Annotated in this window: 443 protein-coding genes, 2 pseudogenes, 2 riboswitches and 2 other annotated features (1 of these 449 cut by a window edge); of the genes and pseudogenes, 363 read left to right on the plus strand and 82 right to left on the minus strand. The window is 34.0% G+C overall.

The window, feature by feature from the left end; genetic code table 11:
* Positions 1 to 160: 160 nt before the first annotated feature.
* Complete coding sequence (locus tag QTL86_RS18550) at positions 161 to 1477, plus strand: IS4 family transposase (protein ID WP_410495683.1); 1317 nt, start codon at positions 161 to 163, stop codon at positions 1475 to 1477.
* A gap of 215 nt (positions 1478 to 1692) precedes the next feature.
* On the opposite strand, the gene QTL86_RS18555 is transcribed toward QTL86_RS18550, so the two are convergent.
* Positions 1693 to 2292 (minus strand): HEAT repeat domain-containing protein, encoded by a 600-nt coding sequence (locus QTL86_RS18555; protein WP_410495684.1) that lies wholly within the window; start codon positions 2290 to 2292, stop codon positions 1693 to 1695.
* Between the two features lie 429 nt (positions 2293 to 2721).
* On the opposite strand from QTL86_RS18555, the gene kduD reads away from it, so the two are divergent.
* From kduD to QTL86_RS18570, 3 genes are all read left to right on the plus strand, one after another.
* The gene (kduD, locus tag QTL86_RS18560; protein ID WP_410495685.1) at positions 2722 to 3495 is read left to right on the plus strand and encodes a 2-dehydro-3-deoxy-D-gluconate 5-dehydrogenase KduD; all 774 of its coding nucleotides are present in this window, start codon (positions 2722 to 2724) and stop codon (positions 3493 to 3495) included.
* A gap of 195 nt (positions 3496 to 3690) precedes the next feature.
* Entirely contained in the window at positions 3691 to 4452 is a 762-nt protein-coding gene (locus QTL86_RS18565) for an IclR family transcriptional regulator (protein WP_127065053.1), read from the plus strand.
* Positions 4453 to 4463: 11 nt separating this feature from the next.
* Positions 4464 to 4760 carry a hypothetical protein gene (locus QTL86_RS18570; RefSeq protein WP_410495686.1) on the plus strand — a complete coding sequence of 99 codons (297 nt, stop codon included), beginning with the start codon at positions 4464 to 4466 and terminating at the stop codon, positions 4758 to 4760.
* A 143-nt stretch (positions 4761 to 4903) separates the two neighbouring features.
* Here QTL86_RS18570 and thiT read toward each other — a convergent pair whose 3' ends face one another.
* Positions 4904 to 5569 carry an energy-coupled thiamine transporter ThiT gene (gene thiT, locus QTL86_RS18575; protein WP_410495687.1) on the minus strand — a complete coding sequence of 222 codons (666 nt, stop codon included), beginning with the start codon at positions 5567 to 5569 and terminating at the stop codon, positions 4904 to 4906.
* 86 nt (positions 5570 to 5655) lie between these two features.
* A riboswitch (TPP riboswitch) is annotated at positions 5656 to 5756 on the minus strand.
* 550 nt (positions 5757 to 6306) lie between these two features.
* Between thiT and QTL86_RS18580 the strand changes: the two genes are divergently transcribed.
* Positions 6307 to 8013: a proline--tRNA ligase gene (locus tag QTL86_RS18580; protein ID WP_410495688.1), complete on the plus strand. Its 1707-nt coding sequence runs from the start codon at positions 6307 to 6309 to the stop codon at positions 8011 to 8013.
* Positions 8014 to 8153: 140 nt separating this feature from the next.
* On the plus strand, positions 8154 to 8453 hold the full coding sequence (locus QTL86_RS18585; RefSeq protein ID WP_127065049.1) for a hypothetical protein: 300 nt from the start codon (positions 8154 to 8156) through the stop codon (positions 8451 to 8453).
* 229 nt (positions 8454 to 8682) lie between these two features.
* Here QTL86_RS18585 and QTL86_RS18590 read toward each other — a convergent pair whose 3' ends face one another.
* Positions 8683 to 9687 carry a patatin-like phospholipase family protein gene (locus tag QTL86_RS18590; RefSeq protein WP_410495689.1) on the minus strand — a complete coding sequence of 335 codons (1005 nt, stop codon included), beginning with the start codon at positions 9685 to 9687 and terminating at the stop codon, positions 8683 to 8685.
* A gap of 365 nt (positions 9688 to 10052) precedes the next feature.
* Positions 10053 to 11144 (minus strand): aspartate-semialdehyde dehydrogenase, encoded by a 1092-nt coding sequence (gene asd, locus QTL86_RS18595; protein ID WP_410495690.1) that lies wholly within the window; start codon positions 11142 to 11144, stop codon positions 10053 to 10055.
* Positions 11145 to 11503: 359 nt separating this feature from the next.
* On the opposite strand from asd, the gene QTL86_RS18600 reads away from it, so the two are divergent.
* From QTL86_RS18600 to QTL86_RS18680, 17 genes are all read left to right on the plus strand, one after another.
* Complete coding sequence (locus QTL86_RS18600) at positions 11504 to 13045, plus strand: FAD-dependent oxidoreductase (protein ID WP_410495691.1); 1542 nt, start codon at positions 11504 to 11506, stop codon at positions 13043 to 13045.
* 90 nt (positions 13046 to 13135) lie between these two features.
* Complete coding sequence (locus QTL86_RS18605; protein ID WP_013659167.1) at positions 13136 to 13588, plus strand: DUF6882 domain-containing protein; 453 nt, start codon at positions 13136 to 13138, stop codon at positions 13586 to 13588.
* Positions 13589 to 13683: 95 nt separating this feature from the next.
* Positions 13684 to 15462, plus strand: a complete 1779-nt coding sequence (locus QTL86_RS18610) for a M3 family oligoendopeptidase (RefSeq protein WP_410495692.1) — start codon at positions 13684 to 13686, stop codon at positions 15460 to 15462.
* Positions 15463 to 15527: 65 nt separating this feature from the next.
* Positions 15528 to 16637: a stalk domain-containing protein gene (locus tag QTL86_RS18615; RefSeq protein WP_410495693.1), complete on the plus strand. Its 1110-nt coding sequence runs from the start codon at positions 15528 to 15530 to the stop codon at positions 16635 to 16637.
* A 93-nt stretch (positions 16638 to 16730) separates the two neighbouring features.
* Positions 16731 to 16868 (plus strand): hypothetical protein, encoded by a 138-nt coding sequence (locus QTL86_RS18620; protein WP_410495694.1) that lies wholly within the window; start codon positions 16731 to 16733, stop codon positions 16866 to 16868.
* Positions 16869 to 17075: 207 nt separating this feature from the next.
* Positions 17076 to 19127, plus strand: coding sequence for a GNAT family N-acetyltransferase (locus tag QTL86_RS18625; protein ID WP_410495695.1), 2052 nt, complete (start codon positions 17076 to 17078; stop codon positions 19125 to 19127).
* Positions 19128 to 19270: 143 nt separating this feature from the next.
* The gene (locus tag QTL86_RS18630; protein WP_127065042.1) at positions 19271 to 19831 is read left to right on the plus strand and encodes a biotin transporter BioY; all 561 of its coding nucleotides are present in this window, start codon (positions 19271 to 19273) and stop codon (positions 19829 to 19831) included.
* A 103-nt stretch (positions 19832 to 19934) separates the two neighbouring features.
* Positions 19935 to 20258 carry a hypothetical protein gene (locus tag QTL86_RS18635; protein WP_127065041.1) on the plus strand — a complete coding sequence of 108 codons (324 nt, stop codon included), beginning with the start codon at positions 19935 to 19937 and terminating at the stop codon, positions 20256 to 20258.
* 157 nt (positions 20259 to 20415) lie between these two features.
* The gene (locus tag QTL86_RS18640; RefSeq protein ID WP_410495696.1) at positions 20416 to 21300 is read left to right on the plus strand and encodes a YitT family protein; all 885 of its coding nucleotides are present in this window, start codon (positions 20416 to 20418) and stop codon (positions 21298 to 21300) included.
* Positions 21301 to 21432: 132 nt separating this feature from the next.
* On the plus strand, positions 21433 to 21798 hold the full coding sequence (locus QTL86_RS18645) for a hypothetical protein (RefSeq protein ID WP_013659159.1): 366 nt from the start codon (positions 21433 to 21435) through the stop codon (positions 21796 to 21798).
* A 314-nt stretch (positions 21799 to 22112) separates the two neighbouring features.
* Positions 22113 to 22877 carry a DUF2087 domain-containing protein gene (locus QTL86_RS18650; RefSeq protein WP_410495697.1) on the plus strand — a complete coding sequence of 255 codons (765 nt, stop codon included), beginning with the start codon at positions 22113 to 22115 and terminating at the stop codon, positions 22875 to 22877.
* A 116-nt stretch (positions 22878 to 22993) separates the two neighbouring features.
* A complete protein-coding gene (locus QTL86_RS18655) occupies positions 22994 to 23293 on the plus strand; it encodes an ATP-dependent Clp protease adaptor ClpS (RefSeq protein WP_013659157.1) in 300 nt (99 codons plus the stop codon).
* Positions 23294 to 23329: 36 nt separating this feature from the next.
* Positions 23330 to 25060, plus strand: a complete 1731-nt coding sequence (locus tag QTL86_RS18660) for an AAA family ATPase (RefSeq protein WP_410495698.1) — start codon at positions 23330 to 23332, stop codon at positions 25058 to 25060.
* 87 nt (positions 25061 to 25147) lie between these two features.
* Positions 25148 to 26422: a hypothetical protein gene (locus QTL86_RS18665; RefSeq protein WP_410495699.1), complete on the plus strand. Its 1275-nt coding sequence runs from the start codon at positions 25148 to 25150 to the stop codon at positions 26420 to 26422.
* 23 nt (positions 26423 to 26445) lie between these two features.
* A complete protein-coding gene (locus tag QTL86_RS18670) occupies positions 26446 to 30639 on the plus strand; it encodes a hypothetical protein (RefSeq protein WP_410495700.1) in 4194 nt (1397 codons plus the stop codon).
* A gap of 11 nt (positions 30640 to 30650) precedes the next feature.
* Positions 30651 to 32453 carry a hypothetical protein gene (locus QTL86_RS18675; protein WP_410495701.1) on the plus strand — a complete coding sequence of 601 codons (1803 nt, stop codon included), beginning with the start codon at positions 30651 to 30653 and terminating at the stop codon, positions 32451 to 32453.
* The gene (locus QTL86_RS18680; protein WP_410495702.1) at positions 32429 to 33136 is read left to right on the plus strand and encodes a hypothetical protein; all 708 of its coding nucleotides are present in this window, start codon (positions 32429 to 32431) and stop codon (positions 33134 to 33136) included. The genes QTL86_RS18675 and QTL86_RS18680 overlap by 25 nt, the downstream gene beginning before the upstream one ends.
* A 141-nt stretch (positions 33137 to 33277) precedes the next feature.
* Here the strand turns inward: QTL86_RS18680 and QTL86_RS18685 are convergent, their stop codons facing one another.
* Positions 33278 to 33784, minus strand: coding sequence for a helix-turn-helix domain-containing protein (locus QTL86_RS18685; protein WP_410495703.1), 507 nt, complete (start codon positions 33782 to 33784; stop codon positions 33278 to 33280).
* Between the two features lie 81 nt (positions 33785 to 33865).
* On the opposite strand from QTL86_RS18685, the gene QTL86_RS18690 reads away from it, so the two are divergent.
* Positions 33866 to 34237 carry a helix-turn-helix domain-containing protein gene (locus tag QTL86_RS18690; protein WP_410495704.1) on the plus strand — a complete coding sequence of 124 codons (372 nt, stop codon included), beginning with the start codon at positions 33866 to 33868 and terminating at the stop codon, positions 34235 to 34237.
* Positions 34238 to 34942: 705 nt separating this feature from the next.
* Positions 34943 to 35977 carry an IS30 family transposase gene (locus tag QTL86_RS18695; protein ID WP_410495705.1) on the plus strand — a complete coding sequence of 345 codons (1035 nt, stop codon included), beginning with the start codon at positions 34943 to 34945 and terminating at the stop codon, positions 35975 to 35977.
* A 122-nt stretch (positions 35978 to 36099) separates the two neighbouring features.
* Here the strand turns inward: QTL86_RS18695 and QTL86_RS18700 are convergent, their stop codons facing one another.
* Both QTL86_RS18700 and QTL86_RS18705 read right to left on the minus strand, forming a co-directional pair.
* Positions 36100 to 37788: a S8 family peptidase gene (locus QTL86_RS18700; RefSeq protein ID WP_410495706.1), complete on the minus strand. Its 1689-nt coding sequence runs from the start codon at positions 37786 to 37788 to the stop codon at positions 36100 to 36102.
* 247 nt (positions 37789 to 38035) lie between these two features.
* Positions 38036 to 38380, minus strand: coding sequence for a hypothetical protein (locus QTL86_RS18705; RefSeq protein ID WP_410495707.1), 345 nt, complete (start codon positions 38378 to 38380; stop codon positions 38036 to 38038).
* A 600-nt stretch (positions 38381 to 38980) separates the two neighbouring features.
* Between QTL86_RS18705 and QTL86_RS18710 the strand changes: the two genes are divergently transcribed.
* The 4 genes from QTL86_RS18710 to QTL86_RS18725 all read left to right on the plus strand — a co-directional run bounded on the left by QTL86_RS18710 (position 38981) and on the right by QTL86_RS18725 (position 44245).
* Positions 38981 to 40069 (plus strand): hypothetical protein, encoded by a 1089-nt coding sequence (locus QTL86_RS18710; RefSeq protein WP_410495708.1) that lies wholly within the window; start codon positions 38981 to 38983, stop codon positions 40067 to 40069.
* An 11-nt stretch (positions 40070 to 40080) separates the two neighbouring features.
* On the plus strand, positions 40081 to 40806 hold the full coding sequence (locus QTL86_RS18715; protein ID WP_410495709.1) for a hypothetical protein: 726 nt from the start codon (positions 40081 to 40083) through the stop codon (positions 40804 to 40806).
* Between the two features lie 251 nt (positions 40807 to 41057).
* Positions 41058 to 42524 (plus strand): protein kinase domain-containing protein, encoded by a 1467-nt coding sequence (locus tag QTL86_RS18720; RefSeq protein WP_410495710.1) that lies wholly within the window; start codon positions 41058 to 41060, stop codon positions 42522 to 42524.
* A 188-nt stretch (positions 42525 to 42712) separates the two neighbouring features.
* Positions 42713 to 44245, plus strand: coding sequence for a PIN domain-containing protein (locus tag QTL86_RS18725; RefSeq protein ID WP_410495711.1), 1533 nt, complete (start codon positions 42713 to 42715; stop codon positions 44243 to 44245).
* A gap of 252 nt (positions 44246 to 44497) precedes the next feature.
* Here QTL86_RS18725 and QTL86_RS18730 read toward each other — a convergent pair whose 3' ends face one another.
* Positions 44498 to 45298, minus strand: a complete 801-nt coding sequence (locus QTL86_RS18730) for a hypothetical protein (RefSeq protein WP_410495712.1) — start codon at positions 45296 to 45298, stop codon at positions 44498 to 44500.
* A 328-nt stretch (positions 45299 to 45626) separates the two neighbouring features.
* On the opposite strand from QTL86_RS18730, the gene QTL86_RS18735 reads away from it, so the two are divergent.
* The 11 genes from QTL86_RS18735 (at position 45627) to QTL86_RS18785 (ending at position 58877) form a co-directional block, all read left to right on the plus strand.
* Positions 45627 to 46172, plus strand: a complete 546-nt coding sequence (locus QTL86_RS18735; RefSeq protein WP_410497320.1) for an AAA family ATPase — start codon at positions 45627 to 45629, stop codon at positions 46170 to 46172.
* A gap of 263 nt (positions 46173 to 46435) precedes the next feature.
* Positions 46436 to 48889: an ATP-binding protein gene (locus QTL86_RS18740; RefSeq protein WP_410495713.1), complete on the plus strand. Its 2454-nt coding sequence runs from the start codon at positions 46436 to 46438 to the stop codon at positions 48887 to 48889.
* A gap of 58 nt (positions 48890 to 48947) precedes the next feature.
* Complete coding sequence (gene aroB / locus QTL86_RS18745; protein ID WP_410495714.1) at positions 48948 to 50087, plus strand: 3-dehydroquinate synthase; 1140 nt, start codon at positions 48948 to 48950, stop codon at positions 50085 to 50087.
* A 116-nt stretch (positions 50088 to 50203) separates the two neighbouring features.
* Positions 50204 to 51085: an SPL family radical SAM protein gene (locus QTL86_RS18750; protein WP_127065034.1), complete on the plus strand. Its 882-nt coding sequence runs from the start codon at positions 50204 to 50206 to the stop codon at positions 51083 to 51085.
* 175 nt (positions 51086 to 51260) lie between these two features.
* Positions 51261 to 51686 carry an HIT family protein gene (locus tag QTL86_RS18755; RefSeq protein WP_410495715.1) on the plus strand — a complete coding sequence of 142 codons (426 nt, stop codon included), beginning with the start codon at positions 51261 to 51263 and terminating at the stop codon, positions 51684 to 51686.
* Between the two features lie 114 nt (positions 51687 to 51800).
* Positions 51801 to 52376, plus strand: a complete 576-nt coding sequence (locus QTL86_RS18760) for an NUDIX hydrolase (RefSeq protein ID WP_013659151.1) — start codon at positions 51801 to 51803, stop codon at positions 52374 to 52376.
* A 429-nt stretch (positions 52377 to 52805) separates the two neighbouring features.
* Positions 52806 to 54443, plus strand: coding sequence for a ribosomal protection-like ABC-F family protein (gene abc-f, locus QTL86_RS18765; RefSeq protein ID WP_410495716.1), 1638 nt, complete (start codon positions 52806 to 52808; stop codon positions 54441 to 54443).
* A 368-nt stretch (positions 54444 to 54811) separates the two neighbouring features.
* Positions 54812 to 55885, plus strand: a complete 1074-nt coding sequence (gene rsgA, locus QTL86_RS18770) for a ribosome small subunit-dependent GTPase A (protein ID WP_127065031.1) — start codon at positions 54812 to 54814, stop codon at positions 55883 to 55885.
* Position 55886: 1 nt separating this feature from the next.
* A complete protein-coding gene (locus QTL86_RS18775; RefSeq protein ID WP_013659148.1) occupies positions 55887 to 56420 on the plus strand; it encodes a GNAT family N-acetyltransferase in 534 nt (177 codons plus the stop codon).
* 126 nt (positions 56421 to 56546) lie between these two features.
* Positions 56547 to 58256 (plus strand): methyl-accepting chemotaxis protein, encoded by a 1710-nt coding sequence (locus QTL86_RS18780; protein WP_127065030.1) that lies wholly within the window; start codon positions 56547 to 56549, stop codon positions 58254 to 58256.
* 15 nt (positions 58257 to 58271) lie between these two features.
* Positions 58272 to 58877: a TetR/AcrR family transcriptional regulator gene (locus QTL86_RS18785; protein ID WP_410495717.1), complete on the plus strand. Its 606-nt coding sequence runs from the start codon at positions 58272 to 58274 to the stop codon at positions 58875 to 58877.
* A 54-nt stretch (positions 58878 to 58931) separates the two neighbouring features.
* On the opposite strand, the gene QTL86_RS18790 is transcribed toward QTL86_RS18785, so the two are convergent.
* Complete coding sequence (locus QTL86_RS18790) at positions 58932 to 59822, minus strand: LysR family transcriptional regulator (protein WP_013659145.1); 891 nt, start codon at positions 59820 to 59822, stop codon at positions 58932 to 58934.
* Positions 59823 to 59994: 172 nt separating this feature from the next.
* Between QTL86_RS18790 and QTL86_RS18795 the strand changes: the two genes are divergently transcribed.
* The 10 genes from QTL86_RS18795 (at position 59995) to QTL86_RS18840 (ending at position 70813) form a co-directional block, all read left to right on the plus strand.
* Positions 59995 to 62211 (plus strand): HelD family protein, encoded by a 2217-nt coding sequence (locus QTL86_RS18795; RefSeq protein ID WP_410495718.1) that lies wholly within the window; start codon positions 59995 to 59997, stop codon positions 62209 to 62211.
* Positions 62212 to 62366: 155 nt separating this feature from the next.
* Complete coding sequence (locus QTL86_RS18800; RefSeq protein WP_127065028.1) at positions 62367 to 63083, plus strand: AzlC family ABC transporter permease; 717 nt, start codon at positions 62367 to 62369, stop codon at positions 63081 to 63083.
* Entirely contained in the window at positions 63074 to 63406 is a 333-nt protein-coding gene (locus QTL86_RS18805) for a branched-chain amino acid transporter permease (RefSeq protein WP_410495719.1), read from the plus strand. The genes QTL86_RS18800 and QTL86_RS18805 overlap by 10 nt, the downstream gene beginning before the upstream one ends.
* Before the next feature lie 146 nt (positions 63407 to 63552).
* Complete coding sequence (locus QTL86_RS18810) at positions 63553 to 63984, plus strand: helix-turn-helix domain-containing protein (protein ID WP_127065026.1); 432 nt, start codon at positions 63553 to 63555, stop codon at positions 63982 to 63984.
* Positions 63985 to 64335: 351 nt separating this feature from the next.
* Complete coding sequence (locus tag QTL86_RS18815; protein ID WP_013659140.1) at positions 64336 to 64707, plus strand: BlaI/MecI/CopY family transcriptional regulator; 372 nt, start codon at positions 64336 to 64338, stop codon at positions 64705 to 64707.
* A 1-nt stretch (position 64708) separates the two neighbouring features.
* On the plus strand, positions 64709 to 66586 hold the full coding sequence (locus QTL86_RS18820) for a M56 family metallopeptidase (protein WP_410495720.1): 1878 nt from the start codon (positions 64709 to 64711) through the stop codon (positions 66584 to 66586).
* A 101-nt stretch (positions 66587 to 66687) separates the two neighbouring features.
* On the plus strand, positions 66688 to 67176 hold the full coding sequence (locus tag QTL86_RS18825) for an RNA polymerase sigma factor (RefSeq protein WP_410495721.1): 489 nt from the start codon (positions 66688 to 66690) through the stop codon (positions 67174 to 67176).
* Positions 67173 to 68510: a hypothetical protein gene (locus QTL86_RS18830; RefSeq protein ID WP_410495722.1), complete on the plus strand. Its 1338-nt coding sequence runs from the start codon at positions 67173 to 67175 to the stop codon at positions 68508 to 68510. The genes QTL86_RS18825 and QTL86_RS18830 overlap by 4 nt, the downstream gene beginning before the upstream one ends.
* A gap of 238 nt (positions 68511 to 68748) precedes the next feature.
* Complete coding sequence (locus QTL86_RS18835) at positions 68749 to 69300, plus strand: RNA polymerase sigma factor (protein WP_410495723.1); 552 nt, start codon at positions 68749 to 68751, stop codon at positions 69298 to 69300.
* Positions 69293 to 70813, plus strand: coding sequence for a hypothetical protein (locus tag QTL86_RS18840; protein ID WP_410495725.1), 1521 nt, complete (start codon positions 69293 to 69295; stop codon positions 70811 to 70813). Before QTL86_RS18835 ends, QTL86_RS18840 begins: the two co-directional genes overlap by 8 nt.
* Before the next feature lie 774 nt (positions 70814 to 71587).
* On the opposite strand, the gene QTL86_RS18845 is transcribed toward QTL86_RS18840, so the two are convergent.
* Both QTL86_RS18845 and QTL86_RS18850 read right to left on the minus strand, forming a co-directional pair.
* A complete protein-coding gene (locus QTL86_RS18845; RefSeq protein ID WP_410495726.1) occupies positions 71588 to 72748 on the minus strand; it encodes an ABC transporter permease in 1161 nt (386 codons plus the stop codon).
* Positions 72738 to 73502, minus strand: a complete 765-nt coding sequence (locus QTL86_RS18850; protein ID WP_127065021.1) for an ABC transporter ATP-binding protein — start codon at positions 73500 to 73502, stop codon at positions 72738 to 72740. Before QTL86_RS18850 ends, QTL86_RS18845 begins: the two co-directional genes overlap by 11 nt.
* Before the next feature lie 127 nt (positions 73503 to 73629).
* Between QTL86_RS18850 and QTL86_RS18855 the strand changes: the two genes are divergently transcribed.
* Positions 73630 to 74205 carry a TetR/AcrR family transcriptional regulator gene (locus QTL86_RS18855; protein WP_410495727.1) on the plus strand — a complete coding sequence of 192 codons (576 nt, stop codon included), beginning with the start codon at positions 73630 to 73632 and terminating at the stop codon, positions 74203 to 74205.
* 133 nt (positions 74206 to 74338) lie between these two features.
* On the opposite strand, the gene QTL86_RS18860 is transcribed toward QTL86_RS18855, so the two are convergent.
* Positions 74339 to 75817 carry a DUF2828 family protein gene (locus tag QTL86_RS18860; protein ID WP_410495728.1) on the minus strand — a complete coding sequence of 493 codons (1479 nt, stop codon included), beginning with the start codon at positions 75815 to 75817 and terminating at the stop codon, positions 74339 to 74341.
* A 380-nt stretch (positions 75818 to 76197) separates the two neighbouring features.
* On the opposite strand from QTL86_RS18860, the gene QTL86_RS18865 reads away from it, so the two are divergent.
* Together QTL86_RS18865 and QTL86_RS18870 are read left to right on the plus strand one after the other, a co-directional pair.
* Complete coding sequence (locus QTL86_RS18865) at positions 76198 to 76929, plus strand: MBL fold metallo-hydrolase (RefSeq protein WP_410495729.1); 732 nt, start codon at positions 76198 to 76200, stop codon at positions 76927 to 76929.
* Positions 76926 to 77189 (plus strand): sodium ion-translocating decarboxylase subunit beta, encoded by a 264-nt coding sequence (locus QTL86_RS18870; RefSeq protein WP_013659129.1) that lies wholly within the window; start codon positions 76926 to 76928, stop codon positions 77187 to 77189. Before QTL86_RS18865 ends, QTL86_RS18870 begins: the two co-directional genes overlap by 4 nt.
* Before the next feature lie 584 nt (positions 77190 to 77773).
* Here the strand turns inward: QTL86_RS18870 and QTL86_RS18875 are convergent.
* Together QTL86_RS18875 and QTL86_RS18880 are read right to left on the minus strand one after the other, a co-directional pair.
* Entirely contained in the window at positions 77774 to 77995 is a 222-nt protein-coding gene (locus QTL86_RS18875; protein WP_410495730.1) for a hypothetical protein, read from the minus strand.
* A gap of 142 nt (positions 77996 to 78137) precedes the next feature.
* On the minus strand, positions 78138 to 78545 hold the full coding sequence (locus QTL86_RS18880; RefSeq protein WP_410495731.1) for a WYL domain-containing protein: 408 nt from the start codon (positions 78543 to 78545) through the stop codon (positions 78138 to 78140).
* Here QTL86_RS18880 and QTL86_RS18885 point away from each other — a divergent pair.
* The 6 genes from QTL86_RS18885 (at position 78466) to QTL86_RS18910 (ending at position 82630) form a co-directional block, all read left to right on the plus strand.
* Complete coding sequence (locus QTL86_RS18885; RefSeq protein WP_410497328.1) at positions 78466 to 78777, plus strand: hypothetical protein; 312 nt, start codon at positions 78466 to 78468, stop codon at positions 78775 to 78777. The genes QTL86_RS18880 and QTL86_RS18885 overlap by 80 nt on opposite strands.
* 232 nt (positions 78778 to 79009) lie before the next feature.
* Positions 79010 to 79879: a PhzF family phenazine biosynthesis protein gene (locus tag QTL86_RS18890; protein WP_410495732.1), complete on the plus strand. Its 870-nt coding sequence runs from the start codon at positions 79010 to 79012 to the stop codon at positions 79877 to 79879.
* A 547-nt stretch (positions 79880 to 80426) separates the two neighbouring features.
* Positions 80427 to 80777 (plus strand): hypothetical protein, encoded by a 351-nt coding sequence (locus QTL86_RS18895; protein WP_410495733.1) that lies wholly within the window; start codon positions 80427 to 80429, stop codon positions 80775 to 80777.
* Positions 80774 to 80953, plus strand: a complete 180-nt coding sequence (locus tag QTL86_RS18900; RefSeq protein ID WP_410495734.1) for a hypothetical protein — start codon at positions 80774 to 80776, stop codon at positions 80951 to 80953. The genes QTL86_RS18895 and QTL86_RS18900 overlap by 4 nt, the downstream gene beginning before the upstream one ends.
* A gap of 5 nt (positions 80954 to 80958) precedes the next feature.
* Positions 80959 to 81489 (plus strand): RtcB family protein, encoded by a 531-nt coding sequence (locus QTL86_RS18905; RefSeq protein ID WP_410495735.1) that lies wholly within the window; start codon positions 80959 to 80961, stop codon positions 81487 to 81489.
* Between the two features lie 253 nt (positions 81490 to 81742).
* Positions 81743 to 82630 (plus strand): DMT family transporter, encoded by an 888-nt coding sequence (locus QTL86_RS18910; RefSeq protein ID WP_127065011.1) that lies wholly within the window; start codon positions 81743 to 81745, stop codon positions 82628 to 82630.
* Positions 82631 to 82681: 51 nt separating this feature from the next.
* Here the strand turns inward: QTL86_RS18910 and QTL86_RS18915 are convergent, their stop codons facing one another.
* Positions 82682 to 83434, minus strand: coding sequence for an SDR family NAD(P)-dependent oxidoreductase (locus tag QTL86_RS18915; RefSeq protein ID WP_410495736.1), 753 nt, complete (start codon positions 83432 to 83434; stop codon positions 82682 to 82684).
* A gap of 65 nt (positions 83435 to 83499) precedes the next feature.
* A complete protein-coding gene (locus QTL86_RS18920) occupies positions 83500 to 84087 on the minus strand; it encodes a Crp/Fnr family transcriptional regulator (protein ID WP_410495737.1) in 588 nt (195 codons plus the stop codon).
* Between the two features lie 369 nt (positions 84088 to 84456).
* On the opposite strand from QTL86_RS18920, the gene QTL86_RS18925 reads away from it, so the two are divergent.
* From QTL86_RS18925 to QTL86_RS18950, 6 genes are all read left to right on the plus strand, one after another.
* Entirely contained in the window at positions 84457 to 84951 is a 495-nt protein-coding gene (locus tag QTL86_RS18925) for a MarR family winged helix-turn-helix transcriptional regulator (RefSeq protein ID WP_410495738.1), read from the plus strand.
* A gap of 80 nt (positions 84952 to 85031) precedes the next feature.
* The gene (locus QTL86_RS18930) at positions 85032 to 86201 is read left to right on the plus strand and encodes an ArsA family ATPase (RefSeq protein ID WP_410495739.1); all 1170 of its coding nucleotides are present in this window, start codon (positions 85032 to 85034) and stop codon (positions 86199 to 86201) included.
* A gap of 14 nt (positions 86202 to 86215) precedes the next feature.
* On the plus strand, positions 86216 to 86542 hold the full coding sequence (locus tag QTL86_RS18935) for a hypothetical protein (protein ID WP_410495740.1): 327 nt from the start codon (positions 86216 to 86218) through the stop codon (positions 86540 to 86542).
* Between the two features lie 5 nt (positions 86543 to 86547).
* Complete coding sequence (locus tag QTL86_RS18940) at positions 86548 to 87723, plus strand: ArsA family ATPase (protein WP_410495741.1); 1176 nt, start codon at positions 86548 to 86550, stop codon at positions 87721 to 87723.
* 78 nt (positions 87724 to 87801) lie between these two features.
* Positions 87802 to 89208: a DUF2207 family protein gene (locus QTL86_RS18945; protein ID WP_410495742.1), complete on the plus strand. Its 1407-nt coding sequence runs from the start codon at positions 87802 to 87804 to the stop codon at positions 89206 to 89208.
* A gap of 37 nt (positions 89209 to 89245) precedes the next feature.
* Complete coding sequence (locus tag QTL86_RS18950; RefSeq protein ID WP_410495743.1) at positions 89246 to 91087, plus strand: DUF2207 domain-containing protein; 1842 nt, start codon at positions 89246 to 89248, stop codon at positions 91085 to 91087.
* A gap of 158 nt (positions 91088 to 91245) precedes the next feature.
* Here the strand turns inward: QTL86_RS18950 and QTL86_RS18955 are convergent, their stop codons facing one another.
* The 5 genes from QTL86_RS18955 to QTL86_RS18975 form a co-directional block, all read right to left on the minus strand.
* Complete coding sequence (locus QTL86_RS18955) at positions 91246 to 92085, minus strand: TPM domain-containing protein (RefSeq protein WP_410495744.1); 840 nt, start codon at positions 92083 to 92085, stop codon at positions 91246 to 91248.
* Complete coding sequence (locus tag QTL86_RS18960) at positions 92085 to 93161, minus strand: TFIIB-type zinc ribbon-containing protein (protein ID WP_410495745.1); 1077 nt, start codon at positions 93159 to 93161, stop codon at positions 92085 to 92087. Before QTL86_RS18960 ends, QTL86_RS18955 begins: the two co-directional genes overlap by 1 nt.
* A 92-nt stretch (positions 93162 to 93253) precedes the next feature.
* Positions 93254 to 94558, minus strand: coding sequence for a hypothetical protein (locus tag QTL86_RS18965; RefSeq protein ID WP_410495746.1), 1305 nt, complete (start codon positions 94556 to 94558; stop codon positions 93254 to 93256).
* Positions 94559 to 94625: 67 nt separating this feature from the next.
* Positions 94626 to 96203, minus strand: coding sequence for a pyridoxal-phosphate dependent enzyme (locus tag QTL86_RS18970; RefSeq protein WP_127065000.1), 1578 nt, complete (start codon positions 96201 to 96203; stop codon positions 94626 to 94628).
* Positions 96190 to 97314 (minus strand): trans-sulfuration enzyme family protein, encoded by a 1125-nt coding sequence (locus QTL86_RS18975; protein WP_013659113.1) that lies wholly within the window; start codon positions 97312 to 97314, stop codon positions 96190 to 96192. The genes QTL86_RS18970 and QTL86_RS18975 overlap by 14 nt, the downstream gene beginning before the upstream one ends.
* A 358-nt stretch (positions 97315 to 97672) precedes the next feature.
* A riboswitch (SAM riboswitch) is annotated at positions 97673 to 97786 on the plus strand.
* A gap of 153 nt (positions 97787 to 97939) precedes the next feature.
* On the opposite strand from QTL86_RS18975, the gene QTL86_RS18980 reads away from it, so the two are divergent.
* The 22 genes and pseudogenes from QTL86_RS18980 to QTL86_RS19085 all read left to right on the plus strand — a co-directional run bounded on the left by QTL86_RS18980 (position 97940) and on the right by QTL86_RS19085 (position 118066).
* Complete coding sequence (locus QTL86_RS18980; RefSeq protein ID WP_410495747.1) at positions 97940 to 99097, plus strand: pyridoxal phosphate-dependent aminotransferase; 1158 nt, start codon at positions 97940 to 97942, stop codon at positions 99095 to 99097.
* An 11-nt stretch (positions 99098 to 99108) separates the two neighbouring features.
* The gene (locus tag QTL86_RS18985) at positions 99109 to 100128 is read left to right on the plus strand and encodes a methionine ABC transporter ATP-binding protein (protein ID WP_410495748.1); all 1020 of its coding nucleotides are present in this window, start codon (positions 99109 to 99111) and stop codon (positions 100126 to 100128) included.
* Positions 100125 to 100781 (plus strand): methionine ABC transporter permease, encoded by a 657-nt coding sequence (locus tag QTL86_RS18990; RefSeq protein ID WP_410495749.1) that lies wholly within the window; start codon positions 100125 to 100127, stop codon positions 100779 to 100781. Before QTL86_RS18985 ends, QTL86_RS18990 begins: the two co-directional genes overlap by 4 nt.
* A gap of 54 nt (positions 100782 to 100835) precedes the next feature.
* A complete protein-coding gene (locus QTL86_RS18995; protein WP_410495750.1) occupies positions 100836 to 101726 on the plus strand; it encodes a MetQ/NlpA family ABC transporter substrate-binding protein in 891 nt (296 codons plus the stop codon).
* A gap of 56 nt (positions 101727 to 101782) precedes the next feature.
* Positions 101783 to 103147 carry an FAD-binding oxidoreductase gene (locus QTL86_RS19000; protein WP_410495751.1) on the plus strand — a complete coding sequence of 455 codons (1365 nt, stop codon included), beginning with the start codon at positions 101783 to 101785 and terminating at the stop codon, positions 103145 to 103147.
* Positions 103148 to 103228: 81 nt separating this feature from the next.
* Positions 103229 to 104443, plus strand: coding sequence for a trans-sulfuration enzyme family protein (locus tag QTL86_RS19005; protein WP_410495752.1), 1215 nt, complete (start codon positions 103229 to 103231; stop codon positions 104441 to 104443).
* Positions 104444 to 104480: 37 nt separating this feature from the next.
* Positions 104481 to 105797, plus strand: a complete 1317-nt coding sequence (locus QTL86_RS19010; RefSeq protein WP_410495753.1) for a phenylacetate--CoA ligase family protein — start codon at positions 104481 to 104483, stop codon at positions 105795 to 105797.
* 112 nt (positions 105798 to 105909) lie between these two features.
* Complete coding sequence (locus QTL86_RS19015; RefSeq protein ID WP_410495754.1) at positions 105910 to 106479, plus strand: 2-oxoacid:acceptor oxidoreductase family protein; 570 nt, start codon at positions 105910 to 105912, stop codon at positions 106477 to 106479.
* A complete protein-coding gene (locus QTL86_RS19020; protein WP_410495755.1) occupies positions 106480 to 106797 on the plus strand; it encodes a 4Fe-4S binding protein in 318 nt (105 codons plus the stop codon).
* Positions 106784 to 108112 (plus strand): transketolase C-terminal domain-containing protein, encoded by a 1329-nt coding sequence (locus QTL86_RS19025; RefSeq protein ID WP_410495756.1) that lies wholly within the window; start codon positions 106784 to 106786, stop codon positions 108110 to 108112. Before QTL86_RS19020 ends, QTL86_RS19025 begins: the two co-directional genes overlap by 14 nt.
* Position 108113: 1 nt before the next feature.
* Entirely contained in the window at positions 108114 to 108992 is an 879-nt protein-coding gene (locus tag QTL86_RS19030) for a thiamine pyrophosphate-dependent enzyme (RefSeq protein ID WP_410495757.1), read from the plus strand.
* A gap of 159 nt (positions 108993 to 109151) precedes the next feature.
* Positions 109152 to 109364 (plus strand): hypothetical protein, encoded by a 213-nt coding sequence (locus QTL86_RS19035; protein ID WP_410495758.1) that lies wholly within the window; start codon positions 109152 to 109154, stop codon positions 109362 to 109364.
* A 212-nt stretch (positions 109365 to 109576) separates the two neighbouring features.
* Positions 109577 to 110770: a class I SAM-dependent rRNA methyltransferase gene (locus QTL86_RS19040; protein WP_410495759.1), complete on the plus strand. Its 1194-nt coding sequence runs from the start codon at positions 109577 to 109579 to the stop codon at positions 110768 to 110770.
* Positions 110771 to 110885: 115 nt separating this feature from the next.
* Positions 110886 to 111200, plus strand: a complete 315-nt coding sequence (locus QTL86_RS19045; protein WP_410495760.1) for a hypothetical protein — start codon at positions 110886 to 110888, stop codon at positions 111198 to 111200.
* A 128-nt stretch (positions 111201 to 111328) separates the two neighbouring features.
* On the plus strand, positions 111329 to 111553 hold the full coding sequence (locus QTL86_RS19050; protein WP_410495761.1) for a hypothetical protein: 225 nt from the start codon (positions 111329 to 111331) through the stop codon (positions 111551 to 111553).
* A gap of 107 nt (positions 111554 to 111660) precedes the next feature.
* The gene (locus tag QTL86_RS19055; protein WP_410495762.1) at positions 111661 to 113259 is read left to right on the plus strand and encodes a stalk domain-containing protein; all 1599 of its coding nucleotides are present in this window, start codon (positions 111661 to 111663) and stop codon (positions 113257 to 113259) included.
* A gap of 27 nt (positions 113260 to 113286) precedes the next feature.
* Positions 113287 to 113661 (plus strand): annotated as a pseudogene (locus QTL86_RS19060) (CatA-like O-acetyltransferase); the annotation flags it as partial.
* Positions 113662 to 113744: 83 nt separating this feature from the next.
* Positions 113745 to 114263, plus strand: coding sequence for a GNAT family N-acetyltransferase (locus QTL86_RS19065; RefSeq protein ID WP_410495763.1), 519 nt, complete (start codon positions 113745 to 113747; stop codon positions 114261 to 114263).
* Between the two features lie 436 nt (positions 114264 to 114699).
* Positions 114700 to 115977, plus strand: coding sequence for an O-acetylhomoserine aminocarboxypropyltransferase/cysteine synthase family protein (locus tag QTL86_RS19070; RefSeq protein ID WP_127064983.1), 1278 nt, complete (start codon positions 114700 to 114702; stop codon positions 115975 to 115977).
* Between the two features lie 185 nt (positions 115978 to 116162).
* The gene (locus QTL86_RS19075; protein ID WP_127064982.1) at positions 116163 to 116588 is read left to right on the plus strand and encodes a GNAT family N-acetyltransferase; all 426 of its coding nucleotides are present in this window, start codon (positions 116163 to 116165) and stop codon (positions 116586 to 116588) included.
* Positions 116589 to 116619: 31 nt separating this feature from the next.
* Positions 116620 to 117510: a PIN domain-containing protein gene (locus tag QTL86_RS19080; protein ID WP_410495764.1), complete on the plus strand. Its 891-nt coding sequence runs from the start codon at positions 116620 to 116622 to the stop codon at positions 117508 to 117510.
* 91 nt (positions 117511 to 117601) lie between these two features.
* A complete protein-coding gene (locus tag QTL86_RS19085) occupies positions 117602 to 118066 on the plus strand; it encodes a ribonuclease H (protein WP_410495765.1) in 465 nt (154 codons plus the stop codon).
* Between the two features lie 67 nt (positions 118067 to 118133).
* On the opposite strand, the gene QTL86_RS19090 is transcribed toward QTL86_RS19085, so the two are convergent.
* The 5 genes from QTL86_RS19090 to QTL86_RS19110 form a co-directional block, all read right to left on the minus strand.
* A complete protein-coding gene (locus QTL86_RS19090) occupies positions 118134 to 119705 on the minus strand; it encodes an ABC transporter permease (protein WP_410495766.1) in 1572 nt (523 codons plus the stop codon).
* Positions 119698 to 122160: a hypothetical protein gene (locus tag QTL86_RS19095; protein ID WP_410495767.1), complete on the minus strand. Its 2463-nt coding sequence runs from the start codon at positions 122158 to 122160 to the stop codon at positions 119698 to 119700. The genes QTL86_RS19090 and QTL86_RS19095 overlap by 8 nt, the downstream gene beginning before the upstream one ends.
* Positions 122153 to 122869, minus strand: a complete 717-nt coding sequence (locus QTL86_RS19100; RefSeq protein WP_410495768.1) for an ABC transporter ATP-binding protein — start codon at positions 122867 to 122869, stop codon at positions 122153 to 122155. Before QTL86_RS19100 ends, QTL86_RS19095 begins: the two co-directional genes overlap by 8 nt.
* 140 nt (positions 122870 to 123009) lie before the next feature.
* Complete coding sequence (locus tag QTL86_RS19105; RefSeq protein WP_410495769.1) at positions 123010 to 124380, minus strand: sensor histidine kinase; 1371 nt, start codon at positions 124378 to 124380, stop codon at positions 123010 to 123012.
* Entirely contained in the window at positions 124377 to 125048 is a 672-nt protein-coding gene (locus QTL86_RS19110) for a response regulator transcription factor (protein WP_410495770.1), read from the minus strand. The genes QTL86_RS19105 and QTL86_RS19110 overlap by 4 nt, the downstream gene beginning before the upstream one ends.
* A 221-nt stretch (positions 125049 to 125269) precedes the next feature.
* Here QTL86_RS19110 and QTL86_RS19115 point away from each other — a divergent pair, with 221 nt between their 5' ends.
* Positions 125270 to 125893: a hypothetical protein gene (locus tag QTL86_RS19115; protein WP_410495771.1), complete on the plus strand. Its 624-nt coding sequence runs from the start codon at positions 125270 to 125272 to the stop codon at positions 125891 to 125893.
* Positions 125886 to 126449, plus strand: a complete 564-nt coding sequence (locus QTL86_RS19120; RefSeq protein ID WP_410495772.1) for a hemerythrin domain-containing protein — start codon at positions 125886 to 125888, stop codon at positions 126447 to 126449. The genes QTL86_RS19115 and QTL86_RS19120 overlap by 8 nt, the downstream gene beginning before the upstream one ends.
* A gap of 100 nt (positions 126450 to 126549) precedes the next feature.
* Here the strand turns inward: QTL86_RS19120 and QTL86_RS19125 are convergent, their stop codons facing one another.
* The gene (locus QTL86_RS19125; protein WP_410495773.1) at positions 126550 to 127023 is read right to left on the minus strand and encodes a hypothetical protein; all 474 of its coding nucleotides are present in this window, start codon (positions 127021 to 127023) and stop codon (positions 126550 to 126552) included.
* A gap of 236 nt (positions 127024 to 127259) precedes the next feature.
* Between QTL86_RS19125 and QTL86_RS19130 the strand changes: the two genes are divergently transcribed.
* The 4 genes from QTL86_RS19130 to QTL86_RS19145 all read left to right on the plus strand — a co-directional run bounded on the left by QTL86_RS19130 (position 127260) and on the right by QTL86_RS19145 (position 131267).
* Positions 127260 to 128048 (plus strand): amino acid ABC transporter substrate-binding protein, encoded by a 789-nt coding sequence (locus tag QTL86_RS19130; protein ID WP_410495774.1) that lies wholly within the window; start codon positions 127260 to 127262, stop codon positions 128046 to 128048.
* A 262-nt stretch (positions 128049 to 128310) separates the two neighbouring features.
* On the plus strand, positions 128311 to 128985 hold the full coding sequence (locus QTL86_RS19135) for an amino acid ABC transporter permease (protein WP_410495775.1): 675 nt from the start codon (positions 128311 to 128313) through the stop codon (positions 128983 to 128985).
* A 14-nt stretch (positions 128986 to 128999) separates the two neighbouring features.
* Positions 129000 to 129689, plus strand: a complete 690-nt coding sequence (locus QTL86_RS19140; protein WP_410495776.1) for an amino acid ABC transporter ATP-binding protein — start codon at positions 129000 to 129002, stop codon at positions 129687 to 129689.
* 156 nt (positions 129690 to 129845) lie between these two features.
* Positions 129846 to 131267 (plus strand): CCA tRNA nucleotidyltransferase, encoded by a 1422-nt coding sequence (locus QTL86_RS19145; RefSeq protein WP_410495777.1) that lies wholly within the window; start codon positions 129846 to 129848, stop codon positions 131265 to 131267.
* 80 nt (positions 131268 to 131347) lie between these two features.
* Here QTL86_RS19145 and QTL86_RS19150 read toward each other — a convergent pair whose 3' ends face one another.
* Positions 131348 to 132304: a DUF4340 domain-containing protein gene (locus tag QTL86_RS19150; protein WP_410495778.1), complete on the minus strand. Its 957-nt coding sequence runs from the start codon at positions 132302 to 132304 to the stop codon at positions 131348 to 131350.
* Between the two features lie 258 nt (positions 132305 to 132562).
* On the opposite strand from QTL86_RS19150, the gene QTL86_RS19155 reads away from it, so the two are divergent.
* The 3 genes from QTL86_RS19155 (at position 132563) to QTL86_RS19165 (ending at position 135844) form a co-directional block, all read left to right on the plus strand.
* Positions 132563 to 133555, plus strand: coding sequence for a hypothetical protein (locus tag QTL86_RS19155; RefSeq protein ID WP_013659082.1), 993 nt, complete (start codon positions 132563 to 132565; stop codon positions 133553 to 133555).
* A gap of 157 nt (positions 133556 to 133712) precedes the next feature.
* Positions 133713 to 135050, plus strand: a complete 1338-nt coding sequence (locus QTL86_RS19160; RefSeq protein WP_410495779.1) for a PEGA domain-containing protein — start codon at positions 133713 to 133715, stop codon at positions 135048 to 135050.
* A 137-nt stretch (positions 135051 to 135187) separates the two neighbouring features.
* Entirely contained in the window at positions 135188 to 135844 is a 657-nt protein-coding gene (locus QTL86_RS19165) for a sporulation peptidase YabG (protein ID WP_410495780.1), read from the plus strand.
* Positions 135845 to 135900: 56 nt separating this feature from the next.
* On the opposite strand, the gene QTL86_RS19170 is transcribed toward QTL86_RS19165, so the two are convergent.
* The 6 genes from QTL86_RS19170 to QTL86_RS19195 form a co-directional block, all read right to left on the minus strand.
* The gene (locus QTL86_RS19170) at positions 135901 to 137547 is read right to left on the minus strand and encodes a recombinase family protein (protein WP_410495781.1); all 1647 of its coding nucleotides are present in this window, start codon (positions 137545 to 137547) and stop codon (positions 135901 to 135903) included.
* A gap of 14 nt (positions 137548 to 137561) precedes the next feature.
* On the minus strand, positions 137562 to 137828 hold the full coding sequence (locus QTL86_RS19175; protein WP_410495782.1) for a hypothetical protein: 267 nt from the start codon (positions 137826 to 137828) through the stop codon (positions 137562 to 137564).
* A gap of 61 nt (positions 137829 to 137889) precedes the next feature.
* Positions 137890 to 138339 (minus strand): ImmA/IrrE family metallo-endopeptidase, encoded by a 450-nt coding sequence (locus QTL86_RS19180; protein WP_410495783.1) that lies wholly within the window; start codon positions 138337 to 138339, stop codon positions 137890 to 137892.
* A gap of 29 nt (positions 138340 to 138368) precedes the next feature.
* The gene (locus QTL86_RS19185) at positions 138369 to 138746 is read right to left on the minus strand and encodes an SWIM zinc finger domain-containing protein (RefSeq protein WP_410495784.1); all 378 of its coding nucleotides are present in this window, start codon (positions 138744 to 138746) and stop codon (positions 138369 to 138371) included.
* A 26-nt stretch (positions 138747 to 138772) separates the two neighbouring features.
* A complete protein-coding gene (locus tag QTL86_RS19190) occupies positions 138773 to 139249 on the minus strand; it encodes an exonuclease domain-containing protein (RefSeq protein ID WP_410495785.1) in 477 nt (158 codons plus the stop codon).
* Positions 139250 to 139275: 26 nt separating this feature from the next.
* The gene (locus QTL86_RS19195; RefSeq protein ID WP_410495786.1) at positions 139276 to 139683 is read right to left on the minus strand and encodes a helix-turn-helix domain-containing protein; all 408 of its coding nucleotides are present in this window, start codon (positions 139681 to 139683) and stop codon (positions 139276 to 139278) included.
* Positions 139684 to 139849: 166 nt separating this feature from the next.
* Between QTL86_RS19195 and QTL86_RS19200 the strand changes: the two genes are divergently transcribed.
* The 66 genes from QTL86_RS19200 to QTL86_RS19525 all read left to right on the plus strand — a co-directional run bounded on the left by QTL86_RS19200 (position 139850) and on the right by QTL86_RS19525 (position 180315).
* A complete protein-coding gene (locus QTL86_RS19200) occupies positions 139850 to 140083 on the plus strand; it encodes a helix-turn-helix domain-containing protein (protein ID WP_410495787.1) in 234 nt (77 codons plus the stop codon).
* Positions 140084 to 140127: 44 nt separating this feature from the next.
* Positions 140128 to 140307: a hypothetical protein gene (locus QTL86_RS19205; protein ID WP_410495788.1), complete on the plus strand. Its 180-nt coding sequence runs from the start codon at positions 140128 to 140130 to the stop codon at positions 140305 to 140307.
* A gap of 140 nt (positions 140308 to 140447) precedes the next feature.
* Positions 140448 to 140948: a helix-turn-helix domain-containing protein gene (locus QTL86_RS19210; RefSeq protein WP_410495789.1), complete on the plus strand. Its 501-nt coding sequence runs from the start codon at positions 140448 to 140450 to the stop codon at positions 140946 to 140948.
* A gap of 189 nt (positions 140949 to 141137) precedes the next feature.
* Positions 141138 to 141320 (plus strand): hypothetical protein, encoded by a 183-nt coding sequence (locus tag QTL86_RS19215; protein ID WP_410495790.1) that lies wholly within the window; start codon positions 141138 to 141140, stop codon positions 141318 to 141320.
* Position 141321: 1 nt separating this feature from the next.
* The gene (locus QTL86_RS19220; protein ID WP_127064962.1) at positions 141322 to 141735 is read left to right on the plus strand and encodes a DUF5348 domain-containing protein; all 414 of its coding nucleotides are present in this window, start codon (positions 141322 to 141324) and stop codon (positions 141733 to 141735) included.
* Between the two features lie 13 nt (positions 141736 to 141748).
* A complete protein-coding gene (locus tag QTL86_RS19225; RefSeq protein WP_410495791.1) occupies positions 141749 to 141940 on the plus strand; it encodes a hypothetical protein in 192 nt (63 codons plus the stop codon).
* Positions 141921 to 142865, plus strand: coding sequence for a DnaD domain-containing protein (locus QTL86_RS19230; RefSeq protein WP_410495792.1), 945 nt, complete (start codon positions 141921 to 141923; stop codon positions 142863 to 142865). Before QTL86_RS19225 ends, QTL86_RS19230 begins: the two co-directional genes overlap by 20 nt.
* On the plus strand, positions 142780 to 143628 hold the full coding sequence (locus QTL86_RS19235) for an ATP-binding protein (RefSeq protein ID WP_410495793.1): 849 nt from the start codon (positions 142780 to 142782) through the stop codon (positions 143626 to 143628). Before QTL86_RS19230 ends, QTL86_RS19235 begins: the two co-directional genes overlap by 86 nt.
* 4 nt (positions 143629 to 143632) lie before the next feature.
* A complete protein-coding gene (locus QTL86_RS19240; protein ID WP_410495794.1) occupies positions 143633 to 143950 on the plus strand; it encodes a hypothetical protein in 318 nt (105 codons plus the stop codon).
* Positions 143951 to 143963: 13 nt separating this feature from the next.
* Complete coding sequence (locus QTL86_RS19245) at positions 143964 to 144203, plus strand: hypothetical protein (RefSeq protein WP_410495795.1); 240 nt, start codon at positions 143964 to 143966, stop codon at positions 144201 to 144203.
* Positions 144204 to 144217: 14 nt separating this feature from the next.
* Positions 144218 to 144388, plus strand: coding sequence for a hypothetical protein (locus QTL86_RS19250; protein WP_190283458.1), 171 nt, complete (start codon positions 144218 to 144220; stop codon positions 144386 to 144388).
* A gap of 6 nt (positions 144389 to 144394) precedes the next feature.
* On the plus strand, positions 144395 to 144751 hold the full coding sequence (locus tag QTL86_RS19255; RefSeq protein ID WP_410495797.1) for a hypothetical protein: 357 nt from the start codon (positions 144395 to 144397) through the stop codon (positions 144749 to 144751).
* A gap of 31 nt (positions 144752 to 144782) precedes the next feature.
* A complete protein-coding gene (locus QTL86_RS19260) occupies positions 144783 to 145262 on the plus strand; it encodes a hypothetical protein (RefSeq protein ID WP_410495798.1) in 480 nt (159 codons plus the stop codon).
* A 34-nt stretch (positions 145263 to 145296) separates the two neighbouring features.
* Positions 145297 to 145749: a hypothetical protein gene (locus QTL86_RS19265; protein ID WP_013655983.1), complete on the plus strand. Its 453-nt coding sequence runs from the start codon at positions 145297 to 145299 to the stop codon at positions 145747 to 145749.
* Positions 145750 to 145970: 221 nt separating this feature from the next.
* Positions 145971 to 146279 (plus strand): hypothetical protein, encoded by a 309-nt coding sequence (locus QTL86_RS19270; protein ID WP_410495799.1) that lies wholly within the window; start codon positions 145971 to 145973, stop codon positions 146277 to 146279.
* A 26-nt stretch (positions 146280 to 146305) separates the two neighbouring features.
* Positions 146306 to 146470: a hypothetical protein gene (locus QTL86_RS19275; protein ID WP_410495045.1), complete on the plus strand. Its 165-nt coding sequence runs from the start codon at positions 146306 to 146308 to the stop codon at positions 146468 to 146470.
* 21 nt (positions 146471 to 146491) lie between these two features.
* On the plus strand, positions 146492 to 146707 hold the full coding sequence (locus QTL86_RS19280; protein WP_410495044.1) for a hypothetical protein: 216 nt from the start codon (positions 146492 to 146494) through the stop codon (positions 146705 to 146707).
* Positions 146708 to 146726: 19 nt separating this feature from the next.
* Positions 146727 to 147266 carry a hypothetical protein gene (locus tag QTL86_RS19285; RefSeq protein ID WP_410495800.1) on the plus strand — a complete coding sequence of 180 codons (540 nt, stop codon included), beginning with the start codon at positions 146727 to 146729 and terminating at the stop codon, positions 147264 to 147266.
* A gap of 376 nt (positions 147267 to 147642) precedes the next feature.
* Positions 147643 to 148500: a hypothetical protein gene (locus tag QTL86_RS19290; RefSeq protein ID WP_410495801.1), complete on the plus strand. Its 858-nt coding sequence runs from the start codon at positions 147643 to 147645 to the stop codon at positions 148498 to 148500.
* A 693-nt stretch (positions 148501 to 149193) separates the two neighbouring features.
* Complete coding sequence (locus QTL86_RS19295) at positions 149194 to 149490, plus strand: hypothetical protein (protein ID WP_410495802.1); 297 nt, start codon at positions 149194 to 149196, stop codon at positions 149488 to 149490.
* A 49-nt stretch (positions 149491 to 149539) separates the two neighbouring features.
* Entirely contained in the window at positions 149540 to 149698 is a 159-nt protein-coding gene (locus QTL86_RS19300; RefSeq protein ID WP_190283348.1) for a hypothetical protein, read from the plus strand.
* Between the two features lie 36 nt (positions 149699 to 149734).
* Positions 149735 to 149971, plus strand: a complete 237-nt coding sequence (locus QTL86_RS19305) for a hypothetical protein (RefSeq protein WP_410495803.1) — start codon at positions 149735 to 149737, stop codon at positions 149969 to 149971.
* A 31-nt stretch (positions 149972 to 150002) separates the two neighbouring features.
* Positions 150003 to 150137 (plus strand): hypothetical protein, encoded by a 135-nt coding sequence (locus QTL86_RS19310; RefSeq protein ID WP_410495804.1) that lies wholly within the window; start codon positions 150003 to 150005, stop codon positions 150135 to 150137.
* Between the two features lie 111 nt (positions 150138 to 150248).
* Positions 150249 to 151214 carry a tyrosine-type recombinase/integrase gene (locus QTL86_RS19315; protein WP_127064947.1) on the plus strand — a complete coding sequence of 322 codons (966 nt, stop codon included), beginning with the start codon at positions 150249 to 150251 and terminating at the stop codon, positions 151212 to 151214.
* Between the two features lie 68 nt (positions 151215 to 151282).
* Positions 151283 to 151444: a hypothetical protein gene (locus tag QTL86_RS19320; RefSeq protein ID WP_190283457.1), complete on the plus strand. Its 162-nt coding sequence runs from the start codon at positions 151283 to 151285 to the stop codon at positions 151442 to 151444.
* A 15-nt stretch (positions 151445 to 151459) separates the two neighbouring features.
* Positions 151460 to 151849 (plus strand): hypothetical protein, encoded by a 390-nt coding sequence (locus QTL86_RS19325; protein ID WP_127064946.1) that lies wholly within the window; start codon positions 151460 to 151462, stop codon positions 151847 to 151849.
* 75 nt (positions 151850 to 151924) lie between these two features.
* Complete coding sequence (locus QTL86_RS19330; RefSeq protein WP_127064945.1) at positions 151925 to 152167, plus strand: hypothetical protein; 243 nt, start codon at positions 151925 to 151927, stop codon at positions 152165 to 152167.
* Positions 152164 to 153198 (plus strand): hypothetical protein, encoded by a 1035-nt coding sequence (locus QTL86_RS19335; RefSeq protein ID WP_410495805.1) that lies wholly within the window; start codon positions 152164 to 152166, stop codon positions 153196 to 153198. The genes QTL86_RS19330 and QTL86_RS19335 overlap by 4 nt, the downstream gene beginning before the upstream one ends.
* 81 nt (positions 153199 to 153279) lie before the next feature.
* Positions 153280 to 153696: a hypothetical protein gene (locus QTL86_RS19340; protein WP_127064943.1), complete on the plus strand. Its 417-nt coding sequence runs from the start codon at positions 153280 to 153282 to the stop codon at positions 153694 to 153696.
* Positions 153697 to 153903: 207 nt separating this feature from the next.
* Positions 153904 to 154659: a DNA adenine methylase gene (locus QTL86_RS19345; protein ID WP_127064942.1), complete on the plus strand. Its 756-nt coding sequence runs from the start codon at positions 153904 to 153906 to the stop codon at positions 154657 to 154659.
* Positions 154660 to 154675: 16 nt separating this feature from the next.
* Complete coding sequence (locus tag QTL86_RS19350; RefSeq protein WP_127064941.1) at positions 154676 to 155305, plus strand: tyrosine-type recombinase/integrase; 630 nt, start codon at positions 154676 to 154678, stop codon at positions 155303 to 155305.
* 361 nt (positions 155306 to 155666) lie between these two features.
* The gene (locus QTL86_RS19355) at positions 155667 to 156245 is read left to right on the plus strand and encodes a hypothetical protein (RefSeq protein ID WP_410495806.1); all 579 of its coding nucleotides are present in this window, start codon (positions 155667 to 155669) and stop codon (positions 156243 to 156245) included.
* Positions 156220 to 158073, plus strand: a complete 1854-nt coding sequence (locus QTL86_RS19360) for a phage terminase large subunit family protein (protein ID WP_410495807.1) — start codon at positions 156220 to 156222, stop codon at positions 158071 to 158073. Before QTL86_RS19355 ends, QTL86_RS19360 begins: the two co-directional genes overlap by 26 nt.
* The gene (locus tag QTL86_RS19365; protein WP_127064938.1) at positions 158073 to 158291 is read left to right on the plus strand and encodes a DUF6148 family protein; all 219 of its coding nucleotides are present in this window, start codon (positions 158073 to 158075) and stop codon (positions 158289 to 158291) included. The genes QTL86_RS19360 and QTL86_RS19365 overlap by 1 nt, the downstream gene beginning before the upstream one ends.
* Before the next feature lie 13 nt (positions 158292 to 158304).
* Entirely contained in the window at positions 158305 to 159864 is a 1560-nt protein-coding gene (locus QTL86_RS19370) for a phage portal protein (RefSeq protein WP_410495808.1), read from the plus strand.
* 2 nt (positions 159865 to 159866) lie between these two features.
* Positions 159867 to 160973, plus strand: a complete 1107-nt coding sequence (locus tag QTL86_RS19375; RefSeq protein ID WP_410495809.1) for a head maturation protease, ClpP-related — start codon at positions 159867 to 159869, stop codon at positions 160971 to 160973.
* A complete protein-coding gene (locus tag QTL86_RS19380; RefSeq protein ID WP_127064935.1) occupies positions 160973 to 161347 on the plus strand; it encodes a hypothetical protein in 375 nt (124 codons plus the stop codon). The genes QTL86_RS19375 and QTL86_RS19380 overlap by 1 nt, the downstream gene beginning before the upstream one ends.
* Positions 161348 to 161351: 4 nt before the next feature.
* Positions 161352 to 162368, plus strand: coding sequence for a major capsid protein (locus QTL86_RS19385; protein WP_410495810.1), 1017 nt, complete (start codon positions 161352 to 161354; stop codon positions 162366 to 162368).
* 14 nt (positions 162369 to 162382) lie between these two features.
* Complete coding sequence (locus QTL86_RS19390; protein ID WP_410495811.1) at positions 162383 to 162730, plus strand: hypothetical protein; 348 nt, start codon at positions 162383 to 162385, stop codon at positions 162728 to 162730.
* A complete protein-coding gene (locus QTL86_RS19395; RefSeq protein WP_410495812.1) occupies positions 162717 to 163034 on the plus strand; it encodes a hypothetical protein in 318 nt (105 codons plus the stop codon). The genes QTL86_RS19390 and QTL86_RS19395 overlap by 14 nt, the downstream gene beginning before the upstream one ends.
* Entirely contained in the window at positions 163028 to 163585 is a 558-nt protein-coding gene (locus QTL86_RS19400) for a phage tail protein (RefSeq protein WP_410495813.1), read from the plus strand. Before QTL86_RS19395 ends, QTL86_RS19400 begins: the two co-directional genes overlap by 7 nt.
* Before the next feature lie 13 nt (positions 163586 to 163598).
* Positions 163599 to 164045 carry a hypothetical protein gene (locus tag QTL86_RS19405; RefSeq protein WP_410495814.1) on the plus strand — a complete coding sequence of 149 codons (447 nt, stop codon included), beginning with the start codon at positions 163599 to 163601 and terminating at the stop codon, positions 164043 to 164045.
* 2 nt (positions 164046 to 164047) lie between these two features.
* Positions 164048 to 164323 carry a hypothetical protein gene (locus QTL86_RS19410; RefSeq protein WP_127064929.1) on the plus strand — a complete coding sequence of 92 codons (276 nt, stop codon included), beginning with the start codon at positions 164048 to 164050 and terminating at the stop codon, positions 164321 to 164323.
* Positions 164323 to 165747, plus strand: a complete 1425-nt coding sequence (locus QTL86_RS19415; RefSeq protein ID WP_410495815.1) for a phage tail sheath family protein — start codon at positions 164323 to 164325, stop codon at positions 165745 to 165747. Before QTL86_RS19410 ends, QTL86_RS19415 begins: the two co-directional genes overlap by 1 nt.
* An 11-nt stretch (positions 165748 to 165758) precedes the next feature.
* Positions 165759 to 166277, plus strand: coding sequence for a phage major tail tube protein (locus tag QTL86_RS19420; protein ID WP_127064927.1), 519 nt, complete (start codon positions 165759 to 165761; stop codon positions 166275 to 166277).
* Positions 166278 to 166317: 40 nt separating this feature from the next.
* Positions 166318 to 166599, plus strand: coding sequence for a phage tail assembly protein (locus QTL86_RS19425; RefSeq protein ID WP_410495816.1), 282 nt, complete (start codon positions 166318 to 166320; stop codon positions 166597 to 166599).
* A 135-nt stretch (positions 166600 to 166734) separates the two neighbouring features.
* Positions 166735 to 169167 carry a phage tail tape measure protein gene (locus QTL86_RS19430; RefSeq protein ID WP_410495817.1) on the plus strand — a complete coding sequence of 811 codons (2433 nt, stop codon included), beginning with the start codon at positions 166735 to 166737 and terminating at the stop codon, positions 169165 to 169167.
* Positions 169154 to 169372 carry a tail protein X gene (locus QTL86_RS19435; protein WP_410495818.1) on the plus strand — a complete coding sequence of 73 codons (219 nt, stop codon included), beginning with the start codon at positions 169154 to 169156 and terminating at the stop codon, positions 169370 to 169372. Before QTL86_RS19430 ends, QTL86_RS19435 begins: the two co-directional genes overlap by 14 nt.
* Positions 169369 to 170400, plus strand: coding sequence for a phage late control D family protein (locus tag QTL86_RS19440; RefSeq protein WP_410495819.1), 1032 nt, complete (start codon positions 169369 to 169371; stop codon positions 170398 to 170400). Before QTL86_RS19435 ends, QTL86_RS19440 begins: the two co-directional genes overlap by 4 nt.
* Positions 170400 to 170897 (plus strand): phage baseplate assembly protein V, encoded by a 498-nt coding sequence (locus QTL86_RS19445; protein ID WP_190283455.1) that lies wholly within the window; start codon positions 170400 to 170402, stop codon positions 170895 to 170897. The genes QTL86_RS19440 and QTL86_RS19445 overlap by 1 nt, the downstream gene beginning before the upstream one ends.
* A gap of 10 nt (positions 170898 to 170907) precedes the next feature.
* On the plus strand, positions 170908 to 171300 hold the full coding sequence (locus QTL86_RS19450; RefSeq protein ID WP_127064921.1) for a phage tail protein: 393 nt from the start codon (positions 170908 to 170910) through the stop codon (positions 171298 to 171300).
* A gap of 12 nt (positions 171301 to 171312) precedes the next feature.
* A complete protein-coding gene (locus QTL86_RS19455) occupies positions 171313 to 171624 on the plus strand; it encodes a GPW/gp25 family protein (RefSeq protein ID WP_127064920.1) in 312 nt (103 codons plus the stop codon).
* A complete protein-coding gene (locus tag QTL86_RS19460) occupies positions 171611 to 172726 on the plus strand; it encodes a baseplate J/gp47 family protein (RefSeq protein ID WP_410495820.1) in 1116 nt (371 codons plus the stop codon). Before QTL86_RS19455 ends, QTL86_RS19460 begins: the two co-directional genes overlap by 14 nt.
* Positions 172719 to 173282 carry a phage tail protein I gene (locus tag QTL86_RS19465; RefSeq protein ID WP_410495821.1) on the plus strand — a complete coding sequence of 188 codons (564 nt, stop codon included), beginning with the start codon at positions 172719 to 172721 and terminating at the stop codon, positions 173280 to 173282. The genes QTL86_RS19460 and QTL86_RS19465 overlap by 8 nt, the downstream gene beginning before the upstream one ends.
* A 1-nt stretch (position 173283) precedes the next feature.
* Positions 173284 to 174708 carry a hypothetical protein gene (locus QTL86_RS19470; RefSeq protein WP_410495822.1) on the plus strand — a complete coding sequence of 475 codons (1425 nt, stop codon included), beginning with the start codon at positions 173284 to 173286 and terminating at the stop codon, positions 174706 to 174708.
* A gap of 36 nt (positions 174709 to 174744) precedes the next feature.
* Positions 174745 to 175029: a hypothetical protein gene (locus QTL86_RS19475; protein WP_127064916.1), complete on the plus strand. Its 285-nt coding sequence runs from the start codon at positions 174745 to 174747 to the stop codon at positions 175027 to 175029.
* Positions 175030 to 175064: 35 nt separating this feature from the next.
* Entirely contained in the window at positions 175065 to 175205 is a 141-nt protein-coding gene (locus QTL86_RS19480) for a hypothetical protein (RefSeq protein WP_410495823.1), read from the plus strand.
* Between the two features lie 66 nt (positions 175206 to 175271).
* Positions 175272 to 175502 carry a hemolysin XhlA family protein gene (locus QTL86_RS19485; RefSeq protein WP_013657728.1) on the plus strand — a complete coding sequence of 77 codons (231 nt, stop codon included), beginning with the start codon at positions 175272 to 175274 and terminating at the stop codon, positions 175500 to 175502.
* A 9-nt stretch (positions 175503 to 175511) separates the two neighbouring features.
* On the plus strand, positions 175512 to 175778 hold the full coding sequence (locus QTL86_RS19490; RefSeq protein ID WP_410495824.1) for a hypothetical protein: 267 nt from the start codon (positions 175512 to 175514) through the stop codon (positions 175776 to 175778).
* Positions 175772 to 176062 carry a hypothetical protein gene (locus QTL86_RS19495; protein ID WP_013656896.1) on the plus strand — a complete coding sequence of 97 codons (291 nt, stop codon included), beginning with the start codon at positions 175772 to 175774 and terminating at the stop codon, positions 176060 to 176062. Before QTL86_RS19490 ends, QTL86_RS19495 begins: the two co-directional genes overlap by 7 nt.
* A 5-nt stretch (positions 176063 to 176067) precedes the next feature.
* Positions 176068 to 176760, plus strand: coding sequence for a M15 family metallopeptidase (locus QTL86_RS19500; RefSeq protein WP_410495825.1), 693 nt, complete (start codon positions 176068 to 176070; stop codon positions 176758 to 176760).
* 128 nt (positions 176761 to 176888) lie between these two features.
* The gene (locus tag QTL86_RS19505; protein ID WP_410495826.1) at positions 176889 to 177485 is read left to right on the plus strand and encodes a hypothetical protein; all 597 of its coding nucleotides are present in this window, start codon (positions 176889 to 176891) and stop codon (positions 177483 to 177485) included.
* A gap of 22 nt (positions 177486 to 177507) precedes the next feature.
* Positions 177508 to 177999 (plus strand): hypothetical protein, encoded by a 492-nt coding sequence (locus QTL86_RS19510; protein WP_410495827.1) that lies wholly within the window; start codon positions 177508 to 177510, stop codon positions 177997 to 177999.
* A gap of 262 nt (positions 178000 to 178261) precedes the next feature.
* A complete protein-coding gene (locus tag QTL86_RS19515; RefSeq protein WP_410495828.1) occupies positions 178262 to 179179 on the plus strand; it encodes a haloacid dehalogenase-like hydrolase in 918 nt (305 codons plus the stop codon).
* Positions 179180 to 179302: 123 nt separating this feature from the next.
* Positions 179303 to 179737 carry a ParB N-terminal domain-containing protein gene (locus QTL86_RS19520; protein WP_410495829.1) on the plus strand — a complete coding sequence of 145 codons (435 nt, stop codon included), beginning with the start codon at positions 179303 to 179305 and terminating at the stop codon, positions 179735 to 179737.
* Positions 179738 to 179847: 110 nt separating this feature from the next.
* On the plus strand, positions 179848 to 180315 hold the full coding sequence (locus tag QTL86_RS19525) for a GyrI-like domain-containing protein (protein ID WP_013656523.1): 468 nt from the start codon (positions 179848 to 179850) through the stop codon (positions 180313 to 180315).
* Between the two features lie 354 nt (positions 180316 to 180669).
* Here the strand turns inward: QTL86_RS19525 and QTL86_RS19530 are convergent, their stop codons facing one another.
* On the minus strand, positions 180670 to 181044 hold the full coding sequence (locus QTL86_RS19530; RefSeq protein WP_410495830.1) for a PH domain-containing protein: 375 nt from the start codon (positions 181042 to 181044) through the stop codon (positions 180670 to 180672).
* 75 nt (positions 181045 to 181119) lie between these two features.
* A complete protein-coding gene (locus QTL86_RS19535) occupies positions 181120 to 181509 on the minus strand; it encodes a hypothetical protein (RefSeq protein ID WP_410495831.1) in 390 nt (129 codons plus the stop codon).
* A gap of 78 nt (positions 181510 to 181587) precedes the next feature.
* On the opposite strand from QTL86_RS19535, the pseudogene QTL86_RS19540 reads away from it, so the two are divergent.
* The 5 genes and pseudogenes from QTL86_RS19540 to QTL86_RS19560 form a co-directional block, all read left to right on the plus strand.
* Positions 181588 to 181959 (plus strand): annotated as a pseudogene (locus tag QTL86_RS19540) (sporulation peptidase YabG); the annotation flags it as partial.
* A gap of 146 nt (positions 181960 to 182105) precedes the next feature.
* Entirely contained in the window at positions 182106 to 183680 is a 1575-nt protein-coding gene (locus QTL86_RS19545) for a DUF3794 and LysM peptidoglycan-binding domain-containing protein (RefSeq protein ID WP_410495832.1), read from the plus strand.
* Between the two features lie 211 nt (positions 183681 to 183891).
* Positions 183892 to 184827 carry a 4-(cytidine 5'-diphospho)-2-C-methyl-D-erythritol kinase gene (ispE, locus tag QTL86_RS19550; protein WP_127064907.1) on the plus strand — a complete coding sequence of 312 codons (936 nt, stop codon included), beginning with the start codon at positions 183892 to 183894 and terminating at the stop codon, positions 184825 to 184827.
* The gene (locus QTL86_RS19555; RefSeq protein ID WP_127064906.1) at positions 184821 to 185501 is read left to right on the plus strand and encodes a GntR family transcriptional regulator; all 681 of its coding nucleotides are present in this window, start codon (positions 184821 to 184823) and stop codon (positions 185499 to 185501) included. The genes ispE and QTL86_RS19555 overlap by 7 nt, the downstream gene beginning before the upstream one ends.
* A gap of 414 nt (positions 185502 to 185915) precedes the next feature.
* The gene (locus QTL86_RS19560; RefSeq protein WP_127064905.1) at positions 185916 to 187637 is read left to right on the plus strand and encodes a phospho-sugar mutase; all 1722 of its coding nucleotides are present in this window, start codon (positions 185916 to 185918) and stop codon (positions 187635 to 187637) included.
* A gap of 65 nt (positions 187638 to 187702) precedes the next feature.
* Here the strand turns inward: QTL86_RS19560 and QTL86_RS19565 are convergent, their stop codons facing one another.
* The gene (locus QTL86_RS19565; protein WP_410495833.1) at positions 187703 to 188224 is read right to left on the minus strand and encodes a GNAT family N-acetyltransferase; all 522 of its coding nucleotides are present in this window, start codon (positions 188222 to 188224) and stop codon (positions 187703 to 187705) included.
* Positions 188225 to 188423: 199 nt separating this feature from the next.
* Positions 188424 to 188687, plus strand: a binding site (T-box leader).
* A gap of 81 nt (positions 188688 to 188768) precedes the next feature.
* Here QTL86_RS19565 and QTL86_RS19570 point away from each other — a divergent pair.
* The 11 genes from QTL86_RS19570 to QTL86_RS19620 all read left to right on the plus strand — a co-directional run bounded on the left by QTL86_RS19570 (position 188769) and on the right by QTL86_RS19620 (position 201180).
* Positions 188769 to 190295, plus strand: coding sequence for a sodium:solute symporter family transporter (locus QTL86_RS19570; protein WP_127064903.1), 1527 nt, complete (start codon positions 188769 to 188771; stop codon positions 190293 to 190295).
* Positions 190296 to 190629: 334 nt separating this feature from the next.
* A complete protein-coding gene (locus QTL86_RS19575) occupies positions 190630 to 191634 on the plus strand; it encodes an ABC transporter substrate-binding protein (RefSeq protein WP_127064902.1) in 1005 nt (334 codons plus the stop codon).
* A 9-nt stretch (positions 191635 to 191643) separates the two neighbouring features.
* Positions 191644 to 192543, plus strand: coding sequence for an ABC transporter permease (locus QTL86_RS19580; RefSeq protein WP_127064901.1), 900 nt, complete (start codon positions 191644 to 191646; stop codon positions 192541 to 192543).
* Position 192544: 1 nt separating this feature from the next.
* Positions 192545 to 193339 carry an ABC transporter ATP-binding protein gene (locus QTL86_RS19585; protein ID WP_127064900.1) on the plus strand — a complete coding sequence of 265 codons (795 nt, stop codon included), beginning with the start codon at positions 192545 to 192547 and terminating at the stop codon, positions 193337 to 193339.
* 241 nt (positions 193340 to 193580) lie between these two features.
* The gene (locus QTL86_RS19590; protein WP_127064899.1) at positions 193581 to 194612 is read left to right on the plus strand and encodes an ArsR family transcriptional regulator; all 1032 of its coding nucleotides are present in this window, start codon (positions 193581 to 193583) and stop codon (positions 194610 to 194612) included.
* Between the two features lie 184 nt (positions 194613 to 194796).
* A complete protein-coding gene (locus tag QTL86_RS19595) occupies positions 194797 to 196488 on the plus strand; it encodes an ABC transporter ATP-binding protein (RefSeq protein WP_127064898.1) in 1692 nt (563 codons plus the stop codon).
* A 337-nt stretch (positions 196489 to 196825) separates the two neighbouring features.
* Positions 196826 to 198109: an MFS transporter gene (locus QTL86_RS19600; protein ID WP_127064897.1), complete on the plus strand. Its 1284-nt coding sequence runs from the start codon at positions 196826 to 196828 to the stop codon at positions 198107 to 198109.
* Between the two features lie 284 nt (positions 198110 to 198393).
* Entirely contained in the window at positions 198394 to 198873 is a 480-nt protein-coding gene (gene rlmH / locus QTL86_RS19605) for a 23S rRNA (pseudouridine(1915)-N(3))-methyltransferase RlmH (RefSeq protein ID WP_127064896.1), read from the plus strand.
* Between the two features lie 187 nt (positions 198874 to 199060).
* The gene (locus tag QTL86_RS19610; protein ID WP_127064895.1) at positions 199061 to 199465 is read left to right on the plus strand and encodes a hypothetical protein; all 405 of its coding nucleotides are present in this window, start codon (positions 199061 to 199063) and stop codon (positions 199463 to 199465) included.
* Positions 199466 to 199787: 322 nt separating this feature from the next.
* Complete coding sequence (locus QTL86_RS19615) at positions 199788 to 200117, plus strand: DUF1540 domain-containing protein (RefSeq protein ID WP_410495835.1); 330 nt, start codon at positions 199788 to 199790, stop codon at positions 200115 to 200117.
* 148 nt (positions 200118 to 200265) lie between these two features.
* Positions 200266 to 201180 carry a DUF2935 domain-containing protein gene (locus QTL86_RS19620; protein WP_410495836.1) on the plus strand — a complete coding sequence of 305 codons (915 nt, stop codon included), beginning with the start codon at positions 200266 to 200268 and terminating at the stop codon, positions 201178 to 201180.
* A 192-nt stretch (positions 201181 to 201372) separates the two neighbouring features.
* Here QTL86_RS19620 and QTL86_RS19625 read toward each other — a convergent pair whose 3' ends face one another.
* The 3 genes from QTL86_RS19625 to QTL86_RS19635 form a co-directional block, all read right to left on the minus strand.
* Positions 201373 to 201885, minus strand: coding sequence for a signal peptidase II (locus QTL86_RS19625; RefSeq protein WP_410495838.1), 513 nt, complete (start codon positions 201883 to 201885; stop codon positions 201373 to 201375).
* A gap of 180 nt (positions 201886 to 202065) precedes the next feature.
* Complete coding sequence (locus tag QTL86_RS19630; protein WP_410495839.1) at positions 202066 to 202239, minus strand: class IIb bacteriocin, lactobin A/cerein 7B family; 174 nt, start codon at positions 202237 to 202239, stop codon at positions 202066 to 202068.
* Between the two features lie 15 nt (positions 202240 to 202254).
* On the minus strand, positions 202255 to 202452 hold the full coding sequence (locus QTL86_RS19635; RefSeq protein ID WP_410495840.1) for a hypothetical protein: 198 nt from the start codon (positions 202450 to 202452) through the stop codon (positions 202255 to 202257).
* 230 nt (positions 202453 to 202682) lie between these two features.
* Here QTL86_RS19635 and QTL86_RS19640 point away from each other — a divergent pair, with 230 nt between their 5' ends.
* Positions 202683 to 202976, plus strand: a complete 294-nt coding sequence (locus tag QTL86_RS19640) for a DUF2935 domain-containing protein (RefSeq protein WP_410497321.1) — start codon at positions 202683 to 202685, stop codon at positions 202974 to 202976.
* Between the two features lie 207 nt (positions 202977 to 203183).
* Here the strand turns inward: QTL86_RS19640 and QTL86_RS19645 are convergent, their stop codons facing one another.
* Positions 203184 to 204290, minus strand: a complete 1107-nt coding sequence (locus QTL86_RS19645; protein ID WP_410495841.1) for a PQQ-dependent sugar dehydrogenase — start codon at positions 204288 to 204290, stop codon at positions 203184 to 203186.
* 468 nt (positions 204291 to 204758) lie between these two features.
* On the opposite strand from QTL86_RS19645, the gene QTL86_RS19650 reads away from it, so the two are divergent.
* Positions 204759 to 205949 (plus strand): sensor histidine kinase, encoded by a 1191-nt coding sequence (locus QTL86_RS19650; RefSeq protein ID WP_162145097.1) that lies wholly within the window; start codon positions 204759 to 204761, stop codon positions 205947 to 205949.
* Between the two features lie 46 nt (positions 205950 to 205995).
* On the opposite strand, the gene gltS is transcribed toward QTL86_RS19650, so the two are convergent.
* On the minus strand, positions 205996 to 207198 hold the full coding sequence (gene gltS, locus QTL86_RS19655) for a sodium/glutamate symporter (protein ID WP_127064891.1): 1203 nt from the start codon (positions 207196 to 207198) through the stop codon (positions 205996 to 205998).
* A gap of 423 nt (positions 207199 to 207621) precedes the next feature.
* Between gltS and QTL86_RS19660 the strand changes: the two genes are divergently transcribed.
* From QTL86_RS19660 to QTL86_RS19675, 4 genes are all read left to right on the plus strand, one after another.
* Positions 207622 to 209967 (plus strand): ATP-binding cassette domain-containing protein, encoded by a 2346-nt coding sequence (locus tag QTL86_RS19660; RefSeq protein ID WP_410495842.1) that lies wholly within the window; start codon positions 207622 to 207624, stop codon positions 209965 to 209967.
* The gene (locus tag QTL86_RS19665; protein ID WP_410495843.1) at positions 209961 to 210917 is read left to right on the plus strand and encodes a serine hydrolase domain-containing protein; all 957 of its coding nucleotides are present in this window, start codon (positions 209961 to 209963) and stop codon (positions 210915 to 210917) included. The genes QTL86_RS19660 and QTL86_RS19665 overlap by 7 nt, the downstream gene beginning before the upstream one ends.
* Before the next feature lie 164 nt (positions 210918 to 211081).
* Positions 211082 to 212917 (plus strand): ABC transporter ATP-binding protein, encoded by a 1836-nt coding sequence (locus QTL86_RS19670; RefSeq protein WP_410495844.1) that lies wholly within the window; start codon positions 211082 to 211084, stop codon positions 212915 to 212917.
* The gene (locus QTL86_RS19675) at positions 212910 to 214808 is read left to right on the plus strand and encodes a peptidase domain-containing ABC transporter (protein WP_410495845.1); all 1899 of its coding nucleotides are present in this window, start codon (positions 212910 to 212912) and stop codon (positions 214806 to 214808) included. The genes QTL86_RS19670 and QTL86_RS19675 overlap by 8 nt, the downstream gene beginning before the upstream one ends.
* Positions 214809 to 215213: 405 nt before the next feature.
* Here the strand turns inward: QTL86_RS19675 and QTL86_RS19680 are convergent, their stop codons facing one another.
* A complete protein-coding gene (locus QTL86_RS19680) occupies positions 215214 to 216587 on the minus strand; it encodes an MATE family efflux transporter (RefSeq protein ID WP_410495846.1) in 1374 nt (457 codons plus the stop codon).
* A gap of 458 nt (positions 216588 to 217045) precedes the next feature.
* Here QTL86_RS19680 and QTL86_RS19685 point away from each other — a divergent pair, with 458 nt between their 5' ends.
* The gene (locus QTL86_RS19685) at positions 217046 to 218530 is read left to right on the plus strand and encodes an amidohydrolase family protein (RefSeq protein WP_410495847.1); all 1485 of its coding nucleotides are present in this window, start codon (positions 217046 to 217048) and stop codon (positions 218528 to 218530) included.
* Positions 218531 to 218793: 263 nt separating this feature from the next.
* On the opposite strand, the gene QTL86_RS19690 is transcribed toward QTL86_RS19685, so the two are convergent.
* Positions 218794 to 219177, minus strand: coding sequence for a hypothetical protein (locus QTL86_RS19690; protein ID WP_190283453.1), 384 nt, complete (start codon positions 219175 to 219177; stop codon positions 218794 to 218796).
* A 205-nt stretch (positions 219178 to 219382) separates the two neighbouring features.
* Between QTL86_RS19690 and QTL86_RS19695 the strand changes: the two genes are divergently transcribed.
* The 19 genes from QTL86_RS19695 (at position 219383) to QTL86_RS19785 (ending at position 237961) form a co-directional block, all read left to right on the plus strand.
* Positions 219383 to 220513: a 1-propanol dehydrogenase PduQ gene (locus QTL86_RS19695; RefSeq protein WP_127064884.1), complete on the plus strand. Its 1131-nt coding sequence runs from the start codon at positions 219383 to 219385 to the stop codon at positions 220511 to 220513.
* A 48-nt stretch (positions 220514 to 220561) separates the two neighbouring features.
* Positions 220562 to 220918, plus strand: coding sequence for an ethanolamine utilization microcompartment protein EutS (gene eutS, locus QTL86_RS19700; protein WP_127064883.1), 357 nt, complete (start codon positions 220562 to 220564; stop codon positions 220916 to 220918).
* Between the two features lie 3 nt (positions 220919 to 220921).
* A complete protein-coding gene (locus QTL86_RS19705; protein ID WP_410495848.1) occupies positions 220922 to 221371 on the plus strand; it encodes a EutP/PduV family microcompartment system protein in 450 nt (149 codons plus the stop codon).
* A gap of 71 nt (positions 221372 to 221442) precedes the next feature.
* The gene (gene eutA / locus QTL86_RS19710; protein WP_410495849.1) at positions 221443 to 222888 is read left to right on the plus strand and encodes an ethanolamine ammonia-lyase reactivating factor EutA; all 1446 of its coding nucleotides are present in this window, start codon (positions 221443 to 221445) and stop codon (positions 222886 to 222888) included.
* Between the two features lie 13 nt (positions 222889 to 222901).
* Entirely contained in the window at positions 222902 to 224266 is a 1365-nt protein-coding gene (locus tag QTL86_RS19715; protein WP_410495850.1) for an ethanolamine ammonia-lyase subunit EutB, read from the plus strand.
* A 17-nt stretch (positions 224267 to 224283) separates the two neighbouring features.
* A complete protein-coding gene (gene eutC, locus QTL86_RS19720; protein ID WP_410495851.1) occupies positions 224284 to 225207 on the plus strand; it encodes an ethanolamine ammonia-lyase subunit EutC in 924 nt (307 codons plus the stop codon).
* Between the two features lie 15 nt (positions 225208 to 225222).
* A complete protein-coding gene (gene eutL / locus QTL86_RS19725) occupies positions 225223 to 225876 on the plus strand; it encodes an ethanolamine utilization microcompartment protein EutL (RefSeq protein ID WP_410495852.1) in 654 nt (217 codons plus the stop codon).
* A gap of 1 nt (position 225877) precedes the next feature.
* Entirely contained in the window at positions 225878 to 226480 is a 603-nt protein-coding gene (locus QTL86_RS19730; RefSeq protein WP_127064877.1) for a BMC domain-containing protein, read from the plus strand.
* Between the two features lie 36 nt (positions 226481 to 226516).
* Positions 226517 to 227992 (plus strand): acetaldehyde dehydrogenase (acetylating), encoded by a 1476-nt coding sequence (locus QTL86_RS19735; protein ID WP_127064876.1) that lies wholly within the window; start codon positions 226517 to 226519, stop codon positions 227990 to 227992.
* Positions 227993 to 228061: 69 nt separating this feature from the next.
* Positions 228062 to 228352, plus strand: a complete 291-nt coding sequence (gene eutM / locus QTL86_RS19740; protein ID WP_013659034.1) for an ethanolamine utilization microcompartment protein EutM — start codon at positions 228062 to 228064, stop codon at positions 228350 to 228352.
* A gap of 117 nt (positions 228353 to 228469) precedes the next feature.
* Complete coding sequence (locus QTL86_RS19745) at positions 228470 to 229237, plus strand: cobalamin adenosyltransferase (protein WP_127064875.1); 768 nt, start codon at positions 228470 to 228472, stop codon at positions 229235 to 229237.
* Positions 229238 to 229293: 56 nt separating this feature from the next.
* Positions 229294 to 229917, plus strand: a complete 624-nt coding sequence (gene eutD / locus QTL86_RS19750) for an ethanolamine utilization phosphate acetyltransferase EutD (RefSeq protein ID WP_127064874.1) — start codon at positions 229294 to 229296, stop codon at positions 229915 to 229917.
* A 19-nt stretch (positions 229918 to 229936) separates the two neighbouring features.
* Positions 229937 to 230590, plus strand: coding sequence for a hypothetical protein (locus QTL86_RS19755; RefSeq protein WP_127064873.1), 654 nt, complete (start codon positions 229937 to 229939; stop codon positions 230588 to 230590).
* A gap of 14 nt (positions 230591 to 230604) precedes the next feature.
* Positions 230605 to 230880: a EutN/CcmL family microcompartment protein gene (locus QTL86_RS19760; RefSeq protein WP_013659030.1), complete on the plus strand. Its 276-nt coding sequence runs from the start codon at positions 230605 to 230607 to the stop codon at positions 230878 to 230880.
* Entirely contained in the window at positions 230873 to 231421 is a 549-nt protein-coding gene (locus QTL86_RS19765) for a BMC domain-containing protein (RefSeq protein WP_013659029.1), read from the plus strand. Before QTL86_RS19760 ends, QTL86_RS19765 begins: the two co-directional genes overlap by 8 nt.
* A gap of 40 nt (positions 231422 to 231461) precedes the next feature.
* Positions 231462 to 232553 (plus strand): ethanolamine utilization protein EutH, encoded by a 1092-nt coding sequence (eutH, locus tag QTL86_RS19770; protein WP_013659028.1) that lies wholly within the window; start codon positions 231462 to 231464, stop codon positions 232551 to 232553.
* The gene (locus QTL86_RS19775) at positions 232554 to 233021 is read left to right on the plus strand and encodes a cupin domain-containing protein (protein ID WP_410495853.1); all 468 of its coding nucleotides are present in this window, start codon (positions 232554 to 232556) and stop codon (positions 233019 to 233021) included.
* A gap of 1429 nt (positions 233022 to 234450) precedes the next feature.
* On the plus strand, positions 234451 to 236160 hold the full coding sequence (locus tag QTL86_RS19780) for an ABC transporter ATP-binding protein (protein ID WP_410495854.1): 1710 nt from the start codon (positions 234451 to 234453) through the stop codon (positions 236158 to 236160).
* A 10-nt stretch (positions 236161 to 236170) separates the two neighbouring features.
* Positions 236171 to 237961 (plus strand): ABC transporter ATP-binding protein, encoded by a 1791-nt coding sequence (locus QTL86_RS19785; protein WP_410497322.1) that lies wholly within the window; start codon positions 236171 to 236173, stop codon positions 237959 to 237961.
* Positions 237962 to 238173: 212 nt separating this feature from the next.
* On the opposite strand, the gene QTL86_RS19790 is transcribed toward QTL86_RS19785, so the two are convergent.
* Complete coding sequence (locus tag QTL86_RS19790) at positions 238174 to 238524, minus strand: thioredoxin domain-containing protein (protein ID WP_013659024.1); 351 nt, start codon at positions 238522 to 238524, stop codon at positions 238174 to 238176.
* A 335-nt stretch (positions 238525 to 238859) separates the two neighbouring features.
* Between QTL86_RS19790 and QTL86_RS19795 the strand changes: the two genes are divergently transcribed.
* Positions 238860 to 239393 carry a cysteine hydrolase family protein gene (locus QTL86_RS19795; RefSeq protein WP_127064869.1) on the plus strand — a complete coding sequence of 178 codons (534 nt, stop codon included), beginning with the start codon at positions 238860 to 238862 and terminating at the stop codon, positions 239391 to 239393.
* Between the two features lie 153 nt (positions 239394 to 239546).
* Here QTL86_RS19795 and QTL86_RS19800 read toward each other — a convergent pair whose 3' ends face one another.
* The gene (locus tag QTL86_RS19800; RefSeq protein WP_410495855.1) at positions 239547 to 240248 is read right to left on the minus strand and encodes a GNAT family N-acetyltransferase; all 702 of its coding nucleotides are present in this window, start codon (positions 240246 to 240248) and stop codon (positions 239547 to 239549) included.
* 378 nt (positions 240249 to 240626) lie between these two features.
* On the opposite strand from QTL86_RS19800, the gene QTL86_RS19805 reads away from it, so the two are divergent.
* From QTL86_RS19805 to QTL86_RS19840, 8 genes are all read left to right on the plus strand, one after another.
* Positions 240627 to 240794, plus strand: coding sequence for a hypothetical protein (locus QTL86_RS19805; RefSeq protein WP_410495856.1), 168 nt, complete (start codon positions 240627 to 240629; stop codon positions 240792 to 240794).
* Positions 240795 to 241253: 459 nt separating this feature from the next.
* Positions 241254 to 242441 carry an enhanced intracellular survival protein Eis gene (gene eis / locus QTL86_RS19810; protein WP_330547581.1) on the plus strand — a complete coding sequence of 396 codons (1188 nt, stop codon included), beginning with the start codon at positions 241254 to 241256 and terminating at the stop codon, positions 242439 to 242441.
* 907 nt (positions 242442 to 243348) lie between these two features.
* On the plus strand, positions 243349 to 244071 hold the full coding sequence (locus QTL86_RS19815) for an ABC transporter ATP-binding protein (RefSeq protein ID WP_127064866.1): 723 nt from the start codon (positions 243349 to 243351) through the stop codon (positions 244069 to 244071).
* The gene (locus tag QTL86_RS19820; RefSeq protein WP_127064865.1) at positions 244068 to 244811 is read left to right on the plus strand and encodes an ABC transporter permease; all 744 of its coding nucleotides are present in this window, start codon (positions 244068 to 244070) and stop codon (positions 244809 to 244811) included. Before QTL86_RS19815 ends, QTL86_RS19820 begins: the two co-directional genes overlap by 4 nt.
* Positions 244812 to 244822: 11 nt before the next feature.
* Positions 244823 to 245668, plus strand: coding sequence for a MerR family transcriptional regulator (locus QTL86_RS19825; protein ID WP_127064864.1), 846 nt, complete (start codon positions 244823 to 244825; stop codon positions 245666 to 245668).
* A 255-nt stretch (positions 245669 to 245923) separates the two neighbouring features.
* On the plus strand, positions 245924 to 246127 hold the full coding sequence (locus QTL86_RS19830) for a hypothetical protein (RefSeq protein WP_410495857.1): 204 nt from the start codon (positions 245924 to 245926) through the stop codon (positions 246125 to 246127).
* A 149-nt stretch (positions 246128 to 246276) separates the two neighbouring features.
* On the plus strand, positions 246277 to 246777 hold the full coding sequence (locus QTL86_RS19835) for a sigma-70 family RNA polymerase sigma factor (RefSeq protein ID WP_013659009.1): 501 nt from the start codon (positions 246277 to 246279) through the stop codon (positions 246775 to 246777).
* The gene (locus tag QTL86_RS19840; RefSeq protein WP_127064863.1) at positions 246770 to 248296 is read left to right on the plus strand and encodes a hypothetical protein; all 1527 of its coding nucleotides are present in this window, start codon (positions 246770 to 246772) and stop codon (positions 248294 to 248296) included. The genes QTL86_RS19835 and QTL86_RS19840 overlap by 8 nt, the downstream gene beginning before the upstream one ends.
* Positions 248297 to 248314: 18 nt before the next feature.
* On the opposite strand, the gene QTL86_RS19845 is transcribed toward QTL86_RS19840, so the two are convergent.
* On the minus strand, positions 248315 to 249334 hold the full coding sequence (locus tag QTL86_RS19845; protein WP_410495858.1) for a phytoene desaturase family protein: 1020 nt from the start codon (positions 249332 to 249334) through the stop codon (positions 248315 to 248317).
* 41 nt (positions 249335 to 249375) lie between these two features.
* On the minus strand, positions 249376 to 249819 hold the full coding sequence (locus tag QTL86_RS19850; RefSeq protein ID WP_410495859.1) for an NAD(P)-binding protein: 444 nt from the start codon (positions 249817 to 249819) through the stop codon (positions 249376 to 249378).
* A 271-nt stretch (positions 249820 to 250090) separates the two neighbouring features.
* Between QTL86_RS19850 and QTL86_RS19855 the strand changes: the two genes are divergently transcribed.
* Both QTL86_RS19855 and QTL86_RS19860 read left to right on the plus strand, forming a co-directional pair.
* Positions 250091 to 250453 (plus strand): BlaI/MecI/CopY family transcriptional regulator, encoded by a 363-nt coding sequence (locus QTL86_RS19855; protein WP_410495860.1) that lies wholly within the window; start codon positions 250091 to 250093, stop codon positions 250451 to 250453.
* A 2-nt stretch (positions 250454 to 250455) separates the two neighbouring features.
* The gene (locus tag QTL86_RS19860; protein WP_410495861.1) at positions 250456 to 253119 is read left to right on the plus strand and encodes a M56 family metallopeptidase; all 2664 of its coding nucleotides are present in this window, start codon (positions 250456 to 250458) and stop codon (positions 253117 to 253119) included.
* 90 nt (positions 253120 to 253209) lie between these two features.
* Here the strand turns inward: QTL86_RS19860 and QTL86_RS19865 are convergent, their stop codons facing one another.
* From QTL86_RS19865 to QTL86_RS19880, 4 genes are all read right to left on the minus strand, one after another.
* Positions 253210 to 253506, minus strand: coding sequence for a nitrous oxide-stimulated promoter family protein (locus QTL86_RS19865; RefSeq protein WP_410495862.1), 297 nt, complete (start codon positions 253504 to 253506; stop codon positions 253210 to 253212).
* Entirely contained in the window at positions 253507 to 255171 is a 1665-nt protein-coding gene (locus QTL86_RS19870; RefSeq protein WP_410495863.1) for an amino acid ABC transporter ATP-binding/permease protein, read from the minus strand.
* The gene (locus QTL86_RS19875) at positions 255164 to 256906 is read right to left on the minus strand and encodes an ABC transporter ATP-binding protein/permease (RefSeq protein WP_410495864.1); all 1743 of its coding nucleotides are present in this window, start codon (positions 256904 to 256906) and stop codon (positions 255164 to 255166) included. The genes QTL86_RS19870 and QTL86_RS19875 overlap by 8 nt, the downstream gene beginning before the upstream one ends.
* A gap of 76 nt (positions 256907 to 256982) precedes the next feature.
* The gene (locus QTL86_RS19880; protein WP_410495865.1) at positions 256983 to 257342 is read right to left on the minus strand and encodes a YbaN family protein; all 360 of its coding nucleotides are present in this window, start codon (positions 257340 to 257342) and stop codon (positions 256983 to 256985) included.
* A 284-nt stretch (positions 257343 to 257626) separates the two neighbouring features.
* On the opposite strand from QTL86_RS19880, the gene QTL86_RS19885 reads away from it, so the two are divergent.
* The gene (locus tag QTL86_RS19885) at positions 257627 to 258112 is read left to right on the plus strand and encodes a GyrI-like domain-containing protein (protein WP_127064856.1); all 486 of its coding nucleotides are present in this window, start codon (positions 257627 to 257629) and stop codon (positions 258110 to 258112) included.
* Positions 258113 to 258141: 29 nt separating this feature from the next.
* Here the strand turns inward: QTL86_RS19885 and QTL86_RS19890 are convergent, their stop codons facing one another.
* Complete coding sequence (locus QTL86_RS19890) at positions 258142 to 258891, minus strand: acyl-[acyl-carrier-protein] thioesterase (protein ID WP_127064855.1); 750 nt, start codon at positions 258889 to 258891, stop codon at positions 258142 to 258144.
* Between the two features lie 334 nt (positions 258892 to 259225).
* On the opposite strand from QTL86_RS19890, the gene QTL86_RS19895 reads away from it, so the two are divergent.
* The 12 genes from QTL86_RS19895 to QTL86_RS19950 all read left to right on the plus strand — a co-directional run bounded on the left by QTL86_RS19895 (position 259226) and on the right by QTL86_RS19950 (position 270761).
* Complete coding sequence (locus tag QTL86_RS19895; protein ID WP_410495866.1) at positions 259226 to 259903, plus strand: response regulator transcription factor; 678 nt, start codon at positions 259226 to 259228, stop codon at positions 259901 to 259903.
* Positions 259904 to 260902: a sensor histidine kinase gene (locus tag QTL86_RS19900; protein ID WP_410495868.1), complete on the plus strand. Its 999-nt coding sequence runs from the start codon at positions 259904 to 259906 to the stop codon at positions 260900 to 260902.
* A gap of 157 nt (positions 260903 to 261059) precedes the next feature.
* The gene (locus tag QTL86_RS19905; RefSeq protein WP_013658992.1) at positions 261060 to 261743 is read left to right on the plus strand and encodes an ABC transporter ATP-binding protein; all 684 of its coding nucleotides are present in this window, start codon (positions 261060 to 261062) and stop codon (positions 261741 to 261743) included.
* Positions 261740 to 264385: an FtsX-like permease family protein gene (locus tag QTL86_RS19910; protein WP_410495869.1), complete on the plus strand. Its 2646-nt coding sequence runs from the start codon at positions 261740 to 261742 to the stop codon at positions 264383 to 264385. The genes QTL86_RS19905 and QTL86_RS19910 overlap by 4 nt, the downstream gene beginning before the upstream one ends.
* Positions 264386 to 264748: 363 nt before the next feature.
* Complete coding sequence (locus tag QTL86_RS19915; RefSeq protein WP_013658990.1) at positions 264749 to 265399, plus strand: HAD family hydrolase; 651 nt, start codon at positions 264749 to 264751, stop codon at positions 265397 to 265399.
* A 52-nt stretch (positions 265400 to 265451) separates the two neighbouring features.
* Complete coding sequence (locus tag QTL86_RS19920; RefSeq protein WP_127064850.1) at positions 265452 to 265949, plus strand: flavin reductase family protein; 498 nt, start codon at positions 265452 to 265454, stop codon at positions 265947 to 265949.
* Between the two features lie 340 nt (positions 265950 to 266289).
* Positions 266290 to 266922: a hypothetical protein gene (locus QTL86_RS19925; protein ID WP_127064849.1), complete on the plus strand. Its 633-nt coding sequence runs from the start codon at positions 266290 to 266292 to the stop codon at positions 266920 to 266922.
* Positions 266909 to 267673, plus strand: coding sequence for an ABC transporter permease (locus QTL86_RS19930; protein ID WP_127064848.1), 765 nt, complete (start codon positions 266909 to 266911; stop codon positions 267671 to 267673). Before QTL86_RS19925 ends, QTL86_RS19930 begins: the two co-directional genes overlap by 14 nt.
* Positions 267660 to 268373, plus strand: coding sequence for an ABC transporter ATP-binding protein (locus tag QTL86_RS19935; protein ID WP_127064847.1), 714 nt, complete (start codon positions 267660 to 267662; stop codon positions 268371 to 268373). Before QTL86_RS19930 ends, QTL86_RS19935 begins: the two co-directional genes overlap by 14 nt.
* A gap of 29 nt (positions 268374 to 268402) precedes the next feature.
* Positions 268403 to 269446, plus strand: a complete 1044-nt coding sequence (locus QTL86_RS19940; protein WP_127064846.1) for an ABC transporter substrate-binding protein — start codon at positions 268403 to 268405, stop codon at positions 269444 to 269446.
* 16 nt (positions 269447 to 269462) lie between these two features.
* On the plus strand, positions 269463 to 270005 hold the full coding sequence (locus QTL86_RS19945) for a hypothetical protein (RefSeq protein WP_127064845.1): 543 nt from the start codon (positions 269463 to 269465) through the stop codon (positions 270003 to 270005).
* Positions 270006 to 270254: 249 nt separating this feature from the next.
* A complete protein-coding gene (locus QTL86_RS19950) occupies positions 270255 to 270761 on the plus strand; it encodes a membrane protein (RefSeq protein ID WP_013658983.1) in 507 nt (168 codons plus the stop codon).
* Between the two features lie 98 nt (positions 270762 to 270859).
* On the opposite strand, the gene QTL86_RS19955 is transcribed toward QTL86_RS19950, so the two are convergent.
* Positions 270860 to 272452 carry a collagen-binding domain-containing protein gene (locus QTL86_RS19955; RefSeq protein WP_410495872.1) on the minus strand — a complete coding sequence of 531 codons (1593 nt, stop codon included), beginning with the start codon at positions 272450 to 272452 and terminating at the stop codon, positions 270860 to 270862.
* A 159-nt stretch (positions 272453 to 272611) separates the two neighbouring features.
* Complete coding sequence (gene srtB, locus QTL86_RS19960) at positions 272612 to 273394, minus strand: class B sortase (protein ID WP_127064843.1); 783 nt, start codon at positions 273392 to 273394, stop codon at positions 272612 to 272614.
* A gap of 290 nt (positions 273395 to 273684) precedes the next feature.
* On the opposite strand from srtB, the gene QTL86_RS19965 reads away from it, so the two are divergent.
* From QTL86_RS19965 to QTL86_RS19975, 3 genes are all read left to right on the plus strand, one after another.
* On the plus strand, positions 273685 to 274029 hold the full coding sequence (locus tag QTL86_RS19965; RefSeq protein ID WP_127064842.1) for a hypothetical protein: 345 nt from the start codon (positions 273685 to 273687) through the stop codon (positions 274027 to 274029).
* 250 nt (positions 274030 to 274279) lie between these two features.
* Positions 274280 to 275059 carry a sugar phosphate isomerase/epimerase family protein gene (locus QTL86_RS19970; RefSeq protein ID WP_127064841.1) on the plus strand — a complete coding sequence of 260 codons (780 nt, stop codon included), beginning with the start codon at positions 274280 to 274282 and terminating at the stop codon, positions 275057 to 275059.
* Between the two features lie 4 nt (positions 275060 to 275063).
* On the plus strand, positions 275064 to 275783 hold the full coding sequence (locus tag QTL86_RS19975) for a ThuA domain-containing protein (RefSeq protein ID WP_127064840.1): 720 nt from the start codon (positions 275064 to 275066) through the stop codon (positions 275781 to 275783).
* Positions 275784 to 275945: 162 nt separating this feature from the next.
* On the opposite strand, the gene QTL86_RS19980 is transcribed toward QTL86_RS19975, so the two are convergent.
* The 4 genes from QTL86_RS19980 to QTL86_RS19995 all read right to left on the minus strand — a co-directional run bounded on the left by QTL86_RS19980 (position 275946) and on the right by QTL86_RS19995 (position 280995).
* Positions 275946 to 277613 (minus strand): FAD-dependent oxidoreductase, encoded by a 1668-nt coding sequence (locus QTL86_RS19980; RefSeq protein ID WP_127064839.1) that lies wholly within the window; start codon positions 277611 to 277613, stop codon positions 275946 to 275948.
* A 181-nt stretch (positions 277614 to 277794) separates the two neighbouring features.
* Positions 277795 to 278358: an alkyl hydroperoxide reductase subunit C gene (gene ahpC, locus QTL86_RS19985; RefSeq protein WP_127064838.1), complete on the minus strand. Its 564-nt coding sequence runs from the start codon at positions 278356 to 278358 to the stop codon at positions 277795 to 277797.
* Positions 278359 to 278566: 208 nt separating this feature from the next.
* Positions 278567 to 279877, minus strand: a complete 1311-nt coding sequence (locus tag QTL86_RS19990) for an acyl-CoA reductase (RefSeq protein WP_410495873.1) — start codon at positions 279875 to 279877, stop codon at positions 278567 to 278569.
* Positions 279874 to 280995, minus strand: a complete 1122-nt coding sequence (locus QTL86_RS19995; RefSeq protein WP_410495875.1) for an acyl-protein synthetase — start codon at positions 280993 to 280995, stop codon at positions 279874 to 279876. Before QTL86_RS19995 ends, QTL86_RS19990 begins: the two co-directional genes overlap by 4 nt.
* 184 nt (positions 280996 to 281179) lie before the next feature.
* Between QTL86_RS19995 and QTL86_RS20000 the strand changes: the two genes are divergently transcribed.
* The 12 genes from QTL86_RS20000 to QTL86_RS20055 all read left to right on the plus strand — a co-directional run bounded on the left by QTL86_RS20000 (position 281180) and on the right by QTL86_RS20055 (position 290315).
* Positions 281180 to 282139, plus strand: coding sequence for an NAD-dependent epimerase/dehydratase family protein (locus QTL86_RS20000; protein ID WP_127064835.1), 960 nt, complete (start codon positions 281180 to 281182; stop codon positions 282137 to 282139).
* A gap of 50 nt (positions 282140 to 282189) precedes the next feature.
* Entirely contained in the window at positions 282190 to 282633 is a 444-nt protein-coding gene (locus tag QTL86_RS20005; RefSeq protein WP_190283451.1) for a GNAT family N-acetyltransferase, read from the plus strand.
* Positions 282634 to 282861: 228 nt separating this feature from the next.
* The gene (locus QTL86_RS20010) at positions 282862 to 283464 is read left to right on the plus strand and encodes a DUF2975 domain-containing protein (RefSeq protein WP_127064833.1); all 603 of its coding nucleotides are present in this window, start codon (positions 282862 to 282864) and stop codon (positions 283462 to 283464) included.
* 14 nt (positions 283465 to 283478) lie between these two features.
* Positions 283479 to 283709 carry a helix-turn-helix domain-containing protein gene (locus QTL86_RS20015; RefSeq protein WP_013658971.1) on the plus strand — a complete coding sequence of 77 codons (231 nt, stop codon included), beginning with the start codon at positions 283479 to 283481 and terminating at the stop codon, positions 283707 to 283709.
* 145 nt (positions 283710 to 283854) lie between these two features.
* On the plus strand, positions 283855 to 284319 hold the full coding sequence (locus tag QTL86_RS20020; RefSeq protein ID WP_410495876.1) for a DUF2975 domain-containing protein: 465 nt from the start codon (positions 283855 to 283857) through the stop codon (positions 284317 to 284319).
* A gap of 41 nt (positions 284320 to 284360) precedes the next feature.
* On the plus strand, positions 284361 to 284582 hold the full coding sequence (locus QTL86_RS20025) for a helix-turn-helix domain-containing protein (protein WP_013658969.1): 222 nt from the start codon (positions 284361 to 284363) through the stop codon (positions 284580 to 284582).
* A gap of 32 nt (positions 284583 to 284614) precedes the next feature.
* The gene (locus QTL86_RS20030; RefSeq protein ID WP_410495877.1) at positions 284615 to 286243 is read left to right on the plus strand and encodes a DUF4153 domain-containing protein; all 1629 of its coding nucleotides are present in this window, start codon (positions 284615 to 284617) and stop codon (positions 286241 to 286243) included.
* A gap of 629 nt (positions 286244 to 286872) precedes the next feature.
* The gene (locus QTL86_RS20035; protein WP_410495879.1) at positions 286873 to 287868 is read left to right on the plus strand and encodes a M28 family peptidase; all 996 of its coding nucleotides are present in this window, start codon (positions 286873 to 286875) and stop codon (positions 287866 to 287868) included.
* A 97-nt stretch (positions 287869 to 287965) separates the two neighbouring features.
* Positions 287966 to 288433 (plus strand): NUDIX domain-containing protein, encoded by a 468-nt coding sequence (locus tag QTL86_RS20040; protein WP_410495880.1) that lies wholly within the window; start codon positions 287966 to 287968, stop codon positions 288431 to 288433.
* 93 nt (positions 288434 to 288526) lie between these two features.
* A complete protein-coding gene (locus QTL86_RS20045; protein ID WP_410495881.1) occupies positions 288527 to 289087 on the plus strand; it encodes a CDP-alcohol phosphatidyltransferase family protein in 561 nt (186 codons plus the stop codon).
* Positions 289088 to 289102: 15 nt separating this feature from the next.
* A complete protein-coding gene (locus tag QTL86_RS20050) occupies positions 289103 to 289744 on the plus strand; it encodes an MBL fold metallo-hydrolase (RefSeq protein ID WP_410495882.1) in 642 nt (213 codons plus the stop codon).
* A gap of 151 nt (positions 289745 to 289895) precedes the next feature.
* Positions 289896 to 290315: a YjdF family protein gene (locus QTL86_RS20055; protein ID WP_410495883.1), complete on the plus strand. Its 420-nt coding sequence runs from the start codon at positions 289896 to 289898 to the stop codon at positions 290313 to 290315.
* 267 nt (positions 290316 to 290582) lie between these two features.
* Here the strand turns inward: QTL86_RS20055 and QTL86_RS20060 are convergent, their stop codons facing one another.
* The gene (locus tag QTL86_RS20060; RefSeq protein ID WP_127064825.1) at positions 290583 to 291359 is read right to left on the minus strand and encodes a hypothetical protein; all 777 of its coding nucleotides are present in this window, start codon (positions 291357 to 291359) and stop codon (positions 290583 to 290585) included.
* 560 nt (positions 291360 to 291919) lie between these two features.
* On the opposite strand from QTL86_RS20060, the gene QTL86_RS20065 reads away from it, so the two are divergent.
* The 3 genes from QTL86_RS20065 to QTL86_RS20075 all read left to right on the plus strand — a co-directional run bounded on the left by QTL86_RS20065 (position 291920) and on the right by QTL86_RS20075 (position 294786).
* On the plus strand, positions 291920 to 292927 hold the full coding sequence (locus QTL86_RS20065; RefSeq protein WP_410495884.1) for an ABC transporter substrate binding protein: 1008 nt from the start codon (positions 291920 to 291922) through the stop codon (positions 292925 to 292927).
* Positions 292928 to 293074: 147 nt separating this feature from the next.
* Positions 293075 to 293998 carry an ABC transporter permease gene (locus QTL86_RS20070; protein WP_410495885.1) on the plus strand — a complete coding sequence of 308 codons (924 nt, stop codon included), beginning with the start codon at positions 293075 to 293077 and terminating at the stop codon, positions 293996 to 293998.
* The gene (locus QTL86_RS20075; protein ID WP_410495886.1) at positions 293992 to 294786 is read left to right on the plus strand and encodes an ABC transporter ATP-binding protein; all 795 of its coding nucleotides are present in this window, start codon (positions 293992 to 293994) and stop codon (positions 294784 to 294786) included. Before QTL86_RS20070 ends, QTL86_RS20075 begins: the two co-directional genes overlap by 7 nt.
* Before the next feature lie 48 nt (positions 294787 to 294834).
* Here the strand turns inward: QTL86_RS20075 and QTL86_RS20080 are convergent, their stop codons facing one another.
* Positions 294835 to 295677: a MerR family transcriptional regulator gene (locus QTL86_RS20080; protein WP_127064822.1), complete on the minus strand. Its 843-nt coding sequence runs from the start codon at positions 295675 to 295677 to the stop codon at positions 294835 to 294837.
* A 104-nt stretch (positions 295678 to 295781) separates the two neighbouring features.
* Between QTL86_RS20080 and QTL86_RS20085 the strand changes: the two genes are divergently transcribed.
* The 30 genes from QTL86_RS20085 (at position 295782) to QTL86_RS20230 (ending at position 339326) form a co-directional block, all read left to right on the plus strand.
* Complete coding sequence (locus QTL86_RS20085) at positions 295782 to 297512, plus strand: ABC transporter ATP-binding protein (protein WP_410495887.1); 1731 nt, start codon at positions 295782 to 295784, stop codon at positions 297510 to 297512.
* On the plus strand, positions 297509 to 299302 hold the full coding sequence (locus tag QTL86_RS20090; protein ID WP_410495888.1) for an ABC transporter ATP-binding protein: 1794 nt from the start codon (positions 297509 to 297511) through the stop codon (positions 299300 to 299302). Before QTL86_RS20085 ends, QTL86_RS20090 begins: the two co-directional genes overlap by 4 nt.
* Positions 299303 to 299649: 347 nt before the next feature.
* Positions 299650 to 300048: a VOC family protein gene (locus QTL86_RS20095; RefSeq protein ID WP_410495889.1), complete on the plus strand. Its 399-nt coding sequence runs from the start codon at positions 299650 to 299652 to the stop codon at positions 300046 to 300048.
* A 36-nt stretch (positions 300049 to 300084) separates the two neighbouring features.
* Complete coding sequence (locus QTL86_RS20100; protein ID WP_410495890.1) at positions 300085 to 300384, plus strand: Dabb family protein; 300 nt, start codon at positions 300085 to 300087, stop codon at positions 300382 to 300384.
* Positions 300385 to 300424: 40 nt separating this feature from the next.
* The gene (locus QTL86_RS20105) at positions 300425 to 300892 is read left to right on the plus strand and encodes a GNAT family N-acetyltransferase (protein WP_127064818.1); all 468 of its coding nucleotides are present in this window, start codon (positions 300425 to 300427) and stop codon (positions 300890 to 300892) included.
* Between the two features lie 359 nt (positions 300893 to 301251).
* Positions 301252 to 301770 carry a helix-turn-helix domain-containing protein gene (locus QTL86_RS20110; RefSeq protein ID WP_127064817.1) on the plus strand — a complete coding sequence of 173 codons (519 nt, stop codon included), beginning with the start codon at positions 301252 to 301254 and terminating at the stop codon, positions 301768 to 301770.
* Positions 301757 to 302656: a UbiA family prenyltransferase gene (locus QTL86_RS20115; RefSeq protein WP_127064816.1), complete on the plus strand. Its 900-nt coding sequence runs from the start codon at positions 301757 to 301759 to the stop codon at positions 302654 to 302656. Before QTL86_RS20110 ends, QTL86_RS20115 begins: the two co-directional genes overlap by 14 nt.
* A 123-nt stretch (positions 302657 to 302779) precedes the next feature.
* Entirely contained in the window at positions 302780 to 303991 is a 1212-nt protein-coding gene (locus QTL86_RS20120; RefSeq protein ID WP_127064815.1) for a condensation domain-containing protein, read from the plus strand.
* Between the two features lie 194 nt (positions 303992 to 304185).
* Positions 304186 to 305016, plus strand: coding sequence for a hypothetical protein (locus tag QTL86_RS20125; RefSeq protein ID WP_127064814.1), 831 nt, complete (start codon positions 304186 to 304188; stop codon positions 305014 to 305016).
* A gap of 30 nt (positions 305017 to 305046) precedes the next feature.
* Positions 305047 to 305385, plus strand: coding sequence for a DUF1801 domain-containing protein (locus QTL86_RS20130; RefSeq protein WP_127064813.1), 339 nt, complete (start codon positions 305047 to 305049; stop codon positions 305383 to 305385).
* A gap of 111 nt (positions 305386 to 305496) precedes the next feature.
* On the plus strand, positions 305497 to 308136 hold the full coding sequence (locus QTL86_RS20135) for a PEP/pyruvate-binding domain-containing protein (RefSeq protein ID WP_410495892.1): 2640 nt from the start codon (positions 305497 to 305499) through the stop codon (positions 308134 to 308136).
* A gap of 95 nt (positions 308137 to 308231) precedes the next feature.
* Positions 308232 to 308990: an aminoglycoside adenylyltransferase domain-containing protein gene (locus QTL86_RS20140; protein WP_410495893.1), complete on the plus strand. Its 759-nt coding sequence runs from the start codon at positions 308232 to 308234 to the stop codon at positions 308988 to 308990.
* A gap of 49 nt (positions 308991 to 309039) precedes the next feature.
* The gene (locus QTL86_RS20145; protein ID WP_127064810.1) at positions 309040 to 309432 is read left to right on the plus strand and encodes a hypothetical protein; all 393 of its coding nucleotides are present in this window, start codon (positions 309040 to 309042) and stop codon (positions 309430 to 309432) included.
* 61 nt (positions 309433 to 309493) lie between these two features.
* Entirely contained in the window at positions 309494 to 309862 is a 369-nt protein-coding gene (locus QTL86_RS20150; protein WP_127064809.1) for an ACT domain-containing protein, read from the plus strand.
* Between the two features lie 25 nt (positions 309863 to 309887).
* Complete coding sequence (locus QTL86_RS20155) at positions 309888 to 310721, plus strand: ornithine carbamoyltransferase (protein WP_410495894.1); 834 nt, start codon at positions 309888 to 309890, stop codon at positions 310719 to 310721.
* Positions 310722 to 310819: 98 nt separating this feature from the next.
* The gene (locus QTL86_RS20160; protein WP_127064808.1) at positions 310820 to 311917 is read left to right on the plus strand and encodes a DUF3419 family protein; all 1098 of its coding nucleotides are present in this window, start codon (positions 310820 to 310822) and stop codon (positions 311915 to 311917) included.
* Positions 311918 to 311994: 77 nt separating this feature from the next.
* Positions 311995 to 313347, plus strand: coding sequence for a diacylglycerol/polyprenol kinase family protein (locus QTL86_RS20165; RefSeq protein WP_127064807.1), 1353 nt, complete (start codon positions 311995 to 311997; stop codon positions 313345 to 313347).
* A gap of 102 nt (positions 313348 to 313449) precedes the next feature.
* Entirely contained in the window at positions 313450 to 313920 is a 471-nt protein-coding gene (locus QTL86_RS20170) for a 50S ribosomal protein L7ae (protein ID WP_127064806.1), read from the plus strand.
* 459 nt (positions 313921 to 314379) lie between these two features.
* A complete protein-coding gene (locus tag QTL86_RS20175; RefSeq protein ID WP_127064805.1) occupies positions 314380 to 316167 on the plus strand; it encodes a methyl-accepting chemotaxis protein in 1788 nt (595 codons plus the stop codon).
* Positions 316168 to 316185: 18 nt separating this feature from the next.
* A complete protein-coding gene (locus QTL86_RS20180; RefSeq protein ID WP_410495896.1) occupies positions 316186 to 319116 on the plus strand; it encodes a GH36-type glycosyl hydrolase domain-containing protein in 2931 nt (976 codons plus the stop codon).
* A 30-nt stretch (positions 319117 to 319146) separates the two neighbouring features.
* Positions 319147 to 321846, plus strand: a complete 2700-nt coding sequence (locus QTL86_RS20185) for a GH36-type glycosyl hydrolase domain-containing protein (RefSeq protein ID WP_127064803.1) — start codon at positions 319147 to 319149, stop codon at positions 321844 to 321846.
* A gap of 194 nt (positions 321847 to 322040) precedes the next feature.
* Positions 322041 to 323135 carry a response regulator gene (locus tag QTL86_RS20190; protein WP_190283450.1) on the plus strand — a complete coding sequence of 365 codons (1095 nt, stop codon included), beginning with the start codon at positions 322041 to 322043 and terminating at the stop codon, positions 323133 to 323135.
* Positions 323136 to 323148: 13 nt separating this feature from the next.
* Complete coding sequence (locus QTL86_RS20195) at positions 323149 to 324876, plus strand: sensor histidine kinase (RefSeq protein WP_410495897.1); 1728 nt, start codon at positions 323149 to 323151, stop codon at positions 324874 to 324876.
* A 131-nt stretch (positions 324877 to 325007) separates the two neighbouring features.
* Complete coding sequence (locus tag QTL86_RS20200; protein WP_127064800.1) at positions 325008 to 326405, plus strand: sugar ABC transporter substrate-binding protein; 1398 nt, start codon at positions 325008 to 325010, stop codon at positions 326403 to 326405.
* 73 nt (positions 326406 to 326478) lie between these two features.
* Positions 326479 to 327453, plus strand: a complete 975-nt coding sequence (locus tag QTL86_RS20205) for a carbohydrate ABC transporter permease (protein ID WP_013658935.1) — start codon at positions 326479 to 326481, stop codon at positions 327451 to 327453.
* The gene (locus tag QTL86_RS20210) at positions 327453 to 328319 is read left to right on the plus strand and encodes a carbohydrate ABC transporter permease (RefSeq protein ID WP_127064799.1); all 867 of its coding nucleotides are present in this window, start codon (positions 327453 to 327455) and stop codon (positions 328317 to 328319) included. Before QTL86_RS20205 ends, QTL86_RS20210 begins: the two co-directional genes overlap by 1 nt.
* A 105-nt stretch (positions 328320 to 328424) precedes the next feature.
* A complete protein-coding gene (locus QTL86_RS20215; protein WP_127064798.1) occupies positions 328425 to 329711 on the plus strand; it encodes an ABC transporter substrate-binding protein in 1287 nt (428 codons plus the stop codon).
* 165 nt (positions 329712 to 329876) lie between these two features.
* Positions 329877 to 330650: a beta-glucanase gene (gene bglS / locus QTL86_RS20220; RefSeq protein WP_127064797.1), complete on the plus strand. Its 774-nt coding sequence runs from the start codon at positions 329877 to 329879 to the stop codon at positions 330648 to 330650.
* 301 nt (positions 330651 to 330951) lie between these two features.
* Positions 330952 to 336006: a carbohydrate binding domain-containing protein gene (locus QTL86_RS20225; RefSeq protein ID WP_410495898.1), complete on the plus strand. Its 5055-nt coding sequence runs from the start codon at positions 330952 to 330954 to the stop codon at positions 336004 to 336006.
* A gap of 200 nt (positions 336007 to 336206) precedes the next feature.
* On the plus strand, positions 336207 to 339326 hold the full coding sequence (locus tag QTL86_RS20230; RefSeq protein WP_410495899.1) for a hypothetical protein: 3120 nt from the start codon (positions 336207 to 336209) through the stop codon (positions 339324 to 339326).
* Positions 339327 to 339499: 173 nt separating this feature from the next.
* Here QTL86_RS20230 and bglS (QTL86_RS20235) read toward each other — a convergent pair whose 3' ends face one another.
* Positions 339500 to 340669: a beta-glucanase gene (gene bglS, locus QTL86_RS20235; RefSeq protein ID WP_190283448.1), complete on the minus strand. Its 1170-nt coding sequence runs from the start codon at positions 340667 to 340669 to the stop codon at positions 339500 to 339502.
* A 171-nt stretch (positions 340670 to 340840) separates the two neighbouring features.
* Positions 340841 to 341998, minus strand: coding sequence for a glycoside hydrolase family 5 protein (locus tag QTL86_RS20240; RefSeq protein ID WP_127064795.1), 1158 nt, complete (start codon positions 341996 to 341998; stop codon positions 340841 to 340843).
* Positions 341999 to 342164: 166 nt separating this feature from the next.
* Here QTL86_RS20240 and QTL86_RS20245 point away from each other — a divergent pair, with 166 nt between their 5' ends.
* The 5 genes from QTL86_RS20245 to QTL86_RS20265 all read left to right on the plus strand — a co-directional run bounded on the left by QTL86_RS20245 (position 342165) and on the right by QTL86_RS20265 (position 348176).
* Positions 342165 to 343211, plus strand: a complete 1047-nt coding sequence (locus QTL86_RS20245; protein ID WP_127064794.1) for a GNAT family N-acetyltransferase — start codon at positions 342165 to 342167, stop codon at positions 343209 to 343211.
* A gap of 162 nt (positions 343212 to 343373) precedes the next feature.
* Positions 343374 to 343763: a hypothetical protein gene (locus QTL86_RS20250; protein WP_127064793.1), complete on the plus strand. Its 390-nt coding sequence runs from the start codon at positions 343374 to 343376 to the stop codon at positions 343761 to 343763.
* Positions 343764 to 343935: 172 nt separating this feature from the next.
* A complete protein-coding gene (locus tag QTL86_RS20255) occupies positions 343936 to 345477 on the plus strand; it encodes an AMP-binding protein (RefSeq protein ID WP_127064792.1) in 1542 nt (513 codons plus the stop codon).
* A 117-nt stretch (positions 345478 to 345594) separates the two neighbouring features.
* Complete coding sequence (locus QTL86_RS20260) at positions 345595 to 346779, plus strand: site-2 protease family protein (protein ID WP_127064791.1); 1185 nt, start codon at positions 345595 to 345597, stop codon at positions 346777 to 346779.
* A 38-nt stretch (positions 346780 to 346817) separates the two neighbouring features.
* Entirely contained in the window at positions 346818 to 348176 is a 1359-nt protein-coding gene (locus QTL86_RS20265; protein ID WP_410495901.1) for an MATE family efflux transporter, read from the plus strand.
* A gap of 68 nt (positions 348177 to 348244) precedes the next feature.
* Here QTL86_RS20265 and QTL86_RS20270 read toward each other — a convergent pair whose 3' ends face one another.
* The gene (locus QTL86_RS20270; RefSeq protein ID WP_410495902.1) at positions 348245 to 349636 is read right to left on the minus strand and encodes an alpha-glucosidase/alpha-galactosidase; all 1392 of its coding nucleotides are present in this window, start codon (positions 349634 to 349636) and stop codon (positions 348245 to 348247) included.
* A 132-nt stretch (positions 349637 to 349768) separates the two neighbouring features.
* Here QTL86_RS20270 and QTL86_RS20275 point away from each other — a divergent pair, with 132 nt between their 5' ends.
* Positions 349769 to 350623 (plus strand): AraC family transcriptional regulator, encoded by an 855-nt coding sequence (locus tag QTL86_RS20275; RefSeq protein ID WP_410495903.1) that lies wholly within the window; start codon positions 349769 to 349771, stop codon positions 350621 to 350623.
* A gap of 81 nt (positions 350624 to 350704) precedes the next feature.
* Here QTL86_RS20275 and QTL86_RS20280 read toward each other — a convergent pair whose 3' ends face one another.
* The gene (locus QTL86_RS20280) at positions 350705 to 350857 is read right to left on the minus strand and encodes a hypothetical protein (protein WP_013658920.1); all 153 of its coding nucleotides are present in this window, start codon (positions 350855 to 350857) and stop codon (positions 350705 to 350707) included.
* 279 nt (positions 350858 to 351136) lie between these two features.
* On the opposite strand from QTL86_RS20280, the gene QTL86_RS20285 reads away from it, so the two are divergent.
* The 19 genes from QTL86_RS20285 (at position 351137) to QTL86_RS20375 (ending at position 370266) form a co-directional block, all read left to right on the plus strand.
* Positions 351137 to 352780 (plus strand): oligosaccharide flippase family protein, encoded by a 1644-nt coding sequence (locus QTL86_RS20285; RefSeq protein WP_410495904.1) that lies wholly within the window; start codon positions 351137 to 351139, stop codon positions 352778 to 352780.
* 17 nt (positions 352781 to 352797) lie between these two features.
* Positions 352798 to 353115, plus strand: coding sequence for a hypothetical protein (locus QTL86_RS20290; RefSeq protein ID WP_410495905.1), 318 nt, complete (start codon positions 352798 to 352800; stop codon positions 353113 to 353115).
* A 232-nt stretch (positions 353116 to 353347) separates the two neighbouring features.
* Positions 353348 to 354148, plus strand: coding sequence for a MerR family transcriptional regulator (locus QTL86_RS20295; protein WP_410495906.1), 801 nt, complete (start codon positions 353348 to 353350; stop codon positions 354146 to 354148).
* Positions 354145 to 354960: an ABC transporter ATP-binding protein gene (locus QTL86_RS20300; RefSeq protein WP_410495907.1), complete on the plus strand. Its 816-nt coding sequence runs from the start codon at positions 354145 to 354147 to the stop codon at positions 354958 to 354960. The genes QTL86_RS20295 and QTL86_RS20300 overlap by 4 nt, the downstream gene beginning before the upstream one ends.
* The gene (locus QTL86_RS20305; protein WP_013658915.1) at positions 354957 to 355673 is read left to right on the plus strand and encodes an ABC transporter permease; all 717 of its coding nucleotides are present in this window, start codon (positions 354957 to 354959) and stop codon (positions 355671 to 355673) included. The genes QTL86_RS20300 and QTL86_RS20305 overlap by 4 nt, the downstream gene beginning before the upstream one ends.
* A 513-nt stretch (positions 355674 to 356186) precedes the next feature.
* On the plus strand, positions 356187 to 356648 hold the full coding sequence (locus tag QTL86_RS20310) for an HTH domain-containing protein (protein ID WP_410495908.1): 462 nt from the start codon (positions 356187 to 356189) through the stop codon (positions 356646 to 356648).
* A 286-nt stretch (positions 356649 to 356934) separates the two neighbouring features.
* Positions 356935 to 357561: a TetR/AcrR family transcriptional regulator gene (locus QTL86_RS20315; protein WP_127064782.1), complete on the plus strand. Its 627-nt coding sequence runs from the start codon at positions 356935 to 356937 to the stop codon at positions 357559 to 357561.
* Complete coding sequence (locus tag QTL86_RS20320) at positions 357561 to 358811, plus strand: cation:proton antiporter (RefSeq protein WP_127064781.1); 1251 nt, start codon at positions 357561 to 357563, stop codon at positions 358809 to 358811. Before QTL86_RS20315 ends, QTL86_RS20320 begins: the two co-directional genes overlap by 1 nt.
* Positions 358812 to 359215: 404 nt before the next feature.
* Positions 359216 to 359581, plus strand: a complete 366-nt coding sequence (locus QTL86_RS20325; RefSeq protein ID WP_127064780.1) for a DUF2294 domain-containing protein — start codon at positions 359216 to 359218, stop codon at positions 359579 to 359581.
* Positions 359582 to 359702: 121 nt separating this feature from the next.
* Entirely contained in the window at positions 359703 to 360206 is a 504-nt protein-coding gene (gene purE, locus QTL86_RS20330) for a 5-(carboxyamino)imidazole ribonucleotide mutase (protein WP_127064779.1), read from the plus strand.
* A gap of 198 nt (positions 360207 to 360404) precedes the next feature.
* Positions 360405 to 362282 carry a DUF4914 family protein gene (locus tag QTL86_RS20335; RefSeq protein ID WP_127064778.1) on the plus strand — a complete coding sequence of 626 codons (1878 nt, stop codon included), beginning with the start codon at positions 360405 to 360407 and terminating at the stop codon, positions 362280 to 362282.
* A 13-nt stretch (positions 362283 to 362295) separates the two neighbouring features.
* Positions 362296 to 363507 carry a DUF3360 family protein gene (locus QTL86_RS20340; protein WP_127064777.1) on the plus strand — a complete coding sequence of 404 codons (1212 nt, stop codon included), beginning with the start codon at positions 362296 to 362298 and terminating at the stop codon, positions 363505 to 363507.
* A gap of 116 nt (positions 363508 to 363623) precedes the next feature.
* Positions 363624 to 365087: an NADP-dependent glyceraldehyde-3-phosphate dehydrogenase gene (locus QTL86_RS20345; protein WP_410495909.1), complete on the plus strand. Its 1464-nt coding sequence runs from the start codon at positions 363624 to 363626 to the stop codon at positions 365085 to 365087.
* A 268-nt stretch (positions 365088 to 365355) separates the two neighbouring features.
* The gene (locus tag QTL86_RS20350) at positions 365356 to 365994 is read left to right on the plus strand and encodes an HAD family hydrolase (RefSeq protein ID WP_127064775.1); all 639 of its coding nucleotides are present in this window, start codon (positions 365356 to 365358) and stop codon (positions 365992 to 365994) included.
* Positions 365995 to 366042: 48 nt separating this feature from the next.
* Complete coding sequence (locus tag QTL86_RS20355) at positions 366043 to 366843, plus strand: sugar phosphate isomerase/epimerase family protein (protein ID WP_410495910.1); 801 nt, start codon at positions 366043 to 366045, stop codon at positions 366841 to 366843.
* Between the two features lie 24 nt (positions 366844 to 366867).
* Complete coding sequence (locus QTL86_RS20360) at positions 366868 to 367701, plus strand: pentapeptide repeat-containing protein (RefSeq protein ID WP_127064773.1); 834 nt, start codon at positions 366868 to 366870, stop codon at positions 367699 to 367701.
* A gap of 56 nt (positions 367702 to 367757) precedes the next feature.
* Complete coding sequence (locus QTL86_RS20365) at positions 367758 to 368447, plus strand: aspartate/glutamate racemase family protein (RefSeq protein ID WP_127064772.1); 690 nt, start codon at positions 367758 to 367760, stop codon at positions 368445 to 368447.
* A gap of 36 nt (positions 368448 to 368483) precedes the next feature.
* On the plus strand, positions 368484 to 368936 hold the full coding sequence (locus tag QTL86_RS20370) for a GNAT family N-acetyltransferase (RefSeq protein ID WP_127064771.1): 453 nt from the start codon (positions 368484 to 368486) through the stop codon (positions 368934 to 368936).
* 718 nt (positions 368937 to 369654) lie between these two features.
* On the plus strand, positions 369655 to 370266 hold the full coding sequence (locus tag QTL86_RS20375) for a GNAT family N-acetyltransferase (RefSeq protein ID WP_127064770.1): 612 nt from the start codon (positions 369655 to 369657) through the stop codon (positions 370264 to 370266).
* Between the two features lie 160 nt (positions 370267 to 370426).
* Here the strand turns inward: QTL86_RS20375 and QTL86_RS20380 are convergent, their stop codons facing one another.
* Together QTL86_RS20380 and QTL86_RS20385 are read right to left on the minus strand one after the other, a co-directional pair.
* Positions 370427 to 370774: a hypothetical protein gene (locus tag QTL86_RS20380; protein ID WP_410495911.1), complete on the minus strand. Its 348-nt coding sequence runs from the start codon at positions 370772 to 370774 to the stop codon at positions 370427 to 370429.
* A gap of 3 nt (positions 370775 to 370777) precedes the next feature.
* Positions 370778 to 372058 (minus strand): DUF1576 domain-containing protein, encoded by a 1281-nt coding sequence (locus tag QTL86_RS20385; RefSeq protein ID WP_127064768.1) that lies wholly within the window; start codon positions 372056 to 372058, stop codon positions 370778 to 370780.
* 348 nt (positions 372059 to 372406) lie between these two features.
* On the opposite strand from QTL86_RS20385, the gene QTL86_RS20390 reads away from it, so the two are divergent.
* Together QTL86_RS20390 and QTL86_RS20395 are read left to right on the plus strand one after the other, a co-directional pair.
* Complete coding sequence (locus QTL86_RS20390) at positions 372407 to 373714, plus strand: MATE family efflux transporter (protein WP_410497323.1); 1308 nt, start codon at positions 372407 to 372409, stop codon at positions 373712 to 373714.
* A 62-nt stretch (positions 373715 to 373776) separates the two neighbouring features.
* Positions 373777 to 374223, plus strand: coding sequence for a MarR family winged helix-turn-helix transcriptional regulator (locus QTL86_RS20395; RefSeq protein ID WP_127064766.1), 447 nt, complete (start codon positions 373777 to 373779; stop codon positions 374221 to 374223).
* Between the two features lie 82 nt (positions 374224 to 374305).
* Here the strand turns inward: QTL86_RS20395 and QTL86_RS20400 are convergent, their stop codons facing one another.
* Both QTL86_RS20400 and QTL86_RS20405 read right to left on the minus strand, forming a co-directional pair.
* Complete coding sequence (locus QTL86_RS20400; protein WP_410495912.1) at positions 374306 to 376645, minus strand: family 43 glycosylhydrolase; 2340 nt, start codon at positions 376643 to 376645, stop codon at positions 374306 to 374308.
* A gap of 25 nt (positions 376646 to 376670) precedes the next feature.
* The gene (locus tag QTL86_RS20405; RefSeq protein ID WP_410495913.1) at positions 376671 to 378803 is read right to left on the minus strand and encodes an RICIN domain-containing protein; all 2133 of its coding nucleotides are present in this window, start codon (positions 378801 to 378803) and stop codon (positions 376671 to 376673) included.
* 722 nt (positions 378804 to 379525) lie between these two features.
* On the opposite strand from QTL86_RS20405, the gene QTL86_RS20410 reads away from it, so the two are divergent.
* The 7 genes from QTL86_RS20410 to QTL86_RS20440 all read left to right on the plus strand — a co-directional run bounded on the left by QTL86_RS20410 (position 379526) and on the right by QTL86_RS20440 (position 386885).
* Entirely contained in the window at positions 379526 to 381964 is a 2439-nt protein-coding gene (locus tag QTL86_RS20410) for a heavy metal translocating P-type ATPase (protein WP_410495914.1), read from the plus strand.
* 142 nt (positions 381965 to 382106) lie between these two features.
* Entirely contained in the window at positions 382107 to 382313 is a 207-nt protein-coding gene (locus tag QTL86_RS20415; protein ID WP_127064762.1) for a heavy-metal-associated domain-containing protein, read from the plus strand.
* Between the two features lie 258 nt (positions 382314 to 382571).
* Entirely contained in the window at positions 382572 to 382847 is a 276-nt protein-coding gene (locus tag QTL86_RS20420; protein ID WP_127064761.1) for a hypothetical protein, read from the plus strand.
* A 15-nt stretch (positions 382848 to 382862) separates the two neighbouring features.
* Complete coding sequence (locus tag QTL86_RS20425) at positions 382863 to 384206, plus strand: sulfite exporter TauE/SafE family protein (protein ID WP_243118626.1); 1344 nt, start codon at positions 382863 to 382865, stop codon at positions 384204 to 384206.
* 3 nt (positions 384207 to 384209) lie between these two features.
* Complete coding sequence (locus tag QTL86_RS20430) at positions 384210 to 384827, plus strand: DUF2318 domain-containing protein (RefSeq protein ID WP_127064760.1); 618 nt, start codon at positions 384210 to 384212, stop codon at positions 384825 to 384827.
* Positions 384828 to 384898: 71 nt separating this feature from the next.
* Positions 384899 to 386236, plus strand: coding sequence for a sensor histidine kinase (locus tag QTL86_RS20435; protein WP_190283445.1), 1338 nt, complete (start codon positions 384899 to 384901; stop codon positions 386234 to 386236).
* Positions 386229 to 386885 (plus strand): response regulator transcription factor, encoded by a 657-nt coding sequence (locus QTL86_RS20440; RefSeq protein ID WP_410495915.1) that lies wholly within the window; start codon positions 386229 to 386231, stop codon positions 386883 to 386885. The genes QTL86_RS20435 and QTL86_RS20440 overlap by 8 nt, the downstream gene beginning before the upstream one ends.
* Before the next feature lie 151 nt (positions 386886 to 387036).
* On the opposite strand, the gene QTL86_RS20445 is transcribed toward QTL86_RS20440, so the two are convergent.
* Positions 387037 to 387588 carry a TetR/AcrR family transcriptional regulator gene (locus tag QTL86_RS20445; protein WP_410495916.1) on the minus strand — a complete coding sequence of 184 codons (552 nt, stop codon included), beginning with the start codon at positions 387586 to 387588 and terminating at the stop codon, positions 387037 to 387039.
* Positions 387589 to 387734: 146 nt separating this feature from the next.
* Between QTL86_RS20445 and QTL86_RS20450 the strand changes: the two genes are divergently transcribed.
* The 5 genes from QTL86_RS20450 (at position 387735) to QTL86_RS20470 (ending at position 392741) form a co-directional block, all read left to right on the plus strand.
* Positions 387735 to 388298 (plus strand): hypothetical protein, encoded by a 564-nt coding sequence (locus QTL86_RS20450; RefSeq protein ID WP_410495917.1) that lies wholly within the window; start codon positions 387735 to 387737, stop codon positions 388296 to 388298.
* Between the two features lie 276 nt (positions 388299 to 388574).
* A complete protein-coding gene (locus QTL86_RS20455; RefSeq protein WP_127064757.1) occupies positions 388575 to 389753 on the plus strand; it encodes an MFS transporter in 1179 nt (392 codons plus the stop codon).
* Between the two features lie 340 nt (positions 389754 to 390093).
* Entirely contained in the window at positions 390094 to 391017 is a 924-nt protein-coding gene (locus tag QTL86_RS20460; RefSeq protein WP_190283444.1) for an ATP-binding cassette domain-containing protein, read from the plus strand.
* Positions 391010 to 391735 carry a hypothetical protein gene (locus tag QTL86_RS20465; RefSeq protein ID WP_127064755.1) on the plus strand — a complete coding sequence of 242 codons (726 nt, stop codon included), beginning with the start codon at positions 391010 to 391012 and terminating at the stop codon, positions 391733 to 391735. The genes QTL86_RS20460 and QTL86_RS20465 overlap by 8 nt, the downstream gene beginning before the upstream one ends.
* 460 nt (positions 391736 to 392195) lie before the next feature.
* Positions 392196 to 392741 carry a 50S ribosomal protein L25 gene (locus QTL86_RS20470; protein WP_410495918.1) on the plus strand — a complete coding sequence of 182 codons (546 nt, stop codon included), beginning with the start codon at positions 392196 to 392198 and terminating at the stop codon, positions 392739 to 392741.
* 34 nt (positions 392742 to 392775) lie between these two features.
* Here the strand turns inward: QTL86_RS20470 and QTL86_RS20475 are convergent, their stop codons facing one another.
* From QTL86_RS20475 to QTL86_RS20495, 5 genes are all read right to left on the minus strand, one after another.
* A complete protein-coding gene (locus tag QTL86_RS20475) occupies positions 392776 to 393483 on the minus strand; it encodes a YetF domain-containing protein (RefSeq protein WP_410495919.1) in 708 nt (235 codons plus the stop codon).
* 258 nt (positions 393484 to 393741) lie between these two features.
* On the minus strand, positions 393742 to 394464 hold the full coding sequence (locus QTL86_RS20480) for a flagellar motor protein MotB (protein WP_127064752.1): 723 nt from the start codon (positions 394462 to 394464) through the stop codon (positions 393742 to 393744).
* Positions 394464 to 395258, minus strand: coding sequence for a motility protein A (locus tag QTL86_RS20485; protein ID WP_410495921.1), 795 nt, complete (start codon positions 395256 to 395258; stop codon positions 394464 to 394466). The genes QTL86_RS20480 and QTL86_RS20485 overlap by 1 nt, the downstream gene beginning before the upstream one ends.
* Before the next feature lie 179 nt (positions 395259 to 395437).
* Entirely contained in the window at positions 395438 to 396361 is a 924-nt protein-coding gene (locus QTL86_RS20490; protein ID WP_410495922.1) for a DUF3298 domain-containing protein, read from the minus strand.
* On the minus strand, positions 396348 to 396848 hold the full coding sequence (locus QTL86_RS20495; protein ID WP_410495923.1) for a sigma-70 family RNA polymerase sigma factor: 501 nt from the start codon (positions 396846 to 396848) through the stop codon (positions 396348 to 396350). The genes QTL86_RS20490 and QTL86_RS20495 overlap by 14 nt, the downstream gene beginning before the upstream one ends.
* A gap of 1080 nt (positions 396849 to 397928) precedes the next feature.
* On the opposite strand from QTL86_RS20495, the gene QTL86_RS20500 reads away from it, so the two are divergent.
* From QTL86_RS20500 to QTL86_RS20520, 5 genes are all read left to right on the plus strand, one after another.
* A complete protein-coding gene (locus QTL86_RS20500; protein WP_410495924.1) occupies positions 397929 to 398858 on the plus strand; it encodes an NUDIX hydrolase in 930 nt (309 codons plus the stop codon).
* 89 nt (positions 398859 to 398947) lie between these two features.
* Complete coding sequence (gene pnuC / locus QTL86_RS20505; protein ID WP_410495925.1) at positions 398948 to 399634, plus strand: nicotinamide riboside transporter PnuC; 687 nt, start codon at positions 398948 to 398950, stop codon at positions 399632 to 399634.
* Positions 399631 to 400638: an AAA family ATPase gene (locus tag QTL86_RS20510; RefSeq protein WP_127064746.1), complete on the plus strand. Its 1008-nt coding sequence runs from the start codon at positions 399631 to 399633 to the stop codon at positions 400636 to 400638. Before pnuC ends, QTL86_RS20510 begins: the two co-directional genes overlap by 4 nt.
* 1 nt (position 400639) lies before the next feature.
* A complete protein-coding gene (locus QTL86_RS20515; protein ID WP_410495926.1) occupies positions 400640 to 401197 on the plus strand; it encodes an NADAR family protein in 558 nt (185 codons plus the stop codon).
* Positions 401197 to 402021 carry a TIGR02452 family protein gene (locus QTL86_RS20520; RefSeq protein ID WP_410495927.1) on the plus strand — a complete coding sequence of 275 codons (825 nt, stop codon included), beginning with the start codon at positions 401197 to 401199 and terminating at the stop codon, positions 402019 to 402021. Before QTL86_RS20515 ends, QTL86_RS20520 begins: the two co-directional genes overlap by 1 nt.
* Before the next feature lie 157 nt (positions 402022 to 402178).
* On the opposite strand, the gene QTL86_RS20525 is transcribed toward QTL86_RS20520, so the two are convergent.
* Entirely contained in the window at positions 402179 to 403114 is a 936-nt protein-coding gene (locus QTL86_RS20525; RefSeq protein ID WP_410495928.1) for a collagen-like protein, read from the minus strand.
* A 369-nt stretch (positions 403115 to 403483) separates the two neighbouring features.
* Between QTL86_RS20525 and licT the strand changes: the two genes are divergently transcribed.
* From licT to QTL86_RS20545, 4 genes are all read left to right on the plus strand, one after another.
* The gene (licT, locus tag QTL86_RS20530; protein WP_127064743.1) at positions 403484 to 404320 is read left to right on the plus strand and encodes a BglG family transcription antiterminator LicT; all 837 of its coding nucleotides are present in this window, start codon (positions 403484 to 403486) and stop codon (positions 404318 to 404320) included.
* Between the two features lie 135 nt (positions 404321 to 404455).
* Entirely contained in the window at positions 404456 to 406324 is a 1869-nt protein-coding gene (locus tag QTL86_RS20535; RefSeq protein WP_127064742.1) for a beta-glucoside-specific PTS transporter subunit IIABC, read from the plus strand.
* A gap of 77 nt (positions 406325 to 406401) precedes the next feature.
* On the plus strand, positions 406402 to 407823 hold the full coding sequence (locus QTL86_RS20540) for a 6-phospho-beta-glucosidase (protein WP_410497324.1): 1422 nt from the start codon (positions 406402 to 406404) through the stop codon (positions 407821 to 407823).
* A complete protein-coding gene (locus tag QTL86_RS20545; protein WP_410497325.1) occupies positions 407823 to 407903 on the plus strand; it encodes a fasciclin domain-containing protein in 81 nt (26 codons plus the stop codon). The genes QTL86_RS20540 and QTL86_RS20545 overlap by 1 nt, the downstream gene beginning before the upstream one ends.
* 56 nt (positions 407904 to 407959) lie before the next feature.
* Here the strand turns inward: QTL86_RS20545 and QTL86_RS20550 are convergent, their stop codons facing one another.
* Positions 407960 to 409258 carry a D-alanyl-D-alanine carboxypeptidase family protein gene (locus tag QTL86_RS20550; protein WP_410495930.1) on the minus strand — a complete coding sequence of 433 codons (1299 nt, stop codon included), beginning with the start codon at positions 409256 to 409258 and terminating at the stop codon, positions 407960 to 407962.
* A gap of 206 nt (positions 409259 to 409464) precedes the next feature.
* Between QTL86_RS20550 and QTL86_RS20555 the strand changes: the two genes are divergently transcribed.
* The 5 genes from QTL86_RS20555 to QTL86_RS20575 all read left to right on the plus strand — a co-directional run bounded on the left by QTL86_RS20555 (position 409465) and on the right by QTL86_RS20575 (position 412339).
* Entirely contained in the window at positions 409465 to 409827 is a 363-nt protein-coding gene (locus tag QTL86_RS20555) for a hypothetical protein (protein WP_127064740.1), read from the plus strand.
* Between the two features lie 19 nt (positions 409828 to 409846).
* Positions 409847 to 410179: a hypothetical protein gene (locus QTL86_RS20560; protein ID WP_127064739.1), complete on the plus strand. Its 333-nt coding sequence runs from the start codon at positions 409847 to 409849 to the stop codon at positions 410177 to 410179.
* Positions 410180 to 410412: 233 nt separating this feature from the next.
* Positions 410413 to 411450 (plus strand): Na+-transporting methylmalonyl-CoA/oxaloacetate decarboxylase subunit beta, encoded by a 1038-nt coding sequence (locus QTL86_RS20565; RefSeq protein WP_127064738.1) that lies wholly within the window; start codon positions 410413 to 410415, stop codon positions 411448 to 411450.
* A gap of 57 nt (positions 411451 to 411507) precedes the next feature.
* Positions 411508 to 411762, plus strand: coding sequence for a TfoX/Sxy family protein (locus QTL86_RS20570; RefSeq protein ID WP_013658869.1), 255 nt, complete (start codon positions 411508 to 411510; stop codon positions 411760 to 411762).
* Between the two features lie 49 nt (positions 411763 to 411811).
* A complete protein-coding gene (locus tag QTL86_RS20575; protein ID WP_127064737.1) occupies positions 411812 to 412339 on the plus strand; it encodes a hypothetical protein in 528 nt (175 codons plus the stop codon).
* 205 nt (positions 412340 to 412544) lie between these two features.
* Here QTL86_RS20575 and QTL86_RS20580 read toward each other — a convergent pair whose 3' ends face one another.
* Entirely contained in the window at positions 412545 to 413951 is a 1407-nt protein-coding gene (locus QTL86_RS20580; RefSeq protein ID WP_127064736.1) for a PLP-dependent aminotransferase family protein, read from the minus strand.
* A gap of 162 nt (positions 413952 to 414113) precedes the next feature.
* On the opposite strand from QTL86_RS20580, the gene QTL86_RS20585 reads away from it, so the two are divergent.
* The 10 genes from QTL86_RS20585 (at position 414114) to QTL86_RS20630 (ending at position 427476) form a co-directional block, all read left to right on the plus strand.
* The gene (locus QTL86_RS20585; protein WP_127064735.1) at positions 414114 to 414944 is read left to right on the plus strand and encodes a pyridoxamine kinase; all 831 of its coding nucleotides are present in this window, start codon (positions 414114 to 414116) and stop codon (positions 414942 to 414944) included.
* Complete coding sequence (locus tag QTL86_RS20590; protein WP_410495931.1) at positions 414941 to 415468, plus strand: TIGR04002 family protein; 528 nt, start codon at positions 414941 to 414943, stop codon at positions 415466 to 415468. Before QTL86_RS20585 ends, QTL86_RS20590 begins: the two co-directional genes overlap by 4 nt.
* The gene (locus QTL86_RS20595) at positions 415468 to 416070 is read left to right on the plus strand and encodes a TIGR04100 family radical SAM protein (RefSeq protein WP_410495932.1); all 603 of its coding nucleotides are present in this window, start codon (positions 415468 to 415470) and stop codon (positions 416068 to 416070) included. Before QTL86_RS20590 ends, QTL86_RS20595 begins: the two co-directional genes overlap by 1 nt.
* Positions 416071 to 416323: 253 nt before the next feature.
* Positions 416324 to 416585 (plus strand) — a binding site (T-box leader).
* Between the two features lie 146 nt (positions 416586 to 416731).
* On the plus strand, positions 416732 to 417910 hold the full coding sequence (gene trpB / locus QTL86_RS20600) for a tryptophan synthase subunit beta (protein ID WP_127064732.1): 1179 nt from the start codon (positions 416732 to 416734) through the stop codon (positions 417908 to 417910).
* Positions 417911 to 418114: 204 nt separating this feature from the next.
* Positions 418115 to 419602 (plus strand): L,D-transpeptidase family protein, encoded by a 1488-nt coding sequence (locus tag QTL86_RS20605; RefSeq protein ID WP_410495933.1) that lies wholly within the window; start codon positions 418115 to 418117, stop codon positions 419600 to 419602.
* 171 nt (positions 419603 to 419773) lie between these two features.
* Positions 419774 to 422791 carry a hypothetical protein gene (locus QTL86_RS20610; RefSeq protein ID WP_410495934.1) on the plus strand — a complete coding sequence of 1006 codons (3018 nt, stop codon included), beginning with the start codon at positions 419774 to 419776 and terminating at the stop codon, positions 422789 to 422791.
* A gap of 729 nt (positions 422792 to 423520) precedes the next feature.
* Positions 423521 to 425701, plus strand: a complete 2181-nt coding sequence (locus QTL86_RS20615) for an endonuclease MutS2 (RefSeq protein WP_410495935.1) — start codon at positions 423521 to 423523, stop codon at positions 425699 to 425701.
* Positions 425702 to 425798: 97 nt separating this feature from the next.
* A complete protein-coding gene (locus QTL86_RS20620) occupies positions 425799 to 425945 on the plus strand; it encodes an ATP-binding cassette domain-containing protein (RefSeq protein WP_410495936.1) in 147 nt (48 codons plus the stop codon).
* 261 nt (positions 425946 to 426206) lie between these two features.
* The gene (locus tag QTL86_RS20625) at positions 426207 to 426536 is read left to right on the plus strand and encodes a PadR family transcriptional regulator (RefSeq protein ID WP_013658852.1); all 330 of its coding nucleotides are present in this window, start codon (positions 426207 to 426209) and stop codon (positions 426534 to 426536) included.
* Between the two features lies 1 nt (position 426537).
* Positions 426538 to 427476, plus strand: coding sequence for a DUF2812 domain-containing protein (locus tag QTL86_RS20630; protein WP_410495937.1), 939 nt, complete (start codon positions 426538 to 426540; stop codon positions 427474 to 427476).
* 245 nt (positions 427477 to 427721) lie between these two features.
* Here the strand turns inward: QTL86_RS20630 and QTL86_RS20635 are convergent, their stop codons facing one another.
* Positions 427722 to 428282 carry a GNAT family N-acetyltransferase gene (locus QTL86_RS20635; protein ID WP_410495938.1) on the minus strand — a complete coding sequence of 187 codons (561 nt, stop codon included), beginning with the start codon at positions 428280 to 428282 and terminating at the stop codon, positions 427722 to 427724.
* 204 nt (positions 428283 to 428486) lie between these two features.
* Here QTL86_RS20635 and QTL86_RS20640 point away from each other — a divergent pair, with 204 nt between their 5' ends.
* The 11 genes from QTL86_RS20640 to QTL86_RS20690 all read left to right on the plus strand — a co-directional run bounded on the left by QTL86_RS20640 (position 428487) and on the right by QTL86_RS20690 (position 437317).
* Complete coding sequence (locus QTL86_RS20640) at positions 428487 to 429326, plus strand: hypothetical protein (RefSeq protein ID WP_410495939.1); 840 nt, start codon at positions 428487 to 428489, stop codon at positions 429324 to 429326.
* Positions 429323 to 430279: a peptidase U32 family protein gene (locus QTL86_RS20645; RefSeq protein ID WP_410495940.1), complete on the plus strand. Its 957-nt coding sequence runs from the start codon at positions 429323 to 429325 to the stop codon at positions 430277 to 430279. Before QTL86_RS20640 ends, QTL86_RS20645 begins: the two co-directional genes overlap by 4 nt.
* A gap of 435 nt (positions 430280 to 430714) precedes the next feature.
* Positions 430715 to 432127: an MATE family efflux transporter gene (locus tag QTL86_RS20650; protein WP_410495941.1), complete on the plus strand. Its 1413-nt coding sequence runs from the start codon at positions 430715 to 430717 to the stop codon at positions 432125 to 432127.
* Positions 432128 to 432391: 264 nt separating this feature from the next.
* The gene (locus QTL86_RS20655; RefSeq protein ID WP_410495942.1) at positions 432392 to 432973 is read left to right on the plus strand and encodes a sigma-70 family RNA polymerase sigma factor; all 582 of its coding nucleotides are present in this window, start codon (positions 432392 to 432394) and stop codon (positions 432971 to 432973) included.
* On the plus strand, positions 432942 to 433847 hold the full coding sequence (locus QTL86_RS20660) for a DUF4367 domain-containing protein (RefSeq protein ID WP_410495943.1): 906 nt from the start codon (positions 432942 to 432944) through the stop codon (positions 433845 to 433847). Before QTL86_RS20655 ends, QTL86_RS20660 begins: the two co-directional genes overlap by 32 nt.
* Positions 433848 to 434160: 313 nt before the next feature.
* The gene (locus QTL86_RS20665) at positions 434161 to 434460 is read left to right on the plus strand and encodes a hypothetical protein (protein ID WP_410495944.1); all 300 of its coding nucleotides are present in this window, start codon (positions 434161 to 434163) and stop codon (positions 434458 to 434460) included.
* Positions 434461 to 434777: 317 nt separating this feature from the next.
* Positions 434778 to 435608 (plus strand): helix-turn-helix domain-containing protein, encoded by an 831-nt coding sequence (locus tag QTL86_RS20670; protein ID WP_410495945.1) that lies wholly within the window; start codon positions 434778 to 434780, stop codon positions 435606 to 435608.
* A 121-nt stretch (positions 435609 to 435729) separates the two neighbouring features.
* The gene (locus QTL86_RS20675) at positions 435730 to 435987 is read left to right on the plus strand and encodes a DUF3795 domain-containing protein (RefSeq protein WP_127064720.1); all 258 of its coding nucleotides are present in this window, start codon (positions 435730 to 435732) and stop codon (positions 435985 to 435987) included.
* Positions 435988 to 436027: 40 nt separating this feature from the next.
* Complete coding sequence (locus QTL86_RS20680) at positions 436028 to 436483, plus strand: pyridoxamine 5'-phosphate oxidase family protein (RefSeq protein WP_190283441.1); 456 nt, start codon at positions 436028 to 436030, stop codon at positions 436481 to 436483.
* 39 nt (positions 436484 to 436522) lie between these two features.
* Positions 436523 to 436882, plus strand: a complete 360-nt coding sequence (locus tag QTL86_RS20685; protein ID WP_127064718.1) for a VOC family protein — start codon at positions 436523 to 436525, stop codon at positions 436880 to 436882.
* 15 nt (positions 436883 to 436897) lie between these two features.
* Positions 436898 to 437317 (plus strand): pyridoxamine 5'-phosphate oxidase family protein, encoded by a 420-nt coding sequence (locus tag QTL86_RS20690; RefSeq protein WP_127064717.1) that lies wholly within the window; start codon positions 436898 to 436900, stop codon positions 437315 to 437317.
* Between the two features lie 805 nt (positions 437318 to 438122).
* On the opposite strand, the gene QTL86_RS20695 is transcribed toward QTL86_RS20690, so the two are convergent.
* Entirely contained in the window at positions 438123 to 439475 is a 1353-nt protein-coding gene (locus QTL86_RS20695) for an MATE family efflux transporter (protein WP_410495946.1), read from the minus strand.
* A gap of 269 nt (positions 439476 to 439744) precedes the next feature.
* On the opposite strand from QTL86_RS20695, the gene QTL86_RS20700 reads away from it, so the two are divergent.
* Positions 439745 to 440149 (plus strand): DUF2871 domain-containing protein, encoded by a 405-nt coding sequence (locus QTL86_RS20700; protein WP_127064715.1) that lies wholly within the window; start codon positions 439745 to 439747, stop codon positions 440147 to 440149.
* 158 nt (positions 440150 to 440307) lie between these two features.
* On the opposite strand, the gene QTL86_RS20705 is transcribed toward QTL86_RS20700, so the two are convergent.
* A complete protein-coding gene (locus QTL86_RS20705; protein ID WP_410495947.1) occupies positions 440308 to 441585 on the minus strand; it encodes a bifunctional folylpolyglutamate synthase/dihydrofolate synthase in 1278 nt (425 codons plus the stop codon).
* A 167-nt stretch (positions 441586 to 441752) separates the two neighbouring features.
* Between QTL86_RS20705 and QTL86_RS20710 the strand changes: the two genes are divergently transcribed.
* The 4 genes from QTL86_RS20710 (at position 441753) to QTL86_RS20725 (ending at position 447616) form a co-directional block, all read left to right on the plus strand.
* Positions 441753 to 442679, plus strand: coding sequence for an AAA family ATPase (locus QTL86_RS20710; protein ID WP_127064713.1), 927 nt, complete (start codon positions 441753 to 441755; stop codon positions 442677 to 442679).
* Between the two features lie 2 nt (positions 442680 to 442681).
* Positions 442682 to 443866 (plus strand): DUF58 domain-containing protein, encoded by a 1185-nt coding sequence (locus tag QTL86_RS20715; RefSeq protein ID WP_410495948.1) that lies wholly within the window; start codon positions 442682 to 442684, stop codon positions 443864 to 443866.
* On the plus strand, positions 443859 to 445991 hold the full coding sequence (locus QTL86_RS20720; RefSeq protein WP_127064711.1) for a transglutaminase domain-containing protein: 2133 nt from the start codon (positions 443859 to 443861) through the stop codon (positions 445989 to 445991). Before QTL86_RS20715 ends, QTL86_RS20720 begins: the two co-directional genes overlap by 8 nt.
* A gap of 146 nt (positions 445992 to 446137) precedes the next feature.
* A complete protein-coding gene (locus QTL86_RS20725) occupies positions 446138 to 447616 on the plus strand; it encodes a methyl-accepting chemotaxis protein (RefSeq protein ID WP_127064710.1) in 1479 nt (492 codons plus the stop codon).
* A 79-nt stretch (positions 447617 to 447695) separates the two neighbouring features.
* On the opposite strand, the gene adhE is transcribed toward QTL86_RS20725, so the two are convergent.
* Positions 447696 to 450311, minus strand: coding sequence for a bifunctional acetaldehyde-CoA/alcohol dehydrogenase (gene adhE, locus QTL86_RS20730; protein ID WP_127064709.1), 2616 nt, complete (start codon positions 450309 to 450311; stop codon positions 447696 to 447698).
* Positions 450312 to 450720: 409 nt separating this feature from the next.
* Here adhE and QTL86_RS20735 point away from each other — a divergent pair, with 409 nt between their 5' ends.
* The 8 genes from QTL86_RS20735 to QTL86_RS20770 all read left to right on the plus strand — a co-directional run.
* On the plus strand, positions 450721 to 451845 hold the full coding sequence (locus tag QTL86_RS20735; protein WP_410495949.1) for a GGDEF domain-containing protein: 1125 nt from the start codon (positions 450721 to 450723) through the stop codon (positions 451843 to 451845).
* A gap of 101 nt (positions 451846 to 451946) precedes the next feature.
* The gene (locus tag QTL86_RS20740; RefSeq protein ID WP_410495950.1) at positions 451947 to 453470 is read left to right on the plus strand and encodes an alkaline phosphatase; all 1524 of its coding nucleotides are present in this window, start codon (positions 451947 to 451949) and stop codon (positions 453468 to 453470) included.
* Between the two features lie 108 nt (positions 453471 to 453578).
* The gene (locus QTL86_RS20745) at positions 453579 to 454703 is read left to right on the plus strand and encodes a YibE/F family protein (RefSeq protein WP_127064706.1); all 1125 of its coding nucleotides are present in this window, start codon (positions 453579 to 453581) and stop codon (positions 454701 to 454703) included.
* Positions 454704 to 455019: 316 nt separating this feature from the next.
* Complete coding sequence (locus QTL86_RS20750; protein WP_127064705.1) at positions 455020 to 455379, plus strand: hypothetical protein; 360 nt, start codon at positions 455020 to 455022, stop codon at positions 455377 to 455379.
* Between the two features lie 204 nt (positions 455380 to 455583).
* Positions 455584 to 457158, plus strand: coding sequence for a pectate lyase (gene pelA / locus QTL86_RS20755; RefSeq protein WP_127064704.1), 1575 nt, complete (start codon positions 455584 to 455586; stop codon positions 457156 to 457158).
* Between the two features lie 513 nt (positions 457159 to 457671).
* Positions 457672 to 458370: a response regulator transcription factor gene (locus QTL86_RS20760; protein ID WP_013658815.1), complete on the plus strand. Its 699-nt coding sequence runs from the start codon at positions 457672 to 457674 to the stop codon at positions 458368 to 458370.
* A complete protein-coding gene (locus QTL86_RS20765) occupies positions 458339 to 460516 on the plus strand; it encodes a histidine kinase dimerization/phospho-acceptor domain-containing protein (protein WP_410495951.1) in 2178 nt (725 codons plus the stop codon). The genes QTL86_RS20760 and QTL86_RS20765 overlap by 32 nt, the downstream gene beginning before the upstream one ends.
* A 342-nt stretch (positions 460517 to 460858) precedes the next feature.
* A protein-coding gene (locus QTL86_RS20770; protein WP_127064702.1) for an NUDIX domain-containing protein crosses the window boundary here: on the plus strand, positions 460859 to 461373 show its 5' portion. Its footprint extends 13 nt past the window's final position; only the first 515 of its 528 coding nucleotides appear in the window; its start codon is at positions 460859 to 460861; its stop codon lies off the right edge, out of view.

A 461373-nucleotide genomic window follows, 5' to 3' on the forward strand; every position in this document is an offset into this window, starting at 1 on the left:
AAAAGATCTCTATACCAATCAAATGGTATAGGGATCTTTTTTTGAAAAAGTAGTTGACAAGACAAAGAAAATGTGCGGCCGCTCTCACCACTGATTGAATAAAGAGGTAGTGAGAGCGGCCCTTGTAATTAAAGGAAACTTAGTTACAAGGAGGACACATATGAAACTCAAACAAATTAAAAAGCTTTTAGTAGATGAAATCCAAAAGATAGCTGACAATCCGCAAGATTATTGTACCAATCCAGGTAGTGATTTTTTACGCAAAAGGAAATTGCCCATGAATAAAATTTTAGCTGGAATTATTGGAATGGGAAGTGGGAGCCTTACAAACGAATTATTAGATCTATTTGGTGCATCTGCAGATACACCAACTTCTTCTGCGTTTGTTCAGCAGAGAAAAAAGATAAAGCTTGAAGCGTTTAAGAAGATATTTGACGGCTTTTCAAGTAAACTTATAGATAACTTTAATGAAGATATGCCCATACTTGCTGTTGATGGGTCTGATGTACAGATTCCTACCAATCCTGATGATTTAAATTCATTTCATTCTGGAAAAGATGGAAGAAAATCATATAATCTTCTGCATATAAATGCGTTGTATAATATAAATTATTCTATTTATCATGATGTGATAATACAAAAATCTAAAGAAAAGAATGAACATAACGCTCTACAAGAAATGGTTGATCGTTCTGAAATTCCTAAAGCACTCGTGATAGCTGATAGAGGTTATGAATCTTTCAACAGCATGGCTCACATTCAAGAAAAAGGATGGTTCTTTCTTATTCGTGTCAAAGATGGAATTAATGGTATAAAGAATGGATTGGATTTACCCAAAACAGACTGTTTTGATATTGATATTTCTTTAAAACTTACAAGAAAGAAAACGAATGCAGTCAAAGAACTTTTCAAAGACAAAAATCATTATCGAAGTGTTTCTTCAGCCCAACCGTTTGATTATTTACCACTTAAAAACAAGAAATCTGAACCTGCTAAATTCTATGAATTACACTTCCGAATAGTGAGATTTCCTATTTCAGAAACTTCCTATGAAACAATAGTTACAAATCTAAACAGTGAAAAGTATCCTCCTGATGAGGTGAAAAAACTGTATGCTTCTCGTTGTGGGATTGAAACATCTTTTCGAGATTTGAAATATACGATTGGAATGTTAGATTTTCATTCAAAAAAGGTGATGTGTATCCAACAAGAAATCTATGCACATATGATAATGTATAACTTTGCAGAAATGATTACATGGCACGTAGTCATTGAAAAAAAGCAAAGAAAGCATACATATAAAGCAAATTTCTCAGTTGCAGTGCATATGTGTAGGTTATTCTATCATGGAAAAGCAACATCACCTGATTTAGAAGTCATAATCGCAAGAAATCTCATTCCTGTACGGCCTAATAGGCATAGGGAACGAAACTTAACTATCAAGCTTTTTCATGGCTTCCTTTATAGAGTAGCATAAATATTTGTAAAAGAATATAAATTTTGAGGCAGATGCAAATCTGTCTATTTGTGGTACCTGGAAATAGAAAAAGAAGCTGAAGAAATAAATCTTCAACTTCTTTTCCTAGGGATGCGTTTCTATCACAATGTTAACTTAATGACATTGCCTATGAGAGAGACATACCTTTTTAAAATATCTATATTAGGAGTGAGCATGACATATTTATAGAAGAGTTAAAAGTAACTTTTATACTTTTCCCACCATTCTAAAGCTATCATTTTTTGAGCGTTATGAGTATTAGTATTAAAGTCTAAATGAGTATGGATATAATCATTCCCCGCAAAAACTTTAACATTTTCAGCTTGAGAAGCTAGAAGAAGAGCATAAAATACGAGTGACCGTTCATAGGGATTAGTAGTATCTAAACGTTTAATAAGAGCAGGGATAGAAGGTTTTCCTAGCTCTCCAAGTGCTTCTGCTGCAGTATACCAAGTATAGTCTGTATTATAAGTAGTGACATAAGTAGGATCTGATAATTTATCCATATAATAAGAAACCAACATTGTTTGAGTAGTAGTGATGTTGCTTTCTACAATAGAGAGCCTTTGGTTATAAGAATTGAGGCTATCAGAGGTTTTAGCTAAGTCTAGTTTTAACGCTTCTAATGTGGCTTCTAAATCTTTTTGTTTGATTGCTAAACTTTCTAAACTAATAGATTGATGCGTAGTAGCTGCCTCTATGGTATTAAGGCCAGGATAAGCAAGTAATACACAGATTATAGAGCAAAAAAGCAGCAAAAAAATGCAGGGTGTAAATATATTTAATTTTTTCATTTGTACCTCTCTCCATGAGTTTTTTAAAAGTGTAGCATAAAAACTGTAAATAATTAGGCGAATTAATGTAGCGTTATCTATAAAATTATCTACACAATAGTACAAAATTAATCATATAAAATGCTTAAATTGGGAGATGGATGACGAGGCTGAGGAAAGGAATATACTTTGATATAAACTTAACTAAGTCTTTGATAATCAATAGATATCGTTAAAAAAATAATTAATAAAATAGTGTTGACGTCTAGATATAAAAGTAATATTATTACATTATAAGAAACATTGTTACATATAATGAAATAAAATGAGCAACCGTATTGCAAGGTGAAACAAAAAATAATAAATTTCGTAAACCTATTTATCAAAAATAAGCTCATCTAGAAAGAAGATTAGAGGGCAGAAATAGAAACAATAATGGAGGGATATAGGATGAATAATATATTGAATAAATTTTCATTAGCAGGTAAAGTAGCAATTGTAACTGGCGCAACAAGAGGTTTAGGGCAGGGTATAGCAGTAGGATTAGCTAGTGCAGGAGCGGACATCGTTGGGGTTGGAACAACAGATTTGTCAGGGACAGAAGATAAAGTAAAAGAATTAGGAAGAAGATTTATTGGAATCAAAGCTAACTTGATTTCACAAGAGTCAATAGCTGAGATTCTACAAGAAACATTAAAGGCATTTGGGAAAGTTGATATTTTAGTAAATAATGCGGGGATTATTAGAAGAGAAGATACTATAGACTTTTCAGAGAAAAACTGGGATGATGTTATTAATATTAACTTAAAGACAACATTCTTCTTATCACAAGCAGTAGCAAAACAGTTTATTTTACAAGGAAATGGCGGAAAGATTATCAATATAGCTTCTATGCTATCTTTTCAAGGTGGGATTCGTGTACCTTCCTATACAGCAAGTAAGAGTGCCATAATGGGTATTACAAAATCAATGGCAAATGAATGGGCGGTGCATCATATTAATATTAATATTAATGCTATTGCACCAGGCTATATGGCAACAGATAATACAGCAGCTTTAAGAAGTGACGAAGAGAGACAAACAAGTATTTTAGAACGTATACCTGCTGGGCGTTGGGGAACTCCCGAAGATTTAGCAGGAGCAGCAGTCTTTTTAGCTTCAGAAGCAGCAGAGTATATCAATGGATATACTCTAGCAGTAGATGGAGGATGGCTAGCGAGATAAAAGGTAATAATGATTAATAAGGATTTAATAGAGCATTCGAGTATTACATGAAAGATATAACCATTAGAAAGGTTATATCTTTTATTTTTGCAGTAAATAAATACATGATTAGTCATGAAACGGTAGATTGTTTTATATTATTCATTCATATATAATAGGAGTTAAATAATATAGACAGAAAGCTGGGTGAGATGTATGGCTAAGGCGATACTGCAGACAGTAGACCGTGCATTACAACTTTTAGAAATCTTAGCAGAGCATCCAGAAGGTATGCAGCCCAAAGAATTTGAAAGTATTTTAGAATTAAATAAAATAACAGTTCATCGTTTATTAGCTACACTAGAAAATAGAGGGTTTATTGAGAGAGAAGGCAATAACTATAAGGTGGGTCTTAAACTAGTAGAATTAAGTAGTATGAAACTCAACAATATTGAGCTGAAAACAGAAGCGGCACCTTATTTAAGAAAATTAGTTCATATTTTAGGCTTACCTGTTCAGATGGCTATTTTAGAGGGGAATGAAGCGGTATTTATAGAAAAGATAGAAAGTATAAATGCATTTCGTATGTACTCTCAAATTGGCAAAAGAATTCCTCTGTATGCATCGGGAGTGGGTAAGATTCTTCTATCTCAGAATACCGATGAAGAAATTTTGAGTGAACTATCCAAAGTAACATTTGAGATATTTACTCACAGGACATTAACATCACCGGAAAGTGTATTGGATGAAATCAAAGAAGCTAGAAAACAAGGTTATGCTATAGATAACGAAGAACATGAGGAAGGTATTTTTTGTATAGCAGCACCTATTTATGATTATAGAGGGCAGATTATAGCCGCTATTAGCGTAGGAGGAAAAGAACCTCAGTTCATTACAGATAAAAGAGCAGAACATATTACATTAATCAAAGAGACAGCAAGGGATATATCAAGAAGGCTAGGATATACTAAGTATTAGGAGGATGGAAGATGAGTAAATGCAAAGTACTAAGAACTATAGAACTAATTTTACAAGTAGTAACGATTATAAGTAGCATTCTAGCTATTGTAAGTATAGTGAAGAACTATAAGTACAAGAGTAAATTAAGAGAAAAGGCACAAGTCTACTTAGATGAAGAACTAGGTGAATTTCAGGACGTAGAGAGAAAGGTCTCTGTGTTTTCTCCAGAAGTCAAGGAACAAGAAGGTAAAATAAAGAAGCTTTTACTAGTAGCTAGTGCCAGTCTAATATCACTGTTTGTAATCCGGGTTTTAAAAAGAGACTAAGTAAAAAAAGTGAATTATAATAAGAAGGTTTGCAAGGTAACAAACGAGTAAATAATGAGATTATAGTAGAAAAAAAGGTAAGTCTGTGAAGAAAAATTTCTTAGCAGGCGTACCTTTTTAAAGTTAATTTATAAAAAGAGTTATTATATAAATGTTGAACGCTTTAATTGTGAATAGACAGGGGTGGAGACAATAATTAGGGCAAGTACTAAAGTAATAATTAATTCAGGAACTAGGTAAGAAGCATTATAAATGATGGAGTAAATCAAAGGTGACTGTTCTCCTGCATACTCAGCAAAGAAAACCACACCAGAAATAATATGCATGATAGTACGGCTAAGTACTGAGATGATGATACCAATAGTAGTTCCTACCTGGATATTTTTAGAAAGTTTTGGTGCAAATCCAGCAAGACCAAGGCAAGCGAATGCTAAAGGATAGTCTAGGAATAATTGTGCCCAGTGAACCATACTAGGATCTTGAATAAACTGCATAAATCCATATGCAACACCAGCAATAATACCAGGAACAGGCCCGAAAACGAGAGAATATAAAATAATAGGAAACATGCTAGCTAAAGTAATAGAACCACCTTGAGGCATTTTATAAAGTCTGATGTAAGACAGAATAAAGGAAAGGGCGACACACATACCACCATAAACAATCGTTTTAGTGGTGATGGTAGAGCTGGCATGCTTATCCTTCTTTGAAATAATTAATAATCCACCAATAGATAAAATAGCAATAACAAAAATAATACTCCATGATACTAAACTAACTTCGCTTAATTTAGCAAAAATATTAGGCATAATAAAACCCCCTTCAAATATATTTAATTTGCTAGGGGGTACAAAGTGGCATAAAAATAACCACACGAATGTGTGGCAAAACTAATCGTATCGCACATTCGCTTCCTTGCTGCGGCATTATCCGTGGACAAGTTAAAGGGTCTGCACCATATGCACTCTCAGCTCGAAAGCTCCCCTAGCATCATATTTATTATTGAGCAAATTATAGCACCATAGGGATAAATAGTCAAATAATTATGATTAACTTAAATTATCCTTTTAAATGCGAGTGAGTTAAACCTAATGAATTAATGGAATGAGTTCGGAAAGCGCAATTTATGGTAGGTACTTGACAAGGCTATGAGGGATGTTTATTCTTATAATAGATAATTAATACTGATAAACTAGTGATGACGAGAAATCAATAAGTGAGATTTGCTTTCAAGTAATTATAAAGAGAGGAAGCCCACCGGGTGAAAGGCTTCTAAAGCAAGCACATATTGTCCAAGCTCTAAGCTCTGCATGAAATCATAAGTGCAGCGGGAACTCCCGTTATAGAGAAACTTGAGATATTCATAACTTCTATTAAGCTAATAATTGATAGACATGTTGTGATTAATTAGGGTGGTACCGCCGGATAGATAAAGGCCCCTATGCATATTTGATGCATGGGGCCTTTTTTGATGAAGTATCTGCTTGGAATAGACAATTGATGAAGTGATCATGAATAAAATAATAAAAGAAAAGGATGAAGTGCTATGTTAATGAGTAAGCTCCTAGGAGAAAGATTCAAAGAAAAACCAGGCGAAGCAACTAGTATTAGTCATATTTATTTATTAAGAGGTGGTTATGTAAGACAAGTAACAAATGGTATTTATTCTCTATTACCACCAGCAAAAAGAGTCGTATCTAAGATTGAAAATATCATTCGTCAAGAAATGGATGCTATTGATGGTCAAGAAGTTCTCTTTCCAGTGGCTTTACCAGGAGATCTTTGGAGAGAGTCAGGACGTTTTGATGCAGTAGGAAGTGAACTTGTTCGTTTCAAAGATAGAGGCGGCAAAGACATGGTATTAGGTATGACACATGAAGAGGCAGCTGTTCATTTAGCTAGAACAGAAGCTAAATCTTACAACAACTATCCATTTATGATTTATCAAATCCAAACTAAATTTAGAGATGAACCAAGAGCAAGAGGTGGTCTTATCCGTGTGCGTGAGTTCACAATGAAAGATGCTTACTCTTTCCACACTTCACAAGAAGACTTAGAAGCTTACTATGAACAATGCTTACAAGCATATCATAGAATATTTGCTAGAGCAGGTGTGCCAGAAACAGTATGTGTACAATCAGATACAGGTATGATGGGTGGTAAAGTAGCACATGAGTTCATGCTTCTTACAGATATCGGAGAAGATACAATCATTATTTGTGATAGCTGTGACTACCAATCTAATATGGAAGTTGCAACAGGTAAATTACCAGTAGCAACTACAGAGGAAGGTACTATTGAAGAAGTACACACACCAAATGCACATACCATTGAAGAAGTAGCAAATATGTTAGGCGTAACAGCTGACAAAACTTTAAAAGCTTGTGTATTTGAGATGGAAGGACATAAAGAACCTCTTATTGTATTTATTAGAGGAGATCTTCAAGTTAATGAAGCTAAATTACAAAAGGTAGTTAAAGCTACTATTACACCATTTGAGAAATACGAAGATACTCCAAATCTTTGTTTTGGATTTATGGGACCATACAATCTAGATGCAAGAGATGCAAAGATTATCTTTGATGAGTCACTTAGAAATGAGAAAAACCTTGTAGTAGGTGGCAATAAAAAAGACTATCATATTAAAGGTATTAGTATTTCAAGAGACATTAAAGATGCTGACTTCCATGATGTGGCAGAAGTATTAGAAGGTCAAGAATGTCCATGTTGCCATGGTAAATTACAATTTAAACGTGGTGTAGAAGTGGGAAATATATTCCAGCTTGGAACAAGATATTCTGAAAGTATGGGAATGACCTATATTGATTCAGATGGTAAAGCTAAAACACCTATTATGGGTTGCTATGGAATTGGTGTAGGTAGATTGCTTGCTTGTATTATCGAAGCGCGTCATGATGAATGGGGACCAATTTGGCCAATGTCAGTAGCACCATGGCAAGTGCATATCTGTGTACTTAAGAGTAAGAAAATAGATATGGATGCTATCGGAAATGAAATCTATAACAAACTTAGCAGTAAATATGAAGTAATCATGGATGATAGAAATGTAGGTGCAGGTGTACAATTTGCTGATGCAGACTTACTTGGTATTCCAGTAAGGGTAGTTGTAGGTGAAAAGAATCTAAAAGAAGGTAAAGTAGAGCTTATGACTAGAGATAAGAGCGTTAAAAAACTTGTAGACCTTGGAGATGTAGAAAAAGAAGTAGCTGCTCTTATTGCAGAATTATCATAAGAAATTCATAAGAGTAATTGATAATAGAAGTAGCACATGAGTCGCTTGCATAGGATTATGCAAGCGACTTTCTATTTAAAGAAATGAGGCTTAAAAATCAATAAAAGTATTTAACATAAGATAACTAGGGAGGAACAGGCATGATTTTTTTAGGTATATTACTTGGATTTATTTCATTTAGTTTCCTTTGTGAAGGTTTTAATAAAATGGAGATAAAAGTATTTGAATCTTTACAAAAGAAAACGAGAGCATTATTAAAAAAGAAAAAAGTATATCAATATACTATATTTGGGGTATTAGCAATTATAGCGCTGTTTATAACTGTTTTAGTAGGGGCCGGAGAGTTTCCGCAAGGATTTTTATTGGGAACCATATGGGCTTTAATTGATTTTGTTTTTGAAGATAGTTTGTTTGATAAACTAAGAAATAACTTAAGATAATAATTAAAAATGGAGGCAATGGTATTAATACTCATTGCCTCTTTTTTATTTAAAGCTTATGGCTTTATGCGCTACTTAACTTTCTTTGTCACTTATTTTATGACCTTAAAAAGACCAAATAAGCATATTTAACAAACAAAAAACACATAAACAAAAATATTAAAAATATTATGTTTTAAAGAAATGTGAAATATTATATTTTGTTTAATTCATATTTTAAATTAAGCACTTAGGATAAAAGAGAAAAGAATACCTCTGTTCCGAGATAGCCTTGTTCGTATAGGAAGAGATAAGTTGGATCCCCTACAGTAATGTTGAAATTCATAGGTTGAATATCGCTAGTAAAAATCGGTATACTACGAGCAAGGTTAGATTTGTTTTCCTGAAATAGTAGTGCTTGAAGCCTTGTTGTGCATGAGATGGTACTAGAAATAAAATCTACTAGATTATTGATAGAAGCAGGAGGCAGCGCATTTTTGAAATAAGTTCCTAGAGTTTCTTTTTGTGGTGAAAGGCTATCAAAAATATTAATGGGATAGTTATAAAGGAGGCCGCCATCTACATAAACTTGAGGTGAGTCTTTTGAAGAAGAAAATGGTGAGGATTTAATGGCTTCAAATAAAAGGGGAACAGACATAGAAATGCGTACGGCTTCTGCTACTTCCATATTCGGAGTAAACTCGTAAGAAAAGATGATGGAAGTACTTTTGGAAGAGTCGGTCCCTACTATATACAAATCTTTAAATGGATTTTGGTCTTTATGGATAGCGGTATTTTTAAAATCAGAAAAAGTATATGGTGGTAATTTTAAATCAGAGTTAAATTGACTAGCAATCTGTTCCTTTATCCATTCATAAAGATAACTAGAAGAATACCAACCAAACTGTGTAATGAGTCTATAAACACACTCGGCATTACCAAAAATATTATCCAGGTGTGATTTGATTGATTGTGTAAAATACCTAGGGGGTGACTTTGAATCAACACTAACATCATCTTTACCGGGGACCTTATTATAATCTAGTGAATCAGCTATTTCTTTTAGATCATCAAAGGAAAGATTGAAAGAAGTGAGACAAGCAGTTATGGCTCCTGCAGAAGTACCAGCCACACGTAATATTTGTGGGGGAAGATTGATTTTGTATAAGTAGTCTAACACACCTAGGTAAGCAATGCCTAATACGCCACCACCAGAGAAAACAAGATTTTTATAAGGAAGACTCAAGAAAATCACCTAATATTTATAACTCTAATAATATTATATTTAGAATAATTAAATATTAGAATTCTATAAATAACCAATTACAATATTTTGATAATTAATATATATTTATTCTGCAAATCAAATACATGGTATCTTAATGAAAATATATAAGCACAAATGTTTATTTAGAATTGTGTATTTTAGAATAATAAAGATAAAATTAAATAATGATTATATTGAATCAGTTTGTTGTAATGATAAATGGCACAATCTATGGTTAGGTTGGGTAATAAGAATAAAAGGTCGATGAAACTAGTTTAAATATTCTAGTTTCATCGACCTTTTATTCTTAAACACTTATAAATATTAATTATGCAACAACACCATTTTGTAATCTAAGATTCTTTACTTGTAATATAGCCTTCAGCTGTAAGAAGTTCAGCGATAAGAACAGCACCGCCAGCAGCACCTCTTACAGTATTATGAGAAAGACCTACAAATTTGTAATCATAAACAGTATCTTCTCTTAAACGACCCACACATACACCCATACCTTTTTCAGTATTACGATCCAAACCTGTTTGAGGTCTGTTATCTTCTTCGAAATAAGTAATGAATTGTTTTGGTGCACTTGGAAGATTAAGCTCTTGAGGTTTACCTTTATAATTTTTCCAAGATTCAAGGATTTGTTCTTTAGTTGGTTTTTTCTTGAATGAAACAAACACAGTTGCAAGATGTCCATCTAAGACAGGTACACGAATACATTGTGTTGTAATAACAGGGCTAGTAGCTTTAACAATTGCATCATTTTCTACTTTACCCCAAATTCTAAGAGGTTCTTGTTCACTTTTTTCTTCTTCTCCACCAATGTATGGAATAACATTATCAATCATTTCTGGCCATTCTTTGAAGGTCTTACCAGCGCCAGAAATAGCTTGGTAAGTAGAAGCTACTACAGTAGTTGGTTCATAATCAAGTAAAGCAGAAAGCATAGGTACATAACTTTGAATAGAGCAGTTTGGTTTAACTGCGATGAAACCTTTTGTTGTACCAAGACGTTTTCTTTGAGCCTCAATAACTTTTAAGTGCTCATCATTAATTTCAGGAATAACCATTGGTACATCTGGTGTCCATCTATGAGCAGAGTTGTTTGAAACAACAGGTGTTTCAGTTTTAGCATATGCTTCTTCTAAAGCTTTGATTTCATCTTTTTTCATATCAACAGCACAGAAGATGAAGTCAACTTGAGAAGCAACTTCCTCAACCTTAGCAGCATCTAATACAATTAGATTTTTTACAGTCTCAGGAATAGATGTACTCATTTTCCATCTGCCTTCAACAGCTTTTTCATAAGTTTGACCAGCAGAACGACTGCTTGCAGCGATTACTTTTACATCAAAATAAGGGTGGTTTTCAAGTAAAGCTAAAAAGCGTTGACCTACCATACCAGTACCACCAACGATACCTACTTTTAATTTTTTCTCCATCATTAATCACCTTTACCTTTTTAATATCTTACTAATTACTCTATTTTACTAAGTAAATAACTAAATGACAATATATTATATAATTTTTTGATAAAATTGACAAATTATTATGAATATCTATAAAATGTGTAGTATTTTTATTCATATTTCACAGTGGATTATTAAGACAACTCTAAAATAGAATTTACACTAAGGGTAACATACAATATTACTTATTAGAATATGAAATATAAGGATAAAAAGAGTTTCTCTAATGAAATAATCCTATAAGAAAAACAAGGATAATAAATTAGAAAAGCATTCATAATAGTTATTAAATAAAACACTACAGATGAGTCTTGTAGAGGAAAGGAATAGTGATGAGTAAGTTGGAGAAACATGCCCCTATTTTTTTAAATAATACAGAAAGTAAATTATATCCTTGTTTAAAAGAAGATATGGAAGTAGAGTTTGCAATAATTGGAGGAGGTCTAGCTGGTATAACACTAGCATATTTATTAAAGCATATGGGGAAAAGAGTGGCTGTTTTTGAAGCGAATCAGATTGGGATGGGTACTTCCTTACGTACAACAGCTAAGCTAACGATACAACATGGGCTTATTTATGATAAATTAATGCATACTAAAAGTCCAGGAAAAGCAAAACAGTATGCAGATGCTAATAGGAAAGCTATAGAATTTGTTAAAGAAACTATTTCTAAAGAACAAATTGAGTGTAATTTTATGAATATGCCATCGTATATTTATACGACGGATGAAAAGTACATCAAGGCTATTCAAGATGAAGCAGAAGCATGCAAAAGGTTGGGAATTGAGGTCAATTATAAGGACCAGATTCCACTTCCTATAAAAGTAAAGGCTGCATTAGAATGGGAGGGCGCTGCATTATTTAACCCTAAGAAGTATATATCCAGCTTGGCAGAAAAATTTACAGCAGATGGGGGATGTATATTTGAAGAAACACCAATTACTAGATTGGTGCCAGGAGAAGTAAGTGTGTTAGAAACAGATAAAGGCTGTAAAGTATCTGCTAGGAGAATAGTTATAGCTTCTCATTATCCTATGTATGATGGTCTGGGCTTATATTTTACAAGGCTTAATATGCAAAGAATATATGTACTAGGTTTAAAGGTAGACAAAGAAAAATTACCTAAGGGCAGTTTTATTTCAGTAGATAGTCCTATTAGATCTATTAGGCCTATTTACGAGCAGGATATAGTCCTTATAGGTGGAGGGCATCATAGAGTAGGAGATGATCAATATGAAGCTACTCATTTTGAAGAATTAAAGCAGTTTGGAAAAGAAGTATTTAATAGCGATGAGGTATATAGTCAGTGGTCTTTGCAAGACTATGTTACACCCGATAGCGTTCCCTATATTGGATACTTAAATGGTAGCAAATATCATAATATATATGTAGCTACAGGATTTAATAAATGGGGAATGAGTAACGCCACCAATGCAGCACTTGTTCTAAAAGATTTATTATTAATGGGTACGAGTCCTTTTGAAGACTTATTTAATCCGCAAAGGGTGTCAGCTTACAAAGGAAAAACTTTTATTAATCATAATATAGAGGGAATTAAAAACTATATCCAAGGAAAATTAAGAACCGTCCCCAAAGATACTTTTCCAGATAAGGGGGAAGCTATAGTAGCAGAGCTAGAAGACGGTAATGTATATGGTATTTATCAAGACGAAGAAGAACATTATCATATTGTGGATATTATTTGTCCTCATGTAGGTGCTAGATTAAGATGGAATAGTGCTGAAAAGAGTTGGGATTGTCCATTCCATGGTTCAAGATTTAATATAGATGGGGAGGTTCTAGAAGGACCAAGCACTCATAAATTAAATGGATATAAGGAAGGTAAAAATAAAATACATCCTAATCTAATTTAGCATAGAATAGGGTTAGTAGTGTTCACAAAAGAAGGAAAAAGTGTTAAGTTAAGAGTAGGAAGTAAAAGAAGTTGTTTAAAGGAGAAAGTAATGACGGATAAGGATTTTGAAGCATTTTTAATGAAGTGTCAGCAGGAAGTTAAAATAAAACAAAGTAACTTAACACAGAAGTATGCTCTGAATACGTATCAAACCTATAGCTTTAGTCAAGCTAACAAAAGTCTTGAATTAAAAAAGGATAATGGAGAAGTATTGCGCTTTGAAGTAGCTTGCATTGGTTCATGGGGATATGAAGATCATAGTTGGGTATGGGCTTGGAATAATGAAAATCTATCAGAGAGTATTAGAGAAGAAGCTAATACCCTAAAAGATTTAGCTCAGGAAACAGGATATAATGTATTTGAACAGGGTAGTTTTGAATGTGAGGAAATAGTAGCGAAGGATTTAGCTTTTGTGAGCGTCTATAAGCTTAAAGCACAAGGCATCTATCGCATTGTAGCTGATGAAAGCTATCTTTTTCTAGCACTTAAAAATGTAAAATAGTAAGTATAAACCATTGATAAACATATGAGTTTTGATAGCTGAATATGTTTATTAATGGTTTTTTAGAAATATATAAGCAGAAAGGGAGAAAACAAATGGATTTGAATTGGAGTTTAAAGGAATTATATGAGTCTTTCTCAGGAGAAGCTTTTCAAGGAGATTTAGCAAAGTTAGATACGTATATTAAAGAAATGAACAAGTTAGCAACAGAAATGACTGAAAATCATGAAGACGAGCAGAAAAAACTAGAAGCTTACATAGCATTAGCTGAGAAGATAAGCTTAACCTTTGAAAAGTTGGGTGTATTCTCAGAACTTACTGTAAGTGTTAATTCTAAAGATGAGGAAGGTAACAAATACGCTGATATTATTGACCAAAAACAAAGTGATTTGGCAGAAGCAGAAACTAAAATTAGCAAGTGGATTAGTGAAATCAAAGATATTAATGCCATTATTGATCACTCTACCTTTTTACAATCTTTTAGATTTTTCCTTCAAGAAATAGTAGAACATAGTAAACATCTCTTGAGTGAGAAAGAAGAAGTACTGTTAGCTAAAATGAAAAATACAGGTTCAACAGCTTGGGTAAATTACAAGAACTTACTTATTTCTAATCATAAAGTAGAAATTGAGGTTGAAGGTAAAAAGGAAGAATTACCATTAACGGTAGTACTTAATATGGTATATGAAAAAAATGCAGACCTAAGAAAAAAGGCTTATTTAGCAGAAATTGATTCTTATAAAAAGATAGAAGATGGAATAGCAGCAGCATTAAACGGCATTAAAGGAGAGGTTATTACTGTTTCCAAAATGAGAGGTTATGAGTCACCACTTGCTATGACATTAGAAGACTCAAGAATGAGTAAGGCGACCTTAGATGCTATGCTTAGTGCTATGAAAGAAAGCTTACCTACCTTTAGAAAATATCTTAGAAGAAAAGCGGAGATGCTAGGATATAATAATGGCTTACCATTTTATGAGCTGTATGCACCTGTTATTGAAAAAGAAATGAAGTATTCTTATGAACAAGGAAAAGCTTTTGTTGAAAAACAATTTAGAAGTTTTGATAATAGTTTAGGGGATTATGCTAAAAAGGCGATGGAGCATAAATGGATAGATGTACTACCTAAAGAAGGTAAGGTAGGTGGAGCTTTTTGCTGCGCTGTTCATAGCATTGGTGAAAGTAGAATTCTCCTTAACTATGGGGATAATCTAAGCGATACTATTACCATGGCACATGAGCTAGGACATGGTTTTCACGGAGAATGCCTTAAGGAGGAAAGTATTTTAAATACTAACTATCCTATGCCTTTAGCTGAGACAGCATCTACTTTCTGTGAGACAATCGTCAAAAAAGCTGCTATTAAAGAGGGATCAAAAGAAGAAGCGTTTGCTATTTTAGAAACAGAAATTAGCGATAGTACTCAGGTTATTGTAGATATTTATTCTAGGTATTTGTTTGAAACTAATGTATTTAAAGAAAGAGAAGATAGTCCTTTAACAGTAAAACGCATTAAAGAATTAATGGTAGAGGCACAAAAAGAGGCTTACGGAGATGGACTAGATCAAGAGTACTTACATCCATATATGTGGACGTGGAAGAGTCATTATTATTATGCAGATGCTAATTTCTATAACTTCCCTTATGCATTTGGTCTTCTTTTTGCTAAAGGTCTATATGCGGAGTATCTTAAAAGAGGAACTAGCTTTGTGGAGGATTATAAAAAGCTATTAGCTGTAACAGGTAAATTAAAGATAGAAGATGTTACAAGAACAATTAATATAGATGTAACTGATGCAGCATTTTGGAAGAATTCATTAGCTATTATTGAAGAAGATATCAATGAATTTATGAAGTTAAGTTATGAAATTTAAGTTTTATCTAGATTAAGACGATAAAAATGGTATAGCTTTAAATTTTATACAGGGGGAGAATTGTTATGCAATTAATAAATAAGAAAAAGTGTTTGATAGCAATTACAGTAGGAGCATTACTTGCCTGTATTCCTATGCAAGCAGCAGGATATAAAAAGAATAAATCGGTTAATTATCATCCGGTTAACTTTTATTACAATGGAGGGCAAAAATATTTATCTACTGTTCCTATTTCAATTGATGGAACCACCTATTTACCAGCAAGAACATTTTGTGATGCAGTAGGCTTAGAAATTAATTGGGATCAATCAAATGGTAATTTATATGTTACAAGTGGTTCTAATTATTCTTCGGTTTTAAGTTTACAAACAGAATTAAGAGCTAAAGACTATGAAATTGCCTCCCTTAAACAAGAATTAGCAAAATTAAAATCAAGTGGAGTTACTTCTACCTCTAGTAGCAGTGGGTATGACCAAACCTCAGGAACAGATATTTTAGGAACAGAGCTTACTGCGACTGAAAATGAGCTAGAGAGGCTGTACGAAGATTACTTTGATGATATAGAACTAGATTTTAGAGTAAGAGTCTCTGGAAGTAGACTAAGTGTTAAGATTTCTTATGATACATCTGCTGAGAATAAGGCTTTCAATAAGCTATCAACTAGGGAAATCAAGAATTTTGTAGAGGATGTATGTGATACTGTACGAGACAGACATGATGATATTATTATTGATGGAACTATTATTTATACAGGAAGCAATACGGATAAATACGAATTCTCATATTCTAAAAAAGATACTTTAACTTATGGAAGCAACTATGATTTTGATGAGACTGATGTTATTAATGCTGTTAAAAAGACAAGTAGCATTTATATTAAAGATTATAGTCAAAGTATTAGTATCAATAAGGTCGAGGCATCTATAAGTGATAGTAGAGAGATAGTTACTTTTAAAATCTACATTGATGTGACATCATCTATTAAAGATGCATGGAATATGAATAAAGGATTAGATACAGATACTACTCTTAGAACATCTTTAAGAGATATTGCTAGAGATATAGAAAGTGAAACAGATTATGATATACAAGGCATTGTATATGATTCTAATAATAATACTACAATAGCAACTTATGACTATGAATATAATGAAATTAATAAGTATGGTATATAATGAATAGTTTAAAATACATGGGGCAAACTCTTATAGAGAGTCAAGATAATACAAAATTAATGAGTTAGTGACTAACTAGTATAGGAGAATACCATGTCGAAGAATAGAGATTTAGCAAGCGAAATGCAAAGCAGAATAGATAATACAAAAGAAGCGAAAAATTCTACTAGTGGGTATAAACATACCGTAAGCTCTGGGACTCAAGGTGTAGGGGATATTCTTAAAAAGTAATAAAAAAAGTCATCGTATAAAATCTACATATACGATGACTTTTTTTGTTCAAAATTTAATTTAAAATATTAAGAATATATTCAAAAATCTATTGATGATACAAGATAATTACAGTATATTTTTTATATAGGATATTTTACTAAAGTACAATAGGAAAAACTTATAAGAGGGAAGTCAGAAGCACCTATTTAAAGGGGGATATATAGCATGGAGCTTACTATAAGAAGAGCATTAGCAACAGACGCATTATTCTTAACGAGTATATCATTTGGAGCAAAGCGTTATTGGAATTATCCAGAAGAATATTTTGAAGTATGGCATGATGAACTTACTATAACAGAGGATTACATTGAGCAGAATATTGTATATGTAGCGCAGAAGAAAGATACTATTATCGGATATTTCTCTATTGTTGAGGTAAATCAAGAACATTGGAATGGTGAAGTATTTATTAGCCAGGGTTATTGGTTAGACCATATTTATATTCGCCCAGCTTATATAAGAAGTGGCATTGGAACAGAATTAATGGAATATGCCCAGGAGTATTGTAGAGAAAATGGTATAGAGAAACTATACATATTTAGTGACCCGTTTGCTAATGGATTCTATGAAAAATTAGGGGCGACTTATATTAAGGAATCACCATCTTCTATAGAAAATAGAACAGTATCATTATATGAATATCGTATACCAGAGAAAAGTAAGGAACAAATAGAAGAAGAGGAATTATTACAGAAAATACAGGAAGAAGCGGAAAGATTAAGACAAGAAGCAGAAGAAGCGGAAAGATTAAGACAAGAAGCAGAAGAAGCAGAAAGATTAAGGCAAGAAGCAGAAGAAGCAGAAAGATTAAGGCAAGAAGCAGAAGAAGCAGAAAGGTTAAGGCAAGAAGCAGAAGAAGCAGAAAGGTTAAGGCAAGAAGCAGAAGAAGCAGAAAGGTTAAGGCAAGAAGCAGAAGAAGCAGAAGAAGCAGAAAGATTAAGGCAAGAAGCAGAAGAAGCAGAAAGGTTAAGGCAAGAAGCAGAAGAAGCAGAAAGGTTAAGGCAAGAAGCAGAAGAAACAGAAAGATTAAGGCAAGAAGCAGAAGAAGCAGAAAGATTAAGGCAAGAAGCAGAAGAAGCAGAAAGGTTAAGGCAAGAAGCCGAGGAGACAGAAAGGCTAATACAAGAAGCTGAGAAAGCTAGAGAGATATTACAAGAAGAGGATGCAAAGCAAAAAAGAAAGTCTATTTTTGGTATACCAATAGAGAAGATAAAACATCGTCCAATTAAGTTAGAGCATGAAAGTTTAGAACAAAAAATTTCTGAATTAGATCAAGAATTTGAAGATGATTTTGAAGATATAGAAGAAGTAGCGGAAGAAGCTACTTTATATGAAATCGATGAAAGTGAAGAATATGATGAAGATCATGAAGAATACAGCGATGATGAAGATGATGAGGACTATAGTGATGATGAAGATCATGAAGAATATAGTAATGATGAAGATGACGAGGACTATAGTGACTACGAAGATGATGAAGAATATGCAGAAGATGAATTGATAGAGGATGATAGGGAGATACAAATACCTAAACTACAGCTAGATGAAGCAGAAATAGCGGCGCTTATTAGACCTGTTAAAGATGATGCTAGTGAAGAAGAAAAAATCCTTGAGAATATAGGTACAGCATCGACAGAGATAGAAGTACATATTAAGACTGAAAAAGAAAAGATGCTAGCAGGTGAACTTTATATTGCATGGGGAGATGAGTTCGCTAATGATAAACGACGTGCAAGAAGGTTATTAAGAGAGTTTAACAATACTGATGTAGAAGATAAAAAGTCTACTATAAAAATATTAAAAGAGCTTTTTGGTTCTACAGGAGAATATATACACATTGAACCTAATTTTAGATGTGATTATGGCTATAATATTCATATTGGAGATAATTTTTATGCTGGTTATGAATGTGTTATTTTAGATAGTTGCCAGGTCAAAATAGGCGATAATTGTATTTTATCTCCTCAAGTAGGAATCTATACCTCCGCATACCCTTTAAATCCTGAGAAGAGAAGTATAGGTTATGAATATGCTAAACCTATTACCATAGGAAATAATGTGTGGATTGGTGGAGGCTCAATCATTAACCCAGGTGTTACTATAGGGGATAATGTGGTTGTCGTACCTGGCTCAGTAGTATTAGCAGATGTGCCAGATAATGTGTTAATAGGTGGTAATCCGGCAAAAGTAATTAAAGAAATTGAAACTGAAAAGTAAGATATAGAAAAAGGACATTTCCAATGTCCTTTTTTTTAATGATAATTGTAAACCGGTAAAATTAAATGTGTTGACAAATTGGCGGTAAGGCTCCTATAATAACAGAAAAAGGGGAAGTTTATTATATAAGGAGGAATAAAAATATGCAAAAGTTAGATAACAAAAAATCTCAAACTTATCAAATGGTACTTATAGCTTTAATGGCAGCAATTACATGTATTCTAGCGCCATTATCTATTCAATTACCAGGTGGAGTACCTATTTCATTAACAAATTTAGTAATCTACATAACAGTGTTTATATTGGGTTCCAAAAAGGGGACAATAAGTTATTGTATCTACTTATTAATTGGTCTTATCGGTCTTCCTGTATTCTCAGGATTTACCGGAGGAGTAGGAAAACTAGCAGGTCCTACAGGAGGCTATTTAATAGGCTTTATTTTCTTAGCTATTATTAGTGGTTATTGCATAGAGCGATTTGAAGGAAAAGTATATATGTATGTTGCAGGAATGATTTTAGGAACGGCTATAGCCTATGCATTAGGAACTATTTGGTTTATGTATCAAATGAAAGTAAGCTTAGTAGGGGCATTAAGCAGTTGTGTGCTTCCATTTTTAGTAGGTGATGGCATTAAAATTATAATAGCCACTGTCGTGGGCCCTATACTCAAATCATCTCTAAAAAAAGCAAATTTATGCATTTAGAATTTAACAATATGTATCGTCATTAATAATGAGGTGTTGACACTAAAATAATAAGAGGATAAGGTAAATATAAAAAAAGATTGATTATTAGAAAGGGTAGTCCATGGAACATGAATTATTCAGAACTAACTTAGAGGCAAGAGTTATTGAGAGGGAAGGAGATCAGGATTTTTTTATTGAAACATATTCCTATCCTCTTAATCTAAATTTAGAAGTAGCAGGAATGTCTCGTATACAGTTTCCTATGTCTAGAGCAATATTGGTTCGTACAACACCTCTTTCTAAATGGGTGACTGTTCATGTTTTAAGAGATGTTGATTTGTTTTCAAGCTTTGCCAATTTTGAGCTCCATTTAGAGGCAAAGAAGTTAAGCATTCAAAAAGAAGAAGGGTACATTACAATGCAGATCGAATCTCAAAGTAGATAGAGGTATGAAATTATTTGGATAATAGGATTATACAAAATATGTTTAATAGGTTATAATAAGTAAAAAAGGGAAAAGCTGTTACTAATAACGGCTTTTCTTTTTGTGTGTATAAAGCTAATTAATGAACTTACTAAGCACAGCAGAGGAAGGAGACAACATGAAGAAGTTATTAATTACAAAAAAAGAATTTCTAATGATTTTGCTAGGAACTACTATACTAGCATTAGGCATTAACTGGTTTACATCACCATTAGGACTTGTTACAGGTGGCTTATCGGGTGTAACGATTATAGTTAAAGAAGTATCTGTAGAGACTTTAGGGTTTGAAATTCCATTATGGGTTACCAATTTAGTTTTAAATATTCCACTTTTTATTATTAGTATTAAGCAAAGAGGATTCGAATTTGCAAAAAAATCACTATGGGCAGTAGGTTTATTAACTGCAGCACTTTGGTATACAGAATTTATTCCTAATATATTGAAGGTTAATAATGATCTTTTATTAGGAGGAGTATTCGGTGGTGCTATTCTAGGGTTAGGTATAGGTGTTGTGTTAAAAGCAGGGGCTACCACAGGTGGCACGGATATGTTAGCAACTATTATTAAATTTAAGCATACCAGATTTCCTATTGCAAAATTAATGTTAGCTATTGATGCAATTATTATTTTAGCCGGAATGATGGTTTTTGGTTCAACAAAAGCAATGTATGCTATTATTGCAGTTTTTATTACTTCTAAGGTTATTACCAATGTACTTGAAGGAATGAATTATGCTAAGGCGGCATTTATTATGTCAGACAAAAATGTAGAGATTTCAGAGGCAATTATGCAAAAAATACCTCGAGGTGTAACGGGGATTAAGGCAAAGGGAATGTATACAAAGCAAGATAAGGAAATGTTATTTGTTGTTGTGTCACAAAAAGAGATCACCAAGCTTAGAGAGTTAGTAAGAGAGATTGATAAAGCCGCATTTGTGACGATAGCAGATGTAAGAGAGGTATTAGGAGAAGGTTTTATAGAGGAATATAATTCATTAGCATAGGGTTTAGCATAATAGGACTATCAATAGGATAGTCCTATTACGCTGTACTTGATTAATAGAAATATACAAAATATTTACATTGGTATATAATTATTTATAGAGTTAACTAACAACAATAAATGAGGTGATCGAGTGCGCATTAAGGGAAGCAAAAATGAGTGGTTTATTGGTGGAATTATAATCATAATGTTAATATTATGTTTTGTGAGTCAAGTAGGAATATGGACGATAGCCCTATGTGCAGGATGGTTTATCTACTATGTAACAGTCATATGGATAAAAGAAATTGAAATTAGAGATAATGAGATAGAAATAAAGAGATTAGGAAGAAGTATTAAAATATATACATATAATATCTCAGATGTTGCCCTTAAAAGAAATAGTATTATTATTTTTAAGGGACAATATGGAGCTATCAATATTTTAAAATATCAGATCAATAAAGAGGATAGGCCGCGCTTGATAGAATACTTAGAGCAATATAAGGAACGGACATAAAATAGATGTGCCTAGAAGTTAATACTTGTTAATGCAGATGAAAAAAGCTCTATATAGCTAGAAATGTATACTAGTTATATGGTGCTTTTTTGTTTGAAAAAGTTTTAATTATTTTTATAGGATAATTATATGCTTCACAATAGTTTCAAAGAAAAACCTATTTCAACCTAATGTAGAGCCGGAGATAAGTTCATATCAACGAATGGATAAAATGTTCTTAAAGTTGTAGACAATTTATGGAAAAAGAGTTATTATAATAAAAAATGTAAAAAAATTACAATAATAGAATATGATTACAAAAGAGGAGGAGAGTCATGCAATTAGAGATAGCATTATTTGAAAATGCCTCAAATGAAGAATTATTAAGGGGATATAAGGAAGGGGATCAAGGGTATACCTGTCTTTTATGTGGACAGTATTTTTCTAAGGGAGAAATTTATTCTATACATGGTAAATTATTTGATGCTCAGAAAGCAGTTCTGTTACATATTCAAGAGGTACATCATTCAGTATTAGCATATCTATTAAAAATGTCTCCAAATACTATGGGTTTATCAGAATTACAGCTAGAGTTAATTAATCTATTTGCAAGTGGTTTATCAGATAAGGAGATAGCTAATTATTTAGGGGTGGCAGGATCGACTATTCGTAATCATCGTTATAAATTAAGAGAAAAGGAAAAACAAGCAAAAGTATTTTTGACAGTAATGAGTTTACTGGGGGAAAAGCAAAATACGGAGCATAGCTCATGGGATGTGTGTTCAAATCAAGAAGGATATATTTATACCATTAATCAGAATCTAGGCATGCCTGATCGAGATAAGAGGAAGATACTTGAGAATCATATAACACTTTCAGGTAGATTAAGAAGTTATCCTAATACAGAAAAGGCAAGGAAAGTTATATTAGAATATATTACAGAGCATTTTTCAAAAGGAGAGAAATACGAGGATGTAGAAGTTAACCGTCTATTAATGAATATTTATATTGATTATTCACTTTTGAAAAGAGAACTATTAGAGTATGGCTTTTTAAGCCGTACAGAAAAAGGTGGTATCTACTGGGTAAAGGGTGCATAAAATAAAATAATAGTATAATAAAAAGATAGCTTGTTCCAAGAAGTAAGGGAGGAAATAAGCTATCTTTTATTTTGATGTGATATAATAGTATCAATAAGCTATTGGAGAGGAAATTTATGAAACCAAATCATGATTTAAACCAAAAAATAAAAGCTAAGGTAAAATTGCCTAAGCAATATCAGGTTATTATGTTTAACGATGATTACACAACAATGGAATTTGTTGTTGAGGTATTAACACAGATATTTAATAAGAGTGCAGCAGAGGCAGAAAAGATTATGATGGATGTTCATAAAGCAGGACATGGTGTGGCTGGTATTTACTCATATGATATTGCAATGACTAAAGCTGGAACAGCTATGTCTTGGGCAAAAGAAGAAGGATTTCCATTTAAACTAAGTGTAGAAGAGGTGTAGAAGGTGTATATTTCAAAGGTCGTCAGTAGGCTTATTATGAAAGCTAAAGAACTGGCTTGTAATTATAAACATGAATACATTACGCCTGAGCACATATTGCTAGTTATGTGTGATGTATCTGTATTTTGTGATGCATTTGAAGCTTGTAATGGAGATATTCAAGTGCTCAAAACTAATTTAGAAGGATATCTGGAAGAAAACCTAGAAAAGAAAGAAGATATAGAACCAATAGAAAGTTTTAGCTTACAGCAAGTATATATACGAGCAAGTGAACAGGTAATTAATAGTGGGAAAGAACAGATTGAATTAGATCACTTGCTATCAGGGATTATGGGTTTGCCAGAAAGTTATGGTGTTTATTATATTTTAGAGCAGGGCGTTACTTTAAGGGATTTATTATTCGAGCTTTGTCATGCACAAGATGATGATAGCACACAACTAGAGAAGCCTTCTGATGAAGAGGAAGAGCAAGAGGAACAAACTACTTCAGAAGAAAAGGATATAGAGAGTATAGCCAAGTATGTAACCAATTTAAATAAAGTTGTAGCAGCAAGTAATGAGCCACTTATAGGACGAGAGGAAATCTTAAAACGTACAATACAAGTACTTTGTAGAAAAAACAAGAATAATCCTATTCATATAGGTGAACCTGGAGTGGGAAAAACAGCTATTACAATGGGAATTGCACAATTATTAAATGAGGGAAAGGTTCCTAAAGTATTAGAAGGGGCTCAAATTTTCAGCTTGGATTTAGGAGCCACTTTAGCAGGTACACAATATAGAGGAGATTTTGAAAAGCGTTTAAAAAAGATTTTGGATATTTTAAAGAAGCAATATAAACCTATTGTTTATATAGATGAGATTCATAATATCGTGGGAGCAGGTTCTTTAGGAGCAGGTTCTTTAGATGCATCTAATTTATTAAAACCATACTTAACAGAAGGAAGTATAAAGTTTATTGGTGCGACTACTTTTGAGGAATATAAAAAGTATGTTGAAAAAGATAAAGGACTTGTTAGAAGATTTCAAGCTATTGAAGTAATAGAACCTAGTATAGAAGAGGCTATTACTATTTTAAGAGGATTAAAGTCTAGTTATGAAGCTTATCATGGGGTAACCTATACAGATGAAGCCATTAGAGGTGCTGTACAATTAAGTCAGCAATATATGAATGATCGATTTCTACCAGATAAGGCTATAGATTTACTTGATGAGGCAGGGGCCTATTATACAGTATATGATAGTGGATCTAAAAATCGTAAAAAGAAACCTATTATAGATTTATCTATTATAGAGCAAACATTATCTAAGATATGTCATATACCGCAGCAAAAGATAGAAAAAAATGAAGTACAGGTATTAGGACAATTAGAACAGAACTTAAAAAGACAGGTGTTTGGACAGGATAAAGCAATCGAACAAGTAGTAATGAGTATTAAATTATCTAGAGCAGGGCTAAGTGAAATGAATAAGCCTATAGCTAGCTTGCTTTTTGTAGGACCAACAGGAGTAGGTAAAACTGAAATTGCAAAATGTTTAGCTAATGAGTTAGGTATCAAGCTGATACGTTTTGATATGAGTGAATATACAGAAAAGCATACTGCCTCAAAGTTAATAGGTTCACCACCTGGATATATAGGATATGAAGAAGGCGGTTTATTAACAGATGCAATTAGAAAGTCTCCCTACTGTGTACTTTTGCTTGATTATCTAGACAAAAATATAGAAATAAAAAATTATAGGGACTATAACCGTTATAAATATTGATGGTTATAGCTTTTTTGTTTTATATAACTATTGACAAAGTTAGAGGAAAAGAATAGAGTATGGAAAAGTTGAAAGAAGGTTGATATTATGAAATATTACAAAGTTAAGGAAATATCTGTAGGTAATACTAAGGAAATATTGATAGTTGAATGTGATGAATCAAATAAGGAAGTATGGATTCCTAGCAGACTGACTGACTTTATCGCAACTGCTTATTCTGTATACTCTTTGAATACTAAGACGAAAGTTGCTAGATATGTTACGGGATTTATGAATTATTTAGTTCAGGAAGTAGCCAAAAAAGAAGATAAGATATTTGATAACTTAAAAACAGATGGGCTATATGGTCTTAATTTCTATCATTTAGCAAATTATATTAATCATATATCAAATCCTAATATTATAGGTAATTGCTATGAGACTGTAAAGGATAAAGAAGATGTTTTATTAAGATTCTACAACTACTTATTCAAAAAGGGAGTAACTAATGAAACAGCAAAACTTGAAACAGAGATAGTATTGGATAAAATAAAACCTTATTCTAAAAAGACTAAAGTAAGTGGGGCTAGAGAGGTTATTATTAACCCTTTCACAGATAGACTAAAATATAACTTGAAGTATCCTGCAAGAAATCGTACAGATAATACGTTAAAAAATTTAGCAAAAGAAGAATGGATACAGTTAATAGAGTATGCAGAAAAGTATTACCCAGAAATAGCTTTTGGAGTAGTGATACAGTGCATGGGGGGATTACGCCAAGGAGAAGTAGTAAATTTATTAAGAGATGATGTGGACATAGATGAAGAGTTAAGGATGCTAAATGCAACGATTCAAGATAGAAGCAAGGAGTTATTTGAAGATAGGGGAATAAGTAGTAGGAAGTCTCAAATAAAAAAGAATTATGTATCAGTACAATCTATATTCAGCTTTGATGGAGATATAATAGAAAGATATGAAAAACATTTAATGTACATATCTAAAATAGCTAATAAAAAGTCTATACAATTAAGAGCTCTCTTTATTGATGCTAGAGGAAATGCAATGAGTGGAGATGTATATGAAAAAAAATTTAATAAGTTAAAACGGGGATTTATAGAAGAGCTAGATAAAGTATCCCCTAGCACAGCGAATAAACTAAAAAAATGTCGGTGGGGATCTCATATAGGAAGGCATATTTTTACTAATTATTTATTAGATAGTGGAGTAGCTGATACCGAATCTGAAATAACAAATCGAAAAATTGTACAACTTTTAAGAAGGGATGTATCCCCAGAATCAACAGATGAATATGTGGATAAAAAAATGATTTATACTCAAATAGCAAAAAATATAAAAAGAATGAGCCAGGTAGCTAAAAGTTAAAATAATTAAGGAGTAAATAGTAGATGGAAAGAAATATAAAAGTAATTTTTGAGGATAATGATGACAAATATATAGATTATAAAGAGTTTGGAAAACTATTAAATATTAATAATCGTGGAGAAGCGAGGGCAATTGTAGCTAAAGAGAATAATATTCGTACATTAAGGCGTAAGGGAATTATCTATTACAGTTTACAGGATACATTAAGGGTTCTAGAAGAAGCTAGCACTTTTTATTCAAAATACTATACTCAAAGATATATAGAGGAAGAGTTAAATGAGAAATGGTATAAGGACCGCTTTGACAAAGGGAGAATTTCAGTGCCCTATAAATATACTAGGGTATTAGAAAGAGTAAGAAGTGTTTTTGATAAAGAGGTTGTAAAAGAGATTATACACAATACAGCTAATAAAGATAGTTTTATTTTTGAAGGTGGAAAATATTATAGACCTCATATGGTTATAAAAATACTAGGAATATCTGCTAACAGGCAGGATTCTATAACTTCTTTGAGGAAGGACTGGGGTGTAGAGGATAAGTGGTTTAATGGAAAGATTGCATATAATGCTAAGCAAGTAGAGGAGGTAAAAGAAAAAATACAGGAATTTTATGATCAACACTATACTATATTTCAAGTTGAAGAAAAATTAGGGGATAAAATAAAAGACATAGATAAGATAGCTATTAAGAAAAAGATAGAGACAAAATATTGGAGATTCTTAGAGAAAGAATGTAATCCGAGTAGATGTAAGTATTGCTATGAAAAAGGGGAAATTCATCAGTTAGAAACTACTTATGCCAGTAATCCTAAGTATACACTAGGAATAAATCAATATAATAATGGCTTTATAGATGAATTATTGCTAAAGAAGTATAAGAGTGCTTCTGATTCGGATAGAGTGCTAAAAGATGAGAAAGGAGAAATTTATGTTAATGCTAGAGCATTCAGAGATATATTAAATATAGCAGAGGGAACGGCACCTAAAGAATCTGTAGTACAGGAAAATAATATTAGAACTATGAAAGTAGGAGGAGTTGAATATTTTAATTTTCAAGATGTAGAAAGAACTCTAAAGGAAGTAAAAGAATACTATTCACAGTATTATAGTAAGGAATATATAATAAATGACTTAAAGCAAAAGTGGTCACCAAAGATTTTTAAAAGAGCAGTAATAAAGGTTCCTAAAAAATATACAAGAATGTTAGAACACTTACAATATGTATATGAAAAGGAAGCGGTAGACAAAATTATATTGAATAGTGAGGATGAAAAGAAATTTATAATTGAAGGAAAGAAATATTTTGTTAGTAATGAGGTTGTAGAGTTACTGGGCATAAAAAACAAACAAGATGCAATAACCGTTCTAAGGAATATATGGAATGTGAATAGTATAAGAAAAAATAATAGAATAGGGTATCTAGCAGAAGAGATAGAATCGGTAAAGCTACAAGTAGAGAAGTTTTATAATAATTATGATACAGCAACTGAAGCCCTAAAAAAATTAGAAGGATTAGATTTACAAACGATTAATAATATAGTTGAGAGAAAAGATATTGAAGAAAAGTACTATTATTATTTAGAGGACGTATATAATCCAAGCAGATCAAGATCTTGTTACAATAAAAAGGATATTGATAAATTAATAAAAGAGTATAAAAAGGGTAGTTTATTTGAAGATAAAAGGCAAGGTTGTACCTATGAAGGAAATAGATACTATACAACAGAAGAAGCAATTCAGATATTAGAAATTAAAAGAAATCCTGAATTGGCAATGGCAAAATTATGTGACGATTGGAATATTGAAACTCTTAAGGCGAAATCAATACTCTTTAAGGATGACACAGTAATACGTTATCAAAATATTTACAATGCTCATCAGGTTGATAGTGTGAGAATGGAAATAAGAGCATACTATGAAAAACATTATACTAGATTTCAAGCTATAGAGTTTGCATCTGAAGTCACCATAAAGAAATATTTAAGACCAATTACACTTCAAAGTAAATATAAACGATATATGCAGAAGAGTTATGATTACAAGTGTATAACCGTATTATATTCTAAAGAAGAGCTAGAAGGAGTATTAGGCGCAGATATAAATGATACATATTCAAGGAATCAGGTAATAGAACTTTTGAATTTGAGTAAGGTGTTTTTTGATAAATTTATTAAGGGGTATAACTTAAAACCTATATATGTACAGGGATTAATACAGACTAGATATTCTAAACAAGAAATTGATTATTTTGTTCAAAAGAAAGAAAATTTTTATCGAGAATACGTGTCATTAAGTAATGTAGGTATATTCTTTGGAAAGAAAAAGCTGACCGGGAGTATAGTTTCTAAAGAGAAGTTACCAAGAATAGACTTACCTCTGTATGCTAGAGACAAGAACAATGCTAGTTATAGTGCAGTAAAAATTGAGGATGTTAAAAGTTTAGCAGGTGAGTACCTTGAAAGAAAAGAAATAGCTGAATTAAGTAATGTTTTTGAGGAAGATCCATTAACAACTTTTTATACCAGGCTAGATATATATAAAGAATGGGGAGGATTTGAACCAAAAAGTAAATATACAGCTAAATCATGGTTTAGGTTTGTTGAAGGTTGGTTGAGCAGGACGACTGTTAAAGGAAGCAGAATGCAGCAATTAATTAATAAACTAGTCTTTTGTACACCTGTTATAAAGGTTTTTTTAGATAGAACAAATAAAAGAGAAATATATATGCTTACATCAAAGGAAATTAACTTGGTAATGAATAGCATTGAATATTATAGTTATTGTTATGTTATGGAACTATATTTCAAAGAGATAGGTTCGGATCCTTTAATTGCTAATGATAAGAAATTTAAAGTTGAGGATATTAGGATAGCAGATGAGATATTTGCAAAAGTAAAAAAGAAAAGAACCAACCATATATATAGTATTGAAGAATACTCAGATGTTTTTAATTATTGCACAGAAGTAAAGAGACATGTGGAGTGCTCAATCCAAGAAATTATTGAAAAGAACAGATATGTTCATTTATCAACATGGCTATATGTGATGTTACATTTGAATAATGCTTGGAGAAATGGGGATATAAAAGATTTTCCTATAATAGGGGTAGATGATGTTCTTACCAAATATAATATAAATGGAATAGAATGGTTTGCGAGTAATGAAGTTAATCTTGAAATGGCTAGATTAGTGTTATTTAAGATTAATCAGTGGGAATTTAAAATTTCTAAAACGCAAGTAAAAGGCGTCTTTTTCTGTTCGGATGAACTGGCTCCAGCCTTTACAACAGCGGTGCTGATGCTAGAATTACTGAACAAAGACAGAAAAGTACACAGTGATTTTCTTATGGAATTTGGGACCCAAGAAAATAGAGTAAATGAAGATATGTTTAAAAAGTTTTTTAAAGAGAGTAACTTAGAGAACTTCAAGTTTTCATCATTGAAATTTAACAAAACAGTTATGACATACCTATATTATATTGCTAATTTATCAGGAGATTCTAAGGCGTTAGTATATTGTGCAGAGTTGCGAGGTCATACAAACAACAATACAGCTGCGAATCATTATATAGAAATGAATCAAAGGCAAATGGAGAAATTAAGTAAGCAATTATTTGAAAGAGGAGAATTTGGCTATATCCCAGCATTATTAATTCAAAAGATTAATGGAGGAGAAGTATCATTTGAAGAGGTGACAGAAGAGATTGAAAGGCTAAATGATGAATTTGGAGATATAATTAAACTTAATACGGCAGTAGCATTTATGAATGCGCTTAGAAGAGATAAAGTAAAAATAATAACTGCAATTAATAGTATGTCATTGCAGGAAGCACAGACTTTGTTACAGGATATATATCTGAGGAAAATACCGTCAAAGCAATCTCTTGATATACTGTGCATGTGTGGGAAAAAATCCTGTAGAGAGCCAGAAAAAAGAAGTTGTTTTGAATGTATATATCATATTCCTACTATTTATGCATTGCTAACTTTGTGTGAAGAAATCAAGAAAGATATTCAATTAATTATGATAACTTCTCTTAGACCAAAGCAATTAAAATTAGCCTATAGTATAGAAAAAAAGAAAAAAATATTATTAGAAGCTATGCATAAGTTTGGAAAAGACTATGTGTATGAATTTTTAAACTATAATCGAAACGATTTTATAAAAATATTATCAGAGATACCAAAACCAGAAGATATTTTACAAGTATCAAATTAAGGGGGGATACGATGAAAGTAGTTGAAAATATAGACCAGCTATATTTGAAAGAGAATGTTGAATATAACAGACAACAATTAAAAGAAGAATATATAGGAGATACAGAAATATTGCAGCAACTAGGCTTCAACACTGGAAAAGAAAATTCTTTTAATGCACATAAATGGTTTTTTTATAATGAATATGCTAGGTCTAATAGTTCTATAGATTTTGGCATATTGTATGATATGAAAAAAACAGGGATTATTTCAAAAAATGAGATAAATATGGTGAAGTGTTATGCATTGGACCTAATAGATAAAGGTTATGCCAATACTACAGTATCAGGAAAGGTAAGAATACTGAGTTATATAATTCATGATACTAGCAATTTTAAAATAAATATAATAAAAGGAGAGGAGGGAGAAAATCTATTAGAACAGGTACTAGAAGAACGAATAGAAAATAATGTTGATATTGGTAGTATAAGGGATTATTTTTGGTTTCTTGAGTATAACAACGTATTAGATGAAAAAAGTAAAGAAGTAGCTGAATTATTAAATGATATAGAATTTGAAAGAGAAGATTATCGTAGAGATTTACCATCAAATAAAGATATTTTAAGTTTCGAGTATTATATCAAGAAATTTTATCAAGAAGAAACGAATGAGGTAATGAGATATTTCTTTTTTCCAGTATTATTGTGGTGGAAGATAACAAATATTATTCCGATGCGACCCAGTGAATTTACTTGTAGAATTAAAAAGGATTGTTTAGTAGAAGAGGATGGAGATTTTTATCTTGTTATAGATAGAGTAAAGAGGTCACGTATAAGGAATAAAAGAGATAAACCTAGATTACCCTTTTTATCAAAAATAAAAATAACGGAAGAAATATATAAATTAATAGAAGAATACCAAAAGTTAACAGAATTCGATAGTAAGAGGAAAACATTACTATCATATGAAGGTGAGCGTGTTTTTTCGAAAGAACTTATAAAGCGAGGTGTTCAGGTTGTTGAACATAAGGAAGAACGGTATATAGATACTTATGTTATAAGAGATTTGAATACACTAATAAATAGTTTTTATGAGGCGGTTATAATTAATAAGTATAATTATAATCAAGTGAGGCAAAGATTAAAGCCTGGTGATACTAGGCATTTGGCATTTTGTTCGCTTATGTTACAAGGAGTACCTCCTATTGAAATTGCTCTTTTAGGAGGACATACACATTTAATCTCTCAAAATCATTATGTAGGACATGCTAAATATTATATAGAATCTGAAATCCTTGATTATGTTTCAAGTCGAACAGCAAGAGAAGATATTTCGATTCAGGGCCTTAAAACGGTGATTTTTACGAAATCTTTAGAACCTCCGATAGCATTAGAAAAGTTACAACCAACTGATGATGGTGTGGGTTACTGTACAGTTGATTTGAGCCAAGAAATAGATGTATGTGAAAGTGATAGAACATGTATACTTTGCTCAAAATGGTGGTGTTTACCTACTAATCATAGCTATGTAAAAACTAAAGAGTATATTGAAAGTAACTGTATACAGCCATTAGAAGATATGTTAAAAAATGAAGAAGAACTACTTAGAAAGTTATTGAAAGAGAATAGGTTGATAAGTGTTGCGGGGTTGGAAGAGTTAGAAAAGAAGTATGAAGAAGAGATAAAAAATAAAACAATGATTATTAAAAGTAGAGCTGATGAAATATTAAGTTTAAGAAAAAAATTAATTGACCTTAGGTTCAACGAGGAAGTTATTAAAAGGGATAAAACCAATGAGAAGAGGCAAACAATATGGCTAGACCAAGAACAAAAGTAGATGAAGAAGAAGTAGACGAAATAATTAAATTAAAATTAGAGAAATTGGGGGGGGTTAAAAGTAAATTAACATATAACAATGTATGGGGATTTAATAAAGAAATTGCCAATAAGCAACAACATAAGCGTAGCAATGGAAAGATGTTTACACTATACGGATATCAATTTTGGGCTGCTGAGTATAAGGGCGAACCATATTTAGGAAAAAGGAGAATAGATGAGATTAAAAATGAAGATGCATTTATTCTAGCTGGAAAAGAATATATAGCACAGATGCAAGATGTCTATATATTAGTAGATCGATATGCTAGAAGCCCAAAAGTCTTAAGAGAACGGATGGCAAAGCTTTTGGAAAATGATAGAATAAGAATTAAATTTTTAGAACAAGAAGTTAAGATGTTAAGAGAAAAACTAAAGACGTCAGAAGATAATCTCTATAAATTTCAAAAAGGATTTGGGGAATTGTTTTATAAGAGTAAGGGTGCTAAGAATTCGCTGAAAAACGTTATGGCATTAAATAAATCAGAAGATCCAATAATAGTGGACGAACTAAAAGGCATGTTTAATAACGACATAAGTAGGTTTGAGGAGGATAATGAATTTGATGATATTGGAAATAAAGTAGTAATACCATTGGAAGTTAAAAATAAAAGGAGAGATGAGTTGGAAAAAGAGGGATTTTAAATATAAAAATATTATATTAAAGGTGCCTCTTATAAAACTATAGGAGGCATTAGCCTTATAAGGCTAGAAAGATAGATTTAAGATTGTATAGGACTTTATAATATTTGAAGGGATATAGCCTAGAGTGATATCAAAAAGCTATCAATTATGTTTTGCTGTTAAAGTCTCCCATATTTTGAGTGAATCTATTTCCAATAAATTAGCTAGCTCTAGTATTTGGAAGAGGTTTAGATGATTTTCTATCCCTTCTTCAAGTTCTTGAATATAATGATAAGGGACCCATAACCTCTCAGCAATTTGAAAGAGTGTTAATTTTTTATTTTCGCGTACTTGTTTTAAAGATTTACCTAACGTAATTAGTATGTAGTGTTGACGGTGTTTTTCAAAAACATAGTAGAACTCTCTAACATACGTGCTACAATCATCAGAGATATTACCTATATCAGGGATATGTTCAGTGAGTAGATTCTTATATTGGTACATTATATTTACAGGTATATTTAACTTTTCTTCTTTCATAGAACAAGATTCTAAAAAAAGTGTAAGGATATCTTGTAAAGAATTGATTATTTCACGAGATAAATACTTTTGAGCACAAGGCTCTGATAAGACTTCTTTTACATACTGTATTTTAAAACTTAATGTCATGTTGCTCTCCTAAATTACTATGTTGTCAAAAATATTTTATCATTATAAACCTATAGATTCAATAGAACTTTGTGTTTCTGTATGTTTAAATGGATAATTGGTATATTCAGACTGGATGATAATATGAGTTTTGACTATACAGTTATAGGTAAAAGAATAAAAAAGATTCGTGAAAAACAGGGATATACACAAGAAAAGGTTGCAGAAACCTTAGGAGTGTCTAGTGCATATATTAGTAAGATTGAAATAGGAAAAACAAGTCTTAGTATTGAAACACTGGCAAGTATTTGTGAGTGCTTAGAGATTTCTCCAATTTTTGTTTTAACGGGTACTTTACCTAAAAGTGAGGATTACTTAAGGAATGATATTGAAATGATGCTAAGAGAGTGTTCACCAGAAAAGATACAGTTAATTAGTGAAATTGTTCTAAAAATTGTTGAATATAAAGAATGATAAATTAAAAAATCAGGTTAAAAACTCCCCTATAAAGTAGAGTATAAAAAAGACTATATAACATTTAAAAGATGATTTCTGCATCCTACAGGAGTCACCCTTTTTTATGTCCATCGTGATCTTAAATTATTGTATTTATATCAAGTGATGTAGCATTACTTAAAGCGTTATACTTATCTACTTTTGAGGCTACCCTCAAACATTATTACGAGTTCTCAGTTATATTGTCTAAACTACGTAGAGGGGAATCTGTTTCTTTGTAGTTTGAAAAATCGATAGATAAGACGCTTTAAGTAATGTTGTATCATTTGAGAAAATGTTCCTTTGACAATAGCAATCATTTAGATTTATATCACAGACACCTTTCTAACATTAAATGAAAAATTTAAAACGGAGATAATAGCATGTTAGTTAATCTCCTAGCTTTTCATTGTACTAGGATAAGGCCTTTCTATTTTTGGTATAACTTCTATCATACATATGTAATCAGTTTGGGGACGATAGATGGTCTTTAAATCGTTGGTAAAATATAAAGGTACAGTGGTAACCAATCAAATGAACTGACTAAATATTTGTTGTTTGAATAAATAGATATAAAGCTTAGTTGTAAAATGAAGTTGAACTAAATAAAAAATCCATAGGGATTTATCCTGTGTTAAGATTGAATCACCACACCACAACTTTAACAAGAAAGGATTAATCACTATGGACTACCCTAATAATACTATAAATCCACGTAAACATAAACACCTAAGCTTTGAAGAACGTATGACTATACAGATTCGATTAAAAGATGGCTATTCTTCTTATAAGATTGCTAAAGAGCTAGGTCGTGCTTCCAATACTATTCGCAATGAAATTGCTAGAGGAACCGTTACTCAAATTAAACATGGTCATAAGGTAGAGGTTTATCTTGCGGATGCAGGAGAAAACATCTACTTACAACATCGCAAGTATTGTTGCCCTAAACTCAAACGTCTATCCTGTAGTGATTTTATATCCTACGTTTGTACCACAATGAAATCGAGAAACTGGTCTGTGGATGCTATCGTTAATCAGCTTTTCAAGCCATCTCAAATGGTTTGCACTAAAACACTTTATAACTATATTGATTTAGGTCTACTAGAAATACGAAATGTCGATCTTCCGATGAAGTTTAGAAGAAATACCAAGCCTCAACGTAACCGTATAAACAGACGTATTCTAGGCACAAGTATCGAGGAACGACCAGTTAGTATTGATTCTAGGGAAGAATTTGGCCACTGGGAGATAGATACTGTCATTGGTACAAAAGATAAGAATGATAGTGTTCTTCTCACTTTAGCTGAACGCAAAACTAGACATTATATTGTTCGTAAAATTGCATCTAAGACTTCTCATGCTGTTTTAACAGAACTAGCCAATCTAAAAACTTACTTTGGAGAACAATTTAACCACGTCTTCAAAAGTATTACCAGTGATAATGGTCAAGAGTTTGCAGAACTCTCCAAAGTAGAACAGGAATCTGCTGTAAAGGTCTACTTTACACATCCATATGCCTCCTGTGAACGTGGAACCAATGAAAGGCACAATGGTTTATTAAGACGATTCATCCCAAAAGGTGTAGCTATAAATGGTTATAGCATTGATGAGAGTGCTTTTATTGAAGAATGGTGTAATACCCTTCCTAGAAAGCTGCTTAATTATCGTACAACTGAGGAACTATTTGAGGATGAATTGGATGCTATATATGCTGTATAAATTCTGTGGTGAAATAAAAAACACAGTTAGTTCAACTTGTTATTACAATTTGGGAAATAGATATAAAAATGATTACTAAAATAAGCATTTACCTAGAAGTGTTGATAAATTTATACTGCTGTTTAATTTCTTTGGTGGTTAGGTTCTATATATTTAATTTTATTATATCTACTAAGTATATTTATAGCTTTATCTGCATTTTCTGGTGAGGAACATTTAAGTATATAAGCATTTATTGATTTTAAATATCCAGAAACATAGATATCTGTGAAACGATATTGAGTTTTAAGGATATTTAGATATGAATTTATTAATATATCACTATCAATTTTTATTATTATTTCATCAGTTTTTGCTTGAAACGTATCAAGGGAAGAAGATATATTTAAATTATTATCAGATAGTGGAGTTCTTTTTTCTTTAATATGTTTAGTGAAGCTATTTAAATTAGGACAAATTACAGCTTTATAAGCATTTATCATGCCACCACATAATACTTTATTAGATAAAGAGTCTAGTAAAGTTACATTATGAATATTAGTGATAATATCTTTGACTTCTACAGGAGATAGACTTGGGTTTTGTGACCATACCATCCCACATATAGCAGTTACATATGCTGTAGATATTGAAGAACCACCCAGATACTCATAGGTATCATAAGGCATTGTACTTATAATATGTGTCCCAGGAGCAGCTATGTCTGTAGGACCGCCATAATTTGCGTTATTTAATAAGTTGCCGTCAGAATCTATACTAGTTACCACTATGGAATTTTGATTATAATAGCAAGCAGGATATTCAGGAGAGACTTCTAAATCATTGCCTGAATTACCTGCTGAAATTATAAATAATATATCAGTAGCCTTAGCCATTGCTTCTTGCTCTGCTTTAGAGGGAGTAGTACCACCAAAACTACAATTTATTATTTTAATGTTATTTGCTTGAGCATATTCAATAGCTTCGATAAATGCAGCGATTGATTTTGTATATGTTGTTCCGGTAGTTAATTGTCTTCCTAAGGTTTTTAATGATATGAGGTTGGCATTTGGGAGTATTCCAGCGATACCCTCATTATTATTTGATATCGCACCAATAACGCCAGAAATATGAGTGCCATGACCACGTACAGCAGTATAAAAATCCTGATGCATTTCATTTGTTGGAAATGTATCTTTAATATTGTGTGAAAAATTATAACTTAATTCAAGATTTATTATATCAGTTAAATCTCGATGTTCGTAGTATACGCCAGTGTCAGCAATTCCAATTTTTATGGAGTTATTAAAAGGATATTTCCACACGGGAGCAATGTTGATATCTAGGCCCGTAGATTTGTTTAACAATGCCCATTGTTCATTAAACAGAGGATCATTAGGTTCATTTATTTGTTGAGCAATTATACAAATAATGGTATTATTGGTAGTAAAACTGGAGGACTTTATTCTTATATAGTAGGTCTTGTTTGCTAATAAGGTAGCAGCTAAAGTTGTAGTTTTAGAAGTGTCATGATTATCTATAATAATCTTTGCTTTACTACTGTCATATAATGTCATATAGGTGTCTTTGCTATATTTACTGATATTAGTGATTTCATAACTTCCTGATATCTGAGGAGTAAACTGACACCAATACTCATCTTGTGTATCTGAAAACTTTATTCCGCGAAATTGAATTAGAAATGTTCTAGACGTTTCATTATCAGTAGAAGTACTTGAGAGAATAGATGCCTGAATGCTTATAGGTAATGTTATAAGAATGAATAGTAAACATATTAATTTATTGGTAAAGTTGGATGTATAGTTTAACATAATTTATTCAATCACCTTTCTTAGAGATATATGAGTAGAAAAAATAAAACCTTCATTTAAATGAAGGTTTTATTTTTTTCATGCTTATTTAAATAGGTTAAAAACCAACATGATTGAAAAATAAGTAAGTATTCCTAGAATAAATATTATTATATAAGTCATATTTTTTTTCATTTCAACCTCTTAATATAATAAATTTTCTTTTTTTATTAAAGAATTAATTATATTATACAGGAATATTAAAAAATTAGAAGCCTGTACCTCCGCCTCCATGTACACGACCGCTTGAGGAAATATGGATAGAACTTACATTTGGATTGTCATTATAGTATTTAAGGGCTATTGCCACCCATTCTCCAGCGGAATGGCCTGTAGCATAAATAATAGTTCCATCAACGATATATCCAACTAGGACACCTGCTAAAAAGATTACAACTTCACTAACTTGTGGGGCTCTATCATCTTCAATAGATATCACTGTAGTTTTATCTACGGAAGTAGTTTCACTTGCAAATACACTAAGAGGTGCTATAGAGTTGGAAGCTAATAATAATGTTAATGCTATAGATGTACGTTTCATAAATTTTTTCATTGGTAAACCCTCCTAAAATTTAATTGTTTATAATTTTCGAAAATTAAAACTAGTTAAAATATAAATCCAATATATAAAAAAGTCAATGATATTTGTAAAAAAAGATAATATATTAAAAAAATTACAAAATTTATCAGTTAAATTCTTATATTATTGCTAAATAATTCATAAACATAATTTGTTAATATATTAAAATAATTACCAAATTATAATAATATAATATTAGATTGATATTTTAAAAAATGGTTAAATTGTTAATATAAAAATTAAAAAATAAGGTATATTGAAAAATAATTAAATACTGAGCACATAATAAATTTTGTAAATAAAAGCATTGTATCAAATCAAGTATTTTTTACTTAGGTATGCTCACAAAAACGTTATATAACAAATTATTAAGAGACATAAATATATATAAATAAACCAAATAGGTAATATAGTAATATGTGTTAACTAATTACTTAATATAGAGCGATATAGTATATTAATAGTTTAAGATTTTGTCTATCAATCCGAGAATTTGTTTAAATATATAAAATATTTTAACATTATTATGGTATAATATAGAAAATGAAAAATATTAGGTGGGGAGATGAGGTTATGCCATATGAATTAGACTTTATTGGAGTAAATAAAGAAACAAAAGACGCAGATGCTGTTGGGATAAGATGGGAGATAACAGAAGGTAATTATGTTATTGGAGTATTTGATGGGGGATTTCAAAAACATGGTGAAGCATTAAAAAATATAATCAACAACTATTATTTGAAAGATAAAACAAAAAAAGTCTTAGATTTTGTCATATGTTCTCATTCTGATCAAGATCATGCATCTGGATTAATAGAAATACTTAATAATTTTGAAGTTAAGGATTTGTATATGAATAGGCCATGGCTATATGCGAAAGAGTTAATCCCATATGTCGATGATGGGAGAATTACAGAAGAGAGTTTAAAGAAAAGATTAAAGGAAAAATATGTGTATATTGCTGAATTAGAAGTAATAGCCCTTAATAAAGGGATAAAGATTCATGAAATTTTTCAAGGTGAAGTCATTTGTGATAAATTACAAGTTTTGTCTCCTACAAAAGAATTGTATAAAGAGTTATTAATAGAGTCTAGTAAAACACCATTAGTTAAAGAGCAGACTATATTTGATTCAATTAGAGGGGCGATTGTTGAGTTCTTAAAAAATCTTATAGAATCATGGGATGATGAGAAACTTAAAGAAGATGTAGAAACGACAGCAGAGAATGAAATGAGTACAATTATTTTAGGTGAGATGGAGGAGGAAAGTTTTCTTCTGACAGGAGATGCAGGAATACGAGGTTTAAAGGTGGCATTAGACTATGCAGATACTATATTAAAAGACATAAAGGATAATGTAACAATTTATCAAATTCCACATCATGGAGGAAGGCATAATGTAAGTACTTCGATATTAAACCGACTAATTGGGAATATAGTTGAAGAAGGTAATACTACTAGCAAAAAGGCCTTTGTATGTTCGGGTAAAAATTCAGACCATCCGTTGCAAATGGTAGTTAATGCATTTGTAAGACGTGGTGTAAAAGTTTATAATGCATCAGGAAAAACTATAAATCATAGAAACAAGATTAGTTCTAGAGAAGGATGGTCATCAACAAAAACTCTTGAGTTTAATAAGAATGTTGAGGACTGGGATGATTAAGGGGAAAGAATATGGATAAAATCAAAATTTTTTTTGATGACTTTACTTTTCATGCACGTGTAATGCCTGTTTTAGTGATGCTACTACCGATTATTATTTTGGGGTGCATTAAAGGGATACTTACAAATGGATTTATGGATACAACATTATATATTACTATTTTCGTTATATGCTTGACAGTAATGTCAAAAATGGCAAGAAATAAAGGGAAAGCATATGAAGCAAAAATGTATAGTGATTTGGGTGGAAAACCAACAACAATACTTATGCGATTTAGTGATACTAACATAAACAATGTATCTAAGAAAAAATATCATGAACGATTAAATCAAAGATTAGAGGGGATTAATTTACCATTGTCTAGTGAGGAAGAAACAGAAGAATCAGATTTACTATATGAAGCTACTATAAATTGGTTGAGAAATCATGCAACGCATAATCGTAAAGAAGAGTTTAGGGTACAACAAGAATTAAAGGAATATAACTTTTGGAGAAATATGTATGGAATAAAGTATATAGGATTAGTTCTATATATTTTGATTGGAATTCGGGAGTATTTTATGATAGAAGAGTTTAATATTAATGCTATGATTAAATCTCCATATCCTCAGTATATAGCACTTTGGTGTATAATAATAAGTATAGTAGTAATTGTTTTTGGAGTAAACAAGAAAACCGTAAAAGATAAGGCTTTTGACTATTCTAAAACATTAATTGAAGTTTGTGAGAGATTGTAAAAGTAAATAGTAGAACTGTTGTAGTAAATTTGACTCTAATATAAAGGGTATTTTAAACGTTATTAGATAAAGGGAAACATTATTTACATTTTATGTAAGTAACCATATCTCGTTCTTCTACAATGAAACTTACTTCACAAAGAAGGGTACTATTACTAATATCCTATTTGTACTTAGGTGAAAGATAGAATAAGGTTGGATATCGATATAAGCTGAAATATATAAGAATTAAGGATGATAAGGAGAAATTAATGGAAGGAATATTATCAAACCTTTTAGAGTATTTAGATGGTCACTTTTGGGATTATAAACAGTCATCTACTAACTTTACATATATGGGATTAATACTGGATTATTATTTTGAGGATTCTGTGTTAAATATAGATTATTTAAGTATAAATGATTATTTTACTGAACATAAACTTATGTATAGTGAGAATAAGAGGCTTGCAGAACAAATAGAAGGTATATTAAAAGAGAATCAGCTCATGTTTATTCAGTGTATCTTAAATATTCTTAAGGTTACTCATAGAAATAGAGAAGAGGCTAAAATGATTTTAGATAAGAGTATACACTATTTGCAACGTAACAATGTACATGTGAATAATGTATCTAATGATATAATTGAGCTTTCATTAGATAATACTTTAGGTAAAGGGTCTTATTGTATAGTTTCAAAATATACTGAAGGAATTGTAAAAAAGGAATTGTTGCCCCACAATAAAAGTGATGAGAAATTAAGGAAAAGATTAAGATATGAATATGAAAATACTAAGAAGTTATGTGGCTGTCCTAATATAATTACAGTATATGAACTTACTGAAGACGAGAATAGTTACTTACTTCAAGAAGCTGAAATGGATTTGTATGATTATTTAAGTTCACAAATATCTTTATCTAAAAAGATACGACTAAAAATAATCGATGATATATTGCAAGGAATTAAGTTTGCACATGATAATAACATAATACACAGAGATTTGCACCTAGGAAACATACTTAAAATAGGAAACACTTTTGTAATAAGTGACTTTGGATGGAGTAAAGATATTTCTATAGTAAGAAGCTTAAAATCTTCAGCTACTGAAAAGAATAATCATATATTTATGGACCCATTGGCAGCAGGCGATCTTACTAAGATGGATTTTCAGACAGACATATATTCATTAGGTAAGATAATAGAGTTTGTCTACAATTATTTTGATAAACAAGATGAGACTATGAATTTAATAGTTACTAAGTGTACTACCCGTGACAAGAGAAATAGATATAGATGCGTTGATGAGATAATAGAGGAAATACATCTAATACTAATGGAAATAGACGAACAAGAAGTAAAGAAGCAGATAGATGTCAATTTAAAAGAATCTATATTAACATCCAGAGAATTAAATTATATAAAGAAGTTACTTGCAAATAATGAACTATGTAATTACATTGTTAAACATAAGTTGAGTGACTTTGGAAAAGTGATTTTAAAAATCCCAGAATTAGAGAGAGTTAGGGTGTTAAATAATATTAATGAGAATTATGCTACTTCAACAGGTTATGGAGGTTTTGCTAATTATGATATTTATGGTGATATTAGCTATTATATCTATGAACATAGTGAGAATACTAATATCAAGCATATCTCAAAGGAGATATTAGAAGGGTGTGCAAGTTATCGTTTTCATTCAAATAGTTTATTAGAGTTAATTAATAAAAAGATTATGTAGGAAAATAAGATATGAACTAAAATACTTTTTGTAATATGTATGGTAAAGACATGTGAAGTATACTAGTCAAAAAAATATAGATCATAATATATTTTGATACTATAGTAGTTCATAAAAATCGGTACACTTAACTAGATTCAAAATATTAGTAGCTACTTATAATAAACTTACTTTGAAAGGAGCTTGTAATGAAATACTTATTATTAGATACAAATATATTTTTAAATATAATTGTTAATAGAAGGAAAGATATTAATCAGTCATTAATAGAAAATTTCATGAAGCTTTTAGAATATGGAGAAGTTAAGTTAATAGTTCCTTCTTTAATTAGGCATGAAGTTTATAAACACCTTGAACAAGAAATTGATAAAGTAAAGGGTGAAATAGAATCTAACATTAAGTCATTAAGTAATATATACTGGATTAATGGGTTAACTGATACTAATGGAAATATAGATATAGAAGCTATAAAAAAAGAAGCTATGGCTCCTTTACAGACTACTTTAAGTACATTTGAGCGAAAGGTTAGTGATTATAAGAAGTCATCTAACTTATTATTGGATAAGATATTTCAATCTGAAAATACAATTATTATTGCAGATGATCATGTATTAATTACTAAAGCACTTCAACGACAAATATACAAAAAGGCACCTTGTCATATTGAAGGAAAAAATTCGATAGGAGATGCCTTGATTATCGAAGTCTTGATTAATCTTCCTAATTACATTCCTAATATAGTTGAAGATGATGTTAATAGCATAGTTTATTTTGTCACTGATAATTATAAAGATTTTTCTAGCGGAAAAGAAGCTTCACTAAGAGAACTCTTGCATCCTCATATTTCTAACGACTTAGCTTCAAATTTTCCTCAAATGAAATATAAATATTTTACTAGCCTTAGCAAGTTAATCTCTATAGACCTACAGGAAGAAGTCAAAAATGCCCAACTAAGCGAAGAGTTTACACGAAATTTAAAGGAAGAAGAACATATGGCTGAATGTGAGTATTGGGATCAATATGAAGAAAACATACGTGAGGCTTGTGGTTTACCTTCTTTAGATTCTTTTGATTATATCCTTGAACAAACGTTAGAGCGTCACAATGGCGTGAATGAACTACTAACGATTTTCGAGTCTATCAATGAAACATACACAAAACTAGAAGAGGAACTAAGTGAATACTATGATATTATAGATAACCTTCAATCCTTAAAAAATACGCCTGATGAGATATCTATGGTTGAAAAGTTTAATCAGTTTCTAGTTTCATTAAAAGAGAGAGATCATTGCTACAACTTAGAAGATGTCATAGATTGGATCGAATATAAGAAAGGGTTTATCGAAATGGATTACTTTTCAGCAAAACTCCCCGATAATTTTGTACTCGGTGAAGATGTTTGCATTACACTTATTAATTCTGAGAATCTTTACCTTCATTGGGAAAATACCAATATCATTCCTAGTAATGGTGATCAAGATTATATTGAATTAGAGTGCTATCATAATCCACAAAGCATACTATCTTGTGGCTCAATAGAAGTAGATTATGGCTTTGGTGAACTAGATAATGAAGGTGCGATAGGTGATGCCTCTGATTACCGTATTGATATACATTTTTCAGATGTTATAGCCACAGTTAAAGATTCTCATGAGAAAATAATAGAACTTAGTAATATACATAGAATATACTTAAATTTTCTATCTAAAGATTTTATTTAATTTAAATAATAAAGCCACTTTCAGCTGAAAGTGGTTTTATTTATGTGGTATAAATGTGTATTTTTACTGAAATTTTATTTTTATGAACACAAAGTCTAGTATTTTCAAGAATACTTATAGTATGTATAGTGATAATATCTTAAGTTCAAAACCTTGAGAATACTATATGGTAACTTATTGAAGGTACTTTTATACTTTATAACACGGTATTGCAAGAAGCACACATATTTTCATTGGTTCAGTTCCTCCACTTTATGCCTGGCTTACAAAGCGATTTAGTAATATTTCCAATTCATCTAAGGCATCCTTGACTTCATCAAATTTCTTATGTTTATACAGAAAACAGTACACATCGGTTATTCTGTGATTAAATGCTTCTATTAATTCATAGGGTAAGGTCGTTTCATTAAAATCTAATGAATATGTATCTTGCCATACGGAATACCTGCCTAAAAATTGCATGATACTATAAATATATTGGTATGGTTGATTTTGATATTTTACCAAGTCATCTACTAACCATTTAAGTTGAGATGGACATTCAGTTGTTTTTATATGTTCAATATACTCATTATCACTTACTTGTTCTTGTTGTATCATTACTGAAAGCCTACGTAAGTAACTATAGCCCATCCTTCTAGCGTGAAATTCACTCCACAAAGAAAAGGTGCTATTATTAATATCATAATATCCTGTACAGTTATTATAGCTTGCAAAATTGAAATAATCCTGTGCGTGCGTTAGTTCGTGAATTATAGATCCTAGGAACGTGCTGCCTTCATCAAGGACTTTGTTACAGATTAATATAGTAATTGGTTCATGGAGTGAATTAGGCAGTATCAAAGTTCCATTTAAGCAGGAAATAAAATCCTTATTTTCCAAAACGGAAGTTCGCATACTTTCCGATATGGATAGTTTTAGTTTTCTAGTAAATATATTATCAACAAACTCCACCTGACACTCTATTGGAGTAAATCTAGTTTCATAGTAAAATAACTCAACTACATTTTTTACCATTTTAACAATTGAGTCATTAGCTCCTTTAATGATCATAAAATTCCTCCTATATAGTAGTAGTTGGTAAGTATAATTTTAGTATACTAGTCTTGTTATGAAAAATTTGTCGTATATTGGTTTGAAATAGTAGTTTGACTCTTAAATTTTTCAAAGTTTGCAGAAGTATACTGTTTGAGGATGATTTAAAGAGGGAAAATATATTTAGTGGTAGGCTAACATATAGTGATTTTATTAATTAAAACTGCAAAATAGTCCAGTTTTCTATAATAAAGCTAAAACAAAGTTATAGAAAACAAAGATATTGCCTAAAAACCAATGATTTATAGTTTTATATAACTTATTTCATAAAGATACACTTGATGAAATAGAAAAAGCACATCAAGATATCTATAATATCTTACTTCAAGTCATGGACTATGCAACGCTTACAGACAATAAGGGGTGCAAGGCTGACTTTAGAAATGTTATTTTAATTATGACATCTAATGCAGGTGCTTCAAGAATAGGTAAAAACCTTGTGGGATTTGGTGAAAGAAAGATTCAAGGAGAAGCAATTAATGATGAAGTTAAGAAAGTATTTTCTCCTGAATTTAGAAATCGTTTATCAAGTATTATTGCATTTAATCATATTACAGAAGATATGGCATTATTAATTGTACGAAAAGAGCTTAGTAAGCTTAAAAAAGTGGCAAAAGAAAAAGGAATTAAACTAAGCTTTAATCAAAAATGTATAGAATATATAGTCACAAAGGGAATTTCTGCGGAGTATGGAGCACGAGAAATTTCACGTTTAATAGAAAGTAAAATAAAGCCTCTTTTGGCACAAGAAATTTTATTTGGAAGTTTAAATGAAGGTGGAAGTTGTAAAATCAGTTTAGTAGAAGAAGAGTTTAAAATAAAAGTTAATTAAGATAAGGAAATCGATAGACTGTAATGGATGTACTGTCTATCGATTTTTTGTTGTAGAGAAATAAGTTACATTTATAAATCTATTTTAAAATAGGTTTAATAAATAATAATAACCATGAGGTGTATTTAGCACTTGTATTTTTTAAAAAATTACAAAAATTACTATTAAATGTTTAGCTTTTGTATTAAAATAATAAATAATTAAAAAAAAAGTAAAAATGTAAGATTGTGTAATATTATAGTAGGTTATGGGAGAAGGAAAAAATGAAAGAGTTTCTAGATAAAATAAGAGATAGAATTTTAATTGTTAATGCTGAGGGTAAAATAGAATTTTGTAACAAATGCTTACTAGAAGACTTACAATACACATTATCTGCTTATCAAGAGAAGAAACTAGATAAATTCCTGATTCCAGGAGAAGTAAAATTTATAAGTTGGGAAGAGTTATTAAGACTTGGGCATACTAAATTTTTAGTAATTCTGAGGAATATAAATGATGAGGAAATAAGTTATGAAGGTATATTAAATATAGGGAAATGGAACGAAAAGCAAATATATTATATTATTTTGAGAGAAAAAGAACCCATATATAATGTAAAAGAGCTAGAAAAATTATTAGATAAATTACCTTTTGTAGTGTGGCTTAAAGATCAAGAAAAAAAGTATAGGTTTGTAAATGAATGCTTTATTAATAAAGCATCAGCACTAACACAGCACTTAGAACGAAGCAGTATACTAGGAAAGAATGATGAAGACATCTGGAACCAAGAATTTACTCGTATTATTCAAGAGGGAGAAGATGAACTTCTAATAAAAAAAGAGGCAATTTGTTATGAGAAAGTTATAGAAATAGACAATAAACAGAGATGGTATCAATTTAATTTTATTCCTATTACAAGTAGTTCAGGCCAGGTCCAGTACATTTTGGGTATGAGAGAAGAGATAACACTATATAAAAAAATGGAGCGTCAGCTAGATAAAAATTATTATAAAGAGTATATGAGAAATAAATTGTATACCCAAGATATAGAGCTTGGAAGTGAACACATTAAATACTTATATCAGATGAAGGGGATTAATGGAAGTATTCAAGAAGTATTAGAAGAAATTGAGGCAGATGGCATCATTATAGGTATTTATAATAAAGCTAAAAATAGTTTATACTGTACATACAAAGAAGGAATGGAATCTTGTGAGTTAGATTTAATGGATGAAATTAAATTAACTAATAGTTTTAGAGATGAAATGATAAGTGGAGATAACTTATGGGGCATAAAATTAGCACATGACTATTATAAGTACATAGACATTGAACAGAGAGAGGCATTCAAAGTAAAAGATTTAAGCTATCTAGGATGTTATCCTATAGTGCTAGAAGATGAGCTTTTAGGAATCCTTATCTGTAGCTATAGTAACTTAGCTAATACTAATCCAAGTAGGGAAACACAAATTTTCAAGATTTCAAGACAACTGGCATTAATTATACAGAATGAGGTATTAACAAAAGTTGTCAAGAGAGAACTAGAGAAGCGAGAAGAATTAGAAGAAGAATTACAAAACTTTGCAGAAACTGCAAGTGACCTTATGGCCATAATAGCAATGGATGGACGTATTGAGAAGGTAAATGGAGCATGGGAATCTGTATTAGGTTGGACACCTAGTGAACTGATAGGACGCCCTTCTAACGAGTTTGTTTATAGAGAAGATCAGCAACACTTTTTCGAAAAAAAATTTTGTATAAACAATAAGCGCGCTGTAAGAGGGATTATATGTAGAGGGTATTGTAAAAATAAAAGTTATAAATGGATTGAGTGGAGTATAAAATATACTAGTAATAAGCAGTATTATGTCTGCACAGGTAGAGATATCTCAAAGCAAAAAGAACAGGAAGAGGCAAGAAAAGTCTATGAAGAGGCACTGCAAATAGAAAAAATAAAAAGTGAATTTTTTGCTAATATGTCACATGAATTCAGAACACCACTTAATATTATTCTAGCAACAGTACAATTATTAGAAAAGGGGATAAAACAAGGTCATATCAATGTGCAGCCTAATTTTGATTTGGTGAAATACTTAAGCACGGTTAAGCAGAATACTTATAGAATATTAAGATTATCCAACAACATTATGGAACTAACAAGTATTGATACTGGACATTACAAGATGAAGCTAGAAAATTTAAACATTGTTAATGTCATAGAAGAAACAACTTTATCTGTAGCAGATTACATTGAGAGTAGAGGGATTACTTTACTGTTTGATACAGATGTAGAAGAAGTTATTACAGCATGTGATGCGGAGAAGCTAGAACGTATCATATTAAATATCTTATCTAACTCCGTTAAGTATACATATAGAGGAGGAATAATATCAGTTAATCTCTCATTGCAAGATGAAGGTCTTATAGTAGTAGTAAAGGATACCGGGGTAGGTATTCCAAAAGAAAAGCTTACTACTATATTTAATCCATTTATTCAAGTTGACTCTCTTTTAACCAGAAAGTGTGAAGGGAGTGGAATTGGACTAGCATTGGTTAAGTCACTTGTGAAGATGCATGAAGGAACAATTGATGCGAAAAGTGAATTGGGTAAGGGAACTGAGATGGTCATAAAATTCCCTATTAGAGTGCTTGAGGATAGCGAGGTTGAACCTTTAGAGTTTGAACCTAGAATAGAACAAACCAAAATGGAGTTCTCAGATATTTATAATTTATATTAAAAATTTAGAAACATGTGTTAGAATAAGGTATATTATAATACATAAAAGGAGGCTGATTATGAGTAAATTCTACGTAGAACTAAAAAGAGTGGTAGATGATTCTTATGATATTGAAATAGGGTATAACCTTTTTAATACACTTATTAGAGAGTTAAAAGGAAATTTAGGACAAGGCATTAGCAGATATGCTATCATAACAGACTCAGTCGTAAAAGAATTATATGGTGATAAGCTGTATGAACTAATGCTTAAGGAAGGATTTGATGTAGATTTATTAAGCTTCCCAGCTGGAGAAACTTCTAAAGTAAGACATACAAAGGAAATACTAGAAGATACTATGTTAGAAAAAGGGCATAAAAGAGATAGCTGTATTATTGCATTAGGTGGGGGCGTAGTAACAGACCTGGCTGGATTTGTTGCAGGGACTTTTGGTAGAGGGATTCCTTTTATTAATTATTCAACTACTATTTTAGGTGCTGCAGATGCTTCAGTAGGAGGAAAGACAGCTGTAGATACAGAGCTTGCTACCAATTTAATAGGTCTTATTTATCAACCTAAAAAAGTATATATTGATTTAGCAACTTGGGGCACTTTACCTATTAAACAAGTAAGTAATGGATTAGCAGAGACTATTAAACATGCTTGTATGGCAGATATAGTTTTTTTTGAATTCTTAGAAGAACATATAGCCCAGCTTTTAACCAATGAGGGTGTTACAGAGAAGCAAAAAGAAGTATGTACCCATATTGCTGAAATGAATTGTAAGATTAAGTATGAGGTAGTTAAACTAGATGAAAGGGAAGCAAATTTAAGGCAGATTTTAAATCTAGGTCATACCGTAGGTCGTGCTATAGAAACCTTAAGTGACTATACGCTTTTACATGGTGAGGCTGTTGCTATTGGAATGGCTAGCCAAGTTAGAATAGGACAAAAACTAGGATATATAAGTGAGAAAGAAGCTGATAGGGTTATTGCACTTTATGAAAAAACAGGACTTAGTACTCATATTCCAGCGCATATTACAACTCAGGAACTAGTAAGTAAATTATATACAGATAAAAAGGTAAGAAAAGGGAAAATACGTTTTGTTTTTCAAGAAGGAATAGGTAAGATTAAGCAATATGATGATGAGAACTATTCTATTGCTCTAGAGGAGACATTTATATCTGAAGCTATTGAGGAAATGCGAAATAAATAAGTCCTCCATTTCATTAAACTAAATATGGTACAATAGAGGCATTAAATGTGACGTACATCTGTCATATTTAATGCCTTATATTATAAGTATTAAAAGTAGGACTAAGGAGAATAAAAATGGAATTTATACCAGCAAAGACCATGTTATCCTATGCTAAAGGAGAACATTGGTTTGGAATAGACTATAATATGAATATTTATAAAGGCTGCTGCCATGGATGTATTTATTGTGATAGTCGTAGTAGCTGTTATGGCATAGAAAGCTTTGATGAGGTTAAAGCAAAGAAAGATGCGCTTTTAATACTGCATAATGAACTGAGGCGTAAGGTAAAAACAGGCATTATAGGTACAGGAGCTATGTCAGATCCTTATAATCCATTTGAAAAACAATATGGGCTAACAAGAGGTGCATTGGAACTTATTAATCAATATGGTTTTGGAGTAGCAATTGCTACAAAAAGTCCATTAATTACTAGAGATATAGATATTTTAAAAGCAATCAATAATCATTCACCAGTTATTGCAAAAATAACTATAACTGCTTATAAAGATGATTTGTGTAAAATCATAGAGCCGAGAGTAGCCCTCTCATCTGAAAGATTCAAAGCAATTAAGGCTTTAGCTGAAGCAGGTATTTTTACTGGAGTATTGATGATGCCAGTACTTCCATTTATAGCAGATAATGAAGAAAATATTAAATCAATCGTAGTTAAGGCGGCAGCTTCAGGTGCTAGATTTATCTATCCTGCTATTGGAATGACCTTAAGAGAGAATCAACGAGAATGGTATTTTGAAAAATTAGATCAATATTTCCCGGGAATTAAAGAGGAGTATATTCAGCATTATGGTAATCAATATGAGTGTAGGAGTGTTGATTTTGCTAAGCTTAGAAAGCTATTTGTCAGAGAGTGTGAAAAGTATGGTTTGCTATATAAGATGCCAGATATTATTAAAGCCAGTAGGAAAAATCATGAAGTAGAACAGTTAAGTCTGTTTTAATATAGTATAGAAATAGGCTATAAGATAATACTGATTTATCCAAGTGATGATAGGTATAAAAATAAGCTATAATTGTAAGATTTAAGCCAATGAAGACAAAATATGAAAAGGTAATTTATTTTAAATTATATATAATAAAATCAGTTATAAAAATTAAAACTAAAGGAGAAGGAATATGAATTTTGATAATGACTGTTTTTATTGTGTGAAAGACCATCGTTTAACAGATATTATGATTAAAATCTGTGATCTAGAGGCAAGTACTCTGTATTTATTTAAGGAGCAAACTTATAGAGGTAGATGCTTAGTTGCGTATAAAGAACATAAAAGTGAGCTATTTGATTTAAGTGATGATGAAAGAAATGCCTTTATGAAGGATGTAGCTAGAGTAGCTAAGGCAATGAGTGAAGCTTTTGGTGCTTATAAGATTAACTATGGTGCTTATGCAGATAAGATGACTCATTTACACTATCATATTGTTCCTAAATATGAAGAGGGACCAGGTTTTGGAGGAACTTTTGAAATGATGCCAGAGCCTAAAATACTTTTAAGTGAAGCAGAATATAAAGAACTTATTAGAAGAATTAAAGAAAAACTTTAAGATAGTATAAGGACCTGGTGTACCATGTATTAACTTATGCTATTATAAAGGTGTAACTAAAAGTAGATAGCAATATATGACTTAAGATATTAGCTAAGTATAGTGGAGGACCGCATGAATTATAAGCAAGAAATATTAGCTTATTCACCTGTAAATGCTCAGGAAATGAGCGAGAAGAAAGTGATACTAGAATATATTGAAAGATTCCCTGATACTATATTATTGAGAGAAAATGAATTTGCTCATCTTACAAGTTCAGGCTTTATTATGAATGAGATGCTAGATAAGGTACTTATGGTCCATCATAATATTTATAAGACATGGGCATGGACTGGAGGACATGCTGATGGGGATGAAGATTTATTACATGTAGCACTTAAAGAAGCAACAGAAGAAACAGGGGTAAAGCATATTAAACCACTCATGAATACCATAGCTTCATTAGATATTCTACCTGTATGGGGGCATATTAAAAGAGGATGTTATGTACCGACACATATGCATCTATCAGTTGCCTATATACTTATTGCAGATGAAAAGGAAGCTGTAGAAATAAATAGAGAAGAAAATAGTGGTGTCATGTGGATTCCGATAGAAGAACTTGAAAAGTATTGCAATGAACCAGAAATATTAGTGGTGTATCATAAGTTGATACAACAGGCCAAAAATTGTGTAGCCAATAAAGCATAAATAGGAGCTACATTAAGTATAGTACGAAAAAGGGCTTGAAATATGGCAGTTAAAGTTGTAGTATGAAGGTAAATATGAAATGAAGAAAAGGAGAATGAAATGAGAATGATTTTAGCTTAATGATGAGATTATTTTTACAATTAAAGAGAGAGCATACTCTTTCTTGTTGTGCAAAAATCTATGAAGCTAATCATACTCATAAGTCATTGTCCAAGATTTATATATAGATTAATTGTGTAGCCTTTAGAAAAGCGTATTTTAGGGCTACAGGTCTATAGAAGTAAATAAGGATTATTAAAAGACTGTAAATGAGCATGAGTTCATTTGCAGTCTTTTTAAAATCTAAACTAATAGACAAGAAGATGAGAAATAAAGAGATGGAGATGCATAACAAAAGAGGTGTGCTTTCGTAAAATATGAGGTGAAATGATGACAGCTATTTTACAAGGAAAGCATATTAGTAAAGAGTTTGGTGACAAAGTAATATTAAATGATATTAATTTTGAGATTGAATCAGGAAAAAAGATAGGAATAGTAGGAAGTAATGGGGCAGGTAAAACAACGTTAGCTGATATAATTACCAATACAGTTAAGCCTACAAGTGGTCAGCTCCTTTGGCAATATAGTGGTATGGATATAGGATATATGAAGCAAGCTACAGAGTATTTAGATTTAGAACAAACATTGAGCGGAGGAGAGAGGACAAAGAAACTTTTAACACAACTTCTTTATAGTAAGAAAGATTTTCTAGTGCTAGATGAGCCAACTAATCATTTGGATTATGAGGGGGTAAAATGGCTTATTAAACAAATAAGGGCCTTTAAAGGAGCCGTTGTTATTATATCACATGACCGCTTTTTTCTAGACCAATGTATTGATAGCATTATGGAAATTGATCAAGGGAAAATCATTAATTATAACGGAAATTATTCCTTTTACAGAGAAGAAAAATGGAGACGATATGAGAGTCAGCTCCATTTATTTATGGAACAAGAGAAACTTAAATCACAAATTAGAGGACAAATAGAAGAACTAAAGGGATGGTCTGAAAAAGCTCATAGAGAGTCTCGTAAAAAGGCAATTGCTACAGGAAATAAGTTCGGGGGAAAAGAGTACAATAGAGTAAAAGCTAAAAAAATGGATAAGGCAGTCAAGTCTAGAATTAAAAGGTTAGAAAAAATAGAAGTAGGTGGTTTAATAAAACCCGAAGAAGAGATAAAGGTATTATTTCAGCTAGAAGCTACTAAGAAAGTTGGCGATACTATCTTACAAGCAAAAGATATTCGCAAATTTTATGGGAATAAGTTGATTTTTAGCCAAAGTTCATTTTATGTCAAAAGAGGAGAGAAGATAGGGGTATATGGTGTTAATGGTTGTGGCAAATCAACCTTAGTTAAAGCAATATTAAAACAAGTACCACTTGAAGGAGAAATAAGAATTAGTGAAGAAAGGAAGATTGGCTATATCAGCCAGGATGTTTTAGATATAAAGGAGGAGAAAAGTATCTTGCAGGTGTTTGAAGCCACCAATAAAGAAGAGCGTCAAATACGTATGGCACTTGTACAAATGGGTTTTTCCAATGATCGCTTGTATGATAAAGCCGAGGTTCTTAGTTTAGGAGAGCGTATGAAGCTCAAATTATTGCTTCTTATTCGTCAAGGATGTGAAGTACTTATTCTAGATGAGCCTACTAATCATATAGATCTTCATGTTAGAGAGCAGCTAGAAGAGACACTTAAAGATTACAATGGAACCCTGATTTTGGTAACACATGACAGGTATATGTTAGAGCAGCTGTGTGATAAATTATTAGTTTTTGAAAACCAGATCATTAGACGTTATGAATATGGCATTAGAGAGTACTTAGAAAGAAAAGAACAAAAACAAGTAGCACAAGATGAAGCTTATAGAAAAGAAATGAAGAGCAATAAAGAAGATAAGATGTTATTAGAAAATGAAATAGCATACATCATAGGACAGTTAAGTAGAGAAAAGCAAGGAACACCAATGTATGAGGAGCTAGATAATAAATACCAAGAATTAATAAAAAAAAGAAATGGATTTTGATTAACAGGCTTGAAAAAAGGTATTAAATATGTTAGAGTTTGAAAAGTAAAACAACTTTCTATGTTAAGAATTAAATGCTTTAATGTAGAAGCGAAAGGAGTGTTGTATGATGACTAATAATAAATTAATGGTGGTAAACAACTAAAATCAAATAGTGGCAAAGCAAATGCTAAAGGTGACTCTAGCCCTTTATTTGTGATGCCGTTTTGTGAAACCTTTCGTGAATACTGTGGCCAGTAAAGACACATCACATAGGTGTGTCTTTTTTGCATGCATTTTTGAAAGACAAACGGTATAAAAGTATTTGACACTATTGATTTTAGTAAAAGCGAGCAAGCTAACTAAAACATAAAATAGTGGAGGCAATCATGATAGATTTAAGAAGATTAGGATATAATGAGCAAGTAGTTGATATTGAAGGAGATTACCTATTAGGACGTATTGTTGCAGTTCATAGAGAACTTTATAAGGTGATATGTAATAGTGGAGAAAGAGATGCCGTATTAAAGGCGAGTATTTATCATCATGGAGAAGCAGGAGAGATATTTCCGACAGTAGGAGACTTTGTACTTATTGATTATAATGCAAGTGGTAGTAGCCGTATCGTAAAGACTTTAGAGCGCAAGTCTTACTTTTCTAGAAAGGATCCAGATGTAGGCAGAGGAGAGCAAGTAGTAGCTGCTAACTTTGATTATGTGTTTATACTGATGTCTTTAAACCATGATTTTAATTTAAAACGTTTAGAACGTTACCTAGCAGCAAGTTGGCAAAGTGGGGGCATTCCTGTAGTCGTATTAACAAAAGCAGATTTAACCCCTAACTATGAGGACTTAGTAAAGCAGGTAGCTGATACAGCAATAGGGGTAGAGGTAATTGTCATTAGTTCTAAGACAGGATTTGGTTTAGAAAACCTAAACAAATTTATACAACCTGGTAAAACCATAGTATGTTTAGGTTCATCAGGTGTAGGAAAATCAAGTTTAGTAAATGCTCTCTTAGGAGCAGATTGTATGAAGACTAGTGGCATAAGGGAAGAAGATTCTAAAGGGCATCATACGACTACTCATAGGCAATTATTATTTCTAGAAAATGGGGCTATGCTGATTGATACACCTGGAATGAGAGAATTAGGTATGTGGGATATTACTACAGGCCTAGGAGAGACCTTTGTAGATATAGAAGGTCTAATACAGCAATGTAAATTTTCTGATTGCACACATCATAATGAACCAGGTTGTGCTATTAATGAAGCACTGATAAATGGCGATTTATTACCTACAAGATGGCAAAGCTATTTAAAATTGCAGAAGGAAGCAGCCTATAGTGCTAATAAGGCATTATATTTTCAAAGAGTAAAAGAAAAGGCTAAAAGCAATGCCAAGTTTATTAAACAAAAGAAACAAGCCAGAAATAAGGATCAGTATAATAAGGGGGATTTTTAATATGCAACAATTAGAGACAGAACGATTAGTAATAAGACGCTTTAAAGAAGAGGACTGGAAAGATTTATATGAGTATCTTTCTGATGAGGAAGTGGTGCGTTATGAGCCTTATCAAGCTTTTTCTATAGAAGCAAGTCAAAATGAAGCTAAAAGTAGGGCAGAAAGTCCAGCGTTTTTAGCGGTTTGTTTAAAAGAAAATAATAAGCTCATTGGCAATATTTACTTTGCAAAACAAGAGTTTAAAACATGGGAAATAGGTTATGTGTTTAATCGGTCTTATCAAGGGAGAGGGTATGCTACAGAAGCAGCAAATGCTGTTATAGCTTATGGTTTTAATACTAGGGGAGCAAGAAGAATTGTTGCCATGTGTAATCCGCTTAATACAGCATCTTGGAGATTGTTGGAGCGTTTAGGAATGAGAAGAGAAGGTCATTTAAAACAAAACATCTATTTCAAAAAAGATGAAAAAGGAAATCCCATTTGGAGTGATACCTATGAATATGCCATTCTTAAAGACGAGTATATTAAACAATAGTCATAAAAGTTTAAAAAAATAAGCTTTATTTGTAGAACGATATGCCTAAAATGTATTGAATATGTTGAAAAGAGGGGGAACAGGGTTTATATTTTATATTAAGATACTGTAAATGGGGTGATATATATGAAAGAGCAAAAAGAAGGGACTAAAAAGAGGGAAATAAATATTTATTCTCTAAAGACAAAAATGGTTCTTTTACTACTAATTGTTATCATAATAACTACAGGCATAAATATATGGACCGCTATTCCTCTGGCAAGTGATAGCCTATCAAATGTAAATCAAAATTACTTATATGACTTAGTTGTAGCGTATGGGGATGAAGTTGACAAGATTCTATCCGAAAGTAATGGAGAGTATGTAGAAGCACTAAAAGAACTGGTAGCAGGTATAGGAATAAAGGGGATTGATTCAAGTTATGCTTATATAGTGAAAAAAGATGGAACTATGCTATATCATCCTACGACTGACAAAATAGGTAAACCAGTAGAGAATAAAGTAGTAACAGAGGTGGTAAAACAACTTAATGAAGGAAACGTATCAGAGCCAACTGTTGTTGGTTATGACTTTAAGGGGCTTAAAAAATATGCTGCTTATTATATAACAAAAAATACTAATGACATATTAGTGATTACAGCTGATGAAGCAGATATTCTAAAACCAATAGAGAGAATTATTAGGAGAAGCATATCAGGAGGGGGATTTGCTCTTGGTGTAGCTTTAATTATGGGATATGTTATTACAGGCTATTTAGTACGTCCTATTAAAAAAGCTACAACATTGGTAACAAGAATTGCAGAATTAGATTTTGTTGAGGATGAAGAGCAGAATAAACTTAATAAGCGTAAAGATGAAACAGGAGAAATGAGTAGAGCCATTACAACGTTAAGAGAAAGTTTATTAAAGGTTGTTACTCATATTAAAGAGCAAGGAAATAACTTATTTTCTGCGTCAGAACTTCTTAGCACCAATGCCTCAGAGACAGCTATAACTATAGAACAAGTAGAAAATGCTGTTCATGATATGGCAGCAGGGGCAACTAGTCAAGCAGAGGAAACACAAAAAGCAACAGACCACGTCATTGTTATAGGTGACATGATAGAAGAGACTAATAAAGCTGTAGCAACACTTAATGATCATGCTAAGCAGATAAAGATATCTAGTGAAGCAGCAACGGAGACTTTAAAAGAGTTAGATAATATAAATAAAAAAGCAAGTGATTCTATTGATGTCATTTATAAACAAACGAATACAACCAATGAATCAGCTCTAAAAATTAAAGAAGCAATAGCATTAATTACCTCTATTGCAGATGAAACCAATCTTTTATCCCTCAACGCATCTATTGAAGCAGCAAGAGCAGGAGAACAAGGAAGAGGCTTTGCGGTAGTAGCAACTCAAATTCAGAAACTAGCTGAACAATCTAATGATTCAGCTAGAAAGATAGAGGAAATCATTTCTTCTCTCATTAAAGATTCTACAACAGCTGTTGGCACTATGAAAGAGGTTAAAGAAATAATAGAAAAGCAAAATGAAAATGTAGAAAAAACGAATACCATCTTTGTTGAAGTAAAGAAAGGAATAGATAATTCTATTGAGGGAGTTCAAGCCATTCTAGAACGAACTAAGAAGATGGACGAAGCAAGAGTAAAGGTAGTGGATATTGTACATAGTTTATCAGCTATAGCAGATGAAAATGCGGCTAGTACACAGGAAACATCAGCTTCTGCTACAGAAGTAAGTAGTATTATGGTTAATGTTTCGGAGAATGCTATTCAATTAAAAGAGATTGCTAATAGTTTAGATCAAGGTATGAATGTATTTAAGCTATAAGTTTTGGGAGAAGGTATGAAGACAAAAGAGAAGATAGTTTATGAAGCGTTAACCTTGTTTTCAATGCAAGGATACAATGCTGTTTCGGTAAGGGATATTTCACGGGCAGTAGGGATTAAGGAAAGTTCTTTATACAATCATTTTAAGAACAAGCAAGATATTTTTGATGGAGTAGTTGAAGTTTGTTATGAAAAAGCTACTACTTTTTATGAAGCGATGCAAATCCCTTATACGATAGGAGATAGTAAGGTAGATATGTATCAAGGGATTTCGAATGAACTGCTTATGCAGATTACATTTAAAATATTCGAGTACTATTTTTGTGATGAATATGCAGTTAAGTTTAGAAGGATGCTTATTATTGAGCAATTTAATAATAAAAAGATTCAAGAACTTTATAGAAAGCTTTATATGGAGGATGTAATTCATTTCCAGTCCAGCATATTTAAATATCTTATTTCAAAAGGAGAGTTCAGAAGCGTTGATCCGGAGTATATAGCAATAGCGTTTTATTCGCCAATCTTCTTGATGCTAAATCAATATAATGAGTTTGATGAGGAAGTTAAACAGAAACTAAAAAGGCATGTACTTGAATTTAAGGAAGCTTTTAAGCCAGAATAGAAATGAGCCTGTTAGACAGGGCACAGATGTGCCACTGCTTAACAGGCTTATTATTTATAATAGCTCTTGATTTAAAAAGTCAATAAAACAAGAAGTTGCTTTAGAAAAAGTAGTGTCAGTAGCATAAGCAATATCAATAGAACGTTTACTTGGAGATAGAGTAAAAGGAATTTCTACCAAGGATCCAGTTGCCAACTCTTCTGATACAAAGTCTTTAATAACAGAAGTAATACCAAGTCCGAGTTTTGCACAAGCAATAAGGAAATTCATATCTCCAGCAACAATATCAGGAACAATGGAAATTCCCTGATTAGCAAGGACTGTTTCCAAGTAAAGTCTAGTGACACTATCTTTAGATAAAAACATAAAAGAAGCCTGTTCGCAAAGCTCTGGTAAGGTTAGAGAAGAAATGGATTCATAGTAACTAGGACTACAAACGAAGATATCCTCAATTTTCTTTAAAGGGATGAAACTAAGACCATCATAATAGTTAGATGAACTTACAATAACAATATCAAGTACCCCTTTTTTTGCTAAGTCTAATGTCTTTGTTGTAGAATCATTAATAATTTGTAATTTAATATGAGGGTAACGTTCCATAAAGCTTTTTAGCAGAGGCATGAGAAAATGTGTTCCTAAAGTAGAACTAACTCCTAGATTAATTTGCCCTGCATTTAAGGAATGAAGCTTAAGGAGAAGTTTTTCGCCTTCTTCTAAGGCTTCTAAGGCCGTTTGAACATGTTTATAAAAAAGCTCGCCTTCTGGTGTAAGAGAAATGCCTTTAGAACGCCTAGAAAAAAGGGAGGTTCCTAGAGAAGATTCTAAGGCTTTAATAGATTTACTAACTGCTGGTTGAGAAATATAAAGGGCTTTGGCTGCTTGAGAAAAGCTTTGATACTGAGCCACTGTATAAAAAACATGATATAAATGAAGTTCACTAATCAAGATATAACCTCCAGTTATGAATGATATAAATATTTGATAATTTTATTATAATTTATTATCCGACAAAGTAAATAAAAATTCAGAATATATTTATCGTTACTTGCTAAATTATACAGCTAGTCAGTAAGCTCCATAAATGCTATCATAAACAGATAGAAGTGGAGGAAGAGTAGTGAGTGATTATGAAGTAGTATTAAAAGCAGAACAAGTTTACTTAGATAAAGTAACAGAATTTCTTAATGAACAGATTTCATTAGGGGGAGATGCGGTTGATGAACAAAAGAGAAACCTTATAGCTCTCAGAAGAGAGATGTGGGCAGGGGGAGTACCGGCTGTTGATGATTATGATAGAAATATTGAGCTTACTCAGTATCATACTATGGAGAGAATAGAAACCTCTCAATATGAACATAAACTAGGGAAGTTAGAAAAATATAAACGTGTGTTAGATAAACCATACTTTGGACGTTTTGATTTTATAGAAGAAGGAGAAAGTACAGAAGCTGTATATATTGGATATCAAAATGTTATGAACGATGATACCTATGAGGTAATGGTTTATGACTGGAGAGCGCCTATTGCAAGTATGTTTTATCGTAATGAATTAGGACCTGCTAGCTATGAGGCTCCTTGTGGAGAGATTCGCGGGAAAGTGAGTTTAAAGAGACAATACGAAATTGAAAAGGGAAAGCTAGATTATTTCTTTGATTGCTCCTTAACTATTACAGACGATATGCTAAAGGAAGCCTTAGGTAACAATGCATCAACTTATATGAAAAACATTGTTGAGACCATTCAAAAAGAGCAAGATATAATTATTAGAAATAAAGGTAATGATGTACTTATTGTTCAAGGGGTAGCAGGAAGTGGAAAAACGTCTATTGCGATGCATCGAATTGCCTTTTTATTATATGAACGTATGGCAGAGGGACTTACTAGTGATAACATTATGATTATCTCTCCTAACCACTTATTTGGAGAATATGTAAGTACTGTTTTACCAGAACTAGGGGAAGACAATGTAAAATATAGTACAATGGAGGATTTCTTTGAAGCTTATTTTAAAAACAGTATTCGCATGCGTTCTAGAAGTAGTCAATTAGAATACATGATTACGAATAAAAATAGAAAGGCTATTAGAAATACCATTCGCTTTAAAGGGTCTAGCCAATTTGTACACATGTTAGACCGTTTAATTGATATTTATGAAAAAGAGCTTATTCAGTTTAAAGACGTTTATTATGCCGGAGAGTTTATTGCAGATGCTAAAAGCCTTAAAAAGAATTTCTTAGACAATCCTATTAATATGGCTATTGGTAGACGTTTAGATCGAATTCAAAATAGGCTAGAGAAAAAGCTTAGAGATTTAGAAAAAATAAAACGAAAAGAACTTTTTAAAGCCCTTAAAGGTGAAGGTGGCTATGATGTAGATGAAAAAGTTAATGAAAAGCTAAATACTTATAGAGATCAAGCCCTAAGTACAATAAGAAGTTTTACTAAAGTTAATTGTTTTAGATTATATGAGAAGTTATTTAAAGATGAAAATTTATTTAATCGCGCCGCATCAGGGTTGAATTTACCTAAGTTCAGTGATTCTATTCGTAGTTTTACAGCTAAGAGTCTAAGGCCAGATATAGTAACTTATGAAGATGGGATGGCATTACTTTACTTGAAGTTAAAGTTAGAGAATGAAAGACTTTATCCTCAGATTAAACAAGTACTTATAGATGAAGCTCAAGATTATTATCCATTACAATATAAAATCTTAGGAGAAATCTTTAAAGGTACACAATATACTATCCTAGGTGATATCGGTCAAACCATTGAAAAATCAGAAACAGAAGATTTATATGATGAGGTTATTAGATGTTTAGAGCCTAAAAACGCATTAAAGCTAAGTCTTACTAAAAGTTATCGTTCATCTTATGAAATTAGCTTATTTACCTCTAAGTTGAGAGATGGAGAGGTAGGTGCTATTGCTTTTGAAAGACATGAAGAAGTCCCTGTTATTGCTGAGCATGAAAATGAAGCTCAAGAACTGGAGTGGATAGAAGATCGAGTTAAGACTTATCAAAAAGAAGGCTATGAAACCATAGCAATCATCTGTAAATCTCAAAAACAAGTGAATCATGTGTATAGTAAGCTTTCTAGAAAGCTAGATATTCACCAATTAAATCCAGAAGAAGAAGGTTATCAAAAAGGTATTCACATTATGCCAGTTTATATGGCAAAAGGATTAGAATATGATGCAGTTATTGTCTATGAAGTGAATGAAGTGAATTATGATGAGCCGGAGGATAAACAACTTCTTTATATTGCTTGTACTAGGGCACTTCACCGTTTAGCACTATGTCATACAGGAGAAGTGAGTCACTTTTTAAAGATATAGAGGGATAGTTAAAATAGTAGCCTATAGTTGATAAGACTGGCTACTATTTTTGCAATTTTTTATAATAAGTACTATGATAAAACTTAGTCACATGATAAAAAGCTAGTAATGGAACATAGATAGATGGATATGTAAAGAAATTAAGGGGGAGAAAAATGAATACAAAGAAAAAGGCTCTAAAAGCGGCTATTCCACATACTATTCCGGTTTTGGCAGGATTTATATTTTTAGGTATAGCTTATGGCGTACTAATGGCAAGTAAAGGGTATGGTGCTTTATGGTCATTTTTAATGAGTACCATAGCTTTTTGCGGAAGCATGCAGTTTGTGGCAATTACATTACTAACAAGCACGTTTGCTCCAGTACAAACGTTTATTCTAACTTTATTAGTAAATGCAAGACATTTGTTTTATGGCATATCAATGCTTAAGAAATATAGAGGAGTAGGAAGGTTAAAGCCTTTTCTTATTTTCATGATGTGCGATGAAACCTTTTCGGTTAATTATAGTGTTCAAGTCCCAGAAGGTGTAGATAAGGGATGGTTCTATTTTTTTATTTCATTTCTAAACTATAGCTATTGGGCATTAGGGTCAGTATTAGGCGGATTATTGGGGAACTTTATTACGTTTAATACAGAAGGATTAGATTTTTCATTAACAGCATTATTTGTCGTTATTTTTTTGGACCAATGGAAGGAAAGGAAAAACCGGGTTCCTGCTTTATTAGGGGTAGGCGCTGCTAGTATAAGCTTAGTTATATTTGGACCAAGTGATTTTATTATTCCAGCTATGATTCTTATTTTAGCTAGCTTAACTTTACTTAGAAGAAAATTAGATCCGAAGGTAGAGGGGGATGAGCAGATATGTATTTAACACCCGTACAAACGTTAATTATTATTGGCTGTGTGGCTCTAGGAACTATGACCACTAGATTCTTGCCCTTTATTTTGTTTCCAGACCATAAAGAAGTTCCTGATTATATTGCTTATTTGGGGAAAGTACTTCCTTATGCAGTTATTGGATTATTAGTAATCTATTGTTTAAAGGGTATTTCATTTACTACAATGCCATTTGGATTACCCGAATTAATAGGGATTGCCGGCACTGCTTTACTACACCTATGGAAAAGGAATACTCTCCTGAGCATTGGTGGAGGGACGGTTCTTTATATGATATTAGTACAAGGTATTTTTTAGGACTATAGGCAATGGAAAGCTAAAGAGTTAATAATTTTAGAGCATATAATGAAGGATGTACCTATTTTTTGTAATGTTAATATGCGTTGCTTGTAGCAACAGTTAAGTATAGATTACTATTAAAAATAGCAAAGGAGGGATTACTTGTGTTTAGTGAAAACCTAAAAGCATTAAGGAAAACAAAAGGATTTACACAAGAAGAAATTGCTATTAGATTAAATGTAGTTCGTCAGACGATTTCAAAGTGGGAAAAAGGACTTTCTGTACCTGATGCAGATATATTAATCAAAATTGCGGCACTCTTTGACGTATCAGTAAGTGAGCTACTGGGTTCTAAGTTAGAGGATGAAAAAGATATTAATATTGTAGCAGAGCAATTATCTAGGATAAATGAGCAACTTGCTATAAAAAATCGTCGTGCTCATCTTATTTGGAAAAGTATTATAATTGTTATTACTACCATTGTAGTCATAAATATCATATTGGTTATAGTAGGCATGGTATCATTTAATAGTTTTCAAAATATCAAAACTACGACGGTGGTGACAGAAACAGAAGTCATTATTCCGAAAGAATAGAGGCTGAGGAGAAATATCAACTAAACAAATAGCGGGTTTATTAACTTACAGCACTTCATTATGAAGTGCTTTTTTATTTATCGCTCTTAAAATATATTATAGGTAATTATACATAAATGATAGAATAGTATTGACAATAATGAACTACAGTTGTAGTCTATAAACAACTACAACTGTAGTTGGTGTTGGTATCTATTAGATAAAGAGTGATAGAAGGAGAATAAGCTATAGTCTAAAAAATTAAAGAAATTATTTCTAAAGACTATGCTAATGAGTTTAGTTGTAATGATAAGAATTATTACAGTAGGATTAGCTTGAACATCTAGAGGAAGAAAGGTAATGGAGGTTAGTATGGAAAAGAATATTACAGAAGCAGAATGGAAAATCATGCATGTATTATGGGAGCTGTCCCCATTGAGTTTAAAAGAAATTATAGAGGAGTTAAAAAAAGAAAAAGCTTGGTCTAATACCACAGTACGCACACTTATTGTGAGATTAATGGAGAAAGGCTTTATTGATGCAGATAAAACAACTAGTACTTTTAAGTATTATCCCTTAGTTCAGAAAGAAGAGTGTCAAATAAAAGAAGCTAAGAATTTAATTAATACAGTATTTGAAGGGTCTATGGGGATGTTAGTTACTGCTTTTGCTAAAAGGGGAAAGTTAACAGAAAAAGAGCAGGAAGAATTACGTAAGCTCATTGATAAAATAGAGGAGGAATAGTATGAATGTCATAGGGGAGATTTTAAGTTGGAGTTTAATGGCTAGCGGCATTATTGGAATTATACTGCTATTAAGAGTGTTACTTAAAGGGAAAATACAAAGAAGCCTAATATACGGTTTGTGGATTGTAGTTTTAATTAGGTTAATTGTACCAGTATTACCGAGTAGCAAAATAAGCATTTTTAACTTATTTGATACAGGAATATCAAGTGCTAGGCTGAATACATCAAATGCTTCCAATTTACAGGAAGAGGTGTTATTAGAGGCTGAATTTAGTCCTGAAAAAGATATTATAATTACAACAGCTAATGAAGAGTCTGGACAAGCTATGAAGGCAGAAGCGGATATGTTCAATAATAATAGCCCACTAAGGAACAGCTTACTTAGCGAGACAGTAAGCTTAATACTGCTACTTATATGGCTGTTAGGGAGTATAGTGGTAATTGGTTATTTTGGATACGGATATTGTAAATTAAAGAAAGAATTAAAAGGTGCAGAAAAGGTAACAGATGAAAAAATTCTTATACGTGCACAGCAGATCAAAGAAAAGGTACATATTCATGCTGATATTAGTATGGTTAAAGGGAAGTACCCAATGATCTTTGGCTTTTTAAGGCCAATCATTTGTATACCTGAAGGGTTTAGTATAGAAGAAGTAGAAATGATGTTATATCATGAATTAATTCACTTGAAGTATAGAGATAACAAGGTAACTTATCTTCAAATTTTAGCAGTAGCATTTCATTGGTTTAATCCTCTAGCATGGCTGGCTATGAAATTAATGAAAGAAGATATGGAAATAGCTTGTGATGAGAGAGTAATGGCTTTAGGAGTTAACAGAAAGCAGTATGCTAATACATTATTAAATATAGTTTTTACACCTAAAAACCAGCAATATCTAGTACAGGGAATGGGAGAAAATCCTAATCACATAAAAGAGAGAATTATAAAAATTACAATGTTTAAAAAGCATAAGTTAGGAGTTTCTATTATAGGAGGGCTTCTTTTGGTGGGGGTTATTTTAGTTTGTTTAACTAATGCTATACCAAAGAAAGATGGAGGCGCCATACCTAGTGCTCAGCAAAGTAATAAGGATACTAACGAAACTACTAAGTTACCGGGAGCAAACAATATAGCAGTGTTTGGTCTTGATGCGGATGGTACACGAACAGATACTATTTTTGTAGTGAATTTTAATGATAATCAAGATGAAGTAAGAATTGTTTCTATTCCTAGAGATACAAAGATTGAGTGGGATGAAGAACAAAGTAATTTACTAAAGCCAGAATCTGTTTCTGTAAGTAAAATAGGAGAGATGTATGCCTATAGCCAGGGACAATACATAGAACAATTAGCTGTAAAAGAAATAGAAGAAATGTTAAATATTCAGATTGCAAGCTATGTTATTATAGACTTTACAGCTGTGGAAAAAACAATTGATAGTATAGGCGGATTAGAATTAGATATACCGCAAGATATGTATTATAGGGATAGTGCTCAGGGACTTAACATTAATATTAAAGCAGGGCTTCAAAAATTGAATGGAAGCGATGTATTAGGGGTTTTAAGATATAGAAAAGGTTATATAAACGGTGATGTTGGACGTATTCAAATGCAACAATACGTCATGAGTGCCTTCTTAAGCAAGATATTAAACGATGGAGATATAAGTACTATTACGGCTAGCGCGCTAGAAATCATAAAGGGTGTAAAGACTAATATCAATGTAGACGATATAACTTATTACATAAAGCTAGTAATGGGCATAGATACAAAGAACATACAATTTTACACCATAGCTGGAGAAGCCAATAGCCAGGAAGGTAGAAGTTACTTCTATCCAGATATGGATAAGAACCTAACTATTTTAAATAAGTAGTTCTATAAAAAATAAGAGCTTGGAAACAAGTTACTTATTTTTTATTTTTGTTGTAACAAAGTCTTTAAAAGTGTGACTTATAAAGAGAGAGGAGGGGTTAAGTGTTAGAGATAGAACAGCTGTATCAAATGTATAAGGAAGATGTCTTTAGATATTTAGTAAGTTTAACACATAATCCAGCCCTTTCGGAGGATTTACTTTCAGAGATATTCGTGATTGCCATTAGAAGGATAGGAACATATAGAGGTGATGCCTCTATAAAGACATGGCTATTTGGAATCGCGAGGAATGTATGGTTACAGCAGCTACGAAGGCAAAATAAAGATATAGATAGTAGTGCATTGTTTGAAATTTATGTAACAGATGGAATAGAGCAAGCTTTTATAGATAAGGAAATTATAAAAAGGATTAATGAACTTTTAGGGGAAAAGGATGAGCGAACAAAGCAAATTAGTTATATGAGAGCAGAAGGCTATGCATTCGCTGAAATAGGTAAAAAGTTAGGTATATCGGAAAACTCAGCTAGGGTAATAGAATTTAGAACTAAACGATGGCTAAAGGAGAAGTTATTAGAGGAGGGATTTGGATGAAAAAAATAGAAGACGTAGAGATTAATTGTAATGTTTGCTTAGATTTGATGCCCCTAGTAAAAGACAAAGTAGCCAGTGATGATAGTGAGATGTTAGTTGCTAAGCATATAGAAAACTGTGAAAGCTGCAAAGCATTATTTAGTAGTGAAGAGATAGATAGGGAGTATAAAGTAGATGACCGAAAGGTTATTAGTAATATAAAAAGTAAGATCATTTCCATAGGGCTTATTATATTAATTATAGGTGGGTTATTAGGCATTTACTTATCTAACTCTCAAGGTATGCTTTATAACGTACTTATTATGCCATGTATAGGGATAGCAGGATGTGTCTTACTAAGAAAGAAATACTATTGGGTACCAGTAGGAATCTTTACATTGTCTTATCTAGGTATTATCATTCAAAGCCTTTTAGAGGACATAGAATGGTTAGGCCGTATGCCAGAATTATTTATCATGCCTCTGTTTCTAAGTATTATTTATACGATTTTAGTGGGAATAGGTACGGCTATTGGTGCTTTATTTGGATATGTTTTTGGAAAGGAGTCTAAGCAGACGATGCCATGGATAAAAAGATTTATTGCAGGAGTATTAGGGATTTCTCTTATGGGAATAGTTCTATGGGGTGCTAATGATTTACTTGGTAATCCTATCTCAGCAGCTTTTGCCACTCATAAGGTTGAAGCGTATGTAGCTGAGAAATACCCAAAGTTAGATTTGGAAGTCGGAAAGGCTCGTTATAATTTCAAATTTAATAACTATATGGTCAATGTGAGTTCGAAAACTAGCATAGATACTCATTTCACAATAGAGTATAGAAAAGGGACAATACAGTATGATGGGTATGAGAGTTATGTACATGGCAAGTTTAATACAAGAGATAGACTAGGAGAAACCTGTGCAAAAGAAGTCATTTCACTTTTATCCAGGATACCTCAGTTAGAGGACAATACTACTATGGTAGACTTTGTGGATCCTGAGAGATTAGAGAAGAGTGAGAGAGAATCATTAGAGAAAAGTATTGTATTAGATATGTCCTTTAATAAGGAGTTAACTTCTAATATGTTTATTTCTATTAGAACAGAACTAACTGATACATCGGCTAAAAACCTGGAAGGAATATTAAAAGAGTCTTATGCTATCTTAAAGGAAGAAGGTTATGAGTTTAAAAGCTATGGATTGTTTTCTGAAACCAAAGAAATGTTGGTTATGATTGATAATGTAACTCCTGAAGATATAGCAAATGGTCAATTGCTCATGGCCCTAGAAGAGGCAGAGCAAAATGAGAATAGTGAAATGCCTTCAGGAATGAGCATAGTAATTAGAAAGAGATAGCAGTAAGTGAAGTGGGCTATTTGAATAAATAATATCTAATATAGAGATTATAGCAAGGCATCCTAAGAAAAGGATGCCTTTTTTAGTACAAAAAATAAGCGATAAGCTTTAAAATTGCAGTACAGGAATATATGGTAAAATATGCTTGAATTAATCGTATTATTTTTTTATAAATAGGGAATGAAGTAACTATCGTAGTTGTCTATATAAGTATAAGAGAAAATTAGAGGAGGACAACATGAAGGAAGAAGAAATCATAAAAGGCATACAAAGTGGCGATATGATTTGCTATGAGCAGTTAATAGATGAGTATGGGGCTTATTTAGTACGGGTTATTATGAAAGTTTCATCAGGTATGTTACAAACAACAGAGATAGAAGAACTCTGTGCAGACGTATTTATTAAAGTTTGGCAGAAGCAAAGAACATTAGAGATAGAAGCAGGAAAGCTTAAAGCTTATCTAGGTGCGATGGCTAGAAATCATACTATTAATCTCATGAGAAGTAAAGGAAGAAGGGAGTTCATCCCATTAGAAGAAGACAGTATAGATTATGAAACCCCAGAAGATAGCTTAGTGCAGGAAGAGGACAATAAGCTAGTGTTGGCAGCACTTAATACATTGCCAGAGCCGGATAGAGAAATTTTTATAAGAAGATATTTCTATATGGAAAAAATAATCGACATAGCAGAAATCCTTCATTTAAACGTACAGACAGTAGGAACTAAGCTGTTTAGGGGAAAGAAGAAGCTAGAACGTGCACTGAAAGAAAGGGGTGTGGCATATGAATAAGAAGTTAACTGAGCTTATGGAAGATATACAAGAGGATTTAATGGAAGAGGTTATGGATGAGGCAGAAATAAGGGAAGTACCGCAGGTTTCAATAGATCGCATAAAAGCTTTAGCAACTAGGAATATAGGGAAAATGTCAGAGGATAAGCGCGTACCTGATGAAACATATAAAGAGAACAACAGTATACATTTAGAAACAAATGAGAGAAGTAATGGGGCTAAGCGAAAAGGAGGTAGAGGACAGCTTACAAAGAGAATACTGATTCCGTTAGTAGCAGCAGCTTTAGTTGTAGGAACTGTAGCAGCAGTTAATTATAATCCTACTTTAAAAGATATATTTGGTGAGTTTTTTCCGTTTAAAGATCAAGTACAACCTATTGAAAAAAGTATGAGTGCTGAAGGCTTAACTTTTACTGCTGAAGGAGCTTTAATTGATAAAAAATCCGGATTGTTTATAGCAAGCTTTACTAAAGATGATGGAGGTACCTTCGAAGAGGGTAGTGAAGTAAAACAAATGCAAGTACAAACAGAAAGACTAAGTAGTATGGGCTGGGGAGTACAAAGTAGCTTATCTGAAGATAAAAAGCAGCTGAATTGTATCATAGATTTATCATCTAACCAGCAGTTATATGGTCAAAAGCTAACACTAGAAGCAAGTGGCATAAGAGTATGGAGAAATTTGTCCAAAGTATCTGATATAAAACTAGAGGAGCTAACACCAATAGAAATAAAACAGCCTTGGAAAAGCTATACAAGTGCTTTAGGACTTAATCAAATTCTAGTGGAGGATTTTAAGGAAATAAAACTAGATGCTTTTTATGTTAGCGATACAGGAATAGAACTGATTACAAGTTATTATGATCAAGTGAATATAGAAAATCAAAGTACGTATATAGAAATGATAGATGAAAGAACCGGCCAAAGCTATGAACCTTCTCAGAGTGAGCACTATTGGAGTGAGAAAGAAGCATTAAATAAAGACTACTACGTATTTAATCAGTTTAAAAAAGAGGACTTACCTTATCTTAAATTTAAAGTAGGGAATAATTATTTTGAAAATGTCCTAGATGGTAAGTGGCAAGTAGAGTTTCAACTGGATAAAAATAGTCAGACTAAAACAAGACATATGAGTCAAACCATTAAAAACGAAAAACAAAAGTTAACTATTACAAAAGTAGAAGTATCAGCATTAGGCGCTACTCTAGAAGGCTATAAAGGTTCTAAAAAGATAGAAGCTTTACAAGAAGTTTATTTGAAAATGAAAGACGGTACAAAAATTGATTTAAATAATACGGGGATGAATACAGGCATTATAAAATTTAATATGTATTATAATGTGGTGAGAAATGGAGAAAATAAAGAGGGACAAAATTTAAGTAAAACAGAAGGATTAACCGAAGGGATTATAACACCGACTATAGATAGTGCCAGCGATTTGCTGGTATATGATTTTATCAATATAGAAGAAGTACAAAGTATAGTGCTTGAAGGAGTAGAAATTCCTTTACAATAGTATAAATAAGGACCTAGAACAGCGAGTAAAGGGGAGAGTGGCGTTCTAGGTCTTTATTATTAATCTAGGGAATTTATTATACCGTTATGAATGTAGTATAGCTTTAAAACGTGTTGAGGAAGTGAAGAGTCAATGAAAATAGGATGAAGTTAGACTCAGTACCTACATTAATTGCTCCTAAGGTAATAGTGAAATAGGGAGGATAATCCTTATAATCATATACGGAGATTTATAGTGAGTTTAAAGGCGGTTTTTAGACATACAAAAAAGCAAGAGCACATACAGCATAACGGTGTATGTGCTCTTGCTTTTTTGCTCCAGATCCTTGATGAAAACTTTCATGACTGCCTAAATAGACCTTATACAAGGCATAGAATGGCTCCTCAGCACTACTATGACAAGCATGGTGCCTACTAAGGACAGTTGTGAAAGCTAAACCAATGAGTGAGGAGCTCCTTAAAGTCTTAGCCGGTGCACCCTTTATGATTAGGAAGCTAAGGCATTAGGACTCTGGTTGAAACTTTATTTTTGGTACTGCAATAGATGTAAAAACACACTTCATAACTTATAAGTGGCGCCTCCCTGTCAGCGCACAAGTGAACATTTTCCTTAAGTCCAGAGGTACCTATAACAATAGATTGAGACTTGGCTGACCCGGTCAGTTCCTCAGGTTGATGCTGCGGTGATTATGCCGTGGGAAATTATTTAATTTGTTTTTACACTTCTATATATGTCTCGTACTTGAGAAGTCCCTAGTAAAAAATCAAAAATCTTTTACAAGCTTCTTTGTCGTTTAAGTAGTTGTATATTTAAGAACATGAATATTAAAGAACAACCTAAGAGGATGAGACAGTCTAGCCAAATCCTTTCAAAACCACTACCTTTAAGCATGACTTCTGTTAAAGCATTAGTTGTATAGTGAAGAGGCATCAAGAGTCCGACAATCTCCCAACCATTTGATAAATTAAATAAGCCACATAAAAAGACTTGAGGGAGAATCACAATAGGGATGAATTGAACCATTTGAAATTCATTATTAGCTAAACTAGAGAGTAAAATACCAAGTGTTAGGGCAGTAATAGCGGTTAAAAGGTTAATAAGAAGTACGTACCATATACTACCGACTACTTTTAGACCGAGAACATAAATAACAAAGAAAGTAATCAGGAGCGTTTGAAGCAAGGCTAATAAACTAAAGCCAAATACATAGCCGATGATTATTTCACTCCTTTTGATAGGTGTAGAGAGGAGCTTTTCCAAAGTGCCTGAAGTTCTTTCAGTAAGAAAATTAATGCCAGCAATTAGAAAGACAACGAAGAAGATAATAATCCCAATAAGCCCAGCTCCGAAGTTATCAAAGAAAGAGGTATCCTCTTCACCATAAATATAGTCAGTAGTAAAGTTTGGCTCAGTCATATTAAGCTCAGATAGATCTATTTCTGGAACCTGTAATTTCACTTGAGGCATTTTAGTCTTTAATTGAGTGAGGCTATCTAAGAGAGTGCTAAGCTTTTCTTTAGTATCTTCAGCATTTTGTTTCATATTATTTTGAAGTACTTTTAGAGCGGAACTTTTTACTAATGCTTGGACTTTTTCAGCATCTAAACTGTTTGTACCGTCTAAGTAAATTTTGGCCTCAGTCATACTTGAATTCATATCAATGGCTGCGAGGATTTCTTTATTTTTTATAGCATTTGGGATATCTTTACTTTTAAGATAGGTAAGCTTGATATCCAAATCATCATTATGAGTAAGTTCTTCAATATAAGCATCAGGAGCTGCAACAATACCAAGGTTATAACTGTTACTTTCAGAATTAAGGATGAAATAAACAAGGCTTAAGATAACAAGGGGAGCAATAAGAATAAGAGCAATGGTTCTCTTATCATGGGTGACTTGAGTTAGAATTCTTGTAGTTAAAGCTTTAATTCTCATAGGAAAGGACCTCCTTTGAAGAAATATGAGATTTGCCAAAATAGATAAAGGCATCTTCTATATTAGTAACTTGAGCTTTTTCTAGAATTTGTTCAGGAGTACCCGCAGCAAGGATCGTGCCATTATACATCATAGCTAGCTCATGACATTTAGCAGCTTCATCCATAACATGAGTTGTAATAAGAATAGTTATCTTTTGCTCAGCAAGCTTATATAATTCCTCCCAAATACTATATCTAAGAAGAGGGTCTATTCCTACCGTGGGCTCATCAAGAATGAGAACTTTGGGATTAGCTAAGAGTGAAATAGCTAAAGCTAGTCTTTGCTTCATGCCACCAGAATAGGTGGAAACATATTTAGGTAGATAGTCGGTTAAGTTAACAAGGGTGGATACATATTCAATTCTTTCTTGAAGGAGCTGTTTATTAAAACCATATAAGCTTCCGAAGAACTTTAGATTTTCGTAGCCAGAAAGTGTGGGATAAAGGGCGCTAGACTGAGACATATATCCTATTTGGGACATGAGCATTAGATTTGGCATTTCCTGGCCTAATATATAGACTTTTCCGGAGTCTTGTTTAGAAATACCAGCCATGATTTTAACAGAAGTACTTTTCCCACAACCAGAGGGGCCTAAAAGGCCATATATACAACCTTCAGGAATAGTTAGAGAAATATCAAATAGGATTTGATTTTTGCCAAAGGACTTATTAATATGCTCTAGGCATATAGTAGGGGTGGTTAACATAGACATTAGATCGCCTTCTTTACAATTAATGTTGATTCCAATCTGGAGTTGGTATATGGTTATAATAAATAAGATAGAATAAAAACAAAATAGACAATTGTTAAGAAAATGTTGGATAGGTAGGTAATCTAAGATGGTAAAGGATACACAGATTACAAGAATAAAAATATTAAACGCATTTTTAAAGCTTTATGAAAAAAAAGGGATAGAAAAAATTACAATAGGTGAAATTACAAGGGAAGCTAAAATCTATAGAGGGACCTTTTATTACTATTATCAAGATATTTATGACCTATTAGCCAAAGTACAAGAACAGATTTTTGAAGAAGTAATAGGCATTATATCAAGGATGATAGAAGGTTTTATGAATGGAAACTTAGAAGAAATATCTATAATAATGAATCAATTGTTTGAAAATCATGAGGAGATGATGACACTATTTATTGCAAAAAAGCCAGATGTTACATTACAAAGGAAAATTAAAGAATGTGGTAAACGAGTAGCATTAGATAAGTTAGGAATAGAGGAAAATCAGTTATCTATAGAACAAAGATATTTACTGGAATACATTGCAAGTGCACAACTAGGATTGATAAGATATTGGATAGAAAATAAAAAAGATATACCACCTACTCAATTAGCAAAGGTTGTACAAATGGCTAATCTAAAGGGGCCATTGACCTCTGTCAAACAACTAGCAAGAATTTAAAAACTAATAGTGTATGAAATGAAAGAAAGCTATTGAGATAGATTTATCATAAAAATACATAAAGGGCGATACTAACAAATTAATGCTAGTATCGCCCTTTTGTGTTACTAGTACAATGCATGAATAAGATAATTTAGACAGTGATTAAGTCATACATAGGATCATTTAACACAGATAGCATTGCATCATAAGGGGTCTTACCAATGTTGGCTAAGATTGACTTGAAGACGGATGGAGACTGACCACTAGCCATTTGGACGCCTTTATAGTTTGAAGTAACCTGAAACACATCATTTCTAGAGTTGACATTCCAGAAGATAACATTAGGCATAGCATAGCCATGAGCAGCATAGTTTTTCACCATGCTATCGTAGAAGGTCCAGTTGCCTCTAGCATTTGTTGCAAAGTCAAATTCCATATCAGTAATAATAACCAAAGAAGCTGGAAGTTCATCTGTACTAAGCTTATTTTTTACAGCAACAGTTAAAATAAGATTAAAAGCAGCTTCTAGGTCTGTATTCTCCACAATAGCAGGTATGCATTTAATTTTATCATAGAGAGTATTGCCCTTTACTTTAATTAAAGAAGGCCTACTTGAGAACGTCATAAAAGTATCTTTAAAAGCACCCTTGTTACGTTCAGCAAAGTAAAGTGCTAGACCAATAGAGGAGTGGATAGGACGCCCTCTCATAGAGCCAGAAGTATCAGCCATAACTAGTACATTCTGCTCACCTGTCACATAGTTAGGAAGGCTCTTCCATTGCTCCTCTAACAAAGCATCATAGTGATGAAAAGAGAAGTTTGAGCTACGTTCAGATAGTCCAAGTTGCTCTAAGATATCATAAGGATATAAGGTGCTTGCATTAACTTTAGCTTCACCTTTGATAACAGCGTTTAAGTAATTCGTGAAGCCTTCTTCATCATGAGCTTTAAAGGCCTTGTGATAGATAAACATGGCCCTTGAAGGTACATGTCCATAAGCAATCTCGCTCCAGTTTTGACCAGACATTTTTACTTCTGTTACATCAATATACTTACGAAGTTTAGAGAGTGTTTGCCTATAAGCTTTTTCAGAAAGACCAAGTCTTTTGGCAGTTAACTTACCAAGGCGTGTTGTATCATCAGAGCTAGCATTGACAGACTTTAACCACTTAGCTAATAAGCTAATAGGCTCGTTGGCATGGTAGTTCCCTAGATCTAGAGTGAATTGTTCCTTGAGATAAGTCCACATAGCTTCTTCAACTGGTGTATCTACTAAGGTATAGAAGTCATCATAACGGCCTAATAAAGCAATAGCATCAAAATTCTTAATCACTATTTCAGGTGCTAATGTAGCTAAATATTTAAGAATAACCCTAAAGGTACGACGTTCACCGAGTCCACCACGGATATTACGTGCATAAAAGGCCATTTTAGTAGCAAGTAAAGTATCTTCTGCTAAGGCAGCGCTAAAGAGTCGTTCAATTTCACTTTCATCACATGCTCTAAGACTACCGATAGTACCAAAGAGGTCAAGAAGGCTGCTATTAGTTGTTTTAAGAGCAGTTGTTCCATTTTCTGTATATGTAATATTCGTTTCCTTTTGTAAGAATGATAAAAACTTGTTTTTCATAAAAATCATCTCCTTGATTAAAAAATAAATTCAAGACGCCCTCCACAATTGCATCGGGATTCGAACCCTTAATATTCTCTAAGGAATACTCCTGACGTGGACTTAAAGTTTGGAGCAATAAGGTTGGTTGCTGATAAGGCGTCTTTAGATACAAGGCACTAGTTTGCAGTGCTCTACCAACTGAGCTACTAATAAAGATATTTCCTTACTAGACTAGAATCGAACTAGTGACAACTTAATATATGGCTGCATGTGCCTTTATAGAACAGGTTACTGTTTTTTCACTTAACAGGTGAGAAAAGTTGCTGTAAGTAACCTTGTAGGCTTATAATAAAGCTAGTTGATAGAAAATTCATGAAAAAAAGTTTGCGAGGTGTGAAATGTTGAAGTTTATTGGAATCGGTAGTGCATTTAACACAGACCTAGGGAATACCAGTGCTTATATTAAGAAAGAGGATAGAATGCTTTTGATAGATTGTGGCGGTACAGTGTTTCATGAACTTCAAAAGCAGAAATTATTGGAAGGTGTTAATCAGATCTACATGATTATCACACATACACATCCAGATCATGTAGGAAGCGTAGGCGAGGTTATTTTTTATTTTTATTATTTGCTAGGTAAAAAAGCTACTATTATATACCCTCATAAAGAGCATATAACGAAGTTTTTAGAGTCAGTAGGTGTGAGTGGAGAAATGTATGAGCTCTTAGCTATCAATGATGAGAATCAGGAAATCTATATACAGGATCAGTATTTAGGTGAAATAGGTATTAGGCATATACCAGTGACGCATGTAGACACTATAGAGGCTTATGGATTCATATTGAAGATACAAGGGAAAACACTCTATTATAGCGGAGATGCTAATCAATTATCTACTGAGGTAATACAAGGACTGAAAAATGGACAGATAGATGTTATTTATCATGATACTTGTGGGCTAGATTATGAAAAGAATAGTCATATGTCATTGAAGAAGCTAAAAGAGATGATAGAGGAACCATATAGAAATAAGGTATATTGTATGCATTTGGATAAGCACATTACTAAAGCGGAGATATTAAAGGAAGGTTTTAGAATCGTTGAGAGATATAAGGAGATGGACCAATGAGAGATAATAAATGGACTAATAAAAAAGGAATCGTTCTTACCATAATAGGTTTAGTAGTAATAAGCATCATAAGTATGGTATTTATACTAAATGAGAATGGCAAGGAGTCAGCATCTATTGCCATTATTGGAGGGGCTGATGGCCCTACAGCTATATTTGTAAGTAGCTCAGTGTCTTTAGAGGCAGTAGCCATAACAGTTTGTGGATTGATACTTGTAGTAGGAATGGGAATATTTATTTACAAGAAAATAAAAAAATAGCCTTCAAGGCACTTTTAAAGTAAAGGGAATCGAACCCCTCAAATCCCCAAGAGGAGAAGTGAGCTTAACCAATCTTTTTTGGCTGTCAGTGTCTTTCAGCTATTTTATTATAGTAGTAAACAAGACATTATTATTTATAGCCAGAGCTCCTAATCTTTTGAGCTACCATAATAGTGGTCCTTCTAGAAAAGAGCTATTATAGGTGAGATTTCAACTCACAACCTCTAAACTCCTAAATAAGAACATGGCTGTTCATGTCTTTATACTACCTTTCAAGGTACATTTTTGTTTTCAACCTAGAAAATTTTAAGTGGCTGTAAGTACCTTTAAATATGTTCACAAGGCACGCTTTTAAACTTGTGCGTTTACCAAATTCCGCCACTAATACCATAAGTATTAGGCTGGACTCGAACCAGCAAGATCATATGATCGCAAGATCCTAATGAGTAGCTGCATGTGCCTTTAAATAACAGGTTGCCTTTGCGGTTTCACTTAAAAGGTGAGTGCATGTTTGCTGTAAGCAACCTTATATGTATAGTATATTCAAATGTTTTTAAAATATCATGAAAAAATATTTGCGATAGCTAAGATTGAGTGGATCCTCTAAAAAGTAAGCGCTGGGTATTAATACGTTGTATCAATTTATTTCGAATGCTTGCAGGACTAATAACTTTGATGACAGGGCCGAAGGAAATAAGGATATTAATAAGTTCTTCCTCATCAAAAGGATAATAAAAGAGCTGAACAAAACAGGTATGTGTTTCATCATTAAACTCTGTTATTCTTTCATAATTTGAAAGATGCATAAACACACGGTCAAAGCCTTTTCTAGCATTACTCAGTTCAAAGTAGAGAGGTTCCTCACATTTATAAGCTTGAACAGAAGCTTCAATCTCCTTTGGATTAAAATACGTTTTGAGAGCAGTTATTTCTTGAATTGAGCTAAGGTTAATGAGTAGGATAGGAAGTGTTTGCTATAGTATTTAAGGTGGAAGCAGCTACAAGGCGATCTAGCCTAAAGAACTTGTATTCTCTGGATTTATAAGAATAAGCCATGACATAACGCCTACCTTGGTTTACGTTATCTACTATTTTAAGAGGTAATACAGTACTTAGCTTAGAGCCTGGATGAGTTATTTCTACATGTTTATGATGAGCTATTGCCATTAAAAGTTCATATAAAATGATGTCATCTAAAGTATGGCTAAAGTGAATATCTATAATAGATGAATTAAAGAATGATAGTGCAGAGGTTACTAAAAAGAAATTAATTGAGATGACAGGATATTCTGCTTCGACATTTAGTAAGCAACATGTAAAGGCTTTGTTGAAACTAAATAAGGTATGCCAGTACAAGAAAACAATTAAAGTAAAGCCTGTTAAGGAAGAACCTTCTATAAGATTTGAAAAGAGTTTAGAAAAAGCAAACAGTGAAATTAGTAGACTTAAAGCAGTAATCGTTGCGAAAGAAATTAAAATTAATGAATTGGAAACTTCTCAAAAGGAACTTCAAGAAAAGTATGAAATATTGCTCGGCCAGCTTCATCAAATAACTAAAAAGGCACATTTAAAAGGTGTTGAACTTTGAAGCTCTTAGATTGGATTAAACTATATAAGGATTAGATAGTAAAATCACTTCATGCTACTGTCTATGCACCACATAATACTGATTTATAAAAGTTACCTTAAATTAGTATGGTAAAATTACGCAATTAATTGTATTATTTTTTAAAAAGTTATTCTTGTTTGTATTCAAATGCGACACATTAATAATTTAGTAAAATGATAAATTTATATAGAACCTTAAGGAGAAATAATTTATGAAGGTGAAAGTTTATACATTAAATTCATTTGCAAAATGTATAGAGGGAGGAAATCCTGCTGGAGTTGTATTTAATGCAGAGGCTCTATCAGAAGATGACATGAAAAAGGTTGCTGGTATAATTGGTTTTAGTGAGACTGCCTTTGTCATGAAGTCAAACTTTGCAGACTTTAAGGTAAGATTTTTTACACCTAATAATGAAGTTGATATTTGTGGACATGCTACGATAGCAACATTCAGTACACTATTAAGTCAAGGATGTATAAAACCAGGTAAATACCTTCAAGAAACCAAAGCAGGAGTTTTAAGTGTAGAATTAAAGGAAGATTTATCAATTATGATGAATCAAAATACTCCAAGTTATTATCAAACAATAGGAAAGCAAGAGGTCGCAGATTCGCTAAACATTACAACAGCTGAAATGATTGAAGAGCTACCAATACAAATCGTATCTACTGGTCTTAGAGATATTCTTATACCTATTAAAAATATAGATATGGTAAATGCTATAAAACCCAATATAGAAATGGTATCAAAAATTAGCAGTAAATATAATACAATTGGTTATCATATCTTCACACTTGAGTCACTTAACAGCTCAAATGCCTATTGTAGGAATTTGGCACCACTCTATGGAATTACTGAAGAATCTGCAACTGGCACATCTAATGGTGCCCTTGCATGTTACCTGTTTAAATATGGTAAAATTAAATCTGACCATGCCACTCATATAGTTTTTGAACAAGGTTATTCAATGGGAAAGCCTTCAGAAATAATCGTTGACTTGATAACTAAAGATAAAGAAGTTATTGAAGTTAAAGTCGGTGGAAAAGCATTAAATTTGTCTGAAATAGAGGTTGAAATATAACATCATGCGTAATTATTGTAAGGAAGAAAAAAATCAATCGGTTCACAATGTTTAATCAATTGAACTAATTAATCAAAATCGGCAACAACGAATCCTACTACATTGTATCATTCGATTTGCAAATAGTGAATTGTCTAGGTTAAATTGTAAAGATACTAAATATTATGATGACCATGATAGTATATTATCTATTTCTACAGATAAAATAATGCCTTTATTGTATCCTAATATCATTGCAGATAATCTTTCAAAAGTATTAAATAAATGTTTTATAACGGACAATAAAGACAGATATGACAAAGTTGTAGAATATATCTCACATGAATACATATATCAATCGAAAGCAACTGTGCAATTGTATGATGTGCTAAAATCGCAACAAGATAATTTTGATTCAATAGGTCAGAATGTTTCTAAAGTTAAAAAGCTTATTATACAACACTAGGAAAAGCAAAAAAGATTACTGGCAAAAAACAAGATTTATTAAAATATGAAATGCAAAATATTGTACAAGGTAATTTGGAAAATATGATGAATTACTTTTTGTATGCAAAAGAGCCCATCGATAATTGGTCCAAACGGAAAAGAATTTATTAGCATAGCTGAAATTATTAAGGACTTAGATTTATACATTACTGATGACTTTGGAAATATACCTGTAAAGGTTAATTTAATGAATGCATCAATAGCTAACTTTGATGATTTATATAGAGAACAAGAAGTAAGCTATATTATATTTTTAGATATTTTTAAGGGTGAGATAAGTAAAAGCATAGATGATTTGAGAAAATATGAGGATTATATTGATATTAATACGAGAACATTAGTATTGAGACTAAAAAATTACATAAATGCTCCTATTTTACCTCTGTACCTGTTAGTGTTAAAAACTATTTGAAGTCAAGTAATCAAAAGATTATAATCCATACAGGTAGTGGTCACTTTAGAAAAGAGATAGGTGACTACTTTAATCAGATTGCCAAGGAGCTTAATCAAAGATGGTATAGCTCCGTACCAGAAAGTTATAATCTAGCTTTTTATCTGCTAAAAGTGATGAAGGGCGTTTATATCTAGAGTATATGAACTTGGCTTTAGATTTTGCGGAAGAAAATAGGGAAAAGATATTTGAAGCAGTGATGCAAGAAGTTACAACTCTGCTTAAAAAGCATTGTGATTTAGACGTAACTTATACCAATAAGCTTAACGTTCACCATAATTATGCAGCCATGGAAATTCACTACGGTCGAAATGTTTGGATTCACCGTAAAGGGGCTATTAGGGCAGGATCAGGAGAAAGAGGGATTATCCCTGGTTCCATGGGGTCTTATAGTTACATTGTAGAAGGAAAAGGCAATGCAGAAAGTTTTGAGTCCTGCTCTCATGGCGCTGGAAGGGTATATTCTAGAACAAAAGCAAAAGAGCTTTATTCAGTAGAGAAAGTTATGTGTGACTTAAAAGAGCAAGCAGTTATATTAGGTAAGAATAATAAGAAGGATGTAGCAGAAGAGTGCCGTTTTGCATATAAGAATATTGATGAAGTGATTGAAAATCAGTTAGATTTAATTACACCGATTAAAAAATTGAAAACCATAGGCGTTATTAAAGGATAAGAGAGGTTGCTTAGCAGTCTCTCTTTTTTGTACAAAATAAAGAACAACCTAGATAATGGACAAAATACAAATCCTATGAATTAGAATTTGAAAATTATAAATAATAAAGTATAATAAGAAATATTTATCACGTTTTAGATTTTTAGTGCGAGAGTAACGTAAAGATGCTTTTATGTAGTAGTCATAAAGGAGTTATAGCTCAAGATAATAGACTTATTACATAACAAAAGAAAAATTAGGGGAGAGAAGCTAAGTGAAAAGAACCAAAATAAGTTTGATTTTAGTTATGATACTATTTGGTAGTATTGGGTTATTTGTAAGAGCAATTAATTGTTCTTCTAGTCAGATTGCTTTAGCTAGAGGCGTAATAGGAAGTGTATGCTTGATTTTAGCTAGTTTTATCCTTAAACAACCACTATCTTGGAAGCGTATAAAGCCTAATTTAGGGATTTTAGTTGCTTCAGGCATAGCCATAGGACTCAATTGGATATTCTTGTTTGAGGCATATAAGTATACAACTATTGCAACAGCAACGATTTGTTATTATTTTGCGCCGGTTATAGTCATGTTTTTATCACCTTTGATTTTAAAAGAACGCTTATCAGGTATTAAGATAGTGTGTATTCTAGCGGCTATGTTGGGGATGATATGTATTACTAGTACAGGAGAAAGTGGAGTAGGACAAAATCATTTTCTTGGGATAGCTTATGGCATAGGTGCTGCGGTCTTATATGCCAGTATAATGATTATGAATAAATTCCTTAAAGATGTGACTAGCCTAGAAAGCACAGTTCCGCAGCTTGGTTTTGCAGCGCTAGCTATTTTACCTTATGTATTGTTTAATGGTGGATTTAATATAAGTCAACTGGATAGTAGGTCTATTATTTTACTGATTGTTGTAGGCGTTGTACATACAGGTATTGGTTACTTAATTTATTTTGGAGCTTTTCAAAAGCTAAGTGGACAAACGATAGCAGCTTTTAGTTACATAGATCCTATTTCAGCCATTATTTTATCTAGCCTCTTATTAAGAGAAGAAATGACCTCACTACAAATAGTAGGAGGAATATTAATTTTAGGAAGTACCTATATAAGTGAACTTTATAGAAGTAAAAAAGCAGAAATAAATATAAGTGAATAATTTTTGTCTATTTAAAATGAGGGAGCTGTTAGATTTTAATGTTGATAACGTTTAAAATTTTTCTTTTTTCATTTTTGCAACTGCCAACATTTTTATGTTTGTTGGAAATGCTTGCATTATCTGATTTATAAATCCAGGGATAAATACTGACTTGTTTTTCATTAATTGCCAATAGGCATATTCAGCAACTTCGTTAGCAGACATTGAAGTTTTAGGCAAGTCAGCTCCTTCGCGAGTAAAAAAATTAGTTCGCGTTGCACCCGGACATAGCGTACAAACTCGTACACCATATTTTTTAGCTTCAAAACGTACTGCTTTACTATAACTTAAAACAAATGCCTTGCTTGCAAAGTAGGTAGATGTAAACGGCCCTGGTTGAAATGCTCCGGTTGAAGAAATATTCAGGATACTACCGTGTTGTTTCTCGTACATATGAGGCAAAAATAATTTGCATAACGCTACAGGACTTAACATATTCAAAATCATCATTTTTTCATCATCCTGGAAGTTAATTTGCTCTGTTGCTCCGACCAATCCGTATCCAGCATTATTAACTAATATGTCCACATTAATGTTTTCAGCTTGTATACGGGTATAAAGGTTTTCAGCAGCCTTTAGCTCAGATAAATCCTGTTCAAAAATATTTATTGTTACAGGAAATTCTGATTGAAGTTTTTGTGATGCTATCTTCAAGTTTTCATAATTTGAAGAAACAAGTATAAGGTTATATTTATTTGCCGCAAATATTCTTGCAAGTGCGTAACCAATCCCACTGGTTCCACCCGTAATGAGAACATTCTCCATAAAAAATCACTCCTTCCGATATAGTCAAGTATGACTGGAAGAAGTGATCTTGTAATTCACCTATGTTAATTTTCGTATGATTTTTGCTGTTTCCTTATACGGCTTAGTGAAGCCGCATGCACACCAATGTAGGAAGCTATATATTTTAGAGCAATTCTGTTGTGTAGGTGTGGATAATCATTGCAAAAAGTGAGGTAACGCTCTTCTGCATTTAGCAACATAAGCTTTTTGATTCGATCTTCTTGTTTGCTTACTTCCACTTGAAATAAATGGCTTACCAAATCACCAATGCCTTTATTAGTATTCACAATGCTTTTGAGTAATGCATATGGGAATTGAAAGCATTTGCAGTCTTCCAAACATTCAATAGTGAACGTCGCAGGGGAAGATATTCTAAAGCCCTCTGTTGAAAAGAAATCGTCTTCAGCACAAAAACATTTTGTTATGTCATTGCCCTTACTATCAATGTAATATCCTCTTACAACGCCCTGAATGATATAATATAGATATGATGACGTATCACCCTCCCAGAGCACCGTGTGTCCAGCAGGAAATAATATAACTTTTGTATCTTGGTCAATCATTTTTTCCACGTGTTGGTTTAACGTTACTTGTAATCTTTTTTCCAAATATTCACTTGGTCTCACTATCATCATCTTTCCTCATTTATAATATATGACGAATTATATGTAGCATTTTATCATATTTTCTTCCTATTGTCATTGGAGGCCAAATTCCAAGCTATAAAGTTTTATACATGATGTAGCTGTTGACTGTCTATCTTATTATTGTTAGTGATTCAATAGTTGCTTCCTTATGCACCTTGTCCATTTTGGAAAGTGTTTTCTGCAGATTTTTATTGAGTAAAGGATCTTTGGGAGTAAGTCCGCTGTGTTATATTTAAATACCAACAAATTTATCTATCAGAGCCCAAATTAAAAATAAAAACATTGACAATTTAGAAATATAAGCATAATATAAAAATATACTTCGAGGCACGAAGTAAATGATGAGGTATAATTATGGCAAAAGATGGATTTAATATTGAAGAACTAATCTATGCATATATAGATGAATTTAAGTTTCTATTCTTCCCAGAAGAATGGAATAGTGCTTTTTTGGATTATTCCAAGAATGAAATACTAGCCTTGCTACTTTTATATAGGAAGAAGCAAGTCAATATGACAGAGGTAGCAGATTATATTCATGCACCACTGAACACAGCAACTGGTGTTATTACGAGACTAGAAAAGAAACAAATAGCTCAGCGCCAAAGGGATGTAGAAGATAAGCGAGTAGTATTTATTAGCCTTACGGCAATGGGAGAAGCTTTTGTAAAAAAGGAAATAGAAGAATTGACATATTATTTTAAAGCCCTAAATGCAGAATTAGATGAAGAAGAAAAGCGTGTAATGTATAGTATTTTAAATAAAGCAATAAAAATCTTAAAAAAGGGAAAGCAAGAGACAGAAGAGGTCACTAAATCTAAGCCGGTAAAACGAATAACCATAGAATAACTTAGTTAGCTAAGTTATTTTTTTAAATAGATACTTCGAGTGAAGAACTAATCGTAAATCGAATTAAGGAGAGTGTTATTATGGGAAGAATTATTATTTTTACAGGAAAAGGCGGTGTAGGTAAAACAAGCACTGCAGCCGCTCATGGGGTCAAAGCAGCTAGAGAAGGCATTAAAACCTTAATTGTAAGCACAGATGCCGCACACAATCTCAGTGATTTGTTTGAAAAACCTATAAAAGAAGAGCCAACCGAAGTAATAGAGAATTTATATGCTTTAGAGATAGATCATAATTATGAGATGGAGAAACACTATGGTACCATTTCTAAAGCACTTAGAAATTTAATGAAGGTAGGAGAGAACAAGGAAGCCAGTGAAGCGTTAGAGGATATTATAGTATTCCCAGGTATTGAGGAATTATTTTCACTCATTAAAATACAAGAGCTTTATACAGCAGGGGAATATGAGCTTATTATTGTAGATTGTGCGCCAACGGGAGAGACCTTATCACTTTTAAAATTTCCAGAGCTTTTTGCTTGGTATATGGAGAAACTGTTTCCAATAGAAAAAGTGGCCCTTAAGGTATTAAGGCCTATTTCTAAGGTGGCTTTTAAAGTAGACTTACCAGATCAAACGGCTATGAATGATATAGAGAGATTATATATGACATTAAGTGAATTACAAGCACTTCTAAAGAATAGAGAGATTTGTAGCATTAGAATTGTAACCATTCCAGAAAAGATGGTAGTAGAAGAAACTAAGCGTAGTTATATGTACTTAAATTTATATAACTTTAATGTAGATGCCATATACATTAATCGAATGATACCAAAGGATATAGATAACCCATTTTTTAAACAGTGGCAGACCCTTCAAGAAAAGTATTTAGAAGAAATTCAATTAGCATTCTCACATATGCCTATCTATAGTATGAAATGGTATGAAGTAGATTTGAATGGTGTTGAAGCACTTACGCGTATTACAAGAGACTCACTTCAAGATAAAGAAATTTTCAAGGTACTGAAATGTACTCAAAATGAAACCTTTGAAAAAACAGATAAAGGCTACAAGCTTCAAGTCCTAGTACCATTTTCTACTAAAGCAGATTTTGATTTATTTGAATCAGGGACAGATGTCATTATTAAGATTGGTAATTTCAAAAGGAATATTCCACTACCAAATGTGATGAAGAAATACAGCATTTCTTCAGCTAAATGGGAAGATGGAGCACTAAATATTTATTTCGAATAGAAAGAGGTGTTCATATGAATAAACTAGCGTTAAAAAAATTATTACAAGCTAAACAGCTTGAATATGAAGCAATTAAAGAAATAATGCCAAAGGGAATGAGAGCACATGTAGAGTTAGCAGAAGAGGAAGCATTAAGCTTTATAAAAGAGGTTGCTTGGACAATGTTTTGGAAGGATGATTCTAGAGAGTCTGCAGATGCAGAGGGAGTTAGAAGTAAGGCGAATAATCAAAGTTATAATTCAGAAAAGGAAAAGCAAGACATAACTAATAAAGATATTAAACAAAGTACGAGAGCTAATGGCAGGTCTAAAAAGATAGAAATTGATTTTAGTGAGGAGTGATTTTAATGAGAGTCATATTATATACAGGAAAAGGTGGAGTTGGTAAGACTAGTATTGCTGCATGTACAGCAGCTCATATAGCAGCAAGGGGAAAACGTGTATTAATCGTGAGCACAGATGAAGCCCATAGTTTAAGTGATTCCTTTGATATAAAATTAGGCAATTCAGCTAAAGAAATAGCAGAGAATCTCTATGGAATGGAGATTGATACGGTTATAGAAAATGAAATGGCTTGGGGAAATATCAAGGCTTATTTTAAACAGCTACTAACTTTAAAAGCTAAAGATGGTATAGAAACAGAAGAGTTATTAGTATTTCCGGGATTAGGGGAATTATTGTCTCTTATTAAGATTAAAGAAATATATGATGAAGGCCTATATGATGTACTAATTGTAGACTGTGCACCAACAGGGGAAACTATGTCTCTTCTTAAGTTTCCAGATGTGTTTAGGTGGTGGATGGAGAAATTATTCCCTATGAAAAGAAAAGCTGCTAAGCTTGCAGGCCCAATAGTAGAAAGTACTACTAAAATTCCTATGCCTAAAGATGACGTATTTGTAGAGATGGAAAAGCTCTATACGAAAATTGATGAACTTCATGGCCTTATGATGGATAAAAAAGTAGTAAGCATTAGAATTGTAACAACACCTGAAAAAATAGTTATAAAAGAAGCCAAGAGAAGTTTTTCCTATCTGCATTTATATGACTATAATGTGGATGCCATTATTATTAATAAGATTTTCCCAAAAGATTCTATGGAGGGATATTTTAATGCATGGATAAAACTGCAGGAGCAAAGTCTTAATGATATAGAGGAAAGCTTTAAAGGTCTACCTGTCTTTAAAGTAGGACTCATGGATAAAGAACTTAGGTGCTATTCAATGCTAGAACAAGTAGGTAGTCAGATTTATAAAGAGCATTTGCCGGAGGATATTTTATTTCAAGACAAAATATTTGAAGTACAGAAATTACAAGAAGGGTATAGTTTAAACATTCATATTCCTTTTGTAGATAAAAAGGAGTTGAAGCTTTCTCAGCAAGGGGATGAACTAACTTTAACCATTAAGAATGAAAAGAGAAGCTTTACATTGCCTCAAAAACTTAGACATCACGAAATAAGCACAGCTAAATATGAAGATAATCAGCTTAAAATTTATTATTTACCCCAAAATCAAGATTAAATGCAAAATTGTTTAAAAAATCAAAATAATATATAATGAAGGAGGTGAAAGTATTTAAGGATACAAGAGGTGAGAGGTGTGAAACGTTTATTGTTCTTTTTATTAGGTTTTATTTTATTGGTTATACCACTTTATGCAGATGATGGAGGATATAGTATTGAAGCTTACAAGGTGAAGATTGAAGTAAGCGAAGAAAATATATTTAATATCAGAGAAGATATAGACGTCAATTTTATTGCCCAGAGGCATGGGATTTACCGAAAGATACCTATAAAAAATAGAGTCACACGCATAGATGGTACAGTTTCACAGGTTATTGCAAAGGTATCGGATGTGAAATCTAACACAGTGAGTACTGGCCCAAATACTTTAATACTAATACCAATAGTGACACTGGTTATTGTCCTGATGCTATGTATGGTGTGTGGTAGGAATCCGAGAGAGCAAATAAGAGAATATACTTATCCACCTCAACGGTTTAACAGTGCTGAGGTGGGAATGATTTGGCGTGGTGAGTTGACCAATACAGATGTGATATCACTACTATTTAGCTTAGCTTCAAAGGGATACTTAAGAATTATAGATTTGAATAATCAAGAAAAGTCATTTAACGTAGAGCGAAACCTATACTCAGAAAGGATACTTGGATATAGAATAAAAGAAACTCCTAATTCTTTTGCCCTTGAAAAGATAAAAGATTATGATGGGGAAGATGAAGCTGAAAAGATTTTTTTCCAAGAGTTATTTAAATATAGAAGCAGAGTGGAGGAAAAGAAACTATGGGAGAGGGGAGGCCTTCCACTTAGAAAAATAGGGCAGATAGTAGAAGCTAGAGTGAGACGAGAGTATTTATTTAGGAAAAGTGTAAAGCGAGCAAGGTTAATAGCTGGTATTTTAACTACTTTATCTTATATTACAGTTATTTATAAAAGTTTTACTTATGGAGGAATGCAAGTTTACATATTACCCGCTTGTATTTCTATAACGTTAGGGATTGTGGGATTAGCGCTATTTAGTGAAATAGGATATATATATAGCATGCTTTTACTCATAATTAGTGGGGGTTCAGGTATATATACTTTGTGGCCACTTTTAAGAGATTATCAAGAATTAATTCCAGTAATTACATTAAGTATGGTAGGGTCTGGACTTATGTACAAACTTATTCTAAATATGAGGATAAGGACACCTTATGGACAAAAGTTGTATCTAGAAATCCGGGGATTTAGAAGATATTTAGAGAATGTAAGCCATGAAGGACTTATGAGATTTAAACAGAATCATGAAAACTACTTTGATGAGATGCTAGCTTACATGGTAGCACTAAATATAAGTAAGGAGGAACTGGGAAAATTCAATAGCTTAATAGAAACTCAACCTACTTGGTATGATGGACCACACTTTAATAGCAGTGGATTTACTAATCGTTTACATGAAATCATAGCTTCAGTAGAAAAGTCAATGGTTGCTTATATAGGTGATTAAGGAGAAGAAGAGTTCAGTGATATACGAAGGGGGATTTATGAAACGTTTATTGTTCTTTTTATTAGGTTTTATTTTATTGGTTATACCACTTTATGCAGATGATGGAGGATATAGTATTGAAGCTTACAAAGTGAAGGTTGAAGTAAGCGAAGAAAATATATTTAACATCAGAGAAGATATAGACGTTAATTTTATTGCCCAGAGGCATGGGATTTACCGAAAGATACCTATAAAAAATAGAGTCACACGCATAGATGGGACAGTTTCACAGGTTATTGCAAAGGTATCAGATATGAAATCTAACATAGTGAGTACTTACCATACGGAAGGAAATGATAAGGTTATCAAAATAGGCGATCCCCAGGTAACTGTGACAGGGGATCAGTACTATTTATTAACTTATACTTATGATTTGGGAAAAGATGTGGGGAAAGGCTATGATGAATTTTACTTTAATATTATAGGTAATGAGTGGGATACGAGTATAAGTAATGTGAGTTTTGAAATAGAAATGCCAAAGGCTTTTGATGCTAATCAAATAGACTTTTCAGTAGGGGCTAAAGGGAATACAAGTTATAAAGGTGTTTACTATGAGGTAGAAGGAAACCGTATTATAGGCTATTATGAAGGTTCACTTCAGTCAGGTGAAGCCTTGACGATTCGTATAGAGCTACCAGAAGGGTATTTTACAGCTACTAGGGATAATGTAAGTTGGAGTATTAATTTAAATACTTTAATAATACTTCCCATAGCAACACTGATAGTAGTTCTATTACTTTGGTTAATATTTGCTAGGAATCCAAGGGAGAAGATAGAAGAATGTACGTATCTACCAGAGGGGCTTAGTAGTGCAGAAGTAGGGATGATCTATAAAGGCAAAGCAAGCAATAAAGATGCCATATCTTTACTATTTAGTTTAGCTCAAAAAGGTTATTTAAGAATTATAGATATGAGAGATGAAGATAGTAAATATAAAGCATCTAATTCTTTTGAAATTGAAAAGTTAAAAGCCTATGATGGAGGGGATAAAGCAGAAGCGGTTTTCTTTAAAGGATTATTTAATCGTAGAGATAGAGTTGATGAAGAGAAATTGAGAGATACTTTTTATAAAACAGTTAATAAAGTAAAAAAGCTAGTGAATGAAAAGGATAAACGAGCTCATTTATTTAAAAAAGGTGCAGATAGGGCCAAAGTACTAGCCATTATTTTAGCTATTCTATCCCATGTTAGTGTTACTTATATCAGTTTTGCCTATGGAGGACGATTAGATATAGTGTTCTGGGCTATTATTTGTTTTACTTCAGGTATTATTGTATTAACAACAAGCATAAGTAAAGAAGACCTAGTTCAAAGTATACCATTTATTATATGGGGGATTATATTTATGGGGCTAGGTGGAGTAATACTTCTTTGGCCACTTCTAAGAGACTATGGAGAATTAATACCAGTTACTGTAATGAATCAAGTATGCTTGGTAGTTATGTTCAAAGTTATTCAGAAGATGATAAAAAGAACGCCTTATGGCGAAAAGCTATATCTAGAGCTCAAAGGTTTTAAAAAATACATACAGAATATAGATCATAGAGAACTAAAAAAGCTTAAAGAGGATCATACTAATTATTTTGAAGATATGTTTGCTTATATAATGGCATTAAATATAAGCCAAAAGGATATGGAGAAATTTAATGATTATATAGAAAGCCCTCCTAGTTGGTATGAAGGGAAGTACTCTAATAGTAATGGATTTATTAATCGTTTATATAGAATGATGTGCTCAGTAGAAGTAACAATGAGTTCTAATCCATCAAGCTCTTCAGGAGATTCAGGAGGAGGTTCATCAGGAGGGGGCTCTGGGGGAGGTGGAGGAGGATCTTGGTAAAAATAGTCGCTAAATAAAGATGAGAATAAAGAGATACGATAAAATAGATAGAAATGAATGATAAATAAAAACTAGGTTATCAGAATAGAAGGATAACCTAGTTTTTATTTTAGAAAAATGATAGTGTTGATTATAATAAGCTAATTAGAACGTACCTTTTAAAAACCTCTACTATCACCACCATGACTTCTACCGCTGCTGGAAGTATGCATGGAGGAACCACCACCGCCACCACCTCTGCCAGAATTTGAGGTCTCAATCTTAGTTCTTGTAGTATGAGTTGAAATAAATTGATCCTGCTTTTCAGTATAGTTGACAGATAGTCTGTCTGGCAAAGTAGCAGGAACGGTATGACGTGGATGCTTATAGCGATAACTGATAATAGCTCTGACAATAGAAGCCATTACAAGTGCTGCAAGAAAGGCAATACCTGCATAGACTAAGTAATTTTTTGCAGTCAGAGGAGTACCATAGCTATTGGTAAATGGTTTTTTACCATCTTCGAAAATCAAATGGCTATCAGAAGGAATGCCAGATTTAAAGTAGGTCTCTACACCATTAATAAATGTAATACAGCCTTGATAATAATTGGCATCAGTAAGGTACGGGGCAATAGTATCCATTAGGGTATTAATGCGCCTATCATCTACATATTTAGCACTTAGTCCGCTAGTAGAGATAGCTAACTCTCGGTTATCCATATCAATCAAAAAGAGAATCCCATCCCAATTGTCACCATAGCCATAACCGTTTGTATCATAGAAGTCATCAGCATAAGCTGTGGCAGTTTTTCCTTCAGCATCATTGGTGGTGACTATGACTGTTTCCATTTGGTAAGTCTCACTAAGTATATCAAGCTTTTTCTCTAAACTTTCAATCTCATCAAGGTTAAGTAAATCAGCTAAGTCATTAACTCTAGGCACAGCAGCCATAAGAGAGCTACATAAAGTAAAAAAACATATTAAAGTAAATATTAAAGAACTCATTCTACGTTTCATTAGGCAAGACCTCCTGTATAAGCTAATGCAAAAAAGACAACAGCAAAAGTAATGAGGAATACCCAAAGGAATAGAAAGTTAAGCTTTTTGCTACATATTGGTAAGCTACCAAAAGTCTTACCAGTTTGACCGTTCATAGCAAACATGTAAGTCTGCCCCTTATAAATATAAGTTAACATCCAAACAGGCATCAAAGTATAGTGAAAACGGGTGCGATGAATTTGAACATTTTTACCACCTACAGCAGTTGTGGTGTAGCCATGAATGGAGTTACGAAGCTCTGTTTCAACAGCACGTTCTACCCTAGATTTAATAGTTGGATAAATGGTATCTTTATCTACATCATATTTTTCAGCAATAAACCCTGTTAGATAAGAAAAAGAAAAGGTTTCAAGATCATCATAATTATAAGGACCGATACTCTCCATTACCAGGTCATCAGCTTTTTTGGAAGCATCATGAGGCAAGTAATCAAAAGACATAGAAGCAGCCCTAGATACAGCATAGATATCTGTCTGAGTGTAGCGATAGCTTCCACTAGTCCAAGATTTTATCTTTTTACCAGTTGCTCTCATATAGCCAGAGGTATCACAATCTACTAGCCAATAGGGAATATAGATCCCAGCGATTTTTTCAAGTTGACTAGGAGAGGAGAAATCATCAGGTAAAAAATGTTTTTTCTTTCGCCAAGCAAGAAATGTTTCTAGTGCTTGTTCTTTACTTTTTTTAAAGGGAATTACTTTTGATGGTTTAAATTCATCGGAAAGTTGTTTTGAGAAAACGACAGGATTATGACAATAGCAACAAAGTGTAGCAGAGGTTACTTCATCAGTAACGATTTGAGCACCACAACTAGGACAAGTATAGAGCATGGTGGTGCCTTCTTCAGCAGTAGCATCATTACCATATTCTATAAATTCTTCACCGGGCTCATTATAACTTTTCTCTGTTGTCAAAACTTCTAACTCTTGCTCATTAAAGCTACTAAAGCAGTATTCACACTTGAGTTTTTGAGATTCTGGATCAAAGCCTAAATCTCCCCCACAGTTAGGACATTTGTATGAAACAACGGACAAGACAAACCCTCCCTTATTAAGCCTATAAATAGAGGCTATTATTGAAATCAGTATAGCATATCGAATAAATATTGTGAACAAGCACTCTATATTTACACAAAATATAGAGTGCTTATAAATTCTAATCCGCTAATAATAGTAGTACTAGAAAGACAATCTTTCGAAGAACAGGATTCAAAGAAGGGTTGATTAAAGCATTGTAACTCCTTCAAGATAGTGCAGAAGCTACTATTACAATGATCCCATACATTAACAACCGTAGGACCTATAGTAGAGGAGGGGTCATCAGCAACACCTAAGTAAGTATAAGCACCACGAACTGTTGTTGATAAACAAGGTGCTATAAGATAGGCGCCAAATTCAAAGGCAGGTAAGGTTAATAAGTTGGTATAGCGGGTGATAAGTAAATTAAGAGTAGCTAAGGCATCTACGACGCACTTATTCTGAATACTAAAAACGATGGCTTCGTTTTCTGTTAGATTAGTAGCAGTAAGGCGGCTATTAGAACAAGCAACAGCTTCACTATTAGTAATACCCTCAGCAGAAGCACGGCTAGTATTAGTTGCGTGTCCACAAGAGTCATTACAAAGCAGGCTAACTCCCAGAGATTTATTATTTGCTAAAGAAAGAGAAGTAGAAGATGTTATATTTTTATATTGAGAAGAATTATGACTACTGCCAGAAGTATTTGTGTCTGTACAACTCCTACCATTGGTTTCGGTATTAGAACGTGTAACAGTAGTAGAACCATTCTTATTTAAGCCTTTGGAAGCAGTATGATTACCTTGAGAGAAGCCAGACAAGATATTAAATAGACAAATAAGTTCGTTGAGTATAGATCGTATGTGACAAAGAGACACGGGTGTTGCTAATAAAAAAAGAACAAAGTCCTCATTTCTTCCCATTAAATTATTAAATGAAGTGAGTATGGGTGTTGTGGTACTTGTATTAGGGATAACAGAAATAGTTGCAAGTGAGTTATGTTTACAAGGACTAAAGAGCTGATCAATTAGTTCACAACTTTCCTCAGGTGTTAATTCATGAAGTTGAATACCAGGAAAGGTTTGAATTAGCCCATTTTTTAAAATTTCAAGAGCAACGCAGAAAAATTCATCCCCTTTAATACCAATATAAATAGAAAGTTGTTCATTGCGCACTTGTATAACATAGCCAATGGTTATTTGAAGGCTTTCTAGAGCATTTAAAACAAAGGAAAATGCTTTAAAGGTATCTGTGACAGGAAAGCCTTCAATTTGAATAAAGCCTAAGCAGGCAGGAGGAGTCTCAGAAGGAGATACTGGGAAATGAGTCAGCTCATGTAGACAAGGAGCGTTTACAAGTTCATCAAATCTTGCAAGTGCATCATCTAAAAGGCAAGTATCTCTTGGATCAAACATAAGTAACACTCCTTTATCATAAGGTGTCGTAATAGTTTATGCGGTTTAGGAGTATGAATATGATAAACTATGCGTTCAAAGTGGCAACTAAAATCCATACGAATTGATTCATTTGCTTAAAGCTTACCCGGAAATTAGCCGTTTCAAATGCATGAGCGAGGATTTCGTGAGTGGTATAGAATTCAGTTTTTAAATCCTGAGCAAGATGAGTAAAGCCATAGTTTTCAGCCCAATTTAATACAGCTGAAGCAGCCTCGGGAGATTCGTACATGGTATCTGCAATAATAATTTGACCGCCTTGGCGAAGCTTAGAAGCCATAAAGGCTATAGATTTAGCTTTTTCTTCATCTTGTAAGTGGTGGAAAGCGTAGCTAGAAATAATAGCATCCACGCTTGCATCAGGAATATCTAAAGAGAGAAAAGAACCATTTTGAACAGGAATATGAGGATATTTAGCTGACGCTAATTCTCTCATTTTAGCATTTGGCTCAATGGCAGTTACTTTATAACCTGAATTAGCTGCAACGGCTCCTAGATTACCTGTACCAGAACCAATATCTAAGACTGTAGCAGAAGTAGGTGAATTAATAAAAGAGACAGTTTCTCTTAAAATTTCTTCGTAGTTTTTAAAGACTTCATAATACTCACCCTTTTTTGTGTAAACAGTTTCGTCATAATGAGTAGCCCAACTATCAAATAGGTCATTAAAGCGATAGTCAGAGAGATTCATATCGAAGTTATAAAGATTCTGGCTAAAGTAGCGCTCGCTTCGGTCAGGGAAGATGGCTACAATATTAACCTTACCATTAGCTTTATAAGCTTGCTTAATGGCACCAGCCATAGCTGCACCAGAAGAAGAACCAACCAATACACCCTCTTTTTTGCCTAATAGCTGTACATAGTAATAAGCTTCTTCATCGGAAATTTTCTCTACCTCATCGACATAGGAAGCATCAAATAAAGAAGGAATGAAATGATTACCAATACCTTCAATATGGTAGGTACCTTCTTCCCCACCTCCTAGAATAGAGCCTTTAGGGTCGCTGAGTACAATTTTGATGTTGGGATTTTTCTCTTTTAAATAGGAGGCAATGCCAATAATAGTACCACCGGAGCCTGCTCCTGCTACGAGGATATCTATCTTCCCATCAAGGGCATCATAGATTTCCTTACCTGTTTGACGATGAGCTTCTCTATTAGAGAGATTATCGAACTGTTTAGCCATAAAGCTAGTTGGGATTTGCTTTGCTAATTCTTCTGCTTTTTGAACAGCACCTTCAATACCTTCTTCTGTTGGAGTAACAATTAATTCTGCACCTAAGGCGCGCATTAGTATTTGTTTTTCAATAGCAAACTTAGCAGGAATAACAATTTTAAGTTGATAGCCTTTTTCAAAGGCAGCCATGGCAAGGCCTATACCGGTATTACCAGCAGTAGCTTCGATGATGGTATAGCCAGGTTTAAGTAGCCCATTTTTTTCGGCATCTTCTAAGATCTTTAGGCCAATACGGTCTTTAACACTTCCCCCTGGGTTTAGATATTCTAGTTTACCAAAGATATTAATATCAGGATTAGGAGAAATATGATTGAGTTTTAAGAGTGGGGTATTACCAATAAGTTCACGAATATCATTAATATAGTGCATGAGATGTACCTCCTTCAGAGATAGAAAGATTAAGTGCATGGGTTAAATCAGTTATCAAGTCGTCAGCATCTTCGATGCCTACAGAAAGACGAAGTAAACCATCTGTTATACCTAAGGCCTTTCTTTGTTCTACAGGAATAGAAGCATGCGTCATAGCTGCTGGAAGGCAAATAAGACTTTCTACGCCTCCTAGACTTTCTGCCAGAGCAATGAGTTTAACATTTTCTACGAGCTTTAGAGCGACCTCGGGGTCACTAAGTTCAAAAGAAATCATAGCGCCTAAACCTGGATAATAGATTTTACTTACCTGAGGTAGAGTGTGTAAGAAATCAACAATCGCTTTAGCATTAGCTTGAGCCTTTTCTAATCTAATAGCCAATGTTTTAATACCTCTTATAAGTAAAAAGCTATCTTGGGGACCAAGTATCCCACCTACAGCATTTTGTAAAAAGCCAAGTCGTTCTTTAAGGTCTTCATGAGCAACAACTACAAGCCCAGCAACCACATCACTATGTCCGCCTAAATATTTGGTGCCGCTATGAACAACAATGTCTATGCCGTGTTCTATAGGACGTTGAAGATAAGGGGTTAAAAACGTGTTGTCAACAACCGAAATGAGGTTATGACTTTTGGCAAGTGTACTAATTGCTGATAGGTCTGTGATTTTCATTAATGGATTAGTAGGTGTTTCAATAAAGATGGCTTTAGTAGTAGGCGTGATAGCTTTTTGAACAGCTTCAAGGTCGGAAGTATCTACTAGAGAATAAGAAATGCCAAGATGAACGAATACCTTATCGACTACTCGAAAAGTACCACCGTAGACATTATCAGATAGAAGAATATGGTCTCCTGTTTTAAAAAGCATAAGGACTGTAGAAAGAGCGGCTAAACCAGAAGCAAAAGCAAAACCAGCGATGCCACCTTCTAGATCTTTAATAAGTTCTTCTAAAGCCTGTCTTGTAGGATTACCTGTGCGTGCATATTCAAAGCCTTTATGTTTACCAATCCCTTCTTGTCTAAAAGTAGATGTTTGATAAATAGGAATATTAACTGCGCCTGTAAAGGCATCTTCAGAGATACCACCATGGATAACCTTTGATTCAAATTTCATAAAATAACCTCCTTTAAATTGGTAATAAATTTTACAATATATCAAATTTTTTAAATTAAAGAGAGTATACATCAAATTTAATTCCTAGTAAATATATTTATTTTAAAGGAATTAAAAATGTGACAGTCCAAAAAGAAAAAGTTATTGATAGTCAAAGACTAAAGCAAATAAGAAAATAATAATAAATAAAACTTATCCATTAATGGTTCTATAAAAAAAGAAATTCCTAGTAACTTCAAGGGAAATTAAAAAGAAAATAAAATAAAAAAATATATTAAAAAATAGTTGACAATTTAAAAAAATAAAAATATACTACTAAACATATAAAACAACTAGGAAATAAAACCAAGTGAATAATTTCTTATCCAGAGAGGCAGAGGGACTGGCCCAGTGACGCCCGGCAACCTGAACATGTTATAAAATGCTCAAGGTGCTAATTCCAGCAAACCAGAAGTGGTTTGGAAGATAAGAGTATGTAGCATAGTGAATTTTAAAAGCTGCTTTCTTATCTTAAGAAAGCAGCTTTTATAGTTTGTAAAATATTACTTTTAAATGAAGTAGGCAGAAAAACACGGAAAAATGAAAGAAACTACAAGATCAAGGTTAATTAAAGGGAGGAAACAAGATGAGTAAGTTAAGTCATAGATTAGATGGGTTTGGAGAATCCGTGATTAGGAAGATGACGCGTATTGCTAATCAACATGGGGCTATTAACCTTTCACAAGGTTTTCCTGATTTTGATCCACCTAAGGCATTAATAGAAGAATTACAAAGGGTAGCCATAGAGGGGCCGCACCAATATGCAGTGACTTGGGGAGCACAAAATTTTAGAGAAGCTTTAGCCAAGAAGCAAGAACATTTTATGGGGATTAAATTAAACCCAGATGAAAATATCGTAGTCACTTGTGGTAGTACAGAGGCCATGATGACAGCTATGATGGCTATTTGCGATAGCGGTGACAAAGTTGCTATCTTCTCACCTTTTTATGAGAACTATGTAGCAGATACAGTGCTTTGTGGAGCTGAGCCCATTTACATTCCACTTAAACCACCTGCCTTTAACTTTGATAAAGAGGAACTTGAAGCAGCTTTTAAAGCAGGTGCTAAAGCTTTGATTCTCTGTAATCCATCTAATCCAACTGGAAAGGTATTTACTAAAGAAGAGCTACTAGACATTGCACAGCTTGTTAAAGAGTATGACGCTTATGTCATTACAGATGAAGTTTATGAGCATATCGTTTTTGAACCATATAAACATCATTACTTTGCATCGCTACCTGGCATGTTTGAGAGAACTATTTCTTGTAGTTCACTTTCAAAGACTTATTCCATTACAGGTTGGAGATTAGGTTATGTAATAGCACCGAAGGTTATTATTGATCAATGTAAAAAGATACATGACTTTTTAACAGTAGGAGCAGCAGCCCCTCTTCAGGAAGCTGCAACAGTAGGACTTAAATTAGAAGATGACTACTATAAAGAACTTACAGCGTTATACGGAAAGAAAAGAGAGTTGTTCTTGTCAGGGCTTGATAGCATAGGACTTAAGTACTTTAAGCCAGAAGGTGCTTATTATGTCATGGTTGATATTGAAGAATTTGGTGTTTCATCAGACTACGAATTTGCAAAAAGACTTATTAAAGAAGTAGGCGTAGCAGCTGTACCAGGTTCTAGTTTTTTCAAAGAACCTGTTAATCAATATATACGTTTCCACTTTGCTAAAAAACCAGAAACACTAGAGCTAGCTTTAGAGAGATTAACGCAAATAAAAAAACATTTTTAGGAGGTGCTACAATGATTCGTTTTGAACAAGTAAATGTAAGCTTTAAACAAAAAAATCAAATCGTTAATGCCGTTAGTAATGTATCACTTCATATAGAACCAGGAGAAATCTTTGGAATAGTTGGGGGGAGTGGCGCAGGTAAAAGCACCTTAGTAAGAACCATTAATGGATTACAAAAGCCTACTTCAGGCAGTGTTTTTGTAGAGGGAGAGGATGTAACAAAACTTTCTTCTAGAGAGATTAGGGGATTACGAAAGAAAATCGGCATGATTTTTCAACACTTTAATTTAATCTCAAGAAAAACAGTAGGGGAGAATATAGAGTTTGCTCTTAAAGTCCAGGATTACCCTAAAGCTCAAAGGCAAACTAGAACTAAAGAATTACTTGAGCTAGTGGGCCTAGAAGATAAAGAAAATGTTTATCCAGCTAGTTTAAGTGGTGGGCAAAAACAAAGGGTAGGTATAGCAAGAGCTTTAGCAGCGAATCCAAAGATTTTACTTTGCGATGAAGCAACTTCTGCATTAGATGTGCAAACAACTGAGGAAATTGTGGATATCTTAAAAGGAATTAATGCTAAGTTGGGGATTACTATTGTGTTTATCACGCATCAACTAGAGGTAGCTAAAAGGTTGTTCTCAAAAGTAGCAGTAATGAGTCAAGGTGAAATTGTAGAAGTTAATAGCGCTTACGAGTTATTTGCTAGTCCCCAATCAGCATTAACCAAAAGATTAGTAAAGACTCAGATAAAGGTACCAGAGGAGATTATTAATGCAGCGAAGGGGGAAATCATCAAGCTGACTTATAGGGGTGACAAGAGCCTAGAGCCTATTATTGCTTATACCAACAAGAAGTATGATGTTGTACTTAACATTCTACATGGTCACATTGATTACATTCAAGAAAAGCCAGTGGGTGTCTTGGTAGTTAGTATAGAGGGAGAAGTTAAAGCTATTAATGAGGCACTTAAGTATATAGGAGAAAATATTGAAGAAATAGAATTAATTATTCCAAAGGAGGGTGAAATCGCATGAAAACAGGTGAATTAATAGAAGCTCTATGGCAGGCAACAACAGAAACTGTTTACATGGTAGGGATATCCATGATTATTGCAATCGTTTTGGGGACGGTTCTTGGCTTATTACTTTATATCACAGCTTCTCCTTTGTTACACAAAAATAAAGTGGTTAATGCAATCTCTGGATTTGTGATTAATATTATTCGTTCCATTCCATTTATTATTTTGCTGGTCCTACTTTATCCTTTTACAGATTTTTTATTACACACCACTATAGGAGCAAAGGCAGTAACCGTACCACTTACAGTAGCAGCAGTAGCCTTTTTAGCAAGACTTGTAGAAGGTGCTTTTTCTGAAATAGATAAAGGTGTGATAGAAGCTTCACTGGCTATGGGAGCTAGTGTTAAATATATTATTTTTGACGTGCTATTAGTAGAAGCCTTACCTGGTATTGTAAGAGCTATTACTGTGACATTAATTAGTATCATCGGTTATTCTTCCATGGCGGGAACTGTCGGTGGTGGCGGAATAGGTGACTTAGCTATTCGCTATGGCTATCAACGTTATCAAACAGATATACTCATTATTACCGTTATTTTATTAGTGGTAGTAGTGCAGCTTATTCAAATGGTGGGAGAAAGGATAGCCGTTAATTTAACTAAAAAGTAAGTTGGTTTAAGAAGCTATAAAAATTTAAAAATAAAAATATGGGGAGTGGAATATATGAAAAGAAGATTAGTTTATGGAATAGGTGCAATCATTTTAGGACTTGGAACTTTAGTAGGCTGTGGAAGTGGATCACAAGGAGCAGCAAGTACAGCTGGTGCAAGTAGTGATGTAAGTCAAAGCACACAAGTAGAAAAAACAACTATTAAGTTTGGAACCTGCCCAGGACCTTATGGAGACATGGTGAAATATGCGATTAAACCATCACTTGAAGAGAAGGGCTATAAAGTAGAAATTATTGAGTTTAGTGATTATGTACAGCCTAATTTAGCATTAGGAAAAGGTGAAGTAGATGTTAATGTATTTCAACATAATGTGTACTTTGAGAACTTCAAGAAAGAGCATCAATTAGAGCTTACAAAGCTCATTAATATTCCAACAGCAGGGCTTGGATTTTACTCTAACAAGTATAAAGATGTTAGTGAAGTAGCAGAGGGTGCTACCTTTACAGTTCCTAATGATGTAACAAATCTAAGACGTGCTTTATTAGAAGCACAAAAAGCAGGTTTATTAAAGATTGATGAAACAGTAGAAGTAGCTCAGTTTAGTGAAAAAAATGTACTAGAAAATCCACTTAACCTAAAGATTACACCAGTAGAAGCGGCGCAGCTTCCAAGAACACTTGATAGTGCAGATTTAGCAGCTATTCCAGGTAACTATGCTTTATCCGCAGGCATTGATTTAAATACTGCAATCTACAAAGAAGTCTTAGTAGAGGATATGAAGAACATCATCGCAGTAAGAACAAGTGAGGTAGACAGTAAGTTTGCTAAAGACATTTTAGAGATTGTTGAGTCTGAAGCCTTTAATAAAGTAATCGAAAGTAGTGAATATCAATTTAGTGGTTTCCAAAAACCAGAGTGGTATACCACCAAGTGGGGGAAATAAACCAACAAAGCTTCAACTAAAGTGTTTATAAATATGGTGAAAGAGGGGGGATAAAAATGTTCGAGCAACTGAAAGCATTAATTGAAGATGAAAATAGGGTCATTACAGCAGGCATAGATGAAAAATATTATTCAGACCATCTTGGCCATATTAAAGTAAAACCAGCAGCAGTAGTCATTGTAGCTTCTACAGATGAGGTTAGCAAAGTCTTAGACTTTGCTAACCTACATCATATTCCAGTAGTGCCAAGAGGGGCAGGGACAGGTCTTACAGGAGGGACAGTTCCCACAGAGGACAGTATTGTCATTGATCTGACCAAACTTAATCGTATACAGCATTTAGATAAGGAGACTATGACATTAACAGTTCAGGCAGGTGTCTTACTTGAAGAGGTTCAAGCCTTTGCAGAAAGTAATGGATTATTTTATCCACCAGATCCAGGAGAGAAAGCTTCTACCATAGGTGGTAATATCAGCACCAACGCAGGTGGCATGAGAGCTGTCAAATATGGTGTCACAAGAGACTATGTCAGAAGCATAGAGGTTGTCTTAGCCAATGGTAGCATTGTAGAGCTGGGAAGCAAAAATATAAAAGACAGTACAGGGCTAGACCTTAAAGATTTACTTATAGGTTCAGAAGGAACCCTGGGTATTATTACAGAGGCAAAGCTCAGGCTTATTCCTAAACCACAAATAGCAAGAAGTGTACTTGTGCCCTATCAAACTTTAGAAGAAGGAATAGATACAGTACTAGATATCAAAGCTTCAGGTATAGATGTAGCAGCTATTGAATTTGTCCAAAAAGAAGCCATTAGTTTATCAGAGCAGTATTTAAAGATTGAGTTTCCTACTCATAAAGGTAATGCATATTTGATTTTTACCTTTGATGGAGATACTGCAAGTTATGTAAGGGATAACTATGAAAAGGTAAGAGAGTTATGCTATCAGCATAATGCTCTAGATTTCTTGGTATTAGAGGATGAAGAGAGCTTTAAGAGAACTTGGCAAATCCGAGGTGCCATTGTAAAAGCTGTAGAAAGTGTCTCTGTACAAGAGCCCATTGATATCGTGGTACCCATTAATAAAAGTGCTGAGTTTGTAAAATATACACAAGAAATTTCAAACCGCCATCAAGTAGCTATTCAAAGCTTTGGTCATGCAGGAGATGGTAATGTACATCTATGTATTATTAAAGGGACACTTAAGGAGGAGGAGTGGCAAGAAAAACTACAGCTAGTGCTTGAGGACCTGTACCAAAAAGCAGCTGAATTAGGAGGACTTCCTTCGGGAGAGCATGGCATAGGGTTAACTAAGTTAAAGTACTACTTAGATTATGCTAATGAAGTACAAATCACCTTAATGAGAAATCTAAAAAGAGCATTTGATACCAATCAAATATTAAATCCTAATAAAGCGTTTTGAAAACTAGAAAGTATGCTTATAAATTATACATTTTAACAAAGGGTAGTAGTCCTTTTGTTTAACATAGGAGGGGGAAGAGATATGCCAGAAAGAAAATATGGAAATGAATTTGGAATTCAAACAAGAGCCGTTCATGCGGGAAATGATGTAGATCAAGATACAGGAGCTATTAAAAGACCCATTACTATGGCTAATAGCTATGAATTACCGTACGACCCAACTGACCTTAATTGGAGCTCAGCTGGGAAAGCACTTTATACCAGAAATGGAGGTGCCAATCAGCAGTACCTACAAGAGAAGTTGGCGGTACTTGAAGGTGGAGAAGATTGCGTTGTGTTAGCTTCAGGCGTTGCAGCATTATCAGGGACTTTCTTTGCACTCCTTAACTCAGGAGATCATGTGATTTTTGCCGATGTGACCTATATTGCAGTTTATAGATTGTTTAATGAATTGTTAAATACTAAATATGGTGTAGAAACAACCCTTGTAGATACTAGTGATTTAGCAGCAGTAAAAGCAGCCATTAAGCCTAATACAAAATTGATTCATATTGAAACACCAGGAAACCCAACACTAAAAGTAAGCGATATTAAGGAGCTTGCCAATATTGCACATGAGCATGGGGCCTACCTATCAGTAGATAATACTTTTGCATCCCCATACAATCAGAGACCTATAGAGTTAGGAGCAGACTTAGTGATTGAAAGCTTAACGAAGTATATTAATGGTCATGGCGATGCTATGGGCGGCGCCGTAATTGGGTCTACAAAGCTTATAGAGCAAATCAAAGCCCAATCCATGATTAATTTAGGAGGAACCATTAGTCCATTTAATGCATGGCTTATTATGAGAGGGGCAGTAACCTTACCACTTCGTATGAAACAACATAATGAAAATGCATTAAAGGTAGCTAGGTATTTAGAAAGCCTACCCTTTGTAAGTTTTGTGGCTTATCCAGGCTTAGAAAGCCACAAGGGTCATGAGATTGCTAAGAAGCAAATGATAAATGGCTTTGGAGGCGTATTATCCTTTGGACTTAAAGCAGATCATGATGTTTACAATAAAGTAACCAGCTATTTAAAGGTGATTACCTCAGCAGTTTCATTAGGTCATGATGAGAGTTTAATCGTATTTCTAGGAGAAGAAGATGAAAGACAGTATTTGTACCCAGAAGCTTTTCATAATGGGTTCTATAGACTAAGCGTGGGTATTGAAGATATAGAAGACATCATTGGAGATTTAGAACAGGCTTTTGAAAAAGCAGGGTTAAATGGTTCTGAGATTATTAAGAAATAAGAGAAAGCACCAACTATAAAAATTGGAGGGGTTTATTATGAGCAGAGCATATTGGAATGAAGAGATAGAAACTATTTCAAGGGAAGCATTAGAAGTGTATCAGCTAAAGCAATTAAAGGAGCAGCTTACAGAATCCTATACAAAGTCACCCTACTATAAACAGAGCTTTGATAAAGCAAATGTAAAGCCGGAAGACCTTCAAAGCTTAGAGGATTTAATTAAATTTCCTATTTTAACTAAACATGATGTAAGAGAAAGGCAGGATGTGGCACCTATTATAGGAGATTTATGCGTAAAGGGAGAAGAAGCCGTGGTATTTATTTCTTCTTCTAGTGGTTCCACTGGGGTACCTACAGCTAGTCCTTTTAGCAAAAGAGACTTTGATGAATTTCAAGATGTAGAAAGTAGATTGTTTTGGCAAGCTGGTATGAGACCAACTGACAGGTACATTCATGCTCTTAATTTCTCACTTTTTGTAGGAGGCCCTGATGTAATTGGTGCTCAGAATCTAGGAGCCTTATGTATATGGGCGGGAACACTCCCAGCTGATCGATTATTATTTATTATTCAGCAGTATCAGCCAACTGTGATTTGGACTACACCATCTTATGCATGGTACTTAGGAGAAACAGCTAAGCAAAAGGGCATAAATCCAGCCACTGATCTAGCGATTAATAAAATCATTGTAGCAGGAGAACCAGGAGGTTCTATACCAGCTACAAGAGAAGCCATAGAGGAGCTTTGGGATGCAGAAGTCTTTGATTTCTATGGTATCTCAGATATATTTGGAGCATGTGCAGCAGCATGTGAAGCTCATGATGGATTGCATGTAGCAGAGGATCATATTTTAGTAGAGGTAGTGGATGAGAAAACAGGTTTACCAGTTAAAGAGGGTGAAAGAGGAGAAATGCTTTTAACAACCCTAAGAAAAGAAGTACGCCCAATGATTCGCTTTAGAACAGGCGACATTGTCACTTATACTAACGAAGAATGTAGCTGCGGTAGAACACTTAAGCGCATTAAGGTAGTAGGAAGAATTGATGATATGTTTATTGCAGGGGGAGTAAATGTTTTCCCTAGCGATATCGAACATGTTACTAGAAAGTTTGAGAGCCTCACAGGAGAATATAGAGTCAATGTGATTGAAGAACAGCATATTACTAAATTCACTGTAGAGGTGGAAAAACGATTAAATGATGAAACAGATACCAAAGAGCTAAAAGAAAAAGTAGCTTATGAAATTAAGATGCAATTAGGTGTAAAGCCTAAAGAAATCATTATCTTAGAAGAGGGTACTTTACCAAGGGCTACGCATAAAGCTAAGAGACTACAAGATTTAAGACAAAAAGCATAATGGACTATAAAATGATAAGAAGTAAGGTCAAGAATAAGGCCCTATAGATATCTAGATAACAAAGATTAGGTAGTCATCTAAGATGAAATAGAGATAAAGGAGCGAGAGTGCAGTGATAGATGTTATTTTTTTAGGAAGAGGAGGAGAGGGTGCCTTTACCTCCTCTAGAATACTAGGTATTGCAGCGAGCTTATATGAGAATGAGTATGCCTTGAGTTTTCCTAGCTTTGGACCAGAACGAAGAGGAGCACCTGTTTTTGCTTATACAAAAATAAGTAGTGAACCCATTAGAGATAGAAGCCAAAGTAGTAAAGGTGATTACTTTGTTATATTAAATGAAAGCCTGTATAGTGAGGGGCTTTTAAGCAGATTAAAAGAAAATGGAAAGCTTATTTTAAATACCAGCCATCCTGAAAAGTATGTAGATCCTCGTATTATTCCTTTTGAAGCCACAAGGTTAGCAAACGAGTACCTAGGAAAACCAATAGTGAATACAGCCATGTTAGCAGCTTTAGCTATCCAAAGCAATCTAGTGAGCATGGAGAGTTTAGAGAGAGCTATACAATATGATTTACCACCAAAACTAGCTATAAAAAATAAAAAATTAATTGAAGTAATTAAAGAAATAAGCAAAACTACAGAAAATAAAAGCTTGGAAACGACTTATAAGGAGGTGAGATAGATGGCTAGACCAATAGTAAACAAAGATTTTCAGATAAAAGGCTTACAAGGTTTGCCTTGTGGTACTTATGGGACAGCTATGCTACTCACTGAGACTATGGAAGGGTGGAGAAGTCAGCATCCAGTCATTGAACATGATAAGTGCATCCATTGTAATTGGTGTTATATGGTTTGTCCTGAAGGTGTTATTTATGAAGAAGAAGGCAAGGTAGAAATCGATTATCGTTTTTGCAAGGGCTGTGGCATCTGTCAAAAAGAATGTAAGAAGCAGTGCATTATCATGGAGGAGGAAGGGGGAGTAGAAGATGATAGAAACTAACATAAAAGAAAAAGGAACACAAGATCAATTTATATCAGGGGATGAAGCAGTAGCTATTGGCGTAAAACTAGCAAAGCCAGATGTCATAGCAGCTTATCCCATTACGCCTCAGACCATTGTAGTAGAACGTCTTGCAGAGATGGTAGAAACAGGTGAACTAGAAGCGGAATATATGTATGTTGAATCTGAACACTCTGCCCTTGCTGCTGTTATGGGAGCTAGTGTGATGGGTGTAAGGACGTTTACAGCAACCTCATCTCAAGGCTTATTATATATGGCTGAAGTTTTACATTATGCCAGTGGTGGAAGAGTACCTTTAGTAATGATGAATGCCAATAGAAGCGTGGCTTTGCCATGGAGTATATTTGGGGATCAAAGAGATTCTTTATCTTTACTTGATAGCGGATGGATTCAAATTTATGTGGAAAATGCTCAAGAGAGCCTAGATATGATACTGCAAGCTTATGCCTTAGCAGAGCATCCAGAGGTTCTTACACCTGTTATGGTTAACTTAGATGGCTTTATCCTTACCCATACCTATGAAAAGGTAGAAGTACCAAGTGAGAAGCAGGTTAAGGCATTTTTACCAGTTTTTAAGCTAGAAGGACAAATGGACTTAAAGGCACCTAAAAATCTATTTTTTACTTCCTCTCCAGCGCATAATATGGCATTCAAATACCAACAACATGAAGCAATGCTGAAAGCAAAAAACATTATAAAAAGCATAGATGACGAGTATAGCAAAGTGACAGGAAGGTCTTATGGTGGATTAGTGGAAGCTTATAAGTGCCAAGATGCGGAGGCTATTATTATCACACTAGGTAGCGTGACAGGGCTTGTTAGAAATGTAGTAGATGAATTACGTGAAAAAGGACAGAAGGTAGGAGTGCTCAAAATAAGATATATGAGGCCTTTCCCAGAAGAAGAAATTGTTAAATATACAGCTTCTGCTAAAGCTATTGCTGTATTAGAAAAAGACATATCCTTTGGCTATCAAGGAACCGTATTTACTAATGTAGTAGCAGCGCTGCATGAAAGAAAGGCAAAGCTTTATAACTACATTGCCGGCCTTGGAGGAAAGGATATTAAAGAAACTGAAATAAGAGATATTTATGCCCAGCTTTACGCTAAACTTTTGGAACATAAAAAAACCGCTCAGATTATTGCGGAGCATGCAGATACTACAGGAACTTATCGTAGTGCAAGTGTGAGTCTAGTAGAAGATAGTGAAGCTGATAGACTGGCTAATTTCGAGACGAAGAGGCTAAGTTCAGATGAAAACCAAGTGATTTTTGTTGGATTGGAGGGGAAATAATATGGCAATTAAACTAGACCAAGAAGAATACTTTTATGGACATAAAGGCTGCGGTGGTTGTGGTGGGTCTTTAGCAGTAAGACTAGCTCTTAAAGTTCTAGGAGCTAATACCTTTGTAGTATTGCCGGCAGGCTGTATGTCAGCAGTAGGCTTTGTGTATCCACAGCTTTGCTTTGGTGTAAATGCCCTCATTTCTCCTTTTGCCAGTACTGCGGCCATGTTATCAGGCATTTCAGTAGCAGCCAAGGCTAAGGGGCTTAAAGATGTCAATGTAGTAGGCTTTGCAGGTGATGGGGGAACAGCTGATATAGGTCTTCAAGCACTATCAGGAGCCATAGATAGGGATGATAAAATCATTTATATTTGCTATGACAATGAAGCGTACATGAATACAGGGGTTCAACAAAGTTCTCTTACACCTTATGGGGCTAAAACCACAACTACACCAGCAGGAGATCATATTCATGGAAGTAAAAATATAAAAAAAGATATGTTTGATATTGTAGCAGCTCACCGCATTAAATATGCTGCTACAGCTAGCATGGGTAACATCCCAGATTATATTAAAAAGGTGGAAAAAGCCAGCAAAGTACAAGGAGCTTCTTATATTCATGTAGCAGCACCATGTCCTACAGGATGGGGAATAGAAAGCAGCGACACCATAGCTATTGCTAGAGAAGCCATTGAATGTGGCTTATGGTATTTGGCAGAATATGAAAATGGTGAGTATAAGCTTAATCAATCACCTAAAGCATTTTCTAGTGTAGAAGATTACCTTAAAAAGCAAAGTAGATTTAAGCATTTGAATGAAGAGGACATAGCAAGAATTATAGAAGAACGAGATGTGAAGTGGGAAGAGCTAAAGAAGAAACTTTTATAGAGGGCTAAGTGAAGCTCTCTATTTTTATAGCTATAGGTGAGTATGGATAAAAGCGTTATAATTATGGCGAGTATATAAAGGATTTTATAGTAAATGAAGTTTGTTTAATAATAATATCTAAAATGGTAAACACTAAGAAAAACTAAAGGAGTGTATATTATGGGAGACTATAATGAGCCAGAAGACTTACCATTAGGACTGATGATGCAGTTAGGAACCAATATGAATGCAATGAATACCTTCGCTAATCTATCTATTTCAGAAAAGGAAGAAATCATTAATTACATTAAAGGTGATGGAATGGAGGATGATGTGAAGGAGCGCATTGAGAAAGTCATGAACGCCTTAGAAAATAATCAGAGCTTATTTTGATAAGAAGTATTTATTACTGTATTTAAACAGGCAATGTATAAAAGGTAGTCTACTGTTATAGGTAAGACTACCTTTTATTTTGCAGTGGCTAAAGAAAAGGACATATGAATAGTTTATCTTCAATGAAAGATAATTACACCTTTTATTAATGTGCTATAATAGAATTAAATATCGAACATACTTAGAGAAGAGTTCATACAAAGGATAAAATCATGAGACAAGAAATCAAAATTAGAATAAAAACACCATTTGTAAAAGCCTTAAGACAAGGTTATCCTCTCATCGCGAAAGATGCTATAGTAAATACGGAGGTACTAAAGAAAGAAAATGTTATTATTCATTTAGTAGACGATAAAAATAAGTTTATTGCCAAAGGCTACTATGGTAAGCAAAATAAAGGCTATGGCTGGGTATTAAGCTATAAAGAGAATGAAATAATAGATGAAGCCTTTTTTATAAGCAAATTTAAAGCAGCTATTGCTTACCGTAAGGATTTATATGAAAGTACTGAAACCAATGCCTTCCGTATGTTTAATGGAGAAGGAGATGGCATAGGTGGATTAACCATTGACTACTTTGCTGGGTATTATCTAGTGACTTGGTATAGTGAAGGCATCTACAGTTTCAAGGAAGAAGTCATCAGTGCCCTTTTAAAAAGTACCAAGATAAAAGGCATTTATCAAAAGAAACGATTTGACACGGACGGTAAATATATAGAAGATCAAGATTATGTCGTGGGAGAAGTACCTGATTGGCCTTTAATTGTTAAGGAGAGTGGGCAGCAGTTTGCTATTTATTTAGATGATGGTGCCATGGTGGGCATTTTCTTAGATCAAAGAGAGGTTAGAAAGCGTATTAGAGATCATTATGCCAAAGGTAAAGCAGTGCTTAATACCTTCTCCTATACAGGTGGTTTCTCTGTATTTGCAGCAGCAGGAGGAGCAAGTCAGACCACAAGTGTAGACTTAGCTAATCGTAGCTTAAGTAAGACGAGAGAACAGTTTAGTGTGAATGATATAGACCCAGAAACTCAAATCATTATTGTAGAAGATGTATTTAAGTATTTTAAATATGCAGTAAAAAAAGAACTTAAGTTTGATATGGTTGTTCTAGACCCACCAAGCTTTGCTCGTTCTAAGAAGTTTACTTTTAGTGCTTCTAAGGATTACACCAATTTATTAAAAGAAGCCATTGCCATTACTGAAAAAGAGGGTGTGATTGTAGCCTCAACTAACTGTAGCTCTTTCAATATACAACGCTTTAAAAGCTTCATAGACAGTGCCTTTAGTCAAATGGGAGATAGATATACCATTTTAGAAGAATATACTTTGCCAAAAGATTTTAGAACCATTGATACCTTTAAAGAAGGAAACTACTTAAAGGTAGTATTTATTAAGAAACATTAACAAGAAAACAGCCTTAACAAACACATAACCTAAACGTGAACAAAGACTTTAATACTATAGACCTAATAAGATTAATGTACTATAAAAGATAGTCATGAAATAGAGGGGAAATAATATGAAGTACTATGAACGAAAGGGGAATTTGTGGTTAGGGCTGTTTTTTACTATAGTCGGAATAGGGGTAGGGTGTATATACTGGAACGGTATAGCATCTCAAATGCAGAGCTTAAATAAAGGTATATGTGTGCAAGCAACAATTACGGAAATTGAATTTGTTATGATCGGTGCTAGCTATACATATACAGTCCAAGCAGAATATAAAAGTCCCATAACAGAAACAATAGTTACAAGTATATTGGGGGGATATGAGGAGTGGATGGATGTAGGAGATGTAGTAGACGCTTATTATATAGCCAGTGAAGGGGGATAATTTATAAGCATGCAAAATTACCATTAACCAATTCTTATCTACTCTATACATTAATTTTTGGAGGAATTGGTCTAGGGTTAATTATTCGGAGGATATATAGAAGAATACGTGCATTTAAGTTAATCAAAATGAATCAAAAGATCATGGCAGAAATCATAGAGTTCAACGATCATAAGAATACCATTACCTGTAAGTATGTAAAGGATAAGAAGGAGTGGCTTTTCTATAGAAGTCATATAGATATTAAAAGGTTAAAGAATGGTACTTCATTAGGAATGGCTGTCTCTGTTTATACTAGGGGTGAAAATTATAAGTCATATCATATAGCAATTGAAGAAACAGATAAGCATTAATTTTCACGAAAGTGGACTTGAGATTCATCATTGTGGGGATATAGATTATGAGAACTATTATATTGCAGTGCAAGAAGTAGAAGATGGTCATTAGAAGGGGAGATAAGATGAGATTGAGAAAGTGGATAGCAATAACAATGTTAAGTGGTATGTTAGTACAGTATGTAATGGGGCAACCTATTCAACCCTGTAGAAATTGTATTTTGGACGTGAAGACAGAAATTCAAGGGGAAAGTTTACTGGTAAAGAGTAATGATATAAAAGCTATATTTGATCTTGATGTAACAGTTGACCAAGGAAGAAGTAAGGTTAAAATTGCTGAACTAGGCAATGTATTAGAGCTAACAATAGGAAGTAAGGAAGCTATATTTAATGGAGAAAAGTTACAGATTGCCACTGCACCAATAGTTAAGGGGAAAGAGGTGTATATATCACTTCAGGTAGTTGGTCAGATATTTTGTTATCAGATAGAAAGTATAGGAGATAGGCTTGTAATCAAGCGAAATGTAACACAAGAAACGTTGGATGAGTTAACAAGTTTTAATAAAATGTTTGATGAAGATGAACTTTATAATATAAGGGCAATACTTTATGAAGATGAAATTTGGACAGAGTATGCAGAAAAAGGATTGATTACAGAGGATGGGTATAAGAAATGTGCTGAGAGATTAACTAATAGAATTGATGAATTTATAGGTAAAGTTAAAAAGCAACAAATAGTCCATACCCCATTAGGAAAGATACTATTTAATCAAATGTTTGGTGCTTGTGAACAAGTTAAAGCATATGTTGAGGTCAGCCCTTTTAAAGTTAAAGAAAAGAAGCTAGCATATGAAAGAGCTAATCTTGCCTTTGAAGAGTTCGATCGTACTGGAGAAAAAGTAATGGGTGGGTACTATGGCTATGAGAATAAAGATGTTATAGAAAGTATAGAAGTGAGCTTTAATAAGGCAGAGGGGTATAGTTATATTTTAAATGCTGAAGTGACTCTGGAAGAAAAAGAAGAGGCTAAACTGATACTTAAAGCAAATAAGATGTATCTAGAAAATATTAAAGAAACTCTTAAGGAGGATGAATTGATACAACTTACAAAAGAATGTATAGATATAATAGATAAACAATTAGAGTTAGCAGACTTGTATGAAAAAGCACCTAGTACACAAAAGCAATTACTACTAGAAAGACAGAACACCATTGTTGCAGAACAAGATCATATCAATAGTGAATTTAGGCATAGATTTGGAAGTATAAATGTAACACAGATAGATGATGAAGATTTGACAGGAAAATCTAATGAAGCCATTTGTGTTACAGATAGTAATCTTTTAGCAACGTATAAACGAGAAATATTAGACTTAACAGACAGCATAGATTTATTAGGAGCTAAGTACCTAGCAGATATTAATGTAAAACAGGAATGTAAAGAAGCAACCAAGACCTTGGAAATGCTTTTGAAAAAGTATGAAGAAATACAGCTACAGCTTAAAAGTAAACAAAGTGAACCTTATCTGGAGTTAAAAAGACAAGTCCTAGTAATGAATAAGGAAATACTAGAGGGACTTACAAATAAAAGTATTAATAAGAAAGATTTACTGATTAAGTTAAATGAACTAGAGAAAATGAGTATTAATTTATATCTAAGAGGATATATAGTTTACGAGGAAGGAAATGAAGAAGAAAAGATAATGCAACATATAGGGAGTTAAATGAGGTGAGTCAAATATAATACACTCAATCTTTCATTTACATATCTTAATAAAGAAACGGAACTTATGAAAAATGTAGTGGTAGCGATGCGAGATAATATGTACGACTTTGTAACCTATGCTTATGAGGTGGCAAATAATCAGAAGGAGTATTTTACTGGACCAATGGGAAATGATATTTATCAATTTTCATCAATACCATGGATTAGTTATATTCATATCTCACATACGGATTCAGGGAAAAAAGATCATGTAACACCTATATTTGATTGGGGAAAAATCTTTTGGCGTGAAGGAAAGATGTTTATGCCATTTTCTATTCAGGTCCATCACTCTTTTATAGATGGTATTCATATGGGGAAATTAGCCCAAAGGTTACAACAATATCTAAATGAGTATTAAAATTAGAAGATAAGACGCATTCAATTCACTGGATGTTTTACAAGATAATCAACTAGAACTATTGAAATGGGGAGGAAGACTAAATGGAGATAACTATTAAATTACTAGAAGAGTCAGATGTACAAGCACTTTATGATTTTGAAAGGGGAAATAAAGCATTTTTTGAAAGTGTAGGCTTTGGAAGAAGTGAAAGTTACTATGACGTACATAACTTTAAGGAAATCATTAAAGGATTAGTTGAAGAGCAAAACAAGGATTTAGTTTATATGTATCTCATCAAAGATGCCTATGAAAATATTGTTGGAAGGGTTAATCTAACAGAAGTTATAAGAGGCAATATGAATAAGGCAGAACTGGGTTATAGGATGGGAGTAGCTTATCAAGGTAAAGGTTATGCAACGAAGGCAGTATCTCTAATCTTAGAAAGAGCAGCAGCTGAGCATAAGCTTCACAGAATAGAAGCAGGTACTTCAGCAGATAACATAGGTTCACAGGTGGTTTTAGTAAAGAATGGCTTCCAATTTACAGGACGCTTAAGCCAGTATATCTGCATAAATGGTGAGTGGCAAGATAGTATTACTTTTGAGAAGATTATTAAATAAGATAGTTTATATTCGAATTAAAGTTGATGAAAATGAGTGGGTAGGGGCGTCTGGAGTTGTGACTTGGGAACATTTTTCAGAAGCACTTAGTGAATGTTTTAGATGGGTTTTAGGCAGCTGTTTGAACGCAGTGAGTTCTGCCGTTTATCTAAATAAGTGAACTTAGTGCTTCAAAAAATGCGGACCGGAACAACGGAAGATGCCCCTACCCGCTCATTTTCTCCCAGCATCCTATTTACACCATTCATGCAAGAATAACATCCTTATTTTCATGAACACAAGAGTAGCAATAGCTAGCTATAGGAAAAGAGCATATATAACATGCCTCAAATTCATTGACTTAGTAATCTTATATGTTTACAATGAATTCAATAAATCGAGAAAAATAATAAATATTGGGGCGATTTAAAACAATTCATTAAAGGGGGCCTTTCATATGGCAAATTACAAATTCAACACATTACAAGTACACGGTGGTCAAGAAGTAGATCCAGTAACAAAATCAAGAGCAGTACCTATTTATCAAACAACTTCTTATGTATTCGACAACGCAGAGCATGGTGCAGACTTATTTGCATTAAGACAATCAGGAAATATTTATACAAGATTAATGAATCCAACAACAGATGTATTTGAAAAGCGCATAGCACTACTTGAAGGTGGAAAGGCAGCTTTAGCAGTGGCATCAGGTTCAGCAGCTATTACTTATGCTATTTTAAATATCGCAGGTAGTGGTGATGAGATTGTTTCAGCTAGTACTTTATATGGTGGAACTCATAACCTATTTGCTCATACACTTACTAAATATGGTATCAAAACTCATTTTGTAGACCCAGATAGTCTTGCAGCTTTTGAAGAAAAAATAAATGAAAATACAAAAGCTATTTATATTGAAAGTATTGGTAATCCAGGGACTAATATTATTGATGTTGAAGCAGTAGCCAACCTTGCTCATCAATATAAATTACCACTAATCGTAGATAATACTTTCGGAACACCTTATCTCTTTAGACCTATTGAGTTTGGAGCAGACATCGTTGTACACTCAGCTACTAAATATATAGGTGGACACGGTACTAGTATAGGTGGTGTTATTGTAGATGCAGGTAACTTTGACTGGGCAGGAAGTGGTAGATTTAAAGATTTTACATCTCCAGATCCTAGCTACAACAACATCGTCCCAGCAGAAGCTTTTGGAGAACTTGCATTCATACTAAGAGCTAGAGTTAACTTACTTCGTGATACAGGTGCTGCACTTAGTCCATTTAACTCTTTCTTATTTATTCAAGGACTTGAAACACTTTCTTTAAGAGTAGAAAGACATGTTGAAAATGCTAAGAAGATTGCAGAATACTTATCTAACCATCCAAAAGTAGCTTGGGTTAACTATCCATCATTAAAAGGAAATAAGTATTACGATTTAGCACAAAAATATTTCCCTAAAGGAGCAGGGGCTATCTTTACCTTTGGTGTAAAAGCAGGAGAAGATGCAGCTAGAAAGTTCACTGAAAGTCTAGAAATCTTTTCACTATTAGCTAATGTGGCAGATGCTAAATCACTTGTTATTCACCCTGCAAGTACAACTCATAGTCAACTAAATGATGAAGAATTAAAAGCAGCTGGTGCTACTAGAGATTTAGTACGTTTATCAATTGGAATAGAGGATGTAGAAGACTTAATTGCTGACTTAGAGCAAGCCTTTAATCAAATCTAATACGGGGAAGATTTGAATCTTTAAAAGCTCAATATACTTAGCTGAAAATGGCTAGATATATTGAGCTTTTATTATGTCCTTTTAATGATATAAAATGTGGGGCTGATACTAATATAGTATGTAAATCTTGTACTAGTATGATATGATATAAGGTAGAGTAGTCTTAATTGTGAAGGAGTGTTTATATGAACATTAAATTAGTACATACTATATCCGTAGAAGACTATAATGACCTAAGAAGTGGGGTAGGTTGGGAGACGTTAGAGAATGAACAAGCACAAAGAGGGATTGAAAATACATACTACTTAGTAGCAGCTATAAAGGATGAACGGACTATAGGTCTTACTAGAGTTATTAGTGATGGTGGCTATATTGCCCTCATTGCAGATGTTATAGTTAACCCTGATTATCAAGGACAAGGTATAGGCAAAATGTTGGTAGAAGATGCACTTACTTTTATAGAAACTCATTTAGGCAAGGATGAGTTAATGGTTATGGTGAGTTTAATGGCTGCCAAAGGGAAAGAAAAGTTTTATGAGAAATGTGGATTACGAGTAAGGCCAAATAACGAAGCAGGCGCAGGGATGTGCTTATATTTTAATAAGAAATAAGAATAGGAAAGAGAAAATAAGGAGACTAAACATGAGTATTTATTTAGTAGATTTCGAGAATGTAACATCAGAAGGGTTAAGTGGAGTAAGTAAATTAAGCGAGGAAGACAAAGTTATTCTTTTTTATAGCACAAAAGCTAATAAAATTTCGATGTCAATACATGTGGAAATGAGTAAAAGCTTAGCAAGCTTTGAATATAAAGAAGTGTTAGTGGGAGGAAAGAATGCCTTAGATTATCAGCTTTCTACTTATTTAGGCTATTTAATTGGACAAAAGGAAGATACCAATTATTATATTGTAAGCAAAGATAAGGGATATGAATATTTAAGTGATTTTTGGAAACAAACTTTAGGAGAAACAAAACAGCAAATTAGCATTGAACATATAGGTGCTATAAAAGCTGCTAAATTAGTTAATAAAACAGAAGCTATCCACGAGGAGCAGGAAGAAAAGGAAAATAAGATAGTAGAAGCTATTAGTGTACAAGAAAGTAAACTTGTTCCAGAATCAACTAATAGAGAAACTAAGGAAACAGAGGTAGCATTTAATAAAAAGTTTAATAACCAAAATAAGAGAAATGGTATGAAGAGTACATATCATATTAATAGGAAAAAACCAGTAGTTTCAGAAGCGCAAAATGTTCAAAAAACAAGTGAGTCTAAAAATTCTATCGTCGTTAAAGAAAACGCATTTTCTTATAATGAGAAGATAGTCAAGGGAAATCAGCCCAATATAGAAGTTGAGAAGCAACTTAGACAATTGATAGACAAGGAATTACAAGAAGATCAAGTAAAACGAATTGTTCAGTACTTTAAGCAAGCAAAAAATAAACAAGAACTCCATCGCAAAATAGTAAAAGTACTAGGTCAAGATAGAGGAACAGTAATTTATCATAAAATTAAGAGACTTATTAAAAAATAAAGAAGCCTAGAATAAGTAATGAATGGTTATACTAAGTAGTAAATAGGCGTTAGTTTGAAATAGTAACGGTAATGAAAGTAAGGAGAGTAAAATGGCAAACGAAATAATGGTATATACAGATGGTGGAGCAAGAGGTAATGGAAAAGAAGACTGTGTTTCAGCTTGGGCATATACTTTAAGTTATGGAGAACATTACAAAGAAAATAAAGGCGCAATGTATGGCGCAACTAATAACCAGATGGAGATGACTGCTATTATTGAGGCTTTAAAAGCAATTAAAAATAAGACCATTCCTATCAAGTTACATAGTGATTCTGCCTATTGTATTACTGGTATTACTTCATGGATTCATAACTGGAAGAAAAAAGGTTGGATTAACTCAAAGAAGGAACCTGTGGAGAATAAGGAACTTTGGATTGAAATGGACAAGCTAGTTAGAGAGTGCACATCTATTGAATTTATTAAGGTTAAAGGTCATGCAGATGTACAGGGGAATATAAGAGTAGATGCCTTGGTTAACCTAGCTATGGATGAACTAATTGCAGAAGGAAGATAACAAAAAACACGTTTTCAATTTGGCTTTAACAAGCATTTTGAAGACGTGTTTTTTTATATGAAATTTGCTATTCAGATTTTAGTGCAGTTAGTGCTGATAAGGTTGTAGCACGTTTAGCAGGCATGTAACCAGCTACTAATCCTACAATAGCTGCAAATAGAATAGCTCCTCCGGCTAAATAACTAGGTATAAGAGAAACATAAGTTTCATAAGATCCGCTAGAAGCGCCAACTAGGTCACCAAAGAGACCTACAGCATAATTATTAAGAAGCCAAGAAATAAGATAACAGATACCAATTCCGATAATTCCACCGACTAAGCCTATAATGGAAGCCTCTACTAAAAACATTTGTTTAATATCAGAAATGACAGCACCAATTACTTTCATAACACCGATTTCCTTAGTTCTTTCTGATATAGACATCATCATAGTATTAGTAATACCAATAGCAGATACAATAAGTGAGATTGCACCAATTCCCATTAAAATTAATTGAATGCTAGAAGACATACTTTTCATCTGATCTAGAGTATCTTGAGCGGTAGTTGTTGTAAAGCCTAAAGATTCAATATAGTTTCTAACTGTTTCCACATTATCAGAGCTACTTACCTTAACAGTTACTTTGTCGTAGGTATCGATTGTGGTTTCAGGTGAAGTATTATTTAATTGAGCCTCATAAATAGCTTTTTGTCTGATGAGATTAAGTACATCTTCACGAGGCATGAAAATATAATTATCTGTATCCTCATTGCCACTTTCTAACATACCTACTATTTGGATAGAAGTTGCTTTAGGGGTAGCAATAGTGCTTGTATTAGCAGTGCTTATTCCGGGAAAATTATCTCCGAAGGTTCTAAAACTAAAGGTTTGATAAGTGAGTTTAACGACACTATTAAATACATCAATACTTGCATTATCCTGTGTTTGATCATCAGACATATCATTAGGCATCATACCTCCAGGCATACCTTCAGGTATCATATTACCATTGGGCATATTCATACCACCAGCGCCACCCATATTGCTGCCAGGCGTCCCCCCCATGCCGCTAGGAAAGGACATATTACCTCTATTTCCCCCATTAGCAAAGTTATTGTTGTTGGAGTTACTATTGGAGTTTTTTGAATTACTTGTTTTACTGCCTAACTGTTGTCCTTTTTTTGCAAGTTGGCTTGTAAAATTACCTCCTACTATAGCTACAGACTGCTCTGAAGTTTCATAAAGACGTCCTTCACTTGGTGTATAGTCCAAAGCTTCTAATTCTTCTGTATCAAGACCAATAATGGTTACCTCTCTCATTGAATTATAGTCACCTACAGACACATTCATAGTAGTTGAGATATAGGGCATTACCTTTTCAATATTGGGAAGTCTTTCAAAGATTTCGATAGCAGATTCATCTAAATCTTCTACCTCGACTAAGCTATCCATGCTATCTTCGGGAGTTACTGTAATGAGAGTAAGGGCCCCCCACTCATTGATTTGATTTTCGTAGTTTTGGTTCATGGCTAAAGCAAGTGAAATCATAAGCACAATAGATGTAGTACCAATGACAACACCTAATACAGTTAAAGCAGAACGAAACTTGCGGCGCCATAAGCTTCGGACACTCATAAAGACTAAATCAAATTTATTCATTCATATCAACGTCCTTTTTGCGCTTTTTACTTCTTAAAATGAGTATAGTAACAATAATAGCAACAATGATAACTGTAACTATAGCGATAATAGCAAGGTTATTAGAAGTAGTGGACTTTCCTTCACGTCCAGGCATAGTCCCCATTTGTCCAGGTCCATTTTGTTGTATTTGTCCATCTGTTTCATTACTCATCATTTTCATATTGTTATCAGCAACCTCTACTTGGAATGGATAACGCATTACTTGAGCTTCACCTAAGCTGTCTTCATATTCAATAACAAGATTAACATCATAAGTGCCAGCAGCTAAACCTGTTAAAGTGGGGGCGTAGTATTGAGTAGCTCCGGTGGAAAATGCTGAGAGATAGGATTTGTTATCAGTTACACTAAAGCCAGTATCTAAAGCATCAGACTCTAAATACATCATTACATTAGAAATGGCAGATTTACTTGTATTATAGATTGTAGCAGTTAAGCCTGTAGAACGACCGATGGAAAGGCTACTTAAATCAATTTGGGCAACATCTATATTAGTATCTTGGCTAATAGTAATAGGTATAGTCTCAGAAGAAGTAACTTCACTACCTTTCTCATCTTGATAAGTTAGATTAATATACATCATATAAGTAGCGGCAGTAGCAGAAGAAGATGTTTTAAAGGTGATTTCTTTGTTGCTAGAAGCACCAGAAGCTAGGGAGCCTACAAATAAAGTATTAGTTGCATCAACAGGTGTGAACAAACTAGTAGTTCCTGTTGTACTACTAGAGGAGCTACTAGAAGTACTAGAACCGTTGGTAGAAGAAGAACCAGCATTGGTATTTGAGCTAGAAGCGGAAGAAGTACTTAAATTAGCAGTTAGATTATAAACGGTTTTATTAGGATGCGTATTAAGGAATGTAAGGTTAAGTGTTACATTTTCACCAGCTCTAACAACTTCAGGTGAAGCAGTATATTTACTTAAAATAACTTTAGGATTGGTTTGGTTCGTACCACTAGCAGAGGTATTGACGCTAGCATATTGATTCATAGAGAAAGATTTATCCTGATATTCATATTCTAGAAGAATCTGAATAGGATGTGTACCACTTGTAATAGATTCTGTTGGCTGGAAGGTAACACTATATTCCTTACTTTGCCCTTTAACTAGTTCATTTAAAACAAATACACTTTGAGAGGTAGCTATAATGTTTTGATCTGGGTTAACGCTAATCTTTACATTGTTAGCACCATTTTTACTACCAACTTTAAATTTAACAGTAAAGGATTCACCAGCGGCATAAGTACCAGAAGGAGATTGAATATTGGAGATCACCATATCATTAGTATTAGCAGTAGTATTAGTGTTTAAGAATATGTATTGTGTATCTTTATAAGAAGTACCAGATTCATCCTCATAGCTTAAGTTAACTTGAAGCTGTAAAAGCTTGCTACTAGTTGAACTAGTAAGTTGGATTTTAGTACCATAACTGGTATTACTAGAAGCAGCTAAAGAATTAATATATTTGACATTACTACTACCTACAACTGCCACATCGGATTGATTAACTACTTCCAACTTGATATTTTTAGCATTTTTACCGCCTACATTTGATATCTTGATATTTAAGTCATTTGCCTCTCCTAGTGTAAAGGTTGTATTTCCATCTGTACTTAGTTCAAGGATAGGAGGAGTAATATCGCTATCAATATTAAGGTAAAGCGTTTGTTTCATGCTATTAAGCTCGATAGTTAATGGATAGGTACCTGCCGTAACCTCAGTAGTAGCAGAAACAGTAAAACTAATGGTCTTAGTACTATTAGGAGCCATACTAGAAAGTTCAATATAGTTGCCAGAAGCAACACTTAGCCCTACTGTTGTATTATCAAAATAAATTTTCGCTTTACCATTTTTGATGGTATCAGTAGTTGTATTTTTGATAGTAACAGAGAGTTTTTTGCTTTCGCCAGCGGACATAGAAGCACTTAAATTATTGTTAGAAGAATCCAAGATGAGGGCACCTTTAACATCTTCAGAGGTGATAGTGTTTAAAGAGATAGTTTGACTAACAGAGCCTCCACCATTTCCAGCAGAAAGTGTAAGTTTCACTTCTGAACCAGTACCAGTATAAATAAGGTTACTATACTTAACTGTAGCTAATTGTCCTGTTCCTAAGGTAATAGTGTTTGAGTTGCTTTCTTCACCGCCTGTAATAAAGCTAACAGAGGCAGAAGTAGCATTTACTGCAGAGCCGGTTAAAGAAGGGGATACTGTGATACTATCATTTGAACTAGTAGGGTAGAAGGTGGTAGAAAGACTAAAAGTATCACCTTCAGAAAGTTTATTAGTAGGAACTACCACTTCAGAAATCACAATGCTATCAGTAGCAAATATAGGTACAGAAAAGAAGCAAGTTAAAAAAATACAAAGTAATAGGGAAAGAAAACGATTTTTAGATTGAGTTGTATAATTACGCATGGGAGACAATCCTTTCTTCTGGTTTATTAACCTTAATATTTTCAATTTCTCCATTTTTAATGGTAACAATCTTATTGGCATAATCAGCTATTTCTAAGTCGTGAGATACAATAATAAGCGTTTGATGATAATCTCTTGCTACACTTGTCATAATATCCATAACTTCTAAAGTAGTTGTAGTATCGAGATTCCCAGTGGGTTCATCTGCGAATAAGATAGTGGGTTTATTAACAAAAGCCCTAGCAATACTTACGCGCTGTTGTTGACCACCACTCATTTCACAAGGTTTATGGCGCATACGATGAGATAAGCCAACGGCAGCTAACATTTCAGCAGCTCTAGTTTCTCTGGCTTTTTTAGGAACGCCCTGAAATATGAGAGGCAAGGTAACATTTTCTAAAGCGGTAAGAGAAGGAATCAGGTTATAGGATTGAAAAACGAAGCCTATATATTTTTGACGAAACTTAGCTAGGGCGATTTCGTTCATCTTATGGATGGCTTTTCCTTTGATATAAATAGTTCCTTCAGTAGGCTTTTCTAGTCCGGCTAGCATGTTAAGGAGTGTAGATTTACCTGAGCCAGAGGTGCCATAGAGACAATAAATAGCTTCTGGTTCAATAGCAAGAGAAATGCCGTTTAATGCAGGAATTTCCTCATTGCCCATCTTATAGATTTTTTTTAAATCCTTTACTTGTATAATGGGTTCCATAATCTAGTCCTTTCTTTAATAAATAATCTAAGCTTATTCTAAAAAGAGATTTTAAAAAGAATATCAAAAAAATATGTGAAAAATCACATAAAAAAACCTGCAAGTAATTTGCAGGTTTTTTCTATAATAAAAGGAAGCTATTAAAGAGGAAGTATTATTTTAAAGCAAACACCACCAGTTTCATTAGTAGCAGATATACTGCCTTCATAAAAGTTAATGATTTTTTTTGCAATAGCAAGACCCAGTCCAAAGTTACCTTTAGAATCTTTGTAGAACTCTTCAAATATATGAGGTAATAGCGCTTCATCAATAGGTGCCCCATCGTTGAAGATGTGAATAATAGCTAAGTTATTATCAATTCTTAATACAATTTTGATGAGATGATAAGCATAGCGCATTTGATTGGTTAATATATTTTCGAAGGCGACTTGAAGTCGTTCTATATTACCTGTTATTTGAACAGGAGTAAGTGTACTCTGCCATTTAAGAGAAGAGCTTAGGGGCTGAAAGTGCTCAACAAGTTCTTTTAATAATAGATCTAAGTCTACAGAAGTAATCGTATCTTGATTAATAAGTGCATAATCAAGTGTATTAAAGTAAAGGATTTGTTTTACTCTAGCATCTAGCTTTTCACCCTCAGTTTTTATGATTTCAGCGGTACTTTCTAAGTCATCTATATACATATGGTCTATAATAGCTTGAGCATGAGCAATAATCACCATAATAGGTGTTTTAAGGTCATGAGAAATACTTTGTAAGAATTGCTGTTGTTCTTTATCTGCTATTTGAAGAGCTTGTTGCATATTATTGATGCTATGAATTACGCTGTTTATTTCAGTTATATCTGAAGGTGGCATTGGTGCAATCCAATCTTTACTAGCAATCTTAAGGGTTTGAACCTCTAACTGTTTCAAAGGCTTTGATATATATATAGAAATAGTTTTAGCACCAATAAGAGAAATAATAATAAATAAAATACCTATAAGTATAGTGAAATAAATAAGGCGATTGTCTTTAAGTAAAATAACATAAGAAACAAGATAAGACGGAATCTCATCAGTACTAATAGAACTAATAACAAACAAATATTCTGTTCCCTCAAAAGTATCTTTATAATAGATGGAGGAAGAAGCAGAATCACTTAAATGGTCAAAGAGCCATTTACCCAGAGTATCCACATTGATTCCCTGTTCCTTAAGGCGTGGGTCTAAAGGAAATATCTCTAAGTTAGATGTTGTGGAAGAAGTACATTTAATAAGTAGATGTTGAATATGTCGAAAGTCAGTAGAACCCAGTCTAGGTGGTTTGGAATCTGAAAAAGTAGTATTATTTGTCATGATTTGAGTAATTGTTTCATGACCTATAAGGAGGCTTTGTACTTGGTTAGTCTGGTTTTGTTTATTGATAATAGTTAGAGTGATTAAAGAAATAGCAGAGATAATAACTGTGGTTAATACTATAAAAATAGTCCAAATTCTCATAGTAAGAGAATGAAGGGAAAAAAATTTCATTGACCAGCCCCCCATCTATAGCCATACCCATAAATCGTATCAATACAGAAAAAAGGCATTTTTTTTCGGAGGCGTCTAATTGTATCATCTACCACACGATCTGATCCAAAATAATCATTTCCCCACGCATCTTGTAAGATCTGTTCTCTAGAAAGGACATGATTTTTATTTTGAATAAGGTAATACATGAGATCAAATTCTTTGCCAGTAAGCGCAATGGTAGTATGCCCTAAAGTAACAGTACGGCTACTTAGGTCTATAGAATAAGGCTCAATAATTAAAGTATTATCTGTATATGTTTTGGATAAAGTATTACGTTCTAATAACTTATTAGCTCGAATGACTAATTCCCTGGGCAGAAAAGGTTTGGATAGATAATCATCACTGCCAAGCTCTAAGCCAATAACACGGTCTAACTCTTCATTACGAGCTGACATAAACATAACAGGAAGATTAGGATGAGCAGACTTAATGGCTTTAAGAATTTCATAGCCATCATAACCAGGAAGTGTAATATCAAGTATCCATAGATTAGGCTCATCCTTAATATGTAGCATAGCAGTATTGCCATCTGAAAAGCTAGTAACAGCATAACCTTCGTGGCTTAAGTACTTTTCTAATAATATACTTAAAGTTTTCTCATCTTCAACTAAATAAATTTCTTTCATCCTACACCTCAACGATAGATAGTATGTTCAAAAATATGATACAACGAATTAGGATAAGTTCAAAGATGTGAAGAAGAAAATTCAGATAACCATCACATTTCTAACTTATTTAGAATAAATATTGAAAACGAGATATTTTAAAGTGTAGCCATAGCTACATAAAATAAAAATCGGTTTGGTTATAATAAGCTTAATACAAGACAGAATAATAGGAGGTAGTGATGAGTGCTTTTTTAGGACCGATTCATTATTGGTTATATAATAAAATACAAATGCAACAAGATTTAGTAGAAGAAATAATGCTATTGGCAGAGCAAAAATGGGGACTTAATTTAGCCGAAGAAGCTGATGAATACTATGGAAAAGCAGAAAGAAGACCACTAGAGCAAGTAATTGATGGGACTAATATTCATGGTTGGTTACAAGAACAGGTTTCAAATGCTGAATATAAACTTGCTTTTTGTGTGACTAAACTCATTAAAAATGATAAAAATGCGCTAGAAGTTTTAAGAGTAATTTTTGAAAGTAAAGGTAGGGACAAGGCTAGAACTATAGAAACAAATTTAAAGGCAAATGAACTTTATAAAGTCATTACAGACAGTTGGTTAGATGGCATGCCTTGTGATCATGCCTATCTAGTAATAGAACAAGGTGAAGAAAGTATTACCTTTAGACGAAATAGTTGTGTACATGAATCATACTGGAAAGCAGTAGAGGGGAATATCGACGATTATTATGAGCTTAGAAATGCTTGGATAAAGGGATTATTAGAGGAACAAAAAGCGAAACTAGAGAAGATAGATGAAGTAACCTATAAGTTAGAAAAGGAGGATAAGTATGAATAGTATAGAACTTATGATGGAAGAACATCGTTATATTTCACGTATGTTAAAAGTAGTACGTAAGGCTTGCTTAGGCATATTACAAGGTGAGGCCATTTGTTTCGAGGACTTTTACCAAATTATAGATTTTATTAGAAATTATGCAGATGCGCATCATCATGGAAAAGAAGAAAAGTTCCTATTTAAAGAAATGATAAATCATTTAGGGGAACTGGGTTCAAAATTAATTCGAAATGGTATGTTAGTTGAACATGATTTAGGAAGACTTTATATTAAAGATTTAGTTGAAGCATTAGAAAAAGTAAAGATAGGTAACGAGGAAAGTAAATTAGATGTTATAGCTAATGCCATTAGTTATACGCATCTTTTAGAAAGACATATTGCCAAGGAAGACGAAGTAGTTTATAGCTTTGGCGCACGCCAATTATCTAAAGAAGTGCTTGAAATGGTAGATGAGCAAAGCACAATCTTTGAAGAGGAAGCTAAAAAGCAAGGTATTCAAGACAAATATATAGATTTATTAGAAGCATTAGAGAATAAATATACTGTGGTAAAATAGGATAAGTATAAAGAAAAACACCCATGAAAGATAGTTGATAGGTATCTTTCATAGGTGTTTTTTGTTTTAAGAGGGAATCAAGGATTTTATGAGTCTTAAATTATGATTTCATAAAATCCTCATTAGAAAAGCGAACCTTATGAGTGATTTTATCTGTTAATTTAATTTTAAAGCCACAAATTAATGCAATAACTAGGGCGATAACTGAAACGTGGAAGCAAAGAACAGTAGCAACTAATACAGCTATGAGTGGTGCGTGAATGTAATCATGATCATCTTTGCTTAATACGAAATGAGTTGTTTTAAGTGTGTCTACATAAGTATTAATTTGTTCTTGAGTTGTATTAATATTTGTACGGCGTGTTGCTTTACCTTCCTTTTCAAGAAGTGCTAGGGCTTCTACGATGTCACCATTACTTCTTTCTAAAGCGTCCTTAGCTTCAGTATAAGTGGCATTAGTTCTTTTCATAATTAAATCGATTTGGTCTAGTGAAATTGACATATTGGATCTCCCCTTTTCATTTTTTAATTCATTTTCATTTTTGGATTCATCTTTGTTAAAAGTAATTGCCATTTTTCATAACTCCTTAAGGCGTTCTTTATGATATTAGTATAAGAAGCATGGATGAGAGTGCATTAAATAGAGGATTAAGATTTCATGAGAAAACTATGAAAGAATCTTAATATAGGATTTAATGAATTATGAGAAAAATTTATATGATTTACGCAAATGAGGTTGACTTTATCGCTTTAGCACGCTAAAATATCTAAGTAGTTAGTTAAAAATAATGTTCAAGGGAGAGATATAATATGAGGTTAAGAAGCTTATTAAAACAAGTAGGCGTATTTTCTATAGTAGGTTTACTAGCATTTAGTTTAGTAGGATGTGGTCAAAGTAAAAAAGAAGTATTAGTTGTAGGCTTAGATGATACTTTCGCACCTATGGGATTTAAAGATGAAAATGGCGAAATTGTAGGATTTGATATTGATCTTGCCAAAGCAGTTGGGGAAAAAATGGGTAAGGAAATGAAGTTTCAACCTATAGATTGGAGCATGAAAGAAGCAGAACTTAATGCTGGAAATATTGATTTTATCTGGAATGGCTATAGTATTACTGATGAAAGAAAAGAACAGGTAGCATTTGGTACCCCTTATTTAAAAAATAGACAAATCATTATCACTTTAGCAGATTCACTCATTAATACTAAAGCAGATTTAAAAGATAAAGTAGTAGGTGCTCAAACTGGTTCTACAGCAGTAGATGCTATTGAAGCTGAACCGGAAGTATTAGCTACCTTTAAAGATGGCAAACCTGTTACATATGAATCAAACAATGATGTTTTAATGGACCTTGAAGCTGGACGTTTAGATGCTGCAGTAGCTGATGAAATTATTGTTAAGTACTATATTAGCAAAAAAGGTGCAGAGAAATACAAAATCTTAGATGAAGATTTTGGTGAAGAAGAATATGGTGTAGGTATGAGAAAAGAGGATACAGCTTTAGTAGAAGCTTTCAATAAAGCTTATGCAGAACTTAAACAAGAAGGTAAACTAGCTGAGATTTCAAAGACATGGTTCGGAGATGACATTACACAGTAGCTAGTGAAATAGTTTATAAAATTTTAATGATAGCTTACCTATTAAATTGAGATGTAATTTAATAGGTAAGCTATAAATTATAAATCAACTTAAGTTATTAAAAGTCAAAAATAATGATTTAATTTGTTTTATAATAAAATAAATTGCCTATTGTTTTAAAATTATATATTATAAATGAGATAGGTGTTAATAAGCTTTTATATAGAAACTATATTATAAGACTAACAATAATATTCATAGGAGAGAAATGGGAGGACAATCAATGAATGGATTTTTAGACCAATTAGTGAATATAGCAGAGTATACAAAGATGATGCTGCCTCAGATGATGGAGGGCTTAGGGGTAACTTTACAGGTATTTGCTTTAACATTAATTTTTGCGATTCCTTTGGGGATATTGGTGGCTGTATGTCGTTTATCTCGTTTTAAGGTATTACGCAAGATAATGGAATTTTACATACTCCTTATGAGAGGAACACCTCTTCTATTACAAATTATATTTATATTTTTTGGCTTCCCAATATTAAATATTGCTATTCCTCGTATGCCAGCGGCACTTTTGGCATTTTCTTTAAATTATGCGGCTTATTTTGCTGAGATTTTTAGGGCAGGTATTAGTTCTATTGACCAAGGACAGTATGAAGGAGCAGAAGTGTTAGGGTTATCTAAGCAGGATACCTTCTTTAGAATTATTTTGCCACAAGCTTTCAAGCGGGTATTGCCTCCTATTGCAAATGAAGTTATCACACTAGTAAAGGATACGGCCCTAGTTTATGCTGTAGGCTTTGATGATTTGCTTAAAATAGGTAAAACAGCTACTAATAGAGATGCAAGTCTTCTGCCTCTAGTGCTTGTAGCAGTAATTTACCTCCTACTTATCTTAGTTCTATCTAAGGTATTAGCAGCAGTTGAGAAGAAATATGACTATTATAAATAAAGGAGGCAAATCATATGCTTAAAGTAACTGGGCTCTATAAAAGTTTTGGAAAAGTAGAGGTTTTGAAAGGCGCTTCATTAGAAGTGAAATCAGGAGAAATTGTAGTAGTAGTAGGGGCCTCTGGAGGAGGAAAGACTACTTTATTAAGAAGCATTAATTACCTAGAGAGATGTTCGGCTGGTAGTATAGAGATTGCAGGAGAGTATCTATTAAAGGATGGTGCTTATGCATCTAAAGAAGAAATTAGGTCTATTAGAAGAAATATTGGGCTTGTATTTCAAAACTTTAATCTTTTTCCTCATAAATCTGTACTTGATAATTTAATAGAAGCGCCTACTCGTGTATTAGGGCAGAGTAAAGAAGAAGCTATAAAACAAGCTATAGATATTTTAAGTTTTTTAGAATTGGCAGATAAGGCGAATAGTTATCCTTTTGAACTCTCCGGAGGGCAAAAACAAAGGGTAGCTATAGGTCGTGCATTAGCTTTAAAACCTAAATTGATGTGTTTTGACGAACCAACCTCTGCACTAGACCCTACTTTAACAGGTGAAGTGGCTAAAGTTATTAGGAGCCTTAGTACGGAAGGAATGTCTATGCTTATTATTACACACGATATGGAGTTCGCTAAAATGGTAGCAGACCGTATTGTTTCTATGGAAGACGGACGAGTATTAGAAAAACATATTTATAGTAAAGAAGCGTAAAGATAAGGTGAGAAGGAAAGCAGTTATCCTTCTCTTTTTTCTTTAATAGAAGTTTAGATACTTATTTGGAGGGATAATGAAAAATGAGGAATGGGAGATATTCTAATTAACAATTCTTCATTATTACTTATTTATATGGAAATAGGATATGATATAATGAACATAATAAATGTCAATACTTCTACTAAAGAGGATAGAAAGAGGAAGAAGATGTACAAGGATTATAATGATAAAATCCCAAAAGAAGCAATACAAATTATACAAATGATAGAAGCTGCTGGCTATGAAGCCTACATTGTTGGTGGGTGCGTTAGGGATTTATTGATGAATAGGCAACCTCATGACTGGGATATTACTACCTCGGCTAAGCCAGAAGAGATTAAAAGAATATTTAAGCGTACTTATGATACAGGTATTGAGCATGGAACAGTAACGGTTATTTTAAATACAGAGCATTTTGAAGTAACGACTTATAGAATAGAGGGAGAATACAAAGATTTTAGAAGACCGGATAAGGTGAGTTTTGTAGATGATATTACATTAGATTTATCTAGGCGTGACTTTACCATGAATGCTATTGCCTATCATCCAGATAGAGGGTTCGTAGATCCTTATGAAGGACAAAGAGATATTAAAAGACAGTGTATTCGATCCGTTAGATGCGCAAAGGAACGTTTTACAGAAGATGCCCTTAGAATACTAAGAGCCGTTAGATTTTCAGCTCAATTAGGGTTTCAGATAGAGACAGAAACGCTAAAGGGTATAGAAGCTTGCAGAGCGTTATTAACTCATATTAGTAAAGAGAGAATTAGAGATGAATTCCTTAAAATTTGTGTTTCATCGAGGCCAGGACATATTGATCTTTTATATCAATTAAAACTTTTAGAATATATTTTCCCAGATTTTATTAAAGCTTATGAAATACCTCAAAATCATCCGCATCATACCTATAATGTAGCAAAGCATACCTTAGTGGCAATGGAAAATTCAGAGCCTACAGTAATTGTAAGATTAACAATGCTTTTACATGATATAGGAAAGGTTTATACGAGAACAACCGATAAGCATGGCATAGATCATTTTTACAACCATCCTAAGCGCTCAGAACAAATTGCATCAGAGATACTTAAGGATTTAAGGATGGATAATTATACCATTAAAGCAGTATGTGAGCTAATTCGTTACCATGATTATCATATAGAACATCACATTTCAAAGGTTTATGTAAAGAAGGTGATGATGGTTATAGGAGAAGAACTATTTGATGAACTTCTTAAAGTGCAGTATGCAGATGCTATGGCACAAAATCTAGAAAAATTACAGCCTAAACTAGATGCTATAGAGAAGCAAAGGAATTATAAAAATGAAGTTATAGCAAACCATGAACCCTATCATAAAGGAATGTTGGCTATTACAGGTTCAGATTTGATAGAAATAGGAATTCCAAAAGGCAAAATCATAGGAGATTTATTAGAAGTAGCACTTCAGAAAGTTATTCATGAACCTAATTTTAATCAAAAGGCTCTTTTACTAACGTATTGCATGGAGCATTACAAAGTAAAAGGAAAACAAGTTTAAGTTAAAACAAAAAAGGCGAAGAATGTAAATGCATTCTTCGCCTTTTTTGGCATGAAGTGATAAGAAAGTTAGTATGAGTCCTAACCAAGTCTATCATCCTCTTTATCATGAAGCTCACTATAAAGAATATTAAATTGTGATAGATTAAAATAAGGAATTCCCACAATTTCTGGGCGCCCATTAACTTGGGTATAACAAATATTTTCTTCCTCATTAACATTTCCAATAGTAAGAGATAGAGTCTCGCCAGTTTTTAAATGAATAGTGCATTTAAGTAGGGGCGTATTAAAACCATAGACGCTTAATACATGTTCATTAGCTTCTTCAGTAATAAAGCTTTGAATCTTAGCAGTCTGTAAGAAGTTCATAAACTCATTTGCTAAGCGATCATCTAGCTCCTCACTAGCCAGAGCAATACCATTTTCAGTAATAGTAGGCATTAAAGTTGCTGCATGCCCTTTATAAGTTAAGTTGATTTTTTTCACATTAGTTAATTCAAAGTTAAGTAGTTCCTTGCTTCCCCAATCATTAGAGTTGGTACTAATACTACCAAAAGCAGTATTACTCATTGTATAAACTGTATCTGTTAATGGTGCATAGACATAATCACTTTTTTCATTAAAAGCCTTACCTTTAAGTAACTTATACTCATGATCTGCTTCATTATATAAGGTAATACTTGAAGCCATATCATCTATGCCATAGGTTGTTAAATCAGAAGGAGATACCTCTACTACCTGTTCAAATAAAGGCTCTAAAAAAGGAGTTATAACATTGTATATATATAAGGCATCAGCTTTACGGTTGTTTGAGGTAGATAAACTCCAGTTGTCTTCTTCACGTACAGCTTCAGTAACTTTACCTGCAGCTTCATAAGTAACTTTAACAATATCTGTTGATTTTTCCGACCAAATAATAGGCGGAAGATTAGTGGTATCAGCAAAGGATACAACCTCTTGTTTCTGCTGATAGGAAAAAAGAAAAATAATAGATACTAAAAAAACAACAATAGGAACAAGCCAACCTTTACGTTTCATTTCAATAACCTCACCGATTTTAAATCAAATTTATGTTTAAAAATATTTTTATAATAGACATTTTTTACTAAAAAAAATAAAAGTTTTATGCAACATGAATATTATATCACACCCCGTGTGATAAAAAAGTGAATTTTTAAAGATAAGCTAAAAAATAAATGGAAATTAGATATTTTTTATTCTATCGTATCATATAAATTAAGAGACGAGAGGAGTAAGGGTGGGATACAGAAAGATCGCAGGATAGGAGGAGAAGAAGTGAGACCACTAAGTAGAGAGTTAATTGCTCAATATGATTTAAATATAAAGAAATATCAATATATAAGAAGTAACTATTATCTAGAGACCAATAAAGGTAAATTTGTACTACGTAGGGTTGAAATACCCAAAGAACAAATTTCTTTTAACTACGAGGTGGATACACAGCTTCAAGAGAGAAACTTTAACGGAATTAGTAATATATATGCTACTAAAAAGAAAATACCATATGCACTTTTGGGAGAACAGTATTACTTAATGCAAGCGTATGAGTCTTGTGAAGAGACTGATTTTAAAGAATATGAAGATCTAAAGGGCATTATCACGTCCTTAGCTCTTTTTCATAAAATAGGAGTAGAAATTAATAGTAAAATGAGAAGTGTAGAAGAGATAAAAATTAAGAATATTTATGAGTACTATTTAAGAAGAAGATCAGAAAATACTAAGTTAAAGAAAAACATGATAGCTTTAAAGCAAAAATCCAACTTTGAAATTATGTTTTTAGAAGGCTGTGAAGAATACAGGGAGCTAGAAGAACTAGCATTACAAAGCATTGATTCACAGCTGGTAGAAAGGCTAATCAAAGGAGTAAAACAAACCAAAAGTATAGCGCATAAAGATTTTACTTATCATACTGTTAATAAGACTGAGAGCGGTAAATATATTATTAGTGGATTGGATGTATGTAATTATGATATTCAAGTTCTAGATCTTGCTCAAATTCTAAGTAAAATGATGCAAAAGAATGAATGGAATAATCAAATCTTATATGAGCTTATAGAAGAATATAATAAGGAAAGGCCACTATCTCAAGATGAGTTTAAAATGCTTAAATTTATGATGATTTATCCAGAAAAATTTAATAGTATTTGTTTTAAGTATATTGGCTCGAAAAGAAGATGGAATTATAGTATGTTTGAACAAAAATGGGAAAACATGCTCCATTATAAAGAAAATCAAATTGAAGTCGCTAAACAAATTCATGGTTGGTAATCAAAGCAAGGGAGAATTTTCTTTGTATAATGAAATAAGGAATTATAATGATTAGAGGATGATTAAGGTGGGAGCCGAGATCATCTTTTACATTATCATTCCTTTTTTTGTGTGAATCCTGCTGAATTGACTTTTTAAGCGAAAGAGGTACAATAAAATGAGAAGTCAACAAAGGGGTGAAATAGTGAAAAGAAACAACAAAAAATTCATTATGAATATGATTATTGTTTCAGTGGTAGGACTCATTACATTAATGATTGTAATGTTTATGGTAATTAGTACATATATAAAAGATGAAGCTAAAGGAAACAGCGTTCAAGTAGAAGCTCAAGTAGAAGAAAACAATACAAAAGTAGAATATAGTTCTACGATACTAGTTCTAGTTGAGAAGATTACACAAAGTGATATCATAGGTTTTGACATAGAGAATAAAACTGAAGTGAGTAGAAAGATAAGTGAAGGTACTAAAATTAATGACATGTATGGTAGTGTAATGCCAGCTTCACAGATTAAACCAGGAGATATTGTAGAGGTGGTTTATCAAGAAGATAAAGCTAAGGTACTTTCTATTAGTAAAACTTCTAGGGCAAAATCATGGAAGAAGATAAGTGGAGTCACAGTTGATCAAAGTAATAAGCAGATAAATATCGGGGGTACTGCTTATGAATATGTTGATGATACAATGATTTTCCAAAGCGATGGTAATAAAACTAACATGGCATTTGTAACACCTTTTGATGTTGTCAGTATTCAAAGTGTTAACAATGTTATTTGGAGCATTACTATTGATGAAGTAGCTGGTAGTATTGCTGTTACAGATTTGCCAACTACAAAAGGAAGCTTAGAGATAGACCGCTCTCGTTCCTTTAAATTAGATGAGATTAAAGGAGATATTAGCGTTATTCCAGGACAGCATAAGATTCTTCTACAAATGGAAGGATATGAAATCATTACAGAGAATATTACGATAGAATCGGGCGAAAGCTATGAAATTTCCTTAAAAGATGCTAAAAAGGCATATACAGTAATCAATCCTTTAGTTAATAGTGGTGTAACTAATTACACCATTAAGATAGGGGATAAAACGTATAATAAAGGTGAAGAAATTAAATTGCAACAAGGTACTTATAAAGTAGAAGCAGAAGCGGATGGGTATGAACCTTGGTCAAAAGAGATTGTTTGTGATAAAGAAACTTATAATCTTTATGTATCTTTTATACAAAAGCCAACACCTTCAGAATCGCCTGATGCAACGGGAGAAACAAATACTGTACTCAATAATACCCAAACAATTACTTTAAATACAAATCCAATAGGTGCTAAAGTCTACGTAAATGGTGTTTTTAAAGGAGAAACTCCTTGCACAGTAACATTGATTAATGGCAGCTATGGTGTCATATTTGAAAAAACAGGTTATAGTGCGTATTCTACTACCCTATTATTAGATGGTAGCAATGAACAAACCGGTTACTTATATGACTTAATTGCAAATTAAAAAATAAGAAAAGAAATTGATTAATTAAAAACTATATACATAAAGAAAGAAAGCTAAGAGGAAACTTTTAGCTTTCTTTCTTTATGTACTCAAAAATAAGAATAGAAACGAGCTCTAATTAATAAACATAGTAATAAATGGTCTTTAAAGAAGGTGTTATGGCGATGCTCAATATAGGAGATTATGTAGTAAGGCTGTCCTATAACAAGGATATTTTATTTCGTATAACATATATTTCACCCAATCAAATTGCTAGACTGAAAGGCGTGTCTTACCGCGTTATTGCAGATGCACCTATTTCGGACCTAGAACTCTCGGTAGGGATGCGTTATACCAATGAAGAAAGTAGTATTATGAGTACCATTGAAGCAACGGTAGAAAAAATCATGAAGAAAAGGGCAGAAATTGAAAAAGGGAAAGATCCTAGGTTCCAAAAAACAGGGACGGTTCTGCATGTAGATGGAGATGCTTTTTACTTAAACCTATGTCTTAAATATTATAAAATGCTAGATATACCAGCTATAGGAGAGCATATATCAGAATCAGAACAACCAAAGAGAATTAAGTACCTTTTGGAAAAATATGCTCCAGATATTTTAGTACTCACAGGGCATGATGCACTGAATAAAAACTATAAAACTTTATATGATATCAGCGAATATAGGAACTCACAGTATTTTGTAGAGTCTGTTAAGAGAGCAAGAGCTATTAAACCTAATATGTCGGAGCTGGTAATATTTGCAGGAGCCTGCCAATCTTATTTTGAAGAGATATTAGCAGCTGGAGCTGACTGAATAAAAATGCGACAATTTTTTATAACCAAATTGCCTTGATAAAAGGGCCTTAACGTCTAATGGGGCTTTTTTTTTATGCCTTCAATAATACTTTCAACAGGCTCTATTGCCAATGATCCTGTATCTGAATCCCATACTATGTTTTTAAGAACCATACGGATAAGTTGTTGTTGTTCTTCAAAAGCAAGATTTCTAATATCTGCACATTTATCTAACATAATACCTAACATTGCTATTTCTATTTCTTGGTTATCTAGTGCCTTATTTTCTTCTTGTATAGTTTTTAGTTCTAATTCGCTTGTTGCAATTTCTTCTTTCAAGGTTTTTATTTTAGCTAGTAGTATTTTAGCGATATCATCATCAGTCATAGAGAGCTTATTAACTAAATTAGTGATTTGGTTTTGCTTGGAAGAGATTAAGGTAATTAATTCACCTTTTCTATTACTTCTAGTGATATCTTTTCGCTGAGCTTTGTTAAAATCTATGAAATTATATAGTATTGTATCCTTTTTTATTCCTATGTTTTCAAGGTAACTAACCACAGATTCATCAATGTCACTTACTTTAACATTACCATTATCGCATTGTGATCCTTTAGAACGCTTTTTTAAAGCACAAGAATAATAATAAGTGCAATTACCAGTTTTTGCACTTATATGACCATGGTTAATCCTCATAAATGAACCACATTTACAACGTAATATGCTAGTAAGTAGGGCATTATGCGTTTTACCCATATTAGGATAACCATCCCTATTATCTGCCAGTGTTTTTTGAACATCTAACCACATTTCGGGATCCAATATACCGATGTGTCTGCTTACTGCAGCTACCCATTCAGTAATGTCTCTGGCATCTTTAGTTGTTTTACCTGATACTGTCTTGGTTTTATTATAGATAAGGATTCCGTGTTTGCCATCTGGTGCACCACTTACATTCATTCCAGTTTCACTAAGGTAAGCAATTACATCTTTATTAGCTTTTACATACACAGGATTAGTAAGAATGAATTTAAGTGATGATAAGCTATAGAATCCATTTTTACGTGTTTTATAGTTATGCTGCATTAAATAGGTTTCAACTTTATTTAATGATTTAAGTTCTATATATTTCCTGTAGATTAATTTAACAGCTTCAATTTCAGGCTCATTCTTTTCTAGTTTATACATTTTTCTTTCAGTCATATCATTGTCTAGATAGTCAACTGGAATACTAATGTATCCAAGAGGCGTTGTACCGCCTAACCAATATCCGTTTTTAGCCAATTCAATCATATTATCTCTTACACGTTCAGCAATTGTTTCCCTCTCTAGCTGGGCGAATACACTCGCAATATAGATCATTGCCCTTCCCATTGGAGTACTGGTATCAAATTGCTCCTTGATGCTTACAAATGCCACTGAATTAGCTTCCAATAATTCTAGAGTAGAGGAGAAGTCGGATACATTACGACTTATACGATCCAATCGATAGCACATGAGTACATCAATTTTTTTATTCTTTATGTCATTAATAAGTTCTGTGAATTTAGGACGGTTTGTATTTTTACCACTAAATCCCTCATCCTCATAGATAATAAAATTTGTGTCTTTGTAATCATAGCGCTGAGCATATTCTTTACAAAGTTGAACCTGATTTTCGATACTATCACCAGATGTTGAGAATCTAGATTTTCGTGAGTAGATAGCTATATTCATGGACATCACATACCTTTCATTTACTTTCTATATTTTTTAGGTGTAAATTTGGCCTTACTTAACATTCGTGCTTTTTTAGTCACTTTTTCAAGAGCAATAAATAGTAGATGCTCACTCTCCTTATCTAACACAAGGTATTCTTGATTAGAGAAAAGTATTCCTTTATCATATTTTTCTCTAGTAACACGCATTTCTTTATCAATAATCCTTCTGTCCTTTTTAGTTAATGCGGAATCAATTTCTTCATCAGACATTTTTTTAACTTCATCAAAATTTATATAACTCATAATGTTGCCCCCTTTAAATTCATAATTAATATTTAAATCGAATATATGTTCGATTTACGTGCTAAAAATAAAAAGGCTTTTGCCCATTAAATTTAAGTTTTAACAATTCTGCAGGTAAGTATTCAGCTGCAGCTATTTCATTTATTGATTTTCCTATGTATTCACCTAGCAATTCATCATTTATTAGTAATTCACAAGCAAAGATATTCGCTTCTTTCTCTATCTTTGAACTACATAATAGTGTTTTGTTTTGAATAAAGTAGCAATTTGTAGTTGGATGCAATAGAGCATGGCCTAATTCATGTGCAAGTACAATTTTTCTTTGATGAAAACTAAGTTTCGAATTAAGAAAGATAACTTTCTTTCGTTTAAGAAACCTATAAGAACCAGCTTGATTTCCCAGATCCCATTCTACAATCTTTATATTTAAGAAATCAGCTAGTTTATCTGGATCGCTTGTATTATATTTCTTAATTAATTTAAGTACCTTTTGTCTTATTTGTTGATGCACTCAACATCCCCCCGTAGTTTGTTCTTAAGTTATTTTGAATTAGTATTAATAACACCTAGTTCAACAGCTAATCTGTACATATGTTTACAGGGCCTTTTACGTCTTTTAAAGTCTGTACATGTACAATCTTCAAGTGTTGTCATATATGGAGCTTTTCCAGAACCTTTAAATATGCCGTAGTTTTCTTTTGATTCAATACTTACAGGTTTCACATCTGTACTACACGCTTTTTCAAATCTTTTCTTTTGATCAGCATCAGTATTAATTATTTCTAGATCAAAAAAGTCTGTATTAGCTGATTGAGAGTTATCTCCTCTAAATTCAAACGAACGAAGAGCTTTTAAGTCTACAAGTTTTTTTACATTAATCCTAGCATTATTGTTTAATAAATCAGTTATATTTTGCACGTTATATTTTGAAATAACATTAATTACTAATTCAGCACATACTCTAGCATCATCAGCGGCGCGTTATGATGATCTTTTACATCAATTCCAAAGTGACTAGCTCTTTCAGTTAGTTTAGCCCCTACATTAGAGCAGCAAAGAGATGAAATATTAATACTGCACGCATAGTTAAGAGTCGGAATATCTATATTACATTCTTCTAAGCATCTTCTTAAAACAGACATATCGAAACTAGCATTGTGAGCAATAAGTAAATTGCCTACTATCTTTGGATAAACAATATTCCAAAACTTATCAAAGGTTAGGGCATCTTGTACCATATCAGGGGTAATGCCATTGATTCTAACATTATGCTCATTAAATATAAATGGTATTGGTTTAAGAAGATAATAGTCTGTATCAATAATTTCATTATTTCTAACATAAGTAAGTCCTACAGAGCAAGCACTAGATAAGTTATTATTAGCAGTTTCAAAGTCTATTGCAATAAAATCAAAAAGCATAATAGATTCTCCCCTTTGTAATACAGCTATTTTCGATATTTCTTTGGTGTGTATTTCTCTTTGTTTTCAATCTTAATACTTCTTAAAGCAAATTCTAATGCTTGTTCAAATAGGTCAGCATCTTCTTGATCCATTTCGACTCCATTATAATATGCTGGGCCATCTTCTTTTCTTTTTATCTTAGTCATAATTGAAGCCACATCTTTAGCTATATCTTTTTTATCTTTCTTATTAAGATTTTCATTATCATCTAAAAAATATGAAGGTTTTACTTTTAGAGCATTAGCAATCATAGATATAGTGTTTATATCTGGAGTTCTATATCCTGTAATATAGCCACTTAATGTTGAAGGAGAAATATTTAAGGTAATGGCTAAATCTTTTTGTGTTAATCCTAACTCTTTTAAGCGAGTTTTAATTTTTTCACCAATCATTTTAAAACCTCCTATTCATATACAATAATAATACGCAATATGCGAATAAACAATTGATTACGCAAAATGCGTATAAAAACAAAAATAATGTTTGACAATTCGCGAAAAGCGTACTAATATATAAAATATAAATACGCGTTACGCAAACTTGATAGGAGGTGATAAGGTGAAAAGCATTAAGGATTTGCAGAAAGAATATGGCGTAAGTAATTTAGAAATGGCAGAGCTCTTAGAAATAACACCTTCTGCATATAGTGACAAAAGAAGAGGTAGACGAAAATTTCAACCAAGAGAAATAGTTATACTTTGTGAATATTTTAATGTAAATGTAAACGAAGTAGAAAATTTTTTAGCTAAAGATACGCGAAACGCAAATAATGGTAACTACCTTCTCGCATAGGACAAACATTAATTTACATATCTTATAACAAAGGAGTGAGGCCCATGAAGAAAAGGCAGATAAATATCATATGTGCATATACACCAGATGAACTTAGTGAAGGTTTATCAAATGCTTTATCAAGAATATTATTTGATAAATATTTAAAAGACCGTACATATGAGGAAGTTGAAACAATTATTCATAATTTAAAGCAAAGGCTTCAAACCTCTAATTCAGCATGAGGGTAATAAGTGAGTAGCTATTGGAGGCGTAGCTACATAAGATAATCTAATTATAATATACCAATAAATGGAAAACAATGGACGTGCGGGCCAAGTTTAGTGCATAATTTGGCCAGAAAATACACGAAAGGAGAAAAAATATGAGAACAAAAGAATTTACGAGATTAATCGTAAAGGCTAGAAAAGAACGCAGACTCAGCCAACAGGAAGCATGTGAGCTACTAGGAATATCTGATGCTTCAACATTAAGCAAGTTTGAAAATGGGATAAAAATTCCAGGGGAGGACATTGTGGTTAGGATGGTAGCTGTATATGATGAACCATTTATAGGTTATATGTACCTGAAGGAATGTACAAAGATAGGTGAAATGCTACTACCTAACGTGTTATTAGCTGAGTTAGATAACTTAGCACTTAACTTTCAGAATGAATTTGAAGATGTATCTGCCATCCGAAGGGAAATTCTAGCTATGGCACGAGACAACCTGATAGATGAAGATGAAAAGCCTCAATGGGAAGATGTAATTCAGAAAGAAATATCAGAATTACTAAGTGTACTAATACCACTTAGGATAAGAAATTTCAGTACAAAAAAACAAAAGCCCTCACAAGGCGGCAACCTTGTAAGAGCATGTTACTAAAAACTAAATTGATAACTAAATTATATCACTCGGATGTAATTTAGTCAAAGGGGATAATTAAATTGAAAAGAATATTTGATGCAGTAACTGATGAAGTAATTAATGAAGTTTTAGGTTGTATGGTTACAGTAATGCCACCTATAGCATGTGTGATTTTATGCCTTTATTTTTATTAATTGGAGGGACAACATGGGAATGAGTGTAATTGTAACAGGAAACAGAGAAACGGTAGAACGTAAGATTAGAATACTTAAAACTCAGATTGAACTAGATATAAAGAAAGAAGACAGTAGATCATTAGCTAATCACCAACTTGCATTAGAAGCACATGAAGATAGATTGAACAAATTAAATGCAGAAGGAGTGGTTTAAAATGATGGACAAGCTTTATGTACAACATTATCAGGAGATTAAAAATCTATGCGATAAGGTAACGCATACGATAGAGAGTTTACCTCGTGGTGAGTATGTTCACACAATGGAAGAAGAGCATATTTATAACGCACTTTATAAGCTGAATGATGCACTAGAACATGCGCAAGATGCGATTGAATACTGTAAGAAAGAAACCAAAGAGGGTTATATTAAAGAATCACCTTATACAGAAGGTCGTTATGTACTAGGCAAACATGAATTTACTTGTGGGCAGGCTATTGAAATCTTTATTTGGGGCAAATGGCATAGGGGTAGAGCTGAATATGATGAGGAGTATTACTTCGTGGGATGTGGTAATCCATCCTTTGCAGAGTTAAAGAAAAACAGGGTAAAGGTAAGAATAAGAATTTAGAGGGGGCAAAATAATGGATGAGGCTATTGTATATGCTAAACGTAAGATTAGAAGTTTCCCGGATCTCTACAGAGCATACGCTGAAAACTTGGACTTGTTTAAAATGTTAGTAGAAGATTGCAGGAAACAGTTAGAGGCAGAACAAATGTCTCTAACTTACATAAAATTAATAGGGGGAATGAAGCGTGAGCAAAATATTATTTGATACATCCCCCTTAGTGGTGGATACCATATTAGCAACTCAAATAGGACTGAATGAAGCCATAGTATTACAACAGGTGCATTACTGGATAGAAGTGAATAAGGCTAAAAAGACAAATTATTATGATGGCTACTATTGGACCTATAACTCTATGAAAGAATGGAGCAAAAGCTTTCCATTCTTTGCAGAGAAAACGTTAAAGAGAATATTTAACAACTTAGAGGAAATGGGAATTTTTAAAACGGGAAACTATAACAAAATGCGTATGGATAGAACCAAGTGGTACACAATCGACTACATAAAACTAGAAGAATACATAGATAAACATACTGTCAACGAAGAGGTAGTTGAAGAAGAGGAAGAAGTTACACATGAAGAGTGTTCATCTACTGAAAACACACCTAGACAAATTGACCCAATGCAATATCCCAAACGGGAAAATGCATTAGGACAAAATGACCCAATGCAAGAGGACAAATTGACTCAATGCAAAGGGACAAAATGGCCCAATGCATTAGGTCAAAATGACCCAACCAATACCAGAGATTTCACAGAGACTTCTTCAGAGATTTCTTCAGAGACTTCATCATCATCCATGAAAGACATTGTTGAGTTTTTCCAAAACAACTTCTACTTGCTACAAGCATATGAGGCACAGGTATTAACTGATTGGGTAAATAGATTATCACATGAATTAGTTTTAGCAGCCATGAAGGAATCTCGGAAGAACAATGCAAAGACCTTAAAATACATTGAACGGACATTGCTTAATTGGGAGAGGGATGGCATTAAGACATTGCAGCAAGTGGAAGCATATAACAAGGCGAGGGAGGCGTACAAGAATGGACAAGGCAGGAGAGATAACAAAGCACCTGATGAGTCAAACGAATACAAAGGACTCGGACTTAAAATGTCAGATTTGCAGTAAGTGTGGCGCACCTAAGGAATACATCGTAAAGCTATTTGGTAGCAGCAAGAAGGTACCAATTGCATGCAAGTGTGAATCAGAATCCTATGCCAAGAAAGAAGAAGAGGCTACCAAGCGCGATAAGATGAGAAAGCTTGAATCCTTAAAGCGATACTCATTGATGGATGCATCATTTGAACAGTGCACCTTTGAAAATTGGGAAACCGATGAACATAATCAAATTTGGTACAAGCTAGGACAAAGGTATTGTGATGAATGGCAAAGTATGAAGAGTGAGAATATCGGGATGCTCCTTCATGGGGAGCCAGGGCGAGGAAAGTCCTATTTGAGTTATTGCATAGCCAATCGATTAATTCAGCAGGGAGTACCAGTGATAGCGACTAGCAGTATTAATATAATCAACAAAGTATATGAGTCATACTCAACTGGTGAAGAGGGTGAGGCAGATATACTCAATCAATTCAAGAATGCAAGTCTAGTGGTATTAGATGATTTAGGTGCAGAGCATGAGGGCAAGACAGGTAAAGAAAAGCAAATTATCTACTCACTCATTGATACAAGGATTAGACAACAGCTACCAACGATTATTACCACTAACCTTACCATGGACCAGTTAAAGAATAAGCTAACAGGAACGGATGGTATAGCTAGGACTTATGACCGGATCATAGAGGCTTGCCCAGCAATAGAGATAACTGGAAGGGCATACAGAATTGAAAAGGCTAAAGTAAAACTAAATAGGATTAGGGATTTAGTGAGGTGACAGGATGAATTTAACAGTAATATGCAGAGAACTAGTTGATTCTAAATGGATTTTTCATTTGGAGAGTGATGTAAAGCTAGGCAAGGACGAGTGGATAAGCTTGGTTAAGGCATACATTGAACAGAATGAGCACCAAGCAATATTTGAGAAAATCAAGCAAACAGTACAGCTATGGAACAAACATGATACCAAAGAGGAAATAGCACTTTTAGTATATGCATCAAAGTATTGTAAGCATGTAGAAATAGATAAAGAGATAGAGAGCACCCCATACAGAGAGATAACAGATTGCATGGGGGAAAGGCAATTAAGTTTTTACTAAGAGGTGATAGGCATTGATCAAGTCAAAAGAGCAGCTACGCAGGGAGGCAAAAGGAAAGCTACTACAAGAATTTGGCAGGCTAGAAATAGATATAAATACAGTAGCTGCAGCTCTAAAGGAATTAGAGCATGACATCAAGAATGCTGAAACCATCGAAGTAAATGCAAGAGAGCAAAACATTTTAGCAGGAATGCGAAGAGATATGTTGATGATAAAAGCTGATGTACATCGTATAAGAAAAACATTGCTATAGGGCCAGGAGAGATTATGGAAGATATAAAAGCATTTGAATTAGCAAAGTGGATGAATAAAGTAGTCAATAAGTACAACATCTCAGTGCTAACGATAACAGAAACATTCAAGAAAGAGCTAGATGAACACAAGGACATTGAAATTGCCAAGCTAAGCACAGTGAATAGATTAACGCATAGAGGATGATGCAATGTGAAAATAGTATTAGAGGTGATGAGTCACAGTACGGAACAGGTAAATAAAAGGCAGTTTGAACATTACAAACTTAAGGTATTAGAGGCTGACAAGGTATATGTAACAGAAGGATTTGCACAAGTAGGTGTAAAGATTGCGCCGCGTGATGTTATAGAGCATATGAGCGTAGTAAAAAAGCTTTCATGTTCAGAACTATGTAGAGCATTCTATGAGGCAAAAGTCATTGAAGAAAAGATAAAGAAGAGCAGTCAAGTAATAAAAACCAGTGAGCCAGTAACAAGGACAGCACAAGTAATACAAAAAAAGGTTGAAGTAGTACATAAACAGGAAGTAGAGCAGATGAGTTTGTTTTAACAAAGTTGATTTTTATTAAGGAGATGAAAGTGTGGGGAAAAAAGAAAGATGCCAGTTAATTAACCAACTATTAGAAGTGATCTCTAAGCAAGATAGAGGTTTTTTTGAAACAAAAGGAAATTTAGCTGAATTTGAAATCAGAAACAATAGAGTATATTTCATTGATGATTATACAAGAAAAGCTATATGTGCTTACAGTGAACTTAATAGAAGACATTGGGGATTTTCACATGGTGGCACTCTATGGGCACTTGTAAATGATTTTAGGGAATGGATAGTAACAGGTAAATATAGTGATGGTAATAATGGTTATGGTGGCTTATATGCTACTTGTTGGGGCGTAAGCATTACAACAAAAGATAACATAATTGAAAAGGCAAAAGAAATAGGTTACTTGCCACAAGATGCAATTAGCTATAAAGAGTTTTGCAAAAGGCTAGTAGAAAAAGGGTGTGAATGGCAGCTAGGATATAGCAAAGATGAAATCAAGAAAGAATTAGGAATAGCATAAAACAAAGTTGATTTTTATTAAGGAGGAATAGATAATGCCAAATTGGTGTGAGGGAACATTAAAAGTAAGAGGTAGTAAAGAAGATATTATCAATTTTCTAAAGAATGGTATTAAACCTATGGGACACTTTTCAGATTCAGAAGAAGCCGAGATTAAAGAAGAAGAGTATTTCATGATTGTAAAAACTGGCAAGAGTGGATTTTATCTTAACGACTCAAGGAGAGGGTTTATAGAAGAAGATGAAATATGGTTTGATTATGAGCAAGATGTATTGGCTCTTGAGTATAAGCAAGCATGGGGAATAGAAGCTCATGAACTTGCAAGCATATCTGAAAAATACAATGTAGATTTTAAGATTTATGGATATGAGAGAGGTATGGAATTTAATCAAGATATTGAAATACACAAAGGTACAATCATAAAAAATGAAGAAGTAAAGTTTAAAGATTACACATGGGAATGTACCAATCCCAATATTGGTGGTTAAAACAAAGTGTTGTTGTTTAAGGAGTGAGAATATGGCAGTACCAAAGTGCAAGGAATGTAAACACATGTATGGACCTAAATGCCCTAATCGAACATATAGGAGATGCGAGCATCCAACGGTTACATGTAAACACATAAGAGGAAATGAGCACAAGACAAGTCCTAAGTGGTGCCCACTCAGAGATATATAAAAGTGTTTTTTGTTGATAAGGGGGAATGAACGTGAGTTGCAGATGTGCAAAGCAAACGGATGAATGGCATGGATGGGAGTGTAGCATTACAAATGGACCTTGTATGTTTCTATATCCTGACAGCAAGGCTTGTGCTAAAGAATACGGAGAAGGTCCAGATGCTGAAGCGGATGAGCAAGATAATGAAGATGATCAGGAACAAGAAGAATTAGAAAAAGCAGCAATTATGATTGCAAGGCACTGTAATGAAATACCATGCAGTGAATGCAAGATTAAAGATTTTATTAAGTGTGACACTAAGAGCGATTACATTATGACACCATATGGGTGGGGAAGATAAAATAACTTTTTGTAAAGGGTGATAGTGTGGACTTAGTAGAGCTAATAGCAGAGCTAGAAGATTGTTTGCAGCTATATGGAAATAGAAATGTATATGTTAGAGATCACTTCGGGCAATACGATTTAGTAACAGAAATTATAGAGATAAGTCGCAAAGATGAAGAAAATACAGTAATAGCAATTATTAATTAATCTCTTTGAAAGGGTGAAAGCATGGCAGATATAAGTACAGTAACAATATGGATAATTGATGGAGACACAGAACTTAAAGAGGGAGACGCCGTAGAAGTAGAAACAACAAGTGGGGAAATAGTAAAAGGCGAAGTTTACATTTTATACGACGATAGCATTCACATTGAAAGCGTTCAGCTTGGTGATAGCGTAATAATTAACAAAGACAATATCAAATCAATAATATGTACAAATTAATCTTTTAGGAGGTAATAGCATGGCAATTAATATGATGTGTACTAATGCAGAATGTAGGTTTTATTGGGAAGATTGTTGTCAAAGAAATCTAGAGGAATTAAGGCATGAAATTGGTAGTCGTGGTAAGTGCTTATCATTCTTACCTGGTGTATGCAATTACTATAATGATGCAGATAGATGTATCGAACAAGAAGAAAACCGATGGATAGAGTTAGAAATACCAAAAACTAGAAGAAGCTTAAAAAATAGAAAAAAACAAGAAGTATATTCAGAAGTAGAGAGGGTTATGGTTTATCAAGGATACGGAATACTTAGGCAAGAAAGATATAGTGTAACTATCATATCTGATTGTGAAGGGAAAGGTAAGAAAATAGCAGAGTGCAACACAATTACTGGTGCTTACACATTTATCAAGGTACTTAATACATTCTTCCCACATATAAACGATATGCTTATAGATGGGAAAATGAAGGAATCTTGTAGGCAAGTATGTATGGCGAGAGATGCAACAAGGAAAATACTTGGACTTTGCATAGCATTAGACGGATTAGTTATTTAAAATTGACTTTTGTTTGGGTAAAATAATAGGCTCCCAATAGGGAGCCGATATAGTTAGCTAGATGTGAACCTTATTTCATCACTTTTTCGCGAATCATAAGTAAGTAGTAAATCGTTTGTATCACTGTGAATACAGTGGCCACATCCAACTGTAAAGATATAGTTACCATTTGCATCCTCCTCCCACATAGCAGGGAGTTTACTCTAATTGGTATTGCTATGTATGCAGGTCAAATAGTTTAAGGTTGATTTTACTAGAGTGATACGAAATAGATAACTATATATATAATAGATTAAAATTTCTGAAAAGTAAACAGCATTTTACAAAGGAGGAAGAGTAGCGGCCGCTTAAATCTCTAGAGTACTCCTAAAAAGATATGGAAGTAAGATTACTAGATATAGATGGCAAAATGCCAAACATAGCACTTATGAAAATAGCTGCATACCACAAACAAAAAGGTGATCATGTTGAGTGGTTAAATCCTTTAATGGATATAGAAGCCAATATAGAAAAGGTATATGCTAGTAAGTTATTTAATTTTAGTAACGACTATGACTACTATCCGCCAGAAGCTGAGGTAATACGTGGAGGCACTGGATTTGATATTTCAAGTAAACTACCACGACAAATAGAATCCACAACTAAGTTAGATTACAGTATATATCCACAACATCATTATTCAATGCAGTTTTTCAGTAGAGGGTGTATAAGGAGTTGTCCGTTTTGTGTAGTAAGGGAAAAAGAGGGATATATACATCCAGTAGAGCCATTAGAATTAAATCCAAATGGTAAACACATAGAAGTATTAGATAATAATTTCTTTGCTAATCCAGAATGGAAATTTGCGATAGAAAAACTTTTAGAGTGGAATATTCCTGTTAATCTACATGGTGTAGACGTAAGAATAATGAATGAGGAACAGGCATATTACCTAAACCAACTAAAGCATTATAAGCAAGTACATATAGCATGGGATAATCCAAAACAAAACATATTAGAGCAGCTTAAAGTCATGACTAAATATATTAAACCGTATAAGATTATGTGTTATGTACTTATAGGTTATTGGAGCACACCAGAAGAAGATTTATACAGAATAGAAAAATTAAGAGAGTTAAGACTTGATCCATTCGTAATGCCTTTTAATAAAATGGATGAATACCAAAAGAAGTTTGCAAGATGGGTAAATCATAAAGCTATTTTTAAAACAGTAGCTTGGAAAGATTATAGATAACATAAACAAAATGAATTTTTAAATGAAAATAGCTCCTACGTTTAGGAGCCATTCATGAATTTTTATATGTAGGAAGTTAGGATACTGACAAGTGTATCAACAGTAGCAAAAGAAATTAGTATAAATACAACATAGAGTAATAAAGGTTCATATTTTTTTAAGAGTTCTTTTAGCATATTAACACCCCCTAAAAATAAAACGCTATATAAGTTGATTATACTAAATATTTAGCAAATTTCAAGTAGATTGAAAATATTGCATATATGTTCAAGAAGCTACTAGTTTTATGATGTAAAAGGTCCCAATGAAGGGACCATGGTCGAATAAAAAAGATAGTGAAACATAAACATTACTGCATTGATAATATAACACTAAAGAATGAAATCTATGCATTGATAATAAAAATCTTGAAAAGTAAAAAGCCCCGATAAGGGGCTAAGAGAGAAAGCGATTCGCTTAAATGGCTGCATTTAGTATTTTGTAAATAACATGTATGGTAATTATGAATACAAGATACAAAAATAAAAATTCATGTTTTCTAAAAAGCTTTAATAACATTTAAATCTACTCCTAGCAATAATTTGTATAATCATAATACTATGAATAATTTTTATGTTAAATGTATTTTCTTATAATAATAAGTTATATACCAGCAAAGTGAAAAAATAAGAATTTGGTGAGGAGTGAAACTATATGAAAAGAGACACAGGTTTAACTTGTAAAAACGAAAAGCGTATATATGAAGATGATGAGGTTATGTTTTGTGGTCATAAGGGTTCAATAGTATTTGAATATGGAACATTTGGTATATCAGTAGAAGAGGGTATCAATTATGACGCATTACAGAGATTCATGGATGATCATGAGGATGTATGTTGTGGTAATGAGTTTTCTGGTTGTATGAATGATACTTTTATTTCGTTGTGGGACATTTATTGGAATTTTAATTGTATGGAAAACTACTTATGGATGGTAGAAGTAATTTTGTAAAGCAATTTATTTGCCAAAACAAATCCAAAATTGAAAGGGTGTGAATTTAATGGATGAAAAGGTGAAGCAAATTATTGAAGAGTATTTAAAAAAGAATTTAAAAGTAAATGTATTAGCATATCCCGATTCTGAAGGGAAAGCTGAAAGTGTTCTGGTACAACTTATTTTAAATCGTGAAGTGATAGATGAAACTAGAGGATATTTCTAAATAAAATCAGAGTTCGTTTAGGAAGGTGATTGAAGTATGCAATTTGAGTTGGAAGAATTATTGAATAGCGTAAAAGATATGGCGAGCGAGAAACTTGAAAATTTAATTATTTACATGAGTTTCAGCCCATATAAATACTTAGCGTATAAAGTGGTAGTTGAGGATTTGTGGGATGTGCCTATTATAAAGATACGACACATTGTTTATTGGAGTAAGCCAAGTGAAATACCAGATGGTTATGTATTAACAGACATATCAGAAGAAATATATTAGCTTAATAAAATATAAGTTTGGGGTGGTTAGAGTGAAAAAATGTATCAGATGCGGTGAAGAAGTTAAAGACGAAAGATTTAATGAAGAATTCGGTATGTGTTTAGATTGCTGTGAAGAGATGCACGAAGCATTAGAATCAATAGAGGAATATGAATCTGAGGAATAACAAATCTGATTTTTAAAGCTATACAGATTTAAAGCTTAATTATAACTTTTAAATGACAACATCATTATATTAATTGTTTATACGTTATTTTTCTAAAAGGAGCTGATTAATATGAGTACAGACTTATATTCACAGGAACGTTGGGAAAAAGTTAATGCAGTAAACAAGGAGTTAATGCAGTTATATTTACGAAGTACTAGGATAGATAGGAGAAGGCCTAATACATGTTCAGAGTACACATATGATTTGAGGTTTTTTCTTATTTGGAATCTACTATATAACAATAACATGAATGTTCTTGAATTTAAAAAAAGAAACTTTGAGGACTTTAAATTCTTTATGACAGATGAGAGAGAAGTAAGCAATGCACGTGTTAATAGGCTGCTATGCGTAGTTAGAAGAATGATGGATTACGCAGAAGATGATGACGATTTATATGAGTCTTATGTTAGAAATGTAGCGGCTAAAGTAAAGAGTCTAGAGAAGAAACCAGTTAAAGAGAATACTTTTTTAAAGCAAGAACAGATTGACTTACTAAGAGGATACTTGATTAATAAAAAAATGTATCAACATTTGTGCTTGCTGGATCTATTTTATGACACAGGAGCAAGAATAAATGAAGTACTTCAGGTGGAGAATACAGATACACTTAAAAATGGGTACATAAAGGTGGAATGCAAGGGTGGAGAAAAACAATATATTTTAATTCATGAGCATTCACAACAGAGCATAGAGTTGCACTTAAGTGTAAAGGAAAATGGAGAAGCATTTTGGCAAAGCAAGTATGGACCTGTGAAAAATACAAGTACTTTAAGAGGTTGGGTTAAAGACATGTACAAGATACTTAAGAAATTAGATCATAATACTCCATACTTCACACCTCACAGTTTTAGACATACATTCTTAGAAAACACTACGAATGGAACCCATTATTTATGTAAGCAGATCGGAAGGGCTTTTACCATGGAAGAAGCACAGTTACTTGTACATCATAAGTCGATAGACATGACAAAGAGTTATCTTAAGCCAAAAGATGATGAATTAATTTTTAATATGTTTGGCATCAAAATAGCTTAGCAAATAGAGTTTATGTATGAAATAACTCTTACTTAATAAAATTTGAACGAGAAAACGGAGGAAGATAAATGAGGTATAGATTGTTTAAGTTAGTAGATCAGCTTAGAAAAAAGAACTTTGCACGTTGTAGAAGATGTGGCAGAAAGTTAAAAGCTATAGAGCTATACTACTATGATTGCTTTTGTGAAAGATGTGAGCAAAAAATCAACAAAGAAATGACAATTCACTAAGAGGAGTGGTGGTTAATGACAACCGTATGGACAAAGGAAATGGACGATTTCATAAAGAAGTATTATACAAGAATAGGACCTATAGCTGTAGCAAATCGCTTAAGTATAACTACAGAGGAAGCAAGCAAAAGAGCTGCGTGGTTAGGCGCGACTATGAGAAAAGACAGTAAGGAGCTAAGTGACTTTGACATCTATCAAATGAAGTATAGAAAATTAAAGTCAAAGCTTAAAGTTGGTGATACATTAAGCGTTGCTACAGAGAGACTTGTTAAAGATAGAGTATTAAAGGTACCTGAGAAGAAAAAGATAATAGGGATGTATAGTTCATATATTGTTTTAGATAATGGAAGATACAGAGAGACTATTACATACATAGAATTAGTTGAACAACTTAAAATATCATAAAACAGAATAAAACATTATAAAAGAAGTTAAAGCAAGATAAAAAGAAAATAAAAAAGAATAAAAAGGTTGAGGCTTATGGACAAGTTGGACTTTATGATTCTAAATGTACTAAATGAAAGTGAGGCACGTACATCTATAAGTGCTATTTCACGAAAGGTAATGCTAGGACAGATTGAGACAGGTGCACAAAATCTATTTTTGAGACTAGGTAAGTTAGTTAATAAAGAGTTAGTAAGTTGTGGACTTAAAGAAGGTAGAGAACATACTTATTTCATAACAGATTTAGGTGTGAATAAATTAATGGAGGTACTCAAATGAAAAAGAGGGTAGGATTTATAGCAGTTGGACAAGCAGGCGGAAACATTGGAAGTGCACTTGAGAAAAATGGTTGGAACGTATTATTTTTAAACACATCAACAGAAGACCTAGATACTTTAACTAAAGTGAAGTATAAGTACCACATTAAAGGTGGAGAAGGATGTAATAAAGATAGAAACAAAGCAAAAGAGTTAGTGGTTGAAGATTTTAAACAACTAGCAAGTGAAATAAGTAGTAAGGTACCAGAAGAATTCATATATGTCATATTTAGCAGTGGTGGGGGAACTGGGTCAGGAGCTTCTCCTATGCTTATAGATCTGTTAGTGCAACATATGGATAAGAAAGTTGGAGCTATTACGATTATACCAGGAGAGAATGAACCATTTAAAACACATATTAATTCATATGAGTGCTTTAGAGAACTAGCAGACATTGAGATGGCAAGTACTATTGTTCTAGATAATAATTCATTTAAGAATAAGATGATTATTAATCAAGAGTTTGTAAAAGCTTTTGAAGAAATGATGGATATGCCAACTCATACAGATGTAAGAGGGAATATTGATAAAGCCGAAATGAAAGAGCTAATTGAAACAAGAGGAATGTTAACAATTAATAAAGTGGAAAAAGCAGAAAGTACAGCAGCAAAGCTGGTAGAGAGCTTCAAGAAAAACATCTATGCACCAATCGAAGCAGACAAGGTTATAAAATACATAGGATTACTTTTAGCAAAGCCATTAGAAATAACTGATATAAAAAAAGAAGTAGGGAATTACTTAGATGTTTTTCAAGGACATCATAGTGAATATACTTTATGCGTATTAGCAGGATTAAGCCTACCATTTACAAGGCTACAGGATATAAAAGAGAAAGTAAAAGAAAGTCAGGAGGATATAAAGAAAAACCTAAAGGCAACAAGCGTAAATAAGTTAAATGAAGAAATAGATTTTCTATCAAGCAGTTCATCAGCATCAAACAAGCAATCTAAGAGTAATGCAAATGACATTTTTGCAAAGTATAGAAAGAAGTAGTTGAATAGAGATAAAAGCCCTTATGCCCTTAGTATGGTACATAAGGGTTTTTGCGTGTGTTTAACAAGGGAGGACAAGCATATGATATTAGAAAAGGACATAATTAAAAGAATCGAATATTATTTTTATAACTATGAGCAGGAGTATGAGCAATTAGAGCTAATCAATGAGGATATTATATATGGGGTTCAGGCTGGTTTTGTTGATGGAAGTAAAGGGAATGCGATTAGTAGCAAGACGGAGAACAGCGCATTAGAGTTAATAGACAAGAGAAATGAGGAGAAAGAGTGCTGGCTAAATGTAGTAGAAAGCGTAATAGAAAGGTTCGAAGGGACAGAATACCAAGGTGTTTTTAATTTGACATATAAAGACCAGTATAAATTGCCAAAGATACTAAGGATACTTGCAATGGAAAAATCATGTTACTATGATAAAAGAAACGATATTATAACTTATGCAGCATTAAAGGCTGCCGAAAAGGGATTGATTATGGTTTGATTTAGGGAGTGGAAAAATAGTAGCAGAAAAATAAAAGGGGAAGTTTTTGGCATTTAATAAGTTATAATTATATTGTCCAAAGAATGAATAAAGCCTCCCAATAAAAAGCCGATAGTGTAAAAACTATTGGCTTTTTGCATTGTAAAAGTTATTAAACAGGTGTGTACATAGACTTGACCCTAAAACTGTTTAAGGAGCTGATTACACATGTTAAAACCACCTATATCAAGAATGGGCGGAAAGTCAAAATTGAGGAAGACAATAATAGAAAGAATACCAGAACATACTTGCTATTTAGAACCTTTCTTTGGGGCAGGATGGGTATTCTTTGGTAAAGAACCAAGCAAAGTAGAAGTTATTAATGATGTAGATAAAGAATTAATTAATATGTTTAAGATGATTAAATATCATGCACCAGAGATAGAAAGAATGCTAGAGTATGAGTTTTCAGGAAGAGATATGTTTGAGGAATATAAGCACTGTACGGTTGAATACTTAACAGAGATTCAACGTGCAGTGCGTTTTTTATACCTTATCTCACAAAGTTTCGCCAGTAGGGGTGTGACTTATGGATATGGAACAAATACAAAGCCTTCACCACAAATATTTTATAAAGGTGTGTTAGGTGATATAAAAGAAAGGTTAAGGAATACTTATGTAGAAAACAAGAGCTTTAATGATATCATACACAGATATGATAGAAGTCATAGCTTTTTCTTTTGTGATCCACCTTATTACGAAACAGCAGGTTATGGTAATACATTTGGACATGATGAGCATCTAGTGTTACGCGATACACTATCAAGTATCAATGGCAAATTTTTAGTAACTATAAATGATCACCCAGAAGTAAGAGAGTGGTATAAAGGTTTCAACATAGAAGAAGTTAAAGTCTCATATTCGGTATCTAAAGAGAAATCGGCAAGAAAAGAGTATAACGAACTGATTATTACAAACTATTAAGCAAGGAGGTGGAGACTTGGGGAAAACAACACAGCCAATTAAAGATTTAGATCAGGAACTCACATTGTATGATTATCTATATGATACAGATAAGATGCTATATATTCTTGTCATACTTATTAGATATACAGGATATAGAGTTGGAGATTTGAGGTGTCTAAAGAAAAGAGATGTTATGCAAGAGTACTTGGAGATAACTGAAAATAAAACAAAGTATCTAAAAGACAAGTATGAAAGGCAGGCATATGAAAAAGATATTAGGCCTAAAAAACCTAAGCCTCCACGAAAAGTATTGATACATCCGACATTAAGAAAAGAAATAGATGAGTACACAAAAGATATGAAAACATGGCAAGTATTGTTCCCAAGTTCAAGGGGAAGGAATACACCTATGTCATATCCTCAACTTAATAGAAGAATGAAAAAGGTTGGAGAGATATTAAATATAAAGGACTTTGGATTTCATGCAATAAGGAAGACTTGCTTCTATAACGTCTATAAAGAAAGTGAAAGAATAGAAGAGGTACAACATTTTGCAGGGCATAAGTCACCAGTAACAACAAGTCAATATATAGGTTTAACGCAAGAGGTTAACGACAACTTAGTAAAAGATATGGTTGATCCATTAAAGAAATTTAAACGGTAGCAGCAGGACGAAGAATATCAGATGATTTGTTATGGAACATATATATCATAATAGAAATAAAATAATCATTAAAGATAGATGACTCAAAGGATAGAGAGGTATCAGACAAATGAGAAAGATATAAAAGATAACTCTCATATTTTGAAGGGGACAAAGTCATAGATGAATGACAATGAACCCTTTGATAGTCATAGGTACTTTCAGACTTGAAAAATGGATTGCGGGTACCATGACCCCGGGAATTCTTTAGTTCTAGAAATTTTTAGTTTAAAATTACCGTTTCCTAAGGAGTAAAAATATGATAATAAATTAACAAAGAATAAAAATATAAGTAATATCAAGGGATTGGTGGTGATTGAGATTGTCAAAAACAACTGAAAAAATTGGCTCGATTGAAGGTTTAACAGTATCAGCAACAGTCTTAGGTGAATTATTAAGTGTCACTGATAGAAGAGTTAGGCAGTTAGCTGAAGAAGGGATATTTAAGAGGGTATCAAAAGGTAGATATCTTTTACCAGACAGTATAAAAACATACATTAATATGTTGAAGATGGAAAATGATATTGCAGCATCAGGAGGAAGTAATAATTTAGACTTAGAAACAGAAAAAGCCATTCACGAGAGAATAAAAAGACAGCAATCAGAGATTAAATTGGCCTTGATGAGAGGAGAAGTACATAAATCAGAAGATGTTGAGGAAGTAATGACTGATATGCTGGCTTCTTTTAGGTCAAAAATGATGTCACTACCATCAAAATTAGCACCATTACTACTAAATAAATCAGAAGCAACAACAGTTAGAGAGGTACTAACGAGAGAAATTCTTGAGGTGCTCATGGAACTTAAAGATTATAATCCATATGATTTTTATGGTGAGGAGTACATTGAGTATGATGAAGGTGAAGTAGATAATTATGAAAAAGAAGAAAATCATACGTAAAAATACGTTAGAGATATTTAAAAATACTATAAAAGTACTAGAGCCGCCACCCAATCTTAAGCTAAGTGAGTGGGCAGATGAAAATAGAAGATTATCAGCAGAGGCTTCGGCTGAGCAGGGTAGATGGAATACTGACAGAGCTCCTTATCAAAGAGAAATCATGGATTCTATTAGTGATGATAGGTACCAGAATATTGTTGTTAAAAGCTCAAGTCAAGTTGGTAAAACAGAAATTGTTTTGAATACCATTGGATATATTGTAGACCATGAGCCTAGCCCTATGTTAGTTGTACAACCTACTGAAACAGCAGCTGAAGACTTTAGTAAAGATAGGCTTGCTAATATGATAAGAGATACACCATGTATAAGAGATAAGATTAAGCCATCCAAGAGTAGAGATAGCGAAAACACTATATTAAAAAAGAAGTTTCCAGGCGGTATTTTATCAATAGTAGGAGCTAATTCGCCAGTTGGATTATCGGCTAAACCTATAAGGGTTGTGCTATTTGATGAGGTTGATCGTTATCCAGCTTCTGCAGGTGTAGATGGAGATCCTGTAGATTTAGGTGAGAAGCGTACAAATACATTCTGGAATCGTAAAATAATTAAGGTTTCTACTCCTACAATCAAGGGTATTTCTAGGATTGATCAGGAATATGAGACAAGTTCAAAAGGCGTTTGGAATTTAAGATGTCCTTGTTGTGGCAGATATAATCCTTTGGAATTTAGAAGGTTAAGATTTGAAGATGCAAATATGCAATGTATGCATTGTGATGAATATTTCTCTGAAAGTGAATGGAAAGAGCAGGATGGTAAGTGGATTCATGAATTTAATGACAATAAAATTAGGGGATTTCATTTAAATGAACTTGCCTCACCATGGAAAAGCTGGAGTGAAATAATAGCATCATTTAAAAAAGCTATGAAAAAGAAAAAAGAAACTGGAAGCATAGAGCAGTTAAAAGCTTTCATAAATACTTCTTTAGGTGAAGTATGGGAAGATAGAGCAGATGGTGATCAAGTTGAAGATGAAGATTTATTAAAGAGAAGAGAATATTATTCTTCTGATCTTAAAGATGGAGCTATATTAATTACAGCTGGTGTAGACGTCCAAGATGATAGGTTTGAAGTTGAGGTTGTTGCTTGGGGAAGAGGGTATGAAAGCTGGGGAATTCAATACAAAAAAATAAAAGGTGATTTAGATAAAGATGATGTTTGGAAAGAACTTGAAGAATACTTAGATACAGAATTCTTCTTTGAGGATGGTAGAAGTTTATTAATTGCAGCCACTTGTATAGATACAGGTGGCCATTTTACTGATAAAGCGTATGCATTTATTAAAAGAATGGAGCGAAAGCATAAGCGAATTTATGGAATAAAAGGTCAAGGGGGGATAGGTATCCCACTTGTATATAAACAAACAACAAATACAAAGACAGGTGTAAGAATTTTTATGCTTGGAGTAGATCAAGGCAAAGAGCTTATAATGGCAAGGCTAAAAACAAAAGAAGTAGGGCCTGGATACTGTCACTTTCCTAAAAATATAGAACGTGGATATGATGAAATCTATATGAAAGGCATTAATTCAGAACAAAGGTTAATCAGATTTGTAAAAGGTAGGCCAAGATTAGAGTGGGTTAAAAAGTCTGGGACAAGAAATGAGCCTTTAGACCTTAGAAATTATGCAACAGCAGCAGTGGATATTATAAATCCTAATTGGGATTCTTTAGAGTCAAAGGTGTTAAAGGGAATAAATTACATGAAGAGTCAACCAAAGAGCAAAAGAAGTAGGCCAAGTGGAGTAGTAAATAGAGGAGTTGAAGTATAATGAGCACACGTTTAGAGTTAGCCAAACAACGTTTAGAAGCATATTATCAGGCAGAGATGGCCATTCTTACAAATCAATCGTATTCGATTGGTAGTAGATCGTTTACTCGTGCCAATTTAGCTGAGGTAAGAAATGCAATTAAAGAATTAGAGGCACAGGTGGCACAATTAGAAAACAAGACAAAGAAAGTAAGACGAATCATACCAATGGATGTATAGGAGGTGTAAGTTTGTGAATGCATTAGACAAGATATGTGAATTTATTAGTCCGAGTCTTGGGTTAAAACGTGAAGCAGCAAGAATGAGACTGGATATGGTAAGAAGCATACAGAATAGTGGGTATGATGAAGGTGGTGCCAGCCAAAGAAAAAATTCTATGAAAGGCTGGAATGCAGAAAGTTTAAGTCCGCAGGAAGATATTGACCTTAATTTAAACATTCTTAGGCAACGTACTAAAAGTCTGTTTATGACTTCTCCGTTAGCAGCTAGCGCAATAAAAACCAATAGGACAAATGTTGTAGGCGCAGGACTTAGGCTCAAAAGCAGAATAGATTTCAAGGCGCTCGGAATATCTCATCAAGAAGCAGATGAATTAGAAAAGCAAATAGAAAGAGAGTTTAATTTGTGGGCAGAGTCTAAAAGGTGTGACAACTTAGGATTAAATGATTTCTATGAACTACAACAAATTGCTATTATGTCATGGTTAATAAATGGGGATGGGTTTGCACTTGTAAAACATACAAATACTACCCCATATATGCCATACGGTCTTAGAATTCATTTAATTGAAGGTGATAGAGTATCTACTCCAAATTCAAAGGGTGACTATGTAAATTTAAGGTACAAACTTGAAAATGGAAATAGGATATATAGTGGTGTTGAAATTGACAAAGAGGGTTCAGTAGTAGCGTATCATGTTTGTAATTCATATCCTAATTCTGTGCTAGAGCTAAATAAAAAATGGGAAAGAGTAGAAGCATTTGGAGCTGAGACAGGACTTCCTAATGTACTCCAAATTATGGAGGCAGAGCGCCCAGATCAATATAGGGGTGTTCCCTATTTAGCAACAGTTGTAGAGAGTTTAAAGCAATTAACGAGATATACAGAAGCTGAACTGATGGCAGCTGTTATAAATGCTTTTTTTACTGTATTTGTTAAGACGGATTCGCCAGATGATTCGGCTAATGATTTTTCTGGAGTAACTGAAAATGAAACATCTATTGATTCGCCTGATTATAAACTAGGTCCAGGGATGGTAAATATTTTAAGAGAAGGTGAGAGTATAGAGATTGCAGATGCGAAAAGACCAAATGTAAATTTTGATGGTTTTGTATCTTCAATGACAAAATATATCGGAGCTGCTCTTGAAATACCATATGAACTATTAACAAAGTCTTTCACAGCTAGTTATTCAGCCAGTCGTGCTGCATTACTAGAAGCGTGGAAGGCTTTTAAAATGCGCAGAACTTGGTTTGCAAATGATTTCTGCCAGCCAGTCTATGAGATATGGCTCTGTGAAGCTGTTGCTAGAGGGAGAATTGATGCCCCTGGCTTTTTTAATGACCCATCAATTAGAAAAGCTTATTCAAGAGCAGATTGGAATGGGCCAGCTCCTGGGCAACTAGATCCAGTCAAAGAAGTTGATGCAGCAACTAAGCGAGTAGAAAATGGATTTTCAACACGTGAAAGAGAGACTATAGAGATAAATGGAGGTGATTTTGATAGAAATATTGAACAGTTAATTATAGAAAATGAAAAAATGAAAGCCATTAAGACAAAGGAAGGTGAGTAAAGATGCCAAGAATTATTAATGTAAAGGGGTTCATTATCCCACAAGAGTATGAATGGGCATATGCATGGATGGGATACCCATATACAACAGCAGCAATGGTAACTAAAGCACTACAGCAAGCAAATGGCGAAGACGTTGAGGTTCATATTAATTCATACGGTGGTTCTACATATGTAGGTAGTGAGATTTATACAGCCATAAAAGATTATAAGGGTAAGGTATTAAATAAAATCGTAGGATTAGCTGCTAGTGCTGCAAGCATTGTTGCAATGGCAGCAGAATGTTTGATTAGTCCCACTGGTGAAATGATGATACATTGTGCATCAACAGGAAATGAAGGCAACTATCGAAGCATGGATGATACAAGCCAGATGTTACAAGTTACTGACAGAACTTTAGTAAATGCTTATGTTCTTAAAACAGGGAAATCAGCAGAGGAGATTAAAAGCTTAATGGATGCTGAAACATGGCTAACCCCACAACAAGCATTAGAACTAAAGCTGGTGGATAAAATCATGTTCGTTGAAGATGGACAGTTAGATAGTACTGTTCAATTACAACCTGTAGCAGCATTACATGAAGGATTCATAGTTCCAAATACTGATATAGTAAATGAACTTATTAAATGTGGTAATGTAGATGCATTTAAAGAAAAGTTTATGAAAGGGTTTAATGGTCAATACGTGCCGGTGGCTACGTTAGACATAGATGAAAATGAGAAAGGAGTACAGAAAATGACTGTAAATGAGTTTAAAGAAAAGCATCCAGAGTTATTTAATCAGATCACTAATGAGGCAAAAGAGCAAGGGGCTAATGAAGAACGCTCACGTATTCAAGCTATTGAATCAATAGCTGCAAGTATCCCTAGAAATTTAATAGAGGATGCAAAGTATAATAATCCAATTGATGCAAAAGAGCTAGCATTTGTAGCTGCGCAAGATGCTGCTAAAAAAGGCCAGCAATTCCTTGACAATCTTAAATCTGATTCAACTTCATCTAATGTAGAAAAGGTTGATGCTGAAGCAGAATTATCAAAAGAAGAGTCAGAAGCAGAGGAAGCTAATGCACTAGCAGCAGCAATGAATAAGGATTCAAGGAGGGTAAGATAATGAATTACGTTAAAGATGGAGAAGCATGTGTTTATGATGGATTATTTGCAAGCACAAAGATTCCTACAAAGACAAAAGGTATTAGCCTGAATGGTGCGCAAGGAACTCTAGAGAGGGGAAGTGTTATTTCACTAGATACTAATAAAAAAGGAAATCTATGCGATAAAGCAAAAGCAGGAGATACGGTCTATGGAATCTTAACTGATACTATTACTACAGGCGTAGAAGCCACTGATTATGTTATTACAGAAGTTTATCTTACAGGAGACTTTAATGCTGCCAGATTAGTTTTTGCAGAGGGAACTAGTCTATCAGACTTTGAAACACAACTTAGAGAATTAGGCATCTTTACTGATGCTGTAATGGAGGGATAAGAATATGCCAATTACTACAAGAGCAATGTTACAAGCTTTAGATTTAAGAAAACCCATGAGAAGTTTCTTTACTGGTTTTTTCCCAAATTCACAGGTTCATATTGAAGAACTATTAGAAATTGAAACTAAAAAAGGCAAAAGACTTATGGCCCCATTTGTTTCAAAGAGAAAAGGTGGAAAGCTAATTACTAGAGCAGGATATTCTAGCAAACTAATTAAGGCTCCTAAAATTGCACCAGAAAGAATGACTACTGCAGATGATATCTCTCAAAAAACACTAGGGGAGAATATTTATAGTGGTAAAACACCAGCTCAGCGTAGCAGGGAAATCTTAGCCAGTGATCTTAGCGAACTCGAAGAGTACATATTGAGAAGAAAAGAATGGATGTGTAGAGAAATCATCTTAAATGGTAAGATTGACATCCAAGATGAAGATGAAGGCTTAGATATTCAAATCGATTATCAATTTGATAATAAAGAAACCTTGTCAGGTGAGGCTAAGTGGAGCACATCAACAGCTAAAATCTTAGAAGACTTAACTAGATGGAGAAGAGCAGTTATTAAAAAGACAGGGAAGGCTCCAAGAGTACTTTTAATGGCTTCAGATGTTTATCAGTTATTTAAACAAAACAGTGGAGTTCAAAAAGAATTAAACATCTTGAACTTAAAAACAGCTGATATTACACCTAGAGTAATTGATCCAGCTCTTACGTTCTTAGGACGTATTATAGAGTTAGATTTAGATGTGTATTGCTATGATGAATGGTTTGTTGATGATGATGGTGAAGAACAACCAATGCTTCCAGAAGGTCATGTATTATTATTACCAGAAGTAGTAGGGTCTATAGAATATAGTGCGGTATCACAGATAGAAGGGGAGGATTTTGTGACATATGATTACGAAATGGTTCCTAAGTTCTGGGTTGATAATGAGAATGAACGAAAGATGCTTAGGATGACTTCTAGACCAGTACCACGTCCATATGATGTAGATGGTTGGTATGTTGCAGTTGTTAAGTAGGGGAGGGAACAGAGATGATTATTAAAGCTTTAGCAAAGATATCAATTCGCCAAAATGGAGAAATTGTTACATATGTTAATGGCCAAGAACTTGAGGTTTCAGAAGAGGATGCAAAAAGATTAATAGTATTAAAAGTAGCTGAAAATCTAGATGAAGCTAATCATAATGGACAGGATAACAACAATGGCTATCAAGATGGTGATGGATATCTTTCAGTAAAAGAACTTGAGAAGATGAAGAAACAAGATTTAGTTGATTATGCTAATACGATAGGCTTGGAGTTGGATTTTGCAACTAAACAACCAGACCTAGTGCATGCAATTACTGACTACATTGAGGAACTAAATGATGGTCAGCTTTAAAGAAATTCAAAAATCAGATATGAAAGCATTTTTTAACACTGATGAATTCGCAGAGATTCACAATATAGGGGGACAAGATGTCCCCTTAATTATTGATGAGGACGAGCTAAAGAAGAGGCAACTTAAAGCAGCCGAAGGAGTTTATTTAGGAGAACTCCTTATCATGGTTGAAGAATGCAACCTAAAAAGTAGGCCAGAAGAAGGAAAGACGATAAAGCTTGATGGTAAAACATACTTTGTTATTTCATGTGCGCTAATTTCTAGTATGTATGAAATAGCGTTAGGAGCGAATGCATCATGGTAGAGATTGAAGTAGATAGAAGAGCAATGGCTAGAGTAGAGAGAGTACTTAGAGGAGTTCCTAATGGATCTAAAAGAGCGATTTCTAATGCTACTAATCGAGCAATAATTAAAGGTAGAACTATTATTAGTAGGGGTATAACTAAAAAGTTTACTATAAAATCAGCTGTAGTTAAGAATACACTCTCATTAGAAAAATCTACTATAAGCAGACTGGGTGGTAGTGTAACCTCTGCAGCTCCAGTAACTACTCTGATAAGTTTCAAAACAAATCCTAATAAGGTTACTAGCAAAAGACCTAATATGCTTAAGGTAAGTGTTAAAAAAGGTAGTGCAAAGCCAATTCCAGGAGCGTTTATTGCAAAAACAAAATCAGGGCATGTTGGTGTATTTAAGAGAAGCAATGGAACAAGGTTGCCAATTGCACAGTTAATGGGGCCTTCTATCCCATATATGGCAAAACCACAAGATATCTCAGATGATGTAAAAGCTGAAATGATTAATATGTTTAATACTAGACTAAATCATGAGATAAATCGCCTACTAAACAAATAGCAAGGAGGCAATTATGACAGTATATCAAGTAATGGACAACTTAAAGAGTTTTATACTAGATGCTGTTAAAGAGGCACACTTAACCACTAAGAATAATGAAGGCAAGATACCAAGTGTTATTCTTGGGTATTTAGATCCATTAGATAGTGAAAAAGATGAAAAGGAAGATTTTCCATACATTATTATTCGTTATATGGATGACCAGAGTGAAGGTGATAGCTCTAATTTAAAATTAAAGCTTATATTTGGCGTATATAGTGAGGATTTTTTAGGATGGGTTGATGTTTTGCACCTCTTTGAACTTGTCAAAATAGCAATATTAAAGAGGCCTGTATTTGACTTTTATACCATAGATAAGCCAATCAAGTCATCAATACCAGAGGAACAACCATATCCTTATTTTTATGGTTTTATGGATTTAAACCTTACAATACCACAAATACAAGTGGAAGGAGTATAAAGATGGCAGTCAAAGTAAAAAAAGAAGAAAAAGTTGACAAACAGCCTGAGCAGATGGTTTATTGTGGCCCTAATATACCAGGATTAACACAATTTACTATACTTATAGGCCTACCCAATTACATTAAAATTCAGATCGATATGTGTGAAAGCATAGGAAAATTAATTGTTCCAATAGCTCAGTTAAATGATATGCGACTAAAGTTATGTGTAAAGGGCAGCTATGAACAAAGGCTGTATCAAAAAGTAAAAGAATATTCACAGGGAGGTAATAAGTAATGTACAAACATGGAGTATACACGAGTGAGATTCCAACAAGTATAGTTCCACCAGTAGAAGCTTTAGTTGGATTACCTGTAGTAATAGGTACAGCTCCTATTAATTTAGCTAGTGATCCCAAAACAAATGAGCCAGTTCTTTGTTATACCTATGCAGAAGCAGTTCAGTATTTAGGGTATATTAATGATTTTGAAAATTACACATTGTGTGAGTTTATGAAATCACACTTTACCCTATTCAGTGTGGCACCTGTTGTGTTTATTAATGTACTTGATAAAACAAAACATAAGGCAGCTGTAGCTGAAGCAGCCATTAGCATCGTAAATAATGAAGCAATCATTAAAGTACAGGGTGTTATTTTAGATACTCTAGTAGTTAAAAACGCATCTAGTGAAGCTGTTCCAGATATAGATTATGATGCAGGCTTCAATGATGCAGGGGAGTGTGTAATTACCATCTTAAATAAGTCTATATCTGGTGAAATCAAAGTATCATATGACAAAATAGATCCATCACTTGTCATAAGTGCTGATGTAATAGGTGGAGTAAGTAGTGAAGGTATTTCAACGGGGCTAGAGCTTATAAATCAAGTATTACCTAAATTCGGGATTGTTCCAGGTCAGCTAGTAGCTCCTAAGTATAGTTGTGATCCAAGTGTTGCTGCAGTAATGTCAAGTAAAGCTGGGAACATAAACGGATTTTTCAAATGCATTTCCTTAGTGGATATACCAGTATCTGAAGCAGGGAAGTATTCAGATGTTGTGGAATGGAAGAATTCCAATAATTATATTTATGAAAATCAAATTGCTTTGTGGCCAAAGGTAAGACTTGGTGATGATATATATCATATGAGCACACAAGTAGCAGGACTAATTTGCAAAACAGATTCACAAAATGGTGGAGTTCCATATGTATCACCATCCAATCATTCATTACAGATGAATGGACTAGTAGGAAATAATAATGATGAGGTTGTAATTGGAATAGATCAAGCGAATTATTTAAATGGTCAGGGTGTTGTAACAGCTATTAATTTTAGTGGAGGATGGAAGTTATGGGGAAATAGAACAGCTTGTTATCCTTCTGTAACTGACCCAAAAGACAGTTTTATTCCAGTAAAGAGAATGTTTTATTACATAGCTCAAACCATTATTCAAAGCTTTTGGCAAAAGGTAGATGCTCCTATAACCGTAAGGCTGATTGATACAATTGTAGATAGCTTAAATATTTGGCTAAATGGAATGACTTCGGCTGGCTATATATTAGGTGGTAGAGTTGTATTTTTAGAAAGTGAGAATCCATCAACTTCGATTATGGATGGTAAAATCAAGTTCCATGTGTATGTAACACCACCTAGTCCAGCCAGAGAAATTAGCTTTGACTTAGAATATGATGTGGACTACTTAAAAACATTATTTAGTTAGGAGGATAACAAATGAATATACCAGATAAGCTTATTGCATATAGGGCCTATAAAGATGGTAAGGACATGATCGGCATTGCAGATGTAGAGTTGCCAGAAATAGAATCTATGACAGAGTCTATTAAAGGAGCAGGTATTGCAGGAGAAGTGGAGCTTCCAACTTTAGGTCATATTGGAGCTATGAGTATGACTATTAATTGGAGAACCATTACAGGTGATTTACTTGCTTTATCTGCCCCAGTAACTCATGCGCTTGACTTTAGAGCATCACAGCAGGTGTATGATAGTGCAAGTGGTAAACTAAAAACTTCATCTGTAAAGCATGTAGTAAGGGCAATACCTAAGAAAATCACTCCAGGTAAAATGGAGACAGGTGCAAGCACAGAAAGTGGAAATGAGTTCAGTGTTTTATATTATAAGATGCTGGTTGATGGGAAAGTGGCAGCAGAAATTGATCCATTAAACTATATTTATATTATAGATGGAGTCGATTATTTAGCGGATGTTAGAAAGGACTTAGGCTTAGCATAAGCTTAGGTCTTTTACTTTATAAAAGAGAGGAAAATAGAAAATGATTATTACATTAAAAAAATCTATTAAATATGATGGACAAGAAGTGAAGGAGTTAGAATTAGACTTAGAAGCGTTAACAGCTCAAGATATACTAGATGCAGAGGCAGAATTAGCAGCAGAAAGGAAAACACCACCTATTAAAGAATTTGATAAGTCTTATCTAGCAATCGTGGGAGCAAAAGCAGCAAAGGTACCAACAGATATGGTTAAGCTTTTAGGTGCGAAAGATTTTACAAATCTTACTATGCAGGTACAGAATTTTTTAATAGCAGAGGCGTAACTCGTGATACGCCATTTAGAGAAATTTCTATACGTCTAGCCATGGCTACATTCAGCCCCGCAGTTACATTTTTAAAGATGACACTTGATGAGATGGATAGTTGGATTGAAGCCGCAAGTAAGGTAGGTGCGAAGAATGGCCGATAAAGGAAGAAACTATAGTATAGCATTTGCAATAGCAGCTAAATTAGCTTCTAATTTTGGTAATACATTTGGTAATGCAACAAAAGCTGTAAATGGACTAGCAAATTCTATGTTAGCAGTAGCTGGGATAGATATGAGTTTAGATGGATTCCAAGATATAGTAGGTAAGTATGCCGAATTTGAACAAGCAATGGTAAATCTTCGGACTCAAAGTGGAATGACAGAAAAAGAATTGTCTAGCGTAAGTGAAAGTGCAAAAAATTTATTTGCTAATAATTATGGAACTGATATAAATGATATTGCACAATCAATGGCCAATATTAAGCAGCAGACAAAGTTAACAGGTAAGGAACTAGAGGATTTCACGAAGAATTCTATTGTATTTAGAGATACCTTTGAGTTTGCGACAGAAGAAAGTACACGTGCTGTTAATCAAATGGTAAAAGCTTTAGGAACATCAAGTGAAGAAGCATTTAATTTACTTGCACAAGGAGCACAAAACGGGTTAAATGCTAATGGAGATTTAATGGACTGGGTAAATGAATACTCAGTCCATTTTTCACAAATGGGATTTTCCGCCGAAGAAATGTTTAATATGGTTGCTAATGGTGCTGACTCAGGTGTTTTTCAAGTTGAAAAGCTGGGAGATGCAATTAAAGAGTTTGGAATTAGATCCAAAGATAGTAGTAATGGAACAATGGAAGCATTTAAATCATTAGGGCTAAATGCAAATAAAATCACTTCAGACTTTGCAATGGGAGGACAAACAGCAAAACTAGCGTTCGAACAAGTAACTAATAAGCTATTTGCTATGTCAGACCAAGTAGCTCAAGATCAAGTAGGCGTTGCACTCTTCGGAACTATGTGGGAAGACTTAGGAAAGAATGGTATTAAGGCACTTAGCAATATAAATGGTGAGTTTGATGCTACTAAAAAAACCATGAGTGAAATTGATGGTATAAAATACTCTACTTTACAGGGGGTATGGGATGGGCTTTTAAGAAAAATAGACATGATAAAGATACAATTAGGAGAGATGATAGGCCCAGAAATTAAAAGCTTTTTAGAAGTAGTATCTAACAATATTCCAATTGCCTTTGAAAAAGTATGTAGCGTGGCCACTAATTTTAAAAATATTGTAGTGAATACATTCAATAATCTTAGGGATAGAGTAATGGAAAATCAACCATTATTAGATGCATTATCAGGCCTTGTAAATGATATAAAGGATAGGTTTAATTATTTAAAACAAGCATTTGCAGATGCTTTTGGAAGCCCAAAAGAAATACTTGATAATTTAAGTACAAATATTTTGCCTGCAGTAGCAGATGGGATTATGTTTGTAGTTCAAAAAGCTATCGAGTTATACAATTTTATTAGTTCTAATTGGAACACAATAGAACCTATTGTATTAGGTATAGCAACTGCATTTGCTACATACAAATTATCAATCATGGCGGTTCAAGCTAAAACTATTATTTGCACTAATGCTACAAAATATATGGCTTTAGCCCAGGCAAAGTTGAATGCAGTTATGAATCTTAATCCATATGCTAAGGTAGCTTTGATAATAGGTGCAGTTGTTGCAGCTGGAGTATATTTGTATAAAAATTGGGATACAATTAAAGCAAAGGCTATTGAGGTTTGGAATAGTATAAAAGGGGTATTTGGGGGAATTGGTGTATGGTTTCAAGAGAAGTGGAACTCAGTTTTACAAACTACTCAAAATATCTGGAACAATGTAGCTGGATTTCTTGGATCATTCCCCATAGGGCAAGCACTTTTACAGAACATAACCAAGATGATTGAAGCAGCGAAGCAGATATTTGGTGGCATAATTGATTTTGTGAAAAATGTATTTACAGGCAACTGGCAAGGTGCATGGCAAGCGGTAATTGATATTTTTAAAGGAATGTTTGATATGCTTGTAGGTTTCGCTAAGGCTCCTATTAATGCAATTGTAGGTATAATAAACACTGTAATACAATCTATTAATAAGGTAGGATTTACAATACCAGATTGGGTTCCTGTAGTTGGAGGAAAAGATTTTAAGATTAACATACCTGAAATGCCAATGTTCTATAAAGGCTCTACAGGATTTAATACTCCAGACACATTTTTGGCTGGCGAAAGAGGCCCTGAAATTGTAACTAATGCAAAGGGGTATAGAGTATTTAACAACAGAGATACTAATGGAATGATTGGTAAAAGGTTTGGAAGTGGAATATCTGAAGTGAGTGGCCCTATGAATAATGTTGAGGTAATATTTAATCCTCAGATATCTATTTCAGAGGCATCTAATGTATCAGCGCAAGATATATTAGATGAGCTTATAAAATATGAGCCTCTACTTATTAAGAAGATAATCCAAGCTATTCAATCCAAGTCTAATAATGATAGGAGGTTAAGTTATGGCTCAAATTAATTACATAACCGTTCAAGGAGATACATGGGATTTTATTAGCTTTAAAGTTTATGACAATGAGCATTATATAGATATACTTATAAGCGCAAATCCGTCGTATATGAATATTACTATATTCCCAGCTAATATTGAGCTTGTTATTCCAGAAATTGAGCTAGAAAGAGTAGATACTTTACCTCCATGGAAGAAGGTGATTACTAAGTGAGATATGAGGAGTTGTTTGCTAGAAGTGTTCATTTAATTGTTGAGTATCAAAGGGTAGATATTTCAAAAGACATTAGAAAGTATATTTTAGGTATGGCTTATACAGATAATGCAACTGGGGCAGCGGATGACTTAGACATTACATTAGAAGATAAGGAAGGATTATGGCATGGTTCATGGTTACCTCAAAAAGGTGATGTGATAAATGCCTCTTTTTATATTGAAAACTGGAATGGCAAGAAGGAAAAGCAATTTTTACCATGCGGAACATTTGAAATAGATGATATTTCTCTTAGTGGCCCTCCAGATACAGTTTCGATAAAAGGCCAAAGCGTACCAGTAAGTGAAGGTATTAAACGTACAGATAAAACAAAGTCTTGGAAGAAAATAAAGCTTTCAAAGATAGCCAAAGAAGTAGCTAGTAATGCAAAATTGAAGTGCTTATTTGAGAGTCAAGAAGATGCAGAGTATGACAGTATAGATCAGGTGAAGGAGCCTGATCTAATATTTTTACAAAGATTATGCAATGAGGCAGGACTGTCTCTAAAGGTAACAGCAGGTCAGGTAGTGATATTTGATGAGTATGCATATGAGTGTAAGAAACCAATTTTAACACTGACAAAAGGAAAATCTAACATTATTTCCTATGGTTTTTCAAATAAAACAAGTGATACGGGTTATAAGGCTTGTCACGTAAGATATGCCGATGCACAGACTAACAAAGTTATTGAAGCTACATTCACCGACAAAAGTAAAAAATACGGACCTATATTAGAAGTAAATGAGCAAGTAAAAACTTATGCAGAGGCAATGAAATTGGCTAAAAGTAAATTACGAGAGAAGAATAAGCAAGAGTGCACTGGTAGTTTATCTGTATTAGGAGATGTAAATCTAGTTGCAGGTGTAACAGTATTAATCAAGGGATGGTTATCGTTTGATGGTAAGTACATAGTCAATAAAGCAACTCATAATATTGTAGGTGGTTATACAACTGATATTGAAATCACAAAATGTTTGGAGGGGTATTGATGAAACAAACAAATATCTTGCGTATTGGTAAGGTATCAAGCACAAATCCAAAAGCAGCCACAGTCAAGGTTGTTTTTAGTGATATGGACAATATGGTATCTCATGATCTTCCGTTGCTCTTTCCACAAGGACTTAAAAATAAGGCCTATGCTATGCCTGATGTTGGAGAAAATGTTGTATGCCTATTTATAGAGCAAGGTGTAGGAGATGGCTTTTGTATAGGGAGTTTTTATACCTTATCTGATACACCACCGGTTACAAATCAAGACAAGGTTCATTATTCCTTTGAGGATGGCAGCCATGTAGAGTATGACAGAAGTAAGTGTAAACTTACTGTGCATGCAGTTGGAGATGTTCAGATAGAAGGAAGGAATATTACTCTGAGTGGTGGGACGATACAAATTAATGGAGATATTACATTGAATGGAAGCACAACACTATCTGGAAATGTTTCGTTAAGTGGTAGTGTAAGTTGCCCAGGATACTGCAAATGTTAGGAGGTACGAGATGATAGGTGCATTAGGTGATATTATTTTTAAAGTATCAGCACAAGATGTAAATACTTTTCAAGGACTAACAAGAAGTAGCTCAGGACGTTGGGCCTATCATGAAATCCATATGCAAAAACCAAAAAGTGAGTTTTTAGGACCTGATCTTGATACTATTTCATTCACTATGGAATTTGATATACGTTTGGGACGTAATCCACGTTATGACATGGAAAAGCTCATGATTATGACACGAGAAGGAGAGGCGTTTCCTCTTGTAATAGGTGGTGATGCTATGGGGTATTATCGTTGGACAGTGGAGTCGACAGAGCAGCAGTACATAAGTACAGATAATAAAGGTAAAATCTTAAGAGGAGCAATTGCTGTAACACTCAAGGAATACATAAAGTAGGAGGGATGATTATTGTATGAAGTAACTGGTGATATTCAAGAATTGAACATAGGAGCAACAGGCGTAGATGAAATTTTACAAAATATTAGTATGATTCTTAGAACTCCTAAGTACAGTGTTCCATTTGATAGAAATTTTGGTATAGATGCAAGTATGGTAGATCTGCCGATAGAGGTAGCAGAAAATCTCCTCACGGTGAGGATTATTGAAGCGATACAAGAATATGAGCCTAGGGCTACTGTACAAAAAGTGTCTTATACAAAGAATAATTCGACAGGAACGCTAAAACCGAAAGTGCAGGTGATTATCAATGGCATTAAGTGAGCTGAGCAATATTGATTTTTGTGATACATCTACAACTACAATAGAGGCAGATATTATCAATGTGTATGAAAGTTTATCAGGTAAGAAACTATATCCAGCAGACCCAGTAAGGATCTTCTTGGTGAGTCTTGCACAAATCATTATTCAGCAAAGAGTTATTATAGATTTTTCAGCAAAACAAAATTTATTACGTTATGCTACAGGTGAATACTTAGATCAGGTTGTAGCTTTAGTAGGAGTAAAAAGACTTAAACCTTCTCCAGCAAGATGTACTCTTAAATTTACATTGTCAGATGCAAGACCTAGTGTTGTGTCAATACCAAAAGGTACACGTATTAAAGCAGGCGAGGTTTACTTTTTAACTATAGATTATGCTCAAGTGGCTGCAGGAGAATTGCACTGTGAAGTAGGCGCAGAATGTATGAATAGTGGTACTATTGGAAATGATTTATTGCCAGGACAGATAAGTGAATTGGTAGATGTATTTCCCTACTTTGGAAGTGTAACAAATATAACTACATCATCAGGTGGAACAGAAGAAGAGTCGGACGATGCGTTAAGAGAAAGAGCTTTTAGTGCACCAGCTAGTTATAGCACTGCAGGCAGTGATGAGGCATATGCTTTCTGGGCAAAGTCTGTTTCACCAGAAGTATCAGATGTTAATGTAATATCAGATGTGGCAGGAGAGGTTCAAATTATACCAATAGGTAGCAACGGTTCTTTGTTATCTCAAGAGCTCTTGAATGAAATATTAGAATCATGCAGTGCTAAAAATGTTAAACCTCTAACTGATAAAGTAAGTGTGGTACAACCTGAAGAAGTCGAATATAACATTGAGGCAACATATTACATATCTAAGGATAATGTAACAATGTCCACATCTATTGAACAGTTAGTAGATTTGGCTATACAAGATTATATAGCATGGCAACATAGTAAGCTGGGTCGTGATATTAATCCATCAGAACTTATGTACCACATGATGAAATCAGGGATCAAAAGATTGGAAGTAACAAGCCCTACTTTTCAAGCTCTAACAAGTAGACAAGTTGCAAAACTGGGGACAGTTCAACTGGTATATGGAGGCCTAGAAGATGAATAACATTAACCAAACCTCTATTATGGATTTATTACCACCTAGTATAGCAAGCGATTCAAAGATTATTAATGCAGCTAAAGCTTTAGATAAAGAAATAGCAAAGGTTAATGAGTTGATGGAAAAGACAATCATACTGCCTTATATAGATAAGTTAGGCTTGGAATTAGTGGATATACTTGCGGAACAGTTTAAGGCACCATTTTATGATAGTTCTTTATCTATAGAAAAGAAGAGGGAATTAGTAAAAAAATCTATTGCATGGCACAAAAGGAAAGGTACTGTTGGTGCACTAGAAGAAGTAGTAACGACTATCTTTGGCGAGAGTGAAGTAAGTGAGTGGTATGAATATGGGGGAGAGCCACATCATTTTAGAATAACCACTACTAATTTAGAAGTTGATAATGAACTTATACAACAATTTAAAGAAACCGCGGAGCATATTAAAAGAAAAAGCTCAAAGCTAGATGAGGTAATTGTAAATATAGCAAGTCAACTTGATATATTTACAGGATTTGCAATACATCAAGTTGACAAAATAATAGTACGTCAGGAGGGGTAAGGTGAGTATTTCAAATGTATTTTTAACTAATCAAGGAAGGATATTACAAGCAAAATGCATGTTAGGTAAAACTATTACTTTCACAAAAATTATATTAGGAGATGGAGAACTTCAAGGTAAGATAGTACAGGAATTAACAGCTGTTATTTCTCCTAAAATGAATGTTCCAATCACTAAGTTTCTTAAATTAGATGATGGGAAAGTAAAGATAGGTGGCAAGTTTAACAATACTGGACTAAATACAGGATTTTACTATAGAGAGTTAGGATTAATAGCGACAGATCCAGATACAAATAACGAGGTATTATATTGTTATGGAAATGCTGGAGTATTAGCAGAATATATTTCTGGGCAAGGCAGTGAGATTATAGAAAAGCAAATAGATATAATTGCACTAGTTGGAAACAAAGCAGATGTAACAGCTACTATAGAAGATAGCTTATTAGGTGTTTCGCCTGAAGATTTAGAAGCACACAATGAAAGTGAAACAGCACATCCTGCAATTAGAGCGTTAGTACAAAACTTATTTAGCGGTTTGAAACTTACATGGGATAATATTACAGGGAAGCCTAATACATTTCCACCACCAGTAGCCAGTTCTACAGTTTTAGGAGGAGTAAAGCAAGGTAATAATATTACTATTGAAGCTGATGGGACTATAAGTGGTGCCGCACCATATACCCATCCCAATACACATCCTGCAAGCATGATTACTGGGTTACCTACATCATTGCCTGCAAACGGTGGGAATGCAGATACTGTAGATGGTACGCATGCATGGTATATGCAAACATTAAGTGCATCTGGCACAACACACGGTGCTTCTGAGTGGTTAGCAAAAATACAACATAACGTAGATAGTGACAGTTATTTTAAGCTTGTTTGTGGAGATGGTGGTATTGGTGTTAAGGTTGATAATACTAATCTTGTTAAGGGAAGAGATTTAAGTGCAGAACTTGATAGTTTAAAATCTACTGTCGTTAGTGGGAAACAAAGTGTTGCCAACGCCATTAACGGCAAATTAGGTACAGCGTTGAGCAACCAAACTCCATTTGATGATATGGCATATTATATAGCAAATGGTCTCATTTCTTCACCCACTTCTGCTACTTGTGGAAGTTTTACTCTAACATTTGGTAATAACTTTTCAACTAGAAGTTGTTATATTGTTAGGTCTTCGTACAAGGTTTATTGCTATAGCCTCTATGGTGTTGCTGTTTCTTATCAAGTATATAAGAAACCAAGTGGTGGTAGCCTTAGTTTGCTATATTCAGGAACCATTTCAACAGCTTCTCCTAGCTATACCCAATTAACAGATGGAGATAATACTGCTGTTTACTTCATATTCTTTGGAACAAGTGGGGTTACTCTTCACGCAACCAACACTAATGGTAGCGGAAATGCTACTTTTGATTACTGTATATAGTGTATAGTTTTATAAATATGAAAGGAGTTATTCATAATGGAAAGATTATTGATATGTAAAGATGTAGAACAAAACACAATTTTAATTCAGCAACAACTAGATGAGACAGAGAATATAACCTATAGTATTATAGATAATCCACCAGTAATAGAGCTGGTAGAAGGAAAGATAGGAAAATATTCACTAGATACGGAGGGAAATATTATCGTTGTTTACGAGGATGTTCCTAAATCAGAAGTTGAGTTACTTAAAGAGGATAATGAGGCACTTAAGCAAGCGGTAACAGAGCTATCAATGATTGTATCTACACTCATGTCATAGGTATGATAAAAATTATTTAGTGAGGAGTGATTCTGATGAAATTCACAAGAGATTCAGGATTAGTAAAAGTATGGGTAGGAAATGTTCAGGCAAGTCTTTATACTAAAGAACAGGTTCCTAAGATTTTTAACCTGCAAGAAGTAGTTTGGGAAGTATTAGAAGAAAGCACAAAATAATTTAATAGATAAGTATAAGAGAGCAGCTTAATAGGCTGTATTTTTTATGCCTAAAAGGAGGGTGCTATGCCACAGGACACACAAGATGTACTACAAGCAATTATGGAGAAATTAGGAAGCATAAAAGCTGCAGTAGAGAGTATAATGCCAACTGTAGACTTAAAGATTGAAAACCTTGAAAACATGCTTAAAGTAGCAAACCACAGGATATTGGATTTAGAAGAACAGAATAAATGGCTGTGGAGATGTATTGTGGGAGCAATAATTGCAGGAGTTATTGCAATGTATTTTAAATAGGAGGCTCACATGGGATTTAAAATTGTAAAAGTAGACAAACCAAAAAGACAGTATACAAAGTTTTTACTTAACCTGGTAATATTCTTAACCACAGTTACTACTCTGGCATCATGCTACATTAATCTAAAAAATGGTATGGGGTTAGATGGAGTTGTGGCCAGTTGCTGGGATGGACTTAAATACATAGTACCAAGTTATTGTGCTAAGAGCTTCTTTGAGACCAAAGAAGAAAAGAAAAGTGAAGTTAATAATAGAGAGGATGATATAGAATGTTAGAGTTTTTATGGACAGCCTTAGTGGTAGTAGTGTTATTGTTTTTAAGTATGGTGGTTATTCCAGTTATCAAGAAGTATTCCAATTTAGAGTATTGGGTTAAAGCAGCTATTGCTTATGCAGAGACACAAATCACAGGTAATAAAGTAGGGGAAGATAGGCGAGAGTACGTTTATAATTTTCTTAGGAAACGCTTTAAATGGTTTGATGAGAAAGCACTTAGATTGCTTATACAGGGGACGTTCGATATTATGAATCGAGAGGGACTGGTGAACAGTGAGAGGTGATAATTATGGATGTAACCACAGCATGTAGAGATATGAATCAACTATCAGCGCAAGCTCAAAAGGCATGTGCTCTTTTTTTAGAAGAATGTAAGAAGCAAGGCTTAAATGTACTTATTACAGAAACATACCGTTCTCAAGAACGCCAGAACTGGCTATATGAACAGGGAAGAAGTAGAGGTGGAAAGGTAGTTACCTGGACAAAGAACAGTCGTCATACATCACGTAGAGCTTGGGATATTTGTAAGAATGTTAAGGGCCAAGAATATAGCGATAAGACATTCTTCAAGAAGTGTGCAGAAGTTGCAGCTCTCCTAGGAATTACGTGGGGAGGAGATTGGAATAGTACTCCTGACACTCCACACTTTGAAATAGACCAAGCTTGGAAAGTACCCGAAGTTATCTCAGTTACAGATAATGAACTATTCAATGCGGTAAGTAGTATTATCAAGAATGGTGTACAGCTCACGTTTAATGCATGGAAACGCTTAGACTTAATTAACCTTAACAATGTACCAGCTTTAGTTTGTAGGCTTGTAGGCATTAAAATAGATGGTTCTGTAAGCGATTTACAGTACAAGCAGGCTATAGATAAGTTAGTGCTCTTAGGAACTATATCTCAGCGCGTTATCTGGGATGAAAAAAGATACACAGTTAATAACATTAGATCATTACTAATTAAGTTTAGCAAATTGGGGTAGGGCCAAAAGCCTTACCCTTTATTTTTATTCCTAAAACATAGAATTTATAGAAGTAATATTTTGTATTATTTTTATTTATTGAATATTGTGTACAAATAGGCTATAATTTAATTAAGGAGGTATTTATTATGAAAAAAATACTACTAATATTGTTAGGGGTAGGAATAATTACAATTTTAGCTTTTAATAATTACACAAATGAACCTCAAATATTATTGCATTCAGATTATATCAACTCAAGTAACAAGGACTTAATTGGTAAAGAGACAATAATAAAACATTCTGATAATACACAAGAAAAAAGAGAAAAAGGCATATCTAAAAGCAATATTGTAAAAAGTAGTGATGAATATATGCAAGATGAAACAGAAGTAAGTGAGTTTATTGTTTCTAACAACAAGGATGATTATATTACACCAGAAATTATATTAATTAATGGCTCAATAGGAATTTTTACAAAATCAGATGGTTCAGGATGGAATTTAGAAAAGGAAGACCAATTGATATTAAATTTTAATAAGTATCAATCAGAAGTAGTGCAAGAACAAGCATTAATAGTTGGGTATATAAAAGATGGTCATCTTACATCTGGTGAAATATTCAAATCAATAGAGGGTAGCTATAAATATGTAGTAAATGAGCCAGGAGAATACTATATATATGTACTAAATGCAAGTTCAGATAATTTAGCACTTAAGGAAGGAACAATTATATCAACTAAATAATTTAAAAGAAAAGGTGAATAGTATGAAAAAAACAATGAAATTCTTGAGTATTTTTATGGTAATGATAATTTTAACAACTACATCAGTTTTTGCAACAGACATATCGCAAGAAAGTTATGATTGGAAATATATAATTTATGACAAAGATGGTCAAATAAAAGAGAGTGGAATATTAAATAAAGATGATAGTTCTCCTAAACCCAGATATACATGGTCTAGCTCTCAGGTGCTAAATAATGGAGAAGCTATAATGTTTTTTCCACTACATAATGACAATGGACTTTATTGTGCAGCAGGAGCTAGAATGAAAATAGAGTATACACTTAATAGATATGCATACCATTATGTGAATGTAATACAAAATGGAGGACCTGTTGTGTATGATAGAGCATGGGAAGTAAAAAGTGTATCTAATGCCTATATTAATATTTCGGAATCAGGCTATTATTTTGGAATGATTCGCAATCTGTCTTCTGACCCTATACAGGTAACATCATTTAGTCTTACTTTTTAATATTAGTGGATCTATTGTAATAAGTTTGGTAGGCAGCAGGTAATTTTAAAAAGCAGTATGGAAAAAATTTATGGAGATAAAGAATGTAAAAGAATATCAAGAGAAAGCTAGGACTTAGGTTCTAGCTTCTTTTTTGCCTAAAACGTAGATTTTATTTGTGCATAAATTGCACCTTTGGAATTTATTTCGACAAAAATATTGCAGTAAGAAATGATATACTATAGTAGAAAATAGTAATTAAATAATAAAATAGGGGGGTAACATGTCTAATATTATAGCAATTGTATGGGATTTTGATAAAACACTTATTAATGGGTATATGCAAGACCCTATATTCAAAAGATTTGGAGTAGATAGTAAAGAATTTTGGGCAGAAGTTAATAGTCTACCAGCAAGATACTTACAAGATCAGGGGGTAAGAGTTAACCCAGATACTGTATATTTAAATCAATTCATAAAATATGCTAAAAATGGACCATTTAAAGGGCTAAACAATGAGATGTTGAGAGCATTCGGGAAAGAACAAAATTTTTATCCTGGAGTACCAGAAATATTTTTAAAAACAAAAGAATTGATAGAAAAAGATGAAATATTCAAAGAATACGACATAAAGGTAGAGCATTACATAGTAAGCACTGGAATGAGTGAAGTTATAAAAGGCTCTAAAGTTAGCGAATATACAGATGGAATATGGGGGTGTGAATTAATAGAGGATGAAGATTCACAAGGAAATAGAGTTATAAGTGAAGTTGGTTATACAATTGATAATACAAGTAAGACGAGAGCACTATTTGAAATAAATAAAGGAATAGGAAAAAAAGATGGAATAGATGTAAATACAAAATTACCACAAGAGCACAGAAGAGTACATTTTATAAATATGATTTATGTTGCGGACGGTCCAAGTGATATACCAGCCTTTTCAGTAGTAAACAAAAATAGCGGGGCTACTTTTGCAATTTATCCAAAAGGTGACATGAAAGCTATGAAGCAAGTAGAACAGATGAGAAATGACGGTAGGATTAATATGTATGCAGAAGCTGATTATACAGAGGGAACAACTGCATACATGTGGATATGCAATAAGATAAGAGAATTTGCTGAAAACATAAGAAATAGTGAGAGAGAAAAGATATTAAAATTTGCTGCAGCTGGAACACCTAAACATTTGGTCGAGTAAAGTGATAGACTTTACTAAAGACCAGAATTATAAATTTTGAGAATGTAGATATATTAAAATAGTAGTTTTAATAAGGCTAGGCTACGGCTTAACCTTGCTCTTTAAAAAATAATAGGAGGAAGTATGTTAGAAGATAATTATCCAGGATATAAATTACATAGAGGTTTTGAGGCAAGAGGTAAGAAATTTGTGTTTAAATTAACGAAATATGATTGTTATAGAATTGCTAAAAGAAAATGCAGCGTTGTAGGTGTATATGATGAAATTACTGAGAATGCTATTCGATCAGAATGTGATTTAGAGTATTGTCAAGCATTGTTACAATCATTAAAACGAGAAGGCGTTGTAAATAAAAATTATCCTATAAGAATCATAAAGAACTCATGTGGGCATTATTCAATTGAAGATGGTCAACATCGCTTATGTTCAGCAGCCACAGCAGGATTAGATGTCGATGTGTATATCCAAGAAAGTCCATATAAATGCTATATTTGTGAAAATAGAAAACATGTATTTAGTAGAAAAATTTGGAATGATACTTTTTTAAGAAAACTATAAAAGAATAGTTTTAGATAAGATTAGGTAGCAATGCCTAGTCTTATTTTTGTATAATAGAGAAAATAGATATTTTATAGAATTATAAATTTGAATTTGAAAGGAGTTCAAAAATGGCAAATTTAGAAGTAAACGTGGAATATATAGAGCAACAGACGATATACGGACTATGGCAGAAATCAAACGATAAAACAATTTCTAAAGACATAAAATCTCTTTCCCAAAAATACCATATGGCGGTTTCAGTACCAGAGGGAGAGGTACTTCCCTATTTTGTTCTATCCAGAAACTACGATGAACAAAGTAACAATTTTGAAATGTTTATAGGTAGTACTTTTGATAAAGACGGCTTGGAAACCTTTATACTCCCTGCCAGTGAGTATGCTAAAATTACAGTAAAGCCTAAACTGGGCTTTTTGTGGGGTGCTTCCATTGGAGAAGCAAAACGATATTTTTACACAAAATGGCTACCTAAAAATTCTTATGAAGCTTTGAATATGGAATATGAATATCACACAGAAAAAAGCACTGGAAATCAGCCAACGATTGATATTATTTTTGCTATTCAAAGAAAGTCCTAAATTCCAGTTTATCATAATAAATAGCTATTAAATTAGCAATTAAAAAGATAGTTTTAGAGAGGGTCAGGTGAAAATGCCTGATCCTATTTTGTTTCATAAAATTACAAAATACTCTTTACAAAATCGAACATTTGTTCTATAATGAGCATGTATTCAAGCAAATATCCCCCCAAGGAATTTATCTATTGCCTTCCCCAGGCAATAGACCTAGGAGTCTATTTTTCTTTAGATCATGGTAACATGGTCTATTTTTTGTAAAAAAAGATAGTCGTAGAGATGGAGTAATCGATCTCATTTTGTACAAGAAAAAAAAGTAGCTATTTAGCTACCTTTTCTTGAAAACTATGCAGATTACTACAGAACATACTGCCCAATAAGTTTGTTAAACGATCTAATATCAAAATTACCTTTAATCTCAAATCTTACATTGCCTAGTCCACTAAACCATAAATCTATTTCACAATCTAAGTCTAATAAACCAGCTGTTTCGACAGAGAATGCTTGCACCTTGCTATAAGGCAAAGAAGTAAAATCTTTTTTTGATCCTGTAATACCTTGTACATTAACAGCAATTACGCGCTTGTTTGTAAAGACAACCGTATCTCGTACGGTTTTAAATGCTGCAAAGATTTCTTCACTGTCTATAAGCATAGGTTGTACTAAACTTAGGCCTTCATTTGGATTAACTGGCTTAAGTTTAAGGAAGCTTGAGTTTTTAAAGTCAATCATTATGAAATCCTCCTTGTTTTTAATTTAGTATATCATAACTATCTAATAAATCAGAATATAAATTTATCTGTATGTCTATAGTATGTGACTATCTTTTAATTTATAAAATAATTTAAATGATAATATTAGCTTTTTTGAAATAATACGCTTTATTGTAGACTCACTTATTCCTAATAATGTCCCAAGTTGTTTATAGCTTAATTTATTTTTATTCTTGTATACTAATATTTTTTTCACATAGGCTCCTTCTTTTACTGCACCATAATACTCATGAAAATATTCAGCTTGTACATTAAAAAGCGTGCACATTTTTTCTATATTATATATCTTAGGTGGAACATTGTCCTTTTCCCAACCTTCTACGGTATCAATATGGCAGTCAACAAGCTTAGATAGGTCGTTACGTTCTAAGTGATGGATAGCTCTTTGTTTGCGTATTTTTTCGCCTATAGTGGTTTCAGGCATATTCTTGTACAGCTCATTATATATATTATAATGAAGCTTCTCAAAAATCGTACTTTCATTCAGTGAGCAGGAGCTGATTTTGCAGCTTCTCCTGATAGAGTTTTAATCCATGCATTAGATCCAGTTTTTATAGTAGAGAAAATAGCCGAATGTCCTTTCTATAAAGTGCTTCCTATTGAAGAAGCACTTGAAAATACGATTACTCAGTTTAATGGTCTAGGAGGATATGAAATATTAGGAAAGTGTAGGAGAGGTGGTCCAGTAGTCACAGATAAGCAGAAAAACGAAGCTAAAGAAAACAGGGAGCAAGAAGAGCATGTTACATTAGATCCCGCTCATATGACGAAAGAAGATATAGAAAGAGAACTAGCTAGGCCGCTTTTTAAGGATACGAGACAAGAGTTTGAAAGTAAGATTAAGCAGTATATTAATAAGCATCCATCTCTTTAAAAAATCCGATAACTTGCATATGAAAATCTGGAATAATATACAAATGATAAGAATATATATAAGACTAGAGAAAGTTAGTCCAAATTTATAGCAAAGTATTTATCATGTATACATATATTTGTATATAAGCCATAGGAGGGGGAAATATGTCAGTAGAACTGATAAAAAAGCCAATCACATTAGATGAGATGACTAAGAAAGAAAGTGTTCAAGTCATTAAAGAGCGTGACCTTATAGTACCCGATGGAAAACCGGATATGCAGTCTGTAGTGCAGATTGATGGAAGAATTAATATGGATCAAATTGATGTAACACAAGACCGTGTCATGTATAGGGGTAAAGTTGATTTATGTATTCTATATAGGGCGGTTAATAATTCTAAATGCATCTATACCATGAAAGGATCTATTCCTATTGAAGATTTTGTCATTATGGATGGGGTAAACAGAGACCAGAGGGTAGATTTTGATTACGAAATAGAACATATCAGTAACAGCATTCTTAATGAGCGTAAACTGAATGTTAAAGTCATTATGCAAGTTGATGTAGGAGCTACAGGTTCTAAGGATACAACTGTTATTACAGAGGTAAGAGCAGATGGTCCTATTCAAACAAGGGAAGAGCCAATTGAAATTGTCAGCTTGGGTCATGAAAAAGAGGAAAAGGTCATAGTTAAAGAAGATTTAACCATTGCTCAGAATAAACCTTGCATTGGTGAAATTCTTAAATCTAATATGCAAATTAAAGAAGATCAAGTTAAGCGCACAGATAACGAAATTAAGTTTAATGGTATGATTGAAGTAACAACCATGTATAGGGTAGCAGAAAGTGATGAGGGAATAGAAATAGTAACGCATCGTGTTCCCTTTGAAGGTAGTATTGAAAATATGAAGGGTGAAAATGAAGTGTTTTGGGACTGCTCTCTCAGTGTAACACCCTCCTATATGCAAGTGGCACCAGATTATGATGGAGAAGACCGCATCATAGAATGTGAATGTATGGTAACGGCAAACTATAATACTTATAACAAATGTAGTTACGATACAGTTTCTGATATCTACTGTCCAGGTAAAAATGTAAAGACTAAGGAGAAATCCTTGGATTACATGAATCTAGTAGATCGGATAGAGATAACAATGCCTAAAAAAGAGTCTATGGCTATTGAAGATAAGCCAGAAGATACAATGGAAGTTTTCAGCATAAATGTTAAACCTATAGTAGAGGAGAAATCTTTGGTTAATGACAAGCTAACACTTCGAGGAATCCTTGAAATCACAACTGTTTTCCTTGTTAAATCAGAGGAGAACAATACTATTGATACAGCAGTTAATATCGTTCCATTTATACAAGAAATGGATGTTAAAAAGGTACCAGATAAAGCTTATATTGCTCCTGTTGTAAGAGCTAAAGATGTAAATATTTATGCCCAAACTAAGAGAGAATTGGTAATTGAATATTTACTAGACTGTATGGCAGAAATCTATGGTCAAGATAGGCTGAATGTATTAGAAGAAATTGATATTGATGATATGACCAAAGAACAGATAGACAATTATCCAAGCATGACAGTATATCAAGTAAAAAAAGGTGATACACTTTGGAGTTTAGCTAAACGTTTTAATACCACAGTTAAAGATATTCAGGACATTAATGACATTGATATACCAGAAAACTTACGTGAAGGACAAAAAATAATTATCCTTAAAAAGGTTAAATTTTAAGGTTAAAATAAATAGAAGGTTTAGCAAAGGCAACTCCTGTAAGCATTGTAGGAGTTGCCTTTTACATTTATTATTAAACAAATTTTAAAATTTTATAAAAATAATTTAGAAAATGGATATTGTATACAGGGAATACATTCTCATTGACTTTGTATTTTAAGTGAGTTTATAATAAAACAAACACAAGTTATTTTTATTAAGGGAGCATATTATGAACTCAATTATATTAAAAGGAAGAGCTAAAATTAATTTGACGCTTGATGTAGTTGGGAAGAGAGAAAATGGCTATCATGATTTGCAAATGATTATGCAGACGATTAATTTATATGATACGATTTTTATTCGTAAGGCAAAGACACCTGGAATTAGATTAACAGCTAATTTCTCATGGCTTCCGACTAACGAGAAAAACATTGCTTATCGCGCAGCTCAGTTATTTTTTGAAGAAGCAGGCATAGAAGAATACGGAGTATCCATTGAAATTACTAAACGCATTCCAGTAGCAGCAGGACTTGCTGGTGGAAGCACAGATGCAGCAGCGACCCTTGTAGGCTTAAATAGATTATATGAAACCTTCTATAAAAGAGAGAAGCTTATGGAAATGGGACTTAAGTTAGGGGCAGATGTACCATTTTGTATTGCGAGAGGAACAATGCTTGCAGAAGGGATAGGAGAAGTGTTAACACCACTTAAACCTGTTCCAAGTATGCATGTGGTATTGGTTAAACCACCTATTAGCGTTTCTACAGCTTCAGTATATAAGGGGCTAGATATAAACCATATCAAGTTACACCCAGATACACCAAAGATGATACAAGCTATAGAAGCACAAAGCCCATATGAAATTGCTACTCACATGGCCAATGTGCTAGAAGAAGTCACTATTCCTATGCACCCGATTATAGGAACGATTAGAAGAGAATTAGTTCAGCATGGTGCTATGGGGGCTATGATGAGCGGCAGTGGCAGTGCAGTATTCGGATTATTTGACAGCAAGGAAAAAGCTAATAAGGCAGCTCAATATTTTAAAATAGAACGTAGTATAAGAGAAGTATATGTTACCACTACCTATTCACCTATAGAGAAAAAGAAGGATAAAAATGGAGTAAAATATGGAATAAAAAGAAGAGGTGTGAAAGGATGCTAGAAGATACTTACAACATGAAGATTAATGAATATCTCCCTTTAAGAGATATTGTTTTTCAGACACTTAGAAATGCAATTATTACTGGGGAATTACAACCAGGCGAAAGATTAATGGAAACTCAGTTAGGAGAAAAGCTAGGAGTAAGCCGTACACCTATTAGAGAAGCTATTAGAAAACTTGAGCTAGAAGGGCTTGTAGTAATGGTACCACGTAAAGGTGCACAAGTGGCACAATTTACAGAGAAAGATATTCAAGATGTTCTAGAAGTGAGAGCAGCCCTAGAAGCATTGGCAGCTAGACTTGCTTGTAGGCGAATGGATGATCGTGCGTTCCTTAAACTTCAACTTGCTATTGCAGAATATAGCTATGCCGCAAAAAGTAGAGATTTAGAAACAATGATTGAAAAAGATGTAGAGTTCCATGATATCATTTGTAGTGCAACACAAAATGATAAACTTATTCAGCTTTTTAACAATCTTAAAGAGCAAGTTAACCGTTATCGTATTACCTACCTTAAAAACGTGGAAGACAGTGAGACAGTTGAGGCAGAACACATTGCTATTTTAGAAGCACTTAAAAATAAGGAAGAAGATGTGGCTAGCAAGCTAGCAACAAAGCATATTAATAAACAATGTGCCTCTATCACTGACTTTGTTAAGCAAAAATATAAATAATAAGTAAAAGGGTTATAAATCTTGGTTAGTAGCAAAGATTTATAGCCCTTTTTTGTGCTCATGATTGGCAGCTAATATCCTTAAAAGCAAGAGATAGAATTGAAGCTTTGAGGTGCATCAATTAATACTAAGAGCGTCTTGAATAGATGATAGAGGAGTATGATAAAAAATAGACGAAAGAGTTTTGTAATTAAGTAAATAAATGTAAGATAAATAATTATTAATATAAATAAATTTAGATAAATAGTTATATTATGCAAACCACACTATGCACAAGGTTTATAGCAAATATCAACTAAAATATAATGTGACTATACTGAATATTATATAAAAAAATATAGTAGCAATACATAAAGATAAATGTTAAAATATAGGCATTGAAAATGTCATAGTATGGAGCTGAGGAGGAAAGAGATGAATTACAAGCAAAGTTATGAAATGTGGCTAGAAAGTGATGTTATTGACATAATTACAAAAGAAGAATTAAAAGCACTTAATAATGAAAAAGAGATAGAAGACCGTTTTTATAAAAATTTAGAATTTGGTACAGGTGGACTTCGAGGAAAAATCGCTGCTGGTACTAATAGAATGAATATATATACAGTAGGAAAAGCAACACAAGGTCTTGCAAAATATTTAGTTACAAATTTTACAAATCCTAGTATTGCTATTGCTTATGATTCAAGAAATATGTCAGATGTATTTGCAGAAACAGCAGCTAAGGTATTAGCGGCTAATGGTGTAAAAGTATATTTATATGAAAGTTTACGTCCTACGCCAATGCTTTCTTTTGCTGTAAGACATCTAGGAGCAGAAGCTGGTATTGTTCTTACTGCTTCACACAATCCAAAAGAATATAATGGCTATAAAGTATATGGTAGTGATGGTGGACAATTAACAGATAATGCAGCTAATGAAGTATTAGGTTATATCAATGAAATTGACTTATTTACAGGGATTAAGACAATGAATACAGAAGATGCTGTAAAAGCTGGTTTACTTGTATACATTGGAGAAGATGTAGATAATGCGTACTATGAAAAAGTAGAAACAGTAGTTGTTAACAAAGAGCTTGTTAAAGAAAGAGCAAGTGAGCTTAACATCATCTATACACCTATTCATGGTAGTGGAAATATACCTGTTAGAGCAATGCTTAAGAGACTTGGATACACCAATGTCCATATTGTAAAAGAGCAAGAGCTTCCAGATGGTAATTTCCCAACAGCACCATACCCAAATCCTGAAAATCCACAAGTTTTTGAACTTGCTATCGAGATGGCAAAAGAAGTAGGTCCAGATCTTATTTTCGGAACCGACCCAGATTGTGATAGAATTGGTGTTATTGTTAAAGAAGACAGCGGAGAATATAAAGTATTAACAGGGAATCAAGTAGGGGTATTACTTTCTGAATATATGCTTAATGCAAGAAAAGAAACTGGTGTACTTAGTACAAAAGATACCTTAATCAAAACAATCGTAACGACAGAAATGGCTACTAGAGTAGCAGAAGCTTATGATGCTCAAATAATGAGCGTACTTACTGGTTTCAAATACATTGGAGAAAAAATTGAAGAATTTGAACAAACAGGTTCAAATAACTTTGTACTTGGCTTTGAAGAAAGTTATGGCTATTTATCTGGTGGTTTTGTAAGAGATAAAGATGCTGTTATTGCTGCTACACTTATTGCAGAAATGGCACTCTATTATAAAACAAAAGGTAAAAACCTTGCACAAGCCCTCCATGATTTATTTGAGAAATATGGATATTATAAAGAAGAGTTAGTTTCTATCACAATGGAAGGTAAAGATGGCCAAGAGCAAATTGCAGCCATGATTACAGCTCTTAGAGAAAATACACCAACAGAAGTAAACGGTGTTAAAATTGCTACAGTAGAAGACTATAAGTTATCTACACGTACAAATGTACTTGAAGGAACAAAAGAAGAAATCAAACTTCCAAAATCAAATGTACTTAAATTTGTACTTGAAGATAGAAGTTGGTTCGTTATTAGACCATCTGGTACAGAGCCAAAAGTAAAGATTTATGCATCTGTAGTTGGGAAAGATGATGTAGATGCAGCGAAAAAGAGTAACGCGTTTGTAGCTAATATTAAACAAATACTTAATGTTAAATAAACCATAGACATTTATAAAGCCGAGTTTAAATCCCATAAGGGTATTAAACTCGGCTTTTCTATGTATTAAATAATATACTGTAACTCAACATGCCCATAGTTATGTTCTGTAGTAATAGAATCTATTTCTACAGATAAAATAGTATCAAAGCCACAGCTTTGCCAAAAAGCTAAATCTTTCCAAGTTTTAAGAGCAGTATAAACACTTACTGTTTTATAATTCTGCTTTCCGAAGGCTTCTATAAGGTATGCTAATACATCTTCACCATAAGCCTTGTTTTTATAGGTGTCTGTAATATAGAAGAATGGAATATAGATATTATCAGAAGTAGGAAAGCCTAGATATACTTCTATATAACCAATCATATGCCCCTTTAGGTAAATGCAGTATATATAGCTACTATTTGCTATATGATTTGAAGGTAATGCTCCTTTACGCAAAATGACTTCTGGAGATGTAATTTCATAGCCGGAGTCAAAAGAATAGCACAGGGTAGCCTCAGCATAAATTTTCTTTAAGACCATTAAATCCTCAGAGGTTGCTAGGCTTAATTGTAAATGCTCAGTAGAAATAGTAGTGTTTAACATGTTAGTGGCCCCCTTTTTAATAAAAAGTGCATATGTAGGATAATTTATAATTAAATAATATTAAGTTTATATGAAAAAGTCAAACAGAATTCGAGTAAAAGCAACAAAAATTTTTGATTAATAGATAATAAATTTAATTAATATATAAAATTTTATGTGTTGAAAAAATTAAGAATAAAAAGTATAATTATACTGATAATACAAAGCGTAGAAAAGAAGAAGTAGAATAAGCTAGGCTAACAGAGAGTTCCCGGTAGGTGAGAGGGGCAAGAAGATGCTTATTTGAATACATCTTGGAGTGTTGCTTCAAACAAGTATAAGCTTAAGTAGAAGCAAACGGTAGTGCACCCGTTATCGTGCTAGAGTATAATTAGCTTTGTGGCTAACGTACTTGAAGAGGTTATTATCGTGAGATAATAGCAAAAAAAGGTGGTAACGCGGGATATCAGCTCTCGTCCTTTACATAGTTAAAGGATGAGGGCTTTTTTGCTGCCTTTTAGGTAAAATCCTTTGTATTAGAAATATTAAAAAAGGAGATGAAGGTATGAGCGTGTATAGTGTCAAAGTGTTATGTGTGCTGGTTTTTATCTTAACTATGGTGGGTGTAGGGGTATACAGTAAGGCAAAAGTAAAAAACTCTAGTGACTTCTTATTAGGGGGAAGAAATATGGGGGGATGGGTAAGTGCTTTTGCCTATGGAACTTCTTATTTCTCCGCAGTTATTTTTATAGGTTATGCCGGAGCTCAAGGTTGGGAATTTGGCATACCTATTATATGGATTGGTATAGGAAACGCTGTGTTTGGTTGTTACTTAGCTTGGAAGGTTTTAGCTAAAAGAACTAGAGAGATGACACATAGGTTAGATGTAAAAACTATGCCAGAGTTTTTTGAAAAACGTTATAATAGTAATAATATGAAATTAATAGCAGCAGTGATTATGTTTATCTTTTTAGTTCCATATACGGCTTCTGTATATAAAGGCCTAGGATATATCTTAGAAAGCTCTTTTAATATTGATTTTAATTTAGCAATCTTTTTTATGGCGTTACTTACAGCTATTTACCTCGTATTAGGTGGGTATGTGGCTACAGCTATTAATGACCTGATACAAGGTGTTGTTATGTTGGTAGGTTGTGTTCTAATGGTAGGCTATGTCTTATATCATCCTAATGTAGGAGGATTACAAGCGGGACTTGAGGCATTAAATAAACTAGATCCTGCGCTTACTGCTCCGTTAGCAACAGGAGATAAAGCACTACCTCTATTAGGATTAGTTTTTATGACTAGTTTTGGAGTATGGGGTTTACCACAAATGATTCATAAATATTATGCAGTTAAAGATAATGCAGCCATTAAAAAAGGAACCATTATTTCTACAGTATTTGCATTAGTGATAGGTGTATCTGCTTATTTTACTGGTTCTTTAGGAAGATTGTTTTTTATTGATCCAAGTTCAGGAGTAGCAGTTATGCCAACTACAGCAGCAGGAGTACCTAATCCTGATATGATAGTTCCTACTATGTTAGAAGGAGCATTACCTGCTATGCTTATGGGTATTATTATTGTATTGGTTTTATCAGCATCCATGTCTACATTAGCTGCATTAGTACTTGTATCAAGCTCTACTATTTCTATTGACTTCATTAAAGGCTTTTTAGCACCTAAACTCTCAGATAAAGCAATCATGGTTATGATGCGTGTGAGCTGCATTGTATTTGTAGGGGTGTCATATCTTTTAGCAGTTATTCAATCTAGTACAATTGTTAATCTGATGTCTTTATCTTGGGGTGTTATTTCAGGAATGTTCCTAGGACCCTATTTATTTGGGCTTTGGTGGAAGAAAACTACTAAAGCAGGAGCATGGGCAGGCTTTATTGGTGGTGGATTAACTATTACCATTGGAACTATCCTTATCAACCAAAAGCTGCTTCCAGCAGGAGTAACATCACCTGTTATTGCTAGTCTAGCAATGATTGTATCGTGTATAGCCGTGCCGGTTGTAAGTGTACTAAGTACCCAGATGAGCGAAGCACACTTAAATCAAGTGTTTGGAGAAGCAAGAGAACTGTAAATCAGCAAATATTTTAATGGTAAGAGTCAATTAATTCATTTAAATCTTCCTATTAAATAGAGTTTATCGAATCAATGCATAAATAAATACAATCTATTTAGTATGACCTATAGTCTTCTAGAATTAAATGATATGTTCTAGAGGTTATAGGTCTATTTATAATGTGTATGATAATATTAGGTTTTTGCTATAAAAATGTACAAATTAATATGAAAAAAATACATATTTATATTTGACTAATAATAAACTCTAGTATATCATTTAAAGAATAAAAAGAATAAAATTTAAAAATATGAATAAAAACAGCATAATCGATGAAGAAAGGGATGTTAAAATGAAGAAGTTAACAAAGGTCTTAAGTTTAATGATGGTAACAACACTTTCACTTATGGGTGTAGGTTGTCAAAGCACTGCTACAGACAGTGGACAAACTGCTTCAACAGGGGATGCACAAAACTATAAAATAGGTGTTATTCAACTTGTAGAACATGCAGCTCTTGATGCTGCTTATAAAGGATTTGTAGATGGGTTAAAAGAAGCAGGATTTGAGGATGGCAAAAATATTACTATTGATTATCAAAATGCTCAAGGTGATCAATCTAACTGCCAGACAATCGCTAATAAGCTTATCAATGATCAAAACAATCTTATTTTAGCCATTGCTACACCAGCAGCACAAGCGGTAGCTAATACAACAAAGGATATTCCTATTTTAGTAACAGCAGTAACTGACCCAGCAGCAGCAAAGCTAGTTGCTTCTAATGAAGCACCTGGTGGTAATGTTTCTGGTACATCTGATTTAACACCAGTTAAAGAACAAATTGGCCTTATTACACAGCTAGTTCCAAATGTAAAAAAGGTTGGTCTTTTATATTGTTCAAGTGAAGCTAATTCAAAATTCCAAATCGAAATTGCTAAGAAAGAATTAGAAGCATTAGGGCTCGAAGGGGTAGAAGCCACTGTTTCTAACTCAAATGAAATTCAACAAGTAACACAATCTCTAGTAGGTAAAGTAGAAGCTATTTACATTCCAACAGACAATATGCTTGCAGCAGGTATGGCTACAGTAGCTCAAGTAACTACACCATCTAAGCTTCCAGTTGTTGTTGGTGAAGAAGGTATGGTTACAAATGGTGGAACAGCAACCTATGGAATTAACTACTACAATTTAGGAAAATTAACAGCAGCTCAAGCAGTTGCTATACTCAAAGATGGTAAAAAAACAGCAGAAATGCCTATTGAATACGCTAGTGAATGTACACTTGTAGTAAATGAAGAAGCACTAAAAGCAATGGGCATAGAATTACCTCAAGAATTAAGTGATCAGCTAGTAAAATAGGAGGTTTATATGAACATATTATTGGCTATAGTAGGGGCCATTTCTCAAGGTGTATTATGGGGACTTATGACTTTAGGTGTGTATATCACCTTTAAGATATTAGACTTTCCAGATATGACTGTTGATGGGAGCTTCGCTTTAGGTGGTGCGGTAAGTGCTATTTTAGTTGTAAAAGGAGTTAACCCATGGCTAGCAATATTACCTGCTATGTGTGCAGGAATGATAGCCGGAGCTGTTACAGGCCTACTACATACAAAAGTAAAAATCCCAGGTATTCTAGCAGGTATATTAACAATGCTTGCTTTATATTCTATTAATGTACGTATTCAAGGACAGGCAAATATCCCTCTTTTAGGAGAAAGAACAGTTATTTCAACCTTAGGTGAAGTAATTCAGACTTCTACAAACAATTTAGCTTTAATCATTGGATTAATTGTTTCTGTAGGTATTGTTGCCGTTTTATACTGGTTCTTTGGAACAGAACTTGGAAGTTCTATTAGAGCAACAGGAAATAATGAATATATGGTACGTGCCTTAGGTGTAAACACAGATAAAATGAAGATTATTGGTCTTATGCTTAGTAATGCCTTAGTTGCCTTATCTGGAGCCTTTGTTTCACAAAGCCAAGGTTTTGCAGATGTAGGTATGGGTCAAGGAGCTATTGTTATAGGGCTTGCTTCTATTATTATAGGAGAAGTTATTTTTGGCAATCGCTTTAACTTTGCTTATAAGTTAGCATCTATCATTGGTGGCTCTATTATTTATCGTATTATTATAGCGGTTGTACTTCAATTAGGAATGCAGTCTACAGACCTTAAATTACTAACAGCAGTTATCGTAGCTATTGCATTAGGTATTCCAGTAATGAAGAAAAAGCTAGATCAGCAGGCTAAGAGAAGGGAGGCATAACATGTTAAAGATAGAAAATCTATATAAGACATTTAATCCAGATACCATTAATGAGAAGAAAGCTTTAAATGGTATTGACCTTCATTTAAAACAAGGAGATTTCGTGACCGTTATTGGTGGTAATGGTGCAGGTAAATCTACCTTATTAAATATGATTGCTGGTGTTTATTTAAGTGATAAGGGCTCTATTGTTTTATCAGGAGAGAATATTACTTATCAATCAGAACATAAACGTGCTAGGCTATTAGGTCGTGTATTTCAAGATCCTATGAGGGGCACAGCAGCTGCAATGGAGATAGAGGAAAATCTAGCTATGGCTTATCGTAGAGGTAAGAAAAGAGGTTTAAGTTGGGGCATTACAAAGGAAGAGAAAAGCCTTTATGTAGAAAAGTTAAAGATGTTAGATTTAGGCTTAGAAAATCGTCTAACTTCTAAGGTGGGGCTTCTTTCAGGAGGACAACGTCAGGCATTGACCTTGCTTATGGCTACACTTCAAAAACCACAGCTATTGCTGTTAGATGAACATACGGCGGCCCTTGACCCTAAGACAGCACATAAAGTGTTAAGCCTTACTGAACAAGTGATTGCAGAAGGTCAACTTACAGCGCTTATGGTAACACACAATATGAAGGATGCTATTAGATTAGGTAATCGCCTCATTATGATGCATGAAGGCCGCATTATCTTTGATATTGAAGGCGAAGAAAAGAAAAACCTAAAAGTAGCTGATCTACTAAAGATGTTCGAAGAAGCAAGTTCAGGTGAATTTGCTAATGATAGAATGTTATTAGCGTAATAATAAGGATAAACTAAAGTAAAAAGTAGAATTATAGTTAAGACTAGAGAATTAAGTTAAAGACTTACTCTCTAGTCTTTTTTTGAAATTTATGGGTATTTGGGTTGTTATAGGATTAGTGGACTATGATATAGTGATAATATGATCTAGTAGAAACTACGAATATAAGGGGAATATTAGAAGATAGGAGCTTTGTTAATAAATATGATATAATAAGGAAAAAAGTCTTTGGGGTGAGTTGATGGATATAAAAATAATTGAGAAGTTAAACCCTATTTACGAAATTCTTGGGTTACTTTATATGAGCAATGATTATGGCAATTTCGAGAAAATGGCTATTGAACAGTTAAGTAATGAAGGGATAAATGGAGAGATTTTCATAAAGAAAAATTTAAGAGTGATAGAAAAATATGTAAAAGCATTTGATAAATATAAAGTTATTAATGATAATGAAATTTTATTTTTAGGTGATAACGAACTTGAAGTTTTCCTGATTCTTGCAAGCGTATTAATTAATAATAATAACATAATTGAAAATATTAATGGGATGACTAATGAGGAATTAAAGAAATTAATCATAGATGTATACAATGACCAGGCAGAAGGAAATGAAAGTGTTGAATCTATAGGGGATTTAAGGGGGATCATAGATTTTTTAAAGGAAGCAGACATCAGTGAAAGTAGTAAATGGAAGATGATTGCTGTATTGGATGCTCCTAAAGATTATTATATTAGATTAATCAGAGTAATAAATGATAATATGAAGGCCTATGAGGAAGCATACAAGGCTATAGGTAATCATATAAATAAGCTTCTCTCAGATTTAATAAAATATATTAACTCAGGGAAATGTGAAATTCTGAATAATATTATTGAAATGCCAAATCAAGAGAATGTTATAATACCTACTTTAGCATTTGGTGCAACGTTCATTAATATCAATAACACGTATTTTGTAGGTTTATTAGTTGAGTTAGTTTATAAAGAAAAATTAAAAGTAATGGGAAATAAGGGAGAGTTAGTGCTAAAGCTAAAGGCACTAAGTGATAAAAGTAAATTAGAAATAATAACTTTGCTTAAGAGTGGACATAAATACAATTTAGAAATAGCAGAAGCTTTGGGGTTAAGCCCAGCAACGGTTTCTTATCACATGGGATCATTACTAGAATACGGAATGGTAACAATAGAGAAGAAGCAAGGTAAAGTCTATTATTTTCTAAATGAACCTGGATTAAAAAATTTTATGAATGAACTTAGTAACGTATTATTTTAATAGAGCTACTTAGATAGATTAAGGAGATTAATCTTACCTAAGTAGCTCTATTTTTTGAAAATAGTTAGATGATTTTAAAAATTATTTGACATATATCTAATGAAGAATTAATATAAAAATATAATTTGATAATAATTAAATATATTAGACAAACATCTAATATACTAAATGAGGGGGATGTAGGGTGAAAGAATGTATTAAAAAAAGTAAGTTTTTATTAGCGTTGACGTTGTTACTTAGTTCATTATCATCAATATCAATTGTATACTTGTCCGTATTTGTACAAAAAACTATCGATTATGTCACAATAGGAGATAGTAATAATTTTCGTAATATCCTTATTTATACTATTAGCTATTCAATAACATTGGGATTAGTCTATTTTGCCTATGATATTTGTAGTAAGAAATTCATTAGAAACGTTCTAAAGATGCTAAGAAGTAAGGTTTTTAGAGGAATAATGAGAGCTAATCACAAAGATTTTACCAATAATAACACAGCAGATTATATTTCTGCATTAACTAATGATATGAAACTTATTGAAGAGAATTATATTATTCCACTACTGCAAATCTTACAATATACAGTTATGTTTATAGCGACAGTTATTCGTCTAATCATTTTAAGTCCAATAGTTACATTAGCATTATTTATTAGTATGCTACTACTATTTATTGTGCCTAGTATTTTTGGGAAAGCCTTAGAAAGTAAGCAGCTTGAAATATCTAATAGCTTATCAATATTTACTTGTAAGCTAAAGGATATGTTTTCTGGATATGATGTTATTCGATCCTTTAACTTAAAAGAGAAGATAGATGATGAATTTGAAGAGAATAATGAAAATATAGCGCGGATAAAATTTAATGCAGATAGACTGTTTGCTATTAATGAATCGGTGTCTCAAATACTAGGACTTGGAACTCAGCTTGTAGCCATTTTTTTATCAGGGTATTTTGTGCTGAGGGGTGATCTTTCAATGGGTATACTAATTGCTGTATTCCAGCTTTCAGGAACACTTGTGCAACCTGTAATAATAATCATGAGCAATATACCTAAAATCGGCAGTATGAAAGCGGTTCTTGAAAGATTAGAAACATTTTCAGAGTATGCCGACCATGGATTAATAGGCACGGATGAACCTACTTTTAATAAAAGCATAGAAGTTTCTAATTTACAGTTTAGTTATGATGAAGATAAGACTGTTATAAAAGGAATAGATTTAGAACTGAAGCAAGGGAAGAAATATGCAATTGTAGGAGGCAACGGTTGTGGTAAATCCACATTAATTAAGCTTATATCAGGATATTACTCAAATTTTACTGGTAATATTAGTTATGATGGAAAGAGCATTGAAAATTTAAGTATTGAAAAAGTTAATACAATGATGGCTATGATCCATCAAAATGTATACATGTTTGATAAAAGTATTAAGGATAATATATGCCTATTTAAGGACTTCACAGAAGCAGATATTAATGCTGCGTTAGAGTCAAGTGGAGCAGATAAATTTATAGGTAATATGAAAGATGGATTAGATTATTTAGTGGGTGAAAATGGAAGTAACCTGTCAGGAGGTCAAAGACAAAGGGTAGCTATAGCTAGAGCATTGATTCAAAAAACACCAATCCTTATATTAGATGAGGGTACATCAGCTATAGATATGCAAACAGCTTATGATATAGAAAGTAAACTTTTAAGTATAGATGATTTAACATTAATAACGATTACTCATAAAATGAGTGAAGAATTATTAGGCTTATATGATGAAATAATTTATATGGAAAACGGACTGATAATGGAAAACGGAACCTTTAAAGAGTTAATCAATAAGGAGGAAAAGTTCCTTGATTTTTATAGTTTAGCAAAAATGAGCTAGAGGAGATATTTTATTTCTTTCAATAAAACTTTTACACAATAGAGAAATAGATAAATTTGATAAATGAATACATTAAAAAATGCAGAGGCTATAGATAAGAAATGACGGCTCCTGCATTTTTAGTTAGTACATTGTAATTAGAATCTTTTGATATATAATAAAGATAAAAGTAAGGAGAAAGGAAAGTCGTATGTGTATGATAGTCATTGATTTAAGCAAATTACTCTGTACAAGATCTAATAAGAGGACGATCCTTGTATAGAGTAGTAGTTTAGTCGTCCCAATTAGATTTTGTACTTTTAGTTAAATACATTATTAACTAAAAAGGAGAAATCTAATGAAAGATTATAAATGGAATACATATATTATATTTTGGCTTACACAAATAATTTCACAGCTAGGAAGCTCTATGACTAGTTTTGCACTTATATTATGGGCATATAGTAAGACGCAGTCAGCGATGTCTATGTCACTGATGTCATTTTGCAATTATTTACCTTATATAGTAGTCAGCTTATTCGCAGGGGCATTTATTGATAGGCATAGAAAAAAGATGATTATACTAGGAGCAGATATGATTGCTGCTCTAAATACATTAGTAATACTGTTATTGCTAATGATTGGGAAGTTAGAGCTTTATCATATTTACATGGTAAATGCAGTCACAGGTGTAATGAATGCTTTTCAGGGGCCAGCTACTTCAGTGGCTATAGGAATTATTGTACCTGAAGGGCAATATGAAAAAGCTAGTGGAATGAATTCTTTTTCAAGTTCTGTATTAACAGTAGTTACACCAATGCTTGCCACTTTTATTTATGGAATTCTAGGATTAAAGAGCGTTATTTTGGTTGACTTATTAAGCTTTATAATAGCTTTTGTGGTACTTGCTGGTTTTACTCATATACCTGAAGGGCTTATAAGTAAAGAATGCAAAAAACAAACATTACTAGAGGGTTGCAAAGAAGGGTGGATGTACTTAAAAGAGCATAAAGGAATTTGGTACTTAGTATTAAGTATGACAGTAGCCAATTTGTTTTCACGTATAGGCTATGAAAATATTTTACCAGCATTAGTTTTAACTAGAAGTGGTGGAGATGAAGGCATATTAGCTTTAGTTACAGGATTTATAGGTTTTGGTGGCATTATAGGGGGCATAGCAGTTACCTTCATCAAATTCCCTAGTGCAAGAATAAAGGTGATTTATTTCTCTACAGCATCTTCATTCTTAGTAGGAGATATATTAATGGGAATGAGCAGGAATGCATGGATGTGGTGTTTCTCTGCTATAGCAACTAGTGTACTGATTCCTTTTATTAATGCAGGTATCAATGGCATTATGTATGAGAAGGTTCCTAAAGAGATGCAAGGAAGGGTGTTTTCAGTGAGAAATGCACTGCAAAATGGGACTATTCCTGTTGGGATATTACTAGGTGGTTATTTGGCTGATTATGTGTTTGAACCTTTTATGAAAGCCGATAACCAAATTGTTAGGTTCTTAGAACGAATAGTAGGAACAGGAAAAGGAATAGGTATGGCTGTTATGTTTTTATGTACAGGTATTTTAGGTGCGTTGTTTAGCGTGATATGGTATAGGCATAAAGATATTAGGAAGTTAGATTAAAATAGAATAAAAAAATCCTAGGACATAGGTGTATACAGAAGTAGCTTATGTTCTAGGATTTTTTATTTAAGGAGAAAAGTAGATTTCCTTAGTGGTTATATTTAAGATTATAGCTCTCATAATATGTTGCTCCTTTGTACATGATGTGGGTATATAGCTACTATAAGTGAGTTATAGATAAAAGGATTATAATAGGGGATAGTATCACAAAAATAAGGTTAGAAAAGCATGAGTGTGTTAAAATAGAGAGAGAATGATACTAAGATAAAATAAGGAGTCCTTTAATGAAAATAGAATTAATCTGCGTTGGTAAACTTAAAGAAAAATACTTGGTGCAAGCTATTGATGAATATAGTAAAAGATTAAGCAGATATTGTAAGCTCAATATGATTGAACTAGCCGATGAAAAAACACCGGATAATGCCTCAGAAAAAGAAGAACTTATGATTAAAGATAAAGAAGGAGAGAAAATTCTTTCTAAAATAAGTGATACAGCTTACGTAGTAGCTTTAGATTTGCAAGGCAAAATGTTATCTTCAGAAGAACTAGCAAGCTTTATAGAAGATTGTGGTGTAAGGGGAAATAGTCATCTTGTTTTTGTCATAGGAGGGTCATTAGGGTTATCAGATGCTGTGAGAGCACGAGCTAATTATAAATTATGTTTTTCAAAAATGACATTTCCTCATCAGCTATTTAGAGTCATGCTATTAGAACAGATTTATAGAGGGTTTAGGATTAATAATAATGAACCATACCATAAGTAAGTGATAGAAATAATGAAGCTATAAAAGGCAATACTTTGATATATACTATAATAATGAAGTAAATTTATATAAATACTTATTAGTCTAGCGGTGTAAATGTATAACAAGAGTATTCAGAATTAATAAAATTTGATATAATCTTATTAGGGACAGATTTATTTTGTCATGAATAGATAGGGGGAGTCTTATGGAAAGGCCTAATGAGTTTATAGAGAAATATGGTAAGGGGAAAAAATTGATTGTTGCTATTATAGTAGGGCGTATTATTTTAGAATGTCTTAGTATTGCAGCTGCTATTTCTCGTGAGTCTGGAGGGGGAGCAGCCGCAATAGGATGTATCATTTGGGCAATATTATTAGTGAAATTGTATTCAGGTAGTATATGGGTACCTTATGTTATTGCCACACTACAGGGCATAAGTACACTGATTGGAATTAGGTTACTATTAAGTGTGCTACCAGTATTGACCACTGGATACGGAAACATTTCACTAATGATAGTGACGTTGGTAGTGGTATCCTATTTAATAATTTCAGCGATTATTTTATTTAAAAATGAGAATATCAAGATCTTTCTAGAATATCAAGCTTAGGAAAATTAAATCTCTATTTTCTTAAAGGATAAGGGAAAATAGTAATTAGTAATAGTTAAAGCTAACGGATAATCTAATAAAATTTATTAATCAATCGATAGAAGTATCTAATAAAGATGCTTCTGTTTTTGCATTATGGGAGAATTTTAGCTGTATCAATTTAGACATGAGGTTATTACTTGGTAATGGAACGGTGAGTCATACCATAAATAAGAATCAAATCTTGCAAAACTAATGCGTATGAATTACATACTTTGTGACCATTTAACTCATAATAAATTTGTACGTATTTTAAGTAGCATAATATGAGGAGGATGGTTTGATGCCAAAGATAAGTTGTAGCGTAGTTTCTTGTTCTTATAATCAAGGAAACATATGTAGTGCCAGTATTTTGAATATTGTAGGGGCTAAGGCGAATATTACTGAGGAAACAAGTTGTAGTACCTATATCAATAAAGAGAAAGTTAGTAATGCCGTAGATGATAAGGTTAAAACAGGAGAGACAGAAGCAGTACTTTGTGAAGTGGAAACATGTATCTATCATGTCAGAAGACACTGTTCTCTAGCAGATGGTATTGAGGTAAGCAATCTAGGAGAAGCAGAAACTTATAGGGATACAGACTGTTTAAGCTTTGAGCGTAGATCGGAATAAAATGTAGTTAGATAAAGGGAGCTGTTGTATTAAGCAACGGCTCCTATATTTTTCTTTTACATAATAGATTAAAGGATAATTTGCAAAATGATTCACTCAGAAATTTCCAAATGCATACAATACAGTAAAATGATTTTTTGGAGGGAATATGATAAGCGATCAAAGATATGTAATTTTATCACTTGAATTACATTTATTTTTCTCAAGAATTATGAAGGAACATGCACTTTTTTTAGAAGCAGGGTTTATGCCTAAAGACTCAAAGCTTGCTAGTGAGGCAGAGCATTACAAGAGAGAATTTGAAAGGTTACTGTCACAGGTGGTGAGTCTCAGTAATGGCGTAGTAAGACCAAGCGTTTTAAATTCTGGCGAGGTGGTAACTGACTATACATTAGGAACAGAAAGAAAGACTCAAAATTTCACAGGGATAAAGATAGATCAAAATATAACGATGCAGGAATCACAACTATATAGTGGAAATAACCCGCAGATTGGACCTAATACAGTAAATCGTGTAAGGCAACTTAACGCTAATGCAAGGAATCTTATTAATGGGCTGATTAATTTTAAGCAGAGACTATTAAACGGTGTTCTATCTTGTGATTTATTTACAGCTAATTATCCATTACTAATCGAACATATATTGCGGGAGGCAAGGCTATATTTGTCATTAGTAGGCGACTTAGAAAATAGGGTGGATATTGATTCTAAAGATGCTAGAGAAACGGAGTTGTTTTGGGATCAAATTATGATGGAGCATGCATTGTTTATAAGAGGATTACTTGACCCTTCTGAAGATGAATTAATTACCACCTCAAATGAATTTGCTAATGAATTTAAGAATTTAATTCAAGAGGCACAAACCATGACAAATGTAACAATAAACAGTGTTACTAATGAAACTTTAAATCAAACTATTCAATTGAAGAATTTTAAACAAGCGGGAACAGAAGGGATTGCTAGTTGTAAAATAAGATCTATAATACTGCCACTTCTAGCCGATCATGTACTAAGAGAAGCTAATCATTACATTAGATTATTAGAGACTTATGAAGGGATGTAATGACAGAACTGAGTAGCTATGTTATGACGATATGAAGGTAATTTATTAGAAGAATAATAGCAACTAAGAAAACGATATTAACCTTGTAAATACTAGGTTAATATCGTTTTTGATTTATATATAGTTGTAGATATTTTTGCCAGTAAAATGGCTGGTTACGAAGTATGGGAAGAAGAAAATGTAGCATATGCTTTATCCCTTTACTTCTTGGCCTAATGCCTTGTGCTTTTTTACCTCAAATATAATATATCCTATCATAAAAAGTAAACTCCCTAGATCTAAATATAAATCTTTTAGATCAAAAATAAACCAATTCCTAAATTTTATATAATCTAAACTTGTTCCCCATAGTATTTTGTCCAAAACTGAGGCTAATACACCCGAAATAAACGTAGAGTATCCTGCTACAGCAAGTGTTTGCTCTTGATATTCCATATAATGTATCTTGGCTTGATAAAGAGCGAATATCAATACAGCTATGGTCAATAATGTGATTATCCCCAAACCCATATTTAAATCATACTTAGCATTAAACCAAGATATATCTTCATTGAAGTGTGGAGTAAAAGAAATAAAATTCTCAATGATAGGGAAAGTATGAGCCATATAATTATGATATATGATTAGTTTAATAAGTTGATCCGCACATGTTAAAAATAGGATAAAAGTTACCCACCGCGCTATACCCTTCTTCTTTATTGCCATACTTAATCACCTCTTAATGATATGATGTACTTCTTAATTCTATAAAACGGTCATTAAATAAATATAAATCTTCTGTGTATTATCAAAATACAACCTACTATTATCACAGATACTTAAATCATAAAATAGAGGGTATGGATACACCCTCTATTTTATGATTTAAATTGATATGTATCCTAATTACTTATTATCATGTTCTTCACTACAGCCTTTTGCAACTCCTGCGGCAACTATAAACCCTACAGTGGCCTTAACTGCTGTTACAACCGCTTTTTTTGCGATAACTACAACTAATAAAGGAACTGCGCCACCTTCTACCTCGTGTAGTTCACTAGAACTTAATTCTTTAAACATAACCTTCCTCCTTTCTTAGTATCCAAACCAACATTTTGGACAACCTATAAAATCGTGAGCTGCTGCCCCTAGATCCTTACTAACCTCGTATACAAACTTAACAGCCTCTGTTGTTGCTCTTATTACATCCCCTACATCAATAATAGTAGTAGTGGGTTTGTCAGAGCCTCCAGTAATTTGTTCCATTTCTAAATTGGTCATTTCATTCCACATAAGCTGTTCCTCCTTTTTGAATATTTATATCTATGTATAATCCCGTACGCAGATATAGAAATGATATCTCAAACTTTTGTTATACTTATATACTATTGTTTGAATTAATAATACTCTATAGTTGGTCTATGAAATGTACTTATATGGTCATATAATGCTACAATATCTTTAGAGGTATAGACATTTCCTAAAGGAGATTCAGCTAATTTGTAATAAAATACGCATTATTTATAAGAGGATTACTTGACCCTTCTGAAGATGAATTAATTACTACCTCAAATGAATTTGCTAATGAATTTAAGAATTTAATTCAAGAGGTACAAACCATGACAAATGTAACAATAAACAGTGTTACTAATGAAACTTTAAATCAAACTATTCAATTGAAGAATTTTAAACAAGCGGGAACAGAAGGGATTGCTAGTTGTAAAATAAGATCTATAATACTGCCACTTCTGGCTGATCATGTACTAAGAGAAGCTAATCATTACATTAGATTATTAGAGACTTATGAAGGGATGTAATGATAGAACTGAGTAGCTATGTTGTGGTGATATGAAAGTAACTTATTAGAAGAATGATAGAAACTAAGGAAACGATATTAACCTTGTAATTATTAGGTTAATATCGTTTTTTGATTGAGAGTATTATAGTTGCAAGATGGAGGTATGACTTATGAGAGAGGCCTTATAAGAGCAAAAATAGGTATAGTTAGGATCTAAAGACGCAAGCTACAAGTGGTTTGGGACAAGACGAATAATTTTATCGTCAGAGATATTAGCATCTCCTCGACCATCCCTATTACTAGTACTAAGATAGATTGAACCATCTGGGCCTTGAATAACTTCGCGTAAACGCCCGTATTCATTTGGAAACCATGATTCAATGTTCTCTACCAGAGTTCCTGATTCATTTAAAGAAATAACAAGTAGCCTCTTTCCGTATAAAGTGGCAACAAGCAGCTTGCCTTGCAATGGCCCTTGATTCACAAAAGTAATACCAGAAGGCGCCCATGTCTCATCACCGCTGTTTATAAGGGGTCGTTGTAACATCATACCTGGCAAATCTTCATCTCCTTGAACAAGTGGCCAACCATAGTTTGCCCCAGGATAGATGATATTAATTTCGTCATGGGCAGATTGACCATGTTCCGATGCATATAAAATATTTTGCAAGCTCCATGCTAGCCCTTGTGGATTTCGATGGCCAAAGCTATATATAGGAGAATTAGGGATTGGATTATCAGTAGGAATATTACCATCTAATGTTAGACGGAGGATTTTTCCAGCTGTGCTTGTGAGGTCTTGTGCTAAAAGGGGGTTGGTTGCATCTCCTGTTGAGATATATAACATTTGGTCAGGTCCTATCTTTAGTCTTCCACCATTATGAAACCGCCCACCTGGAATTTTATCTATCAGAATGCGGTCAATAGATGCACGATTATTGTTTTCTGTTAATCTAATAACACGGTTATAGATTTGCCCATCTTCAGTGTAGGTATGCATAACATAAATATAGTGATTTTGTGAAAAGTTAGGATCCAGAACAAGTCCCATTAAGCCTCCCTCATCTTGACTAATAAAAGGAGATGTAAATGTAATAAGTGGATCTGGAAGAAGTATGCCATCTTGAATAACTCTAATGGAACCAGAGCGTTCCGTAAAATACAATTTGCCGTTACTACTGATATCTATAGCCCAAGGAACATATAAATTTTCCGCAATAACTTCAACATTGTAAGGAAGTTGTCTTGAACGGACCAATCTTGAGGCGATGTGGAGAGGATTAGACCTTAAAACAAGTATAGCACATAAAAAGTTTAATATTAATTTCTCCATTTTAATATCCTTATGATTAATGTGTCATTATTATATTATTGGGTTATCAAAATAATGGTGCATTCAGGTCAGTAAGAAAAATAAAAAGTACGCTCAATAACTATAAAAATAATAAATGTAAAAAAATTAAAAAATATGATTTTTCTGTATAATTAGATGTGATATAATAAGATAGCCTAATTAATATGGCAATAAAAGGGATTTGATGGTGAAAATATGTTTAACTCGGTTTATTTTCTGATTATTATGATCTTTTCCTGTTTAATATGTTTGTTTTTTGTCATTTTTAATTTGTATTATAATGAGAGGTATTTAAGTTGTATATGTGCCAGTAATATTTGTGTTGTATTAAGTATTTTGCTACTTGTTCTTTACAAGGCAGCAAATGAACATTGGATTTTAAAAGGAATAACTTCAGTTGTTTTTTGTTGTGGCATACTTTTAAGTACTAGCGCAATATTAGTGCTTATGAAGGTTAAATTAAAACCTTCTTACTTTTTGGTGATTTTAGGTTTTTTAATAGTAGACTTTTTTTGTTATCCATTTTGTATAGGAATTAGTGTGTTTTTACATAAAATTATTCTAGTACTAGTATCACTAATCGTTGCTATTATGTTTTTTCACTCTAGAAGTAAGAGTGTATTAGCAAAGCTATTACTATGTAATAATATTATTTTAGCCATAATACAGTGGATATTTGCAGGAATATTTTATTCTAAAGGACCAACCTATTTCTTTTGGGATAATGTGGCCTATATTATACATAATTTTATTACTTCTACAATATTTGTATGTATTACTATTCAAGAATCTAAAGCATATTATGCACAGAGAGTAGATGAACTAAAGGGGGAAATTGTCCTAGGACAAAAGCAATTACAAGAGAGCTACGAAAAGAATGAACTGCGAAGTAGTATTTTTGCTGATTTATCTCATGAATTAAAGACGCCTATTAATGTGATTTATAGCAATATTCAATTGTTTGAAAAGTGTATGTCGGAAGATTCTACTGGAATAGCAGAATCCGATAAGTATCTAAAAAGCATGCAAAAGAATTGCTATCGTCTTATTAAATTAGTTAATAATATCATTGATATGAACAAGATTGAATCAGGCTATATGAAGTTAGAAGTGAAAAATTATAATATTATTCCTTTTATAGAAGACATGGTTATGTCAATTAACGCTTTTGCCATGCAAAAGCAAATTAACGTTATATTTGATACAGAAATAGAAGAGCTTATTATAGCTTGTGATATGGATAAGGTTGAAAAGATTGTTTTTAATCTACTTTCTAATGCTATTAAATATACTCCTGAGGGGGGAGAGGTTTTAGTTTATATAAGTTATGATACGAATGATATATGTATTATGGTGCAAGATACAGGAGAGGGAATTCCAGAAGAACTACATGAAGCTATCTTTGGCCGTTTTATACAAAATAAAGGTGAACTTCATCAGAAATATAACAGTAGTGGTATTGGTCTGGCACTTGTTAAATCTCTTGCAGAGTTACAACAAGGTAGAATCTGGATTGACAAGGAATATAAAAAAGGGTGTAAAATGATTTTTTCCTTGCCACGTATTGTATTAGATCATATGGAGCCTATATTATATAACAATATGGGTTACAGTGAGTATAATATAGAATTTATATAAAGAAAGAACTATCACCTTGTGGTGATAGTTCTTTCTTTATATAGGATTAGCGAATAAAGTTGATAAATATTGTTATAATAGCTGAGTTAACAAAGTCAATAAACAAACAACCTACAATTGGAACAACAAAGTAAGGTGTAGGAACAAAGCCATATCTATTTGTAAGCTCATCCATATTAGCAATAGCATTTGGAGTAGCACCCATTCCAAAGCCACAGATTGCAGAAGCAAATACAGCCGCCTCGTAATTTTTCCCCATGACTCTATAGGTTATAATATAAGCAAATAAGCCTACTAAAATAACTTGGGCGATAAGCATAATGAAAAGTGGCAGTGCTAAATCGAATAGTTGCCAGAGTTTAAGTCCCATTAATGCCATTGTTAAGAAAAAGGATAAGCTTAATCCTCCTAGTGTCTCAATTTCCTTTTCCACAATAGGTTCTTTTCTAAAATCATATATATTTCTTATAAGGGCAGCAACTAACATAGCTCCAATATAAGAAGGAAAAGTTAAGCCAGATGCTTGGATTAACTTAGAAACGAGAGAACCGAGTCCCATTGCAATAAACAAGAAGCATGCACCTGTCATTAATCTTTTGAAAGATAAGATATTATGATTTTCTTCATTGTAATCGCCTACTTCCTCTGGTGGGGTAAGGTCATTCTCATCATGGACTGTGTGCAGTTTATAACGAAGAATCAAGTTTCTAGCAACTAAACCACCAATGATACTACCCATAATGAGACCAAAGGTTGCGGAAGCGACAGAAACTGTAGTGGCACCAGTAATTCCCATATCTTCAAGGATGGGACCAAAGGAGCCAGCAGTACCGTGTCCACCTACCATAGGAATAGAAGCGGTGCAAAGTCCCATTAAAGGGGATAAGCTAAATAATGAAGCTAATGTTACGCCAACTGTATTTTGTAAGATAACAAGTAACACTGCGAGCGAGAGAAAGGTAATTACTTTAATGCCACCTTGTTTTAGTATTTTGACACTGGCAGTAAACCCGATGCTAGTAAAAAAGGCTGTCATAAATATGTTTTGAAGTGTTGTATCTAAATTAATAGTTGCAATATTAGTTTGATTGAGTAGAAGTATTAATAGAGCAAAGATAAAGCCACCTACAACTGATGGCGGAATGCAATACTTAGAGAGTATAGAAAATTTAGTTCTCATATACTTACCCATGTAAAATACAAGAGAAACTAAGGCCATAGTCTCATAGATATCTAAATTAAATGTCATACATTATCTAGTCCTTTCTAGTACTTATTTGCGCATAGTATATAGCATAAGAAAATTAAAGTATAGCCTAATTAACCTAATTATGTAAAGGCGGAAGCAGCTAACAAAGTCAGACATTTGCATAAATTAGGAGGAATGAAGTGATTAGAAATGATAGTTTAATAAGCTTAGTATGGTTATATTAGCAAGTATTCATTCAAAAAGCATAATAGAAATTTTTAAAGTGGAGGTGAAAATTTGCTAGGAAACTTAAGTAAGAAGATAACTATTAATATCAAATGCATGGCTAGAATATGCTATAATGATATCAACTAATCTTAGAACATAAAAGGTGAAACACGCACTATTATGTTCTAAGATTTTTTGCTTTTATAAAATAGTTCGTTTGATTGTTAATAAAAATAGAGGTAAGAGGATTAAGAGATGAATAAATATATAGAGATTAAAAATGCACATATCCATAATCTTAAAGGAATCGATGTGAAAATCCCTAGAAATAAGCTGACTGTTATTACAGGTGTTTCAGGAAGTGGAAAGTCAAGTCTAGCTTTTGATACGCTCTATGAAGAAGGAAAACACAGATACTTAATGTTTTCGAATTCTGGCTTTATGGTGGAGGGAGAATCAGCATTTGATCAAATGACGGGACTTTCACCAACTGTTGCAGTGGAACAGCGCATTATTAGGCAGTCTAATCCTAGAAGTACAGTAGGAACTAAAACCAAAATAAGTAATATGTTAGCGATACTTTTTGCAACCTATGGGGAACGTGAAAATAAGTGCGAAGGTGACAGACCTTTAACTATGGAGATGTTCCAGAAGAATTCAGCTAAAGGAATGTGCGTGAAATGTCTAGGGAAAGGCATTGTTAAGAAAATAGATGAGGAGAAGCTTTTTGGGGACGGTTCTCAAAAAATCGAGGATGTTTGTTTAGGAGTAGGAAAAAGAGGAAGCACTAAAAAGATGTTAGAGAGCTTTTATAAATACTATAAAGTTACAGGGGATACACCTCTTAATAACTTAACAAGCGACGAACTTTTTGTTTTGAAGTATGGGGATTATGGGAAATCCTCATTTATAGGTTTTATACCATGGATTACGGAGGTTACCAATGGGGCGTTTTCTGCTACTGGCAGATTAGAACAGATGCTAACTGAGGCAGGTTATATGGAAAAGGGAAAATGTCCTAAATGTCAAGGAATGGGTTTAGGAGAAGAAGCTATTCATACGTCTATTGGTGGGAAGACCATCTCTGAAATGGAGCAAATGTATATAAAGGATTTATATGAGTTTTTAAGTAAGCTAAGTACAAAGAATAGATTGATTCAAGAAATCCTTACGAAACTAGAATGCATGATTGATGTAGGGTTATACCACTTAGCTTTATCACGTTCACTTCCCACTCTTTCAGGAGGTGAGATTCAAAGATTATTTCTTGCCTCTTATATTATTGCAGATATGGATGCTATCATTTTCATTTTTGATGAACCTACTATTGGACTACATGAAATAGAAAAGGCAAAATTAATTGATATTATAAAAAAGCTTGTAGGTAAAGGAAATACAGTGGTTGCCGTTGAACACGATGAGGGCTTTATAAGGCAGGCAGATTATATTATTGACTTGGGACCGGATGCAGGAGTTTTAGGAGGTGCTAAGATTTACGAGGGTGATTTTAGCACCTTTTTATCCTGTGATGATTCTAGAACAGCACCTTATTTATCGGGAAAAAGACCTTTTGTACACAAAGAAGATTACCGAAGATTTAATGAAACAAAGCTGCTTACATTAAAAAACGCTTCCTTGCATAATTTAAAGAATATTACTGTAGATATTCCTCTAGGTGTAATGGTAGGCGTGGTAGGTGTTTCAGGCAGTGGAAAGTCTAGCTTGATTTCAGAAACCTTAGTGCCTAAGTTAAAAGCATTACTTAAATCAAAGTGTATTATGGAAGATGAAGTAGAGGAAGCAATAGAATTAGGACAAGTAGAACTATTAGGCGTAAGTCAAATTAAGAAGTGCTACGTTATTGATCAAAAACCTATAGGCAGAACTAGGACCTCTTGCCTTGCAACTTATACAGGGACTATGGACCGTATTCGTCAGTTGTTTGCTAAGGCAAGTGACCTTCCTCCAGGCTTTTTCTCTGTTAATGCTCAGGGTGGTTGTCCCAAATGCAAGGGTGAAGGAGAAGTACACTATCATGTAGGCTATGGCAATTTTATTCATGTGAAGTGTGAAGCTTGTGAGGGTATAGGATTTATACCAGAGTCAGCAGAAGTGACACTTGAAGGAAAGAATATAAAGGATGTATTAGAGATGAGTGTAGATGAAGCAATAACATTTTTTAATGATAAAGATGAGCCAATTACCAATATGTTAGAGACCTTAAAACGTGTAGGCATGGGATATATTAAGTTAGGTCAGAAAACACCGACTATATCTGGAGGTGAAAGTCAGCGCATCAAACTCGCTAAGGAACTCTCAAAGGGACAAGCAGCTAAAGATTCTTTATACATTTTAGATGAGCCTACAACAGGGTTATCCTTTTATGATAGTGAAAAGCTTATGGTGTTATTACAAGAGTTAGTGGATAAAGGAAATACGGTTATCATTATTGAACATGATTCGCATGTTTTATCCAGCTGTGATTACTTGATAGAAATGGGTGCTGGTGGTGGGAAAGATGGGGGAGAAGTGATTGCAACAGGTACACCTAGGGAGTTAAAGGAAAATCCTCATTCTATTATTGGGAGGTATTTATGTTAGAGAAAGTAAAGGCTAAAGATAATGAACTTGGGCAAATGATAGACGACTATATTAAGCAAAAAAGATATCCACAAGTTAATAGTGTTTTGCTTTATCAAAATGGACAGATAATCGTAGAACGCTATTATAATAAGTTTACTAAGGAAAGTCGTAATCCTATTAAATCCATATGGAAAAGCATTATTTCTATTGGCATTGGTATCTGTTTAGATAAAGGATCTATCGAAAGTTTAGATGAACCTATTTGTAGGTACCTAGAAGCCTTTAACCAAAACAATCATCCTTATCATAAACTTATTACAATAAAACATTTGCTTACTATGACATCCGGGATTTATTGGAATGGGGGTAAACACTATCATTGTCCTATGTTAGAGCAGCTTAGAAGAACACAAGATTGGTTAGCACATTTAGCAGATATTCAAATGGAAGAGGTACCTGGAAGAAAGCATGTTTATAAAGAATGGGATGTGATTTTGCTAAGTGCCATTATAAGTCAAGTTACAGGAATGAATACATTTGATTTTTGCAATAGCTACTTATTTACCCCACTTGATATCAAAAGCGAGAAATGGTGGACAAGCCCTTGTGGTATCACCTATAACATAGGGAATAAACCCTTAGATGAAGCAACATCTCATTTATGCGCAAGAGATTTAGCTAAGATAGGAAATTTATTTTTGAATAGTGGCAAATACAATGGAAAGCAAATTATCTCGGAAAGTTATGTAAAAGAAGCAACTACGCCAACAGAGCAAAATAGTAACTATGGTTTTTTATGGTGGCTAGGAGATGGTTGGTACGGTTGTCGTGGTTTTGGAGGACAGGAGATTAGAGTGATGCCTGAGCAAAATAGAGTTGGTATTATTCAGGCAACCCCAACGTCATTAGGCAAATCTTATGAGGATGTATTTGCATTATGCAATCAAGCTTCACCGATTTTAGAATAAATAACACTAAAGTAAGAATGAAATAAAATCTTAAATTTAGGGGCTTAATAATGACGAAAAATTACTGTAGTTTTTGTAAAATTTAATGTATTTTTAAGATTCAAATCTTATAGTAAAATGACATAAGCTTATGTTTTAAACTAATAAGCAGAGGGGGAGCGTAGTTGGGAGGAAAACATCAATCAAATAAAGAAATGTCTGTGTGGCAAAGTATGGGGTATACTATAAAAACCATTTGGCACGCAGATAAAGGATGCATTATATATACTTTCTATAAGAACTGTACAGAAGAAGTATTTAATGCTTTTTTCTTTGCTTATATGACAAAGGCTATTTATGCATGTATCAACGATAGGGCACCTTATAGTGAACTTGTAAAGCTCATTGTATTTTTCTGCTCTCTACATATTATTATTCATTTAGCGTCTGCAGGTCATGCCTACTATATTAGACTAAAAACACCCAAGGTATATCGCTACATATTTGACAAGGTTATTACAAAGGCAACAGCTATTGAGCTTACTAGATATGAAGAACCTGATTTTTATAATAAGTTTTCAAGAGCTTTAGATGAATGTCTTAATAAGGCGATGGATGGCTTAGCTAATCTGGCGCAATCTTTAGGGCTTATTCTAGCTGTATTTTGTGCCATAGGTATTATTGCAACTGTGGACCCTTGGCTGATTCTTTTTATTTTTCCACCAGTTATTGGTTCTTTAATTTGTGGAGATAAAGAAAACAAAATGCACTTCGAACTTAGAAAAATGGAAACACCAGATAGACGAGTTACAGACTATGTCAAACGTGTTTTTTATGAAAAGAAGTACGCGGGAGAGATTCGTCTATATGATATTAGGAATATCTTATTTAAAAAGCATATTGAGAGCTACAAGAATAGATATGCTATCAATGTGAAATATCGTAAGAAAATAGCGCTATATCAATTTTTAAATGCAGTTGTCTTTTTTGGACTTACGTATTTTAGCTCATATATGTATATTACTTTTGTTATTAAAGCTACAGGTACTAGTAGGATAGGAGCTTATGTGGCTATGTTATCAGCAATAGGTTTTGTATCCTGGCAGGTTAAAGAAGCAGTACAAAAGAGCATTGAGGCGGGTAAATACTGCCTTTATATGAATAACTTAAAGGATTTTCTGGAATATGAATCTGCCAAGGCCTATAAAGGGAATAAAAAAATAGAGGGAGTTCTTGGAGATATCGAATTTAGCCATGTTAGTTTTACTTATGAGGGAGCTAAGGCCCCTGTTATTAAAGACCTATCTCTCTTTATTAAGAGAGGCGAACGTATTGCATTAGTTGGGGAAAATGGAGCAGGTAAGACTACTTTGATTAAACTATTAATGGGCTTATATCCGGTTACAGAGGGAGAGATTAAAGCTAATGGATGCAACATTAATGAGTTTGAACCAGAGAACTATCATGAGCACTTTGGAACAGTATTCCAAGACCTTCAGATATTTGCCTTGCCTTTAAGTGAGAATGTACTTATGCGGGCGCCAGAGACAGAGGAAGAAAGAGAGTTAGTAGTAGATGCACTTATAAAGGCACAGTTTGGAGATAAGTTAGCTACCTTAGAAAAAGGTATAGATACTATGGTGACAAAAGAGTTTGATGATCAAGGTTTTGTGTGTTCAGGAGGACAGGCACAGAAAATAGCTATTGCGAGAGTATTTGCTAAGAATCCAGATATTGTTATCCTGGATGAACCTTCTAGCGCGCTAGATCCTATTGCAGAGTACAATATGTATAACAATATGCTACAAGTATCAGAAGGAAAAACCGTATTCTTCATCTCTCATAGACTATCTTCAGCACGAATTGCAGATAAAATTTACTTTTTAGAACATGGGCAGATTAAAGAAAGTGGTACACATGATGAACTTATGGCTTTAGATGGTAGCTATGCAGCTATGTTTAGACTTCAAGCTAAGAATTATCAGGAGAATGGAAGAGGGGAGGTAGTCCTTCATGCCTAAAAATAAAGAGAAAGCAAGTAATCCTAACACAAGCAAGAAACAAAAAGAAATAAAGCATGATGATAAGGATAAGAAGCAAGACAAATTAACCATGAGACGCCTTATTAGCAATGTATTTTATGTTGTAAAGTGTGCATTAAGAATAGATAAAGCATTGGTGTTTTTAGTAATAGGTGCTTTTGTCACTTGTGGTATTATTTATGCACTATTTGATACCTTGTTCCTTAAAATCTTTATAGATATGCTTTCGGATAAGGCTATAGATCTAAAGGCTACACTCGTTTTTATCATGGTAGGAATCTTAGTCATGGGAATAGGGCAAGCCATAGAAGTACTAGTTGAGAATTGGGCGAGAGCTAAATTTGTAAAAATGACAGGAAAGATTCAAGAAGATTTTATACGCAAGGTGGCAGATATTGACCTTATATGCTATGACCATAAAGATTATTTTGATGACTTTGTTATTGCAGCAGCTCAGTCTGAAGAAATGATTACTACTGGTGTTCTAAGTATGGCTTGGATTCTAGGGAATATAACGACTATTTTAACCTTAGGTGGACTTATTATGGCTATTAATCCTATCATTGCCATCTTTCCTATTCTAGGTTTTCTTATTAATATGGTGACGCGCTTTAGCATTACTAAAATCGAGTACAACTATGAAATGGAAAGAAAGAGAGTTATGAGAAAAGCTGACTATTCTAAGCGTATTTTTTATCAACCAGAATATGCTAAGGAGATTAAGCTTTCAAAGATAGAGATTCCTCTTCGTAAACAGTTTGAAGAAGCCATAGAAGATATTATGTCAGAAGCTAAAACAGCAGGGGTTAAGATTGCTATTCTTTCTTTAATAAACTGGATATTTGTGTTTACTTTTTTATCTCATTTCTGTGTACCTATGTATTTAGGGTACTTAGCGCTAGTTAAGCTTAGTATAGGTCTAGGTGATGTAGCGGCCATGAATAATGCACAAGGTACAGTAAGAAATCGTTTAGATTCACTTAATTATGCTATGGTGGAATTTCAAAAGGTAGGACAGTTTGCAGAACGCTTTAGGCGTTTTATAGAATATGATATTAATATTGAGGGATATAAGGGAAGTAAAGAGGTACCAGTAGAAAAGAGTGTACTTGAAATTAAAGATATGAGCTTTCGTTATGAGGGAGCTAGTGAAGATACCCTTAAGCATATTCAGATGACTGTTAGGCCGGGAGAAAAAATAGCCATAGTAGGCGAAAATGGTGCAGGGAAGACAACATTTGTAAAGCTTTTAATGCGTTTATATGATGTAACAGAAGGTTCTATTTGCTATGGAGGAGAGGATATCCGCAGCTTTTCAACTAAAGCTTATAGAGATATTTTTGGAGCAGTATTCCAAGATTATCAGCTTTATGGTGCCACTCTAGAAGAAAATGTTTGGATGGATGATACTGCTATAGATGAAGATCATATTAGGAAGGCTTTAAACCTTGCTGATTTTGGAGCTAAGCTAGAAAGATTGCCCAAAGGACTCAAGACAGAAATGACAAGAGAGTTCTCTGATGAAGGAACAATGCTATCAGGTGGCGAGGCGCAAAAAGTAGCTATAGCTAGAATGTTTGCTAAAACAGGAAAACTTGCCATAGCTATCTTAGATGAACCTTCTAGTGCCCTGGATCCTTTTGCAGAATATAAGCTCAATCGCAATATGATGAAAGCAGCAAAAGATGCTACCATTATCTTTATTTCTCACAGACTTTCAACTACCAGAGAAGCAGACCGCATATATATGTTTGAACATGGTGAGATTATAGAACAAGGTACTCATGATGAACTAATGGCATTAAAGGGAGAATATGCTAAGATGTTTGAAAAACAGGCTTATTATTATCAAGAAGAAATAAGTAGTTAAGAGATAGCTGAATTTTTATTAGGGATTCGGTTTCTTGAGTACATATACATAAGTGTAAAAACAAAATAAATAAACAAAGTTTAAAACCAGAGTCTTAAGGTCTTAGCTTCCTAGCATAGGGTGCACCGGCCAAGACTTTAGGAGCTCCTCACTCATTGGTTTAGCTTTCATAACTAGTCTTAGTAGGCACTAAGTTATAACGCATACGTGCTGAGGAGCCATCTTGCGCCTTGATTAAGGTCTATTTAGCTAGCCACGAAAGTTAATTTCAAGAGTCTGGAGTAAAAAATAGTGCCCCAAGTATTCTATATACTTGGGGCACTATTTTTTTATTCAGCTTTTCTTTTTCTTAAAAACACTTCATGAGAGTAACTTTACTAGCTATTTGAAGTGTCCCTTTAATAGTCAGACTGATTCAATAATGGAAGTGTGCCATTCATCTTGGACTTTATTATAAAGTATTTTAAAGCATAGGAAGTGTACCATTAAAGTAATGCCCCAAGATATGGGATAGGAAATATATAAGGTAGTTAGTGTTGGCATCAGTTTAAATACAGTAAAAATCCAAAGAATACGTAAGCCACAAGCACCTAGTAGGGAAACAATCATAGGTATGACAGAATACCCAAGGCCTCTAATACTTCCAACTAATACATCCATGATACCACATAAGAAGTAGGTGGAGAAGATAACTTTCATTCGAACAACACCATAAGCAATCACCTCTGAATCAGAGGAATAGAGGCGAAGTAAAGGAAACCTAAATATAAAGAATAATAAGCTCATAGCACTGCCGACTACAAAGACACTGATTAAGCAAACACGTAATATAGGTTTAATGCGATCATATTTTTTACCACCTATATTTTGCCCAGTAAAGCTAAGGGCTGTTTGATGAAAGGCATTCATAGAAGTATAGACAAAGCCTTCAAGGTTAGCAGTTGCTGCATTTCCTGCCATAGCAATAGCACCAAAAGAATTAACCGAGGACTGAATAAGTACATTGGAGATAGAGAAAATAGCCCCTTGGAAGCCTGCAGGTAAACCGATGCGCATAATTTTAAGCAATACAGTTTTATTGATATGTAGCTTTGAAAGTATTAATTGGCAGCCACCAGAAGTACGCATTAAACAGAGTGTAATTAAAAAAGCAGAAATACACTGTGCAATAACAGTAGCAAGTGCTACACCAGCAACACTCATTTTAAAACCAATTACAAACACTAAGTTAAGAAGAGCATTAATGACCCCAGCTATAAGTAAAAAGTAAAGAGGTCTTTTGGTGTCTCCCGTAGCACGTAAAATAGAACTACCAAAGTTGTATAAAAGCATGGCGGGCATACCAACAAAATAAATTTTCATATATAAAGTAGCCAGTTCTATAACTTCATCGGGTGTTCCCATTAATAGGAGCAGAGGTTTAGCTAAGAGGATTCCAATAAAGCTTAGGAAAAAGCCACAGATTATACTTAGCAAAATAGAAGTATGTAAAGTCTCATGAAGATCTTGGTCATGATGTGCACCATAAGCTTGTGCAATAAGGACATTAGCACCAATAGATAGACCGATAAAAACATTGACGAGTAAATTAATAAGTGAGGCTGTTGAGCCAACAGCTGCCAATGCTTCCTTACCCGAGTATTGTCCAACAACAATCATATCAATGGCATTAAAGAGTAATTGCAAGATGCCAGAACACATGAGAGGGATGGAGAAAATTAAAATTTTTTTAGTTAATGGACCATTACACATATCTATTTCATAAGAATTTTTAGTCATAATAAACACCTGAGTTTCTTTTTAGTAATAAGCGTTCTATTGTGTAAACAATATGCTAATTATAATATTATATATTTATTTTATTATAACAGAAAAGTAGGTTAAGTTAGATAAATTTGTTGATATTTAAATAGAGTAAGAGGTCCCCTTTGGAAAGTCTCTTTAATTTACTTTACAAAGGCTAATCTGTGATTTTAAAGCAGATCCAGTTGACACCACAGAAGATGTGTGATAAAATTCAGAAAATTAAAAATACGAAATATATGCGTATAAGAGAATGTAAGAATGCTACAAGATATTAAAATTCTAAATGGCAAAGGAAAAGTATAGTGAATAAGTGCAAAAAGTTTTTTCATCTCTATTCTCTTAGTTAAGATAATAAGTATATGGAGAAAACGGTTTTAGGTTTAGCATTGCTTTATATAACACAAAAAGAATAAGTTTGGGGGAGAAGAAATATGATAAAAAGAAAAGATGAGAAAACTATTTCCAGCATCAATAAGCAGCCTAGAGTATTGGTTATAACCGGTGTAAATATTATTAATGTGTTAGAGAAAGCTATTCATGAGAACAGTACGATTATTTGCAGTTGTGGAAAGATCGATAAAATCGGGTCCGCTGAAACCATATCTATTCCTGAAGATGCAGAAGTCTTAGACCTTTCAGGACGGTATATTCTGCCGGGATTGATTGATGCCCACGTGCATCTGGCTCATCCGGGCGTTGACGATTATGGAAGAATCAATACAGAAACCATGACAAAGAAGCTTCTACGACACTCCCACTTAACGCTAAAATCAGGTGTCACAACAATAAGAAATATGCCTGGTTCATTTGGGTACAATATCCTAAAATTTAGGGACGAAATTAACGAGGGAAAATACATAGGTCCTAGGATTTTAGCAAGCGGCCCTGCTTTATCAGTGCCATATGGTTATTTTAGTATAAAGAGATTTATTCCAGCTCCTCCAGTTTTATTATCATTTTTAAGCCTTATTTTTGGTGTTAAAGGATTATCAGTTGACATTGATGAGCCGCAAGAAGTGTTAGAAATCATTAAAAAGCTGAAGAAGGCCGGTGTGGATTTTATTAAAACCAGCACACCAGGAACATCTTTGTCATTCATTGAAAATGATTCTGAGAGTCGGGAGTTTTATATAAAAAGAAAGGTAGATCCGCGCCTACTGGATGCAAGTATGACTCCGGAGATATTGAAAGCCATTACAGAATCAGCTCATAAAGAAGGATTGAAGGTATCTGCACATTCAATTTGCTTACCTGAAGGTATTAAGCAGGCAGTTGAAGTAGGAGTAGACAGTATAGAGCATACGCCACTGGGGCTGATAGATGAGGCAACATTCAAGCGAATGAAAGAAAATGGAGTATGTTGGGTTCCTACTGCATATTGTTTTATACACTGGTCAGATTTAATAGATAACCCTGACTTATTTAGTAGACAGGAAGTGAAGGAGGCCGTACCAGAACCCTATCATTCCATGGGTAAAAAGGCTATAGAAAAGCAAAGGGAAGTCATAAAATCCGGAACAGATCCGATTTGGGTAAAGTTTTATGATGAGATGCCTAATTATAGGCAAACATATCTTCCTGTTAATCTTGAAAATGCTATTAAAGCTGGAGTGAGAATTGTAGCAGGAGTAGATGCGGGGATGGGAGGTGCAGGATATGTTCCCCATGGGTTCCTGTACAAGGAACTTGAGTTATTTGTGAAGCATGGAATGGATGAATATGAAGCTATTCGAACTGCTACAGTAAATGCTGCCGAACTCTTGGGTGTGGCTGATGAGCTTGGAAGTATAGACCTGGGTAAAAAGGCTGATTTAGTTATCCTGAGTGCAAATCCACTAAAGAATATATCTGACTTAAATCAAGTTGAGTTTGTCATAAAAGACGGTAAAATTGTTTACAGTGTTCATGCTGAGTGAACCAATTTTCTTAGTTTAGAAATTTATAATCGGGTTATTGTTCTTTACATACAAAGTAGGAAATTTATGTGCCTATGCATCTTATATAGTTCTTGCCCATCAATAACCCTAAGGGGAGTTTCCAATTGTATCTTATGTTTATTTAAGTATAGTCATATAGAGTATATATAACAAGAAAGTAATAGTTTAGTAAGAAGTATTTTTAAATAAACTGTGCATAAAAAAAAGCGATTACGTAGTTTAATTCACGTAATCGCTTTTTTTTATGCACAATAAAATGAATCAATTCTTCGTAGATCCATACCAAAATATCGCCAACGCCATCCCATTCGTCTCCAACCTGCAAGAGAGCGGGGGCCTACAAAAGTAACAAAAGCCCAAAAACCAGGGCCATTAGTTGGCCATATATAAACAAATCGATTAATACAAGGGGATATGGCACCTGTATCAATTGCAAGTGGTTGAATACCGCCACCAAATGCTTGAGGAGATCCAGGAGGACCGGGGGGGCCAGGAGGACCAGGGGGTCCAGGAGGCCTAGGAGGCCCTAGTTTTGTACCTTGATTTTTATTCGGAGTAAAGTTTGGAGGTGAACTTGTGGGTGGTTGCACTCTATGAATGCCTAAACGCTCAAATATATCAGACATTTTTCATAAACTCCCTGCACTTTTCTACTAATAGTTTATTAGAGAAAAAGTAATATTATGACTGCAAATTGAGCGTATTTATATTGAAAAATAAAAATTGAATTTTCGAGCATTTATTGGTTTTGATGTAAAAAGTATAAATGTCTCAAAAATACATAGTCTAATATAGGAAATCTTGAATCTACTTGAATAGGATGGGATGAAGATGAACACTTTTGAAATAAAAACAAAAGTAAAATTTGGACAAGGTTCACTTGCGTACCTTGAAACATTAAGAAAGAATCGTGTATTTATTGTGACAGACCCTTTCATGGTTAAGTCTGGAATGATTAATAAAATTACCGAATACTTATCACCTAATCAGTATGAAGTATTTAGTGAAATCGTACCAGATCCACCTATGGAGCTTGTTGTAAAAGGAGTTGAGGCCGTAACTTCTTACAAGCCTGAAGTAATCATTGCTTTAGGTGGTGGGTCAGCCATTGATGCAGCAAAAGCTATTATGGATTTCTCAAGGAAACTTGGAGAGTTAAAGGAAATGCAGTTTATAGCAGTTCCTACAACTAGTGGAACAGGCTCAGAGGTAACCTCTTTTTCTGTTATCACAGACGAGATTAAACATATCAAGTATCCTTTAGTATCAGATGAGTTCTTGCCAGATGTAGCTATTTTAGAACCAGAGCTTGTGAAAAGTGTTCCGAGTAGTATTGTAGCTGATACAGGTATGGATGTTTTGACTCATGCCATAGAAGCGTATGTATCCACAGCAGCAACAGATTTCTCTGATGCACTAGCTGAGAAAGCAGTAGAGTTAGTTTTTGAGTATTTATTAAGGTCTTATAGAAGCAGTGAGGATATAGAGGCAAAGGAAAAAATGCATAATGCATCTTGCCTTGCAGGACTTGCCTTTAATCTAGCTTCATTAGGAATTAATCATGCGATTGCCCATAATATTGGAGGTAAGCTTCATATTCCACATGGTAGAACTAATGCCATACTGCTGCCTTATGTTATAGAGTTTAATAGTGAAATTGAAGGGTTTAATCCTAATAAATATTCTATAGCAGCTAAAAAATATGCGCAGTTAGCAAAGTTAGTGGGCATAGAAGGAAGCACAACTAGAATGTTAGTTAAGAATTTTATTCATGCCATTACGAAACTTCAACATGAAATGAAGATGCCTACGCGTCTTCAAGAATGTAAGGTCTCTCTAGAGGACATTAACAAGCTTAAACAAGAGATTGCAAAAGGTGCTTTAGAGGACGCATGTATTGTAACCAATCCACGTACTGCCACAGCAGGAGACATTTTAGAGATTATTTATAAGGTAAGCTAAATAACAATCTAGAAGAGAAAAGGATGAATGGAGAAAATGAGGTAAAGTATGGCTATTCATATAGAGGATAAACAACGCATTATTCAGGAATTTGTACCTGGAAAACAAATTACACTAGCTCATATTATTGCTAACCCTACCCAAGATATCTACAAGAAACTAGGCCTTATTACTGAGAAAATCAGTGCTATTGGGATTTTAACTATTACACCTAGTGAAGGCGCTATTATTGCAGCAGATGTAGCCACTAAGGCATCAGACATTGCTATTGGTTTTATAGACCGCTTTAGCGGGGCACTTATTATAAGTGGTGATATTAGTGCGGTAGAAGCTGCACTTAAAGATATTGTAGATGTGCTTAGTAATAATCTAGGATTTACACCTACAGCTATTACGAGGACTTAGGATATGAGCAGAGTTATTTTTATGGGTAGAACAGGCTGTGGAAAGACAACACTATGTCAAAAGCTTGATGAACTAGAACTTAAGTACAAAAAGACACAATCTGTGGAGTTATACAATCATGCCATTGATACACCAGGAGAATATCTAGAAAACAGAAATTATTATAGTGCTCTTATTATGACGGCAGTAGATGCAGAGATTATTGCTTTAATAGGAGATCCTACAGCAGAAGATAACTTTATTCCTCCTGCTTTTGCATGTTCATTTGCGAAAGAGCTTATCGGTATTATAACTAAGATTAACTTAGTAGAAGATGAGTCACAAATTCAGAAGGTAGAAGAAAGTCTTAAAGCAGCCGGAGTAAGTAAAATTTTTAAGGTAGATACAGTAGATGACATAGGAATAGAAGAATTATTTACTTATCTAGAAAAATTTTTAAGCCTTAAGGAATAGTAAGAGGTGTGTAGACCTAAATGGTTTAGGAGATTTAGGGGATAAAGATTATTAATGGAGGAAGTGAGGGAATGAGAGAAGAACTTCTAAGTGTAGGGATTGATATTGGAACCAGTACAACACAGCTTATATTTTCAAAGCTCATTATCGAAAATATGGCTTCTAGCTATACGGTACCGAGAATTGTCATTGTAGATAAAGAAATTATTTATAAAAGCCCCATTTACTTTACACCCTTGGTTTCTTTAAAAGAAATTGATGGACCTAAAGTGAGAGAAATCATTGAAAAGGAATATAAGAACGCAGGTGTAGATAAAAAAGACATTGATACAGGGGCCGTTATTATTACAGGAGAAACAGCCAGAAAAGAAAATGCAGAAGAAGTATTAACGACCTTAAGTGGGTTTGCTGGGGACTTTGTAGTGGCTACAGCAGGACCAGACCTAGAAAGTATTATATCAGGTAAGGGTGCAGGTGCTCATATCTATTCAAAAGAACATAATACAGCAGTTGTTAATATCGATATTGGCGGGGGAACCAGTAACCTCGCTGTCTTTAGAAGGGGAGATGTAAAAGACACTGGTTGTTTAGATATAGGCGGCAGATTAATAAAAGTTGATGTTATTTCTAAAAGAATAACATATATTGCGCCTAAATTAGAAACACTAGTGAAGAAATACCATTTAGGGTTAGAAATAGGAACTATAGCTACAAAAGATAATCTTAGACCCATTATAGACATAATGGTAAAGGTATTAATGCAAAGTGTTGGATTAGTACCTATAGATGAAGACTTTAAACTTATGGTGACTAATAAAAGTATTCTTTTAGATAATCCTATGGAATGTATATCTTTTTCAGGAGGTGTGGCAGATTATATTTACTACGATGAGAAAGAGCGAGGACCTATAAGAGACTATTTTGAGTATGGGGATATAGGCATCCTGTTAGGAGAGTCTATTAGACGGTCTGAGTTATGCAGCAAATTAAAGGTTATAAAAAGTACAGAGACTATAAGAGCAACTGTAGTTGGTGCAGGAACACATACTACAGAAATAAGTGGCAGTACTATTACCTACACAAAAAATGCTTTTCCTATTAAGAATTTGCCTATTCTAAAAATGGCTTATGAGGATGAAAGTAGTGGCTCTATTGTGTTAGCAGAGGCCGTTAAGAAGAAATTAGAATGGTTTAAATTAGAAGGAGACTTGCAAAGGGTAGCCATTGCTATAGAAGGAAAAGAAAATCCTAGTTTCAAGGAAGTACAAGCATATGCAGAAGGGTTAGTAGAAGGTATGCAGGAACTTATTGAAAGGGAATTACCCCTCATTTTAATTGTAGAAAAGGATATGGCAAAGGTATTAGGACAGACTATGTACAACAAACTAAGTTTCAAGAAAGATGTAATCTGTCTAGATAGTGTAAAGCTAGATAATGGTGATTACATTGATATAGGCAATCCTATTGCAGAAGGAACAGTGCTTCCTGTAGTTGTTAAAACATTAGTATTTAATTGAAAGGAGTACCTTTATGATTTTAAAGACTCAATTATTTGGACATACCTACGAGTTCAAATCACTTAAAGAGGTAATGGCAAAAGCCAATGAAGAAAAGTCAGGAGATAAATTAGCAGGTCTAGCAGCAAGCAGTGCAGAAGAAAGAGTAGCTGCAAAAGTCGTATTAGCTAATGTTACTTTAGAAGACCTTAGAAATAATCCAGCAGTACCTTATGAACTTGATGAGGTGACTCGTATTATCCAAGATGATGTTAATGAAAAGATCTATAACGAATTTAAGCATATGACAGTAGCAGAATTTAGAGAATGGATTCTTGATGAAAAAACCACAGGTGCTGATATTCGCAGAGCATCTAGAGGGATTACTTCAGAAATAGTAGCTGCTGTAGCTAAACTCATGTCTAATATGGACCTTATTTATGGAGCAAGCAAAATTCGCATAACTGCTCACTGTAATACAACTATTGGAGAACCAGGAACACTTTCTTCCAGGCTTCAACCAAACCATCCAACAGATGACCCTGATGGTATTATGGCTTCTTTATTAGAAGGTTTAACCTATGGGGCTGGAGATGCACTACTTGGGCTTAATCCAGTAGATGATTCTACAGAAAGTGTTGTGCGTGTACTCAAACGTTTTGAGGAAATCAAACAAAAGTTTAAAATTCCAACTCAAACCTGTGTACTTGCCCATGTTACCACTCAAATGGATGCTATTCGCAAAGGCGCACCAACAGACCTGATTTTCCAATCTATTGCTGGTTCAGAAAAGGGAAATGAAGCTTTTGGGTTTAATGCAGCAACCATAGAAGAAGCAAGACAGCTTGCTTTATCTGAAGGAACTGCAGAAGGACCTAACGTGATGTATTTTGAAACTGGACAAGGCTCAGAACTTTCCTCAGAAGCACATCATGATACAGACCAAGTAACGATGGAAGCAAGATGCTACGGCTTTGCTAAACGCTTTCAACCTTTCATTGTTAATACTGTAGTAGGTTTTATCGGGCCAGAATATCTATATGATGGTCGCCAAGTAAGCCGTGCAGGACTTGAAGACCACTTTATGGGAAAACTAACAGGCGTATCTATGGGTTGTGATGCATGTTATACCAACCATATGAAAGCCGACCAAAACTCTATTGAAGATTTATCTGTTTTATTAACAACAGCAGGTTGTAACTATTTCATGGGTATTCCTCATGGTGATGATGTTATGCTTAACTATCAAACTACAGGTTTCCATGAAACAGCAGCACTTAGAGAAATGTTCGGACTCACAGCTATTAAGCCTTTCCATGAATGGCTAGTTAAGATGGGCTTTGTAGATGAAAAAGGCCGTTTAACTGAAAGAGCCGGAGACGCATCAATATTATTCTAGGATAAGGAGGCAAAATGATGAACGAACAAGATTTAAGAAAAATGGTAGAACAACTAGTAGAACAAATGGTTGGTAAAGATACTAATGCAGTAGGTAGCAGTGTTACCATTCCAACGACGCCAGCTGCATCCATTGTACAAGCAGCAAGTAATGAAACAAAGACAACTACTATTGATCCTAATGGATGTATCCCTGATATTACTAAGATTGATATTAAAAAACAGTTTTTAGTAGACCATGCAAAAGATAAAGAAGGCTATTTAGCAATGAAAGCTAAAACACCAGCTAGATTAGGTGTAGGTAAAGCAGGTGCACGTTATAAAACAATTACAATGCTTCGTGTAAGAGCGGACCATGCTGCTGCGCAAGATGCAGTTTTTAATGATGTATCAGAAGACTTTGTTAAAAAGAATAAACTCGTTTTCGTCAAAACCCTATGTAAGGATAAAGATGAATATTTAACTAGACCCGATTTAGGAAGAAGATTTGGTCCAGAGGAGTTAGAGATTATTAAGAAGACCTGTGGCAATAATCCTAAAGTATTAATTGTGGTAGGTGATGGCCTATCTTCTTCAGCTATTGAAGCAAACGTAGAAGATGCTATCCCAGCTATTAAACAAGGCTTACAGATGTATGGTATTACTGTACCAGAGATCTTATTTATAAAATATGCCAGAGTTGGAGCTATGGATGCTATTGGCGAGGTAACTGGAGCAGATGTTATTTGTATGTTAGTTGGTGAAAGACCTGGTCTTGTAACTGCAGAATCTATGTCAGCTTATATAGCCTACAAGCCTAAACATGGTTTGCCAGAAGCTAAGAGAACGGTTATTTCTAATATACACAAAGGTGGTACCACAGCAGTAGAAGCAGGAGCTCATGCGGCTGAATTAATTAAAACTATGTTAGATAAAAAAGCATCTGGTATCGACTTAAAGTAGAAGGAGGCAGTCATAATGAAAAACGATAAAATGCGAGCTAATGTACTTGGTGTACGTGTCATTTCCAATGTCAGTGCAGAGCTTGCAGCAAAATTAGAATTAGGACCAAATCATAAAAGTATAGGAATCATTACTGCCGACAGTGATGATGTGACGTATACTGCATTAGATGAAGCAACTAAGGATGCAGATGTTGAAGTCGTTTATGCACGTTCTATGTATGCAGGAGCAGGTAATGCTTCTACAAAATTAGCTGGTGAAGTCATTGGTATTATTGGTGGACCAAGCCCCGCAGAGGTAAGAAGTGGTCTTAAGGCGGTTTTAGACTTCTTTGGGTCAGATGCTTGTTTTATAAGTGCCAATGAAGATGATTCTATTGTCTATTATGCGCATACAGTATCTCGTACAGGTTCATATCTATCTAAAGTGGCAGGTATTGAAGAAGGAGAGCCACTTGCTTATCTAATTGCTCCTCCAATGGAAGCAATATATGGACTTGATGCTGCTATGAAAGCTGCAGATGTTAAACTAGTTGAATTCTTTGGGCCACCTTCAGAAACAAACTTTGGTGGAGGGCTTCTTACAGGTACTCAATCTGCATGTCATGCCGCATGTGCTGCATTTGCTGAAGCCATAAAAGCTGTAGCAGATAACCCAAGGGATTATTAAGATGATGCAAGCATTAGGCCTCATAGAAGTAATTGGTTATCCTGCTGCAATAGAAGCAGCGGATGCCGCATTAAAAGCTTCTAATGTTCAACTAAGTGGTGTGTCAAAAGTTGGCAGCGGCATTATGACAGTACAACTTTTTGGAGATGTAGGAGCTATCACAGCAGCGGTGCAGGCAGGTGGTCAAGCAGCTGAAAGGATTGGTAAGGTTAGGGCAACTCATGTTATCCCTAGAGTAGATGAAAGCTTGATTGGAAAGGTAATACAATCAAGAGCAATGGAAACCAAAACTAACAAGGAAAGTACGCCTGAATTTAGTATGTATCAGCAAGAAGAGATACAGCCTGTGAAAACGGCACAACAAGCTCAAAGTATAGAAGGCAATGCCTCGATCCCAGAATCAGATATATTAAATGATGATACGGAGACTGGAGTAGGGCAGACTACTAATGAAGACATAGTAAGTGCTGAGGACCTTAGTAAAAAAAGTAATACTGAGCTGAGAGCACTTATTAAGGCTTTGGGGATCAATGTGCCTATCAAGCAATTAAAAGAAGCTAAAAAGTCAGAGCTGATTAAGATGATAACTGAGGCTAGAAAATAAACAAACTATAGATGACAACTAAGTAAGGAGGCCCCAATGGAACTAATAGATAAAGACTTACAATCCATTCAAGAGGTTAGAAACCTTTTAATAGAAGCACAAAAAGCGCAAGAGGTATTATCTACCTTTAGTCAATGTCAAATCGATAAGATTGTAAAAGCTATTGCAGATGCAGGAGCTGCCAATGCTGAAAAGTTAGCAAAGATGGCAAATGAAGAAACAGGTTTTGGACGTTGGCAAGATAAAGTAATTAAGAATATCTTTGGATCAAAAGGTATTTATGAAGCTATCAAAGATCAAAAGACAATTGGTATTTTAAGAGATAACAAAGAAGAAAAAATCTTAGATATAGGTGTACCTGTAGGGGTTATTGCAGGGATTGTACCATCTACTAACCCTACTTCTACAATTATGTACAAAACACTTATTTCCATTAAAGCAGGTAGCTGTATTGTTTTTTCTCCGCACCCAAGTGCGAGAAACTGTATTAAAGAAACAGTAGATATATTAACAAGAGCAGCAGAAGCTGCAGGTTGTCCAAAAGGAGCAATCTCCACTATTACGCTTCCAACTTTACATGCAACACAAGAACTTATGAAACATCCTAATACGAAACTCATTTTAGCAACTGGTGGACCAGGTATGGTGAAATCTGCTTATTCTTCAGGAACACCAGCTATTGGAGTAGGTGCAGGAAACGGGCCAGCTTTTATTGATAAAAGTGCAGATGTTAAACTAGCTGTTAAACGCATTATAGATTCCAAGACATTTGATAATGGTACCATTTGTGCTTCAGAACAATCTGTTATCGTTGAAAGATGTATGGAAGAAAAAGTAATTGCTGAGTTTAAAGCTCAGGGAGGCTATTTCTTAGATGAACAAGAGAATAAACAACTTGCTAAATTTATTTTAAGAGCAAATGGTACAATGAACCCTCAAATTGTAGGAAAGAGTGTAGAACACATTGCCAAACTAGCAGGACTTACCAAAGTGCCAAGTGCAGCTCGTGTACTGATTGGAAGGGAAATAAATGTTGGTCATGAATATCCTTATTCAAGAGAAAAGTTAGCACCTATCCTTGCCTTTTATGTAGAAGAAAATGTAGATGCTGTGCTTAAAAAGTCACAAGAAATCCTTCATTTAGAAGGGAAAGGGCATACTTTCTGTATGCATGCTAATGATGAGGAGCTAGTAAAACATTTTTCACTCCATATTCCAGCATCACGTATTTTAGTCAATACCATGGGTTCATTAGGTGGTGTTGGTGGTACAACTAACTTATTCCCAGCACTTACCTTAGGTTGTGGGGCAGTAGGTGGTAGTTCCTCTTCTAATAACATTGGTCCTATGGATCTTATTAATATTAGACGTGTAGCCTATGGAATAAAGGAAATAGAAACACTAAGACAAGAAGCCGGAGTTGGTTGTTCTTCGTCAAATATTGGTAATAGCTGTTGTGAGAAGAGTTTAGTAGATGAAATCGTAAGAAGGATTATGAAAGAGTTAATATAATTAGCGAAAAGTAGAATACTAAGGATGTAGTGTAATAGATGACACTATACTTTATAGGAGGAAAATAAAATGGCAAATACAAATGCATTAGGAATGATTGAAACAAAAGGTTTAGTTGGCGCAATTGAAGCAGCTGATGCCATGGTAAAGGCGGCCAATGTTGCTTTAGTTGGTAAAGAGCAAATTGGAGGTGGCCTCGTGACTGTAATGGTAAGAGGAGATGTAGGTGCTGTGAAAGCAGCTACAGATGCAGGGGCAGCAGCAGCAGAAAGAGTAGGAGAACTAATCTCTGTGCATGTTATTCCAAGACCTCATTCAGAAGTTGACGTTATCTTGCCACATAGTCATGCACAAGCATAAGATGCTCCTATAGGAAAAGCCCTTTAAGGGTAAGAAGAGGATACCTAGAGTTATATCTAGGTAACCTCTTTCTATAACAAGGTAGCAGACTATATTATAGGGCAAGAAGGTGAGTAAGTGTCCGTATTAACAGAAAATGATGTAAGACAAATGCTTGCAAGTGGACAGCTAAAAGAAAAAGGTCAAATAGTTGTTCCACGTAATAAAATCATTACACCTTCAGCTAGAACTTATTTATTAGAAAAAGGCATTGAAATGAAGATGGAAGATAATCCCGTAGGAGAGGTGACGAAGGTGAGTGAAGAGTATATAGCAGCAGATGAAACAGAAGTCTATGAGACTATCTTTGGTGCTAAATTAAACGAGAAACCTGAGCATATGACACACCTTAGAGGCAACCTATTGGTATTTAAAGATCATCCTCGCATTGCTTTTAGAGGTGCGATAGATAGCTTAGAGGCAGAAATAGTCATGACACAGATATCTGCAGAAAAGCAGCACTTGCCTCAGATGATAAAAGACCTTGAAGAAATTATTAAGTTCATTAGAAGGTTATTAAGAAATGAAGTGTGTGGTGAACCAATAGGTGAATTTACATTGCAAGGCTTAGATGCTAAAGAGCTTAGAGAACACTCCCATCATCCAAGTAAATATTATGGTATAAGTCATTTTTTACCTAATTATAAGCAAGGTGAAATGGTAGCTTATCTTAATAAACTAAGAACCTTAACACGTGAAACAGAGCTTATTGCCTACAAAGCTTTTAAAGATGAGTATGGGCAAGTTAGTAGAGAAGATATTATTAAGTCTTTAAACCGTTTATCCTCATTATTCTGGGTTATGATGTTTAAATATTTAGCAGGTAAATATAAAACTAACGCATAAGTTTTATAAGTTTATAAAATCAATGAAATGAATTCAGTATAGAGAAGGGAGATTATATGTCAGCATCAGTAGACCAATTAGTAGACACCATAGTAGAAGCCTTAAAAAAGCAATTGTTTATTGAAGTAGAAGCCTCTGGTAGACATGTGCATCTTTCAAGACAAGATGTAGATACATTATTCGGCGTAGGCTATAAGCTTACACCCGTAAAGGAATTATCTCAGCCAGGACAATATGCTTGTAGTGAACGTGTTACCGTTTCCGGACCAAAAGGAAGTTTAAAGAATGTAGTTGTATTAGGTCCAGAAAGAAAAGCCTCTCAGGTGGAGATTTCCTTAACAGATGCCTTAGTCCTAGGAATTAAAGCACCTATTAGGCAAAGTGGAGATATTACAGGAACACCTGAGATTACAGTGAGTAATGGAGATAGACAGGTAAAGCTTTCACAAGGACTCATTGTAGCTAAAAGGCATATGCATATTACACCAGAGGATGCAAACAGATTCCATGTAACAGATGGTGAGATTGTAAAAGTAAAAGTTTTTGGAGCAAGACCACTTATTTTTGATGATTTAGTAGTGCGTGTAAGTAAGGATTTTAGAACATATATCCATATTGACTATGATGAAGCAAATGCATGTGGTTTTACTAAAGGTACCTTAGGTATGATTATTAAATAAAATGAGAAGGGGTGGGAGCGTGTACAATCAAACCTTGATAGATGAAATTTTGAATGAAGTTTATAAAAGGCTAGAGGATAAATGTAATGAACAAACTTCATTAAAGAAGCTGATATTTATTGGCCCCATGCCCGATGTAGGTTTAAAGTATTTAAAGCAAGCTTATAAGTGTAGTGTTTATAAGAATAGCGAGGAAAGCTATGAAGGGATAGTAATTACTAAGCTTACTATAGAGATGCTAGGCCATTTAGCTACTAGCTCGCCTGTTACAGAAGAGGAAAGTCTTATATTAAAAGCTCTTTTAAATGAGAAACAGGTTTATATGCTAGAAGAAGGTATAGAATACAGGCGTTACAAAGAAAATGCGCATAAAGCTCTATACACACTTTTAATGGATTACGAAGATAAGATTAAAAACTATGGTATTCAGTGTATTAGTCATTTAGATGAATTACTTAATAGTGCAAAGTCTAGAGATAATCACAAAGCACCAAAACCCATTACAGGTAATGTTAACTTTGATATGACTTATAAAAAGTTACTTTTAGAGGCAGACCTTATTAAGAAACATCTTGAAGGAATTTGTATTGTTACTATTTCAAAAGGCTGCATTATTACCCCGCTAGCAGATGATTATATACGAAAGCATCATATTGAGATTAAAAGAGTATAGGAGATGCAGAAGCTATGGAAATAGGCAGGGTTATAGGGCGTGTATGGGCCACTAAGAAGGATGAACAGTTAAATGGTCAGAAATTCCTTGTTCTTAAGATACTTCTAGAACAAGGAAAGGAAAAACCAGAGCTTATTGTAGCAGCAGATATTATTGGTGCAGGAGTAGGTGATTTGGTGTTAGTGGTAAGAGGTGGTTCTGCACGTTATGCAGTAGGTAATCCGGATTGTCCTATTGATTCAGCCGTTGTTGGTATAGTGGATTCTATAGAGGTAGAGGAAAATGAATAGAAGCATAGGTGCACTTGAATTTAGGAGTATTAGTAAAGGAATTGAGATTTCTGACCAAATAGTAAAAAAGGCAAATGTTGAAATTATTTATTGTAGAACCATTTGCCCTGGTAAATTTTTAATTATTGTAACAGGAGATGAGGGCGCGGTAGATGAGGCTATTGATCATGGAAAGAGCCAAGTTGCTAGAATTTTAGTAGATAGTTTTAAACTACATGCAGTATCTCCTGTTATTATAGATGCTTTTAAAAATAAGTATGTAACTAAGGAAATAATAGATGCAATAGGTGTTGTAGAAACTAATAAGGTTTGTACGGGAATTGTAGCATTGGACCGCGTTTTAAAAGCTAGTGATGTTAGACTTATTAAAATGCAATTAGCACAATGTATTAGTGGCAGATTAGTTTTTACTATAACAGGTCCTGTTAGTAGTATTGAATATGGTTTCTTGGAAATTAAGAACATATTAAGTGAGAATGAGTATTCCAATACAGCTATTATTCCATCTCCCAGTAAGGAGATTAAAAAATACTTAATCTGAAAGTATCTAATGATAATCCAAATAAATGGAGGCGTTTTTTATGAGTATAAACGAAATCATTGTTTATATCATGGTGATTTTTGCAGTGCTTGGAGCTATAGATAAAATTATAGGTAATCGGTTCGGGTTAGGAGAGAAGTTTGAAGAAGGGATCATGGCTATAGGAACACTAGCCATATCTATGGTTGGTATTATAGCATTAGCACCTGTTATTGCAGAGCTACTTAAGCCAGTTATTGTTCCTTTATTCGGATTTTTAGGGGCTGACCCAGCTATGTTTGCAGGTTCTATTTTGGCAAATGATATGGGAGGAGCACCTCTTGCTGAAGCTTTAGCTATAGATCCTAATGCAGGACTATTTGGAGGCCTTATCGTAGGTGCTATGCTTGGGCCAACAATTGTATTTACTATTCCAGTAGGGCTAGGCATTATTGAAGAGTCAGATCGTAAATATTTGGCAACAGGAGTCCTAGCAGGAGTTATTACAATTCCTATAGGGGCCTTTGTGGGAGGACTTGTAGCAGGTTTTCCAATCATGATGGTTATTATGAATCTTATTCCAATCATTATTTTTGCAGTGCTTATCGCTTTGGGACTATTCTTTTTTGAAAATGGTATGATTAAAGGTTTTACTTACTTCGGAAAGTTCGTAGTAGCTGTTATTATCTTTGGTCTTGCGTTAGGTATTATTGAGCAGCTTACAGGTATTGTTATTATTCCTGGTATGACACCTATTTCGGAAGGTTTTACTATTGTAGCAGACATTGCGATTGTATTAGCTGGTGCATTTCCATTAGTGTATGTCATTACGAAAGTCTTTAAGACACCTCTAATGAAATTAGGAAAGGTATTAGGAATGAATGATGTGGGAGCAGCTGGCCTTGTAGCGAGTTTAGCTAATAGTATTCCTATGTTTGGCATGATGAAGGATATGGATGCAAGAGGGAAGATTCTAAATGTTGCATTTGCAGTATCTGCAGCTTTTGTATTTGGAGATCACCTAGGTTTTACCGCTGGCTTTAATCCAGAAATGATATTCCCTATGATAGTAGGAAAGTTAGTAGGGGGTATTACAGCTATTATTGTAGCTATGTTTATTGCCAATAAAACACTTGGAAAGGAAAAGGCATAGATGGATATAGATCGCTCAACTTTAGAGACACTTATTAAACAAATCATTGTAGAAAAACTAGGAGCAGGAAGTTGCAATCATGTGGACTTTTCAAGACAAGTAACCTCTTCTGGTGTAATGTCTGTTAAGGTGCCAACTGTAAAAGTAGACGAAAGTAACCGCCTTGATACAGGCGTGGCTGCTGATATAGTTTATACAAAAGATTTATTTACTTTACAAGAAAGCCCAAGGCTAGGCTGTGGTGTGATGGAAATGAAATCAACTACCTTTGATTGGACATTAAACTATGATGAAATAGACTATGTCATTGAAGGCAGTTTAAGTATTATCATTAATGGAGAAACAGTAACTGCCAATGCAGGAGAATTAATTCTTATACCAAAAGGTTCTAGTATTAAATTCTCTGTGCCTCATTATGCCAGATTTATATATGCGACTTACCCAGCCGACTGGGCAGGACAAGCTTAAAATATGGGAAATAGCAAAGGAGGATGCTTAAGGGCATCCTCTTTTGCTATTTTAGAACAGCTTTAAAGGGAAAATTGAGCTATAATATAAATAAGGAATAAACTTAGGATGTAAATATAAGAAATACAAATAGAAATTTGCCTTGGCGTTTATGAGGAATGCTGCTGGGCGGAAATGAGAGGAGAGGGCTATCTTCCAGTGTTCCGGTTCAGGTTTTTAGAGGCACTAGGCTCCTTTATTTGGATGAACGTGCGAAAACTCCCGTTGGTCAAACACTCGCACTAAAAACCATCCAAAACACTCGCCAAGTGCCTCTAAAAAACTTTCCCAAGTCACCCTTCCAGATAGCTCTCTCCTCTCATTTCTTACAAGCATTATTGACCTTATAAATACCACCGACATTAAGAGAGCCTGGAAAGAAGGCGTAACGACAGAGCATGTTAATTAATAGCAGTTAGAGAACGTAAAAAAGCACATCTCCAAGTACTGTATATACTTGAAGATGTGTTTCCTTGGTCCAGACTCTGGTAATTAACTTTCGTGGCTAGCTAAATAGGCTCTAATCAAAGCGCAATATGGCTCCTCAGCACGTATGCGTTATAGCTTAGTGCCTACTAAGACTAGCTATGAAAGCTAAATCAATGAGTGAGGAGCTCCTTAAAGTCTTGGCCGGTGCACCCTATGCTAGGAAGCTAAGACCTTAAGACTCTGGTTTAAAACTTTGTTTGGTAATGCTAAGTATAAAAACCTTTAAAACAACTTATAAGTGGCGCCTTCCTTGCAGCGCACCAGTGAACATTTTCCTTAGAGCCAGAGGTACCTATAACGATAGATTGAGACTTACGAGGCCCGGTCAGTTCCTCAGGTTGAAGCTGTGGTAATTATGCCGAGGGAAGTTATTGATTTTGTTTTTACACTTATATATATGTAGCCAAGAAGCCGAATCCCTAATAAAAATGGATAAATTATTATTATTTCTCTTTTGCATTTCTCATTAGGGTATTGAACGCTCATTTTAATTCAAAAGTAGTTGTTAGTAAGGAATCTTTCTTCTCTTTGGCAAACACTTAAGGAGAGTGTCTCTACGCGTTATTGTTGGTAGAAGTGAGAGAGGGTGGCTGCCTGACGGGGTGACTTCGGAGTATTTTCAGTAGGCACTTAGCGAACGTTTTGGATGGTACTTAGTCCACGTGTTTGAGGGAACCGAGTTTGTGGGCGTTCATCCAAAAAAGTGAGCTTAGTGCCTACTGAAAATACGGAGCGGAACCACGGCAGGTAGCCACCCTCTCTCACTTCCGCCCAAATAGCCCGTAAAGTCCAAGGCAAATTTCTATTTATAAGAGCAATTGTATAATTACGTTATATCTATAATGAAGGATAAGATCAAATAAAAATACATAATTATATCGACTACAAAGGAGGATTGGCATTGAAGTTAATTATTTCTTACATACGTAGACATTTAATGGGATTTTGTCTAGCAATTTTATTTTTGGTCATTGAATCTTTTTGTGATTTAATGCAGCCCATGATGATGTCTAAAATAGTAGATGATGCAGTAGCTAGTGGTAATGCTACATTGGTGTTAAAGCTAGGAATGATGATGTTAGGAATTGCACTTATAGGTGCGGCAGGAGCAGTAGGACGGAATTACTTTGCGGGGCATATTTCGCAGACTATAGGAAAAGAAATGCGCTCGGAACTTTACCGTAAAATTCAAAGTTTTTCTTTTGAAAATATAGACCACTTAGAAACAGCTTCGCTTATTACACGTATTACTAATGATGTGGCTCAAATTCAAAATTTTATTAATGGCTGTATGCGAATACTAGTAAAGGCGCCGATTATTTGTATAGGAGCCATAGGATTTATTATTATCCAGACACCTGCACAAATACCAGTAGTCGTTTGTATTTTAGTCATAGCTACGGTGCTTATTATTGGCAATATGAAATTAGGGTATCCTAGATTTAGAAAAGTACAGATTAAACTGGATGCCTTAAATGATGTAAGCCGTTCGTATCTTAATCTGGTGCGTGTTGTAAAAGCTTTTGGGCAAGAAGAACAAGAAAAGGAGAGGTTTGGAGAGGTGGCAGATGAATTAGCAGTAGCTAATCAAAGTGCTATGAGAGTCAATGCAGTATTTAATCCACTGATTAGCCTAGTCGTTAACCTTGGTATTGTAGTTTTACTTTGGACAGCAGGTTATGAGGGGAGAGATATAGAAATAGGAAAACTCATGGCCAGTGTTAACTATATGACCCAGGTATTATTTGCGTTGGGAATGGTATCTAATATTTTAAATAATATGATACGTGCTAATGCTTCTGCTAGCCGTGTAAAAGAAGTATTAGAGGAAGTGCCTGCCATGATAGAGACCACCAAGGACAAAGAAATAGATTTAGCTGAAGGTATTTCTTTTGAGGACGTAAGCTTTCATTATCCTTCTACCAAAGAATATACCTTAGAGCATATCACTTTTCACATTCCTAGAGGAAAGACCTGTGGTATTATTGGTTCTACAGGTTCAGGGAAAACCACATTGATTCAACTATTACTTCGTTTTTATGATACAACTGGCGGCAAGATAAAAGTAGGTAAGCAGGATGTCAAAGAAGTAAAGCTAAAAGCTCTACGTGAAAAGATGGCTTTAGTTTCTCAAAAGGCTCTTTTATTTAGTGGAACGATTGAAAGTAACTTAAGATGGGGACAGCCAGGAGTTTCAGAAGAAAAGTTAAAGGAAGCGATCCGCATTTCTCAGTGTGAGGGATTTATAGCAGATTTAGATCAAGGATTACAAACTGTCTTGGGGCAAGGAGGTATTAATCTTTCAGGTGGGCAAAAGCAAAGACTTTCGTTAGCTAGAGCGTTAGTTAAAGATCCAGAAATCTTAATATTAGACGATTGTACCAGTGCACTAGATGCTACTACTGAAGCCAAGGTGCTTCAAGGGATTAGCACTTATGCAAAAGGTATGACAACCTTCTTAATTACCCAGAGGATTTCAACGGTTATGAAAGCAGATTATATTCTATGCTTGGAAAATGGAAAGTTAGTAGGAAAAGGAACTCATGATGAATTGATGGAGCAGTGTTCTATTTATCATGAGATTTATGAGTCACAGATAGGAGGTGAATAGGTTGGCTGATATGCAAAAGAATCCTATGGGGGCCAACACTGGTTCAACTTGGAAAAGAAGTTTAGGTACCGTTGTAAAACCTAAGAATTTCAAGGGAACATTAAAAAGATTATGGGAACTTACAAAGGGACAAAGGCAAGGGCTAGGGTTAATTTTTATGTTATCAGGCTTTGCAGCTATTATTGTAATGGTAACACCTTATTTAATAGGTAAGGTAGTGGATTCAATAGAAGGAAGAAACCCTAGTCTTATATTATTAATAGTATTAGCTGCTTTTTATGTAGGGGATTATCTCATTAAATTCATTCAGGGCTATGCTATGGCAGCTGTTTCACAAAGAATGATTAAGTACATTCGTAAAGTATTGTTTATTCACTTTAATCATTTGCCCCTTGCCTTTTTTGACAAAAGGCAAAATGGAGATCTTATGAGTAGGTTAACCAATGATATCGATAATATTAGTACAACTATATCAGACTCACTGACCCAGCTGATGCAATTAGTATTCACCATAGTTGGTGTATTTTTAGTGATGCTTTCTTTAAATATTCCATTAACAGGAGTAACCTTGGTGGCAGGCCCACTTATTTATCTTTTAACCAAGAGTATCACTAAAAGAACGAGAATACTTTTTAGGAAACAGCAAGAGGCATTAGGACGCCTTAATGGCCATATCGAAGAAAGTATCTCAGGTACTATGATTGTTAAGGCTTATGGTAGGGAAGAAGCCTTGATAGAAGAGTTTGAAGAGGTAAATGATAAGCTAGCAGCAGTAGCTATTAAAGCGCAGATATGGTCAGGATTTTTAATGCCACTTATGAATGTTATCAATAACCTATGTTTTATATTTATAGCAGTAGTAGGAGGCTTGATGGCTACAAAGGGTGTTATTACAGTAGGGATTATCTCAAGCTTTTTACTTTATGCAAAGCAGTTTACACGTCCACTCAATGAAGTTGCCAACATTTATAATATTTTACAAACAGCTGTGGCTGGTGCAGAGCGTATCTTTGAAATTTTTGATGAAGAAGTAGAGCTAGAAGATGTACAAGGAGCCAAAGCTCTGGCAAAGCCAAGAGGAGAGATTAGCTTTGAGGATGTATGCTTTGGTTATGAAGAAGGGCAGCCTATTCTTAAGTCTATCAATCTAAATATAGAGCCAGGTACAAGAGTGGCCATTGTTGGTTCTACGGGAGCAGGTAAAACAACGATTATTAGTTTGCTTACTAGATTTTATGATGTAAGTTCCGGCAGAATTCTTTTAGATGGAGAAGATATAAGGAATTATCGAAGAAAAGACCTTAGGGATTGCTTTGGCGTCGTACTTCAAGATGCAGCTCTTTTCCCTATGAGCATTCTAGAAAATATTAGGTATGGCAAACCAAGTGCTACAGATGAAGAAGTCATAGCAGCTGCCAAAAGTGCTAATGCCCATGACTTTATTCAAAGGCTTCCTAATCAATATCATACCATCATAGGGTCAGAAGCCAACTCCTTAAGTCAAGGAGAGAAACAGCTAATCACCATTGCAAGGGCTATTCTAGCCAATGCACCGATTATGATTTTAGATGAAGCTACTAGCTCAGTTGATACACGTACTGAACGAAAGATTAAAGAAGCCATCAAGACACTTACAACAGGAAGAACTTCTATCTTTATTGCCCATCGCTTATCGACTATTAGAGACTGCTATATTATCGTTCTTGAAAAAGGTGAGATTGCAGAGATGGGATATCATGAGGAACTTTTAGAAAAGCAAGGGATATACAATAGGATGTATCAGACGCAAATTGGAGCATAGTACTAGTAACTATTTGGTGTAACAGATTGATATAACAGAACAAAAATAAAGCGTGAGACCATTGCCATGATCTCACGCTGGAAAATGATATGTATCATATAGTATATAATGCTATTTTTATCCTATCCTCATAGGAGATTTCGCATGATATACATATAGACTTTTCTGACTGCTATTTAAATCAAATAAGGATTTAAATTATACTTGAGTATTTATTTTATCATAGCTAATATTTCTGCCTCAGGAGTTGAAGAATCACAACGCACTTCTACTTGTCCATTATGACTGACAATAAAGCCTGGTACAGTTAGAATATTATATTTTTCTCTAAATGAGTTAATTTCCTTATCTAGAGCATTATCACTTTCTATATAATAAATAGCCTGGTTAATTTCATTAGTCAATCCACTTAATTTTCTAGCAAACTTACGACAGAATGGGCATGTTGCACGACCAATATAAACAATAGCTAATTCTTCTTTAGACAGTAATTGATCTGCTTCTGTAGAAAATATTTTCTTAAATGATTTCACATCTTCTTCGTATGTAGCTTGTTCAAACATTTTGGTCCTCCTAGGTTTTTAGCATATTATATCAAAACTAAATGATGTCATCAAACATTTGTATTCTCATCTGAGTGCTTTGCCGCGAAGAATATATAATGTATGATACCCATTATGATATAAATCATACATAATAATGAATGAAAATATATTAATTAAGGGGTAAAATGAAGAGATAGTAACTATGTTTAAAAAGAAGAGATTAGACTTATAACTTAAAAAAGAGTATCGCTATTTTGTTGGAGAAATAGTTTGAGCTCTTAATCTATAGGTAATCAAATACAAGAGGATAGTGATAAAGCTGGCACTATCAAAAGATATAAAGGGAGAGAAATATGAAAAATATAGTATTATTAGTAGTTGATGTTCAAACAGCACTTGTTGAAGCAGGTCCATATAATAAAGAAAGGGTCATAGGTAACATAGCTTACCTTCTTCAGCTCTGCAGAGCAAATGGAGTAGAGGTGGTCTATGTGCGTCATGATGATGGAGAGGGGAGTAACCTTGAACAAGGGACTCCAGGATGGCAGATTTATAATGAAATTAAGCCCATGAAAGAAGAACGTATTTTTGAAAAGCAGTATAATAGTGCTTTTTTACATACAGGGTTAAAAGCGTATCTTGATAGCAAGCAAGTAAAAAACATTATTTTAGTAGGCATGCAGACAGAATACTGTATTGATACAACTTGTAAAGCTGCTTTTGAACATGGCTATCAACTTATTATTCCAGAGGAAACGAATATGACCTTTGATAATGAGTATTTACCTGGTAAAAAGCTATATGAGTTTTACAACTATAAAGTTTGGAATAAACGTTTTGCTACAGTACAATCAATAGAAGAATTAGAAGAAGAGTTAAAGAAGTAATTCTTATTAGATGAAATTATTAATAGAATAGATATTTACAATAAAACAATGCTCTTTAAAGCCTTAAGCTTTAAAGAGCATTGTCCATTTATCGATAGATTCAAATCCGAGACGGTGATAAATTTTACCTGCTTCTGGATTATCATAGAATAATCAAAGTGATTTACCTTCATTTTCAATAAGATCTCTACAAAGTTTAGAAAGTGAGTCAGACATGAGCCCTTGATTACGATAAGCTTTACGTGTAGCAACACCTATGATCATAGCAGACATAGAGTTTTCAGCTGTAGTTTGTACCACATTTTTAAGAATACCATCTTCTGTTTCTGTATAATAAACACGACCGGCACCAGAACGAATAATACGTTCTAATGATTCTGGCTTAGAAGGAGATTCACTAAATTCTTCAATCTCATTTAATAGTTCACAGATACGAGAAGCATCCTCAGGAATGGCAACTTTTATAGGGAGGCTAACAACTTTGAGCTTATCAGCTGTTTTAAGTTCACAAAAGTAAGTACTCTTGTAGTGATAGGTATTAAAATAAGGTTTAAACAAGTTAAGAACACTTTCTTTTCCGGAAATACCCACATGGTTTGCATCTGATTTAATAATTTCTACAAATGGTAATGGATTAAAGTCAAGAGCTTTATAGTAAGGAATATAAAATTGATTATAACGAACAAGTACACCATCTAGTTCACCTAAATCATTAAAATCTCCCCAAAACTCTTGAAAGTCTTTATCAAACCCATCTTGTTCAATATCACCAATCATAAAAAGATTAATAGCAGGCTCTGCGCTAAGAAAAGCTAAAGTCTGTGCACGGTCTGCTTCTACTAATTTACGAATCATAGATATCCCCCCGTTTTTGAGTAATTTCATCTATACTATCACTAACATAAATGGTTGTCAAACATATAACTACAATTATAAATAAATAAAAATATATTGACTCTAACCTTACAGGAATATGTAAAGTAGGTTTAGTTACAAAGTTATACAACTGTGAAAGGAGAGGTTAAGCTGTGTTTGCGCAGTACCTGAATATTGCTTTAATATGTATCATGTTGGGGATATAGAGAGGAAAATATAGATGTAGAGGTTTGTGAAGCTGTTACTGAAATGAAAGAAGATTCAGAGAAAGACCATTGAAAAAGTAGAAATGGCTGTATGTACTTTGCACAAGGGGCCTTATGAAGACTTTCTAAAAGCCTATGGAGCTATTTTAAGATGGACGGTGGAGGCTCTATTTACCACAATGCCCCTGAAGTAGATACTACACTTAAAGCTTATTATGAAACATTACAACTATCTTTTAATGAAGGAAAGATGCCAGAACTTATAGATACTCAGAATGTGGCACTTAGGTATACCATTAAAGACTTTGAATTTATATAAGATGCAAGCCTTGCTCAATTTTACGAGTTACCAGTAAGTACCTATGTAGGTTATATCTCAGAGTTTAACTTAGATATAGATGTCTTTCATTTAGATAGAGTAGAATGGATCACAAGTGAGCAAGTAGAAGAAATGAAGGAACTAGGATTAAGTGAGGAGGATATGCTTCAAATCTCCATAAATTTAATAATATTGACTGACAGCTAAAGGTGAGGGTGTTTTATCTATAAAGAGTTCTAAATTTCAGAGGATATAAAAAGACTAACTGAAAGTTAGAACTCTATTTATATAGAGTGATTTAATATGAATTCAAGGTGTTAGATAAATAGGCTTATAATAGAAAATCTTTTTAATAAAATGATAGATACATTATAAATCACATAATATAATGAAGTAGAGTAAATGTAATGAATGAAAGTGAGGCTAAAGAGCTGTATGAGTAGGAAGAGAAATCTAACTATGAAGAAGGTTGGAATGGAACATCTTAAGCAGTACAATCAGCTACTTCGATATGTCTTTCAAGTAACTGACCAACAATTACAACAAGTGGGCTGGGAAGAAAAAGAGATTATTCGTGCGAAGGCACCAACTTTAGAGCAGGCAGATGTACTAGGTTGGTTTGATGGGGATAACCTTATTTCTCAAGTGGCAGTTTATCCTATGAAGGTATGTATATTTAGTGAGGTCTATGATATGGGCGGACTTACAGGAGTAGGAACTTACCCTGAATATGCTAATCAAGGGTTAATGCATAAGTTGTTAGAACAAGCTTTGAAGAATATGAAAGACCGTCAGCAAAGCATATGCTATTTGTATCCATACTCTGTCCCCTATTACCGCAGAAAAGGTTGGGAGATTATATCTGATAGAATTACTTATGAGATTAGTGATTATCAATTGCCTAAAAATAAGCAAGTACCAGGAGAGGTACAAAGGGTAGAGGTGGAAAGTGACGAGGTTAAAAACACCTATGAAAGGTTTGCCCTTCAAACTCATGGAGCACTGCTAAGGGACGATTTAGCTTGGAATGAATACTTACTATGGGATACAGATGATCTAATGGCAGCAGTTTATTATAATGAGCAAGGAGATCCAGATGGATATGTCTTGTATGATATTAGAGATGAAATTTTCCATATCAAGGACATGATATTTGTGAATGAAGAAGCACGTAGTGGGCTTTGGAATTTTATTAGTGCTCATTTTTCAATGATTACAAAAGTAATAGGCAATACATATACAGATGAACCTTTAGCATTTTTATTAGAAGATGCAGATATTAGAGAGACAATCTCACCCTACTTTATGGCACGGATTGTGGATTTAGAGGCATTCATTAAACAATACCCTTTTAAACCAGATAATGTAAAGAGAGAATGGACTTTTACCATGGATGATCCCATACTCACATGTAATCAAGGGGTTTTTACACTCACTATTTCAGAATCTGGGCAAGGAAAAATAAAGCGTACCACAGAAAAAACTAATGATAGAATTAATATACAAACTATGACAACAATGTTATTAGGGTATAAAAGGCCGGATTATCTTTATAAAATAGGAAGGCTAGTATGTAATAGCGAAACATTAGATATGTTAGAAGATGCTATAGAGCAACAGACACCTTATTTCTCTGATTATTTTTAGAGGATGTAGAAAAAAGGAGGGGATTTAAGCCGAATATGTAGGCTTAAATCCCCTCCTTTTACATCTAAAACTAAATGATAGCTGGTCACTAGCTTAATTATCCGAAAAGGGGATGGAAATATCCGAGTCTCTCCCCAAATTAAAACTGGCGAGTATAATGTGGTAGTATTATTGGATTGTAGTACCATGGAGAGCCAAATCATTCAAGGGATGCAGTGGGGAAGTGTAGCCTTTATTATTTTAGAAGGCTTAGTTATTTGAATAGAATATTTGATTTATAAAAAGTATCTTACATGGGAGTACGCCACAAATAGACTAACGGTTATCAAGTATTATGTGGTAATAGCCAATTTAATGACAATGACCATAGGAGCGCTTATTCAGATATAAATAAGGAGTTTATTGATTATATTAAGGTAGCAGTGACAGTGGATAGGGTAGGTTCTGTACTTGAAAGTGTTACAGATTTTAGAGTCACTAGAGGCAGATTTCTAAGGGCGTGGGTAAGACTGTTACTAAATATAGAGATGATTTTGGAAAACAAGGAATATATGTTGAGCATCCAGGAATCAAAGGTTATTAGATGCACAGTATATTGTAGGGACAATTAAGTGTTCTAAGTGTAAACAAATCATTAAGCTAGTCATTAAAGATGTAGGCTAAATAAAAAGGAGCATAGAGCCATAAAGAACCGAAAGCAGAGTTATCCAGAGAGCCTAGGACACTATTTCTAAGAGACTAGAGGTAGTTGTAGCTAGGCTTATTTTATTGGCTCCATTAACTTAAGAGGGAATCAGCAGAAATTCTCCATTCTTCATTACCTTTCAAAAAGGTATTGACTCTCCCCTTACAGGAGTATGTAAAGTAAATTTAGTTACTAAGTCATATAAGTGTGAAAGGAGAGCAAATGAATACAGTTATTGAAGTGAATGGACTAAGAAAACAGTATGGCAGCAAGGTTGCAGTAGATGGCTTATCTTTTCAGGTAAGCAGAGGTGAAGTCTTTGGGCTTCTAGGACATAATGGTGCAGGAAAATCTACAACGATTAATTGCATTCTAGGGCTTAAAAGCTTTGAAGGAGGGAGTGCTACTGTGTTGGGTATGAAAGCAGCCAATTCTAGAAAAGAGCTTTTTGAGAGAGTGGGTGTTCAATTACAACAATCTTGTTATCAAGACCGCATTAAGGTAGAAGAGCTTTGCCAGGAGACAGCTACCCTTTATAAAGACCCTGCAGATTATGGAGAGTTACTAGAAGCTTTTTCATTAAGTGGATTCAAAAAACAATATGTTTCTACTTTATCTGGAGGAGAAAAGCAAAAGCTATCAGTATTACTAGCCCTTATCCCAAAGCCAGAGGTTATTTTTCTAGATGAGTTAACTACAGGTTTAGATACAGCAGCTAGAAGAGAAGTGTGGAAGAAATTACGTGAACTGAAGGAAAAAGGAGTGACTATTTTTCTCACTTCTCATTATATGGATGAGGTAGAAGCACTCTGTGATAGGATTTGCATTTTACAAGAGGGGAAGGAAATAGTGAGTGGTGCTGTAAAGGAACTCATAGGAAATAGTCCCTATGAACGATTAGAAGAAGCTTATCTTTGGTATATGGGGGAGGAAATAGAATCATGAAAAGGTTTCTAACATTACTAAAAGTAGAAGGACGCGTGGCTCTTAGGGGAATAGATGGTATTTTCTTTGGGGTATTAATGCCAGTAGGGATTGCCCTTTTAATAGGGATGATTTGTGGAGATAAACCAGCTTTTGAGGGAGCTGAGTATACTTTTGTGCAAGGCTCCTTTGCGGCTCTCATTACTGTGGGGATTTGTGCTACAGCTTTTATGGGAATTCCTCTTACAGTAGCAGATTATAGAGACAAAAAAATATTAAAGCATTACTGTGTGACACCTATTAGTCCAGCTGTGATATTATTAATACAAGTAGTTATTAATATGATAACGGCTTTAGTTTCCTCAGTAGCAGTTTACCTAATGATGAAGTTTGGATTTGGGTATCAACTTCAAGGCTCTATCTTAGGATTTATGGGTAGTTATTTACTAGTGATGGTGGCTATGTATGGGCTAGGCATGCTTATGGCAAGTTTATGTACAACAATAAAAACAGCTAATCTAGTGTGCACTTTAGTTTACTTTCCAATGCTCTTTTTATCTGGGGCAACGATTCCTTATGAGGTATTACCTAACCCTCTTCAAGCTACAGCTAATGTATTACCTTTAACTCAGGGCATTAAACTACTTAAAGGCTATTCTCTAGGAACACCTGTAAGTGACTTAGCATTTCCCATCCTTTTAATGCTAGGCATTGCCCTCATAAGTAGTGTCATTGCAGTGAAAAAATTTAGATGGGAATAGGAGGAGAGAAGATGGAAGAGAAGAATCAATGTGAAAAAGTAGAGCCAACTCTATATAAAATCGGCTTATTTTCTCAAATGAATCATGTCACTATTAAGACCTTGAGGCATTATGATGATATAGGTCTTTTACATCCAGAACATATTGATGAGGAGAATGGATATAGATATTATACCTCTAAGCAATTACCTATTTTACATGAGATATTAGCACTTCGTCAGATGGGCTTTTCCTTGGAGGAAATAAAGAAGGTTCAAGAGGGGATGTCTGTAGAGGAGCTTCTCCTTCATAAAAAAGCCGAGTTAATTAAAAGAATTGCAGAGGAAAATATGAAGCTTTCTCAGGTGGAATACTATCTTATTCATAAGGGAGGGGACAGGTCTTACAATGTCATTCTTAAGGAATTGCCAGAGGTCATTGTAGCTTCTATGAGAACGATTATTCCTAATTACAATGTCCTTTTTAATATTGTGCCTCCTATGGGACGTGAAATGGAGAGGTTAGGTTGCATTTGCGCAGTGCCTGAATATTGTTTTAATATTTATCATGATGGTGAATATAGAGAGGAAAATATAGATGTAGAGGTTTGTGAAGCTGTTACTGAGATGAAAGAAGACTCAGAGATGATTACCTTTAAAACCATTGAAAAAGTAGAAATGGCTGCATGTGCCTTGCATAAAGGACCCTATGAAGACTTTCCAAAAGCTTATGGAGCTATTTTAGCATGGATGGAGGAGAATGGATTTGAAATAGCAGGCTATCCAAGAGAGTCTTATATTGATGGTATTTGGAATAAAGACACACCGGAAGAGTGGTTAACTGAAATACAGTTTCCTGTAAAAAAGATTCAGAAGTGATACAAAAAGGCAGAAAGCTATAGGGTAAAATATATTTACAAAACAAAATACAAATACTATTTGATAATTATTTAGGCTGTTTGAGGAAAAGTCTACTATAGGGATAGAAAAGATATTTCAAGGAATGAGCTCAGGGCAAATAGAAGACTCCTTAAATGGTATTCGCTCAGCCAGCAGTGTCGGCCTTAATGTAATTATGGTATCAGATTTAATTGAGCCAACAAAGGAGATTCTATTTCTAATGCAAACTTAACTATGAAAAAATATGAGGATGTACCCTATTTTGATGAAGCAAGATTAACACTAATATGTAAAAAGCTGTATGCACAAGAATTAAAAGAAGAATGTTTTATTGAAAAGGATATTATAGATGAGGGGAATCCAGGGAGGAATCCCCTCTGTCGTATTAAGGAGAGTGCTCAGCTGACACGCTCTTTGTCAGCGCCGAAGGGAACCTAGGGTTCCCTAGCAGAAGAAATGTGGACGCTAGTCCACTTTTTTATTTTGTTCAATTTGATTTTACGACCAAATGATTAAATTTTCAGAATAAAATGTGACCCTTATGAAACTTAATGTGTCTAAAAAGTAGAAAAGGAGGAGAATAATCAATGACAGAGTATGAGTTAGAGCAGATGATGAATCAATATGGTGATTACATTGCACGTACATGCTATATCTATTTAAAGGATTGGGCATTAGCCGAAGATGCTGTGCAAGAGGTATTTATTAAGGCGTATAGATACATAAGTGAATTTAGGAAAGAGTCCAGTGAGAAAACTTGGCTCACTAGCATTGCTATTAATATTTGCAAAAATTATGTGAGGACAAGTTGGTTTAGAAAAGTACAAATTGGAATTGAAAAGATTGAAACGCGTAATACGTTAGAGGACGAATTGATTAATCAAATTAACCAAAGTGAGTTACTCAAACAAGTAATGGATTTACCTATTAAATATCGTGAAGTTATTCTCCTATATTACTATCAAGACTTTAAAATAAATGAAATTGCAGAGATACTTGGCATAAGTGAAAGTAGTATAAAAATGAGACTGAACCGAGCAAGAAAAAAGCTCAAAGATGATTTTGAGGAGGAATGTATATATGGATGAGAGATTGTTTAAAAAAGAAGTAGATACATATTTAGAACCAGTAAGATTATCGGACCAAGCGAAAAGAAATATTCGATTAGCATGCAGTGAAGATAAGCAGGAAAGCAAGTATTTATCCAGGCGTTATATAAAGTATAAAAAGGTTTCAGTAGCTATGTTAATGCTTTTAATTTGTTCAAGTACGATTCTGGCCATGGATTATACATTAGGATTAGGTTTGTTTTTTGAGCAGGAAGAAATGAAAAAGGTAATAGATGAAGTACAATATGTAAAAGCTTATGATGAAAATCAAAAGGTTAAAATGGAAGTAAAAGAAGTCCTTAATCAAGGACATGGAGCAGTTGCTACTGTTCAGTTTACAAATCTGGGAGATAAACCATGGACGAAGGATGTAGTATGTCAAAGAATTAGCTTTGTAATGGGAAGACGTAAATTTGGGCATCCATCATCTAAAGGGGTACTCTCTTCAGATGGTAGACAGCTTACTTATTGCATTGAGACATTTAACAACCCTGATTTAGTTAGTGATTCACCTATTAAAATTAAAGCAGAAAACCTTATGAAAAAACAAAGTATAGAAAAAGAAATAAAAATTCCTCTTAAGCCTTTTAAAGTTACAGAAATAGGCAGTACAGTAGAAAAAAATATAGAAAAAGAGGTCCAAGATAAAGGAGGATTAGCTATGGAGCTAAGGGAACTCTTAAATCGAAGAACCGAAGGTGGAAAAACAGCTGTAATCGATGAGGAGTATCCTTCAGTTTTATTAAAAGGTATTGCTGTTATTAATATTAAAGGTGATGAAAGATATAAAGAGAATCAAAATATTCAGGGGATTGTGATTCATATAACAGGTGACAAACCTTATATACAATCTGGGGACTCTAGAGAGATAAGGTCACAAAAATTAAATATGAAGTACGTAGAACCATATACAGAGGGCGAAATTACAGAGCTTGTAGATACAAGAACAGGACAAGTCTATAAGGCAGAAGAATTTGATTATTATGGTGTAAATGAAATTGTATACGGAGAGGTATTAAGCTATTTTCCTAATATAACCCCAGAACAAATCCCCTATTTGGAAGCCACCAAAATTGTTTATGATAAACAAGATGTATTAGTAGATAGCACATGGGAAGCTGAGTTTAAAATAGATCTGGGCAATGTTAAGAAATGGGAAACCAATATCCAAATGGATAAGACAGATTATAAGGTTATGGTGGATGAGGTGTATTTAACAAATACAGGTATTCAAGTAAAAGAACGTACAATTTATAAGAAAACTAATAGGTTTGCTGGTTATTTTAATAGTTACTGGCTAGATATTACACTGATTGATAATCAAGATAAAGAGATTAAGCTAAAGAATGTTGGTCTAATTTTAGGAGAAGATGACAGTAGTAAATCAGAGTACTATATATTAACTTATGAAAATTGTGATGAAAAACAAGAATTTATTGATGTTAATAATATTAAAAAAATCATTATCAATGACAATGAAATCAATTGTCAGGAATAAGAAAAATTAATTATACAATTATTTCTTTAAGTTTAGCGGATAACTACTTTGAATTAGGTTACTTACTGTCTTTGCACCTTCCATAACGATAGAAATACCGTTACCTGGATGAATAGATGTACCAGTAAAATAGAGATTTGTAACAAAAGGACAAATAGGCTGTGGACGTAGCCATGCACTTTGTAATATTGAAGGAGCAAGGCCAAAGGCAGCACCTTGATAGCAATTAAATTTTTGTTGTAAATCTCTGGGGGTACTCATTGATTCGTGGATAATATAAGGAGCGATACTATTTATTTCTAACAAATCAGCTAAATGTTTGAGACAGATACAGCGCATCCGTTCAATGGTTAAAGGAGACCAGTAGGAAGCATTAAAAGAAAGATTAGGCACACGCACCATGATATTTAAAGTGGTGGACCCATTTACATTAAAAGTATCATCGATATAAGAAGGGTAATAAATATACATAGGAAATTTCAAAGGCATAGTGCCACTCCCAACGGCTGAAAAAGTATTTTCCGTATCTTGTACGAGATAGATATTATGGGTAGAAAGCATGGGTAGGCTGATTGAAAGTGTAAGTCTTAGCATAAAAACAGAGCAGGTCATCTGAAAAGACAGAAGAGGTTTATGCAATCTAGCAGAACGATTTAGTAATTTCGTAATCGTAAAGTGATAATCAGCATTAGAAATCACAATATCTGCTTTTTTCATTTGCCCTGACGTGGTTAGGATACCATAAGCCTTATCATGATCAGTTAGAATGCGCTCAATAGGTGCATTGCAATAAAGTTGACCTTTGCAGTCTATGAAGGCTTTTTGAAGCGCCTTTACATAAGCACCCATACCACCCTTGATATGAGTTAAACCTAGTGCCTGAGTACAGGCTGGTATAGTGGCATAAAGCTGAGAAATCTGTGAAGTTGGATAGCCCATATAGTAACTTTGAAATAGCAAGAAATCCCTAAGCTTAGGACTAGTAAAACGACGTTTAATAGCACAAGAAGCAGAAGTTAGGGGATTAAGTTTAATCAAAGCAGATAACTTATGAGGAGTCATCATATCTTTAATATGAGTTAAAGGCTGAGAAAGTATAAGTGCATAAGCAGTAAGATACTTTTGATAAAACTGATTGATAAAGGTATTATAATCACTAAAGGATTCATTATAAAAAGCCTCAAAATCATATTTATAGGAAATCCCATTTTTTTAAATGTAAAGGAAGACCCATCTTCATAAAACACACGGTATAATTCATCTAAGTGAATTTCAGAGAAATAATCTTGCCAGTGTAATCCAATATCAGTGAAAATTTGACGATAAGCATAAGGATGAATACCAATGGAGGCAAAGCTATCATAATCAGCATAGCCTGGTGCACTAGGAATGGATTGAATAGCGCCACCTACCTGAGGGCATTTTTCATAAAGTGAGACCTGATAACCTGCATGAAGTAGGTGGAGGCCACAACATAGACCGCCTATACCTCCGCCAATGATAATAATATGACACCCAGCCATGGTAATACCTCCCTAATCAGATGAATAATGCAACTAGTTATCTTATGCATTAATTTTATATGGAACTAGTTATTACCCAATTGATATGAATTTAAACTAAAAAAGGTATTAACTGCCATCCGAATCAAGTCATAGATAGACTATGCATTGAAATATAATTTTACAATCTAATTCTATATATATAGGAAATTCTGATTAAATCTATTGACCTCCCTGACTAATGGTATTAGACTAAATATAGTCTAATACCATTAGTCAGGGAGGTGTTTTAATGGAAAACTATAAATTAGGGGAAATGGAACAAAAGTTTGCTGATTTAATATGGAATAACGAACCCATCAGCTCTCGTGAGTTAACTCAGTTATGTGAGAAAGCCTTTATGTGGAAGAGAACTACTACTTATACTATGCTAAAGCGTTTGTGTGAACGTAAAATATTTGAAAATAGTCATGGAACGGTAAGGGCATTGATGAAAAGGGAAGAGTTTTTAGGTGCCCAAGGAGAACAGTTTGTAGAAGAATCTTTTGGTGGTTCTCTGCCACAATTTTTAGCGGCCTTCACAAGGCGAAAGAAGCTTAGTGAAAAAGAAATAGAGGAAATAAGAACGCTCATTGATGCACAGGAGGAGGGATAAAAATGCTAGAAAGGTTATTTTTAGAAATCCTTAATATGAGTTTTACAGCAAGCTTTGTTATTTGCTTTGTAATGATTACTAGACTTTTACTTAAAAGAGTACCTAAAATTTTCACCTATGTTATTTGGAGTATTGTGCTATTTCGTCTGATTTGTCCTTTCTCTATTGAAAGTATTATGAGTCTCATGCCTGCAAACACAAAGCCTATCTCACAGGAGATTTTGTATACGCAGACACCTACTATCCATACTGGGCTTAATAATATGGATCAACTCGTTAATAATGCTTTACCTGTAGCTACTATAGAAGCTAGTGTTAACCCTATGCAGATATGGACTTTTATTGGGTTAATTGTCTGGGGAGTAGGCGTGGTAATCTTATTAGCGTATGGAATATTCTCTCTTATTAAATTAAAGAGGAAGCTAGAAACAAGTCGACATGAAGAAAACAATATTTATATAACAGCGCAGCTAGAGGTTCCTTTTGTGTTAGGTATCGTTCATCCTAAGATTTATTTGCCAGAGGGACTTTTGCCTGATGAAAAGCATTATATTCTTTTGCATGAACAAATACACATTAAAAGATATGATCATATTATCAGGCTCATTAGTTTTATAGTGGTGTGTATCCATTGGTTTAATCCACTTGTATGGGCAGCTTTTTTTATGGCAGGGAAAGATATGGAGATGTCTTGTGATGAGGCAGTCATTAAGTCTCTAGGAAATGATGTCAAAAAGGCATATTCTTCCTCATTACTATCCTTTGCAGTAGGGAAAAGGCATACTGGACTTATACCTCTTGCCTTTGGGGAAGGCAGTACCAAAAGCCGTGTTAAAAATGTATTAAGTTATAAGAAACCTAGTTTTTGGGTAGTAAGTATCATCTTAATAGGAATATTCCTATTAAGTGTGGGACTTTTGACTAATCCGATTACTTTCTCCACGGCGTTAGTTGCAAAAGAGGTGGATTTAACAAAGTTTGAAAGTAGTATCATAGGTTCAGAAATGCCTAGGATACTCTATGCGGATAGAAATAAGGTGATTTTTGAAGCTAGTGGCGTTTATGTGTATGATCTTAAAAAGGAAGAGCTTGTATGCTCCTATGCGTTTGAAAGCTTTGATACCCAGCTTCTTAAGAATAATAAAGTTTTTGTATTTTCACTAGCAGATGGAAAGCAGATCATATGGGGATTTGAAGATACAGCAGGCAATGACGTAAAGGCTTATAGCTGCATTACAGGGGAGAAAAACTTAATGGAGGTTAGCAAAGAGCTAATGGCTACCTATCAAAAAAATAGTTTTTCGTGCTATTATCCTAATGAAAATGATGAACGTTACAATCAGTCGTTTGGGGCCATTACTATGCTACCAGGTACCCAGGATGAAGTGATTTATTTAACTTTTACTAGCGTAGAAGTCGCTACCATTAAAATTGTTTATGAAAGTAGCTTAGAGCATAAGGAGTATCAAGTGTTTGGGAAGCAACAGGAGGTCACAAATAAGCAAGAAGTAGAAGAGATGAGGCCAACACCACAAATGGAGGCATCCCCTATCCAAGAATATGCAGAGCAGTATGTAGCTGAAATGTTTGAAAGCTATTCTAAGTATACGACATTTAAGCTTGTAGATAGCAAAATAACAGCATTAAATAAAATAGCTACCTTTACCCATTTAACGAATGCCCCTATTGAACTATGGGCTATTGAGTATCGCTTGCTTCCAGATAATATTGGTAATGTCTTACTGGCAGGAGGTATGAATACTATAGATGGTTGGATTACTGAAAATGGAGATATGGGAAAGCCTATTTTAGTTTTTAGTATTGAAAATGGAGGACCAGAGTATTTAGGAGTACTAAGGTCTGGATATCTAGGAAACACATTATCAGGGCAAGAAGTAGCTCTTAGACAATTCCTTGAGAAAAGTGGAAAGCTTCCTAAGGAAACCTATTCAAGGGAACATATCTTAGTAAAATTTCCTCTTTCTACAGGAGAAACCTGTAAACTCTTATTATCTCAACCAGCCCAAAAAGGAAGTGGTGGCATATGGTGCGTAGAAAGGTGGATGGATGGTAATGGTAGCATTTACTATGATGATCCACAAGTAGATACTATCCTTATGGAGTATTATGAGGGTATGCAGGAGGCATATGATAAGGGTGAAATGCCTTGGCTTGTAGATACGAAGAATGTGGCACTGAAATACACCAATAAGGTGCTTGGTCAGATGCTTACCTATAAGGATATTGAACTCATAGAAAATGCATCCCTTAGTGACTTTCAGCAGTTACCAGTCAGTATCTATTTTGGATATATATCAGATTTTCAGCTAGATACAGAGCTATTTCATTTTGATAGAGCAGAGTGGGTTACAAGTAGTCAGGAAGAACGAATGAACGAACTGAATTTAAGTGATGCGGATATGCCAAATGGCTTTTATATTTACAATCCTAAGCATTACTTGGATACATTTATAGTCAATGAATATACCCAGTATCATTTTATGAAAAAAGCTAAAGAGTCTGATGAGTTAAATGAATATACCACTACAGATAAAAATGAGTTTTATAACTACCTCAGTGGGTATGAAGAAGGAAGTACTCCTCCGTTTTGGGTGCAAACACAGGGTGGTTATGTAACCAACATTCGTGAACAGTACCTCCCATAAGCAGATTTATAAATCTACAGAATTAGTTATAGAAATGAAACAAAAAGATACCAGAAAAAGAGATGAAAGTTCTCTTTTCTGGTATCTTTTTTAGTGAGTGGTTAGCAGATGTTTAATGGCCATAATAGGATGATAAAGAAGCATCCAAGGGCCGCTAAAGCGCATAACTTCTTTAATTTTGTCTTTGTGTTGTGGCGCATAACAATGGGTTTTGCAGGCGCTACAGAAGCTTTTGTTTTCACCATATTTGCAGCAGCTTAACCTCTTCCTGGCATAAGCATTAAGTACTTCACAGTCTGGACATAGGGTTCTAGATTTGTGTTTTTTACGGCAGTAAACACCAATCATAGCTGTTACGACTTGCTTTTCTTGTTCAATACGAGACATTTAAGATGCTCTTCCTTCCTGCATGTAATAGATACGGTCAGCGATGCTCATGGTAGAGGCTCTATGACTAACTAAGATAATGGTTTTATCCTCACTATGTGCTTTTAAGACATTTAGGATAATGCTTTCATTTAAGCTATCTAAGTTACTGGTTGGTTCATCTAGAAGGATGATTGGGCTGTCATGTAAGAAAGCTCTAGCAATTCCTAATCGTTGACGTTCTCCACCAGAGAGGCTATCGCCTAGTTCACCTACTTTACTTTTAAACCCATTTGGTAAAGAAAGAATGAAGTCATAGAGATTAGCTTTTTTACAAGCTTCAATAAGCTCTTCCATTGTAGCATCACGTTTGGCAATGCGAAGATTTTCCTCAAGAGTTGAATCAAAGAGATAAGTATCTTGTGTAACATAAGCTATATTTTGACGGAGGCTAGAAGTCATCACTTGATTCACATTATGACGCCCTATTGAAATCTGACCTTCCCTAGTCTCATGGAAATGCATAATAAGCTTAAGGAGAGTTGATTTACCACAGCCACTTTTGCCAGATATGCCAATGATTTCACCTTTTTTAAAGGAAATAGAAAGGTCTTTTAAAATAGGAGTACTTTGGTAGGCAAAGGAGACATTTTCTACTTCGATACCTGTATCTGTAACTTCATGGCCAACAGTAATTTCTGGGGTATCTGGTATTTCTTCCAAGAGTGATAGGACACGCTCACCACTAGCTAAAGTTTGAAGAAGATTATTAGATAGATTACTTAAAGCTACAACTGGCCCATAGGAGCTCATAAGGCAAACTAAAGCAATAAGGAAGCCGCCAAAGGAAAGTGAACCATTTTGGCAAATTAAGATACCTACTAATAGCATCAGGGCTGAAAAACCTAAAAGTGCTGTTTCTGTAATGGCTTTGGTAATACCTTCATGAGCCTTGATTTTCTTAGTGCTTTCATCGGCTTTAATACTTTTTGCTTGAATAGCTTCATGACGAGCAACACCTTGATCAAAGAGGATGATTTCTCTCATGCCTCGTAAGGATTCAAGGAAGTATTGATTAAGTTCCCCTACATTTTCACGATAAACCCTACCATCTTCACGAGCACTTTTTGCTGTAAAATAAGGGATGATTGCCCCAATAGTAATATAAGCAAAGAAAGCAACAAGTGCCATGAGAGGTGAGTAGTAACCAATAATACCTAGCATAATAAGGCAAGTAATGATGGCAATGGCAATAGGCGCAATAGTATGAGCATAGAATACCTCTAACAGCTCAATATCTGAAGTAATAAGGGCAATGAGCTGTCCGTTATCTTTATGATCTAATTTACTTGGAGCTAATCTTCTAAGGGATTTAAATACTTTATCTCTTATAAATGCTAGGAGTTTAAAGGCAATGTAGTGGCCACTCGATTGCTCCATATATCTTAAAACACCACGCATAATAGCAAAGATAGCTAAACTAATATAGATTGCTTTCATTTCAGTAAAGAATGGAAGAAGTGGTATATCGAGAGGCGCTAAAATACCAAATGCTCCCAAAACAGTAATCCCAATAGCAGCTAAAAAGCCGAGCACACCCATGGTGATGGTAATTATCATAATAAGAGTAAAGGGAGAAATTAACTTAAGGAGTTTGCGCATGATAGTAAGGCCGCTTTTAGGCATTTAGATGTCCTCCTTCAAATATATTTTCTAAATTTTGTTGACTCATATAGAGGTTAGAATAAGTTTTGCCATGAGCTAAGAGCTCTTCATGAGTTCCTTGTTCTACGAGTTTTCCTTTGTCTAAGACAAAGATGGTATCACTTTCTACAACATTAGCAAGGCGATGAGAAATTAAAATAACAGTTTTAGTTTTAGCTAATGTTTTAATGATGTTATAAATAATGCCTTCACTTTCAACATCGATATTTGAAGTTGCTTCGTCAAAGATATAAATAGAAGCATCATGGAGTAAAGCACGGGCTAAAGCTAATCGTTGTGCTTGTCCACCTGAAAGATTAGAAGCCCCTTCAGTTAGCATAAAGTCAAGACCGCCTTCTGACATAACAAAGTCATAGAGGTTCACTTGTTTTAAGGCTTCTAATAACGCTTCATCTGTTGCATTTTTATTTCCCATGAGGAGATTGTGTCTAATGCTACCTTTAAAAAGGTAGTTTTGATGCTTAACAATACATACATTCTCCATAAATGATTTTGAATCAATGCTACCCAGTGGCACCCCGTCAATGCTTATGTGGCCCTCAAAGCGTTTATTAAATCCCATAAGAAGAGAAACAATAGTAGATTTACCACAGCCTGATTCTCCTACAATAGATACAAAGCTGTTTTGCCTAATAGACATAGAGATGTCTTTTAAAATCTGACGGTCTTCATCATAGCTAAAGTTAACATTTGAGATTTGAATATCTCCATTTTTAAACGCCTGAGTAGTAGCTATTTCATCTTTAGATTCAATATCAATAAGAGCGAATATATTTTTAGCAGCTGCCATTCCGTTCATTGCTACGTGGAAGAAAGAACCTAATAGACGAAGTGGAATGAAGAATTCACTTGTTAAAAGTAAGAAGACAATGGTTTCACTTAAGCTAATGCTTCCATTTCCAAAAGCAATTAAGCTGCAGATAATACCAATGGCTGCACCGCCATAGGCAATAAGGTCCATCAGTGTGATGGAATTAAGCTGCATGGTGAGTACTTTCATAGTGATTTTTCTAAAGTGTTCAGCATCCGTATTCATCACTTCATTGTAGTACTCATCAGCTTCATAGACTTTAAGCGTTGTAAGACCTTCTAAGTTATCTAAGAAATGATCTCCTAGTCCAGTATAAGAAGCCCAGTATTTATGAAAGAGTTTTTTAGCAAACTTGTTAACTGCAATAATTGATATAGGAATCAGTGGTACACACACTAATAAAATAAAAGCTACCTTGATATTAAGGAAGGAGAGGATAATAAATAAGGTAATAGGTGCTAATAAGCTATAAAAAAGCTGAGGTAAATAACGACCAAAGTAAATATCGATTTGTTCTACACCTTCACTAGCCATCTGAACCACCTTTGAAGTTGAAACTTCTTCGTTATAGTGGATACCTAGTTCTAACAGTTTGTTATAAATGAGAGAACGAAGCTTGTTTTTTACTTCACTACTTGCGTAGTAAGAAGCGCGGGTAGCTTTAATATTTGTAATAAAGCGAACTACAATAGCCAGAATAATAAACCCAAAGGCAATGAGTATTGCATGTGTAGTAAGCTTGTCAAAAAATAAACCTTCTATTAAGAAGGCAGTTGAAAAAGTAGCAAGTATATTAAAAAGTAAACCCATCCACTGATAAAGCACAGTGTGAATAATAAAGTGGATACTGTTGGGGACTAATTTAATAAGTCGTGGATTAAACATAAATTTCTAAAACTCCTTGTGTATAAATTTCTAGTATTAAAACAATGAAAATAAAATTAGGAATGGAATAGCTAACTTAGACTGTTTTAATTCTAAAGATAAAGTAATAGTACTTAATGATATACAGTGCAATAATAAATAGCCTAAAAGCTAATACATCCACAAAGATGAGAGGGAAGAGCAACATGATTGAGGCAAAAGCAAGTATGCATATTTTAGTTTTAAGCGTCATGGCTCTCTCGTTTACGAAGCTCTCTAAGTTATTTTTATAAATTTTGGTTTCAGTGAACCAACGGTGAAAGCGATCGGAACCTTTAGCAAAGCAAAAAGAAGTCGCCAATAAAAAAGGCGTAGTAGGGAGAACTGGGAATACAACCCCTAATAAGCCAAGAGCTAAAAAAATGAAACCTATAGTGAGATAAATAAATCGGTGCATAGAACCTCCATTACGGACTCATTGAAGTCTTTATAGTCATTATATGAATATCTTAATATAAAAAGAAGTTCATGTAAACAAAAAATGAAAATAATTATCAATATCGTAAAGAGGGCATATGTAAGGGCTAAACCCAATATAAATGTTTCGGTAATTCTAAATAAAGGGTATAGACAAAATTATCTGAAAACAGTAGAATGATGAAAAATAGTACAGGGGCAAATTAATTTTTTAGATGAAGTACAACTACGAACTATTTATATTAAGAGAAGGAATGGTGCGATATGATGTTTGTTGAGAAAAATAGTACAGAGATAATAGTAATTGATAGGGAAATTAAAGTTGTTGGGCTAAGTTTACAAAAATCAGGTTTACCAGTTTCATTTGCCAGCCTTGGAAAGCTGTGGGATATTTATGGTGAAACATATAGAGGCAGTGTTAAAAATGCGGAAACACCCGTTGTTGAATATGCCGTTTGTTTAAATAAAACACCTGATTATATTGCAGGATGCGGAGTAACAGAGATAGACAAGGTTGAAAAGGATTGTCTCTCATTTATAATTCCTTTAGGTAAGTACATTAAAGATACATTTAATGCCGAGACATTTGAACAACTAACGGGTGAGGTAATGGGCAAAAGAAATGTAAAAGCTTGGGCCAAAAAGAACAAGGTTAATATAAATGGACAGTTTACCATTGAAGTTTATCCAAGAGAGGATTTTGAAAAAGGCAATTTCCAAATGTATACGTTAACTCCTGTAAAAGAATAGTATATATTTCTTCTTTAAAACGGTTATGGCTATATTTTTCTCCATTTAAGTTCTAACTTTGTAAGTAATTTATCATGAGTTAAATCTATTATTGTATGAAGGGTCGTTAAGTGACCCTTCTCATTTTCTATAACATCACTACAAACGTGTAAAGAAGCTTCATCTAGGGCTTCTTTTTTATATAGTACTTTAATATTTGAGATTTCAGACGTATTTAAAATAGTTCTAGGTAAAGTATCAACTGCCATTTCAAGATACTTAACATTATTTACATGTTGATTGATATCAATATCACTATGTCGTGCGCGATAATCCTTTGAATATTTATAGCCTTCAAGTTGTATAAAATCGTCTAAGGGAATGTTTTCTTCTAATTCCTTTTCTATTCCATAGAGCTTACATTGTTCAGGGGAGATTCTTACAGGGCGTCTTTTATTAATGTCAATAAGCACAGCAGTGGAAATACCAGAAGCAAGGAGAGTACCTTCTGAAGTTTTAATTTTAAAACTTCGATAGCCATATAATTTTTTTATGCCTACAATATCCGTTTCAACAGTGATAGTGTCGCGAAATTTGGGATATTCGATAATGGTTAAGTCATATTTGAGTAGAACCCAAGCGCAATTATTAATAAGACCATTATCTGTTTCTCCTAAAGAATCACTTTGTGAAACAACTACATCCCATAAATAATTCATTAGAGATGAGTATTTACATCTATAATTTGAATCAACATCATAAATTTCTATCGTATATTTTTTACTGAATGTATTATCCATTTTTAATAGCCCCTTCGTATGGAATCTCTTTGTGACTAATTATATCTAAAGCAATCTAATGAATCAATTGTATTCTTGCCGTATACCTTGGCTTGTAAACAAAATGAAAGGTATATATGACCCAAAAGGTACGATAATTAAAAAATAAGGCTTTTTAAACTTATATAAGTTGGGTTATACTAAGCCCAAAGATAGGTCTTATAAAATAATAATATCTATACAGAGCAAATTTTAATGATATCAAATCCAAAAGAAGGCCATTAGTGTATAGCTTTCTTTTTGTATATTTATTAAAGGTGTAGATATCTAAATATTGAGGGGAAGAGGGGAATAAATGAAAATCTTAGTTGTAGAAGATGATTTATCCATTGCAATGGGAATAGAGTATTCACTGGGACAAGAAGGTTATGAGGTTAAAGTATGCGGCAATGTGGCAGAGGGGAAAACTTATATAGAAAACGAAGTAGTAGATTTGTGCCTTTTAGACCTTACTCTTCCTGATGGTTCTGGTTATGAGCTTTGTAAGGTGGCGAAAGAGAATAGAGATATTCCAGTCATTTTTTTAACAGCTTGTGATGATGAAGTTAATGTAGTTATGGGACTGGATATGGGCGCAGATGATTATGTAACTAAACCTTTTAGAATTCGAGAATTTATTTCTAGGATTAAGTCAGTATTGCGCCGTCATAATAAAACAGACAGTACAAAAGCTATTTTTAATTATAATAATATTAGAATAAACACCTTGGAAGCCAAGGTTTATAAGAATAATAAAGAGGTGCAATTGACAGCTTTAGAATACAGACTGCTGCTTACTTTCATTACGCATGAGGGGCAGGCTTTATCTAGAAATCAGCTGTTAGAAGGCATATGGGATATTGCAGGAGACTTTGTAAATGATAATACTGTAACAGTTTATATTAAACGTTTAAGAGATAAATTAGAAGATGACCCTGGGAATCCAACATTTATTACGACGATTAGAGGAATTGGTTATAAGGTGGGAAGATAGATGATTCGGAATAAAGAATATAGAGTACTGCTTGTTGGCATGTTGATAGTAGCACTTATTAATATAATAGGTGCTTTTATTTTAAATACTAGTGCGGGATTTTTAGCTTTAGGAACAAGTATTCTGTTACTCATTTTAATATGGTTTTTTAATAGAAGGCGCTATAAAAAATTAGATGAGTTATCATCTTATTTGCACCGCATTTGTTCGGGAGAATACTCATTAGATATTAGAGATAATCAAGAAGGCGAGTTAAGTATATTAAAAAATGAAATTTATAAAGTTACTTTAAGGCTATCAGAGCAGTCTGAGTTATTAAAGAGGGATAAGGTTTATTTAGCAGATGCTATATCAGACATATCACACCAATTAAAAACACCTCTTACCTCTATGATTATGATGACAGAGCTACTAGCAAGCCCTGACTTAGCAGATGATAAAAGGTTAGAGTTTACAAGAAGGATTAGACTGCAGCTAGAGAGAATTGAATGGCTAGTAAGTTCACTTCTAAAACTCTCCAAGATAGATGCAGGAACAATTAAGTTCAAGAAAGAACCTGTAGAGGTAAAAGCCTTAATTAATAAAGCCGTTCAGCCACTTTTGATACCTATGGAGCTAAAAGAACAAAGCTTAGTAGTAGAGGGAGATAAAGTATACTTCGTAGGTGATTTTAATTGGAGTGCTGAAGCTGTTGTTAATATTATTAAGAATTGCATGGAACATACACCTGTAGGTGGGGAAATTCATGTGTACACTGTGGAAAACCCGCTGTATACAGAAGTAGTGATTGTGGATAATGGAGAGGGTATAGATTCAGAAGATATACCGAATATTTTTAAGCGATTTTATAGAGGGAAGAATGCTAGCAGTGAAAGTGTGGGCATTGGACTAGCCATGGCACGTAGTATTGTACTTGGACAAAATGGAGATATTACTGTGAAAAGTGAAAAAGGTAAGGGAACAAGCTTTAGAATTAGATTTTACAAGAAAGTTGTATAAAGAAAATTGAGCTATTCTGCTGTAGAGGTTTAAAGATTCATTCTTCATTCTTAATTCTTCATTAGTTATGTAATGGTGACAAAACTGTCATAATACAATCACAAGGATGTAATCCAGAGAGAATAATATAGGAGTATAACCTAAGAGGAGGATGAAAATGGAGATCTTACGAATAGAAAACCTATCAAAAGTATATGGCAGTGGCGAGACAGCAGTAAAGGCCCTTGATAATATATCATTTTCAGTAGAGACAGGAGAGTTTGTAGCTATCATCGGTGCTTCAGGTTCGGGAAAGTCTACTTTACTACATCTTTTAGGAGGTGTAGATAGACCAACAAGTGGTAAGGTATTTGTGGATGGAACAGATATTTACCAGTTAGATGAAAACAAATTAGCTATTTTTAGAAGAAGGCAATTAGGCCTAATTTATCAGTTTTATAATTTAATTCCTGTACTTAATGTAGAGGAGAATATGACACTTCCTTTACTGTTAGATCAGCAAAAAGTGGATCAAAGACATTTAAATGATCTTTTAAACACGCTTAATTTAATTGAAAGAGTGAATCATTTACCTAATCAGCTTTCTGGAGGACAACAACAAAGGGTGTCCATCGGACGAGCGCTAATTAATAACCCGGCTTTGATTTTAGCAGATGAGCCAACGGGTAATTTAGATAGTAAAAATGGAATGGAAATTGTAGAACTCTTAAAGATGTTTAACAAGGAGTATAATCAGACACTTATTATGATTACTCATGACGAACGTATTGCTCTTCAAGCAGACCGAATTATATCCATTGAAGATGGTAAGCTAGCTAAAGACGAGGTGATTCGTCGATGAATATTGTAAATAAGCTAACGCTTAGACAGTTAAAGATGAATAAAAGAAGAACTTTAGTAACTATTATAGGAGCCATTATCTCCGTAGCAATGGTTACAGCGGTAACAGTTTCTGTGAGTTCTGCTATGGATTTGATGAAACGAGTCGCTATAAGCTCTGATGGTAACTGGCATATGCGTTATCATGATATGAAAGCAAAGGATATAGCAATTCTTCAAGAAGATGAAAATGTAGACAAAGTAGTAGTGAGCTATCCAGTAGGTTACTCTATCTTAGAAGCTACCAAGAATAGTGATAAACCTTATTTATTTGTAAAAGGTTATAATCAAGAAGGCTTTGAGTTAATGCCGGTCAACCTAATAGAAGGGCGTTTACCTAAGGCTAGTAATGAAATAGTCATTCCAGAACACTTAGAATCTAGTACAGGCTTATCTTATAAAGTTGGAGATAAGATAAAACTAGATTTAGGACAAAGATATGCTATCAATGAGGAAACAGGTGAAAAGGAAGAAGGAACCCTAAATCAAGGATATAGTTTTGTGAGAAATGCTGAAGGGGAAAGTATGGAGACTTTTGCAGCTCAGCAAACACAGGAATATACGATTGTAGGTGTAACCAAGAAGTCAAAAGAAGAATATAGTTGGTCCCCTGCGTATGAGCTTATGACTTATATTAGCCCAGATGAAATACCGAGTGAGGCTACTGTTACAGTATCCGTTTTACTAAAAAATTTAAATGTGGGTATCTATGAACATAATGCAGCCCTGGGTATAAAAGTTGGCATAGAAGTTGTGGAACCCAATAGTGAGCTATTAGCTTGCTATGGTGTAAATAGCAATAGTAGTTTAATTTTTGCATTATTTGGTGTAGTCAGCATTGTTTTAATCATTATTATGGCAGGTTCCGTTTCCCTTATCTATAATGCTTTTGCTATTTCAGTAGCAGAGCGTTCTCAGTATTTAGGTATGCTGGCAAGTGTAGGGGCAACTAAGAAACAAAAGAGAGATTCTGTATTCTTTGAAGGTGCTGTTATTGGAGGAATTAGTATTCCGCTAGGTCTTTTGGCAGGGTTTTTAGGAATGAGTATTACTTTTGGTGCTATTAATGGTATGTTTAAAAATATTATGAGTATAGAAGAAAACTTACATTTGGTAGTATCACCCATAGCTGTTATAAGTACAGTGCTTATTTCTATTTTAACTATTTTTATTTCAACTTATATACCAGCTAGAAGAGCTTCTAAGATATCGGCAATTGAAGCCATTAGGCAAACAACGGATATTAAAATGAATAAGAAAAAAATTAAAACCTCAAAGTTTACAAGAAGACTATTTGGTTTTGAAGGAGAACTGGCCTTAAAGAATTTAAAAAGGAATGGGCGCCGTTATCGTGCAACACTTTTCTCATTAATCATTAGTATTATACTCTTTTTGACAACAGCTACTTTTTCGGCTTACATGAATCGTTCACTGGAAATGATGGTACAAAATACAAACTATGATATACGTGTATCAGTTAACTATAGAAATGATGTAGAAAGGAAAGTAGAGCTAGAGAAGCTAAAAAGTCTTGATAAGGTGGAAAAGTATAGCTTATTAGAAACGGTATACTTCGAAGCCAATTTACCTAATGAAATGACACCAAGTCATATAAAAGAATTTTTGGGTGGGATAGAAGAAAGAGGCTATTTTTACAATGTTAATCTTATAGCATTAGAAAATGAAGCCTTAAAAGCATATGCACAGTCAGTAGGAACAGATATCAATTTATTAAATAATCCTCAAACACCAGCAGCTATTGTATTAAATCGTGCTAAATTTAAGGATAAAGAAACGCAAAATTATAGAGATGAGGAAGTAATCCGAGCCTCTATAAATGATAAGCTTACATTAAGCAGGCGAGAATGGGATGAAGCTAGTAACGAAGAAAAGATATTAGATGGTGAAGAAATAGCTTTTGCTGGATTTGCTAAAGAGCCTCCAATGGGAATGGGAATTCAAGAAAATGATAATACCCTTAATTTAATTGTATCTGAAGATGTGCTTAATACACTTATGAAAAATAGTAATGAACATATGGGGTATGAAATATCTAGCTATCCAACAATGTATTTAACTTCAAAGGATCCTTTTGGATTACAAAAAGATATTCAAGCACTGCAAGAAAATAGTGGAAATCCAATCTATAGTATTTATAATATTTATGAAGAAAAACAGACTTCGGAGCAAATACAAACTGTCATAAAAGTATTTATCTATGGCTTTATTGTCCTCATTACCCTTGTAAGTGTGGCTAATATATTTAATACTATTTCTACTAGCATTGCACTTAGGAAAAGAGAATTTTCTATGTTAAGGTCAGTAGGAATGACACCAAAAGGCTTCAATAAAATGATCAACTTTGAAAGTATATTCTATGGTCTTAAAGCATTGCTTTATGGATTACCTATAAGTTTTATGATTATGGTGGTTATATATAAGCAGCTTAGTAATAGCTTTGATTTTGATTTCTTCGTTCCAGTAGGTAGCATAATAACAGTTATTATTTCGGTGTTCGTGATTATAGGGGCTTCCATGTTTTATTCTGGGGCTAAGGTCAAAGGACAGAACATTATTGAAGGATTGAAAGATACGAATTTATAAGCTCGCTAGTAAGCTAAGCACAATGAGAGCAAAAAGTATAAGTGATTAAGGTGTAATAAATAGAGATATAAAAGTAAGGTAATAAATAACAAAGAGATAAGACAAATAAGCAATAAAGGAAATAAGATGTGGTTAAGTGGATAGTTTGGGGATTATTTTACTCCTTAAAGAAAGTTATGGGGATACTTTCGGAGAAAAATAATAGCCAACTATCCATTTTTGTGATTGAATAAAGTAATAGAGCTTAAGCTATACTAGAAATTGTGAGCCAATTAGAAAAGCATAAATTAAGAGGGATAGCTAAATCACTAGTAAATAGTGATTCGGCTATTTGAATGAATAGTATTAGGAAGGGAAAAAGAAATGATAAAAGCAGTTGTTTTTGATATGGATGGTGTTCTTTTTGATACAGAGCGTCTTGTTTCTGTGGCCTGGAGTCAAGTGGCAAAAGAAGAAGCTATGGAAGGAATTGATATGGTATTAAAGGATTGTATCGGTAGAAGCTATGAAGATACCAGGTTAGTTTTTCTTAAACACTATGGTGAGACGTTTGATTTTGAAGGCTTTAGAACAAAAGCAGGTAAATTGTTCTTTAAAGATATAGAAGATAATGGGTTACCTATCAAATTAGGTGTTCATGAACTATTAGCTTACTTAAAAGAAAAAGGCTATAAAATAGGCCTGGCTTCTTCTACTAAAAAACAAGGTGTACTTTCTCATTTAAGAGAAGCAAAGATAGAAGAGTATTTTGAAGTAATAGTAGGAGGAGATATGGTAAAGCACAGTAAGCCAAACCCTGAAATCTATCAAATGGCTTGTAGGCTTCTCGGGGTAGAACCTAGTGAAGCAATTTGTATAGAAGACTCCTTAAATGGAATTCGCTCAGCAAGTAGTGCAGGCCTTAATGTTATTATGGTACCGGATTTAATTGAACCAACAGAGGATATTCTACCTTTGCTACATAAGCAGTTTGCATCTTTATTAGAGGTAAAGGCGTATTTAGAACAAATGTAAAGGCAAAGGTGCTATAATTAATTAAACAACATATTAAATGGAGGGACATATTATGAAGGAGATATCACATGACCATTTTAATGAAAACTCTTTTAACATGATAGGGAAGGATTGGCTATTAATTACTGCAGAAAAGGACGGAAGAGTAAATACAATGACTGCTTCATGGGGCGGATTAGGTATAATGTGGAATAAAAAAGTAGCTTATATCTTTATTAGGCCACAACGTTATACAAGAGAGTTTGTAGATTCAGCAGATAGACTTTCGATTTCAGTTTTACCTAATAGTTACAGAAAAGAACTAGGATATTTAGGAAGAGTTTCAGGTAGAGATGAGGATAAAATTTCTAAGGCAAACTTAACTGTGAAACAATATGAGGATGTACCCTATTTTGATGAAGCTAGATTAACATTAATATGCAAAAAGCTGTATGCACAAGCATTAAAAGAAGAATGTTTTATTGATAAGGGTATTATAGATGAGTGGTATCCAGAAAGAGATTATCATATAATGTATGTAGTAGAAATCGAGAAAATATTAGAAAAATAATAGGATCTAAGCAAAGAGGCTGAAATTGCTATTTGACCAGGGATTTTATTACTGGAATTTCATTTGAATTATTTTTATACGCTACTGTAAGATATATTAGGATAACTGCGAGGGCTAATAAGCCCTCTTTTTTCGTGGGCAATTTATTAAGTTAAATATTTATATGGTTTGGAAATTTTGAACTAAGAAGATAGATATAAAGAATTTTGAGAAGAATTATGAGGTTTTTCATAAATGATATTGAATATCAATATCTAATAATGTATACTGAACAAAGTGATTAAAATACTTAATATGTTAAATACCATTAATTTGAAAAATAATTAAAGAAGAGGAAGTTATGAGATACATTTTTATTAATCCTGTTATAGACAAGATGTATATGAAAGAACAATTAGATAAGGCATTACTTCAGAAGGGTTATCAGAGAATAGAAGTAAAGGTAGATTGGCATAAGCTAGTAAAAGAAAAGTATAACGAGATGCTTAAGCAAACAAAGTTAACTATCGTAGATAAACGCTGTCCAAAAGCTATTGAGACAATGAGCCCATATTTAGATAATAGAAAACTATTAGTACCTTCAATTGACCCAATCTTGATACACTGTGGAATAGAGCTAGCAGGCAGAGAAGAGCTAAAAGGCCATGAGAAGATTATTACAACACCATGCGAGAGTTTGGCAAGCTATGGAAATAAGCTGAAACTAAAAGATACGGAGTTTATAAGCTGGAAAGAATTCTTAAAGCATTTAGATCCAGATAGAGAAATTCAAATCAAATCACTGGATGAAAGTCCAATTCCACCAGGGTATTTTGAAAATTTAGAGGTTAAAATAAGTAGCATTTCTGGAGAAGAGAATATAGAAAATTATTTTAAGATGAATTTATATGAGAAAGATGAATTAGTCGAAATGCTGTATTGTCATAATGGTTGCCATAATGGAGATGGAGTATTAATCAATGAACAGAAGTAAAGTAATTAAAACCACCATTTCAGTAGTTATTCTGATTTCAATATGGGCACTTGTAACAAAGATGGGGATAGTGAGTTCTTATATATTACCATCACCATCTAAGGTTCTAAATAGCTTCTTTAAGATGCTTCAAACAGGTGAAATTTTTGAAGATATCTATATTAGTTATATCAGGGTTTTAAAAGGTTTTTTAATAGCAACACTAGTAGCATTTCTGCTTGCAATGGTGAGGATTATTTTGCCTCGATGTAATGACTACTATGAAAGCATTGTTCAGTTTTTAAAAAATGTGCCACCATTAAGTCTAATATCACTATTAATTTTATGGTTTGGTATAGGTGAGACAACAAAAGTTGGTATTATCGTATTAACTGCATTTTTTCCAATCTATTTAAACACAGTCAAAGGCTTTGTAAGCTGTGATAAGAAGTTGCTAGAAGTTGGAGAAATTTATGGCTACTCCGAGGTAGATAGTTTCTTTAAGATTAGATTGCCATATGCCATGTCGGATATATTAGTAGGTATGCGCATAGGCCTGGGTTATAGCTGGCGAGCTATTATTAGTGCAGAGATGATTGCTGCATCAGCTGGACTAGGTCACATGATTTTATTTGCTCAACAAATGTCCAGGACAGATAAGGTGATTGTTGGGATTTTAGTAATCGGTGTAGTGGGGTATATCACTGACAGGTTATTTGCGCTGATAATTGATAAGACTTTGAAAGGGTCAGAGAAAAATGGATGGGATTAAATTAGTAAATGTAAGTAAGTTTTATGCAGTGGAGAAAGACCAGGTTAAAGTTCTAGATGGTATTGATTTAACTATACCAACTAATAAAATTACGATTATTTTAGGACGAAGTGGATGTGGGAAAACTACACTATTAAGGCTTGTATCAGGTTTAGAAGGATTTGAGCAAGGAGCCATTCAAGGTATCGATTTAAAAAGAAAGGCATATGTTTTTCAAGAAGACCGATTAATGCCATGGTTAGATGTCAAAAAGAATATAACCTTTGGCCTTAAAAATAAAGAAGTCAATTATGAAAAAATAGATGAGATCATTGAAATGGTAGGTCTAAAGAAATTTTGTAGTGCTTACCCAAGTCAGTTATCAGGTGGTATGAAGCAAAGAGTATCTATTGCAAGGGCAATAGCTTATAATCCAGATTTTATCATGATGGATGAGCCTTTTTCAGCATTAGACTTTTTCACAAGAGAACAAATGCAAAAAGAGTTATTAAAGATTCATCATAAGACAAGATGTTCTATTTTATTTGTTACACATAGCATAGATGAAGCACTGATTCTCGGAGATAAAATAGTGATTTTAGAAAAAGGAATCATTAAGTCTCAATATGAAATTGAGGAAGAAAATCATGTAAGAGACTTATTAGATGATAAATTTGTAGGATTAAAAAAACAAATTATTGATGATTTAAAAATTGTTTAATAAAAAGACACAAACAAAGGAGAAAAGTAATGAAATTAGCAAAGAAAGTATTAACATCAGCATTAGTAATGGGGGTAATGATGACATCTATGGTAGGATGTGCATCAAATAGTAATTCATCAGCTGGTAGCAATGACACTACAACAACAGAACCTACACCTACAGAGGCAGTTGATACAGGAGCTATAGATTTATCACAATCAACATTAGATGAATTAACAATTACTCATGTAACATCACCACTTAATGTGCCAAGTATTATCCAAAAAAATCAAAATGCATTTGTTGATGAATTTAGCAAAAATGGTAAAACAATTGAAGTTAAGTATGCAGAGATTACATCAGGAGCTGATCAAACTCAAGCATTAGCATCAGGAGATGTAGATATCTTATATGCTGTTGGAGGTACTTCTGTTGTTCTAGCAGCAGCAAATGGTGCGGACATTAAAATCTTAAATATGTACAGTAGATCTCCAGAAGCATTTTGCTTATATTCAGGTGATGAAACAATTAAATCAGCAGAAGATTTAAGAGGTAAAACAGTTGCAGGCCCAGTTGGAACTAATTTACACCAATTACTAGTAGCCTATCTTAAAGAAGCGAATATGACCATTGATGATATTAACTATGTAAACATGTCTATTCCAGATGCAAAAGCAGCATTAGACGGTGGTAGCATTGATGCTGCACTTGTTGCAGGGCCTACTGCTTACAAATCAAAACAACAAGGATATAACTTAGTAACAGATGGTAAAGGGTTAACAGATGCAGTTATTGCAGTAGCAGTTAGAGAAGACTTCTATAATGAATACAAAGAAGAATTAGAAGTATTTATGAATGCACAAGCTAGCATCATTGAATATATCAATACAAACCATGAAGAAACTATGGAAATTGTTGCAACAGAACTAGATTTAGATAAAGCAGCTGTTGAGGAAATGTTTGCTCAATATGACTTTAATATTGAAGTAACAGAAGAAGACTATAAAGCATTTCAAAATGTAGCAGACTTTATGTATGAAACAGAAATGATTGAACAACCAATTAACACAGATGAACTTTTCATCAAATAAATAGGAGTAAATAGTAATGGTAGAAAAAATTAAAGTAAAAGACCATAATGATATTATTGAAATCACTTATGAAGATTTATTAAAATACCATGGGAAGCAAATGTTAGGTGGAGCAGCACTTGCATTTAAGATCATGCTTATGACGTTTCCTAAACTTTGTGATGAAGTGCCAGAGAGAGGAAACTTTAGCTTTTATAGTGGTATAGGATGCAATGGTAAAGGTATTATTGATGCAGCTGAAATGGTTATGCGTGTAAAAACATATGATAGATTAAGACTAGACCTTGAGTATGCTGAGGATAAGTTAGGGCAGCTAGCTCCAGGTGGTGGCAGATACTATTTTGAAATAGGATATAATGAAAAGCTTATTAAGCTATATTTAAAAGAAGGTATTATTCCAGATGAATTCATTACTTATTCAAAGCTAGCACATAAGTGCAAGGCAGAGAATGTACCTATGAAGGAAGAAGATCAAGAAAGACTATTAGTATTAAGGAAAGAATTAGCTAAAAGTATTATGGAAGCTAGGCCGAAAGACTTATTTGTCATAATGGCCTAAAATATAATGGATATAGATATTTTACCTTTCCCTTAACTAGGTAAGGTGAACCGTATCATAAACAAAAAATATGGTTTTATTTAAAATAAAATCAATAAAAAAGTATGCTTGAAAAAAGTAAAATGTTTATTTATAATAACAAGTAAATGAATATTGGCGCGTATAATTGTTCAGCGTGAGACTATGTATAATGGTCTCACGCTTTATTTTTGCTCCAGTACTAAGTTAAAAGAAAAGAGGAAGACAAAAATGGAATTTTATATGAAGCTACCACGTAACAAAAAGGAATTTGCTTTGTTTTTAGCTACTATATCTATTATATCAGTAAATATAATTGCACCATTAATTACTTGTTTTGAATTTGGATTTAATATGTATGTATGGGCTGATACATTAAGAGTCATACCATTTGTTTGGATAAGTGTTATTGCTTTAGTTTTATTGACACATAAACCAGCTGAGTGGATGACTTCAAAAATTATTGCAAAAGAAGATAGTTTTAATGCACATATCATTATAAACACATTATGTACAGTTCTTTTAATGTCAATATTCTTAACAGTAATAGGAACATGGATTGGTGTAGGGAAAATAAGTATGGAGCCAATTCATACATTCTTCTATAAATGGCCAAGAAACTTTGCTATAGCTTTTGCTGTAGAAACTTTTGTGGCACAGCCTATAGCAAGAATGACTATGTTAAATATTCATAAAATAAAAGATAAGAAAAATGATACAGCAGAAATCTTAAATTAAAAGAGACAAGTGATAGTGATAAAAATTAAGTAGGTATAAAAATAAGAAGTGTAGATCTAGTACAGATTAGACTACACTTCTTATTTTTATGAATTTATTTATTTTGTATGCTTCTTGCTTTGTTTTTTTATACTAAGGAGTCCGACTCCTGATATAAGGATAATTATTAAAAAGACGGTTGTTGAATGATTTTCGCCGGTCTTAGGAGAGGCATTATCCTGTGTGTTTGAGTTCGCTTGACCATCAAGAGTAGCATTGGCACCCAATAAATAAGAATTAGTATCACCAGAAGAAGTGCTATTAGAGGTGTCATTAGGGCCAGAAGCAGGACCAGAAGTAGGAACAGAAGTAGGACCAGAAGTAGGTTCAGGGCCAGAAGTAGGACCAGAAGTAGGTTCAGGGCCAGAAGTAGGAACAGAAGTAGGTTCAGGGCCAGGAGTAGGACTAGAAGTAGGAACAGAAGTAGGTTCAGGGCCAGAAGTAGGAACAGAAGTAGGTTCAGGGCCAGGAGTAGGACTAGAAGTAGGTTCAGGGCTAGAAGTAGGACTAGGGCTAGAAGTAGGACTAGGGCTAGAAGTAGGACTAGGGCTAGAAGTAGGACTAGGACTAGAAGTAGGCTCAGGGCTAGGAGTAGGAGTAGGAGTAGGACTAGGACTAGAAGTAGGCTCAGGGCTAGAAGTAGGTTCAGGGCTAGAGGTAGGACTAGGGCTAGGCTCAGGAGTTACTCCAGGTTTATAAAAAGGATAGAAATGGCCTTCTGCATCGGATTTTTTAACATTCTTAGCAATAATGCCTCCTTCAAAGTTGCCACCCTCTAATGAAACATCAGCTTGTGGTGCCACTAGGTGTCCAGAAAGTCCTTGGGCCGTTAGGTTTCCAGTTGCATCTGGAAAATTCCAAACCAATTTCATTCCTTCAAGGTTTATTTGTGCGCCATTGGTTCCGCCTTGAAGGTCTTTTAATGCTTGGCTAAAAGATTTACCATTCATGTTAATGTTATAAAATGAAAGTGTAAAATCAGTACTTTCTACTCCTGTAATAGAAATGATATATCTATAGTCTACAAAATCTTGAACAGATGAAAGGCCTTCAATAACAATACTACTTGCAGTGGTAATAGCATTATATGGAATAGTTATATAGGTATCCTTTGCAGGAGCTAATGTAAGGGTTAATGTCCCACTATTTATTGAATAAGCAGAGGTCCCTGATGTACTCCATGCAACTGATTGATCTTCGAGCTCTGTAAAGGCTTTATCAAAGTCAATATACCCTGGAGAATGTGTAAATTTTTCAGTAAGCCAACCTGGTAAGCTGGAATCTAGGGTATCATAATAAAAGTCAGTTACTTTATATGAACTATAGGGTGAATTATCAAGCCATTTTCCTTGTTCGAAATTAGATAGCCTTTTTACGTGTTTAACATAAGAAGCAACTACTTGAGCATCACCTACCGTGTTTGGTGTATCTAATATGCCTCCTACTGCAATGGCGCTAACACAATGGCCTGAATTAGTGGCTGTTAAATCCTCTCGTATAAAGTATTCATAATCACTTAAAACATTTTCGATTGTATAGGCTTTGTTGTATGTTGGTTGTGCATATGTAGTGTAGTTTAAGCAAGTAAATGAAATAAGAGTTAATGCAAGTATTGATGCAACTTTGAATCTAAATTTGCGTTTTTGTTTCATTAATAGAATCCGTCCTTTCAGTTTGAACAAGATAACATATAAAATATATGTGCCTGAATTAAATTTTATTAATAATCCGATAAGGGGACTATTCAGTAATAGGGAATAAGTGTAATGTATCTAATATCTATATAAAACTAATTAATAAATAGTATTGTCTTATAGTTTTTGAGCTATTATTAGAAGTCTTTTAGCAGAATTAGTTTTTAAACAGGTTGATAAAATAAGTAATTGGGAAGTTGAATTAACATCTAGATCTTTGGTTAGGACTTTTTGAGATTCATTTAAGATATTTTTTAGAAATAGAGTTTTACCCCCCTCATTTAGGAAATCAAACTGCTTTAAAATATGACTATTATCATATTCTGTTACTAAGACTATTTCATATTTAAAAGCTTGTTGTGGTGTATAAATAGAGATACAATAATTCTCATTTAAGAAGTTAGCATCCTCATATTTATGCAATGAGCCAAACATAGTTCCGTTGTTCATATTGTGGCCGTATATTACAGTAACTGGATCTGAGAAATCTATTTTGTTATAGCTCTCCGAATAGATACAGCCAGGATAGCCCCTTTGACCATCTATGTTGTGATTTAAATAGTAATTATCATCTTCTGGATGCTGGAGTATTGGATAATTGATTTCTGTACCAGGAATATATATCCAAGCGTAAATGTCATTATTAAGTTTTTTTAACTCATTAAAGTCAATACTTAAATAGGAGCTTTCGAAGAGAGTCTCTTGGTTCGAGGAAGATGGCTGAGTTGTTTTAAAAAATTCTTTTGTCTTAGTTTGAATGGCTTTGGTTTGAAGTCCCTTATATAAGGTTTCATTTTTATATTGTAGGTAATAATAGTTTGAAAGGTAAATAATGCTTACTATAATGCTAAAAGAAAATATAAAAAAGAGGACTTTGGGTTTTCGATTTTTTTTATTCATTGTATATCATATTAAGTACCTTTCTAGAGAATACATATAAAAATGGATGTAACTAGTTAATTATTAATGGGAGAGCATTTAATAAAAAATATTTAATAATACTATTTATTGATTATATGCTAGTTTTTAAATTAAATCTACTATTTGAAGAATTAATTTTTTTAATTTTTTAAATATTAAAATGGGATTAACTAAGATATAGATTAAGCAAGCTCACATAGATTTTATTTATTGGATATGGAACCATTTTTTTACAAATTAATATTATAGTATATGAAGGAGTTGATAAAATGCAATCAGAAGCAAATAATAGTTCAAACTTACAGAATTTATTTAATGAGTGTAAAGAAATGATGAATTATCATGTTATTATAAGAATGCAAGATGGTCGAGAATTTGATGGTGTTATTGAAAGCGTTGAGCCAGATGGTGTTAATGTTCTTATGGGAGAAGATGTAATCATTCGAGATGATGAAGATAATAGACAGATGCAATTTAGGAATCCTAGGAGATTTAGAAGGTTTAGACGTATGAGATTTCCACTTGCTACTATACTAGCACTATCATTATTACCTTATCCATATTATGCTCCACCATTTCCTTATGCTCAGCCATATCCTTTCTTTCCTTATTAAAGTGTCAAGTTGAAAGGTAAAACTAGAAAATGATATTTTTATAAGGTGGTTATAATAGCAGAGGTCTAATTAAGAGGACTTGACTAAATTAGAAAATATAAATGAAAAGGATATTTTCAATGAATTGGTTGAAAATATCCTTTTTTGCTATGGAACAACTTTGTTTGCAAGCTAATTTTTTCTTTTGGTTGTCTCATTATTTGATTAAATGGTACAATGAATTAAAGTATAATAAATAAGGGTGAATTGTATGAAAATATCTGTCTTTTATCATCATATAGTAGAAGCAGCAAAGCAGGTAGGGTGTACAGAGGAGAAAATCCTAAAAAAAATAAAGGAAGTAGGCATTACTGCTGTTGAGCTGGATAGAGATGATATCTTGAATCCAGATAAGCTTTTGGAACTTCTTAAAAGAAATGAGTTTTCTGTCTCTAGTATTTATGGATTTTATGATTTTTCCGAGACTGAGGATTTAGAGAACTGCAAGAAGCATATAAAGCTAGCAATGGCTATGGAAGCAGATAAAATAATGATTGTTCCAGGCTTTTATAGTAAAACAGATGAAAGTGCTAGAAAAAGAGAACTAGAACAAATGATTGAAGGAACAAGAAAACTTTGCAAGATGGCTGAGGCAAATGGAATGAGAGTAACGATAGAAGATTTTGATGATGAGAAAAGCCCCTTATGCTCAATAAGCGGAATGGGTACTTTTCTGGATGAAATTCCGTCGCTTTATGTTACTTTAGATACAGGGAATTTTATTATTAGTGGTGAGGACGAGCTTGAAGCTTTTGAGACGCTAAAAAATAAAGTCATTCACGTGCACTGTAAGGATAGGGCCTATGATGAAAACGGCAATATATGTCCGATATCTGTGGGTAAAGGGTTTATTAAAATGTCTGAGGTTTTAGAAGAGCTATCTAAAATGCATTATGATGGATGTTTAGCCATTGAACATTTTGGAGCAGAAAACTATCTTGAATTTATGATAGAATCCGCAAAGTGGATAAGAAGAAAAGTGGAGGTCTAGTCTTATGATAAGAGTTACTGTATGGAATGAATTTGTGCATGAAAGAGAATATGAAGCAATCAAAGCCATTTATCCAGAAGGTATACATAGCTGCATAGCAGAATTCTTAGGAAAAGAAGAAGCCATCACTGTAAGGTGCGCAACCTTAGATATGGAGGAACATGGGCTTACAGAAGAAGTGCTAAATCATACAGATGTACTCATCTGGTGGAGTCATGCAAAGCAGGAAGAAGTAAGTGATGAGGTTGTTCAAAGAGTAAGAAATCATGTTCTTGCGGGGATGGGACTTATTGCACTACACTCAGCACACTATAGTAAAATCATGAAAGTCCTTCTAGGAACTTCTATGAGTTTAAAATGGCGAGAGGGTTCAAGAGAACGCCTTTGGGTTACTGCGCCATATCATCCTATTGCAGTAGGAGTTCCAGAAACTATAGATATTCCAGAGGAAGAAATGTATGGAGAATTCTTTGATATACCTAAGCCAGATGAAGTCGTTTTTACAGGATGGTTTGCAAGTGGAGAGGTATTTAGAAGTGGCTGTACTTTTACAAGGGGCTATGGAAGAATTTTTTATTTCCAACCAGGACATGAGGAATATCCGATTTATCATATGAAAGAGATACAGAGAATTGTCATTAATGCTGTGAGATGGTGCCATTCTGAGATTAAAAGGACATTACCTATAGAATGTGAGAACACAGCTCCTTATGAAGCAATTTGATCTTTTGCATAAAAATCGTGATGTTGCAGGACTTTTCCTAATTCGAAGATAAGTCGAATACAACTTGGATTAACACCAATAGTCAGGCTTTTCTATGCCTAGCTATTGGTGTTATATAGAAAGAGGAGCTGGGCACTAATTTTTTAGCGCTCAGCTCCTTTTTTATGAAATAAGTTTTACGATTTCGTCTATTTTTTTAGCACCAAAGTATACTTTTTCATTGTTGATAATAACGGCAGGTACACTCATGACCTTATACTGGTCTTTTAATTCTTTAAAGAGAGAAATATCAATCATTTCTGTTTCTACATTTTTATTTTCCATGGCAATTCTCTGAGCAGCTACAACGACATCTGGACAGAGGTGACATGAGAGGGAAACACAAACTTTAATATTAGTATTTTGATTTAAATCTTTAATGTCTGTTAGGACTTGTTCGTTAATGGCTTGACCAGGTCCAGCTAGATTATAAATAGCTAATATGAAAGAATTGAGCTCATGACCACCTGGTACGCCATAGAATTTAACACCGCTATATGTTTTAGCATGATCTAAAAGGAATACTACAGGGTAACGTTCTACATTAAACTGAGCTTCAAGGTCTTTGTTTTGTCCCTTGGTATAAACTTCAAGATTAATTTTTTCACCTAAATCAGCAATGTCTAACAATAAATCTCTTAATTCAATAGACTTTGCATTCTGCTCATCTACAATAGTAATAAGTGTCACTTCTTTTTCCATTCTACTTAAAACACCTTGTAGTTGTGTTCTTAGGCCATCGTTTAAAAGAGAACTACGTCCAGCTGTTAGTATATTTTCTGAACTAGAACTAATAGGAGCAACTTTTTCTACTTTTTTAGGTGGAATATATTCGTCCTTAATACCTAATCTGTCTTTAAGTTCAATAACGTATCTTTCAGCTGCTGTAGCAGCAATAGCACCATCTGAAACAGCCGTTACAATTTGTCTTAGAGCCTTTGGTCTTAAATCGCCAGCTACATAAACACCTGGAATATTAGTTTCCATATTTTCATTAGTAATGATATATCCAGCAGGGTCCATTTCTAATACTTCTCGAAATAGCTCACTTTGAGGTGCATAGCCTACAAAAACAAAGACACCAAATGAGCCATCTTCCTCTTTGGCGTGATATTCAAAGCTTTCTCCTGTTTGGTTGTTAGTAAATTTAGCGTAGTTGACCATATCATCTCCGCTAGCTTCAATGATTTCTGTATTAAATTTGACTTCGATTTTAGGATGTGACAATACCTTATCTGCAATAGACTTGGCACAAGTAAACTCTGGTTCTCTAGCAATCACAGTTACTTTAGTCGCATATTTGGTAAGGAATATGGCTTCTTCTGCCGCAGCAAAGCCAGCACCAATAACAAATACCTCGAGACCTTCAAAGAATTGTCCATCACAAGTAGAACAGTATGCAACACCTCTTCCAGTAAACTCTTTTTCACCTTTAAAGCCTAGTTGTCTTGGAGAAGCACCAGTTGCAATGATTACAGATCTTCCTTTGACATCACCTTTATCTGTTTGAAGAATTTTAGTATCACCATTTAATGAGACACCTAAAACAGTTGCTGATAAAAAGTTTACATTAAAATCATCTGCTTGGGCTCTCATATCAGACATGAGTTTTGGACCATTGCTATCTCTAGCACCTGGGTAGTTGGAAACTTCATAGGTCTTATTTACCTGTCCTCCTAACTCATCTTTTTCGATAATGAGGGTATTTAATTTGGCTCTTCCAGCATAAATCCCGGCAGAAAGTCCAGCTGGACCGCCACCAATGATTACTAAGTCATAAATTTTTTCCATTATTAATCCTCCTTTTCATTTTTTAATTGAATATGAAGTTAGTCATTCATCTGTAATATCAATTCTGTCTTAACTAAATCAAAACATTGTTAAATAATCAAATGAAAGGTTAATTCTTTAAAAATATCTTTATTTAATAAGAGGAAGCTGCAAAGTAGCAGCTTCCTCTAACTTCATTTTATTAAAGTTTTCCAATTAAATCTAAGCTTGGTGTTAAAGTATCTTCACCTGGTTGCCATTTAGCTGGGCAAACTTGATCACCATGTTCTGCAACGAATTGAGCTGCTTGAACTTTTCTTAGTAATTCTTCTGCATTTCTTCCGATACCATTATCATGAATTTCGTAAGCTTTGATTTCACCTTCTGGGTTAATAACGAATGAACCTCTTAGAGCTAAGCCCTCATCTTCAATCATAACTTCGAAATCTCTAGCGAGTTTACCAGTTGGGTCTGCTAGCATTGGGTATTTGATTTTACCGATTGTATCTGAAGTATCAGCCCATGCTTTGTGAACAAAGTGAGTATCTGTAGATACTGAGTATACTTCACAACCAATTTCTTGGAATTTTGCATAGTTATCTGCAAGCTCACCTAGTTCTGTTGGGCAAACGAAAGTGAAGTCTGCTGGATAGAATACAAAGACTGACCAATGTCCTTTTAATGAATCTAGTGTTACCTCTTTAAAATCACCGTTTTGGTATGCTTGAACTTTAAAATCTGAAACTTTTTTATTAATTAATGACATAATTTATTCCTCCTATATTTTCACTATCAAATGATAATCTATATCATTTATCTATATAACTAATAATAATTATTATTTACTAATTTGTCAAGCTTTATCCTAAAATTTTATTTATGAAATTAAATCCCAATAAATTAAGGTAACTAAAAAGCACGTCTTTAGTTGTGTAATCAACTTTTAAGACGTGCTTAAATGTTTTTGTAGCCTTTTATATGTTAAGAGTATCATACTCAATAGCATCACATTCTGTTATTCTTGTGTAGCGCCTAAGAGGATAGTCTCCATCATGAGCATCCATACAAGTAATGTCAGACATTTTGCCAAGTTCCTTTACCCTAACTATACCAGCCCTCAGAAGTAAATTGGAGAGAACAGGATAGTCTTTGGCAAGACAGAGTAAACCAGCTGTTTGAAGGTAAGGCTTACTTTGACGAAGGACTTCTAATAACTGATGACGAGATAAGGGTTTAACAAGGCAGTTACCAAACATAAAAGAAAGTTCTAGCGTATGATCTGATTTGGCAATTAAACTTGCACCTTCACCTTTATAAGTACGGTTGGTAGAAAAAAGACTTTCTAGTTCAGCATTATAAACTTGTAAGCTAGACTGAGCAATAGCGCCTATATCATTAATAGGATACTTAATAGCAGCTTGTTCCATAAAAGGAAGGAACATTTCACAGAAGCTATAGATTTCATCTATATTTTCGGTATCAATATAAATGGTTTGACAAGAACTACATAAAAGTTGTTTGGTCCTAAAAATATGCAGAGCTAAAGCAGTAAGAGCAGAATCCTTTATGGCATTAGGGACTATATAAGCAAAGCCCAATTTATGGCCCCATTCAATAAGTTTGGTACCTGGATTAACCATTTTTCTAACAGCAGCTACAGCTAAATCACCACCCCAAACGACAACACCATCAGAGAGCTGAGCCATATATTTCATAGCTTCAAGATCAGTTGAAGGTGTATCAAAAACATAAATATATTCCTTGAGTCTAGGGTCTATAGTAATAAGCTCAGCAAGTAAAGTGATAGACAGATCTTTATCTGCTTGTGGGAGCTTTAAGATATTAATATTACCAGCTAATAAGCCTTCAACGATGCTACAAGCAGGAAGGCCATCAGCATTGCCTGCGGCAATATGAAATAAAACACCTAGAGGATAAGTATGTTTGATAATAGCTCTCTCCTCAAAAGGAGGGAGAATGATTTCAGGTTCAAAAGGTTTAGAGCCTAATTCTGTATGTAATTTACAAAGTAAACTTTCTCTTTTGAGCATATGGATAACAGTATGTAATTCCTCCTTTACTAAGGTTTGGTCTATAGGAAGTCTAGAAATAAAATGATTATAATCACCATTTGCTAGTTTTTTAGAAAGCCGATCACAAGCTTCTATTACCCAATAAGGATTAAGCATACTAGTAGCTAAAGTTTGACTCAGCATAGAGGGGAGGTCTTCTAGAATTTTATTTTGCATATGAGAGGGGATAATATCACCATTTATTAAAATCATAGCTTCATCTCCTTTAATAAGTCTGCCGCACCAGCAGCACAGGTTTTGATATCTTGAAGTCCGACTCTACCTATGATTTCTAGGTAAGGAGAAGTAATACCACAGCCACAAGACACCCCATCATGTAATATACCTAGATCGTCAGTCATTACACTGAGTAGAGGAACGCTTTTGACCATTGGAGTAATAAGATTGATAAGACCTATTTGGCCATTTTTAACAGGTTCTAATGTATGAACATCTCTTATAATAACCCTACTATAAATAGGAATATGAAAATGATGGTTAGGACAATCACAGTATAAAATAGGGTGCTCAACAGCACCGAAAAATTCTACAACATGAGATTCTGGAATGCCTAAAGTGTTTTCAATTAATTGATAAAGTTCTTTTTTATCAACTTGGCTAGTAAAGAATTGCTTCCAGCCACCCCCTAATAAGACCTTAGAGCCTTTTTTGAGCTTGAAATTTAGTTCCTTTTCCTTTAATTTTTCCAGTAGGAAATAAGTATAAGAAGGAAAACCCATGAAGCGAATAGGAAAAGGTTGATGGCTATACTTTTCAAGAGCAGTAATAAGGCCTTCTAAGTCTACTTTATAACCATCAGACGTATACTTCATAGCATAAGCACGATGTAAGGGAGGAGCAAATAAAGTAGCTCCAAAAGCTGTTTTAGTGACAGCTGTTTGATTACTTTTATGAGGTTCATAACCGAGGAGAATATAATTAGTGGGTTTAATGGAAAAGAGTTGATGAATTTTTCCTAGACGAAGAACCATACGAAGGCCACAATAAAGGCCTAGATTATCAAAGCCAATATGACTTTTCTTACCTTTAGTACCAGAGGAGGTTGCTTTAATAAGAAGTTTTTCAGGTGGCATGGTGAAAAGCTGGTGTGATTTAAAGAATAGAGTTGGAATAAAAGGTAACTTGGCTAAATCATTGATTGTATTTAATGAGGAAAAAGAGAAGTGGTTGCTATCAAGTATTGTTGCATATTCAGGGCAATGCTCATATTGGAATTGTCCATTTTGCTTAATGGCCTTTATAAAAAGACCATCTGTTCCAGCTAAATCATAGGGGTTCTTATGGGTAAAAAGTTTATTTCGGTAATCCATAGGTAGCCTCCTGTTTTTATTTTGAATCATTCCTCAGTCATTTCTCTTAGTGGCTGCATGATGTCTAGAAAACAGATATTTCTTACTATTATAGAGCAAATGGTAAGGAAGGACAATTCGTATGCTATAATGAAGATGAATTTTTAGAAGCTAGGGTTTTTACTATGTCAGAGGAAAGAAGGCGATGAGTTTGGAAATACTCATTATGGGTGGAACTGAGTTTGTAAGTGAAGCATTAGCTAAGTATATGATTGAAAAAGGACATCAAGTATCTATTTTTACAAGGGGAGTAAGGCCTGTGAAATACAGTGGGTTTACGGCTCATTATAAGGGGGATCGTAAATGTATTTCAGAAATAGCTTTCAATATAGAAGGAAAAGCTTTTGATTATGTTTTTGATATCTCAGCCTATACTTTAGAAGATGTAACAAACCTTTTTAAGGTCCTAGATACTTCGCAGCTAAAACGTTATATTTTCTGTAGCTCAGGGGCAGTGTACATACCTTCTGAAGAGATTATGGATGAAACCTTTTCAAAAGGAGAAAATAAGAATTGGGGTAAATATGGTTTAGATAAATTGGCCATAGAAGATTACTTATTTGAATTGTATCAGGCAAAAGGAATACCTGTTACTATGTTGAGGCCAACTTACATTTACGGACCTGGCAATAATCTATATCGTGAAAGCTACTTGTTCCATCAAATTTCAAAGAATCAACCTGTTTTAGTACCAGAGGGGGATACGAGAGTACAATTTCTTTATATTGAAGATCTAGTAAAGCTATTTGAAGCTGCTATGTATGAAGAAAAAGCTATAGGACAAGTTTACAATGTGACTCATAAAGAGCAGGTGACTTATGAAGAATGGGTAGAGACAGCAGCTGAGGTAATGGGTAAGCAAGCACAAATAATTAAGTTGAAAACACCAGAGGGTATGGTTTCTAGAATGTATTTTCCTTTTAGAGAGTGTACTTACTTATTAGATACTTCAAAGTGTGATAGGGAGCTTCTAGTAGCAAAAACACCTCTAATAGCAGGACTCAAAAAAGCTTATGAGTGGTATGTGGAAGAAAAGCCACAAGTCATAGATGAACGTATGCTAGAAGGTATAAAATTACTACTTGAGGGATTAGCCTTAGAGTAGTTTCATTGAGTTATAAAAGCAAATCGATTTACGAGATAAGGAGATATAAAGTGGAAAAGCAATTTCAAGTCATTACTCAAGATAAGTTATTACAATACGCTGAGCTTTTTGTGAAAGTGTTTAATGAAGAACCTTGGTATGACCATTGGACTATACAAACAGCCACTAAAAGGCTAGAAGAAATGATGGATAATCCTCATACGAGAGGGCTTGCTTGTTATATTGATGATGAATTAGTGGGTGTCATTCTAGGTCGTAAGGAACAGTATTATGATGGTGTTCATTTTCAAATTCAAGAGTTTTACATTAGCAATAATACGCAGGGGCTGGGAATTGGAACAGCTTTATTAGATACATTTAAAGCTGAATTGAGTAAAGAAGGAATTACTCAAATTTATTTAGTTACTTTAAAAGGGGAAAGAACAGAAGGATTTTATAATAAAAAAGGATTTAAGACAGATGAGCTGTCTATCCTTATGAATATGAAGCTATAGTAGGCTTAAGTAAATAATAAAAAGCTCTCACTAAGTATTTAGGTACATGGTGAGAGCTTTTTGGCTCCAGATTCTGGTTTGAAACTTTATTTAGTTGGTGCAAGATGTAAAATGTTAAATATAATAAAGATAATAATTTAATGTTTATCATTAAAAAATTATTGACAAAATATAAACTTAAACATATTATATATTTATAAATATTCTGAATGATAAGGTGGGGTTAGGATGAGTCGTAAGGTGAATGTAGATAGGGTTAAAAAATTTGCAAAAGCACTAAAAATAATGATGAATGTAATGATTGTTATAATGATTATTGGTTTAGTTGGGGGGATTATTATTGGAGGGATAATGGTTTTTATTCCTAATAGTAGTTTTGCACATGTTGGTTTGCAATTAAATATAGGAAGACATCTTAATATTCACCTAAGAGACAATAAATTATTAGAAGTGGCTCAAGTTAGAACACTCATTTTAGCTATAGCTAGTTCAATGATTCCTATAATCATTACGACTATTGTCATTGTTAAGATGATTAGAGACTTATTAATAACAGTGGAGGGTGGTAAACCTTTCGATGAAAAGAATTCTAAAAGATTGATGATAATAGGAATTACTGTAATAATAGGCAGCCTTTTTGAATCACTAAGTTATATTATAATTTATAATCTTGTAATTCCTATGATAAATTCGTTAGGACTAGAAAACATTAATTTTACCATTAATGCTTTAGATGGAAGTACTATATTATTAGGTGTTATTATTATCTTGATTTCTGGAATTTTTAAATATGGCTGTTACTTGCAAAACGAATATGATGAAACCGTATAGGAAGGAAGGACAACATGGCTATTATTGTACGTTTGGATAGAATGTTAGCAGATAGAAAGATGCAGCTTAGTGAACTCTCGCAGCAAGTAGGGATATCTATTGTTAATCTTTCTAATTTAAAGACAGGTAAAGTAAAGGCGGTACGTTTTTCTACTATCAATGCTATTTGTAGAGTATTGGAGTGTCAACCAGGAGACTTATTAGAATATAAATATATTGAAGGTGAGGAGTTGGAAGAGGAATAAAAAACACCATCATAGTCTTTTGCAGGCTATGATGGTGTTTTTTAGAGTCCATAACCATGTTTCAATAAAAATATATCGAAAAACGATAAAAATATATTGCTTTACATTTTGCGTTGTACTATAATACATTTTGAGGTGAGGAATTATGAGAAAATTAAAAACAGATATCTTAAGTCAATTATTATACTGGGTCGTAATGGGTGGACTTGCACTAGCAACAGCTAGTCTTGCAGCATTACCTTGGTTAATGGATTTTATTTTTGAGGGGAGTACCTTCTACAATTTAGTAGAACACTATAAAATTCTAGTTCTACTTTATATTACAGGAGTACCAGCTTGGATTGTATTATGGATGACTAGAAAACTAGCCAAAAATATTATTGATCGTGAGCCTTTCTCAGGTAGCAGTAGTCAGAGTTTAAAAGTCATTAGTATTTGTGCTTTGTTTATTTTCCTTTGTTACTTATTTACCTGTATTTTCATGCAGGCTACCTTTGGTATTATTGTTATTACAGCCGGAGCTTTTATGGTAGCTTTAATTGCAGCTATTTTATATCGACTTGTAGAACTAGCCATTGAAATTAAAGAGGAAAATGAATTAACGATTTAAGGAATAGCGAAAAATTGTAAAAGAAGATGAGGTGAAGAAAGATGCCTATTATCGTTAATTTAGATGTAATGCTTGCTAAACGCAAAATGAGTATGAATGAGCTTTCTGAGAAGGTAGGAATTACCTTGGCGAATTTATCTGTTCTTAAAAATAATAAAGGAAAGGCAGTTCGTTTTTCTACATTAGAGGCCTTATGTGAGGTACTAGAATGCCAACCCGGAGAATTACTAGAGTATGTTAAAGAGGAAGAGTTAAAAAAGTGAGTTAAGTGAGGTAAAGAGAGGGGGCTTTTGGGATGGAGAGAGCTGAAAAATGGATGTTGGGGGGAACCCTTGTTTTGGCTATTATCGTCATGGAGACTATTTTATTCGGGGGACTTGGATTAGGGGTAGTAGCTGGAGTGATAGCATACTTTGTATGTTTGGGCTTGTTTTCAAAACTGTATAATAGGGCAATGAGCAAGCTAGCTAAGTGGCTTATGATACCTATTGTATTATCTACCTTATGTTTTGTGATATTTGGAAATACAGTATTAAGAGGATTTAACATCATATTTCTAGCCATTTTGATTTTATTACATGCCCTTGAGGTATTTGGAAAATGTGAACAAGCAGCTTTTTTACCTGCTTGGGTAGGAGAAGTTCTGAGTTTAGGAATTACATTACCTTTTGCGTCTATTAATAAACCTGTTGTATTAGTTAAGGATGAACTTGGAACAGGGCAAAAAAGGAATATGAAAGTAATAGGTAAGGTGCTTTTAGGAGTAGTTATTGCAACACCTATACTGCTAGTGGTTGTTGGCTTGTTAGCCAGTGCAGATGCTGCTTTTGAGGGAATAATCAATTTTGCATTCCAAAACCTTACCTTTAATTTTGATAAACTGGGTGCTAAGTCATTCTTTGTAGTTGTTTTATTCTTTATGTTCTTTAGTTATTTTTATGGCTTATCACATAAGGAAGTTAGAGAAGTAAGAGAAAATTATATTGATCCTCAGAGGGCAAGAGATTCTTTGCTAATGGAGGATGAATCAGAGAGGATTTTAAATGAGGAACATGACCTCATTAATCAAGAAGATAGTGTGGTTAATCAGCCAGGGATCTATCTAGATTTTGTAGTAGTGAGTACCATAGGAACATTGCTCTGCTTAGTTTATTTGATCTTTTGCTGTTCTCAGCTGGCCTATTTTGTATCGGCTTTTAAGGGTGTATTGCCTGCAGATTTTTCATCTTCTGAATATGCGAGAAGAGGCTTTTTTGAGACATTACCAATAGTAGGGTTTAATTTGCTCACTATTATGTTTTTAAGCTATGTTACTAAGCGGGAAAAAGGAAAGAAAAATACATACATCAAAGTGATGATTAGTTTTATTACAGGATTTACAGCTTTTATGGTGACTTGTGCTCTTTCTAAGATGTTCATGTATATGGAGAGATATGGCCTAAGCTTATGGAGAGTTTATGTAGCTTGGTTTTTAGTATTAAGCTTGATGGTGGTTATATTAGTATTTGCTAAAGTGTTCTGGCAGAAACTGAGGCTGATTAAGATAGTATTTATTGTGTTTACAGTCATGTACTTAGGATTAAATTATAGTAATGTAGATTACCTAGTAGCTCGCCAAAATGTAAATTTGTATAAGCAAGGCAAAACAAGTGATTTAAGTGGCTGTTATAATTTAAGTAGTAGTGCCTTAGGGCCTATTAAGGAATTGGTAGCTTCACATCCAGAAGTACTTGAATATCAAGAGGATATGTATTACGACACTGCAACTTATATTCTTTCAAGGTTGGAGTATAATCTTCAAAATGAAAAGTGGCAAGCCTTCAACCTAGCAGATTATAGAGGAAGAGCCTATCTAGAAAAAATTAAAGAAGCGGGCTATGAAAGTATTGAAGGTGCTGTGAGGCCTTTAGTATTTCTAAGATAACAAAAAATAGCTCTTCAAGTAGTATCACTACTTGAAGAGCTATTTTTTGTTCCAGACTCTTGAAATGAACTTTCACAACTAGCTAAGTAGGCCTTAATCAAGGCGCAAAATGACTCCTCAGCACGTATGCGTTATAGCTTAGTGCCTACTAAGAACTAGTTATGAAAGTCAAACCAATGAGTGAGGAGCTCCTAAAAGTCTTGGCCGGTGCACCCTATGCTAGGAAGCTAAGACCTTAAGACTCTGGTTTAAAACTTTATTTGATAATGTGACGTATAAAAACATTTAAAACAACTTATATATGGCGTCTTCCTTGCAGCGCATCAGTGAACATCTTCCTTAAGTCCAGAGGTACCTATAACAATAGATTGAGACTTGGCTGACCCGGTCAGTTCCTCAGATTGAAGCTGTGGTAATTATGCCGTGGGAAGCTATTTATTTGTTTTATACTTATATATATGTAGCCAAGTAACCGAATCCCTAATAAAGAATAAAATAAGTAACTACAAATCTCTATTTACTATAATCACTCAATAAGAAAAAATAATATTATAAAAATATTAAGATTATTTAATTCGTCCTAAGAGTGATACAATGTAATGAGTTAAAGCGAATTAGGAGGGATTTAAGTGTTTTTAATAAATAGAAAAAAGGCTTGGCTATTGTCAGCAATAGTAGCTTTGGGTAGTGTAGGGACCTGTTTTGCTAGTGATACTATGGATAAAAGGACAGCTATTTTTATAGAACAAGTCAATGTAGAAAGGTCTTTAGGCTTTATTAATCATTTATCAGGCACTATAGGTTCTAGACCAGCAGCTACTGATAAAGAATACGAAGCAGCTTGTTATATTGCTGATGAATTAGAAAAGTTAGGTATGACAGTAGAAGTGCAGAAGTTTCAATATAGTAAGTTCTTTAAAAAATGTACTTCTTGGAATGTAGAAGCAATTAGAAAACCTAGTGGTGAAGATCCTCAAGATACGGATGATATTGTTTATGTAACCGCACATTTTGATAGTGTGAGTGCAGGACCAGGAGCTAATGACAATGCATCTGGAACAGGTGCTATGCTAGAGATTGCAAATGCCATGAAGGATTTAGATATTGATAAAGAAATAAGATTTGTTGCTTTTGGTGGAGAAGAGGAGGGACTTCTAGGTTCAAAGGTTTATACAAAATTCTTATCGCAAGATGAAAAAGCAAGAAGTATAGCTTGTTTTAATTTGGATATGGTGGCAACAGATTATGAAACTGTGACAGAACTGGGTATTTATACAGCTGATGGAAAAGAGAATTTAGTAACAGAAGTGGCTTCAAGAGTGGGAAAAGAACTTACGAGCTTTTCAAGTAAGACTACAAGTTATGAGGCTGAAGCAGAGAGGGATAAGTCAGGTGAATTAATAACTAGCAGTGCTTCTGACCACGATTCTTTTACCAGGGTAGGTATACCAGCTGCAGTATTTATCAATATAGACCCTAATAAAAGGGCAAGTATCTATGGTTCCCTCGAACCCTATTATCATACAGCTAAAGATCAAATAGAGCATATTAGTAGTGAAAGATTAGAAAGGAGTATTAAATTAGCTGGAAGTGCTATATATAATACAGTAGAAACTGAGCACTAAGCTAGTGGTGAAGTTCAAAATGAAAGGTTCCCGTAATGATGATAAGTCAGTATGAGAGCCTTTTTAGTCATTTTAAAATAGTGGGGGAGAGCGTTTGATGAAACAAAGAATAAGAGTTGCAGCCATATTAGTGAAAGAAGGTAAAGTCTTATTAGTAAAACATGTACATCCTAAGACAAAGTATCAATGGTGGATGCCACCAGGAGGTGGTTTGGAAGCTACCGATGCCAGTATTTATGAATGTGTGATTAGGGAAGCATGGGAGGAAACAGGTTATCAGATAAAAGTAGAGGATATTTTATATATAAGAGAATTTAAAGATGATGAACGAGATATTTTAAATCTAGAATTATTTATGAGAGGGCATGTAGTAGATGGATATCTTACTGTAGAAAATATTTATGGCAAAGGAGAAGATGATGCATATATAAAAGAAGCACAGTGGCTGAGTCAGAAAGAACTAATGGCTTTAAATGTTTTTCCAGAAATAATAAAGGAGAATATCTTTTGGGAGGAGATTAAAAAGGATAGTATAAAAACGAGATACCTAGGAAGAAGTAACTAGTAGCAAAACAGATAAACATAAGAAGATGAATAAGTAAGGGTATTTATAGTATAAGAATTAAATTTTAGAAAAAAGAGGTAGAGGGGGATAAAAGTGAAAGCAATACCAAATATCATCTCAGTAGGAAGAATCGTTCTGAGCATTGCTTTACTTAAAGTGGAACCACTAAGTGGTGTGTTTTGGATTTTATATATAGGTTGTGGGTTAAGCGATATGGCAGATGGTTATATTGCTAGAAAAACCAGTAATACCAGCGAATTAGGTGCTAAACTTGATTCTATTGCAGACTTTGTTATGATTGTTGTGGCCGTCATTATATTTTATCCTTTAGTAAAGCCTAATTATCTCATATTATTTTGGGTTCTAGGAATTGCAGCTGTTAGGCTACTAGCAGTATTAATTGCGTACATTAAATTTAGTACCTTTGCTATGCTCCACACTTATGCTAATAAGTTAACGGGACTTTTATTATTTATATTTCCTTTTGGAATGACTATCTTACCAGCAAATATTACTATGGGTATAGTTTGCTTAGTAGCAACCATATCAGCTTTAGAGGAATTTGTGATACAAGTAAGGTCGAAAAACCTAGATTTAAATAGAAAAAGTATTTATGTACCAAACAATGAAGGGCAGATAGAAAATCTAAATTAAGCGAGGGAAGTTTAAGTGAAGGAAATAGAAAGAATTCGGTGTGGGAATAGTAACTGTTTTTTAATAAAGCAAAATAATAGGGCAATCCTAGTAGATACCAGTAGAACAAAATATAGAGATAAAATACTAGAAAGCTGTAGGCAAGTAGATGTTAAACTTATTGTATTAACGCATGGGCATGTAGATCATATACAAAATGCTGCTTATCTTTCTAAAGAGTTAGGAGCTCCTATTGCTATGCATAAAGCAGATTGTGAACTCATTAAAAATAACATGCTAGAGCCTATGTTTGCAGACAAAGTGATGGGAAAACTCGTTTTGGCACTTTCTCTAGAAAGTTTTAAGCATGATATTGTAGAAGCTTTTGAACCAACTCTATTTTTAAATGAAGGAGATTCTCTAGAAAACTACGGTATAGAAGCAAGTGTAATAGAATTACCAGGACATACTAGAGGATCTATAGGATTAAAGGTATGGGAAGCAGATTTAATAGTAGGGGATGCTTTAATGAATCTGTTTTATCCAACAGTATCCATGCTTTATGGAGATAAGCAGATTATGCTAGCAAGTGCCACTAAAATTACTGAGCAGGGAGAAGCTATTATTCATTTTGGTCATGGAAAATCTGTAGCCAATAAGCAGTGGGCTAAAAATTAGTTATACCACTTCTCAAATAATGAGAGTAGAATAAGAGTGTAAAGATAAAAACACAGTTCCGGTTGGTAGTCCGGACGTAGCAAGTGCTATCAGTAACCTGCCTCCTTTGGTTGTCCCTTCTTTACTAAGTAAATTAAAAGGAGGAATGATGATGGAGAGTATGAGGTCAAGCTTTACTATACTTTTTGAGGGACCTTTTTGGATAGGTGTTTATGAGGCACAAGAAGGTAGTCATTATGAGGTTTGTAAGATAACCTTTGGACCAGAACCTAAGGATTGTGAAGTATATGAACTGATTTTAAAGAAGTGGAGCCAGTTAGAAAGGCGCCATTATGAGGAAGTTCCATCAAAACTTGTAAAACCTATGAATCCAAAAAAAATGCAAAGGGCTATAAAAAGAGAACTGCAAAATACAGGCATGGGTACAAAAGCACAACAAGCATTAAAAGAGCAACAAGAACAAAATAAAATAGAGCGAAAATCACGCTCAAGATTGCAAAAAGAAGCAGAAAAGCAGTATAAATTTGACTTAAAACAAGAGAAACGCAAAGAAAAGCACAGAGGTCACTAGTTCGGAAGTGATAGGGAGAGTTTAGATTTAGTTTAAAGCCATAATGAAATACAAAAAGCACGGGAGATTTCCTGTGCTTTTTGTATCTTTAAAGAGTAGTTGAACACTTGTGTAGCAGCCTTTTTACTGTTAAGCCTCCTAGATAACTGATCTTACTTATCTCAAGAAATTGGTGCTTATCAAAACGATGCAGCTGATAGTAATTGATTTCATTATTGATGGCTTGGGATTTATTGAAAGTAGGTTCCTATAATCAATAGAGCATTTTTATGATTCTTCTTCTGTAGTACTTAGTCGGTTAACTTTACAGAAGTATCGATAGAAATCAGAAGCAGTTTCTCGCTGCAATGGATCGGTGATAACTTTTTGCATATCATTTAAGATACGTTTCATTTGCAGGTTAGAAAAATATTTCATTTCCATTCTGCCCCATCTTGGAGAACGTGTAGTTGATGAAAAGTAATCCCAAAAGAGGAGTTCACCATCTTTATCGTTAAGTAAAATTCTATGAGTCTCATGACTTGGAATGATTCCGTCTTCACAGTACTTACCTTCAAAATCATCCTTAACCATAAATGCACCGATAATACGGCGTTCTTCTTCGAGGCATCCAGCTGGACATTCCGTGAGTAAGCAAGCAGAATTTAATTTGAGTCTGGTTGGTACCTTAGGGGTTCCTTTAGAGTATCCACTTAAATAATTACCTGCAAAAACTGACCATGACTTTAAAACGGTGTTACGGCTATTTTCCATAAAACCAAATGCTGCTTGTGATTCAGGGGCTACTTTCAAGAAGAGCATTCTTTGTAAACGTTCTTGTTCAAGTTGCTCTGCATTTTTAATCTTTGATATATCGTCTAAAATCTTGCCTACATAGGCTTGTCCTTCTTCGTCCGTTATAGAAATAAAACGAGAGAAGGCATCTGGAAATAGAAATTTCTTATGATTACCTGCAAAATCAACCGTAAGAATATTGTCAGTCCTATTTGTTATAACTCCTCTTCCAAATGTAACATGTTTGATTGCTTTTCCTACCAATTCCATCTCTGATCGCTCCTTTCGATAAAAAAATAAGAAGGACTTTTTATATCCATGCACTTAGCACAATACGAAAAGCCCTTCTTATACAAGACGGTTCTTTAGTTTATTATTTTATTAAATTTAGTTTATTTTGATTATTTCATTCATCATACCATAGATTGGAAAATAAAGCAAGGTGACGACATAAAATTAAAAACTATTGAAAAATATTTTGACAAATTTAAAATGTAGGAGTATACTAACAACAAATTAATAAAAGTAAACCGTTGATAGGGAGATAAAACTGTATAGCGCACTTAAAGAGAGTCAGGGAAGGTGAGAGCCTGATAGAAAGCGAATCAGACAAATGGACCCTAGAGGGTGAGGTGAAAAGGTGATTAGCCTTAGTATCCTAGACGCAAGACCAGCGTTATCACAGGTCAAGAATGTATTAGCATTCTAGCGAGGTGGGCATATTTTGTATGTCAATTAAGGTGGTACCGCAGATGAACGCATCTGTCCTTTGTATAAGGATAGGTGCTTTTTTAGTTGTCAAAAATAGTGAAAAAATGGGAGGAATTAATATGAAAAAGAGTGTAGCAAAAATAGTAGCATTAGGTTTATTAATGGGGCTTACAGCAGGTTGTGGTAATAGTAGTACGGCTAGTAGTGGTGAAGTAGCAGCAGCACCAAGTACTGAAGCTAAAGAAGGAATGAAAAAGGTAGCCATCGTTCAATACGTAGAGCATCCAAGTCTTGATACTATTAGAGAAAGCACGATAAAGGCTCTTGCAGAGCAAGGTTTTGTAGAGGGTCAAAATATTACAATCGATTACCAAAATGCACAAGCAGATCAATCTAACTTAAATTCTATCGCTAGTAAATTCGTTGGAGATAAAGCAGATATTATTATAGCAATTGCTACACCAGCAGCTCAATCAGTAGCTTCAGCAACTACAGATATACCTATTATTTTCTCAGCAGTAACAGATCCACTTGGAGCAAAATTAGTAGAGAATATGGAAGCACCAACAAGCAATGTAACAGGGACTTCAGATGCTATCCCAGTAGATCAAGTATTTGAACTTTGCAAAGAGCTTACACCAGATGTTAAAACAATTGGTTTCCTTTACACAGCAAGCGAAACCAATTCACAATCTGTTATTGAACAAGCAAAAGCACTTGCTGACAAGTACGGCTTTACATATGAAGAAAGTACTATTACTAACACATCAGAGCTTCAACAAGCAGCAGAAATCTTAGCAGGTAAAGTAGATGCTATTTATACACCTATCGATAACGGTATTGCTTCAGCTATGCCAGTTTTAGCAGAAGTAGGTAAAACAGCAGGCATTCCAGTTTACGTAGGAGCAGATTCAATGGTAGCTGATGGTGGATATGCAACAGTAGGTATCAACTATGAAGACCTTGGAAAGAAAACAGGTGAAATGGCAGCACAAGTATTAAATGGTACATCTATTTCAGAAATCCCAGTAGCTACTCTTGATAATTTCTATAAAGTAATTAATAAAACAACAGCTACTGCAATCGGTGCACCAGCGGATTCAGAAGGTGCAACTATCGTAGAATAACTTGTTAAGTAAGAATTAGAATAGTTAGTATAATAAAAATTGATTATGATCAAAAGATGAATTAAACTTGAGTTATAAGCTTAATTCATCTTTTGGTATATAAAATATAAAAGGATGAATAACAATATTATAAAAGGAGACTAGATGATGAATATGATAGCTATTACTTCAGCAGTGGAGCTGGGGTTACTGTATACGCTGATGACTTTGGGACTATTTATTTCCTATAGAATATTGGATATTCCGGATCTAACAGTAGATGGTAGTTTTACTTTAGGGGCTGCTGTGTCTGCTATTTGTGTTGTAGCAGGACATCCTATTTTAGGGATTTTACTTGCCATGGGAGCAGGTGTTTTAGCTGGAATGGTAACAGCTACGCTGCAAACTAAATTGAAGGTACAACCAATACTTGCAGGTATTTTAACCATGACAGGTTTATACTCCATTAATATTATGGTTATGAAGGAAAAGTCTAATGTTCCTCTTCTAGGTTCAGATACTATTTTCACCTATGCCAAAGCCCTATTTGGGAATCAAGGTGTTATGATTGTAGGACTTGTGGTAGTAGCAGTGGTTTGTATTATTTTAGGACTATTTTTATTTACTAAGCTAGGCCTTTCCATTAGGGCTACAGGCGATAATGAGGCAATGGTAAGAGCTTCATCTATTAATGTAGACTTAATGAAGATTATTGGACTTGCTCTTGCTAATGCACTAGTAGCAACTTCAGGAGCACTTATTGCTCAAAAGCAATCCTTTGCGGATGCAGGGATGGGAACAGGTATGGTTGTTATAGGGATAGCATCCTTAATTATAGGAGAGGTGATTGTAGATATCTTTGTAAAGAGAAGATCTATTCCAGTTAATATATTTGCTGCTGTTTTAGGCTCTATTATTTATAGAATTATTATTGCTGCAGCATTAGCAGTTAATATTACAGCATCTAGTATGAAACTTATTTCTGCTATTATAGTAGGTATTGCTATTTCTTATCCTGTTATACAAAAGTACATACAAGTAAGTGTAAGTAAATCCAAGAGAATCAGAGGGAGGAAGGACACCGAATGCTAAAAATTAATAACTTAAGTAAGACCTTCAATAAAGGAACCGTCAATGAGAAGATAGCTATGAATGATGTAAGCTTACACTTAGAACCAGGCGATTTCGTAACGATGATTGGTTCCAATGGTGCTGGTAAATCTACTTTATTCAATTTGATTGCGGGAGACTTTCTTTCTGATGAAGGAGAAATCATTTTAGATGGGAAGTATATTACCTTTGAAAAGGAATACAAAAGAGCTAGAAATATAGGAAGGCTTTTTCAAGACCCACTTAAAGGAACAGCTCCTTCTATGACTATTGAAGAAAATCTGCTTTTATCATACTCACGTAGCACGAGTAAGAGATTTAGCTTTGGAATGAGTAGTAAAGAAAAAGCACTTTTTAGAGAAAGGTTAGCAGAATTAGATCTAGGACTTGAAGACAGGATGAAGACTAAAATGGGACTTCTCTCTGGTGGGCAAAGACAAGCAGTGACCTTGCTGATGAGTACCCTAGTAACACCAAAACTTTTACTTTTAGATGAACATACAGCAGCCCTAGACCCTGGTACAGCTGATAAGGTACTTAAGATTACAAAGGAAATCGTTAAGGAGCATCAGATTACAACGATGATGATTACCCATAACATTCAATCTGCTTTAGATTTGGGAAATAGAACCATTATGATGGATAGTGGCAGTATTGTACTAGATATTAAAGGGGAACAAAGAGCTAATATGACAGTACCAGATGTATTAGCTTTATTTAAAAAGGAAAGTCATAAAGAATTAGATAATGATAGAATTTTATTAGCATAAGATAGAAGCCTTATATTTTCCCAGACTTGGAGGGAAATATAAGGCTTTTTATACGCTAGTTTGTAAAGGCATCTCTTTTATTTGAATCATAATACGTGTTACAAAATCATCGGGTTTACAAGAGGCAATATCATCTATTAAATAATCCTCATAAAAGAATTCACCGACTTCAAGATGGTGCCTTTGAATAAATTCTAGAATTTTCTTATATGTTTCATGTGTCGTTTCATAGCTTCCATGATGATAAGTAACAGCATATAAGCCTCTAGGTTTAATGATAATGGATGGAATAGTGGTATCGTGAGTTTTGGCATAGAGGCTTGTAAAACAATCCTGAAGGCCACTTGCTATATCTTCAAATTTAATAAGTGTCCCGAGTGAATCATGAGTCGTTAAGGCATACTTTTTACAAAATTGAATGTATTCTAGCATATAAGTTGAGAATTCCTTGTGTGTAGCAGAGCTTAAATTAGAACTAACAATAAGATATTCTTCTTCTTGTTCTACCAAAACTGTTTGAGCGTGCCTTGTGTTAAGTGCTAACACCGTATGGTGGGTAGCAGTAGTAAGACGGTTTTTTATTTCAGTGAGGTCAGCTATAGCAGAATCTACTTCAGATAGCTTTTCTTCTAGAAGCTGTATATAGTTTTCGGGCGTACGTGTATCAAGATAGGTCTTAATATCCTTTAAAGGCATGTGAAGGTTCTTAAGTGTAAGAATCATTGTAAAAGTGTAAAGTTGACGATACGAATAGTAGCGATAGCCATTTTCTTTAACAAGAGTAGGAGAGAATAAGCCGATTTCATCATAATGAAATAAGGTTTGTTTTTTTACACCACAAAGCTTAGCAAACTCACCTGTTGTGAAGTAAATTTCTAATTTTTTGTCCATATAAATAATCTCCTCTTGACTGTATGGTTACTGTATAGTTTAACATACAATAATGATGAAAACTATTAAAAAAGCAAGTCAAATATAAAAGGAGGTATAACAATATGAGACTCATTTTAAGCTATTTAAAAAATTATAAGCTTCTTGTGTGCTTAAATATTATTTCAGTTTTTGGTTTCGCACTTGTAGAGCTTGGCATACCAACCATTATGGCTAAGATTATTGATAATGGGATTGCTGTGGGTAACATACCCTACATTTATCAAATGGGCACTGTTATGGCTATTATCTCAGTTATTGGTGTACTAGGCACTATACTGCTTGGCTACTGTTCATCTAAAATATCAACCAATATTACTCGTGATATACGAAATGATATTTTTAAAAAAGCACAAGAATTTTCTCATAGCGAGTATGATGCTTTCGGTGTTTCTTCAATGATTACAAGAACCACCAATGATGCATTTCAAATTTTACAATTTACAAATACTTTACTCAGAATGGCACTTTTAACGCCCATTATGTTCCTAGTAAGTGTTGTGATGATTGTACGGACAAATTTAGCTTTATCAGGGGTTTTAGCCGCTACTATTCCCTTTATCATATTAGGAGTAGTGATTATTGCGAAGCTATCAGGCCCACTTTCAGAGAACCAACAAAATAAACTAGATAGACTTAATCGTATTTCAAGGGAAAATTTAACAGGTATCAGGGTGATTCGTGCCTTTGGAAATGATGACCATGAAAATGAACGCTTTTCAGATACCAATGAAGACTATGCAAAGGTATCTAAAAAATTATTTAAGCTCATGGCTATTTCACAGCCTACTTTCTTCTTGATGCTTAATATAGCTATTATTGCAATTTTTTGGATATCCAGTCAGATGATCAGCTTAGGGGCACTTCAAGTAGGTGAATTAGTAGCTTTTATTGACTATTTATTCCATGCTATGTTCTCTATTATGCTTTTCTCAATGGTATTTATTATGTATCCTAAAGCGCAAGTGTCTGCAAATCGTATTCAGGAACTATTAGAATGTAAGCCTATCATTGTAAGCCCAGAAAATGGTGTAACCGAAACGAAAGAGCAAGGTTTAGTAGAGTTTGAGCATGTTACCTTTACTTATCCAGATGGAGAAGAACCTGTACTACGTAATATTAGTTTTACTGCTAAAAAAGGAGAAATGGTTGCCTTTATTGGAAGTACAGGAAGTGGTAAAAGTACACTGATTAATTTAATTCCGAGATTTTATGATGTAACAGAAGGATCTGTAAAGGTAAATGGTGTAGATGTAAGGGAATATGATCTTAAAGCGCTACGAAATAAAATAGGTTTTATACCACAGAAGACAAGATTATTTACAGGTACCATTGCAAATAACATTCGATTTGGTAAGAAGGATGCAACAAGCAAAGAGGTAGAGCACTCTACAAAGGTTGCACAAGCTTATTCCTTTATTAAGCGTAAAGCAAAGCGGTTCGAGGAGCCTATTAGTGAAGGTGGCGCGAATATGTCAGGGGGGCAAAAGCAGAGATTATCTATTGCTAGGGCCATTGTAAGGAAACCAGAAATATATATTTTTGATGATAGTTTCTCTGCGTTAGATTTTAAAACAGATGCCACCCTACGTGCAAAACTTAAAGAAGAGACAACAGATGCTGTTGTATTAGTAGTGGCACAAAGAATCGGTTCTATTATAGAAGCAGACCAAATTATTGTACTCAATGAGGGAGAAGTAGTAGGTAGTGGTAAACATGAGGATCTACTAAGAAATTGTGAAATTTATAAAGAAATTGCTTTATCACAGCTATCAAAGGAGGAGTTAATGCTATGAAAAACTTTAAAGAAACAATCCAAAAACTCATTCCTTTTCTAAAACCTTATTTGATTCCTTTTTTAGGAGCCATTTTATTTATTATCGGTGCTGCAGTCATTAATGCCATTACGCCAAGAACAGAGGGGCTCATTATCACGCAGCTCACAGAGGATGTATTAGCTATTAGTAAAGGACTAGAGAATGCAGGTATTCATTTTGATTATATTATTAAAGTCCTCATTCTATTAGGGGTACTTTACGTATTAAGTACGTTATTTACGTATGTAGCAAGTTTCTTATTAACCAATGCGATTCAAAATACGGTGAGAGATTTAAGAAATGCCGTGCAGAACAAGATAAGAAAATTACCTATTAATTATTTTGATCAAAATAGTTTTGGAGAGGTACTCAGTCGTATTACTAATGATATTGATACAATCTCTAATGCAATGCAACAAAGCTTTAGTCAAATTATCAATTCAGTGCTATCCCTTACACTTGCCCTTGGCATGATGTATGTTATTAATATTCAAATGGCCCTGGTAGCTACGCTTATTGTACCATTAAGCTACCTAGTATCTAAATTTATTGTAGGTAAATCTCAGCAATTATTTTATAATCAACAACAAGCACTAGGAAAATTAAATGGTGCTGTACAGGAGATGTATACGGGATTTAACGAACTTAAATTATATGGTAAGCAAGAAGATGCCATAGAAGAATTTGTAGGCATTAATGAAGAACTTTGTCAGGAAGGGTTTAAGGCACAGTTTATTTCAAGTATCATGTCACCTTTAGTATCGCTTGTAAGTTATTTAGGAATTGCTGTTATAGGGGCTATGGGTGGTATATTAACCATCCGAGGGGCTCTAACTGTAGGGAATTTACAAGCTTTTATCCGTTATATTTGGCAGATTAACCAGCCACTTACACAAGTTACACAGCTTTCTTCAGCGATTCAATCGGCTTTTGTAGCAGCAGAGCGTGTTTTTGAGTTTTTAGAAGAAGAGGAAGAAGTAAGTGATGCACAGAATACTGCTAAATTAACAGATGTTAAGGGAAATGTAACTTTTGAACATGTGAAGTTTGGTTATAAAGAAGGGGCTACCCTAATTGAAGATTTAAATGTAGAAGTGAAAAGTGGTCAGATGGTAGCTATTGTAGGGCCAACAGGTGCAGGAAAAACAACACTCATTAATTTGCTTATGCGTTTTTATGATGTAAGTGGTGGTTCTATTAAGATAGATGGGATTGATATTCGTGACATGAAGAGAGAAGACCTCAGAAGTCTTTTTGGAATGGTACTACAAGACACTTGGTTGTATAGAGGTACCATTGCTGAAAATATCGAGTATGGAAGATTTGGCGCTACGAGGGAAGAGATTATAGAGGCTGCCAAGGTTGCTAATGTCCATCACTTTATTAAAACCTTACCAGATGGATATGATATGGTGCTAAATGAAGAAGCATCTAATATTTCACAAGGTGAGAAGCAGCTGTTAACCATTGCTAGAGCGATATTAGCAGATCCAGCTATTTTAATTTTAGATGAAGCGACAAGCTCAGTAGATACAAGAATTGAATTGATCCTTCAAAAGGCAATGAGAAACATTATGAAGGGTAGAACAAGCTTTGTCATTGCGCATAGACTTTCAACTATTAGGAGTGCGGACTTAATTCTAGTTATGAAAGACGGAAATATTATAGAAAAAGGAACACATGAAGAACTGATGGCACAAGGTGGTTTCTATGAATCACTTTACAATAGTCAATTTGCAGAATCTTCTCCAGTAACATCTAATAGTTAATGATGGAAGCTAGAATGATAAGCATTCTATTTTACCTAAGAACTTTAGGGTATAAAATCCTAACAAAGAGGAAAAAGCAGGCTTAGATAGCCTGTTTTTTTATATCTATCATGTAGATTTGGAAGCGATTACTTATAAATTAAAGGTGAATCGTATGAGTGGTAGCTAGAGTTTTTAGATGCTATAATGTTTGAATATAAAGACTATTATGATATAATAATACTTAATTTGCAATACAGCATACCAAGGTGTTTATAGCGAGTGAATGAAGTAAATCAGAAGTTGTGGAGAAGATTACATATGGGGAAGCTAAAAATTAGCTTGGGCTCAATATAAGAATAGAGAGGATGAACATGATGGATAGTTCCATATTTCAAAATGTAGATTGTGTATCTTTTTATGTTGATGACCTTGATAATGGTATTTCATTTTATTCAAATGCCCTTGGACTCAAATTGTTATGGAGGGCAGATTATTCATGCGGACTTGGCATGTGCGATGCTATAACCGAAGTTGTACTTGTTAATGAACACAATCCGCAAGTTAATTTTAAAGTCGAATCAGTAAAAAGTGCGTTAGAGGTTTTTCTAGATGCAGGTGGAAAACTTGAGTATGGCCCTTTTGATATCGATATTGGAAAATGTGCTGTTGTAGTTGATAAGTGGGGAAATAGGTTTTGCATGCTTGATATGAGTAAAGGACAGTATACGGTTGATGCCAATGGGAATGTTACAGGGGTTAAGTAAAATGAGATATATTGGAATTAAGGGTAGGGGAGTACAGTGATTAAGCATATTGTCGCATGGAATTTTAAAGAAGAAATATCACAGGAAGAAAACTGTAATAATGCTAAAAAAGTTAAAGAAGAGTTAGAGGGATTAAAGGCTAAAATTAAAGAAATAAGGACTATAGAAGTAATCATAGAAGCATTAAAAAGTGGGAGTTTTGATGTTATTTTAGTGAGTGAGTTTGATTCTATAGAAACACTACAAGCTTATCAAATTCACGAAGAACATTTAAGAGTAAGTAGCTTTGCGGGCTCTGTTTTAAGGAATAGAAAGTGCATAGATTATGAAATTTAAAAAATAAGGTGAAAGAGACTCAACCTTGGGGGGATTGGCAATGTATAATTTAGAGCTGAGAAAGTTTAAAAGTTGTGATATTGGGTTATTTAAAAAATGGGTGTATGAGGACTATGTTGCTAAATGGTATGAACAACCACTAGATTGGATTTATGAACTAGAGCATGATCAAGATGAGTTCTCTTGGGTGGAACATTTTATAGTAGTTTGTGATGGAAAGGATATTGGTTTTTGCCAGTGCTATGAGTATAAATTAAGTGGAGAAGACTGGCATGGCGATATTGAGCTAGAAGGGACATATAGCATAGATTATATGATTGGCGAGAGGGACTACTTGAAAAAGGGAATAGGGACAAAAATTATTAACTTATTAGTGAAACATTTATTTGAAACAACAAGCGCCAAGAGAATTATTGTACAGCCTGATGAGGATAATAAGGCCTCCTGTAATACGTTGCTATCAGCAGGATTTACCTATGATGAGGAAAATGAACTTTATATTTTATAGCAGTACTATTTATTTTCTGTAATATCTATAGGTGTTATTGTAACATGACTATTAGCATAAATAAAAAAGAGCAGTAGATGTATCGTACATTTACTGCTTTTATATTATAGGAAGTGAAGTGCGTATGAACTACGCGGTTACTGCTGAGGCACTGTCATTGGTGCCTTTGGTAAAATACGCCTTGTAAGGGTGCCTTGAAGTGGATTTTTCTTATATTCATTCTTTTCCTCCTTCTTTAGTTGTGATTGGTTTTTCAACCTTTTGAATATTCATTTACAATAGTTGTTTTATTATTTAAAATAATCTAAAGTAGATGAATATTTATAAGATGATTATAGGGGATATGGGGGAAAGAAAAAATGGGTAAAAAAGCTACGAAAGCAGCGGATAACGTGTATTGTATTGCACGTTATAAAGCAGCAGAGGAAGAAAGCAAATTTGATAGTAGAGAAAGCACAGCAGAACTTATAGGAATGGATCGCACAAGGTTAGCAAGAATTGAACTTGGCACAGTGAATCCTTATCCAGAAGAAGTATTACAGTTAGCTAAAGCTTATGGCTCACCGGAGCTCTGCAATGTGTATTGTTCCAAACAATGTCCTATTGGAGAAAAGACTGTTAGGACAATAGAGATAGAGGAGTTTGATCGTATTGCCCTAAAGGCATTAGGCTCATTACAAAATGCTGATGAACTGAGAGAAAAATTAATTCAAATTGCAGCAGATGGTGTGATTTCTGAAGATGAGCATGAGGACTTTAATCATATATTAGAAGAACTTCAGAGGATATCTATGAATGCACAAGCTCTGCAGCTTTGGGCGGATAAGCATATTGAACTAATCCATAATAGAGAGGAAAATCAGAATGAAAGAAAATAGATGGTATATCTATCAAAAGGAAAGATTCCCGTTAGCTATGTACATACCTATGATTTTGGCATTTAGCTTCAGTGCTATTAGTTATTCAGCAGCAACACTTGATGGAAGGATTACAATTAAAGCTTTAGCAGTTTCCTTTTATGTATCGATTTCCTTTTTTATGCTACTTCGTATTGCGGATGAATATAAGGATTTTGAAGAAGACTCAAAATATAGACCTTATAGACCTGTCCCCAGAGGACTTGTAAAGCGAGAAGAGTTAGGAAAAATAGGCTTTGTATTAGGAGTAGGTCAGTTTATTATTTGTGGTTTGTACGAACCAAGGTTACTGATTTTATTGGTGGTGCTATGGATTTATTATGGCTGTATGTGTAAGGAGTTTTTTATAAGTAGTTGGCTGAGAAAACATATGGGCTGGTATATGTTTAGTCATATGCTCATTATGCCTCAGCTAGATTTCTTTGCTACTGCCTGTGAGTTTTTGCCTAGGCCAGGAGTTCAAATAGGAAGTGCTTTAGTCTGGTTCATTATTTCTAGTTTCTTTGATGGCATGGTCATAGAGGTCGGTCGTAAAATCAGAGCAGAGGAAGATGAGGAAGAAGGGGTTGAAACTTATTCAAAGTTATGGGGAAAAAAGGCCAGTGTTGGTATATGGCTAGGGGCGATGATCATTTCCTTTGCTTCTACTTTCTTTGCATTATATGAATTAGGAGGAGCAGCCCTAGGTAGCGTTACCTTAGGAATTGCTATTGCCATCTGTATACTAGGAGGCATACGTTATTTAAAAAATCCTCATGGTAAAAATGGTTCAAGGTTAGAATTATTATCGGGCGTATGGACCTTAGTAGATTATTTGTCACTAGGAATTATACCATTACTGCTATAATTTTTGATTTATATATGCAGTTCAAGGAAGGAATATTTACATAGAGGAGACTTAGATAAAATTGACATAGAACAACATGCAGGGTTTAAAAATAGAAAGTATACATATGATTGGAGGAAGTGTATGGAAAAGCAATATATAGTAACAGAGCGGGCTCATTTCATGTGTCCTAATATGCATTTTGGCATTCTACTAGAATTAGATGCACCCTATGAAGAAAAAAGAGTAAAAGCTTCATTAGATACCTTGGCGCAGGCACATCCCTTTTTAAGATGTACAGTCCAGTATGAAGAAGGAACAGAGAAGCTTTATTATGCAGTAAAAGAACAATCAATGATTTACTTTGAAGAGAAAACCAACATACACCATATGTGGGAAGACTATAAGCGTATTGCAGCGGAGAAATGGGATCTATTTGAAGAAGGGTTACTTAAAGTATATGTGTATCCATTAAAGGATGGAATGAAGGTTCTCTTTGTTGCCCATCATTTATTAGCAGATGGACGTAGTCTATTAGAACTATCTCAGGAGTTTGCTAATCATTATGTATCCGGGATTAGCCCTAAATATATAGAAGAAAAACTGATTAAGAGTATACAAGACCTACCATCTAAGAGTGAATTATCTGGTATTAGTAAGCTGCTCATTAAACGTACCAATAAACAATGGAAAAAGGAACAACACCAGGTAACTTATAAACAATACCAAGAATTTACTAAGGAGTATGTTAAAAATCATACGGTTAGCTATAAGTCTTACCAACTTTACGGAGACAAGTTAGAAGAAATGAAAACCTCTTGTAAAGAAAATGGAATTTCTATGAATGATTTACTAATGGCACACATGTATTTAAAAACGGGTACGAATAAGATTATTATAGCTGTAGATATTCGGGAGAAGATTAAGTGTTATCAAACGGGAGCACTTGGAAATTATGCTACAGCAATTGGCGTACGATGTAAGACTAAAACAACTGATGTAATAGAGAAGGCCAAAGAGGTTCATAAATGCGTAAAAGCTCATATACAAGATAATCGTAAATTAATGCTAGTACTTGCGTGCTACTTAGAGATAGAACCAACACTTTTAGATGCAGCAGCAATAACTGCGCTTGGTGGTTTTAAGAGCAAGGCAGGAGAATTTGTTGGAGGCAGTATGTTTGGGTTTAGAAAGCCTAGTAGCTATAGTATTACTAATTTGGGGAAAATCAATAATGTTAATATAAAGGAAGCAATGTTTATTCCACCAGCCTCTCCTGCAGCAAAAATGACTGTAGGTGTACTGACTGTTAATGAAAAAATGCAATTATGTAGTAGTGTCTATGAGAAAATGTAATTTTGAAGTTAATAGGATAAATATGTAGATGATGATACATCAGTTGCTCAGAATGGAAGGTTATATGTTTTAAAGTGTATTTACTAAAAAGTGATGATTTTGCTTGGATAACAAATATATGGGATGAAATTGATAAAATCAGAATTAATAATATATGAGAAAGCATTTAAACTAAAAGTTACGAGGGCGGTGGAATGAAGTATAAAATACATTTAAAACAAATTATTGCAGGTTGTGTTATCTTAGGCCTAATATTTATGCTATTTTTAATAGGCAAGGATATTTGGAAAAATAATTCATATCGTTTAATAGGACAGAAGCATTTGTCTCTATCTGATGGGAAAAAAGAGTTGTTTTGGTTTGATACTATACATTCAAATAATCCAAAGGATATTATGTTTAGATATCTTGAAGAAGCATTTAATAAATTTGAACCAGACCTTGTTTTAGTAGAGGGTGGTTATGATAGTTTTGTTGGAAGTAGAGAAGAAGCAATTTTAAATGGAGAAAGTAGCTTTGCTACTTATTTGGCCAAAGAATCTAATATAATAGTCGAAGATATTGAACCCCCACTTTCGGCACAGTTAGCATATCTTCAGACAAAGTATGACGCAAAGCAGATTCTTGCTATGTATGCATTAAGACAGATCGGGTCCTATGAATTATTATCTAACAGTAACCAAATAAATTTTGAAGAGGAGGTTGTTAACTTACTTGATGAACTAAAAGAGAATGGACTTGATTATGGAGGAACAAATGTAGCAGATGTATTACGTGCGGTTAATCTATATCTACCTCAAAAGATGACAACAGAAAATTGGAGAGACTTAAAAGTTTATCGTATATATGCCAGAGAAGATAATGAAATAGGAAGTATATATAATGATGTAGTGAATTATAGAAATATCTATTTAACATCATTAATAGAGAAGAAAAAGGGTAGTTATAATCGTATTTTTATTGTAATGGGTAATGCACATAAAGAAGCAACAGAAAATAAGCTACGTAGTATCTATAATAATTAAAAATAAGTCGGAAAGCGGGGAAATTATAATATGAACTCAGAAGTTAAAAATTACATTGAAAAATACAGTGTGGAGATACAGGAAATGTTTATTGCATTAAGAAGAGTGATCAAACAAAGCATTGCCAATGAAATTGAAGAGAAACTGTGGGCGAAGTTACCCAGCTATTATATAGGCGATAGATTTATTCGTCTTATTCCGTTTAAAGACCATATAAATATTGAAGCAGTAGCTATTATGGAATATAAAAAAGAGCTAGAGGGGTTTAAGATTACACCCAAGGGAATGTTACAAGTTTATCCAAACCAGAACATACCATGTGATATTTTACAAATTATATTCAAAACAACACTTTTAGGATGGATGTAATAGAAACTATCGAAGATTTGTCTTAAAAGAACACTTACAAAATTGGTTTATGAGGTTGGTCTTAAGATAGTTGGTTTAAGAATAGAGCTTTTTGATAAATGGGGGGATAAGATGAAGTACATAAAGCATGGGTCAGAGTTAACGAAGGAAGAACGAAAACAAATAGGCGGTAAGGCATCGGCCCTTTTAGATTTGGCTCAAGGTAGTTTTAATATTCCTGAATGGGTAGTAGTATTGCCTTCTGCATTTGAGGCAACGAAGAATCTAGAGCAAAGGGAATTGTTTGAGCAAGAGGTAAGAGAAACTATCAGTGCATTAGGGGGAGATGATAGGTATGCAGTAAGATCCTCTGCTTTGAGTGAAGATGGCATAGCTACATCATTTGCAGGTCAGTTTGAAACTTACTTGTGCGTGGACGCAAAAGACGTAGTAGCTGCTGTTTATAAGGTGTGGGAATCAGGCTTTAGTGAACGTGTAAAAGCATATAAGGAGCAAAGAATGTTAGGTGGGGAGGCGGAGGTTCCTGCCGTTATCATTCAAAGGATGGTATGTTCTAGTACTGCAGGTGTAGCTTTTGCTGTCAATCCTACTAATGGGGATATTAAGACCGCTATTGTTTCGGCTGTTTTTGGATTAGGTTCGGCCTTGGTAGATGGGGCTTGTGATGCAGATGTTTATGAAGTAGACCAGAAGGGACAGGTATTAAGCAAGGTACTTGGAGAAAAAGAAATGAAGCATGGCATAGAAGAAGGAGAACTTAAGACTATTGAAACCCCAAATCAAAAAGATAAGGTGGTCCTTCAAGATAGTGAAATCCAAGCAGTAGCTTCGCTAGCAAGAAAAGCAAGCCGACATTTTAATAAATATCAGGATATTGAGTGGGCTTTCGAAGATGGGCAGCTTTATTTATTACAGTCACGTCCAATTACGACTTTGGGCTTAACGCTAGAAGAGCAAGGTACTGTAGGTGTATTTGATAATAGCAATATTGCAGAAAGTTACATTGGCACCACCATGCCTCTTACCTTTTCCTTTATTAGAAAGGCTTATGCAGAGGTTTATCGTCAGTTCTGTAGAAATTTTGGTGTAAGTGAAACGATTATTCAAAAAGAAACTCAGATTTTTGATAATATGCTAGGCTTTGTAGATCATAGAGTTTACTACAATTTGGTTTCTTGGTATAAGCTACTTGCTATCTTACCAGGCTATCAGTTTAATAAGAAGTTTATGGAGCAAATGATGGGAGTTAAAGGGGAGCTACCTGAGGCTTTCTTAAAAAGTATTGAAACGCCTGAAGCCAAAGGCTTAGATAGAACGAAAGACTTATTGAGACTTATAAAAACAGGTTTTAAGATGTTAGGGGAGTATAGAAGATTAGAAAAAAGCATTAGGAAGTTTTACATAAGGTTAGACGAAAGCCTGGAAAAAGTAGATGTACAAAATATGAGGCTTGATGAGCTATATAGTTATTATAAGCTGTTAGAAAAGAAGCTTATGACGAAATGGGATGCGCCTTTAGCTAATGACTTCTTCTGTATGATTGGTCATGGTTTACTTCGCAGTTTGTCAAAGAAATGGCTGGAGGATGAAAGCCTTGCTAATCAGTTTCTGATTGGCCAAGGAGATATTATTAGCGCCAAACCAGCAGAGATGATAGGACAGATGGGGGCATATGTAAGAGAAAAGGCTTTGGGAAAACTATTTTTAGAAGGAAGCCTTCAAACCATTGAAATAGAGATTGAAAGGTTGCCTGAGTTAAGAAAGCAAATCAATGAGTATTTAACAACTTTTAGCGATAGGTGTTTAGATGAACTTAAACTAGAATCTAAGACTGTGGCAGATGACCCGCTTGTATTATACCGTGCTATTGGTGCTAATAGTATGAATGTGCGCAGAGTAGAAAGTTATAACCTTAATCAAATGATAGAGGAAAAGGTTAATAGTAAACTCAAAGGGCCTAAACGAAGAGGATATATAAAGGTGCTCAAAGCGGCGAGAAGATTAGTACGTAATAGAGAAAATCTAAGGTTTGAAAGGACCAGACTTTTTGGCAGGGTGAGACAAATCTTTTTGGAAATAGGAATGAGATGGGCCTCTACAGGACTCATTGAAAATCAAGAAGATATTTTTTATCTAGAGGTCTCAGAAATACTAGGTGTCATTGACCATACAGCAACAAGCTATAACTTAAAAGAACTAGTTGCTGTTAGAAAACTAGATTATGAAAGAGACACCTTAAAGGAAGACCCACCAAGACGTTTTATGGTGAAAGGCTGTTTTGGAAGCAGTAAGCGCATAGATGATTTTAATGAAGCTATGCAAAATGAGCTATGCAAAAAGATGAAAAGTGGAGAGATAGAAAGTGGAGAAAGGCAAGAAAGTAAGCAAGATAGCACAGAGCATTCGAGTATCTTAACTGGACTAGGCTGTTCTGCAGGTATAGTAGAAGGATATGCAAGAGTAGTCCTTAATCCTAAAGAGTCAGGGTTACAGTTTGGAGAAATTTTAATAGCTAGGCAAACTGATCCAGGTTGGATTCTACTTTTTAATATGGCAGCAGGAGTTGTAGTGGAAAGAGGTAGCTTGCTTTCACATGCAGCTATTGTATCAAGAGAGTTAGGACTTCCAGCAGTAGTCTCAGTAGAACAAGTGACAAAGAGAATACAAGATGGTGACTATATTAGGTTAGATGGAGCTAAAGGGACTGTGGAGATTTTAAAGAGAAATGAAGAATTGATAATTAATAGCTAATTATAGAGAGGTATTAAATAAAATAGCACTTTACATAAGGAATTGTTGAGACGTTCTATAGAAGATGGTTTGTATATTGGAAGAGGTGTGATTAGGTGAATTATAATGAAATATTAGATCGAATATCCTGTGAGTACAATAGAATACTTTCAGATAATCTTGTGGGGATATATGTTCACGGTTCTATCGCATTTGCTTGCTTTAATTGGGACAAAAGTGATATTGATTTTTTAGTTGTAACTAAAGAAATACCCTCATTAGAGGAAAAGAAAGAACTTATCAAAGTTTTGATGGAATTAGACAAGATATGTCCACTCAAAGGCTTGGAAATGAGCCTAGTTCTTGAAAAAGTCTGCTCAAAATTTGTTTATCCTACCCCTTTTGAACTTCACTTTTCAAATGCGCACAAAGAAAAGTGCAAGAGTAATATAGAAGAGTATGTTAAAGCAATGAATGGTGTAGATAAGGATCTAGCGGCACATTTTACAGTAATTAGGTCTGTTGGTATTGTTCTTTGCGGCAAGGATATTGCAACACTATTTGGAGAAATACCAAAAGCTAATTACATCGATAGTATAAAATGTGATGTTGAATGTGCGGAAGATGAAATTGTGGAGAATCCTATTTATATCGTTTTAAGCCTTTGCCGCGTGCTTGCGTATATGAGAGAGAATCTTATTATTTCCAAAGAACAAGGTGGGTTATGGGGGATCAAAAAATTGCCTTCCGTGTATGTGCCTGTTATAAAAGAAGCGGTAAAATGTTATCAATCTAATGAATGTTTTTCAATGGATTTTAAACTAGCAAAAGAGTTTTCACACTATATGGTTAAGCAGATATTCGTTGATAATTAAAATAGCTTTTTAAAGATAAATTTGAAGTAGTAGATGGGAGGAGCAAGTTATGAAAAAAAGTTTAATTGCATTATTAGTAATAACGGTGTTGGCAGTTTCACTAGGGGGATGCTCAAAGGAAGAAGCACTAGAACTTCCTATTGGAACTTATGAAATGAAAGATACCTCACAAATATTTCCTCCCTATATTAATTTAAAGGATGGCAATGAGTTTATTTTTGTATTTTCTGCATTAAGCAGTCAGTTACCTATTGGTACATATAGCATAGTGAAGGATGAATTAGTGTTAACTATCGATGATGAAGAAAAGATCACGTATGTTTTTAAGATTGATAATGGAGATCTAGCTTTCCAAGCAGATAAATCTGCCAGTATTCCTAAATTTGAAAAAGAAGATTCGATAGTAGATGGTGATATCTTTGTCTACAAACAAAATAACTAAATACTAACTTATTGGGTTGAACAGTTACAACAATTTTATGGTATAAGAAAGGACGAATATAATGAAACTTAAGGTCATTAATGAAACATTTTCAGTATGCAAAATTGAAGATATTAATAAGGTCAATTTTGAGGATTCATTTTGTTTTGTAGGTAAGACAGATGAGGAGTTATCTTTAGTATGTGCTACAAAATTTGCGCCAAGTGAAACCATAGAAAGAGAAGATGGTTGGAGAGGTTTTCGTATTGAAGGTGTTTTAGATTTCTCTCTTATAGGCATTTTATCAAAGCTTTCTACTATTTTAGCTGAGGAGCAGATAGGCATATTTGCTATATCTACTTTTAATACAGATTACCTTCTTACTAAAGAAGAAAACTTTGAAAAGGCACTAAAAGCTTTAGAAGCTAGGGGATATGAAGTAGTGAGATAGTACTTCGTATGAAGGAGGATGAAAAGTGCGCCATCTTATTAGATTAAGTGACTATACAAAGGAAGAAGTAAGGGAGATCTTTAGTATTGCAGACCGAGTAAAGCACGGGAGATATAAAGGTTTTTTAGAAGGGAAAACAATTGTGATGTTTTTTCCAACTAGTAGTATTAGAACAAGGGTTACTTTTGAAAAGGGGATACATCTTTTGGGTGGTCAGTCTATTTTATTTCCTCCAGAAGCACTCGATAAGAAAGAAGCAATAGAGGATGTTATAGGGTATTTAAATAACTGGGCAGATGCAGTTGTTGTTAGGCATCAAAACATTGAACTTTTAGAATCGCTGAGAGAAAATGCAAGTATTCCCATTATTAATGGGATGACGGATACTAATCATCCTTGTGAGATGTTGGCAGATATGTATGCTCTTTCAAATCTTAGAGAGGATTTTTGTGAGAGTCAATTTTTGTTTGTAGGACCAAAGGGGAATATTGGATTAGCTTGGAAGGAAGCAGCGGAGCTGATGGGATTTCATTTAAAACAAAGTGCACCATATGGTTATGAAATAGAAGATGTTGATGTTATTTATGATTTAGAAGAAGCCATAAAAGGTATAGATGTTGTATGTACAGATTCCCTTAGTGAAAGACAACTAAATGAGTTTAAGAATTATCAGATAAGCTTGGAACTAATGGAGAAAGCCAATAAAAATGTTTTACTTAATCCATGTCCACCATTTTTTAGAGGAGAAGAAGTCTCAAGGCAAGTGATTGATAGTTCTTATTTTGTAGGGTATGAATTTAAGAAGTGTTTGCTTGAAATCCAGCAAGCTATACTGATTTTTAGCTTGATGGAACAGTAGAACGTTAGCGAATTTAAAGGGGAGAATAGTATGAGTGAATAGAAATATGGCAATCAAAGTAAACATGAGTAGTAAACCGAAGAGGGGGAGAGAAAGAGATGAAAAGTGAGATTGAAAACTATGCTGATTTTTCCATCATACGTTATGCGCAGTGTTGGGAAGATACGAGCATTTTGTTAAAGGGACTAGGCCTTGCTGAAGGAGGTACGTATATATCTATTGCTTCTGGAGGAGATAATAGCTTAGCTATGTTAACGAAACCAGTAAATAAGGTAGTTGCCCTTGATCTTAATCCAGTGCAGCTCCACTGCGTGTATCTTAAAAAAGCTGCTTTTAAGAAATTGGATTACGAGGCTGTATTAGCTTTTCTAGGTATTACAGCATGTGACAAACGATTAGCTTTATATGAAGAGTTAAAAGAGGAATTGCCAGAGGGAACACAGTTTTATTGGGACAGTCACCAAGAACTTTTAGAAGCAGGTATCATTCATGTAGGTAAGTTTGAAAATTACTTTAAACTATTTAGAACAAAGGTATTATCTTTAGTACATAGCAAAAAAACAATAAAAGAGTTAATAAGACCCAAAACAAAAGCCGAACGTCTACGTTTTTATGATGAAAAGTGGGCTAACAGAAGGTGGCAATTACTTTTTAGATTCTTTTTTTCTAGAAGGATGATGGGGAAATTAGGGAGAGATGCAGCCTTTTTTAAATATGTAGAAGGTCACGTAGCTGAAAATATTTTAAAACGTGTACGCTATGCGCTGACAGAGATAGATTGTTCTAAGAATCCTTATTTAGAGTATATATTGTTTGGGCATTATGAAAGGAACCTGCCATATTATTTAAGACCAGAACATTTTGAAGCGATTAAAGCCAACATCGATAGGCTAGAGATTCATCAAAATAGTATAGAAGGTTTTTTAGAAACTTATGAGGGCGAAGGCATAGATGGATATAACCTTAGCGACATTTTTGAGTATATGGAAGAAGGCGAAATGCTGAAGATTTATAAGTCCCTGATAAAGTATGCTAAAAAAGGTGCTAGAGTGGTGTACTGGAATATGCTTGTTCCAAGAAAGTGTCCAGAGGTATTAAAAGAACAGGTGGAGACTTTAGAAAAGCTTTCAGAGCAGTTGTTTTTAGAAGATGAAGCTTTCTTTTATAGTAGATTTTTAGTGGAACAAATTAAGTAAAATGGACATAAGGAGTATGGAGGAAAGGAGGATTTAGTGATATATGGATTGCATCAAGAGATCACTAAGACAAGAAAATGATACAAGAAATAATCCATTTTTGGATAAGCGTTGTGGTACTAAGTGGTTGTTTGGCTCTAGCTAAGGTGATTCAAAAACGATTTAATCCCCCCCCTGAGGTTGCTAGAAAATTGGTCCATATTTTTATTGGGACAGTATCCTTGTTTTTTCCTTATTTATTTCATGAAAGGCTAACAGTACTTATTTTATCCTTTGTAATGTTTGCAGTGGTGTTTACCTTAAGACTTAGGCATTATAAGAAAAAGGAAGTAGGGAGTTATCTTTATAGCGTGGAGCGTTCAGCAAGGTCTTTAGGGGAGTTAGTATTTCCTATCGCCATTGGTTCAACCTTTTGGATGGCTAAGAGAGACCCTATTTTATACTTTATTCCAATCTTGATTTTGACTTATGCTGATACAGTAGCTGCTATAGTGGGAACGCGCTATAAAAAAGGTAAATTATCAGCAGAAAGAGAAGATGAAAAGTCGTTAGTAGGAAGTATAGCTTTTGCTATAACAGCTTTTATTTGCACCTTTGGAATTTTAGCTAGTTATAGTGATATGGCTTTGCCACGAATACTATGCCTAGCCCTCATTATTGGTGGACTGACTGCTTTAGTAGAAGCAACGGCATCCTTTGGGCTAGATAATTTGCTTATTCCTCTTTTGTGCTATGCTTTTCTTTTTAATCAATTGCCATTACCAGAGATTTATTTAATTTTAAATTTAATACTTATTATTGTCTTTTTTGTAGTAGTCTACAAGTATAGACATGTTGTTGATTTAAGTAAGCTGGCTATTATGGAAAGTGTATTAGCAGTATATATTACTTTCCTGATTGGTGGCATTAGATGGGGACTGGCACCTATTACAGTTTTAGTAATTTATCCAATGTTTCCAAGGAGAACACCTGAGCAGAGGAAATTAGTTTTTAATAAACATGTTATAGAATCCAATTTAGTGGTAGGGATTATTCTGCTCTTTTATGCTACCATTTGGGAACAAAGAGCTGAGCTGTTTATGGTGTTTTACTTGGTTTTTGGCTTACATATTGCACTTAATAATTATGGTAGCCTTAGGGGGTATCACAGTGCCGGTAAAAAGAAAGCTTATTTAGTGGGACTTGTAAAAGGAAGTTTTTTAATTGTCATGGGGGCAGTAGCTAATTATCTTGAGTTTGGGAAAGGCACAAATTTATGGCAAATGGGGATATGCTTAGTGTTACTAATGACTATACTGGGTATAGCAGCTAAATACCTAGATAAACCTAGCGAATATAATAGGTTATCGTTGGCAATGGCATGGAAACAAGCAGGGTTAGTAGCTGGAGGAACTTTAATAAGTGTGGTGGTGAGTTTGATTATTCTATGATGCCAAAACTTAGATTAAGAGCAGGGCAAGTCAAGGCGACCAAGAAGATTGTTAAACCTGTTATGGGGAGATTTCGTTTTATATTATGAAAGGGGAAAATAAATGAAAAAAACACTTATTTTATATATGGTAGGTATATTATCCCTAACAGCATGTTCTTTTAATACAATGAATGCTTTGTATGGAGATAATAAAAAAATTGCGAGTATTAGTAATACCTATAACCTTAATAGTAATGAACAAGAAATTAACCAGCAGACTTTTACTGGAAACATAGAATTTGAAGGGATGGAGACAATATGGGAGTATGAAGCTAAAGAGGATGCACAGCTGGAGATAGAGTACTTACTGTCATTAACTCAAGGTACAGCAAAGTTAGTATTAATTTCACCTGATGGTACAGTAACACCTATTGTAGAGAATACAAATCAATCAGAGGTAAAGGAATTAGCTCGTAGTCCATTAGGGATTAAAAAAGGCAACAATAGAATAAAGCTAGTTGCTAAAAATAAAGCTAACATTAGATTTGAAGTACATATTGAACAGGGAGAGTTTTTTGAACTAGGTATGTAGCTAGGAAGATTGTAGCATTTATTATGCTTGAAAAAGTATTCAGTTTATTAGAAGTGAATATATTAGATTGTCGACAAATGTAATAATTATGAGGATATGAAGAGGTCAAATAGGATAAATATCATTAGGAAGATTAAGATGAAAGAGTGCCACCAAACTATAAAATAGTTTTGTGGCACTCTTTCGCTGTGTTTATTTTTGGAAATATGAAAGGATATATACGGTAGTCCCTTTTTACTTTGGCAGTGCTGTAGAATTTTATATTAATATTAGCAAAAATTATTCCTGGTGAGGAAGTAACTAAAGTTTAAGGGCAATCTTATATAGTGTAGAAAGATAGTAATTATTTCATGAAAAAGCATAATATTGTAAGGTTACCTTATAGAATTGAATATTTTATGATAAGTAAGAGAAGGTTTAAATATAACTAGACATAATTATCGGAGGGGGAGTGGAATTATGAGTAAAAATAAGACAAATAAATCCAGACCTAGTAAGCAAAATCTACAAGGAAGTAAAGCAATCTCTTTATCTTTATCAAAGCAACTTTCAATTTTTATGGTATCTATATTTATTATTTTCATAGGTGTATTCATTTTTAATAATAGACAGATGAATAAAATGGTACAAGCTTATAAACAGTATGCAAGCTCACAAGAAATTGTAACGATAACTAAAAATATTTATACCCAAGCCATGCGTGGATTTAATAATTTGCAATCGGCTCTTTTATTTTATGGAGAAGAGTTTACACACTATGAGGATGAATATAACAAAGATAGTGAAGTCATACAATCAGAATTAGCGAAACTAGAGAGTATGAAAGAAACATTAATGGAAATTGATCCTGTACTGATAGAACAAGTAGAAAAACTAAAGGAAGTACTTGAAGCGAATAATGCATCTAGTAAAGAAGCCTTGGATGCTAAACGTTTTAATAAAGCATATGTATTCATGATAGAAGCCGGACAAGAGAATATGGCACAAATCCAAGAAATATTTAAAGAGATAGATACGCGTAATACAGAGAAAGCTAATAAGCAGGTACAAACTACAGTTCAATCACTAACTACAATTAGTCGAATGAGTATAGTAATTATTGTTATATTTAGTATTATGGCATCTATAATATTTATTGCTTATATTAATAGCTTAAAGAAAGCTTTAAAAAATATTACTAGTAAGGTAAATAGAATATCTAGGCTTGAAATTAATAATAAAGTGCAAGAAAAGAAGAAATTTGAGAAAAGGCTGTTTGTGGATGAGGTTTCTGAAATTGATGATAGTATACAAACGATGAGTTATGAATTACTTGATATGATACAAGTGCTTAGAGACTCTATTAAAGAATTACAAAATGTAGATTCACACCTAGATAGCAAAGCAGTAAATACTAAAAGTGCTTTTGACGTTATCAATCACAACTTAGACGGTGTAGTAAAAGAAATGAATGTTTGGAAGGAAGAAGTAGGAATTGTTGCGAATGTAACGGAAGAACTTACCGGTAATAGTGAAGAAACGAGTGCAACCTCAGAAAATATTACAAATACCACAGTAGAAGTGATAGGAGAAGCTGTTAATGGTATTGATATGTTACATAAAATCATGGAGCAGATGAAGCATATCAGGGAATTTATTGAAGAAGTAGTAGGGGTTATAGAAGCCTTAAAGAAGGAATCAGCTATAGTCAACAAGTCTACTGATATTATTAATCAAATTAGTGAACAAACTAATTTATTAGCTTTAAATGCATCGATTGAAGCTGCAAGAGCAGGTGAAAGTGGCAGAGGTTTTGCCGTTGTAGCACAGGAGATTAAGAATTTAGCAGATGTAAGTAGAAATTCTACTGTGGAAATTAAAAATTGTATAGATAAAATGGGTCACTTAATTGAACATACAAGTCAGTTGGTAGGCGATACTAATGAGGTGGCAAGTCAAGGTGAACGATTTGCTGAGCATACACTTGATAAATTTAATGTAATAGATGAGAACTTAAAAAGTACCATTGTTAGACTTGAAGGAATGAATGTTGCAGTAATTGAGTCTAGCAAAGGGATAGAAAGTATTTTAACAAGTATTAATGCAATTAACGCATTAGGAAATAGTGTGAGTGAAAAGACAAATGGTATTACAGAGGAAATGAGTGAACAGGTAGAACTTATTAATGATTTAGGAAATGCGGCTAATAAGTTATCTACTATAGTTAATATCCTAGACCGTATGATTAATAAATTTATTATAGACTAAAAAGTGAGGGGAAAATGTATGTTAAAGAATGTATTAGCTAGAGAAACACTAAACGAATCAACAAAAATACTTAAAAGTTATTTTAAAGAGTATATTGATGAGAACTTAGTATATGATAGTCAGTTTATGGATATTAGTAATACGCATATTATTGCTATTGGTGGATTCACCTTTAAGGTTCCAGCTTTAAAAGAGCTATGCAAGGATGAAAAATTAAGTTCCTATTTTGATAGTTTAACTCATTCAGGATCTCATTTGTTTTGTATAGAAGACTCTGGTAAAGTGAAGTATTTTTGCTATATGAATGGAAGTATTGTAGAGACACCCATAGATTCAGTCAACGAAAGTCATATGCTAGCCGTTTGTGAAGACTACAAAAAATGGGCAGGTTATATCAATATGAAAGGTGAACATGTTATAGACTTAAAAAAACCAGTGCCAGGCCCACATTTTTATACCAATATGCTTTTAGGAGATCGTATGAATTTTGAGCTAGCACTTCAGTCTACACCTAAAAGTGTAGTAGACCGCTTTGGGGGAGGAAGTTTTAGAGCACATGCAGCTACTCAAGTATTAGCTACTAGGTGGGATATGCTTCCAGAAGAAAATGGCTTCCCTGCTAATAGACAGTTTTATCTTGTAGAAGAAGGAAAACAAATTTTTTATTCAGCAGATGTATTAGATTCTAATATTAAAACAGCAGAATGTAGACATGGGCAAAATTATACAGAGATTGAATACGAAACAAAGTGTGGACTTCATATTTTAAGAACCATTTTTTTAGTACCACAGTATGAAGGTTTACCAATTGCTACAGAAGTTCAAAGAATTACAATTACGAATAAAACTTCAGCGACTAGAGATTTAAAGATAGTGGCTACAGGGATGTTAGCTACTGCAGCGCCAGGAGCACTTATGGAAGATGTGGTTTATTCTACTGTTATCATGCAGTCACAGCTTATTAAAGATGAGGAAAATCATCTCATAGGTTATGTCCCTTACTATTATCCAGAATCAGCAAGCAGAGATATTCGTTATACCACAATGGTAGCTTATGAAAAGGATGCTAGAAAATATCCAACAGAGATATGTACGCATTACGGTGAGTTTATAGGCAGTGGTAGCTTATATAAACCACAAGGTGTACGTAAGCTTTCTAATAGATTAAATACTAAAGGGCCAGGCTTCTTTGCGTTAGGTTGCCCTATAAGCATAGAGCCTAATGAAAATGTTACAGTAGATCATTTTGTAGGATTAATTTCTGAACTAGGAGAAACAAGAGTACCAGATGAAGTGGTTCATACACAGCTTACCAATCTACATCATCAATTTGCTATAAGGGGCAGTATCATCAATAGCTTAAATGAGCAGAAAGAAAGCTACAGAAAGTATAGTACCTATTTAGAAGTTAACACTGGTGATCAAGCCTTTGATAGTTATATCAATAAGAATTTACCTTTTCAAGTGCTTTATCAAACCTTTGTTTCTCGTTCCTTTGATTTAACTCAAAAAGGCTATAGAGAAATTGGCTTTAGAGAGATTCAAGATATTTTTGTATCACAATATTATCTTATTTCTATGGGTGAAATAGCTTATACAAAATCCTTGCTTAGGGAATGGATTGAAAAAGTATTTGAATACGGCTATTGCTATCATAATTTCTTCTGGAAAGGCAAAGAAGCAGGTAAGTGGTCTGATGATGGTCTATGGCTACTTCAAGCAGTTTATCGTTATGTCAACTATAGTGGTGATACAGGTTTCTTAAATGAAGAATATATTATTGCGGAAGCTGGTGGTAAGAAAAGAAGTGTTTATGAAACATTGAAAGCTATTATTACATATTCGGCAGAAATATCTGTGGGAGAGCATGGTTTGCCACTCATTGATTTTGCCGATTGGAATGATTGCTTGAAGGTAGATGATAGCTACTTATCAGGACCAGAAAAAGAAAAACGAGAGAAACCATTTAAAGGCTACTCAGAAAGTGTTATGAATGCTTTCTTATTAAAATTAGCCCTACAACACATAGAGGGATTTGCAGTTATTAATAAAGATACTGAGTATGAAGAGCATGTAAAAGAGTTAACTAAAAAGCTCGATGAACATATTCAAAAGGATGCTTGGAAGGAAAACTTCTTTGCTAGAGTACTTTTTAATAGATTTGGGGATGAGATCACTTTCTTGGGGGCAAAGAATGATGGCTTTTCTTCAGATGCAAACATTGATGGTACCTATTTCCTAAATTCATTCAGTTGGTCAATTCTTTCTTCAAGTGCTAATGAAGACCAGATTGCAATCATGTTAGATCAAATTGAAGCATACTTAAAAACACCATATGGTTTAAAACTAATGAGTCCAACTGATTTATCAAAAGTAGCTACTAGTACAGCGACTGGTGAGTATTTTCCAGGGGATAGAGAAAATGGAGGAATCTTTAAACATGCAACAATGATGGCAACTACGGCTATGCTTCAAGCAGCTAAGAAAGTAGTAAATAGAGAGCTTGCAAGTAGATTAAGTCAGTTAGCTTATTGGATGGTGGGACTTGTATTACCATATAAAGCCCTAGAGAATCCATTTGAAGTATGTGGTAATCCTCGTTGGTGTACGCAGTATAATAATAGCCAAACAGGGGAAAATATAGGGCCTACATTAAGTGGTACATCTACCTGGCTTGCTATTACATTATTTGAGATGTTAGGAATTAAATATGAAAAGAACTCACTTGTCATTGAACCATTATTAAGTGAGGAAATGACACAAATGAGTTATACATTAAGACATCTAACTTCAGAGTATATCATTGAGATTAAGAAGCCAGAAGGTTTAGTGAGAATAGTGGATAATAGTTACAGTATTATTTTAGATGGCAAGGTACTTGAAGATAATAAGATTACATTAGTGGATGATGGTTGTAAACATAAAGTAGAACTCATCTTTAGCGTATAAAAGTAGTCAGAGAAAAGGTGGTTTAAAAGTATGAAGAAATATACATATATAGACAACAAAGGCACGTTTAAACTCACAAATCCAGAGAGAAATAGCTATAGCTATTTCCCACTGGCTAATGAAGCTGGTGTGATGTCCAGCATTACGCCTCTTTTAAACGGAGACTGCAAAATGGGACAGAATACATTTTTATTAACACCAGTAAGCAGTGAAGACCTTCACAATAATAAGTCATCAAGAAATTTTTGGGCTTATATTGAAGGAAAAGGAGCTTGGTCAGCTACTGGCGCTTCGGCTATGTCTGCAGCGCAACTTTTTACTGAAGAAAAAGAGGCTACAGAACTAGAGGCGGGTACGATGTGGCATAAAATGACAAGAGTTTCTAATGCCTTAGGGATTAAGTCAGAAATTATTTCTTTTGTACCAGCTTGTCAAGATACCGTGGAATTAATGAAAATCACCATTACTAATATAAGTGACAAACAAATGGTGATTTCCCCAACAGCGGCAATACCTTTATATGCACGTTCTGCTGATAATTTAAGAGATCATAGGCATGTAACTTCCTTATTACATAGAATAAAAACAACAGATTATAGCGTCCTTATCAATCCTACTTTGACCTTTGATGAGAGAGGGCATAAGAAAAATACGATGATTTATGGGGTTGGAGGGGCAGAAGCTAATGGAGAAAAGCCAATAGGCTACTTCCCTATTGTAGAAGAGTATATTGGAGAAGGAGGTTCTTTTGAAGCCCCAGAGGCAATTATGTATCAAAAACAACCTCAAGTTCTGGCGGGAGCGAGTTTAGAAGGATATGAAGCCTTAGGAGGTGTTGTATTTGAGAAAGCAATCTTAGGCCCAATGGAAGCAAAAAGTTATTTAGTAGTTATGGGATTTAGTGATAATGAAGCTAAATTTGAGGAAATGGCTAAAAAGTACTTAAGTGAAAGTGATTTTGACCAAAAACTAGAGGAAACCAAGCTTTATTGGGATAAGAAAATTAATATTTCTTATACAACTAGTGATAAGCAATTTGATAACTGGATGTACTGGGTGAATTTTCAACCAATACTTAGACGGATTTATGGATGTTCCTTTTTACCACACCATGACTACGGAAAAGGTGGGCGAGGCTGGAGAGATTTGTGGCAAGATTGTCTAGCACTTTTAGCCATGGACCCAAGTGGTGTAAGAGGCATGTTATTAGATAATTTTGGAGGCGTACGTTTTGATGGTACAAATGCTACGATTATTGGGACCAAACAAGGCGAGTTTATAGCAGATAGAAATAATATTACACGTGTGTGGATGGATCATGGAGCATGGCCTTTCTTAACGACTAACCTTTATATTCAGCAAAGCGGAGATATTAAATTCTTATTGGAAAAACAAAGTTATTTTAAGGATTTACAGGTAGAAAGAGGAGCAGCTAAAGATGAATTATGGTCACTTAGTGAGGGCAACTATTTACAAGAAAAAAATAAGGTAGCTTACCGAGGCACAATAATAGAACATCTTTTAGTACAACACCTTACAGCTTTCTATGACGTAGGAGAACACAACAACTTAAAGCTACACGGAGCGGATTGGAATGATGGGCTAGATATGGCAGATGAAAGAGGTGAAAGTGTGGCATTTTCAGCTCTTTACGCGGGTAATATGCTAGAAATTGCTCAATTATTACGTGTACTAAAAGAAAAAGAACACCAAGATAAAATCATGTTAGCTGAAGAATTACAGCTATTAATAAAAGGTGATGCCGTACTTTATGAAGCTATAGATAAGAAGCGTGCTATTTTAGATACCTATTGTAAAAAGGTGAGACATACTGTAACGGGTAAACAAGTTGAAGTGACAATTGACACATTAATAAAGGATCTAGAAGAAAAAGCAAATTGGATGATTAAACATATAAGAAGTCAAGAATGGATTACCAACAAAGCAGGGTATAGTTGGTATAATGGCTATTATGATAATCACGGCCAAAGAGTAGAAGGTGATCATAAAGAAGGGACACGTATGATGCTAACAGGTCAAGTGTTTACTATTATGAATCAAATAGCGACTAATGAGCAAGTAGCTGAGATTATTAAGGCGGCTGATCACTATTTATATGATGAGGCAGTAGGAGGCTATAAGCTCAATACGAATTTTAATGAAGTGAAAACAGACTTAGGTAGGATGTTTGGTTTTGCTTATGGACATAAGGAAAATGGCGCAGTATTTTGTCATATGGCGACTATGTATGCTAATGCACTTTATCAAAGAGGTTTTGTTAAAGAAGGCTTTAAAGTAATTGATACACTTTATAAGCATTGTAGCTCTTTTGAAAAAAGCAGGATTTATCCAGGTGTTCCAGAGTATATCAATGATAAAGGACGCGGGATGTATCACTATTTAACAGGAACAGCTAGTTGGTTAATGCTGACTGTTATTACTGAGATGTTTGGAGTAAAAGGAAGTCTAGGAGACTTACACTTTGAACCTCAATTATTATTAGAGCAATTTGATAAGGAAGATCAAGCTTCTATTCAATTAACCTTTGCAGATAGAAAGCTTCAGGTAACTTATCATAATCAAAATAAGAAGCAAGCTGATGAATATGTAGTAGCCAAAATCGTTATTGACAATAAACCATATGGCAAGAATCATACCACTATTAAAAGAGAGGATATCCAGGTTCTTGATGCTTCTATACAGCATATAATCGATATTATTTTAGAATAAAAAAGATAGAATAGGTGTTTATTAAAGGGATTAGTTATATAAAGATAGATAAAAAGCAAGAGATAAAAAGAGTTGAATGATAAAATTCGACTCTTTTTTTGAAATAATATAAACTTAGTTAATTTAGATAGTATAATAATTATATATAAAATAATATAAAAAGAGAACACTCATTGTTGACAAGGAGGATGCTTATGTATGCTGTACAACTAGTAGATGACGAACCTATTGTAAAAAGAGGATTGAAAAAACTTATAAACTGGGAAGAATTAGGTTTTATAATAGCATGTGAAGCAGAAAATGGTGAGGAAGCATTAGAACAGCTTACTAATCAGCATATAGATTTAATTATTACTGATATAGGAATGCCTATTATGAATGGAATAGACTTTATGGCACAAGCAAGAAAACAAGAGTATTCAGGAGAAATAGTGGTTTTAACAGCATATGGAGAATTTGAATATGCTAAAAGTGCCATTAAATATGGAGTGACAGATTACATTTTAAAACCTATAGAAGAAGAGCAAATTATAGCAACCCTGAAAGATATCAAGAAGAAACTCCAAGAAAAGTTAGACAATGAAAATAGATATAAGTTATATAGTGCAAACATGGGTAAAGAGAGAACTTTTTCAAGAGAGAATGATAAGTTGCTTATTAAATATGCCATGACCATCAATCCAAAGGCATTAGAGGTGCTAGAAGAGATTATCAAAGAAGAAAAGAGTTTTGGTGAAGGAGATGTTGCTAGTATGTGTGTGAGGTTTTCATACATATTAGAGGAGCTAGTTACGAAAGTAAAAGAAAAGTTTGCTTATCTAGGTAAACTCAAAAACATAGAAGAATACCTTCATTATGGAGAGCAAGAGGAGAATACAAAAGATGATCTCATCAGTCAGTTCTCTAAAAATGTAAGAGAGATTATTGAGATTTTTGAAGAGAGTAGGGTTATTTATAAAGATAATGTAGTGATGCAGGCCTGCCAATATGTAATAGAACATATAGATGAAGAAATTAGTTTGGTAACGATCAGTGAAACTTTATCAATAAGTAAAAATTATTTTTGTAGCCTTTTTAAAAAGGAAACGGGAGAGAATTTCCTTAGTTTTGTTACACGTATGAAGATGAGACGCGCCCAATTCTTGTTAAGAGAAGAGAACCTTAGAGTATATGAAGTCTGTGATTTATTAGGTTATACAGATACTACCTATTTTACAAGATTGTTTAAGAAGTATAGCAATATGACACCTAATGAATATAAAAAGGTGGTGAATGAGCAATATGAGTAGTTCCTATAAAAATATGACAGAACAAAAGCGTATCAAGAGTGTAAGCTGGGTTCTAGTAAAAAGCTATCTTATTACTATGGGAATTTCCCTTTTTTTCGGGATGTTTTTATTTCAAGCTATATTACAAAGAGAGGTTAACTATAAGCTTCAAAGGGGAGATCAAGAAGCTTTAAATACAGTATCTTATTTTATTACTAGGCACATGCAGGAGAGCGAAAGAATATCATCAGATTTGGCTACCAATTTATTATTTCAGAATGCATTATCTAGGAAAGATGAAACCGATATTAGATTGGTTAATAGACTTTTAAGAGATAGCCTTGTTGGTAGAAATAATATAAGGTCTATTCACATTATTACTAGGGAAGGAAATGTTATTTCAGAGTTTAAGGAACCCAGTTACTTAAAAAACGATGAAGAATTCTTACAACAATTTGATTTACAGGCGATAGATAAAGAAAAAGGAAGTGCCTATTGGGGAATAGGCACCAATGTATTAGAACCAAAAGTGGGAAATACCTTGTATCTGGCTAGAGTCATACGATCAAAGGCTAGACTAGAACCATTAGGATACCTTGTTGTGTATTTAGATCCTGTAGATTTTAATAAGGATTGCGATGATATTTTAAGAAACATTAGTATGCAAGTAATTATTAAAGATAGCTCAGGGGCAACTTTAAAAATACCAGATAATTTAGAATTAGATAATCTAGAAGAGGTTATTAAATGGAAAAGTAAGGAATATCATTACATCAAAGAAGGTAGTAAAAAATACTATTATACAGTACAGGAGATGTCGATATTAAATGGCATGATTATGGGACTTAATATCCAAGCTAGAACTAATGATAATATGAATACTATACTTCTCTTTGCAGTGATTATGAATATTATTTTTCTTAGTGGGGCTTCACTAATTATAAAGAGAAAAGTTGTTTCGCCGCTTAAGAATATTGCAGATAAAGCAAGAGTAATAGGAAAGCAAGGTAAACTAGATACAAGATTCACAATAGATACAGGCTACACAGAAGTGTATGATATTACGTGTGCACTAGATGAGATGATGGAAGAAATAAAGGACCTTGTAAGTGAAGTAAAAGAAAAAGAAAAGTTACAAAAGCGATTAGAGCTCTCCATTATTAATCATCAGGTCAAACCACACTTTTTATATAATACGCTAAATGCAGCAAGTATACTAGTTGCCATAGAAGAGAAAGAGTCGGCCAATGAGCTAATAAAAACCCTAGCAAAATATTATAGAGCTTGCTTAAGCACTGGAGAAGATACAATTACTATTGAAGAAGAGTTACAAATTGTAAAAGAGTATGTAAAGATTGCTATTATTAGAAATCCTAATATTGTAGATATAACATATGATGTTGATGAAGAAGCATTAAAGAATAAAATACCTAAGATTACACTACAATCTTTAGTAGAAAATAGTATCAAGTATGGTATAAGGAAGCTAGGAGAACCTGTAAATATACATATTGATATTAAACTGGATAAGCCTAAAAATATAATGAATATTAGTATAGAAGATGATGGCGTAGGCATAAGTGAAGAAATGATAGATAAAATTATGAAAGGTGAGAAGCTAGAAGTCAAATCAGGATTTGGCCTTAAGGCAATAATAGCTAGAATTTTACTTTGTTATGATTTAAAAGATACAAATGAGGTAATAGAAATCACTTCTAAATGTGGAGAATATACAAAAATATTATTAAAAATACCCTATTAAATGGGAAATATCATAAAAAAACACACACAAAGTTAATTTTTTTATGTATTATCGTAATTTTGTTAAGTTAAAAAAATATTACCCTAGGTTTATAATTTGATTATCAAATATATAACAAAAGGGTGAGATAAATGAAGAAAAAACTATTACTTAGTCTTTTAGCAACAACAGTAGCAGCAACTTCTTTGATAGGTTGTGGAGGAAATAAACCAGCTAATTCAACACCAGGAGATAAACCAGAAGCAACTGTATCAGCTAGTCCAGAAGGAGATAAACCAACAGATACAGAATCAGGAGAGAAAACAATAGTTACTATGTGGATTATGCCAAATAGTGGTGAGCCAGATAAAGATTTAATGGAAATATTAAAACCATTCCATGAAGCCAACCCTGATATTGAAGTACAACCAACAGTATTAGACTGGGGTTCAGCTTGGACAAAATTAACTACAGCAGCAACAAGTGGTGAAGGCCCAGATATTACCCAACTTGGAACAACACAAATTGCAGCAATTGCAGCAATGGATGCTTTAGAAGATTTAACACCTGTGTATGATAGATTTGGTGGGGAAGCTGCTTTCGTAGAAGCTACACTTCCAACAACACAAATTCTTGGAGCTGGTGCAGAAAGATATGCGGCACCATGGTTTATTGATACAAGAGCATTATTCTATAGAAAAGATATTTGTGAAGCAGCAGGTGTTGATCCTACAAAAGATTTTGAAACATGGGATAGCTTTAAAGCAGCACTTGCTAAAATGAAAGATGTAGAGATTGATGGTGTTAAAGTACCAGCTCTTGGTATGCCAGGTAAGAATGACTGGAACGTTATTCATAACTATGCACCATGGATTTGGGGTGCAGGCGGAGACTTCATCGCTGAAGACAATAAGACAAGTATTATCAATTCAGACCAAGCGTTTGCTGGTGTTAAATTCTACTCAGAGCTCGCATCAGAGGGACTTATGAGTATGCCAGCTTTAGAGAAAAACTCAGCAGAGATTGAAGCATTATTCAATGCAGGTGAATTTGCTACAATATTCTCAGGTGCATATGAAATTGCTACTTTAAGAAGAGAACAACCAGAACTTGCTGAAAAAATTGGTACAGCTTCATTCCCAGCAGGTCCAGAAGGAAAATATGCTTTCTTTGGTGGTAGTGCATTATCTGTGTTTAAATCTTCAAAAAATAAAGAAGCAGCTTATAAAGTTATTGAATTCTTAATGACAACAGATGCACAAGTTGCTTACCAAGAAAAATGTGGAAACTTACCAACAGTTAATGCGGCTTATGAAACAGATTTCGTAGCAAATGAAGAAATGCGTGCAGCATTTAAAGAACAATTACAATATGGTAAGGCGTACCCTTCAGTTGCAGGATGGGGTCCATCAGAAACACTTCTTCAAAAAGGATTAAGCAATGTATGGGATAATATTATGGGTGTATTTGGAACATATGATCCAGCTAAAACAAAAGAATTCTTAGATCAAACAGCAAATGAATGTACAACAATCTATAGTCAGCAATAAATAACAGTATAGGATTGTATTATCTGCTCTATGAATATCATAGAGCAGATATATTATGACAGGAGGAGACGATATGGCTAAGATTCAAAAGGCTTCTAATAACAATAAAGTCCCTAAAAAGGGATTAATATATCAAATCAAGAGAAATAAGTTAGCCTATGGGCTGATTACACCAGCATTAATTGCCATGATTATTATTCATGTAATTCCTATTGTATCAGGAATTATGATGTCATTTCTCAATTTAAACCAGTTTACACTTAAAAAGTTCTTAAAAGCGCCATTTATTGGACTAGGTAACTATAAAACAGTGTTGTTAGATCCTAATAGTACATTGCGTTCAGGTTTCTTTGATGCGTTTAGGAATACAGCAATTTTTGCAATTATATGTAGTATCCTTGTAATTAGTATAGGGCTATTACTTGCAGTATTATTAAATAGGAAATTTAGATTTCAAGGACTGGCTAGAACATTATTAATGACACCTTGGGTAGTACCTTCCTTCGTAGTAGGTCTATTATGGGGCTTCATGTGGCAACAAGATGGCGTTATCAATAAAATCATAGTAGATATTTTACACATATTTCCAGAGGGGACTTATTGGCTGACAGGCCCTAAGGTTTTAGTAGCCATTATGATTCCAACTATATGGCGAACAGTTCCGTTTGTTATGTTAATGCTTTTAGCAGGACTTCAGCAGATACCAGACGACTATTATGAAGCAGCTGAAATTGATGGTGCTAATACATGGCAAAAATTTAGACATATTACACTACCACTTTTAAGATCTGTTTTATCTGTTCAGATTCTTAACGGTATTATCAACTATGTATATTCATTTAATATTGTAGCAATGATGTTTGGTCATGGTGCAGGCTTCCCAGGAAAATATGGAGATTTATTAATGACTAATATTAACCGTAACTCTTTCCAAATTTGGCAATTCGGTCCTGGTGCTGCAGCAACAGTTATTGTCATGATTTGTGTACTATCATTAGTAGGTGTATGGTACAAAGTATTCCAAAATGATTTGGTGGTGAATGACTAATGAAAACACAAAGACTATCTCAGAAAAAACGAACGAAAGACATAATGGATACTATAGGGACCATTGTTGTATGGATATTTGTTATACTTGCTTTATTCCCAATAGTATGGATGGCAATTACTTCTTTAATGACACAAGGGGATATTGCTACAGGTAAATTTGGTATTCCTAATAATTTTGGAAACTATAAAGAAATGTGGGAGAGCGTAGACTTTTTCAATTACTTTAAAAATAGTGTTATCGTGTGTGGTATTACAACTGCAATTGCTTTATTAATAGCTACCTTTGCAGGCTATGCTACAGCAAGATTTAAGTTTCCAGGCTCCAATATATTTGGTGCAGCAGTACTAGCTACTCAGATGGTGCCTGGAATTATGTTCCTATTACCACTGTATCTTGTATTCATCAAGATCCAAGATGCTACAGGTATTAGGATTATCAATACTTATGGAGGCCTTATCTTAGTATATTCGGCTTTTTATATTCCTTTTAGTATTTGGATTTTAAGGGGCTTCTTTGCAAGTATTCCCACAGAACTAGAGGAAGCAGCGATTATAGATGGTTGTAGTAAGTTTGGGGCTTTTATAAAGATTATATTACCTATTGCTAGAATTGGATTAATTGCTACAGGAATTTATATCTTCCTCATGGCATGGGATGAATTATTATTTGCATGGGTACTTACCACTTCTTCAGATGTGGCAACTATTCCAGTAGGTATAAGGTTATATGTAGGTAACTATCAAAATAGATATGACTTACTTATGGCGGCTGGTTGTGTAACAACCTTACCACCACTTATTATATTCTTTGGTTTACAAAAACAATTTATAAGAGGTATGACTGCTGGTTCAGTTAAAGCATAAGATTCTCAGAAAAGAAGCAGCCTTATTATAGTATAAGGTTGCTTTTGATGTTATAATTTACATAATATATAATTATCTGATTTTTATGCTAAAGGAGTGACAAATATGGGGGATGATAAATTCGTAAATAGAGTTATCATTAGTATTATATTAGTTTTAACAGCTGTTTTAGGAATACTACTATGTGTCATTTATTCAGATGTAAAAAATGCAGAAAATATAAATACTAAGAACGTACCGATAAAAGTAATAAAAATATGGACTATTCATGGAGGTATTGAAACAATTCTGAATGAAGTAGCTAGAGCATATGAAAGTGAACATGAAGGAATCAAAATTGAAATTACTACTTTTAAAAATGAAGTTTATCAATCAACCATTCAAAATGCTGCTATTACTAATGAGCTTCCAGATATTTATTTTTTCTGGGGGTATGAAAAACTTAAAAAATATGTAGATTTAGATTTGGTTTGGAATATTGGCGATGCAATGAAAAAATATTATGATGGTGAGAAACCTTTACCTGGAGCAATGGATGGCGTAACATATGATGGTGAAATATATGGGATGCCTATCAATGGTTGGTGCTCTAGTTTATTCTGCAATAGCGACTTGTTTAAAAAGTATGGTGTGGCATATCCTACTACCTATAACGAGTTTATTGAGGCTATAGAAAAGTTTAAAGAAAAAGGGGTAACGCCTATTAGTGGTAGTGCTAAAGAAATGTGGATGAATTCTTTATATTATATGGATTTAGTATTAGAAGAAGGTAGTGTTGAGAGCGTCTATGCTGCTAGTAAAGATCCTAGGCTGTTTAAAACAGAGCAATTTCATAGAGCTGCAAGAAAAATGGAAAAGCTTATAGCGACACAGCCTTGGGAGGATAATTATTTAGAAAGTGATGCATATGATGCAGCATATTTATTTTCACAAGGACAATCAGCTATGTTATTGTCTGGAAGTTGGACTGCTTCTAGTATTGAAGGAGAAGAGTCTAAAGTTATAGATAAAATAGATGTTATTTCTTTTCCAGGACTGCCAGATTCAATAGGAGTAGGTGGCTATTCAGATGCATTGGTGGTTAGTAAACAAAGTCCAATTGTAGAAGATGAAGAATTACAAAAAGTATACTTTGATATTATCAAAGAGGTTTCTACAAAGGCTATAGAAACTGCTGGCATTGGATTACCAGCATATGAAAATCAGGTGATTAATCAAGATAAGTTTCCAACCCTATATAAGTGTGCACAAGTAGCTCCAACTAAAGCTATACATCCAGCATATGACCAGATTTTTGATGAAGTCTTGAGTGATACATACTACGATTTACTAGCACAACTGATGAGTAGAAAAATAAATGCAGATGAGTTTATTGAAGGACTATCCAAATAGAAAAGCTCTTGTTTACTAGAAATAAATAGTAAACAAGAGCTTTTTTGATTCCAAATATCTTTGATAATTTTACCTAGGTTAATCGTAACTTTATCAACTTTTTGATAATAGTTAAATTCTCTATACTAAATAGTAAGATAGTTTATTGAAGGGAGACGTATAGAGATGAAAAGAGGCCTTGTAATATTATTAAGTGCCAGCCTATTTCTTTGTGGATGTAGTACTAGAAATCAAGATTATGTGGGGGGGGATGTTGCGCAAAAAGGAATGAAAAATTTAGAAGGGACAGTAGCGTTAGAATTAGAGTTTGATAAGCCAGAAGATGAGCTGATGCAAAAAGCAGATGCTTATTCAAATGGAAGTATGTTTGATTGTACGTGGAGAGGTGCGAATTTAACCTTTGAAAACGATACTATGCATCTAAAAATTGATCAGGAGGAAGAAGGCGCAACACCAAAATGGTCAGGAGCAGAATATAGAACAAGGAGTATGTATCACTATGGTATGTATGAGGTGCGTATGAAACCTATTAAAAATGAGGGTGTTGTATCTTCATTCTTTACTTATACAGGTCCTAGTGATAATAACCCTTGGGATGAAATTGATATTGAATTTTTAGGTAAAGATACAACAAAAGTTCAGTTTAATTATTTTACAAATGGTGTTGGTCTACATGAATATGTGTATGATTTAGGGTTTGATGCATCTGAAGATTTTCATGAATATGCCTTCGAATGGCGAAAGGATTCTATTACCTGGTATGTAGATGGAGTAGAGGTATATAAAGCAGTAGACAATATTCCTCAAACACCATCAAAAGTAATGATGAATGTATGGCCAGGTACAGGTGTAGATAGTTGGCTAAATGCTTTTGATGGAACAGTTCCACTTACAGCTGAGTATGATTGGATGAGAGTTACAGCGTATGATGAAAAATAAGGAGAAAGAATAAATGAAAAAATACCGAGATACTAAAATAATCTTTAATAACATGCAGAAATTAGGTATCTTAGTAGCAGTTGTTTTAATAATTGCCATTTTTATATGTATAGGTATTTTGATGTGATAGTAAATTAAAAGGGCACTTTTAGTATCTAGCAAGTTCTTGTCATACAACTGCTACTTTAAATATAGAAGAAACTTGAATGTATAGAAAGATTTCTATTAGATACTTTATAAGAAAGGACCAGACGCATTTAAAGTTAAATTGAATTAAAATACAGCATATGAGGAGGAAGTTATGATAAAAATTAGCACTAGAAAAAAAAGATTAAGTAGCTTATTAGTGACGGCAATGGTCTTATCACAAATACAAGTTAATGGTATAGCAGCACCAGTTACAACAGATAGATTCTTTAATGATGTTAAAGAAAATGTTTGGTATAGTGAGGCCGTTAATAAATGGGGCCAAAGTAATATTATAGCAGGCTATGAGGATGGTAGCTTTAGACCTCAGAAAGAAGTTACAAGAGCAGAACTTGCGGCTGTGATTGACCGTATATTTGCATTAGAAGACACTACAAATTCTAAAAGTTATAAAGATGTGGACCAAGCTAAATGGTATCAAGCAGCTATTGACCATATCAGCTCCGCAGGCATAATGAATGATGCTGGTGAAAACTTTAATCCTAATGAACCTGCTACTCGTGAAGAGTTAGCCTATGCTTTTTCTAAAGCTTATAAATTATCAGGTACTAATAACAAAGAATTTAAAGACCAAGAAGCTATATCTGACTGGGCAACAGAAGCAGTAAATGCTTTGATAGGAAACGGATATATGGTAGGTATGCCTGATGGCAACTTTGCACCAAAGGCGCATTTAACTAGAGCAGAAATGATAGTAGTCATTGACCGCTTAACATCTACTATTATAAAAGAAGCGGGTACTTATAAAGAAAGCATAGATGGCAACTTAGTTGTAAATACAAAGGATGTTATCCTTAAAGACATGACCATATCAGGGAACTTATATTTAGCAGAAGGTATAGGCACAGGAGATATAACTCTAGACAATATTACAGTAAAAGGGACTATATTTGTTGAAGGAGGAGGAGAAAACTCTGTTAAGCTTAACAATGTAAGTTTAGCTCATGCTATGGATATAGAAGTTATAAAACCAGTTAGAATAGTTAATAAGGGTAAAAAGATATCTGTTAAGTTAAGAAATCACTCAAAAGTGATTTTAGAAGGAGACTTTTCAGAGATTACGGTACCATATAATGTAATATTAAAATTAAATAGTTCACTAATAGCAGATAAGCTAATAACCTTACCTAATACGACACAAGACAAAAATGCCGATATGGCTACTATTGAAATGGTAAAAGGCTCTGTAATTCAGTTACTAGTAGCTGATGGTGCTGTGAAAATATTAGGACAAGGTGAAATCAAACAATTAAATGAAAATGTAACAGGTGTAAAAACAGAAGTAACGCCTATCAAAGTAGTGACAGCGTCAGGAGTTCAATCCAGTATTCATACAAATACTTCTAGTGGAAGTAGTTCTTCAGGTGATAGTTCATCAGGAGAAAATGAGCCAGATACAGGAGATACTGTAGATCAAACAAAATGGAAGCTAGCTTGGAGTGATGAATTTAATGGCAATCAAGTAGACACTACTAAATGGACTTATAACAATGGTTTTTTAAATTTAAATGAAGAAAAGCAAGTTTATCAATCAGAGAATGCAACTGTAGGCAATGGCAAGCTTACTATAACAGCTAAAAAAGAAGATACAATAATTGATGGTGTGACTCATAAGTATACATCAGCTCGTATGGTTTCAAAAGGACGATATGCTCAAAAGTATGGGAAAGTAGAAGTGAGGGCAAAGTTGCCACTAGGAAAATCATTATGGCCAGCTATTTGGATGCTCCCTGAAAATGATGAATACACAGGATGGCCTAGCTCAGGTGAAATTGACATTATGGAAAGTAGAGGTAGTGTTCCTAATCAAGTTTGGGGAACCTTACATTATGGAGAAAAGAAACCAGATAACTCTCAATCAGGGAGTAGTTATACCTTCCCAGAAGGCGAAAGCATTAATGGTTTCCATACCTATGGCATAGAATGGCAACCAGGTGAAATAAGATGGTATGTAGATGGTAAACTTTATCAAACCCAAGATAACTGGTTTACAACAGATCCAGAAACAGGAGAAAGATATGCTTTCCCAGCACCATTTGATAAAGAATTCCATATGATTCTAAACTTAGCATTAGGTGGCTGGTATGATGGTGTAGGCACTAATCTAGAAGTAGACGACTCTATTTTTGATGGTGGTAAAGAATATGCTATGGAAGTAGATTATGTACGTTTCTATGAAAGTATAGATGGAAAATATCCAGAAGCCGTAGACCCTGACTCTAAAATACCTGATCTTCCAGGAGATGCAAGAAAGCCACTTACAGATGGTAATTTGATTTATGACAATACTTACACAGCGTATGGTATACAAGATAATCAAGAAGGAAATTTGGATTTTGGGGAAGGTTGGAACCTGCTTTATAAGGATAGTTTTGGAGGAGATGCAGTAGCAGCAGTTGAACCAGTAAATGGTATGCCATTTGCAAAGATTACAGTTAAAGATCCAGGTAATCAAGATTATTCTATTCAAATGATTCAACATACAACACTAGGCAGAGGTAGAACTTATAAATTATCTTTTGATGCAAAGGCGGAAAGTAATAGAGATATTCATTTTAAAGTCGGTGGTGGAGAAGCAAGAGGCTATGCTGTATACTCTGACAGTTATTCTGAAACTTTAAGTACTGAGGTAAAACACATAGAAAAAACATTTACTATGAAAAATAATACTGATATTGCAGCACGTTTTGAATTTAATCTTGGACTTGATGCGAATGATGTATGGATTGGTAATGTTAAGCTAGAAGAAGTTGAAAGTGAACCAGCTGTAGAAGACTTTAATCAACCTAAAGTGCCGCTTAAAAATGGTAGCCTTATTTATAATGGTACATTCGATAAAGGTAAACTAGATAGGCTTACCTACTGGAATTTAGAAGTTAAAAATGGTGGAGCTGCAACCATGAGTGTTCCAGAATCTACACGTGATTTACATATCAAAATTAACCAGGGAGGCTCTGATTTAAGTAATATTACCCTTGATCAAAGAGGGTTAAAACTTGGTGAAAATGCTAGCTATACGGTAGTTTTTAAAGGAAAGGCACAAACACCACAATCCTTAAAAGTAAAACTTCTAGGAGAAGATGGGCAAACGATTTACGCAGAGAAGATAGTGGACTTAACAACTGAAAAGCAGAAATATGAATTTGTATTACAAGGACAAGGTGCTAGTACTAATACAGGTAGATTAGTATTTGAAATGGGTGGTGTGGATCAGACGAATATTGTATTAGATGAGATTAGTATCGTAGAAACTAGACAAGATTTTTCAAATGTTAATATATTCCCATTAAAAAATGGTGACTTTTCAAATGGGTTAGCAAACTGGAATGGACTTTTCATAGAAGGTGGAAAAGGAGAAGTTACTTTTGATGGTGAGGCAAAATTCTCAATTACTGATTTAGGAGCTAATCCATGGAGCGTTATGCTTGCACAAAACAATGTACCATTTTCAGCTGGTGTTAAATATGTAATTTCCTTTGAAGCATCATCAGAACTTCCAAGAGATATGGTAGTTAAAACAGAAGAAGAAGGTACTTGGAGAGCGTTCTTTGAAAAGAATGTAACTTTAACTCCAGAAAAGCAGAAATATAGCTTTGAATATACTATGCCGGCAGATGGAGATAAGGACCTAGGTCTTAAATTTTTAATAGGAACTACACCAGGTGCACCAGAAGGAGAACATATAGTTACTATTGATAATATCGTATGTGAAGTAAAAGATGGTTTGCAGCTAAAATCAGAGATAAAAAATGGGCAATTCAACAATGAATTAAACAACTGGAGTACTTATATTGCTAGTGATGCAGGTGCAAAGGCTGATATAACAGTAGTAGATAAAGCTTTACAAGTGGATATTAGTGACTTAGGTCAAAATCCCTGGGAAATACAAATTTCTCAAAAAGGCATTAAGCTTGAGAAAGGAAAGACTTATCAAATAGGTTTTAAAGCTAAAAGTGAAGCTGCAACAAAGTTAAAAGTAAGTGTAGGACATGAAGCAGAAGATTATTCATATACGAATTATTTATCAAGTGATCAGTTCTTTGATATGACAGAAACAGAGAATCAATATGCCTTTAAATTTACAATGACTAATGAGACAGATGCAAATGCAAAAATATCATTAGATGCAGGAAAACAAGAGGGAGCAGTCCCTACTACTATTAACCTAGATGATATTTACTTAACAGAAGTTCCTGGAGAGGAAAATGAAGAAGAAGGTGGGGAAGATACACCAACATCAATCATTAACCTTTTACAAAATGGGGATTTTGAGAACCAAGAAGATTTCAAATGGAATAACTGGAAAGCAGGAACTGCTGAAGCTACGTTTATTCATAACGGAGGTGTCCAAGTAGATATTGATAATAGTGGTGCAGATACATGGCAGATTACTTTAGAACAATCAGGTATTTCAGTTAAAAAAGGAAAGGCCTATGGTGTAAAATTTGATGCTAATGTTACTACAGCATCTAGTTTGCGTATTGCTCTTCAAGATACATCAAGTAGTGAATATATAGGAGAATATGCTCCAACTATTAATTTACAAGAAGGTAATAACACCTATGAATATGAATTTACTGTAACAAAAGAAGATGCATCTAATCTAAGCTTTAAATTCCAAATGGGCTATGACCAGTGGACTGCAGCATATCATAATGGCAAAAATCAAATCACACTTGATAATGTTATACTTTACGAAAAACCAGCAGAAGAAAGTGGTGAGTTAGTAGTGACATTGGATGACCTTATATTAGTAGAAAAAGGTACTACTACTAATATCCTTCAAGATGGAGACTTTAGTTCACAAGGTGATTGGGTGACAGGGGGACCGAATGTAACATTTGATTTTGCTATAGGTGCAGCTGAAGCAACGATTACCAATGAGGGGACAAATCCTTGGGATGTTATTATTTTCCAACCTGACATTGCTTTAGAAAAGGGTAAGGCTTATTCCCTTTCTTTTAAAGGAAAGGCTAATCGAGATAAGAAGATTAGAATGTTGACATCTAATGCTAGTTATGCAGAGTATTTTTTTAATGATTTTGAATTAACAAACGATTTTAAAGATTTTACTTATGAATTCGTAGTAGGATTAGATACAAGCTCGGCGTTAGAATTCAAGATTTTTATGGGTGGAGGTATTAGCTAGAAGTTAGGCAGAAGAAAGAATAGAAGATAATAGTTAATTCAAATGGAACGAATTGAAAAGGTTTATTCCTACTTAAAAGATGACTTCTATATCGTTTAGAAGTCATCTTTTATATCATGTAATATAGAATTAGAGAGTATAAACTTCTAACATGATTGGTACTTTAAAGTAATTAGAATAAAATATAAGGAGTTAAAGATATGTTTGATCACATGAATAGATTTATCATAGAAGATTACACCAATAGCCCTTCTTTTGCTAGCTTTTTGCCAGGAATTAGCGGCATTATGGGAATACCTATTTGGTGTTTTTACGTTAATAGAGGTCAAGGAATCTCAAGCTTTGGGGTGAGGGATAAAAATCACTCTATTATGGAGTTTCATGCTGCTCAACAAGCTTATCAAAATGTAAGTACAGTCGGGTTTAGAACTTTTCTTAAAGTAGATGGGAAATACTATGAACCATTTTATAATGAATATACCAAAGAAGAAGGCGTAGAGAGAGTCATGTATATTGGCTCTAATGAGATGGAAGTAGATGAAAAGAACCCTATGGAAGGTATTCAAATTAATGCTCTGTATTATACTCTACCAAATGAAGACATTGGAGGCTTAGTACGTCAAGTAACTCTTAAAAATATTAGTAAAAAAACCCTTCAAGTAGAATTCTTAGATGGTATGCCACAAGTAATTCCATATGGTGTAGATTTAAGCTCCATGAAGATGATGGGACAAACTGTTAAAGCATGGATGCAAGTTCAAAATGTAGAAGAAAAAGTTCCATTTTACTCAGTACGCGCAAGTCTGGAAGACTCTGCTGTTGTTAAGGAGGTTAAAGGAGGACATTTCTACTTCACAATGACTGAAAAAGGTGAGTTATTACCAGCAATAGTGGATAGTGAAGTAGTCTTTATGCAAAACACTTCTCTTACTAGACCACTAGGCTTTATCACAAAAGATAGAGCAGCTTTTCTTAGCGAAAAACAAATTTGTCAAAATGCACTTCCATGTGGTTTCTTTAGTGGCAGGATGACGTTGAAGCCAGGAGAAACATATACTTTCTATAGTTTAATAGGGCAAGTAGAAAATAAGATGCAGCTTAAAAAGTTCCAAAGTAAGGTAACCGGAAGCAGTTACTTTGAAAACAAATACCAAGAAGCTAAAGCTCTTACAGAAGAGATTTGCAAGGTGATAGAGACTAAGACAGCTTCACAAGTATTTGATGCTTATTGTAAACAAACTTATCTGGATAATGTTCTTCGTGGTGGTATGCCTTTAAAATTAGGCGAAGAAAATATTTATCACGTTTATTCTCGTAAGCATGGCGATACAGAAAGAGATTACAACTTCTTTAGCATGAGTCCGGAGTTCTACTCACAAGGCAATGCTAACTTTAGAGATGTGAATCAAAATAGACGCTGTGACATTTATTTTGCAGACTTTGTAAAAGACTATAACATTAAGACATTCTATAACCTGATTCAATTAGATGGTTATAACCCGCTAAATGTACAAGGAGTTAACTATACATTAACTGAAGAAAATCAAATAAATATTTTAAAAGTATTAGGAGAAAATGAGCTGCTTAAAGAGCTTCTTTCAAAAGCTTTTACACCAGGTAGCGTACTAAAAGCCCTTACAGATAACAATATAACATTACAAGTTTCAAGAGAGCTATTTATCTCAGAACTTATGAAGGTATCAGAGCCTCATATCCAAGCAGTATTCGGTGAGGGTTACTGGACTGATCACTGGACTTATAATCTAGATCTAATTGAAAGCTATTTAGGCATTTATCCAGAAGCAGAAAAAGCCTTGCTTTTTGAAGACCACACCTATACATACTTTGAAAGTGCTGCAACAGTAAGGCCAAGAAGTGAGCGCTACGTCCTAACAGAAAATGGGGTTAGACAGTACAATGCTATAGATCATCATGTGAAAGCAGGTGTTACGCATCAGACAGCCAGAGAAAAGAATGGCAAAGGTGACACTTATACTTCAAACTTGTTTGAGAAAATGATGATCCTAGCCACTAATAAATTTGCTACGCTAGATCCTTATGGCATGGGGATTGAGATGGAAGGTGGCAAACCAGGTTGGTATGATGCTTTAAATGGTCTCCCAGGTATCTTTGGTTCCTCCATGGCAGAAACCTATGAACTTTATCGTATGATAGAATTTATGAAAAAAGCGATTAAAGCTTATCCTGAAAAGGTGACTTTACCAGTAGAAATGACTACTTTTATTAAAGGAATTCAAGAAGCACTTGTCAGTTATAAAGGTGAAAAAATTACAGAACTTGAATACTGGGATCAAGTAAATCAAGTGAAAGAAACTTATAGAGCAGCTATTTTATGGGGAATTGAAGGAGAAAAACAAACACTAAGTTCCACTGAGATAGAAGCTATTCTAACATCATGGCTGGAAAAATTACAAGAAGGCACCCAAAAAGCCATGGCTTATGGAGAAGGCCTATGTCCAACGTACTTTAGTTATGAAGTAAAAGCGTATGACAAGGAAGGAGATGTGATTATACCACGTCAGTTCCAAGTTATTTGTATGCCTTACTTTTTAGAAGGGCCTGTAAGATACCTCAAAGTAGAAGAAGGTAAAAAGGTAGCTAAAGCACTACATGAAAAAGTAAAAGCAAGTGAATTTTATGATGCAAAGCTTAAGATGTATAAAGTGAATGCACCATTAAAAGAAGCTTCTTTTGAAGTGGGACGTGCCAAAGCCTTTACACCAGGTTGGTTAGAAAATGAATCTATCTGGCTACACATGGAATATAAGTACTTACTCGAACTGCTTAGAGCCGGTTTATATGAAGCCTATTTTGAGTCACTTCGACATACACTAGTACCATTTCTTGATCCAAAGGTATATGGTAGAAGCATTTTAGAGAATTCATCCTTCATTGCAAGTAGTGCCAACCCTAATGAAAAAATTCATGGTAGAGGTTTTGTAGCTAGATTAAGTGGGTCTACAGCAGAGTTTCTTCATATGTGGCAAATCATGATGTTGGGTGAAGAACCCTTTAAAATGGAAAAAGGTGAGTTAACATTAAGCTTTACACCATCACTGCCAGCTTATTTGATAGGAGAAGATAAAATAGTTAAATGTCAGTTCTTAGGTGATATAGAAGTGGTTTATCATTTAACACAAAAGAAAGATGTCATACCAGGTAAAGCTCAAGTGATGCATATCACTCTTACTTACAAAGATGGTAGCAAGAAAGTAGCCAAAAGTAAGGTGATAGGTAGAATGGCTGAAGACGTAAGAAATCATCAAGTGAGTAGTATACATATAGAATTAAGCGTATAAAAAATAAAGATACAATAAAGTAATAGCTTTAATAGACGTATTAAAGGTATCAATCAATTATTGAAACAAACGGCGAAACATGATAAAAAAACTCCCCTTGTTATAAGCGCATTGAGTATTTAAACGCTTACTATAAGGGGAGTTTTTACTTGCTTATGCTTAAAAGATAAACATTATTTTTTAGTAAAAAGCCATTTTTGATCTTCACCATTTTGGAAAGGCCAAATATGTGCTAGAGCACCTTGAGAAGTACTTCCAGACTGAATAGAGAGGGCTTTACCAGATGCTTTATTCAATATTTTGCAGTAGCTTCCCTCAGTATAATAAATTTCCCATAGTTGATCAGGTGTATTATTATCTGAGCGTTGTTCAACAAGTGCACCATCATAAGTAGCAGAACTGCGGACAGAGAGTAACCTGCCACTTGCAACATTTTTGATTTTATAGGTATTAGAACCTGTACTAATTAATTGCCACTGTTGATTAGTACCATTCCCAAGTCCCCACTGTTGGACATTAGCATTTTGATAAGTACCAGCACCATCTAAAGCCATTTGACTTCTTTTATTTGCTATAGTGTAGGTACCATTAGAAAAGATGTTTGAAGTAGGAGGAGTACTGTTACTAGGAGTGAATTTAACCCAGTCATAATAAGCATTAAGATTAGTTGCACCGTTATAAGCACCTAACCAGTCATTAACCTGTGAAGTACCAGGCCAAATATTCATCATGATTTTTCCTGGAGTTGAAGGAATATTAGTAGTAGCAGTATACACTGCTCTACCATCTACATACCAGGTAATGGAATTAGGTTTCCAGTCAAAAGCATAAGTATGAAAACTAGTAGAAGCATCAAAACCTAAAGAATATACATACTCATGATTACCTACGCCGTTCGTATAATAATTAAATTGAACGATATTTGTATTTTTTCCTAGGAACTCTATATCAATTTCATCCCACTGTGTGCCATATGAAGGCCCAGTATATGTAAAGAAAGATGAAACAATACCAGAATTTTTAGCTGGTTTCATACGCACTTCATAGAGTCCATAGCCATACTTTTGAGATGTAGATATTTCCCCACCGGCATAACCACCATTAGAATCTGATAAAATAGATAACTGAGCAAAACCGTTTTGACTACGTACAGCATTGGAGCGCCAAGTACAATTAAACATGCCACCATTACTCCAACCATTGGATACTTGAAACTGATTAAGGGAATTAAAGTCATCAAAGAAACTGGAAGCTGCAAAAAGAGGTTTAGGTATTAAGAAGGCTAGAAGAAAAGAAAAAATAATTACTACAAATAATAAAGACTTACTAAATGTTTTTTGCATAAAATCACCTCTATAATTTATTATACAATCTATTATAGAGGTGATTTTGACTAAACATAGTGGAAAAAAGTATGATTTTATATAAAAATATTACTATTTTATAAAAATTCTGCATATTATTATAAACATTTTGTATAAATGGCAAGATTGATAGGAAAAAATAGTAATCATCTAATGACCAGCTGCTTCTAAAAGTCTATTTTTAATAAACAATCCAGATTCAGATAAATCGTCATCAGTCCAATTTCCTCTTGAAGTCGTAAGTGGTTTTAAAAGAGAGGCAGTTTCTTTTTTATCACAAAGACTCCAGTTTACCCAGCTTACATTATGTTCATTGAGTAGGTCCATCCAGATGTTAGATTGCTCTTCATTGAAGCCAGTATTACCAGAGGCATCACAGGTACCAAATTCAGATACGAATATGGGTAGCTTATATTTAGTAATACAATCCACTAAGCGCTGACGTAATGAGTCACGATGTGTATCAGCATAGAAGTGGAGTGCATACATAATATTTTCACCCTCCAATGGATTTTGGGCAGCTAAATGAATATCTTGGCTCCAAGTAGGTGTACCAGCAATGATAATACCTTGCTTATCAATGGCACGAATAGTTGCAATAAGTGTCTCGCAGTAAGGTTTAACTTCATTGTCCCATGTTACATCTGCACCATTTGGTTCATTACAGAGCTCATAAATAATATTAGGATAATTTTGATATTCAGCTGAAATCTCGCTAAAAAATCTAATAGCTTCATCCTTATGTGCATTAGGATTACCATCGCTTAAGCAGTGCCAATCTACAATGACATAGAGGCCGGCTTTAGTAGCAAGGTCAATGCCTTCTCGCATTAAGGTTTCTAAGCCATTCATATTTCCTAAGTAGCCAGAATCACTATCAGTATACATTGCCAGACGAATAACATTTGCTTTCCAGTCATCACGTAGCGTATTAAAACAACCTTCATTTACAAAAGCAGGAAACCATTGTAGGCCATGAGTGCTGACACCACGAAGTTGAAAAGGTTCTTGATTTTCATCTACTATGTAAGTTTCCTTTACATTAAGTCTTCCATGCATACCTACAGGTGTATTAGGATCAAAGGTAGGAGCAGGTTTAGGTTCGGGAAGAGAGATGCTAGGGGTGGATACTGGGGTAGGAGAATTAGAAGCCTCTTCAGTGGTTGGATCAACTATCTCTAATGCAGTTGAGGGAGTTGAACTAGAAGGCGTAGAAGCTATTTCATTATTTGTGGACATTGAACAGCTGACCATAAATGGGCAAAGTATAAGTAATACAAAAAGATATTTTTTAAAATCCTTTAACATAAATAATCACATCCTCTATTATAAATGATTTAAAATTTATAATTATATGATAACATTTTCGGCCAAATTAGTGTAAATTTAATTAAATGTGATAATTATTTATATTTAAATAGTAATTTTGTCATATATATAATAAAATTCAGTTAAAAGCATTAGGGGGGATAGTATGATCAAGATTATAAATAAGGAAGCGTTGGATGAATTATCAGAGGTATTAGGAAAAGGAATTTATGAGGGTTATACCGTAGAAAGAATACAGAGGGAAGCACCAGATTTTCACTTTTATTTAAAGGAAAATCATGAAGTGCTGGCCTGCTGTTCCATTTGGATACATACAAACATGATAGATGAAAAAGGAGTAAGGGCAGGAGCTATTGGTCACTTTGAGGCGTGTAATGAAGACTCGGCTAAAATAGTTTTAATGGAAGCCTGCAATAAGCTTAAGGAAGTAGGAGAAGCCTATGTAATTGGCCCTATTGATGGAAGTACATGGAATAGTTATCGATTAGTGACACATAGTGATGGTTCAATGCCCTTTTTAATGGAACCTAAATATAAACCAGGCTATAGTCAGTGGTTAGAAAACGTAGGGTTCAAGCCTACCTATCAATATTTTTCTACTAAAGAAACTATAAAAAGCATAGTCAAAGACACTAAAAAAGACAGTCAAAATGAAATAACTGAAAGCAAGCTAGAGCAAAGTGAAATAGAATCAATTGAGTTAGATCAAAGTATAAATGGAAATCAAGAGCTACTTGAAATCAAACCCATTAAGTTAGCCCAGTTAGAAGAAGCTTTAGATAAAATCTATGAAATTAGCATCCAAAGTTTTAAGAGTAACTTATTTTATAAGCCTATAGAAAGAGAAGCTTTTAAAGCTATGTATCGAGGCTATCAGCAATTTTTAGTAGAGGAACTGGTTTTAATTGCAGAAAAGGCTGGTAGACCAGTGGGCTTTATTTTTGCAGTACCTAACTACTTTGATCAGACAAGAAGGTCTGTCATCATTAAAACCATTGCTGTACTTCCTGAATATCAACAAGAAGGCATAGGGAAGAAGCTTTATCAGGAAATTACTAATAAAGCTTTAAATTTAGGATTTACAGAGTTTATTACAGCACTCATTTATAAAGGGAATCACTCACAAAAACTTTGTGAAAGCGCAAAGATGATGAGAGAGTATACTTTGTTTAGAAAGGAACTAAAGGTATAACTCCTACTATATATATAAGAAGGGTAAATTTATTATGATTCATCCCAAAAAGGAAATTATTAATATTAACAAATAGTATTAAAATGAAAAAAAGTATTGACTAGCCCTTTACAATAAAATAAAATTTCTTTATATTCAAAAAACATAAATTAGGGGGTTAAGATGGATAAGAAGTATTTTTGGAAGGAGATTGTACCTAAAAAAATTAAGAATCATATAAATACAGGGGGAGGCATGGGGATTTTTTCTTGTATAGTAACAGCAATTATGGCTATTGTTATAGAACCTTATATGATGGTTGATGCTATTTTAGTACTGGTACTGGCATTAGGAATTTTAATAGGAAAAAGTAGAGTATGTGCTATTGTTATTTTAATCTATTATATCTTTGGTCAAGTTACACTATTGCTGGAGGGAATGGTGAAAATGCCTAATGTAGCAATGATTGTAGTTTTTGTTATGGCATATATAAGTGCTATTAGAGGTACCTTTGCTTACCATAAACTAAAAAAGCAATATATTGAAAATCCTGAATCTATAAATGTTAACTAAGATAGAATAATTCAATTAAAATAAGTGGCTCTAGCACGTTTCTATGTTAGGGCCATTTAATTTAATATAGTAAAAAGAAAAGTTAATATAAGAGTATATCTCTAGTTTATAGTAAAGGCCATAGGCATAAATAAAGTAAAAGGATATACTCTATTTATAAAGGGGGGAAATAATGAATTTAGTAAAAATTCTTGAGCAAACAGCGTTAGATAGAGGCGCTTGTCCTGCCTTCATCGAGAAGAAAGAAATGCTAGATTACAACACTTTTTTAGAACGAGCTGGAAAAGTAGCCACAGTTTTAAAGTCAGAGGGTATTCAAAAAGGTGATCAGATTTTACTTCTAGAGCCAATTTCTACGAGGCTGTATCTTTTTCTAGTGGCGCTTTGGAGCCTTGGAGCAACAGTAGTTATTTTTGATCCATCAGCAGGTAGAGCTCACATAGAAAAGTGCTTAACAAGAGTAGAGTTAAAAGCTTTTATTGGTATGAGGAAAGCTATGCTTTTAAAATGCATCCTTCCTAGCCTAAGAAGGATCCCCAAAACTTTAACGGTAGACCGTCTATTAAAACAAAGTGAGAAAGTAGAAGCTGAAGGCTATGTAGAACCTTTGGAGGATGAGGCTCCAGCACTAATTACTTTTACAAGTGGTAGTACCAATATTCCGAAAGCTATTATAAGAACGCATTACTTTTTAATAAAACAGTATGAAGTTCTAAATCAAACTATGGATTATCAAGAAGACGACATAGACCTTGCTACCATGCCGGTATTTACCTTAGCTAATCTAGCAAAGGGTATTACAACAGTTATTCCAGACGATAGCTTTAGTGACATTTCAAAGCTAAATGCCAGACGCTTAATACAACAGATCAAGAAGCAGCATATTACTAGATTATCTTCCTCACCAACAGTAGCTCTTTTACTAGCAGAAGCAGCGAAGGAAACAGATGATTTAGCATCTATTAGAAGATTAAATATAGGGGGAGGTCCCATTTTTCCCAATATGTTACCAGTTCTAAAACAGGGCTTTAAAGCAGCTGCTATTACTATTGTTTATGGTTCTTCAGAAGCAGAACCTATTAGTGAACTTGATAGCACTCAGCTAACAGAAGATATACTTAATCAAATGAAACAAGGAAAGGGTCTATTTGTAGGCAAGCCAGTAAATGCAGTTACTTGTCAGTTAGTAAAGGGAAGTAAGCTTAAGTCGCAAATGACAGAAGAAGAACTAACGGCTACCTTTTGTAAAATCAATGAACCAGGGGAAATTATCGTCACCGGTGAGCATGTTTTAAAGACTTATTTACATGGTATAGGGGATGAGGAGAATAAGATAAAAACACCTAGGGCAATATGGCATAGAACAGGAGACTTAGGGTGTTTAGATGAGAGTGGCAATCTATGGTTACTTGGAAGAGCTATGGCAACTACTAAGAGAGAAGCACATACGCTATATCCTTTTGCTATTGAATGCGAAGTTTGTGTCCACTATAACGTTCCAAGAGCAGCTTATTTGTTTCATAAGGGAAAACATTTGTTAATTATAGAAGAGCCACAAGAAGGAGCAGGATTGAAAGTAGAAGATAAAGCATATATCAAAGAAAAATATCAATTAGATGAGGTAATAACATTAAAGCAAATTCCCTTAGATACGAGACATCGAGCAAAAGTAGAGTACGGAAAGCTTATTAAGTTAATAGAAAAAATTGGCTAACTGAAGAGAATAGGATAGAGGAAGAGCAAGAGCAATTTTATAGGTGTGTTAATGATAAAGTAACCTTGATTAGTATTAAGAAATAGTAAGTCAAATACAATTGAAGGAGATAGTTTAGTGGAAAAACAAAAAAAGAAAAAGCTAAAATTAATAGATATCCTACCGATATTAATTGGTGCCATTATTGGCTATACAATAGGTTTTGATAGTGTAAAACTCTTTCCTAAAGAATTTATAAAATCATTAAATTTAGTAGCTGTTCTTATTATCTTTATAACTATTTACTATAGTTCCATCTTACTTCATGAATTAGGACATTTTTGCGCTTTTAAAGCAATGGGTGTAAATATAAGGATGATTAAAGTATCTATAGTAGGAGTTATATTTAATAAGAATAAGACAAGTCTAAAGATTAATCCTAGTGGACTTGGCTTAGGGGGAATTGTTGTACCTCATATAGGAATTATTTCAGATGAAGCTAAGTTTAAAGAGATACAGAAAATTTATGCAAAAGCTATGATAGCAGCACCTATGGTTACCCTTAGCCTTGTTATTTTAGGAGGCATTAGTATAGTAATAAGTAGTGTAATGGGAATAATGAATACCCCTTATTTAATGATAACTGGTATATTCCTTTGCCTATTTAATATATTGTTGTGTATTGGATGCTTTATTAAAACAGAAAATGTATATGGAGATTTTAGGGCCTACTCTTGCTTCAAAAAGGATAATTTTTTTGCAGCATTAATGATGTATCAGTATATTATGCTGGCTGAGGATTTTGTGGAAGAAAGAGCAGGCAATACTTATTTAAGGCAAGTATTAATTGAAGGATTTAAAAATAGAGCAGCTGAAAAGGAAGTAGATATGTTGACCATATCTTGTAGTGCCACCTTTCTTATAGAATATCTTGTAGGAGAGATGGAAAAGCTACCTGAGTCCATTGCCGAGTATATAGATTACTGCTACTTAAACCAGACGCTCTTAACCAATCAAAAGGCATTAGAAATACATAAGAGCTTTTTGGTATATATGGCTTATTATTTTGAAAAAACAGGTGAACATAGCAAAGCTAAGCAAATTTATGAAGAGTTTATTACAAAGCTACCTAAAAACCAAGTATTTGATTATTGGAAGATACAGGCCCAGCAGATTATTTTAAAGAAAGATCATACCCAGCACCTATTGGATGTAAAGAATATTAAACCTAATAGCTTCTATAAAATATTGGGGGTATTTAATGGCTTTTATTGGGATGAACTTATACTTAATCAGATGGATAAGGACGAACTTATGGTATAGTTCCGACAATAATACATAAGAAAAGAGAGACAAAAGATATGACAGCTACATTGACTAAAGGAAATGAGACTAAAGCACTTCTTTTATTTAGCATACCTATGATTTTAGGTAATATGTTGCAACAGCTTTACAACGTAGTAGATACTTTAATTGTAGGTAGAACTTTAGGGCCTAATGCACTTGCAGCAGTTGGAGCCTCCTATGCGTTGATGGTACTATTAACTTCTATTATTCTTGGATTATGTATGGGTAGTGGTGTAGTCTTTGCACAGTTATTTGGTGCTGGAAGAATAGAAGAATTAAAAATAAGTATTGTTAATGCTTTTGTATTAATTTGTGTATTAACCTTGATAATAGATTTAGTAGCGTTTTTATTACTAGATCAATTGGTAGTATGGTTAAATGTGCCGGTAGAAGCTATGTCTTACATGATAGATTACTTGAGGATTATTTTTCTAGGTATGGGCTTTGTTTTTATTTATAATTTTTTTGCTGCGGTACTTAGAAGTATTGGCAATACTATGGTTCCATTATTATTTCTAGGAATATCAGCAATCATTAATGTTGTTTTAGATATTGTCCTTATTGTTAATTTTGGTATGGGAATTGAAGGCGCCGCTGTTGCTACAGTGGTAGCACAGGGCGTGTCAGCTGTCCTTATTGCCATATACTTTTTCAAAAAGGCAGAAAGCATTTGTCCTCGAAGAAGCCATATGAGATATGATAAAAAGCTACTAGGCTTAGTAATTAACAACTCTATTTTAACCAGCATTCAGCAATCTATTATGAACTTTGGTATTTTAATGATTCAAGGGCTTGTAAATAGCTTTGGCGTAACAGTAACAGCAGCGTTTGCTATTGTAGTGAAAATAGATGCCTTCGCTTATATGCCAGCACAGGATTTTGGGAATGCCTTTGCTACCTTTGTAGCTCAAAATGCGGGAGCTAAAGAGCATAAGCGTATTTATAAAGGAACCTTGGCAGCAGCTAAACTGTCCATAGCCTTTTGTGCTATAGCATCACTACTAGTATGCTATTTTGCTAAGCCGCTGATGTTGTTATTTGTTGAACCAAAAGAAATGGAGATTATTAGGTTGGGCATGCAGTATTTACATATTGAAGGTGCGTGCTATATAGGGATAGGTATTTTATTCTTGCTCTATGGCTTTTATAGAGGTTTGGGTAAATCACAAATGTCCATCATATTAACTGTTTTTTCATTAGGGACAAGAGTGATATTAGCATACTTATTAGCTCCCATTCCAGAAGTAGGCCTATTAGGTATATGGTGGGCCATTCCAATAGGGTGGGTTATAGCAGATATAATAGGTATTTTATATGGGGTAGTAAAAAAGGAAGAGTTATTAGTTATAGAACATTTAGAAGAATACATGTAAAATAGAATTGAGTTTAAAAGGAGTGCAGTCAAACTATTTACTAGGTTTGATTGCACTCCTTTTTCATATTACTTAAAGTTTTTTGGCAAGTATTTTCTTGTATTGTTTAACATTTCTTCAAATAGTGCTTCAGCTTCAGCATAAGGAAGTGTAACTAATGGGTCATTTATAAAAGCAGAAAAAGCAAGTTTTTTATTACCTGATAGGCCAGCTTCCACAATAGTTTCTTGATTGCTGACATGAGTAGCTACCATACCATAGATAGGATTTGGTATATTCCCAGCCATAATAGGTTCTACTCTATCTTTTCTAAATAAAGCATTAGTTTCTACGATAGTTCCTAGTGGTAAGTTAGGGATTTGACCTGTATTAGGAATATTAACATTAGTCACTAAGTCTGTCAGGCCTAAGAGTGCTTTGATTTGAAGAACACCTTCTTCTCCTGTTTCTTTAAGTTCAAAAGCTTCTTCGCCATTTGCCAGACGCGTACTACGTTCTAAACGGCTATTTAAGTCATTAATACGCCAATCTACAGTAGTAAGGCCAAACTTCCATTCAGCAACAGTCTCAGGATCTTTAAGATACCATTTGCCATTTACAGCTTCAGCCAGATGACGATCTCCAGCTGCAGCGATAACGCCAAAGCGTTTAAATAAGTCAAATTTAACACGCTGAGCAGATTCAAAGGAGTTGTTCATCCAGTGGTCTTTATCATCTTCTTCAAAACCTGTTTCATAGAACTGATTCACGAAGCTTTCATACATAGGAAATAGGTCTTTACCTTTATAAGTAGCTTCGGTAATCCAAGTAAAATGGTTAATGCCTAATACATTAATCTTGATATCCTGCCTGGATACATTTGGCGTTCCAGTTACTTCTTTAATCATGCTGGCTAAAAGCTTTTGAGTACCAAATACTTCATGGCAACATCCAAAGGCTTTGATCTCTGGAAATACTTTATAAAGCGTTTTAACACAAATAGACATAGGATTGGTATAGTTAATAACCCATGCAGCAGGAGAATAAGCTTTAATAGCAAGGGCAATTTCTTCATACATAGGGATAGTTCTTAAGGCTCTAATATAGCCACCTGGTCCTACTGTGTCACCAACAGCTTGATAGATACCGTATTTTTCTGGGGTATGTACATCGGAATACATTTCTTTAAAAGTACCAGGTAGGATGGAAATGACTACAAAATCAGCGCCAGTTAATGCTTCTTTTAAAGAAGAAACAGCTTTATAGTTCCAATGAGCTTGAATATCTTTTAGCTCATTAAGTTTATTACCGATAATTTCATTTGTTTGAGCAGCATGCATGTCAATATCATAAAGTCTTACAGTTCCACTTAAGCTAGGTTCAGAAGCCAGGTCACTCATAAGTCCCCAAGCCCATCCTCTAGAGCCTCCTCCAATATAAGCAATTTGTACATCTTCTACTTTATTTTCTATATAGTTCATTAGCTTCACCTCATAGTAGGAATTTATAGAATCTTAGGTGTATTATAAGACAAAATAGTATGATATGATTATGATATATTGCGTTAAAACATTAATAAACAACATATTTTGCGTATGAGGAGAAAAGAGAGGATGAGTAAGTATAATTTAGACCTATTATGGAATGAACGACTGTTTAATATTGAATATAAGAAGTATACAAATAAAGATAGTATGGTCGAAACACACTATCATCTACATTATGAAATATATTATCAATTATCTGGAGATCGCTATTATTTTATTAAAGATAGAACCTATCATATTAAAGAAGGTACCTTAGTTTGGTTAAATAGTGAAGATATTCATAAGACCCTCTCAGCCAATCAATCAGTAGGAGAACGTATTCTTATTAACTTCAAGAGGTCATTTTTATCAGAAATTAGTAATCTGCAAGTAGAACGTTTACTTAAAACCTTTAATGAAAATCGATGTGTATTGCAGTTAACACCAGCTCAAAAAAGCGAAGTGGAACAATTATTAGAAAAAATGATGATAGAAAATAAAAGAGAAAAAGATGCTTTTTATAATCAACTACTGTTTTGTGAACTATTAAGTTTACAGCAACGTTATATGAATGAGGCCTCAAAGGAAGAGATTACGCCTATGAGTACATCTCCTAAGCATGAAAGAGTGGCAGAGGTAGCTCAGTACTTAAATGAAAATTACAGTAAGAAGATTACATTAGAAGACGTGGCTAAAGCGTTTTATATTAGCCCATACTATTTAAGTAGGACTTTTAAAGAAGGAACAGGTTTTAATCTTATTAATTATCTTAACTACATTAGAATAAAAAATGCAAAGATTTTATTAGAGACTACAGATAAAATGGTGATAGATATTTCACATGAAGTGGGCTTTGAAAGCACAACTCATTTTGATAGGGTATTTAAAGACCTAGAAGGTATGACGCCATTGAAGTACAGGAAACAAAAAATAATAATATAGAATAAGCTATTATAGTAGAAGAGTTAAATAAGAAAATAGGAGTGCTAAAAACACTCCTATTTTGAGGATAAGGAAAAGAGATTAATTGATATGATCACTCTTGAAACCTTCTCGTTTGATAGAATGTTTTTTTGCATTTGGATTATGATTTTGGTTTTCTGCCGTTAGTGGTGTTTGATAGTTACACTTTCTCATACGTGCTTCTTTGTTATCGATTTGGCTGTCTTTTGCCATAGCTTATCACTCCTTTAAGTTGGGTTAAGATTAGTTTGTGATTTTTTTGTGTTTGATATAAGTTTAAATTTTTGCCATATGCATGCTAAGTATAAGAAAGCCGTAAAATGAGTAGTTGGTGAGGTAATCATTTATTAAGCAGTACTGTCTTTATAAAATCTACTTTTATGAGCGTGCAGAGTATGATAAAGTGGAGAATGGATAGGAAAATAATAGAAAAATAGACATGATTAAATTTGAGTTAAATAAAATAGATTACATAGAAAATGAGGGGAAAGTATGGAAACAAAACAGAATATATTAAAAGGGGCTATGATTTTAAGCATTGGTGTCATGCTCAGCAAAATTATTGGCCTAGTATATAGGATTCCATTAACTAATATTATTGGAGATGAAGGAAACGGACTGTATTCCTCAGCTTATCAGGTATATATCATTATTTTAACGTTAACAGCTACAGCTATACCAGCGGGACTTTCCAAACTTATTGCAGAGCGAGAGGCAATAGGAGAGCATAAGGAAGCAGAACATATTTTTAAGGTTACTTTAAGAGCAGGTTTTATTTGTTCTTTGATATTAGCAGTCATAGTTGTCTTAGGGGCAGATGTGATTGCAGATTTGTTTTTTAATGGAGAAAATGTTGGGCAACCTATTAGAGTACTTGTTCCAACCATTTTAATCATGACAGTGGTAGCCAGCTTAAGGGGCTATTTTCAAGGCCTGGGTAATATGGTCCCAACAGCTTCCTCACAAGTAATAGAGCAGATTTTTCATGTTGTTTTTACAGTAATACTAGCATACTATCTGATTGAAAAATCTCTTTTAAGTGCAGTAACAGGTGCAACTTTAGGCACTTCTATAGGTGCTTTAGCTGCGCTTTTAGCATTAATAGTAACCTATTTGAAGATAAAAAAGGAAAGAAAGCCTGTTTTAGAAGCTCAAAAAAACTATCATCAGGAAAGTAATAAGGTCATTTTAAAACAAGTACTTGCGATTATGCTACCTATTATTATTAGTACGTGTGTATTTTCTATTATGACTTTTATTGATCTAAGTATGATTACAAATCTGCTACCTGAAAGTCTAAGTCAGCTGAAAGCAAGTGGACTTATTGAGGCAGTGCCAGTAGCAGACGTAGCTCATTTAGAAATCGGAAAGATAGCAACTAGTTTAAAAGGCCAGTATGGTTTTCAATATAACACATTCATTAATATTCCTATCTCTATTATTGTTCAAATAGCAGCAGCTTCTATACCAGCTATTGCAGCTAGTGCGGTTATCAATAAAAGAAAAGATATTAATGAAAAGATTAAAATGATTTTTAAGTTGGGGATGATTATTGCAGCACCCACAGCTGTAGCCTTCTTCTTATTTGGAGAGCCTATTATTGGACTTGTTTTAAGAAAAGCAACAGGGGGAGAACTCTTGTCAGCAGGTGCTGTTAGTTTAATCTTTATTACTATTGCCCAGCTTAGTGCGGCTGTATTACAAGCTATGGGAAAACCTAAAGAGGCTTCTGTTCATGCTATTTTAGCTTGCATTGTTAAGGTTGTTATTAACTATATATTAATACGTATACCACAGTGTCATATTTTTGGTGTCATTTACAGTACAACTATTTGCTATGCTATCTATGGCAGCTTAAATCTCATTTACTTATACCGCCACTTTGCAATAAAACTAGAGTGGAAACAAGTGGTTGTAAAGCCAATTATATGTGCTGTTATTATGGGTGCTATTTCGTACGGTTTATATGTAGTGATGAATCTATTAATGGGAAGAGAAAAGCTTAGCATGTTATTGGTGATACCAGTTGCCATAGTAGTATACTTCGTTGTAGCTATATGGACTCGCACCATTAACAAAACAGATTTAGAAGGGCTACCAGGTGGGAAGAAATTACAGCGTTTTATAAGAATATGAGTTAGTATGGGGATTTTATGATATCAAGAACCTGGCATGGAATAGTGCCACTAGAACATAAACAGAGATTCAAGGATTACTTAAATAAAACAGGAGTAAGCGATACAATGGCTATTCAAGGGAATAGAAGTGCCTATGTGAAAATAGTAGAGCAAAATGAATGGGCACATTTTTTCCTTTGTACTATATGGGAGACAATGGATAGTGTTGTTGAGTATGCTGGGAGTAATCCTGAAATTGCAGTTACATATCCAGAAGATGAACAATATGGATTGATTTCAGATCCCATAGTGATTCATCAGGAAGTTTCAAGTTCCCAAAATCCGTTTATATAAAATAGGCTTACTGGCCTGTGGTAGTAAAGCCAGAACAAGGCTTCTAATAAAAAAGCGTCATGCCAAATGAACTGACCCAATAAGTTAGACCTAAAAATCTAACTTATTGGGGTCACATCATGTGAGGGCATGACGCTTTTTTCTATAAGGTAAGATGAATTGAGAAAATTTAAAAAATATCTTGAATGTGACGTAACGTAATGAATTATAATGTAAACAGGAGGTTATAAATATGGAAAAATACAAAGCGACACCGGAAGGATATATGACAGTTGGTGAGGCTGCAAAGAAAATGGGCGTTACCGTCCGCACCTTGCAATACTATGATAAAGAAGGAGTACTTTCGCCATCTTCAGAAAGTGGAGGAGGCCGCAGGCTTTATACGGATAAGGATGTGATTAAACTTTATCAAATTCTGTCGCTAAAACATCTGGGGTTTTCATTGGATGATATAAAAAATCGCCTCATCTCTCTTGATACTCCCACAGATGTTGCGAATGCACTTACAAAACAAGCTGCCGCTATACGTGAAAAGATAGAAAACCTATCAGCATCTCTAAAAGAGATAGAAACGTTGCAAGAAGAAGTGTTGCAAATACAATCAGTGGATTTCAAGAAGTACGCTGATATTATTGTAAATCTGCAAATGAAGAATGAATTCTACTGGGTTATCAAGCATTTAGATGATAAGACTCTTGACCATTTTCGGTGCCACTTCGATAAGGATAGTAGCTTAGCAATGATGGAGACTTTCACACGCTTAATCGATGAAGTGATAGGGCTTCAAAAAGATGGCGTACTGCCTGAAAGTGAGAAGGGTCAAAACCTTGCCAAAGAGTTTTGGAAAATGCTTATGGAATTTACGGGTGGGGATATAAGTATGCTACCAGTACTTATGGAGACAAAAAAACTTAATGGTCCGGACAATGAATGGAAACAAAAACAAGCAATTGTCAACATTTTTATAGAACCGGCTTTAGAAGCCTATTTTACAACATTGGGTTATAATCCGGTAGAGGAGGGAGTAAAATGAGCTACGCCATACAGATTGATAGGCTAAAGAAAAGTTATGGGAATCATACTGTACTGAAGGGCTTGAGTTTCAATGTGATGAAAGGTGAAATTTTTGCATTGCTTGGCGTAAACGGTGCAGGCAAAACTACAGCCCTTGAATGTATCGAGAGCTTACGAAAGTATGATAGTGGCAGTATCGTGGTGAATGGCAAGAGGGGTATTCAGTTGCAGTCGGCGTCTCTCCCTGACCATATCAAACCCATGGAAGCTGTAAGGTTATTTGCAAAATGGAATAAAACAAAAGTAGACTATTCTATGCTTGCTGCTCTGGGGATTAACGAGCTGGCAAAAAAGCTATACACAGATATGTCAACAGGGCAAAAGCGGCGTTTGCACCTTGCCCTCGCCTTGATCAGTGATCCGGATATTGTGTTCCTGGATGAGCCCACTGCCGGACTTGATGTTGAAGGTAGAATATCACTTCATGACCAAATTCGAAAACTGAAGGCACAGGGAAAGACCATCATTTTAGCTAGCCACGATATGGCAGAGGTTGAAAGCCTGTGTGACCGCATTGCTATTCTGAATGATGGCAATATTGCCTTTTTGGGTACTGTTGCAGAATTGACCTCAAAAATTGGCAAGCGCTATACCCTTCATATCAAGACCGAGCAAGGTGATGAAGAATTTGAATCTGACAATATCGGGGATACCATGCTGACTTTGCTTGAAGATTTCAAGCAGCGGGGAATTAGCGTGTTGGACATTAAAATAGACAGGGGAACGCTAGAACAGCATTTTATTGACATAGCAAGGAGGAATGGCGAATGAGTGCATTTTTATACGGAGTGGCATTGCAATGGAAACTGGATATACGGAGCAAATCACTACTTATTACTTGTTATGTGGTTCCTCTTTTATTCTTTGCTGTTATGGGGGGGATGTTCACATCCATAAACCCCCAGGCTAAGTATACGCTTATACAATCCATGACTGTGCTAGGTGTATCAACTGGCGCACTGATAGGTTTGCCACCTTCCCTTGTAGAGATATACGGAAGCGATATAAAGAAAGTGTACAAAGCCAATGGTGTGCCGTTGTATCTTGGCATGGTTTCTATGTTTTTGTCAGCGTTTATTCATCTACTGATTATGTGCGCGATAATATGCATCATCGCCCCCATTGCTTTTGATGCGACGCTACCAGCAAGTCTGCCGTTGTATTTTAGCTCACTTGCAGTTTTTATTGCAGTATCATTAAGTATTGGGAGTGTCTTAGGGCTATGGGTAAAAAACCAAGCAAAACTTACCATGATTTCACAAGTGATATTTCTGCCATCCATTATGCTATCGGGGATTATGTTTTCTACTAGTTTACTTCCTAGATTTTTTGAGATTGTAGGGAAAATATTACCTGCAACTTGGGGGTATCAATTGATTGTGGACGAAGGTTTTTATTTTGGCAACCTGTGGCCTTTATTAGCTATTCTCTTAGGCGCGGTTATACTATGTGTTTTTTTGCTAAGAAGGCTGAAATCAGAATAATGAGCTATTGAGAGGAAGAGGTTTCCGTGTGAAAGACATGGGAACCTCTTCCTCTTGGTGTAAGGCTTCGGCTTATGTCAATACATACGTTGGGAGAAAAAGATTTACAGTGAAAAATTTAGTTGATATAAGCATAAGTTTGACTGTACTTAAATTTAGGAAGCTGTGATGATTGATTTGAGAGAATGATGCATAAGAAATTAGCTTAGTTGTCATCATAATACTAGAGGGAGAGGAGGAATAGGAGGGGGTAGAAGGCAGTTATAAAAAATATAAAATCCTAAAAAATCAACATTAATCATAATATGCTTAAAATGTGATGAATATGACGGAATAATGATGAATAATGATTATAAGTGATGTATACAAGATGAAGTTAAGATGGAAATAGATTACAATGAGATGAATATAAAAAAGGTCCAACAAAATGTAAATATATGGTATTGATAAAGAGATAAAATATCTCTTATAATAAAAAGAAACAGTAATTATATTGAAGATAAGAGGCAAATGATGGAGAAGACAATTACAATACAACAAGCAGCAGCCCAGCTTTTAGCTGAGTACAAAAAACCTCTTAAATCTAAAGATTTAGCAAAATTGGCACAAGAAAGAAGGCTAGTTGCTCCAAGTACAGCTAAAGACCCTATTCAATCCTTATCACAGACACTAGAGCGTAATATTAGATTAGATAAAGGAAATAAGCCAAGATTAGTATTTGTAGAAATAGAAGAAGGCCGTGCCATAGGCTTACCAGAGTGGTATGAAGAAAAGAAAATAGAGAAAAAGATAGCATGTGAAAAAATTGAGATTCCTTTACCTGCTGATCTCTTAAATAAGATAAAGATATACCAGACGAGTTTTAATTTCTCTAGTATTGAGGAGGCAATTATTCAATTAACTAAAAAAGGATTAGGTGCAGCGTCGCAAGAATTGATTGATAGACTCAAGATAGAACTTGATGAATTAAATTAAGATCAACATAAATGATAGAAAGCCCATGAATTTCTAATGATTCCAACAGAAATTTATGGGCAATTTTTATATATGAGTGATAAAAAAACAGAATCAAATAATAGAGAAAATCATGAATAGAAAGGAATATCTTTCTACGCGTACCTACAATATAAACAAGGATTGGAAATTTGATATCATATGTGTTAAGCAAAAATTCAAAATTAATTTATTGACCGAGTGGTTTGTTTTTGTTATACTCTAAAAATAGACCATATGGTCAATAATGCTTATAGGAGAAAAGTAAATGAAGCAAAATGAAAAAAAACAATTAAGCCAAGATAAAATTTTAAACGCTGCCATTATAGAATTTGGAACAAAAAGTTACGAAAATGCTTCATTAAACAATATATGTAGTGACAATAAAATCTCTAAAGGACTTATTTATCATTACTTCAAAAATAAGGATGAGCTTTATTTATGCTGTGTTAAGATTTGTTTTGATGAACTTACAAGATTTCTTGACAGTAAAAAATATGTTTTCACTGATTTTCAAAAAGACATCAATCATTATCTTGCTTTGAGATACCGTTTTTTTCATGAAAATCCAAATTACAGTAATATCTTTTTTAACACGGTGCTGCAGCCTCCAATGCATTTAAAAGAACAAATCAAAGAGATTAGAAAAGACTTTGATGCACAGGGGCTTCAGTATTATAAGAATGCACTTAAAAATATTGTTTTGCGAGAAGACATTACTGAGGAAGAAGCAATAGGATATTTCTTTATTTTCCAAGAAATGTTTAATGGATACTTTCAAAGCAAGGCATATGAGAGCTCCGATTTTAATTCTTTAATTGAAGCACATGAAATGAAATTGTCTAAATTCTTAAATATTATGCTTTATGGCATGGCAAAAGAGAGGAGAGAATAATGTTACTTTTAATACTGAGACTTTTGATGGCAATTGGTATTGCATTTTTTGCTGGAAAACTGGTTTCAAAGATTAAGCTACCAGCAATTTTGGGGTGGTTACTTACAGGAATGATTCTAGGTCCCCATGCATTAGGACTTGTAAATGACGCTATTTTAGATGCCCAGTGGTATCATATCATTGTAAATATTTTAGAATGTGCAGTCGGTCTTTTGATTGGGACAGAACTTGTTTGGAAAAAAATTAAAACAACAGGAAAACAAATCATAATTACAACTCTAACCCAATCTCTAGGGACATTTTTTGTGGTAACCTTGCTATTTGGCGTTGTTTTCTACTTTACGAGTATACCTCTTTATCTAGCAGTTATCTTCGGGGGGATCGCACTTGCAACTGCACCTGCACCTGCGCTTTCTATTGTACGTGAATTTAATACGGATGGTCCTGTGACAAAAACATTGATACCCATGGCAGCCCTTGACGATATGGTGGCAGTTATTGTATTTTTCACAACCATTTCAATTATATCTGCCAATATTTCTGAGCAAAAACTACCTTTTTATATGATTCTAGTAGTAGTGTTACTGCCAGTTGTTATTGGTATTGTAACAGGGCTAATTGCAGGCTGGGTGCTAAAAAAAGAACGAACTGCATCTATTACTCTAGTACTGCTCATAATCACTTTACTTATTTCTTCAGGCGTTGGGTTTATATTCAACTATTGGGTAATGCCAAAGCCAGTCCTTAACTTTATGATAATTGGTATGGCCTTTTCTGCAACCTTTGCCAATATGATTTCAGAGGAACGCTTAAATCAAATCATGCATGATTTTAATCCTATCCTAGGTGTTTCTATGATTGTTGTTATTTTAAATCTGGGAACACCTCTTGACTATCATTTGATTCTAGGTGCAGGTGTGTTCACGGCAGTTTATATTATTGCAAGGGCAGCAGGTAAATACGGCGGCGCATTTCTAGGGGCAAGTATAACGCACTCACCTGAAACTGTTAGGAAATATTTAGGTCTTACCTTATTACCACATTCTGGTGTTTCGCTTGTATTTACAGGCATTGCAGTTTCTGTTTTAACCATCCCGGCGCCTGAATGTGCAAAGATTATCCAAGGTACCATTGCGGCAGCAGCAGTTATAAATGAAATAATTGCTGTAATCGTATCTAAAAAGGCATTTGAATGGGCTGGAGAATTTAATAAGAGACAGGATTTAAGCAATGAATCAAATAACCTATAGAGAAATTCAAAAATGACATTGAGCCGCGTACACTCAATGTTATTTTTTTATAGCGTTATTTCAAAAATTAATTCCTTTGTATTTACATCAGCATGTAGATAGTATTATTTTTATATAAGCAAAATTGTTTTCCAACTGATGCGATAGATATGAGATAGTTAAAATATTTGAGAAAAACATGGGGAATAAGTGTTATAATAAAAGAGATAAGTATTAAGGAATTAGAAATATGAAAAGGCATTCAAAATATTTTTTTAGAGATAGAAAAACAAATGTATGTCAAATAAAAACAATTATGCACACAAATGAATGGAATAAAATGTAATATTGCATTTTAATAAAAATATATTGACAATTATGGTGTAAGTTGATATTATTATGAATAATTAATAGGAGGTAGTTGCGTGACGAAAGGACAGTTAGAAGCTAAGATTAGCGAGGCAGTTAGCAGGTTTGAAGTTGAATATATGGGAAGAGGCCCTAAAGCCATTCGAACACATATAGTTAACGACATGATCATTGTGAGACTCATGGGTTTTCTTAGTCCTTCAGAACAAAAACTCACTGATAATCCTCAGGGTATCGAATTATTTAAAAAGATGCGCACTTCACTTTTTGAAGGTGGGAGAGAATACTTGGAAACATTAATTAATGACATTATTGATGTAGCCGTGATTAGCACCCATTCCGATATTAGTACTAAAACTGGGGAGAAAATCATTATTATTACCACTGATACTAATTTAGAGGAATTAGTCTCTAAAAAATAGATAATAAATGCGGAAGACAATGCAAAATAGCCTAGCTAAGTTGTAAGTAAGCCGATATCCAAGGATTATTCTGAGGGTATCGGCTTTTTTATTTTATTATCACACAAGAAAGGGTGTTTTTATGAGTAAGAAAGTTGCCATTATCATGGGTAGTGACAGTGATTTGCCCATAGTAAAAGGTGCAATTACCACCTTAAAAGGATTTGGCATTACCATAGAAGTTCATGTGATGAGTGCTCACCGCACACCAGAGCAAGTAAGTGCATTTGCAAGTACGGCTAGAAGTAATGACTTCGGTGTTATTATTGCTGCAGCAGGAAAAGCGGCACATTTAGCAGGCGTGATAGCAGCCCATACGACTTTACCTGTAATAGGAATACCGTGTGCATCTACTAGCTTAGAAGGTCTTGACGCTTTATTATCTACAGTTCAAATGCCAAAAGGAATACCTGTTGCAACAGTTGCTATTGATGGAGCTGATAATGCAGGGATTTTAGCAGCACAGATATTAAGTATTTCAGATGAAAAAGTAGCTGAAAAACTAGAAAAAATGAAGAATAACATGGTTAAAGAAATACTAGAAAAAGATGAGCGTCTGCAAACCGAAATATGGTGGAAGATGTAAAGGGCAATGAAGAATGAAAAGTGAAGAATTAATAATGAATGATGAAGAAATAAGAATTAAAAATAAAGAATAAAGAATTAGGGATTAAAGATCCAGGATGAGAAGTTAGAAATAGAGAATAAAACTTTAAGTGTTAATGAGTAATCATACAGAATTAAGACAAGAAGTTAACTAATAAAATAAGGAAGGGACGATAGCATGAAAGCATTAATAAACAAATTAAATTTACCAGATTACGTTGTAGATATTTTGGAGGGGAGTCCTCATATTGTATTTCCAAAATCGAAGGAGGAGTTGGTTAACTTATCTTTTGGTGATACAACAGGAGATGTATTTAATGTAACCTATGAAACAGAGGGGCATGGTATGGTTACTGAAGCAACAGTAACACGTTGCAAAAACGGCGTAGTTGTCAATTATCCAGATGATTATATGAGAAGACGTGATCCAGATTGTTTATTAGTCGCTGACCAGAATGATACAGATAAACCAAAATATGATGATGTATATAGTGAGAACTTTGATGGTCTAAGAAATGAAACTTTTGAATGGCTCAAGAGACAAAATCTTATTGTAGTACCTTTTAAAGCGGGTGGAGATGAATATGGCTATGATGCTCTTTTAATAGCACCAGCTAATGCAGGTTTCTTTGCTTGTGGGCTTGCAGATTTACAAAGCTTCTTAAATATTGATGAGCTTGAGCCAGCATTCTCACCTAAAGCTATTATCTTCCTTGCACCACCTTTTAGACATACGCATTTTGGCGGAAAACAAATGGTTATTCATAATAGACTTGAAAAAGTTCATGAGCTATTCTCTTATAATTTATATCCAGGTCCAAGTGCAAAGAAAGGTATCTATGGTGTTCTCCTAAACATTGGAGAAAATGAAGGTTGGGTAACAGTTCATGCTTCTACAGTTAAAGTGGTTACACCTTATGATAATGAGATTGTGATTATGCATGAGGGAGCTTCTGGTGGCGGTAAAAGTGAGATGCTAGAAGGCATTCATAAGCAATTAGACGGGCGTATTGTGTTAGCAGAGAATACGCAAACAGGAGAAAAAACTTATATCAAGATGGATGAAAACTGTGCCCTTTATCCTATAACAGATGATATGGCTATTTGTCATCCTGATATGCAAAATGACAGTAAAAAACTGGTAGTAAAGGATGCAGAAGCAGGTTGGTTTTTAAGACTAGATCATATTACAGGCTATGGTACTTCACCACAACATGAAAAAATATTTACTCAACCAGAAGAACCTATCGTATTTTTTAATATTGATGCAGTCCCAGGGTCTACTTGCCTCGTTTGGGAACACATTAAGGATTCTGATGGCAAACCTTGTCCTAATCCTAGAGCCATTTTACCACGCAGATTAGTACCTGATGTTATTGATGAACCAGTAGAAATCGATGTAAGAAGCTTTGGTGTAAGAACACCAGCTTGTACCAGAGATAATCCTACTTACGGTATACTAGGTATGTTTCATATTTTGCCACCAGCTCTTGCTTGGGTATGGAGATTAGTAGCACCAAGAGGACATAATAATCCAAGTATTACTGCATCTACAGGACTAGTAAGTGAAGGAGTAGGTTCTTACTGGCCGTTTGCAACAGGAAAAATGGTAGAGCAAGCTAATTTATTATTACAACAAGTAACAGCTAATAGTAATACACGTTATATCTTAATACCAAATCAACATATTGGTGTTTATAAGGTAGGGTTCATGCCTCAATGGATTGCTAGAGAATATATTGCAAGACGTGGAAGTGCTAAATTTAAGCAAGAACATTTAGTAGAAACACGTTGTTCATTACTAGGATATTCTTTAGATTCCATTAAGGTAGATGGACAATATGTAAGAAAAGCCTTCTTGTATCCTGAAAGACAAGGAGAGATGGGCGTAGAAGCTTATGATAAAGGAGCAGCTATGCTTAACGATTTCTTCAAGAAAGAACTAGAGAAGTTTAACACACCAGAACTCGATCCTTTAGGAGCTAAAATCATAGAATTAGTACTAAGTGATGCAAAGGTACAAGATTACGTAGATCTTATACCTATGAAATATTAAGGAAGAAGGCGAAATGAGGAAAATACGAGGCTACTTTAAGGGTAGTGACTTTATACCTGCTTTATCAGGATTAATAGGTAAAATCTCGCTCATTTCTTCCTTTGCAGTAGTTTGGGCTCAGGAGCTAGGAATAACAAATCCCCATTTTGTATTTGATAATGTGCGGCTAGAAATATTTGTGGGAGGAATAATCGCTTTAATAAGCACTTTGATTTTTCCAGAAATAGCAGTTGCAGGAACACTTGCACCATTGGTTGTACTCATTCCTTCTATGGTAAAGTTTGGCGTGCATCCACTGGTTTTAAGTGTATTGGTGGGGATTATTGGGCTCATTTTTGTTAAGGCAGGCTTGTTGTCAAGACTTATTCTTATGTCAAAGCACGTTAGTAAAACAAGTTTGACTTTAGTTTTTGGTATATCAGGAGTGATATTATGTATCCAAAAGCTCACTGCCTTCTTTAATAAGACTTATTGGATTCTAGCAGTACTGCTAATTGTATTAACTGTCTGCTACATTTATTTGTTGAAAAAAGAAAAGGCCTGGCTGATGATTCCTATTTCTGCAATCGTCTCACTTGTGTTACCTCTTTTAGGTGGAATAAAAATTAATCTATTAGAGCCAATGAATAACTTAGTTTTAAATCCTGGATATTGGTGGGAAGGAGTTTGGGGAATTGGTTTAGGTCTAAACTTGCCAACCATTTTAAAAACCTTACCCTTTGCCATATTTGTCATGTTACTCTGGGCAATGGATACAGTTGCTATCACCACTTTGTTAGATGAACAAAGTAAGGAGGAGCAAAAGAGGGAAGAGATAAACTTAAATCAATCATTTATGATGGTAGCCATAAGAAATATCATAGGAGGAATCTTTGGTGGAGCGCAAACAAGTTCTTTGTGGCGTAGCTTTTTAATACCACTTTTTATGATTAAAAGGCCTATGAGAGGGGCAACTATCTTATTAAGTGTGCTATGCATTACTGTAGGTCTATTGGGCATGCCGATTAAAATATTAGCTTTTCCACCCCTTGTATGGACTGTGCTACTTTTTGGTATATTTATGCCTCTATCACTTACAGGATTCAATAAATGGAGAAGAGGGAAACAGCTAGTACAAAAAATAGGGATTATTATATTAGCAGCTATTGGGATTGGCTATAGTCCAATCATTACTTGGCTAGGAGCAGTAGTACTTGAAAAGTTAAGTAAAAATAATGACATATAGATTTAGATGATAAAAAGGAGTATGATGAAACTATAAACATAGTTTTATAAATGAGGTCAGAGACTACAAAAATTTAATGGACATATAAATAATGACCTAAGAATGGAGGGATAATAATGTTTGGAGTATTGAAAGACTCAGATAAGAGATTTAAAAATTTATTAAACGGAGACTGGGTAGGTAGTGAGAGTAATCAATTTATAGATATCTACTCACCACTTGACCAAAGCTTATTAGGTAGTGTGCCTGCTATGACTAAGAATGAGGTAGATATCACTATGGCAACTGCTAAAAGAGCACAAAAACAATGGAAGCTTAAAACAGTAAATGAACGTGCAGATATTTTATATAAAGCAGCAGATCTTTTACTAGAGCATATTGAGGAACTTGCACATTTAATGATGCTGGAGATTGGAAAAGATATGAAGAGTTCACGCTCAGAGGTATCAAGAACAGCAGATTTTATTAGATTTACAGCAGATAGTGGCAAAAATGTCTCAGGAGAAAGTATTCCTGGAGATAGTTTCCCAGGATTTAAAAATAATAAAGTATCCGTTGTAAAAAGGGAACCGCTAGGTGTTGTACTTGCTATTTCACCTTTTAACTATCCAGTTAACTTAGCCGCTTCTAAGATTGCACCTGCGCTTATTATTGGAAATTCAGTTGTATTAAAACCAGCGACACAAGGCAGTTTAAGTGGTTTATATTTAGCGCGTATCTTTCAGTTGGCGGGGGTACCATTAGGGGTACTTAATACTGTGACAGGAAAAGGTAGTGAAATAGGAGACTACATTACAACTCATAAAGACGTTGATTTTATTAACTTTACAGGAAGTACAGAAGTAGGTAGAAGAATATCTAAGTTGACATCAATGGTACCTCTTCTTATGGAACTAGGTGGTAAGGATGCTGCTATTGTTCTTGAAGATGCAGATTTAGAAATGACAGCTAGCCAGATTGTAGCAGGAGCCTTTTCTTATTCCGGACAAAGATGTACAGCTGTAAAAAGAATTATTGTAATGGAAAGTGTTGCAGATGAACTTGTTCAAAGACTAGAAGAGAAAATAGGTCAGTTGAAGGTGGGAAATCCACTTGAACATGAAAGCTTAGATGTCGTACCGCTTATTAGTACAAAGGCAGCAGATTTTGTTTCTGAGTTAATGGAAGATGCTGTAGAAAAAGGAGCAGAGTTAGTTACTGGAGGACACCGTACAGGCAATTTAATTGAGCCTACACTTTTTGACTATGTAACAACTCATATGCGATTAGCTTGGGAAGAGCCATTTGGCCCAGTTGTACCTGTTATTAGAGTGAAGAGTAAAGAAGAGGCAATAGAAATTGCTAATGAATCAGAATACGGACTTCAAAGCTCTGTATTTACTCAAAATATTGAAGATGCATTTTATATTGCAGATCAGTTAGAAGTAGGAACTGTTCAAGTGAATAATAAAACTGAAAGAGGGCCTGACCATTTCCCATTCCTAGGTGTTAAATCTTCAGGTATGGGAACTCAAGGCATTAGATATTCTATTGAATCTATGTCTAGGCCAAAAGCAACGATTATTAATTTGCATAGATAAGTCTTGATTTAATAACCGATTTTAGTATGCAAGAGGAATTTTTTCAGAGGTAATAGGCACAAGCTACAAGCTTGTGCCTATTTGCTTTGTCCAAAACTGGCTTACACCAATATAATTTCTTTCATATCTTCCCCAAATATATTTTTAGAGAACTATTTTATATATTAGACTGAATAGTTGTGAAAATTTTAGTGGTATTACTAATATTGATGATATAATAGGGTGAGATTAATCGGTTCTTTATTGTTTTAAGAGGTGGAGGTGTATAATGGGGCATATTAAAGCCGTATGTTTTGATTTAGATGATACACTTATAAAAGATATTCATTCAGTAATGTATCTAAGTATACTTAATGACAAGCTAGATGAACTTATAGAAATCGAACGTGAGGAGCAGGAAAGAAAGTATGATTGGATTGAAGCGGATTATCTAAAAGCAGAATTAGCTAGAGGCGTACCTGTAACAAGAATAAAAGAACAGTTTGATACTATTCTAAAACCCATTAAAAATGTCAATGAAGTAATGAGTATGCTACATGAACAGCATATAAGAACTATACTTATTACAGCAGGACCTATTCAAGTTGCCAAGGTTGCTAGTGAGTTATGGGGAATGGATGCTTATGATGGCAGTTTATATGAATGTGAAAATGATTTGTTCACTGGCAGAATCTTGAGTCATTTAGGGGACAGGGGTAAGGTGAGTGTTTTAGAGAAATTTTGCTTAAAAGAGGGCATACAGCCTGATGAATGCATGGCTATTGGAGATGGTGCAACAGATATTCCTCTTTTCAGATATTGTGGTACTTCTTTAGGTATTAATTGCGGGGAAGAGGTAGCCAAAGAAGCAAATAGTGTTATTGTAACAGAGGACTTAATGGATATATTACAATACATAGAAAACTAAGTAGCATAAGTCTATGCCTATAAATAAACAGGAAAAGGGGAAATAAATATGAACTTTGGAATGCCAACACTTATTGAATTAGAGGGTTTAGAAGCTAATATAAGCCTATGCAATGAACTTGGACTTGATTTTATAGAGATTAATATGAACTTACCAGCTTTTCAAGCAGAATGTCTAGACGCAGAAGTACTTAATGAATTAAAGACAAAGCATAAGATGTATTTTACCTTCCATTTACCAGAGGATTTAGATGTAGGGCATTTCAATAAAAGAATACGGGAAGCGAATTTAAAAGTTGTAGAAGACACCATACAACTTGCAAGCAGAATTGATGCCCCTCTTATTAATATGCATATGAATAACGGTATTTACTTTACTTTGCCGAATAGGAAAGTTGAACTTTATGAGAAATTTGAAGAAGAGTACTTAAGAAATATTCTAGCGTCTTCCAACCATATTAATCAGATGTTAAAGGGAACAGGTGTTAAGCTTGCTATTGAGAATACAGGGATTTATCATAAGCCTTTTATTAGAAAAGCGGTAGAGATGTTCTTAGAAGAAACAGATTGCTATTTAACCTGGGATATTGGGCATGATTATTCAAGCGGTAAAAAAGACGAGGCCTTTATGCTTATTCATAAAGAAAGAATGAAACATATGCATCTTCATGATGCTATAGGAGAAAGAAATCACCTTAAGCTATTTACTGGTGAGATTGATTTGCCTTATTTCTTTGACTTAGCAAAGGAGAATAATTGTAGTTGTGTAGTAGAAACTAAAACGATTGAGGCTTTAAAAAATTCTACAATACGTTTGCTGGATAGAGATAAGGGTTTTTCGTTAACATAGGAAAAGACAGAGAAAAGAGACAAGATGAATAACAAGATTGAATTAATAGACCAGCTTTTTAAACATATAAAGATTGATTGTAGTAAATGCTTTGGACTTTGTTGTGTAGCCCTTTATTTTTCTAAATTAGATGGTTTCCCAGCAGATAAGGTAGCAGGGTGCCCTTGCAAGCATTTACAGTCAGACTTTGGATGCGATATCCATAGTGAGTTAAGAAATAAAGGCCTCAAAGGCTGCACATCCTATGATTGTTTTGGTGCAGGACAAAAGATAGCTCAGATAACTTATCGAGGGAAAAGCTGGATATCATCACCGAAGCTAGCAAAGCAAATGTATGAGGCGTTTTTAGTAATGAGACAGCTTCATGAGATGTTATGGTATTTGACAGAAGCAGTGACTTTAGAAAACATTGTATCTATCAAAGAAAGTTTACAAAGCATGATTGAAGAAATAAAACAGATGACTTTATTAAAGCCTAAGGCAATCCTTGAAATAGATATAGAAAGTCATAGAACACAAGTCAATATACTGCTAAAAGAAGCTTATAAATTAAATAGACAGGACAAGAAGTCTATTCAAAAAACTAGTTTTGAAAAGATGTTAATTGGCAAAGACCTTAGAAAAGCTAATCTGAAGGAAGCCGATTTAAGTGGGGCTATGATGATTGCCGCAAATTTAAAAGAGTGCGATTTATCAGGTGCTTTATTAATTGGTGTAGATATGAGAGATGCAGATATAAGAGGCGCAAATCTCAGTAAGAGTATATTTTTAACTCAGGCTCAAATAAATACGGCTAAAGGGAATCAATTTACAAAGTTACCAAGTAGGCTAGATAGGCCTTCTTACTGGGAGAAGTAAGTAAAGGATATAAATAGGATATTTAATGAGTAAGTATAACTTTAAGGGAGGTTCATATGAAAACAATTGGTATGATCGGTGGTATGAGTTGGGAGAGTACGGTCACCTATTATCAAATGGTTAATCAAGTAGTCAAAGAACGGTTAGGAGGCTTTCATTCCGCTAAATGTATATTATATAGTGTTGATTTTGATGAGATTGAAGCCTGTCAGGCAAAAGGTGAATGGGAAAAGAGTGGTGAAATATTAGCAGATGCAGCTGTAAATCTGGAAAGAAGCGGTGCAGATTTTATTATCATCTGTACTAATACCATGCATAAGGTAGCAGATCAGATTCAAGCAAAGGTTAATATACCTATTTTACATATTGCAGAAGTAACAGCTGGCAGATTAAAAGAGAATACAATAGAAAAAGTAGCCTTACTAGGCACTAAATATACGATGCAACAAGATTTTTACAAATCTAAGCTTATAGAACAAGGCATAGAGGTACTTATTCCTAATGAAGCAGATATAGAGGTTATTAATCATACGATTTATAATGAATTATGCCTAGGTAGCGTATTAGAAACCTCTAAAAAAGAATTTATTAGAATCATAGAAGAATTAGCTGATAAAGGAGCAGAGGGTGTTATCTTAGGTTGCACAGAAATTGGCTTATTGATTAAACAAGAAGATGTGAGTATTCCTGTATTTGATACGACTATTATTCATGCAACAAAGGCAGCACTTTATGCTATAGAGTAAAGACGACTTGTATTCAAATAGGGAGGAGAATAGATCATGCAGATTGTTTATACAACAAGCAGTGACCCACATTTTATTAAGCTTTGTGCAGCTTTAGATGAAGACTTAAATCATACAATAGGTAGCCAAAAACAAGCTGATCAGTATAGCCAATATAATACGTTAGAAAGTATAAAAGAAGTGGTATTAGCATTGGAGGATGGAGAGCCTATTGGTTGTGGAGCTTTTAAACATTATGAAAAAGGCATAGCAGAGATTAAGCGAGTATTTGTAAGGCCTGATCATAGAGGCAAAGGTATTTCTAAGCAAATAATAAATGCACTTGAAGAGAAAGCTAGAATGCAGGGATATCAGAAACTTATATTAGAAACAGGTAAGCGACTAGTAGTAGCTGCTAAGCTCTATAAGCAAATGGGGTTTGTAATAATAGATAATTACGGCCCATATAAGAATTTAAAAGAGTCAATTTGTATGGAAAAGCAATTGTAACAAGGCAGTTATTCAGCTATGCAAATTAAAATTTGTCTTGGCGTTTATGAGAAGTACGTCTGAGAGAAAATGAGTGGGTATGGGTGCCTTCCGTTGTTCCGGTTCACATTTTTTGAAGCACTAAGTTCACTTATTTAGATGAACGGCAGAACTCACTTCGTTCAAACAGCTGCCTAAAACCCATCTAAAACGTTCACTAAGTGCTTCTAAAAAATGCTCCCAAGTCACTACTCCAGGCACCCATACCCACTCATTTTCACAAACGTTGTTGACCTTATAAACATCCAAGACAGTGAAGCAGCGTGGAAAGAAGGCGTAACGACAGTTAAAAAATACTCGAAGCCGGGGGCAGGCGCCCAAGGCAATAACGTATAAAGCTTCCCATAAGTCTATTTTGTCAAGAAGTAGCTCTGTAAGGAAGCTAGGGAGCCTTACAAGCATTATTGATCTCTTAAGTGTTCAAACCCCTAAGTGAAAAGTGCAGAAAAAAGATAATAACAAGTTTTATTTTTTCTTGAAAACACTTAATGGAGGCGACTTTACGCATTATTGTTGGTAGCCACCCTCTCTCAGTTCCGCCCAAATAGCCCGTAAAGTTACCGACAAATTTCTGTTTGTATTGAAGTTTCTTTAAACAATTAAATGGTAACCTTGAAGCGTTAAAGAGATATTGATAGTATGTAAGTATATTAATCATTAAGAAGTAGGTAAAGAAGATATGGATATTGTACTTAGATTAGAAGAAGCAAAAGACTATGAAGTGGTTGAAAACCTAACAAGAGAAGCTTTTTGGGATGTTTATAAACCAGGTTGTGATGAGCATCTTATATTAAGGCAGTTGCGTGAATCAGAAGGGTTTGTAAAGGAATTAGATTATTTAGCTATTGATGGAGATAAAATTGTTGGAAACATTGCTTATACAAAAGTAACTGTAGAAAATAATAGCGCTGATAATGAGGTTTTATGTATGGGACCAATTGGGGTGTTACCTGAGTATAAAGGAAAGGGCATTGGTAGTATGTTGATGAGACATACTATAGAGTTAGCTAGAAAAATGGGATTTAAAGGCATTGTCCTTTATGGAGATCCTAAATTTTATCACCGTTTTGGTTTTGTAAATGCGGAGCAATATGGGCTTCAAACCTCCTGGGGGGCTAATTTTGAGGAATTTATGGCGCTTGAATTATCAGAAGGAAGCTTAAGTGGTATGAGTGGTAAATGCTTTGAAGATAAGGCTTTTGTAGTAAATGAAATAGCTTTAACGGAATTTGAAAAAAATTTTCCAACTAAAGAAAGTCACTTTGAAGAAAGACCCTCCAAGCATAAATAATAAGGTGTTATAACTCTGTGCTGAGTAGAATGAATTTTGTTTAGAAAATAGAATTGTGGTATTTATAAATAGCAATAAAAAATAATAATAGCATTGGAAACTCAGAAATAGTTCCAATGCTATTATTATTTTTTTAGATTAGGCATTAACCTAGTGCAAATCAAAGGGCTTTTTCAAGTTCAATGGTTACATAGTTTTCATTGATATGAACACTAGCTTTATCTACCATCATCCCTATTAGTAGTAGTTGGCTGGTTTCACCTGGCTCGCCTAAGCCAACTAATTCCCAGTATACATCTTCAACACTATCATTTTTTTCTCTATTTAGGAAATCCTCCATTGCATCTAACTTATGTGCAAGAGCTAAATCGTAGTTAGAAGTGAATGTAATAATAGCAGTATCATTATTTTCTTGTATTCTAGAGCTGATATCATTACCTCCAATACCAAAAAAGAATATCGTTAATTCTTCTACTATTTTAGCTAATTTTTTTTCTTCATATATCATAGTTTATCTCCTAAGATTTCCTTTTCTTGAATGATTCTTAAAACTCTCCAGTAATGGTACCATGATAATAGCAACAAAGCCAGCTGAAAAGCCATTATTATATAGATTAAGGCCTGAATACATATCACTTGTACACATCACAATAGAAGTGTGTAGCATGCCGGCTAATATACCTGCTATTGGTCCAAATTGTCCGGCAATAGGTGCTATGCCTGCACTAAATAGTGCAGCAAGCTGAATGCTAGGCATAGTAGGTGTAAAGATTTTTAAATAAGTTGATAAATAGACTCCTAACATACATGGAATAAAGTTTTTGACATGGACACCAAATGCACCAAAGCCAAATACAGTTAATATACCACCTATAACAGGGCCAGATAAGTCTCCTTTTACAAGTAAGATATAGGTGAGGCTAACACTTCCTACAACGGACATATTCATTAAAGTTGCACCAAGTCCATCCATTAGGATAAAATCTGCAACTGCCCGTCCTGGATGTCGCAAGATTTTAAATAAAGGTTTTAGTTGCCCTTGATTAACCCATAAACCATAGAAAAAGGTAGCTATAAAATAGCCATATAAGCCAAGTACTAGCCAAATAGGCCTACCTTCCTGCCATATTAAAACAGGAGTACTTTCTAATCCAGTGGCCTCTAGAATACTCACAATACCGAAGCCTAATATACCAGCAGCAAAACCCACATTGAATAAATTGTAACCCATATGCATAGAAGCTGTATGCATCGCTAATGTAGGTAAAGTAAACCCAATTAAAATTCCGATAAGTAGTGCAAGGATTAAGTTAATAGGTTGCTGAAATGGTAATAAATAAACGACTTCAGTAACCAATGGTGATAGGCATGTACCAAACAATGCTGTATAGATATAACGATTCATCTTAGCATCGTGTACACGTGCATAGATATAAGTTCCTAATAATATAGGAAGTATATTGATTGGGTTTTTGCCAAAAAGAGCAAACCCAGCATTAATAAAAATAGCAGCTAAGGTTAGCCCTGTAAAAGAAGCTCTTAGCTTGATAATTAATATAAGCACAATGCTTAAAATAATACCACAATTAAAAAATGCAACACCATAACCTGCTAGTGCAAAGTAATCCGTTATCAGTGCATCTCTAGAAAGAATAATAACTTTCATACCATAGAATAGCTCCAAGGGTGTAGCCAGTATAAAGGATATTATAAAAAGCAAAGAAATAGTAGCAAAACAAAAAAACTTAATCTGAACCTGTTGTGTATTTTCATTACCTTTGGTTTGAATCATCAAAGACCCCTTTCTCTAGTTATTCATTTTGAAATAATGAATAGTGTATATTTAGGTATACTAATTTTATTAGTATACCTAATATTTTAATTAACATAATACACATTGTGCAAGCATAAATTTCTAGTTGGCTTATTTAGGCAGATTTTACAAACAAATCTACAATGCTTATTGTTGCATACGCAACAAAAATGTGTTAAACTTTGTTTCGTTGCATATGCAACAATATTGAACAAGGGAGAAGATAATATGGCAACACAGCAACAGACAAGTGATTTAGGCACAGACAGTATTGGCAGATTACTTATCAAGTTTTCCATTCCAGCTATTATAGGTATGGTCGTTAATATGCTTTATAACGTAGTGGATAGAATTTATATAGGAAATATACCAGATGTAGGAGGCTTAGCTATTACTGGTGTAGGAATTACTATGCCTATTACTCAAATTATCACAGGTATTGGCATGTTAATAGGGATAGGTACTTCAGCAAGTATTTCTATAGCTTTTGGTCAGAAGAAGAGAAAAGAAGCACAAAAATATTTGGGAAATGGATTCACCAGTATTATTATGGTGAGTATTGCTATTGCTCTTTTGGGGAATTTGTTTGTTAATCCCATTTTAAGAGTTTTTGGAGCAAGTGATGCCACGGTTCCATATGCAGCGGCATATATGAGACCGCTTTTTATAGGAACCATTTGTAACTTGTGTGCATTTGGATTGAATCATTCCATTAGTTCAGATTCTAATCCTAAAGTAAGTATGTACACTATGATGATTGGTGCTGCGATTAACATTATTTTAGATCCAATCTTTATCTTTGGTTTAAGAATGGGTATAGCAGGGGCAGCTTATGCCACAGTTATTTCACAATTTGCTGCCAGCTGTTGGGTTATTAATTATTTTACAAGAAGCAAGAAGTCAACTATTAAACTTACACTAGCTGATATGAAAATAGACCTAAGGATAATAAAAAATATTGTAATGATTGGCTTAGCACCTTTTTGTATGCAGGTTGCAAGCAGTATTGTAACAGTTATTTCGAATAGAGCTTTAATGACTCATGGTGGAGATTTAGCAATTGGAGCTATGGCTATAATAACTTCAATAAGTACTATCTTTATTATGCCTATCTTCGGTCTTAATCAAGGAGCACAACCTATTATGGGTTATAATTTTGGGGCAAAGCAATATACGAGGGTGAGACAAACCTATCTGTACTCTTTAGCCATATGTACGGCTATATTAGTTGTTAGCTTTTTATTCATTCAATTATTTCCGCACATAGCGGTAGGCATGTTTAATAATGATCCAGAGCTTACTGATATTACTGTATCAGGTATACGTATTTTCTTATTATCTATGCCATTAATAGGGATTCAAATGACAGCTTCTAACTATTATCAAGCAGTAGGAAAAGTGAAAAAAGCTATGATTATTAGTTTAACAAGGCAGGTTATCTTTTTAATTCCATCATTTATTATATTACCCAAGTTTTTTGGACTAAAAGGGGTATGGTATGCAGGACCAATAGCCGATTTATTAGCAGTAACCTTATCAGGCATTATTATTTTTAAAGAGATGAAGCATCTAAAACAATTAGAAAGTAAAGCTAGACCCATTGGATATGAGGGATATGAGGAGAATGTGGCTTAAAGAGATAGGTTATGATAAGATGATAGCAAGTATAACGATAAAGAAAAGAGTTGTAGACCATTATGAAACAGTATGAAACAGAAGGAATAGGAAGGTATATTAGCTATTTACATCGACTAGGTGCAAATTTCTTATCAAAAGAATATGATCAATATGAAATTGGATTTGGGCAATATCAGTTTCTTCTTAGACTTTATTTAGAAGATGGTGTTAGTCATGATGAATTAACAGAGCAAGTATGTGTAGATAAAGCAACGACTACAAGAGCCATTAAGAAGTTAGAGGAAAAGGGATATGTAAGGTTAGCTCCTAATGAAAAAGATAAGAGAAAATATCACATTTATCTTACAGAAAAGGCTTTGGCACAAAAAGAAGAGATATTAGAGATTTCAAGAAGGTGGGAAAGACAATTAATAGATGGTCTGGAGCAAGAAGAATTAAATCAGTTATTTTATTTGCTTCGAAAAATAACGAGATATAATTCAGGCCATTTATTTGAAGAAGAATGATAAAAGAGCATTGGAATACTGAGTTTCCAGTGCTCTTTTATTGTATAAATAGGAGAAATGATTTATGACCTAAGCAATTTTGCTATTTTAAAGAAGCATTTGTAATAGTCACATTAGATGAGCCACTACCCATGCCACACCCAAAAGTATAACTAGCACCAGCAGCTAGATTAGGCTGCCATGATGGGCTTGAAATAGTATAGGTATTACCATTACTACTTACGAGTTCTGCATTCCAAACAGAAGAAATAGGCCTATCTGTTGTAAAAGTGCATGTCCAGCCATTTAAGTCTTTACCTGTGGTATTAGTAATTATAATATTAGCAGTTGCGCCATCTGACCAATCTGAAAGGATTTTAATGCTTATAGGAGCATTTGTTGAAGGTGAATCAGGAGTAGGTGTAGGAGTTGGAGTAGGTACAGTACTTTCTGGTGCACTGCAAGGCTCAAGTACCCACATCTGACAACTGTTTTTGTAATAAGTCCACTCACATACATTAGAACCATCAGTAGTTCCGAAGTTATAAACATCTAGAGACTTAGTGTCTACTGAACTCTTAGTTAAAATGCCGTAAACATTACTAGTCCCAGTTGGAACAAGCTTAAACTTTTGAGCATCCATACCATTAGCTGAGTAAATTTGGATATTAGTTCCATCTACATTAGCACCATTAGCAACATCTAACATATAGTCTAAGCCATTTTTAAAAGTAACATAGCCATTACCAGTATTTGTAAGGTACCACTTTTGACCATTAGCACCTGTACCAGTACCTATTTCAACATTCTGGCCATTTGCTCCGATATTATCTTTTACCTGAAGATATTTTTGAGCGTTAGTATTTTTAAGATAATACCAGCCATCGCTAAGCGTAGCGTAATTCTTTACAGTCGTATCTGTTTCAGTAGGTTGATCAGAGTAAGTTGCTGCCTTCCAATAATCTAGCTCCATATTCCCACTAAATACAAAGTATAAATCTTTGACACCAGAGATATTAGAAAGAGCTGAACTCACCTCTACAAAAGCGCCAGATGTATTAGGCACTTCAATATAGCCAAGTGCTGTGCCTGAAGGACTATTCGTACATACTTTAATAACACCACCAGTAGATGATTTAGCAGAAACAGTTATTTTAGATAAACCGTCTGAGAAATCAACGCCTTTAACACCAATCCAATCACCAGCATGAATATCTGTTAAAAGGGTGTTGCCACTACCACTTACATTGACACCTGCTTGAATAGCCATAGTTTCTGCTTCAACTCTTTCGTAAGGATTGAGATAAGAAACTTGAGATGCACCCGCCATTGTACCTTTTACTTCTGAAAGAACGCCATTATTTACAGATAGCTTGTCAAGGTGTGTAGAGCGATAGCCAAGGTTTTTACCAAATTGAGCGAGTTCTAATGTTCTTGTATGATAAGCTAAATAGTAGCTACCTTTAAATTCAAAGATAGAGTGATGATTATTACCGCCAGAACCATTAAAGTAAACACCTGGGTTTTTAAAGACTTCACCAGTAAAGGTAAAAGGACCAGTAGGGCTATTACTTACCATGTATTCTATTGCCCCACCATTTATTCCTGAACCGGCAGTATTAAAGTTAGAACAGTAAGAGTAGTAGTATTTATTTCCTATTTTATTAATACCAGAGTCTTCGAATAAATAAGGCGCATCAATAGTGATAGGGGTACCAGCTAAACTTGTCATATCACTACCTAATTTAACAACACGTGCTGTTTTGGGATGTGCATTTTGACCTGTAGGAATACCGCCACCAAAATAAAGATAACCAGTACCATCACTATCTACAAACACAGCTGGATCAAAGCACCATACAACATCAGAGCAGTTAGGAGTCGAACGACTGATTAAAGCTTTTCCAATAGGGTCTGTCCAAGGACCTGTTGGACTATCAGCAACAAGTACACCTATACCATTGGCATTATTAGCAAAGTAAAGGAAGAATTTATCCTTGCCATTAATTTTTTTATAGGTTGCACAAGGAGCCCATGAATTACCTGCCCATTTGGCAACGCCTCTACTTCCAGCAACTTGGATAGTACCATGGTCTGTCCAATTTACTAAATCTTTGGAAGACATACAATTAAGGGTTTGTATAGTGCTATAGGAGTTTTCCTTTATACTACCATTTGAGTATTCATAAGAATCATTTGTAGCATAAAGATAAACAGTATCATTATAGACCATAACACTAGGGTCTGCTGCATATCTTTGAGTGATAATAGGGTTGCTTTCGTTTTGCTTTTTGTAGGCAGATGTTAGATTCAAGTTATTAAAAGTGGAAGAAAGGTCTGCAGCAGAGGCTGGGATGCCTGGCTGAGTAACTAGGCCTACCATAAGGAGTCCTGTTAATGCCAATTTTTTAATGTGTTTAATACTTTTTAGATACGCTTTCATATAATATCCCCTCATATCTTATAGATTATTTTAAAGATACATTAGTAATGGTTACATCAGATGAACCACTACCCATAGTGCAGCCAAAAGTATAGCTGCTTCCAGCAGTTAGAAGAGGTTGCCATGATGGATTAGAAATAGTGTAGGTATTACCATTGCTATTTACGAGTTGAGCATTCCAAAGAGCACTAATAGGTCTGCTAGTTGTAAAAGTACATGTCCAGCCACTTAAGTCTTTACCTGTGTTATTGGTAATCGTTATTTCAGCAGTTGCACCCTCTGACCAGTCTGAGATAATCTTAATGTTCATAGAAGCAGGTATTGAAGGCGTCTCAGGAGTAGGGGTTGGAGTAGTACTTTCTGGTGCACTGCAAGGCTCAAGTACCCACATCTGACAACTGTTTTTATAATAAGTCCATTCGCATACATTAGAACCATCAGCAGTTCCAAAGTTATAAACATCTAGAGACTTAGTGTCTACTGAACTCTTAGTTAAAATGCCGTAAACATTACTAGTCCCAGTTGGAACAAGCTTAAACTTTTGAGCATCCATACCATTAACTGAGTAAATTTGGATATTAGTTCCATCTACATTAGCACCATTAGCAACATCTAACATATAGTCTAAGCCATTTTTAAAAGTAACATAGCCATTACTCATATTGGTTAAGTACCATTTTTGACCATTAACCCCTGTACCAGTACCTATTTCAACATTCTGGCCATTTGCTCCTGTATTATCTTTTACTTGAAGATACTTTTGGGCATTTGTATTTTTTATATAATACCAGCCATCCTTTAGCACAGCATAATCCTTTACTGTCGTATCAGTATCAGTAGGAGTAGGAGTAGGAGTGGGTGAAGGTGTAGGCTCTATAGGGCTTGAGGATCCTAAGGTGCAAACGAATGTAGACACACTATTAGCAGGTAGGTTAGCCCAGAAGCTACTATTGCTAGTATCTATATTAGCTGTTTTGGCTAGATTTTCATTAGCAGAAGTTCTATAACGATCTACACTTTTTATGCTACCATTATTGATAACGAAATTTTGATTAATAGCTGAGGAACCCTTATTAATTGCAACAATAACGGCTTTATTATCACCTTTATAAGCAGATACATAAACATTTGTATTAGGATTACTGGTAGCAGCAACTTTTACGTAACCAGGACGTACAAACTTAGAGTATTGAGCCATACAATAACCTCTTTTACTGATTGTACCGTCCTCTTTCATAGGACCATATTGCCTACGAATATACCACCATACATAGGATTGAAAGCCATTTTCTAAAGCATTATGCATGTTATATGAAACTTCAATTGCCTCTGGCCAGCGATCTGCTGAATTATTATCACTATTAGGAACGTAAACCTCTGTCATCCAAAGATCTTTTCCTGCACCTTTTTGTTTAAAAAGTGGATAAGACATATTGCTGATACTAGTACCATAAAAGTGAGCACCAAGAATATCCATATTAGCAAGTGCTTGTGAATCATTTAAGATAGGATCTGACATATTTTTTAGATACTGAAATGACTCAGGAGCAATAACCCTGCAATTGATTGAGCCAGCATAGTTTTTCATAAAGTTAAGCATTTCTTGTGGTGTCCACCATGTCCAATCGTGTGCATAATCAGGTTCATTTTGAACAGAAATAGCATATAAATTGACATTGTTATTCTTCATATAGGTAACAAAATCATTGAGATGCTGCGCATATGCAGCATATTTATCGTATTTAAGGCGCTTTTGATTTGCAACACCATTACGAGTAAAGGTTTCAATCATATCACTTGGGGGATTCCAGGGTGAAGCAAAAACAATTGCTCCTTTAGCTACTGCAGCTTTTGCAGTTTCTAATTCTCTTGCCCAGTTATTCTTATTTTCATCCACATGAATTCTTAAAATAGAAAAGCCTAATTGATTATCTCCATTGCCAAAAGCGGTTTCTCTTTGAACGGATGTTAAATCTCCAGCCCAAGCTGGATGATTCATTCCTCCAAAGCCACGAATTGTTTGATATTCTGATGATAAATTAATGATTGCATCACTTGCGGCTAAAGCTTCATTAGGTGGCAATATTGTTATAACCAAAGCTAATGCAAGTACGTAAGATGATAATTGGGTGAATATTTTTTTTATACAGGTAATCATTTTTACATCTCCTTTGTATTCTTATTCTCCATAAATGTGCAAATTGAGATTAGATGATTTAAGTTATGTAAGTTGTTAGATAAATGATTAATCTTTTAGACTGAAATAAAGAGGTATTTTTATATGCTTTAGCATTTGAGAGTCTATTTCTGCTGTTAGAGTCATATTATTCTAGCGTCTCAGATGGTATCGTTTTGCACCTCCTTTATATAGTTCTTTTACTTTTATTATGAGTTTTACTTGGATGTAAATAACACTAAGATGACTTATGCATAGATTAGTTTTTTTATTGAGCGATTAATTGTTATCATTAGTAGACATGAAAAGCACTAAAAGTATAATGACTCAATTGTTTGTAGTTGATTATAGTGTAAGTTGTTTTATTTTGTGCTAAAAACACACAAGATGTAAAGAAATGCGTGATTTAATGTAATTAAAATAATTTTTTAATTATAAATTTTAAATATTTTGTTCAGAGTGTGTACTAAAATGTTAAATTAAAACCATATAAAGCATATATGCAGTAATGAAAATAGGTGGAATGACTTGCTTTAAATATATTAATAAGATGGATAGGGCTATAAAGAATTTAGAGAGTATGAACGATTTTATAGTAATAGAATAGGACAGATGAATGATTGACAAAATAAAGAAAGAGTTATAATATTAAATAACACCCCCTAGGGGGGGGTAAAATATAAATGGAAGAAAGGAAGTAAACTATGACAGATAAATCCTTTAAAATAGATGGCATGACCTGTTCAGCTTGTGCCAATCGGGTTGAGAGAGTTGTTAAAAAGTTAGAGGGCGTAGAAACAGCCAATGTGAATTTTGCTACAGAAACCTTAACTCTAAAATATGATGATGCTAAGCTGCAACCTAAAGAGGTTGAAGCAGCGGTAGTAAAAGCTGGTTATAAAGTACACAAAAATGAAGCTGCTTATACCTTTAAAGTAGAAGGTATGACCTGTTCAGCTTGTGCTAATCGTATAGAAAAAGTGGTGAAGAAGTTAGAGGGTGTGGAAAGTAGTAATGTTAACTTTGCCAGTGAAAAGCTTACGGTTAAAGTAGATGAAGATCTTGTAAAAACAAGCCAAATCAAAGCTGCTGTAGAAAAAGCAGGCTATAAACTTATTACAGAAGAGGAAAAAAGCACGGAGAAGAAGAAATATACAGAAGAACAGCTTTTATTTGGGCGTCTTATTGCATCACTCATATTTACTGCTCCACTTTTAATCATTACCATGGGACATATGGTAGGTATGCCACTTCCTAGTGTGCTTGATCCAATGATGAATCCGCTCAACCTTGCAATGATTCAGTTAATTCTTACCTTGCCAGTTATGTTTATCGGCTTCAAATTCTATAAGGTTGGGCTTAAGAACTTAGTTAAACTTAGTCCTAATATGGACTCTTTAATTGCAGTAGGAACACTAGCTGCTATTATTTATAGCTTATATGGCACTTATAAAATTATCACACATCCAGAGGGCGGTATGGAGCATGCCATGCATCTGTATTATGAATCAGCAGCCACTATCTTAGCGCTCATTACATTAGGTAAATACTTAGAAGCTAGATCAAAAGGTAAAACTTCTGAAGCCATTAAAAAGCTTATGGGCTTAGCACCAAAGACAGCAACAGTTATTAGGAATAATGTAGAGGTAACAGTGCCTCTTGAAGAAGTGGTAGTAGGAGACGTAATCCTTGTTAAGCCAGGTGAAAAGTTGCCGGTAGATGGAGAAGTTATTGAAGGCAGTACTGCTATTGATGAAGCCATGCTTACAGGAGAAAGTATTCCAGTAGAAAAAACGGTAGGAAGTAAAGTTATAGGAGCAAGTATTAATAAAACTGGATTTATTAAGTATCGAGCTACTAAGGTTGGTAAGGATACAGCGCTTGCCCAAATTATAAAATTAGTAGAAGATGCTCAAGGGACTAAAGCACCAATTGCTAAAATGGCTGATGTAATCTCTTCTTACTTTGTACCAACAGTTATTATATTAGCAATTATCGCTGCTGTAGGTTGGTTAATAGCTGGAGAGTCTGCAACCTTTGCCCTTACTATTTTTATTGCGGTACTTGTTATTGCTTGTCCATGTGCCTTAGGTCTTGCTACCCCAACAGCGATTATGGTAGGAACAGGAAAAGGTGCAGAAAATGGTGTACTTATTAAAGGTGGAGAAGCCTTAGAAACAACTTATAAAATAGATACCATTGTCTTTGATAAAACGGGAACATTAACCGAAGGTAAACCAAAGGTAACAGATATCTTAACAGCTACTGCAGGTGAAGATGAATTACTTGTTTTAGCAGCTAGTGCAGAAAAAGGCTCTGAGCATCCATTAGGCGAAGCTATTGTAAGAGCAGCAGAAGAAAGAGGCTTAGCTTTTAAAGAGATACAAAACTTTAATGCCATCCCAGGTCATGGTATTGCTGTAGATATTGATAGTAGGCATGTGCTCTTAGGAAATAAGAAATTAATGGTAGAAGAAAATATTGATATTAGTACATTAACTACTCAGTCAGATAGACTGGCAGAAGAGGGTAAAACCCCGATGTATATTGCAATAGATGATAAATTAGCAGGTATTATAGCAGTAGCAGATACAGTTAAACCAAGTAGTAAAGAAGCTATACAAACACTTCATCAAATGGGTATTAAGGTAGCTATGATTACAGGGGATAACAAGAAGACTGCAGCAGCTATTGCTAAACAAGTAGGGATTGACATTGTACTTGCAGAAGTCTTACCAGAAGATAAAGCCAATGAAGTGCAAAAGCTTCAAAATGAAGGTAAAAAAGTAGCCATGGTAGGAGATGGTATTAATGATGCCCCTGCTTTAGCTAGAGCTGATATAGGTATTGCTATTGGTTCAGGAACAGATGTAGCTATTGAATCAGCTGACATTGTTCTTATGAGAAGCGACCTTAAAGACGTGCCAACAGCTATTAAACTTAGCAAGGCAACCATTAGAAATATCAAGCAAAATCTATTTTGGGCATTTGGTTACAATGTATTAGGTATACCAGTAGCTATGGGATTTCTTCATATCTTTGGAGGGCCATTATTAAATCCTATGATTGCAGCAGCGGCCATGAGCTTAAGTTCTGTTTCAGTACTTCTTAATGCCTTAAGACTTAAAAATTTTAGAGGATAAATTGGTGAATCATTTACTAAAGTCTTTATGATCTTTGGAGTAAAGTAATAATAGTAAGTTAGAATGAAAATAATAATATTTTCATAGTTAGCTTTTAAAAATAAAATGATAAGATAAAATAGTAATAAAAGGAGAGATGAAGATGAAAAAGAAAGTAATGATTGATGGTATGAGTTGTGGTCACTGCGTGGCACATGTAAAAGAAGCTTTAGGAGGTTTTGCTAAAGGAGAAGTAGAGGTAAGTTTAGAAGGTAAGTATGCAGTATTAGATACTGACAAGGCCAATGAAGTACTTACTGAGGCAATTGATGAAGCTGGTTACGATGTAACAGCTATAGAAGAGGTATAATACTCAGTAAGAATTAAGTTAATAAAATACAAGAGCCCTATAATAGCATGCCATTTGCTCGTGCTATTATAGGGCTTTTTTTATGGGGAAATTTAAATAATGGGGTAAAAATGATAAATCACATATTTATCCCACAAATCTCCCATACCTAAGCAGTAATTTTTATTTATGATAAGTCTATAGAATAGCTTATCTAGACATTTGTACAGCAGCAATTTATAAAAATATGACTATTAAAAGTAGGATAGGAGAAGGAATATGAATTTAGAAAAAGAAAATAAAAAAGAAAATCCTATGAACCAGAAAAAAGGTTTGCTAAAAGGAATAGGCATGATGGGGGCCTGTTGTTTGTTGCCTATTATTATCGTAGCCATAGTACCGCTTATAAGTAGTAGCCTTGGAGTAACAGGAACAAAGATAGCTTATACTCTGTCATCTCTTATATGCCCAATTATGATGATTGGAATGATGCTTGTAATGGCAAAAGGAAGTAGTTGTTGTTCAAAGGATAAAGAAAATAAGTCGGAAAAATAATGAGTGGTTGTGGATATGAAGATGCAAAGACAATACACAAAAGAGATTATTAAGATTGATGGAATGACTTGTGTAAGCTGTGAGAGGAGAATAGGCAGTAAATTAAAACAAACAAAAGGGGTCATTAGCGCTAAAGTAAGCTACACTCAGAATCACGCTGAATGTTTGTATGATGAGGAACTTATTTCCTTCGAAGACATAGCACAGGTTATTGAGAAACAAGGTTACAAGGTTATAAGGAAGGAAAATGCGGATGCAAAAATAGACCGCATAACTAAAATAATAGGAGTAATGATTATTATCTTTGCCCTTTATCATGTGCTGAAGTATTTTGGCTTTACAAATTTCTTTTATATTTTTCCAGAAGCCAAAGAAAACATGAGTTATGGCATGCTATTTATAATAGGATTACTGACTTCAGTTCATTGTATTGCCATGTGTGGTGGTATTAATTTATCACAGTGTATACAACCTGTTACTAAGACCGAATCTAAGAAGCATAGGTGGGCAGCACTAAGACCTAGTTTTTTATACAACTTAGGGCGAGTGATTTCTTATACAGTAATGGGTGGGATTGTTGGTGCATTAGGATCGGTTATAAGTTTTTCAGAAGGAGCAAAGGGAAGTATTCAGATTATTGCTGGCCTGTTTATGATGATTATGGGGCTGAATATGTTAAATGTTTTTCCAGGGCTTCGCAAACTAAATATAAGTATGCCAAAAGCTTTTTCTAGAAAATTATATAGCAAATTAGGGAGTAATAGTCCCTTATATGTAGGCTTAATAAATGGCCTAATGCCATGTGGTCCACTACAAGCTATGCAATTATACAGTCTTTCAACAGGAAGTATGTTTAAGGGCGCATTGGCTATGTTTTTATTCAGCTTGGGGACAGTACCTTTAATGTTTGGGATAGGGGCCTTGTCTTCATTACTTAGTAAGAGGTTTACACATAAGCTTATATCTATAGGGGCTGTTTTAGTTGTGATTTTAGGTGGAGGTATGCTCAGTAGCGGACTGAGTTTATCAGGAATAATGGTTCCTGGTAGTGTAAGTGCTAATAATAATAGTGTAGTACGTATAGAGAATGGTGTTCAAATAGTAGAAAGCAAATTAGCTTCAGGTGAATACCCTGTTATTGAAGTACAAGCAGGCATGCCTGTACAATGGGTGATAACAGCTGAAAAAGGCTCTATTAATGGGTGTAACAATAGAATCTTTATTCCAGAGTATGAGAAAGAAGTAAAATTCAAACTCGGAGAGAATGTAATAGAGTTTACCCCTACAGAAGAAGGGGAGTTTGTATATAGTTGTTGGATGGGAATGATTAGAAGTAGCATTAAAGTAATTAAGAAATAAATAATGAATAATAAAGAGTTAAGAATTAATGGAGAATGCAAATTAATAGTGAAGAATAATCAACAAATGGTGAATAGAGAGGAATTAAAGATGGGTAATCATAAGAATAAAAAGAGTAACAACTCTAAAAGTATGGTTTATGTGGTGATAGGAGCAGCGCTCGTAGCAGTAATAGCAGGGAGTTTATTTTTTAAAAAGGAAGGTAATAAAAATGAAGGTAAAGCAAAAGAAAATGTGGTAGTATTAGAAGGGAAAGACTTAGTTATACCTATTAATGAAATCACAAATGAGGCAAGCTATTATCCAGTAGAAGTAGATGGAGTGGGCCTAGAAGTACTAGCTATTAAAGCCACAGATGGAACCATTCGTACAGCCTTTAATACTTGTCAAATTTGTTATAGTTCAGGAAGAGGATACTATGAGCAAGATGGAGATGTCCTAGTTTGTCAAAACTGCAAGAACAGATTTTCTCCAGATGAAGTAGAGGTAACTAGAGGTGGATGTAATCCAGTTCCTATTTTTTCAGAGGATAAAACAGTAGATGATACTAACATTACTATTTCCAATGCATTCTTAAAAGAGGCAACAGGTATTTTCGAGAATTGGAAAGAAGCTTATTAAGAATAGAAGGACAAATTAAAAAACTATCTGCGCAAGTAGATGGTTTTTTATGCATAAGGGGATTTATGATAATGAAGCAAAAAATGAAGCTTAATCAGCAACTTGCAATAACATTGATGGTACTGATATTAGGAAGTATAATGGCCTTTGGTGTTATACTCCCTATAAGTATTAAATATTTTATAGACCACAAGAACTTTAATACACTTATCAGTGAGCAAAATGAGTATATTAAACTAGGAAAATACTATAATACTTCACAAGGTAAGAAAAATGGGGTATATCATCTTCAATTTGATAGCAATAATAATCTTGTTATAGATCAAACAGATGATGATCTCATTCATCACCAGTTAATGTATCCTGAGTTTTTTTCGGAGATAAAAGAGCAATGTAGAGAACAAAAAAAACAAGTGGAAATGCGTAAATTTATTGATGGTCAGGAAACTCTTTATTATCTTATTAATAATAAAGATTCAGGTGAAAAAGTTATTTCATACAGCATAGATACTGGTAATCAATATTTATCTCATCAATTATTTATGACGACATTAATTATCATTATAGTTGCTTTAACCATCATTTTAGTAAGCTTCTTTAAATGGAATAATAGATTTATTAATAATTTAAAGCAGATTCAACACGAGCTAGACCTTATAGGGGATGGTCAGCTAGAAGAAAGTATTCGTATTAATGAAAGCACTTTGGAGTTTCAAGAAGTTATGGATTCCTTAGAACATATGAGGAGAAAACTTTATAATAATGAGCAGACTAAGAAGAGGATGATTCATAATATATCTCATGATTTAAAAACACCTATTGCAGTCATTAAGAATTATTCAGAGGGTATCATAGATGGTGTTTATCCTTATGGTGATGTAGAGCAAACTGCTCATGTTATCTATAGCCAAGCAGAAAGACTAGAAAAGAGAGTACAAGGCTTATTGTATTTAAATAGATTAGAGTATATCAGAAGCCAAAATGAAAGCTATAGAGAATTTGCAATAGATGAGCTGCTTGAAGAAGTAATAAGCTATATGTTTGACCAAGATCAGCTCATCAATGTGCGATTGGATATAGTCCCTCAGAGGTTTATAGGTGATAAAGAAAAATGGCGTATTGTATTAGAAAATTTATTTGATAATGCTAAGAGATATGCAAAAAATGAGATTAGTATTAAGTTAACAGACCAGAAGTTATCAATCTTTAATGATGGAGATAATATAGAAGAAGATCTAGCAGAAAGTCTATTTGAGCCCTTTGAAATAGGGAAAGATGGAATGTCAGGTTTAGGACTTGCCATTGTAAAAAGAACAGTCAATATGTATGGGTATGATATTAGATATGAAAACGCCGAAACAAAGGGAGTAACTTTTATCATTTATAAGGATGGGAAAGCTAATGAGTAGTATTGTTGCATTAATTGAAGATGAAAAAAACTTAAGAGATATTATAAAAAGTTATCTGGAAAAAGAAAGCTACAAGGTACTAGCTTATGAGAGTGTGGAAGCAGTAGGGGATTTAAATGAAGAGGTTCATTTATGGATTTTAGATATCATGCTACCAGGTAAAAGTGGCTTTGAAATGATGGAGAGAATAAGGAAGGAAGACGCAAAGGTACCTATTATATTAATTTCAGCAAGAGACCAAGATTTTGATAAGATTATGGGATTAGAGAAAGGTGCTGATGATTACATTGCCAAGCCGTTTTCACCAAAAGAATTAGTCCTTAGAGTAAAGAAGCTATTGGATAGATGTTATCAAAAGGAAGAAAGCGTTACTTTAGCTGGCTATACTATCGAATTAAAGACCCGTAAAGTATATGATAAAGGGGAATTGGTTGACTTATCTAATAGAGAATATATGTTGCTTTTGTTTTTGTATAAGAATAAAGAGCATCCACTTACTAGAAATGAGATACTAGATCATGTGTGGGAAAGAGATTACTTTGGTAATGATAGAGTAGTAGATGATTTAATGCGTCGCATGAGAAAGAAAATGCCTAGACTTCAAGTTGAGACTATCTATGGGTATGGTTACCGTTTAGAAGTAGACTAATAGATCTCAAGCTTATGCCATATTTATGCTGGAGGGTTACTATCTATCTACTTTTGCTATTCGTAACCTTAATGAGTGAGATTAGTGATATAGGTTTGTGCGTAATAACAGACGCTGCTGATATAAGAAAGATAGTTTTAACGAATTATAATTATCGTAAAGCGGAATTTAAGAAACATATTAAGTCATTAGTTAATTGGGATGGGGTTTTGTTCATATCATTCTCAATCCAGCTTAGCAGCATATTGTTAAGGCCACCTAATGCAAATGCATTAGCATAAAATAGTGCATCTGAATGACAAATCTCAGTATCCGTTCGTTCAAGGTTTTTGCAAATGTCCGGAAATTCTGCTTGCAATTGAATAAAAATTCTAGGTAGTAGTTGGCTTTTTTTGAGGAGTTTTAGCAACTCCTTATTTTTGTGCCAAAATTCAAAATAGGCAGAGGACATATTTAGAAAACCAATAGGTTCAGAATATGGAAGCATGCTTAAAAATTCTTCTAGTAATGAAAGGAAATTTTCAGCTAAAATATCATCTTTGGAAGTAAAATGACGATAAAAGGTCTTTCTTGATAAGTCTGATTTTCTACATATTTGGCTAATGGTAATGGTGCTATAGTCATGAGATTGCATAAGTTCAAATAGTGCGTTAGTAATCCATACCTTTGATTGTAGGGCGATTTTACAATTGGTTTGATTCATAGGATCTCCTTAGGGGTTACAGAATATAAGTTATTATAGCACTTTAAGCAAAATGATTGATATGCACTTTTTAAAATTGTAATATATTATAAAAATTATATCAATGTTTAAAGTGTAATATAAAATAAGTATACAAGGAGGTAAATATGAAATTATTAGAAAAGCTAATTGATGAGGCAACTATTAGGAAGACACTTTTGGTGACAGGCTTATTTATAATTGTTTTTTATATTATTAATTATAGTAGCATAGGTGTGAAAGGTTTGCTTGAAATCACAAATGGAGCTAATATTTTAGATTTTGAGTATGGATATAATGTAGAACAGGCCTATAATATGCTGGCACAACTGGGGGAGGAAGGAAGAACATTTTATAAAAACAAGATATTACCTGCTGACTATATATTTCCTATTAGCTATATGTTGTTATATGTAGGGTGGATGAGCTTTTCATTAAAAAGATTTAAGGGCGTAAAAACTTATTTTAAAGGTCTACTACTTATACCAATTATTGCAATGACTGCAGATTGGATTGAAAATATATGTATAACCATAATGCTACAGTATTATCCGGCACCATTGGATGGCATCTGCAAAATTTCAAGTGTGAGTACAGTGATAAAATTTATAGCAATTAATTTAAGTATAGGTTGTACTGGGATTTTGGTTATGATTTCACTACTTGTATATTTAATTGCTAAAAGGCGTTAAGTGGAATTAAGTAGTTAAAGATAACTTAGCTATTGTCTATTAATAGGGTGTCAAATAACAGATTGCTTTGGTCTATAGATACCATCTGCATATTAGTCAACATCTACACCAATGCTTTATACATTCTCATTTAGAGAGGACTGTAGCAATACAGCTCTTTTAATATATTAATATTTTGTTTTTTATAGTACAATAGTTGGAAGGTTTAGTAAGACTTAAATAGCTACAATTATATACGCTAGATTTAAAATGACTTTAATCAAAGGGGAGAATATGATGACTAAAAAAGCAAAATTATTTATTCCTTGCTACTACTCGTTTTTAGCTAACGGTATGATGGCCTTAGTAATAGGTGCTGTTATGCCTTATCTCATAGAAGAAGCAGGGATCAATTATAGTGTGGCAGGAGGTTTACTATCTACTTTTGCTATAGGAAACTTTTTGGCGAGCTTTGTGAATCCACCAGTAGTAAAACTATTAGGGAGAAAAATAACAAGTGTGATATTATCAGCACTTATTCCTATTAGTTTATTAATGATTACTTTATTACCACCTGTTCCTGTACTTTATATAGCCTGTATCTTATTAGGAATTGGAAGGGGAACTGTAAGTATTACCAACAACATGGTTGTAAATGATTATGATGGTACACCAGCAGCACTTAATTTATTACATACTGTATTTGCCATTGGGGCTTTCTTAGCACCATTCTTAACTGGAGTATTTATTAATAATGGTTTTAACTGGCGCTTTATTATTTATACGATTATTGTTTTAAGTGCCATTTCAAGTATAGGCTATGGCTGGATGCCACTTGATGAAGATAAAAAAGATAAAGCAGAGAAGAAAGAAAAAGTGAAGAATCTAACTGCCAAAACAGAAGCTCATGATTCAAAAGCTTTCTTAAAAAACATAGATTTCTATATTATCGGTTTCCTTTTATTCTTTTATCTAGGAGCAGAGAACTGTGTTAATGGCTGGTTTGTAACCTATTTTAAAAGCACAGGTATTATGAGTGATACGTATGCTACTAATCTGGTGTCTATTACATGGCTAGTCATTATGTTAGGCCGTTTAGTCACAGCTTATCTTTCAAGTAAAGTAAATAAGCAGAAGTTAATCTTAATTAACTGTATAGGCACAACTATTTTCTTCTTATTACTGATTTCTACCACTAACCTTGCCCTTATTACTCTAGCAGTAGCAGGCATGGGATTCTTCTTTGCTGGTATTTATCCAACTTGTATATCTAATGGTGGTATGTATATCAAAGGCTCTACTACAGGAATGTCAGTACTGTTAGCAATTGCAGCCTTAGGCGGTATTATAGCACCACAGGTCATAGGTATTGTTGCAGACCAAATAGGTATGGTAGGAGCTGTTACCATTTTGACTATTAACGTAGTGTGTATGGTGATTCTGGCGATTATTAATTATATGAGAAATAAGAAGTAGTAAGTCTAGTTTAACCAAGCATTAGTGAACAAAAAGAGATATTTAAGTGACTTGGTATAGAATATAAGGGTATATTAAAGCTCTTGATAGAGGCATTAAATGATGTCTGTATCAAGAGCTTATTTTATGCTGTGGGTATCTTTGACAGGTGTTTGTTGTGTATATAATAATATGATAATTATTGATTAAATGTTTTGAAAATAAATAATTTACAAAAATAATTAATGTGTGATAATCTGTTAGAGATGATAAATGTATAAGCTTTAGTCATGATAAAGTATTAAAATGTGGAATAGGCTAAAAGCAAAACAACCCAACTTTAATGAAAAGAGGTGGTTTGATGAATAATAGTATTTTAAAAGCAGAGAAATTAAGCAAGGTATATAGGGATATTCCAGTTGTAGATCAAATTGATTTAGAGATATCGGCAGGAAGGCTTTATGGGCTAATAGGAAAAAATGGTGCAGGTAAGACTACCTTTATTCGTATGGTTGCAGGTCTTACTAGGCCCACATCAGGTAAATTAGCATTGTATGGAGAGGAAGACCCTGATAAGTGGTATCTACAACGTAAGAAGATGAGCTTTATAGTTGAAACACCTTATATACAGCCACAATTCAGTGCTTATGATAATCTTAAACTACAATGTTTACAAAAAGGCATAAAGGATGAAAAAAGAATATACGATGTTTTGGAGATAGTTGACTTAAAGGATACCAAAAAGAAAAAAGCAGGAGAATTTTCTTTGGGGATGAAGCAAAGGTTAGGCATTGCTATTTCCATGCTGTCAACGCCAGAATTTCTACTATTAGATGAACCACTCAATGGATTAGATCCTGAAGGCATGTTAGATATGAGAAAGCTATTACTGCAGTTAAAGGAAACCTTCAATACAACCATTTTAATATCAAGTCATTTATTAAGTGAGCTACATCAAATCGCTACAGATTATATTATTATGGATAAGGGAAAGATTGTGGAGCAGATTGATTGTGAGGTATTAGATGCAAGATGTAGTGACTACCTACTTGTTGGTGTAAGTGATAAAGTAGAGGCATTAAAGACATTAAAGCAAGTATTGCATATTGAACATTGTGAGGTAGAAGATAAAGATTATATACGCGTTTATGATAAGAACATCGATGTTGAGGAAATAGCTGCTACTCTAGTCTCCAAACAATTGAGATTACATCACTTAGCATATAATAAGAATAGTCTTGAACAATATTTTATAAGTAAGATAGGAGGAAAACTAGATGCGTGATATTATGGCAGCATCCTTTTATCGTTTTAAGAAAAGTAGGGATTTATTTTATGCAATACTAGTTGCAATTCTTATAGGTACATCCTTGGGATTTAGTACATATGTGCAGAATGAAGAAATTAGGTTATCTGTTATAGGAAGTATTGATACTTGGATGTTTATGAGTTTTTTGATTATCATGATTTTTATCACAGCCTATTTAGCGGGGGATTTTAGAAATAAAACGATTTACTATGAGATAATGAGTGGGCATAGTAGTAGCGAAATAGTTATCGGTAGGATGATCCCAATAGTTATTTTTTCAATCATTATACTATCTGTAGAATTAATAGGTACTTATAGTTTCGGTATAATATGGGGGGGATGGGGAACTGTAATAGGCTCGTTTAGAGAGGGAGTAATACGTTGGTTTTTATTAATGTGTAATGCCTTACCTTTTATAGTTTTATGTATGTTTAGTATCTATTTAACAAAAACAGTAGTAGGAGGTTTAGTGCTTGATTGGCTTATGTGGATTATTATACAGATTCCTTTGTTTCTAGTAACAGTTGTCCAGTGGAATATCAGTAACTTCTCATTAGTGATTAATATGCGAAGGATTATGGAAACACCTTTAGATTATTTGTTTTGCTTGAGCATCATAGGAATAAGTATGATTAAGGTTTTATTTATTGTTGTTATAAGCATTTGGGTATTAAAAAGAAGTGATTTGAAATGAGAGATTTATTCTAAATGAGAGAATTGTGACTTATTAGATTTGATTTCTTAGGAAAGAAGTTTATGAGCCTTGCCTTTCTTTATCATTTATGATATGGTTAATAAAACTAATAAATAAAAAAGAACCGTCTATAAGAAGGGCTTTTGGTATTGCACCGTATGGTGTTGTATGAAAAGTCCTTCTTTTTTACAATAGGAGATGGGAATAGCAATGCGGGCTCTTAGTAGTCGTACAAAAGAATTGAATAATAAAAGAACCGTCTATAAGAAGGGCTTTTAAATATTTTTACTGTAAGGTAATGGTATGAAAAAAGTACCTTCTATTTTTATATACAGAAATAGCCACATCTGAAAATGTTAACACTAACTATAAGTAAAAGAGAATTGTGATGAGGCATATCTGTATTTAATTAATGAGAATGTAAGTTTTTACATTAATATATAATTAGGAGGAATAAAAAATGGATATTATTACAGTAGAGAAGAGAAGTGTGTTAAAAAAGGCCAAGCAACTGAGGCGAAATGGTATTATACCTAGTGTTATTTATGGTGGTTCCTTGCCGGAATCACTTTTGGTTCAAATTGATAAGAATGCTGCTAAAAAATTACTCCGGTGTAAGCGTGAAGGTAGCAAGATGGAAATTGAGCTTGACAGTAAGCTCATTCCAGTACAAATTAAAGATATCGATAGCAATATTGTAAACAATGAAATCCTTCATATTAGTTTTCAGGCATTAGAAGCTGATAAAAGGGTCAATAGCAAGGCTCAGATTATCTTAGAAAATACAGATAAGGTAGTGGGTGTTTTGGAACAGCTGTTATTTGAAGTGCCTTATTCGGCTTTACCTTCCGATATGATTGATACAGTAGTTGTTGATTTGGAAGGATTAGCGGTAGGAAAGGTTCTAACACTAGAAGATATTCCTGTCTTTAAAAACGAAAACATCGATTTACAAGTAAGTGCAGATAGCATGATCTTGAAAATTACTGATAGAAAATCCTCATAACCACAGGTTGCTGTAATGAGCTTACTTTGTAGGATTACTCTAATAAGTCAGCTGTCATTTTTTCAGTTAGTTTTTTATAAACGCATAATTTATTATTACGGTCACAGGTTGCTAAAAAGACTTCAGAAATATCAGAGATATCGTGTATACGAAGCTGTTTGGTAAGCCATTTTTCATTATTACCTATATGCTTTAAGTTCTGTAACATTATTTTGCCATCAATAATAACGTTAGCTACTAAGTAATTTTGAGAGGGAGAAATGTTTAAGTCTTCTCCTGTAATGGGACGCTTATTGGAGACTGGAAGAAAGCTGATTTTGCCGTTAGGTTCCAGGAGAGCTGTTTGAATATCAGTAAGGTCGAAGTAGCCATTCACACGGCATTGTACAAGGAATTCACCTAAATCCATTTTGGCTTTTGCAAAAGTTTTATAATAGAGTTGTCCATTATCATATAAAATACTAGGTTTACCTGTTGCAAGGCGACGAATTTTAATTGATTTATTAGTGAGAAGGGATAATAAGATATTAAATAAAGCAAAAACAATCATAGCAGTAAAGGGCTTTAGAAGATCTGTAAACTCACAGGTAGCCATCTCAGCTGCAATCGAACCAATAGTAATACTATTGATATAGTCAAACATACTTAGTTGTGACATTTCACGATTTCCCATTAACTTGCTTAAAGTAAATAAAGCTACAGCTGAACCTAACGCAGTTATAATAGCTTGAATAACTTCCATTATATACACTCCTATTTCATAAAACGATTTAGAAATAGTATGCCTAAATTAAAAAAGGATATAACTACAAAATATATTAATTTTTAGCCCTTGGCTATAGCTTTGACTTTATAAAGAAGTCATGATAGAGTGGAGGCAAAAATACTATAGAAAGTACTATAAGACAAGAAATTAAGGACAGCTTTGAAAAAAAGAAGTATTAAAATCTCAATAATGAAGATTTTAATACTTCTTTTGTATGTTTAGTGAAGTTGCTAGCTATTTAGATGCCTGACTTTCCTCATAAAAAGTACTACTTAGTAGTACGATATCAATTCGTCTATTTTTAGCGCGTCCTTCAGGCGTATCATTGGAAGCAATAGGTCTATATTCACCGTAAGAAATAGCTGAAAGTTTAGAAGCTGGGAGCTTACCTTCATCAATAAAAAGATGAACGACGTTAATAGCTCTTATGGATGCCAGTTCCCAGTTAGAACTAAACTGAGAGGTATGAATAGGAAGATTATCCGTATGTCCTTCAACCACTACATCATTAGTGAAGGTTTTAAGTATATCACAAATTTCTAGTAGATTCTTCTTATAAGCAGATTGTATATCTGCTTTACCACTATCAAATAAAATATTATCATCAAAGCTAAGGGTGAGGCCCTGAGGTTCAACATGAAGACTGACTTGTTCGGTTAAATCATGAGTTTCTAAGTAGTCCTTTAGCTTAGTTTGAATTTCCTGAGAAGCACTTATGGTTTGGTGAAAAGGAATGGAGGAGTCTATACCAGCAGCATTGGCATTTGACATGCCCGCACCCCCTTGTAAAATACCAAGTGAGTTGTTAAGAGAACCAGCAAGTTCCTCGTACTTTTTACTATCTACATTACTCATGCTATACATAACAACGAAGAAAATCATAAGCAGTGTAATAAGGTCAGAATAGGTGAGAAGCCAACGCTCACTATTTTCTTTTTTAGGTTTTTTCTTAGCCATTAGTCATCACCTAGCTTTAACTCTTTTAATACCTTTTCACGTTCTTCTTGTGTTAGGAAAGCAGACATATCATCTATAACAAGTTTTGGATGCTTTCCTTGTTGCAGGGCAACAAGTGCATTAATAACCATTTGATTACTTAGAGACTCTTTTTCACTAATATTTTTCAAACGTGTAGCAATAGGGAGCCATAGTAAGTTAGCTGTACCAACACCATATAAAGTAGCAATGAAGGCAACAGCAATTTTAGGCCCTAAGGTACTTGGAACACTTAGGTTTCCTAAAACGTGAACGAGTCCCATAACTGTTCCGATGATACCCATAGTTGGAGAGTAACCGCCAGCAGACTCAAATATAGCAAAGCCAGCTTCATGTCTAGCATCTATATTTTCAGCATCTGTTACTAGAGATTTATATATATGATTAGTATCTACACCATCTACAATTAAGCGAAGTCCTTTGGTAATAAGAGGGTGCTTAATACCGTTTCTGCCAGCTGCATCTTCAAGGGCAAGTATACCTTCGGCTCTAGCAATAGTAGTGAGTTCATAAAATTGTTTGGTGATTTTATAATTATCAATAGGCTTATAATTAAATAAAACACCGATGATTCTAGGAAGTCTTTTAATCTCTTCCATAGGGAAAGATAAACCTACTGCGCCGATGGTGCCGCCGAAAACAATGATTGCAGCTGTTCCAATAAACAAGGCTAATAGATGTCCACCCTCTAAAATAAAACCAAGAAATAACGCGCCAAAACTAAAGACTAAAAATACAATAATAGAGAGATCCATAGGCATACTCCTTTATTTACAATAAATTACAATGATTAATTATGTATCTAATTATATTTCTTCTAAAAAAAATATCAATAAAATAAGAATACTCTAGGAAATGTTTAACGTAATCTTTATGTAAAAAAATCCCAAGGACTTTAGTGTGTAAAGTTCTTGGGATTTTAAATGGGTGAGATTTATTTAATATAGGTATTGCTTACTAGAATATCTTGAATCGTATCAGTTGGGATTTCAAATTCTTGAATACCCATAGAGCCAGGTCCTACAATATATTTATCAAAGGAGATAACAAGTTTACCTTGATCTGTAATATAGAATGGTTGGGCAGCTAAAATGCGATCAAAGCCATCAATAGCATCAGGTTCACCGGCAATCCAGTACATTAAGTTTGAATCAGCAGCTCTTTTGGTTCTCATTTGCTCTTTAATATTTTCACTGATGATTTCTATATAACTATCATCTTTAAATAAACTTGGAAGTGTAATAATTATCTCGTTTTGCTTATCAATAGTATCATAGGTCATAGTTGTGGAAGAAGAACCAACAGTATTCACGACGTAGCGAGCGATAGATAGAATTTGATCATTATTAGTTTTAATTTCAAAACCAGAATCTACGCCTAAGTGGCCACCTTCTTCAAAAGATTTCATGTCAGCAACGTCTTTTTCAAATTGTTCATAGAGTTTTTTGTTTTCTTCTAGGTATTTTTGATTTAAAGTAGCTTCTAGTTTTTCATTAGTTAAGCCTTCTAATACAGGTGTATCTATAGTAGCTTCATAGGTATCTTCATGATAATCAAATTGTCTAAAACTAACAACTTTAACTAAAGTATTAAGAACTGGAATATCACTTAAAGACTTAGCAAAAGTAGGACTTAAGTTAGCAGCTCCTACAAAACCAACAATGATTGCAGCTGCAGTGGCAGCGCTATTTCTAATCCATTTTTTCATAATAATCATCCTTTTTGTTTTTTTACCTTTTTCAATAGCGACATTTACTAGGCTATCTAGTTCTTTAGGAATTTCAATAGTATTCATGTGTTCTAAAAGTTGATTGGTTAGTTGTTCATTATGTGTTTCGTCTGCTTTATACTTGTTCATGGGCTTCACCTCGATAATCATTTTCTAATAAAGGTTTTAATTTTTTTAATGCACGATATAAGGTGGACTTAACAGTGCTAAGATTTTGATCCATAATATGGGCTATTTCTTTAAGTTCTAGGCTATTGTAATACCTTAAAAGAACAATGGTTTTTTCATTATAGGATAAGTGGTCTAGAGCTTCTTCTAGTTCAAAAGGTTTGTAATGGTCGTAGGTGGGTTCACCATAACTTTCTAAAGCTTCATCCTGGGTGTCTATGTAACGGTTTTTCTTTTGTAAATATGTTTTACAGGTATTAATGATAATCTTACAGAACCAAGTATTAAGGTAGTTCACATCCTTTAAGGTATGCTGATATCGAAGAGCTTTGACAATGGCATCTTGAACGATATCAAGAGCATCTTCCTTATTTTTCACATAGCTATAGGCTATGCGATAGTATTTTTCTTTATTTTCAATGAGATAGTTAATGATTTTATTTTCCATATGCTTACCTTCTATGATCATAGTAGTTTCTAATGGGTTATTACATCTATTAGACTAGTTAAGGCTAGTAGAAGTTTCAAGTGAGTAAAATATTCTTTTATTGAAGTTAAGTAAATTGAAATTTGTCTTGGCGTTTATGAGAAGTACGTCTGAGAGAAAATGAGTGGGTATGGGTGCCTTCCGTTGTTCCGGTTCACATTTTTTGAAGCACTAAGTTCACTTATTTAGATGAACGGCAGAACTCACTTCGTTCAAACAGCTGCCTAAAACCCATCTAAAATGTTCACTAAGTGCTTCTAAAAAATGCTCCCAAGTCACTACTCCAGGCACCCATACCCACTCATTTTCACAAACGTTGTTGACCTCATAAACATCCAAGACAGTGAAGCAGCGTGGAAAGAAGGCATAACGACAGTTAAAAAATACTCGAAGCCGGGGGCAGACGCCCAGAGCAATAACGTATCAAGCTTCCCATAAGCCTGTTTTGCCAAGAAGTAGCTCTGTAAGGACGCTAGGGAGCCTTACAAGCATTATTGACCTTATAAACGTTCAAGCCCTTAAGTGAGAAGTGCTGAAAAGAGATAATAACAAGTTTTATTTTCTCTTAAAAACACTTAATGGAGGTGGCTTTATGCGTTATTGTTGGTAGAACTGAGAGAGGGTGGCTGTCCTAGCGGGGTGACTTCGGAGTATTTTCAGTAGGCACTTAGCGAACGTTTTGGATGGTACTTAGCCCACGTGTTCGAGGGAACCGAGTTTGTGGGCGTTCATCCAAAAAAGTGAGCTTAGTGCCTACTGAAAATGCGGAGCCAAGCCACGCAGGATAGTCACCCTCTCTCAGTTTCGCCCAAATAGCCTAGTAAATTCCCCGACAAATTTCAATTTGGAGAGTAATTCTAAAGTTAAAATCTGAATATTGACTATCGTGAAAAAATAATATACTATGTTAGTAACAAAAAGATAATAACAGAATACAACTAACAGTAGATTTATGAGATGACAATGGAAAAGAATACCCATAAGTATAAATGGATAAGCGTACTTATAGATAGCACGGGTTGAGAGAAGGAGAAGGATAGCATGGAAGAGATTAATCATAAGAAAGTCAGTGAAGCTGAATATTTGTCCACATATTCTAGTAGTGAGTTTGAAAGGCCTTCAGTAGCTACAGATATGGTGATTTTTACTGTGGCCGAATCAGAGAAAGAGAATTATCGTAAGCTGCCAGAGAAGGAGCTCCAGCTTCTATTAATCAAAAGAGGAAAGCATCCTTTTTTAGGTCAGTGGGCACTGCCAGGTGGATTTGTAAGGCCTACAGAAACAACGGAGCAAGCTGCTCAAAGAGAGCTTTGTGAAGAAACTGGGGTGCAAGAAGTATACCTAGAGCAGTTGTATACCTTTAGTGAGCTAGGGAGAGATCCAAGAACTTGGGTAATGAGCTGTGCTTATATGGCACTAGTTGATCAAAGTCTTGTTAAACTAAAAGCAGGAGATGATGCTGATGAGGCAAAATGGTTTAAGCTTATTTATAAGAAAATAGAAGAAACAGAAGAAACAAAAGAGGGGGGGCTTATTAAATATGAAAGGTATCAGCTTAGTCTAGAAGCTAGAGAAGAACAAAACCATAGGGTAGATAGGAAGGAAAAGAAAGAAAAAATTCAGTTACAAGCAGAGATAGAAAAGAAAATAGTAATAAATGATAATGGGAGAACGAGTGAATTATTCATTACAAAGAATTCCGGTATAGTCTTTGACCATGCCAAAATCATTGCTTATGCTGTAGAACGCCTAAGGGGAAAAATAGAATACACAGATATAGCCTTGCATCTGATGCCAAGACAATTTACTTTAACAGCGCTTCAACAAGTCTATGAAGTGATTCTAGATAAACCTTTATTAAAGGCTGCTTTTAGAAGAAAGATAGTGGATTTAGTAAAAGAAACAGAGAACTATACAGATAAAGTAGGACATAGGCCATCTAGATTATATGAAAAAAATTGGATGGATTAGATAGTTACATTGTATGAGTAGAGTAAGGTTTATTAATAGATTAGGAAAACCAAAATAAGGAGAACAATAAAAGAAATGGGGAGAGAAAAATGAAACAAATAGGAAAATGGAATGCTTATGAATTACTTTGGTTAGGCCTATTTTGCGCTGTGGCTATAGGAATTACGATTGCTACAAAGGATAGTTTCTTTGGCTTTACTGTGTTTTTAACGGGGGTGTTGTGTGTCGTATTAACGGCTAAAGGAAATATTACAAGCTATATTTTTGGTATGTATAATACCTTTGGTTATGCGTGGCTTGCTTATCAAAATGGTTTATTTGGAGAAGTAGCATTAAATCTGCTATTCTTTGTACCTATGAATATAGTGGGATTTATTATGTGGAAAAAGCACTTAGATGAAGGCGTTGTAGAAATGAAACGTATGAATTTAAAGGGGGTTTTTATAACAGGAGTTATATGTGTGATAGGCATTATTGCATTAGGTTATGGTCTGTCGCTCATACAAGGTCAAAACTCACCTTTTATAGATGCGACGACAAATCTCCTATCTATTGTAGCAACTATATTAATGGTAAAGAGATACCGTGAGCAATGGATGGTTTATATCGTTCTTAATATTTTTACTATCATTATGTGGGGCATTAGAACAGTAGCAGGAAGTCCGGATGGTATTATTATGGTTGTTATGTGGAGTGCTTATTTAATCAATTCATTTTATGGTCTATATACTTGGAGTAAGGGGGCAAGTAAACAAAGTGAGGAGGTGGCGGCATGAGCAAGGTAGGACTTACACTCGGGAAGTATGCACCTTTTCATAAAGGTCATCAATATGTTATCGAAACAGCCCTTGAGGAAAATGATGAAGTTATTGTAGTGATTTATGATACGGACGTGATACCAATACCTCTTTATGTAAGAGCTAATTGGATAAGAACCTTGTATCCTCAGGTAACAGTCATAGAAGCTTGGGATGGACCGGTAGGGTATTCTCATGAAAGAGAGTATGAGATGAGAGAAGAGCAATATATTTTAGGATTACTGAATGGTAAGAAAGTAGATGCCTTTTATTGCAGCGAATACTATGGAGAACATATGGCTAAGGCCTTAGGCGCCATAGATAGAAGAATAGATGAAGCGAGAGAAGTAGTACCTATATCTGCAACTATGATTCGCTCCAATCCTTATCAGTATAAAGAATTCCTAAGCGATGTTGTTTATAGAGACCTTATTATTAAAGTTGTTTTCGTAGGTGCCATGTCTACTGGTAAATCTACTATAACAGAAGCTTTAGCGAAAAAGTATCATACGACTTTTGCTAGTGAGTATGGTAGGGATTATTGGAGTGAACATCAAGTAGATCGCAGGATAAGCTTTGAGGCCTTTGATGAAATTGCCGTAGGACATATTGAAAGGGAAGAAAAGGCATTTTTAGAAGCTGATAAATATTGTTTTGTTGATACTAATGCTATTACCACTTATATGTTTGCGCTAGATTATCATGGTAAAGCACCAGATTTACTTACCAGATTAGCATTAGAGAATAGTAGTCGGTATGATTTATTCTTCTTATGCGAAGATGACATTCCTTATGATGATACTTGGGATAGAAGTGGTGATCAAAAGAGACATGTATTTCATAAGCAGATTATTGCTGACTTAAAACAAAGAAGAATTCCTTATATTACTTTAGAAGGAAGCCTAGAAGAAAGAATTAAAAAGGTAGAGAGGGTATTAGAAAGCTTTGAGCCTTATAATAACTTCTTTGGAAAGGAGCTTTAATATGGTTTTTGACTTAGAAAGCTTGCAAAAGGAGTATCAATTAGGAAAGACTTATAAATATGTATTCTTTTGGGGACATACACCCAATAAAGTAGATACTATAGATACCAGCTGTTTTAGTCAATGGTGGCCTTGTAAGTTTCAAGTAGATGAAATTTGGTATAGCTGCGCGGAACAATATATGATGGCTGAAAAAGCTAGGTTATTTGAAGATGAGGAAGTAGCAGAAAAGATTCTAAAGGTTACTCATCCTAAACAAATGAAAGAATTAGGTCGTCTTGTCAAAGATTTTAAACAAGAAGTATGGGAAGAACATTGTTATGAAATTGTTAAACGAGGAAATATGGAAAAGTTCTCTCAAAATCCAGAATTACTAAATTATCTTTTAAACACTAAAGGAAGCATTTTAGTAGAAGCTAGTCCAGTGGATAAGATTTGGGGAATTGGTATGGATAAAAGAAATGAAGCTGTAGAAAATCCTATGAAATGGGAAGGTAAAAACTTATTAGGTTTTGCCCTTACAGAAGTAAGAGAGGCAATCCTTAAGAGAAAAGGGTGATGAAAGTGGGAAGAAAAGAAATAGCAGAGGAAACTGTTGCATATTATAAGCAAGGCTATTACGAAGTTAATGGTAATAAAATAGATATTAGTCAATTACAGAAGCAATCAGAGGAAGGTAGTAAGCTATATACACCAGAGCAAGGTCTAGAATTAATAAAGATAATTAAGCAAAAGAAAGGCCAGAGGGCCATCACAAGTATATGTGATAAAAGTACCGTGGAGAAGATCTTTGAGTGGAATAGAGAAGGTAAGACTCAAATAGGTATCTTGAATTTTGCAAGTGCTAAGAATCCGGGAGGTGGATTTTTAAATGGAGCAATGGCACAAGAAGAGAGTCTAGCAGCATCTAGTGGATTATATGGAACACAACTCAAACATCCAAGGTACTATGAAGCTAACCGGGGGGTTAAGTCCATGATGTATACCCATCATGGAATCTATTCGCCTGAGGTGGTGTTTTTTAGAGATAAAAACTTTCAATTAGTTGAGGAGCCAGTGACAGCATCTGTATTAACCCTGCCAGCAGTTAACATGGGGCAAGTTATACAAAAAAGAGAATCCATAGATTTAGCCAAAGCCGCTATGAAAGAACGTATGAGAATCGCCTTAGCCATATTTATTAATGAGGGAGCTAGATACCTGATATTAGGGGCATATGGTTGTGGGGTGTTTAGAAATGATCCTTTAGAGATTGCTCAGTGGTGGAAGGAACTAATAGTAGAAGAAAACTATGGAGTTTATTTTGATGAGATCTGCTTCGCAATTTTAGATATCTCTAAAGATAAAAAATGTTTAAGAGCATTTCAAAGGATTTGGAGTTGAAAGTAGAGAGAGACTATGACATGAGAAGTGATAGTCTCTTTATGTCTATATTTCCTTTATTATTTTGTTAAATTACCAGTAGCAACTATATTTAGAAAGAACATCATTGGTATACCCTTTTCTAAAATATTATTCAAATACAAAGCTAGTTAATAACTTATGCAGTGGGAGCAATGGTCACGATTGAAATAGAGCCAAGTACTCCAACAGAAGAAGTCATAGGGCTACTAAACTTAAAAGATAAAGTTGCAGCACAGGTGCTAGCAGCAATAGTTATGAACGTTCCTGATGCAGTACCATTACCATTGCTAGCGGTATTAGTAACAGCAGTTGCAGCATAAGCGCCTTGGAATAACGAATTAATATAGGGGACAATCTGAAAAGAACTATTTACACCAGGAGTACCTAGTACTATATAACTAATTTGATAGGTATAGCCTGCTTTTAATTGTATTGTTGTGGCATTTAAAAGTTTAGTTGTTCTACCAACATCAAAGGCTTGGAATAAAGATATATCATTTAAAGAAGTGACAAAGTCATTAAAGGTATATTGAGCATAATTATTAATGAGTATTCCTGCAGGCCCAGTAGGACCGGTAGGACCTTGAATGCCTTGGTTACCTAGAGGTCCGGTAGGCCCAGTAGGTCCAGTAGGACCAGTGGGTCCAGTAATACCTTGTATACCAGTAAGACCTTGAGGTCCAGTAGGGCCAATAGGGCCTTGAACACCTTGGATACCTTGGACACCTTGGGGACCAGTAGAACCAATAGGGCCTTGAATGCCTTGGATACCTTGGCGACCAGTAGGACCTTGAGGACCACGGGGACCAGTAGGCCCAGTAGGTCCAGTAAAACCTTGAGGACCGCGGGAACCAGTAGGCCCAGTAGGACCTTGAAAACCACGAGGCCCAGTAGGCCCAGTAGGTCCAGTAGGACCTTGAGGACCACGAGGTCCAGTGGGACCAGTACATTCAAAGCACAGAGGACTAGGACAATGTTCATCGCAGCATGAATTAGAAGAGCAACTCTCACAGCAATTACAATGACAATGAGAGGAACATTCGGTATGATGTTCATGATGGGTCTGTTTCATAGTTTAACTCCTTATATAATATGGTGTTATTTTAATAATATGAATTTGACGGGCCGAATGTCACATTAATGCATAGCAATAATTTACTAAAAAGGAACCGGTTAGTATACAAAGAGCAGTAAAGAAAAATTGGTTAAAATTCATAAAAATAAGTCTGGACGATAATTTATAATGTAAAAAAACACAATAGATACTTGACATATATATCAAATTCGTATATTATGTAAATATAATCAATTAAATAAAATAGTTGGATTGTTACTGGTAATGCAGGCTATACCATTTTGTGAATGAATAGGTTTTATTTATTGTTCTATTCACGGAGGTGGTATAGCCTTTTTTGGATAAAATAGGGAGGTACCACGGATTATGAAAGTTGTTAAAGTCATTAATAATAACCTCATCAAATCCTTTGATGATAAGAATAATGAAGTATTGGTTATGGGATGTGGACTAGGATTTAAAAAGGTCCCAGGAGACGAGATTAATGAAAGCTTAATTGAAAAGATTTATACAGTAAATGATAAAACTAACTCTTCTCAGCTTATTCAACTTCTCGAAAAGATACCTCTTGAACAAATCCAAACTACTAACGAAATTATTAGCTTTGCTAAGGCTTCGTTAGGTAAAAAGTTAAACCAAAACATTTATATTACCTTAGTAGATCACATTAATTTTGCACTAGAACGTCAGAAAAATGGCGTGGTCATTAGAAATGCACTACTTTGGGAGATAAAAAAGCTTTATAATCACGAGTTTTTAGTAGGAAAAGAAGCACTTAATATTATTTCACGTAGACTAGGTGTGAGTTTACCAGAGGATGAAGCTGGTTTTATTGCCCTTCATTTTGTAAATGCTCTTATGGATGATTTATCTATGGAAAAAACCACAGATATGACAAAGATGATTCAAAGAATACTAAGCATCATCAAATACCATTTCAAACTGGAACTTGATGAATACTCTATTCATTATGAACGCTTTATCACACACCTTAAATTTTTCGCTCAGCGTATTTTCACTGGGGTAAAAATAGAGGATCAGGACTCGCAGTTTATCGAAGTTTTAAAGTTTAAATATAAGAAAGAGTATGAATGTACTTTAAAGGTAAGAGATTATATTAAGCAAGAATTTAATTGTGACCTTACTGAAGATGAAATGATTTATTTAACCATTCACATTAATCGTATTACTACAACTATATAAACAGATTATTATATAAAATAGGATTGTTACTTTAAGTAGGCTATACCTAAATAAAAATGAATTAGTTTTCGGCTAATTGATTCTTATTTAGGTATTTTTTTATTCCATTTTTAAAGAATAAGGGAGGATGACACGATGAATTACAAAAGTTTAGCAGAAGAAATTCTTCGCCTAGTTGGTGGGGAAAGCAATATCGCATCACTTGTACATTGTGCAACAAGATTACGTTTTACCTTAAAAGACGAAAAGAAAGCCAATACAGCAAAACTTAAACAAACTAAAGGTGTTATGGGTGTTGTAAGTAGCGGTGGTCAATATCAAGTTATTATTGGTAGTGATGTATCACATGTTTTCAAAGAGATTATGGGCATGACAAAATTAGAAAATAGTAATGCTGGAGAAGAAAAAGATAATCGTAAGATAGCGGATAAAGTAATTGATACGATTTCGGGTATTTTCACACCAGTCTTACCAGCTATTACAGCAGCAGGTATGCTTAAAGCAGTATTAGCCATTCTTATTACCACCAAACTGATTACTAATGATTCACAAACCTATCAAGTATTAAACTTTATGGCAGATGCAGGTTTTTACTTCTTGCCAATCTTACTTGCGAATTCAGCAGCTAAAAAGTTCAAAGTTAATCCATATATGGCCATGATGATTGGTGGAATGCTACTTCATCCAACATTTACAGGCATGATTACTGCTGCTAAAGAAGCAGGTACAGGTATCGCAGTATTCGGTATGAATATTCCATTAGCCAGCTATGGGTCAAGCGTAATTCCTATTATCTTATCAGTATGGTTAATGTCTTATGTAGAACCATTTGCTGATAAAGTATCACCAAAAGCAGTTAAGTTCTTTTTAAAACCATTAATTACAGCAATGGTAGTAGGTATTGCGACATTAGTTGTTGTTGGACCACTTGGTTACATTATTAGCGATAAAGTTGCAGTTGGTATTGGTGCAATTGAAGCACGTGCAAGCTGGTTAGTACCAACAATCATAGGGGCGTTATCACCACTTTTAGTTATGACAGGAACACATTATGGTATTATTCCAATTGGAATCAACAACATTATGACACTCGGTTATGATACATTTGTAGGACCAGGAATGATGGTTTCTAATGTGGCTCAAGGTGGAGCTGCATTAGCTATTTCTTTAAAAACAAAAGACTCAGAGTTCAAACAATTAGCAAGTACTGCAGGTATTACAGGTTTATGTGGGATTACAGAGCCAGCATTATACGGTGTAAACTTAAAAACTAAGATAGGTCTTTATGCATCTATCATTGGTGGAGGTATTGGTGGTCTATTCTTCGGTATATTTGGAGTTGCTAGATATGCAACAGGTTCTCCAGGACTATTAACATTACCAGTTTATATCGGTGGAGATTCAATGTCTAACTTCTACTATGCATGTATAGGTGTAGTAATCAGTATTGTGGTAGCATTTATTATTGCATTTGCACTTTATAAAGATTCAGTAGATGAAACAGTAGAAGAGAAAAAAGAAGAAGTAAAAAAAGCACTAGTTAAAGAGGGAATGGTAACTGTTTGTGCACCTCTTACTGGAGAAGCAGTAGCATTAAGAGAAGTAAATGACTTGACTTTTGCAGAAGAAATTATGGGACCAGGGATGGCTATTATCCCAACAGAAGGTAAAGTGGTTTCACCAGTAAATGGAACAGTAGCAATGATTTTTGAAACAAAACATGCTATTGCCTTAGTAGATGATAATGGAACAGAATTATTAATCCATGTAGGTCTTGATACAGTTAAATTAGGTGGTAAGTACTTTACAGCTCATGTTAAAGCAGGAGATAAAGTAAAAGTAGGCTCACCACTTGTAGATTTTGATTTAAATGGTATTAAAGGCGAAGGCTATGATATCATTACACCAGTGATCGTAACTAACAGTGCTGAATATAGCAGTGTCTTACCAATTACTGATAGAGCTGTAAAAATGGGTGAAGAAGTTATTAAAGTAGTAAAATAATAAAGTATATAAACAAGGGGGATGTACTAATGGGAGACTATTTGGTAGCATCCCCTTTTGGGAAAGAGGGACAGAAGATGAGTGGACTTAGAAAAGACTTTTTATGGGGCGGCGCAACAGCTGCTAATCAATGTGAAGGTGGTTATCTATCAGGAGGCAAAGGCCTTGGAACAGTAGATGTCATTCCTCATGGAGAATATAGAAAAGCTATTATGAAAGGTGAAATGCACTATAAAGATTTACCAGAGGATGCATACTACCCTTCTCATGAAGCTATTGATATGTATGGCAACTATAAAGAAGATATTGCTTTATTTGCAGAAATGGGCTTTAAATGCTATCGTTTTTCTTTTGTGTGGTCACGTATCTTTCCAACTGGTAAAGAATTAGAGCCAAATGAAGAGGGACTTAAATTCTATGAAGATTTCATTGATGAATTATTAAAATACAATATTGAGCCAGTTGTTACAATTTGTCACTTTGATTTACCACTTACACTTGTAGAAGAGTATGGTTCATGGAGAAGTCGTCAAGTAATCGATGCTTATGTAAGATATTGTGAAGCGATTTTCAAAAGATTTAATGGTAAAGTTAAATACTGGATGACATTTAACGAAATCAATATGCTCATGCACTTACCATTTATGGGTGCAGGGATTATGTTCGAAGAAGGAGACAACAAACTTCAAGTACAATACCAAGCAGCTCATAATGAACTAGTAGCATCAGCTTTAGCAACTAAGCTTGCTCACGACATTAATCCAGAAAACAAAGTAGGTTGTATGCTTGCAGCAGGAGATTACTATCCATATAGCTGTAAACCAGAAGATGTATTTGCAGCATTAGGTAAAGATAGAGAAAATTACTTCTTTATTGATGTTCAATCAAGAGGAGAATATCCAAACTATGCTAAGAAATTCTTAGAACATAACAATATTCAAATTGAGATGGGTCAAGAAGATGAAAAGATCTTAAGAGAAAACACAGTAGATTTCATTGCATTTAGTTATTACTCATCAAGAGTGGTAAGTGCAGATCCAACAGTAGGTGAGCCAAAGTTAGGGAATGCCTTTGCTGGTATCAAAAACCCACACTTACCTGAAAGTGAATGGGGATGGCAAATTGACCCACTTGGTCTTAGAATTACAATGAATACTTTATATGATCGTTATCAAAAACCACTTTTCATCGTAGAAAATGGTTTAGGTGCAGTAGATACTTTAAAAGAAGATGGCACAGTAGATGATGATTACAGAATTGCTTATTTAGAAGCACACATTAAGGCAATGATTGAAGCAGTAGAAGAAGATGGTGTAGACTTATTAGGTTATACACCTTGGGGATGTATCGATCTTGTAAGTGCCTCAACAGGTGAGATGAAAAAACGCTATGGTTTTATTTACGTAGATAAAGATAATGCCGGTAATGGTACATTAAAAAGATATAAAAAGAAATCATTTGATTGGTATAAAGAAATTATTGAGAATAATGGACTATAATTCATAAGAAAGATATAGTAACTAAGAATGGTGTTATCCATATTATTGATAAAGTGATGATGCCTCCTAATAATGAGTAAGTAGTATAAAAGGTCAAAAGGCCATACATTATGTATAAGCCTTTTGACCTTTTATACTACAGTGGAAGTCTATCAATAGTTGAAATTGCTTCAGCAAAAGTTAATATGCGATTTGGATTAAAAAGAAAATTTGAAGGAAGCATTAAGTCACGGTCTATCATATAGGAGATGGCAGCTTTAGTGTCGTCAGAAAGATGAGTCACATCACTAGGGAGAGGTTTGGTAGTCGTAATAGCTAGAGTAAGCTGCCATTTCTTTGCGGCAAAGGTCATGATTTCAGCAAAGCTACTTCGTGTTATCAAATCTCCTTTTTTTAGCCCAACTAAGTCATAGACTTCTTGCATGGTTATGCCATTATAGCTTGCTCCGACTTTTTTCAGCATTGCCACTAAATCTTCGGTATAAATGGTATCATTATAGTTAGTAGCATTATTTGCCCAGCCTTTTTCTACAGCTCTAGTAATACTAGGTTCTGACCAAGGGGTAATGGTTTTATTTTTAAGGGTGTAGATATCACTTTTTTGCTCTACACCATAATAGGTTTTAGCATAGTCAAAAAGTTTATTCACATCTATGTATTGATTAGGTGTTTTTTCATACATGACTACAGCAATAAGCTCCATATCACCATAAACAGCTTTTGCTACTAAGGTTTGGCCTGCATCAGAATGGTAACCTGTTTTACAAGCCACTACTGCTGGATTATAGTAAGGGGTTTCGCTTTTTAGCAATCTAGAAGTATTTTTTATAGGAATATATTTATTTTTATTATTCACATAGAAATTAAACTGAGCTGTGCCAGCAATTTTCTGAACAGTAGGGTTAGCAAAGGCACCTTTAGCAATCTGCGCCATATCATAAGGGGTTGTATAATGATTAGGATCATGATAACCATGAGGATTAGTGAAGTGAGTATTCATAGCACCAAGAGCCTTGGCTTTCGTATTCATTAACTCTGCAAATTTACCTATAGTACCAGAATGAGCTAAGGCTAAGTCATGAGCAATAAAATTATCTGAACCTAATAATAAACCATAAAGACCGTTGATTTTGTTATAACTATCGCCTACCTTTAAGCCGATTTCACTACTATCTTTAGGAATTGTATTAACGCTATTTTGACTTTTAGTGATGATATGATTTTCAGAGAGTTGTTCCTCTATAATGAGAGCCGTTAAAAGTTTAGTAATGCTCGCTGGATAAAATTTAGAATAAGCATTCTTTTCATAGAGAATGGTATTGGTTTTAGCCTCAATTAATATAGCGCCTCTAGCTTCAACTGTAGGCTTAGCTAAGAATGAAGGACTAATACATAGAATGAATAAAAACGTTAATACATAAACTGACTTTTTCATTACCTTGGGCCTCCTAAAATGGCGCTTTATTTGTAAAAATACTTAAAATAGAATAAATATAAATACAAGTAATTTTAGCATAAAGTTTACATACATAGAATAGAAAATACATAAAAAAGATATAAATAATACGTCAATAATAATAAAAATATTGAGTTTTCTGTAAAAATTCAGTAGTATATATATAAATAATTGAAGAGGTGGTTATGATTAATCAGGTATTAAAAAAAACGTTATTATGCTCAGTAATAGGATTGACAATAGCACTTAATTTTTTTGCAATACATAATATTTTTAAAGTGCATAATGTTGATGAAGTATCTAATGTTAGTGCAGTATCTCAAGAAAATACTAAAACTATTCTAGTAAAAAAACAAGAAATCCATGTTGTATATAGCACATGGGATGAATGTATTAAAGCAGGTAATAGTGTTAAAGCAAAAGATGTATTAGATGCTAAAGAGCTTGAAAATGTATATTTAGATAGGGAATATGAGTTTGTTGATGCCGTAAGGATAGGAAAAGCAGGAGGATTTTTAGTCACCTATAAAGTGATTAAAGATAATTAAAAACAAAGGATGTGATGGTATGGGTAAGAGAGTAAAGAAGCTAGTTTTATTAATAGCATTGATGGGAGCATTAATGGTTCCTGGGCAAATGGCTTTTGCAAGCGAGTTAAGTAATGCAGATGTCATTAATGATGCAGATTCATCTACAGAAATACCCAAGGCAGTCGTATCTAAGCTTAAGGAAAATGTAGTAATAACCTATGATACGCTTGAGGAGGTGGCAGAGAGTTATTACTATACCGAATTTTCAGGTGGATTATGGTGGTCAGGGACCTTATATTTAATTTCAACTAAAAAGACTAGTGCTGGATACATGGCATTTTACTCAGGTACACTTTTCGCAAATACTTGATTCGGCTTTAAAACATATAACGAAGTTAATAACAAATGCAAGTAATCCTTTTGCTTACCAATATATGAATAAGACTTAATAAGCTTTATCAAGCTAAGGTGCTGCCTACGGGTAGTGCCTTTTCTACTAAATGAATATAAATGTTTTAGCTTCGTTGAGAAATGCTATAATATAAATAAAATCAGCAGTTAATAGCAATAGATGAAAATATTGTGATAGGGAATGGTGGCAAAATGGAGGTTTACTATAGTGCTTCCTTATGGGAAGGACCCAGAGGAAAAACAGGGACGAAACAAGTATTAAACTGGAGCTTTAATCATTTGGGAAGAAAACGTATTATTCCTTGTGCGTATAGATTCAGTAAAGGTATCGTATTTGATATTATAACACTTATAGAGAAAGAAGAGCTAGAAGCCTTTGCTAAGAAATGTGAAGGAATAAATGAAAAAGAGCTTAGTCAAAATCAGAGAAGACAGTTAGAGCAAGAGCACCCTTATAAAGAAGTAAGCCTAGCAGAAATTTGGATTAATGGGAAAAGGGTAGAGAGAGGTTATAGTAGTACTGGAAGTATACAAATGCCATTCTTACATGACAGTGATGAGTTAAAGCCTATTAAAAGTGCTTATAAAAGAAATCTAAAGCATACCAGCTGTTTTGCCTGTCAAAGATTTTGTGTGCCTTATCCTAAAGAAGCAAAGGCTAGGATGCGTATTAGAAGACAAGAAAGGGGAGATGTCATTAATACTCTAAAGCTTGTTACTTATGAAGAACAGATATTTTATCCTATAGGACAGCGGTTTCAGCTATCAGATTTAGACAAGACCAAAGAAATAAAATTCAAGCATCCGACTACGGAGATAGAGCATACTTTATATTTTCAAATAGAAGAATCCGTTGAATTACCAGAACAGGCCATGCTAGGAGAGAAATTCTATGTTACTTCAGCAACATATGAAATAGTACCAGCTCTTAATGAAAAGGAACGTTTAGAATTTGATTCTACTATATCTTATAAGAGAAAAGCGACTCATACGTATGAACCAGAGAGTGCTAGTAGTATTGGTATTATAGGTGGCGCTAGTGGGCCAACAAGTATATTTTTAGCAGAGAAAGGGGAAGAATTACCCAAAGGACCTCATGGCGTAACATTACATACTTGCTTCTCAAAAATAAGTACAGATAAGGGAGAAAGTGCTCAATTCATTTTGCAAGGCATTCATATCACCAATCATCCTAAAGAATCTTATGAGTATAAAAGGAAAAGTCTGTGAGGATAAACATGCAACGCAAATGGTATAGAAATAAATATTGAAAGAAGGGAAAAGAGAATGGGAGAACTAAGTAAACTACCTAATATTGGGAAGGTGGTAGAAGCACAGCTTAACGAAGTAGGCATTACCACCACTGAACAATTAAAGAATTTAGGGAGCAAAAAAGCATGGTTAAAGATTAAAGAAATTGATGATTCGGCATGTATTAATCGCTTATGCGGTCTAGAGGGAGCCGTACAGGGAATCAGATGGCATGATTTAGACAATCAAACAAAGCAAGACTTAAAACATTTTTATGAGGAACACAAGTAATTTAATAGGTGGGCGTAATGAGTATTAATTAATATAAGAGGGGTGAAAAATGGGGAGCAAAAAGCAAACAAAGCTATATAATTTGATTTTTCCAATCTGGTTATTATGGTTATTTCCTTTAACTTGGATTGTGATATTTCCGGCTAATTTCTTAATTGATTTAACAGTAGTAGTGGTTACCTTAAAGGTATTAAAAGTCAATCAGATAAAAGAGATTGCTAAGAAAGTGATTTTCAAAGTATGGATTTTCGGTTTTATATCTGACTTTATTGGGACATTAGCTATGTTTAGTGTTAATTTTGTTGATATGGCTATAGAGAATAAGTCACCTTTAGGTGAGTGGTGGTACAAATACTTAACTAATGCAGTTACATACAATCCTTTTGAGAATATTTATGCTGTATTATGGGTAAGTGTTTGTATTCTGATAGCAGGCTGTTTTATCTATTTGTTTAACTACAAAGTGAGTTTTAAAAAAGTAGATTTAGATGAAGCTATTAAGAAGAAGTTAGCCCTATCATTAGCAGTGTTTACTGCACCTTATTTATTTTATTTACCTACGTCTTTATTTTTCTGAAGTTTTTATGTCTTAGCTAGTGACGAAAAATATTAATCTGGTATTGTATAGAAGATAGGGATAGAGCATGATAGGATACAAGAAATAAGCGAAATAAAAAAGCCGCTAAACCCTTGATGTGACTCCGATAAGTTAGACCTAAAAATCTAGTTTATTGGGGTCAGTTCACTTTAGGGTTTGGTGGCTTTTGTCTTGAAAAAATAAATTAGTGATAGGTTTTAATGCATTTAGCTAAAATATCAGTTCCTTTTTGAATATCAGAAATACTACAAGCTGCAAAGCTGAGTCTAATATAGCGGTCTTTAGAAGGATCTAAATGAGGAAAGAAAATAGGGGAAGGGAAAATGAGTAGTCCCTTCTCATAACATTTTTCATAAAGATGCTGAGCAGACATCCCTTTAGGTAAACGAAGCCAAAAACAAACGCCACCTTGTGGTTTATAAAGCTCTACCTCATCATTTTCAAGTTCCATGAGTTTACTAAGCATACACTCATAGCGGTCTTTATATATTTTTTTCATGTAATGAATGTGCTCTTCCCACTTATTATTCTTAAAATAAAGCTCTAATGCGCGTTGCATCAGACCAGAAGAAGAAATATCTGTGGTTTGCTTGGTACGGGTAAAGGCTTCAACTAAAGCCTTAGGCATGATAATAAAACCTATACGAAGACCAGGCATAAGGAGCTTGGAAAAACTTTTAAGATAAATAACCCTATCTTCTGTATCAAGTGATTTGAGAGATAGAGACCCCCTGGTACCATAAGTTAGCTCCCACATGGAATCTTCTTCTAATAGATAAAAATCATAGGTATGAGCTAGTTTAAGTAAGGCTAGAAGAGTAGCCTTGTTATAGCAAATAGTTGTAGGGTTTTGAAAGTTAGGCATGATATAAACAAGCTTGGGCTTACAAATCTTAACCTTCTTTTCAAATTCAACTAAGTCAAGTCCTTGTGGGGTAAGCGAAACAGGGACAATGCGGCAACCTCTAGATTTAAAAACATCTACAGCACCGTTATAGGTAGGATTTTCCGTAATCACACTATCGCCAGAATATAAAAGACTCTTAGCGATAATATCTAAACCTTGTTGAGCACCTGATACCATTTGAATGAGTTCAGCTTTGGTTTCAATATCATAAGTTTGTTTTAAAAACTGTGCCAATACTTCTCTAAGCTTCATATAACCATTAACTTCCTGATAGCCAAAGGCATAGCCTTTATCACGCTCCATAACCTCTACGATATACTCCTTGAAAGTTTCAGTAGGGAAAATGCCAGGGTCAGGAGAAGCACTAGAAAAGTTAATAAGTTCCTGTTGATAAAGTGGCTTGGGTGTAAAAACAGAGGCTTCCTCAGTAAGACGCTTAGAAACATAGTAACCACTTCCTTGTTTAGAAGTCACATAACCAGTATGCTCTAGTTGCTTATAAGCATTAATAACTGTAATATTATTGACTTCTAACGCTTTAGCAAAGCTTCTAATAGCAGGTAATTTATCTCCAAAAGCTAAGTCCCCCTTAATAATAAGATCTTTTAAATAATGAAAAAGCTGAGCATAAAGGGGTTCAGTTGAATTCAAATCAAATTGTAACGGTACAATGTTTATATTCATAAAAAAGCTCCTTGTCTTGTATTGACCATAATAGGGAATTGTGTGAAAATACATATATTAATTTACAAGAAATACTAAATTGTATCGATACAATTAGTTTATAAAAAAACAGAAGAGTTGTAAAGCATTAAATAACAAAGATACTTTCTTAAGGAGGCCCCTATGAAAAAGGCAGCAGTTATTAATGATCTATCGGGTATAGGCAGATGCTCTTTAACAGTGGCACTCACCTTGTTAAATACATTACAGGTGCAGGCGTGTCCATTGCCAACGGCTATTTTATCAAACCAAACGGGGTTTGATTCATTTTCCTTTTTAGATTTTACCCCTTATATGGGACAGTTTTTTCAGCATTGGAAAGCTATTGGATATCGTTTTGATAGTATTTATTCTGGCTTTTTAGGATCTAAGGAGCAGATTAAAATTGTGTTAGAATTCATTCAGCTTTTTAAAGAAAATAAAACGCTGGTTTTAATAGATCCAGTTATGGGGGATAATGGTGAGCTTTATAGTATTTATGATGAAGCGTATCCTACTCATATGAAGGAGTTAGTAGCTAAAGCAGATATTATTACACCTAACATAACAGAGTTTTCACTATTAACAGGCTATGACCTAGCTTGGGGCATTAACCAGGAGAAGATTAAAAGCTATGCCAAAGAATTAGCTAAGTTAGGGCCTAAACAGATTGTTATTACCGGGGTTTGTGATGAAGCACATCCTGAGCGATTAATGAATATAGGGCTAGACTTTAATAAGGCTATCTACTTTATGAAAGAAGTAGCTTATAATGGTAAGTCCTATAGTGGAACAGGAGATATTTTTGCTTCTGTGCTATGTGGATATTTAACCCATGGTTATAGCCTAGAAGAAGCAGTTGATATAGCAAGTACATTTATAAGTCAGGCTATTACATATACATCGGACTTTAATTTGAGCACAAAAGAGGGAATTATGTATGAGCCATTTCTAAAGGAGCTGAGTATAAAATGAATCAATCAGAAAAAACAAGAACATTAGTTATGACGGCTTTATTTGCAGCGATTATTTTTGTAGTGACACGTATTAATATTCCAACGGGAATAGGGGTACACGTTATTCATGTGGGAGATAGTATGATTTATTTAGCGGCTTGCATACTGCCAGTGCCTTATGCTATGGCAGCAGGTGCTATTGGTGCTGCTTTATCAGATGCCATTACACCCGGAGGTATGGTGTGGGTGATTCCAACAATGCTTATTAAGCCATTATTAGTCATCTATTTTACAAGTGGTAAAGGCAAGTTCATTTGCGTAAGAAATGTAGCAGCAGTAGTATTAGCAGGTTTAACAGGTGTATTTGGGTATTTTCTTGCCGATGCCATTATGACAGGTAACTTTATGGCTGGTCTTGCAGCTGTATTACCAGGTTTATTACAACCACTAGGTAGCGCTATTGTATTTTTAGCTATGGGTTATGCTTTTGATATGATGGGAGTAAAAAATAAATTAAAAAGACAACTAAGGGGAAATGTATAATGACGATTATTTACCAAATAGAAAACAGTTTATATGTCAACTTAACAAACAAATGTCCTTGTTCCTGTACCTTCTGTGTAAGAATCGACCATGATACTGTAGGGCAAAATGATAACTTGTGGTTACCTCATGATCCAAGTCTAGAGGAAATTTTAGATGATCTAAAGAATTATAATTTAGATAGCTATGACCAAATCGTCTTTTGTGGTTATGGGGAGCCTCTTAACAGAATTGAAACAGTTATAGAAGTATGCAAATATATTAGAGAGAAGAGTAAAATTAAAATTCGTGTAAATACCAATGGTTTAGCGGATCTTATTCATAATAAGCCAACGGCAGAGCTCTTAGAGGGATATGTAGATGCTATTTCTATTAGCTTAAATGCACCAACTAAAGATGAGTACTTAAAAGTAGCAAGACCTCGTTTTGGTATAGAATCGTTTGATGCCCTTCTTAAATTTGCCATGGATTGTAAAAAGTATATTGGAAGCGTGACTTTTTCTGTAGTAGATAAGGTAATATCAAAAGAACAAATTGAAGCTAGTAGAAAACTTGCAGAAGAAATGGGAATTGACTTACGTGTAAGAGAATATATTGAATAGAAAGTATAGAATATAATAATAGCGTAGTTGATACTAAGGAATACAACTACACTATTATTATAAGGTGGTTTAAATATTTTATGTTGTTATATTGGGAGTTTTATCTTCGTAATTCTTATAAAGGCATTATCTTAAATATACTAATGATTATAGTGAGAAAAAGGTACATAATAATATAATAAAATATGAAATATATAAAAAATATTGACAATCTATTAAGAATTGCATATCATAAATAGTAATTAAATCGGAATTAAATTCTAGGAACAAAAAGAGTACTTATAATTAAGTGCCTCAGCGAGCTGGCGATTGGTGAAAGGTCCAGTGCAGGAGATTATAAGGAATGGGTTTGGGAGATGCCTGGTGAACTAAGAGTAGTCAGAGCCGTAAGTTCTACGTTACAGGAACAGGATATCGCATCATAAATGCCGTATCTGTTAAAGAGATATCTTTTTAGGGGATTAACCTTGCAAAGATATAATTTGGGTGGCACCACGAGTTCTATCGTCCCATGGATGATAGGGCTCTTTTTGTTTGCAAGCATAAGGTGTAAATCCAAAAAGCTAGTCCCTAGGGTTCTAGAAAATTCCTCATTTGATTGAAATCATAGTAACTATTCATAGAAATGAGTTACTAATAAAACTTATTGGAGGGATTGATTATGTTAAAAGATGTATTTGGAAGTTTTGGTGGCGCTTATGTGCCAGAAGCACAACTTAAAGCACTTAAAGAGTTAGAAGAAGTTTTCTTAAAGTATCGTGATGACGAAGATTTTAATGCAGAGCTTAACTATTATTTAAAAGACTATGTAGGTCGTCAGTCACCACTTTATTATGCAGATAACTTAACGAAAGTTTGTGGCGGGGCTAAAATTTACTTAAAAAGAGAAGACCTTAATCATACAGGAGCCCACAAGATTAACAACGTACTAGGGCAAGTATTACTTGCAAAACGTATGGGTAAAAAGAAAGTAATTGCTGAAACAGGAGCTGGTCAACATGGTGTTGCAACAGCAACAGTAGCAGCACTTATGGGTATGGAATGCACTGTTTATATGGGCAAAGAAGATATGAAAAGGCAAGCACTTAATGTATTTCGTATGGAAATGCTAGGGGCAAAGGTAGTAGCAGCTACTTCAGGTACTCAGACCTTAAAAGAAGCCGTTGATGAAGCTATTGATGCATGGGTAAATGCTTCTGATGATACCTTTTATGTACTTGGCTCAGCAGTAGGACCACATCCTTATCCAACTATTGTAAAGCACTTCCAAAAAGTCATTAGTGAAGAATCTAAAGCACAAATTTTAGAAAAAGAAGGTAAGCTCCCTAAAGCAATTATTGCTTGTGTAGGTGGTGGTAGCAATGCTATAGGTTCTTTTGCGGCCTATATAGAGGATTCAGAAGTTGAACTAATCGGTGTAGAAGCAGCAGGAAAAGGTATCGATACACCAATGCATGCAGCTACTATAGCTATGGGTGAGCCAACAGTATTACATGGAATGAAGACGCTTTGTGTATTAGATGAAAATAAAGAAGTTGCGCCTGTCTATTCTATTTCACCAGGGCTTGATTACCCAGGGATAGGGCCAGAGCATGCTTATCTTAATGAAATAGGTAGGGGTAAATATGTCTCTATTACAGATGATGAAGCTGTTGAAGCACTCATAACGCTTTGTAAAACGGAAGGAATTTTGCCAGCTATCGAGAGTTCTCATGCTTTAGCTTATGCTATGAAGTATGCTTCTACTTGTAAGCCGGAGGAAACCATTATTGTTACGGTTTCAGGTCGTGGGGATAAAGATGTTGAGGCAATAGCTGATTATTTGAAAGAAAATCAATAGAAGTTAAAAAGAAAAATCTATTTACTATAGGAAATAAAGTAGTGAGAGATAAAAGAGAGTTGTTTAAGCAATAAAGGCTATGATGGTAGCTGAGCTGAAACAACTCTTTTTCTATGTCATCTGTATAGCCACTTTATTTGTACTAAATAAAAAGCCATTTACATATGATAGGATATTGAAATTGGAGTAAATGGGGAATATAAAATGAAATGGAATGATAAGCTAAGTAGTATTAAAGGAAAAGTGCGAGGTACTAAGATATTACAGACAGTAGGCACTATAAGTAGAAAGATAAAGGGTAGTCTTAAAAGGCTGATCAAAAATAAGAAGCTTTTCATAGGAATCAAGATTGCCATAGGAGGTTTAAGCATCCTTTATATAGTAGGAGTTGTTTATTTTACTAGCCATTTTTATTGGGGAACTCAAATTAATGGCATAAAAGTAGGTGGAAGCAGTCTAGAGAAAGCAATAATCAAGGTGGAAGCCATGAGTAATCATTATATATTAGAGTTGAGGGAAAGACATGGTCAGTTAGAGTTAATTAAAGGCAGTGATATAGACCTGGTTTATCAGATGTCAAATGGTATTACAGAAGTTAAGGAAAATCAAAGTTCATGGAGTTGGCCCTGGCACATATTTGAAGCTACAAATTTAAAAGTGACTAAGGAGATAAGTTATAATCCACAATTACTTCAAGATAAAGTAAATACATTAACATGTTTAACAAATCAATATATTAGGAAACCAGTAGATGCAAGTATCAAGTACATAGACGGTTCCTACCAGATTATAGAAGGTGATAAGGGCAATACAGTAGATTCAATTGCGCTCAATATGGCTATAAGTAAGGCGATTAAAGCAGAAGATAAAATCCTAGATTTAGATAAGGAATCATGCTATAAAAAGGCGCTATATAATAAGGAGTCTAAAAAGTTAATAGATCTGAAAGATGAACTTAATTATTATTTAAAGGCACAGATTACTTATGATTTTGGAGATAAACAAGAAGTGATAGATCAAACACAAATCAGTTCATGGTTAAGTGTTAATGAACAAATGCAGGTTGTAGTAGATGAAGAAGCCATTGCAGATTATATAATAGGTCTTGCATATAGTTATGATACTTTAGGGCAAGAAAGATATTTTACTACTAGCACAGGTAAAAGAGTAAAGGTAACAGGGGGAGATTATGGCTGGAAACTCAATGTACAGGATGAAATAGGTGAAGTCATTGAGCTGATAAAGCAAGGAAATCCAGTGAAAAGGGTGCCAATCTATACTCAAAGTGCGCTTAAACCAGGAAAGAACGATATTGGTTCAACTTATGTAGAGATTAATTTATCTAGGCAATATATTTGGTTTTATAAAGAAGGTAAGCTTGTTGTAAAGAGTGATGTAGTAACAGGCAATCTAAAAAAGCATTATGATACACCAGAAGGAACCTATACACTAGATTACAAGAGTGCCAATGTGGTATTAAGAGGCCCAGGCTATGCAGTGCCTGTTAAGTATTGGATGCCTTTTAATGGGGGAATAGGTCTTCACGATGCAAGTTGGAGAAACACTTTTGGTAGTGAGATATATCGTACCAATGGTTCTCATGGTTGCGTTAATCTACCAACTAAAGTAGCAGAAGATATTTTTGCTAATATAGAATCGGGTATACCTGTAATATGTTATTTTGAAGATTAGGGTAAAATGGGCAAAATATTCTAAAAATATAGCAATATTTATCAAATATATTGCAAAAAGAGTAAAAATAGTTCATTTTAAATTTTTAGAAAATATAATATAATAAAAATATACAACAAAATAATACAGGGAGATACTGTGTTATTTAAGATTATTTATAGGAGGGGTAAAATGAAAAAGATAAAAAGAAGAGTAGTAGGCATCTTATTATCTATCATGATGGCATTACAGTTATGCAACGTATTTGCAGTAGAGTTAGTAGACGGAATTCCTAGTGAGGTTAAAAAAGCGGATGGGGGTTACAAACAGGTTCCAGTATATTTTAATGGAGCAGAGGTGACAGAGTTTAATGTATTCTTGCGCAAATATAATGATACAGCTCAAAATGCTAATGAACGTTTCGATATTAGTGGAACAGCAACTTTTAGAGTAAGAAGTTACGCTTATAAAACAGGTAGCGATGTAAAAGTTGGTACTTATATTGAGTGCTTAGGTACAGACGGAGAATGGTTTGAGATGAACTGGCGTGATAGAGAAGATCAAATTAGCAGTGGAGATGCAGATGCTTATTTAAAAGGTGAGAGAGATTTAAGTGTAACGATTAAAGATATTCAATTTACCATGCCAAATCAAAATGATGCAGACTTAAGAGTTACATTTTACATGAAAACTTCAACAGGTGGGGAATTTTCTAGGCCAACAGAAAAGAATATACAATTTAGTACAATAGGTAAAGTAGGTATTACTAGAACAGTAACAGAAGTAAAAGATGAGAAAAATGTTTGGGAAGTAGCAGTTAAGCTAGAAGGACAAGTAAAACCACAAGTACCATCTACAGATGTTGTACTTGTACTAGATAGATCAGGAAGTATGAATGATAAAGCAAAACAGTTAAAGTGTACGAAACAAGAACACACTCATGCAGATACATGTTACACAACCAACAGTACACCTCTTTGCGGATATAGTAGTAGTAGGTGGCACAAACACACAGATAGTTGTTATCAAAAACTTGTTTGTTCTGTAAGTGCACATACACATGGTGATACATGCTATACAACTACAAATATGACAAGAGCGAGTTTAGTTAATGATGCAAGTCAAAGCTTGGTGACTTCTTTAGTTGAGCAGCCTAATGTAAGAGTCTCTGTTGTATCTTTTGGTGGTACAGAAACTAAACCAAGTGGTAATGGTTATGAACATTTTGATGATAATTGGAATTCAATTTATCAAAAATTAGCTAATGGTGGTTGGTATTCAAACTTTAAAGTTGAGTCGAATTTCACTAATGATGCGTCTACACTTGAGTCAGCTGTTTCAGCTGCAATGAATAATATCAATGGTGGCACACCAATGTCTATTGGTATTATTAAAGCTGGTTTAATGTTAAAAGAGAGCGAGGCAGATAATCAGGTTATTATTCTATTATCTGATGGAGACCCAACCTATATGAGGAATGGTGATGGGTCAGGTAATCGTAGTGATAGCAGCTGGAACACTAAAATCGATAAGGATACAGTCAGTGCTGCTAATGAAGCAAAATCAAAAGTTGAGAATTTAACAGTATTTACAATTGCAGCAGGTAGTGGCATTAGTCAAGATGGAAAGAATGTTTTAGAACAATGTGCAACGAATGCAGCTGAATATGCTTATCAAGCAGATGATTCAGAAGTTGCACTAAAAGGTGTAATGGATAAAATTGCAGCAGCAGTAAAGAAGGATGTAGCGAGTAGTACTACGTTATCAGAGACTTTAGCTGATAATATTGAATTACAATTACCAACAACAGATATTAGCAAGGCGGTGACAAAAGTTGGTTTTAAAGATGCATCAAAAGGCATTACTAATGATGTCGATTGGAGTAAGACAGGAATTGCTATTACTCAAGGCGATATGAAAAAATTAGAAGATGGTAGTATGGTATGGGACATTGGTGAATTAACAACAGATGCACCAGCTATTATTAAATATCGCATTTATTTAGCGTCAGGCTTGCTTGGAGAAAAATACAATATTAGTAAAGAAGCCTCTTTTAACTATGTAGATACAAATGGTAAAACAATTACAAATGCTATTCCAAATACAAGCATTAAGTTTTCGTGGGCTAAAATTAACGTAAGCACATATGATTATAGCGTCATGAAAGTCGTTCCAGGCAGTCAATTTACTATTTGGAGTGAAGTCCCAGATGACTTTAAAGTGGGAGATATTGTTTTCAACTATAATATGAGATTTAATACAAGTAACTCAGAAGTGAGTGAGATAGGAAATAAGACGGTAGAAGAAAATATTTTAGTACCAACTGGATCAGATGGTCTACCAGCAACGATTGTGGGGGTTTTAGTTGATGGCAAAATGTATAGCGTTGAAGAAATGAGAGGTATTATTGATACACCAGATACAGCATCAACACCAGATACAGCATCAACACCAGATACAGCATCAACACCAGATACAGCATCAACACCAGATACAGTATCAACGCCAGATACAGCATCAACGTCAGATACAACACCAACACTAGATATAACACGAACACTAGGTACGAGTACAGCATTAGGTGCAGCATTAAAACAAAGTCCAACAGATTCTAAGAATTTAACTAACCAACCTAATGTAAGTTCAGTTACTAATGTAAACAATAACTTCATCCAACCACAAGGTGTAAGTAATATTTCAGCTAATGTTAAATTTAATGTGAAGTCAAAGGATGTATCTTATACGGTTGATATCAGTAAATTGTTAGATGCACAACTTGGCGGTGCTACATTAATGAACTACGACTTGAGTAAGCTAAGTGTACAAGTAAATAAGGTAAATGAATCAAATAAAGTATTAGTAAAAGGAACCGACTATACAGTAGAGAGACCTAGTGGTAGTGAAATCAAAGTCAATTTTAAAGATGTTATTAATGAGAATGATGAATACAAGATAGCATTCTATATACCAAGTACTATGAATACTGCCGTTGTATATGGGGGGGCCGGTGAACAAACTTATTTAAATCTATATAATAAGAAAACAGTACAAATAGACAATGTTATTGTTGCAACGCCTAAAGTTGAGGATATTCTACTTGAAAGTGGTGTAATTAACGAAGTATATGGAGCACCAATACCTACAAGTTCAGTGATTAAACCAGAGAATAAAATCACATTAACTTATATAGAAATCGCCAAAATTAACTAAGGCTAATAAATGAAGCAAAAAGATTGAGCAAAATCTATGAGATTAAGCTCAATCTTTTTTTGTAGTATAGGAAGATAGATATCTTTCTATAAAATAGGGAATGTTAATTCACTCTTTTTGGAAGTAACGTGAAATTGACATATAGTACAAAAAGGTTTATGATAAAATTAAATATAAGAAAGAAAGGTGATGTTTTTGTTAAGTGTGTTTAAAAAAGGAGATCAAGCATTAATCTAATAGTGAATCACTAACTAAGTTGGCGTTTTAGACCGTATATAGGTATGGTCTGTTTGCGTATGCCACTTAAGTGGAGTGATAATATCTTCTGCCTTTTTAGAACGCTTAATAAAGCATAATCTTTTACGGAAATCATGTAAACTTTAAGGAGATAGGCTATCTATTCCCTTTTGTATTAATAACTATAAATAACAGCTCCATCTATAGATAACATTTCTAGGTTAAAGAGGTGTTAAAACATCATCTATAATTTAGAAACCTGTTTATACTTGCTAATTTTTTGGAGAACTATGGCAATAGTGTATAAATAGTAATTTGCTTATAGATGAGTAATTTTATAGTGTATAGCCGAGAAGTTTATTAAGCCCCTAAGTACTTGTCCTTTATAAAAGGCAGAAGTAATTAGGGGCTATTTTAATTTTAGTAATTTGATCTCCTATGTCCAATATAAGTAATGATGAAAATCAATCATTAAAAACAAGGAGAAAGAAAATGAAACAAACCATAGAAATATTAGAATTTAACAAGATTTTAAAACTGCTCAGCGAAATGGCTGTATCTGATAAAGCAAAACAAAAATTATTAGGCTTAGAGATGATTTTGGATGAGAAAATTTGTCAGCTTAAGATGAGGGAGACTACCGAGGCCAGAAGAATCTTAGATAGTTTAGGAACACCACCCATTAGTTCTATGCAGTACATGGAAAGCATGCTAGAGAGGGTGAGCATAGGTACCTTACTAATGCCAGAAGAATTGATGTTAGTGGCTTCCTTTATTAAAGGATGCAACAATATGAGACGTTATCTATCACGAGCAGAATTCCTAGATTGCAATCTGGCTACCTATGGCAGAGGCTTTTGTGACTTAGATGTCCTTAAGGAACTTATTGAATTAAGTATTCGTAATAACCAAGTAGATAGTGAAGCGTCTACAGCACTCAAAGGAATTAGGCGTGATATAGAAATCAAAAGAGAGCAAGTCAAACAACGTCTTGAAAAAATCATGCGTGGAAAGAAAGATTATCTGGCTGATTTTTATATTATCGAGCGTGGAGGCCGTTATGCCTTGGCTGTTAAAAGAGAGTACAAAAGTCAGGTGGAGGGAGCAGTACTAGATACCTCTAGGACAGGAAGCACTGTCTTTATTGAACCATCAGCAGTAGGTAAGCTTCAAGAGGAACTAAGAGTTCTAGAAATTGAAGAAGATAACGAAGTGAGAAAGGTACTTTATAGTCTGACAAATGAGGTGGAAAATTATATTTCAGATATGCGTCTTAATATGGAGATGATGGAGGTTCTAGATGTAGCCTTTGCCAAAGCTAAGCTTTCACAACAGCTCCAAGCAAGAGCGGTAAAGGTGAGTGTAACAGGAAAGTTAGAGATCAAAGAGGGTAGACATCCACTATTAAATAAAGAAAAGTGTGTGCCACTAGACTTTTACATGAAGGATGGTATTAGAGGCATTATTGTGACAGGGCCTAATACAGGAGGGAAAACAGTAGCTCTTAAAACAGTAGGACTTTTATCTATGATGGCTCAGTGCGGTCTGCATGTGCCTGTGGCAGAGGGAAGCACTTTTAAAATGTTTAATCAGATTTTATGTGATATAGGTGATGGCCAAAGTATAGAAGAAAGCTTATCTACTTTTTCTTCTCATATTGTGAACATTATTGACATCTTAAAACAAACCACTAAAGACAGCTTAGTTTTATTAGATGAATTAGGTTCAGGAACAGACCCAGCAGAAGGAATGGGGATTGCCATCGCTATTTTAGAAGCACTTCGCCAAAAGGAATGCCTATTAGTAGCAACAACTCACTATCCAGAAGTGAAGGACTATGCCACTGAGGCGGAAGGTTATCAAAATGCCAGAATGTGCTTTGATAAAGAAAGCCTTAAGCCGCTTTATAAATTAGAAATTGGAGAAGCTGGAGAGAGCTGTGCCTTTTATATTGCAGAAAAGCTAGGCTTTCCAAAATCACTGATTCAGCTTGCAAGTAGCTACACCTATAAAGAGCAAGTGATGTCACAAGATGATTATATGAATAAAGTAATTGATAAAAGGACAAAAGCTCAAGCTTTAGAAAACGGTGATAGCAATACAATAGGTAATGAAAAACCACAGACTCAGGCATCAGGAAACCATGATTCAAGTAGAGTAGAAGGTACAAGAGGGAAGGAAGAAGTTAATACAAACAAGGAGATTCCTACTAAACATATAGTCAATAAGAAGACCAATAATAGTGAGGCTATAGAGAAAGCGCAAGGACTAATCAAAGCACTAGATAGTGAATTGGGAAAAGTAGCAGCTACTCCTCAGCTTAAAGGTCAATCCGAACGTAAAGAGAAGGCATCAGCAAAAGCAAAAAGCTTTCATGTAGGAGATAGTGTTCTTGTTTTCCCCAATAAAGAAAAAGGCCTTGTTTTTCATACGGTCAATGAAGAAGGCAAGATAGGGGTGCAAATCAAAGGCTCAAAAAGATGGGTGGCAGTTAAAAGGCTTAAGCTTCTAGTAGCTGCTAGTGAGCTTTATCCAGCTGATTATGATTTCTCTATTGTTTTTGATAGTGTTGCTAATCGCAAAGCAAAGAAGAAAATGACTAAGGGTTATCAAGAGGGGATGAGTGCTACTTACGAAAGTGAAGAAGAAGCAAGTTGGCAATCGTACCAATAAAAAAGATGCGAAGATGAATTGGGGAGGAATTAAGGTGGCTATTATTTCAGTAAAGCATTGAACTAAACAGTATAAAAGATATAAGAAAGAAGAGGGGATGAAAGGCAGTATTAGAAGTTTATTTAAAAGTGAATATATCTATAAAACTGTTGTTTCAGATTTAACTTTAGAAATAGAGCAGGGAGAAATGGTAGGGCTTATAGGTCCAAATGGTGCGGGTAAAACCACTCTTATTAAAATGTGAACCGGAACAACGGAAGGCACCCATACCCTCTCATTTTCTCTCAGACGTATTTCTCATAAACGCCAAGACAAATTTTTATTTGTAGTAATAGCCGTGTGATTATAAAGAATTTATTAAAAAACAAAAGTATGTTGACACTCGATATATGTCGTGATACGATACAAGTATAATATATATCGTATCACGACATATTGATTGGCGACATATACTGGGTCAGATACAAAATATATGAATGAGATAAAGAAGAGAGGAGTTATGCACATGCTTAAAGCTAAGAATGAACCTTTAACAGAAAGCTACTATTACATTCTCCTTTGCCTTTACAATAAACCTAATCATGGTTATGGCATTATGCAAGATACCATAATCCTATCAGAAGGTAATGTGAAAATAGGCTCAGGAACTATGTATGGTGCTACAAGTAATATGATGAAAAAAGGTTGGATTAGAGAAACAGAAAGTGAAAACCCAGAAGATAAAAGGAAAAGATTATACGAACTAACACCGCTAGGGAAAGAAATATTAGAGCAAGAGGTTACAAGGTTAAAACGATTAGTTAAAGGATCTGAAATGATATTGGGGGGAAAATAAAATGAAGGATAAGGTTAAGAGTTATAAATGGTATGCAGCTTGGGAATATGAAAAAGAGGAGAAGGCCTTAAATGAAGCTTCAAAGAAGGGGTTACAACTCACTAAGGGAGGATGTTTTCATAGTGAATTTAAAAGGGATAATAGTGTAAGATATATCTATCAATTAGATTATAACACAGATATAAAAGACTTTATAAGATACAAAGACATTTTTGAAGAACAGGGATGGGAGTATATTAATTCTACTTTTAACGGTTGGCATTATTTTAGAAAGCTATACCAAGAGGGAATGGAAGAAGATGAAGCTAAAATATACACAGATAGAGAGTCTTTGTATGAAATGCAAAATAGGTGGCTTAGATTACTTACAATATTTACAGGGATTTATGCAGTAATGGCAATTGCTTATTTTGCAATGGGTATAGTAAACCATCAAAGTCTAATAGTTGTAGAAGGACTTGTCTTTGTTATACTAGGCCTAACTATGGGGTTAGGACTTATATCTACAAAACTAAGAAGATCGGGTAAGAAAGAAATATTCTATATCCCATTTCAATGGACCTTTCCAGCAGCAATTATTTTATTAGTTGCAAGCATGTTTTTTTACTCTAGTAGTTCTGATACAGTTTTTAATGAAAATTTTAATTATATTGAGATGCCCCAAGAAAAGCTACCTCGAAGTAGTAGTGATATTGAAATTAAAAAGAGTGGCACCTATTATCTTGATTTAGATTTTAGGGCAGAAAAAGGGACAATGATGGTTTCTATGCAAGATCAGAACGGCAAAGAGGTCTATAAAAATGTAGCTAATGAGTGTACAGTGAATGATTGGATGTTAGATTTAACAGCAGGTACTTATAAGGCATACTATAGTTATCAGTTTGATTCTACTCAAGCGGCAAGCACGAGTGTGCGAGTAGATCTTAAAATTGTTAAATGATTTTAAAGTAAAGATGATAAAAATAAGAGACTGTGGCGAAATAATACTTCAATATAAGATGTAGCTCAGCAATTGATTTGCTTACATACAATCTTGTGTTTGAGGTGAGTTCGTAGCAGTCTCTTCATTTTTCATGAAAGGAAATGCTTTATATCAGCTACCTTGTAGAAGTTTGTAAGGAAATAGTTTTACGTAGCCTATAGCCATAGTGTTTTCTAGGCTATGAAAAGTGATGAGATACGTAACTAAATGGTAGGCGTATAGTCTCTGGCAATAAGTCCATAGAGGGCTACGTCACAAATACCGGAATTATTTCTATCAGCCATAAGCCTTGTCCCTTCATATTTTAGGCCACAGCTCATCATTACTTTTCCGGAGTTAGGGTTATTGCTATCGTGTTTAGCTTCAATACGATTAACACCTACTTGATTAAATAAGAAAGCTATAATTGCTGTTAAGGCCTCAGAGGTAATACCTTGGTGCCAGTAAGCCTTACCAATGCAGTATCCAATATCGGCAGAAGAAATTTCTTCTGACAGGTGAACAACGCTAATGGCACCAATAGCTTCGTGAGTTTGCCTTAGTTCAATGCACCACTGATAGCATTTTTCACTAGTATATTCATTAATCCACATAGAGATAATTTCACGGGTAGTTTGCACGCTGGTATGAGTAGGCCAAGTTAAAAATCTTGTAACCTCATCATCACTGGCCCAATTGTTAAACATGGTTTCTGAGTCCTCTAAAGTAAACCTTCTTAAAATAAGACGTGGTGTTTCTAGGGTAACTGTTCCTAAATGTTTCATAAAATTACCTCCTTAAAAATGATTAATTTGAATATTTTAAAATAATATTTGTTATTTTTAAAATATTATTTTATTTTTGGCTCTTATATGATTGTTTTTTTGTAGCGTAGTCATATCAAGATGGTGCGAATAGTTTTTTCGCTAGTAGGACATTATAGAAGAGATAATATGATAATAATAGCAAATGTGTTAGGAGTAAAGGTAATGAGTCAGTTAAACTGTTTAAATCTGTGTGAGATTATGCATCACTTGTATGAGCTGATACCAGATTTTCAGGAGATAATAACAAAGGCTAATGAAATAGCAGGATTTGATAAATGTGAGCGTATTTATATAGGCTCTTATTTTTGTGGTCAATATTTTCTTCATCAATCAAAAGAGATGCTAGATGAGTTAAGAGGGTTTTGTGAAAAAGAAGGTGTAGCACTTACTTTAGTAGTTCCTACCTTTTCGGAAAAGGATTTAGAAAGAGGAAAGGAAAAACTAGCTACTATCAAAGAGTGGTTAGGCAAAATAATAGATGAAGTTGTGGTTAATGATTATGGTATGCTGGCGTATGTTAGTGATAGATATCATGTTTCTCTTCATTTAGGAAGGTTGTTTACTAAAGATTATAGAGATCCAAGATATGAGGAATACTTTAATCAGGTTTTAAGCCCTAAAATTTTTAACAAGTATATGTTAGAGCTAGTCAAGGCTTTTAAAGTAAAAGGGGTTGAGTTTGACCCAACCCATGTGGGGATCAATTTTAGAGAAGCACCAGAAGAACTCATAGTAGGGATTCATGGACCGTATTGTTATATGACGACAGGGCATATTTGTGAATATGCTTCGCTTAATAAAGAAATTGATAAAAAGTTTAGGCCCAATAATCCTTGTACTCATGAATGTAGTTCTCATATCATTAGCTATGACTTGGAGGATGATAGGGAGTGGATCAGAATAGGGAAAACGATTTACTTTGAGAACAGAGAATGCAGCATTTATGAGCTAGAGCATATGAGAATGATTTACTTTCCTATTGATTTGGAGGTGGGGAAATGAAAGTATTAGCACCACTTAATAATCTAGAGCATATAGATGATTACATGGAAGCAGGAGCTGGGGAGTTTTATATAGGTTTTTTTGATAAGGAGTGGAGTGATACCTTTGGAGACTTTGCAGATATTAACCGTATGTCTGGTTTCAAGGAAATCTCCAATCCGTATGACCTAGACACAGTTTTGCAAATCGTTAAGGTTATAAAAGCAAAAGGGAAAGAGGTTTATATCACTTTTAATTCAAGCATTTATTCGGATGAACAATTAGTATTTATGAAGCGTTATTTTGAGCGCGTGAAAGAGGCAGGCGTTGATGGTGTAATTGTTTCTTGTATAGAACAAGTGATTTTAGCCAGAGAAATAGGAGTTCCTTCTGTTATCAGTACCATTAGTGGTGTATATAATAAAGATATTGCTATCTTTTATCAAGAAAAGGGCACTAAGCGTATTATTTTACCAAGAGATTTAGCTATTGCAGAAATAGAAGCTATTAAAAAAGCAGCACCAGAAGCTGAATATGAAATCTTTATGATGCGCAATGGTTGTACTTTTTCTGATTCGAATTGTTTGGGACTTCATCGAAAGGAACGCTGCTCTATTTGTAGCAGTATTAAACATGCCGGTAAAGAGCTACGGCTAAAAAATAATGATTTTCATAGCAAGAATACAGCCGAACTTAATGATATGATTTATAACAACTCCTTTCATAATTATGCCTGTGGTTTATGTGGCATTTATGATTTTGTAGAAATGGGTATTGCTGCGTGTAAAATTGTAGGCCGTTCAGATGAATGGCAATATATTTGCAAGGATATTAAAATCATTAAGGATAATATAGACCTTGCTAAAAGGTGCGGGTCTAAAGAAGAGTATTTAGATCAGATGCACTTTCCAGAAGACAGAGTCATGATGTGTAAATTAGGATTATCTTGCTATTATCCAGAGGTAAGATTTTAAGTCCTTCCTAAAAGAAAGAGCTTTGTAGAACTATAAAAAGATAAGGTAGTTATAGGTAGATAGAGGAGTACTTATAACTACCTTATCTTTTATACAGTAATAGATAATATCCATAGGACTATGACCTTTGGTAGATGCATTAATTAGTAAAGACAAACGAGAGATGAGATTAGGACTAGGATTAATCAGATGTTCCAGATTTATCATAAATAGAGTTAACATAATCAAGGAATAAGATAAAGCGATTAAACGGTAAACATAAGAGTAGTTCATATGTAGATTACAGATTGGAAAATTAAAAAAGAGTATACGAAAACACATGAAAAATAAAGGTTATGGCAATTGACTATGATTAGGGCAGTGCTTATAATATGTTAATTGATAGGGAAAAAACAAAGCTAAAACTTTGAATTTAAGGTTGAAGGAGAGAGGATTATGGCGAGAGGTTATACACAGGATATGACTAAAGGTAGCCCAACCAGGCTATTACTAATGTTTTCTATTCCTATGTTAGTAGGAAACTTATTTCAGCAGCTGTATAATATGGCAGATACAGTCATTGTAGGAAAGTTTGTAGGAGAAAATGCCTTAGGTGCAGTAGGAGCTACAGGATCGATTGGCTTTTTATTTTTCTCCCTAAGCTTTGGTCTAGCAGCGGGGATAGGGATAGTAATCTCCCAGTTTTTTGGCGCGGGAGAAATAGATAAAGTAAAGAAAGCTATAGCTACATCTTTGTATGTTATGGCTATTAGCGCTTTGTTTATGGGTGTTATAGGTATTGTTACTGCAAGGCCAATCATGATCATGCTAAACACGCCTGATGTCATGTTAGATGATGCTGTTTTATATTTACAAGTAACTTGTGGTGGACTTATAGCAGTAGCTATTTATAATGGGGTAGCAGCCATACTTAGAGCGTTAGGAGATTCAAAAACACCGTTAATATTTTTAGCTGTGGCATGTGTAGTCAATGTAGGCTTAGATTTATTGTTTGTTGTTGTATTTAAGATGGCTGTCTTAGGTGTAGCTACAGCGACTGTTATTGCACAGATTATAGCTGCTATTGGTTGCCTAGTATATGCTTGGATAAAGGTACCTATTTTTAAAATACCACTTAAAGAATGTGTACCAGATTTACATATTTTTAGACAATGTACTTTCTTAGGCTTACCAGTAGCTCTACAGAATGCTATGATTGCTGTTTCATGTATTGTACTTCAAAGAGTAGTAAATGGGTTTGGGCCAACAATTGTAGCTGCCTTTACTGCAGAGACACGTTTTGAACAATTAGTACAGCAGCCATTTGCTTCATTAGGTGCTGCAATTGCTACTTATACAGGACAAAATATTGGAGCAGGTAAAATAGATAGAGTAAAGAGAGGTTTCTGGGCAGGAACTTTAATTAGCACCGTATTTAGTATTGTCATGCTACCTGTGGCATGGCTTGGTGGGGAAGCGATTATGAGACTCTTTACAGATAATCAAGAGGTTATTATAGAGGGGGCTAGAGGTATTCGTATCACTAGTGTATTCTATTCAGCTTTAGGTATGATTTATGTAACAAGAAATGTACTCAATGGTTCTGGAGATGTTAAATTTGCTATGTTATCAGGCTTTGTGGAAGTAGGAGGAAGAGTAGGTTTTGCAAAACCACTCACTTTTGTGCCTTTCATCGGTATGTTAAGTATTTGGTTTACATCAAGTTTTACATGGACCTTAACAGCAGTCATTAGCTGCATACGTTATGCTCAAGGAAAATGGAAGGAGAAGAGTATTGTAGCTAAGGAGCAACCTATGAAAGAAACGCCAATAGAATTTAGTAAAGTGGCAACTAACCAAGAGGCTTAGGGTGAATATATCACATTTGTGGGTATAATATGTGAATAATTAAAGCTTTAAATAGAAAAGTTGTGTATAAATAAGAAGTACTCATGCAAAAGGATTGTTATAATGGTGATTAAATATCACCTTTGTAACAATCCTTCTTGTTTGTTTATTAAGAATATTTTATTAAAATTTATTTTTTATGTAGTAAAATAACAAGTAATGCGTATTAACTTATGAAGTGAAACTTAGCTAAGGGATAACTTCATTAATGGGGAGGAAGAGTAAATGGAGCAGGCAATACAAAATACTAGAGCTTTAGAGGCTACACAGAACGTAGAGTCCTTAGATTTTACATATATCTTCGAAGCATATTATAAACGAGTCTATAACTACAATTATTATAGAACGCATAATCAAGATGTATCAGAGGATTTAACAAGCCAAACCTTTGAAAAAGTATTTACTAGACTACAGACTTATACAGCTGATAAAGGAAAGTTTGAAGTATGGTTATTTACAATCGTGCGAAACACTATGAATGATTATTATAGGAGCAGAAAGAAGTATCCATGGGAGCCATTAGAGCATGTGTTTGAAACAATCTCTAAGGAGAAAGGTCCTGAACATATCATTTTAGAAATGGAGCAACAGACGGAGATACTGAAAGCTATAAAAAAGCTTAATGAACGTGAAAGAAATATAATTGCTTATAAGTATGGAGGAAATCTCTCTAATAAGGAAATTGGAATTTTAATGAATCTTAATGAAAAACATGTAAGTGTTATTTTATGTCGTACCCTTAAAAAATTAAAAACAAGGCTAGAGGAGGAAAATGATGAGAGCCACAAACAGAAAGAATGTAGATGATTTAGATAGAGAGCTTCAAATATTAGAATCTCAATTATATAGTCAAGATTTTAGCCTTGTAAGTAATAAAGAAAAGGTGAGGAAGAATGTCTTAACCAAAGTAAATAGAAAAGAGGCTATAGCAATGAAGAAAACAATCAGTATGAAGAAGATATCAGGTATAGTAGCGGCAGCATTAATAGGTACAGCGTTGCTATCTCAGACTGCATTTGCTAAAGAAATAATGGAGAACATTGTAAAAATGATTTCTTTAGGCAACATAGAAGTCGTTCAATATGAAACACCAGATATAGAAAGCTATCCATTTCCACAAATATTAGAAGGTAAATTATTTGACCAAGAAGGAAAGCCCGTTACTACATTTGACAAAGAGATTGAAGCCGTTTATACAAAAGATGGAGAAAAGATTGTTGATATTGATATGAATACAGGAAAGCTCACTACAGAGAAAGAAGAAGCTCTATATGAGGCAAATAATACTTTAATTGTAAAGGATAAGAATTTATTAAATCAGTATACTTGTTTTGAAGTAAAGTTGCCTTCTTATTTACCAGAAGGATATGTATTTGACCGCGCAGAGTTTTATAAGGAAGCTGATAAAGAAGTAAAGGATAGTAAGTATATTAGTTTATATTTTCTTAATCAAGCTACGGGAGAATCTATCTACATGCAGCAAAGACATGCAGACGAAGAAACAGCTTATTCTATAGGAACAGATGAAATAGTAGAAGAGGTTCAAGTAAGTGGCGTAAAGGCTATTATGACAGGAGAAAATAGTATTGACTGGGAAGCTAATGGTGTATTATATGGCATGAGTACCCAAGGGAAAATAGACAAAGAACAGCTTATTAAAATAGCTGAGTCTATTCAATAATATAAGGCAGAACAAAAGGCCAAAGTTAGGAGATTCCTAGCTTTGGCCTTTTAGTGTGCCAGACTCATGAAATGAACTTTCTTAAGGACTTAAATAAGCCTTACTTAGGGCATAAGATGGCTCCTCAGCATACCTATGACATAGAGTAGGACCTACCTGAAATACTTTTACAATAGCATCCAAATGGTTATAAATTTTCGAAATATATTGAGAGTAATAGGGTGAAAAATAAAAAAGATAGTTTATAATAAAGGGTATAGCGACAGATAATGAAATAGCAACTTCGTTCTTCACAGCCAGTGTCTCCTATATTATGAGAACACAGATACCAATGGAATTACAAGGAAGGGTGTTCTCAGCAAGAGATACGCCGCAGTATATGAGTATTCCTATCGGCTATTTTCTAGGAGGAGCCTTAGCCGATCAAGTATTTGAACCACTGATGTTTTCAGATAGTAAGTTAGCAGGCTATTTAAGTTATTTTGTAGGACGTGGTCCAGGTTCCGGAATGGCTGTGATTCTTGTATTACTTGGCATCATTGGATTTATAGGATGTCTTTTGTTTAGAAGAAGCAAAGATATAAGAAGCCTTAACGAATCAAGTGACTTTTAATGTCAAATGTAACAAGGAGCATAATGGTGAATAAGAGAAATGCAGTAGAAGAATTAGAGCTTGTTAAATAGATAAGTTTAGCTGTCCTACTCATAGCAGTAGCCTTTATAGTAGGTGGAGCTAATATATTAGGAGTTATCATTATAGGGATAAGTGGCTCTATAAGCTGGAGATTTTATAGATGTCCACATTGTGATGGTAGATTGAATACTGAAATGCATTTGGATGAAAGAACATATTGTCCCCGTTGTGGAGAAATGATTTCAAAGGAAAAAGAATAATTAGTACTAAAACTATATAGGAAGGAGCAAGAAGAGATGAAACAAACGAGAATTATTTATCAAAACAAAAATTGTTATTATATAAAGCCGCCCCTCTTACTTGCCCCCTATATTGCACATTATACTTTTCAGTTTGGCAGTAAAGGTAACGTTGAATCTACAAATCAAGGAAGTAAGCTGCTTACTGTATTACCAGATGCCAGTGGCTGTATTGTAATGACTTACGATGGTAATGAATTAAGCGGCTATTTTTGGGGGCCTACTACAAAAGCAGTAATTGTAGGGGATGATCGCAAACAGGTGCCGCTTAGAATGTTTATTGAGTTTATGCCGGGAGGTGTATCTCAATTTATTCGTTTAAATCAAGACAGTGTAACTGATTTGCAAATGCCACTAGAGGAGCTCAGCAAGACTCTAGAGAAAGACTTAAAGATATTAATAGAAGCTGGTGGGTCGTTGGATGAAGTAATCAAGGCATTAGATACAGTTCTATTTAAGTATTTTACCTTTATTAATCAAACTCAATCCAATAAGGTAACGCCTTTATTGCCCTATCTTAGGCAAAATAAAGGGATTTTAACAGTGAAAGATTTATCAGAGTATACTTTTTATAGTCCCAGACATCTGAATAGATTATTTAATGAAAGTCTAGGGATTAATGTGAAAACCTATTTAAGGCTATTAAGAATCAATAATGCTGTTAAACAAATAAATAGTAGTCCTAAAGAACTTACTGAGATTGCTCAGTTTCTGGGGTATTATGACCAAGCTCATTTTATTCATGATTTCAGGGCAGTAGTAGGGGTAAGTCCGAAAGCTTATCGTGAAAATATGTCCGTTTTTTACAATGAAAATTATAAATTTTAAATTAGTATATAGAATATATCGTAACTGTCAAAGTACTGCAATTATAGTGAAAGATAAATAGTTAGGATATATTATTTTATAAGTTAATAGTAGCTAAAACAGAACGAGGGGGAAGATACCAATGATACAATCAAGATGTGGTATATTATGTGATGAGTGCAGTTATAAGGAACAGGTAGGATGTAAGGGCTGTGTGAATATCGACAAGCCTTTCTGGGGAGAAAGCTGCTCAGTGCAGTCGTGTTGTGTGGATAAAAAACATGAGCATTGCGGCCAGTGTGGACAATTTCCTTGTGATACACTTCATGGTTTTGCTTATGACAAAGAGCAAGGCGATAATGGTAGACGTATTGAACAATGTAAAAAGTGGGCGGAGTAATGTAATAAAGCAGCTTTGATTAGAAATGAGGTTATACATAGTGGAGAAAAAGGCTAGTGATATACAAAAAGAGAGAATTAAAGAGCTAGAAGATAAGGCGAATTTATTACTTGGAAAATGTGATGTATTAACTTTGGCTTCTATAAATGAAAAAGGATATCCAAGAATTTGTGCACTTTCCAAATTGAAGGCGGAGGATTTCAAAGATATCTATTTTGTAACATCGAAGCGTTCTCATTTAAATGGAAAAGCCACGCATTTTGAAAATAACCCTAGAGCTAGCGTGTGTTATACCTTAGAAGGAGACAGTGTGACGCTTATAGGTGATGTGGAATTTATTGAAGATAAAGCATTTCAACTGAAGATTTGGAATGAAGCTGATAGAAAATTTTTCCCAAAAGGCATTGATGATCCTAAATTTCGATTGCTTAAGTTTCATACAATTGAGGCGACATTTTGGATTGAAGGTAAATTTAGAACATGTAAATATAAATAATAGGGATTTAATAAGTTTTAGCTTAAAGGGGAGAAAATCATGGAATTTATGATACAGCTATATGTGAGTAATGCAGAAGAAGCCATAGCGCTTTATAAAGAAGCCTTTGATGCAGAACTAAAGTGTATTGATTATACACGTGAAAGAACAGTACTTCATTCAGAAATAGAAGCTTATGGTCAAAAAATAGCAATAGCTACTGCCGAAGATATACCAATAACAGGAACAGTCTTTCAAATAGATGTTAAAATGAAAAAAGAAGAAGATGTAAGAAGAGCTTATGAAATTTTGAAAGAAGGTAGTGTGGTAAATGTTCCACTAGGTCCTTGTTTCTTTAGCCCCTGTATGGTGGATTTTGTTGATAAGTTCAAAGTTCGCTGGTGCCTTTTTGCAATATAGATAGGGGGATAAAAAATGCATGAAGAGATTATAAAACGAGCAGGTGAAATAGTTCAGAAAAACACAGGTGAAAATTCTTATTGTGTATTAGCGCTAATGGATCTAGATGGCTATCCAACGGCTTCTACTATAACAGCCTCTAAAGCAAATGGTATCAAATGGCTTACTTTTTGTACAGGACTAGGCAGTACAAGAACTAATCGCATTGATAAGTGTAATAGGGCTAGTGTTTGCTTTAATGCCGAGGATTATAATATTACACTAGTTGGGACAATGGAAATCGTGACAGATTTAGATATTAAAAAGGAAATGTGGTATGGGGGCCTCACTAATCATTTTAGTGGCCCTGAAGATCCCAATTATTGTGTGTTACGTTTTAACACCCAACGTTACAATCTCCTAGTTGATTGGAAAGAGGCAAGGGGAGTATTATAAATACAAATTTGTCGGGGGCATTTATGAGAATCACGTCTGGAGGAAAATGAGGGGGAGGGCTATCTTCCAGAGTTCCGGTTCATATTTTTAGAGGCACTAGGCTCGCTTATTTGGATGAACGCACGAAAACTCCTTTCAGTCAAACACTCGTGCTAAAACCCATCCAAAACGTTCGCCAAGTGCCTCTAAAAAATTCTCCCAAGTCACTCTTCCAGATAGCCCTCCCCCTCATTTTCACAAACGTTATTGACCGCATAAACACCTCCGACATTGAAGCAGCCTGGAAGGAAGGCGTAACGATAGTAAAAACACTCAGAATAAGGGCAGATGCCCAGAGAAATAAATATATCAAGCTTCCCATAAGCCTGTTTTGCCAGGAAGTAGCTATGTGGGGAAGTTAGGGAGCCTTACAAGCATTATTAACTTCATAAACGTTCAAGTCCCTAAACGAGAAGTGCAGAAAAGACATAATAGCAATTGTTCTTTTTCTTTTTTATTTTTTCTTTAAAACACTTAAGGAAGGTTCTTTACGCGTTATTGTTGGTAGAACAGAGAGAGGGTGGCTGCTTGACGGGGTGACTTCGGAGTATTTTCAGTAGGCACTTAGCGAACGTTTTGGATGGTACTTAGCCCACGTGTTTGAGGGAACCGAGTTTGTGGGCATTCATCCAAAAAAGTGAGCTTAGTGCCTACTGAAAATACGGAGCGGAACCACGACAGGTAGCCACCCTCTCTCTGTTCCGCCCAAATAGCCTAGTAAAGTCACCGACAAATTTCTATTTGTATACCTGCATCCTAAATGCTTTTAAGACGATTGCAATGATAGCTTACGTGTGTTTTTAAAGCAAAAGACAAAGGATACGAGAGTTCCTATAGTCCATCCAAGAGGGATAGAGTACCAAATGGCGCTATAGCCAAACCAATGTGCTAGTATGTAAGCTGCACCTACACGAACAAATAAGTCTGTAAGAGTAGCAGTTGTAAAACCAAGCATATAAGCTGAGCCGCGAAGTATACCGTTGTTAACTAGAAGTACGGCGCAGGCAAAGTAACCGGCAGATACAATGATCATATAAGAAGTACCAATACTGATAACATCCTTAATAAGTGTGGGATCGGTTTTGCTATCAAGGAAAATGCCGATGAGAGTAGGACTAAATACGAGACAGATGATGAAAGCTACAATGCAGTAAGTGAGCATAACGAGCAAGGAAGAAGTATATCCTTTTTTAACACGTTCAGGCTTTTGACCACCTAAGTTTTGAGCCGTGAAGTTTGAAACTGCATTTCCCATACTAATAATAACAATCTTAAAGAATGAATCAATTTTGATAGCTGCTGAGTAACCGTAAAGTACAGTTGTACCATAAGAGTTGACTAAAGCTTGGACTAGTAGCTGTCCGATGGAAACAATGGATTGTTGAAGAATACTAGGGATGGCAATATGGCTAATATGTCCTAATATAGGCCAACTGAAATACTCATAGTGTTTAGTAGTCTTAAGCTTTTTGATGCGTCCTATCAAGCAACTAATAGATAAGATAGAAGAAATACCTTGAGCGATAAAAGTAGCCCAAGCTACGCCAGCCACACCTAAGCCGAAATGAGCCACAAATACATAGTCTAAAACTACATTAAACAAAGAAGAAAAAATAAGAAAATAGAGAGGTGTTTTCGAATCACCTAAGCCATTAAAAATAGAGGTAGTAATATTATAAACAAAGAGAAAAATAAGCCCCCATATGTAAATGCGAAGATAGAGAGCACTATCTCCAAAAATATCTGAAGGAGTGTTCATTAGATGCATCAAGGGATTACAAATGATGGTACCTAATAGGGTAAGCACTAAGCTTAAAAGAATAATAGTAATAATTGAAGTAGTAATAGTCGTTTTGAGTTTGGCATAGTCCTTGGCACCAAAAAAATTGGAAACAATAACGCTGCAACCAACCCCACTTCCTGTAGCAATAGCAATGAATAACATTGTAATAGGATAAGATGCTCCTACGGCAGCAACAGCATTAGAACCAGCAAATTGTCCAGCGATGACACTATCTGCGATATTATAAAATTGTTGAAACATACCACTAAGCATCATAGGTACAGCAAAACCTAGTAATACCTTTGAAGGCGTTCCTTCTGTCATATCCTTAATCATAATCAAACTCCTTATGTCAGTATTAATATGTGAAAACACTTTCCTATTATATTCCTTTCTGCTAAAAAATTCACTCTATTTCAAGTGAAATTCACTAATCTCATTCCTTTTTGTCTTAATATTAAATATTATAAAGTTTCTTTCATATGCCACTAGAAATAGAAAGTGACATCTGATATACTAATAATGTTTAAAGGATAATTATTATTAAAAATATAATTAGCTAAAAACAAATATAACTGATGTATTTTTCATTAAGGGGGCTTAAAATGAAAAAATATTTTTATGCGTCATTTACCTATTTGATTTTGGGTCTTATAGCAGGTGTATTTTATAGAGAACTAACTAGAATGTCGGACTTTACAGGAGAAACAGTACTAAGGGGTGTACATACACATCTGCTAGTACTAGGTTTTATTTTCTTCTTAGTTATTTTACTCCTAGACAAGAGCTTCCAGTTATCGCAGCTTAAAAGTGCGAAAGCATGGTTTGTTACTTATCAAGTTGGTTTAGTAACAGTTATAGCAACTATGGTAGCAAGAGGAGTAGCACAGGTAAAAGGATTTGATATAGCAGGCTTAAGTCACATGGCTGGAGTAAGTCATACTTTATTAGGTATTGCTTTAATTTGGTTTATGGTGCTTTTAGGCAAGGCTATTAAAACGGAAAAATAATGCGAAAAACACGTCTTCAAAGGGCTTATTAAAGTAAGCTGAAGACGTGTTTTTATTAATTTAGAAAACAATGAATCAATATGATAACGACAGATTTCTTATTTTAAATGAAGTTTTAAGGCCAATTGAAATTTAGAAATCAGTATCTAGGAATGGTTTTAAAGACAAGTTTCAAGAATCTTAGGGATCTCACCTATAAAATAAAGAGAGCCAAAAGCAATAATAACACTTTCTTCATCAGCTAGAGAAAGGGCTAGCTGAGTACCTTCTTTAAGTGTAGCCGCAGCAAAGACTTGGGGGCAGTAATTCTGAATTTGCTTTTGCAGTAAATCTGCCCTTATAGCTCTAGTGCTAGGTGGTGTAACTAAAATAGCAATCTGACCTAGGGGCATAGTAAGTTCTAGGACTTGATGATAGTCCTTATCTTTTAAACTTCCAAATAAATAAATGATTTTCTTACCTTTAAAGTAGTAAGTAATAGCATCTCTCAGTGCCAGAGCACCCTGAACGTTATGAGCGCCATCTATAAGAAAAAGAGGTTTATGATGGATAATATCCAAACGACCAGGCCATTTGGCTTTGGCTAAACCTTTATAAATAGCTTCAGATTTTATAGTAAAGCCTAAATATAGAAGGACCTCTATCACTTCTATGGCAAGAGCAGCATTGTAGCATTGATGCTTACCTAATAATTGAATAGAGAGTTTTTGATAGTTCTTGTAATTAAAGACCTGTCCCACTAAGGTATTATTAATGAAAGTAAGTTCTTTTAAATCGCAGAAGTAAAGAGGGGCATTTTGCATTTGGCAGGTAGAGGTGATGACGTCTAAAACCTCTGGTTCTTGAGGATAACTAATAGTAGGAATAGAAGGTTTGATAATACCAGCTTTTTCGTAAGCTATTTCTTTTAAGGTACTTCCTAACCTTTGAACATGATCATAAGAGATAGTAGTGAGGACGGCGCAGAGAGGAGCTGTAATAATATTAGTTGCATCATGTCTCCCGCCTAAACCTGTTTCAAGAACCACCACATCACAGTTGTTTTCTTTATAATAAAGAAAGGCGATGGCTGTAAGAACTTCAAAATAAGTAAATAAAGACTTATTTTGAAACTTTGAAGCAGCTTCACGTACCTGAAAAAGGAGTCTTTCAAAGTCTTTTTCTGAGATAAGAGTGTCTCCGATACGTATACGTTCAGTGACGCTAACTAAGTCGGGAGAAGTATAAAGGCCTATTTTGTAGCCTGCTTCTTGCAAGATAGCAGAGATCAAGCTAGCTACAGAGCCTTTACCATTAGTGCCTGCTAGATGAACACATTTTAATTTTTCTTGAGGGTTACCTAATATTTCTAGGAGCTCTTTAAATCTATGTAGATTTGAATGAGTACCAGAAGTACTCAATAATTCAAGATAAGTGTTAGTTTCTTTTGTGAACACAGTTATCACCTCGTTAAAGTATGTAGCTATTATAAGAAAATAATCTTCTTCTTTCAATAGATAGTAAAATATAAAAAGCATAGGAAAATATTTGTTTAAAAATTTTAATATGTTAGAATATTATTTACGATATAATTTCAAACAGGATAGCGTATAGGGGGAGAACAATGAACACAGCCTTACAAAAAGTGTTAGAGAATATGGAATCAGTGATTATAGGGGAAAAAGAGAACTTAGAATATTTATTAGTAGCTTTGTTAAGTGAAGGCCATGTCTTATTGGAGGGTCTTCCAGGTGTGGGAAAAACGAAATTAGCTCTAGCGCTGAGCAAAAGCATAGATGGAGAATTTAAAAGGGTGCAATTCACCCCAGATGTACTTCCTTCTGATATAACGGGCTATTATTTATATAATCGTATGACAGGTGAGATGGATTACAAAGAAGGAGCTGCACTATGCAATTTCTTACTAGCAGATGAGATTAATAGAGCTTCTCCGAGAGTACAATCAAGCCTTTTAGAAGCCATGGAAGAAAGGCAAGTAACCATTGAGGGAGAAACTAGAAGATTACCATCACCTTTTATGGTTATTGCTACGCAAAATACTGTAGAAAATGAAGGAACTTATCCTTTGCCAGAAGCGCAGTTAGATAGGTTTTTTATGAAACTTTATATTACCTATCCTGTAAGAAGGGATTGGAGAGAGATTCTAAATCGCTATGAGTATGAAGATCCTATGGGTAAGCTAGAGGCGGTAATGTCGAATCAGACTTTATTAAATCTTAGAGAACAAGCAAAAGAAGTGTTGATAAATGAAAAGTTAAAGGATTACTTATTGGATGTGATAGAAGCTATTGCAAATCATGAAGCTATAAAAATAGGGATAAATCCTAGAGGAAGTCTAGCACTAATAAAAGGAGCAAAGGCTTGGGCTCTATTAAACGGCAGGGACTATGTCATTCCAGATGATGTTCAGAAAGTGATTGTGCCTATTATAGGTCATCGTATACGTCTTAAATCTGGTTATGAAGCATCATTAGAGCATGTAGAGCGTATTATTAAAGAAGCTCTTAGAAAGGTTCAAGTTGTGGTGTAAACATGAAGAAAAAGAAAAATAAGGTAGCACCTAATTATCTATTTATACTGGTGATTTTGTATTTGGTGGTTACCCTTTATTTGAAGACCGATGCTACTTATATGAAGTTTTTAACGATTTGTATCATAGGGGTAGTAGTATCTGGGCTTCATGTTATTTTAGTTAAACCTCATTTAAGTTTTTCTATAAAGGATGACACTAGGGTTCGGATTAATAAAAAAGAAGGGGTAGAATTAATCTTAAGTATTCAAAATAAATCATGGTTACAAAGCCCCTATATTTATATTTTCTTAAAGCCTACGTATCATGTTATTTCGAAGCAATATAAAAGTATATGTATGACGTTGCCGCCACTTACAACAAAGGAAATAGTCATAGATTACATAGGTGAATATAGTGGAAAAGATTTTATGGGAATAGAAGAGATTGTAGTTCAAGATTATTTCGGACTTATAAAATGGCGAATAATTTGCTGTTTGCAAAAAGAAGTTAATGTATTACCACAAGCTATGCCTTTAGGAAAAATGGAATATCTTTTGAATAGGATAAAGGTAAAAGCTCAGGCTGAAGATCAGATACCGGTTATAAGTAGTGATGGAGAGGTTTGCCATGAGTTAGCGCCTTATGTAGAAGGGGATTCTTTAAAATTAATGCATTGGAAGCTGCTAGCTAGGCGTGACATCTATATGGTACGTCAAAGAGAAGAACATGCAGTAATAAAAAGGGAATATCTTTTTATACTTGATCCTATTTGTGAGGAAACAGAAGAAGAAAACAGGGCTAAATTAGTTGATAAAGTCTTAGTAGCATGTATTTCTTGTGCCTATGCTTTTTTAAAGCAAGAAGAAAAGGTTACCCTTATTTACAAAGAAGAAAACGCATGGAAACAGTTTACTTTATCTGAGATTACGGCGGTAGAGCAATTAGCCACTCTATTAAGTAGCTATACAGGGAGAGGGGGCCGAGTAGGAGAAGAAAGATGGCCTTATGCCTATTTGAAGCAGAATTATCCTTTCGAAATAAGTAAGTTGTTTTTAACACCTACCTTGAGTAGAAACTTGGGAGAGCAACTAGAAGATGAAAAATATTTAAATATACTAGAAATGAAAAGAAGCCCTTGGTCTGGAGAAGGTCTGTTAAATACTTGGTATTTAGCAGAGGAGTTTGAGGTGAAAAGGTATGTTTAAAGAAGATACTAAGGAAATACAGCTTCAAGTTTTTAAGATGATTATGATAAGTCTTGTTTTGGCTATAAGTCTAATCATGTTCTTTGACTATGAACCTATTTCTACTACCTTGGGTATGCTCTTTGTCAATTTATCACTTTTGGCAGCTTACTTCTATACCACCAGAATGCAAAGGCCTATTTTGTTTACTACAGTATTTATTTTCTACTTGTGCCTAGCTCTATATAGTTGGAGGTACTTAGAGAATAAAGTAGTTATGAAGGGCTTATTAGGGCTTTTTATTCAAGCAGGAACAAGCACACTATTATTTCTTGGTTGCATTTCTATTGTATTTCTGGAGATAAAGGATCTAGTACAGGTAGTAAAACGAAGAATAGATAGATGGTTTCCGCCACTTTATATTTTAGTCTTTGGTATATTTATATTTTTAGAAGTTAATGAGCAGGTAAGCGTAGATTTAAAAAGAGCTAGCTTATTTATTTTGAGTCTAGGACTTATTTTTGTGAGCTTTTATAAAAATGATAAGAAGCCTTCTGACACGGTATATTATGATGTAACGCTAAAAGGTTATTTGAGACATCTAGCAATCATGTTATTTGTTATTCTCATAGGGATAAAAGTAGTACCACAGCTAGAATATTTACCGGGAGCTAAGTGGCTACAACAATATAATAAAAGTTTAATCGGTGATTTACCCAGTAGTGTTAAATTAGATAGAAGACCTAGTCTTTCAGAAAATATCCTTTTTGAAGTACAAAGTGAAGAACCTTTATATTTAAGAGAAATAGCCTATAGCCACTATGATAGAGGAGTATGGAGCATTGATAAGTCGGATACAAGACTGACAAAAATAAGCTCCAATAGCTTTTTAGGGGAATATGACTTGTTTTTGAAAATTACAGAGCCTTATTTGGAGAAAGAAAATATTCCTATTGAAGGAGATAAAAGTGCTTATATATATGAGCTAAATAACTATAGACATTATTTAACTGTTAATGGATTAACAGGTATTTATACGAATGATGATAGCGTGTTAGTGGCGGGAGATATCAATAATATTTGTTTTCAGGAGGGAGAAGATAGAAAACAAGTAGGATATACCATTAATTATGTTGCTAAAAATCCTGAGATAGTGGAAATATTTAGATATCCAGATGGTGTTGGAAATAGGGAGGATTGGCTAGACTGGTTAGAAGTACTTAGGGGAGATATACGTAATAATACAGAACCTTTATTTATGTCAGAGGAAACATATAATAGGTTAAGGACAAAGTATACACAGGTACCGGAGCAAATGGCTTACAACCTAAATAGTTTTGCTAAGCAACTTACTAGCGAAGCAATGAGCGATGTACAGAAGGCTAATACTATTGAAGCATACTTAAGAAACAGTGGCGAATATACCTATGTGTATGGTGCACCACAAAAGGATATAATGGCTGATCCTGTTTATGATTTTATATTTAATCAAAAGCAAGGTATCTGCCAAGACTTTGCCAGTGGGATGGTACTTTTATGTAGGAGCATTGGATTACCAACTAGATACGTATGTGGTTACTATTCCGAAGAAAAAGATGAGAAGGGCAAGTACATAATAAGAGAAAAGAATGCTCATGCCTTTGTAGAAGTTTATATATCAGGTTATGGATGGATGCTTTTTGACCCTACGCCAAGTAGTAGCCAAAGGGAGGAAGTAGGGAACAACGTAGCAGGTGTAGGAAACGCGGGATTTGATGGCATAGGTGTGGAAAATGAACTTCTCAGCCTAGGGCGTAAACTTCTATTACCGATGTTGTTACTTATTCCTTTTGTTGTACTAGTTAGAGTGTTAAGTTATGCTTACTGGAAAAAGAAGCTTCTAGAGGGCTTGCCTGAAATAGCTATAAAGAGGTTGATAGAGGCAACACTTAAACTTCTAAGCCAATATGATTATGATATACTTCCGGGTGAAACCTATGAGCAGTTAAGTAGAAGATTATTAAAAGATCAAATAGATATAACGGCTATTACTAAGCCTTATGAAGCGTGTTTTTATGGTAGAAAGAGCTTGACAAAATTAGAAATTGAAGAAGCTTTGAGGGTTTATGAGTATTTAAGAAAGCGTAAAGCGTGGAAGAAGAGATAGAAAAAGGCTAATAACTAAGAGGAGGTTATTAGCTTTTTTGGGATTTTATTGCATTATAATATAAAAATATTGTTAAGAAAGAAAGGATTATGTCGAAATATATTGTAAGAATATTTAATATTAGGTAGTTGATTGGGAGTGGTAAAATGGAAAATAGTGTTGTTGATTTAAAAAGGGTAAATGGTTTTGTATTGGCACTTACTTTTATATTAAACCTCTGTTTAATAGTAGGCCAAATTGGTGAGATCGCTAAGGGGCAAAAGACGGTAACAACAGTAGCTATATTTGTTAGTGTTATTTTGGTTTATACAGGTATTATTTCTTTCGTTTATAAGAAAGATAAAGAAGGGCTTAAGTTTAAATATGCTGCTAGTATAGGTTTTTTTCTTATTTATGTATACAGTATGTTTACAACAACACGGGTATTAGTTTATGTTTATATCATTCCTTTTATGATGTTATACTTCCTATACTTTGACTTGACTTTCATAAAAGTACTTGGGAGTGCGGTAGTATTAGCTAATACTGCTAGAGTTGGGTGGCTCATATTTATAGTACAAGCTAATAGTTCTAACTTAACTACGGATTATACAATTCAAATGGCTTCTATTGTTATGATTGTAGTTAGTTCAATTATAGGTACAAAATTATCTAATAGCATTAATGAGGAAAAAACGAGGGCGCTAGAAGAAGCTAAGGAGAAGCAAGAAGGTATCCTGAAGAATGTTTTAAAAATAGCAAGTGAATTGGATCAACATTCAAATGCAGTAGGACAAACAATTACTGAATTAGAACAGTCAGGAAGTACTATTAATGATGCAGTAGGAGATATTTCTGCAGGAGCAGAGAAGGCAGTACTTAGTGCGCAAGAGCAAAGTAATTTAACTGAGCATATTCAAAACATAGTTGTGGATACTTCAGAAGCTTCAAAGAATATGGAAGAGATCTCTCATACTACTATAAAACAAATGGATGAAGGGGTTAAGATTGTTAAAGCTCTAAATGTGAAAACAGAAGTAATGAATGAGAACTGTGAAAGTGTTTATAAATCTATGATAGAACTACGAGATAAATCAAAAGAGATTAATGAAATCACTGAAGCTATTACGGCTATCTCTGCACAAACGAATATCCTTTCTTTAAATGCAGCGATTGAAAGTGCAAGGGCAGGAGAAGCAGGAAGAGGATTTGCAGTAGTAGCAGAAGAGGTTAGAAATCTAGCTAACCAGAGTGGTGAATTTGCTAGTCATATTACAGCTATTGTTGATGAACTTCAACAAGTAGCTGCTGCATCTGTTGAGGCAATGACTAGGCTAAAAGGAGCCAATGATGAGCAGAATGAGCTAATTGTAAATACAGGAGAAATCTTTAATGAAACGACTGAGTATATGAAAGAAGTTAATGACCAAGTAAGTATTGTTACAGATAAGGTTAATGAGATGGTAGGGGTTAATGAGCGGCTTATTAAAAATACCCAAGAGATTGCAGCTATAAGTGAGCAAACTCTAGCAGGTATAGAAATGACGACAGAAGCTACGATGCAGAATAATAACTGCGTGCAAAGATCAAAAGAAATTGCTAGTGGATTATTAGAGAGTGCAAAGGCTATGAAACAATATATTTAATTTGAATAAAAAGAAGAGGACACTAGCCGTTTGACTAGTGTCCTCTTCTTTTATTTTTAGGTGGAGTAAAATAAAATGACTATTTACCGTAGTAAGCTTTTTTGTAAAGCTCTTCAAGTTCTGTTACTTTTGGAAGTCTAGGATTAGCTGTTGTACATTGATCTTCGAAAGCTTTGTAAGAAAGATCTGAAATTTTAGCTAAGAATTCTTTTTCATCTACATTCATTTCTTTAAGTGTGAATGGGATGTTAACTTCTTTCATTAAGTCTTTAACTGCTTTAACAAGTGATGCAACACCTTCTTCTGGAGTAGAAGCTTTAAGACCTAACATTTTAGCAATGTCTTGATATCTTTGTGGAGCGATGAACTTACCGTATTTAGGGAATGCCATAAATTTAGATGGGTTAGTTTCACCATTGTAAGCAATAACGTGTGGAAGAAGAATTGCATTTGCACGACCATGAGCGATATGGAATTCACCACCAAGTTTATGAGCAAGTGAGTGGTTAATACCAAGGAATGCATTTGTAAATGCCATACCTGCGATACATGATGCATTGTGCATTTTTTCTCTTGCTTCTGGGTCTTTAGCACCGTTTTTGTATGAACGTGGTAAGTATTCAAATACAAGTTTAATAGCGTGAAGTGCAAGAGCGTCTGTATAGTCAGAAGCTAAAACGGATACGTAAGCTTCGATAGCGTGTGTAAGAACGTCAAGACCTGTGTCTGCTGTTGGGCTTGCTGGAACTGACATAACAAATTCTGGGTCAATGATAGCTACATCTGGTGTTAATTCATAGTCAGCAAGTGGGTATTTCATATTCTTAGATTTATCAGAGATTACAGCGAAAGATGTTACTTCTGAACCTGTACCTGATGTTGTTGGAATAGAAACCATTTTTGCTTTTTTACCAAGTTTAGGGAATTTGTAAACACGTTTTCTAATATCCATGAATTTTTGAGCCATACCGATGAAGTCAGCTTCTGGGTGTTCATAGAATAACCACATAGCTTTAGCAGCATCCATTGCAGAACCACCACCAAGAGCGATAATAACGTCTGGTTGGAATGAATTCATAACAGCTGTACCTTTTTTAACTGTTACTAAGTCTGGATCTGGTTCAACTTCGCTAAAGATTTCAATAGCTACTTTATTTAAATTTTTATTTAATTGGTAAGTTAATTTATCAACATAACCAAGTTTAACCATCATTGGGTCAGCTACGATCATTGCACGAGAGATGTCTGGCATTTTTGCTAAATATTGTACTGAACCTGCTTCGAAGTAGATTTTTTCTGGAATTTTAAACCATTGCATATTCACGCGTCTCTTAGCCACCCTTTTCTTATTGATTAAGTTTTGAGCTGTAACGTTTGATGATGTAGAGTTATGTCCGTAAGAACCACAGCCAAGTGTAAGTGAAGGCATAAGTGAGTTGTAAACATCACCGATACCACCGAATGCTGATGGAGAGTTTACAATGATACGGCAAGCTTTAAGACGTTTACCATATTCATCAATAAGGTCATTATTTGTTGTATGGATAACTGCTGTATGTCCAAGACCACCGAGTTCAACCATTGTTTCAGCTTTTACGATACCATCTTCAACGTCTTTTGCTTTAACAACAGCAAGTACTGGAGAAAGTTTTTCTCTTGAAAGTGGGTAAGCTTCACCAACACCATCAATTTCACAGCAGATTACTTTAGTTTCTTTTGGAATAGTAATACCAGCAAGAGCTGCAATTTCATATGGATATTTACCAACGATAGCTGGACCTGCCATCATACGAACTGGGTCGATAACAACTGGTTCAAGTTTTTTAATTTCTTCTTTAGTAGCAAAGTAGCAGCCTTGTTTTTTCATGAAAGCAACAGCTTGATCATAAACTGGAGCTTCAATGATAGCAGCTTGTTCAGATGCACAAATCATACCATTATCAAATGATTTAGAAAGGATAAGGTCTGTAAGTGATTGTTCAAGATTAGCTGTTTTTTCAATGAAAGCAGGTACGTTACCAGGACCAACACCAAGAGCTGGTTTACCAGTAGAATAAGCAGCTTTAACCATTGCAGAACCACCAGTTGCAAGTACAGTTGCTACATCAGGATGATTCATAAGAGCATTTGTAGCTTCGATAGATGGTACATCAATCCATTGAACACAGTTTTCAGGTGCTCCAGCTTTGATAGCAGCATCTCTTACGATGATAGCAGCTTCACGAGAACAGTTTTGAGCAGCTGGGTGGAAACCAAAGATAATTGGATTACGTGTTTTAGCACATGTGATAGCTTTGAACATTGTTGTAGAAGTTGGGTTTGTGGTTGGTGTAACACCAGCTACGATACCTACTGGTTCAGCAATTTCGATGTAACCTTCATCTTCGTTATCTTCAATAACACCTACAGTTTTTTCATGTTTAATACTGTGATAAATATACTCTGTTGCAAAGATATTCTTTGTAACTTTATCTTCAAAAATACCACGGCCTGTTTCTTCAACTGCCATCTTAGCAAGTTTCATTTGAGCGGATAAACCAGCAAGAGCCATAGCTTTAGTAATTTCGTCAACTTGTGCTTGATCGAGTTTCATGTACTCATCAAGAGCAACCTTCGCTTTTTGAACTAATTCGTCTACCATTTTTACAGCATCAACTACAGGTGCTTCTTCTTTAACTTTCTTGTTTTCAGACATTTTAATAGCCTCCTTTAATGTGATTGTATAATAGTGAGTGAAGATATATTGTTATATTTTTAACAATATAAAACACAAAAAATAATAAAACTTGTTAATGTATTGTGAATATATTGTGATGTTAACATGACATTGTAGCTTTGTCAATTTATTGATTGTTGTAAAATTATAAACTATTGATAAATATAAACAGGTAAAACGTTGGGATTTAGCACATAATTTTTTAAAGAAACAAAAAGTAATTGTTAAATATCAAACAAAAAAATAAACAAAGATAATTGGGCATCAAAAAAGTATTGTCAATATGAATAATAAATAGATAATAAAAGTGAAAAAAATTTACATAATCTTTAAGAATTCAGATAATTGTGTGTTAATATAGACTATAAGAGGGAGGGGTTATAACGATATGTTTTGGCAAGTACAAACTAATATTGTAGTATCACTTATTTTAGGCATTATTATTGCACATGCTTTTTTTAGACTAGATAAATCGGAGCTGATTAATAGATTGTTTATGTATTTAATAGGGCTTGATATACTTATAATGTTATTAGAGATAGGGAGTGTTATTTTTAATACAAAGAATTTATCTACTTTTAGGATACTTCATCTAATAGTTAATATATTAGGATTTATTATAGTGCCAGTATTTTTACTTTTGGGGGTGTTATATTTTGAATGTTGGTTACAAAAGGCCCTGCGAGCGAAAATAAAATGTAATAGATGGATTTACGTACCGGCTATTATCCTTTTTGTTTTAACCCTCATTAATATAAGGACAGGCTGGATTGCAACTGTAAGTTTGGAAAATGATTATATAAGAGGTCAGTTATTTTGGATAGTTCCTACAATTACCCTATTTTATTTAGGTTATGGCATTTTACTTATCTGGCGCTATCACAAAAGATTGACGGCTTATAAGTACATCATGGGGTTAATGTATTTTACTATCATCACTTTGGTTGTGGTAGTTCAAGTTGTTTGTGAAGATTATTTAACGATATGGAGTACAGTAGGTGGTTTATTAGTTTGTGCATATGTTTTTAACATTATAGATGGGCTTCAATATGATGCACTCACAATGATGGAAAATAAACAAAGTTATTTAAGCTACACTTCCAAATTAGCAAAGAAACAAAAATTAACTTTAACAGCTATTAATATAGATCTGGACGATTTTAAGATAATTAATGATCGATATGGGCATCAAGAAGGTGATGAGGCTCTGAAAAGTTTCTCTCAAATTCTAAGAGGTAGTTTTCCTTATAAGCACCGTATTTTTAGAATGGGTGGGGATGAATTCCTTATTTTAAGTGAGCAGCAAAATAAGAAACAGATGATAAAATACATGGAAAGATTTAAAGAACGGGTAAAAGCTTATAATGCTAGTAGCGGTAAAGTCTATGACTTGAAGTTTAGTTATGGCATGGATAGTTACAATAGTGATTATAAATGTGTAGAAGAATTTTTAAAGTATGTAGACAGTATGATGTATACTCAAAAGGAAAAAAAGAAAAGAAGAAGGATTTAACAAGGAGTTAACTTAAATCTAATAAAGAACAAACTCCGATTTAATATCCCCCTTTTATACTAAACGCATGAAATAAAGCAAATAGTAAAGGGGAAATAAGAATGAAACTTTCAAAGAAGATTTTTGCAGCTATTTTATGTACAGCCCTTGTAGGTATCACAGCAGTGGGGACGATTGCAGTGCCAGCTAGAGCTAATACGACTAATATTGTACAAAGTGCTAAAGAGCAAACTTACAAAAAACCCAAATACATATTTAACTTTATTGGGGATGGTATGTCTTATGTACAAGTTAATTCTGCGCAAATCTATAAAGGTGTAACTGAAAAAGGTGGTATTAACTTAGGCAAGCTAGCAGTATCCCAGTTTCCAGTATGTGGATCAGCTACAACCCAAGACTCTACATCTTTCGCACCAGATTCAGCTTCTACAGCAACAGCTATTTCTAGCGGTGTTAAAACACATAGTGGTGTAATTGGTTACAATGCAGATAAGCAAACCAAACCAGAAAGTATTACAGAAAAGCTTAAAAAAGAAGGATATAAAATAGGGATAGTAAGTAGTGTATCTATAGATCATGCAACACCAGCAGCTTTTTATGCACATGCAGTATCTAGAAAGGATATGTATGATATCGCACTTCAGTTAGCAGATAGTAATTTTGACTATTTTGCGGGTGGTTCATTAGTACAGCCAAATGGTAAAAATGGTGATCAAAAAAGCGCATTTGAAATTATTAAAGAGAAAGGATACAACATTGTAGATACAAAGGAAGAAATTCTTTCACTTAATAGTGAGTCAGGCAAAGTATATGCTATTAATCCAGAGCTTCAAGACTCACAGGCTATGAGCTATGACTTAGATGCTAGTAAGGATAGTATTAGATTAAAGGATTTTGTTGAAAAAGGAATTGATGTTTTAAATAATGAAGATGGTTTCTTCATGATGGTAGAAGGAGGTAAGATTGACTGGGCGGGTCATGCTAATGATGCCAGATCTAATATTCAAGATGTCATTGCATTAGATGAAGCTATTGGGGTAGCAGTTGATTTTGCTAAAAAGCATCCAGAGGAAACACTTATTATTGTAACAGGGGATCATGAAACAGGTGGTATGACCATTGGATATTCTATAACAGGCTATAATACGGCATTTAACCTCTTAGCTAATCAGGATATGAGTTATGTAGCTTTTGATGAATTACTTGCAGAATACAAAAAAGGAACTACAGCAGATAAGGCCAAAATCGAAGACGTACTTCCTCTTATTAAAAAGCACTTTGGTTTGGTGAGCCCAAGTAATGCTGCATCAGCTAAGGATTCAGCATTAGTGTTAACTGAGTATGAATATAACAAATTAAAAGATGCCTTTGCTCAAACTATGAAAGATAGCAGTGAGCGTACTAATAATCAAGAAACAGGCATTTTATATGGTGGCTATGAGCCACTTACTGTGACACTCACACATATCTTAAATAATAAAGCAGGTATTGGTTGGACCTCTTACGCACATACAGGTGTACCTGTTCCAGTTTATGCAATGGGTGAAGGTGCTGAACTCTTTAGTGGTGCTTATGATAATACAGACATTTTCAATAAGTTAGTTGCTCTTTGTGAATTAAAATAGAGATTCACAAGTGTAGCAAACCTTTCATATGATAAGTGCCTTGCTGAAATGAGGTGAACACCGATTTTAGTAAGGCACTCTATTTTTAGCTAGAAAGAGGAAATTAGAATGCTGTTACAGAAAATGAGAGATAAAGAAGTCATTTTTTCCTTAGTGTGCATAGTGGTAATTATTATTTTATTAATGTTACCAACCGGTTTTGAAAAGCAAATTTATACCAATGCAGAGCATGTAAAGGTAAAGATTTTAGAGACCAATGAAAGTGGTATTTATAATAGTGGGATTTTAAAATTAGGAAGTCAAGTATGTCTTGTAGAGGTATTAGAGGGAACCTTTAAAGGAAGTCAGATCGAAGCAGCCAACTTATTATCAGGTAGATTAGAGGTTGATAAACTATTTGTAAAAGGGGATAAAGCACTAGCACTTATAGAAAAAACAGAAGATGGTCAGGTGTTAGATGCTAATGTATTAGATTATTACCGTTTGAATTTAGAGTGGTTATTAGTTTTCTTATTTATGGGGGCCCTTATTTTATTTTCAGGCAAAACTGGGGTAAGAACGATTATTTCTTTTGTTGTTAGCCTTTTATGTATGTGGAAGGTATTAGTGCCTGGTTTATTAAATGGTTATAATCCTATGGTTCTAGGGCTCATTATAGGAGTGACTATGGCTGTTATTACATTATTATTAGTAGCTGGTTTTACAGAGAAAGCCTACTGCGCTATATTAGGCATGAGTATTGCCTCTATAATGACCTGTTTAATGGCGATTGCTTTTGGTAACTTATTTAGAATCCATGGCGGTGTAATGCCGTGGTCAGAATCCTTATTATATTCAGGATATCAACACTTAGACCTAACTAAGATTTATCAAGCTGCTATTTATTTATCTTGCTCGGGGGCCCTAGTGGATTTATCTGTAGATATTTCGGCAGCTATAGAAGAAGTAGTGGATAAAAAACCTACTATTTCGAGAAAAGAGATTTTATTGTCAGGTTTAAACATTGGACGCTCTGTAGTGGGTTCACAAACAACCACGCTGTTATTAGCTTATATGGGAAGTTTTATAACAATAATGATGGTTTATATGGCACAAGGTACCCCTATGGTAAGTATTCTTAATGGACAATCAATGGCTTCAGAGATATTGCATACTTTAGTAGGGTGTTTAGGCCTTGTCATTGTATCTCCTATTACGGCTTTCATTTGTAGTTTGAGATATAAAAAGCATTAAAATGGAGAATAAAATCTATTAATAGGAGTACTATAACAATTAGGTTATAGTACTCCTATTAAAATTTAATAAAAAATAATTATAATCCCCAATAACAAAAAAGTTATTCACAAAATGTTGATAGATTACATAAAAGTGTGGATAAGTATAAATAAAATTAATAAATAGCCGTAAAAAAGTTGTTGAAAAATGTGGATAATTTGTTGATGAAGAAAATGTGAATAATCGGGATAAGTATGTTAATATAAATTACATATAGAAGTTTTATAATTATTTTTTAGAATAAATAAATGTAGGATAGAAATAGGAGAAGCAAATGAAAGAAGCAGAAAATAGATTTCCCATAGAGATAATAATGCTGACATATATCATTATTTATGTGATGTATATAGTAACCTTTGGTAGAGGAAGTGAATTATTTTTTGTATTTTTTATTCTGGAAAGATTGATATCTTTTCAATATGATGAAGAGCTAGATGAGTATGTGGGGAATGTAGATCCAGAAAAGGTTTCGGGAAAAATGGTATTTGTTATTTTTGTGTTAACGTTTTCTCAGATCGGAATATTCATTTATGCATTCTTTAAATACCCTGGTTTGTTTATGTTTTTAATGATTGGAGAATTATTAGATCTTGTTAATAGAAAACTTAAGAAGTATATAAAAAATAAAAGATAAGACTATTATAGCGTCATTACACTATTAAGTGTAATGACGCTATTTTACTAAGATTAGGAGAGTATAAAAAAGGCAGTTCAAGAAAGATAAGTAGACAATATCAAAAAATGTAGAAAATGCACTAAAATAATCAAAAAATGTACAGATGCTTAGATAATATTAATATATAATCAATGTATCACGAGTAAATGGGAGGAACAACTTATGAAATTAGGACTTAAAAGAAAAGCTTGTATGCTTATGCTAGCAATGACAATGACAGCAGGAGCGGTAACAACACCTCTATATGCAGATAACATTAGTTTTAAAGAATTATTAGTAAAAACAGTAGCTATTATTGAGACAGAACCAAACTTTTCCGTTAATGGTGCATTCCATGAATTAGATTATGGGTATCTTTTAAAACCTATCATGAAAGATGGCAAATCAAGTGCTGATACAATGATGGCACCTTTAAGAGATATATTTGAAAAACTTGCTGCTACTTATAGTTATAATGAAAAAACAGGCGAAATCAAAATGAAGCTTAATGATACAACACTTACCATGAAGGTAGGAGAGACAGAAGCTAAACTTGATAATAAAACATTAAAAGCACCTTACGCACCAGAGCTTGTAACAAATGAAGATGGAGGTAAGACACTTTACTTACCAGTTAAATTCGTTTTTGAAAGCTTAGATGCTAATGTAAGTTGGGATAGCAAAAGATGTCGTTTAGTGGCTACTTGTATTATGACACCAAGACAAGGAGGAGAGGATCTTAAAACAGGTGGAGACTGGACATTCGGCGCTTTACTTAATAAAAAGGACAGCGAATATGGCAGCACAACAGCTAAAAAAGTAGCAGATAATATTGTTGCTTTCCAAAACAGCAATGGTGGTTGGATGAAGGTAGTAGATGCTGTAGATATGACACAGTCAATTAAAGACCAATCAGCTACACTTCTTAAATCTACAATTGATAATGATGCAACGATTACTCAAATGAGATACTTAGCTAAAGTATATACAGCTACAGGCAATAAAAAATATGCAGAAAGCTTTATGAAAGGCCTTAATTACTTAGTAGATGGTCAATATGATAATGGTGGTTGGGCACAATACTTCCCAGTAGCTACAGGTTACTTTAAGAATATCACTATTAATGATAATGCTATGGCAAATGTACTTGAACTCTTACTTGATGTAGTACAAGCAGATCCAGGATATGAATTTGTAACAAAAGAATACGCTGATAAAATTCCAGAAGTTCAAAAATGTATTGATAAAGGTATTCAATGTATTTTAGATTTACAAATTGAAGTAGATGGTGTAAAAACAGCATGGGCTTCTCAATACGATGAAGTAACACTTGAGCCTACTTTCGGTAGAGCTTATGAAATTCCATCTATTGCTACACAAGAAAGTGTAAGAGTAATGCAATTCTTAATGAGACTTGAAGATCCAAGCAAAGAAGTAGTTGAAGCAGTTAAAGCAGGTATGGCATGGCTTGATAAAGTTAAAATCGAAGGCAAGAAAATGACAACTATCACAGACTATAGCCTTGAATTTGGTTCAAATCGTGTACTTGTAGATGATCCAAAATCAACTATCTGGGCACGTTTCTATGAAATTGATAGTGCCTTTAAACCAGTATTCTCTGGTAGAGATAGTGTTGTAAAATACAGCATGGAAGACATTTCTTATGAAAGAAGAAATAAATACAGCTGGTATGGCTCTTACTTAAAAGATGAAGTAAAAACACAATACAATGAATGGCTTAAAGCCGTAGAAAAATAATACTTAAACAAGATAGAGAAGAAAATAGGATGCATACATAATAAATTGGTCCCCCCAATTATATTATTTAATCATGCATAAAAAAGTACAATTACTTTAACGGACCATATTCCATTAAAATAATTGTACTTTTATTTTTCTAGACAATAATTTACATAGCATTTGCCCATATGACTAAGCAAAGTGAAATTGTAGCGTTCACTTAAGTAATTGAGCTTAAGATGTGTATAGATACTATGATATAGAATTTCGCAAGAAAGGGACTATTAGATGAAGCATATTGATGCCATATAGTTGATAGAAATGAGAGGAGCGACGGAAGGTAGTCATCTCCTCTCATTTCCTCAATAACGCATCTTTAATAATGAATCTTTTACCCTATAAGCACATTCTTAAGAAATTGTAAGAAACCTATTTAGCCCTTTGTAATATCACTTTATTATAATCTATTTATAAAGGAGGCTAATCTCAGTTATAATAAACATAAGAATATATAGAAGGTGGGAAAAGCGTATGACGTATACCGTATTAGTTTGTGATGATGATAAGCTTATTGTTAACTCGATAGTCCTTCATTTACAGAAGGAAGGCTATCGCACATTAAAAGCTTACAACGGCGTAGAGGCTCTAGAGGCTATAGAAAAACAAGAGGTTCATCTTATATTAATGGATATTATGATGCCTCAGCTAGATGGTTTATCAGCTACGCTAAAAATAAGGCAGGAAAAAAATATTCCTATTATCATCTTATCAGCTAAAAGTGAAGATACGGATAAAATAGCAGGACTTAATTTAGGGGCAGATGATTATATTACAAAACCCTTTAATACCTTTGAGCTTCTAGCGAGGGTAAGGTCTCAGCTAAGGCGTTATACTAAACTTGGAGCCATGCAGCAAACACCACAGCTTTTAATGACAGGTGGCTTGTGCATGGATACAGGTGCCAATACGGTTTATGTAGATGGGGAGCTAGTACGCCTAACCCCTACAGAATACAAAATTTTGCAATATCTCATGATTAATATGGGGCAGGTCTTATCGATGCACCAAATCTATGAAAACGTATGGCACGATACCCCTTTTGCACCAGAGAATACGGTGGCGGTTCATATCCGTAGACTAAGAGAAAAAATTGAGATTAATCCCAAAGAACCAAAGTATATAAAGGTGGTGTGGGGTAGTGGATACCTGGTGGAAAAAATTAATTTATAGTAGCTGGCTTAAGACTATTGCTGTTCTAGGATTTTTCTTAGTAGGGTTTTTGGCACTGTTTAGTTTTTTTAACAGTCAAGTAATACCGAGTCAAGATAGTATTTATAATACGTATTATTTTAATGAAGCCTTTATTCAAAAGGCAGGTTATGTAAGAGACTATATTGTACGTTACAGAAAGCCAGAGATTATAAGCAATATAACGGTAGAAGATATTCAGAAGTACAAAGAAGCTCATGGTGGTACACTAACTGATGAAGAAGCTCAGCAAAAAATTATGAAAGACCGAAAAGATTATCTAATGAGTATAGAGAGTGCTACCGGTAAAAGTAATATTAATGTGGACTTTTATGCTAAAAGCCTAAAAGATAATGTGGTGATTACTAATATGGATACTTCTATTGGTGAAGAGAAAATACTCCAGGATTTAACTCATAGAGAAGTATACTTAGTGGGTGATGGTCATTATATTAATAATGGAAGTAACGCTTTGATGAGTTATGGAAAATATGGAGATTATGACTATGATACGAATATATATGGGGTATACGGCGATCATTCAGTAACTCACTATGATTATTATAGAGGTGAAGGATTTGAGGATGAAGGCCAATATGAGGTTTATGTAGCCCTTAAACAACCACTTGAACTAGGAGATGTATTTTATACCTACGAGCAAAATTTTGAAAAAGCTCAGCAGCTTAAGTCAGTTACCTATCAAATGATTGCTTTTACTGCATTAATAGGTGTTTTGTTAATTATCTATTGGTTTGTAGCAGTAGGAAGAAGCGCTAGAAAAGAAGGTATTAGAATTAATGGCTTTGACAAGATACCATTTGAGTTCCAGCTTATAGGACTAGGAATAAGTACACTTATTTTTTGTATATTAATAGATGGCATTAATAGGTCGTTTGATCTATTTAGTTGCCTTCCTTATGTAGGAACAAGAACCGTCCCTCAAAGTTTAGTAGTAGCTGGATTGGTATTTATTTTAAGTAGTACTTACGTGGGAGTGGGGTTAGCTGTAGTAAGTAGTTTAATTAAGCATATTAAGAACAAGAGTATAAAGGAATATATAGGGATTATTAGGGTAACGAAGCTTTTAAAGGAATACTTAATGACTAAGCGTATGTTAATGGTAGCTGTATTTGTACTTGTTGGTATTAACGCAGGTGTATTCCTCTTGATCTTCATTGCTTCTTTAGCTTTAGACTCAGCTGCTATTCTCATTATTTTGATGATTGCTTGGAGTCTCGTTTTGTTATTAGGATTAGCTAAGATCGTTTTTGATTATAGACGCATTCTTGAAGGAACCAAGGCTATTGCAGATGGTGATTTAGATTATAAGATTCAATTAGAAAAGTCTCTTCCTGTATTAGTAGAGTTAGCAGATACAGTTAATACCATGGGGACAGGTCTTGAAAAAGCAGTAGCTCAGTCAGTGAAAAGTGAACGCTTAAAAGCAGAGCTTATTACTAATGTCTCACATGACTTAAAAACACCTTTAACCTCTATTATTAGCTACATCGATTTATTAAAGGGAGAAGATATTAATAACGAAACGGCTAAGGAGTATATAGGTGTTTTAGATGAAAGAAGTAATAGATTAAAACAGCTGGTAGAGGATTTGGTAGATGCCTCTAAGGCAGTGACTGGAAATGTAGAAGCTAAATTAGAACCTTTTATGCTAGATGAACTTGTACTTCAAGCTTTGGGAGAATATACAGATAGATTAGAGGCACAAGGCTTGCAACTGATTACAAGAGGGGTTCAGCCAGCTAAGGTGTTAGGTGATAGCAGGCATATGTGGCGAGTAGTAGAAAATCTGCTTTCTAATGTAAGTAAATATGCAATGCCACATACAAGAGCTTATATTGAAGTATTAAACGAAGAGGAGTATGGGACATTTATTATTAAAAATATTTCAAAAGAAGCACTTAATATTGATCCTCAGGAATTAACAGAACGTTTTGTAAGAGGGGATGCTTCTAGAACCACAGAAGGATCAGGTTTGGGATTAGCTATAGCTCAAAGCCTTATGCACCTGCAAGGAGGACAAATGGCTATTAGTATAGATGGGGACTTGTTTAAAGTAGAAGTAAAAATACCTGCTATCAAAGATACTGTTTCGTTAAATAAAAAATAGCAGAGGGATTTGTAAGAGACATAGATTAGAGACAGAGTAAATAATAAGAAAGCCCGGTACAGAAAAAAATGTTACAGGGCTTTCTTTTCTTGTATTCTTTGATGCTCTAGGAAATAAAATATCATGATTTTATGATAAAAATTATTTTTGAGTATAATAATATGAACAATAAACTATTAATCCTTTGTGAAATGTGATAATATAAAATAAAATATTCGGGAATATAAACAAAGCTAGTCGTACATAGCAAAATAAGGAATATATATTTATTGATAAAACATTGAACAGTTAGGCATATTAAATATAAAGAAATAGACGACAAAAAGAGATAAGGAGGAGTCTATGATCATTGATGAGATATTAGGTATACAAAAAATTAAAAATAGAAATATAAAAATAACAACAAGGCAGGCTGTCAGAGCCATTGTTTTAAAAGATAATAAGATACTCATGGTACACACGAATAAAGGCGATTATAAATTTCCTGGTGGGGGCATCAAAAGGCAAGAAAGCCACGAAGAAGCCCTGCGCAGAGAAGTAATCGAGGAAACTGGATATATTATAGAAGGAATGGGAGAACGTGCGGGCATTATCGTTCAAAGAAATCCTAATCAATTTGATACTTCTGGGATATTCGAGATGACTTCTTATTATTATTTTTGTGATGTAAAAACTAATAAAACAAAACAACATTTAGACAAATACGAAGAAGAACAAGAATTTGAACCAAGATGGATAGAATTAGATGAGGTTATTGCAAAAAATGAGGCAATCCTCACACAAAAGGGTACACAGATTAATCCTTGGGTTTATAGAGAAACCTTAGCCTTAAGAAGACTCAAAGAATCAGGTGTTGT

This window comes from Cellulosilyticum sp. ST5, from assembly GCF_046529625.1.
GTDB classification, from domain to species: domain Bacteria; phylum Bacillota; class Clostridia; order Lachnospirales; family Cellulosilyticaceae; genus Cellulosilyticum; species Cellulosilyticum lentocellum.

What these genes read in the sequence shown, in the direction of transcription:
- QTL86_RS19520 (WP_410495829.1), top strand. Translation starts at nt 179,303, where the DNA reads ATGTTAGAAGATAATTATCCAGGATATAAATTACATAGAGGTTTTGAG.
- QTL86_RS20375 (WP_127064770.1), top strand. Translation starts at nt 369,655, where the DNA reads ATGGATATTGTACTTAGATTAGAAGAAGCAAAAGACTATGAAGTGGTT.
- QTL86_RS20305 (WP_013658915.1), top strand. Translation starts at nt 354,957, where the DNA reads ATGAGTGCATTTTTATACGGAGTGGCATTGCAATGGAAACTGGATATA.
- QTL86_RS20280 (WP_013658920.1), bottom strand. Translation starts at nt 350,857, where the DNA reads ATGGCAAAAGACAGCCAAATCGATAACAAAGAAGCACGTATGAGAAAG.
- QTL86_RS20710 (WP_127064713.1), top strand. Translation starts at nt 441,753, where the DNA reads ATGAACACAGCCTTACAAAAAGTGTTAGAGAATATGGAATCAGTGATT.
- QTL86_RS19115 (WP_410495771.1), top strand. Translation starts at nt 125,270, where the DNA reads ATGAGTGCTTTTTTAGGACCGATTCATTATTGGTTATATAATAAAATA.
- QTL86_RS20020 (WP_410495876.1), top strand. Translation starts at nt 283,855, where the DNA reads ATGAGAAAATTAAAAACAGATATCTTAAGTCAATTATTATACTGGGTC.
- QTL86_RS19760 (WP_013659030.1), top strand. Translation starts at nt 230,605, where the DNA reads ATGGAAATAGGCAGGGTTATAGGGCGTGTATGGGCCACTAAGAAGGAT.
- QTL86_RS19290 (WP_410495801.1), top strand. Translation starts at nt 147,643, where the DNA reads ATGGAAGTAAGATTACTAGATATAGATGGCAAAATGCCAAACATAGCA.
- QTL86_RS20040 (WP_410495880.1), top strand. Translation starts at nt 287,966, where the DNA reads ATGAAACAAAGAATAAGAGTTGCAGCCATATTAGTGAAAGAAGGTAAA.
- QTL86_RS20400 (WP_410495912.1), bottom strand. Translation starts at nt 376,645, where the DNA reads ATGAAAGCGTATCTAAAAAGTATTAAACACATTAAAAAATTGGCATTA.
- QTL86_RS20715 (WP_410495948.1), top strand. Translation starts at nt 442,682, where the DNA reads ATGAAGAAAAAGAAAAATAAGGTAGCACCTAATTATCTATTTATACTG.
- QTL86_RS19665 (WP_410495843.1), top strand. Translation starts at nt 209,961, where the DNA reads ATGTTAGAGAAAGTAAAGGCTAAAGATAATGAACTTGGGCAAATGATA.
- QTL86_RS18785 (WP_410495717.1), top strand. Translation starts at nt 58,272, where the DNA reads ATGAAGACAAAAGAGAAGATAGTTTATGAAGCGTTAACCTTGTTTTCA.
- QTL86_RS20480 (WP_127064752.1), bottom strand. Translation starts at nt 394,464, where the DNA reads ATGGCTAAGAAAAAACCTAAAAAAGAAAATAGTGAGCGTTGGCTTCTC.
- QTL86_RS19360 (WP_410495807.1), top strand. Translation starts at nt 156,220, where the DNA reads ATGAAAAAGAAGAAAATCATACGTAAAAATACGTTAGAGATATTTAAA.
- QTL86_RS20585 (WP_127064735.1), top strand. Translation starts at nt 414,114, where the DNA reads ATGAAAAAGGCAGCAGTTATTAATGATCTATCGGGTATAGGCAGATGC.
- QTL86_RS20015 (WP_013658971.1), top strand. Translation starts at nt 283,479, where the DNA reads ATGGCTATTATTGTACGTTTGGATAGAATGTTAGCAGATAGAAAGATG.
- QTL86_RS19410 (WP_127064929.1), top strand. Translation starts at nt 164,048, where the DNA reads ATGGCAGTCAAAGTAAAAAAAGAAGAAAAAGTTGACAAACAGCCTGAG.
- QTL86_RS19515 (WP_410495828.1), top strand. Translation starts at nt 178,262, where the DNA reads ATGTCTAATATTATAGCAATTGTATGGGATTTTGATAAAACACTTATT.
- QTL86_RS19690 (WP_190283453.1), bottom strand. Translation starts at nt 219,177, where the DNA reads ATGTCTGATATATTTGAGCGTTTAGGCATTCATAGAGTGCAACCACCC.
- QTL86_RS18710 (WP_410495708.1), top strand. Translation starts at nt 38,981, where the DNA reads ATGCCATATGAATTAGACTTTATTGGAGTAAATAAAGAAACAAAAGAC.
- QTL86_RS20685 (WP_127064718.1), top strand. Translation starts at nt 436,523, where the DNA reads ATGGAATTTATGATACAGCTATATGTGAGTAATGCAGAAGAAGCCATA.
- QTL86_RS18725 (WP_410495711.1), top strand. Translation starts at nt 42,713, where the DNA reads ATGAAATACTTATTATTAGATACAAATATATTTTTAAATATAATTGTT.
- QTL86_RS18905 (WP_410495735.1), top strand. Translation starts at nt 80,959, where the DNA reads ATGAACTTGGCTTTAGATTTTGCGGAAGAAAATAGGGAAAAGATATTT.
- QTL86_RS18635 (WP_127065041.1), top strand. Translation starts at nt 19,935, where the DNA reads ATGGAACATGAATTATTCAGAACTAACTTAGAGGCAAGAGTTATTGAG.
- QTL86_RS19625 (WP_410495838.1), bottom strand. Translation starts at nt 201,885, where the DNA reads ATGGCAATAAAGAAGAAGGGTATAGCGCGGTGGGTAACTTTTATCCTA.
- QTL86_RS19765 (WP_013659029.1), top strand. Translation starts at nt 230,873, where the DNA reads ATGAATAGAAGCATAGGTGCACTTGAATTTAGGAGTATTAGTAAAGGA.
- QTL86_RS20745 (WP_127064706.1), top strand. Translation starts at nt 453,579, where the DNA reads ATGCTGTTACAGAAAATGAGAGATAAAGAAGTCATTTTTTCCTTAGTG.
- QTL86_RS19295 (WP_410495802.1), top strand. Translation starts at nt 149,194, where the DNA reads ATGAAAAGAGACACAGGTTTAACTTGTAAAAACGAAAAGCGTATATAT.
- QTL86_RS19475 (WP_127064916.1), top strand. Translation starts at nt 174,745, where the DNA reads ATGGAAAGATTATTGATATGTAAAGATGTAGAACAAAACACAATTTTA.
- QTL86_RS20175 (WP_127064805.1), top strand. Translation starts at nt 314,380, where the DNA reads ATGAGTAAAAATAAGACAAATAAATCCAGACCTAGTAAGCAAAATCTA.
- QTL86_RS19240 (WP_410495794.1), top strand. Translation starts at nt 143,633, where the DNA reads ATGAATTTAACAGTAATATGCAGAGAACTAGTTGATTCTAAATGGATT.
- pelA (WP_127064704.1), top strand. Translation starts at nt 455,584, where the DNA reads ATGAAATTAGGACTTAAAAGAAAAGCTTGTATGCTTATGCTAGCAATG.
- eis (WP_330547581.1), top strand. Translation starts at nt 241,254, where the DNA reads ATGAAGAAGGTTGGAATGGAACATCTTAAGCAGTACAATCAGCTACTT.
- QTL86_RS19170 (WP_410495781.1), bottom strand. Translation starts at nt 137,547, where the DNA reads ATGTCCATGAATATAGCTATCTACTCACGAAAATCTAGATTCTCAACA.
- QTL86_RS20065 (WP_410495884.1), top strand. Translation starts at nt 291,920, where the DNA reads ATGAAAAAGAGTGTAGCAAAAATAGTAGCATTAGGTTTATTAATGGGG.
- QTL86_RS20445 (WP_410495916.1), bottom strand. Translation starts at nt 387,588, where the DNA reads ATGAATCAAACCAATTGTAAAATCGCCCTACAATCAAAGGTATGGATT.
- QTL86_RS18705 (WP_410495707.1), bottom strand. Translation starts at nt 38,380, where the DNA reads ATGAAAAAATTTATGAAACGTACATCTATAGCATTAACATTATTATTA.
- QTL86_RS18870 (WP_013659129.1), top strand. Translation starts at nt 76,926, where the DNA reads ATGAGAGATAATAAATGGACTAATAAAAAAGGAATCGTTCTTACCATA.
- QTL86_RS20095 (WP_410495889.1), top strand. Translation starts at nt 299,650, where the DNA reads ATGAACATGATGGATAGTTCCATATTTCAAAATGTAGATTGTGTATCT.
- QTL86_RS19500 (WP_410495825.1), top strand. Translation starts at nt 176,068, where the DNA reads ATGGATGTAACCACAGCATGTAGAGATATGAATCAACTATCAGCGCAA.
- QTL86_RS18955 (WP_410495744.1), bottom strand. Translation starts at nt 92,085, where the DNA reads ATGAAACGTAGAATGAGTTCTTTAATATTTACTTTAATATGTTTTTTT.
- QTL86_RS18925 (WP_410495738.1), top strand. Translation starts at nt 84,457, where the DNA reads ATGGCAAAAGATGGATTTAATATTGAAGAACTAATCTATGCATATATA.
- QTL86_RS19685 (WP_410495847.1), top strand. Translation starts at nt 217,046, where the DNA reads ATGATAAAAAGAAAAGATGAGAAAACTATTTCCAGCATCAATAAGCAG.
- QTL86_RS19380 (WP_127064935.1), top strand. Translation starts at nt 160,973, where the DNA reads ATGAATTACGTTAAAGATGGAGAAGCATGTGTTTATGATGGATTATTT.
- QTL86_RS20590 (WP_410495931.1), top strand. Translation starts at nt 414,941, where the DNA reads ATGAATCAATCAGAAAAAACAAGAACATTAGTTATGACGGCTTTATTT.
- QTL86_RS18840 (WP_410495725.1), top strand. Translation starts at nt 69,293, where the DNA reads ATGAATAAGAAGTTAACTGAGCTTATGGAAGATATACAAGAGGATTTA.
- QTL86_RS18670 (WP_410495700.1), top strand. Translation starts at nt 26,446, where the DNA reads ATGGAAAGAAATATAAAAGTAATTTTTGAGGATAATGATGACAAATAT.
- QTL86_RS19070 (WP_127064983.1), top strand. Translation starts at nt 114,700, where the DNA reads ATGGCAAATTACAAATTCAACACATTACAAGTACACGGTGGTCAAGAA.
- QTL86_RS19795 (WP_127064869.1), top strand. Translation starts at nt 238,860, where the DNA reads ATGAAAAATATAGTATTATTAGTAGTTGATGTTCAAACAGCACTTGTT.
- QTL86_RS20090 (WP_410495888.1), top strand. Translation starts at nt 297,509, where the DNA reads ATGAAAAACTTTAAAGAAACAATCCAAAAACTCATTCCTTTTCTAAAA.
- QTL86_RS20125 (WP_127064814.1), top strand. Translation starts at nt 304,186, where the DNA reads ATGAAGTATAAAATACATTTAAAACAAATTATTGCAGGTTGTGTTATC.
- QTL86_RS18605 (WP_013659167.1), top strand. Translation starts at nt 13,136, where the DNA reads ATGACGGATAAGGATTTTGAAGCATTTTTAATGAAGTGTCAGCAGGAA.
- QTL86_RS19995 (WP_410495875.1), bottom strand. Translation starts at nt 280,995, where the DNA reads ATGGATTACCGAAATAAACTTTTTACCCATAAGAACCCCTATGATTTA.
- QTL86_RS20430 (WP_127064760.1), top strand. Translation starts at nt 384,210, where the DNA reads ATGAATAATAAAGAGTTAAGAATTAATGGAGAATGCAAATTAATAGTG.
- rsgA (WP_127065031.1), top strand. Translation starts at nt 54,812, where the DNA reads ATGATAGATTTAAGAAGATTAGGATATAATGAGCAAGTAGTTGATATT.
- QTL86_RS18990 (WP_410495749.1), top strand. Translation starts at nt 100,125, where the DNA reads ATGAAAACAGGTGAATTAATAGAAGCTCTATGGCAGGCAACAACAGAA.
- QTL86_RS18980 (WP_410495747.1), top strand. Translation starts at nt 97,940, where the DNA reads ATGAGTAAGTTAAGTCATAGATTAGATGGGTTTGGAGAATCCGTGATT.
- QTL86_RS18995 (WP_410495750.1), top strand. Translation starts at nt 100,836, where the DNA reads ATGAAAAGAAGATTAGTTTATGGAATAGGTGCAATCATTTTAGGACTT.
- QTL86_RS20485 (WP_410495921.1), bottom strand. Translation starts at nt 395,258, where the DNA reads ATGGATCTCTCTATTATTGTATTTTTAGTCTTTAGTTTTGGCGCGTTA.
- QTL86_RS19555 (WP_127064906.1), top strand. Translation starts at nt 184,821, where the DNA reads ATGCTAGAAGATACTTACAACATGAAGATTAATGAATATCTCCCTTTA.
- QTL86_RS18850 (WP_127065021.1), bottom strand. Translation starts at nt 73,502, where the DNA reads ATGTCTATGTTAACCACCCCTACTATATGCCTAGAGCATATTAATAAG.
- QTL86_RS19880 (WP_410495865.1), bottom strand. Translation starts at nt 257,342, where the DNA reads ATGCACCGATTTATTTATCTCACTATAGGTTTCATTTTTTTAGCTCTT.
- QTL86_RS19945 (WP_127064845.1), top strand. Translation starts at nt 269,463, where the DNA reads ATGGTAGAAAAAATTAAAGTAAAAGACCATAATGATATTATTGAAATC.
- QTL86_RS19365 (WP_127064938.1), top strand. Translation starts at nt 158,073, where the DNA reads ATGAGCACACGTTTAGAGTTAGCCAAACAACGTTTAGAAGCATATTAT.
- QTL86_RS18895 (WP_410495733.1), top strand. Translation starts at nt 80,427, where the DNA reads ATGCAAAAGAGCCCATCGATAATTGGTCCAAACGGAAAAGAATTTATT.
- QTL86_RS19265 (WP_013655983.1), top strand. Translation starts at nt 145,297, where the DNA reads ATGCCAAATTGGTGTGAGGGAACATTAAAAGTAAGAGGTAGTAAAGAA.
- QTL86_RS20195 (WP_410495897.1), top strand. Translation starts at nt 323,149, where the DNA reads ATGACAGAACAAAAGCGTATCAAGAGTGTAAGCTGGGTTCTAGTAAAA.
- QTL86_RS18915 (WP_410495736.1), bottom strand. Translation starts at nt 83,434, where the DNA reads ATGGAGAATGTTCTCATTACGGGTGGAACCAGTGGGATTGGTTACGCA.
- QTL86_RS20700 (WP_127064715.1), top strand. Translation starts at nt 439,745, where the DNA reads ATGAAAAAATATTTTTATGCGTCATTTACCTATTTGATTTTGGGTCTT.
- QTL86_RS18970 (WP_127065000.1), bottom strand. Translation starts at nt 96,203, where the DNA reads ATGCACTATATTAATGATATTCGTGAACTTATTGGTAATACCCCACTC.
- QTL86_RS20440 (WP_410495915.1), top strand. Translation starts at nt 386,229, where the DNA reads ATGAGTAGTATTGTTGCATTAATTGAAGATGAAAAAAACTTAAGAGAT.
- QTL86_RS20540 (WP_410497324.1), top strand. Translation starts at nt 406,402, where the DNA reads ATGAGTGGACTTAGAAAAGACTTTTTATGGGGCGGCGCAACAGCTGCT.
- QTL86_RS19855 (WP_410495860.1), top strand. Translation starts at nt 250,091, where the DNA reads ATGGAAAACTATAAATTAGGGGAAATGGAACAAAAGTTTGCTGATTTA.
- QTL86_RS20520 (WP_410495927.1), top strand. Translation starts at nt 401,197, where the DNA reads ATGAAAGTGGGAAGAAAAGAAATAGCAGAGGAAACTGTTGCATATTAT.
- QTL86_RS20695 (WP_410495946.1), bottom strand. Translation starts at nt 439,475, where the DNA reads ATGATTAAGGATATGACAGAAGGAACGCCTTCAAAGGTATTACTAGGT.
- QTL86_RS19190 (WP_410495785.1), bottom strand. Translation starts at nt 139,249, where the DNA reads ATGCTTTTTGATTTTATTGCAATAGACTTTGAAACTGCTAATAATAAC.
- QTL86_RS19490 (WP_410495824.1), top strand. Translation starts at nt 175,512, where the DNA reads ATGGGATTTAAAATTGTAAAAGTAGACAAACCAAAAAGACAGTATACA.
- QTL86_RS19850 (WP_410495859.1), bottom strand. Translation starts at nt 249,819, where the DNA reads ATGGCTGGGTGTCATATTATTATCATTGGCGGAGGTATAGGCGGTCTA.
- QTL86_RS18555 (WP_410495684.1), bottom strand. Translation starts at nt 2,292, where the DNA reads ATGAAAAAATTAAATATATTTACACCCTGCATTTTTTTGCTGCTTTTT.
- QTL86_RS19140 (WP_410495776.1), top strand. Translation starts at nt 129,000, where the DNA reads ATGCTTAAAGTAACTGGGCTCTATAAAAGTTTTGGAAAAGTAGAGGTT.
- QTL86_RS19390 (WP_410495811.1), top strand. Translation starts at nt 162,383, where the DNA reads ATGATTATTAAAGCTTTAGCAAAGATATCAATTCGCCAAAATGGAGAA.
- QTL86_RS20210 (WP_127064799.1), top strand. Translation starts at nt 327,453, where the DNA reads ATGAAAACACAAAGACTATCTCAGAAAAAACGAACGAAAGACATAATG.
- QTL86_RS18675 (WP_410495701.1), top strand. Translation starts at nt 30,651, where the DNA reads ATGAAAGTAGTTGAAAATATAGACCAGCTATATTTGAAAGAGAATGTT.
- QTL86_RS20060 (WP_127064825.1), bottom strand. Translation starts at nt 291,359, where the DNA reads ATGGAATTGGTAGGAAAAGCAATCAAACATGTTACATTTGGAAGAGGA.
- QTL86_RS19615 (WP_410495835.1), top strand. Translation starts at nt 199,788, where the DNA reads ATGCCAAAGATAAGTTGTAGCGTAGTTTCTTGTTCTTATAATCAAGGA.
- QTL86_RS20355 (WP_410495910.1), top strand. Translation starts at nt 366,043, where the DNA reads ATGAACTTTGGAATGCCAACACTTATTGAATTAGAGGGTTTAGAAGCT.
- QTL86_RS18930 (WP_410495739.1), top strand. Translation starts at nt 85,032, where the DNA reads ATGGGAAGAATTATTATTTTTACAGGAAAAGGCGGTGTAGGTAAAACA.
- QTL86_RS20380 (WP_410495911.1), bottom strand. Translation starts at nt 370,774, where the DNA reads ATGATATATGAAGAAAAAAAATTAGCTAAAATAGTAGAAGAATTAACG.
- QTL86_RS19300 (WP_190283348.1), top strand. Translation starts at nt 149,540, where the DNA reads ATGGATGAAAAGGTGAAGCAAATTATTGAAGAGTATTTAAAAAAGAAT.
- QTL86_RS18600 (WP_410495691.1), top strand. Translation starts at nt 11,504, where the DNA reads ATGAGTAAGTTGGAGAAACATGCCCCTATTTTTTTAAATAATACAGAA.
- QTL86_RS18715 (WP_410495709.1), top strand. Translation starts at nt 40,081, where the DNA reads ATGGATAAAATCAAAATTTTTTTTGATGACTTTACTTTTCATGCACGT.
- QTL86_RS19075 (WP_127064982.1), top strand. Translation starts at nt 116,163, where the DNA reads ATGAACATTAAATTAGTACATACTATATCCGTAGAAGACTATAATGAC.
- QTL86_RS18950 (WP_410495743.1), top strand. Translation starts at nt 89,246, where the DNA reads ATGAAACGTTTATTGTTCTTTTTATTAGGTTTTATTTTATTGGTTATA.
- aroB (WP_410495714.1), top strand. Translation starts at nt 48,948, where the DNA reads ATGAGTAAATTCTACGTAGAACTAAAAAGAGTGGTAGATGATTCTTAT.
- QTL86_RS20320 (WP_127064781.1), top strand. Translation starts at nt 357,561, where the DNA reads ATGTTACTTTTAATACTGAGACTTTTGATGGCAATTGGTATTGCATTT.
- QTL86_RS18580 (WP_410495688.1), top strand. Translation starts at nt 6,307, where the DNA reads ATGTTAATGAGTAAGCTCCTAGGAGAAAGATTCAAAGAAAAACCAGGC.
- QTL86_RS19570 (WP_127064903.1), top strand. Translation starts at nt 188,769, where the DNA reads ATGAGCGTGTATAGTGTCAAAGTGTTATGTGTGCTGGTTTTTATCTTA.
- QTL86_RS20460 (WP_190283444.1), top strand. Translation starts at nt 390,094, where the DNA reads ATGAATAATAGTATTTTAAAAGCAGAGAAATTAAGCAAGGTATATAGG.
- QTL86_RS20230 (WP_410495899.1), top strand. Translation starts at nt 336,207, where the DNA reads ATGTTTGATCACATGAATAGATTTATCATAGAAGATTACACCAATAGC.
- QTL86_RS20535 (WP_127064742.1), top strand. Translation starts at nt 404,456, where the DNA reads ATGAATTACAAAAGTTTAGCAGAAGAAATTCTTCGCCTAGTTGGTGGG.
- QTL86_RS20135 (WP_410495892.1), top strand. Translation starts at nt 305,497, where the DNA reads ATGAAGTACATAAAGCATGGGTCAGAGTTAACGAAGGAAGAACGAAAA.
- QTL86_RS18865 (WP_410495729.1), top strand. Translation starts at nt 76,198, where the DNA reads ATGTTGAAGTTTATTGGAATCGGTAGTGCATTTAACACAGACCTAGGG.
- QTL86_RS18730 (WP_410495712.1), bottom strand. Translation starts at nt 45,298, where the DNA reads ATGATCATTAAAGGAGCTAATGACTCAATTGTTAAAATGGTAAAAAAT.
- QTL86_RS20150 (WP_127064809.1), top strand. Translation starts at nt 309,494, where the DNA reads ATGAAACTTAAGGTCATTAATGAAACATTTTCAGTATGCAAAATTGAA.
- QTL86_RS20160 (WP_127064808.1), top strand. Translation starts at nt 310,820, where the DNA reads ATGAAAAGTGAGATTGAAAACTATGCTGATTTTTCCATCATACGTTAT.
- QTL86_RS19415 (WP_410495815.1), top strand. Translation starts at nt 164,323, where the DNA reads ATGTACAAACATGGAGTATACACGAGTGAGATTCCAACAAGTATAGTT.
- QTL86_RS20180 (WP_410495896.1), top strand. Translation starts at nt 316,186, where the DNA reads ATGTTAAAGAATGTATTAGCTAGAGAAACACTAAACGAATCAACAAAA.
- QTL86_RS18585 (WP_127065049.1), top strand. Translation starts at nt 8,154, where the DNA reads ATGATTTTTTTAGGTATATTACTTGGATTTATTTCATTTAGTTTCCTT.
- QTL86_RS19395 (WP_410495812.1), top strand. Translation starts at nt 162,717, where the DNA reads ATGGTCAGCTTTAAAGAAATTCAAAAATCAGATATGAAAGCATTTTTT.
- QTL86_RS20655 (WP_410495942.1), top strand. Translation starts at nt 432,392, where the DNA reads ATGGAGCAGGCAATACAAAATACTAGAGCTTTAGAGGCTACACAGAAC.
- QTL86_RS19215 (WP_410495790.1), top strand. Translation starts at nt 141,138, where the DNA reads ATGGGAATGAGTGTAATTGTAACAGGAAACAGAGAAACGGTAGAACGT.
- QTL86_RS19505 (WP_410495826.1), top strand. Translation starts at nt 176,889, where the DNA reads ATGAAAAAAATACTACTAATATTGTTAGGGGTAGGAATAATTACAATT.
- QTL86_RS20615 (WP_410495935.1), top strand. Translation starts at nt 423,521, where the DNA reads ATGAAACAAACCATAGAAATATTAGAATTTAACAAGATTTTAAAACTG.
- QTL86_RS19020 (WP_410495755.1), top strand. Translation starts at nt 106,480, where the DNA reads ATGGCTAGACCAATAGTAAACAAAGATTTTCAGATAAAAGGCTTACAA.
- QTL86_RS19205 (WP_410495788.1), top strand. Translation starts at nt 140,128, where the DNA reads ATGAAGAAAAGGCAGATAAATATCATATGTGCATATACACCAGATGAA.
- QTL86_RS19835 (WP_013659009.1), top strand. Translation starts at nt 246,277, where the DNA reads ATGACAGAGTATGAGTTAGAGCAGATGATGAATCAATATGGTGATTAC.
- QTL86_RS19495 (WP_013656896.1), top strand. Translation starts at nt 175,772, where the DNA reads ATGTTAGAGTTTTTATGGACAGCCTTAGTGGTAGTAGTGTTATTGTTT.
- QTL86_RS20300 (WP_410495907.1), top strand. Translation starts at nt 354,145, where the DNA reads ATGAGCTACGCCATACAGATTGATAGGCTAAAGAAAAGTTATGGGAAT.
- QTL86_RS20740 (WP_410495950.1), top strand. Translation starts at nt 451,947, where the DNA reads ATGAAACTTTCAAAGAAGATTTTTGCAGCTATTTTATGTACAGCCCTT.
- QTL86_RS19315 (WP_127064947.1), top strand. Translation starts at nt 150,249, where the DNA reads ATGAGTACAGACTTATATTCACAGGAACGTTGGGAAAAAGTTAATGCA.
- QTL86_RS19225 (WP_410495791.1), top strand. Translation starts at nt 141,749, where the DNA reads ATGGATGAGGCTATTGTATATGCTAAACGTAAGATTAGAAGTTTCCCG.
- QTL86_RS19975 (WP_127064840.1), top strand. Translation starts at nt 275,064, where the DNA reads ATGATAAGAGTTACTGTATGGAATGAATTTGTGCATGAAAGAGAATAT.
- QTL86_RS19560 (WP_127064905.1), top strand. Translation starts at nt 185,916, where the DNA reads ATGAATTACAAGCAAAGTTATGAAATGTGGCTAGAAAGTGATGTTATT.
- QTL86_RS19610 (WP_127064895.1), top strand. Translation starts at nt 199,061, where the DNA reads ATGGAAAGGCCTAATGAGTTTATAGAGAAATATGGTAAGGGGAAAAAA.
- QTL86_RS18800 (WP_127065028.1), top strand. Translation starts at nt 62,367, where the DNA reads ATGAATACAAAGAAAAAGGCTCTAAAAGCGGCTATTCCACATACTATT.
- QTL86_RS20465 (WP_127064755.1), top strand. Translation starts at nt 391,010, where the DNA reads ATGCGTGATATTATGGCAGCATCCTTTTATCGTTTTAAGAAAAGTAGG.
- QTL86_RS18680 (WP_410495702.1), top strand. Translation starts at nt 32,429, where the DNA reads ATGGCTAGACCAAGAACAAAAGTAGATGAAGAAGAAGTAGACGAAATA.
- QTL86_RS19120 (WP_410495772.1), top strand. Translation starts at nt 125,886, where the DNA reads ATGAATAGTATAGAACTTATGATGGAAGAACATCGTTATATTTCACGT.
- QTL86_RS20580 (WP_127064736.1), bottom strand. Translation starts at nt 413,951, where the DNA reads ATGAATATAAACATTGTACCGTTACAATTTGATTTGAATTCAACTGAA.
- QTL86_RS20285 (WP_410495904.1), top strand. Translation starts at nt 351,137, where the DNA reads ATGGAAACAAAACAGAATATATTAAAAGGGGCTATGATTTTAAGCATT.
- eutD (WP_127064874.1), top strand. Translation starts at nt 229,294, where the DNA reads ATGTCAGCATCAGTAGACCAATTAGTAGACACCATAGTAGAAGCCTTA.
- QTL86_RS19330 (WP_127064945.1), top strand. Translation starts at nt 151,925, where the DNA reads ATGGACAAGTTGGACTTTATGATTCTAAATGTACTAAATGAAAGTGAG.
- QTL86_RS19335 (WP_410495805.1), top strand. Translation starts at nt 152,164, where the DNA reads ATGAAAAAGAGGGTAGGATTTATAGCAGTTGGACAAGCAGGCGGAAAC.
- QTL86_RS20240 (WP_127064795.1), bottom strand. Translation starts at nt 341,998, where the DNA reads ATGTTAAAGGATTTTAAAAAATATCTTTTTGTATTACTTATACTTTGC.
- QTL86_RS20170 (WP_127064806.1), top strand. Translation starts at nt 313,450, where the DNA reads ATGAAAAAAACACTTATTTTATATATGGTAGGTATATTATCCCTAACA.
- QTL86_RS18570 (WP_410495686.1), top strand. Translation starts at nt 4,464, where the DNA reads ATGAGTAAATGCAAAGTACTAAGAACTATAGAACTAATTTTACAAGTA.
- QTL86_RS20360 (WP_127064773.1), top strand. Translation starts at nt 366,868, where the DNA reads ATGAATAACAAGATTGAATTAATAGACCAGCTTTTTAAACATATAAAG.
- QTL86_RS19425 (WP_410495816.1), top strand. Translation starts at nt 166,318, where the DNA reads ATGATTATTACATTAAAAAAATCTATTAAATATGATGGACAAGAAGTG.
- QTL86_RS20640 (WP_410495939.1), top strand. Translation starts at nt 428,487, where the DNA reads ATGAGTCAGTTAAACTGTTTAAATCTGTGTGAGATTATGCATCACTTG.
- QTL86_RS20340 (WP_127064777.1), top strand. Translation starts at nt 362,296, where the DNA reads ATGAGGAAAATACGAGGCTACTTTAAGGGTAGTGACTTTATACCTGCT.
- QTL86_RS19340 (WP_127064943.1), top strand. Translation starts at nt 153,280, where the DNA reads ATGATATTAGAAAAGGACATAATTAAAAGAATCGAATATTATTTTTAT.
- QTL86_RS20275 (WP_410495903.1), top strand. Translation starts at nt 349,769, where the DNA reads ATGAGTAAGTATAATTTAGACCTATTATGGAATGAACGACTGTTTAAT.
- QTL86_RS20470 (WP_410495918.1), top strand. Translation starts at nt 392,196, where the DNA reads ATGGATATTATTACAGTAGAGAAGAGAAGTGTGTTAAAAAAGGCCAAG.
- QTL86_RS18875 (WP_410495730.1), bottom strand. Translation starts at nt 77,995, where the DNA reads ATGCATCTTTCAAATTATGAAAGAATAACAGAGTTTAATGATGAAACA.
- QTL86_RS18890 (WP_410495732.1), top strand. Translation starts at nt 79,010, where the DNA reads ATGAAGGTGAAAGTTTATACATTAAATTCATTTGCAAAATGTATAGAG.
- eutC (WP_410495851.1), top strand. Translation starts at nt 224,284, where the DNA reads ATGAACGAACAAGATTTAAGAAAAATGGTAGAACAACTAGTAGAACAA.
- licT (WP_127064743.1), top strand. Translation starts at nt 403,484, where the DNA reads ATGAAAGTTGTTAAAGTCATTAATAATAACCTCATCAAATCCTTTGAT.
- QTL86_RS19645 (WP_410495841.1), bottom strand. Translation starts at nt 204,290, where the DNA reads ATGGAGAAATTAATATTAAACTTTTTATGTGCTATACTTGTTTTAAGG.
- QTL86_RS19005 (WP_410495752.1), top strand. Translation starts at nt 103,229, where the DNA reads ATGCCAGAAAGAAAATATGGAAATGAATTTGGAATTCAAACAAGAGCC.
- QTL86_RS19285 (WP_410495800.1), top strand. Translation starts at nt 146,727, where the DNA reads ATGGCAATTAATATGATGTGTACTAATGCAGAATGTAGGTTTTATTGG.
- QTL86_RS19450 (WP_127064921.1), top strand. Translation starts at nt 170,908, where the DNA reads ATGATAGGTGCATTAGGTGATATTATTTTTAAAGTATCAGCACAAGAT.
- QTL86_RS19865 (WP_410495862.1), bottom strand. Translation starts at nt 253,506, where the DNA reads ATGTCTCGTATTGAACAAGAAAAGCAAGTCGTAACAGCTATGATTGGT.
- QTL86_RS18640 (WP_410495696.1), top strand. Translation starts at nt 20,416, where the DNA reads ATGAAGAAGTTATTAATTACAAAAAAAGAATTTCTAATGATTTTGCTA.
- QTL86_RS20370 (WP_127064771.1), top strand. Translation starts at nt 368,484, where the DNA reads ATGCAGATTGTTTATACAACAAGCAGTGACCCACATTTTATTAAGCTT.
- QTL86_RS20110 (WP_127064817.1), top strand. Translation starts at nt 301,252, where the DNA reads ATGGGTAAAAAAGCTACGAAAGCAGCGGATAACGTGTATTGTATTGCA.
- trpB (WP_127064732.1), top strand. Translation starts at nt 416,732, where the DNA reads ATGTTAAAAGATGTATTTGGAAGTTTTGGTGGCGCTTATGTGCCAGAA.
- srtB (WP_127064843.1), bottom strand. Translation starts at nt 273,394, where the DNA reads ATGAATAAAAAAAATCGAAAACCCAAAGTCCTCTTTTTTATATTTTCT.
- QTL86_RS18700 (WP_410495706.1), bottom strand. Translation starts at nt 37,788, where the DNA reads ATGTTAAACTATACATCCAACTTTACCAATAAATTAATATGTTTACTA.
- QTL86_RS20310 (WP_410495908.1), top strand. Translation starts at nt 356,187, where the DNA reads ATGGAGAAGACAATTACAATACAACAAGCAGCAGCCCAGCTTTTAGCT.
- QTL86_RS19535 (WP_410495831.1), bottom strand. Translation starts at nt 181,509, where the DNA reads ATGCCTGAAACCACTATAGGCGAAAAAATACGCAAACAAAGAGCTATC.
- QTL86_RS19735 (WP_127064876.1), top strand. Translation starts at nt 226,517, where the DNA reads ATGGAACTAATAGATAAAGACTTACAATCCATTCAAGAGGTTAGAAAC.
- QTL86_RS19950 (WP_013658983.1), top strand. Translation starts at nt 270,255, where the DNA reads ATGGAATTTTATATGAAGCTACCACGTAACAAAAAGGAATTTGCTTTG.
- QTL86_RS18965 (WP_410495746.1), bottom strand. Translation starts at nt 94,558, where the DNA reads ATGTTTGATCCAAGAGATACTTGCCTTTTAGATGATGCACTTGCAAGA.
- QTL86_RS19030 (WP_410495757.1), top strand. Translation starts at nt 108,114, where the DNA reads ATGGCAATTAAACTAGACCAAGAAGAATACTTTTATGGACATAAAGGC.
- QTL86_RS20620 (WP_410495936.1), top strand. Translation starts at nt 425,799, where the DNA reads ATGAAAGGCAGTATTAGAAGTTTATTTAAAAGTGAATATATCTATAAA.
- QTL86_RS20250 (WP_127064793.1), top strand. Translation starts at nt 343,374, where the DNA reads ATGGATAAGAAGTATTTTTGGAAGGAGATTGTACCTAAAAAAATTAAG.
- QTL86_RS20420 (WP_127064761.1), top strand. Translation starts at nt 382,572, where the DNA reads ATGAATTTAGAAAAAGAAAATAAAAAAGAAAATCCTATGAACCAGAAA.
- QTL86_RS19435 (WP_410495818.1), top strand. Translation starts at nt 169,154, where the DNA reads ATGGCTCAAATTAATTACATAACCGTTCAAGGAGATACATGGGATTTT.
- QTL86_RS19840 (WP_127064863.1), top strand. Translation starts at nt 246,770, where the DNA reads ATGGATGAGAGATTGTTTAAAAAAGAAGTAGATACATATTTAGAACCA.
- QTL86_RS20575 (WP_127064737.1), top strand. Translation starts at nt 411,812, where the DNA reads ATGGGGAGCAAAAAGCAAACAAAGCTATATAATTTGATTTTTCCAATC.
- QTL86_RS19480 (WP_410495823.1), top strand. Translation starts at nt 175,065, where the DNA reads ATGAAATTCACAAGAGATTCAGGATTAGTAAAAGTATGGGTAGGAAAT.
- QTL86_RS18940 (WP_410495741.1), top strand. Translation starts at nt 86,548, where the DNA reads ATGAGAGTCATATTATATACAGGAAAAGGTGGAGTTGGTAAGACTAGT.
- QTL86_RS20410 (WP_410495914.1), top strand. Translation starts at nt 379,526, where the DNA reads ATGACAGATAAATCCTTTAAAATAGATGGCATGACCTGTTCAGCTTGT.
- QTL86_RS19025 (WP_410495756.1), top strand. Translation starts at nt 106,784, where the DNA reads ATGATAGAAACTAACATAAAAGAAAAAGGAACACAAGATCAATTTATA.
- QTL86_RS20185 (WP_127064803.1), top strand. Translation starts at nt 319,147, where the DNA reads ATGAAGAAATATACATATATAGACAACAAAGGCACGTTTAAACTCACA.
- QTL86_RS19430 (WP_410495817.1), top strand. Translation starts at nt 166,735, where the DNA reads ATGGCCGATAAAGGAAGAAACTATAGTATAGCATTTGCAATAGCAGCT.
- QTL86_RS19910 (WP_410495869.1), top strand. Translation starts at nt 261,740, where the DNA reads ATGAATATTGTAAATAAGCTAACGCTTAGACAGTTAAAGATGAATAAA.
- QTL86_RS19830 (WP_410495857.1), top strand. Translation starts at nt 245,924, where the DNA reads ATGAAAAAATATGAGGATGTACCCTATTTTGATGAAGCAAGATTAACA.
- QTL86_RS19195 (WP_410495786.1), bottom strand. Translation starts at nt 139,683, where the DNA reads ATGATTGGTGAAAAAATTAAAACTCGCTTAAAAGAGTTAGGATTAACA.
- QTL86_RS19920 (WP_127064850.1), top strand. Translation starts at nt 265,452, where the DNA reads ATGAAGGAGATATCACATGACCATTTTAATGAAAACTCTTTTAACATG.
- QTL86_RS20205 (WP_013658935.1), top strand. Translation starts at nt 326,479, where the DNA reads ATGGCTAAGATTCAAAAGGCTTCTAATAACAATAAAGTCCCTAAAAAG.
- QTL86_RS18665 (WP_410495699.1), top strand. Translation starts at nt 25,148, where the DNA reads ATGAAATATTACAAAGTTAAGGAAATATCTGTAGGTAATACTAAGGAA.
- QTL86_RS19635 (WP_410495840.1), bottom strand. Translation starts at nt 202,452, where the DNA reads ATGTGGAATGAAATGACCAATTTAGAAATGGAACAAATTACTGGAGGC.
- QTL86_RS19600 (WP_127064897.1), top strand. Translation starts at nt 196,826, where the DNA reads ATGAAAGATTATAAATGGAATACATATATTATATTTTGGCTTACACAA.
- QTL86_RS18920 (WP_410495737.1), bottom strand. Translation starts at nt 84,087, where the DNA reads ATGATAGTGAGACCAAGTGAATATTTGGAAAAAAGATTACAAGTAACG.
- QTL86_RS20720 (WP_127064711.1), top strand. Translation starts at nt 443,859, where the DNA reads ATGTTTAAAGAAGATACTAAGGAAATACAGCTTCAAGTTTTTAAGATG.
- QTL86_RS20075 (WP_410495886.1), top strand. Translation starts at nt 293,992, where the DNA reads ATGCTAAAAATTAATAACTTAAGTAAGACCTTCAATAAAGGAACCGTC.
- abc-f (WP_410495716.1), top strand. Translation starts at nt 52,806, where the DNA reads ATGACAGCTATTTTACAAGGAAAGCATATTAGTAAAGAGTTTGGTGAC.
- QTL86_RS20025 (WP_013658969.1), top strand. Translation starts at nt 284,361, where the DNA reads ATGCCTATTATCGTTAATTTAGATGTAATGCTTGCTAAACGCAAAATG.
- QTL86_RS19590 (WP_127064899.1), top strand. Translation starts at nt 193,581, where the DNA reads ATGGATATAAAAATAATTGAGAAGTTAAACCCTATTTACGAAATTCTT.
- QTL86_RS20750 (WP_127064705.1), top strand. Translation starts at nt 455,020, where the DNA reads ATGAAAGAAGCAGAAAATAGATTTCCCATAGAGATAATAATGCTGACA.
- QTL86_RS18690 (WP_410495704.1), top strand. Translation starts at nt 33,866, where the DNA reads ATGTTTAAATGGATAATTGGTATATTCAGACTGGATGATAATATGAGT.
- QTL86_RS20450 (WP_410495917.1), top strand. Translation starts at nt 387,735, where the DNA reads ATGAAATTATTAGAAAAGCTAATTGATGAGGCAACTATTAGGAAGACA.
- QTL86_RS19870 (WP_410495863.1), bottom strand. Translation starts at nt 255,171, where the DNA reads ATGCCTAAAAGCGGCCTTACTATCATGCGCAAACTCCTTAAGTTAATT.
- QTL86_RS20295 (WP_410495906.1), top strand. Translation starts at nt 353,348, where the DNA reads ATGGAAAAATACAAAGCGACACCGGAAGGATATATGACAGTTGGTGAG.
- QTL86_RS20625 (WP_013658852.1), top strand. Translation starts at nt 426,207, where the DNA reads ATGCTTAAAGCTAAGAATGAACCTTTAACAGAAAGCTACTATTACATT.
- QTL86_RS19065 (WP_410495763.1), top strand. Translation starts at nt 113,745, where the DNA reads ATGGAGATAACTATTAAATTACTAGAAGAGTCAGATGTACAAGCACTT.
- QTL86_RS19875 (WP_410495864.1), bottom strand. Translation starts at nt 256,906, where the DNA reads ATGTTTAATCCACGACTTATTAAATTAGTCCCCAACAGTATCCACTTT.
- QTL86_RS20010 (WP_127064833.1), top strand. Translation starts at nt 282,862, where the DNA reads ATGAGTCGTAAGGTGAATGTAGATAGGGTTAAAAAATTTGCAAAAGCA.
- eutA (WP_410495849.1), top strand. Translation starts at nt 221,443, where the DNA reads ATGAGAGAAGAACTTCTAAGTGTAGGGATTGATATTGGAACCAGTACA.
- QTL86_RS19050 (WP_410495761.1), top strand. Translation starts at nt 111,329, where the DNA reads ATGAATCAAAAGATCATGGCAGAAATCATAGAGTTCAACGATCATAAG.
- QTL86_RS20675 (WP_127064720.1), top strand. Translation starts at nt 435,730, where the DNA reads ATGATACAATCAAGATGTGGTATATTATGTGATGAGTGCAGTTATAAG.
- QTL86_RS19385 (WP_410495810.1), top strand. Translation starts at nt 161,352, where the DNA reads ATGCCAATTACTACAAGAGCAATGTTACAAGCTTTAGATTTAAGAAAA.
- QTL86_RS19165 (WP_410495780.1), top strand. Translation starts at nt 135,188, where the DNA reads ATGGTCTTTAAAGAAGGTGTTATGGCGATGCTCAATATAGGAGATTAT.
- QTL86_RS18695 (WP_410495705.1), top strand. Translation starts at nt 34,943, where the DNA reads ATGGACTACCCTAATAATACTATAAATCCACGTAAACATAAACACCTA.
- QTL86_RS20365 (WP_127064772.1), top strand. Translation starts at nt 367,758, where the DNA reads ATGAAAACAATTGGTATGATCGGTGGTATGAGTTGGGAGAGTACGGTC.
- QTL86_RS18755 (WP_410495715.1), top strand. Translation starts at nt 51,261, where the DNA reads ATGAATTTTGATAATGACTGTTTTTATTGTGTGAAAGACCATCGTTTA.
- QTL86_RS20350 (WP_127064775.1), top strand. Translation starts at nt 365,356, where the DNA reads ATGGGGCATATTAAAGCCGTATGTTTTGATTTAGATGATACACTTATA.
- QTL86_RS20610 (WP_410495934.1), top strand. Translation starts at nt 419,774, where the DNA reads ATGAAAAAGATAAAAAGAAGAGTAGTAGGCATCTTATTATCTATCATG.
- QTL86_RS20565 (WP_127064738.1), top strand. Translation starts at nt 410,413, where the DNA reads ATGGAGGTTTACTATAGTGCTTCCTTATGGGAAGGACCCAGAGGAAAA.
- QTL86_RS19010 (WP_410495753.1), top strand. Translation starts at nt 104,481, where the DNA reads ATGAGCAGAGCATATTGGAATGAAGAGATAGAAACTATTTCAAGGGAA.
- QTL86_RS20435 (WP_190283445.1), top strand. Translation starts at nt 384,899, where the DNA reads ATGAAGCAAAAAATGAAGCTTAATCAGCAACTTGCAATAACATTGATG.
- QTL86_RS19545 (WP_410495832.1), top strand. Translation starts at nt 182,106, where the DNA reads ATGTCAGTAGAACTGATAAAAAAGCCAATCACATTAGATGAGATGACT.
- QTL86_RS20495 (WP_410495923.1), bottom strand. Translation starts at nt 396,848, where the DNA reads ATGGAAAATAAAATCATTAACTATCTCATTGAAAATAAAGAAAAATAC.
- ispE (WP_127064907.1), top strand. Translation starts at nt 183,892, where the DNA reads ATGAACTCAATTATATTAAAAGGAAGAGCTAAAATTAATTTGACGCTT.
- QTL86_RS18935 (WP_410495740.1), top strand. Translation starts at nt 86,216, where the DNA reads ATGAATAAACTAGCGTTAAAAAAATTATTACAAGCTAAACAGCTTGAA.
- QTL86_RS19800 (WP_410495855.1), bottom strand. Translation starts at nt 240,248, where the DNA reads ATGATTCGTAAATTAGTAGAAGCAGACCGTGCACAGACTTTAGCTTTT.
- QTL86_RS19125 (WP_410495773.1), bottom strand. Translation starts at nt 127,023, where the DNA reads ATGGCAATTACTTTTAACAAAGATGAATCCAAAAATGAAAATGAATTA.
- QTL86_RS19135 (WP_410495775.1), top strand. Translation starts at nt 128,311, where the DNA reads ATGAATGGATTTTTAGACCAATTAGTGAATATAGCAGAGTATACAAAG.
- QTL86_RS18685 (WP_410495703.1), bottom strand. Translation starts at nt 33,784, where the DNA reads ATGACATTAAGTTTTAAAATACAGTATGTAAAAGAAGTCTTATCAGAG.
- QTL86_RS19160 (WP_410495779.1), top strand. Translation starts at nt 133,713, where the DNA reads ATGAGAAGTCAACAAAGGGGTGAAATAGTGAAAAGAAACAACAAAAAA.
- QTL86_RS19175 (WP_410495782.1), bottom strand. Translation starts at nt 137,828, where the DNA reads ATGAGTTATATAAATTTTGATGAAGTTAAAAAAATGTCTGATGAAGAA.
- QTL86_RS18620 (WP_410495694.1), top strand. Translation starts at nt 16,731, where the DNA reads ATGTCGAAGAATAGAGATTTAGCAAGCGAAATGCAAAGCAGAATAGAT.
- QTL86_RS19980 (WP_127064839.1), bottom strand. Translation starts at nt 277,613, where the DNA reads ATGGAAAAAATTTATGACTTAGTAATCATTGGTGGCGGTCCAGCTGGA.
- QTL86_RS19785 (WP_410497322.1), top strand. Translation starts at nt 236,171, where the DNA reads ATGCAAAAGAATCCTATGGGGGCCAACACTGGTTCAACTTGGAAAAGA.
- QTL86_RS19280 (WP_410495044.1), top strand. Translation starts at nt 146,492, where the DNA reads ATGGCAGATATAAGTACAGTAACAATATGGATAATTGATGGAGACACA.
- purE (WP_127064779.1), top strand. Translation starts at nt 359,703, where the DNA reads ATGAGTAAGAAAGTTGCCATTATCATGGGTAGTGACAGTGATTTGCCC.
- QTL86_RS19620 (WP_410495836.1), top strand. Translation starts at nt 200,266, where the DNA reads ATGATAAGCGATCAAAGATATGTAATTTTATCACTTGAATTACATTTA.
- QTL86_RS19035 (WP_410495758.1), top strand. Translation starts at nt 109,152, where the DNA reads ATGGGAGACTATAATGAGCCAGAAGACTTACCATTAGGACTGATGATG.
- QTL86_RS20570 (WP_013658869.1), top strand. Translation starts at nt 411,508, where the DNA reads ATGGGAGAACTAAGTAAACTACCTAATATTGGGAAGGTGGTAGAAGCA.
- QTL86_RS19565 (WP_410495833.1), bottom strand. Translation starts at nt 188,224, where the DNA reads ATGTTAAACACTACTATTTCTACTGAGCATTTACAATTAAGCCTAGCA.
- QTL86_RS19895 (WP_410495866.1), top strand. Translation starts at nt 259,226, where the DNA reads ATGAAAATCTTAGTTGTAGAAGATGATTTATCCATTGCAATGGGAATA.
- QTL86_RS19860 (WP_410495861.1), top strand. Translation starts at nt 250,456, where the DNA reads ATGCTAGAAAGGTTATTTTTAGAAATCCTTAATATGAGTTTTACAGCA.
- QTL86_RS19580 (WP_127064901.1), top strand. Translation starts at nt 191,644, where the DNA reads ATGAACATATTATTGGCTATAGTAGGGGCCATTTCTCAAGGTGTATTA.
- QTL86_RS19695 (WP_127064884.1), top strand. Translation starts at nt 219,383, where the DNA reads ATGAACACTTTTGAAATAAAAACAAAAGTAAAATTTGGACAAGGTTCA.
- QTL86_RS19460 (WP_410495820.1), top strand. Translation starts at nt 171,611, where the DNA reads ATGGCATTAAGTGAGCTGAGCAATATTGATTTTTGTGATACATCTACA.
- QTL86_RS19825 (WP_127064864.1), top strand. Translation starts at nt 244,823, where the DNA reads ATGGAAGAGAAGAATCAATGTGAAAAAGTAGAGCCAACTCTATATAAA.
- QTL86_RS20475 (WP_410495919.1), bottom strand. Translation starts at nt 393,483, where the DNA reads ATGGAAGTTATTCAAGCTATTATAACTGCGTTAGGTTCAGCTGTAGCT.
- QTL86_RS19525 (WP_013656523.1), top strand. Translation starts at nt 179,848, where the DNA reads ATGGCAAATTTAGAAGTAAACGTGGAATATATAGAGCAACAGACGATA.
- QTL86_RS19110 (WP_410495770.1), bottom strand. Translation starts at nt 125,048, where the DNA reads ATGAAAGAAATTTATTTAGTTGAAGATGAGAAAACTTTAAGTATATTA.
- QTL86_RS19905 (WP_013658992.1), top strand. Translation starts at nt 261,060, where the DNA reads ATGGAGATCTTACGAATAGAAAACCTATCAAAAGTATATGGCAGTGGC.
- eutS (WP_127064883.1), top strand. Translation starts at nt 220,562, where the DNA reads ATGGCTATTCATATAGAGGATAAACAACGCATTATTCAGGAATTTGTA.
- QTL86_RS20055 (WP_410495883.1), top strand. Translation starts at nt 289,896, where the DNA reads ATGGAGAGTATGAGGTCAAGCTTTACTATACTTTTTGAGGGACCTTTT.
- QTL86_RS19145 (WP_410495777.1), top strand. Translation starts at nt 129,846, where the DNA reads ATGAACATAATAAATGTCAATACTTCTACTAAAGAGGATAGAAAGAGG.
- QTL86_RS19575 (WP_127064902.1), top strand. Translation starts at nt 190,630, where the DNA reads ATGAAGAAGTTAACAAAGGTCTTAAGTTTAATGATGGTAACAACACTT.
- QTL86_RS19900 (WP_410495868.1), top strand. Translation starts at nt 259,904, where the DNA reads ATGATTCGGAATAAAGAATATAGAGTACTGCTTGTTGGCATGTTGATA.
- QTL86_RS20650 (WP_410495941.1), top strand. Translation starts at nt 430,715, where the DNA reads ATGGCGAGAGGTTATACACAGGATATGACTAAAGGTAGCCCAACCAGG.
- QTL86_RS20255 (WP_127064792.1), top strand. Translation starts at nt 343,936, where the DNA reads ATGAATTTAGTAAAAATTCTTGAGCAAACAGCGTTAGATAGAGGCGCT.
- QTL86_RS19660 (WP_410495842.1), top strand. Translation starts at nt 207,622, where the DNA reads ATGAATAAATATATAGAGATTAAAAATGCACATATCCATAATCTTAAA.
- QTL86_RS18815 (WP_013659140.1), top strand. Translation starts at nt 64,336, where the DNA reads ATGGAAAAGAATATTACAGAAGCAGAATGGAAAATCATGCATGTATTA.
- QTL86_RS20525 (WP_410495928.1), bottom strand. Translation starts at nt 403,114, where the DNA reads ATGAAACAGACCCATCATGAACATCATACCGAATGTTCCTCTCATTGT.
- QTL86_RS19805 (WP_410495856.1), top strand. Translation starts at nt 240,627, where the DNA reads ATGGACGGTGGAGGCTCTATTTACCACAATGCCCCTGAAGTAGATACT.
- QTL86_RS19815 (WP_127064866.1), top strand. Translation starts at nt 243,349, where the DNA reads ATGAATACAGTTATTGAAGTGAATGGACTAAGAAAACAGTATGGCAGC.
- QTL86_RS19675 (WP_410495845.1), top strand. Translation starts at nt 212,910, where the DNA reads ATGCCTAAAAATAAAGAGAAAGCAAGTAATCCTAACACAAGCAAGAAA.
- QTL86_RS19320 (WP_190283457.1), top strand. Translation starts at nt 151,283, where the DNA reads ATGAGGTATAGATTGTTTAAGTTAGTAGATCAGCTTAGAAAAAAGAAC.
- QTL86_RS19585 (WP_127064900.1), top strand. Translation starts at nt 192,545, where the DNA reads ATGTTAAAGATAGAAAATCTATATAAGACATTTAATCCAGATACCATT.
- QTL86_RS19080 (WP_410495764.1), top strand. Translation starts at nt 116,620, where the DNA reads ATGAGTATTTATTTAGTAGATTTCGAGAATGTAACATCAGAAGGGTTA.
- QTL86_RS18720 (WP_410495710.1), top strand. Translation starts at nt 41,058, where the DNA reads ATGGAAGGAATATTATCAAACCTTTTAGAGTATTTAGATGGTCACTTT.
- QTL86_RS19935 (WP_127064847.1), top strand. Translation starts at nt 267,660, where the DNA reads ATGGATGGGATTAAATTAGTAAATGTAAGTAAGTTTTATGCAGTGGAG.
- QTL86_RS20030 (WP_410495877.1), top strand. Translation starts at nt 284,615, where the DNA reads ATGGAGAGAGCTGAAAAATGGATGTTGGGGGGAACCCTTGTTTTGGCT.
- QTL86_RS20735 (WP_410495949.1), top strand. Translation starts at nt 450,721, where the DNA reads ATGTTTTGGCAAGTACAAACTAATATTGTAGTATCACTTATTTTAGGC.
- QTL86_RS18975 (WP_013659113.1), bottom strand. Translation starts at nt 97,314, where the DNA reads ATGAAATTTGAATCAAAGGTTATCCATGGTGGTATCTCTGAAGATGCC.
- QTL86_RS20490 (WP_410495922.1), bottom strand. Translation starts at nt 396,361, where the DNA reads ATGAACAAGTATAAAGCAGACGAAACACATAATGAACAACTAACCAAT.
- QTL86_RS18630 (WP_127065042.1), top strand. Translation starts at nt 19,271, where the DNA reads ATGCAAAAGTTAGATAACAAAAAATCTCAAACTTATCAAATGGTACTT.
- QTL86_RS18565 (WP_127065053.1), top strand. Translation starts at nt 3,691, where the DNA reads ATGGCTAAGGCGATACTGCAGACAGTAGACCGTGCATTACAACTTTTA.
- rlmH (WP_127064896.1), top strand. Translation starts at nt 198,394, where the DNA reads ATGAAAATAGAATTAATCTGCGTTGGTAAACTTAAAGAAAAATACTTG.
- QTL86_RS19250 (WP_190283458.1), top strand. Translation starts at nt 144,218, where the DNA reads ATGGAAGATATAAAAGCATTTGAATTAGCAAAGTGGATGAATAAAGTA.
- QTL86_RS20335 (WP_127064778.1), top strand. Translation starts at nt 360,405, where the DNA reads ATGAAAGCATTAATAAACAAATTAAATTTACCAGATTACGTTGTAGAT.
- QTL86_RS20315 (WP_127064782.1), top strand. Translation starts at nt 356,935, where the DNA reads ATGAAGCAAAATGAAAAAAAACAATTAAGCCAAGATAAAATTTTAAAC.
- QTL86_RS18805 (WP_410495719.1), top strand. Translation starts at nt 63,074, where the DNA reads ATGTATTTAACACCCGTACAAACGTTAATTATTATTGGCTGTGTGGCT.
- QTL86_RS20105 (WP_127064818.1), top strand. Translation starts at nt 300,425, where the DNA reads ATGTATAATTTAGAGCTGAGAAAGTTTAAAAGTTGTGATATTGGGTTA.
- adhE (WP_127064709.1), bottom strand. Translation starts at nt 450,311, where the DNA reads ATGTCTGAAAACAAGAAAGTTAAAGAAGAAGCACCTGTAGTTGATGCT.
- QTL86_RS18615 (WP_410495693.1), top strand. Translation starts at nt 15,528, where the DNA reads ATGCAATTAATAAATAAGAAAAAGTGTTTGATAGCAATTACAGTAGGA.
- QTL86_RS20555 (WP_127064740.1), top strand. Translation starts at nt 409,465, where the DNA reads ATGATTAATCAGGTATTAAAAAAAACGTTATTATGCTCAGTAATAGGA.
- QTL86_RS20165 (WP_127064807.1), top strand. Translation starts at nt 311,995, where the DNA reads ATGATACAAGAAATAATCCATTTTTGGATAAGCGTTGTGGTACTAAGT.
- QTL86_RS19990 (WP_410495873.1), bottom strand. Translation starts at nt 279,877, where the DNA reads ATGATTTTAATAAATGGTGATATTATCCCCTCTCATATGCAAAATAAA.
- QTL86_RS20245 (WP_127064794.1), top strand. Translation starts at nt 342,165, where the DNA reads ATGATCAAGATTATAAATAAGGAAGCGTTGGATGAATTATCAGAGGTA.
- QTL86_RS18860 (WP_410495728.1), bottom strand. Translation starts at nt 75,817, where the DNA reads ATGAAAAACAAGTTTTTATCATTCTTACAAAAGGAAACGAATATTACA.
- eutL (WP_410495852.1), top strand. Translation starts at nt 225,223, where the DNA reads ATGAAAAACGATAAAATGCGAGCTAATGTACTTGGTGTACGTGTCATT.
- QTL86_RS20190 (WP_190283450.1), top strand. Translation starts at nt 322,041, where the DNA reads ATGTATGCTGTACAACTAGTAGATGACGAACCTATTGTAAAAAGAGGA.
- QTL86_RS18740 (WP_410495713.1), top strand. Translation starts at nt 46,436, where the DNA reads ATGAAAGAGTTTCTAGATAAAATAAGAGATAGAATTTTAATTGTTAAT.
- QTL86_RS20645 (WP_410495940.1), top strand. Translation starts at nt 429,323, where the DNA reads ATGAAAGTATTAGCACCACTTAATAATCTAGAGCATATAGATGATTAC.
- QTL86_RS19085 (WP_410495765.1), top strand. Translation starts at nt 117,602, where the DNA reads ATGGCAAACGAAATAATGGTATATACAGATGGTGGAGCAAGAGGTAAT.
- QTL86_RS20225 (WP_410495898.1), top strand. Translation starts at nt 330,952, where the DNA reads ATGATAAAAATTAGCACTAGAAAAAAAAGATTAAGTAGCTTATTAGTG.
- QTL86_RS19890 (WP_127064855.1), bottom strand. Translation starts at nt 258,891, where the DNA reads ATGGATAATACATTCAGTAAAAAATATACGATAGAAATTTATGATGTT.
- bglS (WP_190283448.1), bottom strand. Translation starts at nt 340,669, where the DNA reads ATGCAAAAAACATTTAGTAAGTCTTTATTATTTGTAGTAATTATTTTT.
- QTL86_RS19105 (WP_410495769.1), bottom strand. Translation starts at nt 124,380, where the DNA reads ATGAAATTTTTTTCCCTTCATTCTCTTACTATGAGAATTTGGACTATT.
- bglS (WP_127064797.1), top strand. Translation starts at nt 329,877, where the DNA reads ATGAAAAGAGGCCTTGTAATATTATTAAGTGCCAGCCTATTTCTTTGT.
- QTL86_RS19445 (WP_190283455.1), top strand. Translation starts at nt 170,400, where the DNA reads ATGAAACAAACAAATATCTTGCGTATTGGTAAGGTATCAAGCACAAAT.
- QTL86_RS18780 (WP_127065030.1), top strand. Translation starts at nt 56,547, where the DNA reads ATGAAAGAGCAAAAAGAAGGGACTAAAAAGAGGGAAATAAATATTTAT.
- QTL86_RS19465 (WP_410495821.1), top strand. Translation starts at nt 172,719, where the DNA reads ATGAATAACATTAACCAAACCTCTATTATGGATTTATTACCACCTAGT.
- QTL86_RS20120 (WP_127064815.1), top strand. Translation starts at nt 302,780, where the DNA reads ATGGAAAAGCAATATATAGTAACAGAGCGGGCTCATTTCATGTGTCCT.
- QTL86_RS20725 (WP_127064710.1), top strand. Translation starts at nt 446,138, where the DNA reads ATGGAAAATAGTGTTGTTGATTTAAAAAGGGTAAATGGTTTTGTATTG.
- QTL86_RS19045 (WP_410495760.1), top strand. Translation starts at nt 110,886, where the DNA reads ATGAAGTACTATGAACGAAAGGGGAATTTGTGGTTAGGGCTGTTTTTT.
- QTL86_RS19715 (WP_410495850.1), top strand. Translation starts at nt 222,902, where the DNA reads ATGATTTTAAAGACTCAATTATTTGGACATACCTACGAGTTCAAATCA.
- QTL86_RS20345 (WP_410495909.1), top strand. Translation starts at nt 363,624, where the DNA reads ATGTTTGGAGTATTGAAAGACTCAGATAAGAGATTTAAAAATTTATTA.
- QTL86_RS19000 (WP_410495751.1), top strand. Translation starts at nt 101,783, where the DNA reads ATGTTCGAGCAACTGAAAGCATTAATTGAAGATGAAAATAGGGTCATT.
- QTL86_RS18855 (WP_410495727.1), top strand. Translation starts at nt 73,630, where the DNA reads ATGGTAAAGGATACACAGATTACAAGAATAAAAATATTAAACGCATTT.
- QTL86_RS19530 (WP_410495830.1), bottom strand. Translation starts at nt 181,044, where the DNA reads ATGATTGACTTTAAAAACTCAAGCTTCCTTAAACTTAAGCCAGTTAAT.
- QTL86_RS19775 (WP_410495853.1), top strand. Translation starts at nt 232,554, where the DNA reads ATGGATATAGATCGCTCAACTTTAGAGACACTTATTAAACAAATCATT.
- QTL86_RS19680 (WP_410495846.1), bottom strand. Translation starts at nt 216,587, where the DNA reads ATGACTAAAAATTCTTATGAAATAGATATGTGTAATGGTCCATTAACT.
- QTL86_RS19405 (WP_410495814.1), top strand. Translation starts at nt 163,599, where the DNA reads ATGACAGTATATCAAGTAATGGACAACTTAAAGAGTTTTATACTAGAT.
- QTL86_RS19885 (WP_127064856.1), top strand. Translation starts at nt 257,627, where the DNA reads ATGATGTTTGTTGAGAAAAATAGTACAGAGATAATAGTAATTGATAGG.
- QTL86_RS18830 (WP_410495722.1), top strand. Translation starts at nt 67,173, where the DNA reads ATGAAAAAAATAGAAGACGTAGAGATTAATTGTAATGTTTGCTTAGAT.
- QTL86_RS20415 (WP_127064762.1), top strand. Translation starts at nt 382,107, where the DNA reads ATGAAAAAGAAAGTAATGATTGATGGTATGAGTTGTGGTCACTGCGTG.
- QTL86_RS20130 (WP_127064813.1), top strand. Translation starts at nt 305,047, where the DNA reads ATGAACTCAGAAGTTAAAAATTACATTGAAAAATACAGTGTGGAGATA.
- QTL86_RS19790 (WP_013659024.1), bottom strand. Translation starts at nt 238,524, where the DNA reads ATGTTTGAACAAGCTACATACGAAGAAGATGTGAAATCATTTAAGAAA.
- QTL86_RS20560 (WP_127064739.1), top strand. Translation starts at nt 409,847, where the DNA reads ATGGGTAAGAGAGTAAAGAAGCTAGTTTTATTAATAGCATTGATGGGA.
- QTL86_RS20660 (WP_410495943.1), top strand. Translation starts at nt 432,942, where the DNA reads ATGAGAGCCACAAACAGAAAGAATGTAGATGATTTAGATAGAGAGCTT.
- QTL86_RS19040 (WP_410495759.1), top strand. Translation starts at nt 109,577, where the DNA reads ATGAGACAAGAAATCAAAATTAGAATAAAAACACCATTTGTAAAAGCC.
- QTL86_RS19210 (WP_410495789.1), top strand. Translation starts at nt 140,448, where the DNA reads ATGAGAACAAAAGAATTTACGAGATTAATCGTAAAGGCTAGAAAAGAA.
- QTL86_RS19630 (WP_410495839.1), bottom strand. Translation starts at nt 202,239, where the DNA reads ATGTTTAAAGAATTAAGTTCTAGTGAACTACACGAGGTAGAAGGTGGC.
- QTL86_RS18760 (WP_013659151.1), top strand. Translation starts at nt 51,801, where the DNA reads ATGAATTATAAGCAAGAAATATTAGCTTATTCACCTGTAAATGCTCAG.
- QTL86_RS20515 (WP_410495926.1), top strand. Translation starts at nt 400,640, where the DNA reads ATGGTTTTTGACTTAGAAAGCTTGCAAAAGGAGTATCAATTAGGAAAG.
- QTL86_RS20665 (WP_410495944.1), top strand. Translation starts at nt 434,161, where the DNA reads ATGAGAACACAGATACCAATGGAATTACAAGGAAGGGTGTTCTCAGCA.
- QTL86_RS19705 (WP_410495848.1), top strand. Translation starts at nt 220,922, where the DNA reads ATGAGCAGAGTTATTTTTATGGGTAGAACAGGCTGTGGAAAGACAACA.
- QTL86_RS20510 (WP_127064746.1), top strand. Translation starts at nt 399,631, where the DNA reads ATGAGCAAGGTAGGACTTACACTCGGGAAGTATGCACCTTTTCATAAA.
- QTL86_RS20405 (WP_410495913.1), bottom strand. Translation starts at nt 378,803, where the DNA reads ATGATTACCTGTATAAAAAAAATATTCACCCAATTATCATCTTACGTA.
- QTL86_RS19955 (WP_410495872.1), bottom strand. Translation starts at nt 272,452, where the DNA reads ATGAAACAAAAACGCAAATTTAGATTCAAAGTTGCATCAATACTTGCA.
- QTL86_RS20670 (WP_410495945.1), top strand. Translation starts at nt 434,778, where the DNA reads ATGAAACAAACGAGAATTATTTATCAAAACAAAAATTGTTATTATATA.
- QTL86_RS19130 (WP_410495774.1), top strand. Translation starts at nt 127,260, where the DNA reads ATGAGGTTAAGAAGCTTATTAAAACAAGTAGGCGTATTTTCTATAGTA.
- QTL86_RS20265 (WP_410495901.1), top strand. Translation starts at nt 346,818, where the DNA reads ATGACAGCTACATTGACTAAAGGAAATGAGACTAAAGCACTTCTTTTA.
- QTL86_RS20115 (WP_127064816.1), top strand. Translation starts at nt 301,757, where the DNA reads ATGAAAGAAAATAGATGGTATATCTATCAAAAGGAAAGATTCCCGTTA.
- QTL86_RS18650 (WP_410495697.1), top strand. Translation starts at nt 22,113, where the DNA reads ATGCAATTAGAGATAGCATTATTTGAAAATGCCTCAAATGAAGAATTA.
- QTL86_RS20290 (WP_410495905.1), top strand. Translation starts at nt 352,798, where the DNA reads ATGATATCAAGAACCTGGCATGGAATAGTGCCACTAGAACATAAACAG.
- thiT (WP_410495687.1), bottom strand. Translation starts at nt 5,569, where the DNA reads ATGCCTAATATTTTTGCTAAATTAAGCGAAGTTAGTTTAGTATCATGG.
- QTL86_RS19925 (WP_127064849.1), top strand. Translation starts at nt 266,290, where the DNA reads ATGAGATACATTTTTATTAATCCTGTTATAGACAAGATGTATATGAAA.
- QTL86_RS20760 (WP_013658815.1), top strand. Translation starts at nt 457,672, where the DNA reads ATGACGTATACCGTATTAGTTTGTGATGATGATAAGCTTATTGTTAAC.
- QTL86_RS18845 (WP_410495726.1), bottom strand. Translation starts at nt 72,748, where the DNA reads ATGAGAATTAAAGCTTTAACTACAAGAATTCTAACTCAAGTCACCCAT.
- QTL86_RS19820 (WP_127064865.1), top strand. Translation starts at nt 244,068, where the DNA reads ATGAAAAGGTTTCTAACATTACTAAAAGTAGAAGGACGCGTGGCTCTT.
- QTL86_RS18750 (WP_127065034.1), top strand. Translation starts at nt 50,204, where the DNA reads ATGGAATTTATACCAGCAAAGACCATGTTATCCTATGCTAAAGGAGAA.
- eutM (WP_013659034.1), top strand. Translation starts at nt 228,062, where the DNA reads ATGGCAAATACAAATGCATTAGGAATGATTGAAACAAAAGGTTTAGTT.
- QTL86_RS19400 (WP_410495813.1), top strand. Translation starts at nt 163,028, where the DNA reads ATGGTAGAGATTGAAGTAGATAGAAGAGCAATGGCTAGAGTAGAGAGA.
- QTL86_RS19055 (WP_410495762.1), top strand. Translation starts at nt 111,661, where the DNA reads ATGAGATTGAGAAAGTGGATAGCAATAACAATGTTAAGTGGTATGTTA.
- QTL86_RS19095 (WP_410495767.1), bottom strand. Translation starts at nt 122,160, where the DNA reads ATGCGTAATTATACAACTCAATCTAAAAATCGTTTTCTTTCCCTATTA.
- gltS (WP_127064891.1), bottom strand. Translation starts at nt 207,198, where the DNA reads ATGACATTTAATTTAGATATCTATGAGACTATGGCCTTAGTTTCTCTT.
- QTL86_RS19730 (WP_127064877.1), top strand. Translation starts at nt 225,878, where the DNA reads ATGATGCAAGCATTAGGCCTCATAGAAGTAATTGGTTATCCTGCTGCA.
- QTL86_RS19090 (WP_410495766.1), bottom strand. Translation starts at nt 119,705, where the DNA reads ATGAATAAATTTGATTTAGTCTTTATGAGTGTCCGAAGCTTATGGCGC.
- QTL86_RS19235 (WP_410495793.1), top strand. Translation starts at nt 142,780, where the DNA reads ATGGACAAGGCAGGAGAGATAACAAAGCACCTGATGAGTCAAACGAAT.
- QTL86_RS19100 (WP_410495768.1), bottom strand. Translation starts at nt 122,869, where the DNA reads ATGGAACCCATTATACAAGTAAAGGATTTAAAAAAAATCTATAAGATG.
- QTL86_RS19965 (WP_127064842.1), top strand. Translation starts at nt 273,685, where the DNA reads ATGCAATCAGAAGCAAATAATAGTTCAAACTTACAGAATTTATTTAAT.
- QTL86_RS20425 (WP_243118626.1), top strand. Translation starts at nt 382,863, where the DNA reads ATGAAGATGCAAAGACAATACACAAAAGAGATTATTAAGATTGATGGA.
- QTL86_RS20455 (WP_127064757.1), top strand. Translation starts at nt 388,575, where the DNA reads ATGACTAAAAAAGCAAAATTATTTATTCCTTGCTACTACTCGTTTTTA.
- QTL86_RS20270 (WP_410495902.1), bottom strand. Translation starts at nt 349,636, where the DNA reads ATGAACTATATAGAAAATAAAGTAGAAGATGTACAAATTGCTTATATT.
- QTL86_RS18820 (WP_410495720.1), top strand. Translation starts at nt 64,709, where the DNA reads ATGAATGTCATAGGGGAGATTTTAAGTTGGAGTTTAATGGCTAGCGGC.
- QTL86_RS19485 (WP_013657728.1), top strand. Translation starts at nt 175,272, where the DNA reads ATGCCACAGGACACACAAGATGTACTACAAGCAATTATGGAGAAATTA.
- QTL86_RS20595 (WP_410495932.1), top strand. Translation starts at nt 415,468, where the DNA reads ATGACGATTATTTACCAAATAGAAAACAGTTTATATGTCAACTTAACA.
- QTL86_RS20500 (WP_410495924.1), top strand. Translation starts at nt 397,929, where the DNA reads ATGGAAGAGATTAATCATAAGAAAGTCAGTGAAGCTGAATATTTGTCC.
- ahpC (WP_127064838.1), bottom strand. Translation starts at nt 278,358, where the DNA reads ATGTCATTAATTAATAAAAAAGTTTCAGATTTTAAAGTTCAAGCATAC.
- QTL86_RS20070 (WP_410495885.1), top strand. Translation starts at nt 293,075, where the DNA reads ATGAATATGATAGCTATTACTTCAGCAGTGGAGCTGGGGTTACTGTAT.
- QTL86_RS19915 (WP_013658990.1), top strand. Translation starts at nt 264,749, where the DNA reads ATGATAAAAGCAGTTGTTTTTGATATGGATGGTGTTCTTTTTGATACA.
- QTL86_RS18610 (WP_410495692.1), top strand. Translation starts at nt 13,684, where the DNA reads ATGGATTTGAATTGGAGTTTAAAGGAATTATATGAGTCTTTCTCAGGA.
- QTL86_RS18775 (WP_013659148.1), top strand. Translation starts at nt 55,887, where the DNA reads ATGCAACAATTAGAGACAGAACGATTAGTAATAAGACGCTTTAAAGAA.
- eutH (WP_013659028.1), top strand. Translation starts at nt 231,462, where the DNA reads ATGAGTATAAACGAAATCATTGTTTATATCATGGTGATTTTTGCAGTG.
- QTL86_RS18660 (WP_410495698.1), top strand. Translation starts at nt 23,330, where the DNA reads ATGAAAGCTAAAGAACTGGCTTGTAATTATAAACATGAATACATTACG.
- kduD (WP_410495685.1), top strand. Translation starts at nt 2,722, where the DNA reads ATGAATAATATATTGAATAAATTTTCATTAGCAGGTAAAGTAGCAATT.
- QTL86_RS20085 (WP_410495887.1), top strand. Translation starts at nt 295,782, where the DNA reads ATGAGACTCATTTTAAGCTATTTAAAAAATTATAAGCTTCTTGTGTGC.
- QTL86_RS19940 (WP_127064846.1), top strand. Translation starts at nt 268,403, where the DNA reads ATGAAATTAGCAAAGAAAGTATTAACATCAGCATTAGTAATGGGGGTA.
- QTL86_RS20395 (WP_127064766.1), top strand. Translation starts at nt 373,777, where the DNA reads ATGAAACAGTATGAAACAGAAGGAATAGGAAGGTATATTAGCTATTTA.
- QTL86_RS20690 (WP_127064717.1), top strand. Translation starts at nt 436,898, where the DNA reads ATGCATGAAGAGATTATAAAACGAGCAGGTGAAATAGTTCAGAAAAAC.
- QTL86_RS20550 (WP_410495930.1), bottom strand. Translation starts at nt 409,258, where the DNA reads ATGAAAAAGTCAGTTTATGTATTAACGTTTTTATTCATTCTATGTATT.
- QTL86_RS20635 (WP_410495938.1), bottom strand. Translation starts at nt 428,282, where the DNA reads ATGAAACATTTAGGAACAGTTACCCTAGAAACACCACGTCTTATTTTA.
- QTL86_RS20215 (WP_127064798.1), top strand. Translation starts at nt 328,425, where the DNA reads ATGGGGGATGATAAATTCGTAAATAGAGTTATCATTAGTATTATATTA.
- QTL86_RS18985 (WP_410495748.1), top strand. Translation starts at nt 99,109, where the DNA reads ATGATTCGTTTTGAACAAGTAAATGTAAGCTTTAAACAAAAAAATCAA.
- QTL86_RS20200 (WP_127064800.1), top strand. Translation starts at nt 325,008, where the DNA reads ATGAAGAAAAAACTATTACTTAGTCTTTTAGCAACAACAGTAGCAGCA.
- QTL86_RS19930 (WP_127064848.1), top strand. Translation starts at nt 266,909, where the DNA reads ATGAACAGAAGTAAAGTAATTAAAACCACCATTTCAGTAGTTATTCTG.
- QTL86_RS19650 (WP_162145097.1), top strand. Translation starts at nt 204,759, where the DNA reads ATGAAGGTTAAATTAAAACCTTCTTACTTTTTGGTGATTTTAGGTTTT.
- QTL86_RS20390 (WP_410497323.1), top strand. Translation starts at nt 372,407, where the DNA reads ATGCTTTATAACGTAGTGGATAGAATTTATATAGGAAATATACCAGAT.
- QTL86_RS18885 (WP_410497328.1), top strand. Translation starts at nt 78,466, where the DNA reads ATGACAGGATATTCTGCTTCGACATTTAGTAAGCAACATGTAAAGGCT.
- QTL86_RS20605 (WP_410495933.1), top strand. Translation starts at nt 418,115, where the DNA reads ATGAAATGGAATGATAAGCTAAGTAGTATTAAAGGAAAAGTGCGAGGT.
- QTL86_RS18835 (WP_410495723.1), top strand. Translation starts at nt 68,749, where the DNA reads ATGAAGGAAGAAGAAATCATAAAAGGCATACAAAGTGGCGATATGATT.
- QTL86_RS20630 (WP_410495937.1), top strand. Translation starts at nt 426,538, where the DNA reads ATGAAGGATAAGGTTAAGAGTTATAAATGGTATGCAGCTTGGGAATAT.
- asd (WP_410495690.1), bottom strand. Translation starts at nt 11,144, where the DNA reads ATGGAGAAAAAATTAAAAGTAGGTATCGTTGGTGGTACTGGTATGGTA.
- QTL86_RS19510 (WP_410495827.1), top strand. Translation starts at nt 177,508, where the DNA reads ATGAAAAAAACAATGAAATTCTTGAGTATTTTTATGGTAATGATAATT.
- QTL86_RS19305 (WP_410495803.1), top strand. Translation starts at nt 149,735, where the DNA reads ATGCAATTTGAGTTGGAAGAATTATTGAATAGCGTAAAAGATATGGCG.
- QTL86_RS18625 (WP_410495695.1), top strand. Translation starts at nt 17,076, where the DNA reads ATGGAGCTTACTATAAGAAGAGCATTAGCAACAGACGCATTATTCTTA.
- QTL86_RS19220 (WP_127064962.1), top strand. Translation starts at nt 141,322, where the DNA reads ATGATGGACAAGCTTTATGTACAACATTATCAGGAGATTAAAAATCTA.
- QTL86_RS18550 (WP_410495683.1), top strand. Translation starts at nt 161, where the DNA reads ATGAAACTCAAACAAATTAAAAAGCTTTTAGTAGATGAAATCCAAAAG.
- QTL86_RS20145 (WP_127064810.1), top strand. Translation starts at nt 309,040, where the DNA reads ATGAAAAAAAGTTTAATTGCATTATTAGTAATAACGGTGTTGGCAGTT.
- QTL86_RS20000 (WP_127064835.1), top strand. Translation starts at nt 281,180, where the DNA reads ATGAGTTTGGAAATACTCATTATGGGTGGAACTGAGTTTGTAAGTGAA.
- QTL86_RS19970 (WP_127064841.1), top strand. Translation starts at nt 274,280, where the DNA reads ATGAAAATATCTGTCTTTTATCATCATATAGTAGAAGCAGCAAAGCAG.
- QTL86_RS20385 (WP_127064768.1), bottom strand. Translation starts at nt 372,058, where the DNA reads ATGATTCAAACCAAAGGTAATGAAAATACACAACAGGTTCAGATTAAG.
- QTL86_RS19375 (WP_410495809.1), top strand. Translation starts at nt 159,867, where the DNA reads ATGCCAAGAATTATTAATGTAAAGGGGTTCATTATCCCACAAGAGTAT.
- QTL86_RS19420 (WP_127064927.1), top strand. Translation starts at nt 165,759, where the DNA reads ATGAATATACCAGATAAGCTTATTGCATATAGGGCCTATAAAGATGGT.
- QTL86_RS18655 (WP_013659157.1), top strand. Translation starts at nt 22,994, where the DNA reads ATGAAACCAAATCATGATTTAAACCAAAAAATAAAAGCTAAGGTAAAA.
- QTL86_RS19150 (WP_410495778.1), bottom strand. Translation starts at nt 132,304, where the DNA reads ATGAAACGTAAAGGTTGGCTTGTTCCTATTGTTGTTTTTTTAGTATCT.
- QTL86_RS19345 (WP_127064942.1), top strand. Translation starts at nt 153,904, where the DNA reads ATGTTAAAACCACCTATATCAAGAATGGGCGGAAAGTCAAAATTGAGG.
- QTL86_RS20080 (WP_127064822.1), bottom strand. Translation starts at nt 295,677, where the DNA reads ATGGACAAAAAATTAGAAATTTACTTCACAACAGGTGAGTTTGCTAAG.
- QTL86_RS19325 (WP_127064946.1), top strand. Translation starts at nt 151,460, where the DNA reads ATGACAACCGTATGGACAAAGGAAATGGACGATTTCATAAAGAAGTAT.
- pnuC (WP_410495925.1), top strand. Translation starts at nt 398,948, where the DNA reads ATGAAACAAATAGGAAAATGGAATGCTTATGAATTACTTTGGTTAGGC.